We start from the raw sequence: 333,426 nt of genomic DNA, 5'->3' as shown, positions 1-333,426 counted from the left end.
GCTCACCTCCGACGCATCGGCGCAAGGACCATTGACGACCTCTGGAGGGCCATCGGAAACATATGCGACCTCTACGATCCAGACGAATGCTGGAACTACCTCAAGGCCGCAGGATATGCGTCCAATTAAAAGCACGATGCTCTAGTGTAGGACATATAGTGGGTCCGCCCCAGCAAGGTGCTGGATCAATGAAAAAGGGCGCCCCCAAAGGGGACGCCCTTTTTCCTGACCCCGCCTACCGGAAAGCGGCGATCAGGCCGCCTTGCTCAGCACGGCTTCCAGCTTTTCCGTGGCCTTGCGCTCGTCGATCTTTTCCACGACCGCCAATTCACGGGCCAGACGCTCCAGTGCGGCATGATAAATCTGCCGCTCGCTATAGGACTGGTCGGACTGATCTTCGCCGCGATAGAGATCGCGCACCACTTCCGCGATGGAAACCGGGTCGCCGGAATTGATCTTCGCTTCATATTCCTGGGCGCGGCGGCTCCACATGATGCGCTTGATCTTGCTGGGGCCCTGCAGGGTTTCCATCGCCGCCTTGATCCGGTCCTTGGAGGACAGGCGACGCAGACCGGACGCCTTGGCCTTCGCCACCGGAACCTTCAGCGTCATCCGTTCCTTTTCGAACTGGATGGCGTAGAGCGTGACACTCATCTCGCCGATGCTGTGGGTTTCGATCCCGATGATCTGACCCACCCCATGGGCAGGATAGACAACGTGATCACCAGTGGTGAAGTCTAGGCTCTGGGACATTCTCGGTTGACTCTCTATCTTCCGCACGGACGCGCGCGCCACGGGAACAAAACTCAACACGCAAAAAAGACGACACATCCGACCGCGCGAACGGGCGGATTGCATCAGTCACTTCTGCTCAGGCGAAACCGGACGGCAGCACATAAAGGCCCATCAAGGGCGGCGCGCCGTTCCTCGCGTCTGACAATATAGCCGATGTTACGGAAGCATGACAGGGGCTACTGCCCCTGTTCGGCATAAGTTTCGCGCAAAGCGGGTTATGTCGGTCATGCAGGCTTCGCATGGGGCAAACAAGTCCCCTTGCGGAAAGGCCCCCACAAGGGGGGCCATGAACGCGGGCGATTGTTCGTCTTTACACCAGTGGCACGAAATCATGACCGCTGGTCAAGTTTTCATGCCCCTCAATCGCCGGCGTCGCCATCCGGCGACTTAGGCGCGCGGCACGTGCCGCGCGGCGGCAGTCGCCGCCGTACCATCGGTCAAAAATTTGATCGATGGTATTACTTGCCCGGATTGGGGCTGAAATATTTGGCGAACTTGTCCGGTACACCCTTCCAGTCGTCGGCATCGGCCGGCGCGGTCTTCTTACGGGTGATGTTGGGCCATTTCTGGGCATAGTCGCGGTTCATGCCCAGCCACTTTTCTGCCGAGGGTTCGGTATCGGGGATGATGGCCTCCGCCGGACATTCCGGCTCGCACACGCCGCAGTCGATACATTCGTCGGGATGGATGACCAGCGTGTTCTCCCCCTCGTAGAAGCAATCCACGGGGCAGACTTCGACGCAATCCATGAACTTGCACTTGATGCACAGTTCGGTGACGACATACGGCATAACAGGCACTCTCCATCGTCGGTGGCGGCGACAGCCCTGAAGCCCTTGGCTCGCCCGCCCCATAGTCCCCACAAATTCCGAGCCCGCGCGGCCGGTCGGCACCGACAGGTCGGGGCTGCTGTCCCGGCCTGTTCCGTTAAACCCGACACGAGGTGCAGCGCGCCATCTACACAGACGACATGCCACAGCATCTCAATTATCGCCACACGTTCGTTATAATCCAACGCGTCATTCAGCCGTGACGTGGCGGCATACCACTGCCGTGACCTGTGCGACGGATTCTCAACCGCAATGGGCTTGTTGATCATTACCAGACATGGGTATGCGTTGCGCAGCCGGCAAGCCATGCTTGGCAGCGCCCCTGCCATGGCCTAATTTGTGCCGCATGACTGACGATGCCCGCCGCCACGCCCCCGCCACCCAACGCAACCGTGAACCGATCCTGGCCGTGCTGCGCCAGGAGTTGCCCGCCAGCGGCGGGTGCCTGCTGGAAGTGGCCAGCGGCAGCGGGGAACATGCCGTGTTCATGGCCCCCCGCTTGCCGGGCTGGTCCTGGCAGACCAGCGACGCCGACCCGGCTGCCCGCGCCAGCATCCAGGCCTGGGCCGCTGCTGAGGGGCTGGACCTGCCCCCGCCGCTGGCCATCGATGCGCAAAACGATACCTCCTGGCCCGCCGGGCCGTTCCAGGCCCTGCTCTGCATCAACATGATCCATATCGCCCCCTGGCAGGCCAGCATCGGCCTGTTCACGGCGGCAGGGCGGCTTTTGCCGGCGGGGGCGCCGCTGATCCTTTATGGCCCTTATAAGCGCGATGGTCAGCACACGGCCGACAGCAATGCCGCCTTCGATGCAGATCTGCGGGCGCGTGACCCACGCTGGGGCGTGCGCGATCTGGGGGATGTGGCGGCGTTGGCCGCCACGCACGGCTTCGGGGCCCCTGTTGTTCATGAGATGCCGGCCAACAACCTGACCGTCATTTTTCGGAAATTATAACAGCTCCAGGGCTCACGCCCGGATCAGGGCCACAGCCGCCACACCGATACAAGCCGCCATCAACCCGTAACGCCGCAAAGCCGCGGCCGGCATCTGGCTGGCCTTTTGCGCCATGTCCTGCATGGCACCCGGTGCTATGGCGTAAAGCAAACCCTCGATGACGAAAACCAGCGCCAGGGCGGTCAGAAAGTCATTCACGATTTAAACCGGTTCCGAAATGAACCAGGGGAGGCAAGCAGCCTCCCCTGACAACCCTTAGCGCTTCTGGCCGCCCGCAGCACCGGAGGCGCTGTTGAAATAGCGGAAGAACTCGCTGTCCGGCGACAGCACCAGGGAGGTGTTATCACCCTTCAACGCTGCCTTATAGGCATCCAGGGAACGATAAAAGGCGTAGAAGTCCGGGTTCTTGGAAGCCGATTCGGCCAGGATGCGGATGGCCTGATTATCGCCTTCACCGCGCAGAACCTGGCTGTCACGCTGGGCTTCAGCCAGGATGACCGTCCGCTCACGCTCCGCACGTGACCGGATCTGCTGCGCCTGTTCGTTACCCTGGGCGCGGGCCTCCCGCGCCTCACGATCACGTTCCGACCGCATACGGTCATAGACGGCCTGGCTGGTGGCTTCCGGCAGATCGGCGCGGCGGATGCGGACATCGACAATTTCGACACCGAAACGACGCGCTTCCTGGTTCACCTGCTCCTTGATATCGGTCATCACCTTCTGGCGTTCGCTGGACAGCACGGCCAGTAGGGTGACATTACCCAGCACACGGCGCAGGGCAGAATTCACCACATTGGCCAGCCGCTGTTCCACCACCAGCTCGGACCCGGCAGACTGATAGAATTGCAGCGGATCGGTGATGCGATAGCGGGCAAATGCGTCCACCTCCAGCCGCTTCTGATCGGCCAGGATCACCTGTTCGACCGGCGGGTCGACATCCAGCACGCGGGCATCAACCATCACGACATTCTGCACCATGGGAATCTTGGCGTGCAGGCCCGGTTCCTTGATGGTGCGCTTCCATTCACCGAACTGCAGCACCAGCGCCTGCTGGGTCTGGTTGACGGTGAACAGCGAGGCCGAAGCGACAATGGCAATGGCCGCAGCGGCCACGCCAAGGGCGATCAGTTTACGGCTCATTCTCCGGCCCTCCTTACTGGCGCGGCGCCGGGGCGGCAGCGCCCGGCGTCTGTTCGCGCAACTGGCGCGTCAGCTCGTTCAGCGGCAGATACGGCACAACACCACCCGCACCGCTGCGCCCCTGATCAAGGATGATCTTGTGGCTGCCACCCAGCACTTCCTGCATGGTTTCCAGATACATGCGCCGCGCCGTCACCTCCGGCGCCTTGGCATAGGCGTCCAACACCTGGGCGAAGCGCTGGGCATCACCCTGGGCCAGATTGACCACCTGTTCCCGATAGGCGGAAGCCTGCTGGATCAACTGTTCCGCCTCACCACGGGCGCGGGGGATGATGTCGTTACGATAGGCTTCCGCCTCATTCCGCAGGCGTTCACGATCCTGGCGGGCGCGCTGCACATCGTTGAACGCATCCACCACCGGGGCCGGCGGGTCCACTTTCTGAAGCTGAACCTGGGTCACTTCGATACCGGATTGATATTCGTCCAGCATCGCCTGCAACAGGGCCTTGGTCGATTGTTCGGTATTCTGCCGCGCCTCGGTCAGGGCGGGCTGAATATCGGTGCGGCCGATCACCTCCCGCATGGCGCTTTCGGCGGCCTTCTTCACCGTCTGTTCCGGATCGCGGATCTTGAACAGATAATTGCCCGCGTCCTTGATGACCCAGAGCACGGTGAAATCGATATCGATGATATTCTCATCGCCCGTCAGCATCAGGCTTTCATCGGGCACATCGCCCCCGGCACGCCGGCCATCGCCGGCGGAGCGGTAGCCAATCTCCATCCGGTTGACGCGGGTGACCTTGGGCGTCACCGCCGTTTCGATCGGCGCCGGCAGGTGATAGCGCAGACCCGGCTGTTCGGTGCGAACATATTGGCCGAATCGCAGCACCACACCCTGTTCATCCGATTCCACCCGGTAGATACCGGACAGGCCCCAGAGCACGCCCAGCACCGCCAGACCCAGCGCGATACCGCGCCCGCCGCCCAGACCGCCGGGCGCCATATTCTTGAAGCGTTCCTGCCCCTTGCGCAGCAGGTCTTCCAGGTCCGGCCCGCCGGGCGGCTGTCCGCCACCCCCGCCATTGCCGCCGGGCGGACGGCCCCACGGGTTGTTCCCGTTGCCGCCGCCACCGGGCGGCGATCCCCAGGGCCCACCGCCGCCGCCTTGACCACCGCCTTGATTGTTCCAGGGCATATTCGTCGACCCTTTGGTAATTTAAGTTACAAACTGCCAGCGCGCATCCCGGACCTGCGGTACCGGGGTGCTTTCCCTGGGCCTGTTGCCACCGTATATATCCCGGCGTCCGCAGAAAAGGCTAATTGGCCCTGGGGTCATAGCGAATATTGGGAAGCGAGTGGGGTTTTCAACCATGGCCACCGTCAATGAGGCGCAAGTTCTTGATGCTTTGCGCAAAGTCGCCGACCCGGACCGGGGGTCCGACATCGTCACGCTGGGGATGATCTCCGGTCTGGTGGTGAAAGGCGGCAATGTCGGCTTCTCCATTGAGGTGGACCCCAAGCGCGGCCCGGCGCTGGAACCGCTGCGCCAGGCGGCCGAACGCGCCGTGGATGCGCTGCCCGGTGTCACCTCCGTCACCGCCGTGCTGACGGCCCATCGCCCCGCCCCCACGTTGGGCGGCGCCAAGGCCCCGGGCGGCGGGCATGACCATGCCGGCCATGGCCACAGCCATGGCAGCCCCGCCGCCCGGCCCGCGGCCGCCGCCGGCCCCACCAAGATCAATGTGCCCGGCGTGGGTGCCATCATCGCCGTCGCCTCGGGCAAGGGCGGGGTGGGCAAATCCACCACCGCCGTCAATCTGGCCCTGGCGCTGGCCGCCAATGGCCAGCGCGTCGGGCTGCTGGATGCCGATATCTATGGCCCTTCCCTGCCCCGCATGATGGGCATTTCCGGCAAGCCGGAGAGCCCGGATGGCAAAATGTTGACGCCGATGCAGAATTACGGCGTCAAGGTCATGTCCATGGGCTTCCTGGTGGCCGAGGATACGCCGATGATCTGGCGCGGCCCCATGGTGATGGGCGCCATCCAGCAGATGCTGCGCGATGTGGATTGGGGTCAGCTGGATGTGCTGGTGGTGGATATGCCGCCCGGCACCGGCGATGCGCAATTGACCATGGCGCAGAATGTGCCGCTGGCCGGGGCCGTCATCGTCTCCACCCCGCAGGACATCGCCCTGCTGGATGCCCGCAAGGGGCTGAACATGTTCCGCCGGGTGGATGTGCCCGTGCTGGGCATTGTGGAGAACATGTCCTATTTCTGCTGCCCCAATTGCGGCCATCGCAGCCATATTTTCAGCCATGGCGGGGCCCGTGACGAGGCGGAAAAGCTGGGTGTGGATTTCTTAGGGGAGATGCCGCTGGATATCGTGATCCGGGAGACCAGCGACAACGGCACCCCCATCGTCCATGCCAAGCCGGACAGCGACCATGCCCGGCTCTACCGCGCCATGGCCCTGCGGGTGTGGGAGAAGATCAAGGCCGGCAACCGCCGGACGGGGCCGAAGATCGTCATCGACTGATCCCGCCTTACACCGCTTTTTTCTCGAACGCCCGCGCGGATTTCCCTCCGCGCGGGCGTTTTTCTTTGCCTGTCGCGGTTTCGCCTTTCCCTCATACGCTATGACGGATTGCTGCACTGCGTATGATGCAATGGATTTTTCCTTTCCCGAATAGATCGGGTTTGATACGTTTCGTGCGTTCTCCAGCGGGGAGCGGACAGGATGTATCAAGGCATGTATCACGACGAACCGATCAAAGTTGCATATGCGTTTCAGGACGGCGCCCATTCCTTCCGGGTGGCTGACCCTCGTACCGGTGAAATCCAGGTCGCCCATGGCGTACCGGAAGTCGCTTACGAGCAGGTAACGCGTACGCTGACGGATCGGGTTGCCGCGAAGCTGGGTGCCTATGCGCAGGCCCGTCCGCAGCTGGCGTTCAAGGAATTCTGGACATGGCTGCAGATGAACCCCATCGCCGCCATGCCGAACAGCCCTTGCCATGTCGAGTTCGCTTGGGAAGTCCGACCCTGAACCCGGTATGGTAAGTCGCCATGTAGGCGGTATGTGTATGGATTGCTGAACAACTGGCACCCGGCCTTAAAACCGGGTGCCATTTTTTATTGTTCGGCGGATAAAAGGGCGGACGCGCCCATTATACCCCCAGCGCCTGCTCCAGATCGGCGATCAGGTCGGCGATATCCTCCACCCCCACCGACAGCCGGACCAGCCCATCATCAATACCCAGGGCGGCCCGCTGGTCGGCCGGCACGCTGGCATGGGTCATGATGGCAGGGTGTTCGATCAGGCTTTCCACCCCGCCCAGGCTTTCCGCCAGGCTGAACAGGCGGGTGCGTTCCAGCATCTGACGGGCGGCATCCAGCCCGCCTTTCAGGTGAATGGTCACCATGCCGCCGCCGGCCCGCATCTGCCGGCGGGCCAGTTCATATTGCGGGTGGGAGGGCAGGTAAGGATAGCGCACCCGCGCCACGGCCGGATGCTGTTCCAGCCATTGCGCCACGGCCAGCGCGTTCTGGCTGTGGCGTTCCATGCGCAAGGACAGGGTTTTCAGGCTGCGCATCACCAGAAAACTGTCGAACGGCCCCTGGATGGCCCCCACGGCATTCTGCAGAAAACCCAGCCGGTCGGCCAGATCGCCGGCATCGCGCACCACGGCGATGCCGCCCACCATGTCGGAATGGCCGTTGAGATATTTGGTGGCCGAATGCAGCACAATGTCGAAGCCCAGTTCCAGCGGCCGCTGAATCCAGGGGCTGGCAAAGGTGTTATCGGCCACGGTGATCAGCCCGTGCCGGCGGGCCAGCGTCGCCAGCGCCTCCAGATCGGCCAGCTTCAACAAGGGGTTGGTGGGGGTCTCCACCCACAGCATCTTTGTGTCGGGGCGGATGGCCGCCTCCACCGCCGCCAGATCGGCCAGATCGACGGCGGTGACGGACAGGTTGGCCGTGCGCCCGCGCACCCGGTTCAACAGCCGGTAGGTGCCGCCATAAAGATCGTCAGAGGTGATGACATGGCTGCCGGCATCCAGCAGTTCCAGCACCGTCGCCTCTGCCGCCAGCCCCGACGCGAAGGCATAGCCGCGATGGCCCGATTCCAGATCGGCGAGGCAGGTTTCATACGCCATGCGGGTGGGGTTCTGGCTGCGGGCATATTCATAGCCCTTATGCACGCCGGGGCTTTGCTGCACAAAGGTGCTGGTGGCGTAGATCGGCACCATGATCGCCCCCGTACTCGGGTCCGGCTGCTGCCCCGCATGGATGGCGCGGGTGGCAAAGCCCTGGCGGTTGGTACGGTCGGTCATCGGCTGAACTCCCTTTATGGTTTTTATGCGCGCGGGGTCAGAAGCCCCGGATTATCCGCCATCTCCCCCAGGATGTCCTGAACCCGGGTGATGAAGCGGTGGATATGGATGCCATCCACCAAGCCATGATGGGCCTGCACCGCCAGGGGGAAACGCAGCCGCCCCCCTGCCCGGTCAAACCGGCCCACAGCGATATTGGGGATGGAACAATCGCCAAAGCGCGCCATCGGGTGCTGGATGGCGGTAAAGCGCAGCCAGGGCATACAGGTGGTGAACAGATATTCCCGGTGCGTCATCGGCAGCAGGCGCAGTTCCGTCGCCGCGCGTGCCAGCGCGCGGTCAGCCAGATAATCCTGCACGAAGCCCATCCGATCCGCCTGATAGGCGACACTGGAGAAATTGAGATTATCCCCCGGCCCCAGCACAGTATAGCCAAGTGTCAGCGCCTCCACCCGGCTCAGCACGCCATCCAGCAGGCGCAGGCGGAAATTCTCAATCTCCAGGCTGGCGCGGCCAATGGCGTGCAGCATCAGGGCAAAGGGCGGGATGCCGGCTTGCTTGGCGGCAACGGTGTAATCGGCGCATTCGGCCTCTGCCGTGATGTTCACGGCGGGCTGGTCATAGCGGTCGAACAGGGCGATCTGGCGGCTGCGGTCTGTCATCTGGTGCGTCCTTCAACCGGGTTCCCGACCCGTTTCGGAGCACTTAGTTATCCCGGCTAGGCTTTGGGCCCACCCGGTTCAGCTCCGCCAGAGCAGGTTCTGGATAAACTGGCGGGGGCGACAGGTCAAGCAGGGCACCGGATGCAATAAAGCGCTGACAATACATATGACAACGTTATCATTTCCTTGCCAAGCCTTTCCGCGCGTGAGACGGATAGCCAAACGACAAGCCAACGGGTGGGAAAATTGGTCGAGCGCAAGCCGACAATCATTGATGTGGCCCGCGCCGCCGGCGCCTCCATCAAGACCGTCTCCCGCGTCATGAATAATGAACGCTATGTCAGCGCGGAAACGCGCGAGCGGGTGATGAAGGCGATGGCGGAACTGAAGTTCCAGCCCAACCGCTCGGCCCAAAGCCTGAAGGGCGACCGTTCCTATCTGATCGCCCATATTTATGGCGATCCGGGCGGCCCCTATACGGGCGAAATCCAGATCGGCCTGTTGCGCCATTGCCGGGCGGAAGGTTACCACCTGCTGATTGAGGAAATTGATTACAGCGCCGCCGATGTCGCCGAACGGGTGCATAATCTGGTGCATCAGTTGAGCCTGGATGGTGTGGTGCTGACCGCACCGGTCACCGATAATGATGAGGTGCTGCGCATGTTGTCAGAGGCGGACATCCCCCATGTCCGCATCACCCCGGCGGTGGAACGGGCGGACAGCGCCTCTGTCCGCATTGATGAGCGGGCGGCAGCGGCTGATATCACGCTGCATCTGCTGGCCTTCGGCCATCGCCGCATCGGCTTCATCAAGGGGCTGCCCAACCATGCCGGCACCGATCTGCGCTATGGCGGTTATTGCGACGCCCTGCGTGAATATGGGCTGGAGCCGGATGAGGAGATCGTGGAACAGGGCGGCTTCACCTATCGGTCATCGCTGGCCCCGGCGCGGCGGTTGCTGACGCTGAAGAACCCGCCCACCGCCATCTTCGCCAGCAATGATGAAATGGCCGCCGGCGTGCTGTCGGTGGCGCATGACCGGGGCCTGTCGCTGCCGACAGACCTGTCCGTCGTCGGTTTCGACGATATCCAATTGTCGGAAATGGTCTGGCCGCCGCTGACCACGGTGCGCCAGCCGATTCAGGACATGGCGGACGCGGCGGCCGAACTGCTGATCGCCATGCTGGCCCATCGCCGCCAGCCCGACGGGCCGAAGCCGACACCCCACCGGGTCTTGCCGCACAATGTGGTGATCCGCCGCTCCACCGCCCCGCCCTCACGGCGGTGAGGGGGCAGGCGTTTGATTTGCCCGAATTTTTACAACCAACTCCGCTATCTCTACCGTCACCCCGGCGCAGGCCGGGGTCCAGGTTCGTAGAGCAAAGCGCTTGTGGCCCCTGGACCCCGGCCTGCGCCGGGGTGACGGTTGAACAGGTGGAAACCAGAGTAGAAGATACTTCCGCGTCGCCCTCCCGCCCCCTTAAAAATCCCGTTCCGCCGCGCAATGGGTGCGCAGGAATTCATCATGGCTGGGCAGGCCCTGCACCTGCGCGCGGAGCAGCGGGGCCGAGCGGTCCAGGGTTTCGGTAATGACCGACAAGGGCAGCGTCTCCACCAGCCCTTGATAACGGGCCGGCCGCACGCCCATCCCTTCATAGACGGATTGCCAGGACACGGCGCGGAACAGCTCCTCCAGCCCGTCGCGCAGCACGCCGCTGGCCCGGAACAGGTCCAGCCGGGCGCGCAGGGAGGCTGGCACCGGGGCCTGGCGGCAGGCCTGCCAGAACGGCGTGTCGTCGCGCTGGCTCAGGCAATAATGCAGGACGATGAAATCCTTCACCTCCTCATATTCCGCCCCCATGCGGCGGTTGAATTCGGCCGCCAGGGCCGGATCGCAATCCTGATCGGGGAAGAAGCGGGCCAGATGATCCACCGCCCGGTAAACCAGATGGATGGCGGTGGATTCCAGCGGTTCGATGAAGCCTGCTGCCAGCCCCAGGGCCAGACAGTTCTTTTCCCACATCCGCGCCCGCATCCCGGTCTTGAAGGGGATGATGGCCGGCTCGGTCAGCAGTCGGCCTTGCAGCTTGGTGCGCAGGGTCGCCACCGCCTCATCATCGGACAGGAAGCGGCTGGAATAGACATAGCCATTGCCGGCCCGGTGCTGCAGCGGGATGCGCCAGCGCCAGCCATGGCCCAGCGCCTCCGACAACGTAAACGGATGGGTATCGCCGGTATTTTCCGTCTGCACCGCCACGGCGCGGTCACAGAGAAGCTGATCCGACCAGTCGATCAGCCCCACCCCCAGCGTCTGCCCCACCAGCAGGGAGCGAAAGCCAGTACAATCAATGAAGAAATCGCCCGCCACCTCCCGTCCGCCGCGCAGGCACAGCGCCTCAATCGCGCCATCGGGGCGGGTGCGCACCCGCTCGATCCGGCCTTCGGTGCGCACCGCCCCGCGTTCTTCGGCATAGCGGCGCAGATAGGTTGCCACCCGCTTGGCATCCACATGCAGCGCGTAGGAGGCGGCACCCACCATGGTACGCTGCGCCTTGAAGGGCAGCATGAAGCGGTACTCATCCGCCATGATGGCCGCAGGGGCGAAATCCATCAGGGCCGAGGGGTGGCCGTTGGCCTTGGCCCGCAGCCAGCATTGATAGAATTCATGCACATCGATCTGGCCGCCAATGGCCCCGAACGGGTGGAAATAGCCGCTGCCCAGCCGGTACCAATCGCGGAACCGGATGCCCAGCTTGAAACTGGCGCTGGTCTGGCGGATGAAGTCCTGCTCATCAATGCCCAGGTTGCGCAGCAGGGTGATGAAGGGCGGGATGGTGCTTTCGCCCACCCCGATGGTGCCGATCTCCTCCGACTCCACCAGTTCCACCGCCGTGGCACTGCCCTTCAGCAGGTGCGACAGCATGGCGGCGGTGATCCAGCCGGCCGTGCCACCACCGGCAATGACGATCCTGCGCAACGGTTTCATCGGGCATTTCCTGCTGTGGTGGCGGATAAGGCGGGGGCGGCCACCCGCGCATAATGTTCAATGAATTCTTCATGGCTCGGGCAATCGGCCACCGCCGTGGCGATGGCCTGGCGCATCCCGGCCAGCGCCCGGTCCAGGCTGGCCGCATCCATGCCGTCCAGCGCCGGATCAAACCGTTCCGGCAGGAAGTCGAAGCCGGCGAAGATGGCCAGCCAACTGTCCGGGTGGAACATTTCCCAGCGATAGCGCACCAGATGGCCCCGGCGGCGGAACAAATCCACCTTATGGGCCAGACTGTCCGGCAGGTCTACGGCGCGGCAATCCTGCCAGAATGCCTCCCCCCGCCGGTTCAGCCAGTAATGCAGGATGATGAAATCGCGCACCCGCTCCATCTCTCGCCGGGACCAGTCGTTGAACTCCGCCGCCAGCGTCGGGTCCATATCGCGGTCGGGGAAAAGCTGTTTCAGCTTTTCAATGCCGGTTTCGATCAGGGCGATGGAGGTGGATTCCAGCGGTTCCAGAAAGCCCGATGACAGGCCGATGGAAACGCAATTGCCCTTCCAGGCCTGGGTGCGGCGACCGGGGGTGAAGGCGATGCGGCGCGGGCCGACGGTGGGCTTGGCGCCGATGGCGGCCAGCAATTCCGCCTCTGCCGCCGCATCATCGATATGGCGGCTGGAATAGACATAGCCATGGCCGGTGCGGTGCTGCAACGGAATGGTCCAGCGCCAGCCGGCCTGTTGCGCCGTCACCCGCGTGAAGGGCGGTGGCGGGGACAGGGCCGGACCTTGTGCTGCCAGGGCCCGGTCACAGAGCAGCCATTGCCCCCAATCCTCATAGCCCGCCCGCATCGCCCCTTCGATCAACAGCCCCTGAAAGCCGGAGCAATCGACAAACAGGTCGCCCGTCACCACGCGCCCATCATCTAGCAACAGGCCGGTGATATGGCCATCCTCCCCGCGCTGCTGCACCTGTTCGATGCGGGCATCGATGCGGCGCACGCCACGCTGTTCGGCCACCTGTCGCATCAGCCCGGCAAACAGCCCGGCATCGAAATGCAGCGCCCAGTCAAAGACGGACAGGGTAGAGGGCGGATTGGCCGAGGGCAGGGTAAAGCGCCCCGCCTTGGCGAGAGCCACGGCCAGCGAATAATCCCCGAACGCGCCGCCCAGCCCGGCAGCACGGGCGCGCAGCCAGTAATGATGGAAGGGGATGCCGCGCAGATCCTGGCCATGCAGCCCGAACGGATGGATGAAGCCGCCGCCATTGCCGGTCCAGCCATCAAAACGGATGCCCAGTTTCACCGTGCCATGCGTGGCCTTCAGCACATCCAGATCGCGCAGGCCCAAAGATTGGTAAAAGCGGCGGATGGTGGGGATCGTCGCCTCCCCCACCCCGATGGTGCCGATGGTACTGCTTTCCACCAGGGTGATGCGGGGACCGGCCCCACGGAAATGGTCCGCCATGGCGGCGGCCACCATCCAGCCGGCAGTTCCCCCGCCGACAATCACCAGATCGCGGATGCGCTCCCCCATTCCTCCCCCCATTTGGCCTGACGGGCGTTTGCCACCCTTAATGTTTGCATGAGAAATTACTATTTATTATCAATTAATTACGCTCTTCACTCCGTCACCCCGGCGAAGGCCGGGGTCCAGGGGCCACAGGCGCTTTTCTCTACGATACTGGACCCCGGCCTTCGCCGGGGTGACGGTGATGCAGAAAAACTCGCCAGACCGACACTTCATCAACAGAACAACGCCCCCCGACCCGTCAAGGTCGGGGGGCGCCGGTGGTGCTTACCCAATCACCACTTGAAGCGAACACCCAGCGTGTAGCGGGGCTCATACTCGTTCTGCCAGGCATATTGGGTGATGCCTTTGGCGAACTCCACCACGTAATCCTCCCGCTCGCCCAGGACATTGGACCCGTTGGCATAGACGGTGATGTTTTCGTTGATGGCGTAGCTGACGTTCATATCAACATATTGCGAGGCTTGCTGATAGACCGGGAACTGACCATCGAAGACATTCTGCAACCGCTTGCTGCGGTAATTATAGGCGATACGGGCCTGCAGATTATCATCCTGATACCAGGCAACGACATTGACCTGATGCTTCGAATTGTCGTCGAACGGTGCCGTGATGTCTTTCCCGTCCGGCGTTTTCTTGGACAGGGTCTGTTCGCTGGGCGAGTAGGTGTAGTTCGTATCCAGACCGAAATTGGAGAAGAAGCTACCCTCGTCCAGGAAATCCTTGAAGGAGAGCTTAGCCCCCACTTCGATCCCTTCCACCTTGCCGCCTTCGCCCTGCTGCGGGCGGGTGACGGGCACGGTATTGCGGATCACCCCATCCTGGTCGGGATAGCGCCCGTCATTGGTGGTGCGGGTGACAACATAGCTGTCGATATTCAGGCGGAAGGCCGACAGGTTCAGCATACTGGCCCGGCCGATATAATATTCCACCGCCGCATCCCAATTGTTCGACCGCCAGGGATCAAGCTCGGGATTGCCCGCCGATTCAGCACTGGTGACAACACGAATGCCCAGCTTCGGATCATCGGCCGTGTTGATCTTCAGCGCCCCGCCATAGCGCAGCAGGTCCAGCGGCTGCATGGTCTTGGAATAGCTGAAGCGCAGACGCAGATTATCATCGACATCATAGGCGGCGTTCACCGCCGGCAGATAATCGTAATAGCTGCGGCGGCTGGTGACATCGCCGACATCATTATTGGTGTCGCCATAATTCTTGGTCTCACCGGTAATGTTCTGGCGCACCTGCAATTCCGTGCGGATGATCTTCAGGCCGGCGGTACCGGACAGCGGGCCATAGGCGAAGTGGGTGTTAACGTAGCCGCTATCCTCCCACATATCGACATCATAGGACTGGCCGGGCACGATCACCCGATCAGCACCGCCGAACACCTTCTTGTGGAAAGCCTCCGGATCGTCGAAATCACGCGGATCGATGGCCCAGAAACCGGGAATGCCAGAGGTGATGGAGCCCATGTCCTTCACCCAGATGACATTATTATAGGTATCCAGCCGCGTCGGCGCATTGACCGTATAGCCCTGGAAGACCAGCTTGCCTGTCACCGGATCGGGCACAAACTCACCCGCTTGGCACTGGTTCTGGTTCATCACCACGTCGATGGCCTTCCACTGGGCCGAACAACCGCTGGTGTTGGGCTGGCCCGCCATATTGACGCCCTGGCCCTTGTAGAAATTGGAGAAGAGGTGGAACTGCTCGATGGTGACGGAGCGGTCGCTGCGGCGGATGCCGACATCCACCTTGTTGAGGAAGCCCAGGAACGGTTCCTCAAAATCATAATGGCCATCGGCGCGATAGACCGACAGGTCGCTGGACGCCTCGTTATTGCCTTCAGAGGAGAAGGCGCCGATGGCGTAGCTGTCCTTGTTGGCCATATAGTCGGTCAGGGTCTTGCCAGCCCCCAAGCCGCCGGAAATCTGCTTGTCAAAGCCGGTCCATACCGGATGGCCACCGGAAATATTGTAATGAAGCTGCGGGTTCTGGCCATAACCCAGCGGGTTGGGGTCGACATAGCGGCCGCCCAGGCTGCCAACGATATTATTGGTGTAGCGCGAGGCAGGGAAGCGGGACGCAATTTCCTTCGGATAGAAGGTGCCGCGCGTGCGGTCATTGGCATCGCGGAACAGGTTGAAACGGCCATCGGCATAGCGCCAGTTGGACAGGTCACCCTGCGCCTGTCCATTCATGGACAGACGGTCGGCATCCGCGCGCATGGCGCGGAATTCAAACTTGAACGGCCCGCCATTATCGTAATTCAGTTCGGCGTTGTAATTCTTCGATTCAGACGTGTTCACGCGGTTGACGGAGAAGGAATTCACCCACCAGGCATCAATATCATATTCCTTCACCGCCACCCATTTGCCCACGCCAACGGGCGTGCTGACGGTCGGCTTGGTCCAGATGCCATAGGCATCGCCGGACCAGCGGTTGGAGATATTGAGACCGGCCGAGCGATTATACTCGTCCATCTTGGTGTAGAACGCCTCGGCGATGAAGGTGAAGCCTTCACCCAGATCCGCCTCAAACGCGCCGGAAACGGCCAGACGCTTGCGCTCCGCCTCCCGGTGGAAGCTTTCAAACCCGTGCGGGGAGATGAAATCGGTCGGGGCCTTGCCGCCCCAGTCATTATTGCCGGACAGGCCACCGGCAACACCGGAATAGTTGTTGCCCAGATTGGCCTTGCTGCCGGCGGCAGAGACCAGGGCGCCGATGCGATCCCCACGCCAGGAAACCAGGCCATTGGCCAGATAATCCTTGCCCTTGGTATCCGTGCCGCGCTGGCCTTCCAACGCACCGGTCAGCGAGATACCTTCCGGCATGTCCGACGGGCGGCGGGTGCGCAGGTCGATGGTGCCGGAAATGCCCGACAGGGCATTGCGCGTGTCGGTGGACTTATAGACCACCACGGCATTCATCAACTGGGCCGGCACATCGCTCAGGTTCGGCTTGGCCTCCCCCAGATTGCCGGCGGACAGATATTGTTCGCCATTCAGCATGGTGATGACCTGCGGCAGGCCGCGCACATTCACCGTGCTGCCTTCGCCCGCTTCACGCCGGATCTGAATGCCGGGGACGCGTTGCAGCGCGTCGGCAATGGTCACGTCGGGCAGCTTGCCGATATCTTCGGCGCTGATCGCATCAACAATGGATGTCTCGCTGCGCTTCATGTCCACCGAGCGCTGCTGCGACGCGCGCACGCCGGTGACAATGATCTCGTCCAGAACTTCCTGCTGCGCGTCGGCCTGCTGGGCCATGGCAGTACCGCCCAGCGCCAGCGGGGAAACACCCGCCAGCAGGGCCATGGCCGCGGTGCGGCCCAGCAATGAATATCCGCCCCTCATCAATCCCTCCCATCATCCTCGGTTTGCTGGCGGCTATGACAGGCACCGAACGCGCAGGAAGGGGACGACGCCCGGGCATCCCCAGCCCATGGCATCTTGAAACGAATCCCTGTTGATCCTTGAGATCAGCCTTTTCCCACCCAGAACGGCGCGCTTGTTCAACCGCACGCTTTACGCTTTGTGGGGCTGAGATTACGGCGCGCCCATCCAGTGTCAAGGGCTTTATGTCATCGTTGTCATAGTCGCGTGCAGGATGTGGGATTTTGCCAACAGGTATAACCCGACCTGGAAGCGCACCCATCGCGGTGATATGTACATATTTCGCCTTTGCAGCATGATTTTGCGCCGCAAACACGATGCAGGTTCGACGAGGCCCTGTCATACCCGGGTCTGCAAAGATGTCATGGACAAAAAATCAGACAACGTTGTCTGATGTGCCTGACAGCGGCCAGACAAGATGGTAAGGTCGCCCCAACCCTGATAAGGGGGTCTGAACAACAGGCAAAGCAAAGCCGGGAGGAAACGGGGCCTGCCCCGCCGGCATGGATCGACGACAGGACGAAAGAGGGTGGCAATGCGTAATATCGGGCTGAACAAGATCGTCCCGCCGCTGTTGCTGGCGGCTTTGTTGGGGGGCACGGCCATGGTGGCCATGGCGCAGGGACCGGCACCCGCTCCCGCCGCGTCCACAGGCACGGCATCGGGGCAGGCCCAGCCCTGGCTGAACCCGGCGCTGGCGGCTGATGAGCGCGCCGCCCTGGCGCTCGCCGCCATGACCCTGGACGAAAAGAAGCTCCTGGTCTTCGGTCATTTCGGTTCAGCCCTGAAATACAAGAATTATCTGCCGCCCAAGGATGTGCGCATGGGATCAGCCGGCTATGTCGCCGGCATCCCCCGGCTGGGCATTCCGGCGCAATGGCAGACCGATGCCGGCGTTGGTGTGGCCACGCAGCGCGAATCGCTGGCCCCATATCTGGAACGCACCTCCCTGCCGGCCGGCATCGCCACCACCGCCACCTGGAATCCCCAGCTTGCCGAACAGGGCGGGACGATGATCGGGCGGGAAGCGCGGGCGTCTGGCTTCAATGTCATGCTGGCCGGCGGCATCAATCTGGTGCGGGAACCGCGCAATGGCCGCAATTTCGAATATGGCGGGGAAGATCCCTGGCTGGCGGCCACCATGGTGGCCGCCCAGATCAAGGGCATCCAGTCCAACCAGATCATCTCCACCATCAAGCATTTCGCCCTGAACGCGCAGGAGACGGGGCGCTTTGTGCTGGATGCCCGCATCGCCGAGGATCAGGCCCGCATGTCGGACCTGCTGGCGTTTGAGATCGCCATCGAGAAGAGCCAGCCCCATTCGGTGATGTGCGCCTATAACCGCTATAATGGCCCCTATGCCTGCGAGAGCGATTTCCTGCTCAATCAGGTGCTGAAGAAGGACTGGGCCTATCCAGGCTATGTCATGTCCGACTGGGGCGCGGTACACAGCACGGCTCCGGCCGCCAATGCCGGGCTGGACCAGGAATCGGGTTATGTCTTCGACAAGAAGCCCTATTTCGGGCCGGAACTGCTAGGCAAGGCGCTGAAGGAGGGCAGCATCCCGCAGGCGCGGCTGGATGATATGGTCCGGCGTATCCTGCGCGCCCTGTTCGCCTCCGGCGTGGTGGATAATCCGGTTTCCATCCAGCCCATCGATTACGGCGCCCATGCGCTGGTGACCCAGGCCGATGCCGAAGAAGGCATCGTGCTGTTGAAGAATGATGCCAACCTGCTGCCGCTGGCCGCCAGCGCCAAGCGCATTGCCGTGATCGGCGGCCATGCCGACAAGGGTGTGCTGTCGGGTGGCGGCTCCTCCACCGTGTTCGCCCGTGGCGGCAACCCGGTGCCGGGTCTGGGGCCGAAGGATTTCCCCGGCCCCATCGTCTATCATCCCAGCGCCCCGCTGGAGGCGATCCGCCGCCGCAGCGGCGATGTGCGATTCGATCCGGGCACCGATGTGGCGGCAGCGGCCAAGCTGGCGGCCGATAGCGATCTGGTGATCCTGTTCGCCAATCAATGGACGGGGGAGGCGCTGGATTTCCCGTTGACCCTGCCAGATGGGCAAGATGCCCTGATCGCCGCCGTGGCCAAGGCCAACCCCAAGATTGTGGTGGTGCTGCAAAGCGGCGGCCCGGTGCTGATGCCCTGGCTGGCCCAAGTGCCGGCGGTGCTGGAGGCCTGGTATCCCGGCACGCGCGGGGGTGAGGCGATTGCCCGCGTACTTTATGGGGAGGTGGATGCCACGGGCCGTCTGCCCGTCACCTTCCCGCAATCGCTTGACCAGTTGCCCCGCCCGGTGCTGGATGGCACGGACAAGAAGCCCGATGTCTCCTTCCCCGTCACCTATTCGGAAGGGGCGGCGGTCGGCTATAAATGGTTCGATCTGAAGGGGCACAAGCCGCTATTCGCCTTCGGCCATGGGCTTTCCTATACCAGCTTCACCTATGAGGGGCTGGCGGCGGAAATGACGGCGGACGGGCTGAAGCTGCGCGCCCGCGTCACCAACAAGGGTTCGCGCTTCGGCAGCGCCGTGCCACAATTCTATATCGGCCCTGCGCCGGGTGTGACCGCCGGCTGGGAAGCACCGCGCCGGCTGGTCGGGTTTGACAAGCTGGCCCTGGCACCGGGCGAATCACGTCAGGTGGAGGTCACTGTCGATCCCCGCCTGCTGGCAATCTATGACGGTGCGGCCAAGGGCTGGAAGATCAGCGGCGGCACCTATCAGGTGCAGCTTGCCCGCTCTGCCGTTGATTTTGTGCAACAGGCAGACGTGACCCTGCCGGCCCGGCAATGGTCGGCCGCCAAGGGCGCCAAGTAAGGATAGGGGGCGCCGCCCGGCACCGGCGCCCCTTGATCATCCGTGCAAATGTCAGCGTGCCGGCTTCTTTTGCCCGAACACGTCGCTGCAGACCCGTTCTGCATAACGGGCTGTCAATTTTTGTTGTGCATCGGACATGCTGGCAACGGCAATTAGCCCACCACCGCCGGTACGCTCTGTTAAATAGTACTCTCCCAGTTCATTGCCAGCCAAATCATGCAGCGAAAGCTTACCGGTCAATTCAGAATGATCACCGACCAGCACGGTCATTGCCCCATTTTGCTCTTTATAGTTATCCACCCTCACACGGACGAGAACAGGCACATTTCCCTTCATGCATCCAGGGAGGATTTCCTTCAATTTTTGTTCCAGAACTGACTTCAATTCTAAAGGTGCCGTTGGCTGCGACAACTCCACCTCTATTTTATTTAGGGACAAGCTGGATAGCTTTGCTTGATCGGCACCATTCAGTGTTTTGACAGAGTTTGTCTGACATCCCGCCGTCAGGAGCATTACCACCCCGGCTACCATCCATAAGCCATACGTACCATTTAGATACTTCATTCACCCCCCCGCTATCTCGTTAGATGGAAATTATGAGAGTTAATCCCACTGGTGAAGCAGCTGAATATATGAGATAGATTTTTATAAAGTTTCAACCACAAAAAAGGAATCTGAAATGGAAAATTTCAATAAAATTATCGCATTAATGGCAATTTTACTATTGGCAACGGGATGCCAAATCCCAGTTCATAATCAAAATCCATCCAACGAGATACCAAATTTTTCCGTACATGAAAAAATTCCAGGAAAGTATCAAATATCTATCATTGGAGCAGAGAAGCTATCCATTGATTATATGCTTGAATACCCAATTAAAGCCATACTGAAGCTTGACCAAAAAAATGTATTTACGGAAGATGCGCTTAATGCATTTCGCCAACGATATACCGATGTCATTCTCTTCGAAAAAAATGGAGATGAGGGACGTATCCCATTAACTCTGGAGGTAAAACAAGCACGAATATTTGCTACGTGTGGCTCAATTTCCTTATTCAAGGGAACCTGCACGGCCGAGGGCAAAGTAACGCTTGCTCTGACGATGCCCGGCAACAGCACCCCCGTGACGGCCATTGGGGAAGAGGTTATCACCTCCCCACCCAACAGCGATATTCTGGAGCCTTTACATGATGTGGGACCAAAGGCATTACGACGCGCGCAAGCCAAGGCCCTTGCGAAGTTAATCAGCCCCCCCTGATCAGTCCGGCAGCAGCACCGGCGACATCTGCAGCCCGATGGGGGAGAAAAGCCGGGCGTGGGCGTCGGAACAAACAAGGTGCAGGCGCAGATCAAACGCCTTGGCCAGCTTGGACAGATAATATTTTTCCAGATCATGAATGATCTGATCACTGACATGCACGGCGAACAGTACCGTATCGCCGTGCACGGTCAGGTTATAGGAACGCAACGCATTGTTCATGGCATGGTTGGAGAGAATGATCTCCGTATTCTTGCCGACAATGCCGGGCAGTTCGGCACAGGTCCGCACGGTGCCCAGCAATTCATAGGCGCAGCGCCATTCCCGCCCACCCTCCGACCAGAGCGTATCGAAGCGCTTCACCTTGGCGCCAGCGATCTCCACATGGGCATGGTCCAAATCGGCGGGGATATCGATCATCTGGCGGCTCCGACATGCTGAGGCAACAATTACCCCAGCATATGACGGATCGACAGCCGATGCTTTGATGAAGATCAGAAGCGGGTGCTGAGCGCGACGCGCCAAGCCCGGCGATCGATGGCGCTATATTCCCCATCATCCACCACATCCCAGCCATCCGCGTTGAACAGGTTCAACAATTGGGCACGCAGGGTGGCATCCTGGCCGAACAGAGCCAGTTCCTGCCGCAGCCCCAGATCAACCACCGTGACGGCCGGCGCATTGGCCAGATTGTCCCGCCGGGCGGTGGTGGCGCTGCGATGATCAATGACCAGATCAAGCGAGCCGCCTTCCCATCCCGGCGGCGCATAATCCAGGCTGGCCTGCCAATGGAGGCGGCGTTGCCCCACCGGGCGGCGACCGATCAGCCCTTCCCTCACCTCCGGCCCCGTCACCACCGGGTCCAGCAGCACCGCCCCCAGCACCAGCGACAGGCCCGGCAAAGGCTGGCCGGTCACGGAGGCTTCAAGCCCCCGGTGACGCACCTGCCCCAGGAAGCCATAACGATCATTGCCATCCAGACCGGCATAGGGGCGGCGGACATCGAACAGCGAACTGGTCAGGTTCAACGGCCCCAATGGCAGCTTCACCCCCAATTCGCGCTGGGTGGTCAGTACCGCCGGCAGCAGGCTGTTGCGGTTGATCGCCGTGACCGGCGGCGAGCCCGCCTCCTCCAGTCCCCTGGCATAGCTGGCATAGGCGGTGATATCGCCATCAAAGCGCCACGCCACCAGCGCGTTGTACAGCCAGGGGTCGGAGCCGCCGCGCGCCGGGGCAGCGGCGCCGGTGCGGGACTGTTTGCGATAGCGCGCCTTCTGCACGCCGACACTCGTATCCAGCCGCCCGGCCCATTCCAGCCGCCAGTTGACCCCCCCCGCCCATTGCCGCACCTGATCGTGGGATTGCGGCTGGTCGAACAGCAGCGCGGGCCTGGGCACGTCCCGCACCTCGTCCACCCGCCAGGGGCCCAGCGGGATCTCCACCTCCCCACCCGATCGTTCGCGGCTGGACAGGCCGCGCAGGCTGGCGGTCAGGGTCTGACGGGCGGTCTGGCCAGACCAGCCATAGGAAAGCTGGCTTTCCCCCGACCAGACGGAACTCTGCGTCGGCGGAAACATCAGCACAAACATTTCACCCTGCCCGGTGGCATCCAGGCCATTCAGCAGGGTGAAGGCATCCTTCCCCGCCTTATGCTGGGAATGGAACAGGCCGCCGCGCAACGCCAGCCCATCGGCCAGACCGGCATCGACAATCAGCCCCAGGTTACGGTTGTCAAAGGCGTAATCGGCCCAGCGCTGACCGATGAAACGCGAACGCCGGGTGCTAGGCGGCAGCATCCCGTCCAGCGGCAGCAGCGTGGGCGTCACATCCTCATCCCGGCCCCATTCCATATCCAGCAGGCCGGTGATGGTCAGCCGGTCGGTCGGGCGCCAGCGCGGGATGAAGGCCGCCGTGACATAGCGGGCATCATTGCCGGCCTGGCCATTATCATCCGGGTACAGGCCCAGCCCGCTGGCCAAGGTCCAGACACCGTCAGCGCTGGCCAGATCGCCATCCAATTCCAGATAGGGGGATAGGTAAGGATCAATGGCAAGCGTGGCGTGCAAGCCATTGGCCTGTCCCGGATCGCGCAGGGCCAGATCGGCAACGCCCGAAGGGGCCGGGAAAAGCTGGCCGACATTGCCCAGCCCCACGCGGATGCTGGTGCTGTCCACCGCCCGATCGGTCAATGCACCGGCCGGGCGGAAGAACAACCCCTCCAGCCGGATATTGCCCGCCACCTTCGGGCTGAAACCGCGCACCGCCGATTGCGAATAAAGCCCGATGGATTCGGTGCCCACCCGCAGGCCGAAGGCATCCGCCGCCTGCCGGACGACATTGCCCGCCGGCTCAGCGGCCAGGACAGGGGCACCCGCCAGGGTCAACAAGAACAGGGCGGCGGATCGAAAGGGGCGGCGCATGGCGGGCTTCTTCATTGATTGTTTGCGCCGACAAACTACCCAACACCCAACACATCCGCAATCGGATATATTGCGTACATCAAGATATTTTTCAAGAAGCCCGCCGCCCCTCCCTACTTCATCTGTCGGCGCAGATGGTTCAGCATGTCCACCCGCGTCAACAGACCCAGGAACCGGTCACCATCCATGATGATAGCCACCAGATTGCGGTCGAACAGCCGGGTCAGCTCGGCCATCGGCGCGGTGACGGGCAGTGTTTCCAGCCGGTTGACCATGGCCGTGTAAACCTTGTCACGGAAGCGGGCCGGGTCTTTCTCCACATGCAGCAGCAGGTCGCTTTCATCCAGAATGCCGATGACGCGCGCCCCCTCCATCACCGGTAACTGCGAGACGTCGCTGATCCGCATCCGCTTATAGGCCGTCAGCAGCGTGTCTTCCGGCCCCACCGTCACCACCTGACCCTTGTCATAGCGGCGGGTCATCAGGTCGCGCAGGTCATTATGGCGGTCGCGCGGGGTGAAGCCCTGGTCTTCCATCCAGGCATCGTTGAACATCTTGGACAGGTACTTGTTGCCCGTGTCGCAGACAAAGGTGATGACGCGCTTCCTCTCCGTCTGATCCCGGCAATATTTCAGCGCGGCGGCCAGCAGGGTACCGCTGGAGGAACCGGCGAGGATGCCTTCCTTGCGCAGCAGGTCGCGCGCGGCATTCAGGCTTTCCGTGTCGGTGACGGTATAGGCGGCCCGGGCGTGCTGCAGGTCGCAATTGGGGGGGACGAAATCCTCCCCCACCCCTTCCACCACCCAGCTTCCGGGCTCCCCATGTGTCCCCTTGTTCACCAGATCGGCAATGATGGAGCCGGCGGGATCGGCGATCACCATCTGCGTCTTGGGGCTGGCCGCGGCGAAGAAGCGGCCCAGCCCGGTGAAGGTGCCGCCGGAACCGACCCCCACCACCACGGCATCAATGTCGCCGCCCATCTGCTGCAACATTTCCGGCCCCGTCCAATCGGCATGGGCCTGGGGGTTGGCCGGGTTAGCAAACTGGTTGACATAGAAGGCACCGGGGATTTCGCCGGCCAACCGTTCGGCAATATCCTGATAATAGGCCGGGTGGCCCTTGCCCACATCCGACCGGGTGATGTGGATTTCGGCACCCAAGGCCCGCAGATGGTTGATCTTCTCCACCGCCATCTTGTCCGGGATCACCAGAATGAGGCGATATCCCTTGGCGGCGCAGACCAACGCCAGCCCCAGGCCGGTATTGCCGGCCGTCGCCTCAATCACCGTGCCGCCGGGCTTCAAGCGCCCGTCAGCCTCTGCCGCCTCAATCATGCGCAGGCCGATCCGGTCCTTGATGGAGCCGCCGGGATTCTGATTTTCCAGCTTCAGATACAGCTCACACGGGCCGGTATCGAAGCGGGTCAGCCGGATGATCGGCGTATTGCCGATCATGGACAGGATGGCCGGACCCTTGGTGCTGGCATTCATGCTTGTCCTCCCTGGACGTTCTTTCACATCAGGGAACAACCAAAAAAGCCGGTCGGCAAGGGCCGCTGGAAATGCGCAATCAAGCTGCGGCGCGGGCCGCACCGGTGACAGATTCGGGCGGGAAAGGCCGCCCATCGGCATCAATCAAACCCCGGCGGTGCAGCAATTCCACATGGCTGATGAAATTGTCGGCGCACCCCGCCGCACGCTCCCACCCTTCCAGCCAGTTCTGTTCCAGAAAGGCCAGGATGGCCGGCTGGCGCAACTCCACCTCCCACAGGATGCCCAGCAGGGAGGACAGCGCCTCTTCCTCAATCTGGGTGTCCTTGTCCACGGCGGTGGCGCGGTTGGCCTCCTCCACCCGGCCCGATTCCGGGCCGGCGCCGAGACCGAAATCAATCATGCCGCGCCGCTCCGGCGGGGCCACCAGCCAATGCGCCACCTCATGGATCAGCACATAGGCCTCTGACCGGGTGCGAATGGACTGCCCGTCATAGGAGAAGGCCTCCATCGGCTCCGCATCAATGGTGCCGATGCCGAAATCCTGCGCCAGCTTCACCCCCGCCGCCCGGTGTGCCGGCGTATCCACGCCCAGCGGCACCAAATCCAGCGTCGCGGCGATCCGCTCAAACACCGCCAGGGCCAGACTGTCGGGCGGCAGGTGGGCGCGAAGACTGGCCAGGGCCTGGGGCAGAATATCATCCGGGATGGGGGTCAGTTGCATGATGACAAAGGCTTTAGCGGCAAGGGAACAGTATTGGGCACTATTCTAGCCGCTTCGGGCCGTCAACAGGGCATTGATACCTTCCTGCGCCCGGTATTGCCGCCCAGCGGCATCTGCATAGAGTGCGGGCGGGAACAATGAACGCACCATATCATTGACAGTGACATCCACCGCAATGACCAGCCGATCCTGATTGGATGGGTTTTCGACTTGATGGGGCTGGGAGAAATCCCCCGTCCATAATGTGCCGGCGGGAAAGGCCAGCTTCTCATGCCCGATCCAGGTGAAGGCCTCATCCGGCACCTGCACTGCCAGCAGCAGCCGGGCCAAGGGCAGGTGCAGGGCCTGTTGATCATAATGCCAGCGCAGGAAACCACCCGCCGGCTGGCGGATGATATGGCTGCCCTCCACCTGCAACCCCGGCAAAGACAACACGGCCGTTTCCAGCAGGGGCAGATGATCCAGCGCCGGGCTGCGTTGAAGGGGGGCGTCGCTGCCATAGGCACCGGCTTTCGCCACCAGGGTGATGGCCGTCCAGTCGCCATCCTCGCTGCCATAGCGGTTGCGGGCCTCCGGCGGGGTGGCGGCGATGGCGGCCATGGTCTGGCGGTGCAGTTCGGCTGCATCCAGCCGGATGCTGGAAGCGGCCGCCAGCAGCAGGCCGCTCTCCATTGTCAGCCGTTGCCAGGGCAGCAGCTCAGCCATTGCGTTTGCGCATCTTGTGAAAGCGCATGACGCGGAAGGCTGGGCGGCCCTCCTCCGGGTTCTGGGTGCCCAGTTCCTCGCCCAGATAGCCGGTGCGGTCGAATTCAGGGAAGAACGTGTCACCTTCCGGCGAGGCGGCGATCTCGGTCAGGTAAACCCGGTCGGCGATGGGCAGGAAGGCGGCGTAAATCTGCGCCCCGCCAATCACCATGATTTCCTGACCACCGGCCTCCTCGGCCAATTGTTTGGCTTTGGCGATGGCGCTGTCCATATCATGGGCAACAATGGCACCCTCGGCCTGGAACGCCTCGTCCTTGGTCAGCACGATATGCGGGCGGCCGGGCAGCGGCTTGCCCCCGAAACTGTCCCAGGTCTTGCGGCCCATGATCATCGGCTTGCCCATGGTGACCTGTTTGAAGAAGCGCAGGTCGCTGGGCAGCTTCCAGGGCATCCGGCCCTGATAGCCGATAACCCCATTGCGGGCGACGGCGGCGATCACGGTAATCAACAAGACAGCTTCTCCAAGATGCAGGCGCGAGGGGTGACATTTGCGGTGGATGACATTAACGATGGGCCGCGTTAATGAACAGGTCTTGCTGCATACTGCCGCCAACGGAACCGACCTTCGATGCGCCATCCCGAATATCAGTATCTCGACCTGATGGCCCATATTCTGGAAAAGGGCGACCGCCGGGTGGACCGCACCGGTGTCGGCACCCTGTCCAGCTTCGGCGCAATGTTGCGCTTCGACCTGTCCGACGGCACTGCCCCCATCCTGACCACCAAGCGGGTCTATTGGAAGATGGCGGTGAAGGAGATGCTGTGGTTCCTGACCGGCGGCACCAATATCCAGCCGCTGCTGAAGGACAAGGTGACGATCTGGACCGACTGGCCGCTGAAGACCTATCGGCAAGCCACGGGGGAGAACATCGCCCAGGCCGATTTCGAACGCCGCATTGTCGAAGACGATGATTTCGCCGCCCGCTGGGGGGAGTTGGGCCCCGTCTATGGCAAGCAATGGCGGCGCTGGCTGGGGCCGGATGGACGCGAACATGACCAGATTGCCGCCCTGATCCACGGGCTGAAACACACCCCCGCCAGCCGCCGCCTGCTGTTCCATGCCTGGAACGTGCCGGATGTGCCGGATATGGCCCTGCCGCCCTGCCACATGGTCTATCAGTATCATGTGACGACGGACGGCAAGCTGAACAGCCTGATGTTCCAGCGATCGTGCGATCTGCTGCTGGGGGCACCCTTCAATTTCACCGGGGCGGTGGCCCTGCAATTGATGCTGGCCCAGCAGGCGGGGCTGACGCCGGGTGAGTTCGTCTGGATGGGCGGGGATGTGCATCTCTACCTGAACCATCTGGATCAGGCGCGCGAGCAGCTCAGCCGCCCCCCCCGCCCCTTCCCCCGCCTGTCGCTGGCGCGCAAGGCGGACAGCATCGATGGCTATCGGATCGATGATTTCGTGCTGGAAGGCTATGACCCACACCCGCCGATCAAGGCGGATGTGGCGGTGTGATCCGGGCGGCCGACAGCCGCCCTACCCGTTCTGCGCCAGCACCGTTCCGGCCAGGTAAAGCGAGCCGCAGATCAGCAGCCGGGCCGGTGGTTCCCCTGCCCCCAGGGCCGCCAACTCGGCCACAGCCTGGGCCACATCCGGGCTGGCCGCCGCCTCTATCCCTGCCTGTCGGGCCAGGGTGGCGGCATCCTCGGCCGTTACGCTGGCAGCCTCCCCCGGAATGGCCACGGCGCGCAGGCGGCGCACGTAAGGGGCCAGCGGGGCCAGGAAATCCAGCGGGCGTTTACTGCCCAACATGCCGAAAATCAGGTCCAACCTGCGGCCATCGGCCGTCCAGGCGGCCAGATGGCGGGCCAGCACCTGCCCGGCACTGTCATTATGGCCGCCATCCAGATGCAGCTCCCACCCCGCCGGCAGCAGCTCCACCAGCGGCCCCCGGCGCAGGCGTTGCAGCCGCGCCGGCCATTCCACCGCCGCCAGCCCCTGGCGGATGGCCGCCGCGGGAACGGCAAAGGGCAGATGGCGGGTGGCGGCAATGGCGGTGCCGGCATTGTCGATCTGATGCGCACCGGGCAGCGCCGGCAAGGGCAGGTCCAGCGTGCCCTGGGCATCGCTGTAGCGCCAGCCGCTGTCGCCCAGCGGTTCCGCCCGCCAGTCCCGCCCGGCCAGGGCCAGGGGGGCACCAGCCTGATCCGCCATAGCCTGGAAAACACCCGTCACCGCCGGATCGACCTGCGGCCCCGCCACCGCCGGACAGCCGGCTTTGATGATGCCAGCCTTCTCCGCCGCGATGGCCTCAATCGTCTCCCCCAGGAACTGCATATGGTCCATGGAGATGCGGGTCAGCACAGAGACTGCCGGCGTCTGGATGACATTGGTGGCGTCCAGCCGGCCGCCCAGCCCGACCTCCAGCAGCAGCAGGTCCGCCAGTTCCTCGGCAAAGGCCAGGAAGGCGGCGGCGGTGGTGATCTCAAAAAAAGTGATCGGGTCGCCGCCATTGACCTGCTCGATCCGCTCCAGCAGGTCGGCCAGCCGGTCATCGGCAATGAAATGGCCGGCCAGCCGGATACGCTCGTGAAAATGCACCAGATGCGGGGAGGTATAGACATGCACCCGCTTGCCCGCCGCCTCTGCCATGGCGCGCAGGAAGGCGACGGTGCTGCCCTTGCCGTTGGTGCCGGCCACATGCACGATGGGCGGCAGCCGGCGCTCCGGGTTGCCCAGCTTGGCCAGCAGCCCCTCAATCCGGCCCAGCGACAGGTCGATCACCTTGGGGTGCAGGAGACGCATCCGCTCCAGCACCGCCTCCAGCCGGGGGGAGCCCGGCACGATGGGGGCGGCCTTGATCATCGCGCGCCGGCACCACCCTTGATGCTGACCGGCTTGCGGGACGGCCCGCCGCGATCCGGCCCGTCGCCGCGCGGCATCCGCACAATCTCCGCCCCCGGCCCCGGCCGGCGCAGCAGATCGATGACGCGGGCCAGGGTTTCCCGCAGCTCCTTGCGATGCACCACCATATCGACCATGCCATGGTCCAGTAGATATTCGGAGCGCTGGAACCCTTCCGGCAGCGTCTCGCGGATGGTGCTTTCAATGACGCGGGCGCCGGCGAAACCGATCTGGGCACCCGGCTCCGCCATATGGATGTCGCCCAGCATGGCAAAGCTGGCCGTCACCCCGCCGGTGGTGGGGTCGGTCAGCACCACGATATAGGGCAGGCCGGCTTCCTTCACCATTTCCACGGCGATGATGGTGCGCGGCATCTGCATCAGCGACAGGATGGCTTCCTGCATCCGCGCGCCACCCGATGCCGGAATGGCGATCAGCGGCACCTGCTGCAGCACGGCCAGCTTGGCGGCGGCCAGCAGCCCCTCACCCACCGCCATGCCCATGGAACCGCCCATGAAATTAAAGTCGAACACGGCGGCCACGGCACCCTGGCCGTCGATCTTGCCATGGGCGACGACGATGGCGTCCTGCCGGTTGGTCTTGGACTGGGCTTCCTTCAGCCGGTCGGTATAGCGCTTCTGGTCGCGGAATTTCAGCGGATCGACCAGCACCTTGGGCAGTTCAATCGTCTGATAGCCCGGATCGAACAGCATCTTCAGCCGGCGGGCCGGGTCCAGCCGCATATGGTGGCCGCAATGCTGGCAGACATGCAGGTTCTCTTCCAGATCACGATGGAAGATCATCGCGCCGCAGGAGGGGCACTTGTGCCAAAGATTGTCCGGAACCTCCTTCTTCGCGACGAGGGCCTGGATCTTGGGTTTGACGAAGTTGGTCAGCCAGTTCATGGGATACCTTCAAGGCGGGAGAGTATCCCGCTGAGTTTGGCCGCAATCACCTTTACGTTTGGCTTGGTCTCAATGAGACTGCCATGGGCAATGGCGTTGCGATCCTCATATAGCTCTTTCACAGTTGCGTAATCCGGCGACCCCTTGTCCGTCAACAGTGCCAATCGACGGAGGAAGTCCATCTTCCTTACATCAATGACTGACCAGACGCGGCGCTCACGCGAAATGCTGGCTTTGCGACCCGTCTCCGCCTCACTCAGAGCCAGTTGCGTTACCAGATGCTCAAACCGGGCAAACAGCATGAAAAAATAGGCGTTCGCCGTGATTTTCGACAGCAGGTAAAGTTCGTCGAATTTGTCGGCAGCACTCGCCATGCGGACCGCACCCATCTTAGCGCGCATCGCATCGTCAGCGATTTCATAAGCCTCGGCGATATCCTTGAACGGGCTCAACGCAGGCTCTTTATAATGTTCTGGAAAGAGTCTCTCGTGAGCGGTCGCAAGAACTCGCCATGCTGAGTAAAACGCCAGTCCGGCGCGCCGGGTGTGCCAATGTCTACCAGAGTCTCGAAAAACTCCTCCGACTGTAACCAGACCTGACCGCGGGTACCGATAACCCAGCGGGCGTCCGGCCATATCGACAACCAACCATAATCCGGCGCCCTGTTCGCGGCAAATCGCATGGGCGGCGACCCCGCCCTTTCTGCCGGTAGCTTGTCAATCAGTAACATCGGCAAAGAGAAGGGAGTGTTGATGCCGACCATCTGCATTTTCGGCTCAAGCATCTCGGTCTCGGCAATAACGCAATCAATGCCGGGAACCTCTTGCGACCAACTGCTTAGCTGTTTCACCAGGTCGGTGAGCCGATGTCTCCAATCGACAAGATCCGCCTCCACCGCCGCCCGTGTCGGGGGCGGGGGAAGCTGGTTGTAGTCCTCGTCAATTACATAAGCCATGGCACACCTCGCGGGTCCAGGCGTCTCACCTCCGGGCGTCGCGCACACCCTGGGCCAGCGCCTGGACGAATCCTAACACATCAGCCACCAGGGTGGCACCCGGCTTGCCCTCGCCATCCAGGCCGGTTTCGATCTTGCGCACAATGGCGCTGCCCACCACGGCGGCATCGGCCACACGGGCGACGGCAGCAGCGGCCTCCGGTGTGGAGATGCCGAAGCCCACGGCCAGCGGCAGATCGGTATGGCGGCGCAGGCGGGTCACCGCCTCCTCAATCGCCGCACTGCTGGCGCTGCCGGCCCCGGTGATGCCGGTGACGGAGACGTAGTAGACAAAGCCCGACGTATTGGCCAACACGGCCGGCAGACGGGCATCATCGGTGGTGGGCGTGGTCAGGCGGATAAAATTCACGCCGGCCTTCAGGGCCGGTTCGCACAGCTCGCCATCTTCTTCCGGCGGCAGATCGACAACGATCAGCCCATCCACCCCGGCAGCGCGGGCATCGGCCAGGAACGTGTCGACGCCATAGCTGTAGATGGGGTTGTAGTAACCCATCAACACGATCGGCGTTTCATCATCCTGGGCGCGGAAATCGCGCACCATGGCCAGCGTGCGGGTCATGCGGGCGCCGTTGTTCAGCGCGCGCAGGCCGGCGGCCTGGATGGCCGGGCCGTCGGCCATGGGATCGGTGAAGGGCATCCCCAGTTCGATCACATCGGCACCGGCCCCCGGCAGCCCCTTCAGGATGGCGAGGCTGGTGTCGTGATCCGGGTCACCGGCGGTGATGAAGGTGACGAGGCCGGCCCGTCCCTCCTGCTTCAGCCGGGCGAAACGGCGGTTGATGCGGCCGGAATCGGCTTCACGGGCGGGGGCAACAGGGGTCATGGTGCTGGCTTCGGTTGTCACGAAAAGGCGGCGCACCATACCCCCCGCTCCCTTCGGAGACAATCGGCCAATATGCGCGGGCAGGTACCAGGGGTAACATTCTGCATGGAATGATTGCTTGTGCTCCACGCAATCGATAACGTCCTTCAGTTGTTTCGTCGACAGGACTGGTCAACCCGCATCGTGCCGACACAAACCGCCGAGGAGGCCAGCCCGCCCTCCCCCTCTTCCCGCATTCTGGATACGGCCCCGTCGCGGGCGGTGATCTGGCTTGCGGTCTCCGCCTTGCTGATCGCCATGGCCCTGTTCGGCATGGAACTGGTGGTGGGCCGCGACCGGGTGATGGACCGCGCCGCCGCCGATGCGCGGGCCGGGGCGCGGCAGCTGGCCGAACATGCTGCCAAGGTGATCGGCACCCATGCCCTGATTCTGAAGAATGCCGAATGGGTCTTCCAGAACGACGGCTGGGACAAGATGGCGGCGACACCGTCGCTGTATGACTGGCTGCGCCACATGGCGACGGAAGCGCCGGAGGTGCAATCCTATTGGCTGGTGGATGCCAAGGGGGAGGTGCGGATCAATACCCTGCGCTGGCCCAGCCAGTCGCTGAATGTCGCCGACCGGCCCTATTTCAGTTTCCATGTCGATCAGCAGAGCGGCCCTTATATCGGTCCCCGGATGATCGGGCGCATTCATCCGGAAATCTTCTTTCCCATCAGCCAGCGGATCGAGGGGCGCGACGGCTCCTTCCAGGGGGTGGCGCAGGTTTCGCTGCGCCCCGGCTATTTTGAAAGCTTCTATGCCTCCGTCGCCCTGATGCCGGGGACGGAGGTGATGCTGGTGCTGGATGACGGCACCGTGCTGGCGCGTCACCCGGCGACCATGGCGGCGGAGCTGGGACTGCCTATGGTCGCCACCCTGCTGGCACAGGCCGGACAGGCAGAAGCGTCGGGTGCCGTGGGCGACCGGCTGTTTAATGTCGCCTCCCCCTTTGACGGGGTGCGGCGCTATTACGCCGTCGCCGGGGTGGACCGGCTGCCGGTCAAGGTGATCTATGGGCTGTCGCAGGACCATCTGGATGAGGTGTGGCTGCAATCGGCGCTCGGCCATATCGGCTTCGCCCTGGTGGCCACCATGCTGTTATTGCCGCTGGCGGCCATCGCCATGCGGCAGACCAAACAGGCCGAACAGGCCCAGACGGACCTGCGCAAGGCCAACAGCGCCCTGGAAAGCCGGGTGGCAGAGCGTACCGACCACCTGCATTCCGCCCTGACCGATCTGCGCCGCAGCGAGGAACGGTTGAGCCGGCTGGTCGCCACCATCCCGGTGGGGGTGGTGGAATATAATGCCAGCGGCATCATCACCGACATCAATGTGGCGGGTGAGCGCATTTTCGGCATGTCGAAGGAGGAGCTGACCGGCCTCAGCCATGATGCCCCCCTGTGGCAGGCCGCGCTGCCCGACGGGAAGCCCCTGGCCGGGCCGGACCATCCCGTGGCCCGCGCGCTGGCGGGGGAGACGATCAGCGAGATGGAATATACGGTGCGTGACCCGCGCACCGGCGCGCGGCAGGTATTGTCGGTCAATGCCGCCGCCATCCGCGATCCGGGCGGGCAGGTGATCGGCTGCACGGCCACCGTCGTCGATGTCACCGCCCGCTATGAGGCGGAGGACCGTCAGCGCCTGCTGATGCGGGAGGTGGATCACCGGGCCAAGAACGCCCTGGCCGTGGCCCAGGCCGTGGTGCGGTTGAGCAAGGGGGACAGCATTGCCGAATTCACCCGCGCCGTGGAAGGCCGCATCTCCTCCCTGGCGCGCTCCCACAGCCTGCTGGCCCAGGCCTCCTGGTCGGGGGCCGACCTGAAACGGCTGCTGGAGGATGAGCTGAACGGCTTTGTCGAAGGGCCGGGCCGGCTGGTGCTGTCCGGCCCCACCGTTCAGCTGGGGGCCAATCTGGTGCAGTCGCTGGGCCTGACCTTCCATGAGCTGGCCACCAATGCCGCCAAGCATGGCGCCCTGTCGGCCGACGATGGCTATATCAGCGTGCGCTGGTCGGTGCAGCGCCAGGTGCTGAACCTGCATTGGGAAGAACATGGCGGCCCGAAAGTAACCGCCCCGCCCGATCATAAGGGCTTCGGCTCCACCCTGCTGGGCCAGGTGTTGCGCCACCAGCTGGGCGGCAAGATGGAGATGGAATGGGCCGAAACCGGCCTGAAATGCCACCTGACCCTGCCGCTGACGGAGGCATGAAAAAGGGGTGCGGAACCACGGCCCCGCACCCCTTTTTTCTTTAGTTTCAATCTCCCTTGACCGTAACCGATCAAAGGAGATTTCACGTCCCCTCAGGCGGCAACGCGCTTGGCGTCCTTGCCCTGCTTGGCAGCCGTCAGGATTTCCCGCGCCATCTCATCCGCCACATCGCTGGTGGGGCGGTTGTCGCGGTCGGCGCGGCGGAAAATTTCCGTCAGGGTGACGGGAATGCGCTCCACCTGCCGCAGCACGTCATCCTTGTCATAGGATTGCGTCACCTCGGCCGAGACATTGATGATGCCGCCACCATTGATGACATAGTCCGGCGCATAGAGGATGCCGGCCTGGCGCAGCGCCTCGCCGATTTCCGCCGTGGCCAGCTGGTTATTGGCCCCGCCGGCCACCACCTTGGCCTTCAGCTCACCCAGGCTGACCGGGTTCAGCACCGCGCCCAGCGCACACGGGGCATAGACATCAACCTCGGCCGCATGGATACGGTCGGCGGCCACGGCCGTGGCGCCGAACTGGTCCACCGCGCGCTGCACCGCATCGGCATGGATGTCGGCCACGGTCAGCACCGCACCTTCTTCGGCCAGCCGGCGCAGCAGGTTGGAACCGACATTGCCCAGCCCCTGCACGGCCACGCGCACGCCCTTCAGGCTGTCGCTGCCCAGCTTGTGCCGCACGGCGGCCTTGATGCCCAGATAGACGCCATAGGCGGTGAAGGGCGAGGGATCGCCGCTGGCATCATGGCCGCTGGACAGGCCGGCCACATGGCGGGTGGTCTGGCCCATCTGCATCACGTCAGCCACGCTGATGCCCACATCTTCGGCCGCGATATAGCGGCCGCCCAGGCTTTCCACCACCCGGCCGAAGGCGCGGAACAGCGCTTCGGATTTGTCCTTGCGGCTGTCACCGATGATGACGGATTTGCCGCCGCCCAGCGGCAGGCCGGCCATGGCATTCTTGTAGCTCATGCCGCGCGACAGGCGCAGCACATCCTTCACCGCGTCGGCTTCGCTGGCATAGGGCCACATGCGGCAGCCGCCGCAGGCCGGCCCCAGCGCCGTGGAATGCACGGCGATGATCGCCGACAGGCCGCTGTCGGCATCGCGGCCGAACAGCACCAGTTCATGATGATCAAAGTCGGGGAAATCAAACAGCATTGTCGGAATCTCCAGCCCGCAAAGCCCTGTCAGTGCCGGTCTTTCACGACCGGTCGGCAAGGCCAAGTCTAGGCCCGGGAGAGGTCCGGGGTCGATTTCGTTGTTGGGGGGCTGAATGCACGTTTCGACCGCCCAACCGCCGGTTCGGGTAATTCCATGTCCCGCACGGGCGGGATCAGCCCAGACGACGCGGGTCGCGGGCGGGCGCGGTGAAGGCCGGCTCCCGCCGCGCCGTCGGCCCGCTGGGCGCGCCGAATGTCGGTTCGCGCCGCACACCTGCCGGACCGGCACTGGCGGCGGGGCGGGGCGGCGGCGGGGCCGCCGGGCGGGCAGCGGCGGGGCGGCGGGCAGCCGGGCGACGCCGGCGACCGCTCCACCAGAGATTGGCGACAATCCCCAGCACGAAGACGCCAATGCCTCCCATCAGCCCGTAGCGCGCCCAATCCGGCACGGTCATGTTGGTGGGATCGAAGCCGGCCGGGTCCGCCGCCCCGCCATCCAGCCCCTCCGCCTGCACATCGCTGCGCGGGGCGGCCTCCGGCGTGCTGGTCTCTGCCCCGGCTGACCGGTTGGTGGGGGCGGGGGCCGGTGTGGACGCATGACCCAGAATGGAGGGTCCGCCCCCCTGCCCCCGTTCCACCGCAGCGGCGGGCGGGGCAGCGGCGGGGGGCGCCCCGGTGGCGCGGCTGGCCCCCAGCAGCGTGCTTTCCGATCCCTGACCGCGATCCACACCGGGGGCGGCGGGGGCGGCCTGGGGCTTCACCTCGCTCTCCTTCAGCATGGGGCTGGAGGAACGGGCGCGGCTGTTGGGATCGGCCAGATTGCCCACGCCCTTGCGTTCCGGCTGGTCACGCATCAACTGGTCGATGGTTTCCGGATCCAGCCGGCCCGTCGCCTTCAGCCCATGTTTGCGCTGATAGGCGGAAATGGCCGCAGCGGTGGCGCTGTCCATCTTGCCGCTGGCCCGGCCCTGATACAGGCCCTGCTGATCCAGTATCTGCTGGGCCCATTGAATGGTCGCACTGTTGGGTTGCTTGTCCTGTGCCAGCGCCGCAGGGGCGGCCAGGGTCAGGCTGGACAGCACCAGCAGAACAGCGCCACCACGGGCAGCGCGCGGAAAGAACGGGGGACGGGGGACCGACATCGACACTTGGCGGATATCCTGCGAAAGGCCGCTGCCGCAATGCGGCATGACGCCTGACCATGGCACTTCTGGCCAGCGATATCAAGAACCGGCGGGTGATCGCGGCAGACGATGGACCCATGACCGGTAAAGCCTGTAGGATCAAGGGTGATTGAGACAATTCGATGGCCGTTTTGCCGACCCTGTCCCCTGCCCCCGTCAAAATACCGCACGTGATCGCCTGGACTGGTTTGGTCTGGCTGGCCATGATGCTGCTCGCCGATTTGTTGCTGTTGGGCCCCACCGCCGGCATCCTGTTATGCCGGCTGCCCGTGTTGGTCTGCCTGCTGGGCTGGCTTACCGGCCGGCCGGCCGGATGGCCCATGGCTGGCTTGACAGCGCTGGCCGCCTTGGCCGGACAATCCATTGCCGTCGCCCTTTGGGCCGGAGTGGCTGCACCGGGGGTGATGCTGGCGGCTGGTGCGCTGGCGCTTGGCTTGCCGGCCGGCCTGCTGGGCCGGACCTTCCGATCCGACGATGTATTTTCCACCGACAGCGGCCCGGATGCCGACAGCGTTGCCGACATTCGGGCCGCAGAATCGGTGCCGAAGCCTGTATTGCGCATCGCCGGGGACAGCATCCAGGCCCACCTGGCCGTGCTGGGCGACGGGCTGGATCGGCTGGCCTATGGGGCAGACGGCGCCCGCATCCGACCGCTTTGCGCCGAGGTGAAGCAAATCCGCATCGCGGTGGAACAGACGCTGGGCGCCCCGCCGCAGCAGCCCGCCCGTCCGCTGCGCGCGCCGCCCGATGTCAATGCCGCGGCATCGCCCGCGCCCCCCGCGACCGCGCCGATACGGCGACCGCTGTCCATCCTGCTGGTGGATGATGATGTGGTCGGCCGCACCCTGACCCGGCTGCTGCTGGAAAAGGATGGGCATGAGGTGGAGGAGACCGACGACGCCAAGATGGCGCTGGAAATGGCCCTGATGGAAGGGCCGGAACTGGCGTTGGTCAGTGCCCGCATCGGCCGCCACCGCGGTCTGGCACTCGCCTGGTGCATCCAGCGCGGCAAGGGGCCGCCGGTCATTCTGCTGCGCGGGCCGGCGGATCGGGCGATGGAGGCAGATATTCAGCGGGCCGGGCTGCGCGGTGTGCTGGATAAGCCGGTAACCCCGGCCGGCCTGGAAGCCGTTCTGGATGCCGTTCTGGATGCCTTTCTGGCCAGCAACGGTCCAGCGGAGACCACGTCAGCAGGCGGAGGGGAGGAGTTGAACCAGGAACTGCTGGCCGATCATCTGCGCCTACTGGGGCCGGAACGGCTGGGCCAGATCATTGACAGTTTCCTGTCCAACGCGCCGGAGACGCTGGAGAATGCCGCCAAAGCAGCACGGGAAGGCGATGTGCATAATCTGGGCAGGGCCGCGCATAAGCTGGCCAGCGGCGCCCTGACTGTGGGGGCTGCCACGCTGGCCGCCCTGGCCAAGGGCATTGATACCGCCGCCAAGCGGAACGAGGGAGAGGCCGCCCTGAGCCAGGCAAGGCAACTTCCCACCCAATGGCTGGAAGCGAAGGCCGCCCTGACCCGGTTCCGTCAGGGGCTGTAGGCCCCTGACCCTTCAAATCTGATCGGTAACCTCGACCGACAGCCGGTAGCCCAGCCCTTTTTCCGTCAGGATCAGGTCCATGGAGCCGCTATCCTGCATCTTGCGGCGCAGGCGGCTGACCAGCACGTCGATGGTACGGTCATTGGGGTTGCGGTCAGTACCGCTGACCGCATCGATCAGCTGGTCGCGCGTCACCACGCGACCGCCGGAACGCACCAGCAGGCCCAGCAGCTCAAACTCCCCGCGCGTCACCCGCACCTCCAGGCCCGCCGGGTCCAGCAGGCGGCGGCGGGCCAGATCCATGGTCCAGCCGCCGAAATAGCGCACCGTCCCTTCGGCCTTATACATCTTGCTGGGATGGGTGCGGCGCAGCAGGTTGCGGGCACGGGCCAGCAATTCACGCGGGTTGGGCGGCTTGGTCACATAATCATCGCCCCCCGTCTCCAGCCCGAAGACGCGGTCGCCATCATTGGCGCGCTGGGTGACGATGATGATGCCGACATTGGAAATCTCCCGGATCGACTTGGCGAGCGTGAACCCGTCCTCGTCCGGCAGTTCAATATCCAGCAGAACCAGATCGGGCGGCTGGCGCAGCATCGCTTCGCGCGTCTGCTTGCCATTCTCTGCTTCCGCCACCATGAAGCCGGCCTCGTGGAAATAGCCGGCAAGCAACGCACGGGTGGCCGGCTCATCTTCCACAATCAGAACCAGGGGCGCGTCGGCGATCTCAGCCATACCGGAACCATCTCCATGCCAGATCGGCGTCAGTCACGCTGTCATGCAAGACAGACATCGTGCGACGCCATGTTAACGGCTATACCGCGTTTCCGCATGGAAATGAAGTCAGTGCAATAGATAAAATATTGTTTAATTTTGGTTAATATAAGGAACTATAAGGAAAATCTGCTGTCAAAGCGGCGGCGCGGCGGCCATCGCCGCGCCGCCAGCACCGGTCACGCCCCCAGTTCCAGCAGGGAAGCGTTTCCACCAAAGGCTGTGGTGTTGACGGTCAGGGTTTTTTCCGTAACGAAACGGTGCAGATAATGCGGCCCCCCTGCCTTCGGCCCCGTGCCTGACAGGCCCTGCCCACCAAAGGGCTGCACACCAACCACCGCCCCCACCATGTTGCGGTTGATATAGGTGTTGCCAACCGGCAACGACCGGAACAGGGCCTGCGCCCGACCTTCCAGTCGGCTATGCACGCCAAAGGTGAGTCCGTAACCCGTGGCGGCGATCTCTGCCGCCACCTTGTCCAGATCAGCCGCCTTGAAGCGGACGATATGCAGGATGGGGCCGAAGACTTCCCGCTTCAGCATCGACAGCGAAGAAATTTCATAGAGACGGGGGCCAAAGAAGCTACCCGTTGCCGGGGCGTCAATCGCCTTGATCAGCCGGGCTTCCTTGTCCATGCGCTGGGCATGGGCGGCCAGCATGGCCTTGGCTTCCGCATCAATCACCGGGCCGACATCGGTGGCCAGATCCATCGGGTCGCCCAGGCGGATCAGCTCCATGGCACCGGCCAGCATATGGGCCAGCTTGTCGGCAATATCATCCTGGGCAAACAGCACCCGCATGGCCGAACAACGCTGACCGGCCGACTGGAAGGCGGAGGTGACGCAATCATCCACCACCTGTTCCAGAAGTGCGGTCGAATCGACGATCATGCAGTTCTGGCCGCCGGTTTCGGCGATCAGCGGCACAATGGCGCCGTCACGGTTGGCCAGGCTGCGGTTGATGGCGCGGCCGGTTTCGGTGGAGCCGGTGAAACAGACCCCGGCCACACGGGCGTCTGCCACCAGGGCCGCCCCCACCACCGCGCCATCACCGGGCAGCAGATGCAGCACATCGCCCGGCACGCCGGCCTGCAACAGCAGCCGCACAGCCTCTGCCGCCACCAATGGCGTCTGTTCGGCAGGCTTGGCCACCACGGCATTGCCGGTCACCAGGGCTGCCACCACCTGACCGATGAAAATGGCCAGGGGGAAGTTCCAGGGGCTGATGCAGGCAAACACACCGCGCCCGGCCAGATGCAGCTCGTTGCGCTCCCCCGTCGGGCCGGGCAGCTGCACGGGCTTCAGCCCGCTGCGCGCCTGGGCGGCATAATAGCGGCAGAAATCGACAGCCTCCCGCAGCTCGGCCACCGCGTCGGGCAGGGTCTTGCCGGCTTCGCGCACCAAGAGCGCCATCAGGGCCGCGTGGTTGGCCTCCATCAAGGCAGCGGCTCGGTCCAGAATGGCAGCGCGATGGTCAGCGCCGGCGCGATCCCAGCCCGGCTGGGCCGCCACGGCCAGCGACAGCGCCCGATCAACCCCGGCCTGATCGGCCAGTGCAACCTTGCCCACCACGAAGGTGCCATTGGCGGGGTCGATCACATCCTGCACCGGGCCCGCCAGTTCCACGCCGCCAATGATGGGGCCGGCAGTCCAGACGCGGGTCAGCGCCTTTTCCATCTCCGCCTGCAATGCCGCCACCCGGTCGGGGGCGGTCAGATCGATGCCCATGGAATTGGCGCGTTCAGCCCCATAGATATCGGCGGGCAGCGGGATACGCGGGTGACGCAGCATACCATCATTCTCCAGGAACGCGGCCGGATCGGCCACCACATCGGACACCGGCACGTCGGGGTCCATATAGGCGTTGACGAAATTGCTGTTGGCGCCGTTTTCCAGCAAACGGCGCACCAGATAGGGCAGCAAATCTTCATGGGTGCCGACGGGCGCATAGATGCGCACGCGCGGCATGTTCGGCAGCACCTCGCGCGCCGCCGAGTACAGCAGCTCGCCCATGCCATGCAGGCGCTGGAATTCCAGGTCACGGTTATCGCCGGCCAGATGCAGGATGGCGGCGATCGTATAGGCATTATGGGTGGCGAATTGCGGGAAGATGGCGTCCTTGGCCGCCAGCATCTTGCGCGCACAGACCAGGTAAGACAGGTCCGTCGCCGCCTTGCGGGTGAAGACCGGGTAATCGGCATGGCTGGCGATCTGGGACATTTTGATCTCGCTGTCCCAATAAGCGCCCTTGACCAGCCGCACCATGAAGCGACGGCCGGCATCGCGGGCCAGCGCCACCAACCAGTCAACCGTAAGGGTGGTACGCTTCTGGTACGCCTGGATGGCCAGCCCCAGCCCTTCCCAATCCTTCAGATCGGCATCATAGGCCAGCGCCGCCAGCACCTCCTGGCTGAGATCAAGCCGGTCGGCCTCCTCCGCATCGATGGTCAGGTTGATGTCCCAGCGTTTGGCCTGCAGCGCCAGCCCCTTTACTGCCGGCACCAGCCGGGCCAGCACGTCGGCCTGTTGGGCATAGACATAGCGCGGATGCAGGGCCGACAGTTTGATGGACACGCCAGGGGCCGCCATCGGGCCCCGGCCCGCCGCTTCCTCCCCCACCGCATCAATGGCCTTCTGATAGGCTTCCAGGTAACGTTCGGCCTGTTCCCAGGTGCGCGCGCCCTCGCCCAGCATGTCATAGGAATGCACGGTGCCGGCGGGTTTGGCCTTGCGCGCCTCCGCCATGGCTTCCTTGATGGTGCGGCCCAGCACGAAATGGCCGCCCATCACCCGCATGGCCTGGCCCATGGCGGCGCGGATGACGCTTTCGCCCGAGCGGGCCACCATGCGCTTCAGGAAATTGCCAGCATCGCGTTCCCCGCCGCGTTCCAGATCGCTGATCTTGCCCGTCAGCATCAGGCCCCAGGCGGCGGCATTGACAAAGGCGCTGTCGCTGCGGCCCAGATGGGCATCCCACTGGCCCTGCGCGATCTTCTCTGCGATCAGCCGGTCCGCCGTCTCCGGATCGGCGATGCGCAGCAGGCATTCGGCAATGCACATCAGGGCGATGCCCTCATTATTGGACAGGCCGAATTCCTGCAGGAAGCTGTCCAGCGGCCCCAGTTCCTTGCGGCGCAGGCGGGCCGCGTTCACCACAGCACTGGCGCCGGCATGGATGCTGCCGCGTTCCGCAGCACTCAACCCCAGCCCGCGCAGCAGGCCCTTCACGGCCTCCACCTCATCGGCATGTTTGGTCTGGCGCATGGTGGTGCGGATGGCGTCGAGCGTCGTCATCTGGATGGTTCCGGCGGTTAAGTATCAGGGGATATGCCGGATTATCGCAGAGAAGCCGGGCGATTTTTCTCCAAACTTAGGCGTTTGGCCGGATATTATCCGGTGAAAGAAGCCTTTCACCGGATTTCATCATGCGCGCCAGCGACAGCCTTGACCGGATCGACCTGAACATCCTGCGCATCCTGCAGCAGGATGGCCGTATTGCGAATGTGGAGCTGGCGCGGCGCGTCAACCTCTCCCCCACGCCCTGCCTGGAACGGGTGCGGCGGCTGGAGCGGGACGGCTATATCCGCCAATATGTGGCGCTGCTGGACCCGGAGAAGCTGGAGCGCGGGCTGGCCGCCTTCATTGAGGTGCGGCTGGACCGCACCACCCCCGACGTGTTCCAGATTTTCGCCGATGCCGTGGGCCGGATGGATGAAATCCAGGAAGCCCATATGGTGGCCGGCGGTTTCGATTACCTGATCAAGGTACGGGTGGCCGATATGGCAGCCTATCGCGCCTTTCTGGGCGACAAGCTCTCCTCCATCCAGGGGGTCGCCCAGACCCATACTTACATGGTGATGGAAGAGGTGAAGAATACCCATATGGTGCCGGTGCCCAAGGCCGGCGGGTAAGGATTACTCAAACGTCTGCAAGGGCGGCGGTGCCGTTTTCAGCAGACCATCAAGCAGCAGCAGGATGGCCTCCATCTGCTCCCGCACCTTGTCCAGTTCCATGGATGTCTTGTCATCCAAGGCTGCTTCCATCAGCAGATTATCGAAATCATTCAGCAGGCTCTGCAGGCTCTCCCGCTCCTCCTGCAACAGATCATAGGCGCCCAGCGCGTGGATCAGCAGGTCCGGCGGGTTCTGGAAAAAAGAGAGCGAGAGCCGGGTGAAGGTGGCAATGCCACGCAGCCGCATCCGCGCCAGCCAGCCGGTCAAATCCGTCGGCACACCCCGATTCGGCGCTTCGGCCGCCTTCTCGGTGATGGTGAAGATCATCGCCTGGATTTCCAGATAGCGCGCCCGCGCCTTCTTAAAGGCGGGGAAGGTCGGCAGCTTGGTGCCTTCCTGCTTTTCAAACAGGCTGACCGCGCCGGCCAGCGATTGCGACAGGTGCCGCAAGACCGTTGCCCGCTGGGCCGCTTCCTGTTCGTAGCGCATGAATGTCCCCGTATGTGCGCCTTGATCATGGCGTAACGGGTGCCTGCCGCGCAAGGGTGGGCGCCCCACCTTTCGCACAGGCAAGCCGGCGGTCAAACGCTCAAGGCAGGCGCGCTTGGCCGCCGGCTTGTGCCGGATCGGGGGGAATGATACATGCCGCCCATGATGATGCAGCCATCGCCCCTTGGCCTGGAAAACACCACCCCGCCGGCCCCCCGCCCGCGGGGTTCCGCACGCGTGGTTGATCTGGTGATCGACGCCCTGATCGGCATTTATGATCACGAGCTGACCCGGCCCCAGCGCCTGCGCATCAACCTGGACCTGACCCCGCTGCCGGACAGCCTGCCACTGGACCCGGCCCAGATCGTCACCCAGGTGACCGAGCATATCCAGGCCCGCCACACCAACCTGCTGGAAAGCCTGGCTGAACGGCTGGCCGCCCTGCTGCTGTCCGACCAAAGGGTCGCCAGCGTAATGGTACGGCTGGAAAAGCTGGACGCCTTTCAGGAATGCGAGGCGGTGGGGGTGGAAATTCTGCGGCGGCGGTGAAACTGCTCCGAACCACGTCCGCGATTCGTCAGCAGAATATCCCCCCTGAATACGTCCGCAGTCACTTACACTTATAGGCGCAAAAAAATACACCCCCCCACAATTTTGAATTTGTTCCCCTTTTTGACAACCTACCCCTTTTGGCGGTAGGTCGGCTCACTTTCGGCCTATACAGCGCTGAATAAAGTCCAAAACGGAGAAAAAATTGAAGCTGGGTCATTTGGCATTGGCAGGTCTCCTGATAACGCTTCCTGCCTGCTCAAGCATTGTTGAGGGGACGTCACAGGAAATTGCCGTAAATACAAACCCAGCAGGCGCTAATTGCGAACTGGTACGCGAGGGTCAAGTCATTGGGCGCATCAGCCCGACGCCGGGGGCCCTGACCATTAAAAAAACCAAACATGATATCACGCTGAACTGCAGCAAGGATGGGTTTGAGGTCGCCACCTATCTCAACAAGTCTGAAGTTGCAGGTGCTACTGTTGGCAATATTCTTCTTGGCGGCGGTATCGGCTGGGCGATCGACAGCGCCAGCGGCGCCGACAACAAGTATACCTCTCCCGTCAACGTCACGCTGATACCGAAGCAGCAGCAGGCGCAGACCCCGGCAGGGACGGGAAGCGGTTCCGCCGCAGGGCAGCCCAGCTCGTAAAAATTGACAGGGAGGCCGGGGTGCAACGGGGCACCCCGGCTCATCGTTTCTTACTCCACCCCACCCGCGAGCACCTTCACCTCGAACCCGCCCTTCTCCCGCAGCGCCGCCACCACACGCTCGGCGTGGCGCTTGGAGCGGCATTCGATGGTCAGGTCGATATCGGTGGCCTTGACTGAGGTGGTGGTGAACAGGCGCTGGTGCAGCGCCTCGATGATATTGCCACCGGCATCCCCCACCAGACCGGCAATCCGGGCCAGCGTGCCGGGCCGGTCGGGGATCATCACCCGCACAGCGATCAGGCGGCTTTCACGCACGGCGTGGCGCATGATCACCTGGGCCAGTACGCGGCTGTCAATATTGCCGCCACACAGCACCAGACCGACCTTGCGGTCCTTGAACTTCTCCGGCTGGGCCAGCACAGCCGCCAAGCCGGCGGCCCCCGCCCCTTCCGCCACCGTCTTTTCAATATTCAGGAACAGGGCGACGGCATTCTCCACGTCCGCATCGCTGACCAGGATCAGGTCATCCAGCAGGGCGCGGCAGATTTCCAGCGTGTGGCGACCGACATTCTTCACCGCAATACCTTCGGCGATGGTATCGCCGCCCACCTGGATCGGCTGGCCCTTCAGCGCCTGATCCATGGCCGGATAGGCCTCCACCTCCACCCCGACAATGCGGATGGAGGGTTTCAGCGCCTTGGCCGCCACGGCGATGCCACCGATCAGCCCGCCGCCGCCGATGGGCACCACCAGCGTATCCAGCTCCGGCGCTGCGGCCAGCATTTCCAGGGCGATGGTGCCCTGGCCGGCAATCACCGCCGGATCATCATAGGGATGGACGAAGACCAAGCCTTCTTCCGCCGCCAGCCGTTCCGCCTCTGCCGCTGCTTCGGCCAGCACGGCACCCTTCAGCACCACGCGCGCGCCATGTTCCTCCGTCCGCTCCACCTTGCTGAAGGGTGTGCCCTCCGGCATCACGATGGTGGCGGGAATGCCCAGCCGGCCAGCATGATAGGCCACCCCCTGGGCATGGTTGCCGGCCGACATGGCGACCACGCCGCGCGCCCGTTCCTCCGCATTCAACTGGCGCAGCTTGTTCAGCGCCCCGCGCTCCTTGAAGCTGGCGGTGAATTGCAGATTCTCGAACTTCACCCAGATATTGGCCCCGGTCAGTTGCGACAGGGTCCGGGACGGCACACAGGGTGTGTCCACCAGATGCCCATGCAGCGCCTTGGCGGCATCGACAACATCATCATGGGTGATGGCAAGCGCGGCGGTCATTGATGCTGAACCCCTGATTTCTGATTTATGGCTGCCTATAGTGCGGATGGGATGCCGGGTGTAAAGCCGCAATGCCGCCAGCCCCCGCGCATGACAGCCCGGCAGCACGATCAGCTATGGACGGCGGGCCACCGCACGCGCCACACTCCCGTCCTCATTCTGGGCACCGGCTGAAAGGATCAGGGCATGGGTTCACGTTGGCAGTTCTGGATCGACCGTGGCGGCACCTTTACCGACATTGTCGCCCGCCGGCCGGATGGCACCTTGCTGACCCACAAGCTATTGTCGGAAAATCCCGAGCGCTACAAGGATGCTGCCGTGCAGGGCATCCGGGAGCTGCTGGGCGTGGCAGCAGGGGAGCCGGTGCCGGCAGACGCGGTGGAAGCCGTGCGCATGGGCACCACGGTCGCCACCAATGCGCTGTTGGAACGCAAGGGGGAACCGGTGCTGCTGGTCACCACCGCCGGGTTGGGCGACCAGTTGCGCATCGGCTATCAGGCCCGCCCGAAGATTTTCGCCCGGCATATCCAGTTGCCGGAACAGCTTTATACGCGCGTGCTGGAGCTGCCGGAACGGGTGGCGGCCGACGGCACCATCCTGCTGAAGCTGGATGAGGACGCCACCCGCGCCGGGTTGCAGGCCGCCTTTGATGCGGGTTTGCGCGCCTGCGCCATCCTGTTCATCCATGGCTATCGCCATACCGCGCATGAAGCCCGGGTGGCGGAGATCGCGCGGGAGATCGGCTTCAGCCAAATCTCCGCCAGCCATCAGGTCAGCCCGCTGATGAAGATGGTGGGGCGCGGCGACACGACGGTGGCGGACGCCTATCTCTCCCCCATCCTGCGCCGCTATGTGGCGCAGGTGGCCGATGCGCTGCCGGGCATCCCGCTTTATTTCATGCAATCCAATGGTGGGCTGACAGAGGCCCAGCGCTTCCAGGGGCGCGATGCCATCCTGTCCGGCCCGGCCGGCGGCATTGTTGGTGCTGTACGCACGGCAGCGGCCGAAGGGTTCGGCCAGATCATCGGCTTTGATATGGGCGGCACCAGCACCGACGTATCGCACTATGCCGGGCAGTATGAACGCTCGCTGGAAACCGTGGTGGCCGGGGTACGGCTGCGGGTGCCGATGCTGCGCATCCATACGGTGGCGGCGGGGGGCGGGTCGATCTGCCGGTTTGATGGGGCGCGGCTGCGGGTGGGGCCGGAATCCGCCGGCTCCAACCCCGGCCCCGCCTGTTACCGGCGCGGCGGGCCGCTGACGGTGACGGATTGCAACGTCATGGTCGGCAAGCTGCATCCGGATTTCTTCCCCCCCGTCTTCGGGCCGGAGGGAAATGAGAAGCTGGACGCCGCCATCGTGCGGGAGAAATTTGCCGAACTGGCAGCAGAAGTATCAGCCACCACGGGCACGGCGATGACGCCGGAGGCGCTGGCCGAAGGTTTCTTACGGATCGCCGTGGAGAATATGGCCAATGCCATCAAGCATATCTCCGTCCAGCGGGGCTATGATGTCACCCGCTACGCGCTGAACTGTTTTGGCGGGGCTGGCGGGCAACATGCCTGTCTGGTGGCCGATGCCTTGGGCATGAAAACCGTTTATCTACACCCGTTCGCCGGCGTGCTGTCGGCCTATGGCATGGGGCTGGCCGATCTGGGGGCTTTGCGCGACCGGGCGGTGGAAAATGTGCTGGACGAGAGCAGCTTCCCCAGCCTGATCCAGACCATCGGGGAACTGGGGGGCGACGCCGCAGCGGAATTGCAGGCCCAGGGGGTGGCGCCCGCCCGCATCGGCCTGCACCCCACCGCACGGGTGAAGGTGGCCGGCACCGATGCCGCCTTGGAGATCACCTTCGGGGAGGTGCCGGCCATGCGCGCCGCCTTTGCCGAGGCCCACCGCCAGCGCTTCGGCTTTGACGTGCCCGACCGCGCCCTGGTGGTGGAAAGCCTGTCGGTGGAGGCGGTGGCCGCCAGCGGGGAACATGTGGATATCGGCACCGGCCCTGCCGATGCCCCCACGCCCCTGACCCCACCACCGGCCCTGGCCGAGGTGCCGCTGTGGCTGGGTGGGGAAACCCGCGCTGTGCCGGTGCATGACCGGGGCAGCCTGCCCCCCGGCACCCAGGTGCCTGGCCCCGCCATCCTGCGCGAACCGACCGGCACCACCATCGTGGAACCCGGCTGGCGGGCGGAGGTGACGGCACGCGGCGGGCTGGTACTGCGCCGGGTGGTGCCGCTGCCGGCGCGGGTTGCCATCGGCACTGATGCCGATCCGGTGATGCTGGAAGTGTTCAACAATCTGTTCATGTCCATCGCCGAACAGATGGGGCTGGCGCTGGAGAACACGGCCCATTCGGTGAATATCAAGGAACGGCTGGATTTCTCCTGCACCCTGTTCGATGCCAGCGGCAACCTGATCGCCAATGCGCCGCACATCCCGGTGCATCTGGGCTCCATGGGGGACAGTGTGCGGGCAGTGATTGAAACGCGCCGCGACAGTTTGCGCCCCGGCGATGCGGTGATGCTGAACAACCCCTATCGCGGTGGCACCCATCTGCCCGATGTCACGGTGGTGACACCGGTCTTTGATGAAGGCGGGCGGCATATCCTGTTCTGGGTGGCGTCGCGCGGGCATCAGGCGGATATTGGCGGCATCACCCCCGGTTCCATGCCGCCCGACAGCCAGACCATCGACCAGGAAGGCATCCTGATCGATGATTTCCTGCTGGTGGAAGGGGGACGCCTGCGCGAACAGGCGGTGGTGGAGCTGCTGTCCAGCGGCCCCTACCCCGCCCGCAATATCAGCCAGAATCTGGGCGACCTGCGCGCCCAGGTGGCCGCCAATGCCCGCGGCCGGGATGAGTTGATGAAGATGGTCAGCCTGTTCGGGCTGGAGACCGTGGCCGCCTATATGGGCCATGTGCAGCGCAATGCCGAAGAACAGGTCCGCCGCGTCATCAAGGTGCTGAAGGACGGTCAGTTCAAGGTGACGATGGATAATGGCGCGGCCATCACTGTTGCCATCAGCATCAACCATGAGCGGCGCACGGCGAAGATCGACTTCACCGGCACCAGCCCGCAGCAGCCGAATAATTTCAACGCCCCCTCGGCCATTGTGCGGGCAGCGGTGCTCTATGTTTTCCGCACCCTGGTGGATGACGAGATTCCGCTGAATGATGGCTGCCTGGCCCCGCTGGAGATCATCATTCCCGAAGGATCGATGCTGAACCCGCACGCCCCCGCCGCCGTGGTGGCCGGCAATGTGGAGGTCAGCCAGGCCGTGACCAATGCGCTTTACGGCGCGCTGGGGGTGCTGGCGGCAGCGCAAGGCACGATGAACAACTTCACCTTCGGTAACGACACCCACCAATATTACGAGACGATCTGCGGCGGGGCCGGCGCCGGGCCGGGGTTCGACGGCACCGATGCCGTCCATACCCACATGACCAATTCCCGCCTGACCGATCCGGAAGTGCTGGAATGGCGCTTCCCCGTGCGGCTGGAAAGTTTCCGCATCCGCCAGGGCTCTGGCGGCCAGGGGCGGTACAAGGGCGGTGAAGGGGTGGAACGGCGCATCCGCTTCCAGGAGGCGATGACCGCCGCCATCCTGTCCAACAACCGCGTCAACCGGCCTTTCGGGCTGGCGGGCGGCGGCGATGCCTTGCCGGGGGCGGCGCGGGTGGAACGCGCCGATGGGCGGGTGGAGGAGTTGCCCGCCACCGCGAAGGCGGCGATGCAACCGGGTGACGCTTTTGTCATCGTCACGCCGGGTGGTGGCGCTTATGGCGGGTGAGGCCTAGGGCCGAATCGGAAGGGTCCGATTCGATCCGCGACTCTGATTTCAGGTAAGGATAGGGGGTGAAATCACCCCCTATCCAAGGATTCGTTTCGACCCAGAAACAAGGAAAGCCGGCCCTTTCGGGCCGGCTGTCGGGAAAGGATGGCTGATCCTATCCTTACTTGGTCACTTGGATACAGGTGGGGCCAGCGTGTAAAGCCCCCGCTGACCATCCATCGGCTTAAACTTCTCCGTGATGCCCAGCACCGTCTCCGCCCCGCCCAGATACAGCACGCCATCGGCGGGCATCTGCTTGGCGATGGCTTCCAGCACCTTGCCCTTGGTCGGCTGATCGAAATAGATCAGCACGTTGCGGCAGAACACGACATCGAACTGCCCCAGCGGGGAAAGATCGCCCAGCAGGTTATATTCCCGGTACTGGACCTTGTTGCGGATCTCGTCGCTGATCTGCCACTTGTCCCCCGTCTGCTTGAAATACTTCACCAGCAGGGTTATCGGCAGGCCGCGCTGCACCTCGAACTGGGTGTAAAGGCCGGCACGGGCCTTCGCCACCATCTCGCCCGACAGGTCGGTGCCGATGATCTCAATCTTCCAGCCGGCCAGCTTGGCGCCTTCCTCGTTCAGCAGCATGGCCAGCGAGTAGGCCTCCTGCCCCGAGGAACAGGCCGCCGACCAGATACGGATCGTCTTCTTCGCCTGCCGGTTGGCCAGCAGCATCGGCAGCACGACCGCCTTGAACTGGTCGAACGGCTTCTGATCGCGGTAGAAGGAGGATTCGTTGGTGGTCATGGCCTCCGTAATGTCGCGCAGCATCGCTTCATCGCGCTTGCTGCGGACCGCTGCGGCCAGTTCCTCCAACCCCTTCAGGTTCCATTTGCGGGAAACCGGCATCAGCCGGCTTTCCAACAGATAGGCCTTGTCCGAGGTCAAGACCAATCCCGACCGCTGCCGAAGCAGGGTGCAGAACATATCGAAGTCTTCGACCTTCATGCTGCCTGCCTCAATGCGATCTTCCGAATAAAGGGTCCGATTTCTTTCAAGGGCAATACCGCACTGCAGAGACCGGCGGTCGCCACAGCACCCGGCATACCCCAGACGACGCTGGATGCCTCGTCCTGGCCGATGACAGCGCCACCAGCCTGCACCACATTTTCCGACCCGCGCTGACCATCATGGCCCATACCGGTCAGGATTGTCACCAAGACCCGCTTGCCATAGGAACGGATGATGCTGCGCAGCATCGGGTCCACGGCGGGGCGGCAGAAATTCTCCGGCGGGTCCTTGGTCAGGGTCAGGCAATTGACCCCGTTCTTCTGGACCACCAGCATATGGAAATCACCCGGCGCCACATAGGCACGGCCGCCAACAATGGGTTCCCCCTCCTTGGCTTCCGTGCAGGGGATCCCGCATTGGCGGGTGATATGCTCGGCCAGGATGGTGGTGAAGGTGGCTGGCATATGCTGGGTGATCAGGATCGGCTGCTTCAGATCCTTCAGATGACTCAACACCTCAAACAAGGCCTGCGGCCCGCCGGTGGAACTGCCGATTGCCAGCACATCCGGCCGGAAGTCCGGCATCGGGCGCAGCGAGATCGGCGCCGGTTCCGGCTTGGGCCGCACAATTGGCGCCAGCGTATAGCTGGTGGTCGGGGCCACGCTGGGGGTCGGACCAATCGGACGCGGCGCCACACCGGGTGCACCCGGTGTCGGGGCAGGACCAGCCTTGCGCGGGTCCGCCCGGCGCGCGGCCATGCCCAGCGCCTTGACCTTTTCGGTCAGCTCGCGCTTGAAGTCCGCCGCACTGGTCAGTTCCCGGGTCGAGGATGGTTTGGGGATGTAATCCGCCGCCCCGGCCTTCAGCGCCCGTAAGCTGATATCCGCGTTCTTGGCCGTCAGGGTCGATGCCATGACGATCTTGACGTTGGGATCAATCGCCAGCAGATGCGGCAGGGCCGACAGCCCGTCCAGCACCGGCATTTCGATGTCCAGGACGATCACGTCAAACGTCTGGCGTTGCAGCGTATTGATCGCCATCTGCCCATTGGCAACGGAGGCGACAACCTTCACCTCCGGATCGCCTTCCAGCGAACGGGTCAGCAGGCCGCGGATGACAGCACTGTCATCCACCACCATGACTCTGTAGGGTTCTGTTCCGGCCGGGGCCGTTGCGGCCCCGGTTTTTCCGGGAAGCTCATTCATTGTTTGCAATCCCGGAAGGCTCAGAGGAGCCCGACCTGCTGGAACTTGGTTTGGATGATGTCGCTGTCGAAGGGCTTCATGATGTACTCATTCGCCCCGGCCGACAGCGCTTCCTGGATGTGCGCCAGGTCGTTTTCCGTGGTGCAGAAAACGACCTTGGGCGCCTGTCCCCCGGTCATCTTGCGCAGCCGGCGCAGGAACTCGATACCGGTCATCACCGGCATGTTCCAGTCCAACAGGATGGCTTCGGGCATGGCCTTGGCACAATGATCCATAGCCTGCTTGCCATCTTCTGCCTCGGAGCAGGTGAAGCCAAGCTCTTCCAGGATCTTGCGCGCCACCTTGCGGACCACGCGGCTGTCATCAACGACCAGACAGGACTTCATCAATCGACCTCGCCAAGGGAGCGCGTTGGTTACGCCGCTTCGATATTAGCAAAATTCAGCAGCTTGGAGACATCGAGAACGACCAGCAACGTCTCTTTCAGACGATAAATGCCGGTGGAGATCTCACGCCAGCGCTGATCCATGGTGGCCGGGTGGCGTTCGAAATCATGGCTGGTCAGGCTCAACACCTCACCGACATGATCGACCATCAGGGAGTAAAGCTCCCCCTTATGGTCCACCACGATGCTCATCACCGGCTTGCCGTCCGCCGGGCGGGGCGGCAGGCCCAGCCGCAGACGGACATCAATGGCGGTGACGATACGGCCGCGCAGGTTCAGGCTGCCCGCCACTTCCGGCGGGGCCAGCGGGATGCGGGTGATCTTTTGCGGACCCAGCACATCCTGCACCTGCAAGACGGGGATGCCGAACAGCTGACCGGCAATGGTCGCCGTCACGAAATCCTCGTTCTTAATGGTGGCGACTTCCTGGGAGCCGGCCTTCTTGACGACGGGGAGACGCGCGCTCATGCGGCACCTTTTTCGGAGATGGTCTGCTGCAGGGTGAAGAGCAGGGCTTCACGATCGAACTTGGCGACATAGTCGTTGAAACCGGCCTCACGGCCGCGATCCAGGTCGCGCGGGGTGGAATGGCTGGACAGGGCCACCAGCGGGATGGAGGACCAGCGGGTGCCGTTGCGCACCGCCTGGGCGAAGTCCAGACCGCTCATGCCGGGCATTTCGATGTCGGAGACGATGACATCGAAATCTTCACCCGAGTCGCACAATGCCAGTGCCTCATCGGCACTTTCCACTGCCGTGACGTCATAACCGGAGACGGTCAGCAGCGGGGTCAGCAGGTTGCGGAAGAACGGGCTGTCATCCACCAGCAGCACGCGGTGCTGCCGCAGATCCTCAAACCCTTCATGGGCATTGCCGAACCAGTCCTTGAAGGCGCGGGTGAGGTAGAAGCCGGCATCGATGACATCCGTGGCCTTGCCAGCGATGATGGCCGAGCCCAGGAAGCCGGGACGTTCCGTGCCCAGTTCAACCGCCAGCTTGTCCTCGACGATATCGACAATCTCGTCCACCACCAGACCCATGGACCGTTCGCCATCGGCGAACACCACCACCGGCTGGCGCTTGTCGCGCACGATCTTCCAGGTCGGATCGATGGGCACCAACGGCATCAACTTGCCGCGATACTGCACCACCGGTTCCCCGTTGGAGAGTTCGACATGGTTGAGATCGACATCTTCCAGGCGGGCAACCAGCGACAGCGGCACGGCCTTCGGCCCGCCTTCCCCGGCGCTGAACAGCAGCAGGGCCATCTTGTCGTCCTCCCGGCGGGTGGCCTTGGCGGCTTCCTGGGTGGCAACCTGGGTATCCTGCAGGGTGGCCATGTTGCCCGACGCCGTGGCGATGCCGTTCGGATCCAGGATCATGATCACCGAGCCATCGCCCAGGATCGTGTTGCCCGAGAACAGCTCGATATGGCGCAGGATCGGGGCCACCGGCTTGACCACGATTTCTTCGGTATCGAAGACGCGATCAACGATGATGCCGAAGGTGTAATTGCCCACCTGGCTGACGACGATGAAGGTTTCGCGCTTATCGTCATCCTCCGCCGTGCCCAGCTTCAGCAGGCGCTGCAGGCTGACCAGCGGCAGCAGACGGTTGCGCAGACGCAGCACCGGCGCGCCATTGATGCGCTCGATCTTGTGCTCGCTGTCATCGGCGGCGCGCACCAGCTCCACCACGCTGATCTGCGGCACGGCGAACCGTTCGGACGCGCATTCCACGATCAGGGCGGAAACGATGGCCAGCGTCAGCGGGATCTTGATGGTGAAGGTCGTGCCGCGACCTTCGATCGACCGCATCTCGATCGTGCCGCCGATCTTCTCGATATTGGTCTTCACCACATCCATGCCGACGCCGCGGCCGGAAACGGACGTGACCTTGGCGGCGGTGGAGAAGCCCGGCTTGAAGATGAACTGCTGGATCTGCTGATCCGACATCTGGGCCAGTTCAGCCTCGGTCGCCAGACCATTCTGGACGATCTTGGCCTTGATCTTGGCCAGCGCCAGACCCTTACCGTCGTCGCTGATCTCGATAATGATGTGACCGCCTTCATGGAAGGCGTTCAGGGTGATGCGGCCGGTTTCCGGCTTGCCAGCGGCAATACGTTCGGCCGGGATTTCCAGCCCATGGTCGCCGGAATTGCGCACCATGTGGGTCAGCGGATCCTTGATCAGCTCCAACACCTGACGGTCCAGTTCCGTCTCGGCGCCCAGCATCTGCAGATCGATCTTCTTGTGAAGTTCGTGGCTGAGATCGCGCACCAGACGCGGCAGCTTGGCCCAGGCATTGCCGATGGGCTGCATCCGCGTCTTCATGACGCCTTCCTGCAGCTCCGACGTCACATGGTTCAGGCGCTGCAGCGGGGCGGCGAATTCGCTGTCCTTCTGCGAACGCAGGATCTGCAACAGCTGGTTACGGGTCAGCACCAGCTCGGAAACCATGGTCATCAGGTTTTCCAGCAGATCGACATGCACACGAATCGTCTGCTGGGCCAGCGCGCTTTCCTTGGCACCCTCGCCACGCACATCTTCGTTATTGGAAGCGGCTTCGGCGCGGGGCGGCGGCGGGGCGGCGGGGGCGGGTTCGGCCGGCGGGGCCGGCTCCGCCACCGGGGCGACATCGCGGCTGGCGGCGGGCTTGGTCGCCACGGGCACCGACGGCGGCGGGGGCGGCGGCTCTTCCTTCTTCGGCTCCGGCTGGGCAACCGGCGCCAGCGTATGGGTCAGGGCGGCCGGCACCGGCTCGAACAGCTGGTCGGGATCGTTGGTCGCCACCACCGGAGCGGGTGCAGCGGCCGCACCGGCGCGTGGCAGCTCCTTGCCTTCGGCCATGGCGTTCAGCCGGTCGATCAGATCCTGATCATTGCCCGGCGGTTCCGCCTCGGTCTGTTCCAGAACCGACAGGATACCCTTGATCGTGTCCAGCGATTCGAGGATCAGCGACACGGCATAGGGCGAGACATGCAGTTCACCATCGCGGAACTTGCCCAGCACATTCTCGGCCGCGTGCGCCACCGATTCCAGGCGGGGCAGCCCCAGGAAACCGCAGGTTCCCTTGATGGTATGAACCAGACGGAAAATATTACTCAGCAACCCCGGATCATTGGGGTTCTGTTCCAACTTGACCAGTTCCACGTCGAGAACGGCGAGATTTTCGTTCGTCTCGGTGAGGAATTCACTCAGCAGATCATCCATGGTCCACGCCCCGCTCCGGGAAAACTCTGTTTCCGCGATGTCGCCAATTCGTGCCAGCCTTCCAGAGGATCAGCCCCCTGGTCGATTACGGCCTGTCAGCCACGATAGTGCCAGAATCTCGTTTAAATCATCTTACCCTTGCCCAAATTGATGACGCGCCGAGGGGGGGCATTGCAAGCGGAAGATTACCTCTTTTCGGGTAGGTTCGACCATTCGATTATGGCCGAGCCTACCCTTAAGATAGCATTAACGCTCTTGCCCAAGCGAAATTGTCAGTTTCCCCTCCGCGAAATCGCGCGCCGGTGTGAAAGCCAGTTTGTAGAAGCGCGCCATCACCAGACCGACATGCATCAGGATACCGCGTGGTGTCAGCTCCGCTTCCGGCACCCCGCCATGCAGCACCCGTAACGCCTCCTCCCGCAGGCCGCAGCCGGTGCCGGCTGCCAGCAGTTCCAGCCCCCCATCATCCCCTGTCAGGGTCAGGGTGCCGCCCCTCGGCAGCGCCTCTTCCGCGATCAGGGCCGACAGCAGAACCAGTTTCAACAGGCCGGGCGGCGGCACGATCAGCGCCGGCCGCCAGATGAACTGGATGCGACCGCCGGCGAACCACCCCTCCAGCGCCTCCCGCGTGCCGGGGATGGGCAGCACACCGCCGCCCGACCCGGCGCCCAGCGCCAGCCGGAACAGGGCCAGACGGCGCGCGGCCGTGCGGGCGCTGTCGGCAACAAGGTCCAGGGCCTCCCCCATCGCCTCACCACCATCCCCTTCCTCGATCAGTTCCACCCCATTATTGATGGCGCCGACCGGGCCGATCAGGTCATGGCACAGCCGGGAGCAGAGAAGCTCCACCGCCCGGACACTGAAAATTGCCTCCATCAACGGCCTCCCGTCCTGATCTTTTGTTTACGAAATAACCATATCATTTCCATGACAGTTGGCGGTCAGCTTGAGATCACCGCCTGACAGGAAGGAAAAAAGCAGATGGATGATACCCTGGTACCCGGCGCCTTTGTCCGCCATCCGGGCCAGCCCGACTGGGGGCTGGGCCAGATTCAGTCCGTCATCGGCCCCCGGGTGACAGTCAATTTCGAAAATGCGGGAAAATTGCTGATCAATATCGCCACCGTCTCCCTGACCGTTGTGGACGAGGACGACCCGGCCCTGCATTGATCTGGGACATTTCTGCTTCGCCCCGTTGGGTGGATACAGCAACACCCCTGCACGCCACCTTGGAGCGCGGGGGCCAAGGCTCTATATCTGCTGTCACCAACCCGCCCCCGCCCATCCGGAGTTGCCCCGTCCCATGCCGCTTGCCGATGGCCAGCCCTTTGCCGTGCCCGCCCCCCTGATCGATCCGTTCGGGCGGGCCATCACCTATGTGCGGGTCTCCGTCACCGACCGCTGCGATTTCCGCTGCACCTATTGCATGTCGGAAGACATGCATTTCCTGCCCAAGGCCGACATCCTGTCGCTGGAGGAGCTGGAGCGGCTTTGCACCGCCTTCATCCGCCTGGGCACGCGGCGGCTGCGTTTGACGGGGGGTGAACCGCTGGTCCGGCGCAATATCATGGAGCTGGTGCGCAATCTGGGCCGGCATGTGGCCAGTGGCGCGCTGGAAGAATTGACCCTGACCACCAATGGCAGCCAGCTTTCCCGCTATGCGGATGAACTGCGCGCCGCCGGCGTCCGCCGGATCAATGTCTCCCTGGATACGCTGGACCCGGCGCGGTTCCAGGCCATCACCCGCTGGGGCCGGCTGGCCCAGGTGATGGAGGGGCTGGAGGCCGCACGCCAGGCCGGGCTGGCGGTGAAGATCAATGCCGTGGCCCTGAAGGGCATCAATGACGGGGAACTGGATGAGATGCTGGTCTGGTGCGGCCGGCAGGGATTTGACCTGACCCTGATCGAGGTGATGCCGCTGGGCGACATGGACGGCAATGGCGGCGGGGCCGTGCGGGAAGAACAATTCCTCTCCCTGCGCGATGTGCGGGCAGATCTGGAAAAACGCTGGACCCTGCTGGACAGCAATCACCGTACCGGCGGCCCCGCCCGCTATGTCACGGTGCAGGAAACCGGGCAGCGACTCGGTTTCATCACCCCGCTCAGCCACAATTTCTGCGAAAGCTGCAACCGGGTGCGGGTCACCTGCACCGGCACCCTGTTCATGTGCCTGGGTCAGGAGGATGCGGCCGACCTGCGTACCCCATTGCGGGCAGAGACTGGTGATGGCGCCCTGGTTCAGGCCATCCGTGACGCCATCACCCGCAAGCCCCAGGGACATGATTTCATCATCGACCGGCGGCGGGGCCCGGCCGTGGGCCGGCATATGAGCGTCACCGGGGGCTGACCGGGGCATCGAAGCGGTATAAGGTGACGCCCCCATTCGGCTTTTGTTGGAAACAAGCCCTTGCCCGGTTTCCCCGCCTCCCCTGGTTCCGTCCCCCTCGCCTTCGTCGCTGCCGATACGGTGGAGGCCCGCAGCGCACGGGAGCGCTTGGCTATCCGCTATGGCGGCGTGCCAGCGGAAGAGGCCGGCATCATCGTCGCCCTGGGAGGCGATGGCTTCCTGCTGGAAACGCTGCACCGTTTCCTGGCCCGCGGCACCCCTGTTTATGGGATGAACCGGGGCTCTGTCGGCTTCCTGCTGAATGATTACAGCGAGGATGGGCTGACCAACCGGCTGCTGCGCGCCCAGCGCGTCACCCTGCACCCGCTGCGGATGACGGCCACCAGCAATGATGGGCAGGTGCAGGAAGGTCTGGCATTCAACGAGGTGTCGCTGCTGCGCGAAACCCGCCAGGCTGCCAAGCTGCGGATCAGCGTGGACGGGGTGGAGCGGCTGGCGGAACTGACCTGCGATGGCGCCCTGGTCTCCACGCCGGCCGGCAGCACCGCCTATAACCTGTCAGCCCATGGGCCGATTCTGCCACTGGGGGCGGATATCCTGGCCCTGACCCCGATCAGCGCCTTCCGGCCCCGCCGCTGGCGCGGCGCCCTGCTGCCCCACACCGCCAAAATTCGTTTCGATGTCATGGAAGCCAGCAAACGGCCGGTCAGCGCCGTGGCCGATTTCACCGAGGTGCGCGACGTGGCGCGGGTGGAGATCCATGAAGATCGTGGGGTTGCCAGTACCCTGCTGTTTGATCCGGAACTGGCCCTGGAAGAACGCATCCTGAAGGAACAGTTCGCCCCCTGACCGGCGTTTCTGTTCACCCCCTTTGGAGAGAACGCCATGCCCTTTATGGACCGCGAGAATTTCATCGATCTGCTGAACCGGCTGGGGGACGAGGATGATCAGGTGGTGCTGGCCGCCGCCCGCACCATCCATGCCCGTGTCGCCGAATCCGGCTTCGGCTGGGACGGGCTGCTGCTGCCAGCCGGGGCGCGCAGCGACCAGCCTATCCCGCCCGACGCCCCCACCCCGTCCCCGGCCATCGCCGCCCCGCCGGACGTGGACGAAACCGATGCGGCGTTGATCGACCGGCTGCTGCGGGATTACGCCCTGTCTGACATGACCCGGGGTGACCTGCTGGAGATGAAGGCCCAGGCCGAGCGCGGCAGCCTACCGGCCGAGGACAGCAAATATCTGCGCGATCTGGCGCTGCGGCTGGCACAGGCCGGGCCGTAAGAACGCTTAGCGCAAGGGGCGGAAATAGCGCAGCAGGTTCTGCAATTCCGCCCGCAGCGCCTCATCCTCCCGCAGCCGCGCCTGCAAGGCGGCATCGCGCTTGGCCAGGAACACCACATGTTCCTTGGGCGGCAATTGGCGATAGGACGGCTTGGCGCTGATACTGCCATCATCCTGGATGGTAGAGAGAAAGAACGACACCCGCATGAATTTTGAAAAGAGCTTGGCCGCTGATTCCGGCGGCTCCCGCGAAATGATAGAGCAGATATAATAAAGCCGGAAAAAATAATAGCTGTTATAGATACGCTGGATGGTGTGGAACTGTTCACTCGGGCTGCTGGTCTTGCTCAGCAGCTGTTGTTCCTTGAAACCGGCATGAAAATGGTTGGAGGCTTCCTTGCCGAACAGCAGCGGCCGTTCGCGCCCGGCACTGATTCTTTTACGGTAATCGATCAGGGCACGACCGACCAGCGTGTGGATCATCCGGCGTTCGACATCCAGTTCCGCCGGCAGCCCCATCAGGAAATCCATCGCCGGCATCAGTTGGGCGGGATGCACAATGGCGGCGCGGCGCGCCCGGCCCTTGCCCAGCAGGGCCGCCTGCAACCATTCCACCATGTCATGCGCCTGCCAGCGCAGCCGCACAGTGAAGGGAATGGTGCTGAGCCCGCTGGATTGCAGAAACAGGCGCACATGATCGCGCCATGTCTTCTGCGGCAGGCGGACATACTCCACATCCGTCAGCTTGATGGGATTGCCCAATGTCTCGGCCGTCGGCGGCGCGGGCCGGAAATCAAGGCTACGCCCGTAAATGACGCCCTTCAGCTTGGATTCCCCTGACGGCGGCATCGCCCCTTTTCCAACCCCAATCAATCGACCAGCCGAGCGAGCAGCCTACGGCCCGCTGTTAACATGTCGTTATTACCACTAAAGGCGATGGGGCGCACGGCGATTCGCGTGATGGGCATCCCCAATCCTGAAGGGGTGTGACCTGTTTCACCCGCGCCATGCGGCTGGGGCGGAGAAAGCGGGGGGAGCGTCCCGGAATTTGGAAAATTCCCATGCAGGGTCGCGCCCCGGCCCCCGTATCAGCAATGAACGAGGCGGCATGGCGCCGTGTCCGGCCTCGGGACCAGGCGGTGGGGATCCACCGCCCGTTTTCCTGAACTCGGAGATCGCAACCATGCATAGCTCTTCCCGTACCCTTTTGTGGACCACGCTCGCCGCCGGCCTGTTGCTGGGCACCGTCGCCGTTCAGGCCCAGGATGCACCGCCGCCCCCGCCGCCGGGTGCCCCGGGGCCGATGGATCGCGCTGCCGGCCCGCTGCGTCAGGAGATGCTGGCCAAATATGATACCAACAAGGACGGCAAGCTGGACGAGAGCGAGCGCGCCGCCATGCGGATGGATCATTTCAAGGCGATGGACAAGAAGGGCACCGGCAAGATCAGCAAGGCTGACTTCCCCGCCGCCATGGAAGCCGCCCGCGAAGCCGAGCGTGCCCGTGCCGAAGCCGCCCTGTTCGACAGGATGGACACCAACAAGGACGGCTATGTTACGGCAGAGGAATTCGCCGCCTTCAAGCCGGACTGGCCCGGCAAGGACGGCCCGCGCCGTCACAAGCACGATTGATCCGGTGGGCCATGACCATGCCGGCCACCGCCAGGGCACACCCCTTGCCGCCATCGCCCGAGCCGACGGATAACGGAACACGGGCGGTGCCGGCAGCGGCCGGCATGGATCAGGGCGACAAACAGCGGGGGATGATGGAGAGCGGGGACGAACGGCAGGCGATGGGTGACGAAGCGCTGGTGGCCCTGGTCGCCGCTGGTGACCGTCGCGCCTATGGCATCCTGGTCGGCCGCCATCTGGACCGCACCATCACCATCGCCCAGCGCGTGCTGAACAACCGGGCAGAGGCGGAAGATGTGGCGCAGGAGGCTTTCCTGCGGCTCTGGCGCCATGCCGATCGTTTTGATCCCGGTGCCGCCCGCTTTTCCACCTGGTTTTATCGCATCACCACCAACCTGTGCCTGGACCGGACACGGCGTCAACAGCCGCTGGCGTTGGAAGCGGCGGGCGATCCGCCCGATCCGACCGCCGATGCCGAAACGGCCCTGGTTGGCCAGCGCACCCGCAAGGCCGTACTGGCCGCCGTGGCGGAACTGCCGGAACGGCTGCGCACCGCCGTGACCTTGACCTATGATGCCGGGCTTTCCAATGCGGAAGCCGCCCGAACCATGGATATCAGTGTAAAAGCCTTTGAGAGCCTGCTGGTGCGGGCCCGCCGGTCCTTACGGGACCGGCTGGCCGCCTGGGGTTCCACAGGCGGCAGCGGCGGGCCCGCCAGGGCCGGCACGGAACGTTGAGAAGGGGGATTGGACCCATGAACGAAACGGAATTCCATAACCTTCTCGACCGGTTCGGCGCGGATCTTTCGCAATGGCCGGCCGACAGGCGCCTGACCGCCGAACGGGCCATGGCGGACGACCCGTCGCTGATCGATCTGCTGGCGGCGGAGCAGTTGCTGGCCGCCTGTCTGCCCGATCTGCCGCCCGTTGCAGCGGCCTCTGCCGATTTGCGCCAACGCATCATGGCCCTGCCGCTGGCCCATCCCCGCCCGCTTGCTGCACCCGGTCTGCTGACCGAGCTGTGGCACAGCATGGCGGCAAGCTGGCGGCAATGGTCGATGGGCATGGCCACGGCCAGTACCGCCGCCGTGCTGGGCTTCGTGCTGGGCTATGGCCAGATGCTGCCCCCGATGTCGGGGACGGAGACGGCCAGCAGCGATAATCTGGTCACCATGCTGAACGCGGCCGCCGATTACGACACGGCCGATACGGAGCAGGCACAATGAAACGGTCCACCCTTCTGCTGACCGGGGCGCTGGTGCTATCGGTCTCCATCAATCTGGGGGTGGCCGGCCTGTGGGCGGGCCATTGGCTGCGCGGCGAACCGGAAGGCCCCGTCGACCGGGTGCTAGGTGCCGTGCCGCCCCCGATCCATGAGCGAATCCGGGAGGCCATGCGCTCCTCCCCCCGCACGCCGGAAGTGAAGGAGCGGATGGAGGCGATGCGCACCGCCCGTCGCGCCGTCAATGACGCTTTGCGCGCGCGTCCCTTCGATGTCACAGCCGCCGAGCAGGCTTTTGCCACATTCCGCGAAGAGACTAGCCGCGCGCAGGAAAAGTTCCATCAAACCCTGATTGAAACCATGGCGCAGGCCCAGGCCGACGGCACGCTGCCCCCACCGCCGACAAAAGGCGGGCGGGATGGCAGACCCGACGGCCGGCCCGATGGCCCTCCCCGCCCGCCCCCGCCGGGCGGGCCGGGGGGCGCTGCGCCGCCGCCTCATGCTCCCCCTCCCCCGCCACCGGGTGAATAGCCCGGTTCCGTGGAACCGGGCCACGGCGTTCCCCACTGGAGGATCGTTCCATGGTGATGACTGGTCCCGCATCGGCCGCACTGGCGGCCCATGCCACTGCCCGGTTCGGTTATGGTGCCGCACCGGGTGACCTTGCCCGGATCGGCGATGATCCACGCGGCTGGGTGCAGGCCCAGCTGGGTGGTCTGCCGCCCGGCCTGCCCGCCGGCTTTGTGGATCATCCCGGCAGTGCCCCCCGCTTGGTCGAGCTGCTGGCCGTGCGCAAGCTGGGCCAGAGCGACGAGGCGATGGCCCGTCGCAAAGCCTTGCAGGAGGCCTATCGCAGCGATGCCGCCATCCGCACCCGGGTGGCGGCCGGCAGCGAAAGGCCGCTGATCGAACGGCTGACCCAATTCTGGTCCAACCATTTCACCGTTTCCACCCAGCGGGGCGAAGTCGCCCCCCTGGCCATCGCCTTTGAAAATGAAGCGATCCGGCCCTATGTGCTGGGCCGGTTCGAAGAAATGGCCAGGGCCGCCATTCTGCATCCGGCCATGCTGGTCTATCTGGATAATGCCCAATCCATCGGCCCCAACAGCAAGGCCGGGCAGAAGCGCAAGCGCGGCCTGAATGAGAATCTGGGCCGGGAGGCGCTGGAGCTGCACACGCTGGGGGTGCATGGCGGGTACGATCAGGATGATGTGCGGGCGCTGGCCCTGATCCTGACCGGCTGGACCATCGACCGGCAGGATGGCGATGGTACCGCCTTCTTCAATCCAGACACCCATGAACCGGGACCGAAAACCCTGTTGGGTCGCACCTTCCCGGAAGAAGGGGCGGCGGAGGCACCGGCCGCCATCACCATGATGGCCAACCACAAGGGCACGGCCAAGCATGTGGCGGTGAAGCTGGCCCGGCATTTCATCGCCGATGATCCGCCGGCCTCTGCCGTCAATGCCCTGGAACGGAAGTTCAGGGAGACGGGCGGCGATCTGGGGGCGGTGACGGCCACGCTGGTGGGGCTGGATGCCGCCTGGGAGGAGCCGCTGGCCAAGCTGCGCAGCCCCAATGATTTTCTGACCGCCGCCCTGCGCGCCACCCAACTGCCGCTGGATGAGAAGCAGGTGGTCAATGCCCTGAACCTGCTGGGCCAGATGCCCTTTGCCGCGCCTTCCCCCGCCGGCTGGCCGGACCGGGCCGCCGACTGGGCCGGGCCGGATGCCGTGGTGCGCCGGGTGGACTGGTCGCTGGCCCTGGGGCAGCGGGCCGGCGGGCGGGTGGATGCCCGCCTGCTGCTGGCCGATACGCTGGGCGATCTGGCCGATGCCGAACTGGTGCAGATGGTGGCCCGCGCCCCCTCCCCCGCCGAGGCTTTGGCCCTGGCCCTTTCGTCCCCCGCCTTTCAACGGAGGTAAGGATGCATCGCCGTCATTTCCTGGGCGCCAGTCTGGTTACCGGCCTGCTGGCCGCCAGCCCGCTGAAGGTGGCCTTCGCCGATGCCGCCACCGACAAGCGGCTGGTGCTGATCGTGCTGCGCGGGGCCATGGACGGGCTGGGGGCCATCGCCCCCTATGCCGACCCGGATTATCGCAGCATTCGGGGCGAGCTGGCCCTGGCCGAACCCGGCCAGCCCGACGGGTTGCTGGACCTGGACGGGTATTTCGGCCTGCACCCGGCCCTGGCGCCCATCCATGGCTGGTGGGCGGAAAAGCAGTTGCTGGCCGTCCATGCCATCGCCACGCCCTATCGGGAACGCAGCCATTTCGATGCGCAGGACCTGCTGGAAAGCGGCGGGGCCAAACCGACGGGGCAGAAGACCGGCTGGCTGAACCGGGCGCTGGATCAGGTGCATGGCCATGGCACGGGCTTAGGTCTGGCGCTGGGCCAGGGCGTGCCGCTGGTGATGCGCGGTGCGGTACCGGTGGCCAGTTGGGCGCCGTCGCCCCTGCCGGAACCGACCACCGACTTCCTCAACCGGGTGATGGATATCTATCAGAAGGACAAGGTGCTGGGCCCGGCTTTGTCGTCGGGCCTGGGCATTGCCGACATGGCGCAGATGGCCAGCGGCGTGCCGGCCGGCCAGCCCAAGCCCAAGGACCGGCAATTAATGGCCACCACCGCCGGCCGGATGCTGGCCGATCCCGCCGGCCCGCGCGTGGCGGTGATGGATATGCAGGGCTGGGACACCCATGTCGGCCAGGGCTCCATCAAGGGCCGGCTGCCCAACGCGCTGACCGATCTGGCGGAGGTGATGGGCCTGCTGCGTGAAGGTCTGGGCGAGGCATGGAGCAAGAGTATCATCGCCGTGGTGACGGAGTTCGGCCGCACCGTGCGCCCCAACGGCACTGGCGGCACCGATCATGGCACGGCCGGCGTGGCCCTGCTGGCCGGTGGCGCCATTGAAGGCGGTCGGATGCTGGGCAAATGGCCGGGCCTGCGCGACGACAAGCTCTATGAAGGTCGCGACCTTGCCCCCACCACCGACATGCGCGCCCTGCTGAAAGCCGTGCTGAAGGACCATCTGGGCGTCTCCACCCGCGCGCTGGATGCCCATGTCTTCCCCGATGGCAAGAATATCCGCCCGCTGGCAGACGTGATCCGGGCCTGACGCCTGACCCGCTGGGGTAGCCCGGAAGAATATTTGTCCATTCCCCCCGCGCCCGCGTCATCTTCCCAGGTGATGCGGGCGCGGCTTCGGGACAGACATATGGCGGCGGCGGACAATGGCAGCGATGGGGGCGAGACCTTCTCGGCCCGCATGAAGGCGGTTGAAGCGGCATGGCAGAGCCATCTGCTGCAATATGCCCTCTCCTATTGTCTCGCCTATCGGAACTTTGCCCGTCTGGCGCCGGGGTTGGCGGTGCTGACGGGGGATGATGCGGCCAGCCGGCTCTTTCATGGCCAGTTGAATGCCGCCTGCTTCGCCCTGGTCAGTGACAGTCTGGTGGTGGCCGCTCTGGCCGAAACGATCCAGCCCCTGCTGGATACGCGGCCAGCCCTGCGACAGGTCTGCGCCGGGGCGCTGGATCGGGTCTGGGCGGTGCTGCCACCCGTCACCGGGAACCGGTATTTCCATTTCGTGCTGGGAACGGCGGCGGAAGACCCGCGCTGGCGGCAGGCCCCCGATCTGGTGGCCCTGCTGCCCGATATCCTGGCCCTGAACGGGCAAATCTTTTCGCCGTCGCCATTCATCATGCAGACCCAGCTTCTCAACGGCCATGCCCGGATGGTTCTGACCAGCCGGGCGGTGCACGATCATGCCGAGGACAGCTTTCCGCCCGCAGACTATGCACCCCTCCGTCAGGCACTGTTGCAGGCCCCGCTGGCAGCACTGCCGGCCAATGCGGGGGATGTCTGGCGGGCGGCAGGCTGGATGGAACTCTGCTTCCACCTTTCCACGCTGGTTGATCCGCCGATCCACCATCATGGCCGGGAGATACGCGCACGGGTGGACGCGCTGCACCAGGATTTGCTTGGCCGCCCCTTCTTCACAGGCGGTCCCGACGGGGAGCGGCTGGAAGCACCGCGCGCCTTGCAAAGCCTGCTGTGGATCGCTGAACGGTCCCGCCCGCTGACCCCGGATCAGGTGAGGCTGTAAGGATGGGCGATTTGATGAAGGGGCTTTCACGCACCAGCCGCCGCGCCTTTGTCGCCGGGGTGCTCACCCTGCCGGTGCTGGGGGGCTGTATCCGGCAGGGGGATGGCGATACGCTGACCGACAGGCTGTTGGCGATGGCGCAGACCGTTCCCCTGTTCAGCGGCATTCCGCGCCTGGGGTTGCTGGCCCATCTGGCGACCCTGTGGCGCTATCCTGAAGCGGTGGACAGCGACCCGATCGGCGATCTGGCCGCAAACTTCTTCGGTGCCAGCACCCTGGAGGCAGCTTTGGCCCCTTTGCGGGCAAAGCCGGTGGAGATCCCCCCGGCCATCCCGCTGACCCATGATCTGGCCGACCATGCCGACCTGCTGCACCGGCAGCTTCACCAGGGTTACGGGGATCGGGAAGCCTGGATTGCCGAACGGACCGCTGACGGATCGGTGCCGATGGAAAGGGTCGAAGCGCTGGCCGATCAAATGGCCTTTCCCGATCTGGCCGCCGAACAGGCCCTGGCCGGCCTGCGCATGGCGCGGATGCTGACTTTCTATACCGAACAGGGGCGGGATGCGGTGGCAGCCCTGGATGGTGCCGCCCGCAAGGCAGTGGCGGACAGGATCATCCGGGAAAGCCGTACGGCCCCCGACGATCCGACCCTGCCCGGCCTGCAACCCGGCGCTGTGCGCCGGCAGGCCCGCCGCTGCCTGATCGGCGCGCTGGTTACCCCCTATGGCCCGGAAAGCCTGCAGCGCATCCAGGCCGTCTATGACACCAAGGCGGTGACGGATTTCACCCGCACGCTGGTGGCCAGCTTCGCCCGGCTGAACGACAGCCAGTCCCATGCCATGATCTTGAAATTTCTGGAACAACCGCCGATCTGACGCCACATGGTGCAGGCCCTGTTTGCCTGTTCAGGTTCCGGCGGTCTAAGATCGCGCCATCATCCCATGTCTGGAACCAATCCGATGACCAGCACCCCGCCCGGCCCCGATGATGTCAGCCGCTGGACCGATGTTTATTTCCAGCGCACCCGCGCCATTGTGGAGAAATTCGGCGACCAGAGCGTGACCTATGCCGTGTTCATGCGCCGGCCGGTGGTGTTCGCGCCCCGGCTGGCGCTGGACTGGCTGCGGCAGACGGCCGCCGCGCGCGGCTTCACGCCGGTGATTCAGCAGAATTACGAAGAGGGGAAATGGGTGGGGGCCGGTGAACCGATGCTCTGGATCACCGGCCCGTTCAGCCAGATGGCAGAACTGGAAACCCTGTTCCTGATGAAGCTGGGCCCCGCCTGTGTCGCCGCCTATAACGCCTATATGATGTGCGCCGGCCTGCCCAAGGCGGCCTTCCTGGCCATGGATGCCCGCCATTGCGCCGGGACGGAGATGGCGGAGATCATGGCCTATGCGGCGTCGGTCGGGTCTGCCCGGGCCCGGCGGCGTGATGGGGCGGTGGGCTTTGTCGGCAATGCCACCGATGCCACCGCGCATTATTTCGGGCGTGACCAGGGGCTGGGCACCATGCCCCATGCCCTGATCGGCTATGCCGGGTCAACCGTGCGCGCGGCGGAGATGTATCACGAAACCTTCCCTGGACAGCCGATGACGGTACTGGTGGATTATTTCGGGCGGGAGGTGAGTGACAGTCTGGAGGTGTGCCGCCGCTTCCCCGATCTGGCTGCCAGCGGCGATCTGGCCCTGCGGCTGGACACGCCGGGCGGGCGCTTCGTGGAAGGGCTGGACCCGCCCACCAGCTATGCCGTGCTGGACCGCCATGCGCCCGACAGCATCAGGGGCTATCGGGATGAAAGCGAGCAACGCCACCTGATCGGCGCCGGCGTCTCCGCCGCCGCCATCCACTGGATGCGGGAAAAGCTGGATCAGGCCGGATTCCCCAAGGTGAAGATCGTGGCCAGCAGCGGCTTTTCCCCGGAAAAATGCCGCGTCATGGCCGACGCCCTGGCCCCCATCGACATTATCGGCACCGGCAGCTATCTGCCCGACAAATGGTCGGAGACCTACGCCACCGCCGATATCGTCGAATATGACGGGGTGAAACGGGTGAAGGTGGGACGGGAGTTCTTGCTGCGGCGGTAAGGGGGGTAGCAGGCCAACTCACCCTTCCCCGTCATCCCGGCGAAAGCCGGGACCCAGGGGCGGCTTTCCCTACCTCTCGATAGCGTCTGCCAACCGCGGTGTTGATGGTTGGCCTTGTGGCCCCTGGGTCCCGGCTTTCGCCGGGATGACGGGGTAATGGAAATGCCTTGCGCGCACCCCCAAAACAAAAAAAGGGCGGCACCCGCGCGGATGCCGCCCCTTCTCTTTCAACAACCGTAACCCGGCTTACGCCGCGTTGCTGTGCTCCGTCTGGACCAGCACCGCGTAAAGCGCATCGCCAGATTCGGCCCCGCGCAACTTGTCGCAGAGCACCTGATCCCGCAGCAGGCGGGACACGCGGGCCAGCGCCTTCAGATGGTCCGCCCCCGCCCCTTCCGGGGCCAGCAGCAGACAGATCAGGTCCACCGGCTGTTCGTCGATGGCTTCAAAATCGACCGGCTTTTCCAGCCGGGCGAAAATCGCCATCACGCCGGACAGGCCGGGCAACTTGCCGTGTGGGATACCGATGCCACGGCCCACGCCTGTGGTGCCCAGCCGCTCCCGTTCCACCAGCACGTCAAAAATGGCGCGTTCATGCTGGCCGGTCAGTTCGGCCGCCTTCTTCGCCAGTTCCTGCAAAGCCTGCTTTTTGGAGCCAGCCTTCAGGTTCGGGAGGATCGCCTCCGGCTTCAATAGATCATTCATCGCTGCCGGAAACGTCTGTTGCGGGGAAGGGGAATGGGAACGCAAGGAAACAGACATGGGGTACAGATCACCTTATTGCTTCACGGGTCCGGGGGTGCCAGCGGGATCGACCCAGCCGACATTGCCATCCGGACGGCGGTAGATCATGTTCAGACCGCCGTGTGCCCGATTACGGAACATCAAAGCGGGCAAATCTGCAAGGTCCATCCGCATCACCGCTTCGCTGACGGTCAGCATTTCGATGGCGGTTTCCATCTCCGCAACGACCATCGGCTGATGACCATTGACTTCGGCGGTGCTCTCCGTCTCCTCCTCAAAATCCTCGTGATCGGCCCCGTCGGCCTCCAGAATATATTTACGCGCGGACGTCACCGGCAGCTGCGCCAGGTTCTGGCGCTCGTGATGATCCTTCAACCGACGCTTGTAGCGGCGCAGACGCTTAGCCACCTTGTCCGCCGCCTCATCAAAGGCCGGGTAGGGCTCATTCGCCTGGGCATTGGATTGCAACAGGATGCCACGTCCGACATGAACCTGAATATCCGCCTTGTACAGATGTGCATCCTTGGAAAGGATGACAGTCGCCTCCATAGGGTTGCCGAAATATTTGCCCACCAATGTTGCCAGCTGATCCTTCACATGGGTCCGCAGAGCATCACCCACATCCAGTTGCTTGCCTTTGACGGTGACTTGCATATTCGACCTGTTCTTTCAGGGCGCGTAAACCGTTTTCGGGGAACCGCCATCCGGGACCGGCATCCAGAACCGGGAGAAATCCAACGGACGGGTCTTCCTCGAACGGTCAGCGCAGGGTCTACAACCCAAGGGCCTTCTCCCGACGGCGCTGGACTGAAGAGGGGATCTTCATACCCTCACGATACTTTGCAACGGTCCGACGTGCAATGTCGATCCCGTCGGCACGGAGAATTTCGACAATTTTATCGTCGGAAAGCGTGTCATCCGCCTTCTCCGCATCGATCAGAGCCTTGATGCGGAAGCGCACCGCCTCTGCGGAATGCGCGGCCTGACCGTCCGCCCCCTGGATGGCGGAGGTGAAGAAATATTTCAGTTCAAACACGCCGCGCGGGCTGGACAAGAACTTGTTGGTGGTCACGCGGCTGACCGTGCTTTCATGCATTCCGATGGCTTCGGCGATATCGCGCAGAATCAACGGCTTCATGAATTGCAGCCCGTGCAGGAAGAAAGCGTCCTGTTGCCGCACAATCTCCGTCGCCACCTTCAGGATGGTGGTGGCGCGCTGGTGCAGGCTTTTCACCAGCCAGCTGGCCGACTGGAACTGTTCGGCGATATATTCCTTTTCCTGTTTGTTGCGGGCGCCGGCCAGCACACGGCTGTGATAGCGCTGATTGACCAGCACGCGCGGCAGCGTCTCCGTATTCAGCTCCACCAGCCAGCCGCCGCCGGGGGCCGCCCGCATCAGGATATCCGGCACCACCGTCTGTACCGGCTCAAAATCAAAGGAAAGCGCCGGCTTGGGGTTCAGCGCCTTGATCTCCGCCACCATGTCGGAGAGGTCTTCGGCATCGCAGCCGCACACTTTCAGCAATTGCTGAAGGTTGCGGGCGGCCAGCAGCGGCAGATGATCCAGCAGCGCCTGCATACAGGGGTCCAGCCGGTTTTTTTCCCGCAACTGGATGGCCAGGCATTCGGAGAGCGTGCGGGCGAAAATGCCGGCCGGATCGCAGCGCTGCAGCCGAGCCAGCACGGCCTCCACCCGGGCCAGTTCGCAGCCCAGCGTGCTGGCAATTTCCGCCAGATCGGCGACCAGATATCCAGTTTCGTCCAGATGATCCATCAGGGCATAGGCGACCAGACGGTCCATCGGGTCGGGCAGATCCATCTTGATCTGCTCTTCCAGATGGTCGCGCAGCTTCGGCCGCTCGGTCAGCGTCGCCTCAAACCCGCTCTCATCATCTTCAAACCCGCCGCTGCGCGACGACCAGTCGCCGAACTGTTCGCCCGAACCCAGCCCCGCACCATCCAGATCGGCAGCAGAACTGTTGGTGTAGACATTCTCGAAATCCGTATCCAGCGGGGCATCACTGTCCGATGCCATGCGGTCGCTGGTGGCCAGTTCCACCGTGTCGGCCACCCGTCCTTCCGGAACGGGGGCCGGCGCCTCCTCCCGGTCCACACCGTCGGGGGCGGCATCGGTCCATTCGCCTTCCGCCCGTTCCAGCAGGGGATTCTGCTCCAGTTCCTTATCGACGAAATCGGCCAGTTCCATATTGGAGAGCTGCAGCAGCTTAATGGCCTGCTGAAGCTGCGGCGTCATCACCAACGACTGGGACTGTCGAATATCAAGCCGCTGTTGGAGCGCCATTTCGCAGTAAACACCAATGCTGAGGGAGGGGGCCCGCCCGACACGACAATACGTCCAGGCCGGCAGCCGATGAAACTACCGACAACAGTACGAATGTCGGCAGCATATCGCAACAGCTACCGCCAAAAGGGGAATATCATTGCGCTAAAGGCGTGCCGTTCTGCCCGAACGGCAATGATGTGGTCAACCACGCTTCCAGCGGAAAACCGCGCGTCCCAGCGGGGCCAGCAGCGGCCCGGCGGCCAGAATCGCCAGGATTTGCACCAGCATCAGCAAGGGTGCCTCAAACCCGTCATGGATCAGCCGTTCGCCGAACAAGGCCAGGCTGCCCCCCGCCACCAGCAACAGCCCCATCATCCGCACCGGTGCGATGGGTGCCGCGCGGCGCATGTCCCAGGCCAGCAGGCAGGCGCTGCCGCTGCTGATCACCGGGAAACAATAGGGGCAGAAGATTTCCGAAAAATCGGTCACGGCCATCGCTTCCCCCATCGGGCCCAGGCTGGCCCAGATGGCGGACAACCAGAATCCCAGAATCGGCAGCCAGACCAGCTTGCCCCACCGTTCCCGCCCCGGCACGCTGAAGGCGATGCCGGCATAGGCCGCCGCCAGCGCCGTGCCCAGGGCCAAGCCCTGCTGCGCCAACCAGAGCGGTTGGCGGATCACCGCCGCAAGATCGGGCCGCGCCCCCTCGACCCCCACCATCAAAAGCACCAGCGGCAGGCACAGGCACAGCCAGCGCAACAGGCGCCAGCGCGGGCGGGGCAAGCGGCGCACACCATCATCATGGGCGGCCAACTGGTCGATCAGGCGGGCGGTATCAGTCATGGTCATTCTCCCGGCCCAGCATCTGGCGCAGGCTGGCAATGCCGCGATGCACCGCCACCTTCAAGGCCCCGACACTGATGCCGCTTTCGGCCGAGGCGTCGCGCAGGCTCATCCCCCGTATTTTCAGCATATCCAGGGCAGCGCGCTGCCGATCCGGCAATTGCGCCAGCAAGGGGGCAAGCTCCCGTCCCTCCCCCTCCTCGACGGCGGGTTGCGGCACGTTTTCCAGCAACTCCGGATCATGGCCCTGGGCCTCCACATCGCGGCGGCGATAGGTGCGGCGCAGGGCATCGGACAGGCGGTTGCGGGCAATCGCCTGCAGCCAGGGCAGCACCGGCCGCCCTGGCTGATAGGTGGCGCGGGCCTGGTGCAGGCTTAACAGGCAATCCTGCACGAAATCATCAAGATCGGCGGCGCTGGCCAGCTTGGCCCGGCCCATGCGGCGCAGCAGCGGCAGCACCGCATTCAGGAAGGTGGCATAGGCACGCCGGTCCCCCTCCTGCGCCGCCACCAGCAGGGCGGCCAGTTCGCCTTCCTCCATCGCCTCGCGGCTGACGCTTGACGCGCGCAAGGGCGGGGTCAGTTCTGCGGCGGCTTGGTGTCCTTCACCCCGTGCTCGTCCAGGAACGCCTTGAACTTCTTGGCATCCAGGAAATAGAGGTCCAGGCATTCGTTGAACTTGTCCTGGTCCTTGATGGCACGGCAGAGCCGTTCCGCCTCCTCGTAAGCCTGCTGCTTGGCGGTTTTCTCCGCCGCGCTCATGCTGGGGGTGGGTTTGGCCGGTTCCGTCTGCGCAGCGGCGGAGAAGCCCAAACCAAGGCAGAGTGCCAGCCCCAGGCCGGTAGAGATCAGGATATGTCGCAAGGCTTGCCCCCATCTCAGCTGGCCTTGTCCGCCCGCCGCCAACGCCGGGCGATGAACGCATCCAGCGACAGCAGGCCGGGACCGGCCACAATCAGAACGACAGCGATGATCATCCATGGAATCTGCTCCCCCGCAACGGCAATACCATTTTCCATGCCCTGAACCGTGCGGCCGATGACAAAGAACAGGCTGGCCGCCATCACCCCCAACCCCGCCGCGGCCAGCCGTGCCGCCAGCCCCAGCAGCAGCAGGGCCCCCAGCACCAGCTCCGCCCCGGTGGTCAGCGGGGCCGCAATGGCCGCCGACAGGAAGGGGACGGGATGGATTTCTGTGAACAGGAAGGATTGCGCATCCCAACTGCCCAGCCGGTGCAGCCCCGCTTTCAGGAAGGGCAACCCCAGCCAGACACGGCCGCTGACAAGGATTATTGCGGCAACGTAACGGCTGACCACCGGCAGGCTCAGGCTGGGACCGGGATCGATAACAAAGCGGAATAATCGTTCAATCATGGGGCCGCATCCTCCGGCTGGGTCAGCAGACCCTGGTTCAGCAGAAAGGCCAGTGCCGCCGGCAGGTCCAGCAGCCCGGCGGCCAGGGCCGACTCCGCCGCCGCCAACAGCCCCTGCCCCGCCGCCAAGCCCGTCAGCAGGGTCAATACCCCACCATCCACCGGGCAGGCCGCCACCCGCAAATCAGGGCCGCGCCAGATCAGCGCCCCGGCGGGGGGCGACTCGAACGGGTTAATCACAACGGCCAGGTCTGGCCGAAGCGGCAGCCAGGGATCAGGGGCAACCCCCGCCAGCAGGCTGACGGAGGGCACTGGCCGCAAATCCAGCCCCCCCAGCCGGTCCGGCGGGATCAGCGCCAGGGCGGCCGGGCTCAGGGTCTGGGCATCGGCGGCGAAATAGGCCTGATGCGCCGCCCAATCCAGCCGCGCCATCCCCTGCAGGGAGGGTGGCAGCAGGTCGGCGAATCCGGCACCATAGGCGGACAGCACCGGCAAGGCGGGCGGCTGTTCCCGCAGGAAGCGGGTGGTAAGGGTGGCAAACGCCGCCTCCCCCATCTCGGCATGAACCGCCGGATAGGCCTGGGCCAGCACGCCGGTCAGCGCGGCGGTGACGGTGGCCGTGTGCAGGTAAAGGGCCCGCACCGGATCAACGGTCGCCGGGGCCAGCCCGGCGGCGACGCGGGCAAAGCCCGCCGCATCGCCATAGACCGCCCCCAGCATGGCCTGCTGAAGCTGTTTCAGCATGGCCCTGCCTCCCTCAGCAGCGCCTGAGCCTGAGCCGCCTCCCCCAGCAGCACGGGCAGCGGCGGCACGTCCGTATCCCATTCCACCAGGGTGGGCCGGGGGCCGATCAGCCGCAGCGCCTGGGCATAAAGCACCCAGACGGGATCGGATACCGGGGAGCCATGGTCATCCACCAGCAGCACGGCATCATCGATCATCATCCGGGCATGGCCAGCCAGATGATATTGACCGACAGCGGCCGCCGGAAAACGCGCCAGCAGGCTGGCCGCGTCCAGCCCGCGATTCTGGCAGCTGACATAGAGATTATTGATATCCAGCAGCAGGCCGCAGCCGGTGCGTGCCGCCAGTGCGGCCAGAAAATCCGCCTCATCCATCTCATCGGCCTGGAAGCGGAGATAGAGGGAGGGGTTTTCCACCAGCAGCCGGCGGCCCAGCCCCTCTTGCGCGCGTTCGACATTGCGCGCCACCACCTCCAGGCTTTCGCCATTCAGCGGCAACGGCAGCAGGTCCGGCGCGTGCATCCCGTCCACCCCGCACCAGGCCAGATGGTCGGAAATCAGCCCCGGTTGAAACCGGTCATAGAGGATGCGGAGCCGGGCCAGATGATCGGCCGACACCCCCTCCGCCGCCCCCAATGACAGGGCGACGGAGTGACAGGAGAGCGGGTAATCGGCCCGGATACGCTCCAGTTGCGCCAGGCGCGGCCCTCCGGCGCAGAGATAATTCTCTGAATGCACCTCCAGCCACGACACCTCCTGCGGCGCCGTCAGGAAATCCAGCACATGGGCGTGGCGCAGACCGATGCCGGCCGCAAGCGGCACGGCTTCGGGGCGGTGGCTGGGGGCGGGCCGCATGGCGCGCTGGTTCCGCCGGTCTCGCTTACTTGGCCGCCTTCTTGGGGTTGGTGCCCTCAAACGGGGTCAGGCTGCCGCCTTCGGCCTCGCAGGCGGCCTTGGTGACGGCCTTGAAGTCCTGACCGCTGTAATTGACCTTCGACTCGGTGGCACAGGAATGACCGGCCGCCTTGTTGGCGCAATCATTCTCGCCGGCCTTGGCGATGCCGTAGCACTTGACCTTTTCCTCAGCATGGGCCGGCACGCTGATGGCGGCCAGCGACAGCGCACCGGCAACGGCGGCGCCCAGGGACAGGATGGTCAGGCTGGTGGCGGACTTCATGGCGATGGCTCCTTGATGATCAGATCGGTGGGACCGGAAGCGGCCCCACCCTGTCATTCGTCGCCACCCGGAAAAGGTTACGCTGCTCCGATAAAATTTTTCACCGCGCAATCATCGTCTGGGCCGACTTCACCAGTTCCTCCCCACTGACCACGCGCGGCGGCTGATTCAGACCGGCGGCACAGCCGGGACGGGCGGCGATCTGGTTGATCCAGCGGGTCAGATGCGGCAGGTCATCGATGGCGACACCCGACCAGTCATGCGTGCGCGCCCAGCACCAGTTGGCGATATCGGCGATGGAGAAATCACCAGCCAGATATTCATGGGACGCCAGATGCCCATCCAGCACCGTCAGCAAGCGCTTGGTTTCGTTCTGATAGCGCTGGATGGCCGGTTCAATCTTTTCCGGAAAATAGCGGTAGAAGACATTGGCCTGCCCCATCATCGGGCCGACGCCCCCCATCTGGAACATCAGCCATTGCAGCACCCGGCTGCGGCCCTTGGCGTCGGCCGGCAGCAACCGGCCGGTCTTTTCCGCCAGATAGACCATGATCGCGCCCGATTCGAAGACGGTAAAATCCTCCGCCCGATCGACAATCACCGGGATGCGGCCATTGGGATTCATGGCCAGGAACCAAGGCTCCTTCTGCTCCCCCTTGGCCAGCGCCAGCACATGCACATTGTAGGACAGGCCCAACTCTTCCAGCGTGCAGGAGACCTTATAGCCGTTGGGCGTGGCGGCGGTGTACAGGTCGATCATGGCGATTTCCTCAAGCCTGGTTTCTTGGTCTGCATCAACATCCTACGCCCTTGCAGGGCGTTTGACAGGCATGATCAGCATTGACCGACAGGCGGTGCTGCATCCGCCGCGCACAAACAAAAACCCGCCGGGTTGCCCCGGCGGGTTTCTGTCATACGGACCTGAAAGAACCGATCAGACGGCGGCTTCTTCGCCGTCCTCGTCCTTCACCAGCACCGGGCCGCTATCCAGGCCCTTGGCGGCCTGATCGCGGTCAACCAGCTCGATGACGGCCATCGGGGCGTTGTCGCCATAACGGAAGCCGGCCTTCAGAACGCGGGTGTAACCACCGTTGCGGTCCTTGTAGCGCTCAGCGATCACGGTGAACAGCTTGTCCACAATGGCGTTGTCGCGCAGCTCGGCATAGGCCAGACGCTTGTTGGCGAGGCCGCCCTTCTTGCCGAGCGTGATCAGCTTTTCGACGATCGGACGCAGATCCTTCGCCTTCGGCAGGGTGGTCTTGATCTGCTCGTGCTTGATCAGGGCGTTGGCCATGTTGGAGAACATGGCGAGACGGTGGGAGGTGGTGCGGCTGAACTTACGCCCGGACATACCGTGACGCATGGGTGCTCTCCTTGCATAGCGTGGCCCCGCTGGGCGGAACCGATGGCGATCCCCGCAGACGCCGGTACCCTGTCGGGCCAGTACGGCGGGGGTGGGCGGAATGCCCTGGGTAAAACAGGGGGCGGAACCTAGAAGGCTCCGCCCGTAAAATCAAGCTCAGTACGGCTCTTCCAGACGCTTGGCCAGATCCTCGATATTCTCGGGCGGCCAGTTCGGGATTTCCATGCCGAGATGCAGACCCATCTGGGCCAGCACTTCCTTGATCTCGTTCAGCGACTTGCGGCCGAAGTTCGGGGTACGGAGCATCTCCGCCTCGGTCTTCTGCACCAGATCGCCGATATAGACGATATTGTCGTTCTTGAGGCAGTTGGCCGAGCGAACCGACAGTTCCAGCTCGTCCACCTTGCGCAGCAGATTCTTGTTGAAGGGGATTTCGTCCGCCTTCGACTCGGCCACCGCTGCCTGGGGTTCCTCAAAATTGATGAACATCTGCAGCTGGTCCTGCAGGATACGGGCGGCAATGGCCACCGCATCTTCCGGCGTGACGGCGCCGTTGGTCTCAACGGTCAGCAGCAGCTTGTCATAGTCCGTGGTCTGGCCAACGCGGGTGTTTTCCACCTTGTAGGCGACCTTGGTGACGGGGGAGAAAATGCTGTCCACCGGGATCAGACCGATGGGGGCATCTTCCGGACGGTTCATGGCGGCCGGGACATAGCCCTTACCGGAATGAACCGTCAATTCCATGTTCAGACGCGCGCCGGCATCCAGCGTGCAGATCAGGTGATCGGGATCCAGCACCTCGATATCGGCACCGGTATCGATCATGCCGGCAACAACGTTGCACGGGCCTTCAGCGCGCAGCCGCATCCGGCGCGGGCCTTCGGCGCCCATCTTCAGGGCCATCGCCTTGATGTTCAGGACGATGTCGGTGACGTCTTCACGGACGCCCGGGATCGAGGAGAATTCGTGCAGCACACCATCGATATGGATCGAGGTGACGGCAGCGCCCTGCAGCGAGGAGAGCAGAACGCGACGCAGGGAATTACCGAGCGTCAGGCCAAAGCCCCGCTCCAGCGGGCCGGCGACGATCACGGCTTCACGCTTCGGGTCGTTACCCGGCGTGATTTCCAACTTGTTCGGCTTTTCGAGAGTCTGCCAATTCTTCTGGATCACGGCTATGCCTCTTGCCATCGGGTCAAAGCAACATTCCGGCACACCACGGCCCCAACGGCTTTCGCAGATGGGGCCAACCGTTCAATGCGTGGGTGGGCGGGATGGCGTGCGCCCACCTTTCCCGAACGGTGCGGGTGCCGGAATGCCTCGGTCTGGATCAGACGCGGCGCTTCTTCGGCGGACGAACGCCGTTGTGCGGGATCGGAGTCACGTCACGGATGGACGTGATCTGGAAACCGATCGACTGCAGCGCGCGCAGAGCGGATTCACGGCCCGAACCCGGACCCTTGACTTCCACTTCCAGCGTCTTCATGCCGTGTTCCTGAGCCTTGCGGCCAGCGTCCTCGGCAGCCATCTGGGCGGCATAGGGCGTCGACTTACGCGAACCCTTGAAGCCCATAGTGCCCGACGACGACCAGGCAATGGTGTTGCCCTGCGCGTCGGTGATGGTGATCATGGTGTTGTTGAAGCTGGCGTTCACGTGAGCGACGCCAGAGGTGATGTTCTTGCGCTCGCGACGACGGAGACGAGCAGCGGCGTTGGGCTTTGCCATTTATCTGGTCTCCCGTCTTACTTCTTCTTGCCGGCGATCGGCTTCGCCGGACCCTTGCGGGTACGGGCGTTGGTGTGCGTGCGCTGACCACGGACCGGCAGGCCCTTACGGTGACGCAGGCCGCGATAGCAGGCCATGTCCATCAAACGCTTGATGTTCATCGCGGTTTCGCGGCGCAGGTCGCCTTCCACGCGATAGTCGGCGTCGATGGTTTCGCGGATGCGCAGAACTTCATCGTCGGTCAACTGGTTGACGCGACGTTCGGCCGGGATCCCGATCTTTTCGCAAATCTCGCTTGCGAACTTCGGGCCAATGCCATGGATGTACTGAAGGGCGATCACCACACGCTTCGCGGTGGGGATGTTCACGCCAGCGATACGCGCCACGTGTCTTCTCCTCGTTATGGTGCGGCGACTGCCGCACCGTCTTCGTCCACATCCCGCCTGCCATGCCCGTCACCCGTGGCGGGGCGATCAGGAGGCTTCGGGACATCTCATCCGAAGAAGTCCCGGCGAACCGGGGTCTTCAAATGCCTATGCATGAAAAAACACCGACCCCGGGCATCAGCCCTGGAACGGCGTTCATCATGCATATCCAATCCTGTGACGGATTGAAGGCGCGCAGTATAGGCAGACCTTGGCCCCTGTCAAGCCGCACGCCAGGGCGACCCATGCGACCTTCGCCACCCTCCCCCCCCAAAGCAAAGGGGCGGCACCTGACGGCCCGCCCCCTGACTTTCAGATATCGCCCAATGCTCAGCCGATGATGGCTTCCAGCTGGCGGGTGACCTCATCGATCTCCGCCATGCCGTCCACCTGCTGCAACACACCGCGCTCACGGTAATAAGGCAGGATGGGCGCCGTATCACGCTCATAGGCTGCCAGACGCTTGCCGAAGGTTTCGGCATTGTCATCCGCGCGGCGGGTGAACTCGGTAGAGCCGCAATTATCGCAGACACCGGCCACCTTGGTTGGGTGGAACGTATCATGATAGCCGGTGCCACACTTGGCACAGGTGAAGCGGCCGGTGACGCGGGTGACCAGGGCCGGACCATCCACCTTCATCTCGATCACGTGATCCAGCTTCAGGCCCTTTTCTTCCAACATGATGTCCAGCGCCTGTGCCTGCGGCACGGTGCGCGGAAAACCATCCAGGATAAAGCCCTTGGCGCAATCCGGCTGATCGATCCGCTCGGAGATCATCTGGATCATCACCTCGTCCGGCACCAGTTGCCCGGCCTTCATGATGGCGTCGGCCCGCTGGCCCAGCGCGGAACCGCTGCGCACAGCGGCGCGCAGCATGTCCCCGGTGGACAGTTGGATGGTGCCGTACTTCTTTTCCAGGCGTTGGGACTGCGTCCCCTTACCGGCCCCCGGCGGCCCCAACAGGATCAGATTCATCCACGTCTCCCACGCAGCTTGGCCTTCTTGATCAGGCCTTCATACTGATGCGCCAGCAGATGGGAATGAACCTGGGCCACGGTATCCATCGTCACCGTCACCAGGATCAGCAGAGAGGTACCGCCGAAATAGAAGGCGGCGCCATATTCTGCCATCAGGATTTCCGGCAACAGACAGACGACCGTGATATAGGCAGCCCCAATCACCGTCAGACGCGTCAGCACAAAGTCCAGATAGTCGGCCGTGTTCTTGCCGGGCCGAATGCCCGGAATGAACCCGCCATATTTCTTCAGGTTCTCGGCCGTCTCGGTCGGATTGAAGACAATGGCGGTATAGAAGAAGCTGAAAAACACGATCAGCGCAGTATACAGCAGCATGTAAAGCGGCGTGCCATGCGCCACATGCCGCGTCACCATCTCCAGCGCTGTCGACCACCAGGAGCCATTACCGGTACCCGCATTGGCACCGGAGAAGCCCACCATGGTCAGCGGCAGCAGCAGCAGCGACGAGGCAAAGATCGGCGGAATGACGCCAGCTGTGTTCAGCTTCAGCGGCAGATGCGAAGCCTCGCCGCCGAACATCTTGTTACCGACCTGGCGCTTCGGGTACTGCACGATCAGGCGGCGCTGCGCACGTTCGAAGAAGACGATACCGGTAATCACAATCACCGCCAGCACCAGCATGGCGATGATGAACCAGCTGCTCATGGCGCCGGTGCGGCCCAGCTCCAGAATCTGCGCGAAGGCGCGCGGCAACGCCGCCACGATACCGGCAAAAATGATCAGCGAAATACCGTTACCAACACCACGTGCCGTGATCTGCTCACCCAGCCACATCAGGAACATCGTGCCGCCCACCATGGTCAACACGGTGGAGATGCGGAAGAACCAGCCGGGATCAATCACCACCGATCCACCGGCCTGATTCATGCCCTCCAGCCCCAACGCCAGCCCATAGGACTGCACCAGGGCCAGCACCACGGTCAGATAGCGGGTATATTGGTTGATCTTCTTGCGGCCCGATTCGCCTTCCTTCTTCAAGGTCTCCAGCGTCGGCGACACCGCCGTCATCAGCTGGATGATGATCGAGGCGGAGATATAGGGCATAATGTTGAGCGCAAAGATGCTCATACGTTCGACAGCACCGCCGGCGAACATATTGAACATGCCCAGGATGCCGCCCGCCTGATTGGCGAAGAAGCTGGAAAAGGCGCCGCTATTGATGCCCGGCAGCGGGATATAGGTTCCCAGCCGGTAGACGATCAACGCCCCCAGGGTGAACCAAATCCGCTTCTTCAATTCGGTGGCCTTGGAAAAAGCACCGAAATTGATATTGGCGGCAAGTTGCTCGGCAGCTGATGCCATGAAAGGCCCCTTGAAGTCGCACACCCGGCCGGCACATCCGGCCACTCTTAAACATGGCTTTGAACAGGGCCAGCGCGTCGCGGTCAACATGAAAGTGACATGGCGAGGCATTAAGCGCGCGTTGCGTCACGCCCGCCAGCCCCAGAACATGCCACCGCCATACCCTTAACCGCTTAACCATATTTGGCCCGGGGGTCAATGCGACAAGCGCCACCCGGTACCATGGTCGCATGGTACCGGGCGCATAGGACATGCGCATAGCCCAAATGAAACAAGGCCCCGGGTTGCCCCGGAGCCCTGCTCCAACATCGAACCTGACGCCGATCAGGCCTCAGTGGCTTCTTCCGCCACCGCGACCTTCACGCTGCCACCGGCGGCTTCGACGGCGGCAATGGCGCCGGCCGAAGCACCGGCCACGTCAAACGTGGCCTTGGCAGTGATCGTGCCCTTGTTCAGCAGACGCACGCCATCACGGGCGGCGCGGGCCAGACCGGCCGCAACCAGCACGTCGGCGGTGATCGTCTCGGCGGCGTTCAGGCGACCATCATCAATGGCCTTCTGCACGGCGCCGACATTGACCACAGCGTAGTCCTTGGCGAACGGGACGTTCGAGAAACCGCGCTTCGGCAGACGGCGATGCAGGGGCATCTGGCCGCCTTCGAAGCCCTTGATCGAGACGCCCGTACGGGACTTCTGACCCTTAACGCCACGGCCACCGGTCTTGCCCTTGCCAGAGCCGATGCCGCGACCGATACGCATGCGACCCTTGCGGGCGCCTTCGTTTTCGCGGATTTCGTTGAGCTTCATGGTGTCTATCCTTCAAGCCGTATCGGGGAAGCCTCTTACGAGGCCTCCTCGACGCGCACGAGGTGCCGAACCTTGTTGATCATCCCGCGGACGGAGGGGGTATCCTCCAGCTCGCGGGTGCGGTTCAGCTTGTTCAGACCCAGGCCGATCAGGGTGGCGCGCTGGTCGCCCTGGCGACCGATCGGGCTACCGATCTGGGTCACGACGATGGTGGACTTGTCAGCCATTTACGCGGCCTCCTTCTCACCTTCGCGCTTGCCGAGAATATCGGAAACGCGACGGCCACGACGGGCGGCCACAGCACGCGGGCTGACGCACTGCGCCAGGGCGTCGAAGGTCGCCTTGATCATGTTGTGCGGGTTGGAAGTGCCGACCGACTTGGTCACCACGTCCGCGACGCCCAGGGCTTCGAAGATGGCGCGCATCGGGCCACCGGCGATGATACCGGTACCCGGCGGGGCTGCACGCAGCACGACCTTGCCGGCACCGAAGTGACCGTACACATCGTGATGCAGCGTGCGGCCTTCGCGCAGCGGCACGCGGATCATCGACCGCTTGGCCTGATCGGTGGCCTTGCGGATGGCTTCCGGCACTTCACGGGCCTTGCCCGAGCCGACGCCGACGCGACCCTTGGCGTCACCGACAACGACGATGGCGGCAAAGCCGAAGCGACGACCACCCTTCACCACCTTGGCGACGCGATTGATCCCGACGAGTTTCTCGACGAGATCGTCGCCTTCGCGCTCCTCACGACGATCGCGGTTTTCACCACGGTCGCGGCGTTCGCCGCGATCGCGGTTCCGCCGCTCACCCTCGCCGCCGGCCGCGCTGTTCTCATTACGAGCCATTGCTACCCCCTTAGAACTGCAGGCCGGCTTCGCGGGCGGCGTCGGCCAAAGCCTTCACACGACCGTGAAACAGATACTGACCGCGATCGAACACGACGGCGCTCACACCCTTCGCCAGGGCGCGTTCGGCAATCAGCTTGCCGACGGCCTTGGCCGCTTCGATGTCCGCGCCGGTCTTGAGGGCGTCGCGGAGATCCTTGTCCAGGGTCGAGGCAGCGGCGAGCGTATGGCCCGCCGTGTCGTCGATGATCTGGGCATAGATGTGCTGGCTCGACCGGAAGACCGAGAGACGAACGCGACCACCCGCGAACTTGCGGATCCGGGTGCGCACCCGCGCCTTGCGACGCTGGTTGAGATCCTGTTGCTTGCTCATCGACGACCGCCTTACTTCTTCTTGCCTTCTTTGCGGACGATGATCTCGTTCTCATACTTCACACCCTTGCCCTTGTAGGGCTCAGGCGGACGATAAGAACGGATCTCCGCAGCGATCTGACCCACCTGCTGCTTGTCAGCACCAGAGATCGAGATGGAGGTGGGCTTCTCGCACTTCATCGTGATACCCGCGGGAATCGGGTAACGGATGTCGTGGCTGAAGCCCAAGTTCAACACCAGCTCCGAACCAGCAACGGCGGCCTTGTAGCCGACGCCGGTGATTTCGAGATTCTTGGTGAAGCCCTTTTCCACACCGGTCACCAGATTGGCAAGGTTGGTGCGGGCGGTGGCCCAATTTTGACGAGCGCGAACCGTTTCGTTGCGCGGAGCGACGACAAGCTTGCCATCCTCCAGCTTCGCTTCGATCTCGTCGATAAGGATGAGGCTGAGCTGACCCAGCTTACCCTTGGCGGTGACAGTCTGACCGGTGACCTGAACGGTTACCCCGGCCGGAACCGGCACCGGATGCTTTCCGATACGCGACATGGCCGTGCTCCTTAGAACACCTTGCAGAGGACTTCACCGCCAACATTGGCGGCGCGGGCCTCGTTGTCAGACATGACGCCGCGCGGCGTCGAGAGGATCGCGATACCCAGCCCGTTATACACGCGCTGCAGATCGGCGATCTTGGAGTAAATCCGGCGGCCCGGCTTGGAAACGCGATGCACTTCCTTAATGACCGGTTCGCCTTCGTGGTACTTCAGCTCGATGCGAAGATTGCTCACACCGGGCTTCACATCCTCAACGGAATAACCGCGGATGTAGCCTTCGCGCTTCAAAACTTCCAGCACATTGGTGCGGAGCTTGGAGGCCGGGCTGCTAACGACCGACATGCGGGCTTTCTGACCGTTACGAATACGAGTCAGCATATCGCCCAGGGGATCGCTCAGGTTCATTACCCGACCCTCCTTACCAGCTGGACTTGGTCATGCCCGGGATCTGGCCATTGCTGGCAAGATCACGCAGGGCGACGCGGCAGAGACGGAACTTGCGATAGAAGGCGCGCGGACGCCCCGTCAGTTCGCAACGGTTCCGGATGCGGGTGCGGCTGCCATTGCGGGGCAGCTGCGCCAGCTTCAGCACGGCCGCGAAACGCTCGTCATCGGGCAGATCACGGTTGCGGGCGGTCGCCTTGAGGGCGGCGCGCTTTTCGCGGTGCTTCGCCGCCAGCTCGGTGCGACGCTTGTTCTTTTCGACAGAGCTCTTCTTAGCCATGATTCCCCGCCTCCCCGATGAACGGCATCTGGAAAGCCTTCAGGAGAGCCTTGGCTTCCTTGTCGGTCTCAGCCGTCGTCACGAAGATGATGTCCATGCCACGGATTTCATCGATCTTGTCGTAATCGATTTCCGGGAAAATGATCTGTTCCTTCAGACCCATGGCGTAGTTCCCCCGGCCATCGAAGCTGGTCGCCGGGATACCGCGGAAGTCGCGGACGCGGGGCAGCGCGATGGTGACCAGACGGTCCAGGAACTCGTACATGCGGTCACGGCGCAGAGTCACCTTGCAACCGATGGGCATGCCTTCACGCAGCTTGAACTGCGCGATGGACTTGCGGGCCTTGGTGATCACGGGCTTCTGACCGGTGATCGCAGCCAGCTCAGCAGCAGCCGCGTTCACCTTCTTGCTGTCGCCGGCGGCTTCGCCGACACCCATGTTGATAACGATCTTTTCCAGGCTCGGAATCTGCATGTCGTTGGCGTAGTTAAACTCCGCCTTCAACTTGGCCCGGATGACCGTATCGTACTGTTCCTTCAGACGGGCAGCCATTGTGCGCCTCACTGGTCGATCACTTCACCGGAAGCCTTGGCGAAGCGAACCTTGCGGCCGTCCTCCAGGGTCCGGAAGCCAACGCGGGTCGGCTTGTTGGTCTTCGGGTCGATGTGCGCAACGTTGGACACGTCCAGCGCAGCTTCGATCTCGACGATGCCGCCCTGCTGCATCGGGGTCTGACGCTGGTGCTTCTTCACCAGGTTGACACCGCGCACCTTGACGCGACCTTCGGTCGGCAGCACTTCGATGACTTCGCCCGTCTTGCCCTTGTCCTTGCCAGCGATGACAACGACACGGTCATTCTTGCGGATCTTCGCAGCCATCAGAGCACCTCCGGCGCCAGCGAAATGATCTTCATGAACTTCTTACCGCGCAGCTCACGAGTGACCGGCCCGAAGATACGGGTACCGATCGGCTCACCCTGCTTGTTGATCAGCACGGCAGCATTGCGGTCGAAGCGGATGACGGAACCGTCTTCACGACGCAGTTCCTTGGCGGTGCGAACGATGACGGCGCGATGCACATCACCCTTCTTCACGCGGCCGCGCGGAATCGCTTCCTTCACCGACACGACGATAACATCGCCGATGGCGGCGAAGCGACGACCTGCGCCGCCCAACACCTTGATGCACTGCACCCGGCGCGCGCCGCTATTGTCGGCGACCTCCAGGTTGGTTTGCATCTGAATCATGGAATGGCTTCCTTATGTATTCAGCTGTTTTGGCCAATGAAGACCGGCGGCCGAAGCCGCCGGGTTCAATCAGCCGTTGTCGGCGACCGGAGTCGCCAGCACGGTCCACCGCTTGGACTTGGAAATCGGACGGCATTCTTCGATCTGGACAGTGTCCCCGATCTTGACGCTGTTCGACTCGTCGTGAGCGGCGTACTTCTTGGACTGCTTGATGAACTTCTTATACACGGGGTGCATAACGCGGCGCTCGACCAGTACAGTGACGGTCTTGTCAGCCTTGTCGGACACCACGGTACCCTGCAGGACGCGACGGGGCATCTTGTAACCCCTCCCTTAGGACGCGGCGGCAGCAGACGCAGTCTGCTGGCCGAGAATGGTCTTGATGCGGGCGATATCGCGACGCACCTCACGAACCCGCGCCGTGTTCTCCAGCTGGCCAGAGGCCTTCTGGAAACGCAGGTTGAACTGTTCCTTCTTGAGCGAGAGGAGCTGATCGTTCAGCTCGTCCGCGCTCTTGGCCCGAAGGTCGGTAGCCTTCGTCATGCCTCACCCCCTTCACCCAGACGGGTGACCATACGCACCTTGATCGGCAGCTTTGCAGCGGCCAGTTCGAAGGCGCGCTTGGCGAGATCCGCCGGCACACCGTCGAGTTCAAACATGATACGCCCCGGCGCAACGCGGGCCGCCCAGAATTCGGGCGAACCCTTACCGGAACCCATTCGCACTTCCGCCGGCTTGGACGAAACGGGCAGATCCGGGAAAATCCGGATCCACACGCGGCCCTGACGGCGCAGGTGACGGGTAATGGCGCGACGCGCAGATTCGATCTGACGTGCCGTAATACGCGCCGGCTCGACAGCTTTCAAGCCGAAAGCGCCGAAATTCAGCGTGGTGCCGCCCTTGGACGCGCCGTGAATACGGCCCTTGTGCGCCTTGCGGTACTTAGTACGCTTCGGACTCAGCATGGCATGTAGCCTTCTCTATATCCCTGCCAGTATCCGGACGTCTCAGCGGACCGGGGTCTGATCCGCGGCGCGCTTGTCCTGCGCCATCGGATCGTGAGCCAGGACTTCGCCCTTGAACACCCAAACCTTGACACCGCAGGTGCCGTAGGTGGTCATCGCGGTACCAACACCATAGTCGATGTCGGCGCGCAGCGTGTGCAGCGGCACGCGGCCTTCACGGTACCATTCGATACGCGCAATCTCAGCCCCGCCCAGACGGCCGGAGCAGTTGATACGAATACCCTGGGCACCCAGACGCATGGCGGACTGCACGGCGCGCTTCATGGCGCGACGGAAAGCCACACGGCGTTCCAGCTGGCTAGCGATGTTCTCGGCGATCAGACGCGCATCGAGCTCCGGCTTGCGGATTTCGACAATGTTCAGATTCACCTCGGAACCGGCCATCTTCGACAGTTCGGAGCGCAGCTTTTCAATGTCTGCGCCCTTCTTGCCGATCACCACGCCCGGACGGGCGGTGTGGATGGTCACGCGGGCCTTCTTAGCCGGACGCTCGATCACCACGCGGCTGACACCAGCAGCCTGCAGGCGAGCCTGCAGGTACTTGCGCAGACGCAGATCCTGGTGCAGCAGCTTGGCATAGTCGCGATCAGCGAACCAGCGGCTGTCCCAGGTGCGGTTGATACCGACGCGAAGGCCGATCGGATTGACTTTCTGACCCATTACTCAGCGGCCTCCCCGGCCTTCTCCTCGACGCGCTCACGAACGATCACGGTCAGGTTGCTGAACAGCTTTTCGACGCGAGCACCACGACCGCGAGCGCGGGCATGGAAACGCTTCATAACCAGGGCCTTGCCCACGGAAGCGTGCGAGACGAAAAGACGATCAACATCCAGCTGGTGGTTATTCTCGGCGTTCGCGATAGCGGACTGGAGAACCTTCTTCACCTCACCGGCGATGCGGCGCTTGGAGAATGTAAGAAGGGCGACGGCTTCACCAGCGGACTTTCCACGGATCAGCTGTGCAACCAGGTTCAGCTTCTGCGGGCTCGTGCGGATCATTCCGCCGAACGCCGAGGCCTCAGTCTCGCTGAGGCGCCGCTCTGCAGCAGGCTTGCCCATGATTACTTCCTCTTCGCCTTCTTGTCGGCCGCGTGGCCATAGAACGTCCGGGTCGGCGAGAACTCACCGAACTTGTGACCGATCATATTCTCAGTCACCAGCACCGGCAGGAACTTCTGGCCATTGTAGACGCCAAAGGTCAGACCAACGAAATGCGGCAGAATGGTGGAACGACGCGACCAGATCTTGATGATCTCGTTGCGGCCGGACGCACGCGCCTTGTCTGCCTTCTTCAACAGGTAGCCGTCTACGAACGGCCCCTTCCAAACGGAACGAGTCACGGCAGCACTCCTTACTTAGCGCGACGACGGATAATGAGCTTATCCGTGGCCTTGTTCTGACGCGTCTTCTTGCCCTTAGTCGGCTTGCCCCAGGGGGTGACCGGATGACGACCACCGGAAGTGCGGCCTTCACCACCACCGTGCGGGTGATCGATCGGGTTCATGGCAACACCACGAACCGACGGACGCTTACCCAGCCAGCGGTTACGACCAGCCTTGGCGATCACCACGTTGGACTGGTCGGGGTTGGAGACGGCGCCGATCGTGGCCATGCACTCGCCGCGAACCATGCGCAGCTCGCCCGAGGGCAGCTTCAGCTGAGCATAGCCCTGGTCGCGACCGACCAGCTGCAGGTAGGTGCCGGCGGAACGCGCCAGCTGACCGCCCTTGCCCGCCTTGAGCTCCACATTGTGCACGATCGTGCCAACGGGGATGTTCTTCAGCGGCATGGCGTTGCCGGGCTTCACGTCAACCTTTTCACCAGCGATGATCACATCGCCAGCCTTCAGGCGCTGCGGCGCCAGAATATAGGAGAGCGTGCCGTCCTCGTACTTCACCAGAGCGATGAAGCCAGTACGGTTGGGATCGTATTCCAGACGCTCCACCGTCGCCGGCATGTCGAACTTGCGACGCTTGAAGTCGACGATACGGTAGGTGCGCTTGTGACCGCCGCCGATACGGCGGGCGGTGATACGACCCGTGTTGTTACGGCCGCCCGAGGAGGAAAGACCCTCGGTCAGCATCTTGACGGGCTTGCCCTTGTACAGCTCGGAGCGATCCACCATAACCAGCTGGCGGAGGCTCGGCGTAATGGGACGGAAAGTCTTCAGTGCCATCGCTCTGTCCTCACACCCCGGTGGTCACGTCGATCGTGCTGCCCTCGGCGAGGGTGACCACGGCCTTCTTGTAGTCCGACCGGCGACCGATCGTCCCACGGAAGCGCTTGGTCTTCCCCTTGACCACAACGGTGTTAACCGCCGTGACCTTCACCTTGAACAGGCCTTCGACCGCGGCCTTGATTTCCGGCTTCTTCGCATCCAGACGCACCTTGAAGGTGACCTGGTTATGCTCGGAGCCCATGGTGGCCTTCTCGGTGATCACGGGCGCGACGATCAGATCGTACATGCGCTCGGCCGAGACAATCGTCTTCTTGGCAGTGCTCATTTCAGGCGAGCCTCCAGCTGCTCGACGGCATTACGCGTCAGGACGAGAACGTCCTTGCGCAGAATGTCGTACACGTTGGCGCCCTGCTCCGGCAGCACATCGATGTGCGGGATGTTGCGAGCGGCGCGGGTGAACTGCTCGTTCAGGTTCGCACCGTCGATGATCAGAGCAGAGGTCAGGCCCAGGGCCTGCAGCTGGCCGAACAGCACCTTGGTCTTGTGCGTTTCGGTAACAGCGCTCTCCAGAACGACCAGCTTGCCTTCAGCAGCCTTGACCGACAGGGCGGTCTTCAGCGCCAGCTTGCGGACCTTCTTGGTCATGTCATGTTCGTGGGAACGAACGACAGGCCCGAAAATGCGCGCACCGCCACGGAACTGCGGCGAGCGCAGCGAGCCCTGACGAGCACGGCCGGTGCCCTTCTGGCGCCACGGCTTCTTCGTGGTGCCAGAAATGTCGGAAATGCCCTTGGTCTTGTGCGTACCGGCGCGGCGCTTGGCGAGCTGCCACAGCACCATGCGCGCCAGGATGTCCTGACGAGAAGGCAGGCCGAACACGTCTTCCGACAGCTCGATCTCGCCAACGGTCTCGTTATTCAGGTTCTTAACGGACGTCTTCATTTATCAGCCCTCCTGCGCCGCAGGAGCTTCGGCCGCCGGGGCACGGAAAGCGCCGGGGAACGGCACGCCCTCGGGCAGCTTCTTCTTGACGGCATCCTTGACCAGGACGAAAGCGCCCTCATGGCCCGGGACAGCGCCCTTGACCAGGATCAGACCGCGTTCGGCATCAACCGACACGACCTTCAGATTCTGCACGGTCACGGTCTCGGAACCGAGGTGACCGGGCATCTTCTTGTTCTTGAAGGTCTTACCGGGATCCTGGCGACCACCGGTGGAACCGATGGAGCGGTGCGACACGGACACACCGTGGGTCGCGCGCAGACCACCGAAATTCCAGCGCTTCATACCGCCGGCAAAACCCTTACCGAGGGTCGTGCCCTGCACGTCGACGAACTGGCCGGCAACGAAATGATCCGCGGTCAGCTCAGCACCAACCTCGATCAGGTTGGCGGGCTCGACGCGGAATTCCACGAGCTTCTTCTTCGGCTCGACCTTGGCCCGGGCGAACACCTCACGCTGGGCCTTGGCGACGTTCTTCACCTTGGCCTTGACGGCACCGAGCTGGAGGGCGGTGTAGCCATCCTTCTCTTCCGTCTTGTGGGCGACGACCTGGACCTGGTCCAGCTTCAGCACAGTCACCGGCACGCTTTCGCCTTCATCGGTGAAGACGCGGGTCATGCCGACCTTCTGCGCGATCAATCCGGATCGCATCTGTTTTCTCCTCACTCGGGACATCCTCAGGATCGGGAGAGGTCCCGTACGCACAAAACCAGGTACTTAACTCTTACAGCTTGATCTCGACGTCGACGCCGGCGGCCAGATCAAGCTTCATCAGCGCATCCACGGTCTGCGGCGTCGGATCGACGATGTCGAGCAGGCGCTTGTGGGTGCGGATTTCGAACTGCTCCCGCGACTTCTTGTCGATGTGCGGGCTGCGGTTGACCGTGAACTTTTCCAGCTGCGTGGGCAGCGGAATCGGACCGCGGACGCGCGCACCGGTCCGCTTTGCGGTGTTGACGATCTCGCTGGTGCTCTGGTCGAGCACGCGATGATCAAACGCCTTCAGGCGGATCCGGATATTCTGATTGTCCATGTCCTAGACCCCAAAAAGAGCAGGGTTTATACCCAAAGAAGGAGCCGGCCCCAAGCACTTTCGGGCCGGCTCCTTCACATTGCTGTAATGCGTCGTCATGCGACCAATCTTTCGCCCCAGCCATCACAGCCAAGAACGGAAGATCGGTCGCCAACGCCGCCGTACTAAGCCCCGATGGGACGGGCCCATCGGGACGCAGTATTACTTGACGATCTTCGACACCACGCCGGCGCCGACGGTACGGCCGCCTTCACGGATGGCGAAGCGCAGGCCTTCGTCCATGGCGATCGGGGCGATCAGCTTCACGGCGAAGCGGATATTGTCGCCCGGCATCACCATTTCCGTGCCTTCCGGCAGGGTCACCGAACCGGTCACGTCCGTCGTACGGAAGTAGAACTGCGGACGGTAGTTGGCGAAGAACGGGGTGTGACGGCCGCCTTCTTCCTTGGTCAGGATATAGGTCTCGGCTTCGAAGTCCGTGTGCGGCTTGATCGAGCCCGGCTTGGCCAGAACCTGACCACGCTCAACGTCTTCACGCTTCGTGCCGCGCAGCAGCGCACCGATGTTATCGCCAGCCTGGCCCTGGTCCAGCAGCTTGCGGAACATTTCAACGCCGGTCACCGTCGTCTTCACCGTGTCCTTCAGACCGACGATTTCGACTTCTTCACCGACCTTGACGATGCCCTTCTCGACGCGACCGGTCACCACGGTGCCACGGCCGGAGATCGAGAACACGTCTTCGATCGGCATCAGGAACGGCAGGTCAACCGGACGATCCGGCTGCGGGATGTAACGGTCAACCTCGGCCATCAGCTTCAGAACGGCTTCACGGCCGATTTCCGGCTGCGTGTCGTTCAGGGCGCAAACGGCAGAGCCGGGAACGATCGGAATGTCATCGCCGGGGAAGCCGTAGGAGGACAGCAGCTCGCGCAGCTCCAGCTCGACCAGTTCCACCAGATCCGGATCGGCCAGATCCATCTTGTTCAGGAACACCACCAGCGCCGGCACGCCGACCTGACGGGCCAGCAGGATGTGCTCGCGGGTCTGCGGCATCGGGCCGTCAGCGGCAGAGCAAACCAGGATCGCGCCGTCCATCTGGGCGGCACCGGTGATCATGTTCTTCACATAGTCGGCGTGGCCCGGGCAGTCCACGTGCGCATAGTGACGGTTGTCCGTCTCATACTCAACGTGCGCGGTCGAGATCGTGATACCACGAGCCTTCTCTTCCGGAGCCTTGTCGATCTGGTCATAGGCGGTGAAGGTCGCGCCGCCCTTCTCGGCCAGAACCTTGGTGATCGCCGCGGTCAGCGACGTCTTGCCGTGGTCAACGTGGCCGATCGTGCCGATGTTGCAGTGCGGCTTCGTCCGCTCAAACTTTGCCTTCGCCATTTTCTCGTCCTCTATTCAATCGGTTTACGGCCGGTTGGCTTCAAGCCACCTTGGCGCGGATTCCATCGGCAATCGCCTGGGGCGCCTGCTCGTAACGGTCAAACTGCATCGTATACTGGGCACGCCCCTGGCTGACGGACCGCAGCGTGTTCACATAACCAAACATCGTCGCCAGCGGCACTGCCGCCCCGATCACATGGGCATTGCCCCGCTGATCGATTCCGGCAATCTGGCCCCGGCGGCTGTTCAGGTCACCGATAATGTCGCCCAGATATTCCTCCGGGGTCGTTACCTCGACCTTCATCACCGGTTCCAGCAACACCGGCCGCGCCCTGGCGAAGGCTTCGCGCATCGCCATCCGCGCCGCCGCCTCGAATGCCGGCAGCGAGCTGTCAACATCGTGGCAACCGGCTTCCACCAGTTCCACCCGCACATCCATGACCGGATAACCGGCCACCGCACCACCCGACAAGGCAGCCTCCAGACCCGCCCGGATACCGGGCAGGAATTCCTTTGGCAGCTGTTCAGCCGGTACCTTGTTCACCAGCGCAAAGCCGCTCCCTTTCGGGGTCGGTTCCACCACCAGCTTCAACCGGGCGAACTGTCCCGTCACACCCAGCTGGCGCTTATGGGTGACGTCCGCCTCGGCCCGCTGGGTCAGCGCTTCCCGGTAAGCCACCTTGGGCTTGCCGACAGAAGCATCCACCTTGAAGTCGCGACGCAGCCGGTCAACGATGATCTCCAGATGGAGTTCACCCATGCCGCGCAACGCCACCTGACCACTTTCCGCATCACGACCGACGCGGAACGACGGATCCTCCGCCGCCAGCCGACCCAGTGCCACCGCCATCCGGTCATGGTCCGCGTCGGTGCGCGGCTCCACCACCACTTCGATCACCGGCTCGGGAAATTCCATCCGTTCCAGCAGGATCGGATGGGCAGGATCGCAGAGCGTATCGCCCGTGCTGGTCGCTTCCAGCGACGCAAAGGCGACAATGTCGCCAGCATGGGCCTCTTCGATCTCTTCCCGGCTGTTCGCATGCATCAGCAACATGCGACCGATGCTCTCTTCCGACTGTTTGCCGGGGTTCGCCATGACGGCCCCCTGGCGCAAGCTGCCGGAATAGATGCGGGCAAAGGTCAAGGTGCCGGCAACCAGATCGTCCATCACCTTGAAGGCCAGCGCCGCGAACGGCGCCTCATCGGTGGCAGCACGGCTGACAAGGGCCCCGTCCAGCCCCACGCCCTGAACAGCGGCGACATCCACCGGCGAGGGCAGATAATCCACCACGGCATCCAGCATCGGCTGAACACCCTTGTTCTTGAACGCAGAACCACACAGGACCGGCACCAGCCGCTGGGCAACCGTGCCCCTGCGGATCAGCGCCCGCAGCCCGGCCTCGTCGGGTTCCTGACCCGAGAGATAGGCGTCGGTCGCCGCTTCATCCATCTCCACCGCCTGCTCGACAAGGCGGGCGCGATGCGCCTTTGCCTCTTCCAGCAGATCGGCCGGAACATCCACGGTCCGGAACCGGGCCCCCAGCATGTCATCATCCCAGACCACCGCCTTGAAGGCGACGAGGTCGATGACACCGGCGAAGCCCTGCTCCACCCCCAACGGCAGTTGCAGCACGATCGCGTTGGCGCCCAGGCGCTCCCGGATCATACCAACCGTGCCGTGGAAATCGGCGCCCGCCCTGTCCATCTTGTTGATGAAGCAGATGCGCGGCACGCGGTACTTGTCCGCCTGCCGCCACACGGTTTCCGACTGTGGCTCCACGCCGGCCACCGCATCAAAAAGAGCCACCACGCCATCAAGAACACGGAAGCTGCGCTCGACCTCAATCATGAAGTCGACATGGCCCGGCGTGTCGATGATATTGACGCGGTGATCCTTCCAGAAACAGGTCGTGGCCGCCGAGGTGATGGTGATTCCCCGCTCCCGCTCCTGCTCCATCCAGTCCATCGTGGCGGTGCCGTTATCGACCTCGCCAATGCGATAGGACCGCCCCGTATAAAAGAGAACACGCTCGGTCGTCGTGGTCTTGCCGGCATCAACATGCGCGGCAATGCCAATATTCCGATAGCGTTCGATGGGGTGGGAACGGGGCATTCGGGGATATCCGCCTTCAGGCTCTCGTCATTACCAGCGGTAGTGCGAGAAGGCCTTGTTGGCCTCTGCCATACGGTGGGTGTCTTCGCGCTTCTTCACGGCGGTGCCGCGCTGCTGGGCAGCGTCGAGCAGTTCACCGGACAGGCGCTCGGTCATGGTGTTTTCCGAACGGTTGCGGGCAGCACCGATGATCCAGCGGATCGCCAGGGCCTGCGCACGGTCGGTACGGACTTCCACCGGAACCTGATAAGTCGCACCACCAACGCGGCGGGAACGCACTTCCAGGTACGGACGGACGTTGTTCAGGGCGTCATGGAACAGCTGCAGGGGATCCTGCTTGGCCTTCTGCTCGATGCGATCGAGGGCGCCATAGACGATGGACTCAGCCACCGACTTCTTGCCGTCATACATCAGGCAGTTCATGAACTTGGTCAGCACGATGTCGCCAAACTTGGCGTCGGGCAGAACTTCGCGCTTATCGGCTTTACGACGACGGGACATAACTCGATCTCCTTACTTGGGCCGCTTCGCGCCGTACTTGGAACGACGCTGCTTACGGTCCTTAACGCCCTGAGTATCGAGCGTGCCGCGGATGATGTGGTAACGCACACCGGGAAGATCCTTCACACGACCACCACGGATCATGACGACCGAGTGTTCCTGGAGGTTGTGACCTTCACCGGGGATATAGCTGATGACCTCGTAGCCGTTCGTGAGGCGCACGCGGGCGACCTTACGGAGTGCCGAGTTCGGCTTCTTCGGGGTGGTGGTGTAAACACGGGTGCAGACGCCACGCTTCTGCGGGCACTCCTGCAGGGCCGGCACCTTGTCCCGGGCCACCAACGGAGCCCGCGGCTTGCGGATCAACTGACTGATCGTCGGCATGAAAGCCCTTCGCTCTTGCTGTCGTCCCCGTCACCGGGGAATCGAATTCCAATCCAGGCCACGCGCAATTCCCTGATTCGGCACTCGTGACGACGGACGAAAAATACCCGCTTGCGAAACCAACGGCTCCGCGCGGGGTCGTTTTCATACGCCGTCCGAACAAGGACTCGGTTGCGGCTATCGACTGTTCCGGTTAGCGCCAGCCAGCCCCTCAGCACAGGGATCAAGCCAGGTCTGGGGGACATACCCGGGTACCCGATGGGTACACCTTGCCTTCCCCCCCGAAATAGGTTGCGGGACTATATGGATGAGTCACGGGACCGTCAAGCACGACCCTTGGATTTCCGCCACGTTCAGCGCGCAACGGCCCCCTCCGGAGTCCGCAGGGCTGGGCGGAAGACCGCCAGACCGCGATGAACGTCGCTCAGGCGTCCACCGTGGCATCCAGCGGGGCGTCATCGGGCAGAATATCGGCATAAAGTTCGGCCAGCGGCATCTCCAGCCCCAGACTCGGCAGCGCCAGCACCCCCTCCAGCCCGCGGGCGGTTTCAATCACCCAGCGGTCACCATCCCGGCGATGAATGCGAATCTCCGGCCGGTCCTGCTCCACCTCCAAAACCTCCATGATGCCGACCGAGGCGTAATCATCGCGCTTGCGCGCCATCTCGGACGCGGAGTTGGAGGGGGACAGCACCTCAATCGCCAGCACGGGCGTATCGGCATCCCGCGCATTGGGCCCACAGCGCACCAGCAGATCGGGCGCGCGCACCGTCCAGCGCCGGTCAATGCGCAGCACCGATCCCGCTTCCGGCGCACAGGGGCGTTTGGCGGCGCGCAGGCGGCTGGTCAGGGAGTAGCTAAAGTTGGCCACCAGCCGGCCATGCGGTCGGGCCGGCGCAGACTGGGCAACGACGACACCCTCCACCAGTTCATAGCGAAGATCATCACCGGAATCCCAGACCAGGAATTCCTCAACGCTCATCCGCGGCGCTGGATCGATTTTAATGGAGACCGCCATGGTTCAGCCCTCCGCCGTCGTCTCTTCCACTGGGAACACACCCTCATAAATATCGGCGAGCGCCAGCACGGCATCGACGCTGTCCAGGCGCACAGCGCTTTCCAGGCCGATAATGCTCAACAGCCGCCAGCCGGCACCGCCTTCATGGCTATAGAGATGGACGGCAGCCCGTTCCTGACTGACCTCCAGCACCTCCCGGATGCCGCAGAGGGCGTAATCCTCGCGCTTGGCCGCCATTTCATCGGCGGAATTGGCGGGGGAGAGCACCTCAACGGCCAGCAGGGGCGTTCCCTCCCCCGTCCGACGAGAACCGCAGCGAACCAGCACATCCGGCACCCGCACATTGCTGCGGCCCGTGATCTTCAGTGCTCCCCCTGCCTCCACCCGGCAGGGACGACCGGCTTGATTCAAACTCTGCCGCAGCGACGCGCTGATATTGACGACAATCCCGCCATGAATGGACGACGGCGCTGACTGCGCCACCGGCACACCATCCACCAGTTCATAACGGAGATCGTCGCCGGCATTCCAGGCCAGGAATTCCGCCACGCTCATCCGTCCGCCATCATGCCGCGCTGTCAGAACCATGGGAGCCTCCCCGCAGGGTCGGTTACGTCAGCCATTCTATATCATGCGAGGGCCGCTGTCCTGCCCGGCCCATGCGCCATTTGCTGTCACCGCCGGCCCGTCATGCGGCGCATGGGCTGGCGGTGCGGCCTGTCTGGCCTTATATAGGCGCCTTCCCGCGAAGGACCTACCCCCATGACCAAGCCTGCCATCTCCCTTCCCACGGCCCCCAAGGTGGGCATCGTCTCGCTCGGCTGCCCCAAGGCGCTGGTGGACAGTGAACGCATCCTGACCAAGCTGCGCTCGGAAGGGTATGAGATTTCTGGCTCCTATGACGGGGCGGATGTGGTGCTGGTCAATACCTGTGGCTTTCTGGACTCGGCCAAAGCCGAAAGCCTGGAAGCCATCGGGGAAGCCATCAAGGAAAATGGCAAGGTCATCGTCACCGGCTGCCTGGGCAAGGAAGAGAGCCTGATCCGGCAGAACCACCCCAATGTGCTGGCCGTCACCGGCCCCCACCAGTATGAGCAGGTGGTGAATGCGGTGCATGATGTGGTGCCGCCCCGCCACGATCCTTACCTGGATGTGGTGCCGCCGCAGGGTCTGCGCCTCACCCCGCGCCATTACGCGTATTTGAAGATTTCCGAGGGCTGCAACAATCGCTGCACCTTCTGCATCATCCCCTCCATCCGGGGTGATCTGGTCTCCCGTCCCGCCAACATGGTGTTGGCGGAGGCTGAAGCGCTGGTGAAGGCCGGGGTGAAGGAAATCCTGGTGGTGAGCCAGGATACCTCCGCCTATGGCATGGATACCCGCTATGCCGAGAGCAAGTGGAAGGGCCGCCAGGTCCGCGCCAAGTTCATCGATCTGGCGCGCGAGCTGGGCGATCTCGGCGCTTGGATCCGCCTGCACTATGTCTATCCCTATCCGCATGTGGATGAGGTGATCGGGCTGATGGCGGACGGCAAGGTGCTGCCCTATCTGGACATCCCCTTCCAGCACGCGGCCCCCAATGTGCTGAAGGCCATGAAGCGCCCGGCCAATACCGACAAGGTGCTGGACCGGATCAAGATGTGGCGCCAGGGCTGCCCCGACCTGACCCTGCGTTCCACCTTCATCGTCGGATTCCCCGGCGAGACGGAGCAGGATTTCCAGTATCTGCTGGACTGGCTGACCGAGGCGCAGATCGACCGTCTGGGCTGCTTCAAGTACGAGCCGGTGGCAGGTGCGCCCGCCAATGAAATCCCCGGTGCGGTGCCACCGGAGGTGCAGGAGGAACGCTGGAACCGCCTGATGGCCCACCAGCAGGAAATCAGCGCCGCGCGCTTCGCCGCCAAGGTCGGCCGCGACATGGATGTGCTGATTGATGAGGTGGACGAGGATGGAGCCATCGGCCGTTCCTGGTCTGACGCGCCGGAGATCGACGGCAATGTCTTCCTGAATGGCGAGACCGATCTGAAGCCGGGTGACATGGTGCGCGTCAAGATTGATGAATCTGACGAGTATGACCTGTGGGGCAGCCGGGTCGGCTGAGCCTTTCCTATCGAGCTGTTTCCTGTTACCCCCTTGAAATAACAGGCCGGCGCAAAGCCGGCCCGGACGACACTCACAGGGGGTAACATGGGGAACGGGGGTTGGGCGGCGTTCAGCGCCGCCACACCAATCATTCAGGCACATGCGGTCCTGGCCGCCCTGGCAATCATGCTGGGGGCCGTTCAGTTCGCTATGCCCAAGGGCACGCCCCTGCATCGCGGCCTCGGTTATCTTTGGGTAACCGGCATGGCCCTGGTGGCCCTGTCCTCCTTCGCCATTCACGAACTGCGTGTGATCGGGCCCTTCAGCCCCATCCACCTGCTTTCAATCTTTGTGCTCTATGCCCTGATCAAGGCAATCATAGCAGCGCGCCAGGGGCGCATCGCCCAGCATAAGCGCGGCATGATCCTGCTTTATATTCTGGGCCTGCTGATCACCGGCGGCTTCACTCTGTTACCTGGGCGGTTGATGTACCGGGTGCTCTTCGGCGGCTGAGCCCGTTTGCCAGCGCGGGCAAGCGTGGATTATGATGGCGGCACCTTTCGTCGGAGCCCGCCGTCCGTGCAGATCAAACCGCTTTTTGCCACTCCGCTCGTTACTACTAATCTTGGCCGGGACTCCCGATTATTGGCAAGCTTGCGAGAGATCATCCTGGCGCGGGAGGACAGCGATCCGGGCGGCATCCAGCACAGCAATGATGGCGGCTGGCAATCCCACGATGATTTCATCGCCTGGACGGGCCCCGCCGGCGGAGCTTTGGTTGACGGCGTGACCGAGATGATCAACCGTCTGACCACCATTGTCGACGGCGGCAAGCTGGAAAAGCGCCCGCTGCCCTGGCGGGTCAATGCCTGGGCCAATATCAACCGGCGCGGCAATGGCAACATGCCGCATTATCATCCCGGCGCCGTCTGGTCGGCGGTGGTCTATGTCGATGATGGCGGCATCAATGGCGGCCAGTCTTTGGGCGGCTGCCTGGAACTGAGCGACCCGCGCGGCGCCCTGCCCATCATGTACGCCCCCACGGTAAAGGTGGATGCACCGGGCTTCCTGTCCGCCGGTCTGGCCGAGCGGGTATGGCCGGAGACGGGGCTGATCGTGATCTTTCCGTCCTGGCTGCTGCACAGCGTCGCCCCCTATCATGGCGACGGCATCCGCATTTCGGTGGCGATGAATTTCGCGCTGTAATCAGCTGTCGTAAGGCCAGTCCTTGGCATCCAACAGCTTCTGGCCGCCGACACGCAAAGCGTCATGCAGATGACGGATATCCTCCACCTGGCCATCGGTCAGCGCGTCCAGCTTTACGCCGCGTAGCCGGTGCAGCAGATCGGACAGCTTCTTGGCCGTCCGCACCAGGGGCGGAAATGAGGCTCCCAGCCCCAACACCTCGTCCCGGTAATCCGGGCGCAGCACATTGGGATAAAGCCGGTCCATCCGGTCCAGCGCGTTGGCAAGTTGGGTACGGTTCATCGGGTCGGCCGTCAGTTGCGTTCTTCCGGCACCCAGCGGGCAGGCGCCTCCCCCTCCGCCGCCTTGGCAGCCTCCACCTGGGCCCGCAGGCTGCCAGCAGGGGCGGCGGCGGAGGGGCTGGGCGCTGCCGACGGAACCGTATTGCGCTGAACCGGACGCCGGGCCAACAGCCCGCGCAACCAGAAAATATGCGCAACGGCCACCAGCGCCCCCACTGGCAGGGGTGCGAAAATCAGCAGGTTGGGATGATCGGCCGCAATGGCCGCAACGCCCGGCAGGGCACGCAGGCCGCTGCCGACCACGCTGGCAGCACCGGCCCCTGCCAGTGCCGCGAACAGCAACCCCAACCGACCTGACCAGACCGACGCCATCGCCGACGCTCCCTCTTCCCGTGACCGGGCTTATGTAGTCGGCAGCGGCATCCCTGCCAAGCCGGAACACCCCGTTCCCAAAAGAAAAGGGCCGCCTTTGCGGGGCGGCCCTTTCCAGAACGATAGAAGCGATCCTTACTCGGCGGCTTCCGGCGGCAGGGCCGGGGCATCGCCGCCATCTTCCAGCGCCTGGAGCGCACGGTCGCGCTCCGCGGCGATGGCCTTCAGGCGGTTCACCACCGAACCGGTACCAGCCGGGATCAGGCGACCGACGATCACATTTTCCTTCAGGCCTTCCAGGTTGTCGCTCTTGCCCTGGACCGCCGCTTCCGTCAGGACGCGGGTGGTTTCCTGGAACGACGCGGCGGAGATGAAGGAACGGGTCTGCAGGCTGGCCTTGGTGATACCCTGGAGAACTGGCTTGCCGGTGGCAAAGCGCAGATCCAGTTCACCCTCGTCCATCCGCTTCTGCACGGCGCGGTTTTCCGCCTCGTACTCGAAGCGGTCAACCTGATCACCGATCAGCAGCGTGGTATCGCCGGGATCCGTGACTTCAATCTTCTGCAGCATCTGGCGGACGATCACTTCGATATGCTTATCGTTGATCTTCACGCCCTGCAGACGATAGACGTCCTGGATCTCATTGATCAGGTAGTTGGCCAGCGCTTCCACGCCCATGACCGACAGGATGTCATGCGGCACCGGGCTGCCATCCATCAGGCTGTCGCCCTTCTGGACATAATCGCCCTCCTGAACGGCAATATGCTTGCCCTTCGGGATCAGGTACTCGCGCTCTTCCCCCGTCTCGTCGCTCTTCACGACAATGCGGCGCTTGGTCTTGTAGTCCTTGCCGAATTCCACCCGGCCGTCGATCTCCGCGATGATGGCGAAGTCCTTCGGACGACGGGCTTCAAACAGCTCGGCCACACGCGGCAGACCGCCGGTGATGTCACGCGTCTTGGAGCTTTCACGCGGGATACGGGCCAGCACGTCACCGGCCCGGACCTTCGCGCCATTCTCCACCGACAGGATGGCGTCGACGCTCATGAAGTAACGGGCTTCGGTGCCATTCGGCAGCGTGATCACGTTGCCGGTCTCATCGCGCAGGGTGACGCGCGGACGCAGATCGGCACCACGCGGCTGCTGACGCCAGTCAACCACGACCTTGCTGGAAATACCCGTCGCTTCGTCCATCACCTCGCGGACAGAGACGCCTTCCACCAGATCGACATAGGTGACCGTACCTTCGCGTTCGGTCAGGATCGGCAGGGTGTACGGATCCCATTCTGCCAGACGGTCACCGCGTTGGACGGAAGAACCGTCCACCGCCAGCGCCTTGTGCAGCTTGGCACCATAGGGCACGCGGTGCTTGGCGCGTTCGCGGCCCTGCTCGTCCAGCAAAGCCAGCTCGCAGTTACGGCCCATCACCACCGGCACACCCTCGCTGTTCAGAACGAGGTTGCGGTTGCGCACGATCACCTTGGCGTCGAGCGTCGCTTCGATGAAGCTCTGCTCGGCACCGCGCTGCGCCGCACCGCCGATGTGGAAGGTACGCATCGTCAGCTGCGTGCCCGGCTCACCGATGGACTGGGCGGCGATGACGCCGACAGCCTCACCCATGTTCACCCGGGTGCCACGGGCCAGATCGCGGCCATAGCAATGGGCACACACGCCGTCTTCGGTTTCGCAGGTCAGCACGGAACGGATATGCACCGTGTCGATACCGGCACGGTCGATCAGCTCGATCTCCCGCTCGGTGATCAGCTCACTGGCCGGGACGATTACGTCGCCGGTCAGCGGGTGAACCACGTCGAAGGTGGCAGTACGGCCGAGGATACGCTCGGACAGCGGCACAATGACGTCGCCGCCATCGATCACCGCCTTCACGGTCAGGCCATTCTTGGTACCGCAATCCGTCTCGGTGATGATGGCGTCCTGCGCCACGTCCACCAGACGACGGGTCAGGTAACCGGAGTTCGCCGTCTTCAAGGCGGTGTCGGCCAGACCCTTACGGGCACCGTGGGTGGAGTTGAAGTACTCCAGAACCGACAGACCTTCCTTGAAGTTGGAGATGATCGGCGTCTCAATGATTTCGCCCGAAGGCTTGGCCATCAGACCGCGCATACCCGCCAGCTGCTTGATCTGGGCCGGCGAACCACGCGCACCGGAATGGGCCATCATGTAGACCGAGTTCACGCCGAAGCCCGGACGCGGCTGCTCGATCACCTTCATCATGGCGCCGGCGACCTTTTCGGTCGTTTCCGACCAGACGTCGACCACCTTGTTGTACTTTTCGCCCTGGGTGATCAGACCGTCCAGATACTGCTGCTCGAACTCCTTCACCCGGTCCTGGGCTTCCTTGATCAGCGTCCCCTTTTCGGCCGGGATGACCATGTCATCCTTACCGAAGGAGATGCCGGCCTTGAACGCGTTGGTGAAGCCCAGACGCATCAACCGATCGGCGAAAATCACCGTCTCCTTCTGACCGCAATGGCGGTAGACGACGTCGATGATATTGCCGATTTCCTTCTTGGTCAGAAGGCGGTTGATCAGCTCGAACTTGATGGCCGGATGGCGCGGCAGGATCTCCGACAGCAGCATACGGCCAGGCGTGGCCGTAACGCGGACGGTGATCGGCTTACCCTCGGCATCCACCGTGTGATAGCGCGACTGCACCTTGGAATGCAGGGTGACGACCTTGGCCGCCAGCGCGTGCTCGATCTCGCCAATCGAACCGAAGGCCATGCCTTCGCCCTTGGCGCCCGGCAGTTCCATCGTGATGTAGTACAGACCCAGGATGATATCCTGCGACGGCACAATGATGGGACGGCCCGACGCGGGCGACAGGATGTTGTTGGTCGACATCATTAGGACGCGCGCTTCCAACTGAGCCTCAAGGCTCAGCGGCACGTGCACGGCCATCTGGTCACCGTCGAAGTCGGCGTTGAACGCCGTGCAGACCAGCGGGTGCAGCTGGATCGCCTTGCCTTCGATCAGGGTCGGTTCGAACGCCTGGATGCCCAGACGGTGCAGGGTCGGCGCGCGGTTCAGCATCACCGGATGCTCGCGGATGACCTCTTCCAGGATGTCCCACACCTCGGGACGTTCCTTTTCCACCATCCGCTTGGCGGCCTTGATGGTGCTGGCCAGACCGTACAGTTCCAGCTTGGCGTAGATGAAGGGCTTGAACAGCTCAAGCGCCATCTTCTTCGGCAAGCCGCACTGGTGCAGCTTCAGCTCCGGACCCACAACGATAACCGAACGACCGGAATAGTCGACGCGCTTACCCAGCAGGTTCTGACGGAAGCGGCCCTGCTTGCCCTTCAGCATGTCGCTGATGGACTTCAGCGGACGCTTGTTGGCACCGGTGATGACGCGGCCACGGCGACCATTGTCGAACAGCGCGTCAACCGCTTCCTGCAGCATACGCTTTTCGTTACGGACGATGATGTCCGGCGCCTTCAGCTCGATCAGCCGCTTCAGACGGTTGTTGCGGTTGATGACGCGGCGATAGAGATCGTTCAGATCCGAGGTGGCAAACCGGCCACCATCCAGTGGCACCAGCGGGCGCAGCTCTGGCGGAATGACCGGCACAACGTCCAGGATCATCCATTCCGGACGCGTGGCGTTCGGATAGGTCTTGTAGAGCGTGGTGCCGTCGGGACGCTCGATCCGCTCCTTGTAGCCCTCGAAGGCTTCATAGGCGGGACCATTCTCCACCTCGACCGGCTCGCCCAGGAAGCTTTCCAGCATCTTCAGACGCTTGACCAGCTTCTTGCGCTTGGCTTCCGAGGCGGTTTCGCGCAGATCGTCGCGGCAATTGGCCTTCTCGGTGATCAGGTCCAGGGAGGACAGCATGTCCTTCAGGGCCTCGGCACCGATCTTGGCCGTGAAGGCGTCTTCGCCGAACTTGTCCTGCTTGTCGACCAGATCATCTTCGGACAGCAGCTGACCCTGCTTCAGGTCGGTCAGGCCCGGCTCGATAACGACATAGTTTTCGAAATAGAGGACGCGCTCCAGATCCTTCAGCGTGCTGTCCAGCAGCAGGCCGATGCGCGACGGCAGCGACTTCAGGAACCAGATATGGGCAACGGGCGAGGCCAGTTCGATATGGCCCATGCGCTCGCGGCGGACCTTGGACAAGGTCACTTCCACGCCGCACTTTTCGCAGATGATGCCGCGATACTTCATGCGCTTGTACTTACCGCACAAGCACTCGTAATCCTTGATCGGACCGAAAATGCGGGCGCAGAACAGGCCGTCGCGCTCCGGCTTGAAGGTCCGGTAGTTGATCGTCTCGGGCTTCTTGATTTCGCCGAACGACCAGGAGCGGATGCGCTCCGGGCTGGCGATCGAGATGCGGATCTGGTCGAAGCTCTGCGGCCCTTGCGGCTGGCCGAAGATGTTCATCAACTCATTATTCATATGCCGTCTCCCCAGGGGGTGGGCCGGATCGGGCCCTGGCCTCGAAAATCATCGGGAACCGGGAAATGGCGGGCCCCTGCCCGCCGTTTCCGCTCAAATCGGACCGGTCCTACAAGTCGCGCTGACTCAGCTCGACATTCAGACCCAGCGACCGCAGTTCCTTGACCAGAACGTTGAAGCTCTCGGGAATGCCGGCTTCGAAGTTATCGTCGCCACGGACGATGGCTTCGTAAACCTTGGTACGGCCGGACACGTCGTCCGACTTCACCGTCAGCATTTCCTGCAGCGTATAGGCGGCACCATAAGCTTCCAGCGCCCACACTTCCATTTCACCGAAGCGCTGACCACCGAACTGGGCCTTACCACCCAGCGGCTGCTGGGTAACCAGGCTGTAGGGGCCAATGGAGCGGGCGTGGATCTTGTCGTCGACCAGGTGATGCAGCTTCAGCATGTAGATGTAGCCGACCGTGACACGGCGGTCGAACGGCTCACCCGTGCGACCATCGATCAGCTGCATCTGGCCCGAACGGTCGATACCGGCCTCTTCCAGCATCCGGCAGATATCCTCTTCGCGCGCACCGTCAAAGACGGGGGTGGCGAAGGGGATGCCGCGACGCAGGTTGTTGCCCAGTTCCAACAGCTCGCTATCGGTCATGTCGGAGATGTCGTCACCATAGACATCTTCACCATAGATGTGACGCAGGCGCTGACGCAGCTCGTCCAGGGTCTTGGACCTGACAGCAGCGTCGGTGGCCTGGGCCCGCATCTTGTCCAGCATGGCGCCGATCTGACGGCCGATACCGGCAGCGGCCCAGCCCAAATGGGTTTCCAGGATCTGCCCGACATTCATGCGTGACGGCACACCCAGCGGGTTCAGCACGATGTCGACATTCCGGCCATCTTCCAGGTACGGCATGTCTTCGATCGGGGTGATGCGCGAGATAACACCCTTGTTGCCGTGGCGACCGGCCATCTTGTCGCCGGGCTGCAGCTTGCGCTTCACCGCCACGAAGACCTTGACCATCTTCATCACGCCGGGCGGCAGCTCGTCGCCGCGCTGCAGCTTCTCGACCTTGTTCTCGAACTTCTCCTGCAGGCGCTGAACGCTCTCGTCAAACACCTTGCCGGTCTGCTCGATGATTTCCATCACATGGTCATCAGCGATGGAGATGTGGCGCCACTGACCACGGGTCAGGCCCGCCAGCAGCTCATCACCGATCACTTCACCGGCCTTGATGCCCTTCGGCCCGGAAACCGTAGTCTGGCCGACCAGCAGTTCCTTCAGGCGGGTATAGAAGCTGCGCTCCAGGATGCCCTTTTCGTCGTCGCGGTCCTTGGCCAGCTTCTCGATTTCAGCCCGTTCGATGGCCAAGGAACGCTCGTCCTTGTCCACGCCACGGCGGCTGAACACGCGCACTTCCACCACCGTACCGACCACACCCGGCGGCAGGCGCAGCGACGTGTCGCGCACGTCAGAGGCCTTTTCACCGAAGATGGCGCGCAGCAGCTTTTCTTCCGGCGTCATCGGGCTTTCGCCCTTCGGCGTCACCTTGCCGACCAGAATGTCACCCGGACGAACTTCGGCACCGATATAGACGATGCCAGCCTCGTCGAGGTTCTTCAGCGCTTCTTCACCCACGTTCGGGATATCGCGGGTGATTTCTTCCTGGCCCAGCTTGGTATCGCGGGCGGCAACCTCAAACTCCTCGATATGGATCGAGGTGAAGACGTCATCGCGCACGATCCGCTCGGAAATCAGGATCGAGTCTTCGAAGTTGTAACCATTCCAGGGCATGAACGCGACGAGCACGTTACGGCCGAGCGCCAGTTCGCCCAGGTCCGTCGAGGGACCGTCGGCGATGATGTCACCCTTCTGCACCCGGTCGCCCACCTTCACCAGCGGCTTCTGGTTGATACAGGTGTTCTGGTTGGAGCGCTGGAACTTCAGCATGTTGTAGATATCGACACCGGGGGCCGCCGGGTCCGTATCCTCGGTCGCGCGGACCACGATACGGGTGGCGTCCACCTGGTCGACGATGCCGGCGCGGCGGGCCACGATGGTCACGCCGCTGTCGCGGGCAACCGTGGCTTCCATGCCGGTACCGACCAGCGGGCTGTCCGCCTTGATCAGCGGCACGGCCTGACGCTGCATGTTGGAGCCCATCAGCGCGCGGTTGGCGTCGTCGTTCTCCAGGAACGGGATCAGCGCCGCAGCGACGGACACAACCTGCTTCGGCGACACGTCGATCAGGTCGATCATGTCCGGGCGGGCCAGCAGATATTCACCCCCCTTACGGCAGGACACCAGCAGTTCGGCGAACTTGCCATCGGCCTGCAAGGGCGCGTTGGCCTGGGCCACCATATAGCGGCCTTCTTCCATGGCCGACAGGTACACCACTTCCGACGTCACCTTCTGGTCCACCACCTTGCGGTAGGGGCTTTCGATGAAGCCGTACTGGTTAACGCGGGCATAGGTCGCCAGGCTGTTGATCAGACCGATATTCGGACCTTCCGGCGTCTCAATCGGGCAGATACGGCCATAGTGGGTCGGATGCACGTCGCGGACTTCGAAGCCCGCGCGCTCACGGGTCAGACCGCCCGGCCCCAGGGCCGAGAGACGACGCTTATGCGTGATCTCGGACAGCGGGTTGGTCTGGTCCATGAACTGCGACAGCTGCGAGGAGCCGAAGAATTCACGCACAGCAGCGGCCGCCGGCTTGGCATTGATCAGGTCATGCGGCATGACCGTATCAATTTCCACCGACGACATGCGCTCGCGAATCGCGCGCTCCATGCGCAGCAGGCCGACGCGGTACTGGTTTTCCATCAGCTCGCCGACGGAGCGGACGCGACGGTTGCCCAGATGGTCGATATCGTCGATTTCGCCGCGGCCATCCTTCAGTTCCACCAGAATGCGGAGGATCTTGAGGATGTCTTCCTTGCGCAGCACGCGCATCTGATCGTCCGTCTCAAAATTGAGGCGGGCGTTCATCTTCACACGGCCCACGGCCGACAGATCATAGCGTTCCTGGTCGAAGAACAGGCCCTGGAACAGAGCTTCCGCGCTTTCCAGCGTCGGCGGCTCACCCGGACGCATGACGCGGTAAATGTCGATCAGCGCATCTTCACGGCTGGCATTGCGATCCGCCGCCATGGTGTTGCGCATATAGGCGCCGATATTCAGGTGGTCGATGGCCAGAACCGGCAGTTCTTCCACGCCCATCTTTTCCAGACGGTCCAGGGCAGCGCTGCTGATCTCGTCACCGGCTTCGTAGAGCACTTCACCGGTCTTCTCATCGATGATATCGACGGCCAGATAGCGGCCGATGATCTCTTCGATGGAGGCCTTGACGTCGGTCAGGCCACCTTCAACCAGGCGCTTCAGCACGCGCGGCGTCATCTTGGTTTCGGCCTGGGCCAGCACTTCGCCGGTGCGGGCATCCACCAGATCGGCGGCCAGCTTCTGGCCCTTCAGGCGCTCGGCGTCGAACTTGGTCGTCCAACCGTCGCGGGCGCGCTGGTAGGTCACCGTTCCATAGAAATTGCCAAGGATTTCCTCCTTGGTCATGCCCTGCGCCTCGTAAGGCAGCAGATCCTTGCCCAGGCCGCGACGCTGCGCGCGCAGCTCTTCGGTGTCGGCCCCATCCAGCGCGTAAAGCAGCGTGGTGGCCGGCAGCTTGCGGCGGCGGTCGATGCGGACATAGACGATGTCCTTGGCGTCGAACTCAAAGTCCAGCCAGGAACCGCGATAGGGGATCACGCGCGCGGCGAAGAGATATTTGCCGGAGCTGTGGGTCTTGCCCTTGTCATGGTCAAAGAAGACACCGGGGCTGCGGTGCATCTGCGACACGATGACGCGCTCGGTGCCATTGATGATGAAGGTGCCGTTGGCCGTCATCAGGGGCATGTCGCCCATGTAGACGTCCTGCTCCTTGATGTCGCGGATGGAGCGCAGGCCCGTATCTTCGTCAATGTCAAACACGGTCAGACGCAGGGTCACCTTCAGCGGGGCGGCGAAGGTCATGCCGCGCTGCTGGCATTCCTCGACGTCATACTTCGGCTGTTCCAACTCGTACCGCACGAAGTCCAGAACGGCGCGGTCAGAGAAGTCCTTGATCGGGAATACCGACTTGAAGACCTCCTGGAGGCCGAGAACCGCCCGCTTCTCCGGCGCCACATCCATTTGCAGGAAATGGTCGTAGGAGCTGCGCTGAACCTCAATCAGGTTCGGCATACGGGTCACTTCGGGAATACGTCCGAAGCTCTTGCGGATACGCTTACGTCCCGTGAACGACTTGGCCATGGTGCCTCTCGTGAACTCGCCCGGTGCTGTCGCGCGCTAAAATTCAGTGCCCTGATGACAGACGGAATAAATTCCCCCTGCCAAAACGCGAATCGACGCGGGCGGGAACCCCTGCCGGGGCACCACCGTTCCGCGTCGTATAACCGGCATTTCCGCTCTTCGGCGCTGGACAAAAAGCCTGGAAATGCTTGGTTTTTAGCCCGGCCTCACCGGCATTGCCGATGCTGCCTGAACTCTCACCCTGGATCTGTCCCGGGCGAGCCCGCGATGATAGCGGGAAAGCCCGGTCCAGAAAAGACAGACGACGCCGGGCGGCGGGCATCCCTTTCAGGATGGCCACCGTCCGGCGCCCTCTTATGCAGCGAAGAACGCCACTATTACTTGACGGCGACCTTGGCGCCGGCGTCTTCCAGCAGCTTCTTGATCTTGGCCGCTTCGTCCTTCGGCACGCCTTCCTTGACGACCTTCGGAGCGCCTTCGACCAGGTCCTTGGCTTCCTTCAGGCCCAGGCCGGTGATGGCGCGGACTTCCTTAATGACGTTGATCTTCTTGTCGCCACCGTCAACCAGTTCAACGGTGAACTCGGTCTGCTCTTCGACCGGGGCAGCGGCAGCGGCAGCGGCCGGAGCAGCGGCAACGGCCACCGGAGCGGCGGCGGAAACGCCCCACTTCTCTTCCAGCAGCTTGGACAGCTCAGCCGCTTCGATAACGGTCAGAGCGGACAGTTCTTCAACCAGCTTTTCGAGCTTGGACATGGTGTTCTCCTAGGGACACTGACTTTGTTGAAAAAAGGATGCGGCTCAGGCCGCCTCGTCCTTCTTGGCGTAGGCCGCGAGAACGCGGGCCACTTGGCCACCCGGAGCCTGCAGAACACCAGCGATACGGGTCGCCGGGGTCTGGATCATGCCGAGCAGGCCAGCACGCAGTTCGGTCAGCGACGGCAGCTTCGACAGGGCTTCAATGCCCTGCGTGTTCAGAACCGTCGAGCCCAGACCGCCGCCAATGACCTTGAACTTGTCGTTGGTCTTGGCGTAGTCGATGGCGACCTTGGCCGCCGCAACCGGGTCCTTGGACCAGGCAATGGCGGTCGGACCCTTGAACAGGTCCTCGGTCTTCTCGAACTGCGTGCCCTTGAGGGCGATGCGGGCGAGCCGGTTCTTGGTCACTTTGAAGCTGGCACCCGCGGCCCGCATCTTGCGGCGCAAATCGGTAACTTCAGCCACCGTCATGCCGGACTGCTTAGTCACGACGACGAGGGCTGCCGACTGCAGCTCAAGATTAAGGGCCGCGATCGTCGCTTCCTTTTGTGAACGATCCACGGTTCGCCTCCACGAATGAACGGATGGGTTGCCCCCTCCGTCCGGTCACACGAAAAGTCCGATCCGGCATCGGCCGGACCAGACCAGGCTTACCTGTCCCAGAAGCATACAAACATCATGTCCGAAGCGACCCGCCTGGGCGAACCATCCCGGAATTGTTCTTCCGCTCCCGTCTATGCCGGCTGGACTATTAAGCGTCAGGGAACAGGTTCCCATCGGCGCGCGGCAGTCTCGGACAGGGTGGGCCCGGGGTAAAGCGCCCCCGAACCCGGCCCGTCATCCAGCAAGCCGGATGACGGGAAATCTGTAAGGCCTTAGCCCTGCAGCGACGCAACCAGATCGGCCACATCGACCTTCAGGCCCGGACCCATCGAGGAGGACAGCGAGACCTTCTCGATATAGGTGCCCTTGGCGCCGGTCGGCTTGGCACGGTTGATCGCGGCCACGAAGGCCTTGACATTCTGTTCCAGGGCTTCAGCCGTAAAGCTGGCCTTGCCAACACCGGCATGAATGATACCGGTCTTTTCGGCGCGGAACTCGACCGAACCACCCTTGGCGGCCTTGACGGCCTCGGTGACGTTCGGGGTTACGGTGCCCAGCTTCGGGTTCGGCATCAGGCCGCGCGGGCCCAGCACCTTACCCAGCTTACCGACCACGCCCATCATGTCCGGGGTAGCGATGCAGCGGTCGAAATCCATGTTGCCGGCCAGAATCTGCTCGGCCAGATCGTCGGCACCGACCAGATCGGCACCAGCGGCCTTGGCTTCTTCAGCCTTGGCGGCGCGGGCGAACACGGCGACGCGGACGGTCTTACCCGTGCCGTTCGGCAGCACCACCATGCCACGGACCTGCTGGTCAGCGTGACGCGGATCGATGCCCAGGTTCATCGCAATTTCGACGGTCTCATCGAACTTGGCGGTGGCATTGCCCTTGACGGTCGCAACAGCTTCGCCAATGGCGTAGAACTTGTTGCGATCAACGTTGGCGTTGGCCTTCTTCAGACGCTTACCGATGGCCATTTATCAGCCCTCCACCACTTCGAGACCCATGGAACGAGCGGAACCGATGATCATGCTCATCGCGGCTTCCACGTCGTTCGCGTTCAGGTCGACCATCTTCTGTTCAGCAATGGCGCGGACCTGAGAGGTCGTGACCTTGCCCACAGTGGCGGACTTGCCGACGGTGGCCGAACCCTTGGTGATGCCCGAGGCCTTCTTCAGGAAGTAGGTCACCGGCGGGGTCTTGGTAACGAAGGTAAAGGTACGGTCACCGAAAGCGGTGATGACCACCGGGATCGGCATACCCTGTTCCAGCTGGGCCGTCTTCGCATTGAACTGCTTGACGAACTCCATGATGTTCAGGCCGCGCTGACCCAGCGCCGGACCGATCGGCGGAGACGGGTTGGCCTTGCCGGCCGGAACCTGCAACTTGATGTAACCGACGATTTTCTTCGCCATGACACAATCCTCAAAAACTGACAGGGCGGCCGGGCCGCCCTATCATGGGATCGCGTGGTGCGGCTGCCCCTGGACTTCTGGGGCCCGGCCTCCCACGCATGAAATCCGGCCGATGCGAACATCGGCCGGAATGGGGTCAGATCTTTTCGACCTGGGTATATTCCAGCTCCACCGGGGTGGCGCGACCGAAGATGGAGACCGCAACCTTGACGCGGGCCTTGTCTTCGTCGACTTCCTCGATGAGACCGGTGAAGGACGTGAACGGCCCGTCCGTGACACGCACCTGCTCACCCACTTCGAAGCTGATGGAGGGCTTGGGCCGCTCCACGCCTTCCTGCACCTGGTTCATGATGCGCAGCGCCTCGGCTTCCGAAATCGGCTGCGGCTTGCCGCCACCGCCCAGGAAGTCTGTCACCTTCGGCGCATTCTTCACCAAGTGCCAGGTCTCATCCTCCAGCTCCATCTTCACCAGCACATAGCCGGGGAAGAACTTGCGTTCGGAATTGATCTTGGCGCCGCGACGAACCTCCACGACCTCTTCGGTCGGAACCAGGATGTCGCCAAACTTGTCTTCAAGGCCCTTCTGAGCGGCCTTCTCGCGGATCGCCTGGGCGACCTTCTTCTCAAAACCAGAATAAACGTGAACGACGTACCAGCGCATCGCCATGGTCAGCCCCCAATGCCGAGAATCAGGCGGATGCCAAACCCGATGATCTGATCCACCGCCAGGAAGAAGATGGACGCCATGATGACCATGACGAACACCATGATGGTCGAAACGGTCGTTTCTTTCCGCGTCGGCCAAGAGACCTTGGCCACCTCACGGCGCACCTCGCGCAAGAATTCTGCGGGATTTGTCTTCGCCATGGCGGTTTTTGCCATCATTCCTGATTGCGAACAACCCGGCTTTGCGCTCCTCAACACGGGCATCGGCGAAGGTGCCGATTTTTTGCGAGGTGCCGTCCCGGTGAAGGGATGGCAGGAGTGGAGGGGCTCGAACCCCCAACCCCCGGTTTTGGAGACCGGTGCTCTACCAATTGAGCTACACTCCTACGCGCCCGATACTGACTTGCCGTCATGGAATTTTATTTCCAGTCCAGCCCGCCCGCTCGGGAGTGCGGGTTGATAGCGCAGATAACGCCGCGACGCAACAGTCAGATGACACTGTCTGTCGAATTTTCGTCGCATTGGAACATTGCGCCCGCCGCATACGGAGACCATCGCCGGGACAGCCTCCTATAATAAGGAAAGGGCCGCTGTTGCCAGCGGCCCTTTCCCCTCACAAACCACCCGAAGGCAGTGTGATTACTTGACGATCTTCGACACCACGCCGGCGCCGACGGTACGGCCGCCTTCACGGATGGCGAAGCGCAGGCCTTCGTCCATGGCGATCGGGGCGATCAGCTTCACGGCGAAGCGGATATTGTCGCCCGGCATCACCATTTCCGTGCCTTCCGGCAGGGTCACCGAACCGGTCACGTCCGTCGTACGGAAGTAGAACTGCGGACGGTAGTTGGCGAAGAACGGGGTGTGACGGCCGCCTTCTTCCTTGGTCAGGATATAGGTCTCGGCTTCGAAGTCCGTGTGCGGCTTGATCGAGCCCGGCTTGGCCAGAACCTGACCGCGCTCAACGTCTTCACGCTTCGTGCCGCGCAGCAGCGCACCGATGTTATCGCCAGCCTGGCCCTGGTCCAGCAGCTTGCGGAACATTTCAACGCCGGTCACCGTCGTCTTCACCGTGTCCTTCAGACCGACGATTTCGACTTCTTCACCGACCTTGACGATGCCCTTCTCGACGCGACCGGTCACCACGGTGCCACGGCCGGAGATCGAGAACACGTCTTCGATCGGCATCAGGAACGGCAGGTCAACCGGACGATCCGGCTGCGGGATGTAACGGTCAACCTCGGCCATCAGCTTCAGAACGGCTTCGCGGCCGATTTCCGGCTGCGTGTCGTTCAGGGCGCAAACGGCAGAGCCGGGAACGATCGGAATATCGTCGCCGGGGAAGCCGTAGGAGGACAGCAGCTCGCGCAGCTCCAGCTCGACCAGTTCCACCAGATCCGGATCGGCCAGATCCATCTTGTTCAGGAACACCACCAGCGCCGGCACGCCGACCTGACGGGCCAGCAGGATGTGCTCGCGGGTCTGCGGCATCGGGCCGTCAGCGGCAGAGCAGACCAGGATCGCGCCGTCCATCTGGGCGGCACCGGTGATCATGTTCTTCACATAGTCGGCGTGGCCCGGGCAGTCCACGTGCGCATAGTGACGGTTGTCCGTCTCATACTCAACGTGCGCGGTCGAGATCGTGATACCACGAGCCTTCTCTTCCGGAGCCTTGTCGATCTGGTCATAGGCGGTGAAGGTCGCGCCGCCCTTCTCGGCCAGAACCTTGGTGATCGCCGCGGTCAGCGACGTCTTGCCGTGGTCAACGTGGCCGATCGTGCCGATGTTGCAGTGCGGCTTCGTCCGCTCAAACTTTGCCTTCGCCATGGTATCCTGTGCCCTTGCCTGATCCGTCCTGAGACGCCGGGTCGTGGAAAACTTGAAACGTTGGAGCGGGTGAAGGGAATCGAACCCTCGTCGTAAGCTTGGAAGGCTTCTGCTCTACCATTGAGCTACACCCGCACGGGACCGTCCCGTCGCCTGCCTTAAGAGAGTGCGCCACAAGCAGAACGGCGCGCCCCATTATCTGAGGCGCGCCTGAACTGGTGGAAGGGGCTGGATTCGAACCAGCGTACGCTATGCGGGCAGATTTACAGTCTGCTGCCTTTAACCACTCGGCCACCCTTCCTCGGTGCCGCTCTCGGCTTGCCGCCGGAACGGGGCGCTTTATAAAGGCTCGGATTTTTCCGTCAATGACTTTCTTACACACCCCTCAAGATTTTTTCGTGGCTGGCGGAAATGCTGGGTTTGAACGAAAGTGCGCTTATGAGAAACCGACCCCCCTCCTCCAAATCCGACCGCCGCAGCAAAAGCGGCCCCACCAACACCGGCCGCGACAATGGTCGCGGCAAGCCCGGCGCGCCCGCAAAGGGCCCCCGCGCGGCCAAAAGCTTTACCCGTGACGAGGAGCGGCCCGCCCGCGGCCCGCGCGTCACGCGTGAGCGCGCTGCTGATCAACAGGGGGAAGAACGCCGGCCCCAGCGTGGCCCCCGCCGCGATGATGCCCGGCCCGGCGGACGTCCTACCCGTGATGGCGGACCCGCACGCATCAGCCGTGATGGCGCCCCCTCGCGCCCGCCGCGCGGTGACAATCGCCCGACCCGCAGCAATCCTGGCCGGTCGATGTCGGCCGCCGAGGAATTGGGCCTGGAAGAATCAGCCCCGCTGCGCGCCAGTATCGGCCCGGCGCTGAACAAGCATAATCTGCTCTATGGCATTCATGCCGTGGCTGCAGCCTGGACCAACCCGGTGCGCAAGATTCGCGACCTGTTCGTGACCGAGGCCGGGCTGGAGGCGCTGGACAGCGCTTTCGACAAGGCGTCCCGGGCCGAACTGGACCGGCCGGAGCCGCAGCTGGTGGAAAAGGATGACCTGGACAAGCTGCTGCCGCCGGGTGCCGTGCACCAGGGCGTGGCGCTGTCCTGCGCCCCGCTGCCGGAAGTGCAGATTGAGGATATCTGCATCGCCGCCGCCAATGATCCATCCGCCACGGTCGTGGTGCTGGATCAGGTGACCGACCCGCATAATGTTGGCGCCGTGCTGCGCTCTGCCGCCGCGTTCGGTGCCAAGGCCGTCATTGTGCAGGACCGCCACGCCCCGCCGGTCACCGGCACCCTGGCCAAGACGGCATCGGGTGCGGTGGAGGTGGTGCCGCTGGTGCGCGTCACCAACCTGGCCCGCGCCATTGATGATCTGAAAGCCGCCGGCTTCTGGACCGTCGCTCTGGCCGAATCAGGCGCGCGCAACCTGCATCAGGTCGATCTGACCGGCCGCAGCGCCCTGGTCATGGGCTCTGAAGGGGAAGGTATTCGCCGTCTGACGGGCGAACGCTGCGATGAAATCGTGCGTTTGCCCACCGGCGGCCCCATCGGCAGCCTGAATGTTTCGAATGCAGCTGCCGTAGCTCTTTACGAGGTCGCGCGACGGCGCTAATGTCCCGGCCCGGTTGCAGGGCGTTCCCCTGCAACCGGTCGAACCCTGGTCCGCCGGTTTAGCTCAGTGGTAGAGCAACCGCCTTGTAAGCGGTAGGTCGTCAGTTCAATCCTGACAACCGGCACCAGTGGCCCCGCCTGCGCCTCACCCAGAGGCAGACAGGCCCTCAATTCTTCATGATGTACGGCTTGCCGGCGAGGTCATAGCGCACCACGCCCTGCGGCACGCTGTTCAGATTGACCCCACGTGCACCGCCCATCGCCCCGGCGCTGCCGATATATTGCCAGATATCAGCTTCGTTCACGTAATAGACCGCACTGGTGCGGAAGGTATAGAAACCCTCCCGCGCGATGGAGACGGTGAGAATCAGCTCCGTATCTGTCTCCGGCGGCTTGTTGTTCCACATTTCCAGGCCGGCCGCCGCCGCCCCGGCGGTGATCCCCCAGGGGAATTTCGACAAGGTACCGCCCGACAGGGCCGAGGCCACCCCCACACCGGCCGCCAGAAAGGTCAGGGGACCGGGAATCGGTGCGGCATCCAGGCGCGGCGCATTGCTTTTCACCGTCAGCACATCGATTCCCACCGACGTGACGTCGGGGCGCGAATCAACAGCCACCGGATGGCCCTTCTGCACCAGCCGGGTGGTCACCGCGTTCAGGAAGGCGTCGGCGAACAGCGTGTCTTCCCGGCGCATCATATAAAGCTGGACCGGCACCTTCCTGCCCATCTGGAACTCCAGATGGGCCGAAATTGCCGAGGCGACATCTTCCGCCACCACCTGCCACTGCCCGGCCGATTGCAAAACCGGCTGCGGTGCCATGGGAATGCTGGTGGCCATCGGCCGCGCCGTACAGCCGCCCAAAGCCAGGCACAGGGCGAGTGCCGCACAGAAAAGGCCGGACAAGCGCCCATGGCGCCCGACCGGCCTGGAAAAATCGCAATGATTGCTGGCTGTCTGGCGGGGCATGGGATCGGTTCCGGTTCTGATTTGCCCTAAAGCAGAAGCAAACCCCATGCCAGAACCCAGATGCCCGATCAGCCGGGCATCACCGTGACGGTGGAGGTATCGTCGCCCTTGGCCCGCTCCACCGCCAGCGCCTCACCCTGGATGCGGAAGCAGATGGTTTCGGCGATGTTGGTGGTGTGATCGCCAATCCGTTCCAAATTCTTGGCGGCAAACAGCAGATGGGTGCAGGCGGTGATGCGCTGCGGGCTTTCCATCATATAGGTCAGCAATTCGCGGAACAGCGCCGTATAGGCGCGATCCACCTCTTCGTCGCGCTGGCGCACGGCCAGGGCGGTTTGGAGGTCATCCGTCTCATAGGCCTGCATGACATTGGCCAGCATTTCGCTGACAGCGCGGCCGATGGGAATCATCGAATGGGTCAGCGAGATTTCCGGCAACGCGTCCAGCGCCAGGCTGCGCTTGGCCACATTGCTGGCAAAATCGCCGATCCGTTCCAGATTGCTGGAAATGCGCAGGGCCGCCACCACCACACGCAGATCATTGGCCACCGGCTGGCGCAGGGCCAGCAGGCGGATGGTCTGCGCCTCCGCCTCGCGCTCCAGCTCATCCAGGCGGCGGTCCCGTTCCATCACGCGGGTAGCCAACGCGCCGTCACGGTCAGTGAGGGCGGCCACGGCATCCACGATCTGCGCCCCGGCCAGTTGCCCCATCTCCCGGATGAAGCCATGCAGCTTGTTCAGCTGTTCGTCATAAGCGGTGACGATATGGCGGGTCGGCACGGCGCTGATCTTATCGTCCACGGGAACAGACTCCGGAAGCTGATGCCCGGCAGGCGGGCGATGCGGAAAAATCATCGAACTCTCTAACACATTTCACTTTGGATGTGGCACGTTCAAGGAAAGTTCATCTTGGGGCATTGTGCCCCGTTCCCGGGATTGTCGGCCACATGACCCCGCACGAGTTGATCGCCGTCATCGACAAGCACGAACGTTGGCTGAAACGCCAGATGGGCGGGGCCCGCGCCATGCTGGCCCTGGCCGACCTGCAGGGGCATAATTTCTCCGGCGCCAACCTGCAGAATTGCAAGATGTCGGGGGCGAACCTGACCGAATGCGATTTCACCGGCGTCAATCTGACGGCGGCCGATCTGTTCGCCGCGCGGCTGAACCGCGCCATCATGATCAATTGCAACCTGACCAACGCCGATCTGCGCGGGGCCCATCTGCGGGGTGCGCGGATGAAATGCGCCATCCTGCGCGGCGCCGACCTGCGCGGCGGTGCCCTGCTGGACCGGCGCAATCCCGGTTCCGTCAAGATGGAACCGTCCGACCTGCGCGGCGCGGAGATGGAGGATGCCACCCTGGCCAATGCCAATCTGGCCGGGGCGGACCTGTCGGAATGTTCCCTGGTGGGGGCCGATTGTTCCGGGGCACAGATGGCCGGCTGCAACCTGACCCGGTCGGCGCTGAAGAACACCAATTTTTCCGGCAGTGACCTGCGCGGCGTCAATCTGGCCGGGGCCAACTTGGCCGGGGCCAAGCTGCGGGACTGCAATCTGGCCGGCGCCATGCTGACCGGGGCGGTTCTGCGCAATGCCGACCTTCAGGGGGCGAACCTGGAAGGGGTGGACCTGTCCAGTGTGGATATGCTGGGGGCCAATTTCAGCCGCTCGGCCGAAAGCTTCTCCGCCACCATTCAGCGTATTCTGACCGCCCACCAGCAATGGATCGTCAGCAATGGCGAGAAGGGGGAGCGGGCCGATCTGGAAGGCCAGGATCTCTCCCATATCGATCTGATCGGGGCCAATCTGGGCGGCTCCAACCTGAAGGGTGTCAATTTTTCCGGCGCCAAGCTGCGCGACGGCATGTTCGTGATGGCTGACCTGTCCGGGGCCAGCCTGCAATATGCCGACCTGACGGGGGCGACGCTGGATGGCGCCAACCTGCGCGGCAGCAACCTGACCGGCGCCAAGCTGGATGCCGCCAAGGTCGGTTCGGTGGAAATAAAGGGGCCAAACGGCCGGGGCACCGGGCGTAAATGGCCGGCCAACCTGTCCAACACCATTCTGGTCCAGGCCAGCCTGACCCGCGCCATGCTGCGCGGGGCCAACCTGTCGGGCGCCGATCTGCGCGGGGCCGACCTGACGTCGGCCAACCTGCTGGAAGCCAACATGCGTGGCGCCAAGCTGACCGATGCCATCACCACCGGCGCCAGCCTGCCGGAACCGGACGATGACGAGGATGATTTCCTCTGAGTCGCTTGGGGGCTGCCCGGACAGTTATCGTGCTTTTTGAAATCGCGCCACTTCACCACCGTCGTTCCCGCCCAGGCCTTAAATCATGACGCCACACCCAAGAGCGAAGGCTGGAACGCAGGGCGCGCGTCGGCGCGCAGCGTAACCGTCTTTTACCGCCCCTTGACCTTGCCGCCGCCGGCACCGATGTTACGCGCCCATCGTTTCTGCCGCAGGCCGCCCATCATGCCCTATGCCTCCTTGCGCGATTTCATCACCAAGCTGGAAGAAACCGGCCGTCTGGTCCGCGTGAGGGAGCCGGTTTCCACCCAGCTGGAAATGACGGAAATCCATACCCGCCTGCTGGCGGAGGGTGGGCCGGCGGTTCTGTTTGAAAATGTCATCAAGGCCGATGGCAGCAAAAGCACCATGCCGGTGCTGATCAACCTGTTCGGCACCGTGGAGCGCGTAGCCTGGGGCATGGAGCGCGAACCGCACCAGTTGCGCGAGGTGGGGGAGACGCTGGCCTTCCTGAAACAGCCGGAGCCGCCGCGTGGCCTGCGCGAAGCCTTTGCCATGCTGCCCCTGGCCCGCCAGGTCATGGCCATGCGCCCCGGCTCCGTCTCCAAGGCGCCGTGCCAGGAGGTGGTGCTGACCGGCGATGATATCGACCTGTCGATCCTGCCGGTGCAAAGCTGCTGGCCGGGGGAACCCGCCCCCTTGATCACCTGGCCGCTGGTCGTCACCAAGGGCCCGACCCATGATGACAAGGACGGCAAGCGGGAGGATAATTTCAACCTCGGCATCTATCGGATGCAGGTGCTGGGGAAGAACAAGACCATCATGCGCTGGCTGAAACATCGCGGCGGCGCCCAGCATCACCAGCGCTGGAAACAGGCGGGCAAGCGGGAGCCGCTGCCCGCCGCCGTGGTGCTGGGGGCTGATCCCGGCACCATCCTGGCCGCCGTCACACCGGTGCCGGATACCTTGTCGGAATATCAGTTCGCCGGTTTGCTGCGCGGTAAAAAGGTCGATCTGGTGGAATGCAAGACGGTGCCGTTGAAGGTGCCGGCCACGGCGGAGATTGTGCTGGAAGGCTATGTCAGCCTGGATGAATATGCCGATGAAGGGCCCTATGGCGACCATACCGGCTATTATAACTCGGTGGAGCCGTTCCCGGTTTTCACCGTCACCGCCATCACCATGCGGCGTGACCCGATCTACCTGTCCACCTTCACCGGTCGCCCGCCTGATGAACCCAGCGTGCTGGGCGAGGCGCTGAACGAGGTGTTCATCCCCCTGTTGCAGCAGCAATTCCCCGAGATCGTGGATTTCTGGCTGCCACCGGAGGGCTGTTCCTATCGCATCGCCGTGGTGTCGATGAAGAAGGCCTATCCGGGCCACGCCAAGCGGGTGATGATGGGTGTGTGGTCCTTCCTGCGCCAGTTCATGTACACCAAGTGGGTCATCGTGGTGGATGACGACATCAATGCGCGCGACTGGAAGGATGTGATGTGGGCGATCAGCACCCGCATGGACCCCGTGCGCGACATCACCATGATCGAGGGCACGCCCATCGACTATCTGGATTTCGCCAGCCCGGAAAGCGGCCTGGGCGGCAAGGTCGGCATGGACGCCACCAACAAACTGCCCCCGGAAACCCATCGGGAATGGGGGGAGAAGCTGTTCATGGATCAGGGCACGGTGGATAAGGTGAGTGAGATGTGGGGCAAACTGGGTCTGCCCGGCAGCGGCAAGCCGATCTGGAAGTAAGGATAGATTGTCCCATCGGCGGGGGCGTTCCCCGCCGATGGAGCAGCCGTTACCCTTTTTGCGGATAAAGCGTCAGCGTGCCGTCCGAAAGGCTGAAAGTTACGGTGTTATCGAAGAACGTTCGGATACTCGTATTGACGTAACCATTCTGTTTGCCCGGCTTGTTCGCTGTCAGCAAGGTTGCAGAGACGCTATTGGCACCATTGTCTGCCTTAAATGCTGTCGTGACGGCTGGCTGAAAGCTGACTTGGGTACCATTGATGACGGTGATCTTGCCCTTGCCATTCGGGGTACCCGTTTCAATCAGCAGATCTTCCAACTGGCTGCCCGTGCTCAGCGACAGCGCCCCACTTTCACCCAGATGAATAACCATACTGGGACATCCGGTATCCAGAACCATCGGCACCGCCGAAATATCAGCGGTATTGGCCGGGTTGCTGAGTGAGAAATCCGCGTTGATCTGCGCCTGATCAAAAGTGGTGATGGGAGGAAATGGCAACACACCGCTGCTGGGATAAAACTGCGGGGGGGTCGCCGGATTCATGGCAACGGGTATCGGATTATCCCCAAACGAAGTGGGGGGCACCAGCAGCGTCAGAACACCCTGCGCGATGGTGTTGTTTGTCGCCTTCTTCCAATCGGCCTCACAGGGCTGCGCCCCCAACGCGATGGTGAACTGAGTGCAGAAGGGAAAGGGGAACTGCGGCAGCACCGCCAGAACAGGAGCCCCTTCATCAGCCGCGCCGTTGGCGGCATTACCCAAGCCGATACCGAAATCGCCAAAAAAGTAACTGTCCAGCGGGCCTGCGGTAACACTATCGCCATTCGCGATATCCGTATTGGCATTGGTCAGGGACTGAACCCAATTTTCAGCAAAACCACTATTATTGCTGTTCGTTGCGCCAATGACGGCACCCACATTGACCGTCACCGCAGGAACAGGCCCAGCCTGATAGGCATTCGTCTCGCTTGAATAAATATAGCTGTTCCCTTCAAAGGTCAGGGTCGCCGGCGTCGATACAGCCGTGTAGCAATTGCCGCTGGAGTACTTCTGGGTAAAGCTGGCGATCCCAGCAGGCGCCTGGAAATCCGTCCACCAGGCAAGCGACGTCGAACTGACGCCTTTGTTTGCCGGAATTTCTGCCGCTGGATAAAAGCCAGAGGCACCGGTATCCAGTTCGTACAGCATGGGCAAGCCGCCATTGATGGCGATCTTGATGCCCACCTTTATCTCACCGGGGGACACCTGAACCAGATAGAGCGGAATCTGTACATAGGGCGCGTTGGCGGTCATGGCCTATACCTCCGGGTCAAGAAATCCAGAGATATATAACTTTTAGTAGAAAAAACACACAGACGAATTCGCACAACGACAGAATTGATCTTATTTGCTCACATTTGGCAAAGCCGAAACCCTGGCCAGGGTTCGCCATAGGCCATCAGCGCTGTGCCATACGGCTACGGCCAAGGCTCCCAGTACACGATCCATATCCGCGGCACCCGCCAGACATGCGGGTGACGTGCCTCACGTCCCCGGACGGCCCATCTTGAATTTCGCCGCCTCTGAAATGGTGAAATAATCCGCCGGGCCGCCGCCGCGCAGCACGGGTGCGGATTTCACCGTGTCATAGACACCGCCCACAATCAGGCTGTGATGGATGCGGATCAGCACCGCTTCCCCCAGCACCAGCCAGGTGTCGATCGCCGCCCCCTGATGGTTGGTCAGGCGGATCAACTGGGTCAGCCGGCATTCAAAACTGACAGGGCTTTCCGCCACATAGGCGGCGTCGATCTTCGCACAAGCGGCCGGGGTCAGCCCGGCCAGCACGAATTCATCGGTTTCACGGGAAACCATGGCCGCCGTTTCATTCATCGGGCGGGCCAATGGCTCCGTCACCAGATTCCAGGCGAAAACCCCGGTTTCCTGGATATTGGCGACACTGTCCTTCCAGCCGGTACTGGCAAAACCGATGATCGGCGGGCGGTAATTGAACAGGTTGAAAAAGCTGTAGGGGGCGAGATTGTTCACCCCATCCGCCCCCCGGCTGGAAATCCAGCCAATGGGCCGGGGGGCGACAATGGAATTCAGCGGGTCATGCGCCAGACCGTGACCGGCGGCGGGTTCATAGGTATGAAAATCCGCCATCGTCCGGCCCTTCTGTTATTCCGCCGCCGCCCGCGCGGCGGCGCGGTGCAGCGCATAATCCCGGATTTCCGCCACCAGCAGCGACAAATCCCGGCGCAGCACCTCAAACCCCTCATGAATCTCCAGCGTTTCCTCGTTCATATAGAGGCGCCGGTCGATTTCCAGCTGCAGGGAATTGCGCCCCCGCGTCGGCAGGCCATAACGGCGCACCAGTTCGACCCCCTTGTAGGGATCGTTGATGCGCACCTTGTACCCCATGCCGCGCAGCTTTTCCGCCACCATGCGGGTGAAACCCGCCTCGCAGGTGGAGCCGTCGCGGTCGCCCAGCACGAAATCCGGCGTCTCCCGCTCCGGCCCGATGACGAAGCTGGGCATGGAATGGCAATTAATGTGATAGACCGCGCCGAACCGTGCGTAGAGATCATCCAGCGAGGCTGCCAGCAGATCATGGTAGGGCCGCCAGTAATTTTCCAGCCGGTCCATCACCACCGAAACCGGCAGGCGACCATCATACATCGGCATTCCGGGGCGGCAGAGATGCCGCACCAGCCCCATGCCGGCCAGGCTTTTGCCCGACGGGTTCACCGGAAACGGCCATTGCCCATCCAGCATGGCCGGATCGATATCATCCGGCGCGCGGTTTGCATCGATATAGGAGCGCGGGAACAGCGCGCAGAGATAGGTTGCCCCGAAATCCGGCACCATGTTGAACAGCTCGTCCACATGGGTATCCTCTGCCTGACGCAGCAGCGGCAGGGGGCAGACGAAATTGAAATCGGCCGGGTAGCGGGTGCCACTGTGCGGCGAATCGAAGAGGACCGGAATCGGCGCACCGACCGGATCATGCCGGACGACGACATCGTCGATTACCAGACTCATCGGCGCTCTCTCAGGCTCAAGGGGCAGGCTCCGCCTAACGGACACGGAGGGCGGGGAAACTTGCCATCCGTCTTTCATCAAACTGTCTTGGAACCTATACAGTCAAGACCGCCCCCCGTCGAGGGGCAAGCCGTCATGCCAGACCGGCGCACCGGACCGCAAACCCATGATGCAAAAGGCAGTTGCGGATGAAGAACCTTCCACCCGTCTGCGTGCCGCCGCCCGATATATCCCCCCATCAGGCGGGGAATCGGGGCATTCCCTATGTCTGGCAGTTCGACAGCGGCCATCCCGGTCCGCATGTCGCCCTGGTGGCCCTGATGCATGGCAATGAATATGCCGGTGCGATTGTGCTGGATCAGCTGCTGCGATGCAACATCCGCCCTCGTCGGGGCCGGTTGAGCCTGATCTTCGCCAATGTCGCGGCCTTTCAGCAGTTCGATCCACGCTACCCCGCCCAGTCCCGCTATGGGGAAGAGGATATGAACCGGGTCTGGGCGCCGGAACGGCTGGCGGGCCCGGCCCGCACAGCAGAACAGGCCCGCGCCCAGACCCTGTGGCCGATATTGGCCACGGCTGACCGGGTGCTGGACCTGCATTCCATGCTGCATGATCCCATCCCCCTGATGCTGGCCGGGCGCAGCAACGCTGCGGCGGCGCTGGCGCGGGAACTGGGGCTGCCCGGCTGGATCGTGGCGGACCAGGGCCATGCCGATGGCACCCGGCTGATCGACCATCCGCATTTCCAGGGCGGCCATGCTCTGGCGCTGCTGGCAGAATGCGGCCAGCACTGGGCCGCCGATACGGTGGCCACCGCCTGTACGATCACCGCGCGGTTTCTGGACATGTGCGGCGTGGTGGCAAAACCTGCGCTGGCCCCATGGCTGCCATCCGGCCCCTACCCGCCGCCAAGGCTTGTCCGGGTGACGGAAACCATTACCGTGGGCAGCGAGCAGTTCCGTTTCGTAAGGGAAATGAACGGCATGGAGATCATCCCCGCCGCCGGCACCCTGATTGCGCAGGATGGCGACCGCGCCATCACCACCCCGCATGATGATTGTGTGCTGATCATGCCCAGCCGCCTGCCGGCCATCGGCCATACCGCCGTGCGGCTGGGTCGGATCGAGAAATGAGCGACACCAGCACCAAACCGCCCCGGCGCGGCATTCCCGGCCGCGCCTTTCTCACCGCCCTGTGCCTGGGGGCCGGCGGCGGCTATCTGTTCTTCCGGCTGCATGTGCCGCTGGCCTTCATGCTGGGGGCCATGCTGGCCACCACCCTGGCGGCCCTGTTCCGGCTGCCGGTGGGGGTTCCGCCCGTGCTGCGCAGTTGGATGGTGGTGATCCTGGGCATCATGCTGGGCAGCGCCTTCCATCCATCCCTGCTCTCCCATATCGGGGAATGGGGCTATAGTCTGGCGGGGCTGGGGCTCTATATCGTCATCTGCGCCAGCGCCGGGCTGTTCTATCTGAAAAAGGCCGCCGGTTATGACCGGGTGACAGCCTATTTCTCCGCCATGCCAGGCGGTTTCAATGAAATGGTGATGATGGGCGGGGCGATGGGCGGCGATGACCGCACCATCGCCCTGGGCCACAGCCTGCGGGTCATGCTGGTGGTGCTGACCATCCCCTTCGCCTTTCAGGCCCTGCCCGGTTATGACCCGGCCGGGCGGGATTGGAGCCTGCGCGGCCTGGGCCCCGGCCTGCTGGACCTGCCCTGGCAGGATTATGCCATGATGGCGCTCTGTGCCGCCGGCGCCCCCCTGGCCCAGCGCCTGCGGGTGCCGGCGGGGATGCTGGTCGGCCCGATGCTGTTGAGCGCAGGCCTGCATCTGGCCGGCTTCATGGCCGGCAAGCCGCCGGGCCTGCTGGTGGCGACGGCCCAGGTGGTGATCGGCGCCAGCATCGGCGCCCGCTTCGCCCGCGTGCCCCTGGTACAGATCGCCCGCACCTTGCTGGTCGCCATCGGGCTGACCATTCTGCTGCTGTCGGTGACGGTAGCGATGGCCACGCTGCTGCATCTGCTGACCGGGCTGCCCCTGCCGGGGCTGATCCTGGCCTATGCGCCGGGCGGACTGGCGGAGATGAGCCTGGTGGCCCTGTCACTGCACGCTGACGTGGCCTTCGTCGCCACCCATCATATTGTGCGCATCATGCTGATCGTGCTGCTGGCCCCCCCCGCCTTCCACCTTTGGCGCCGCTGGGCGGAGAAGCGGGAAGCGACGGCGGGGACCAAAACCCTTACATGAACTGAGCGCGGCGCAGCAGGTCGTAGAAATTCCGCAGCGCCTGGGCCTGTTCCTGCGGGGTGTTCAGCCCCTCCACGAACTTGCCGTCGAAATTGGGCTGGCGCAGATGGCCGATGATCTGGTCACGCACCATCTTGCGCGCCTTGGGGCTGGACAGCACGTCATTGGCAGCGAACTGCATCAGCCGGGTGGCGCGGATGCGCAGATTGGCCGAGGGATCATCCAGTTTTTCGATCACCCGAGCCGTGACGATGTAATCGGCCACGATGCTATCCACCCGGTCGGCCAGTTCCGCCGCATCCGGCAAGCCGCTCCCATAAACGGACCGGTAGAGCGAGGCCATGGCCTGCATCTTCGGCTTCAGCGGCACCTGAAGACCGACCAGCCGGTTGACATCCTGCCCCGGCCCCAGCAGCGGGCGCAGCCGGCCCAGCACGCTGTCCTTTTCCCGCTGGCCCAGATCCGTGCCCGCCAGTTCCGCCAGGAAAATGGCCCGGTCGCGGCCAGAGGGCAGCATGGCGGTCACGCCATCGATGGAAAGCCGCCGCCCCTCCCCGCCGCCCTGCTCCAGAAAGCGCAGATAACCGGTGGTCAGCGCCTCCGCCATGCGGCGGCCGCCATTCAGGCCCTGCGGCGTCATCGCCCGCGCCACCAGGGCGGCATAGGCGCTGCGGTTACGTTCCGGGTCGCGCGCCAGGGGCTGGGTGCCCTTGATGGAACGCAGCAAGCCTTCAAACACCACCTGCCGGCATTGCGGCGCATGGCCGATGGCAATCCAGCGGCTGAGCACCTGGGTGATGGCGGGGGCCATTTCCCGTTCCTGCGGCTCAAACGTGCCTTCCAGAATATCCAGGATGCGGTTCAGCGCCGTGCCCAGATCGGGCTGACGGCCCAGCATATCCTGAATGACACTGGGGAAGCTCAGCGCGTCGGCCACCAGCGTGTCGATGATATGGATATGGGCCGGCGCCTGGCTGCCGGCATCACCCGCCGTTTCCAGCAGCCATTCCACCTTGCCCAGCAGGTTGCGGATCTGCACCAGATCGCGGCAGAGCACCACCTTGGACAGGTAATCGGCCATGTCGCTATCGCCGGCGGCCAGCGTTTCCGCCTTGGTCATGACACCCTGGAAACCATCCTGCTTGATGGTGAAGGTGGCGCGTTTCTGCGCCTCCTCCGCCTTCATCCGCAGGTCGGTCAGGCTGCCATAGATCATGTCGCGCCGGTCGCGCGCATCCTGGCCGGTGGTCTTGCCCTGGATGGTGGCAATGCGCCCCACGGCCACCGGGATCATATTTTCAAAATTGATGGCCCGCTTCATCTCCCCGGCATTATAAAGCAATTCCGAGGCGGTCAGCGCCTTCTCCTCCAGATATTGGCGGAGCATCCGGGAAATGATCTGCCGGCTGTCATGCTGAAGATAGTCGCGGCTTTCCGTACAGACCGGCGCTTCCTCCACCGGCTGCACGGTGATGGGCTTGGCCTTGGGTGCCCGCAGTTCGGAAAAGATGATCGTATGGGTGGCGGGCATACCGGGGGCGCCGGCGAAATCGCGCACAATGCGCATCCCGTCGCGATTGACCAGCAATTGCTTGACGAGATCGCGCGCCTCCTCCTCAGTGGCAAAGACATCCTCGATCACCCAATGATCGACCTTGAAGCTTTGCACCTCGAAATTCAGCCTGCGTCCCGCTGCCGCCTTGTCGGACGTGCCGATCAGACTGGACAGCCACATGGCCCGTGCCCCCTATACCCCTCTAACAGATATATACCATCGAACAGGTTGGATAAAAAACCATCTATTTTGGTGTTAACCCATACGGGGAGCAACACAAACAAGGGCTGGAGGCCGGCGACCGCCGGCCCGCACCCCCATGGGCGCGTAAGCCAAGGGCGCGGAAGCGCCCGCCCAGGGCCTGAGGAAACAAAAAATCTCCCTGGATCGGTCACGATCAAGGGAGATTGATATTATACCAATCCGCCGAATGATTGACCCTTGGTCAACCCTTCGTCGGCCTCAGGCGCCGGCGCCAACATCCGTTGGCTTGGCTAACGCGGCACGAGCCGCGCGGCGGCAGTCGCCGCCGATACCAATCCGCCATGAGTCAAACTCATGGCGGATTGGTATTATACCGACCGCTTGCAGAATGGTTTGCAACCGGCCGGTATATTCCACCGCTTTCAGCGGCATGTATCAGACATTGAAGCGGAAATGGAAGATGTCGCCATCCTGAACCAGATATTCCTTACCTTCCATGCGCATCTTGCCGGCTTCCTTACAACCGACTTCGCCGCCCAGGGTGACATAGGAATTATAGTCGATGGTTTCTGCCTTGATGAAGCCGCGCTCGAAATCCGTGTGGATGACGCCGGCGGCTTCCGGGGCCTTGGCACCCTTGCGCACGGTCCAGGCGCGGGCTTCCTTCGGGCCGACAGTGAAGAAGGTCAGCAGGCCCAGCAGGCTGTAACCGGCGCGGATCAGGCGGTTCAGGCCCGGCTCCTCCAGCCCCAGCGATTGCAGATAATCCAGCTTGTCCGCGTCAGCCAGCTGCGACAGTTCCGCCTCGATCGCGGCGGAGATCACCACGCTGCCGGCACCTTGGCGGGCGGCCATTTCTGCCACCTTGGCGGACAGGGAATTGCCGCTGCCGGCCGATTCCTCTTCCACATTACAGACATAGAGCACGGGCTTGCCGGTCAGCAGCGCCATCTGCTTGAAGGCGTCGCGCTCCTCGTTGGAGACCTCCACCGTGCGGGCGGGCTTGCCCTCCCGCAGCACGGCCAGCACGCGTTCCATCAGGTCGGACAGGGCCTTGGCGTCCTTGTCGCCGCCCTTGGCCTTCTTCTGCAGCGGCGGCAGGCGCTTTTCCAGGCTTTCCATGTCGGCCAGCATCAGCTCCGTCTCCACCGTCTCCGCATCGCGGACGGGGTCGATGGAGCCTTCGACATGGGTGATGTCGCCATCTTCAAAGCAGCGCAGCACATGGACGATGGCGTCCACTTCACGGATATTGGCCAGGAACTGGTTGCCCAGCCCTTCACCCTTCGACGCACCGCGCACCAGGCCGGCAATATCGACGAATTCCAGCTGGGTGGGCACCGTCTTTTGCGACTTGGCGATTTCCACCAGCTTGTCCAGGCGCGGGTCGGGCACACCGACGCGGCCGACATTCGGCTCAATCGTGCAGAACGGGTAATTCGCGGCCTCGGCCGCGGCCGTGCTGGTCAGCGCGTTGAACAGAGTGGACTTGCCGACATTGGGCAGGCCGACGATGCCGCAATTAAATCCCATGGGTGGTACTTCGCTGCTTTGGATGGTTCAGGATTGGTACCGGTTATGGGCGATTGCGGCGTTGAAAGCAAATGACAGGGCTGCAAGGCGGTCCGGCAGTGGGATGCCCCCCCGGCTGCCGGACCGCCCCAACCCATCAGAACTGCTTGCGCAGTTCGATGAACCAGGTGCGCGGCTCACCGGGGAAGTGGCCGTTATGCAGGGTGAAGCCAGAGGCGGCATATTCCTTGTCGAAGATATTCTTCACCCGGAACATCGCCTCGGCAAAGCCCAGATCGGTGATGATGGAGGCATCGAAGATCGTATAGGGCTTCACCGTCTGTCCCCCCAGGCTGACCCGCTGGGAGACATATTCGCCGCCAAAGGCAAAGGCGGTGTTGATTTCCTGCACCTGATACCGGGTCCAGAAACCAACCTTGTTACGCGGCGCATTGGCAAAGCGGTTGCCCACGGCGTTGGTCAGGCTCTGCCCCGGCACGGTGCCGGTGATCTTGGTATCATTATAGCCGTAATTGGCGGTGAACACCCAATCCGGCGTGATGTCGGTGGACAGGTCCAGCTCAAAGCCTTTCGACGTCACCTCCCCGATGGGGGAAAGCGGGTTGACACCATTGACCGGCGGCTTGCTCGTATCGGTCTGCAGCATGTTTTCCCGCACGATGCGGTAGACAGCACCATTGGCCTGAATGCGTCCCCCCAGCAGCGCCGTCTTCACGCCGGCTTCCACCTGCTTGCCGGTGATCGGGTCGAACGGGCCGCCGGCATTGCTGTCCTGGTTGGCCACGGATTGCGGTTCAAAGCTGGTGGACCAGCTGGCATAGACCGACACATCATCCACGGGCTTGTAGATCAGGCCGGCGCGCCAGGAGTAATCCCCGTCGGCATAATCGGTGCCGTTCACCCGGTTGGTATCGGTGAAATGGTCATAGCGCACACCGGCGATCACATCCCACTGCTCGGTCAGGCTGATCTGATCCTGCAGGTAGATGCCTTCCCGCTCCGCCCTGGTATCGGTCGGGGTATAGGGGCGGTTGGCGAAATAGGCGGCATAGCTGGCGCCAGAGGTCAGGCCATAGACACGGTTGGTCAGGCTGGCATCGGGCACCGGCCCGCGTGAAGCCTGGGTGGGGGCGATGCGGCTCAGCAGCAGCGAATCCTCCCGGTACCAGTCAGCACCAAACAGGATCTTGTGGCCAATGCTGCCGGTTTCGGCATCGGCGATCAGGTTGGCGGCCAACGCCAGCCCATCGCCCTTGCGCCGCTGGTCGCGGAATTCCCGCCGCACCATGTCGGGGATGCCATCGCGGTTGCTGTCATAGGTGCCGCGCGGCTCGTGGTAATTCTGCAGCTCTTCCGCCTTGAACCAGCGGATGCCGGCATCCAGGCGGATATTGTCGGTGATCCGCGCATCCAGCTTGGCCTGCAGCACGTTGGAGGTCAGCTTGGAATAATCGGTCGGTTCATTATGGTTCCAGCTGATCGGCCCCAGATAGACGCCGGCATCGCTGACCGGGATACCGCGCAGCCGGTTGGCCGGCAGGGCCTGATCGAAATGGATGGCCTGCAGGGTCAGCTTGATATCATCCGTCAGTTTGATGCCCAGGCTGGCATCGCCGATCTTGCTGTCGCTGCCAGCACCGATGCGGAAGCTGTCCATCTTCTCGTAGAAGGCACCCACGCGGTAGGTGAAGCGCCCCGCCGCATCCGCCGGGCCTGACAGTTCCGCCGACCCGCCGATGCGGCCGTAATTGCCGGCCGTCAGGCGCACATCGCCCCGGAATTCCTCGGTCGGCCCCTTGGTGACATAGTTGATGGTGCCACCGGGGGCGGCTGGGCCATAGAGCATCCCGGCCGGGCCCTTCAGTACCTCCACCCGTTCGATGTTGAACAGCTGCGGCACGGCGAAGCCGATGAACGGGTCGCCCCGCATTCCATCATAATAATTTTGTTCCTGCCGGAAGCCGCGGAAGGTAACCCCGCCATAGGTGAAATAGCTGACGCCGGAGATATTGCGATAAAGATCGATGACGTTACGCGCCCCCATATCGCGGATCATCTCCTCATTGATGACCTGCACGGCCTGGGGAATGTCCAGGATATTGGCCGGCATCTTGCCGATGCTGGTTTCTTCCACCCGGTACAGCCGCTGCACGCGGCCGGTGACGATGATTTCCTCCACCGGGCTGGCTTCGGCCACCTGTTGCGCCTGCGCCGGGGCCAGAAACGTCAAGGCCGGCACCAGGGCGGCGCCGGCCATCAGCAAGGCTGCTCGCATGTCACTCTTCCCACTGTCTTTTATGCGAAATCTCTTCGCCAGTGGTTTAGGGGGTGGCAGGAATGCGAGTCAATATTAATTGCATACAGGCGTGGGTGCCATGTGCGGGCAGAGGCGATGGCGGTCAGCTTCCCGCCAGCCGCCGGGCGATGCCAGCGGCCCCCAATCCCAGCAGCCCGCCCAGGGCGGCCGGCAGGGCGGCGACGGCGGCGGTGATCAGGCTGCGGTCGATCTCCCGCAGCTGGCTGCCGGGGGGGGGCCAGCCGGTCAGATTGGCCACCAGCACCCCGGCGGCCAGCCCCAATATCACCATCCAGGTCCAGCGCGGACCCAGCATGGACAGGGCAAAGGCCGAGATGGTCAGGATGGCCAGGGTGCCGGCCAGGGTGCCGTCTGTCATGTCCCACAGGCCGGCGCAGGCACCCAGCAGGGCGGCAAGTCCGGCAAGCAGAAGGGGTTTTGTATTGACCGACATGGCACAAACTCCGGTTCAGGTATGAACCGTAATCTGGCCCCCGATTGCGGCAAAACCCGGTCAAGGACCGGGCCCTGGCTGGGCAGTGCCAGGGTGTTGCGGTGACAATGGGCGGGTTTTACTCCGCTGCCACCGCCCGGCGCGGCGGGTTGTAAAGCGCCACCTTTTTGGGCCGGACGGGGGGCGGTGGCGAATCCTCGCCGTCCGTGCGCAGGCCCTGCTGGCTCAGCTCCGCATGTTCGCGGACCAGATTGCGCAGCACTGCCCAATGGCGCCGAATGGCATCTTCTACCTCCCGCAGACGGCTGGAGGCTGGCGGCTGGGCAGTTTGTGCCGAGAGGGCGGCAAGAATTTCCCCCAGCGCCACATCATGCCGGGCATCGTCCAACAGGCGCAGCCCCGCCGGCAGCCCGTCCTTGGGGCGGTTGGGCTGGGTTTGCGTGGCGCGGGGTGTCAGCGCGGTTGTCTTTGGCGGGGCAGGTCGGGTAAGGCGGTCATACATGGCGGGCATCTCCCCTTGAAAGCCTACCGCAGCAGGTGCAAGGGGTATGCCGTTTCATCGGGGAGCCGGGCGAGGGCCACCTGGTTGCCGCCGCCGCGTTTGGCATCGGCCAGCGCCTGCCCTGCCTGGGCCAGCAACAGGTCCAGCTTGCCATGGGCATGGCTGGAAGCGATGCCGATGCTGATGGTGATACCGGGGCCGGCAGCCGGATCGGCGCTGGCGGCCTCGGCCCGCAACCGTTCCGCCAGCGCCTCCGCCGTCGTCGGCGTGGTGGCGGGCAGCAGCATGGCGAATTCATCCCCGCCCATGCGGGCCAGCAGCCCCCCCCTTTCCAGATGTTCATGGAGGGACTGGGCCAGGCTGGTCAGCCGGTTATCACCCGCCAGTTGGCCATAGCGGTCATTGATCTGGTGGAACTGGTCAATATCAATCCGCAGCAGGCAAAGCGGCTGCCGCTGGGTTACGCTGTCCGCCAGGGCAGCCGCGGCTTGATCCAGAAAGCTGTGTCGGTTGGGCAGTCCGGTCAGCCCGTCCAGTGCCATCAAGGCGCGGAAATGCCGCTCCAGCGCCTGATGCGCCTGGATCTCCCGCTGCAAGCGCAGCTGCATGGCAGCCAGCCGCATCAGGGCAATGGCGCTGGTCATGCCCAACAGGATAATGACCAGCATATTGGCCGGCAGCCAGGCTTGCGCATCGCTTGCCACTGACCCGGCCACCGCCTCCGCGTTTGCGCTGCCTGATGGCAGCGTCGCCATCAGCAGGCCCGACAGCAGGCAGGCTACCATGGATCGTACTTCCATGCGGTGCTTCTGTCGGTTATGGATTGGGGTGTGGATCATTGCATACCGCGTCGTGAGAACGCGGTAAGTATTGCCAGATATGATTGCGGTTTAAAGTGCGGAAATCTGTTAACTGCGCTTTTCGTCGTTTTCGCCCAGATTATCCATCAATCCCGCCGGTTCGGCCTTGTCCGCATCGGGGCGGGCCATGATTTCTGTGCCCCAGTCGGCGATCAGCAGGGCGCGGCGTTCCTCCAGTTCCTTGATCTTGGATTGGGCGCGCAGGCTGGCCACCGCCACCACGATCTGGGGAATGAAGAAATACATCAGCCAGCCCAGGGCCGCCGCCCCGAACATCACCAGCCAGGTATGGGGCGTGGTCAGCATCCGCATGGCCAGGGTCACCGTGTGACCCTGTTGCCAGAGCTGGACGATGAAGGGCGCCACCCCGCAGAGATTCATCGCCCCCACCGTCAGAGCGGCCGATTTTTCCGTATCCCGATCCACGATGATGGCGACGATGGTGGGAATCAGCCCGGCGATCAGCAACATGCTGGTCGGCAGGATGACCAGGGCGGCTGGCAGCAGCAGGATCAGCAGCGTCATCAGACCGCGCCCGCCCCGGCGTTTGCGCCGCTGGTAGCTGTAGGTCATGCCGCTTACCCTTTCAGCATGAAGATGATGGTGCCGATCAGGGTCAGCCCGGCAATGACGGAGGTGACGATGGCCGCCACCTGCTTGCCCGCATGATCGGCGGCATCGGAACGAACATAGGCACCGGATTTCAGCTGTTCGATTTGCCGGGTCAGGTTTTCATATTGCCGCATCGCGGTCAGGAAACCTTTATCATCGGCGCGAATAGCCTCGATATTGTCAACGATACGGACCAGGGCTTCCAGCACGCCTTCACGGGCCGCCTGCGTCACCTCCGCCTTCATCCGCTCCCGCCTTTCACGGTTCTTGAAGCGTTTGAACACCGGGTCCATCAGGCTGACCAGCCAGCCGCAGAGATTGGGCAGCCGCGCCGGGCCGAACCGGTCCTGTACATCGGCGAGGATGCTGATGATGGCGATCATCCGCCGGGCCGGATCCTGCTGGCCGGCCAGCGGGTTCAACAGCCGGTCATTCAGCTTTTTGTGATGGGTGGTGATGAAGCCGATGACATGGCGATCCACCGGGTCGCGGCCCCGCGACGGCTTGGTGGCCAGATGGTCCAGCGCGCTCAACAGCTCGGCCGGGGTCAGCGCATAATAATCGCGGATGGAAGGCGACAGGCAGGGGCAGGCGGGGCACAGCTCATACAGGATGCGCTCGATCCCGAACCCCATGCCGACATGTTCCAGCAGGGCCCGGAACCCGTCGAAGGACTGGATCAGCGGTACATATTCGGGGCGGAAATCGCTTTGGCAATTCACCCAGAACATGGGCAGCTGCGACAGCACCAGCTCGGCATAGGGCTGGATGCTGGTATTCTGCCAGACGGCCTCCGCCAGGGCGGGGCCCAACCCATCGGGCATGACGGCTACGCCGCGATAGCGGATGGGGGAGACGGGGTCCAGCGCCGTGGTGACACGGGCGACCAGCTTGTCTTCCTGGGTGGCGTTGCGGCCACCAACAGAGGCGGAGGTGATGGCCGTCTGCACCAACTCCGCCCGCGTCTCATCGCCTACGGCGCGGCGTACCCATTTTTCCACATCCCCCCGTTCGATCAGCGGGGCAGCGGCGGCACTGTTGCGGGCCAGCGCATGGGCCAGGGAGCGGCAATGCATCAGCTGCTCCCCCTGGAATTCAAAGGGCCGGGCACCCCGGCGCGGCACCTGGGGCTGTTTGGGCGACAGGCGCCGGCCTTGCAGCCAAAGATCCAGGTCCGACAGGGTCCAGCGCTGCTTGGGATCATCCGTCATCAGGCCGCGCAAGGGCTCCAGCAGCCCCTGTGGCAGGCGCAGATGCCCGGTCAACGCCGGATAGGTACCCTTGTCCATCTTCAGGCGCAGGATGGTGTCATCATCCATATCGGGCAACGGCGTGCGGCCCAGATGCAGCACCAGCAGGGTGACGCCCAAGGCATAGAGATCATCGCCAATCGTCCCCGGTCCACGACCGGACGGCTGGGCCAGGGAGCGCTCAATGGTTTCCAGCAGGACCGGCTGACCATAGCCGGCGGGGGTGGAAAGGCAGTCGCCCAGCATCACCACACCCGAACTCGGCTCCTTGAAGAACAGGTTGGTCGGGCGGATGGCGCCGCAGGTCATGCCCCGGGCATTCATTTCCCGCAGAGCATAGAGCAACGTGGGCATCAGCCCGCGCACGATCTGATCGTCGCTGAACGGCTCCCGCATATCCGCCAGGGTGTTCATCACCCGCCGCCCGCCCGGCCGTTCATAGACCAGCACGAAACGCCGCCGCCCCTCCGGCGTCCATTCCACCGTGCCCCAATCCAGCAGGCGCAGCACCACCGGATTATCGATGGAGCGAAAGCTGCTCATCATATCAATGCGGGCCGGTACCGGCCGGTCGGTGACGATGGCGAAATAGTCAGTCTTGCGGTCGCGATTGATGCGGGCGGTATAGGCGGCCCCCCCTGGCGAATCCAGTCCCGGCAGGGGGGATGCGGGCATGATCTCGCACCGCCCGCCCAGATCGACGGGTGGATGGGCGTTTTCCGCGCGTCCCCCGGGGGTGGCGCGCGGGGGCAGGTCTTCGATCTCGGCGCTGGCAGCCATGCTTGTCTGCGAATTCCGGCAAGGGGACGGCGAACATCCCCGCCCCGGCGCGGATCATGGCAAACCGTTCGCCTTTGCACAATGGCGGCGCTGCTTTTCATGCCCCTCAATCGCCGGCGCCAGCATCCGCTGGCTTGGCTACGCCGCACGTGCGGCGCGGCGACGGTCGCCGCCGTACCAAGCTGCGATGAGGAGAACTCATCGCAGCTTGGTATTGTGACACCCCTAAAGGCCTATTGCCGATGCCGCAGGGTCAGCACCTGTTCCGCCGTCAGCGGGCGGTAATAGAAATAGCCCTGGCAGTAATCGCAGCCGGCATCGGCCAGCGCCACCAGCTGATGGATCGTCTCCACCCCCTCCACCACGGTGGACATGCCCAGCCGCTGTGCCAGCTGCACGATGAAGCGGATGACCGCCATCTGGCGTTCATTGCCCAGCACGCCGATGACAAAGCCCCGGTCGATCTTCAAGGTACGGGCCGGGCTGTCCACCAGCAGGGACAGGGCGGAATGGTCACGGCCGAAATCATCGATGGCGATGCCGAAACCGGCCCGGGCGACCGACTGGATGGCCTGCATGGCATGGGCGTCGGTCAACATGCCCTCGGTGATTTCCACCTCGATCAGCTGCCGGTCCAGCCCCAGCTGGGCCGCCGCATCGCTCAGGATGTCCTGCAGGGGCAGGCTGTGCGGGTCGCCTTCCAGCGGCAGGGCCAGCTGTTGGGGAGAGGCATTGATGGCCATGGTGATGTCCAGCCCCTGGTCACGCCAGCGGCGGGCCTGGCCCAGGGCTTCCCGCGTCAGCCATTCACCGATCAGGCCGATGGTGCGGGTGCGTTCGGCAATGGGGATGAATTCACAGGGCGACAGCCGCCCCAGCTCCGGATGGTTCCAGCGCATCAGCGCTTCCACCCCTGCCAGATGCCCTTGCCGGATATGGATTTTCGGCTGATAGGCGACGGAGAGGCCGGCGCCCTCGCTGCAGGCCCAGAGCGCATCCTCTATGGCGCGGCGGCGGGCCAGCCGCTGGCGCAAATCCTGGGCGAAAAAACCGACGGTGCGGCCCCAATCCACCGCTTCCTGGCGGGCGCTGCGGGCGGCGATCACCAGCATGTCCATATTGTCGGCACCGTCGGGATAACCCGCCACGCCCAAGGTCGCGTCCAGGCGCAGCGACAGGCCGCCGATCCGCACCGGCGTTTCCAGCGCCGCCATCAGCCCGGTCAGATCGGGGTCGCGGTAATCCACCAGGGCGGCAAAGCGCTCACTGTCGAAACGGGCCAGCAAGGCCTCCGTGCCGAACACGGATTCCATCCGTTCGCGCACAGCGTTCAGCAGCTCAACCACCTGCGGATAATCCAGCCGGGACAGCAGCCCTTCGTAATTCCGCAATTCCATATAGATGACGCGGGGTTTCTCCCCCCGGGCCAGCATACCGGGCAGATACCGATTCCCCAGCGCCACGAAACCGTGCTTGTTATGCATCCCGGTCAGCGGGTCGCGCAGCAGACTGGGCGCAATCTGCGCCGCGCTGCCCAAGGGATCGACATAGTTTTCCGCGTTGAACATGGGCCGCTCCGTTGCATCGCATTTATTATAAACGCAACAGAGCGGCTGTATCATGTGAACAAAAGGATATGTAATCCTTCAGTCAAGATCAAGAATTTGGGATGGTTAACAAATGATTACTCTGTCGCCACCCGCAAATTGACACCGTCGATCCCCACCACCTTTACCTTTGTGCCGGCCGGCAGCTCGCCATCACCCAGCACCGGCCAGCTGCTGTCCCCCAGCCGGGCCCGGCCATGGCCATTGCTCAACGGGGTTTCCAGCACCAGCCATTGGCCGAGATATTGTTCCCCCCGGCGGTTCAGCGTGCTGTTGCCATCATCCGGCGCGTCCGGCCGGGCAAAGCGGCGGGAGGCCAGGAAGGCCACCACGGCCAGGGCACCGAACAGCATCAGCTGCACGCTTTCCGCCAGACCGGGCGCCACAAAGACGACCAGCCCGGTCAGGGCAGCGGCCCCGCCGACCCAGAGAAAGGCAGCACCGGGCAGGAACATTTCCAGCCCGCCCAGCAGCAGTGCCAGGGCCCACCAGTGCCAGAAATGCAGATAGGGCTCTTCCATGGCGGTTCCTCCCCCGATCAGGTGGCGCTGCCGCCATTGTTGTCGCCCCAGGGCGAGGGCGGCGGGTTGGGGCGGGCCGCCGGACGGCTGGGCGGGGCCGGCGGCTTGGGCGCAGCGGAACCGTCCTTGGGCGCAAAGGCTTCGCGCGCCAGTTCCGACAGGCCGCCCAGGGTGCTGATGATGCCCGTCGCCTCCACCGGCATCATCAGGATTTTCTGGTTGGGGCTGTGGGCGAATTCCTTGAAGGTGGTCAGATATTGCTGGGCCACGAAGTAATTGATCGCCTGGACATTGCCTGACGAGATGGCGTCGGACACCATGCGGGTGGCTTCCGCCTCCGCCTGGGCCTCGCGTTCGCGGGCCTCGGCATCGCGGAAGGCGGCTTCGCGCCGACCCTCGGCTTCCAGGATGGCGGCCTGTTTCTGGCCCTCCGCCTTCAGAATGGCGGATTGGCGGGCGCCTTCCGCCTCCAGGATCAGGGCGCGGCGGTCGCGTTCAGCCTTCATCTGGCGGGCCATGCTGTCCACCAGATCGCGCGGCGGCTGGATGTCGCGGATTTCGATGCGCGTCACCTTCACGCCCCAGGGCTGGGTGGCTTCATCGACCACGTGCAACAGCTGGCCGTTGATGCGGTCGCGCTGGGACAGCAACTCGTCCAGGTCCATGGAACCCATGACGGTGCGGATATTGGTCATGGTCAGGTTCAGGATGGCCAGCTGCAGCTGGTTCACCTCATAGGACGCGCGGGCCGCGTCCAGCACCTGGAAGAAGACGACGCCATCGACCTTCACCATGGCATTATCCTTGGTGATGATCTCCTGGCTGGGCACATCCAGCACGGTTTCCATCATGTTCATCTTCGCGCCGATGCGGTCGATGAAGGGCACGATGAAATGCAGGCCGGGGCGCAGCGTGTGCGTATAGCGGCCGAACCGCTCCACCGTGAATTCCTGGCCCTGCGGTACCGTCTTGATACCGGCCCAGGCCACCAGAATGCCGAAGATGGCAACGATGCTGGCGAAGATGGTGGCTTCCATATTTCCCCCCTGGATGAACCCATCCACCAATATGGGGTATACAGGGGAGGCGCACCAGGGTTTCGCAACCGCGAAAGGCCGATTTTCTATAAGGGTTTAACCTCTCCCTCGCGCGGCATCCCGCCCAACAGCGCGCCCACGGTGCGCAAGGGCGGGGTGGCATCGCACAGGATCTTGGTGACGGCCAGGATCGGTACGGCCAGCAAAGCCCCGGCAATGCCCCAGAGCCAGCCCCAGAACAGCACCGTGGCAAAGACGAAGATCGGGTTCAGGGTCAGCCGGCGGCCGACTATCATCGGTGTCAGGAAATTGCCCTCTACTGCGGTAACGGCGACGAAGCAGAGGGCGGGCAGTAACGATTGCGTCCAGTTATCAAAACTGACCACACCCACGGCGAACAGCACCAAAGTGGTGGCGGCCGGCCCCAGATAGGGGATGAAGTTGAACAGCCCCGCCATCGCCCCCCAGAGCAGCGGGCTGGGCACGCCCAGCATCCACATGATGCCGGCCGTCACCAGGGCCAGCACAGCATTGATCAGGGTAATGGTGGCCAGATAGGCGGTGATATTGACCTGCACCGTCTGCACAATGTCGGAGACATGCAGCCGGTCATCCCGCCTTGGCAGGGAGGTCAGCACCGCCCGCAGCGACTGTTTGCCAAAGGCCAGGAAGAAATAGGTCAGCGCCACCACCCCCAGCCCCTGGGCCACGAAGTTCTGCGCCTTGCCCAGAATGATATCGGCCAGCGCCGGCCCGCGCATCACCACTTCGCGCTGGTTGGCCTCTGTCCTGGTCATGCGCTGCAGCCGCTCCGTGGCTTGCCGGGCCGGGGCCAGCGTGCGTTCCAGCCCGGACATCCGCACCTGCAATGTCTCCATCACCTGCGGCGCCCGTTCCACCCAGCCGACGGCGGGGTCGGCCACGCTGCCGGCCCCCGCCCCCAAGGCCCCCAATGCCAGCAGCAGTACCAGGGCGGCCCCCAGCGGTTCCGGCAGGCGCAGCCGGTGCAGCAGCCGCACCAGGGGGCGCAGCAGCAGGGCCAGCAGCACCGCCAGACATACCGGCAGCAGGATGTCGCGGGCAAAATAGAGCGTATACATCAGCGCCAGGGCCAACAGCCCGCCCAGCAGCCAGGTTTGCAACCGGCGTACCTGTTCCGATCCGCGCGTAGCCGGTGCCGTGCGGGCCGCCAGGGCCCGCGTCATCCCCGCCCGATCCACCATGCCTGTTCCTGATCCCCCATGACAATGCTGGGGTGACAACGCGCCAGCCCGCATCAGGTTGCGCCGCTGGTTCCATCAAATCATGGGATACTGGCATTGCTCCGTCACGGGCAGCGGCGTAGCCTGCGCCGTCCCCCGGCTTTCGAGGTCATCTGCACCATGTCCATCCGCCCGCTGCTGTCCGCTGCCTGCCTCGCCCTCTCGCTTGCCGCCGCCCTGCCTGCCGCCGCGCAGGAGGATGTGGGGGAATTCAGTAATGACTGGACCGGCAATGGCCTGAAGGTAACGGCCTTCGCCGACCCCGCCGTGCAGGGGGTGACCTGCCATATCGTGGATTTCGACCGGTCGCTGATCGACCGGCTGTCCAAGGGAAACTGGTTCGAAGACCCCTCCAACGCCTCCATCGCCTGCCGGCAGACCGGACCGGTCACGGTGGGGGAGATCAATCTCTCCAAGCGGGGGGAGGAGGTGTTCTCTGAACGCAAGAGCCTGATCTTCAAGTCGATCGCCGTGCGCCGCATCTATGACAAGTCGAACGATACGCTGATCTATGTCGTCTATAGCCGGCAGGTGAAGGACGCCTCGGCCAAGATGTCCATCAGCACAGTGCCTTTGTTTGCCGCCAATGCCACCTGGACCAAGGGCCGACCCAAATAATACCGATTTACCGTGATCAGAACCCGTCACCAGCCGCCAACCCGCCTAAAGGTCAAGCTTTAAGCGGGTTGGCATAAGTACTTAGGCGGGAATACGATACGCGCTCTTGGTCGCATTGACCGGGCAGAGATAACGCGGGATAAAATAGCGCTTCAATAAGAATGGAGCCTAATCCCTATGCGTACCCCCGCCCGCATGATGATCACTGCCTTGACCACCGCCCTGGCCCTGACCGCCGGCATCACCGCCGCCCAGGCCGCCGGTGACCCGGCCAAGGGTGAAAAGGTCTTCGCCCGCTGCAAGGTCTGCCACGCGGTGGAGGCCAACGCACCCAAGAAGGTTGGTCCGCCGCTGCACGGCCTGTTCGGCCGTCACACCGCCAGCATTGAAGGCTTTGCCTATTCCGACGCGCTGAAGAAGGCGGATTTTGTCTGGAGCCAGGACAAGCTGGACCAGTGGCTGACCAAGCCGCAGGCCTTCCTGCCCGGCAACAAGATGGCCTTCCCCGGCGTGCCCAACCCGGAAGACCGCGCCGACCTGATCGCCTATCTGGAACAGGCCACCAAGTAAGGATATCCCCCATTGGCCGCCGATAGTGCGGCGGCCAATGGGGGATGCCAACTGAATATTGAGCGGCGAAAGATAGTTATTTTGATGGGCTATTACGGTTGGCCATTGAATGGGCCTTCACGATAGAGCATGCTGCGGCGATATAAAATATAAGCAAGAGCTGACAGAATAGTGGAAATTGCGAATACGATTAATCTTCCATTCGAGATTTCGAAAATATATTTTTTTCTTTCGTAAACAAAAGAAAAAAAACACATTAACGGTAAAATCACCATCATTGGAATCATCAATTTTACAGACCATTTACTGTAATTCATTAAGCCAATCAACCAAATAGCACCGGGCATCATCACCAGCCAGTAAACTGGATTACCCCTCATTTGCATATGACTACCATCAACCAAAAGCCCACCCCAAGATACTGTTGCAAGTATAACAGAAACATACATTAAACCACAGGCAGCAGCAGATATTTTATCTTTCCGCAATTTTTGCCAATATAATGATTTCTCTCTATCAATTTTAGTCATGATTAATTTTCACTCCCTGTGTTTTCATCATAATGAGGACTTACAACCCATATGATAATATCTTTTACAATTCCACTGCTGGAACTTCCCACAATCCCGACCGCAGCACCAATTGTATCCATGACTTGTTTCTTTATAATTTTATTTATAGCTTCCGCCGGAGCACGCCGCACACCCTTCAACCCAAGCTCAGTTGTTAAATGAAGCCTCTGACGACGGGAAAAACTTTGTGAGGCACCCTTAAAAAGGCCGGATCCCACTTTTGTTAATTTTGAGTTTACACGAACAGCCTCAACAACAGCTCCGCCTGCTGTAATCAATCCAATTCCGTCCAAACCATACATAGCCATTATATAATTCGAATTATTATCTAAAGATGCATTAATATCATCTCTATCCCTCAACAAATTTCCAACCCGATACGTAGAAACAGCACATTGCATTGTTGACGAGACTGCCCCGGTCCAAAGAGCGAGAGAGGCAAAAGCGGACAACCCACCAGTAATAGGGGTTAGTGCCCCCGTGGTCACCACCCCCACCCAGGCCAATACCGCGCCACCACAGTTCAGCCCCAAGCCAAGCCATTCCATCGCCGGCGATGTCGTGGCCGAGCGGGGGCTGTCAAAGCTTGGCTTTTTCGGTGCAGGTGCTGGGCGGCTTTCTTGTTCTGCCAGAGCCTGTTGCGCCTTCAGGCCGGCATCGCGCGGCATTGCCTGAAAGCGGGATAGGGTCGCTGGTGGCAATCCAGCGAAAGAAAGGGGATTATCCCTGATTTCAATGACCAGATAAGACCCGTCAGCGCCCACAGGCCGCAGCCAGAACAATGTCCGATCTGCAATAACGACAACCCCGATGCCTTCCGTTTCCGGATGACTGTCAAGAACCTGGAATAAGCTGTCAGCGCGGGTGATCACCGCTGAACGGGTAGCAAAATCCATTCCAACCTCTCGCACCAGGGCGTTAGAGCCGGGCGCGTTTAACCGGAAACGCGCCCGGCTCTCAGTCCTTGTTCAGCGAGCGGACTCACGCTCCAAAGCGCTTCCGCTTTGCTGCGATCCACTCCAATCCTGTTGCGATATAAAAATACAGAGATGAACAACCCGATAAACGAGGCATCCGAGTTAATCCCCGCCCCAAAAGGGGGAGAACACCACCAACGGGCAGGCGCTTTACAATCCGAAAGGCCGCAGATTAAACTTCACAAGGGTCACTATCGGGACGGATCGAACCTTGCAGAAGAAATTAATGCCGCTGGCCTTGTTCAGCCTGGCGCTTACAGCTTGCGGCGGGTCTGAACCGTCGGAGGCGGAGATACGCCAGGCCTTTGAACAGCAAACCCAGGGAGTGAATGGCCTGCTGGGTGGGCTGACCGGTCAGAAGGTTGAAATCCTTGGGTTGACCAAGCACCAATGTAAGGAAAGGCAGGATTCGACCGCTGTGGTGTGCGCCTTCACCATTAAAATGAAAATACCCATGATGGGCGAAAATGAACAGACAACCGAACAGGCCTTTATAAAGGGCAATGACGGTTGGCGACTGGTCGGTCGCTGACAGACCCGGGCCTGCCGTCCCGACGACCCGGGACGGCAGGTGACCGGAAAGCGAGTGGCGTTCAGCTCAGCTTCACCGCCGTGCCGTTGATGGACACCATCAACATGCCATTTTCCCGGCCCAGCACCTCGTAATCCATATCCACGCCCACCACGGCATCGGCCCCCAGGCGCTGGGCGGCGTCGATCAGGTCGGCCAGCGCATGTTCGCGGGCATCGCGCAGCGCCGATTGATAGGCACCGGACCGGCCACCGACAATATCGGTAATGCCGGCAAAGAAATCCTTGAAGACATTGACACCCAGGATCGCCTCACCCGTTACCAGGCCCAGATATTGGCGAACCGGATGACCTTCGATCTGATCGGTGGTCACAACCAGCATGGTATTTCCCCCAATGCAACACGCCGGATCGGCGTTCCCTGCACATGGGAAGCGGCCTTTGTGGCCGCAAGGTATCAGGTAACGGAAATCATTCGGAAAACCCACACCTTCCGTTACGTCACCCCCTTCCCTGCGACAACGAAGCTGCGTAGCGTTGAACTGTCACAAACGGGCGCATCCAAGCTGCCCGGCGCTGGGAGGATATATTGATGAATACCCGTCTGCTGGGCGGCACCGCTCTGGCTGCCCTTCTGTCTTGCGCCATGACGGCCCCCGCATTGGCGCAGTCGCTGGATTATTCCTCGCTGCTGGTCTTCGGCGACAGCCTCAGCGATACCGACAATCTGAAGAATCTCGACCCGACGGCGCGCCCCGGCGGCCCCTATGTCAATGGCCGGTTCAGCAATGGCCCCGTCTGGGCGGAAACCTATGCCGCCAATACTGGCACCACGCTGAACAGCCGCGCCTATGGTGGCGCCCGCGCCACCCGCAACACCCCCATCGACCTGACGGCGCAGGTCTCCGCCTATCTGGCGACCAACAGCACCATCCCGGCGGACAGGCTGGTCGGCATCTGGATCGGCGGCAATGATTATATTGCTGTCATGGGCGAAATGACCGTCAACCCCGCCGCCGCCCAGACGGCCATCAGCGCCACGGCCACCGCCGTCGCCACGCAGGCGGGGCGGTTGCAAGCGGCCGGTGCAAAGAACTTTATTCTGATGAACCTGCCACCATTGGGTAATATCCCGTTGAGCGCTGGCCTATCGGCTGAGGCCAAGGCATCGGCCAATACCCTGTCTGATCTCCATGCCACCGCGATTTCCGGGGTGGCCACCAGTCTGCGGGCCCAGGGGGCCAACGCTGCCATTGTCGACATCAACAGTCTGTTCCGCGATATGCTGGCCCGGCCAGCGGCCTATGGCTTCGCCAATACCACTATTCCCTGCTACGCCCCCTTGGGGCCCCGGGGTGTGCTGATGGCCACGGGTGCCTGCGACACCAGCGCCGCCACGGCCGGTACTGTCTTTTTCGACGCCCTGCACCCGACCCAGGCGGCCCATGCCGTGGTGGCGCAGTTTGTCGAAGGCACCCTGTCCGCCAATTACGAGGCGCCGGCCGCCAATAATGTCGCCACCGAACTGGCGCAGCGCCTGTTTGATCTGGCCAACCAGGGCGTTGGCTCCCGCATGGCCGGCGTCCGCACCGGCCAGGGCTCGGTCAATATGACCAGCGCTCAGGCCGGCACCGATGGCCGTTACGGGCTCTACACCTTCGGCGCCTATCTGGATGGTGAGCGCAAGGGCTCCACCGGGCGTTATGGCTATGATTATGATGGGTTCAATGTCGGCATCGGCGCCGATTATCAGGTCGATGATCACGTGGTGGCCGGCCTCGCCTTCTCCTATGGCAAGGCCGACCTGACCACGGATGAGAATCTGGCCCGCATCAATGGCAAGGCCTACAACATCACCACCTATGTGACGGCGGCGGCCGATGCGCTGTGGCTGGATGGCTATATGTCTTTCAGCTTTGACCGCTATGATCTGGACCGGGTGACCAAGTTCAGCCCCTATCCGGTGGCAGGCGGTGACACCAAGGGCACCACCTTCGGCGGCGGCGGTACCGTCGGCTATGCCCCCAATCTGGGCGGCTTCACCGCCGGCCCCTTCCTGGGGCTGCGCTATGCCAAGACCCGGATCGAAGGCTATGCCGAAAATGGCGGCGGCCCGCTGGCCCTGACCTGGGATGATTGGAATGCCGAAAGCCTGGTCAGCAGCCTGGGCGTACAGCTGAGTGCGGCTGGCCATGCCATCGTGCCGCAACTGCGCGTCGCCTATGAGCATGAATTCGCCAATGACGGGCGCCTGATCACCGGCCGCTTCGCCAACCGGGAACTGGTGACGGGTGAGGCCGGGGCCGGCAAGCGCGACCGGCTGGCCGTGGGCCTGCAGGCTGCCGGCATGGCGGCGGATAATGTGATGGTGTCGATTGGCTATGATGGCCGGGTGGAGGGGGGCCGGGCCACCGACCATGCCTTCACGGCGCGGGTGAAGGTTGGATTTTAAGGATTACAACCCCAGGGGCCGCGAGGCCCCTGGACCCCGGACATGAAAAGGGGCCGCGACAGCTGAACGTCGCGGCCCCTTTTTTTATTCTCAGTGCACGGCGAAGGTCCGCTTCGAGGCGCGGCGTACTTCCGCTTCGAACAGTTTCGGGAACAGGCGGTACAGCAAGGCCGCCACGGCGGGCAACAGCACCACCGCCCCGATCATGTTGGCCAGGAAGATGAAGGTCAGCAACACGCCCATATCCGCCTGGAACTTCAGGTCAGAGAAGGTCCAGGTGGCCGTGCCCACCGCCAGCGTCAGGCCGGTGAACAGAACCGAACTGCCGGTTTCCTGCAAGGTACGGTAATAGGCGTCGGCGAAGCTCAGGCCATGCTTCAGATAGCTTTGCAGCCGGTTGAAAATATAAAGGCCGTAATCCACGCCGATGCCCACGCCCAGCGCCGCCGCCGGCAGGGTGGAAATTTTCAGCCCGATGCCCAGCCAGGTCATCATAGCGTTGCACAGGATCGACACCACGATCAGCGGCAGCACCGTGGCCAGCGAGCCGACCAGCGACCGGAAGGTGATGACGCAGAACAGCACCACGGTGGCGTAAACCAGCAGCAGCATCGGCTTTTCCGCCGACATCACCGCCTCGTTCGTGGCGGCCATCACGCCGACATTGCCGGTGGCCAGCTTGAACTGCACGCTGTCGGACGGGTTGGCCTTGTTATAGGCCTCCACCGCATCGACAATGCCCTGGATGGTCGCCGCCTTGTGATCCTTGGTGAACACCATCACCGGCATGACGGAGCAGTTGGAGTTCAGCAGCCCGGTGGAGGTTTCAATCGGCGTCACCGTGCGCACCAGTACCTGGCTGTTGCGCGGCAGCACCCGCCAGTTCAGATTGCCTTCATTCCAGCCGGCATTCACCGTCTTCATGGCGGTGGCCATGGACATGGTGGATTGCACGCCCGGCACATTGGTCATGGCCCAGGTGAAATCATCCACCTGTTTGATGACATTATAGTCGATACAGCCATTCTCATGCGTTTCGGCGATGATCTGGATGATATCCACGCCGATGGCGAACCGGTCGACGATTAACTGGGCATCGCGGTTATAACGGCTGTCGGGCCAGAGTTCCGGCACACCGGCCTCCGTATCGCCGACAATCATGTTTTCCTGCGCCCGCCAGGAAATACCCAGCACCACCAGCCCGATCACCACCATGACAATGGCGCCCTTGGGCCGGGCGAACACGGCGAACCAAGCCCATACCTTGTCGAACCGCCCCACCTGACCCGAGACGCGGGCGCGATACTTGTCGCCCAGCGGCAGGAAGGACAGCACCACCGGCAACACCCAGAGATGGGTGATGATGATGATCAACATGCCGACCGAGGCCGACACCGCCAGTTCCTGGATCATGCGGATCTGGATGATGGCGATGGTGACGAAGGCCAGCGCATCGGTCACCAGGGCCGAGGCGCCGGGGATCAGCAGCCGTTCAAAGCTGATGCGTGCCGCCGTGGCGGCATCCGCCCCCTTGCCGATTTCCTGGGTGATGGTGCCGACATTCTGCACGCCGTGCGAAATGGCAATCGCAAACACCAGGAACGGCACCAGAATGGACAGCGGATCAATGCCATAGCCCAGAATCACCAACAGGCCGAACTGCCAGATCACCGTGCAGAGCGAAATACCCAGCATGGCAAAGGTCATCATCCAGCTTTTGCCATAGCCATAGACCAGCACGGCCGTGATGACAAAGGCGATGGCGAAGAACATCACCACGCTTTTGGCACCATCGGCAATATCGCCCATCCCCTTGGCAAAGCCGATAATATGCACCTGGATCTTGCCATCTTCATACTTGGCGCGGATCTCTTCCAGCTGCTTGGCCACCGCCATGTAATCCAGCTTGGCACCGGTGCGCGGGTCAGTTTCCACCAGCTGCACACTGACCAAGGCGGCGGTAAAATCTTCCGCCACCAGCCGGCCGACCTGGCCGGATTTCAGCACATTCTCGCGGACAATCGGCAGCCATTCGGCATTGGGCTGGAATTCCGCCGGGATGACATTGCCGCCGGCAAAACCATCCTCAACAATTTCGATGAAGCGGACATTGGGGGTGAACAGGCTGGTGACGCTGGCCCGGTCCACGCCGGGCACGAAGAACACGGCATCCGTCACCTGCTTCAGCCGGGTCATGAATTCCGGCGTATAGATATCGCCTTCCTTCACCGACAGGGCCACCAGCACACGGTTGGCGCCACCGAACTCCTTCATATGCTTGGAAAAAGTCTGCATGTAAGGATGTTCGAGCGGCAAGGTCTTTTCAAACCCCGCGTCAACGCGCAGCTTCGCCCCCTGCCAGCCCATGAACAGGGTCAGCAGGGCGAAGATCACCAGCACCAGCCCGCGATGGCGGAAGGTCCAATATTCAAGCCGGGAGGCGAAGGAGGGCGACTGCGACATGGGTGCGGGCCTTCATACGGAATATCGGGTCGGGCGGCCCGGCAAGGGGGGCCGCGCGCAGGATCAGGGGGCGGCCGGCAACGGCCCCGCCTCCCCGAGAAGAATGACACGGCCATCGGCCGCCTGGACGATATCGGCGAGCGCCACGCGGTCGGCGCGTTTCGTGGTGGTAAAGCTGCGGCCGCCATCGCGGCTGGTCAGCACCGCGCCCTGCGCCCCCACCAGCATGATGCTGCCATCGGCCAGCAGCGCCCCGCCCATCAGCCCGGCCGTGGTGCCGCTTTCCACCTTCACCCAGCTGGCGCCGGCGTCATCCGTGCGGAAGATATTGCCCTGCAGCCCATAGATCAGGAAGCTTTGCGGCCCCAGGACAAGGGCATCGAAGAAGGAACCATCATAGGGGCTTTCCAGCCGGTTCCAGGTGGCACCGGCATCGCCGGAAAAGAACAGCGTCCCCGCCTCCCCCACCAGCAGCCTGGTTTCCGGCGTCGGTGCCAGGATGGCGTTGAAGTGGAAATCATCCTCACTGACCTTGCGGGGGGTCCAGCTTTTACCGCCATCGGCGGTTTCCAGATAGAGCCCATAGGCACCCACGGCGATACCGTGCTGGGCATCAGTGAACAGCACATCCAGCAGGGGCTGTTCCAGTGCCGGGTCTGCCTGCTGCAAGGTCCAGCTTTCCCCGCCATCGGCCGTATGCAGGATCACCGCATCATGGCCCACGGCCCAGCCCTGTTTGGCATCAATGAAGCTGACCCCGGTCAAGGCAGCATTCACCGGCACCGGCACCTGGCGCCAGTTGGCCCCCTGATCATCAGACAGCAGGATATGGCCGCGTTCCCCGACAGCAACCAGCCGGTCGCCGGCGCGGGTTGCCCCCAGCATCAAGGAATGCACAGCGAGCGGGGCGATGACAGCCGGCTTCAGCCCGGCGGGCAGGGTTTCCGCCGCAGCAGCCGGCCCGGCAAGGGGAAACAGCAGCAGCGCGGCAAGGGCGACGGAGGAGGGGAACCTCATGATTTCCTGTTCGGCAGCAGCAAGAACGGTCGGGTGAGGTCGGGGGTGCCAATAGCGGAAGTGTAAACGGTTCCGATAGATATCGAACCAGTATAATTTCCAGACACCAGTGACACCAAAGCCGGCCGAGGGTTTGGCCCCCGGCCGGCCTTCGTCACGGGGTGGCCCTTAACGGACGCCGGCGCGGCGCAGGCTGTCGGGCGAGAAGTCAGCGTCGCTGAACTTGGCGTCGAACTTGTAGGGGGCTTCCTGATTATCCAGGCCGATGGCGGTGTAGCGACCGGACTGGAGGTCATAGAGCGCATCCAGCGTCGACCAGTAGGTCGGCACCGAATAATAGTTGATGCCGTGGCTTTCCGCCACGCGCCACATCTGGCCGCGTGCATCCAGATGATCGGCCACCACGATCTGCCAGCTATCCTCGTCGATATAGAAGCGGCGCTTGGCATAGATGTGGCTGGTGCCGGCCTTCAGCGTGGCTTCCACCACCCAGACGCGGTGCAGCTCATAGCGCGCCAGATCCTGGTTGATATGGTTCGGCTTGACGATATCGTCGTACTTCACATCCTTGGAATGCAGCTTGTAGGCATTGTACGGGACATACATTTCCTTACGGCCGACCAGCTTCCAGTCATAGCGGTCGGGCGCGCCGGAGAAGATGTCGAAATTGTCGGTGGTGCGCAGCCCGTCTGACGCCGTGCCGGGATTGTCATAGGCGACATTGGGGGCGCGACGCACTCGGCGCTGACCGGGATTGTAAGTCCAGGCCGAGCGCGGCTCCTTCACCTGATTGATGGTTTCATGCACCAGCAGGATTTCGCCGGCCAGACGGGCCGGGCTGGTCACTTCCTGCAGGAAATAGAGCGAGTTGTTGCTGGTGGTGCCGCCGGGGGCGGAATAGAGATATTTCACCTGTTCATGCAGCATGATCAGGGTATAGGAACCGTCGGTCTGCGGGTTCACCTGCCCGACCATGCGTTCCGTCCCCTCCCCGCGATAGCGCAGCAGGTGGTTCCACACCGCCTCCACGCCTTCTTTCGGAATGGGGAAGGGCACGCCCTCCTTGGCGCCTTCCACACCATTGCCGCCATCCACCAGCTTGGCGCGGGTAGCGTTGGCAATGGTTTCATCATAGATGCGCTTGGGGTAAGACGCGCTTCGGCGCGTGGGATAGACGTTCATCTTGTAGGAGGGATATTGCTTCAGCAGGGCCTTCAACCCGTCCGGCAGTTTATCCTCATACTGTGCCATGTTGGCGGCCGTGATGGTGAACTTCACCTTGTCATCGGCGTAAGGATCGATCTCGATCGTGCCCGGGGTCCAGCCGGCAGGCGGCTTGGTGATGCCGCCGGTCCATTCCGGGATGGTGCCATCGGCGTTGGCCGCCTTAATGGCCCCCAACGGCGTCAGGGTCTTACCCAGATCACTGGCAGACTGGGCCAGCGCCGGCATCGCCAGCGCCACGGCCATCACACCACCCAGAAGAGCTGTCTTGATAGAGAACATGCGTTTCCTCCTCGATCGCTTTTTATCGTTGTCAGACGTCAGAACGAATATTTCACGCTGAAGGACACGAAATCGCGATCGTTGATCAGGTTATAGGCCCCCGCCCCGAAGAAGTTGGAATAGCTGAGATCCAGGGTGATCTGTTCGCGGACCACGGCGCGCAGACCCAGGCTGACCGCCTTGCGATCTTCCACGAAATTGCTGAGCGGCGACGGCGTGGTGCCATTCACATCATGCTGCCAGGAGATGCTGGGATAGAGATTCACGCCGGGGAATGCGTTCAGATAATCGAAGCGCGCGGCGATGCGGTAACCCCAGGAGAAGGGATCGGCGAAACCATCGCTCAACACATCGGCCATGCCGCCACGGCCCAGGAAGGCGGGGTTACCGCCAACGAAGGTGCCCGGCCCCTCGTACCGCATCACGCTCTTGGACGGCATGTCCTTGATCCAGGTGCCGCCCACTTCACCGACCAGCACCCACTGGTCGGCCCCGAAGGCGCGTTCGAACGCCTTGGTGGCGGTCATCTGGGCCTGGACAACATCATGTTCCTTCCAGCCCTGGAGACGACGGCCAAACCAGTTGTTCACCAGATCCTGGCTGATGGCAGCGGCAGTGCTGCCTTTGATGCCGCCCAGATCTTTCACCACCTGGTTGGTGTTGAACAGACCCGCCCCCTGCAGGGCGGCACTGTTGGCACCGGCCGTCTGGAAGGCGGCACGCGTACCGCCCGGCGAGCCGGCAGCGGCAGCGATGCCGGAGCTGATGGCACCCGCCACCGCCGGGCTGGCCGCCTGAATCTGCTCAAACGTGCGGCCCGTAAACGGCGCCAGTGCTGGGTTGGAAGCAACCGCCCGCGCCACCGCAGCATCGAAGGAGGCGCTACCCGCCGTCTGACCCTGGCTGATCAGGCCGATGATGGTGGGGGCGGCCAGGGTGGCCTGCAACAGTTCCACATCATCCAGCGCCAGCGGCTGGTCCTTGCGCAGGCTCACCTCGCCCTGAAGGGAAATGCCGAACAGGTTGGTGTTGAAGCTGCCACCGAACAGCTTGATATCTTCAGGATATTCGGCCCGGTAGCCGCTGAACTCGGTAAAGCGGCTGGTATTGCTGACGAACTGGGTATAGGGCGAGACAAAGCCGCTCAGCACCGGCAGGCGGCTGTGATAATTGATGAAATAGGCACCGAATTCCGTGTTGTTCAGCCCTTCGGAGAAGACGCGCGCCGCCAGACCATACTGGCCGCTGTCGCTGGGCCTGTCATCATCCAGGCGCGGCACCACGGTGCCGAACGGGGTCAGCGACTGCACGCCGCGGAAGCCATTCAGCTTGGGATCGGGATAGAGATTGGTCGGGAAGACGTTGCCGCCCGCCACCGCACCCTGGGTCGGGCTGTCCTTGAACAGGTAATTGCCGAAGCCGATGAACAGATGATCGCCACCGGGTGAGGCGAAATCATTGGTGGAGAAGAAGGAGCCAGCGGCTTCCGGCTCCGTCTTGTCCCATTTGAACTGGTAGAAGGCCTCCAGCGAGAAATTCTCATTGAAGGAGAAATTCACGTCGGCGATCGGTACCGGCAGGAAGCCTTCCTTCAACTCCGTCCCCGGCACGCGCAGGGCCGAGACATTAATCGGGTTGATGGTGTTGATACCGTTCTGGATGAAGGTGCTTTCACCCCAGCTCAGCACCTGGTTGCCCAGGCGGATATCCAGATTGCTGCTCTCCCCCACGGCGAAATTGCCATAGACGAAGGCGTCCAGCAGGTCGAAGTCGCGGCCCACCCGCTCCTGCGCCTGGGAAGAGAGATCAAAGCGCCCGGTGCGGCCGAAGCTGCTGCCCGACTTCTTGGCATTCACCACGTCATAGAAATAGGTGCCGCGCACGAAGGCACCCAGATTGCCGTAATTCAGCTTCAATTCATGGGTGACACGGCCGGCCAGTGACACCAGCCCCTTGCCGTAATTCAGATTGCCATTATCGCTATTAATGGAATTGGCGCGCCCGCCATTGGCCACACCGATCAGATCAGGATCACGATCCTGGACACGGAACAGGGCGCCCAGGGTCAAGGTGGTGTCGAAACTGCCGCTGAGATCGCCCCGGTTGAACGAGACCGCACCAGCACTCCCCACCATCAGCAGCGGGGCCAGCAGGGCCGCCGCACTGGCGCCCGCCAGCATCCGACGATCAAGACGCGCCTTGGGCATGGATTTCCGTGCCATGATACCTCCTCCCACATATTTTTTCCCCGCCGCTCTGGGCAGGCTCGCCGACACTTCCGGTCGACTGGGGATTTCAGATTCGACTGTTATGGGTGCTATGTGGTGGCGTCAAGGCTTCTATGCAGCCTTTCGGCAAGCCTGATGCGTTTGATCCGGACTTTGGCAAAAAGGACACAAATTTCCAGCCATTTCCAAGGGTTTGCGCAACGATTGAGCAACGAATTCAAACGGGCGTTTATTTTGCGGCGGCGAAGAAAACGCGCACAAACCTACGCAAGCGCAGCATTGCTGCGCTGCAAATCATTGTGACGTCTCCGTCAAGATTTTACCTATAGGGAAACCTGCGCACCCGCCGATTCGCGCGAATCGGCGGGTGGAGGGGGCGGGCCGAGAGGGACCGGGATCGGCAGGGGGAAGGCCGTTGGCCCCACCCCGCTCAATGCTGATCAGGCCAGAAACCGGCATCCATGATCAGGTCAAAGGACCAGGGACATTCAGCCGGGAACGTCTTCTCCAGCAGGCCGGTTTCCGCCGCCGCCTGGATCAGGGCGTTGCCATAGGCCTGTTCAATAACGTCCCCCACTTTGGCCTTAAGGCTGGGGTTGTCCTGCAGATGAACAGCAAGGTCACGCCGCTGCACCCGGATTGTCGCCTCCCAGGAAGCGCTTCGCCGCAGGGGCTGGAACTGCCATTTCAGCAGATGCAGGAGCAGGACGACGAGACGGTTTGCCAGCTCGCGCTTCTCGGTCTTCCCCATGCTCTCGATTTCCTCGGCGATATGCTCGATGTCGGCCGCCGCCAGCTTGCCAGCCCGCAGCAAAGCCGCCTGTTCATTGGCCCATGCATAGAAATCCGTCTCATAGAGATTTCCGGTCATGTTGCACCTCCACATATCGAACCCAGGCGGATCATAGCACACCCTCTCAGGCCGTTTTTCCAGCACCATATGGGGTGGGTTATGAGAGGCCGATTCCGGTTCAGCCGGCGGGTGCCGGTTCCACCGCGGTGCGCAGGAAGCGGCTTTCCAGGTCGCCCGGCGGCAACGGGCGGGAGAAGAAATAGCCCTGCATTTCGTCGCAATGGTGGCGGCGCAGGAAATCCAGCTGCTCTTCCGTCTCGATCCCCTCTGCCACCACTTTCAGGCCCAGCTGGCGGCCCATGGCGATGATGGTGGCGGCGATGGCGCCGGTATCGGCATTGGTCGGCGCCTCATTCACGAAGGAGCGGTCCACCTTCAGCGTGGTGATGGGCAGGCGCCGCAGATAGGAGAGCGAGGAATAGCCGGTGCCGAAATCATCAATGGCGATACGGATGCCGCGGTCGCGCACCTCCGTCAGCGTATCAGCGATATAGGCGAGATTGGACATCATCGCCGTCTCGGTAATCTCAATCTCCAGCAAGGCCGGCGGCACGCCATATTCCTGGCAGAGCGCCATTACCCGTTCACCAAATTGCGGCGTGGCGATCTGGCGGACGGAGACATTCACCGCCACCGGGATGGGAGCAAAGCCCCGGCTCTGCCAGTCGCGGATCTGCGCCAGGGCGGCGCGCATCACCCAATCGCCGATGGGCACGATCAGGCCGGTTTCCTCCGCCACGGGGATGAACTTGCCGGGTGGGATCATGCCGATTTCCGGGTGCTGCCAGCGCAACAGGGCTTCCACGCCCACGGCCTGCATGGTCCCCATATCGATCTTGGGCTGGTAATGCAGGAAGAACTGGCCCTGGTCCAACGCCTCGCGCAGGGAATGTTCCAACGACAGGCGGGCCACCGCCGCCTCGTTCATTTCCGGCGTAAAGAAGCGATAGCCATTGCCGCCCGCTGCCTTGGAGGTGTGCATCGCCGTATCGGCATCGCGCATCAGGGCATGGAAATCCTGCCCGTCACCGGGGAACAGGCTGATCCCGATAGAGGTGGTGATGAAAAGCTGCTGGCCATCAATGCCGAACGGGCGCGACAGGCTGACCAGGATGGTTTCCGCCACACGGGCCGCCATCTGCGGATCGGACAGATCCTCCGCCACCACCAGGAATTCGTCGGCGCCGAGGCGCCCCACCGTATCGGTGGCGCGCACGCAGGCGCCCAGCCGCTGGGCCAGGGCACGCAGCAGCTTGTCACCCGCCTGATGACCCAGACTGTCATTAACCAGCTTGAACCGGTCAATATCCAGCAGCAGCACGGCCACCGTGGTGCCCTTGCGCCCGGCATGGGCCAGCGCGTGCTGCAACCGGTCCTGCACCAGGGTGCGGTTGGGCAGACCGGTCAGCGGGTCATGGGTGCTGACATACATCAGCTGTTCTTCAAACCGCTTGCGGTCGCTGACATCGGTCATGGTGCCGGTGAAGCGCAGCGGCTTGCCAGCCTCATCACGGATGGCCTGGCCGCGCGCTTCGATCCAGACCCAGCTGCCATCGCGGTGGCGCAGCCGATACATGGACAGGTAATCGCCGACATCGCCGCTCAGATAGCGGTCGATATGGGCCTGGGCATTTTCCTTATCGTCGGGATGCAGCAGCCCATCGAACAGCTTATTGGCATAAAGCGCGTCCACCGCGTCATAGCCCAGCATCTCGATGAATTCCGGGCTCCACCAGAAGCTGCCCTTGGCGTAGTTATTATCAAACACGCCCGACCGGGTGGCGCGCACGGCCAGTTTCAGCCGCTCCTCGCTCTCCCGCAGGGCCTGCTCGGCGCGTTTGCGCTGGGTAATGTCCTGCACCACACAGATGGCGGTGCGGCGGTCACCCAGCCGCATCTGGCTGACGCCGAACGCCATGGCGAAGACCTCACCCCCCTTGCGGCGGCCCTGGATTTCGGCCCGGTTGTCGGGCCGCTGTTCCTCATCCCCCCGCCGCAGACAGGCCACCAGGGCCACGGCCACCCGTGTCCAATCCCGCTCCTCGATCAGGGTGACGAAGGGCTGGCCCAGCGCCTCCTTCTGGGGATAGTCAAACAGGGCCTGGGCGGCGGCATTCATCGTCTCAATGCGCAGATCCTCATCCAGGGTGATGATGCCATCGGCCACATTGTCCATGATGCCGGACAGGCGGGCTTCCCGCTCCTTCAGCGCCTGAACAGCGCGGCCACGTTCCACCAGCGACTGGTCGAACTGTGTCAACAGCTCATTCGTCGTCTTGGCCAGCAGGCCCAGCTCGTCATCCTCGTGCCGTGCCGGCACCGTCAGCAGCCGACCGGCGGGGCGTGCCGGATCGATGGCGGCGATGGCCGACGACATGCGCAGGAAAGGCTTGGTGATGGTGGAATAGAACATCACCACCAGAATCAGCGCCAGCGTCACGGTCCAGATGATGCCGGTGCCCAGCACCACGCCGGAGCGGCGGAAAAATTCCTGCGCGATCAGCAGCCGGTCGATGCTGACGCGCAATTCACCGACATTCTGGTTATGCCTTTCAATGACCAGCGGGATGGAGAAGGTCTTCTCCATCGGCAACAGCATCTCCGCCAGCCATTTCAGGCCACCTTCCGCCTGGGGGCGTTCCATCGAGGCCAGCTGGTTGCCGAAATCCTCATAAATCACGGCGCGATAGACGGGGCGATATTCGAACAGGCCGGTCACCACCCGGTCAGCCAGGGCCTGGTCGAAGGAATAGGCGGCCTCCGCCGCCGGTTCGCGCAGGGTGGACAGCACCTGCTGCACCAGCTGGTCGGATTGCTTTTCCATATCCAGCAGGTCGATGCCGATCTGCACCGTGCTCAGCACCATGCCCAGCACCAGCGTCAGCAAGGCGGTGTTGCGCGCCTGCTTGAAGGACAGGCGCTTGCGCAGCGGTACCCTGGCGGATGCCGTCAAAGCACTGCCAGCCGCATCCAGCGGCACACGGACGTCAGGTTTGGCAGGCGGTACAGTCGCGGTCATCCAGAACCTTGCATACTTCGCCACAGGGACCCGTCACCGCCGATCCCGGCGGATCGGCCGTACCATTGCCCTGCGGTAGCCCCATCACGCGAAAGCCGGTCCGGCCAACCCGTGTTTGCACGGACGATAATCTGCCTTTGTCGACATAGGTATTACAATCCCTTTGAAAGCGTCGTCGCACCATTTGCGGTAGGAAAACGTTAACAAAGTGCCCATCAATCCCATATCACAGGGAAAGAGCAGCGATGGCGCAAGACCTGGAAGGAGTAATCGCCCCGTGGCGGACTGGCTGGCAAGGATTGAAGAGGGCGGCGCCCGGGTGGTGGATGGGGCCGCACAGGTGGCGGCCCGGCTGGCCGGCGGCACACTGCGCCTGGGCGTCACCGGCCTGCGCCGGGCCGGCAAAACGGTCTTCATCACCTCGGCACTGAATAATCTGTTGCTGGCCGGGCGGCTGCCCTTTCTGGATGTACTGGCCCAGGGCCGTTATATCGGCGCCCAGCTGCGGCCGCAGCCCGATGGCGCCATACCCCGCTTTGATTATGAAAATCATCTGGCCGCCTTGACCGGCCCCGCCCCTGCCTGGCCCCAGGCCACCCGCGCCGTCTCCGAAATCCGCATTGCCCTGCGCTATCGCCCTGGCGGGCTGGTGCGGAGGCGGCTGGGCGGGGTGGCGACGCTGAACCTGGACATTATCGATTATCCGGGGGAATGGCTGCTGGACCTGCCAATGCTGCGGCAGGAATTCGGCGACTGGTCGGTCCAGACGCTGGAGCTGGCCAGCACCCGGCCCCGGCATGATCTGGCCCGCCCCTGGCTAGAGGCGCTGGATACGATCGACCCGGCCATGGCGGCCGACGAATCAACCGCCCGCCGGCTGGCCGCCCTTTACACCCAGTTCCTGTTGCAATGCCGGGCCAGCCGCATCGGCCTGTCGCTGTTGCAGCCGGGCCGCTTTCTGGAGCCGGGGGAGATGGAAGGTGCGCCCATCCTGACTTTCTGCCCCCTGCCCCCGGCCCCAGATGGGCGCTGGCGCAACGGCTCCCTGGGGGCGCTGATGCAGGACCGGTTCGAGGGCTATAAGGACAAGGTGATCCGCCGCTTCTTCCGCGACCATTTCGCCCGCATCGACCGGCAGATCGTACTGGTGGATCTGCTGTCGGCCATCAATGCCGGGGAACCGGGGATGGAGGATTTGCGCCGGTCGCTGTCGGCCACGCTGGAAAGCTTCCGCCATGGTATGGGCGGCTGGCTGGACTGGCTGGGCGGGGCAAGGGTGGACCGGGTGCTGTTCGCCGCCACCAAGGCCGACCATGTGGCCGCCCCGCAGCACGCCACCCTGACGGGGCTGCTGGAAACGCTGATGGCCGACCGGCTGCGCCATATCCGCTTTGAAGGGGCGGCGGTGAAATCGCTCTCGCTTGCCGCGGTCAAATGCACCGACAATGTGCTGACGGAACATGAGGGACGGCAACTGGCCTGCATCCAGGGCATCCCGCTGGGCCGGACAGAACCGTTGGTGCTGTTCCCTGGGGAGCTGCCGGACAGCCATCTGGGCCTTGGGGATGCGGTGGCGGACCGGTTCCGTTTCACCGATTTCCAGCCACCGCCCGGCCTGGGCCGCGATGGGCGCGGCCTGCCCAATATCCGCTTGGATCAAGCCCTGGAATTCCTGATCGGGGATCGGCTGGCATGAGCAGAACCGAAGATAAGGCCCCACCCGCCTGGGTGCCGCCGATGGAATTCGACCCGGCCAGCGCCCGCCCCCTGCCGGCCGAGCTGGAGCCCGATGCCCCAACATCCCTGGCCGGCGACATCCTGCCCCCGCCCCGCCGCGGCAAGGGGGCGGCCCGGCTGCTGCTGCTGTCGCTGGCGGCCTTGCTGCTGGCAGCACTGGGCTTCGACACGGCCGACCTGATCAACCGGGCGTTCAACTGGTCCCCCTGGGCGGGGAGCGCGCTGGCCGGCCTGCTGGGGCTGGCGGTGGCCAGCCTGGGCTGGCTGACCGGGCGGGAAGCCCTGGCCTGGCGGCGGCTACGCCGGGTGGATGATCTGCGCCAGCGCGCCACAGCCTTGCTGGCCGGAGGGGCGACAGGTAAGGAAGCCACCCCTCTGCGCGACGCGGTGGCCGACCTCTATGCCGGCCGGCGCGATCTGGCCCCGGCCCGTCACGCCCTGGCCAGCGCGGTCACCGATGCGCATGATGGGCGGGAGATGCTGGCCCTGACCGACCGTATCCTGTTGGCCCCGCTGGACAGTGCCGCCTATCGGCTGGTGCTGGCGGCGTCGCGCGATGTGGCGGTCGGCACGGCGCTCAGCCCCGCCGCGCTGCTGGATGTCGCCCTGGTGTTATGGCGCAACATGAAGCTGGTACGGGAGATCGCCGCGCTTTACGCCGCCCGGCCCGGCCTGTTCGGCTCCGCCCGGCTGGTGCGACGCATGGCGGAAAATGTCGGCGTGGCCGGGATGGTGGAAGGCGGTGACGGGCTGCTGGTGGATGCGCTGGGCGGCACGGTGGCGGCCGCCATCTCCGCACGGCTTGGCCAAGGGATGGTCAACGGCCTGCTGACAGCGCGCATCGGGCTGGCCGCCATGCATCTCTGTCGCCCCCTGCCCTTCGCCGCCGACCGGCAGCCGGGGCTGAACGATATCCGCAAGGAATTGCTGCGGTTGCCACAGAAGATACTATGATCCTGGTGGCGGGTTTCGGAGGAAAGTGAATGCGTATCCTGTTCCTGGGGGCCGGCGGGGTCGGCGGTTATTTTGGCGGGCGGCTGATGGAGGCCGGGGCCAATGTCAGCTTTCTGGTGCGCCCGCGCCGGCAGGCCCAGCTGATGGAAAACCTGCTGCGGGTGGACAGCCCGCACGGCAATATCCGCCTGCCAGCCCAGACCATCACCAAGGCGCGCAAGCCCTATGATCTGGTGGTGCTGGCCTGCAAGGCGTTTGATTTGGACGGTGCGATGGAAACCATCCAGCCCGCCATCGGGCCGGAAACGCTGATCCTGCCGCTGCTGAACGGCTTGAACCATATTGACCGGCTGGACGCCACCTTTGGCGCGGAACGGGTGATGGGCGGGCTCTGCCATATCCCCATCACCATGGAACCGGACGGCACCATCCGCCATCTCTCCAATATCCACCGGCTGATCTTCGGCGCCCGCTCCGCCAACCAGCAGCCCATGGTGGACCGGCTGGCGGCTTGCTTTGCCGGCACCTCGGTGGAATGGAGCCAGAGCGACAGCATCATGCTGGATATGTGGGAGAAATTCTTCTTCCTGGCCACGCTGGCTGCCTCCACCTGCCTGATGCGCGGCAGCGTTGGCGATGTGAACAGCCTGCCCGGCGGCACCAGCTTCATGAATGCCATGCTGGACGAGGCCGCCACCGTGGCCCAGGCCGCCGGCTATGCCCCGCGCGGACCGGTGCTGGACCGCTATCGCGGGGAACTGACCGACGCAGCCAGCACCGTCAATGCCTCCATGGCGCGCGACGTGGCGCGCGGCAACCGCACGGAGGCTGAGCATATTATCGGTGATATCGTGCGCCGGGGCGAAGAACGGGGCATTGCCACCCCGCTGCTGGGCCTGGGGCTGTTGCATCTGCGGGTTTACGAAAAGCAACTGGCGGCAAAAGCCGCCCGCTGAGGCAAGGGAGCCGGAGAACTGGTTTTCCGGCCCACCCCACAAATGATGCCAAGACCGGATCAACCCTCACCGGGTTGACCTGCCAACAGGTGCAGAAATACGGTGAACTTCAATGGAGAGGGTGGCTGGGGGACTAGGATTCGAACCTAGACTGGCGGAGTCAGAGTCCGCTGTCCTACCGTTAGACGATCCCCCATCCGAGGGGCTGCATAGCACAGCACCGGATGTAACATCTTCCGTCGCAGGAAGATGGCTGGGGGACTAGGATTCGAACCTAGACTGGCGGAGTCAGAGTCCGCTGTCCTACCGTTAGACGATCCCCCATCCGAACAACGAACCATCATAAATGGCCGCCATCAGGGTGGGCGGGCTTATAGCACCTGCTGGTAAGCCTGGGAAGCCCCTTCACGTCACAGGAACGCATAACAACGATGTTGGTTATGCATCTGTTATATGTACATATACCATCGGTGAGGATGCGGCGGATTTGTTGCAATGGCGGTTTGCGGCCGGGACGTCATCGGTTACGATGAACGCTGTGTAAATCGGCCGCGATGGGCGTGCGGAACGGTCGCATCGACCGGACGTTGAGAACAAGGACCAGGGTGGCAAGCGTGGAGGCGGGTTTAGCGAGCATGTCTGTCCAACAGACACCGGCGTCGGGAACGGGGGTTGCGTCCCCCGCTTCGACGACGACGGCCGCCGCTCATGCCCATCGTGAGGATACGGCCCTCCCTTTTGATGCCGGGCTGGAAAGCCGGCCCCCGGTTCTGGCCGCCCTGGACCTGGGCACCAATAATTGCCGCCTGCTGATCGCCCGCCCGGCGCGGGACGGGTTTCGGGTCATTGATGCCTTTTCCCGCATCGTCCGCCTGGGCGAAGGGCTCACCCGCAGCGACCGGCTGTGCGACGATGCCATGGCCCGCACGGTGCAGGCGCTGAAGGTCTGCCGGTCCAAGATGGAACGGCGCGGCGTCAGCCTGGTGCGCGCCGTGGGCACGGAGGCCTGTCGCCGCGCCGATAATTGTGAGGAGTTCCTGGGCCGGGTAGCCACGGAAACCGGCCTGCGGATCGAGATCATCAGCCCGAAGGAAGAGGCGCGGCTGGCCCTGGCCGGCTGTGCCCCCCTGCTGGACAGCACCCTGCCCCATGCGCTGGTTTTTGATATTGGCGGCGGCTCTACAGAGTTGCTGTGGATCAGGCTGTCGCGCGGCCGGCCGGTGGTGCTGGACCAGATTTCCGTGCCGCTGGGCGTGGTGAACCTGACGGAGACCTATGGCGGGGACCGGGTCTGCCCGAATGATTACCGCCGCATGATGGACCGGGTCGGCTCGGCCTTGAGCGATTTTGACAGCCGCAACAATATTGCCGCTGCCGTGGCCGCCCGCCGGGTGCAGATGCTGGGCGCATCCGGCACGGTGACGACGCTGGCCGGCATCCAGATGGGGCTGGCCCGTTACGACCGGTCGCGCGTAGATGGTGCCTGGCTGGACCGGGACAAGGCGCGCAGCATTTCCGAAACCCTGCTGGGGCTGGATTATCTGGGCCGGTCCAGCCAACCCTGTGTCGGCCGTGACCGGGCCGATCTGGTGGTGGCTGGCTGCGCCATCCTGGATGCGATCTGGCGGCAATGGCCGGTGCCGCAGCTGCGCATCGCCGACCGGGGCGTGCGGGAAGGCATCTTGTTCGAACTGGCCGCCCACGCCCGCCGCCACCGCTGATCCGGCTGCCGCCGCACCCTGCTAGGCTGGGTTGCGAAGCGTCCCCTTGCCTGCCGGCGCGATCCGGCCGATATGGAACGCTTGTTTTTCGACCGTCCGTTCCCAGGTGTGCGCTGTCATGACCAAGTCCTCCGGCAATATCCCCACCGGCCGTAATCAGGCCGTGCGCGTGAAGACGGCCAAGCGGCGCAGCGTCTCCTCTGCCCGCTGGCTGGAACGGCAGTTGAACGACCCCTATGTGGTAGAGGCCAAGAAGCGCGGCTTCCGCAGCCGCGCCGCCTTCAAGCTGTTGCAGCTGGATGAGAAGTTCGGCCTGCTGAAGCGCGGCCAGCGCATTGTCGATCTGGGCGCCGCCCCCGGCGGTTGGACCCAGGTGGCGGTGGAAAAATCCAAGTCCGACAAGGGCGGCAGCGGCCAGGTGGTGGGGCTTGACCTGTTGGAAATGGAGGCTGTGCCCGGCGCCACCACCTTCCAGATGGATTTCACCAGCCATGAGGCGCCGCTGCGCCTGAAGGCGCTGTTGCAGGGGCCGGCCGATGTGGTGATGTCGGACATGGCCGCCAACACCACCGGCCACACCCAGACCGACCATCTGCGCATCATGGGGCTGGCCGAAATGGCCTATCAGTTCGCCACAGAGGTGCTGGCACCGGGCGGGCATTTCGTCTGCAAACTGTTCCAGGGCGGGGCGGAGCGGGAATTGCTGGCGCAGATGAAAAAGGATTTCACCACCGTCCGCCACGCCAAGCCGGCCGCCAGCCGGCAGGACAGCAGCGAGACCTATATTGTCGCCATGGGCTTCCGGGGTGGCGAAGCCGCGGCAGAGGAAGACGAGGCGGGCAGGGTCTGACCCCGCTGTACTCTTAAGGATAGATTTACCCTGATTCGGCAGCCGAAAGGTTGCGGAGCCCGCAGGGGATGCTACGTTTACTGCATCCAACCATCACGCGGAGAGAGCGTTCCTGCGGTGGCAGGCGCGCTTGGCACCGCCAGCGGATTCCTGCCGATGCCGATGCACCTGAGTGGCGTCAGCCAACCCCAGCTTTCCAGCGACCAGATGATCCAGGCACGTGTCGTCATTGTCGATGACATGCAGCTGTCGGTCGATCTGCTCACCGCCATCCTGCGCAAGGCGGGGCTGACACAAATCCGCGCCAGCACCGATCCGCTGGAAGGGCTGGCCATGTGTTGCAGCAACCCGCCCGATCTGGTGCTGCTGGATTATTGTATGCCGGGCCTGGACGGGCCCGGCTTCATCGAAAAAATGCGCGACCATTTGGGGCAAGAAACACCCCCCGTGCTGATCATCACGGCAGAAAATAACGAGGCCTTCCGCCGCCGCGCGCTGGAGACGGGCGCCATCGACTTTCTGCCCAAGCCCTATACCAGCTGGGAACTGCTGGTGCGGGCGCGCAACCTACTGATCATGCATCTGCTTTACCGCAGCCAGCGCGATCAGGCCCGCGCCCTGGAAACCATGGTGCAGGAACGCACGGCGGAGCTGGAGCGGACGCGGGCGGAAATCATCCACCGCCTGTGCAGCGCCGGGGAGTTCCGGGACGAGGATACCGGCCATCATGTCGCCCGTATCGGGCGGATGGCCGGCGCGCTGGCCCGGCTGGCCGACCTGCCGGCCCGGCAGGTGGAAATGATCGCCGCCGCCGCCCCGTTGCATGATATCGGCAAGCTGGGCATCCCGGACCGGGTGCTGCTGAAGCCGGGCCGGCTGGACAGTGATGAATGGGGGGTGATGCGCAGCCATTGCCGCATCGGTGCCCAGATTCTTCACGGCAGCGGCATGGAGCTGCTGGACCTCGCCTCTGAAATCGCCCTGACCCATCATGAAAAATGGGATGGCAGCGGCTATCCCCAGGGGCTGGCGGGGGAGGATATCCCCATTGCCGGCCGGATCGTCGCCATCTGCGATGTGTTCGACGCCCTGCTCTCCCGCCGCCCCTATAAGGAGCCCTGGACGCTGGAAAGGGCGCTGGACTTTGTCGAACGGTCGGCCGGCAGCCATCTGGACCCGGCCCTGGCCCATCTGTTCGTCTCCCAGGCCGCCGAAATGCTGGCCGTCCGGGAGGACGGGTAATACCAATCCGCCGAGGGTTTGACCCTTGGCGGATTGGAGGCCAGCGACCGCTGGCCCGCGCCACGTGGCGCGCAAGCCAAGGGCGCGGATGCGCCCGCCCGGCGCCTGAGGGAACAAAAAATCTCCCTGGATCGGTCACGATCAAGGGAGATTGGTATAAGTTTTTCAGGAATCGGGAAAGCCCAGCGCCGGCTCCATCCGTTCGAAGGTCGCATCCATGGCGTAGGGGCCCAGCATCGGCAGGCCGACATGGCCGTACAGCACGGAAAGCTGCCCCTCCGCCGCTTCCTCCCCCTGACCGGCCACGGCCGCCAGATAGAGGGCAGAGGCCAGCCCCGTCCGGTCGGCGCCGGCCTGACAATGGATCAGCACCGGTTTGGGCACCGCCCGCAGCAGGGCGATCAATTGCGCGGCACGGGCATCATCCAGCGGGCGTTTCGCCGACATGGCGAAATCCACATGCTGGATGCCCAGAAGTTGCGCTGTCGCCCGTTCCGCATCATACCAGTCCCGGCCGGGATTGGGCCCCCGCAGGTTGACGATGCTGCGAATGCCATAGGCAGCGGCATAAGCGGTGATCTGCGCCGGGGAGGGTTGGGCAGAACGGTAAAGTTCCTGGGGGATGACGGTATGAAAATTGCCTGTCACCTGCAGCCCGCCCAGATAGACCCCCAGGCCCAACAGCGACGCCACGCCCAGCAGGCCCAGCCGTGCCGGCCAGCCCCGCCGCTGCCAGAGCACCCGATGGCAAGCCTGTGCCCAGCGCATGATGCCGACTCCGCCCCTGATGGGAACCGAGGCCACAATGGCCCTGCCCATAAAGATGACGTCACCCTTGCCCCCACACCAGACCTATCCAAAAGGATAGGGTGGATGAAAAATGACCGTCAGGTCTGATCCTCCGGCCCGTCCCCCTGCTGGCGGGAAAAACGGATGGAGGCCACCTCGTCAAACATCTGGGTTTCGCGGTAACGCCGGGCCTGCTTGGCCGCCAGATCGCGCTGTTCCTGCACCTGCTCGAACTTTTTCAGTTCGCGGAAGGCGTCGGCCACCATTTCTTCCGCCTTGGCGATTTCCTGGCGCATCATCGCCTGCGCGTGCTGGAATTGCTCCCGCCGCTGCTTGGCATGGGTCAGAAAGGCGGGCAGCGCGCGGGCCAGGTTCAGGTCGGTGGCGGCCACCGCCCTTTCCTGTTCCACCTGCGCCTCAAAGGCGGCGATATCGGCCAGCAGCCGTTCTTCTGCCCGCTGCAATTCGCCCAGATGGCGGCGGCGTTCATCGACGGAGCGCTGGTTCAGCCGGATGATCGGCTTCAGATCCTTCATCCGGCACCGCCCAGGATGGCTTCAAGCTCGGCATAGCCCTGGTCCAGCGTGCTGCGATCCCCCTTGCTCTGGCGCAGGAAGGCTTCCAGGGCGGGATTGAAATGGATCGCCTCATCCACCTGCGGGTCGCTGCCCTTGCGATAGGCGCCCAGGCGGATCATCTCCTCCATGTCGGAATAGACCGACATCAACCGGCGGGCCCGGCCGACCAGGGCATTCTGTTCGGGCGTATTGCAGCCCGGCATGGTGCGGCTGACCGACCGCAGGATATTGATGGCCGGATAGCGCCCGCGCTCACCAATGCGGCGTTCCATGACGATATGGCCATCCAGAATACCGCGCACGGCGTCGGCAATGGGCTCTTCCATGTCGCCACCTTCCACCAGCACAGTGAACAGGCCGCTGATCGTGCCGTCGCCTGTGCCGGGGCCGGCCCGTTCCAGCAGGCGGGGCAGTTCGGCAAACACAGTGGGTGGATAGCCCTTGGTCGTCGGCGGTTCCCCCGCCGACAGGCCGATTTCGCGCTGGGCCATGGCGAAACGGGTGACGCTGTCCATCAGGCACAGCACATCCTGGCCCAGGTCGCGGAAATATTCCGACACGGCGAAGGTCATATAGGCGGCCTGCCGACGCATCAGCGGCGGCTCGTCACTGGTGGCGACGATGACGACGGAGCGGGCCAGACCCTCCTCCCCCAGATCATGTTCCAGGAATTCCTGCACCTCGCGCCCGCGTTCGCCGATCAGGCCGATGACGCTGATATTGGCCTCGGTATATTTGGCCAGCATCGACATCAGCACCGACTTGCCGACACCGGAGCCGGCGAAGATGCCCATACGCTGGCCGCGGCAGCAGGACAGGAAGGTGTTGATTGCCTTCACGCCCAGATCCATCTTGCCGCCGACACGGCGGCGCGCATGGGCAGGCGGCGGGCTGGCCTTGATCATCACCGGTACATCGCCCTGCGGCAGCGGCCCCTTGCCATCAATCGGCTGGCCCAGCGCATTGATCACCCGGCCCAGCCAGGCCGGCGTGGGGTAGATCGCCGCCTGCCCCTCCGCCACCTCTGCCCTGCAACCCAGGCCAATATCATCCAGCGTGCCATAGGGCATCAGCAGGGCGCGGCCATTGCGGAACCCCACCACCTCGCACGGCACAGGCCGCCCGCCCCGGCTGAACACGCGGCAGCGCCCGCCGATGGACAGCCGCCGTTCCACGCCCCCCACCTCCACCATCATGCCCAGCACGGAGGTGACGCGCCCGAACATGCGGTAGGGCGGCAGGGCATTGATCTCCTGCAGCATCTGGTCGGCATCGATCATCACGGGACGAATACCCTTTCATGCGGGGGAAGCAGGCAGAGGATACACCACATACTAATGCACCAGCATGGTTAAGGTCAGATTGCCGCCCGGCACGTAGCATATGCGCCGAAGCTCTGTTAACCTAACTCTTGTCGGTTGAAAGGCCCTGGTGGCGCCGCAGGCTGGTTGCATAAAATAGTTCTCAGCACAACCGGTCACAGAAGGGGTAACCCTGAACCCATCGCCGAGGGAAGAAACATGCGAGTCCTGCTGGTTGAAGATGATCCCGCGATGCAGAAAAGCGTCAAGCTGATGCTGGCAGCGGATGGCGGCTATATTGTCGATGCCACCAGTCTGGGTGAAGACGGGTTGGAAATCGGCAAGCTGTATGATTACGACATCATCATCCTGGACCTGATGCTGCCCGATATTGATGGGTATGAGGTGTTGCGCCGTCTGCGCGCCGCCCGGGTGACCACCCCCATCCTGATCCTGTCCGGCCTGTCGGACCTGGATAACAAGATCAAGGGTCTGGGCTTCGGCGCCGATGATTACATCACCAAGCCGTTCGACAAGCGGGAGCTGATCGCCCGCGTTCAGGCCATCATTCGCCGCAGCAAGGGCCATTCGGAAAGCGTCATCCGCACCGGCCGGCTGGCCGTGAACCTGGATGCCAAGACGGTGGCCGTGGATGGCCAGCCCCTGCATCTGACGGGGAAGGAATATGGCATCCTGGAGCTGCTGTCGCTGCGCAAGGGCACGACACTGACCAAGGAAATGTTCCTCAACCATCTCTATGGCGGGATGGATGAGCCGGAATTGAAGATCATCGACGTGTTTGTCTGCAAGCTGCGCAAGAAGCTGGTGACGGCCACCGATGGCGACAATTACATCGAAACGGTCTGGGGCCGCGGCTATGTGCTGCGCGACCCGCCAGAGGTTGAGGCAACGGCGGTGAAGGCTGTGGGTTGAGCCGTATCCTGCTGCTGGGCGGCGGGCACGCCCGGCCGCCCTTGCTGCACCGTCTGGCCCGGCTGAAACGGGCAGGCCATGATCTGGGCTTGGTTGCCCCCGCCTCGCAATTCTGGGCGGAAGCCATTCCCCCCATCCTGGCCGGTCGGGTTGACCCGGCGGCGGCAAGCCTGGATGCCGCCGCGATGGCCACGCGGCACGGCCTCTATTTCTTCGATGATGATATAACGCGCATCGATCCGGCGGCGGGGCAGGTGCATCGCCGCCAGGGGGAGCCGCTGGGTTTCGACCTGCTCTCCATCGCGCCGACGGCGCTGACCCGGCCCTTACCCGGTACCGGGGATCACCCCCGCTGTTTCAGCACCCGCCCCCTGCCCCGGCTGCTGGCCCTGCACAAGGCGCTGGTGGAACGGTTCCGCCAGCATCCAGGCCGGGCGGTGGCCCTGACCATTGCCGGTGGCGGCATCACGGCCTGTGGGCTGGCGCTTGCCATGATCGCGCTGGCCGCACGGGAGGGCGGGCATATCGCCATCACCATCCTGACCCGTGGCCGCCTGCTGACCCGCCTGCCGGAACCGGCCGGCGTGCGGTTGATTGAGGCACTGGCCGCGCATGGCACCATCCTGCAGGAAATGGCCCCCGTGCTGAGGGTGGAAGGGAATGAGGCGGTGCTGGAGGGGGGCGACCGCATCGCCTTTGACCTGTTCTTGAACGCCACCGGTGCCGCCGGCCCCGGCTGGCTGCGCGACAGCGGCTTAGCCGTGGATGCGGACGGCTTGCTGCGCACCGATGCGCATTTAAGCGTGCCAGGCTTTGGGCGGATTGTGGCGGCGGGAGAGGCGGTAAGGCCCACCGACGGGCAGCATCCCGGCTGGTCGGCACTGGCCGCCAATATCACCGCCCTGGCCGGCAGCCGCCCGCCCCACCCCGCCCCACAACAGCCCCCGCCCTGCCTGATCGATGTTGGCGACGGCACCGCGCTTGCCGCCTGGGGGCGTTGGTGGACACTGGGGGGCCCGGCATTGTGGGCACTGCGCTGGCTGGAGGGCCGCTGGCTGCTTTGACAGCAAGAAGCGGAGCGCGGACGAGCCGGCCAGTCGGCATCATGGGGCCATCCTGTACAACCGTGATGGAGATTTCCCCATGACCTACCGTGTCAGCGGCCTGTCATCTGATCTGTTCACCCCGCTTTTCAGCCTGGATGACGCGACATTGGCCGCACAGGGCATCCGCCGCGTGGTGACCCCCAGCGAGGGGCTGATCCCCTGCCGGATCACCCTGGCCGATGCGCCGGCAGGAACGACGGTGCTGCTTTTGTCATTCCGCCATCAACCTGCCAATAGCCCCTATCGGGCGGAAGGTCCGATCTTCGTGACGCAGGGGCCGGCCCCCACCCGCGTGGTGGATGATGAGCTGCCGCCGATGATGGCGAAGCGTCTGTTATCTGTTCGCGCTTACAATCGCGATGATCTGATCGTGGACGCCGATGTGGTGGATGGGCAACAGGCCGATGGCCTGCTGCGAGACTATCTGGCCCGGTCGGATATCGCCTACCTACATGTGCATTTCGCAAAGCATGGCTGTTACGCCGGCCGGGTGGACCGGGTGTAACCCAATTTACCCCGCCACCCGCCGCCCCTCTGCCACTGGCAGGTCCAGCGTGCGGGCGATGGGGAAGCGGATGGCGATGCTGGTGCCCTGGCAGCGTGCCGTCTGGATGACCAGGGTTCCGTCATGCAGCCGCACCAGGGCATTCACCAGCGACAGGCCCAGGCCGGAGCCGCCATGCCCCTTGGCCAGCCCGCCTTCCAACTGGGTGAAGGGTTCCAGCGCCTTGGGCACCGATTGCGGGTCCATGCCGATCCCTGTATCGGAAACGTTGATGCAAAGCCGGCGGTCGGGTTCCAGCATGGCACCAATCCTGACCCGCCCGCCGGCGGGGGTGAATTTCACCGCATTGCCGACCAGATTGATCAAAATCTGCCGCACCGCCCGTTCATCGGCCAGCATGGAGGGCAGCCCCTCCGGCACCTCCAGCCGCAGATCAAGGCTGCTGCTTTCGGCGAGCGGCAGCATCAGCCGGTGGACGCCATGCAGCACGCGGCGCAAATCCAGCGGCTGTTCATTCAGTTGGAATTTCCCCGCCTCCAGCCGGGAGAAATCCAGCACATCATTGACCAGCGCCAGCAGATGCTTGCCGCCATCATTGATATCGCGCGCATGTTCGACATAACGCCCGTCAATCGGCCCATAGGCCTGATCGGCGATCAGGTGGGAAAAGCCGATGACGGCATTCAGCGGCGTGCGCAGCTCATGACTCATGGTGGCCAGGAACTGGGATTTGGCCAGGTTGGAATTCTCTGCCTCCACCTTGGCGCGGCCCAGCTCATCCAGCAGCAGTTCGTGGCGCTGAATCTCCGACGTCACCCGGTCGATCACCCGGTTATATTGCGCGGCGATCAGTTCCACATCCGATTGCGGCTCCACATGCACGGGCCGGTCGAACTTGCCTTCCAGCCGGTGGCGCTCCATCTCGGCGGCCAGATCCATCATGGGCGAGGTGGCGCCATGTTCGGCGATGTTCAGGCCCAGCCGTTCCGATTCGGCATCGATGCGCAGCGGGAAAACCATGTCGATCAGCCGCAGCAGCCCATAGCTGCTGCCAAAGGCAAAGCCACCACAGGCCAGCACACCGGTGGCCTGGGCCTGCAATTGCTGCCAGCGGTCCAGCCCGGTGCCGAACAGGCTGACATCACCGAACAGGGCCACGCACAGGGTGCCCCAGACGCCGGCGAACAGATGCACCGGCACGGCCCCCACCGCATCATCGATGCGGAAATGGTCCAGCACCTTCTGCCCGATCAGCACCATCACCCCGCCGGTCGCCCCCACCAGCGCCGCCGACGCCGTGCCCAGCACCAGGGCGCCGGCCGTGACGGCCACCAGCCCGCCCAGGATACCATTCAGGAAATGTTCCACCGTGGCGCGGCGCAGCATGGCCAGGGCGATGAAATGCCCGGCCAGCCCACCGGCACAGCCGGCCACCATGGTATTCAGCATCACGCCGGGTGCCTTGGACACCTCCCCCAGCACACTGCCGCCATTGAAGCCCAGCCAGCCGAACCACAGCACCAGCACCCCGGCGGCGGCCATGGTCAGGCTGTTGCCGCCCATGCCCCGCACGCCGGGATCAAACCGCCCGGCGCGCGGGCCGATCACCAGCACCGCCGCCAGCGCCGCCCAGCCGCCCACCGAATGCACCACGGTGGAGCCGGCAAAATCAATGAAGCCCAGCGCCGACAGCCAGCCCTGACTATCCGGCCCGACCATGCCGCCCCAGGCCCAATGGCCAAAGATCGGATAGATCACGGCCGACAGCAGGGCAGAGACAAGGATATAGGAGCCATAACCCATGCGTTCGGCCACCGCCCCCGACACGATGGTGGTGGCGGTGCCGCAGAACATCATCTGAAACAGCAGAAAGACCAGCATATCCGGCCGGCCGGTATGTTCCGGCATCAGCGGCCCCAGCCCGATCAACCCGCCCAGGCTGGGCCCGAACATCAGGGCATAGCCGAACAGCCAGAACAAGAAGCCGGAAATACAGAAATCCATCACATTCTTGATGGCGACATTGATGCTGTTCTTGGCCCGGACAAACCCGACCTCCAGCAGGCAGAACCCAAGCTGCATCATGAAGACCAGCCCGGCCGCCACCAAAATCCATACCTGTGCAATCGGGTCGCTGGTCATGCCCGTTTCCCGCCGGATATGTCCGGCCTTAACTTATTTAGTTACCCGTTTTGGTTGGGGACCATGCCAGCATGAAAAATATTGCAATGCAATGGGGCAATGATCAGCCGACGCTGTACGTTCAGACGGTATCTGCCATGCCGGGGCTGGGCAGCGGGCGGGGCAGCGCCTATCTTTGCCGGCATCACTCCCCCGCAACGGACTGGAAACCATGAAATATCTTCACACCATGGTCCGCGTGACCGATCTGGAACAGTCGCTGGATTTCTATTGCAACAAGCTGGGGCTGAAGGAAACCCGGCGGATGGAAAACCAGGCCGGGCGCTTCACCCTGGTCTATCTGGGCGCGGATGAGAACCCGCAGGCCGAGATTGAGCTGACCTATAACTGGGATCCGGAAGTCTATACCGGCGGGCGCAATTTCGGCCATCTGGCCTTTCAGGTGGACGATATCTACGCCACCTGTCAGGCGCTGCTGGACAAGGGCGTCACCATCAACCGCCCGCCGCGCGACGGCTACATGGCCTTCATCCGCTCGCCAGACAATATCTCGATCGAGCTGCTGCAGAAGGGTGGGGCCCTGCCCAAGCAGGAACCCTGGGCCAGCATGGCGAACACAGGCGTGTGGTAAGTAAGGATAGGGGTGCCAGAACGGCACCCCACCCCGATCAGGCGACCGGCATATTATCCAGCAGCCGCACCCCGCCAATCCGGACGGTGCAGATGATGCGGGCAGGCGCGCTGCCCAGCGTGGCCAGCGGTTCCAGCGTGGCGGCATCCACCATTGCCAGATAATCCACCGCCGCAAACCCCGCCGCCAGCAGCGCCGCCTCGGCCTGCTGACAGGCGGCTTCCACCGTATCCGGGCGGGTCCGCACGGCGGCGATGGTCTGGCGCAGAACCTGGTTCAACTGCCCCGCCACCTGCCGCTGTTCAGCCGACAGATAGGCGTTGCGGGAGGAAAGCGCCAAACCATCCGCTTCCCGCACCGTGGGCACGCCTTCGATCACCACCGGCAAATCCAGATCGCGCACCAACTGGCGGATCACCGCCAGTTGCTGGAAATCCTTTTCCCCGAAACAGGCGACATCAGCCTGGGCCTGGGACAGCAGCTTGGTGACCACCGTGGCCACGCCCTGGAAATGGCCGGGGCGGAAGGCCCCTTCCCAGCGGGTGGCGATGGGGCCGACATCGATGCTGGTGGCAAAGCCGGTGGGATACATCACCTCCACCGTCGGCGCGAACAGCAGGTCACAGCCGGCACTGGCCAGCTTGGCGGCGTCGCCCGCCTCGTCCCGTGGATAGCGGGCGAAATCCTCATTCGGGCCGAACTGGGTGGGGTTGACGAAGACGCTGGCCACCACCCGGTCGGCCAGTTCCCGCCCCCGGCGCACCAGCGTCAGGTGCCCATCATGCAGGGCCCCCATGGTGGGCACCAGGGCCACGCGCAGCCCCTCACGGTGCCATTGCGCCACCTGGGCGCGCAGGTCGGCAACGGTACGGACGATGGCGATGCTCATGGCTGTTTCCCCCCGCGGCTGGGCCGGTATTTCCTGCGCCAGCGGGTTACGGCAGGAACCCGCTTCCCGCAAGCCCTAATCGGCCATGCGGGCCTTGATCTGGCGCAGCACCCAGCCCAGCACGGGCAGCCGCTCATAGAATTGTTCGGCGGCATCCCAATGGTCGATATGGGAGGTCACCTGCCCCGCCATGTCGAACTTCACCTCCGACATGCCCTCAATCGTCGTCGGCCGGGGGGTGCTGGGGGTGCGGAAGCTGAAACCCCAGCGCAGATAGGTCATCTGCTGGGAAATCGCATGATCGCGGATGATGAAACGCGGCTGTTCCAGCTTGTGGAACATGCTGGTGAAAACCTGCTTCATCCGGTCGCGGGAGCGGAAATCATTGAACGGGTCTTTGAAATGCACGTCCGGCACGGCCAGCCGGTCCAGCCGCGACACGGTTTCCGGGCGCAGTTCCTGATAGAAACGCAAATAGGCGTTAAGCGCCTGATCCACCGGAACCCTGCCATTCATGGCTGTTGCAACCCATCCCACCCTTGTTCAGGCCCAACGCCCGTTTGATGGTGATCTTACCGCAAGGTGCGCCGGGCCAACAGGAAATACAGCGCATCAGGCAGCCGGCGCAACAGCAGCAGGCCCCAGGTGAAGCGCCGGGGAAAGGTGATCTGGAACCCATCGCCCTTCAGCGCCGCCACCAGCCGGGCCGCCGCCTTTTCCACCGGCATCAGGAAAGGCATGGGGAAATCATTCTTGTCGGTCAGCGGGGTTTTGATGAAGCCGGGGCAAACCAGTTGGGTTTTCAGCCCATAACGCTCCACATCCATCTTCAGGCTTTCCGCCATATTGATCAGCGCCGCCTTGGTGGCGCCATAGGAGAGCGAACGCGGCAAGCCGCGATAGCCCGCCACGGAGGAGACAATGACGATATGCCCCCTGCCCCGCCCGATCATGCCGGGCAGCAGGGCATCCAGGCCATTGACCGTGCCCATCAGGTTAATATCGACGGTGCGGGCGAAATCCCCGGCATCCAGCCCCCTGGCCCCGTCGGGCTTGTAGGTGCCGGCATTCAGGATGGCCAGCGCCATCGGCCCATGGGTGGCCAAGGCCCCGGCCACCGCCGCCCGCACGCTCTGCAGGTCGGTCACATCCAGCGGCAGCGGAATGATCCGCCCTGGCCCGCGGCTGCGTGCCGCGACATCCTGCAAGGCATCCACCCGCCGCGCCGACGCCAGCACCGTCCACCCCTCCGCCGCCAGCGCCAGCGCCACATATTCCCCGATCCCGCTGGAAGCACCGGTGACCCAGGCGAAACCATCGGCGGGCGTGGGGGTAAAGGGATTCGTCATGCCGGTTCCTTTGTGTAAACAGGGGTCAAGGCTCCGATAAATCGCGCCGCATCCCGCTGCACCGCCGCGCGCTTCGCCTCGCTCATCCGGTCCAGGCCCTTATACATCATCGCCATCCGGGGGTTGCCGCGCAACGCCCCCTCATTCTCCGCGATGAAATTCCAATAGAGATAGTTGAAAGGGCAGGCGTCCGGCCCTTCCGTCAGTTTCACATCGTACCGGCAGCGGCGGCAATAATCTGACATGCGGTCGATATATTTGCCGCTGGCCGCATAGGGCTTGCTGGCCAGATAGCCGCCATCGGCGAACATCACCATGCCATGCACATTGGGCAGTTCCACCCATTCATAAGCATCGAGGTAAACCGCCAAATACCAAGCCTCAATCTCAGCCGGTTCCACCCCCAGCAGCAGGGCGAAATTGCCCGTCACCATCAGGCGCTGGATATGGTGGGCATAGGCCGTGCGCCGTGTCTGGTCGATCACCTGGGCCAGACAGTTCAAATCCGTCTCCCCCGTCCAGTAGAAACCCGGCAAGGGCCGGTGGGCGGAGAGCGCGTTGCCGTTGGCATATTCCGGCATGTTCAGCCAGTAAATGCCGCGCACATATTCCCGCCAGCCCAAGATCTGGCGGATGAAGCCTTCCACCGCGTTCAAGGGCGCCTTGCCCTGGCGATAGGCTGCCTCTGCCGCCGCAACGGCGGCGCGCGGGTCCAGCAGGCCGGCATTCAGGTAAGGCGACAGGATGGAATGGAACAACGTATCCTGCCCCATCGCCATGGCATCCTGATAGTCGCCGAAATCCGCCAGACCATGGCGGATGAAATGGTCGAGCGCGCGGGCGGCATCCGCCGCCGTGACCGCATAGGCAAACCCTTCCAGGCTGCCGAAATGCTGGCCGAAGCGGCGGGCGACCAGGGCCAGCACCTCTGCCGTGATGGCATCCGGCTCCACCTGGAACGGCGGGGGCGGTACCAGCCCCTTGGGCAGGCGCTTGCGGTTTTCCGCATCAAAATTCCACTGGCCGCCTTCCGGCTCCCCCTCCTGGGTCAGCAGCACGCCATGGTCGCGCCGCATCTCCCGGTAAAAGAACTCCATCCGCATCTGGCGGCGGCCCTTGGCATGGGTGCGGAACCGGGAAATGGAGCAGAAGAACCGGTCATCCTCCCGCACCTCCACCGGGATGGGCAGGGTGCGCTGCCATTCCCGCATCTGTTTCCAGACCCGCCATTCACCGGGAAAGGTCAGTTCCACGCGCGCCGGCTGGTGCCGGTCGATGGCGCGGCGCAACTCCCCATCCAGGCTGCCGGTGTTGCCCGCATCCTCCAGCGCCGCATAATCCACCGCCACGCCAGTGGCGCGCAATTCTTCGGCGAAATGGCGCATGGCGCTGAACAGGAAGGCGATTTTCTGCGGGTGATGGGGCACATAGGTCGCCTCCCCCATCACCTCCGCCAGCAGCACCACATCGCAGGTCCGGTCCACGCCGCGCAGGCTGGGCAGGTTGTGGGAAAGCTGGTCGCCCAGCACCAGCCGCAAGGTGCCGCCAGCGCTCAAGACCGGCCCCCGGTGCTGCTGGCCTCATCGGTGACCATGGGGACGGGGCTGGCACCACCGGGGCCGTCCAGCACATAATGGATGTTCTGGCCCTTGGCTTCGAATGCCAGCCCGACCCAAGCCCCGGTATCATCATACCAGAGGTCGATCTTGTCGGTGCTGCCGGGCTTGTTGGTCTGGATATTGATGCGGTGGTGGCGGGCGGATGGGGGGCTGCCGCCAGGGGGCGGCTCGGGCCCCAAATCCTGCATCGCCACATCCATGATCAGGCCGCGCTGGGTATCCAGCAATTGCGTGGCGCCGGTGATGGCACTGTTCCAGTAACTGGTGGGGATGATGGCGGCGGGGGCGATCACGCGGCCATGGGCGCTGCTGTCAATCTCCAGCCCCGCCTCTGTGGCGCGGCCGGTCACCGCATAGCGGTCGCCATCATCATTGGTTTGCGTATCGATGGCGATCAGCCGGCCGTCGCGCCAGACCTCCCGGTTATGGTGCTGATAGCGATAGGCATTGATGAAGGCCAGCTTCACCTCCAGCAAGATCTGCTTTTCCATGATCAGATCGTCGCCCTGCCGGGAAAAGCGCAGCCGATGATAGCCCATGGGAATGTCGCCCTGACGGAAAACGCTGAAGGCAAGGCTGTCGCTGGGCGGAAGGGTGAAGGCAAAGGCCCCCCGCCCGGCCAGCCCGGCACAGGCCATGCCCAGCAGCAGCGATCGGCGATGGATCATCGGCATGTCACGCCCTCCGTATCTCAACCCTTGGTGCGCAAGGCACCCCGCCCGCCATCAACACCCAGCACCTGCCCGGTGATCCATCCCGCCGCATCGGACAACAGAAAGGCAGCAGCGGCGGCCTGGTCCGCCGCCTCCCCCAGCCGGGGGATCGGGTGCATGGCGGCAATTCCCTGCGCCAGTTGTTCCGACGCCAGCAGGGGGGCCGCCAAGGGGGTTCGGGTCAGTGAGGGCGCAATGACATTCACCCGCACATGCGGGGCCCATTCCGCCGCCAGCGACCGGCCAAGGGCCGCCACCGCCCCCTTGGCCGTGGCAATGGCGGTATGGTTGGGAAAGCCCTGCTCCACCGCCACGGTGGAGAACAGCACCACCGATCCCTTGGCCGCCTTCAACCCCTTTTCCGCCGCGCGCAGGGCGGTGACAGCCCCCAGCAGGTTCAGGTGAAAGGCGGCCAGGAAATCATCATTCTTCAACGCCTTCAATGGCTTGATGGTGATGGAGCCGACGCAATAGGCCAAGCCGGCAAGACCATCACCCTGATCTGCGGATGCCACGGCAGCGGCCAGCGCCGCTTCCTCCCGCACATCGGCGATAGCATGGCTGGCGCCCAGGGTGGCGGCCAGATCGGCGGTGCGCGCCGTATCCCGGCCAATCAGGTGCAAGGGGCGGCCTTGGTCGGCCAGTTGCCGCGCCAGGGCTGCCCCCACCCCGCCGGTGGCGCCGATGATAATGATGGGTGCCGACATACCGTCCCCGCTGCGTTAATCAAACCGAACCGACCCACAGGCACCTAGAACGCGGGTGCAGTTTGTCCAGCCTTTATCCAGTCGATAAAGGATAGGGGTCGCCGATAAACAGATGGAAAATAACCCGACCAATATTTTATTATTTCAAGAATATCCAAAAGAATACATTTCTAAACATTTCTTAAAAGAAAATTCTCTATCCTTCTGCATAACTATAATTAAAAACCCGACCTGCCATAGTTCTACCACCAAGAATAACCCGCCCGCGCTCAAAAATATTGAGCGCCGGGCCGGCCAGTGGATGTGGGGAACTTCATGAAAATGGCAACGATCACGCCATCCAGGCTGATTCTGGCGGCAGCAACCAGCATGGCCCTGGCACAGGGTGCCATGGCGCAGTCGATGGATTATGGCTCCTTGCAGGATCTGTTCGGGGAACCGGTGACCACGTCGGCCACCGGCAAGCCGCAGCGTGCCAGCGAAGTACCGGCGGCCATGAGTATTATAACGGCTGACGAGATCACCAAGTCCGGTGCGCGCAGCCTGCCCGATGTGTTGAACCGGGTGGTCGGCATCGACGTGCAGCAATGGAGCAGCACGTCGACCGACGTCGGCGTACGTGGCTATAACCAGGGCGGCAATCCCAAGCTGCTGGTGCTGTTGAATGGCCGACAGGTCTATCAGGATTATTATGGCTTTACCTTATGGTCCTCCATCCCCGTGCAACTGTCGGAAATCCGCCAGATTGAGGTGGTGAAGGGCCCACAATCGGCCCTGTTCGGCTTCAACGCCGTCTCCGGCGTCATCAATATCGTCACCTATAATCCGCTTTATGATAATGCCGGTGCTGCCGATATTACGTTCGGGACCCAGAACTTCAGGGAAATCAACGCCTTCAAGACGCTGAAATTTGGCAATTGGGGCGGCGTTCGGGTGGCAGCCGGCGGATGGACCGTCGATCCCTTTGGTAGCAGCCGAACCCCGCTGCTGAACCGCTTCTACGACAAGGACGGCCAGAGACGCACCGCCTCCCTGGACAGCTTGTTCCAGGTCAATCCCGATACACAGGTCGGGTTTGAAACCACCTGGGGGCATCATAGCGAATTCTCTATCAACCCTGCCGGAGGAGCGTCAAAGACCTCCTACAAGATCTATTCACTCAAAGGCAATATCAAGGCCAATACAGGGATTGGCCTGCTGGAAGGGAGCGTCTACCGCTCAAACCTTAAGACAAGACCCCACACCGTGACCTCTTCATCCAATATAGAAAGCGATACAACAATTGCACAGGTGCAGGATCTGGTAAAACTGACGGATACTCTGACCAGCCGCATCGCCGGGGAATTCCGCGAAAACTCGATCGAGAGCTGGCCGGTTAGGGGCATCACGACCGGTTACAAGAACTATGCCCTGGCAACCATGTTCGATTGGCAGGCATCAGCGAATATCAGCCTGACCGCCGCCGCGCGCTGGGATCACACCACCCTTCTGCACAAAGGTGCACACCCTTATCCCTTCACGGAGGCGGATTATGACCGCAGCTTTGACAGTTTCTCCTATAATGGAGGGATTGTCTGGCGGGTGACGCCGCAGGACAGCCTGCTGATCAGCACCGGACGGGGTGTGGGTGCTCCCAATTTGATTGAATTGTCGAACAGGTCGGTACCCAAGCCGGCAGCGGGTCAGTTTATCATTTCCGGTAATCCCAACGTCGACCCCAGCATCACCACCAGTTACGAGATCGGCTGGCGCCACACGATTGACGGTATCAACGGGTTTGGCCGCCTTGCAGTCTCCCACCAGGAGACCAAGGATCTGCGCTTCATTAATATAGGCAGCGTCAAGCTGATTAATGGCTACCCCACCTTCCTGCTGGGTGACAATCTGGGTTCCAGCAAGGCCTGGAACCTGGAAGCGGAGCTGCAGGGACGGATGGACATGTTCCGCTGGAACCTGTCCTGGATGTGGATGGACACCAATGACGATATCAAGATCGCCGCTGTCCTGATCAGCCAGAATTATGAGAAGTCCAACGCCCGTAACACGCTGAAGGCCAATCTGGGCTGGGATTCCGGGCCGTGGAATACCGAGCTGTCCCTGCGCTGGCAAAGCAAGACCTATCGTTACTTCAATGATGGCTCAGGCACCAAACTCTTCGAGATCAAACCCGGTCTGATGGCCCAGGCCAGCGTGGGCTATCAGGTCACGCCCGATCTGCGCCTCTCCCTGTCCGGTGCCGACCTGTTGCGGAGCGAGACGCAGCTGAGCCCAGCCCCCAAGGCAGAACGCCGCGTCTGGGCTACCGCTTCCTACAAGCTCTGACTAAGGAAAAAGCCAATGAACACGCAGAAGATCATGGCGTTCCTCGCGGTCGGGCTGCTGGCGGCATGGCCGGCCAGCGGGGCTGAGATGGATGCCAAGCAAGTGACCATCGCCGCCAAGGCGCTGGGCTTCGTCACGCCCAAGGCCTCGGCCGGTGCCAAGGTGGTGGTGACCGCCGGGGCCGCCCCGGTGGCCGCCGTGCAGTCGGCCCTTTCAGCGGCCAGCGTGGCGGCCGGTGATGCCGGCGGTGCCGCCGGTGCCTTCGCCGTTTTCGTGGCCTCGGCCGATGAAGCCAAGAAGGCCAATGGCAAGGGTACCGTCACCGTTGGCAATGATGTCGCCTGTGTGGATGCCGGCGCATGCGTCATCGCCGTGGAAACGACGCCCAAGGTGACGATCTATGTCAGCAAGGCTGCCGCCAGTGCTGCTGGTGTCGATTTCGACCCCAATTTCAAAATGATGATCACGGAAAAGTGATCAAGGGGAGGCGCGCGGGCGGTGCCAACCGCCAGTGCGCAGCCCCCAACAGTCTGCTCCCCTGCAACCTCCGGCCACCTGGCGGGCAGGGGGACGGAAAGCGGGTTGATAAAAGAAACAGGCCATAAACGCCCCGCTACCGGTAAAAAATCCATGCCTATGCAAGAAAATACCTAAATATTACCTAAGTATTAAGATCGAAAATTGGAAAAATTGGTTTCCATCTGAAACCTTATATCCATCAGCATACGTAGTAATACCCACCAGTTTTCTTTATTTTTCGCCAAAGCCTTAAGGAAAATCAGCGCACCGATAGCTGCTATAAGGTGCATCAATGGGGAGCCGCATGAAATACAAGTCAAAACCCTTCAACCTCGCCCGTTCGGCGCTTCTGGCAGCGGCCAGCATCACCCTGGCGCAGGCCGCCATGGCGCAATCGATGGATTATGGCTCCTTGCAGGATCTGTTCGGGGAGCCGGTGACCACCTCGGCCACCGGCAAGCCGCAGCGCGCCAGCGAAGTGCCGGCGGCCATGACCATCGTCACCGCCGAGGAGATCACCAAATCCGGCGCGCGCAGCCTGCCCGACGTGTTGAACCGGGTGGTCGGCATCGACGTGCTGCGATGGGGCAGCACGGCGACCGACGTGGGCGTGCGCGGCTATGACCAGGGGCGCAATCCCAAGCTGCTGGTGCTGGTGAATGGCCGTCAGGTCTACCAGGATTTCTATGGCATCACCTTTTGGTCTTCCATCCCTGTGCAGCTCTCGGAAATCCGGCAGATTGAGGTGGTGAAGGGTCCACAATCAGCCCTGTTCGGCTTCAACGCCGTCTCCGGCGTGATCAATATCGTCACCTATAATCCGCTTTATGATAATGCCGGTGCCGCCGATATCAGCTTTGGCACGCAGAATTTCCGCGAGATCAACGCCTTCAAGACGCTGAAGTTTGGCAATTGGGGCGGTGTCCGCGTTTCAGCCGGTGGCTGGAGCGCTGATCCCTTCGATAGCAGCCGGACGCCACTGACAAAACGCTTCTACGATAAGGACGGCCAGAGACGCACCGCGTCCCTGGACAGCCTTTTCCAAGTCAATCCCGATATGCAGGTTGGGTTTGAAACCGCCTGGACGCGGCAAAGCGAATTTTCTGTCGGCCCCAACGGGGGTATTGAAATGGCTAGTTATAAAACCTACTCGTTCAAAGGCAATGTCAAAGCCAATACGGGGATCGGTCTGCTGGAAGGGAGCATCTACCGCTCCAATCTTGAATCAAATGGGTCATACACGACCAATTCGGTCGCGATTGAAAGCGCCACAACGATTGCCCAGGTCCAGGACCTGATAAAACTGACAGATAGTCTCACCAGCCGCATCGCCGGGGAATTCCGCGAAAACACGATCGAAAGCTGGCCGGTTAAGGGCATCACGACCGGTTACCGGAATTATGCTCTGGCAACCATGTTCGACTGGCAGGCATCAGCGGATATCAGCCTGACCGCCGCCGTACGCTGGGATCACACGGCCCTTCTGCATGAAGGTGCACGCCCCTATCCCTTCACGGAGGCCGATTACGACCGCAGCTTTGACAGTTTCTCCTATAATGGCGGCCTTGTCTGGCGGGTAACGCCGAATGACAGCCTGCTGATCAGCACCGGCCGGGGGGTGGGTGCCCCCAATCTGATCGAATTGTCCAACACGTCGGTATCCAAGCCATCACCTGGTCAGTTCATCATTGCCGGCAATCCCAATGTCGATCCCAGCATCACCACCAGCTACGAGGTCGGCTGGCGCCATGCCATTGATGGTATCAACGGGTTCGGCCGGCTGTCCATCTCCCACCAGGAGACCAAGGATCTGCGGTTCATCAATGTTGCCGGCGCGAAGCTGATCAACGGCTACCCCACATTCCTGCTGGGGGACAATCTGGGTTCCACCAAGTCCTGGAACCTGGAAGCGGAGCTGCAGGGGCGGGTGGAAGCGTTCCGTTGGAACCTGTCCTGGATGTGGATGGACACCAACGACGATATCAAGATCGCCAATTTCCTGATCGGCCAGAATTATGAGAAGTCCAACGCCCGTAACACGCTGAAGGCCAATCTGGGCTGGGATGCCGGGCCATGGACCACCGACCTGTCCCTGCGCTGGCAGAGCAAGACAGCGCGTTATTTTGAAACGGCGGCGGGCACCAAACTCTTCGAGATCAAACCCGGCCTGATGGCCCAGGCCAGCGTTGGTTATCAGGTCACGCCGGACCTGCGCCTCTCCCTGTCCGGTGCCGACCTGTTGCGCAGCGAGACGCAGCTGACCCAAGCGCCCAAGGCGGAACGCCGCGTCTGGGCCACCGCTTCCTACAAGCTCTGACCAAGGAAAAGGCCAATGAACACGCAGAAGATCATGGCGGTCCTGACGGTCGGGCTGCTGGCGGCATGGCCGGCCAGCGGGGCTGAGATGGATGCCAAGCAAGTGACCATCGCCGCCAAGGCGCTGGGCTTCGTCACGCCCAAGGCCTCGGCCGGTGCCAAGGTGGTGGTGACCGCCGGGGCCGCCCCGGTGGCCGCCGTGCAGTCGGCCCTTTCAGCGGCCAGCGTGGCGGCCGGTGATGCCGGCGGTGCCGCCGGTGCCTTCGCCGTTTTCGTGGCCTCGGCCGATGAAGCCAAGAAGGCCAATGGCAAGGGTACCGTCACCGTTGGCAATGATGTCGCCTGTGTGGATGCCGGCGCCTGCGTCATCGCCGTGGAGACCACGCCCAAGGTGACAATCTATGTCAGCAAGGCTGCCGCCAGTGCCGCGGGTGTCGATTTCGACCCCAACTTCAAAATGATGATCACTGAAAAGTGACCCCAAGGGCGGGTGCCGGCCCCTGTCGGCGCCCGTCCCATAATCGGGAAAGGAATGACGCGCCATGCGTTTCGATGACATTCCAATGGCTTTCAAGCTGTTCGCCGCGCCTGTGCTGGGTCTGCTGGCGCTGGTGGCCATGGCCATCACCTCCCATCGCACGATGGGGGAGTTCATTGATACCAGCCAGGAAGTCACCGAGGTGCGCTTTCAGACGGCTGCCGAATTGCTGGGCGCCTCCAGCGAGTTGAACGGGGCGGTGCAGGAAATTTACTACGCCCTGGCCGCCGCCATGGCAGGCGGTGACGCCAAGAAATCCGCCACCATGCTGGATGGCGTTACCGCCCGCATGGACAAGGCAAAGGCCGCCATCACCAAGGTGCAGCAGGGCCTGCCGGATGGGCCGGTCAAGACTGAACTGGCCGCCGTGGCCCAGGATATTGACAAGTTCGGGCAACCGATCCAGTTCGTGAAGGAAATGCTGGCGATTGATGCGCAATCCGCTATCTCCTTCCTGGACCCGCTGCGCAGCAATTTGGGTACCGTGCTGGACCGGCTAGGCAAATTGTCGGTCAGCCAGCGTGATGCCGCCAACAGCGCCATGAAGCAAATGACGGCCAGTGCGGAAGGCACCCAGCGCAATTCCGCCATCACGGTGGGTCTGGTGGTTCTGCTGGTGGCCGCCATCTCCTTTTTCATCGTCCGCGCGCTGCGCGGTTCCATCGAACGCATCTCGTCGGCGACGGCGACGCTGGCGGGCGGCAATACCACTGCCAATCTGGAGTCGCTGGCCCGTAAGGATGAGCTGGGTGCCATCGTCAAGGCGTTGAGTGTCTTCCGCGCCAGCCTGATCGACCGCGACCGGCTGGCGATGGAACAGGCGGAATCGGAAAAACGGGCGGAGGCCGAGAAGCGCGCCGCCTCGCAGCGCATCGCCGATGGGCTGGAAAACAGCGTGCATTCGCTGGTGGAAAAGCTGAACACGGCCGCCCGGCACCTGGAATCCAATGCCCGCGACCTGTCGCGTCAGGCCCAGCTGGGCCAGCAGCGCACCAGCGTGGTGGACCGGGCCGTGGGCGACGCCAATGGCAATGTGCAGGCCGTCGCCAGTGCCGCGGAAGAACTGTCCGCATCGTTCCAGGAAATCAGCACGCAGGTGAACCACGCCGCCAGCATGGCCAGCAATGCCCGCCAGCGGGTGGATGAAAGCACCCGCCAGATGGAACAATTGCAGGGTCAGGGCGACAAGATCGGTTCCATCGTGCGGTTGATCTCCGACATTGCCAGCCAGACCAACCTGCTGGCGCTGAACGCCACCATCGAGGCGGCGCGCGCCGGGGAAGCCGGCAAGGGCTTCACCGTGGTGGCGTCGGAGGTGAAGAGCCTGGCCAACCAGACCGCCAAAGCGACGGAGGAAATCAGCAGCCAGATCAATGGAATGCAGTCCGCCACCCGCGCCGCCGTGCAGGCCATCACCGCCATCCAGCAGCTGGTGAGCGACATTACGGAAGTCTCCGCCGCCATCGCCGCCGCGGTGGAGGAACAGGATGCGGCGACCCGCGAAATCGCCCGCAATGTCCAGCTCGCTTCCCAGGGGACGGCCGTGGTGGCGGAAAATGTCGGTGGCCTGCAGGAAATCGCTAACACCACCCACCGGTCCAGCGACGAGGTGCTGACCTCTTCCCAGACGCTGGGTCAGGAAACCACGGCACTGAGCGAAAGCGTCTCCCGCGCCATTGCCTCGCTGCGGGCGGCTTGATTTCCAATCCTTCTGTCATCGAAATGCACCTATGCCGCCGGCCCCCCAGCCGGCGGCTTTTTTCATGGCTGCCCGGCCCCGGCTTGGCGAATGGCATCGGCTGGACTACCTTGCCCGCCAGGGATTATCGGCACAGGGGCCTTCCGGCCATGGACCATCACCACCATCACCACCCGGCAGGCCATGACCATGACCATGACGGGCATCGCCATGATCATGGTCTCTGCGTCAAGGATGCGCTGGCGCGGGCGGAGGAGGTCTGTGCCAGCCGGGGCGCCCGGCTGACCGCCCAGCGCGCCCGCGTGCTGGAACTGGTCTGGTCCAGCCACAAGCCGCGCGGGGCCTATGCCATCCTGGAAGACCTGTCGCAGGACGGCAAGCGGGTGGCCCCGCTGACCGTCTATCGCGCGCTGGATTTCCTGCTGGAACAGGGGCTGATCCACCGCATCGAAAGCCAGAATGCCTTTGTCGGCTGTGCCGATCCCGGCACCCTGCATAGCGGCCAGTTCCTGGTCTGCCAGAAATGCGGGGAGGCTACGGAACTGGTGGACCCGCGCATCGCCCAGGCCATCAATGAAACGGCCGAGGCCCAGGGCTTCCAGGTCACCCGCCAGACGGTGGAAGTGACGGGGATCTGCCCTGCCTGCCGAACCGGTTGACGAAGCGGCCCCGGCCGCTCAAATGCAACCCCATGACCCTTGCCCGGCTTGCCGCCGGGAATATTCGCTGACTGAAGACGGGAAACACGCCCTTGTCCACCCAACCCACGCCCCCCGCCCCGCCCGTGCGCCTGCCGATTTCGGTGCTGACCGGCTTTCTCGGTTCCGGCAAGACGACCCTGCTGTCGCGCCTGATCCGCGATCCGGGCATGGCCCGTATCGCCGTCATCATCAATGAATTTGGTGAAGTGGGGCTGGACCATCTGCTGGTCAGCAAGGCGGATGAAAATACGGTACTGATGGATAGCGGCTGCCTGTGCTGCACCATCCGTTCCGACCTGTCGGACACGCTGCGCGACCTGTATCTGCGCCGCAGCCGGGGCGAGGTGCCGGAATTCGACCGGGTGGTGATTGAAACCACCGGTCTGGCTGACCCGGCCCCCATCCTGCACACGCTGATGACCGATCCGCTGATCGCCTCCCGCTTCCGCCTGGATGGTGTGGTGACCACCATCGACAGCGTGCATGGTATGGGCCAGCTGGATAATCACGCGGAAAGCCTGAAGCAGGCCGCCGTGGCCGACCGCGTGGTGCTGACCAAGACCGACATTGCCGAGAAGGCCAATGTGGAGGCACTGCGCCGCCGCCTGCATGACCTGAACCCCGGTGCGGTGCATGTGGACGCCCAGACGGATGACGCGCTGCCCGTGCTGCTGTTCGATGCCGGCCTGTACAACCCGGCCACCAAGTCGCTGGACGTGCAGCGCTGGCTGAAGGCTGAAGCCTATGAAGGCGGCGGGCACGACCACCATCATGACCATGATCACGGCCATTGCGATCATGACCATGGCCATTGCCACCACGACCATGATCACGGGCACGAGCACCACGATCACGGACACCACAGCCATGATCATGACCACGCGCATTGCGACCATGACCATGGCCATTGCGAGCATGGGCATGATCATGGGCACGACCATCATCACCATGATGTGAACCGTCACAATGACAAGATCACCAGCTTCGTCATCAAGGCGGACCAGCCGCTGCCCTGGGACAATCTGGTGAATTTCTTCGAAACGGTGGCCAAGGCGCAGGGCGACAATATCCTGCGCGTCAAGGGTCTGCTGAATGTGGAAGAGGCCGACCGCCCCATTGTCATCCATGGCGTGCAGCACCTGTTCCACCCGCCGGTGCAGCTGGATGCCTGGCCGACGGATGATCACAGCACCCGCATCGTCTTCATCGTCAAGGATCTGACCCGCCCGGTGGTGCAGACCCTGTTTGATGCCTGTATGCAGAAGGCCAGTAACTGATCGCCCGCAATATAGTTTTTCTGAAAAGGCGCCGGGAAATATTCCTGGCGCCTTTTTATTGGTAAATAAAAAATGAATACAGCAGTTTTCAGTGAATTTTCCAGACCGTTTTTATCATATAAAACCAGTGCAAAAGAATAGGTATTCCAACGGACCGAACAGCATCTGCTGACCACCGGGTAGTCTTTGGGAGATGGACAACCATAAATCCCGAGGAGACACCCCCATGCGCCGTTCCCTTCTCACCATCCTGACCGCCAGCGCCCTGCTGTGGGGCGGCCCGTCCGCCCTGGCGGCGGACGGCAATGCCACCCGTGATGAGGCTGTGGCGATGGTGCAGCGCGCCGCCAAACATCTGGCCAGCGCCGGGAATGAGAAGGCCTTCGCCGATTTCTCCACCAAGGGCGGCCCCTTCAGCGATCGCGACCTGTATGTCGTGGTTTATGACCTGACCGGCAAATGTCTGGCCCATGGAGCCAATGAGAAGCTGATCGGTAAGGATCTGATCGACGCCGAAGATATCGACGGCAAGCTCTATATCAAAGAGCGGGTGGAGATGGCCAAGACCAATAAAAGCTTCTGGCAGGATTATAAATTCACCAACCCCACGAGCAAGAAGGTCGAGCCGAAGGAAATGTACTGCCAGGTAGAAAGCAATCTGGCGGTCTGTGCCGGCATCTACAAAAAATAACCTTTCCAGGCGGGGTCTTCATCACGAAAACCCCGCCCTTCCACCTGCCTTTTGGGTGGTGACTGGGTCTGTTGTGTGAGGTGTGCCATGTCTATTGCCCGGAAAATCGCTTTTTACTTTCTGCTTCTTGCTGTTGCGATGGTCGGGCTCGGCACTGTCCAGATCGTGGCGGTCAGCGGCATTGATAACCGGGTCGGCACCGTCTTGGGTACGGTGCTGCAAGATGAAAGCGCCATGAACGGCTTTCTGGTCCGCCTGCCACAGCAGCGCAAGGCGCTTTACCATCTGGTGGCCCTGGCAGCCACGGACATGGGGCCGGAGAAGGTGGCGGCACAGAAGCGACAGGCCCTGGCCCTGACCGATGCGCTGGAACGCGATCTGCCGGTGTTGCGGGAGGTGATCCTGCATAATGGACTGGCTGATCTGGTTGATCCCTTCGCGGCGGCCGCGAAGAAATATGTCAACAAAAGCCGCGACCTGACCGATGTTATCGACGGTGATGTTTCCACCACCTTGGCCTTCATGGGCGGGCTGGAACGCGCCGCCGCCACCCTGGAAGAGATGGTCGGCAAGCTTCAGGCCGCCCAGGCCACCCGGATTGGCACGGATGAACAGGCGGTCAACCGGTCCATCCTGCTGACCTATGCCATGACCGGCGGCACCATCCTGGCCCTGATCATTGCCGTCCTGGCCGTCAATCAATTCATCACCGGCCGCATCGCCCGGCCGCTGATCGATCTGGCGAATGTCACCCGGCGGCTGATTGCCGGGGAGAACGGATTGCAGGTGGACAGCCGGCTCAGCACCCGAGTGGATGAGATCGGCCGACTGTCACAGGCACTGGCCGTGCTGGTGGGCCATGAGCAGGAACGGCGGCAACTGCAAGCCCGCCAAGAAGCCGCCGCCCAGGCGGAACGGGAGCGTGCCGCCCGGTTGGACCGCCTGTCTGCTGCCTTTGATGCCGACGCCACCGCCTCTCTGCAGGAAACCCTGTCGGCGGTGCAGGAACTGCGCGCCACGGCGGGCGACATGGAAAAGGTGGCGGATGACACCCGCGCCGCCGTCAGCAATATGGCCGATGCCATCGCCAGCGCCAGCCGTCAGGTGGGGCATGTGGCCGGGGCGACCGACCAACTGTCCGCCAGCATCCGGGAGATCGGCGACCGTGTGGATCATTCCGCCAGCCTGGCTGAACAGGCAGTACAGGATGCCGGCCGCACCGACCATCTGATACAGGGGCTGGCGGGGGCGGCAGACAAGATCGGCACCGTGGTGCAGCTGATCAGCGAGATTGCCAGCCAGACCAACCTGCTGGCGCTGAATGCCACCATCGAGGCCGCCCGTGCCGGAGAGGCCGGCAAGGGCTTTGCCGTGGTGGCGGGCGAGGTGAAGGCCCTGGCCCGTCAGACCGCAGAGGCAACCGGGGAAATCGCCACCCAGGTGGGTGACATCCAGCAGGTCACCAAGGATACCGTGGCGGCTTTGAGCGCCATCGCCGGGCGGATCGGCGATATCCGCGCCGCCGGCATGGCCATCGCGGGGGCCGTGAAACAACAGGCCCAGATGACGCATGAAATTGTCGACAGCGTGCAGCATACCAGCGACAGCACCCGCCAGGTGGCGGATCGGGTGGATAATGTGCTGCAGGGGGCCAATGCCACCAAGGCAGCCTCCCGTCAGGTGATTGAGGCCTCCGGCAGGCTCAGCCAGCGTTCAGATGCGCTGGATGGGCAAATCCGGGGCTTCCTCTCCCAGGTTCGCGCCTGATCCGGCGGCCCTTCCTTCCGCGACAAGGCGCAAAACCAAACCCCGGCAGCAGGCGCCCAGTATCATCAAAATTTAACCTGAGTTTATCAACCGACGGCTCTAGCTTCGCACCAGCGAAATGCAAGGAAGGTCTTACCGGCGACATGGTTCCCGGCAAGACCTTCCCTCAAGGAGACTCTGGAATGTCGTCGTTGAATACGCGGGGCGTGCCGGCCCGCGCTGGCCTGATCGTGCGCCTGCTGGGCTGTGTCAGCATCGTGGCCCTGTCGGCCCCGTTTGCCGCATATGCCGCTGAGGCACCGACGACATCCGAACCGGCGATGGAAGAAATCACCGTCACCGGGATGCGTCTGGCCGACAAGAAGGCCCTGCAGATGAAGCAGAAGGCCGGCAACATCATCGAAGCCATCGTCGCCGATGATGTGGGCAAGCTGCCCGACCAGAATGTGGCAGAGGCAGTAAAGCGCCTTCCCGGCATCTCTGTGGCCAATGACCAGGGTGAGGGCCGTTATGTCATCATCCGGGGCACCAGCCCCAATCTGGCCAATGTGACGCTGAACAACCAGACGACCGCCGCCCCGGAGCCGGACGCAAGGCAGGTCAAGCTGGATGATATTCCGTCCGCCATGATCGGGTCGGTGGAGGTGATCAAAAGCCTGACCCCCGATCTGGACGCCAATGCCATTGCCGGCCAGATCAATATCAACACGGTCAGCGCCTTTGATCGCAACAAGTTCTTCGCCACCGCCCGCGGCAGCGTCGGCCATTATGAACTGAATGAGAAGCGCCCGGTCGGCGTGGATGCCACCATCGGCGATGTCTTTGGCGAGAACCGCCAATATGGTCTGGTCCTGTCCGCCAATTACGACCAGCGGCCGATCCGGTCGGAGAACCTGCAGGGTTCCAGCAACTGGAACACCATCGGCGGCTACGCGGTGCCGGACGATTTCCGCCCCCGCGAATATAACCTGACCCGCAAGCGGCTGGGCACGGTGGCCAATTTCGACTGGAATGTCAGCGACAGCACCCGGCTTTATCTGCGCACCGCCTATGATGAGTTCAAGGACAGCGAAACCCGCGACCAGTTCCGGGTGGAGATCCCCACCGCCATCACCAACCAGACAGCCACCAGCGGCAGCTTCAAGGCGCGCGGCACCCGCTATGTCCGCAAGCGGGAAGAGGATGACAATACCGTCACAGCCAATCTGGGCGGCAAGTTCGAACTGGCGGTTGGCACGCTGGATCTGGACGCCACCTATACCCGCGCGGTGAAGAAAGACCCGCTGCGCAGCGAGTGGCAGTTCCGCACCGGCAGCAACGCCTTCTCTGCCACCTATGACCTGACGGACACGATCTATCAGGTCACGCCGGCCGATGCCGCCTATAACCCCGCCCTCTACAGCGCCCGCAGCGTCAGCTATGACCATCGCAAGGCGGAGGAGAATCTCTATCAGGCCCGCGCTGATTATAAGCTGCCGGTGGATCTGGGGGATGAGAGCTTCGTCAAGGTCGGCGCCAAATATCTGTCGCGGCACAAGGCGAATGACCGCGACTATGCCACCTATGATGCGTCGGGCTTCACCCTGGCATCCGCCGTGGTGGGGGCCGGGCGCGGTACTTTCGGCGGTCGCTTCCCCATGGATCCGCGCGTCAGCTACGATGATGCGGAAGCCTATGTCGCCAGCCATGCCGGCACGCTGAAATATAATCTCTCCGGTTCGCTGGCCAATGCCTTGGCCAATGATTACCGGGTGACGGAGGATATCAGCGCCGGCTATGTCATGGCGTCGCTGAACTGGGACCGGCTGACCCTGATCCCCGGCGTGCGTGTCGAACATACGTCGGGTGATTTCAAGGCCAAGGTCATCGCCCCCACCTCCACCGTCAATCAGGATTACAATTCCTTTGGCGGCAAGAGCTATACGGACTGGTTCCCCGGCATCAATGCCCAGTTCGACCTGATGCAAGGGGTGGTGCTGCGCGGGGCGGTGACCACGGCCATCGGCCGGCCCAACTATGCCGATCTGCCGCCCTACATCACCATTGATACCGGTGCCGCCACGGTGGCCCGTGGCAATCCGGATCTGGAGCCGTTGAAATCCACCAACTATGATCTGGCCGCCGAATATTACCTGCCCAGCCAGGGTATTCTGTCGGTGGGGCTGTTCCGTAAGGATATCGACAACCCGATCTATAACGAGGCCGTCACTGTCACCAATGGCAATTTCGGCGGCATCAGCTTAGCGAAAGCCCTGGTGACCACGCCGCGCAATGCCGCATCCGGCATGGTGGAGGGCATTGAACTCAATGCCAGCACCCAGGCGACCTTCCTGCCATCCCCATTCGATGGGTTCGGGGTGTCCGGCAACCTGACCCTGACTCACAGCGAGGCGTCGGGCGTGTTCGGTCGCACCGGCAAGGTGCCGATGTTCAACCAGTCCAAGCGCGTGGCCTCCGCACAGCTCTATTATGAGAAGGACGGCTTCCTGGCCCGCGTCGCCTATTCCTACCGCTCGGCCTATCTGGATACGGTGGGCACCAGCCGCGATACCGATATTTATACTGCCAGCAACGGCCAGCTGGATGCCCGCATCGCCTATGATGTCAGCAGCCATTTCCAGGTCTATCTGGAAGGGGCGAACCTGACCGATGCCCATTGGCAGCGTTATATCGGCACCTCCAACAAGCTGGTGGAAACGGAACGCTACGGCGCTGCCTTCAAGACCGGCTTCCAGTACAAGTACTGAGCGTCATAAGGCCCCGCCGGTTTCGGCGGGGCCTTTGCGATGGGGCATGATCATGCGCAAGATCATTGGATTGCTGCTGACCACCGGCCTGTTGGCCACCATGACGGCCGGCGCAGCAGAGCTGCCGACGCAACCGCCGGGGATGGTGCTGGAAAAGGTGGCGATGTTCATGCGCCATGGGGTCCGGCCACCGACCAAGGAACCAGCAGAAGGGCTGGCCGACCAGACCTGGCCCGCCTGGTCCGTCCCTTACGGGAATCTGACCGAACGGGGGGCCAAGGGCGTTACGCTGCTGGGCCGCTTTGATCGGCAATTCTATGCCGCCCGTGGTCTGTTCCCTGCCGAGGGCTGTCCCGCCCCTGGTCAGCTGGTGGCACAGGCCAGCGCCAAGGAACGGGCCATTCGCACGGCAAAAAGCCTGCTGGATGGTTTCGCACCGGGTTGTGCCGCTGATGTCAGCCATCCGCAGCGGGAAGAGGAAGACAGCGTCTTCCACCCGCTGGCCCATGGTGGCGCCAAGCTGGACCCCGCCAAGGCGACAGCCGCCGCCGCTGAGGGGCTGCCGGCGGGGGGATTGCAGGCGGAGATGGCGCAGTATAAGGCGGAATTTGCGATCCTGCAGCGCGCCCTGGGCACACAGAGCCCGAAATGGTGCGCCAAGAAGAAGCAGCCCGACGGCTGCAAGATCACCGACCTGCCCACCAAGCTGGAAACGGATGAGGAAGAGGGGCGGCCCGATGCCGGCGGCGCCTTTGCGCTGGCCTCCACCACCAGCCAGACCTTCCTGCTGGAATATCTGGAAGGTAAGCCGATGGCAGAAGTGGGCTGGGGACGCATCAGCCGCGACGATATCGAGGCCATGCTGCGTTTTCACCCCGTGAAGTTCAAATATGAGAATCGTCCGCCCTATATTGCCGACCGGGCAGCCGCCCCGATCATGGGCCAGATCGTCAATGCCTTGAAGGCGGGCCCGGCCAAGCTGTTCCTGATGGCCGGTCACGACACCAATATCGCCGATATCGCCGGGATGCTGGACCTGCATTGGCGGATTGACAGCTATCCGGCGGACGATACCCCGCCGGGTGGCGGCATCGGCTTTGAACAGCTGCGCGATCAGGCGGGGCAGCGTTACATCCGCGCCTTCTATCGCGCCCAGACCATGGATCAACTGCGGGAACTGCGGCCCCTGGACCTGAAGGCGGAACCCGCGGTTGTCACCTATATGGCGCTGCCCGGCTGCGCCAAGGGTGCCGACCGGACAATCTGCACGGCCAGCGATTTCTTTGCCCTGGTGGAAGGGAAGATCAAGGCCGCCGCCCTGCCCTAACCTCCGATCTGAAAAGATCAATAAAGGCCGGCGGATCACCCCGCCGGCCTTTATTCATCCCCAGCGACGCAACCGTTCCGCCAATTGGCTGAACGTCCAGTCCTGGCGGGAGGAAGTCTCTATCACGCTTTCCAGCCCGGTCGGGCGCTTGACAGCCGGACGATCCGCGACAGTGCTTGTCTGCGCCGTCTGCGCTTGGGCCTGTGTATCGGCATCAAGCAAAGCAGGGGCGGGACGCTCCGCCTCCACCGGGCTGAAGGCGGGATTGTTCGTCACCTTCATGCCGCTCATATCGATCACGGAGCCGGCCAGGGTGTAGGTTCTGCCATCAAGCTGCATCTTGAAGGTGCCCGTCGCCTCACCGGACGCCAGCAGGTCGGCGGTCTTGCCTTCCGACTCCTCCAGCTTGGCCTTGAGATAGTCCTTGGCCCCCAGATGGGCATGGGCCTTGGTGAAAGCCTCAGCCTCAGCGCGAGCCTTTTCCAGGGCTTCAGCGGTCTTCACTTTGGGCCGGGTCGATTTGCCCAATGAAAGCAGGTCATTCCCGCCGCCCGCCTGCGATGCCGATCCGATGGTCGTCACGTGTAGCTCCTCCGCATGTTTCCCTAAAATAGACATGCAAAGGACGGACCAAAAAGCTGGGCATATTTTGCCTATACCCACAAAATATCAATCAGTTAGTGGCATGGTACTGACGGGAGAATTACGACACCCAGAGCATCGCTTCTCCAACAACCTTCCACGTCCCATCGGGTTGACGCTTTAGATAAGTAACATTTCCCCTACCCAGAAGCATACCGGCAGAAAAACTCTCCACCAATACGGCTTCGTTGCCATCCTTGCTGATAACCGGCAGGGAAATTCCCAATATCGCAGATTTAAATAGAGCCCCGCTTGATGAACTACCTGAATTTACAGCATCTTCGCCATAACGGATGCCTTTGCTATCAAGAAGCTTACGCACATTGGCGCAGTGCTTGATCGCGCTGGCACCGCCACTGGCCCGCAAGCTGGAAATTAATTCATCCGACGGCCCCGCGATCGGCTTAGGTTCTGCCCCCTTAGCCCCCATGTCTCGCCATTCCAGGCGGCCATCCTCCCGCGGTCCGTCCTGATCGTCTTCAGAGAAAACGACGGGTCCACCATTTTGGACAACAGGGAAGGACAGCAGATAGCTCTCCGCCAAGGCACAGCCGAGAGAAGGCTGCGCAGCCGGTACATTTTCTGCTGCCGCCGCCGAAAACCCCGACAGCAGCAGAACGGACAAAGCCAACAAGCTGCGCAGCCTCATCCTTACCCCGCCTTGCGACCGCCCGGCAGATAGGAGACCTCGGCCCCGCGGCCCGGATCGAAATCCGTCAGCGGGATCGGGTATTCGCCGGTGAAGCAGGCGTCGCAATATTGCGGCAGGTCGCCATCGCGCTTGGCATGGTTCAGCGACTTGTACAGCCCGTCCAGGCTGATGAAGGCCAGGCTATCGGCCTTGATGTAATCGCGCATTTCTTCCACCGACATGCGGTGAGCCAGCAGCTTTTCCTTCTCCGGCGTGTCGATGCCGTAGAAGCAGCTATGGCTGGTCGGCGGGCTGGAAATGCGCATATGCACTTCCTTGGCGCCGGCATCGCGCATCATTTCCACGATTTTCAGCGAGGTGGTGCCGCGCACGATGCTGTCATCCACCAGCACGATGCGCTTGCCCTGGATGAAATGCCGGTTGGCATTATGCTTCAGCTTCACGCCCAGACGGCGGATCTTGTCCGTCGGCTGGATGAAGGTGCGGCCGACATAATGGTTGCGGATGATGCCCAGATCGAACGGCACGCCGCTCTGCTCCGCATAGCCCAGGGCGGCCGGCACGCCTGAATCCGGCACCGGGATGATCAGGTCGGCATCAACATGGCTTTCAATGGCCAGCTGCGCGCCGATCTTCTTGCGCACGCCGTACACGGAATGGCCTTCCATGTAGCTGTCGGGGCGGGCGAAATAGATATATTCGAAAATGCAGAACTTGGACGGCACCTGCTGGAAGGGACGCAGGCTCTGCACCCCGTCCTTATCCAGCACCACCATTTCGCCCGGCTCAATATCGCGGACATAATCGGCCCCGATAATGTCCAGCGCTACGGTTTCCGAGGCCAGCACATGCACATCGCCCAGGCGACCCAGCACCAGCGGGCGCACGCCGTGCGGGTCGCGCACGCCGATCACAATATCCTTGGCCATGCAGACCAGGGAATAGGCGCCCTCGATCTGGCGCAGCGCTTCCACCAGCCGGTCGATGACATTGCCGCCACGGGCCGTCGCCATCAGATGGATGATGGTTTCGGTATCAGAGGTGGACTGGAACAGGCAGCCCCGGCGCACCAGCTGGCGGCGCAGCTGCATGGCATTGGTCAGGTTGCCATTATGGGCCAGCGCGAAGCCGCCAAACTCAAACTCCGCAAACAGCGGCTGCACATTGCGCAAAGACCGTTCGCCGGTGGTGGCATAGCGGACATGGCCGATGGCCTGCGAACCGGTCAGGTTGCGCATGACTGTTTCGCTGCCGAAAATGTCACCCACCTGCCCCAGCGCCCGATGGTGCGGGAAATCCTGCCCGTCAAAGCTGACGATGCCCGCCGCTTCCTGGCCGCGATGCTGCAGGGCGTGCAGGCCCAGCGCCACCAGTGCCGCCGCATCCTGCGGACCGAACACACCGAAGACGCCGCATTCCTCACGCAGCTTGTCATCGTCGAAGGGATGGGTCGTAAGCATGGGCGGATAGCCTTTCACGCTGAAGCCGAAGGTCGGTGGCAACAAAGTCGAAAGCGGCAGCGCATCCCTAACGGGATGTGCCACCGGGCGGTGGTTCCTGATCGGTATTCTTGATCAATTGGTCGAGACGTCCGAGCGCCTCGCCGTTATAGCCGTTATCGCCGGCGGGCGCAGCCGCGTTCCCTGCAGAGGCGGGTAGCGGATTGGCAAGGCGTTCCAGGGTGCGCCTGGCCTCCTCCGCCTCCTGCACACGCTGACGCACGCGCTCTGCCTCCCGCTGGGCGGGGGTCAGATCGGCGTTGGGCAGCAGATCGCGCAGCATGTCGGCCCCAACCGCCAGGAAGGGGCGGGACTTGGCATCGCGCAGCCAAGCCGGCTGATCGGGCCAGAGCCAGAGGGCAAACATATAGACAAGGCTGACCAGCACCGCCCCGCGCACCACACCAAAGGCAAAGCCCAGCGACCGGTCGATGGCCGACAGGCTGCTTTCCTGCACCCGGCCGGAAACCGCATGGGTCACCATGGAAAACAGGATCAGCGACAGGGTGAAGATGGCCAGGATGGTGACGCCGTCGGCCAGATACTGGGTATCGATACGCTGGCGGACAAAGGGGGTAAGGATGGGGAAGAAATAGATGGTGGCAAACGCCGCCCCCACCCAGGCCGCCACCGACAGCACTTCGCGTACGAATCCGCGTGCAAACGCCATCAGGGCGGAAATGCCCAGCACGGCGATGACAGCAATATCGACGGGGTTCAACCCGCTGGCGTCCATCCACTTCCCCTAAAATCAATCCCGCCCGCGCGGTGGGCGCGGCGGCGCATCGGCCTGGAACAAGGGCAACAGGTCGGACAGGTGGTCCAGTTCCACCCGGCGCAGCCCATCCGCCGCCGCTCCCGTACCACCACGCGACCGGCGCGGCTGGGGCATGATGGCGCGGTTGAAGCCCAGTTTGGTGGCCTCTTTCAAACGCTGATCGGTCTGGCTGACGGCACGGATTTCGCCGGACAGGCCGATTTCCCCGAACACCACGGCATCGGCCGGCACCGGCTCGCCCGTCAGACTGCTGACCAGGGCCGCCGCCACCGCCAGATCGGCCGCCGGCTCGCTGATTTTCAGCCCGCCCGCGACGCTGAGATAGACATCATTGGCACCGATGGCCACACCGCAGCGCGCCTCCAGCACCGCCAGCACCATGGCCAGCCGGGAACTGTCCCAGCCCACCACGGCCCGGCGCGGCGTGCCCAGCGGGGATGGCGCCACCAGGGCCTGCACCTCCACCAGCACCGGCCGCGTGCCTTCCAGCCCCGCGAACACCGCTGTTCCCGTTATATCGCGGCGACGGTCGGCCAGAAACAGCTCTGAAGGATTGGGTACTTCGACCAGCCCATCCTCGCTCATTTCGAACACGCCGATTTCATCGGTGGGGCCGAAGCGGTTCTTCACCGCACGCAGGATGCGGAACTGGTGCCCCCGCTCCCCTTCGAAATAGAGGACGGTATCGACCATATGTTCCAGCACGCGGGGGCCGGCAATCTGGCCATCCTTGGTAACATGGCCAACGATCAACAGAGTGATGCCGCGCTTCTTGGCCACGCGGATCAGTTCCGACGCGCAGGCGCGCACCTGGGCCACGGTGCCGGGCGCGCTGTCCAGCGTGTCAATATACATGGTCTGGATCGAATCGATCACCGCCACCTGCGGGCCGTCGGCCGCCTCCAGGCTGGCCACGATATCGCGGACATTGTTGGCCGCCGCCAGCGCCACCGGGGCATTGACCAGCCCCAGCCGGGCGGCGCGCATCCGCACCTGATCCACCGCCTCTTCGCCGGAGATATAGGCGCAGCGGGTTTCCTGGGCCAGGCAGCAGGTGACCTGCAGCAGCAGGGTGGATTTGCCGATACCGGGATCACCGCCCACCAGCAGGGCCGAGCCATTGACCAGCCCGCCGCCGCAGACCCGGTCGAATTCCTGGATCTGAGTCATGCGGCGCGGCGCATCCTTGGACACGCCGGACAGGGCGACGAATTCGATCTTGCGGCCCTGGCCCTTGCCCAGCCCCTTGGGCACGGACTCGCTGGCCTGTTCCTCGACCAGCGTGTTCCATTCCCCGCAGGCGTCACACTTGCCCGACCATTTCGGGTAAGCGGCCCCGCAATTCTGGCAGACATATCGGCTGGTGGTGCGGGCCAAGGTTTTCTCAAAGGCTCCCGGGTGGAACGGCGCCTCGTATATAGCGGTTTCCTCAGCCCTTTCGCAGCCCCTCATAACACAATTGCAACATGCGCGGGGCGTGGGGTAACGGCGGTAAGCAGGATGAAAGCCATGGGTGCGAAAATTGCTGTTCGGTTCCGCTGCCGCAATCGCCCTGAGGGATCTGGTGGAAATAGGTCAGATTTTTATGGTTGCCGTGACGATGAAACATCCCTTGGTGCTGGGCAGCCCGGCAAATCCGCCTCCCCCCTGACGGCCAGATGGCGCAGCTTGTCGGGGTTGCGGGTAACGTAAACCGCCGCGATGCCATCGCCATCCAGCAGCAGGGCGATGGTCTGCAAGGTACCGTCCGGGTGGCGATAAAGGAAACCCGGCAGCCCGTCGATCAACCCACGATACAGCACAACCGGCTGCGCAAAGCCGTTCTTGGCGGCGATACCGGCGAAGAAGCGGGCCACCTTGTCCCCGCCCTGCACCGGGTTCAGGGCTGCCCGCGCCCGGCCGCCGCCATCGCTGTACAGCACCGCATCGGCGGCCAGCAGGCCGCGCAGCCCCGCCAGATCGCCGCCATGGGCGGCAGCCAGAAAGGCATCGGCCATATCCTGCCCGCGTGCCGCCGGCACGGGAAAGCGTGGCTTGGCCGCCCGCACATGGGTGCGGGCCCGGACGGCCAGCTGGCGGCAGGCGGCGGGGTCACGCTCCAGCACCTCCGCCACCGCCTCAAACGGCTGGCCGAACACGTCATGCAGCAGGAAGGCCGCCCGTTCCAGGGGTGACAGCCGTTCCAGCGCCAGCATCAGGGCCAGGGTCAGCTGCTCCCCCTCCTCCACTGCATCCACAGGTTCGATGCTGGGGTCCGGCAGCCAGGGGCCGATATAGGTTTCGCGCCGGGTGCTGGCCGCCTTCAACTGGTCCAGGCAAAGCCGTGTCAGCAGCCGCACCAGATAGGCATCGCCATCGCGCACGGCCGCATGGTCGGCCCCGGCCCAGCGCAACCAGGCCTCCTGCACCATATCCTCAGCCTCAGCCACGGAGCCCAGCATCCGATAGGCGATGCGGGTCAGCCGTGGCCGCAGCCGGTTGAAGGTGGCCAGCACGTCCCCGCTCACATCCGCCCCTCCTTGGGATGCACCAGCCGGAAGCCGACGCCGAACCGGTTCCAGGCATTGATGGTGGCGATCAGCAGGGTCAGGTTCACCTGTTCCTCCGGGCTGAACTGGGCTTGCAGCAGGGCATAATCGGCATCGGGCGCGCCGGTCCCGGCCAGATCGGTCAGCGCCTCCGTCCAGGCCAGGGCGGCCCGTTCACGGTCGCTATAAAGCGGCGATTCCCGCCAGGCGTCCAGCAGGTAAAGCCGCGCCTCTGTCTCCCCCAGGGCACGGGCGTCACGGGTATGCATGTTGATGCAATAGGCACAGCGGTTGATCTGGGAGGCGCGGGTCTTCACCAGCTCCACCAGGGTCGGGTCCAGCCCCAGATCGGCAATCTTGCCCTCCAGCTCATACATCGCCTTCATGGCGGCGGGGGCGGCGGCCTGGGGGTTGAGACGGGCTTTCATCATGGCTCTCCGGTTCATGGCCCCGGCAACAGATGCCGGGGCCTTCACCGATCAGGACGAGATGGCCATCGCCCCTGTGACAGGTCGGGCAAAATATTTTCAGCGCGGGTCGGTGATGCGCATGGAAGGGCGCTGATCCACCGCCGCAAACCATGTCGCCAGCGCCGGGCAGCCCGCCCGCCAATCCAGTCCCGCATGGCGGAAATCCAGGTAATCCAGCGCACAGGCCAGGGAGATGGCGCCCAGATCGAACAGGGCAGGCGGCCCCATCGCCTCCAGAACCGGCAGGCTGCGCCGGATCGCCGCCAACTGCCGTTCCACCCAGCCGGGGGAGCGTTCGCCCGCCGGGCGGCGGCCTTCGATCACCGCGGCAAAGGCCGCATCCATCAGCCCCTGGGCCAGCGCGCTGCGCCGCAGCGCCTGCCAGCGTTCCGGCCCGTCGGGCGCCAGCAGGCGCGGGCCGGGCAGCACGGCATCCAGATAATCGGCGATGGCCCAGCTTTCGCCCAGGGCCCAGCCCTCATCCGTCACCAGGGCCGGCACCTTGCCGGCGGGTACCGCCGCGTGCAGGTCGGCCGGATCGCTCCACGGATCAATCAAGATCAGTTCCACCAGCCCCCCGGCCCGCTTTTCCGCGATCAGCACCCGCACCTTGCGGGCATAGGGGGAAGTTTGGGCGGCATAGAGCTTCATCACGCACACTCCTTCCGTTGCAGCAAAATCAAGCCGGCCAGGGCCAAGCCGCCGGCCAGCAGCAGGACCGCGGCCCCCAGTGCGAACAAAGGCAGATAGGCCCCGGTGGTGGCGAACAACGCCGTCATCCCATAGCCGCCGGCGGCCTGGAACAGGGCGAACAGCAGCGTCATCCGCCCCCACAGTGCCGTATGGCCCGCCGGCCCCGCCAGCAGCCCCGCCACGCCAGAGGCCAGCGCCACGCTGCCGGGCGTCAAGGCCCCCACCAGAAAGGCCGACAGGGCGAGCGCGGCGGGGCTGGTGGTCAACAGCGGCAGGCCCACCGCCGCCGCCTTCACCAGCAGCGCGCCCGTCAGGGCCAGGGGAAAGCCGGTGCGCCGCGCCACCCGTGCCGCCAGCAGCGGCCCCAGCACGGCCCCCAGCCCCAGAATGGTCCAGTAAAACCCGCCCGCTTTCAGCCCCCAGCCCAGCCCGCGCGCCACGAAATCCGACAGGAACAAAGTATGCGGCACAAAACCCATGCCATCCGCGCCATAGGCCAGCGCAAACAGCAGCACGGGCGCCAGCCCCCTGCCGCCCGTCGTCGCCCCCGCCACGGCATGGGGGGTGGCCAGCGGGGCCGGCTGCCACTGGCGCCAGGACAGGGCCGCCAGCCCCGCCCCCAACAGCCCCAGCAGCGCCCATGCCAGCGCCACTCCACCGGCGGCCAGCAGCGGCAGAACCGCGCCGGCCAGGATGATGCCAAACCCCATGCCGGAAAAGACCAGGCCGGCCAGCATCGGCCTGCTGTCCGCCGGCACCCGCGCCATCAACAAGGGGGCCGGCAGGATCATCAGCACGGCCCCCGTCACCCCCGCCAGGAAGCGCCAGCAGCCCAGCCAGACCATGCCGCCATTCCAGCCACAGGCCCCCAGCGACAGCACGATCAGCCCCAGGGCGGCGCGCAGCACGGCGGCCGCGCCAAAGCGCCGCCCCAGCCCGGCCGCCGCCAGCGCGCCCAGCAGATATCCCGCCAGATTGAACGCCCCCAGCAAGGCCGCCTGTGTGGCGCTGAGCCAGCCCTCCGCCACCATGGCCGGCAGCAGCGGCGTATAGGCGAAGCGCCCCAGCCCGACGCCCAGCAGCGTCGCCATCAACCCGGCCGCTGCCGGTTGCCAGCCTTTCCAGTTTGATCCCACCATCCGGCCCTTCCTTCCAGAGCCCATCTTTCCCCAGACTTGACATCAGAAAAAATGAAATGTCAGGATAAATGAAATCGCTATTTTTGATGGATTAATGCCATGGACAGCACCGATCTGGCCTTCTTCGCGGCGGTGGTGGATGAGGGCGGGGTGACGGCCGCCGCGCGGCGACTGAATTGCGTGCAATCCAACGTCACCGCCCGCATCCGCGCGCTGGAAGCCACGTTGGGCGTGCAACTGTTCCGCCGCAACGGGCGCGGCGTGGTGCCGACCCAGGCGGCAGAGGTTCTGCTGCCCCATGCCCGGCAGGTGGCCGATGCGCTGCGTGCCGCCCGCGCCAGCCTGGATGATCTGCTGAATCCCGACCAGCCGGCGGGGCGGTTGCTGATCGGCAGCATGGAAACCGTGGCCGCCGTGCGCCTGCCGCCAGTGCTGGCCGCCTATCACCGGGATTTTCCGGCGGTGGAGCTGGGGCTGCGCACCGGGGCCAGCCGGCCCTTGTTGATGGAATTGCTGGCTGGCCAGTTGGATGCCGCCCTGGTCGGCGGCCCGGTCGACCACCCCGCCCTGGTGGTGGCCGATCTGGGGGTTGAACGGATGATGGCGGTGACGGCGGCCGGTGCCGACTGGCATTCCCTGCTGGCCCGGCCGCAGGCCGCGGTGCTGTGCTTTCGCAGCGGCTGCGCCTATCGGGAGCGGTTGGAGGGGCTGCTGGCCCATCTGGGTGCCAGCCAGGTCAGGATGCAGGAATTCGGCACGCTGGAAGGCATCATCGGTGGCGTCTCCGCCGGAATCGGCCTGTCGCTGCTGCCGGAAGCCGCGGTGGAGCGGTCCCCTCTGCGCCCGCTGCTGGCGCTGCATCCGGTGCCGGAGCCCTGGGCCACGGCACCGACGCAACTGGTCTACCGCCGCGATGCGCTGGTCACGGCGGCCCTGCGCCGCTTCATCGATTATGCCCGGTTGGGCTGGGCAACAATTACCAGGCAATAATTACCAGACCATCTCCACCGGTGGACGGTAGAGCGCCTGTTCAAACAGGCCATTGACCACCCCTTGCAACTGCGCCTGCGCCGCCGCCGGCTCCTCTGATGGTACCGACACGCGGGTCAGGGCGGCGACGTGAAAGCCGCCATTGCGCAGGTTTTTCAGGGTGATGCGAGCCTCGTCCGCCCGTGACGGATGAATGGCCGCCACGGTCGCCCTGCCCTGCGGCGGCCGGACAATGAATAAACCGAAATCCGGCACGGCCGGCACCCCCTATTGAACTTCCCCGCCCCCGGGAAAGCAAAAGGGGTGCCAGCAGAATGCCGATATCAAGCCAGCAACTGGCGGGCTTGTTCGCTATCCAGGGCGATCTGTGCCTTCAGCGCGTCCAGCCCGGCGAATTTCTGTTCCCCGCGCAGGAAATGCAGCAGGCGGACACGCAGATGCTTGCCATAAAGATCATCGGCAAAATCGAACAGGTGCACTTCCAGCCGTTCATCCGTACCATTCACCGTCGGCCGGCTGCCCAGATTGGCCACGCCTTTGTGCCAGACCGTCTCCGGCCCCTGATCCACACCTGCCTCCACGGCATAGACGCCGAAGCGCGGGCGCAGGATATCGCCCAGCAACAGGTTGGCGGTGGGAAAGCCGATGGTGCGGCCGCGCTTGTCGCCATGTTCCACCCGCCCCTCAATCTCCCAGGCATGGCCCAGAATGGCCTGGGCCGCCGCCACATCGCCGGCCTGCAGATGCTGGCGCACGCGGGTGGAGGAATAGATCGTGCCATCGGCGGCAGAGACGGGGTGCACCTCCGTCACCTTGAAACCGTGCCAGCCGCCGGCTTCGCGCAGGAAGCCGATATCGCCGCCCCGATCATGGCCAAAGACGAAATCATGCCCGGCCACCACATGGCGCACACCCAACCCCTCCACCAGCACCTGCCGCACGAAAGTATCGGCGGAAAGCTGGGAGAAGGGCCGGTCGAAATGCAGGGCCAGCAGGAAATCCAGCCCCATTGCCTCCACCAGCCGCGCCTTGATGCGCAGCGGCGTCAGCCGGAACGGGGGATCGTTGGGGCGGAACAGGCTGCGCGGGTGCGGTTCGAACGTCACCACGCCCGCCGGCACGCCCAGCGCACGCGCCGCCGCCTGGGCCTGTTCGATCACGGCACGATGGCCGCGATGCACCCCATCGAAATTACCCAAGGCCACAGCACCACCGCGCAGGGCGGCGGGCAGATCGGCAGTATGGCGGAAAAGCTGCATTGGCCCGCGGGTCCAGTTTCAGGTTCCATCAAGCATATAGTCGGGAACCAGCCCCCGGGTCCAGCCCCAGCCGTCGCGGGGCTGGACCGTGGTCGGGACAGAACGGGCAAGTCGCCCCACAGGGAAGCAGCATGACTAAAAATGGAAAAATTCAAGAAAATTAACGTAAAAATGTGTAATCATCAGATATATTAGGACAACCATCGACGCAAAAATACATATTTACGATTTGATCGTAATCATTTTTCATAGAAAGAATATGAAATTTCATTCCATTTTTAAGAGTTTCTGATTTATTTTTTATTATCCAGCCCGGTAAAATCGTATTTACTGTTTTTCTCTCTAGATACGAGATATTGTTATTACCAGATACATGGCTCGGGAAGATAAAGGGATCATCGAAATATAATCCCCTCCCAGCGACGGCCGGAAAATCACTTTCGAAACGATACACGCCCAATATTTCATCCCATATGCTGGAGACATGGGGGTCGGCCGTGCGCGCCGCAATATTTAACCAATATGGCGCACTCTGGCGAAGGGGTGTACTATAAGATAAGGCAGCGTATGCATAAATGCGAACTACAGCTTGACCATATCCTTTCCTGGAAAGATCAAACAACATTTTTGTATCCGGCACTTCCTGTAATATAGCTACTTTATACTGCGCTAGTGGACTACCTAGTGCGGCTGCCTGGCGATAAGCAGCCATCTGTTTTTCAGTATCGTTTGTTGCCTCCGCCTCCTTCAGAAAGCGCGCTGCGGCAGGGGGCTCAGGTAACGCGGGAAGAGGGCCCTCTGGCAGATAAAGCACAGCGTTTATCTGGGCCGAGATATCCGCGTCCTCCGACGCTGGAGGCGTCCCTTCCGCACCCCTTGCCAGAAGAACCAGCCCCGCCACCCCCAGAACCCGAATGAAAGCGGATTTCATTTCCCCACCCCATAAAGCGAAACTGGGGCAAGTTTCCCATCAAGATAATCCGCTTTCAACAGTCGGATATACCCCCAGCCGTTGGGCTTACCCCGGCCGGCCGGGCACCATCACCATCGCTTCGCCTTCGATCACCACATGATCGGCCACCGTGCAGATGGTGGACAGCAGGGCGCGGCGCTTTTCCGGCACCAGTTCCTGCACGGTCACCGTGGTGGTCACCGTCTCCCCGATGCGCACGGGTGCGCGGAACCGCAATGTCTGGGACATATAAATACAGCCCGGCCCCGGCAGGCGGGTGCCCAGCACGGTGGTGATGAAACAGGCCGACAGCATCCCATGGGCGATGCGGCCGCCGAACGGGGTCTGCTTGGCATACTCCTCGTTCAGGTGCATCGGGTTGGTATCGCCGGAAATGCCGGCGAACATCACGATATCGGTTTCGGTGATGGTGCGGGCATAGACACCCTTCATCCCGACATAGAGGTCTTCCAGATAAAAACCGGTCAGATCGGCCGGGTCCAGCCCGGTGCGCCGGTGCATCGCCACATCATCCATCGATCATCCCTCAATCTTGCAAGCCCTTGATGCCCCAACGTTGCTGGCGCCAAACCATTTGGCGACATATCCTAATGGGCGAAGGGCGATGCTGCATCGCAGCTTTGACAGGTGGACGATACCCCGACACCATGGGGCGGTCAAATCACGCACACAAGGAAGGGCCTTTATGACGCAGGCGGGCGGTTGGCAGCATGAGAAACGGAACCGGCCCGACGGCGCCTTTTTGCGCCTGTCGCGCTGGCAGACCGCCAGCGCCGACGCTGCCCCCACCCTGCTGCTGCTGACCGGGCGCAGCGAATGTGTGGAGAAATACGCAGAAGTGGCGGGCGATATGGCGGCCCAGGGCTTCCGCGTGGTGGCCATGGACTGGCGCGGCCAGGGCGGTTCCGCCCGGCCGCTGGCCAACCCGCTGAAGGGCCATATCGACCGGTTCGACACCTATCTGGATGATCTGGACGCCAGCCTGCCCCATCTGCTGGGCGATACCGGCACGGGGCCGGTGCTGGCCCTGGCCCATTCCATGGGCGGGCATCTGCTGCTGCGCTATGTCGCCGAACGGGCACATCCCTTCACCGCCGTGATGCTGAGCGCACCCATGCTGGGCATCCGCACCAGCCCCCTGCCCATGCCGCTGGCCCGACTGCTGGCCAGCACCATGGTGACCTTAGGCCGGGGGGGCGATTACGCGCCGGGCCAGCGGGACTGGTACGCCGCCGACCCCGCCTTTGACGGCAATCCACTGACCTCTGATCCGGTGCGGTTTCTGGTGGGCCATCGCTGCTATGCCGCCCAGCCCGATCTGGCGCTGGGCGGGGCCACCTGGGGCTGGCTGGATGCCGCTTTCCGTTCCATGGCGCATCTGCGGCGGCCGGACATGTTGGGGCAGGTAAGGATACCCGTGCTGCTGCTGTCCGGTCTGGCCGACCGAATCGTGCAGCCGGACAGTCATGTCCAGGCCGCCCGCCTGCTGCCGGATTGCCGTTTCCGACAATATCCGACGGCCCGGCATGAACTGTTGATGGAAAGCGATGCCATCCGCGCTGAAGTGATGGCGGAAATTGCAGATTTCGCCAGAGCATTCGTTTTCAATGCCGAATAACCAGCAAACCATCCATTGCCGGATGGGCCGGTTGCCCTTACCATGATCTAATACCTTTGCAGTAGATCAGACGAGGTATCGCATTGAAAGGATGGCTGGTTCTTCTGTATCTGACCGTATTGCTGACCCCTCTGGGGTCAGCCAGGGGGGATGCAGGAACGGTACAGCTGGCTACCTTGAACTGGCCCCCTTTCAGCGGCTACATACCGGAAGGTGGTTCCACCGCCAAGGTGATTGCCACGGCTTTCAGCACACAGAACATCACCTTGCAGAGCCTGACAATGCCTTGGAAACGCGCCATATCGCTAGCGATGGAGGGGGGCAGGGTGGCCGGCTTCTACCCATCCTCCCCGGCGGAATGCGCGGGCGCAGGCGGACAGCTCTCCACGCTCTCTATCGGGCGGTATCAGTTCGCCCTGGCCCAGCTGGAGAAAAGGCCCTTCACCTGGGAGCAGCCCGATGATCTGACCCGGCTGCGCATCGGCATCGTCGATGGCTACGATAATGGGCCGGTGATTGATGGGCTGCGGCGGCAGGGGCGTCTGATCACCGACGCCGCCCAGAATGATCTGCTGAACCTGCGCAAGCTTCAGGCCGGCCGCATTGACGCCGCCGTGGTAGAAATCACCCAGTTCGCCGTCTTGGAGCCAATGCTGAACCGGACAACGCTAACGGGCATGTCACAGCTCAGCTTGAATCCCCGCCCGCTGGGCCCGCCGGCCCTGCTCCATGTCTGCTTCAACCACAGCCCCGCCGGTCAAGCGGCACGGCAAGCGCTGGATCAGGGGCTGGTCGGCCTGGATGTGCTGGCCCTGCAAGCCGCCTATCTGGCACGCCATGCGCCGGAAGTGCACCCGATAAACTGAAAGGGGGGCCGAACAGCCCCCCTTCAGCGCCTCACAACACCGTCAACATGCTGGCCACCAGCGGGTGGCGCACAATGTCCATTTCCGCCAGCCGGACCACGGCGATACCCTCCACCGGTTCCAGGCGGCGGGCGATGTCGGACAGACCAGACAGGCCATCCAGCAGGTCCGACTGATCGGGGTCACCCGTCAGCACCATGGTGGAATGCCAGCCCAGACGGGTCAGCAGCATCTTGATCTGGGCATAGGTGCAGTTCTGCGCCTCATCGATGACGATGAAGGCATTATTCAGCGTGCGGCCGCGCATATAGCCGACCGGCGCGATCTCGATGGAACCATCGGCCATCATCGCCTTCAGCCGCTTGGCCCCCAGCCGGTCCGACAGCGCGTCATAGAGCGGGCGCAGGAAGGGGGCCATCTTCTCATTCAGGTCGCCTGGCAGATAGCCCAGGCTCTCCCCGGCCTCAATCGCCGGGCGGGACAGGATGATGCGATCGATGGAGCCCTTTTCCAGCGCCGCCACGGCAGAGGAAATGGCCAGATAGGTCTTGCCCGTGCCCGCCGGCCCCAGTGCCAGGGTCAGGTTATTATCGGCGATGGCCTGCATCAGCAGGGCCTGGCCGGGGCTCATCGGCTTGACGGTTCTGACGTAACTCTGTTCCCGCCTCTCCTCCCCTAACGGATCCCAGCCGGCGCGGCCAGGGTAGAGCGTATGGACCTTGGCATCATGGGTGCTGGAAGAGGACTTCGGCGGCGGGCGCTTGGCCATGGATGTCTCCTCACATTCGGCTAAGGAACCAGATGGTGGGATGAACTGCAACGGAACGGCACCGGCCCCGATAACGGGCAACAAAAAACCGCACCCTCGGTAAGAGGCGTGCGGTGCATGAAAGCCGGTGTCGGGAGGGAAGGTGCCGATCGGTCACACGGCGGGTCAACGGGGGTGGCGCATGATGATGCGCTGCGGCACACAGGTGCGGGATCTCGCATGGGAGCCAACAGACGGTTCCATCCCCCAGATTGAACCAACCATGCTAAGATATCCCAAGAGCAGCCGTGCGTCACCAGCCATTGCGGCTGTCATCCAAGTTTAACACCAGATATTGCCGCCCCCTTTCGGCTTACCCCCGCATCCCGAGTCGGGCTTGCTGCGGGCGCGAAAGGGGTGGAAGAACAGCCGGAGCCGAAATGCCGTTCCCGACCAGCCGTTCCAAACCGTCCGCCCCCCGCACCGGTGCCGCCGTCGCCGCCACCGATGCGGAATCCGGCACGGAAGGGGCCGACCGTGCCGAGGATTTGCGCAAGTCCTTGTACGCCTTGAAGGTCATGCATGAACGCGGCCTGCTGCCGACCGAGCAGTATGAAGCGGAGGTGGCGCGGCTGAAGGGTGACCCCACCTGACCTTTCGGGGCATTCCATGGGGATGTGCCGGCACCGACCAATAGATGTTGTGGAAGGGCCGGTGCTTGTCGCAAAATCTACGGATGAAATGCTTGACGCCGTTTGCCAAACCGGCTTGAACGACGCGGTTGACGGGGCCGAATCAGCGGTGATTGCGTACGGACATATGCGGTCATGCGGATCGGCCAGGGCTTGGCCTGACAGGTGGGGTTATAATCGGCAATGAGTACGCAGGTCGCCTATCGGGACGCGCCCTTCCAGTTGCGCGGCAGCACCTTCACCATGATGGTGCTGAAGGTCAGTGATCCCCGCAATCCCAATTTCTTTCCCGTCCTGTCGGGCAAGATCGCTCAGGCGCCGAATTTCTTCCGCCACGCCCCGGTGGTACTGGACCTGGATGATCTGCCGGCGGGTGTGCCGTTCGATTTCGAAAGCTTCATCAAGCTGTTGCGCAATCTGGGCCTGATCGCGGTCGGGCTGCAGGGGGGCACCAAGGAACAGCAGGATGCGGCCCTTGCCGTGGGTCTGGCGCTGCTGCAGGCGCCGCGCGGCAAGGTGGAGATGTTTGACCCGCTGGCCGGCACCGGCCGCAGCCCGGCGCAGGGGCTGGCCAATGTGCAGGCCCAGGCCCAGCCACCGGCTCACGCCCCCGCCCCTGCTGCACCGGTGATGCCCGAACCGCCGCCACCGCCACGCGCCTCCATGCTGGTGACGGAACCGATCCGGTCGGGGCGGCAGATTTACGCCGCCGGCTGTGACCTTATCGTGGTCGGCCCGGTCAGCCCCGGTGCCGAATTGCTGGCCGATGGCAGCATCCATGTCTACGGCACGCTGCGCGGCCGGGCGCTGGCCGGCGTGTCGGGCGACCAGAATGCGCGCATCTTCTGCCAGAGTCTGGAGGCGGAGCTGGTCTCCATCGCCGGGCTCTATCGGGTGTCGGAGGATATGGACAAGGATATCCGCCGCCGGCAGGTGCAGATCTATCTGAATAATGGTTTCTTGCATATCGACCCGGTTTCCGCCTGAATTGGCCTTTACCGGTTCTTAATCTTACAGCAACCTCTGACCTTGGGAGACGCCTCTTGGCCAAGATCATTACGATGACCTCCGGCAAGGGCGGCGTAGGCAAGACGACGTCGAGCGCCGCCGTCGGCACCGGTCTTGCCCTTCGCGGTTTCAAAACCTGCATCATCGATTTCGATGTGGGCTTGCGCAATCTGGACCTGATCATGGGATGCGAACGCCGCGTGGTGTTCGATTTCATCAATGTGATCAATGGGGAAGCACGCCTGAACCAGGCGCTGATCAAGGATAAGCGGGTGGAAAACCTGTATATCCTGCCCACCAGCCAGACCCGCGACAAGGATGCGCTGACCCTGGAAGGGGTGGGCAAGATCCTGGATGAGTTGAAGAAGGAATTCGACTACATCATCTGCGACAGCCCGGCCGGCATCGAAAAGGGTGCCCTGATGGCGCTCTACTGGGCGGATCATGCCATCATTGTCACCAACCCCGAAGTCTCCTCCGTGCGCGACAGCGACCGTATCCTGGGCGTGATCCAGGCCAAGTCGCGCCGCGCCGAACAGGGGCTGGAACCGGTGCAGGAACATCTGCTGGTCACCCGCTATGATGTGGAGCGGGTGGAGAAGGGCGAGATGCTGAAGGTGGATGATGTGCTGGAAATCCTGGCCATCCCGCTGCTGGGCATCATCCCGGAAAGCCCGGCCGTGCTGAAGGCGTCGAATGTCGGTATGCCGGTGGTGCTGGATGATAAATCCAACGCCGGCCAGGCCTATGCCGATGCCGTCGGCCGTTTTCTGGGCGAGAAGATCGAGCATCGCTTCATCAAGCCCGAGAAAAAGGGCCTGCTCGACCGGTTGCTGCGGAGGACGGCATGAACTTACTCGACATCTTCAAACGATCCAAGCCGCCCACGATCGCCGCCCAGGCCAAGGAACGGCTGCAGATCGTGCTGGCCCATGAACGGTCGGATCGCAACAGCCCGGATTTTCTGCCCGCCCTGCAGCAGGAACTGCTGGCTGTCATCAAGAAGTATGTCAGCGTGGACGAAGATAAGGTGGCCGTGAAGCTGGAGCGTGAAAGCGGCTGCTCCATGCTGGAAGTGAATGTGGAACTGCCAAGCCCCGCCGCCCGTGCCGCAGCAGCGGCGGCAGCGGCGGCCAAGGGCAAACCGGCCCCGGCCAACTGACCGGGCCGGGCCGGGGGGTGCGGCATCGTGCCGACGATGCCCGCCGGTTCCCCACCCTTGGTGGGACAGGGCTGGCCCGGACGCGGCCGGGCAAAACAGGGGATGATGGTGCGCAGAGGGCGGGGCATTGCACGGGGCTTTTTGGCGCTGTTGGCCCTGTTGAGCCTCTCCTCCCCCGCATGGGCGGCGGATCGCCAGGAGCTTTCCATCGCACTGTCCGGTCGATCCACCCTTGATGACCCGCATCAGGCCCGCACCGGCGCGGATTTCCAATATTTCGAACATATCTTTGATACGCTGGTAACCCGCGATGGCTTTGGCGTCACGCCCCGGCTGGCCATCGCCTGGAACAGCACGGATAACCGCATATGGTCATTCCGTATCCGCAATGATGCCCGGTTTTCCAACGGTCGTTCCGTAACCGCAACGGATGTGGCCTATTCCCTTTGCCGCTTTGAAACCCTGTCGCGGGAGATTGGCGGCAATTATCTGGGCCTCTCCCAGGTGGAGGTCACTGGCACCAGCAGCCTGACGCTGCATCTTGACAGCGCTTACCGGCTGCTGCCCGCCGCGCTCAGCCTGGTTTTCGTTGTGGCTGCACCGGCCGATGGGCGCGGCGTGGGCGGCCCCATGGGATGCGATCCGGCCAAGGTGCTGGCCGGGCGGGGCAACCCCCAGCTTGGCAGCGGTCCTTACGTCGCCGCCGACAGTCCGCAGGCCAATACCCGTCGCCTTGTGGCATCGCCTTACTATGGGGCGGAGGCACCGCCCTGGCGCTCCCTGAACCTGATCAGCGAACCCGACGCGCGGGAACGGCTGCGCCTGCTGTTGGCCGGCACCGTGGACATTATGGAAGATGTGCCGCCCTTCCAGCTGCCCTATTTCCAGCGCCAGCCCAATGTGCATCTGACGGAATTGCCCACCGACCGGGTGCTGTTGCTGACCTTCAACATGGCCCCCACCGGCATTGATGGGCAACCGAACCCGCTGGCCGACAGCCGGGTCCGCCGGGCCATCCATATGGCGATTGACCGTTGGGCCCTGGTGGAGCGGGGGCTGGCGGGGGTCGGCGGCCCCGCCTGGCAGTTGGCCCAACCGGGGATGGAAGGCTGGCTGCCCGCGCGGGCGACCGGCCCTGCCAGTGATATACAGGGCGCGCGCCACCTGCTGGCGGAAGCTGGATATCCGGATGGTTTTGCGGTGGATATCCTGATGCCGCGCACGCGCGTGACCAACCAGCCGCGCGTGGTGGAGCTGCTGGCCGGCATGTTGCGCGCCATCAACATCCAGGCACAGGTGGAACCCATTGAGGGGACGGCGACGCGTGAGCGCATCCGGAAAGGGGATTTCACCCTGGCGATGAGCGCCATCGGCCTGACCGCCGGATCGGCGATGGAGGGGCTGGAGGCCACCGCCGGCCCCCTGTTCCATCACACCGGCACCAATCCCAGCGGTTATGAGGATGCGCAGCTGACCGCCCTGCTGGCAAAGGCGCGCGCCGCACCACCGGCCGCCATTCCGGCCTTGGCGGCGCAGGCCGCCGCTATTCTGGACCGGGATATGCCGATGATCCCGCTGCTGCATATGCGCGATCTGGTCGCCCACCGGGCCGATCTGACCATCGCCGCCAGCGACACGGCCCGGGCCTTCGGGCGGATCACCTGGCCGGCGACGGCACAGTTGAACCCGCCCCCCTGACAGGGTGGGGATAGCCGCCGATCAGCCTGGACGTTTCACGGGGAACACATGTTCCGGACCCGGAAAGACCCTTGCCTGCACATCGGCCGTATAGGCGGCAGCGGCGGCCTCGATCTGCTCACCCAGCGCGGCATAACGCTTGACGAATTTCGGGGTGAAGCCGCCGAACAGGCCCAGCATGTCATCGCTGACCAGCACCTGCCCGTCACAGGCGGCACTGGCGCCGATGCCGATGGTGACGGCGGGAATACTCTCGGTGATCTGGCGGGCCAGCGGTTCCACCACCCCTTCCACCACCACGGAGAAGGCGCCAGCCTCGGCAATGGCGCGGGCGTCGCCCAGAATCTTGTGCTGTTCAGCATCCGACCGGCCGCGTGCGCGATAACCGCCCAGCGCATTCACCGCCTGCGGGGTCAGCCCGACATGGCCCATCACCGGAATGCCCCGGCGGACCAGGAAATCCACCGTGTCGGCCATTTCCTCCCCGCCTTCCAGCTTCACCGCCTGAGCGCCGGTTTCCGCCAGCACGCGGGCGGCGTTGCGGAAGGCCTGCTGCGGGCTTTCCTGATAGGTCGCCCAGGGCAGATCGACCACCACACAGGCCCGCGCAGACCCGCGCACCACGGCGGCACCATGGGCAATCATCATCTCCAGCGTCACGCCCAGCGTGCTGTCCAGTCCATAGACCACCATGCCCAGACTATCGCCGACCAGCAGGCAATCCACATGCGGATCCAGCAGCCGGGCCGTGGAAACAGTATAGGCGGTCAGGACCGAGATCGGCTGCTGGCCCTTGCGGGCGGCAATCTCCGGTACGCTGATGCGCTTGATCTGGGTGGTGGCGCTCATTCCGGTCCCTCTCACTGCTTTTTGCGCTGCGGCAAGCCGCTTGTTGCGGCAACCCCTAGCATGATTTCCATGCCAGGGGCAAAGCGGGGACCGATCGCATCACCATCCACCCGTTACTGCACCATGCGCATTTCGCCCCGTGCGCGCTTGGACGCCATGGGCGGTACGGGCCCGGCCGGTAGTTCGGCACTGCTGCGCACCCGGCGGGCCACCTTCTTATAGGCGCCGCTCTCAATCTGGCGGATACGTTCCTTGCTGACCCCATAATGCTGGGCCAGGGTTTCCAGGGTCACCGGGTTTTCCGCCAGATTGCGGGAGGCAAAGATATGCCGTTCGCGCTCCCCCAGAATGGTCAGCGCATCGCGCATCATGGCCCGCCGGTCGTTCAGCTCGCTGCGTTCAGCCAGGCTTTCTTCCACCGACTCCCGGTCGTCGGCCAGCAGGTCGATGGCTTCATGGTCGCCATCCTCCCCCACCGGCACATTCAGCGAGGTGACAGGCGTGGAGAAACGGTGCTCCATCTCCCGCACCTCCTCCACCGAGGTGCCCAGCGTCGTCGCCACGCGCAGCACGTCATCATCGTTCATCACCCGGTCCTCAATCCCCAGCTTGCGCTGGGTCTGGCGCAGGTTGAAGAACAGGCGCTTCAAGGCGGCCGTATTGCCGCCCTTGATCAGTGACCAGTTATGCAGCACGAAGCTCTGCACCTCTGCCCTGATCCACCACAGCGCATAGGTGGACAGGCGGAAGCCGCGCGACGGGTCAAAGCGCTGCACCGCCTTCACCAGACCGATATTCGCCTCAGAAATAAGATCGGCGATGGGCAGGCCGGAGCGGGCATATTTCGCGGCGATCTTCACCGCCAACCGCATATGGCTTTTCACCAGCTGGTCAAAGGCGCGGCGATCCTGCCGCTCCGTCCAGGCATGGGCGAGCTGCTGCTCCTCATCGGGGGGCAGCATCGGGAAACGGTTAGCCTGCGACGTGAAACTGCGCAGCAGGTCGACGGATTCAGTGTAGCTGGCCATGGCCTCTGTCCTCCTCTGGACGCGGCGCGATGCGGATAACCGGCCCGGCATTGGCACCGGCCACATCTCCCAATTTGGAACCGCTCCTTCTTGGAATGATTCTAAGATAGGGCGACGCAGGGTTATCCGCAAGACCCGGCGCGGCTATATACCAAAGGTCATAGCGCAGACCGGGGCCGGCAATAAAAAAGGGCGACCGGAATGCACCGGCCGCCCTTGATCAACAGAGTGGAGCCTGGAGAGTTCCCTGGGGGTTAACCCTGGATCGGCGCCATCGCCTCCAGCACCGTGCCTTCCGTCAGCAACTGCGGCAGCACCAGCGGTTCCGCCGCACCGGGCAGATAGAGCAGGTACAACGGCACGCCGCTGCGGCCATGGCTTTCCAGGATGCGGGCGATCTTGGCATCGCGGTTGGTCCAGTCACCCTTCAGATAGGTGATGCCCTTCTGTTTCATCGCCATCTTCACCGCCTCGGTCGACAGGGAGGTGCGTTCATTCACCAAGCAGGTGACGCACCAGGCGGCGGTGAAATTCACGAAAACCGGCTTGTTCTGGCCACGCAATTCGTCCAGGCGGGCTTCGCTAAAGGCTTCGTAATTCTTCGCCGGGCCGCTGCTGGCGGCCAGGGCGGCGGGGGCGGCATTCACCGCCGTGCGCCCGGCGCCCAGCACAGAGGCCACCACCAGCGCCAGCGCCACCAGCCCGCCGCCGACGCGCCAGCCGGTGCCCGACTGGCGGGTAACACCATAAAGCCAGCCGGCAAAGGCCACGGCCACCATGCCGGCCAGCACGGCAGCCACCGTATCCGGCCCCGCCTGCACCGACAGCACCCAGACCAGCCAGGCGGCCGAGGCATAGAGCGGGAAGGCCAGCGCCTGCTTCACCCGGTCCATCCACAGGCCGGGGCGCGGCATCCGGCGCAGCAGGGCGGGGCTGAAGGTCAGGGCCAGGAAGGGCAAGGCCATGCCCAGACCCAGGGCCAGAAACACGGCCATGGCCGCATACCAGGGCTGGGTGATGGCATAGCCGAGTGCCGTGCCCATGAAGGGTGCCGTACAAGGGGTCGCCACCACCGTGGCCAGCACGCCGGTGAAGAAGCTGCCGGCCAACCCGCCCTTGGAGGCCAACCCCTGGCCCACGCCCATGGCACTGGTGCCGATATTGAACACGCCCGACAGCGACAGGCCCAGCAGCAGCATGACATAGGCCAGGACGGCGACCACCAGCGGGTCTTGCAACTGGAAGCCCCAGCCGATGGCTGCCCCGCCGGCCCGCAGGGCCAGCAGCGCCCCGGCAATGGCCGCGAAACAGGCCAACACGCCAGCGGTATAAACCAGCCCATGCTGGCGGGCATGGCCCGGCCCGTGGCTGATCAGCGCCATTGCCTTCATCGACAAAACCGGGAAGACGCAGGGCATCAGGTTCAGGATCATGCCACCCAACAGCGCCAGCAGGATGGCACCGGCCAGGGAGGTGCCCGCCGTCTCCTTCGCCGCCGAGTCGAGCCTAGCCCCCGCCGCTGGGGCCGCCGCCGCACCTGCCCCAGTGTCAGCGCTGATGGCGAAGGCATGGCGCAGCGGCTTGCCGTCCAGCTCCTCCACAAAGGTCAGCACACCTTTGGCCGGACCGGCCGGCAAGGCACCGCCGGGGGTCAGCGCCAGGGTCAGCCCCTGCCCGTCCAGCTGCATCGGCTGGGCGGCATTGGACGCGGCGGTCTTGAAATCGTCGGGGAAGAAGAAGGCATCGCGGATCTTGCCCTGCGCCAGCTCCGGCGCCTGGATCACCAGCTTATGCTGCTTCTCCCCCGGCACCAGCCGCACCGGATAGGGGCTGGGCACCGGCAGGCTGGCCCGGGCTTCTGTAAACAAGGCCGCCGCCTCAGCCGCCGGCTTCGCAGCACCGTCCACAACCGGCACATCCAGGGTCAGCGTGGCCGACTCGGGAATACAAATGTCCTCACAGACCAGCCAATCGACTGCCGCCGTCAGGGTGACGGGGGCGCCGGGCTTGGCATCGGCCGGCAGCGTCAGCGGCACCAGCAGATGCACCGTATCCTTGTAACCAAAATTGACCAGCGGCCCGATGGGGAAGCGTTCCGGCGCCGGCCAGTTGATATCCCCCGCCTGCCAGCCGGCCGGCAGGGTCCAGCCGATGGAGGTGGCAATGCCACTATCGCCGGGATTGAGCCAGTAGGTATGCCAGTGCGGCCGGATTTTCTGGGTCAGGGCCACCCAGACCTGCTGGCCGGGGGCGGCCCCCTCGGTCTCCAGCGTCAGGCGGCTTTCGACATTCTCCGTGGCCACGGCCGGACCGGCAACCAGGGCCGCCGGGGCGGCACTGCTGGCAAGAACAGTCAGGGCCAGGGCGGCCGGCAGGAACAGCTTGGACATGGGCGGGTGATCTCCTTCGCACCCTAGATTTAATGCTGTCTGGGGCAAACGACCACCCCCTATGCAAAGGGTAGCGGCAAGGCGCCCCTGCACAGCGGTTGAACCAAGGCAGCAAGGCGGATAGGGTCGCTTGCCCGATGGCAGCCGGATGTCCATCTGCGGCAAACCATAACTTTCGGCTTAAGGCCTTCGCGCTCAAGGAAACGCCCCTATGACCACGCATCGTTCCAAGGTTTTGATCATTGGCGCCGGCCCGGCCGGCTATACGGCGGCGATCTATGCCGCGCGCGCCAGCCTGGAACCGGTGCTGGTCCAGGGGATGACGCCGGGCGGCCAGCTGACCATCACCAAGGATGTGGAGAACTACCCCGGCTTTGCCGACCCGGTGGAAGGCCCGCACCTGATGGAACAGATGCGCGCCCAGGCGGAACGCTATGGCACCAAGATGTTCTTCGACATCATCACCGATGTTGATTTCACCCAGCGCCCCTTCATCTGCAAGGCCGATAGCGGGGATGAGTTTGTCGCCGACGCGGTGATCATCGCCACCGGCGCCCAGGCCCGCTGGCTGGGCATTCCAGGCGAACAGCATTTCCAGGGTGCGGGCGTGTCGGCCTGCGCCACCTGCGACGGTTTCTTCTTCCGGGGCAAGGAAGTGGCCGTGGTCGGCGGTGGCAATACTGCGCTGGAAGAAGCACTCTACCTCACCCACCACGCGTCCAAGGTGACGCTGATCCACCGCCGCGACAGCTTCCGCGGCGAACGCATCCTGCAGGAGCGCGTGGCCGCCCACCCGAAGATCGAGGTGGTGTGGGACAGCGTGGTGGAGGAAATCCTGGGTGTGGGCGGTGACAGCTTCACCGACCCCAAGCGCGTCACCGGCGTACGCCTGCGCAATGTGAAGACCGATGCCGTGTCGGACCGCAGCCTGGACGGCGTGTTCGTCGCCATCGGCCACGACCCAGCGACCAAGCTGTTCAAGGGCAAGCTGCGCATGGACGATGAGGGCTATCTGATCACCGCCCCCGACAGCACCCGCACGGACATTGATGGCGTCTATGCCGCCGGCGATGTGAAGGACAAGGTGTTCCGTCAGGCGGTCACCGCCGCCGGCATGGGCTGCATGGCAGCCCTGGAAGTGGAAAGGTTCCTGGCCGGCCATTGATTCGGCGGCAGATGGTTCACTGACCGAATCAGGCCGGTGCGGACGGGTATTTTTGCCGGAGGATGGCCGGTGCGACCCGTCCGCACACCCAAGTGTGACCTGAAGGTTACGTCCATCAGGTCATAAACTGTTGCAAGGACAATACGATACCTTGCGGTAATGACGGTTTTTAGCGACAAGCCCTAGCAATGGCGGAAAGCCCCGTATATCATCCATGCGTCGGCTGCATTCCCGCTGCCGATCAACAGACGGGGTGTCCACCGCAGGGCGCCACTTTCTAGGGACGGGTCCATGGATTGGGACAAGCTTCGCGTCTTTCACGCAGTGGCGGAGGCGGGCAGCTTCACACATGCGGGGGAAACCCTGAATCTCAGCCAGTCTGCCGTGAGTCGGCAGATCAGCGCGCTGGAGGAAAGCCTCCACGTGCCGCTGTTCCACCGCCATGCGCGTGGACTGATTCTGACTGAGCAGGGCGAACTACTGTATCGCACCGCACGTGAGGTCTTTGCCAAGCTCTCGATGACGGAGGCTATGCTCTCCGAGTCGAAGGAGCACCCGAAGGGCCCGCTGAAGGTCACCACCACCATCGCGTTGGGGTCCACCTGGCTGACCCCGCGGGTGAAGGATTTCCTCACACTCTACCCGGATGTGCAGCTGACGCTGCTGCTGGACGATAACGAGCTGGACCTGTCGATGCGGGAGGCGGATATCGCCATCCGTCTGTCGGCCCCGCGTCAGCCCGATCTGATCCAGCGCCATCTGATGACGGTGCGTGTGCATCTCTATGCTCACAAATCCTACATCGAAAAGCGCGGGATGCCGCAATCGGTGGCGGAGCTGGACCAGCACGACCTGATCGCCTATCCGAACGAGGCGCGGGCCCCGGTCAGCAACATCAACTGGGCGCTGCATGTCGGCGATCCGCCGGGCGGCGAACGCCACACGGCGCTGCGCGTCAACAGCCTGTACGCCATGTTCCGCGCTGCGCAGAGCGGCCTGGGCATCGCCTCGCTGCCTGATTATGTGGTGGATGGCCAGTCGGACATGGTCCGGGTGTTGCCGGAAATCAGCGGGCCGCGCATCGATGCCTATTTCGTCTATGCGGAGGAGCTGCGCCATTCCAAGCGCATCGCCGTGTTCCGTGATTTCCTGGTCAAGAAGGTTGCCGAAACCTTCCCCGCGACCCATGCACAAAACGCATAACTCACGCTTCGCATCACCCCTGGTGAAATGCGCGGGAATGCTTAAATCTTAGGCCACCTGCTGCTGCAATGCAGCGCGGGTGTTTCGCCCCGATTTACCCGGTCGGGGTTGGGTCCTTGACCCAGCGTCTCCCAGACGTGAAGCCTCCCTGTTCAACTCGGCCGGAAACCCTTGGGTTTTCCGGCCGTTTTTTTATCCAGGGCCTGGATTGACGGCTGCCCAAGGGGCGGGCAATGGCTGCCGCCTGATAAGGCAGAATCGCAACCTTCCCCCCTGCTTTCGCGCTATTGCGGATCGATAGGCATCGGCCCATGATTCGGCCCATGTCCATCAACGGCGTCACCGGCAGCTATACCGCCCCCAGCCCGCCCCCACCGGAACCCGCACCGGGCCGGCGATCGGCGGACCCTGCGCCGGCCCCACCCCCACCGAATCCCGCCCCGGCCTCCCGCCTGCCGGATCGCAGCCTGCCCCCGGCGCCACCGGTCCCCATCGGGCCGGTACAGCTGACACCGATGCCCCCACCCATGCCACCGGCCCCCATGCCGGGCAGCCTGGTCAATATCGTGGTATAACCGGATTCGCGATCAAGCGGTCCGGCTTGTCCCCTCTGGGATAGGCGGCTCTGAAACCAAGGGGGTGGGCAAAAACGAAAAGGGGGCAGCGCGGCCACGCTGCCCCCCTTCATAAGGCTTCCCCACTCACCATCAATCCCGGCCGATGCCCACATGCATCACATCGATGGTGCCGACGCGGAAGCCGGCGGCGCAGTACCAGAGATATTGTTCCCACATGCGCTTGAACCGCTCGTCAAAGCCCTGGCGGGCCAAATCGGGCCAGGCGGCCTGGAAACGCTCCTGCCATTCCAGCAGGGTACGGGCATAGTGCAGGCCATAGCCCTCACCCCCGCGCCAGACCAGCCCCGCCGCCTCGATCTCCGCCCGCAGGCGGGTGGGGCTGGGCAACATGCCGCCGGGGAAAATATAGCGCTGGATATAGTCGGCACCCCGGCGATAGCCCTCGAAATGCTCTTCCCCGATGGTGATGATCTGTAAAGCACCGCGCCCACCCGGCTTCAGCCGGTCATGCAGGGAGGCGAAGAAGGTGGGCCAATAACGCTCGCCCACCGCCTCAAACATCTCGATGCTGGCGATGCGGTCGAACTGGCCCTTTGTGTCGCGGTAATCCTGCAGGCGGATGTCCACCTTCTCCCCCAGCCCTTCACGCTGGATGCGGGCGCAGGCATAATCATACTGCGCCTGGCTGATGGTGATGCCGGTGACGCGGGCGCCGACATGCTTGGCGGCATATTCGGCAAAGCCACCCCAGCCGCAGCCAACCTCCAGCACATGCTGGCCGGGGGCCAGATCCATGCGCTGGGCGATGGCGGCATATTTGCGGGTCTGCGCCGCCGTCAGCGACTCCGGCTTTTCCAGGTCGGCATAGAGTGCGGCGGAATAGGTCATGCTGGGGTCCAGCCAGCCTTCGTAGAAATTATTCCCCAGATCATAATGATAGGCGATGTTGCGCCGGCTGCCGCGCTTGCTGTTGGGCCGGGCGGCGTGCATCAGGAATTGCAGCAGCTTCACCCAGGTGCGCCCGTTCATGGCGCGGTCCAGCTCCGCCTCATTGCGCAGCGCCATTTCGAACAGCGCCAGCGTGTCCGGGCTGGACCAGTCCCCCTCCAGATAGCTTTCGCAGAAGCCCAGCTTGCCGCCGCTCAACATGCGGGCGGCCAGCCGGTCATTGCGCACATACAGCACGCCATGCGGCCCCGGCTCCGTGCCATCGAACCGGTGGCTGGTCCCGTTGGGCAGCACGATGGTCAGGGCACCGACGCGGATATTGGGGGCCATGGCCAGCAGCACCCCCATCAGCCGGGACGGGCGGTAATCTGCGGCATCGGCAAGGCCGAGATAACGGGATTCGGTCTGTTCGGTCATGGCTCCACCATAGGCTTGGCGGTTATTGAAGTTGTTCAGTTTTGTCGTTCGGCAAGCCGTGTTTTCAGCCGCACGGGCGGATCAGGCCGGCGATGGAATTTCGCCCCCTTGCGCCACAGGTGCCAGGCCTGCCAATGGATGGCGGTGATGGCCTTCAAAGTGACCAGCGGATGCAGGGCCAGCGCCCGCCACAGGCTGGCGCTGGTCAGGGGCCGGCGCCGCCCTGTCTGGGTTGCCACCAATAATTCACCTTCCCCATCCACCAGCCTGATATCCAGGGTCAGCTTGTCACCCGGCTGGCCGGTGCGGAAGTGGTAATCCCCCGCAATATCAAAAAAGGGGGAGACGTGGAATTCCTTGCCATGGGCGTGTCTGGCCCCTTGGCGTGCATCCCAGCCGCCGGGCGTGGGCACGGTGTAGCAATGCTGGTCGCCGAAAGTGTTCTTCACCTCGTACAGCAGGGCGCGCAGGCCCCCGTCCGGCCCGTGGCAGTAATAGACGGTCAGCGGATTGAAGGCGTAGCCCAGCACCCGCGGCATGGCCAGCATCAGGATGCGCCCCCCCTCCAGCACCACGCCCTTTTCCGCCAGCATCCCCTCCACCCAGGGGCGTAGAGGCGAACCGTCACGCCGGCCATGGTCGCGCGCCCGGATGGACAGCAGGCCCGGCCGTTCATGGACCAGCGGCCAGGGCAGATGGTCCAGCCGGTCAATATCCAGCAGCAGCGTATAGAGGCGATAGCTGAAGGCATGGCGGAACGGCCGGTGCCTGGCGTGGAACACCCGGCAGAGGTAAAGCGCGTGGTCCGGTTCCGCCGCCGCCATGCCGGTCACGCCGCCGCCACCTGGGCCTTGCCGCCGCGCGGGCGGGCATTGCGCCCGGCGGGCGAGACGTCGGTAACAGTCCAGGGCCGCCGGGCGCCCAAGGCTTCGGCCACCGCCAGCCCGGCCGACAGGCCATCCTCATGGAAGCCATAGCCCATATAGGCGCCACAGAACCAGGTACGGCGCACGCCCTGGATATCGGCGATGCGGCTTTGCGCCTGCAGGGCGGCCGCATCGAACATCGGGTGGTCGTAGATGAATTCCTTGATGCGATATTCCGGCCTTGGTTCCCGGATCGGGTTCAGGGTGACAAATAGCGGGGTGGAGGCCTCAATCCCCTGCAGCTCATTCATCCAATAGGTGACGGAGACCTTGGCCCGGCGTTCGCGCGTGCCATTGGCCAGATAGTTCCAGGCCGACCAGGCCTTGGGCCGCACCGGCATCAGGGCCGGGTCGCTATGCAGGCAGGCGCGGTTCAACTGATAGCGGAAGGCGCCCAGCACCTGCTGTTCGTCCGGCGTGGCATCGGTCAGCATGGCCAGCGCCTGATCGGCATGGGCGCCGATCACCACATGGTCATAATGGCTGGTCCGGCCGGTGGCATCCTGGATTTCCACCCCGCTGGGGGTGCGGTGCAGGCTGGTGATGGCGCAATTGATCAGGCAGCGGTCGCCCAGCGTATCGGCCAGCACCCGCACATAGGTGCGGCTGCCGCCCTTCACGGTGAACCATTGCGGCCGGTTCTTCACCTTCAGCAGCCCGTGATTTTGGAAGAAACGCACGAAGCTCTGTGCCGGGAAGGACAGCATCTCCGAGATGGTGGAAGACCAGATGGCCGCCCCCATCGGCAGCAGATGATCATAGATGAAGCGATGGCCATAGCGGCCGGCATCCAGATATTCGCCCAGCGTCAGATCAATGGCGCGCGGGTCACGCAGCAGCTTGGGCGCTTCCTTGTAGAAGCGCATGATGTCGCGCAGCATCAGGTGATAGGTGGGCGACAGCAGGTTACGCTTCTGGGCGAACATGCCGGCCAGATTGCTGCCGGAATATTCCAGCCGGCCCCGATCCAGGCTGACGGCGAAGCTCATCGTGCAGGGGGTGGAGGGCACGCCCAGATGATCGAACAGGGCGATCAGGTTGGGATATGTCGCCTCGTTAAAGACGATGAAGCCGGTATCCACCGGCACGGTGCGGCCATGGGCGCCGGGGGCGTCCACCGTATTGGAATGGCCGCCCAGATAGTCATTCTGTTCATAGACCGTGACGTCGTACCCGTGGCGCCGCAGCAGCCAGGCGGCACTGAGACCGGAAATGCCGGCACCAATGACAGCGATTTTCATAAGCTGAACCCTTCCTTAATCCGCTGTCGGCCCTGCACCGCCCTTGATCGCCTGAAAGGCATCCAGGGCGCGCTGGCGTCCCATCGCATGGTCGATGACCGGCCGGGGATAATGATGCCCCAACACGATCCCGGCGTCCCGCAGCACCATGGTCGGTGCCTCCCAGGGCGCGTGGATATATTTGGCCGGCAATTGTTTCAGTTCCGGTACCCAGTGCCGGACATAATGCCCCTCGGCATCGAATTTCTGGCCCTGAAGCACCGGGTTGAACACGCGAAAATAGGGTGCGGCATCGGCCCCGCAACCCCCGATCCATTGCCAGCCCGCCGCATTATTGGCCAGATCGGCATCGACCAGCGTATCCCAGAACCAATCCTGCCCCGCCTGCCAGGGCAGCAGCAGATGCTTGACCAGCAGGGAACCGACGATCATCCGCACGCGGTTATGCATCCAGCCCGTGGCCCAGAGCTGGCGCAGCCCGGCATCGACAATGGGATAACCGGTGCGCCCCCGCTGCCAGGCGGCCAGCAGGGCCGGATCGTCGGCCCAGGGGAAAGCCTCAAAGGCCGGATTCAGCGGCCGTTCCGGCAGGGTAGGGAAATTGTACAGCAGGGAATAGCAGAATTCCCGCCAGCCGATTTCCCGCAGGAATCCGTCAATCTGGATCGTCGCGGCATCGGAAAGGGTGGCCGCCCGCGCCTTGGCCCGGTGCCAGATCTGCCGGGGGGAGATTTCGCCGAAATGCAGGTGCGGCGACAGGCGCGAGGTGCCGTCCAGCCCCGGCATGTCGCGGTCCTGTTTGTACTGCGCCGCCGGCCCGGACAGGAAGCGTTCCAGCCGGGCCATGGCCGCCGCCTCCCCGATGCCGTCCGCCCGCCAGAAGGCGCGCATCCCACCGGCCCAGTCGGGCTTGGTCGGCAGCAGCGCCCAATCGGCCAATGCATCGCCGGCGGGGGCGGCGGCCAGCGGCGCCAGCCGCGCCGGGGCGGGCAGGGCGGGGGCCGGGTTCATGGCCGCCAGACAGGCCCGCCAATAGGGGGTGAAGACCTTGAAAGCCGTGCCGGCCCCCGTCATCACCTCCCACGGTTCCTTCAGCAGGGAACCGTTGAAGCTGCGCGCGTTGATGCCATCATCGGACAGGGCCGCCTTCAGCCGGCTGTCGCGTTCCACGGCGAACGGCTCATAGCAGCGGTTCCACACCACCTCTGCGGCACCCGTCTGCCGGGCCAGATCGCGGATCACCGCATCACCCGGCCCGCGCAGCAGCAACAGGCGGCTGCCGCGTGCCGCCAGATCGGCGGCCAGGGCGGTCAGGCTGTGATGCAGCCACCAGCGACTGGCCCCGCCCGCCCGCCAGGGGCCGGGCGTCACATCATCCAGCACATAGACCGGCAGCACCGGCCGGCCGGTCTGGGCGGCATGATGCAGCGCCGGGTTGTCGGCCAGCCGCAAATCCTGGCGGAACCAGACAATGATCGGGGCGTCTGCTTGTGTCGTCATCAACGGCCAGGGGCTCCGGTAATCTTTTCCATCAACGGCTTATACGGTGCCGGTGTGACATTGGATCAGCGGCTTGTTTCGACCTAAGGTCTATCGTTGATTAATACCAAAGTCATGGGCGCTGATTGTTGATTCGGCGGAATCGAGCCCTATCTATTGAATGTGCCCGGCACCAATGGCGGATACTGGCCCTCCCCCGGCCTGGACTTCCCCCCCGTTCCGCCGCCGGGCACCCGACGGCCCGGATGCATCCCCCGCTCCGGGCCGTCATTATTTAAATCTCCCTTGATCGGGACCGATCAAGGGAGATTTCGAGTTCCCTCACGCGCCGGGCGCTGCCTCCGGCAGCTTGGCTTACGCGGGCATGTGCCCGCGGGCCGGCAGTCGCCGGCCTCCAATCCGCCAAGGGCCAAACCCTCGGCGGATTGGTATTTCATCGGGCATCCCCCTTTTATCCGCCCACCCGCCGCAACGCCTGCCGCGTGGCGGCATCGGCGGTCAGCCGTGCGGCGGGCAGCAGGTGCAGCCGCTCCGTCCCCAACGCCCAGGTCAGTATGTCCGCGCCAAACAGCGTGCGGATGGCCGGGTCCAGCACGTTCAGCCCCCCCGTATAGGCGCCGAAGGCTGGCAGGATCAGCCGTTGCCCGTCGCTGACGAAACAGCGGGCGGACAGGCGGCGGCCGCGCACCTGGGTCACCGCCTTGGGATGGTAATGGCCAGAAATCTCCCCCGCCGGGTCCACCCCCTCCGCCGCGTGGCGCAGCAGCAGGGGGCCGTGGCGGATGCTGTCCGTCACCATCCCGCCCCAGCCGGGCGGTGGGGCGGGATCATGGTTGCCGCTGATCCAGACCCAATCATGGCTGCTGGTCAGCGCCGCGATTCGCCGCCCATCGTCGCCGCTGATGCGGCTGGCGGCGTCGGCATCATGGAAACTGTCGCCCAGGCAGATCACCCGTCGGGGCTGCCAGCGCTGGCAGGCCTGTTCCAGCCGGGCCAGCGTGGCCGCCGTGTCATAGGGGGGCAGCAACTGGCCGAACCGGGCATAGGCGGAACCCTTTTCCAGGTGCAGATCGGCGACCAGCAACCAGCCCTGTTCCGGCCAGAACAGGGCCCCGCTGAGATCGGGCAGCAGCAGGGTGCCGTTCAGGGGAATGCGCGCGTCGCTCATGCCGGATCAGGCGATGGTGACGCGGCCATCATCGGCCAGCGGCCAATAAGGATTATAGGCGATTTCCCAATAATGCCCGTCGGGATCGGCGAACATGCCGCTATAGCCACCCCAGAACTGTTCCGCCGCCGGGCGCACCAGCCGACCGCCCTGGGTCAGGGCGAAAGACAGCAGCGTGTCGACATCGGCCTTGTGGAAGACATTATGGGCCAGCATGGACGGGCCCGGCGGCACATGGTCGGCATCCCCGGCCATTTCCCGCAGGTAAGCCGCCCGCCCCAGCAGGCACAGGCCCAACGGGCCGAGCTGGAAAAAACAGGCCTCCCCGGCGCCCTCTGCGGTCACGCCCCAGCCCAGCCCTTCATAAAAGGCACGGGCCCGCGCCAGATCGGCGACGTGCAGGGTGATCAGGGTGACGCGCTGTTCCATTGCAGGGGGATCTTTCGCGGCGAGAAGGTTCGCCATTGGAACATCCCGCGAACAAATCTGCAAGCGCAGGGATGACAGCAAAGGGCCGCACCCGGCGGCGCGGCCCGTTCCTGATCCTTACGGGAGAGCTTATGATTTCCCGATGGAGGCGCGCAGCATCCAGGCGGCCTTTTCATGATAGGCCATGCGCTGGTTCATCAGGTCTTCAGTCACGGTGTCGCCGGCCTGATCGGCCAGTTCCACCACGGCACGACAGGCGCGCGTCACCTGTTCATTGTCGCGCACCAGCTGTTCCAGCATGGCCCGGTCGTCGGGCACGCCATGTTCATCCTCGATCCCGGTCAGTTTCAGGAACTGCGACAGGCTGCCGGGGGCGAAATGGCCCAGCGCCCGGATGCGTTCGGCCAGCTCATCCACCGCCTCGGTCAGATCCTCATATTGGGTCTGGAACATGGCGTGCAGGGAATGGAAACGGTCGCCGGTGACGTTCCAATGGAAGCCGTGGGTCTTGCCCAACAGCGTATAGCTGTCGGCCAGCACCCCGGCCAGTCCCTCCGCCAGGGCCTGGCGCTGGTCGCGGTCGATCCCCGTCTGCACCGGCAGCAATTCGGTGGAAGGGGGCGTGTGGTCGGTGTCAGAGGCAACGATGGTGGGCTTGGTATTGGCCATGATCGGGTGCTCCGCTGGGTGGCAGGAACCGGCAGGCGCCGGCTTTGCCTGTCTGAAACGCCCCCAGGGCGGATTTGTGCCCGGAAAAGTCGGGGTTCCGGATGAGCCTATCCGCATGGACCCGGCCGGGCGTCATGCGAGCGCCATCGAATATTTATGACACCCAGGCCGCATCTGACACAAACTATTGTAATTCGGCTGGTTGTATGTAGCACAACTTTGCCATCCCTTGGGTATCCCCCGCCCAAGCCCATGTTTCACATGGATCATTTGACCTTTCACCTTCTGGTGTTTTGTTGCAATATAACGAAACACAGTAATCTGGGGCGTCCTGGTGCTGACCCATCTGATCGGCTTCGTTCAGTTCGCGGTGGTAACCTTCCTGGCAGGCGTCGGGGTCAATTTGCTCGTCGCCACCATGTCCCATCTCTATGCCCGGCTGCTGCGCGGCCAGGCCCGGGAGGCGCAGTTGCGGGCGCGGCTGGCCCGCTATGCGCGGCTGGCCAATGGCTTGGCCGCGCGGGTGGAGGATCGCAAGGCCCGCGCCGCCGGGGCCGCCAGCCAGCTGTTCGGCGCCCAGCGCAATGAGAAGGCCTTGCGCGCCCGCATCCGGGAGCTGGAGAACTCGCCCTATCGCTTCGTGCGCACGCTGGGGGCGGAGCAGTTCCCCAACAAGCCCTATGAATTCCTGGTGGTGAATACATCCGTCGCCCATCAGGTGAAGCGGGGGGAACGTCACGCCTTTTATGACAGCAGCTGGGCCCAGCCCTGCCCGGTACATGTCTGGGCGCCCGGGCCCGAGGAAGCCAAGGCGGAGTTTGAGCGGGTCTATCCCCGCGCCTCCGGCTTCAAGGCCGTTTTCGCCCAGTTGCTGACCGGGGTTGCCGCGCCCAGCAGCGATGCAGCAACAGCCGAGATGGATGTGACCACCGAGGAGCCCGCCGCGATGGAGCCGGCATGAGCCCGACCACCCTGTTCCTGATCGGGGCAATGCTGGTGATCCTCTCCCTCCGCCCCACTGTGCGGCGGGCGCGCAAGACGATCCGGGAAACGAAGCGCGCCATCCGGGAACTGCGCCGCCGCCAGCAGGCCTTGAGCCAGAAGGTCCGTTCCCTGGCACGCGAAAGCCTGAGTCAGCGGCTGACGGCGGGGCAGGATGACATTGAGGCAACAGCGCTGAGCGACAAGCTGGGAGAGCTGCAGCGCCGCCTGATGGAGCTGGAGGCGGAGGATCGGCGGGTGCTGGTGCTGGATGAACGGCGCGGCCTGTCGGAAACGGGCTGGATTATCTGTGTCCGCCGCCGACGCGACGCGGCCTCGCCCCTGGAACCGGACAATGTCACCACCCTTTGGGATGATGGCCGCTATGTCTTTTATTTTGCGGCCGATGCGGCCCGGGCCAAACGCAAGGCTCTGGTGCGCTTTCCCGAAGAGGCAGGTTATCTGATCGTGCAGGTGAAGCCGCATCAGGGCGACCTTGCCGATCCCCCCGCCCTTAATCTGGAAAAGCGGCAAAGTGCCTGAGCGCCGTTGACATTGACCGGCCAGCACCGGGAATGGCGATGCGACGATAAGAAAGCGGCATTCCCCCCTTCAAGCCACAAATGCCATCTGCTCAATCCGTACCAGCCGCCGGCCGGCCAGGGCCAGATCGCCCAGGCGAAACGCATCCAGCAGCAGGCGGAGTTCCGCCTGCATCTCCGTCCTGATCTCCCCCTTCAACCGCTCCTGCGCGGCTGGGGTGGCCGCCACGGCCCGCCGCAATTCCCAATCACCCCCGTTGGCCGGCCGCGGCGGGGCGGCATCGGCCATCGTCAGCAGCGCCCTTGCCCGGCGGGCCGGGTCGCGCAACTGCGCCAGCGCATCGGCCAGGGCGTGGCGCTGGCGTTCGGCCACTTCCGCCACCGCCTCCCCCTTCCCCGCAAAGCGGGCGGGGGCGAGGATACGGCTGAAACCGGCCTGCTGCCGGTCCAGCACGTCAGTGGCGATCTCAAATGACGGGGCCAGCCCCAGCCGGGTGAAAGGATCAACGTCCCCCGGCGGCTGGATGGTGCCGCAGCCATGGCAGAACAGGGCCCGCGCGGCCACCCCGGCCCCACAATGCCAGCAGGGCGGCGGTTCAGGCTGGCCATCGCGCGGTGTCGTCATATCCATTCCATCAGTTCCTTGTGACCCTGGCCCCCCATCCGGTGTGATGGCGTCGGTGGGGTGGGCTGCCGCTTAATGCTGATCCGGCCAGAAGGCCCCATCCATGATCTGCTCAAAAGACCAGGGGCATTCCGCCGGAAAGGTTTCTTCCGCTATCGATGTTTCGCGTGCGGCCGCGATGATGGCGACGGCATAGGCGTTCGCCATAGAGTCGGGCAAGCGCGACTTGAGGCTGGGATTGTCAGACAGGTGGTCGGCAACCTCCCGCCGCTGTTCCTTGATCGTCAATTGCCAGGAAACACAGCGACCGGCAGGCTGAAACTGCCATTTCAGCAGATGCATCAGCAGAACCTTCAAGCGGCTGATCAGTTCGCGCTTTTCGGTCTTGCCCATGCTCTCGATTTCCTCGGCAATATTGTCGATATCCGCCGCCGACAGCTTGCCGGCACGCAGCAAGGCCGCCTGCTCCATGGCCCAGGCATAGAAATCCGTCTCATAGAGATTTCCACTCATACGCTGCCTCCATCTATCTAAACCGTGAGCATCATTGCCGATCACTCAATGCTGATCCGGCCAGAACCCCTCATCCATGATCTGATCAAAAGACCAGGGGCAGGCGGCGGGGAACGTCGCACGGGCCAAGCCGGTTTCACGCTCGGCCTCAACGAGGGAGAGACGATAGGCATTGCTGATCGCCTCCCCCAGCTTGGCCTTAAGGCTGGGATTATCGGCCAGATGGTCGGCCAGACGATACCGTTGCTCCTCGACAGTCAGCCGCCAGGAATTGCCGCGCAAGGCGGGCTGGAAACGCCATTTCAGCAGGTGGAGCAGCAGCACGGCCAGACGGTTGACCAGTTCGCGCTTCTCGGTCCGGCCCATGCTCTCGATTTCCTCAGCGATATTCTCGATATCCGCCGCCGACAGCTTGCCGGCGCGCAGCAAGGCCGCCTGTTCCATGGCCCAGGCATAGAAATCCGTCTCATAGAGATTTCCAGTCATACGCTGCCTCCACACATCGACACTCGGGAGATCATACCTGATCGCTCAATGCTGATCCGGCCAGAAGCCCTCATCCATGATCTGATCAAAGGACCAGGGACATTCCGGCGGAAAGGTTTCTTCCGGCAGGCTGGTTTCATCGGCCGCCTGGATCAAGGCGGTGGTGTAGGCATCTGCCACCGCCCCCGGTACCTGGGATTTGAGGCTGGGATTGTCCTTGAGGTGGCGGAACAGGTCCAATCGCTGGATACGAATGGTGGTCCGCCAGGAATTACCCCGCCTTACCGGCTGGAACTGCCATTTCAGCAGATGCAGGAGCAGGACGGTCAGGCGGCTGATCAGTTCGCGCTTCTCTGTCCGGCCCATGCTCTCTATTTCCTCGGCAATATGCGCGATATCCGCCGCCGAAAGCTTGCCGGCGCGCAGCAGGGCCGCCTGTTCCAGGGCCCAGGCATAGAAATCCGTCTCATAGAGATTTCCGCTCATCCAGCGCCTCCACCCATCGAAACCCGGCGGATCATAGCACATTCCATGATCAACACGGTTCGCCGTGGGGATCATATATTAACGCGGTACGCGGGCGGCAATGCGCGACCAGCTTTCCAGGAAACGGTCGATTTCCTCGCCCGTGCTGTCCCAGCCCAGCGACACCCGGATGGCGCAGCCGGCCAGATCCTCCCCCAGCCCCATGGCCATCAGGACGTGGGAGGATTTCACCTTGCCGCTGGAACAGGCGGACCCCGCTGACACGGCCACCCGCGCCAGATCGAACGCCATCAACTGGCCATTGGCCGGTGCGCCGGGCAGCACGATGCAGCTGGTATTGGCCACGCGCGGCGCGCCGGCACCGGGGATCAGCGTCGGCGGGTGCCGTTCGCGTACCGCCGTTTCCAGCCGGTCGCGCAACTGGGCCAGGGCGGCATATTCATCCAGCCCTGCCAGCGCCGCCGCTGCCGCCGCGCCAAAACCGGCAATGCCGGCGACATTTTCCGTGCCCGCCCGCATCCGCCGTTCCTGCCCGCCGCCCTTCAGCAGCGGGGCCAGCGGGATGCCGGGATGGGCCACCAGCGCCCCCACCCCCTGCGGCCCACCGATCTTGTGGGCCGACAGCGTCAGCAGGTCGGCCCCCCAATCGCCCATATCCACCGGCAGCCGCCCCACCGCCTGCACCGCATCGCTGTGCAGCCAACCGCCCTGGTCATGCACCAGATTGGCCAGCTCCACCATGGGCTGCACCACCCCGGTTTCGCTGTTCACCGCCTGGATGCTGACCAGGGCCGGCGTGGGATCGGCGGCCAAAAGCCGCACCAGCGCCGCGCGGTCGATCAGCCCATCGCCATCCACCGGCACCATCACGGCACCGGGGGCCGCCTCCAGCACGGAGGCATGTTCGGTTGCCCCCACCAGAATACGGCGACCATGGGCGGCGGCCAGTGCCAGGGCCTGGTTGTTGGCCTCTGTACCGCTGCCGGTAAAGGTAATGTCGGCAGGGTTTACCCCCACCAGCCCCGCCACCTGTTCGCGCGCATCTTCCACAAAACGGCGGGCGCGGCGGCCAAAGGCATGGATGGAGGATGGGTTGCCCACATGGTCCATGGCTGCCAGCATGGCGGCGCGCGCCTGGGGGCGCAGCGGGGCGGTGGCGTTCCAATCCAGATAAAAGCCCATCATCCGGCTCTCCGGCCCCTGTTCGTCCAGTAGTAAAGAGATGTTTTACGAAGAGGCTTGAACACGAATATGTCCGCTGTGGTATAGTCCGCGCCCGTTCCGTTGCCGATATGGCACCGGCACAGCCCCCAGGGACGGCGGGGCGTGGTTTTGGCCCGTTGCCGGCATCCGGCAGCGACGGCAAAACCGGCGCACCGACGGACCTTCCGCCCAAGGGCAGTCCTATAGAATGCACCAAAGCCGGTCAAGCTGGCGGCGGGGGCGTTCGCTGGGGCGGCCCACCTTGCTGTCGTGCCTCATGCCTGACCGGGACCGGTGAAGAATGCCTGATGTGATCATGAACGGCCCCGCAGGCCGTCTGGAAGGCCGCTATTCGCATAGCAAGGTACCCAATGCGCCGGTGGCGCTGCTGTTGCACCCGCATCCGCAGCATGGCGGGACGATGAATAATCGCATCGTCTATACGATGTTCCACGCCTTCACCAAGCGCGGCTTCTCTGCCCTGCGTTTCAATTTCCGCGGCGTGGGCCGCAGCCAGGGCACTTATGACCGGGGCGAGGGCGAATTGGCCGATGCCGCCAGCGCGCTGGACTGGCTGCAGACCTATAACCCCAATGCCAGTTCCTGCTGGATCGGCGGGTTCAGCTTCGGTGCCTGGATCGGGATGCAGCTGCTGATGCGCCGGCCGGAGCTGGATGGGTTCCTGTCCGTGGCCCCGCCGGCCAACATGTTCGATTTCAGCTTCCTGGCCCCCTGCCCCGCCTCTGGCCTGATCGTGCATGGCGACCGGGATGAGCTGGTGCCGGAGGCGTCGGTGACGCGGCTGGTGAACAAGCTGTCCTCGCAAAAGGACATCAAGATCGATTACCGCCGGGTAGAAGGCGCCAACCATTTCTTCACCGAGAAATCGGAAGATCTGGGCCGGATCGTTGATGATTATTTGGATGTGGCGCTGGCCAAACCGATGGGGGCCGCGGCGGGGTAAGGGGGGCTGGGCGTTCAGACCGCTTACTCTCGCGCCCCTCTGCTTCTTAGTGTCTGTCCGGAAAGTTTTCTTTTTTCAACGTCTTACGCGATTTTAGATTTTGTCCCACCGTCACCCCGGCGAAGGCCGGGGTCCAGGTTCGTAGAGCAATGCGCCTGTGATTCTGGACCCCGGCCTTCGCCGGGGTGACGGTGAAGATACAGTAAGATTTTGATAGTGAATGAAAACCTTCCAGGCAGACTCTTAGCCGTCACCCATGCTGCGGCCGGGGTCCAGTTCGTAGAGCACTGTGCCTCTGATACAGGACCCTGGCCGCAGCATGGGTGACGGCTAAATGGCAACGTATCATCCCCCGGACCGGCCACCGCCGATCCGGGGGTTTTTCACATCAGAGCCGTTCCAGCTCGTCGATGAAGCTTTCCAGCAGGCCCAGGCCCTTGTTCCAGAAAGACGGGTCTTTCAGGTTCAGGCCGAACGGGGCCAGCAGGTCGCCATGGTGCAGGGTGCCGGCGGCGGAGAGCATCTTGATATATTTCTGCGCAAAATCCGCCCCCTGCCCCTGGGCCGCGGCCTCCTGGTAGGCCGCATACAGGCTGTTCACCAGGCAATCGCCAAAGGCATAGGCGTAGACATAGAAGGGCGAATGCACAAAATGCCCGATATAGGTCCAGTAGGGGCGATAGCTGTCTTCCCAGCGGAAGGCCGGGCCTAAGCTCTCGGTCTGCACCTCCATCCAGATATCGGCGATCCGCTCGGCGGACAGCTCGCCTTCCCGGCGTTCAGTGTGCAGCTTGCGCTCGAACTGATAGAAGGCGATCTGGCGGACCACCGTGTTGATCATATCCTCCACCTTGCCGGCCAGCAGGCGCTTGCGGGCGGCGGGGTCGCTGGTGCTGTCCAGCAGGGAGCGGAAGGTCAGCATCTCCCCGAAGACCGAGGCAGTTTCGGCCAGCGTCAGCGGCGTGGAGGCCTGCAAATGCCCCTGGGCGCGGCAGAGATACTGATGCACGCCATGGCCCAATTCATGTGCCAGCGTCATCACATCGCGCGTGCGGCCCATATAGTTCAGCAGCAGGTAAGGATGGGCGGACGGCACCACCGGATGGGCAAAGGCACCGGGATTCTTGCCGGGGCGCGGCGGCACATCGATCCAGGGATTATCGAAGAATTTCTGCCCGATTTCCGCCATTTCCGGGGAGAAGCGGCTATAGGCCTTGGCGACGATGCTCTTCGCCTCTTCCCAGCTGATCTTGGCATCATCATCGCCGGGCAGCGGCGCGTTGCGGTCCCAGTAATCCAGCTTGTCCTGGCCGAACCATTTGGCCTTCAGCGCATAGTAACGGTGGGAGAGGCGAGGATAGGCCGCACGCACCGATGACAGCAGCGCATCCACCACCGCATCTTCCACATGGTTGCCCATGTTGCGCGCCGACCAGGGCTGAGCGTAGGAGCGCCAGCGATCCTCGATCTCCTTATCCTTGATCAGCGTGTTGGTGATATGGGCGAAGATGCGCTGGTTCTTCCCCAGCACCTCGCCCAGCGCCTGCGCCGCCTCCCGCCGCAAGGCCGGATCGGTGGAGGAGAGCAGGTTGAGCGCTTCGGCCGAGGTCAGTTCCTTGTCCCGCACAGGGAAGCGCAGATCGGCCAGATGTTCATCGAACAGCCGCGTCCAGGCCGCCCGGCCCGCCACATGCTTTTCATGCAGCAGCTTTTCCACCTCATCAGAAAGCTGATGCGGGCGGAAAACGCGGGTATCCCGCAGGAAGGGGCCATAGGCGGCGAGATTCTTGTCGCGCAGCTTGGCCTGAATTTCATGCTCTTCCAGCCGGTTGATCTCCAGCGTGAAGAACAGCAGGTGGACGGAAATGGCCGTCACCCGCTCGCTCATGCCCTGGTAGAAGCGACCGATGGCCGGATCGGCCATGTTGCCGGCATAGAGCAGGCCGGCATAGGACATGATCTTGGACAACACCTCATCCAGCCGCTCATAGGCGGCAATGGCCTTGGCCAGATCGGCACCGGACAGCTTGGCCAGCTTGCCTTCATATTGCTTGGCAAAGGCAATACCGTCCTTTTCCGCCTGATCCAGATCGGCCTTCAGCGCCGGGCTGTCGGGCCCGGCATAAAGATCGGACAAGTCCCAGGCCGGCATCGGGCCCAGATCGGCGGCATTCAGGCTGTCGGGCATCGCCCCCTCCGGTTGTGCAATGGTTGCCCCCCGATATGGCACGCCAAAGCCCCGGTTTCAAAGGGGGGATGGTTACCCGATCACCACCAGCCGATCCCCCGGCCGGGCCAGCCGCAGCAGCGACAGCATGTCGGGCAGGGTCACCGCCAAACAGCCGGCCGTGCCCTCATAACCGGGACGGGCCAGATGCAGGAAGACGGCACTGCCCAGGCCCGGCACCGGCGGATCGTCATTATGACCCAGCACCACCACAATGTCGTAGACAGGCTCCGCCAGCCACATTTCCTCATGCGAGGCGGCGAAGGGCAGGGTCACCGGGCGGTTATAATCCGGGTGGGCGGGATCATCGCACCAGCCATCCTCCGGCCGGATGGCGGCGATGGGCAGGCCCGTCTGTGGCCGGGGCAGCCGGTCGGCGCGGTAGAAGACCTGACGCAGGGCGAAGGCGCCGACCGGCGTGGCCCCGTCCCCTTCCCGCTTGTCGGCGCGGATGCCATTGCGCCCCACGGCACAGCGCGCCCGCCCACCCGGCCAGAATAGCTGATAGCTGCCGTCAGGAGCCTGATCGACCAGCAGGTCCATGGTTGCCCCCGATCAGGAAGACGGCGTGGGCTGGAAGCTGGTGGGGGCGGGATCGACCAGATTGGACCCGGTGCGCGTCACCTCCATCACCGCCAGCCCGCGTTCGGACACGCCGGCCGGCAGCAGGCGGAAAATCCCTTCCACCCCGGCAAAGCCGTTGGGATTGGTCAGGGCCGCCTGATCAAAGCCATCACGCCCGCCGGCCTTGGCCAGCACGGCGGCCAGGGCCGTGGCATCATAGGCCAGCGTGGCCAGACGATGCGGCTTATAGCCGTAAAGCTGCTGGAAGCGCTGTTCGAAGGCCTGCCGACCTTCCGACGGCGGGGCGGCATACCAGCCGCCGATCAAGGCCGGCTCCCGGCCCAGCCCGCCTTCATCCCACAGGCCAGTGCCCAGCAGGCGACCCGGAGCCGGATCAATGTCGAAGAACGGGAACAGGGAGGCGATTTCCCGCAGCTTGGTGCCGCCCTCGGCAATCAGCACGGCATCGAAGGGCATTTCCCCGAACGTGTCGGCATTGGAAAGCCGGCGCAGGGCCGTCTGCGACTCCGCATCGCCGGACCCGTGTAGGCGCGACCGTTCGGAAGCCAGCGCCGCCTTGCGCCCATCATAATTGGACAGGCGGCGCACCACGCTGGTCATGTCCGGGGTGCCGGGGGCATAGCGTTCCACCCGCGTCACCTGCCCGCCCACGGCGGCGGCGGCCTCCGTCAGCGCCTTCAGCGTGGCATCGCCATAGGGGGTGGAAGGGGCCAGCAAGCCGAAGCGCAGCGCCCCCCGACCGGCCGCCATGTTGACGACGCGGCGCACCTGTTCTTGCGGCTGGAAGCCCAGCACCCAGAGGCCGCCACCGGCGACATTCCAGTCAGAGGAGAAGCTGACCACCGGCACCGGCCGGCCGGCCTGAGCCGCCACCGGCTTCACCGCACTGGCCTGGGGTGCGAACAGCGGCCCCAGAATCAGGCTGGCCCCTTCATCAATGGCGCCCTTGGCGGCGGCAGCGGCGGCGGCGGGCTCCCCCTTGCTGTCGCGCGGCATCAGCACGAATTTGTCATCACCCAGATCGAACAGGGCCATCTGGGCGGCATCCAACATGCTCTGCCCGATGGTGGCACTGGCGCCGGACAGCGGCAGCAGCAGCGCCACCCGCACCTTGTCATCCTGGGGCATGGGGGCCGCGGTGGCCACCGGCGCGGGCGGGGGCGCCACCACCACGGGGGGCGGGGCTGCGACGACCGGGGCTTGCGGTGGCGGGGGTGGGGCCGTTACCGTGCTTGGACTGGCGCATCCCGCCAGTATGCCGGCGGTCAGGGCCAGCGCCGCCAGCGTCTTTGCCATGCGGTGCCGTTTCTGCGCTGCCATCCCGAACCCCTTCCTGCTTGAAAACCACGCCATGGACGATGTCCCCGATACCGAACCGAACGACCTTGACGATACCGACGGGGAGGAATTCCCCGTGCCGGGCGAAGGTAGCGGGACCGGCCCGATCCGTAAACCGGCACCGGGCCTTTACATCGTCGCCACCCCTATCGGCAATGCCGGCGACATAACGCTGCGTGCGCTGGCACTGTTGCGCGGCGTCGATGCCATCGCCTGCGAAGATACCCGCGTCACCGGAAAGCTGATGCGCCGATATGGCATTGCCACCCGGCTTGTTCCTTATCACGACCATAATGCGGCAAAGATGCGGCCGCAGTTGCTGGGCCGCGTGGCCGAGGGGCAGGCCATCGCCCTGGTGTCGGATGCCGGCACGCCCCTGGTCAGTGATCCGGGCTTCAAGCTGGTGCGCGATGCCCGTGACCAGAACCTGCCCGTCACCCATCTGCCCGGCGCCAATGCGGCCCTGACGGCGCTGGTGCTGTCGGGCCTGCCCAGCGACCGTTTCCTGTTCGCCGGGTTCCCGCCGCCCAAATCCGCCGCCCGGCGGACCATGCTGGAAGAGTTCCGCACCCTGCAGGCGACGCTGATCTTCTACGAATCGGCGCAGCGTCTGGCGGAGATGCTGGGCGACGTCGCCGCCACCCTGGGCAGCCGCGAGGTTGCCGTGGCGCGGGAACTGACCAAGATGTTTGAGGAGGTGCGGCGCGGCCCGGTGGCCGAGCTGGCCGCCCATTACACCGAAAACGGCCCGCCCAAGGGGGAGGTTGTCGTCGTTGTCGGCCCGCCCGCCGCCGATGCCGCCGCCACCGATGCCGCCGACCTGGACAGCCTGCTGACCCAGGCCCTGTCCGGCGGGATGAGCGTGCGGGACGCCGCCGCCCATGTCGCCACCATCACCGGCCAGGCGAAAAAATCCGTCTATGCGCGGGCGCTCGAACTGGGGACGGGAGGCCGTGGGAAAAACCCGTAACCGCATCGACCGCCGGCGGGCGGAACGGCTGGGCCGGCTGGCGGAACTGGCCTGCCGGCTGGTGCTGTGGCTGAAAGGCTATCGCATCCTGGCCACCCGCCTGCGCCTGCCGGTGGGGGAGATCGATATCATCGCCGCCAAGGGCCGCGTGCTGGCGGTGGTGGAGGTGAAGGCCAGGGCCAGCCTGCCCCAGGCGCTGGCGGCCCTGCCGCAGACAAGCTGGCGCCGCCGCCATGCCGCCATCAGCCATTTCGTGGCACGGCGGCCGCATCTGGGCCATCACGCCATCCGGTTTGACCTGATGGTGGTGCTGCCCCGCCGCCTGCCCCGCCACATCAAGGATGTCTGGCGGCTGGAAAATTGACCTTTACCCGGCCATGCGCGCCGGTTCCCCCGCACGGCGGGGAAAGGTCAGGATGAAGCGCGTGCCCTGCCCCGGCTGGGATTGCAGCCGGATGCTGCCGCGCAGGGACTGGGTCACCAGATTATAGACGATATGCAGCCCCAGCCCGCTGCCCCCCTGGGCGCGGTTGGTGGTGAAGAACGGGTCGAACAGGCGGTCCTGATGTTCGGGCGGCACCCCCCTTCCATCATCGGCAAAGACCAGCTCCACCAGATCATCGCCCGCCATGCGGACATGGATGCTGATATTGCCGGCCCTCCCGTCGGGGAAGGCATGGATCAGGGCATTGATCAGCAGATTGGTAAGGATTTGTGACAGCGCACCGGGATAGCTGTCCATCATCAGGCCCGGTGGGCAGCCCACGCTGATCTGGTGCGGCTCCTGGCGCAGGCGCGGCGCCAGGCTCAGCAAAAGTTCCTCGATATAGGCACCCAGCTCGAACGGCCGGCGTTCGGCACTGGCCTGATCCACCGCCACCTGCTTGAAACTCTGCACCAGCCCGGCCGCGCGGGCGACGTTGGACAGAATCAGGGTTGCCGTTTCCCGCAGGGTCTGCTGGTAATCGGCCAGCTGGCTGCGGGTCAGCCGATTGCCCGCCACCGCCTGATCCAGCCCATCCACACAATCGCGCAGATGGGTGCTGGCGGTGACGGCAATGCCCATCGGCGTGTTCAGCTCATGCGCCACGCCGGCCACCAGCCCGCCCAGGCTGGCCATCTTTTCCGCCTGCACCAGACTGTCCTTGGTTTCGATCAGCTGACGCTGCGCCTCCTCCAGCTCCTCCACCTTGCTGGCCAGCTGGTCACGCTGCAGGGCGATGATGGTTTCCCGGTGCAGCAGCTCGATATTGGCTTCCTCCAGCCGCCGCCGCTCCGCCTCCTGCTCCCGGCGGCGATGGAACTCCGACCGGCGCAGCGTGGCCAGCTGATAAGCGGTGACAGCGCCGAAAATATTGGCCAGGGTCTGCATCACCATGGCCGTCTTGATCTGCGAGGTGGTGGCCCCGCTGTACGGCATGACCAGCCAGAGATAGACGGCACTGGCCGCCACCCCCCAGCCCACCATCCAGAGCCAGCGCGTGGGCAGGAACAGGTAATTCATCAGCACCACGATCATGATGAAGAAACTGACCGTGAAACCGACATCCTGCCGTTCCACCCAGAGCGCGACCATCGCGGTCATCACCCAGATATAGGAGAGCAGGAACAAGGTAGCCGCATGGCGCAGGCCATAGGTGGCATTGCGCACCGGGATCAGCATCACCGCCAGGATCGTGACATAGACCCCCAGCCGGAGCGGCAGGAACAGGTTGAAAATGGTTTCCCGCGGCAGATAGACGAAATCCAGCGCCAGCGGCATCAGATAGAAGAACATCAGGGCCAGCAGGTTCATGCGCAAGGTGCGCACCTCCTGCCCCATGATCGACTGGCGGAAATCACGCTCCAGGGCGTGGTCCGCGAATGTGCCCCATTTCTGCATCGCGCCCGGAACCTCGCCTCGGATGAGGGCCAGTTGTTCCCGGCCCTTTGCCCGGCCGCCGCGCGGCCCTTGCCAATTTAAACGCAGCGGCTGGCGGCGGCAATAGAAGGCGCAACCTCTGCCAGCAGCAGAAGCAGGTCTATCAACCTGTTACATCTTCAACCGGGGTTGTTGCATCACCCGCCACGGCGCGCGGCAATATCAGGGTGAAGCAGGTGCCCTCCCCCAGGGTGGAGCAGACGCGGATGCTGCCCCCCAGCGTCTGGGTCACCAGATTATAGACAATGTGCAGCCCCAGCCCGCTGCCGCCCTGGGCGCGATTGGTGGTAAAGAACGGGTCGAACAACCGGTCCAGATGCTGGGGCGGCACCCCTTTGCCATTATCGGCAAAGATCAGTTCCAGCTGATTGCCCGGCAGCGGCCGGGCCTGGATGCTGATCAGCCCGACCCGTCCCCCCGGAAAGGCGTGGACCAGCGCATTCAGCAGCAGGTTCGTCAGCACCTGTGACAGGGCACCGGGATAGCTGTCCATCACCAGCCCCGGATCGCAATCCACCAGCAGTTCATGCGGTTCCTTGCGCAGGCGCGGGGCCAGACTGTGCAGAACCTCATCAATATAGGGGCCGAGCGGGAAGAGGCGGCGTTCGGCACTGGCCTGATCCACCGCCACCTGTTTGAAGCTCTGCACCAGCCCGGCGGCCCGGCTGACATTGGACAGGATCAGGTTGGTGCTGTCGCGCAAGGTCTCCTGATATTCGCTCAGCCGGCTGCGGGTCAGCCGTCCTTCCGCCACCGCCTGATCCAGCCCCTGCAGGCTGTCGCGCAGATGGGTACCGGCGGTCAGGGCGATGCCCATCGGCGTATTCAGCTCATGCGCCACCCCGGCCACCAGCCCGCCCAGGCTGGCCATCTTTTCCGCTTGCACCAGACTGTCCTTGGTTTCGATCAGCTGGCGGTGCGCCTCCCCCAGCTCCACCACCTGGGCCGCCAGCTGGTCGCGCTGATCGGCGATGATGGCTTCCCGCCGGCGCAGCTCCTCATTGGCCTCTTCCAGCTGGCGGTGGCGCAGAAACTCCGCCCGGCGGACGGTGGCCAGCTGATACGCGGTGAAGGCGCCGAAAATATTGGCCAGGACATGCATGACCACAGCCGTTTGAATCTGGAACGGCGTCGCCCCGGATTGCGGCATGATCAGCACGACATAAATAAAACTCGCTGCCACCCCCCAGGCCAGCATCCAGGTCCAGCGTGTGGGCAGGAACAGATAGTTCATCAGCACCACGACGGAGATGAAGAAGCCGACCGTGACGCCAACCCCCATCACATCCACCCATAAGGGCGGGGTGGCCGTCAGCAACCAGATATAAGAAAGCGCCACCATGATGCAGACATGCCGCAGCGTATAGGTGGAGGGCCGCACCGGCAGCAGCAGGATGAAGATAAGAAAGGGGAAGAGGGCCAGCCGCAGCGGCAGATAGACGCCCAGCACCATGCCCTGGGGCATGTAATAAAAATCCAGCGTCATCGGCAGCAGGCGCAGCACCATCAGCGCAATCAGATTGATGCGCAGGCCCCGCACCTCGCGGGCCATAACGGAGAGGCGGAAATCCCGCTCCATCGCGGGGTCGACAAAGCGCCCCCATCTCTGCGTCGACACCGGCGCCCACCCCCCAGACCTAAGCTGCCTTTATTCTATGCAAAGATGGCGGGCACGGCAATGGTATCACAACCACTGACAGTGCCCGCCATCGTTACAACAACCAAGGTCAATAGGCGTACGCGTCGTACAGCGGATCAACGGAATGCGCCCATTCCGTCTCATACCGTTCCAACAACTCTCTCGCCAGGGTGCGGCCGGTTTCGGCGATGGCGACCAGCGGTTCGATGAAATGGCTTTCATCATCACCCATGCCGGCGGTACGGGCGCGGTTGCGCAGGCCTTCCCGCGCGATCTCCACCACCTGCCGGGCGATGGGCTGCAGCGTGCCGCCCTGGAAGGGGGTATCCAGGCCCAGGCGCGGCACGTCGCGGCGCAGACCCGCACGGTCTTCGCTGCTCCACCCCTTCACCAGATCCCAGGCGGCATCCAGCGCGGTGCTGTCATACAGCAAGCCCACCCACAGCGCCGGCAGGGCACAGAGCCGGCCCCAGGGGCCGGCATCGGCCCCGCGCATTTCCAGATATTTCTTCAGCCGCACTTCCGGGAACATGGTCGTCATATGGTCCGACCAGTCCGTCATCAGCGGCAATTCGCCCGGCAGAATCGACAGGCGCCCCTCCAGGAAATCGCGGAAGGACAGGCCGGACGCATCCAGATAGCGCCCGTCGCGGTAGGCGAAATACATCGGCACATCCAGCGCATAATCCACATAGCGCTCGAACCCGAATCCATCCTCGAACACGAAAGGCAGGTCGCCGGTGCGGTCGGGGTCGGTATCGGTCCAGATATGCGAACGGAAGGACTGGAAGCCGTTGGGCTTGCCCTCCGTGAAGGGGCTGGCGGCGAACAGGGCGGTGGCGATGGGCTGCAACGCCAGCGAGACCCGGAACTTCTTCACCATGTCCGCTTCGGAGGCGAAATCCAGGTTCACCTGCACCGTGCAGGTGCGGGTCATCATGTCCAGGCCCAGGCCGCCGCGCTTGGGCATATATTCGCGCATGATCTTGTAGCGACCCTTGGGCATCCAGGGGATGTCAGCCCGCTTCCATTTCGGGTTGAAGCCCAGCCCCAGCATCCCAAAACCCAGATCGCGCCCGATGGCGCGTACCTCGGCCAGATGCTGGCCCACCTCGGCACAGGTTTCATGGATGGTGTGCAGCGGGGCGCCCGACAGTTCGAACTGTCCGCCCGGTTCCAGGCTGATATTGGCCATGCCCTTGGTCAGCGCGATGGTGTTCTCCCCCTCGCGCACCGGTTCCCAGCCGAATCGGCGCTCAAACTCGCCCAGAATGGCGCCGATACCGCCCGGCCCGGCATAGGGGACGGGGGACTTGTCATCCAGCCGGAAGACAAATTTCTCATGCTCCGTCCCGATGCGCCAATCGGCCACCGGTTTACAGCCACTTTCCAGATATTCGACCAGTTGCCGGCGGTCGGTGATGGGCGCGCCGCGTGAAGACGGGGGTGCGGACATGAATGAATATCCTTAAGGGCAAAGACGAAGACCAGAAACAACGCCACGGACAGAGGCTGGGAAACCCCTGCAGAAAACTCAAGCCCGGTTGGGCGGGCGGGCATCCTGTCCGCCCTGCTGCCAGTCACCGGCCACCGCCTGCCAGGCGGAAAGCACGGCAAAGGCCGCCGTATCGGCGCGCAGAATACGCGGACCCAGGCCGATCGGCACCACAAAAGCCATGCGGTACAGCAGCGCCAGTTCCGTCGGATCGAAGCCCCCCTCCGGTCCCACCAGGAATGCGGCGGGCAGGGTGGCCTGCGCTGTGATGGCGGTCACCAGCGGTTGCGCCACCCCGCTTTCCGCCGCCAGATAGAGGCGGCGGCCTTCGTCCCAGCCGGACAGCAGCTTGGCCAGTTCCACCGGCTCCGCCACATCGGGCACGGTCAACCGCTCGCATTGTTCGGCGGCTTCCACCGCGTTGGCGCGCAACCGTTCCAGGTTGACGCGCCCCACATCGCCCCGGCGGGTGAAGACGGGGATCAGCCGGGACACGCCCAGCTCCACCGCCTTTTCCACCACATATTCGGTGCGCCCGCCCTTCAGCGGCGCAAAGGCCAGCCAGGGGCCGGCGGCGGGATCGGCCGGCGCCGGCCTTGTCTGGCGTTCCACCGCCAGGGTGCCGGCGGATTTGCCCAGCGTGTCGATACGGGCCAGGAATTCCCCGTCCCGCCCGTTGAAGGCCAACACCCCATCCCCCGGCCCCTGGCGCAGCACCGCGCGCAGATAATGCGCCCGCCCGCCATCCAGCGGGGCCGATGCGCCAGCCGACAGCGGCGCATCGATGAACAGGCGGGTACGGGGCAGCGGCTGATCCTGGGTCATGGGCACCGGGCAGGTGGGGAAATCCGGCTGACAGAGATAGACCGTCAGCCCTCAGCACACCAGTCCCGGCGGCAAATGTCACCAATTCGGTTAACGCCGGTTCCGGCAAACGGTTGCACCTTTGCCTATGGGGCGCATCGGGGGTAGGATGCGCGCCATCATGACCGATATTCCGCGTCAGGCCGGTGGCCATACCGATATTCGCAGGGGGGACTGGATCGACCGGCTGTTGCCGGCCGGCTGGCGCCCCTATGCGCGGCTGGCCCGGCTGGACCGGCCCATCGGCACCTGGCTGCTGCTGCTGCCCTGCTGGTGGTCCATCGCCCTGGCCGCCCCCGCTGGTTCCTGGCCGGATTTCTGGTTGATGGCCCTGTTCGGTATCGGTGCCGTGGTGATGCGCGGGGCCGGCTGCACCATCAATGATATCATCGACCATAAGCTGGATGCCCAGGTGGAGCGCACCCGCGTGCGCCCCATCCCCAGCGGGCAGGTCAGCCTGTTGCAAGCCTTCCTGTTCTTGGGCGCGCAATGCCTGGTCGGGCTGCTGATCCTGGTGCAACTGAACCTGTTCTCCATCCTGCTGGGGGCCGCCTCGCTGATCCTGGTCGGCCTCTACCCGTTGATGAAGCGGGTGACATGGTGGCCGCAGGCGTTCCTGGGCCTGACCTTCAACTGGGGCGCCCTGCTGGGCTGGGCTGCCGTGCGGGGCAGCATCGATTGGCCGGCCCTGCTGCTCTATGCCGGGGGCATCCTCTGGACGCTGGGCTATGACACGGTTTATGCCCATCAGGACCGGCGGGATGATGAACAGGTCGGCATCAAATCCACCGCCCGCCTGTTCGCCGCCGATTCGCGGCGCTGGGTGGGGGGTTTCTATGCTGGGGCCTTTTGCCTGTGGGTGCTGGCGCTGACGCCGCTGACCATGGGCTGGACCGTGCTGGTGCCACTGGCCGCCACGGCCGGGCTGATGCTGGTGCAGGTGCGTGGGTGGGAGATGGATGACCCGGCGGACAGCCTGTCCACCTTCCGCGCTGCCCGTTTCACCGGCTGGACCCTGCTGATTGCCATCATGGCCGGTATCGCCGCCATGCCGCCCGGCAGCCATGGCGGTGGCGGCAGTGGCGGGATACAGTTCAACAGCCTGCCCAAGCCCCAGATGCAGCACCAGATGCTGAGATTGGCCGATTTTGCGCCCGATAACCGCCGCTGAGCGTACTGATTTCATCCGTTCCCATACGGCCCTGGCCCCTGTCGGCCCTCTACTCCCCGATATCAGCCTGTATCAGGCGACCGAGATCACCCCCATCTGGCAGGCCACGGAAGATTGGCTGGAACGCCAGGGCGTGCCCCCGCCCTTCTGGGCCTTTCCCTGGGCCGGCGGGCAGGCGGTGGCCCGATTGATCCTGGACCAGCCCGATCTGGTGGCCGGTCGCCATGTGCTGGATTTCGCCGCCGGCAGCGGCCTGATCGCCATCGCCGCCCTGCAGGCGGGTGCCGCCGCCGTCCGCGCGGTGGAGATCGACCCGTTCGCCGTGGAAGCGACATATCTGAACGCGGCCGCCAATGGCGTGACGGTGACGGCGGATGTCGCCAACATTATCGGCCAGGATCTGCCCGGCATCGATATCGTGCTGGCCGGCGATATCTGTTACGAGCGCCCTTTTGCCGAAGCAGCACTTGGCTGGCTGCGCCGGCTGGCCGCCGGCGGCACCCTGGTGCTGCTGGGCGATCCGGGCCGGGCCTATCTGCCGGCCCAGGGGCTGGAAAAGATGGCCAGCTACGCCGTGCCGACGACGCGGGAGCTGGAGGACCGGGAGGTCCGCGTCACCGATGTCTGGCGGGTGCCGGGCTGACAGGGATTGCGGCAGGCAAGGCCGGGGCGGTAAAAGCCAGAGAGCACCACCCCCAAACGGACCTGCCGCCGATGTCCTTCCTGACCCAAGCCCAGATCGATGCCTATCACCGCGATGGTTTCCTGCTGCTGGAAGGCTTTGCCGATCCGGCAGATTGCCGGTCGCTGATGGATCAGGCGGGGCGGCTGGTGGAGGGGTTCGACGCGGCGGCCCATGCCTCGGTCTTCTCCACCGTCAACCAGCAGAAGACCAGCGACGATTATTTCCTCTCCTCCGGCGATCAGATCCGCTTCTTCTTTGAGGAGGAGGCGTTTGACGCGGCCGGGCATCTGCGCCAGGAAAAATCCCTGTCGATCAACAAGATCGGCCATGCCCTGCATGACCGCGACCCGGTGTTCAGCCAGTTTTCCCGCGACCCGCGTCTGGCTTCCATTACAGCCGATATCGGCATGGCAAGGCCGCTGTTGATGCAGTCCATGTATATTTTCAAACAGCCCCATATCGGTGGGGAGGTGGTGTGCCACCAGGACAGCACCTTCCTTTATACCGAACCGATGAGCGTGGTGGGCCTGTGGTTCGCGGTGCAGGATGCCACGCTGGAAAATGGCTGCATGTGGGCACTGCCCGGCGGGCACCGGGACGGGCTGAAGAAGCGTTTCTCCCGCGATGGCCAGGGTGGCGTGCGCATGGATGTGCTGGATGCCAGCCCCTGGCCCGACTGCACGCCGGACAATGGCTATGTGCCGCTGCCAGCCAAACAGGGCACACTGATCCTGCTGCATGGGTTGCTGCCGCATCTGTCCGGCCCCAACCGCTCCCCCCACTCCCGCCATGCTTATACGATCCATGTCGTGGATGGGGCCTGCGACTACCCGGCCAGCAACTGGCTGCAGCGGTCGGCGGATGATCCGGCGCGGGGCTTTGCTGGCTGATTTTCCGGTTGAATTACCTCTTTGGTGCAGGGATCAACCGGCTTGCCAGCGGGGGGACGCTGCGCCAGAGTGGCACGTTTCCTGACCGGATAAGCCGCCATGCCACTGATTTTCCTGCTGTCCACCGCCATTGCCATTTTCTTTGCCGTGCATGTGGTGCGCACCGGACGGGAGATGTACTGGCTGTTCATCCTGCTGGTTTTCCCCTTCCTGGGCAGCGTGGTTTACGCGCTGGCGATCTATCTGCCCTCCCTGCGCAACAGTGCCCAGGCCCACAAGGTGAAGGAAAACCTGATCCGGGCCGTGGACCCGGGCCGTGACGTGCGGGAAGCCCGTGAACGGCTGATGGATGTGCCCAGTGTGCAGAACCGGCTGAAACTGGCGCAAACTCTGCTGGCGGCGGGTGACCATGCCGAAGCGGAGGAACATTTCACGGCGATGTTGACCGGCCTGCACGCCGACGATCCGGATATCCTGCTGGGTCTGGCGGAGGCCCAGTTGGGCAATGGCAAACCGGCGGCCGCCCTGGATAGCCTGACCCGGCTGCGGGCCGCCCATCCCGATTACCAGTCTGCCGAGGGTCACCTGACCTATGCCCGCGCCCTGGACGAGCTGGATCGGGGGCCGGAGGCGGAGCGCGAATACCGGGCGCTGGCCGATTATTATCCAGGCGTGGAGCCGCTGTGCCGGCTGGCCCTGCTGCTGGGACGCACAGGCCGTCAGGCGGAGGGACAGGAACTGTTCAAGGATGTGCAGCAGCGCCTGTCCCGCGCCCCAAGCCATGTCCGCGCCCGGCAGAAGGAATGGCTGGATCTGGCCCGGCAGAATCTGGCGCGGGGTGGCGCCGCCTAACCCTCCACCAGTGGCTGGAACATCACCAGCGCATCAACATAGCCCAGGCGGGGATGCTGGAAGGCCAGCGGCAGGCGCCCGACGATGGTAAAGCCCAGCGCCTGCCACAGGGCGACCGCGCGGGTATTGCTGCTGACCACGAAATTGAACTGCATCCCGCGATAACCGCGCTGTCTGGCATGGTCCAGGGAATGCAGACACATGGCCCTGGCCACCCCGCGCCCGGTGGCCGCCGCAGCGGTCATGTAGCCGCAATTGCAGATATGGCGACCACCGCCGGCCTGATTGGGGCGGATGAAATAGGTGCCCACCACCTGCCCATCCGGCGCCACGGCAACAAACGTTTCCTTATCCGGCCCCAGCCAATAGGCCAGCGCGTCGCCCTCCCCCATCGCTGGGTCCAGCGCATAGGTCTCCCCGGCCCGAATGGTCGGGCCGATGATGTGCCAGAGGGCGGGGGCATCGGCGGTGGTGGCGGGGCGGATGGTCAGGTCGGTCATTGATATCCCTTCCCATATGGCCAAAAGAAAAGCCCGCCGGGTTCCCCCGGCGGGCCTCTATGCATCAGGCTGGAAACCGCTGGATCATCAATCCACCAGTTCCTCCACCTTATCCTCCTGCTTGCCGCCCTTAGGCTCGGCATAGTCGAAGGACAGGCCCTTGCCTTCCTTGTTCAGCACCACCCGCACGGCCCCGCCCTTGGACAGGCGGCCAAACAACAGTTCCTCCGCCAGCGGTTTCTTCACATGTTCCTGGATGGTGCGGGCCAGCGGACGGGCGCCCATCACCGGATCATAGCCTTCCTTGGCCAGCCATTCGCGGGCATCGTCCGACAGGTCGATGGTCACGCCACGGTCGGAAAGCTGGGCTTCCAGCTCCATGATGAACTTGTCCACCACCCGGGTCACCGTCTCCGGCCCCAGATTGCTGAAGGGGATGATCGCATCCAGGCGGTTGCGGAATTCCGGCGAGAACGCCTTGTTGATCGCTTCCTTATCCTCACCCACCCGCGCCTCCCGGCCGAAACCGATGGCGGGTTTGGCCATGTCGGCAGCACCGGCATTGGTGGTCATGATCAGGATGACGTTACGGAAATCAACGATCTTGCCGTTATGGTCCGTCAGCTTGCCATGATCCATGACCTGCAGAAGGATATTATACAGGTCAGGATGCGCCTTCTCGATCTCATCCAGCAGCAGCACGCAGTGCGGATGCTGGTCGATGGCGTCCGTCAGCAGGCCGCCCTGATCAAAGCCGACATAGCCCGGCGGGGCACCGATCAGCCGGCTGATCGTGTGGCGCTCCATATATTCGGACATGTCGAAGCGGACCAGCTCAATCCCCAGCGTGCGGGAAAGCTGCTTGGCCACCTCCGTCTTGCCGACGCCGGTGGGGCCGGAGAACAGGTAATTGCCAATCGGCTTTTCCGCATCGCGCAGGCCGGCACGGGCCAGCTTGATGGCCGAGACCAGCGCCTCGATGGCCGGGTTCTGCCCGAAAACCATGGTCTTCAGGTCGCGTTCCAGGTTCAGCAGCGTCTCCTTGTCGTCGCGGCTGATGGATTTGGGCGGGATGCGGGCGATCTTGGCCACCACCGCTTCCACATCCTTCTGGGTGATGGTCTTCTTGCGTCGGCTTTCCGGGATCAGCGCCTGGGCGGCCCCCACCTCATCGATCACATCGATAGCTTTGTCGGGCAGCTTGCGGTCGCCAATATATTTGGCCGACAGCTCCACCGCCGAGCGGATGGCATCCTTGGTGTAGCGGATCTTGTGGTACGACTCGTAATAGGTCTTGATCCCTTCCAGGATCTTGATCGCATCCTCGATCGACGGTTCATTGACGTCGATCTTCTGGAAGCGCCGCACCAGGGCGCGGTCCTTCTCAAAATAGGAGCGATATTCCTTGTAGGTGGTGCTGCCGATGCAGCGCAGCGCACCCGACGCCAAAGCCGGCTTCAGCAGGTTGCTGGCATCCATCGCCCCGCCGCTGGTAGCACCGGCCCCGATGACGGTGTGGATTTCATCGATGAACAGGATGGAACCTTCCAGCGCCTCCAGCTCCGAGACGACGGCCTTCAACCGTTCCTCGAAATCCCCGCGATAGCGGGTGCCGGCCAGCAGGGAGCCCATATCCAGCCCGAAGATGACGGCATTTTTCAGCACGTCGGGCACTTCGCCATGGACGATGCGGCGGGCCAGCCCTTCGGCGATGGCCGTCTTGCCGACGCCGGGATCGCCGACATAGAGCGGGTTGTTCTTGGAGCGGCGGCAGAGGATCTGGATCGTCCGCTCCACCTCCTGCTCCCGGCCGATCAGCGGGTCGATCTTGCCGCCGGCGGCCTTCTTGTTGAGGTTGACGCAATAGGCTTCAAGCGCTTCAGTGCCTTTCTTCACGACCTTCTCCGCCTGGGCGTCATCGTCGGCGCCGGAAACGCGCTTGGTCTCTGCGCGTCCAGGGGCTTTGGCGATGCCGTGAGAGATGTAATTGACCGCGTCGAAGCGCGTCATTTCCTGCTCCTGCAGGAAATAGACGGCATGGCTCTCGCGTTCGGAGAACAGGGCGACCAGCACATTGGCGCCCGTCACTTCCTCCCGGCCAGAGCTTTGCACATGAATGGCGGCGCGTTGCAGCACGCGCTGGAAACCGGCGGTGGGCTTGGCATCCTCCGACCGGCTGGTGACGAGGTTGGACAGCTCGCTGTCGAGATATTCGATCAGTTCGGCCCGCAGCTTGGTGACATCCACCCCGCAGGCCCGAAGGACGGCCAGCGCGTCCTGATCCTCGGTCAGCGCCAGCAGAAGATGTTCCAGGGTTGCGTACTCGTGACGCCGCTGGTTGGCGTTGCCGAGAGCCCGGTGCAGCGTCTGTTCGAGATTACGCGACAGCATGAGGCGCTAATCCTTCTCCAGGGTACATTGTAGAGGATGCTGGTGCTGGCGGGCGAAATCCATCACCTGCGTCACTTTGGTTTCCGCCACTTCATAGGTGAACACACCACAGACGCCGACGCCACGGCGATGCACCTGCAACATGATCCGCGTCGCCTCGTCCCGGTTCTTGTTGAAGAACCGTTCCAGCACGTCGACCACAAACTCCATGGGAGTGTAGTCGTCGTTCAGCATCAACACCTTGTACATCGAGGGTTTTTTCGTCTTGGGCTTGGCCTTTACGACCACGCCCGTCACGGTCCCCTCATTCCCGTGCTTGTCATGATCAGCCATGATGCTCAACAATCACTTAAAATCCCCGGGTATCCTGAAGGATCATATGAAATGAACCGGCCCGGTTGGAAGGGCTGAATCGCAGCTCTGACACTCCTTTCGCCGATTCTTTTTCCCCTTGAAATGATGGCTGGAGACACCAGTGCCGGATAAACACCCGGCAAAGCCATTTGGCCCCCGTTATTGAGGCAAAAAAAGGGCCCGGCGACGGGGTGTCGCCGGGCCTGTCCCAGAATACGGGAGTAACTACCCCTCGATTATTTTTCCGCTTCCAGCGGCAAAGCCAGGAACTGCTGTTCGCCCTTGCGGTCCAGCAGCAGCAGCACCGCCTTCTGACCGGCCTTGCGGGCGGCATCCACCTTGGCCTGCACATCGGCCGGCGTTGCCACCGCCTGCTGGCTCACCTCCAGCACCAGATCGCCCGGCCGCAACTGGCGGGCCTGGGAGGCGCTGCCGGGGGCAACCTTGGTGATGACCACGCCCTTGGCATCCTCCGCCAGTTCATACTGACGGCGCAGGGCCGGCGTCACCGGCGACAGGGTCAGGCCCAGCGCTTCCACCTGGGTCTGCTGGGCCTTAGCGTCGGGCTTGGCCTGTTCCTCTTCCTCCGCCGCCTCCGGGTCGACCGCGCTGGCCGGCAGCTCGGCCAGCGTGACGGTGACATTCTGCTTCACCCCCTTGCGGGAGATGGCGACCGTCACCTTCTTGCCCACCGGGGTTTCGGCCACCATGCGCGGCAGGGCGCGGTTATTGGCCACATCCTTGCCATCAAAGCTGAGGATCACGTCGCCCGGCTTCAGGCCGGCGGCAGCGGCGGGGCTGCCATCGCTGACGGTGCCGACCAGGGCGCCCTTGTCATTGGGCAGGCCCATGCTTTCGGCGATCGCGGGCGTCACGCTCTGGATCTGCACGCCCAACCAGCCGCGGCGCACCTTGCCGCCCTTGCGCAGTTCCTCGATCACGGTGCGGGCCATGTTGGCGGGGATGGCAAAGCCGATGCCCACACTGTCGCCGGTGCGGCTGAAGATGGCGGTATTGATGCCGACAATCTCACCCTGCACATTCACCAGCGGACCACCGGAATTGCCCTGGTTGATGGCGGCGTCGGTCTGCAGGAAATCATCGAAGCGGCCGGCGCCGATATCACGGGCGCGGGCGGAGATGATGCCGGCAGTGACGGTGCCGCCCAGGCCGAACGGGTTGCCGATGGCCACCACCCAGTCGCCCACCTTCAATTCATCGCTGTTGCCCCATTTCAGGGCGGTCAGCTTCTGCTTGGATTCGACCTTCAGCAGGGCCAGATCGGTCTCCTTGTCGGTGCCGATCAGCTTGGCCTTCAACTCCGTATGGTCGGCATCCTGGAAGACGACGGTGATCTCGTCGGCCCCCTCAATCACATGGTTGTTGGTGACGATATAGCCGCTGGCATCAATGATGAAGCCGGAACCCAGCGACTGGGCACGGCGCGGCTTGCCCTGGTTCTGCTGCTGGCGTTCATAGAAATCCTTGAAGAATTCCTCGAACGGGGAACCGGGCGGGAATTCCGGCATCGGGATGGGGGAGCGCCCGCCCGGCTTGGCCTGGATCGTCTGCGAGGTGGAGATGTTCACCACCGCCGGCAGACTCTTTTCCGCCAGGGGCGCAAAGCTTTCCGGCGCGCCGCGTTGGGCCAGCGCCACGGAGACATCACCAAAAATCAGGGCCGCCGCCATGAAGGGCAGGGCCACAGCCCGCCGGAACGACAGGCGGCCGAGGGACGGGGAAAAATGCGTCACGTCAATCTCCATGGGCATGTATCCAGCGCCCCGGCCGGTGGAATAACCGGCCCTGTCAGGGACACCCCGGCAGCCCCGCCCTGACAACCGGGCCACCGATGCGCAGGAATATAGGCTGCAAAGGCCCAACAGGCGAAGAAATCCTTGTGAGGTAGGCGAACTGGCCCCAAGGCCGGGTTCCAGGGTGGCGCCCCCGGCCCTTTCACGCTATATCCTGATAGACATAACGGACCCCCCATCGCCAGGATGCTGCCCGCCATGTCGCTTCTCCGCCGCCCCGTGATTGCCGGCCTGCTGGCTGGTCTGCTGCTGATGCTGTCGCCTGTTCATGCCCCGGCGCAGGAACGGCCGGTCACCATCTTCGCCGCCGCCAGCCTGAAGACGGCGCTGGACAACGCCCTGGCCGATTACAAGGCCAAGGGCGGGGCGGCGGCTAGTGTCTCCTATGCCGCCTCCTCTGCCCTGGCCAAGCAGATTGCGGCGGGGGCACCGGCGGATATGTTCATTTCCGCCGATCAGGACTGGATGGACCATCTGGCCAAGCAGAACCTGATCCGCCCGGAAAGCCGGGTGACGCTGTTGGGCAATCAGTTGGTGCTGGTGGCCAGGGCCGGGGCCAAGCCCGGCACCATTGCCGACCTGCCCGCCCTGCTGGGTGCCGATGGCAAGCTGGCCATGGCCGATACCGCCGGCGTACCCGCCGGCAAATATGGCAAGGCGGCGCTGACCAAGCTGGGCCTGTGGGACAAGGTGCAGGGCCGCATCGCCCAGGCGGAGAATGTCCGCGCCGCCCTGGCCCTGGTGGCGCGGGGGGAGGCACCGGCCGGCATTGTCTATCTCAGCGATGCGCGGGCCGAACCGGGGGTTTCCATCGTCGCCACCTTCCCGGCAGGCAGCCACGCCCCCATCGAATATCCGGCCGCCCTGCTGGCCAGCAGCCAGGGCGGGGCAGCCAAGCTACTGGAATTCCTTTCCAGCCCCGCTGCGCGACGGCATTTTGAAGAACAGGGATTTACGGTTCTGGTGAAGTGATGCCAAGGGGCATGTCTCATGCCCCTTGGAGGCCAGCGACCGCTGGCCCGGCGCCCATGCGCCGCAAGCCAAGCCCGCGGATGCGGGCGCCCGGCGTCTGAGGGAGATTAGGATAAGCCTTGGCGGACTGGTTTACAGCAGAGGAATGGACCGCGATTGCGCTGTCGCTGAAGGTGGCCGCCTGGGCCACGCTGGTCAGCCTACCACCCGGCATTGCCGTGGCCTGGCTGCTGGCGCGGCGGCCCTTTCCGGGGCGTATCCTGCTGGATGGGCTGGTGCATCTGCCGCTGGTGCTGCCGCCGGTCGTCACCGGCTATATCCTGTTGATTCTGTTCGGGCGGCAGGGGCCTTTGGGTCGGCTGCTGGCAGAAATCGGCATCGTGCTGGCCTTCAACTGGACCGGGGCCGTGCTGGCCTGTGCCGTGATGGCCTTTCCCCTGCTGGTGCGGGCCATCCGCCTGTCGCTGGAGGCGGTGGATACAAGGCTGGAACAGGCCGCCGGTACCCTGGGGGCCCCGCCCTGGGCCGTGTTCGCCACCATCACCCTGCCGCTGGCCCTGCCCGGCGTGGTGGCCGGCGCCATCCTGTGCTTTGCCAAAGCGTTGGGAGAGTTCGGGGCCACCATCACCTTTGTGTCCAACATTCCCGGCGTCACCCAGACGCTGCCATCGGCCATTTACAGCCATTTGCAGGTGCCGGGCGGCGATGGGCCGGCGCTGCGGCTGACGCTGGTATCGGCGGCGATTGCCATCATCGCCCTGGTGGCCAGTGAGCTGCTGGCCCGCCGGGTACGCCGGCGGGTGGAGGGGACGGATGCTTGATCTGGACCTCACATATCGGCGCGGCGACTTCACCCTCACCGCGCGTTTTGCCGCCGGGCCGGGCCTGACCGCTATCACCGGCCCATCGGGGGCCGGCAAGACGACGCTGTTGAACCTGATCGCCGGGCTGCTGCGCCCGGCAACCGGGCATATCCGGCTGGACGGGGTGGCGTTGACGGATCTGCCGCCGCATCGCCGCCGCATCGGCTATGTGTTTCAGGAAGCGCGGCTGTTCCCGCATCTCAGCGTGCGGCAGAACCTGCGTTATGGAAGGCTGTTCGCCCACCACCCTGCCCCGGCCACGCTGGCCGACATTACCGACCTGCTGGATATCGGCCCGCTGCTGGACCGGCGCCCGCGTGACCTGTCGGGCGGGGAGAAGCAGCGGGTCGCCATCGGCCGCGCCCTGCTGGCGGCACCGCGCCTGATCTTGCTGGATGAACCGCTGGCCGCCTTGGACGCGGCACGCAAGGCCGAACTGCTGCCCTATCTGGCCCGGCTGCACGATCAGATGCGCCTGCCCATGCTTTATGTCACCCACCATCCGGCAGAATTGCGCGGGCTGGCCGGCGGCTGGTTGCGGGTGGAAGGCGGCATGGCCGCCCCCGCACCCGCCCCGGATCAGTAACCGGCACTGCCCACTTGCGGGCCGGGGGCCACGCCCAGCGCACCCAGAATGGCATCCAGCAGGCCGGAGGCACCAAAGCGGAAGGTCTCCGGCCCCACCCAGCCGGGTCCGCAAATCTGGTCCGCCAGGGCCAGATATTCGGCCGCCGTTTCCAGATCGCGGATACCGCCCGACGCCTTGAAGCCGACGCGGCGGTCCGCCCCCTTGGCCGCTTCCAGCATGATGCGGGCGGCACTGGGCGTGGCCCCCGCCGGCACCTTGCCGGTGGAGGTCTTCAGGAAATCCGCCCCCGCCGCCACGGCAATGGCGGCGGCCCGTTCAATGAACACCGGCTTGGCCAGTGACCCGCTTTCCAGGATCACCTTCATCGTCGTCTCACCACAGGCCACCCGGCAGGCGGCGAGATGCTCAGCGGCGCGGCGGCCATCGCCCATCATCACATCGGCATAGTTCATCACCACGTCGATCTCATCGGCCCCGTCGGCCAGGGCACCGGCGATCTGGGCCGCCACCTTTTCGGCACCGAAACTGCCGCCGGGGAAATTCACCACGGTCGCCACCTTCACGCCTGTGCCAGCCAGAATCTGTTTTGCCTGCGAAACAAAGCTTGGCCAGAGGCAGACGGCGGCGACATTGCCCACCGACGTCACCGCCTTGGCGCAGAGAACCACCGTACTGGCGGCATCATCCGTGTCGTTCAGGCTGGTCAGGTCCAGCAGCGGCAGGCAACGGCGGGCAATGGCGGCGGAATCTATTCCGCTATCGAAATTATGCGTCATTTGTTTAGAAACCCAGATTGTCGGGGCCGAAGCTGAAGGGCAGCAACTGCCCCAGCGTGAAGCTCTGGCGGAAAGCGCCGGCATCAAAGACATGGATGGGCGTGTCGGGGCCGGCGGCAAATTCGCGGATGCGCTGGCGGCAGCCGCCGCAGGGCGTGCACATCACGCCCGACCCGGCCTCCCCGCCCACCACCACCAGTTCGATGATCGTGCGGTCGCCCGAGGCGATCATCAGGCCGATGGCCGTCGCCTCGGCGCATTGACCCTGCGGATAGGCGGCGTTCTCCACATTGCAGCCAGCATGGATGCGCCCGCTTTCAGAGCGGATGGCCGCCCCGACCTTGAACCCGGAATAGGGGGCATGGGCATTCAGGCGGGCGGCCCTGGCGGCCTGGAACAGATCATCGGCGATGGCGATCATGGGCATTTCGGATGGCTGGTGGATGGATTTTTGCCCAGCATAGGGCCAAGCCCCTGGCATCACCATCTTTAATGCCAAAGTCGGGGCTGGCGGGCAGCATCGGCTTGGCCCACACTGGCAAAAAAATCCCTGGGAGAGTGCCACGGCACTTGGGAGGAACCATGATTGCCACCATCCTGACGCCCGCCATCATGGAACTGGGCGGGGGTGCCATTGCGGGGGCGGCGTCCGTGCTGCACCGGCTGGGCGTGCGCCGGCCGCTGGTCGTCACCGACCCCTGGATGCGGGACAGCGGCACGGTGGAAAGGCTGCTGGCCCCGCTGCGCGATGCCGGCTTCCAGCCCGGCCTGTTCGCCGATACCGTGCCCGACCCCACCGTTACGGTGGTGGAACAAGGCGCCGCCCTGCTGCGCGAGGGCGGTTATGACGGGATGCTGGCGCTGGGCGGCGGATCGCCCATTGATACGGCCAAGGCCATGGGCGTGCTGGCCGCCAATGGCGGGGCGATGCGCGATTACAAGGTGCCCAACCCGATCCCGCTGGCCGGCCCGCCGCTGGTGGCCATCCCCACCACCGCCGGCACGGGATCGGAGGTGACGCGCTTCACCGTCATCACCGATGCCGCCACCGATGAAAAAATGCTGATCGCCAGCCCGCTGCTGGTGCCCAGTGCCGCCATCATCGATTACGAACTGACGCTGAGCTGCCCGCCGCGCCTGACCGCCGATACCGGGATCGATGCGCTGACCCACGCCATTGAGGCCTATGTCAGCGCCAAGGCCAACCCGTTTTCCGACAGCATGGCCCTGGCCGCCATGGGCCGCATCGCCCCCTATATCCGCACGGCCGTGGCCGAACCCGGCAACCGCGTGGCGCGGGAAGCCATGATGCTGGGTGCCACGCTGGCCGGCATGGCCTTTTCCAACGCGTCCGTCGCCCTGGTGCATGGGATGAGCCGGCCCATCGGCGCCTTTTTCCATGTGCCGCATGGGCTGTCCAACGCCATGCTGCTGCCCGCCGTCACCCATTGGTCGCTGCCGGGGGCCCCCGCCCGCTATGCCGATTGTGCCCGCGCCATCGGGGCCGCCGACGTGGCGGATAGTGACGATGTGGCGGGGGAAAAGCTGGTGGCAGCACTGCGGGATCTCAACACCGACCTGAAGGTACCCAGCCCGAAGACCTATGGCATTGATCCCGCCCGCTGGAATGGGCTGCTGGAAACCATGGCCGCGCAGGCCCTGGCCTCCGGCAGCCCCGCCAATAATCCCCGCGTGCCGGATGTGGCGACGATGGTGGCGCTCTATCGGGAAAGCTGGGGGTGAGATCCCTTTCCGTCATCCCGGCGAAAGCCGGAACCCAGGGGCAACAAGCCCAACGTCAACGCCTTGTTGATCGATGCAGCCGAGGGGTTCGGCACGCGGCCCCTGGGTCCCGGCTTTCGCCGGGATGACGGGGGCGGGGATACTCCCCTCTCAACCCTGCCGCGGCGGGATCAGGCCCTTGGCGCGGGCGGCGTTGGCGGCCTGCACCGCGAAGCCATAGACGGCGGCACTGAATGGGGCCTGGACCTGCGGTGTCTGCCACTGGTCCATTTCCTGATACATGCGGCTGGCCTTGTTCCAGACCTCCACGCCGACCTTTTCCACCAGCGGCTTTTGCAGCTCGTACCAGCGCAGGGCCAGCCGCTGGGCGTGCTCGTCCTCCGGTGAGACCTTGCAGGCGATGGCCGCCTCGATCTCCGCCACCAGATCGGCCCATTGGCGGGCATAATCGGCCTCCCCATCCGGGCCGAAGGCGGCCTTGGCCTGCCGCCATTTCTCCTGGTCTTCCGGCGTGTAATAGCGGTCCAACACCGGCTTCCAGTTTTCTTCACTCATGCTCTGTTCTCCCATCTTGATCAGGTCGCACAGGGCATCGACGGAAAGGCATTCCCCCTCGGAAAGCTGGCGGCGCGCGGCACGCAACAGGCCCAGGCTCTGGGTCAGGTTGCGTTCGGTCTGCTCCAGTGCTTCGATCTGCGCATCGATCAGCCGCGCCGGGTCAAAGGGCCGCCGGTCCAGCAACTGGCCGATCTGGCCCAGCGTGCAGCCGGCCTTTTTCAGCAGCAATATCTGCTGTAACCGCGCCACATCGCCCGCCTGATAAACCCGCCGCCCGGCCTGGGTCCGCACCGGCTTGATCAGCCCCTCGGCCTCATACAGCCGCAGGGCCCGCACCGAAATGCCGGACCGTTCCGCCAACTCGCCTATGGATAATGCCTTGTCCATCGTCATGCTCCTTGCCCGCCTTTTGTCGGACCTGACGCAGCGTCAGGAGCAAGCGGGAAAATGCAGGGGCCGGAAAAGAAAAAGCCCGCCGCTGGCTTACCAGGGGCGGGCTCTGTTTCTCATATGGGGCCGGATTAATCCGCCGTGACGATCTTCGGCTTCGGCAGGTCCAGCTTGATATGCAGTTCCTTCAGCCGGTCCGGGGTGGTGGCGTTGGGGGCCTGCATCAACAGGTCTTCAGCGCGCTGGTTCAGCGGGAAGACGATAACCTCGCGGATGTTCGGCTCATCGGCCAGCAGCATGACCATGCGGTCGATACCGGGGGCCGAACCACCGTGCGGCGGGGCGCCCAGCTTGAAGGCCGACAACATGCCGCCGAACTTGGCTTCCAGCACCTCCGGCGGGTAACCGGCGATCTCGAACGCCTTGTACATGATTTCCGGCTTGTGGTTACGGATGGCGCCGGACGACAGCTCCACCCCGTTACACACAATATCGTACTGATAGGCGTTGATGGTCAGCGGATCCTGGTTCAGCAGCGCGTCCAGCCCGCCCTGCGGCATGGAGAACGGGTTGTGGCTGAAATCGATCTTCTTCCGCTCTTCGTCATATTCGAACATCGGGAAGTCGACGATCCAGCAGAACTTGTAGGTGTCCTTCTCGATCAGGTCCAGGGTCTCACCAATCTTGGTGCGGGCCAGACCGGCCAGCTTGGCGGCGGGGCCCGGCTGATCGCAGACGAAGAAGACGGCATCGCCATCCTGCAGACCCACCACCTCGCGCAGGGCCGCCTGGGCGGCTTCCGGCACAAACTTGGCGATGGGGCCCTTGCCACCGGCGGCTTCAAACAGGATATAGCCCAGGCCGGGAGCGCCCAAACCCTTGGCCCAATCGTTCAGCTTGTCGAAGAAGCTGCGCGGCTGGTCAGCAACGGCGGGGGCGCGGATGGCGCGGACAACGCCGCCATTGGCGATCACGCCCTTGAAAGCCTTGAACTCCACATCATCGCGCTTGAAAACGTCGGTGACGTCGGTGATCACCAGCGGGTTGCGCAGGTCCGGCTTGTCATTGCCATATTTCAGCATCGATTCGGCGTAGGGGATACGCACGAACGGGTACGGCGAGACGGTGCGCTTGGTGCCCGTGAAACCGCTGAACTCCTCAAAAATCCCATGAATGACGGGTTCGATGGCGGCGAACACATCTTCCTGGGTGACGAAGCTCATCTCAAAATCGAGCTGGTAGAATTCGCCCGGCGAGCGGTCGGCGCGGCTATCCTCATCGCGGAAGCAGGGGGCGATCTGGAAATAGCGGTCGAAACCCGACACCATCAGCAGCTGCTTGAACTGCTGCGGCGCCTGCGGCAGGGCGTAGAACTTGCCGGGATGGTTGCGGCTCGGCACCAGGAAGTCGCGGGCACCTTCCGGGCTGCTGGCCGTCAGAATCGGGGTCTGGAATTCCACGAAACCCTGTTCGATCATGCGGCGGCGGGCCGACGCGATGACGTTGGAGCGCAGCAGAATGTTCTTCTGCATCTTCTCCCGGCGCAGGTCCAGGAAGCGATAGCGCAGGCGCAGTTCTTCACCGGCATCCTGTTCGCTGTTCACCTGCAACGGCAGCGGGTCGGCGGCGGACTGCACATCCAGATCGCGGACCTTCACTTCGATATGGCCGGTGGGCAGCTTGTCATTGACGGTGTCGTCGGTGCGCACCACCACCTCGCCGGTGATGGTCACCACCGATTCCAGGCGCAGACCGTCCAGCACCTTGAAGTGCGGGGAAGAGGTGTCGACCACGCACTGGGTGATGCCGAAATGATCGCGCAGATCGATGAACAGCAGCTGCCCATGGTCACGCTTGCGGTTGATCCAGCCGGACAGGCGGACATTCTGGCCGGCATGGTCCGGGCGGAGTTGGCCACAATTATGCGAGCGATAGGCGTGCATGGTGGATCGACCTTGGGTGCGGATGGGCAATAGAAAGGGTGGCCGTCCGGCGGCAGCCGGCACGGTTTGCGCCACACCACACCGGACGGGGCGTGCTTGTCAAGCACAGCCCACGCGGCACAGCCCACCATCTCACACCAAAAGACCGGCACCCCCGATTGCTACCGGCCTTTGTATCGGATAGAAGATATACTCAGACAAATAAATCAAGATCAGGGAGTATCGGGCATGGAAAGCGTGAAGACCGGGCGGCGGGCCTTTCTGGCGACGGCGGCGGCCCTGGGGGCCACAGGCCTGATCGGGCCGTTCCCGGGTAGGGCCGCCGGGGCGGCGGAGGGGGGTATGCTGGCCCCGCGCCCGCCGATGGGCTGGAACAGCTGGAACAGCTTCGCCACCACCATCAATGAGGCGCAATCGCGGGAGATTGCCGCCATCCAGGCGGCCAAGCTGCTGCCCTTCGGCTATGATATCTTCACGGTCGATATCCAATGGTACGAACCGGAGGCATCCAGCTACACCTATAATGCCAAGCCGGTGCCGGTGATGGATGGGCATGGCCGGCTGTTGCCGGCCCCCAACCGCTTTCCGTCCAGCGCCGGGGGCAAGGGCTTTGCCCCGCTGGCCGATGCGGTCCATGCGCTGGGGCTGAAATTCGGCATCCACCTGATGCGCGGCATCCCCCGGCTGGCGGTGGAACGCAACCTGCCCATCCTGGGCACCCATGTGCGCGCCGCCGATATCGCCAACAAAAACAGCGTCTGCAGCTGGAACCCGGACATGTATGGCGTGGACATGACCAAGCCGGGCGCCCAAGCCTATTATGATGGGGTTTTCCGGCTATATGCTTCCTGGGGCGTCGATCTGATCAAGATGGATGATATGAGCCGCCCCTATGATGAGCATATTCTGGAGATCGAGGCGGCACACAAGGCGATCCAGAATTGTGGCCGCCCCATCATCCTCAGCCTGTCGCCAGGGGAAACCCCGGTAGCGCAGGGCGAGCACGTGGCCCGCCATGCGCAGATGTGGCGAATCAGCGATGATTTCTGGGATGAGTGGAAGATGCTGGAGGCTCAGTTCGACCGGCTGGACAAATGGACGCCCTTCCGCCGCCCCGGTGCCTGGCCGGATGCCGACATGCTGCCGCTGGGCCGGCTGTCGCTGGGGGAGCGGGACAGCCGTTTTACCCCGGATGAACAGCAGACCCTGATGACCCTGTGGTCCATTGCCCGGTCGCCGCTGATCATGGGGGGCGACCTGCGCCATCTGGACGCCGCCACCCTGGCCCTGCTGACCAATCCGGAGGTGCTGGCCGTCAATCAGGCCAGCAGCGGCAATAAGACCGTGCCCACCGGCACGCCGGGCCATATTGCCTGGACCGCCCAGCCGGAAAGCGGGCCGGGCCGCTATCTGGCCCTGTTCAACATCACCGGGGCCAAGGCTGATGTCAGCCTGGACCCCGCCGCCCTGGGGCTTTCGGGGCCGCTGGCCTTGCGCGACCTGTGGGCGCGGCGCGACTTGGGGGCCATCAACGGCCCGCTGCGGACCAGCCTGCCCGCGCATGGGGCTGCGCTCTACTGCCTAAGCCCAACGAAGGGCTGATCCGAACGCGGCACTGCTACCCTGTCACCCGCCAGCGCGCGATGATGGCATCCAGCCCGCCATCACGGATCAGGGATTGCCGCGCCGCTTCCAGACGCGCCGCCTTTTCACCGCGATCCCGTGGCAGGGCCATGTAATGGGACGATACCAGCAATGGTTTGGGCAGAAAGCGTATCTTGTCGCTGATGCCTTCCTGTTTCGCCTTCCAGGCCAGGGCCAGCCGGTTCCCCACCACCAGATCAACGCGGCCCGCCACCAGTTTCAGCAGGGAAAGCTGGTCATTGCGGGCGGGGTCGCGGGTGAAATGGGTGGCATTGTCGAAGGCCTCTCCATAATGGTTGCGCTGGGTGGTGCCCACGGTCAGGCCCGCCAGATCATCCAGGGTCTGGAAGGTGATGTTACTGTCAGCCCGCACGGCAAAGGCAATCTCCCCTTCGCGGAACGGTCCGACCATCAGGAAATCGCGGAACCGCTGTTCGGAGGGCACCAGCCCGAACAGAATGTCGCAGCGCCCCTGTTCCAGCCCCGCCATGGCGCGGCCCCAGGCCATCTGCTGAATATCATGGGGGGCATTCGCCCGCTCCAGCATGGCGCTGACCAGCTCCACATCCAGCCCCGCCGGCCCCTTGCCCGGCATGTTCCAGCAAAAGGGCGGAAAATCATCGGCACAGAAGACGATCCAGGGTGCCTCATCCGCCCGGACCGGGCCACCGCCCGCCAATGCCATGCCCATCGCCGCGATCAACAGATCGCGCCGCTGCAACGGCCGGGTCTTCCCGGCGGATGGTGGCATTGGCCCTGCGTTCGGCATTGATCATCGCCTTTCACGCGCACCCTTGGCGCTATCCTATACGCATGTCCGGCAGCCCGATACCTATACGCATGACGGCTTGCCAGATATCGCCATTCGACAGCGGCAAAGGGCTGTTGTATCACTGCCCCCCATGACTCTGATCACGACCACCGACGACCTCGCCGCCTTTATCGACCGTATCCGTGACGCCGAATACGTCACCGTTGATACGGAGTTCATGCGGGAAAAAACCTATTATCCCCAACTCTGCCTGGTGCAGGTGGCTGGCCCCAATGATGCCGCCGCCATCGACCCGCTGGCACCGGGGATCGACCTGCAGCCGCTGTTCGCGCTGATGGATGATCCCAAGGTGTTGAAGGTGTTCCATGCCGCCCGGCAGGATCTGGAGATTTTCTATCACCTGACCGGCAAGATCCCGACACCGCTGTTTGACACGCAGGTGGCGGCCATGGTCTGCGGCTTTGGCGACAGCGTCGGCTATGAAACGCTGATCACCAAGCTGACCCCGGCGCGCATCGACAAATCCAGCCGCTTCACCGACTGGTCACAGCGCCCGCTGACCGACCGGCAATTGACCTATGCTTTGTCGGACGTGACGCATCTGCGCCCGGCTTACGAGAAAATCCGCGCCAAGCTGGCCCGCACCGGGCGGGCGGAATGGCTGACCGATGAAATGGCCATCCTGACGGAACCGGCGACATACCGCACCGAACCGGAAGACGCCTGGAAGCGCCTGAAGGTGCGGACGGAAAAGCCGCGCTTCCTGGCCATCCTGAAGGAAGTGGCGGCCTGGCGGGAGCGGGAGGCGCAGCGCAAGGATTTACCGCGCAACCGCGTGCTGCGGGATGAGGCGCTGGTGGAAATCGCCGCCCACGCCCCCACCAATGCCGACGATCTGGGCCGCACGCGCGGGTTGGGCAGCGGCATGGCGCAGGGCCGCTATGGCACGGAAATCCTGGCCGCCGTGCAGACGGCCCTGGCCATCCCCGACGCCAACCTGCCCCGCCCGGACCCGCGCCCGGAACCACCCCCCGGCATCGCCCCGATTGTGGAGCTGTTGCGGGTGCTGTTGAAAATGGTCTGCGACGATAATGAGGTGGCCAGCCGTCTGGTCGCCAACTCCGCCGACCTGGAAGCCATCGCCGGCAATGATGATGCCGACGTGATGGCCCTGAAAGGCTGGCGCCGCGACCTGTTCGGGGAGGCGGCGTTGAAGCTGAAACGCGGGAAGCTGGCGCTGGCGATCACCGGGAAAAAGGTGAAGCTGGTGGAGTTGGAGAAGTGAGGAAGAGGGGCCGGGCGAAACCGGCCCCTTTGTTTTTGGGTTTGGGTGAGCGGGTAAACGCGGTAGTGGGTATTTTAGTACATTGATAAAAAAAGCGTTAATGCAATCCTATACCCAGTTAAGTTCATTGCAACAGGGCGTATGCCACTTAGAATATATAGACAGAACCACGATAATTTACTTCGGCCAAATAAACGGTGTCCGATCAATGCACGCCAGCTGCTCTATTCCAAACAGCACCCGCCCACCTAGTACATCAGCGCTTCGGCGGATACTAGAGTAAATCCCCAGATATTCCTTCATTAAATTTGATATTTTATTATCAAGATTTTTGAAACATTGTTCATCATTACAGAACCGATAATGTTTTCCCCACCCCAGAACGATACCATCCACACGTTTCAGTGTACTGATCAGGGAACGAGATTTTTCAACTATTTGACCAGAACTCAACCTCCTAAAGTTTTCTACGCTAGCATCCAATTCGCTTTTGACCTTTGCAATCAATCTTTCCTGCGCAAGTGGAGAAGGACGGATGAGCCCATTGCTTAGTTCTATACCAAGAAACTCAAAACTGCTGGAAATCGACTTGACACCGCCAAAAGATTTATCGGGAGCGAATGACATGCCCAACCCTTGGAGGATCATATCCGCTTTACGAAGCCTAGCATTAGCGGCTCTCTCAGTGGGAGCAAGGATTATGAAATCGTCAATGTAGCGAAGGCAGCGGCAATCACCTTCATTCATCTGGCGGTCGAAGTCATGAAGGATGATATTCCCAAGCAGCGGAGAAAGGGAGTTTCCCTGTGCGACGCCTATATCATGTGTTGGGAACTTTTCTGCTTTTTCCTTAAGTGCAGCCATGTTGGAGAGTTCAACGTTGATAGCCTTACGGAAGAAGTCAGTGAACTCGTCATCTTGTGTCGCGGTTCGTACAATTTGGGTCACAGCGTCCTTCGAAATCCGAGTGAAGAACGAAGAGATATCGGCGACAGTAACGAACTTCGCTCCCTCTCTGATGCAGTTGAGAACGGCGTCGATAGCGGCAGGCACCGCCCCAAGCCCATCTTCCCCCTTACGAATGCCACCGAAGCTATACCGGTTCTCGGCATAAGGTTTCAGCCCTTCGATGGATAGGAGAACGTCCAAGATTGAACGCTGGACGATCCTTGACTCGATATCGGAAATCACGATAGGGCGGAAATTGACGCTATTCCGTCCGTCCGCCAACCTCTTCGGAATTGGAACACCTTTTGCTGCAGGGAATTTAAACGTTCCGTGAGAGAGCCTAGAGGTGAGCGAACGAATACCCCTCCATGCATCCTCTCCGAATTCATCAACTTCCTTGCGAATGTCTTCGGATTTCGAAGTCCGCGCATTCTCGCGGATCACGCGCCATGCCTTCTCCAGGCTAGTGTTGCTCCACATGGCTTTTAGAAGGGGGGATGGCACCGGTATGGGTCCTGTTGGTTAGCCCAACCCGCCCGAGCTGCACTGATCACCGCAGAGGTACCTTTCGGCCCGATCTGCCCGACTTGGACGCTGACTTTCATCATCGCCTCGCCGCTGCATCCGACGAACGGCGCAACGGTCAACCCGTCCGCGTTCCCCAGAGCTAGGAACAGTCCGAAGATCACAACCGTTGAACGGCTCCGACCACCGGCTCGCGCCAAGTTGGCACGTTTTTGCATATCCCGAACATCATCGCGCCTCCTGATTAACCTTAGCGTTTTTAGCCGCTTTGGCAAGGCCACGCGAGCACCCGGCTCCGCCCGACCCGTGAAAGAAATGGGACTAACCGCCCAACAGGTCCCCGTAATGGTGAGGGTTACGGCTAGTTTACTATCCACGGGCAGGTCGGCACTGATCACCGCAGAGGTACCTTTCGGCCCGATCTGCCCGACTTGGACGCTGACTTTCATCATCGCCTCGCCGCTGCATCCGACGAACGGCGCAACGGTCAACCCGTCCGCGTTCCCCAGAGCTAGGAACCAGCACTACATATCCTACCGAACCCTATTCAAAATTCAAGGCGTAAACATGTTGTGGACTGGGGACCACTTAAAACATCATCAACGTCTTTAAAGGTCTTCCAGCAAACAGCACAAAAGCAGTTTAAAGGTGGAAGGTCAGCTTTCGGGAATCACCTTAGTCTCTGGAACATCGTTGTTGGGGGGGGGCAAAGGGCCCTCCAAAGGCAAATCAGCACGGATGCGGCGATGAAACACTATACCGTACCGCCTGCGTCGCCCCACCCCCAAGTAAGGAAAGCCCCCTGCCGGCCCCGCCCCTTTCCCGATTCCTCACACCTCCCGCTGCTACCCCCGATAGGGCTGCGGAGAACGTTCCGGAATCATCTGCGGAACGAAGCTGAATCAACACGGGCTCCCCCGCCGGGGCACGTCCCCGCCGCCACCCCGCCTATCCTTACGTGGCCCCCACAGCATCACCGGAAAAACCGGCCCCGGTGGTGACACCGGGGCCGGCTGTCATCACAGCTTGGCGGACAGCGAGATGCCGAAGGTGCGCGGCTCGCTCACCACCGGGGCCATGAAGTTCTCGATCACGCCCTTCACATTGGCCTCGTCCGTGATGTTGCGGACAAAGGCGGCCAGTTCATAGGCATTGTCCGGCGCCCGGTAGCCCAGACGCAGACCACCTTCAAAATCATTCTTGCTGTAGAATTCGGCCGATTCATACAGCACGAAATTGGTTTTGCCGGTGACGTTCCAGTCGGTGAAGGCGAGCAGGGTGCCGCCATTGGCCAGCGGGTAATCGTACCGCGCCGTGAAGTTCAGGATATATTTCGGTGCGTTGGGGAACGGGTTGCCGTCGATCAGGGCGCGGCCGCTGACCATCGGGTCCAGCACGGTGCAGACGGTCACCGGGCTGCAAACGCTGGTGCTGACCGACTTGTCCTTGATCTTCGTATCAGTATAGGTGACGCCAGCCGTCAGGGTCAGTTCCTGGGTGACGGCCAGTTCGGCATCCAGTTCAAAGCCGACCGCATCGCCCTTTTTGGCATTCAGCAGACGGGCCGTGCCGTTGGCGTCAAAGGCCGTCAACTGGATATCGTCCACCGAATAGGTATAGACGGCCCCGTTCAGGCGCAGCCGGTTGTCGAACAGGCTGCTCTTCACACCCGCCTCATAGGACATGATGGTTTCCGACGTGGCGGTCGTCGGCGGCCCGTTGAAGGAGACGGTGCGGCCCTGGATGGTGGGCCCGCGGAAGCCGCTGGCCAGACGCACAAAGACAGACGCATCATCGGTCAGGTTATAGAAGGCGCTGGCATCCCAACTGACCTTGTCGTCCGACAGCTCAACATGGCGCGTGCCGGTATAGGCCGTCTGCACCTGGGCCGAGCCATTTTCGATGCTGCGGAATGTGCCGGCGGTCAGGGCCCGCAGCACATTCATTTCCTTATTATCCTCGGTATAGCGCGCACCGGCAGTCAGCTTCAGTTCCGGCGTCACCTGATAGCCGCCCTGGCCGAACACGGCCCAGCTATCATTCTTGTTGCCCAGCGTGACATAGCCGCTGGCACCGCCCGTTTCAAAGAACCGGTAGGGGCGGAAGCTGGTCTCATCCTTGGCATTGAAATAGAAGCCGCCAACCTGCCAGTTGAAGGCGCTGTCCGTGTCGCTGGCCAGGCGGATTTCCTGGGTCCACTGGTCCAGATCGTCGACATTGCCCTGGGATTCGGCGGCGTTCAGCGGCAGACCATCGGTGTCGCCCCGGCTATAGCCGTTGGTCGTCTCGTAAGCGGTGATGGAGGTCAGCACCACGCCGCCGAAATCATGGTCGATCTTCAGCGAGGAACCCCAGCCCTTATAGGCCTGCGGGTTGCCGTCACCATCATTATAGGAGACGCGGCGCTTCTGGTAATTGCTGTTCAGTTCGTTGGACCCCTTGGTCAGGGCATTGCCCCGGAACAGGGAGGAGGTGGCATCCAGGTCGCGGCCATGCACGTTCAGCAGTGCGCTGGTATTGTCCGACGGGGTCAGCAGGAATTGCAGACGGCCGGCAAACTCCTCATACCCGCCCAGCTTGCGGCCATTATAGGTGTTGGTCACATAATCATCGCGGTGCTGGTACATCACCGAGGCACGCACGGAGAGGATATCCTCGATCAGCGCGCCGCCGACACCGGCATCCAGGCTGGATGTATTGTAGCTGCCATAGGTCAGGGTGGCGCGGCCGCTGGTTTCCTGGCTGGGGGCGATGCTGTCGAACTTGATGATGCCGGCCGTGGTGTTGCGGCCGAACAGCGACCCCTGCGGCCCGCGCAGCACTTCCACCTGGCGCACATCGAACAGCGGGCTGCTTTTCAGCACCACATGTTCCATCACCACATCATCGATGATGACGGAAACCGGCTGCGAGGCACCAAGGTAGAAGTCGTTATTGCCCAGGCCACGGATATAGAAGCGCGGGAAGATGCGGCCGGTGGAGGTTTCGGCATAAAGGCCGGGCACCTTGGCCGACAGGTTGAGGATATCGCCACCGCCGGCCAGCAGGTCGCGCAGCTCCGCCCCGCCGATGGCGGCCACGGACATCGGCACTTCCTGCAAATTCTCCGCCCGGCGCTGGGCGGTGACGATGATTTCCTCCAGCATCTCGTTGCCAGCCCCCTGGGCGGCAGCCCCCATGGTGCCGAATGCCACGGCCGCAAGGCCCGCCAACAGGGCCGGCTTCAGGATCGCTTTCATTTTTGATCTTTCCTTAAAGGCGATTATCTCTCTTCGGCCCGGCCGATCCCATCGGCGTTCCCTTAGCGTTTAAGGAAACCGGGTCCGCGCCCAGCCTTGTGCAGCGCATACCCGCAACGGGGCGGGGCCACATGCGCGGCCCGGTGAAATTTTTGCGACGCAACAAGATGCCGCAGCCAGATGACCACCGGCTGCGGATTTCCATGGCGCAGCACCAGCCCCATGGTCCCCGCAGGGGCGACATGCGGCGGTGTGGCTGTCCGCCAGGGCGGTAGCGGCGTATTTTTAGGCAGAGGCGCTGGCAAGCATGGCCAACGCCCACCCTTGCCGTCTGGTCTGCCTCCCCATGTCCGCCGCCCCCTCCACCGCATCCGCCGGGTTCTCCCAGGAGGAGAATTTTCCGTTGGGTATCCTGTTGGCCTTCCTGGCCTTTGCCGGTTACAGCATCATGGATGTGACGGTGAAGATGCTGGTCAAGCATTATGCCGTGCCGCAGGTCATCGTCTTCAACAGCCTGTTCGCCTTCATCCCCATCATTCTCTATGCGCTGAAAACCGGCGGACTGTGGCGCAACCTGCGTACCCGCCGGCCACAGTTCCATGCTGCCCGCGCGTTCTGCGGCATCTGTTCGGGTTTTCTGGGCTTCTATGCCTATTCCCAGATGCCGATTGCCGATGTCTATGCGCTGGCCTTCACCGCCCCCCTGTTCATCACCGCCCTGGCGGTACCGGTGCTGAAGGAACAGGTGGGCTGGCGGCGCTGGACCGCCGTGGGCATCGGCTTTCTGGGGGTGATGGTGATGCTGCGGCCCGGCAGCGGGCTGTTGAACCCGGCGGCCTTCGCCGCCTTGGGCGGGGCGTTCTTCTATTCCATCGGCATGTTGATTTCCCGGCTGATGCGCGGCACGGAAAGCAGCGTCTCCTTCGCCTTTTATTCCACGCTGGCCAGCACCCTGGTCTATGGCAGCATGATGCCCTGGTTGGGCAAGATGCCGACATGGCCGCATCTGGGCCTGTCGGCCTTGGGCGGCACCTTTTGCGGTATTGCCTTTGTCTGTCTGCTGACGGCGTTTCGCAAGGTGCCGGCCGCCGTGGCCGCCCCGTTCCAATATACCCAGATCATCTGGGGCGTGCTGTATGGCTATGCCTTCTTCGGGGATATGCCGGATCACACCCTGTTCATCGGCGTGGCGATCGTGATTTCGTCGGGCCTTTACATCCTGTACCGCGAAACGCGGCTGGGCCGGCAGGTAGCCGCCCAGCCGGTGGCCGAGGGAGCCTGAGCATGGGCGGCAAGTCATTGATCGGCATCGCCTGGTTCCAGGTGGCGATTCTCTGCTTCGCGGTGATGGATGCCGCCATCAAGTATCTGACGGCGGATTTCGGCACTTGGCAGATCATGTTCTTCCGGGGTTTCTTCTCCCTGATCCCCATTGCCCTGTTGACGGCGCGGTCGGGCGGGCTGGGCACGCTACGCACCAGCCACCTTTTATCGCATGTCGGCCGGGCCCTGATCGGCATCGCGGCCGCCTTCTGCTTCTTCTATGCCTATTCCATCATGCCGCTGGCCGATGCCTATGCCATCGCCTTTGCCGGGCCATTGTTCATGACGGCCCTGTCGGTGCCGGTGCTGAAGGAAAAGGTGGGCTGGCGGCGCTGGCTGGCCGTGCTGGTAGGTTTTACCGGCGTCATCGTCATGCTGCGGCCGGGACAGGGCATGTTGACGCTGACGGCCCTGGTGCCGCTGGCCGCTGCCGCCTTCTATGCGCTGACCATGCTTTATGTCCGCGTGCTGGCGCGGACGGAAAGCAATGCCGCCATCACCTTCTATTTCGTCACCACCATGTCGGTCATGGCGGCCATCGCCATGATCCCGGAATGGCGCACGCCACAGGGCTGGCAATGGCTGCTGCTGATCATGGTGGGGGTGATCGGCGGGGTGGCCCAGATTGCCTTCACCCAGGCCTTCCGGCTGACCAGCCCGTCGCTGCTGGCCCCGTTCGAATATACGGCGATGATCTGGGCCGTGCTGTTCGGCTATCTCCTGTTCGGGGATATTCCGGACAAGGCCATCTGGATCGGCGGCGCCATCGTGGTGGCGGCCGGGCTGTACATCATCCACCGCGAAACCGTGCTGCACCGGCAGGTCACCAGCAACAGCCGCGCCGCTGGGGAAACGGGTCGCTAACCCTCTCCCCTTCCCATGGGTTGAAGCGCGGTTATGCGGCACTTGCATAAGCAGGGCTTGGCGCAGCCCCCGGCTGTTGGCATTGTGCATTGCATGGAAACACCGGCATCAAGGTCGGTGGTAGGGCGTCATGAAGGGGCAGGGTCGGGGATGCGAACAACAGGGGCTGCGCGAAGCACCGTCTGGCCGGGTCGTCCCCATCCGCTGGGGGCCACCTGGGACGGTTTCGGGGTGAATTTCGCCCTGTTTTCCGCCCATGCCGAAAAGGTGGAACTCTGCCTGTTCGCCAGTGATGGCTTGCGGGAGATTGAGCGGATCACCCTGCCGGAATGCACCGATGATGTCTGGCACGCCTATCTGCCCGATGCGCGGCCCGGCCTGCTTTATGGCTATCGCGTGCATGGGCCCTATGACCCGTCACGCGGGCACCGGTTCAACCCCAACAAGCTGTTGCTGGACCCCTATGCCAAGGCGCTGGAAGGGCCGATGCGCTGGTCGGATGCGCATTTCGGCTATCGCGTCGGCGCGGCCAAGGAAGATCTGTCGCTGGACCGGCGCGACAATGCACGCGGGATGCCGAAATGCCGGGTGATCGACCCCGCCTTCACCTGGGGCAGCGAACGCCGCCCCAGCATCCCCTGGACCGACACCATCATTTATGAGGCGCATGTCCGGGGCCAGACGCTGAACCATCCCGACGTGCCACCCGGAATGCGCGGCACCTTCAATGGTCTGGCCAGCCAGGCGATGATCGACCATCTGAAGGGGCTGGGCGTGACAGCGGTGGAGCTGCTGCCCGTCCATGCCTTCACCGATGACCGGCATCTGGTGGAACGGTCGCTGCATAATTACTGGGGCTATGCCAGCATCGGCTTTTTCGCGCCCGAACCGCGCTATATGACCGGCCGGTCAACGCGCGAATTCAAAAGCATGGTGGCCCGCCTGCATGATGCCGGGATCGAGGTGATTCTGGATGTGGTTTACAACCACACGGGCGAGGGCAACCATCTGGGCCCCACCCTGTCGTTCCGCGGCATCGACAATGCCAGCTATTACCTGCTGCAACCGCAGGACAAGCGCTTCTATCAGGATCACACGGGCACGGGGAACACGCTGAACCTTGCCCACCCCCGCGTGTTGCAGATGGTGATGGACAGTCTGCGCTATTGGGTGGGGGAAATGCATGTCGATGGTTTCCGCTTCGATCTGGCAACCTCGCTGGCGCGCGAGGCCCATGGCTATGACCCCGGCAGCGGCTTTCTGGATGCCGTGCGGCAAGACCCGCTGCTGGCCGGCGTAAAGATGATTGCGGAGCCCTGGGATATCGGCCCCGGCGGCTATCGCGTCGGGCAATATCCCTCGGGCTGGAGTGAGTGGAACGACCGGTTCCGCGACACCACCCGCCGCTTCTGGCGCGGGGATGAAGGGATGCTGCCGGAACTGGCGGCCCGGCTGACCGGGTCGGCTGACCTGTTCGACCATGGGCACCGCCGCCCCTGGTCCAGCATCAATTTCGTCACCTCGCATGATGGCTTCACCCTGGCCGACCTCAACGCCTATGAGGTGAAGCATAATGAGGCCAATCAGGAAGCCAACCGCGACGGGCACGACGCCAATTTTTCCGCCAATTATGGGGTGGAGGGACCGACGGATGACCCCGCCATTCTGGCCCTGCGCCACCGGCAGGCCCGCAACCTGTTGGCCACCTTGCTATTTTCCCAGGGCACACCGATGATCCTGGCCGGGGATGAGCTGTTGCGCAGCCAGCAGGGCAATAACAACGCCTATTGCCAGGACAACCCGGTCAGCTGGACGGATTGGGAGGGGACGGGCATTGCCGGGCGGGCGATGACCCGCTTCGTCGCCCGCCTGACCGCCTTACGCCGCCAGCACCCGGTGCTGCGGCGCGGGCGTTTCCTGCATGGGCGGGAGGTCTCAGCCAACGGCGTCAAGGATGTCACCTGGATCAACCCGCAGGGCACCGAAAAGGCGCCCGAACAATGGCGCGACGGTCAGGCCCGCTGCCTGGGCCTGTTGCTGAACGGGCGGGCGGGTGTGCATCCGGGCCATGATGGCGCGCCGCTGCTGGACGAGGTGCTGCTGCTGATCGTCAATGCCACGCCGGAGCCTGTGCCCTTCATCCTGCCCGCCGTGGCGGGGGGCAATGGCTGGCACTGCCTGCTGGATACTGGTTCCGCCACGGGGGAACCGACGGCCAGTCCCGGCCCCCTGCTGCCGGTGACTGGCCAGCCGATCACCCTGCCCGGCCGCAGCTGCTGGCTTTATCAGCTGGTGGAAAGTAACGCAGATCAGGCACCTGTTGCCGATAGCGGTTTGGAGGGGACGGTCCATGCCTGATGTTGATTTCCGCCCTGTGCAGGTGATGATCGTCGATAAGGACAGCAATACGCGCCGCCTGCTGCGGGGTATTCTGTCCCGCGTGGGGATCGACAAGATCACCGATTTCCCCAACACCACCGATGTGCCGGCAGCCTTGCTGGCCAGCCCGCCGGACCTGCTGTTCATCGATGCCGACGCAGCAGAGCCGGAGGGCTTGCGCTTTGTGCAGAATCTGCGCCATGCGCAGCAGCCGCATAATCCCTTCCTCTGCATCATCGCCATGACCTGGCAGCCCACCCAGCCGCTGATGATGCGCTTCACTGCATCGGGTGCCGATGATCTGATGGTAAAGCCGTTCAGCGCCAAGCAGGTGCAGGACCGGCTGACCAACCTGATCGACGGGCGCAAGGGCTTTGTCGTCACCGCCGATTATATTGGCCCGGACCGGCGGCGCCAGCCGCGCGAGGGGATACAGATCCCCCTGTTCAACGTGCCCAACAGCCTGCGCCTGAAGGTAACCGGCCTGTTCGACAAGGCCCGCATCAACGATGCCGTGGCCGACGCGCTGGAGGCCATCAATGTGCAGAAGGTGGTGCGCGGCGGCTTCCAGCTGGCCTTTCTGGCCGATTTCGCTGCACCGGGCGCCAGTGCCGGCGGCGACAAGATGGCGGCCGACCATCTGCTGCGCATCGGCCCGGTGCTGGATGATCTGATGCGGCGGCTGCGGCCGGATTCGGACCTGCGGCCGACGCTGGAGACCTATGCCACCACGATTCGCGCCACGCTGGAGGCTTTCAAGGCGGCACCGGACAAGCCGGCCGGCGGGATGCCGGCCCTGCTGGCCGCCGCCATCGGTATCGCCGCCGCCACCTCCCGCCGGTCCAACATTGGTGTGGTGGAACAGGAAGTACGGGGGGCGGTGACCAGCTATCGCAACCGTCTGGCCGAAATCGCCCAGGCCAAGGCCGCCCCGGCCGCAGCGGCGGCACCAGCCGGGGCGCCGGCAGAAAAAGAGGTTGAGGCACGGGGGTAACCCCCCGTCATCCTGTCCTTTATGGGGTCACTATGCCGACCCGATGGGGGCCACCAGCACCTTGTCGATGCGGCGGCCATCCATATCCACCACCTCGAACCGGTAGCCATCATGCTCCACCAGTTCGCCGGCGGTGGGGATATGGCCGAACTTGAACAGCAGGAAACCGGCCAGCGTGTGATAGCCGCTTTCCTCGTCCCGCAGGCTCTTCAACCCCAGATGGGCCTCCACCTCTTCCACGGCCATCATGCCGTCGATCAGCAGGGAACCATCGGCGCGGCGGACGATATCCGCATCCTCATCACCAATATCCGGCAGTTCGCCGGCAATGCCTTCCAGCACGTCGGTCAGGGTGGCAATGCCTTCCACCGAGCCATATTCATCCACCACAATGGCCATCTGCTCGCCCGACTGCTTGAACAGTTCCATCAGGCGCATCACTTCCGTGCCGTCATGTACCACCAGCGCATCGCGCACGGCGGGGCGCAGATCGAGCGCTTCGCCTTCCAGCATCCGGTGCAGCAGATCCTTGGTGTGGACGATGCCCAGCACATCATCCAGGTCACTGCGGCAGACCGGCAGGCGGGAATGCCCGCTTTCCCGGATATCGCGTTTGATATTGTCCAGCTGATCGTCAATATCCAGCCACATCACCTCCGGCCGGGGCGTCATGATCGAACGCACGGTGCGATCGGCCAGACGCATGACACCTTCGATCATGCGCTTTTCATCCGGATCGAAGACACCGCTGGCCGTGCCCTCGGCGATCAGGCTCTTCACCTCTTCTTCGGTCACCGTCTGCTCGGCCTTTTCCGGCACCCGCAGCAGCCTCAACATCGCTTCCGTGGAGGCACCCAGCAGCCAGACGAACGGCGCCGTGGCCTTGGACAAGGAGCGCATGATCGGGGCGGCGAAGGTGGCAATGCCCTCCGCATTGTTGAGTGCCACGCGCTTGGGCACCAGTTCGCCGACGATCAGCGACAGATAGGTGATGGCGATAACCACCAGGGCCAGGGCCGCTTCCTGACCATAGCCGGCCATGCCCGGCAGTTCATCAATCCACGGCCCCAGCCGGGCGGCCAGAGTAGCGCCACCAACGGCGCCATTAATCACACCGATCAGCGTGATGCCGATCTGCACCGTGGAAAGGAAGCGCGAAGGATCTTCCTGCAGGGCGAGGGCAACGGTGGCGCCGCGCCGCCCCTCCTCCGCCATCTGCTGCAAGCGGATCTTGCGGGCCGAGACGACCGCCAGTTCCGACATGGCAAAGAAACCGTTGAGGAGAATGAGGAACAGGACCGCGGCGAGTTCGAGCGAAACCATCTTCTGCGTTATGTGACGCGAGCCAGGAGGCGGCCCGCATCTGCCATCCTAACGCATTGCGGCAGAAATGCGAGGGCGGTTGCAGCCTGAAAGCAAAATTGCCCGTCGGTTGATGCAACCAACGGGCGGGCAGCCCCGTTTCCTTCCCGCCATGCTCCCCGCCCATGGCTCCAGGCGGGGGAAATTATCCGCAAAGCCCAAGGGCACGCCCATGCCACACAGCAGCCAGCCATCCCCCACCGATATCCCGCTCAACAGCCCGGTCCGGCTGGGTTCCCTGCGATTACCCAGCCGGGTGGTGATGGGGCCGGGGCTGCAGGGTCAGGCCGGGGCTGGCCATGTGCCATCGCTGGCAATGCTGGAACAGTACGCAGCCCTTGCCCCCAGGGCTGGTCTGCTGCTGACGGAGCCGGCCCATGTCGTACCGGACCCGACCGTGCATCCGGGCACCCCTGGCCTGTACAGCCCCGAACAGGCCGTCGCCTGGCGTGGCATCAGCGACACGGTGCATCAGGCCGATGGCCGCCTCGCGGCCCGCCTCTACCATGCCGATTGCTGGCGGATCGCCCAGGATGGTGAGAAACTCGCCGATCTGTTCGGTATCGCCGCCAACCGCGCCCGACAGGCCGGTTTCGATGCGGTGGAGATCGACGCGCTGGGGCTGACGGCAGGGCCGCATGGGCTGGCCGGGCGGCTGGGGCTGATCGTCGATGCGGTGACGGAGGTGATGGGGTCGGCCCGCACCGGCGTGCGGCTTGGCCTGGGCGGGGCCTGTGCCCGCGGGCGGCCCGCCATGGCGGAGGCCCGTCTGGCCGAGGCGCTGGACCTGCTGGAGAAGGCAGGGATCGGCTTTCTGCATCTCCAGGTCGGCTGGGCGCCGGACGAGGCTGTCGCCCTGGCACGTGCCCTTTACCGTGGCAAGTTGATCGTCAATGCTGGCGCTGCCGGCTGTAATCTGGTGGCCCAGGGGCTGGCGGACGCAGTGCTGCTGGCCAGTGGTCGCGTATCGTCCGCCACGGTCCCCCTGCCTGCCAGCGCGGCGGCGTAAGGCTCCATACGACAATCCCCGTCCTGGGCAGGCCAGGACGGGGATTGTGCAGGTGGCGATTATTCTTGATCGAAACAGCGACCGCTTCAGGCCACAGCCAGCCCAGCGGGCTTGCCGCAATCATTGCAGGCCATACGGCTGGCGACGGTGCGGACGATATCCAGTACCTCTTCGCGCTTCACGCCGTCGCGGGCCAGCAGCAGATGCATGATCGGATCATCCAGCAATTCGCCCAGGCTGGCCTCGCGCCGGTCGGCCTTGGCCAATTCGGGCAGGCTGATGCCCAGCATATGCTCGGCCACGGGTTTGGCATCGACAAACTGGCCCTCACGGCCATGGGCGGTGCGGGTCTGCGCGGGATCGTTGATCATGATCGTCATCGCGGCTTCTCCCTCTGGTGTCTTTCGGCGGCGTTCCATGTTGGCTGCAATAACGCCACTATCATGCGCCGGTTCCATGACATTCCAATGTCCAAAATACCCTGTCAGAGCGGCATTTGGCCCAACCTATACTTCTGCGCCGGAACCATGCCGCTGGGCATAGACCGACCCTAGGCCGGATCAGACAGGGACGCCGTGATGCAAATCACGCCCCCGGTGACAAAAAGGAAAAAGCCGTTGCCGGGTGGAACCGGCAACGGCTTTTTCCTGTCACCTCAAGAGCCATGGTTGATAGCTCCTGAGGTTTTTTATGTTCCCTCAAGCGCCGGGCGGCGGCATCCGCCGCCTTGGCTTGCGCGCCCAAGGGGGCGCGGGCCAGCAGTCGCCGGCCTCCAAGGGGCATGGAACACGCCCCTTGGGATCGCGGAGCAGCCGAACCTTACTGGTTCATGCTGTCGAAGAAATCGTTGTTGGTCTTGGACTGTTTCAGCTTGTCGACCAGGAACTCCACGGCATCCTGCGGACCCATCGGGTTGAGGATACGGCGCAGAATCCACATCTTGGCAAGGGCCCCACGATCGACCAGCAGGTCTTCCTTGCGGGTACCAGACTTCTGGATATCCAGCGACGGGAAGACGCGCTTGTCGGACAGCTTGCGGTCCAGCACGATTTCGCTGTTGCCGGTGCCCTTGAACTCTTCGAAGATCACTTCGTCCATGCGGCTGCCGGTATCGATCAGCGCGGTGGCGATGATGGTGAGCGAGCCGCCCTCTTCGATATTGCGGGCAGCACCGAAGAAGCGCTTGGGGCGCTGCAGGGCGTTGGCATCCACACCACCGGTCAGCACCTTGCCCGACGAGGGAACGACGGTGTTATAGGCGCGGCCCAGGCGGGTAATGCTGTCCAGCAGGATCACCACGTCACGCTTGTGCTCCACCAGGCGCTTGGCCTTTTCCAGCACCATTTCCGTCACCTGCACATGGCGGGTCGCCGGCTCGTCGAAGGTGGAGGAGACCACCTCGCCGCGCACGGAACGGGCCATGTCGGTCACTTCTTCCGGACGTTCATCGATCAGCAGAACGATCAGATAAACTTCCGGGTGATTGGTGGCGATGGAATGGGCGATGTTCTGCAACATCACCGTCTTACCGGTGCGCGGCGGTGCCACGATCAGGGCGCGCTGGCCCTTGCCCAGCGGGGCCACCAGATCGATGACCCGCGTGGTCATGTCCTTGCGGCCCTTGCCGTTATTATCGACCTCAATCTCCAGCTTCAGCCGTTCATCGGGATAAAGCGGGGTCAGATTGTCGAAATTGATGCGGTGGCGCACCTTGTCCGGATGGTCAAAATTGATGGTGTTGACCTTCAGCAGCGCGAAATAGCGCTCCCCATCCTTGGGCGACCGGATCTGGCCTTCCACCGTGTCGCCGGTGCGCAGGCCGAACCGCTTCACCTGGCTGGGCGAAATATAGATATCGTCCGGACCGGGCAGGTAATTCGCCTCCGGGCTGCGCAGGAAGCCGAACCCGTCGGGCAGCACCTCCAACACCCCCTCGCCATAGATCGGCACGTCATTTTCCGCCAACTGCTTGAGAATGGCGAACATCATGTCCTGCTTGCGCAGGGTGCCGGCATTCTCAATCTGCAGCTCTTCAGCGAAGGCGAGCAGTTCGGCGGGGGTTTTGGCCTTGAGTTCCTGGAGATTCATCGCGGGCTTATGGTGGCGGTCCCTGGGACCGGTTGCGGGAGGGCGGAAGATCGTCCTGATGGAAGGGGAGATAATCTGGAGCGCGCTGGCGAAACCCGCCCCACCGTCAGCCGCCACAGGGGCGGCGGCAGGGACCGGTCATGCCGGATCAATGATCCCGATAACGGATGGCAGACCGCCTTTGTTGCGGTCGGCCGGCAGCGGGCGGCATATCTGGGTGGAGTCGGATCGTGCAGCGTGTCACAGGGGGCAAGATCGGCCGGGATATCTGCGGAGGGGAAAGCACCACCGGCACGTCCCAGCCGAGGGTCAATCGGCCGAAGGGCAAACCGGTCGGATCAGAACAGGCGACCACCACATTCCCTGGCGGGAATGTTTCCCCTTGCACGGCATGACAGCGATGAAACCATCGCCAGACATGACGGCAGGCGGGTAAGAAGATAAAAACCCGCAGGGAACGGCTGCGCCAGCAGCTTTCTGGACAGATGGTTAGCCCAGCGTGCGGTTCAAGTCAAAGCAAAAGCGCCCGGTTGTGGCAAAAGGTGCCAATCCGTTGCCCTGCGGACTCACCGTCAGGACGAAAGCTGTATAAAAATGCGCAACCGACAAATGCGGGCTATGCTTAAACGGTTGTTCCTGTAATATATGCACAAGGATAGGTCAGGGCTGGACGGTATGTCGATGCGTCTATTAATTGCCGATGATCATGAGCTGGTCCGTGATGCCTTACGCTCGCATTTCGAGCGGGAAGCACCGGGCACCATTGTCAGGGGTGTGGGCACCGTCAGTGAGGCGCTGAAGGCGCTGGATGATGGTATCGCCTTCGATATCCTGCTGCTGGATCTGCGGATGCCCGGGATGAACGGGCTGAACGGCTTGGTGCGCCTGCGGGAACGCTACCCCTCCCTGAAGATCGCCCTGATGTCGGGCGAAGCCAAGAATGAGGATGTGCGCCTGGCGCTGGCCCATGGCGCCGTCGGCTTCCTGCCCAAGACCCTGCCCGGCACGATGCTGCTGCAGGCATTGCAGCGGATGCTGGCCGGTGAAGTCTTCGTGCCGGACAATATGGCGGAGACGGCCACCCAGGCCGACGGCAACGCGCTGAACGGCACCTTCACCCGCCGGGAGCGGGAGGTGCTGGATTTCCTGCTGAAGGGTCAGTCCAACAAGGAGATCGCCCGCGCGCTGGAGCTGGAGGAGGTGACGGTGAAGCTGCATATCCGGGGGCTCTGCCGCAAACTGGGGGCGAAGAACCGCACCCAGGCGGCCATGCGCGCGGTGGAGCTGGGTCTTGCCCGCTGAAACGGGGAAGGCCGCCGTACCGGCCGATCTGCCCCGCGACCCCAACGGGTTGCCGCGCGGCTTCCGCCACGATCTGATCAACGCGCTGAACGCCATCCAGGGCTTCGCCACCTTGCTGGAAGCGGATTTGCCGGAAGGCGACAGCCGCTCCTTTGCCAGCCGCATTCGGCAGGCCGGGGCGGAAGCGATGCGGCTGGCCGACATGATCCCATCCAGCCCGAAGGAGACGGTGCGGGTGCTGATGGTGTCCAGCGCCAGTGATGCCGACATGCTGGTGCTGGCGCTGGATGGTTTCGGCTGCGACATCACCCTGGTGGACAGCGTCAGCCGGGCCAATCAGGCCCTGGCGCGGGCGCCCAAGGCCTGGGATCTGGTGCTGGTGGAACCGGTTCTGGCCGTGCATGTGGAAGAGGCTGCCACAACAGCCGGGCTGCCGCTGCTGACCCGTGACCCCGCCATGCCAGCCGCTTCGCTGGCCATCCTGCTGCGGGAGTCGGTCCAGCGGGGTTAATGTTCTGGATGGATGACGGCGTGCCAGATAGTGCCCCGCTGTCATCCCCCGGACACGGCGCTGCAATGCGCCAGCCCGTTACCGCGCCGCAATAAGTCGCTGTCCCCCGCCCCTGGATCGTGCCACAGTTGCCCTTGCTACCTTCGGGTTGACAAGAGAGGTGTCGCATGAAGACACACATCAAGGCACTGGGCGCCGGGATTTTCGCCGCTTTCATGGTTCTGCTGGGCGGCGTGGCAACTGCAGCAGCCCCTTCCGCCTGCACCATGCCGCAACTGAATGGCGGTACCGGCACGGATGCCGTCGCCGCCATCGACCGCGACCGCCAGGCACTCTTGCGGTATGAGGCCTGCCTGGAGGAGGAGGAGCTTTATCAATCCTTGAGCGCCGGGTCGACGGAAACCACTGCCCGTCAGCGCCAAGCTGCCGCCAATCTCCGCCGCACGCTGGAGGCCTGGCAACAGACCCGCCGCGCTGCGGAAGAAGCCCGGTTGCAGCGCAAAGGGTCTTAAAAGACCCTTATCGACAGGGGGGAAGAGGTAGCACCAACCTCCCCCTTCCCCGACATTATGATCAATGCCCCCCGCCCTGCTGGCTGCTGTCAAAGGCACGCTGCTGTTCAGCCGTCGCCTCGCGCTGGTGCAGGCGCTTCCAGTCTTCATAGGGCATCCCATAGATGATCTCGCGCGCCTCATCATAGCTGAGACTGTGCCCGTGTTCCTCCGCCGCTGACCGATACCATTTGGCCAGACAGTTACGGCAGAATCCGGCGAGGTTCATCAGGTCGATATTCTGCACATCCGTGCGTTGCTGGAGATGCGCCACCAGCCGGCGAAAAGCGGCAGCCTCCAGTTCTGTCTGTGTCTGCTTGTCCATATTGCCTCCTGCATTGTCAAACTGGTCAAGATTTCATCACCTTTTCAAAACAAGGCGACGCGTCATCATAAAGATTGGAACTTTCTTCCATTAACCACTTAATTTTGTTGTCGCCGGACACATCTTGGGAAAGTATCGATATTATATATGGTTTCGCTATGTCGAGTTCCCCCGCCAGCGGAGGCCCCATGATCATCGATATGCGTACCCGCCTGCCCCAGGGGCATCTGGCCAATAACTTGGCCAATATCAACTTCCATGCTGAACAGTTGCGCCGTTCCAGCAATGAATTTTCAAACCTGGTGCAACAGCTCCAGGCGCTGGACTTTAATGGCCTGCTGCGGGCGTTTGAGGCGGCGCGCTGACGGTCGGGGCCGCCAGCAGCGGCCCCAACAACCGGGCCAGCCGTTCCCCCCAGGCCGCCGCCCCCGCCGCATCGGCAATCAGATCCTGACGGATTTCCAGCATCACGCTGGGAATGCCGGTCGGTTCTGGATGGTGGATGATGGTGTAATCGGTGCCGGTGCGGGCGCTGTAGGGTTCGTTGTCGCCCACGACAATATCCCCTTCCGCCCGCAGTGCCGCCAGCAGGGGCAGGGCGATCCGGCCATCCTGGTTCCACAACACCCCGACATGCCAGGGGCGCGCCACGCCGCGCATGGCCGGTGTGAAGCTGTGGATGGAAACCAGCACCGGCTGCCGTCCGCCATGCCGGATGGCCGCCAGCCGGGCGCTGATCGCCTGATGATAGGGATGGAACAAAGCATCCAGCCGCGCCTGCCGGGCGGCTGGGGACATATCCGCATTGGCCGGAATCGGCGTACCGTCACTGACGGTAGGCATACTGGTTGGGTCATCCGGGCGGCGGTTGCAATCCACCACCAGACGCGAATAGACGGTGAGGATGGCGGCTGCATCCAGCCGCCGGCTCAGTTCCGCCGTCACCGCCGCCGCACCGATATCCCAACCGATATGCCGGTCCAGTTCTGCCGCCGGCACCCCGCCCAGGTCGCCCAGCGCCTGCGGCACCGAATTGCCGGCATGGTCGCAGACAAGCAGGATCGGGCTGGCCGATTGCGGGTTCAGCAGCCGAACGGGGGCCGGATCGGCCGCGGTCAGCAGGGGGGTGTCGAGAGGGGCTTCCAGCATGGTTCCCCAGCTTTAACGCATCATTGGGCGGCCGCAAAGGGGCGGCATCACACCTGCCTTGCGGAGCCAACTGCCCGTCACCGGTGTTTCATGAATGGTTCAGGGGAACCCGTCCCGCCATGGAGGAATAACGCCATGACCCAGACGCCACCCGATCTGCTGCGTCAGCTTTACCAGACGGCACTGGCCGCCAGTGCCGACCGGCAGCCCCACCCCTCCCGTGACCGGTCTGCCGCCGCCCTGTCAGCGGCCACAGCGATGGCCAGCGATCTGGGCCTGGAAACCATCCAGTTGGAGACCGTGCCGGATGCCAGCGTCGCGGCCCTGGTGCGGCCCCATGCCGATCTGGCACGGGCCACGCCGCCGGGCACAGTGATTTTCTCCAGCGCCAGCCCGCAGCGGCTGCGCGGCCAGGATAACCTTGCCCGCAACCTGTCCTATTTGCTGGGCCTGGGGCTGGCACTGGATGGCGCCCGCGACATCTGGGCGCTGGCAGCCGATACCGAGGGGCTGGACAGCGGGGGCACGGCTGCCGGCGCCCTGCTGCACCCGGACAGCCTGTCGCGCGCCCTGGCGCTGGGGCTGGAACCGGGCAGCCTGCTGGATCAGGGGGAGGCCCTGCATTTTTTCGCCAGCCTGGACGATCTGCTGCCCCCCGCCCCCACGGAGGCACGGATGCGGGATTTCCGCGCCATCCTGGTGCTTTAATCACCCAAACCAAGGGCGCGGATGCCGCCGCCCAGCGTCTGACGAGACGCAAAATCTGACTTGATCGGTCAGGTCGCGATCAAGGCGGGGTTTTCTATCCCCGCAGCCGCCGGCCCGCCACCACGGCGCCGCCGACGATCAGCAGGCAGGCGGCGCCCACCACCCAGCTGAGTGCGGCGCGACCAGCCAGGATCAGCAGGGCGGTGGACAGCAGTGGTGTGGCATAGGAAAGTGCCCCCAGCGTCTGGATATCGCCGCGCTTCACCCCATGGTCCCAGACGAAAAAGGCCAGCCCCACCGGCCCGATGCCCATGGCCGCCACCACGGCCCAGCCCCAGCCCTGCGGCCAGACCGTCACCTCAAACAGCAGGTGGCAGAGGCCGGACAGGGCGGCCGTGGCCAGACAGAAGAAACTGACAATCTCTGTCGGCACTGCGCCGAAGCGGCGTGACAGCACTGAATAGCCGGCCCAGGTGACCGCACAGGCAATGGCGGAGAGATATCCGGGCAGATATTCCGCCTTCACCGCCAGCCCCGCGCCGCCGGTAACCAGCAGCAAGGTGCCGGCCAGCCCGCAGCAGGCCCCCAGCACCTGCGCCCGGCCCAGCCTTTCACCGGGCAGCAGCCCGGCAAAGACGACGATCAGCAGCGGCCAGAGATAATTGATCAGGTTGGCCTCTGCCGCCGGTGCGGATTGCAGGGCCAGGAAATAGAGGAAATGATAGCCGAACAGCCCGCCGATCCCCAGCGCCCAGACCGGCCAGGGCTGGCGCAGCAGCGGGGCCAGCGGACGTCCCAGCACCAGCAGCAGGCAGAGGCTGACCAGCCCGCCGACGCCGAAGGACAGCGACACCAGCAGAAAGGGCGGCACCGGCCCGGCCAGGGCTGTCAACAGCGCCAGGGTGGACCAGATCAGGATGGCGCTGGCCCCCACCAGGGTGGCGCGTCGCAGGGTGGGGCCCTTGGCCCCGGCGGTGATCGTACTCATGCCGGCAAGGGCTCCAGAACCCGGTGCTCCACCTGGGTGGACAGCAGCATCACGCAATGGGTGGCACCATAATCGGCCAGCTGGGTCAGCAGCCGGTCCAGATGATGCACATCGCGCGCACCGATGCGCAGCAGATAGCTTTCATCCCCCGTCACCTGATGGCATTCCAGCACCTCCGGCCGGTTGGCGGCGAATCGTACCAGCGCCTGATCCCGGCCGGGCAGGATGCGCAGGCGCACAAAGCCATTCAGCCGCAGCCCGAGGGCGGCATGGTTGACCTCCGCCCGGTAGCCCTGTATCAGGCCCGAGGCTTCCATCCGGCGCACCCGCTCCGCCACGGCCGGGGCGGTCAGCCCCACCTGGCGGGCCAGATCGGCGAAAGATTGCCTTGCATCGCGCTGCAGCTCCCGCAGCAGGTGCAGGTTGATCTCGTCCAGCGGGTCGTGTGCGGGGGGATGACGGTCAGACATGATCGTTATCCTGCCTTAACCAAAACCGCCTGTCATGCGTCAGCGTGAAGGTGATGTGACAGTGCCTTGACCCTGTTGCAGGAGTGCGTCGATTGCTGGAAGAAATGGGCATCCTGTGGCGGGGAATGGTGCTGGGCCTGATCATTGCCGCCCCGGTTGGCCCCACCGGCCTGTTATGCATCCGTCGCAGCCTGGAACGCGGCTTGGCGACTGGATTCGCCACTGGCATCGGGGCCGCCATCGCCGATGCCGGCTTCAGCGCCATTGCCGCCTTTGGCATCACCGCCGTGCTGGATATCATCACCGGCAATATATTGGCGCTGCAGATCGTGGGCGGCCTGTTCCTGCTGGGGGTGGCTGTCCATAGTTTCCTGCGCGATCCCAAACCGCTGACGGCGGTGCCGGTGGCGGGCAACCTGCCGGCGTCGGTGGCGACGGGCCTGTTGTTCACCATTACCAACCCGGTGACCATCCTGGGCATCGGCACCATCGTGGTCAGTTTCGGCCATACCAAGGGGCCGGCACAGGATGCCACGCTGGTGGCGGGTATCTTTCTGGGATCGCTGCTCTGGTGGGCCATCCTGTGCGGCGGCGTCACCCTGCTGCGCCGCCGGGTGACGGGCAACAGTGTGCATTGGATCAATATCGGCACCGGCATCCTGCTGGCCGCCTTGGGGCTCTATGCGCTGGCGGGTGCGGTGCGGACGTTGATTTGAGGGGCAGGCGGGGGGACGCCCTTCCACGGGGCGCCCCGGTCGGCGCTCATAGGCACCAACATAGTCCCCTGGAACCAGGTGCCTTCCCCGCGGAAGCGGGGATCCAGGGGCCGCAAGAACCACACTTTATTGCCCTTGGCCCCTGGACCCCCGCTTTCGCGGGGGAGGCAGGGAGGGAGCAAGAGACGACGTCACCGCCTGTCCCTGGCGCGGTCATCCGGGCATCAGCCCTTCAGCACCAGGGTGGACCAGTCACCCAGGCGGAAGCGCTTGACCAGCCGCAGGCCCTGGGCGCGGTGGGCGTTGATCACCAGCGGTTCCTGCCGGTGCAGCAGACCGGACAGGATGACGGTGCCACCCGGTTGCAGGTGGCGGCGCAGGCTGGGCGACATTTTGGCCAGCGGGCGGGCCAGGATATTGGCGACGATCAGGTCGAACTTGCCATGCCGGCGCACGGCTTCCGCCGCATAGCCATTGGCGGCATAAAGCTTCACCAGCTTGTGCACCCGGTTCAGCTTGGCATTTTCCTGCGCGATCTCAATCGACAGCTCGTCAATATCCACGCCGATCACCGGCACATGGGCCAGCTTGGCCAGCGCAAAGGCCAGGATGCCGGAGCCGCAGCCCATATCCAGCGCATCCTTGATGCGCCCCTTGGCGGCCAGTTCGGAAATGGCGCGCAGGCAGCCCTGGGTGGTGGCGTGCTCGCCCGAGCCGAACGCCATGGCGGCTTCGATCTGCAGCCCCATCTTGCCCTTGGGTACGGGCTTCTTATGGTGGCTGCCATGAATGAAGAAGCGGCCGGCCGTAATCGGCGGGAAGCTGAGATAGGTCTGGGTCACCCAGTCGATGGGGGCCAGCGGCTCCTTGGTCATCTCCGGTTCGGCGATGCCATGGGCGGCGGCCAGCACGGCCAGCTTCATGCCGATGCGCGTGGTGTCGGGCTCGTTATAGGAGGTGCATTCGATCAGCCACTGGCCGCCTTCCTGCAGCTCGAAGGTGGAAACGGCATCAACATGCGGTTCCACCATATCGGCGAAAACGGGGACCAGCGCCTCCGGCACTTCGAACGCGACACGCCACATCGGCTGCATGAAACTCTCCGCCCCTGGTCCGGGATTGTCTGGTGAATGGTTGCGAGATGCCTGTTCTAGCTTGGGCGGGCGGTGCCTTCAATGCAGCTTTGCCGCAGGCGTGCCGCGCCCTGACGGCGGATCAGGTCATGGGTTGAGAGAATAAGGTTAATAATTCAGGAACTTGACTGTCAAAATCCTGAAACGCTCCCCTGCTATCGCCATGCTGCGCCGCAATATAAGCCAAACAGCGGTGTTGTAAGGGAAGCCTCATCATGACTGACAAGCGCCTTCTGGCCGGCACCGCGCTGGCCCTGCTGTTCGCCGCCACGCCGGCTTTGGCCCAGACCACCACGGCTACCGATGCGACCCAGGTGGCCGATGCGGCGGAGATGATCGACGAGATTATCGTTTTCGGCCGTGGTGAGGCCCGGCAGGTCCAGGGTGTGACCGCCGCCGCCATCGCGCTGGAAGCGCCGGGCACCAGCCCGCTGAAGGCGATCGACAAGCTGCCGGGCGTCAGCTTCCAGTCCGCCGATCCGTTCGGCGCCTATGAATGGTCGGCCCGCATCAGCATCCGTGGCTTCAACCAGACCCAGTTGGGCTTCACCCTGGATGGGGTGCCGCTGGGCGACATGTCCTATGGCAACCATAACGGCCTGCACATCTCTCGCGCCATCAGCTCTGAAAATGTCGGGGCGGTGACGGTGGCGCAGGGGGCCGGTTCGCTGGCCACCGCATCGACCAGCAATCTGGGCGGCACGGTGCAGTTCACCTCCCGCGATCCGTCCAAGGATGCCGGCGCCACCGTCGCCGGCATGTTCGGGTCGGAAAATACCGGCCGTGGCTTCGTGCGGCTGGAAACCGGGGAGCTGTCCACCGGCACCCGCGCCTATCTCAGCTATACCCGCCAGAATGCGGAAAAGTGGAAGGGCGATGGCATCCAGCGCCAGGATCAGTTGAATTTCAAGGCGGTGCAGCCGGTGGGCGAGGGCACGCTGACGGGCTGGGTCAACTGGTCCGACCGGCGCGAGAATGATTACCAGGATCTGTCCCTGTCGATGATCAACCGGCTCGGCTATGACTGGGACAATTTCGCCAAGAACTGGGGTCTGGCTGTTCAGGTGGCCGATATCTATAACGGCAATGTCAAAGGTGCCTATCCGGCCCCGGTGCAGTCCCAGGACGATGCCTATTATGATGCCGCCGGCCTGCGCAAGGATACGGTCGGCGCGCTGACCCTGAACTACCCGATCAATGATGTGGTGACGCTGGACCTGACCGGCTATGGCCACAAGAATGAGGGCCAGGGCGTCTGGTTCACCCCCTATCTGCAGACGCCGGGCGGCGGCCCGATCTCTATCCGCACCACCGAATATGATATTGAGCGGTTCGGTGGCATCGGCGGCCTGACGGTGGAGCTGGGCGATCACAAGATCAATGGTGGCGTCTGGTTTGAAGATAATGATTTCAACCATGCTCGCCGCTTCTATGGGCTGAACCGCACCTCGCCGGGCCGTTCGGCCACCCAGTTCCAGACCGGGCCGTTCTTTACCCAGTGGGAATATAGCTTCAACACCAAGACCACGCAGTTCCACCTGTCCGACGCTTGGCGGGTCACCGATGCATTGACCGTCAATGCCGGCTTCAAGTCGGTCAATGTGGAAAACAAGGCCAATACGCTGACGGGCCCGGTGAAGACCGGCACCATCAAGGCCGAGGATAATTTCCTGCCCCAGGCCGGCTTCCTGTTCGACATCACCAACGAGCATCAGATTTTCGGTTCCTATGCCGAAAATATGCGTGCCTTCGAATCGTCGGGCACTGGCGGGCCGTTCAGCACCACGGCGGAAGCCTTCAACAAGATCCGTGGCACGCTGGAACCGGAATCCAGCCGCACCTTCGAACTGGGCTGGCGCTTCCGGGTGGAGCGGTTCCAGGGCGTGCTCGCCGCCTATGATGTGAAATTTGATAACCGTCTGCTGACGGTCACTGTCGGGTCCGGCATCCTGGGTCTGCCGCCCTCCCTGCAGAATGTCGGCAGCGTGACGACGCGCGGCCTGGAAGCGGCTGGTACCTATAACCTGACCGACGCGGTGTCGCTGTTCGCCTCCTACACCTACAATGACAGTTCCTATGATGACGATGTGCTGGATGGGAAAGACACCATCCGCACCAAGGACAAGACCGTCGTCAATTCGCCCAAGCATCTGCTGAAGGGCGAGGTCTCCTATGATGACGGCAACCTGTTCGGCAAGCTGGGGGCGTCCTACACCTCCAAGCGCTATTACACCTATCTGAATGATGGCTCGGTGGACAGCTACGCGCTGGTTGATGCCACTGTCGGTTATCGTTTCGAAGGCGGGGCGTGGCTGGAAGGCATGGAAATCCAGGCCAATGTCACCAACCTGTTCGACAAGGAATATGTCTCCACCATCGGGTCGAACGGTTTCGTGAACAGCGATCCGAAGGGCAATGCCCAGACGATGCTGGCCGGCGCGCCGCGCCAGTTCTTCATCTCCCTGAAGAAGCAGTTCTAAAATCAGGTTATTACGAGAGGCGCCGGGGGATGCGTTCCCCGGCGCCTTTCCCATGTCAGGATGCAACCGATGTCCCGTTCCCCGCTTGATCGCCGCACCCTGCTGACCGGCATGGCCGCCCTTTCCGCCGCTGCCACGGTGGCACCGAAGGTAAGTGCCCAGTCGGTGAAACGGCTGGCACCGACGGCCACGCCGACCCGCATCGCCTTCGGCTCCTGCGCGCATCAAAGCAAGGATCAGCCGATCTGGGACGCCATTCTGGCGGCCAAGCCGGACCTGATGATTCTGCTGGGGGATAATGTCTATCTCGACACCCGCAATGTCGAGGACATGAAGGCCAAATATGCCCTGCTGGCGGCCAAGCCGGGCTTTCGCAAGCTGCGCGACGCCGTGCCCATCGTCGCCACCTGGGACGATCATGATTTCGGCGAGAATGATGCTGGCGCCGATTACCCGATGAAGGCGGAAAGCCGCCGCCTGTTCTGTGATTTCTTCGGAGAACCGGCCGACAGCATCCGCCGCAGCCGGGCCGATGGCATCTATACCGATTACCTGTTCGGGCCCGCCGGCCAGCGCCTGCAGATCATCCTGCCGGACCTGCGCTGGAACCGGGCACCGTTGAAGACCATCGATATGGGCGGGCAGGATTATGAGACCTGGGCCAAGGCCCGCCATGCGGCGGGCAAATCCGTGCCCGGTCCCTATGAACGCCAGCCGGAAGATGGGGCCAGCCAGATGGGGGAGACCCAGTGGCGCTGGCTGGAAGAACGGCTGGCCCAGCCGGCCGACCTGCGTATCCTGGCCTCCTCGCTTCAGGTCGTTTCCGACTTTCCCGGCTGGGAGGCCTGGATCAACTTCACCCATGATCACCAGCGCCTGATCGAGGTGATTCGCCAGAAACGGGCCAATGGCCTGTTCTGCATTTCCGGCGATACGCATTATGCCGAATTTTCCCGCCTGGACCTGAATGTCCCCTATCCGCTGTGGGACTTCACCTCTTCCGGCCTGACGGAGGTATGGCCGGTGCTGCCGCCCAACGCGCGCCGGGTGGGGGAGGCGTACCGGTCACAGAATTTCGGCCTGATCGAGGTGGATTGGGCGGCGGGTTCCGTGCAGATCGGCATTCATGATGTGGCCGGCCAGCGGCAACTGGCCCAGGGCCTGCGGCTGGCCGACCTGCGGGTTGGGTGATTATCCCAATCTCTGTCATCGCCAAGCGGGCGCTTCCGCGCCCTTGGCTTGCGCCGCACGAGCGGCGGGCCGCCAACCGGCCTGAAGGTCAACCTTCAGGCCGGTTGGTACTACCTGTCTTTGCCCAAGGCCCTGGGATGGGCATTTTCATAGACGGAGAGCAGTGTTTCCGCATCCACATCAGTATAGCGCTGGGTGGTGGACAGGCTGGCATGGCCCAGCAAATCCTGAATGGCGCGCAGATCGGCCCCGCTGCCCAGCAGATGGGTGGCAAAGCTGTGGCGCAGCGCATGGGGGGTGGCACTGTCCGGCAGGTCCAGCAACCCGCGCAGCGCCTGCACCGCCTTGCGCGCCACAGAGGCATTCAGGCGGTCGCCCCGCGCGCCCAGAAACAGGGGCGCACTGCCCGGCAGACGGAAGGGGCAGGCCTCCAGATAAGCCGCCACGGCCTGATGCACGGCCGGCAGCAGCGGCACCTGCCGTTCCTTGGCCCCCTTGCCCAGTACCCGCACCGTCTCCGCCCCCGGCGGCAGATCATGGCGGTTCAGGGCCAGCCCTTCGGAAATGCGCAGGCCGCAGCCATAGAGCAGGGTGAGCAAGGCCCGGTCGCGCAGCCCGATCCAGGGCGCTTCCGGCAACTCTGCCGCCGCATCCAGCAATTGCACCGCATCAGGGGCGGTCAGCGGCCGGGGCAGCGGGCGTTTCACCTTGGGGCTGCCCAGAATCTGGATGGCCGGATTATGCACAATCCCCTGCCGATCCAGCCAGCGGAACAGGTTGCGCACCCCGGCCAGCCCGCGTGCCCGCGTGCCTGCCGCCGCCCCCTCCCCTGCCCGCGCCGACAGCCAGGCGCGAAAATCAGCCAATCCCAGCGCAGACAGATCGTTCAGGCCCGCCGCACGCCCCCGATATTCCGCGATGAACGCCAGGAAACCCGCCAAATCGGTGCTGTAGGATTTCAGCGTTGCCGGGGCACAGCCCTTTTCATTGACCAGCCAGCGCTGCCAACGGTCAATGGCGTCTGCCAGATCGGGCTGGGCGGCGAAACCCAGAAAGGGGGCCGGCCCCGCCATATCCTCAATCCAGCCGCAGGGTGATGGCGCGTTCCACCACGCCAGCCAGGAAGACCAGCAGGTCGGTCGCCTGGCCGGGATGGAACATGTCCGGTTCCATGGAACCGAAGGCCAGCAGCCCCTCCGTCCCCTCCCCCATCTCCGTCGCGCCAAAGCGCAGGCGGACCAGGGCTTCCGACCGCACGGGGAATTCGCAATGGCCCCACAGGTCGGCCGCCCCGAAAATATCCCCGCGCAGCGCCACATCGGACCGGCCCAGCAGGCGGTTCACCGCCCCTGGCGGGGTCATTACCAGCCCGGCCGGGCCGGTCAGCGGGGCCAGCACGGCAATCTTGTCATCGGGATTTTCCATCACCAGCACGGCGGCATCCAGGTCCAGCAGCACCGCCAGATCGCCGGTCACGGCGCGCACCAGCTCTTCCAGCCCTTGCGCTGCCAGCAGGTGCAGCACGGCGGCATGAACCCGTTGCTGGTTGAGGAAATTGGCCCGGGTGGTTTCCACCAGTTCCCGCCGCTGGTCGGACAGGCGCCCCAGCTCTCCCCGCAGCTTTTCCAGCAGATATTGCCGCATATCCACCACACCATCGCCATGCGAACCGGCGGGGGGGATCAGGTACGGAATGACATCCGGCCGGCGGGTCAGGAAGTCCGGATGTTCTTTCAGGAATTCCGCCACATCATCGGCCGTCAACTCATCCATCGCGGCATTGGCGCTTGGATCGGGGCCGATGGTCATGAGCGCGAACCTTCCATGGCAGCAGAAAACAGGCCCCCTCCCCCGATTCCGGCGGAGGGGGCTGTATCACTTACTTCCGGACCGGGATTTCCTGATCCAGGATCGACTGGCCGGTCTTGGCCCAGTCGGAGACGAACTGGGCCAGGCCCTTGTCGGTCAGCACATGGCCGGCCAGCTGGCGGATCACGTTCGGCGGCATGGTGGCGACATGCGCACCCATGCGGGCCGATTCCACCACATGGATCGGGTTGCGCACCGACGCCACCAGCACCTCGGTCGTGAAGGCCGGGTAGTTGGCATAGATCTCGACGATTTCCTGGATCAGGGTCAGGCCGTTCTGGCCGATATCATCCAGGCGACCGACGAAGGGGGAGATGAAAGCAGCACCAGCCTTGGCGGCCAGGATGGCCTGGGCGGCGGAGAAGCACAGGGTCACATTGACCATGGTGCCTTCATTGGCCAGCGTGCGGCAGACCTTCAGACCGGCCGGGGTCAGCGGCACCTTCACCGCCACGTTCGGGGCGATCTTGGCCAGATGGCGGCCTTCCTTCAGCATGGTGTCGAAATCGGTGGCGGCCACCTCAGCAGAGACCGGGCCGCTGACCACGTCGCAGATTTCCGCGACCAGTTCGATGAAGTTGCGGCCGGCCTTGGCCACCAGCGACGGGTTGGTGGTCACGCCATCCAGCAGGCCGGTGGCAGCCAGATCGCGGATTTCGGCCAGGTCAGCGGTATCAACAAAGAACTTCATGGCAAGGGCGTCCTGCACGGCAATGGGTGGGCGCCCCCGTACCAGGGCCGCCACGATGGCGCGGACAATACCCAAAGCAGCATCCGCCCGCCAGCACTGCCCGCGCATGGCCCGGCGGCACACGCCTCATGTTGCTATGCAGCATAAGGGCGGCTGCCATGGGGCCAGGGGGCATTCAAGCGACCATGCCGGAATGTTATCTTTAATAATGGCCGATGCGCTTTCCGGCCTGCTATTCTCTCGTCGATATATGGGTTTTCAACGATGCGCGGCCGCGAACAAGTGGATGCGATTAGCCTTGCCGGCGCCGGCGGACAGATGGAACAGGATGGATCGCCGGGCCTGCCGCCCGGCACCAGCTTCCGGCTGTTCGTGACGATTCTGGGCCTGCTCTGCATGTTCGGCCCGCTGTCGATTGATATGTATCTGCCGGGCCTGCCGCAGATCGCCCGTGATCTGGGCACGGACCCGGCCCTGGTTCAGCTCACCCTGTCCGCCTTTCTGGGCAGTCTGGGCATCAGCCAGCTGATCTGGGGGCCGCTGGGCGACCGCTATGGCCGGCGGCTGCCGGCGGCGGCCGGCATCATCATGTTCGTCATCGCCTCTATCGGCTGTGCGCTTTCCACCAATATCTGGTCGCTGATGGCTTGGCGCGTGGTGCAGGGGGCCGGCGCCTGTGCGCCGCCCGTGCTGGCCCGCGCCATGATCCGCGACCTGTTTCAACGCAACCGCGCCGCGTCTGTCATGTCACTGATGATGCTGGTGACGGCGGCGGCCCCCATGGTGGCGCCGATTCTGGGCGGGCAAGTGCTGGTCTATCTGGGCTGGCGCGGCGTGTTCTGGATTCTCTGCGGCTTCGGCGTGCTGTCACTGCTGGGCCTGCTGTACCTGCCGGAGACAAGATCGCCCGGACAGCACCAGAATGCCGGCATGTTGCGTAATTATCTGACCCTGCTGAGCAACCGCCGCTACCTGGGCTATTCGCTGTCCGGTGGCTTCGTGTTTGCCGGCATGTTCGCCTATATCTCCGGCACACCCTTTGTTTATATTGAGTATTTCAAGGTCTCGCCGGAGCATTTCGGTTACTATTTCGGGGCCAATGTCATCGCCATGATGGCGATGAGCGCCGTCAACAGCCGGCTGGTCATGCGCCATGGTCTGGACCGGCTGATGAAGCTGGGGCTTTATGTGACGGCTGGCATCGGGCTGGTGCTGCCGCTGATCGCGCTGACCGGCTTTGGCGGGCTGTTCGGGCTGATGGTGCCGCTGTTCTTCTATCTGGGCTGCATGGGGCTGGTGGGGGCCAATGGCATGGCCGGCTCGCTCTCCGTCTTCCCGCATCTGGCCGGGTCGGCCTCGGCCTTGTCAGGCGCGCTGCAGCTCTGCACAGGGGCGGCGGCCGGGGCGCTGGTCGGGCTGTTGTCCGACGGTACGCCGCTGCCCATGTGTCTGGTGCTGGGCGGCTGCGCCATCACCGGGGTGATCCTGCACCGGGTACTGGTGAAGTAAGCCTGTTCAAAGCTAACACCCGGAAGCCATGGTCATGGCTTCCGGCTTAAGCATGTTCCTTCAGCGCCAGGCGGGCGCATCCACGCCCTTGGCTTGCGCACCACCTGGTTGTGCCGGGCCGGAATTGCCTGCCCTTGATCAGGCGGCACTGGATGTCTTGCTGGCGTGCGAGCGGCTGATTTCCCACAGGAAAGCCCGGTCCACCGCCGGGTAGCGCGACGGCATCTCCCGTTCGATCTTATCCATCAATTCGCGTGCGGCAGGTTTGCCGTTGGCTTCCTCATACAGCAGGAACCAGGCGGCAAAGGTGCGCCCCTGGATGCGCGGGTCGGCATCATCGGCCAATACAGGCAGAACCCAATAGCCGAAGCGCCCATCAGCGCGTTCCCCGACAAAGGGCAACCGCGTTACAGAAAGACGAAGGCGGGGAGATGTCATGATGCGGGGCAGATCGATCCGGGACGGGGAAGAGGATAGAACGGAAAAATGAATGACATAATGGAAACGGATGGATGTTGTTAACTTTTGGTTTACAAGTAATCGTGCTCAAGATGCATCATAACACTATAGACGGTGACGCACAGTCTGCAATCGTCTTCATGCATCGTGATCGCTAAACTGTGCGAAAGGTTATATCGACCGGGTCGGCGGGCGCAGGGTGGCGCAACAAGGCGTCGCCGGGATCAACCAATGTGGCCGTATTTTATCCGGGGGGATGGGGCAGGCTTTTGGCCGCCCAGCGGCGGTTCAGCGTGGAACCGCAACACGGAAGAGAATTTTCCAAGCCAGCGGTCAGCCGCTGTCGCGCGGCCACAGGCCGGATGGATCGTCCCCCGGCCGGGGTGACATTGGGTCAGCCGGGCCGGGGTGATCATGACAGGGAGCGTGGCCGCCGGATCAGTGGCCGTGGCCGCCGGCGGCCTTGCTTTCCTCAGTCTGGATATAGAGGCGGCTGCAATAGGGGCAGGTGACCTGACCCGTGGGGGTGAGCGGCAGATAGACCAGCGGGTGGCCCAGCGCCCCGCCACCGCCATCGCAGCCGACGGTATCATCGTCGATGTAGATGGTTTCCAGCGGCTGCATGGGACGTTCCTTTGGATGATGGTGATCACAGATGCGATTTCGCGGCCGCATCATACTACCGCTTGCCATTTGCGCAATGGGCAGGAAGCGGGCGGGATGAATGCATGGAAGCTGCCCCTGCCCCTTGCGCATAAATTGACCCTGCCTGCGGGCGGGTGTAACCCAAGGGCACGCCCGCCCGGTCCCTTTGCCTTGATCCAGGATATGATCGACATGCCCGACAGTGTAAGCCGGACCCTTGCCGCCGATCCGTCCGGCAGCCTGCCCGAAGCCGCCATTGATATCCGCGATCTGCGCAAGACCTATCGTGGCAATGGCAAGGCCCCGCCGAAGGAAGCGCTGAAGGGCATCAACCTGTCGGTGCCGCGCGGGTCCATTTATGGTCTGCTGGGGCCGAATGGCGCGGGCAAAAGCACGACGATCAACATTCTGGCCGGGCTGGTGAACAAAACCGGCGGCACGGCGGCCATTTGGGGCATCGATATCGACCGGCATCCGCGCTCGGCCCGGGCCGCCATCGGCATCGTGCCGCAGGAACTGAACCTGGATCCTTTCTTCACCCCGCGTGAAATTCTGGACCTGCAGGCCGGGCTCTATGGTGTGCCCAAGGCCGAGCGCCAGACCGACCGGCTGCTGGAGGCGGTGGGGCTGAAGGACAAGGCCAATGCCTATGCCCGCACCCTGTCGGGCGGGATGCGCCGCCGGCTGATGGTGGCCAAGGCCATGGTCCATGCCCCGCCCGTGCTGGTGCTGGATGAGCCGACGGCCGGCGTGGATGTCGAACTGCGGCAAAGCCTGTGGGCCTATGTGCGCGAACTGAATCAGGCCGGCACCACGGTGGTGCTGACCACGCATTATCTGGAAGAAGCCCAAGAGCTGTGTGACACCATCGCCATCGTCAATCATGGTCAGGTGGTGGCCTGCGAATCGAAGGAGGCCCTGCTGGGCCGCATCGATGCTAAGGAAATGGTGGTGACGCTGGAAGCACCGCTGGCGGCGGTGCCGGCTGAACTGGCGGGCTATGATGTCAGCCTGCAGAATCCGCAGCGGCTGGTGGTGCGTTACCGTCCCAGCCAGACGCGGGTGGCCGACCTGCTGGGCGCCATGGCGGCCGCTGGCCTGTCGGTGAAGGATCTCTCCATCGTTGAAAGCGATCTGGAGGATGTGTTCCTGCAGCTTACCCGCGCGCCTGCCACGGATGCCGATTATCGCTGAAAACGGCCGGCTGCGGCCGGGCCTGTTGATCCGGCTGCTGGCGCTGCTGGGCTGTTTTCTGATCAGCGGCTGTGCCGGCACCTATCAACCGATGGGGCCGGCACACACCATGCCCGCCCTGGCGGCGGAACGGCTGACCCTGGCCGACGGGCTGTCGGTGCCGCTGCGGCGCTGGGCCCCGGCAGAGGGGGTGCGGCCGCGCGCCGTCATCCTGGCCCTGCATGGCTTCAATGATTATGGCAATGCCTTTGCCCTGCCGGGCCGCTACTGGGCCGGACAGGGGATTGTCACCCTGGCCTATGATCAGCGCGGATTCGGCGATACGCCCAACCGCGGCATCTGGCCCGGCATCCCCACACTGGGGGCCGATCTTTCGGCCGCCATTGCCGCCGTGCGCGCGGCCTATCCCGATCTGCCGCTTTATGTGCTGGGGGAAAGCATGGGTGGGGCGGTGGTGGCCAGCCGCTTTGCTGGCCAGCCTTTGCCGGAAGGGGTGGCCGGGTTGATTCTGTCTGCCCCCGCCGTCTGGTCGCGGTCGACCATGCCCTTTTACCAGCGCTGGGCCCTGGCGCTGGCTGGCTGGACCGTGCCCTGGATGGAGCTGACCCCGCCGCGCGGGCTGAAAATTCAGGCGTCCGACAATATCCCCATGCTGGTGGCGCTGGGCCGCGACCCGCTGATGATCCGCGCCACACGGGTGGATGCGGTGCGCGGGCTGACCGATCTGATGGATCAGGCCATGGCGGCCATGGGCCATCTGCCTGGCCCCACCCTGGTGATGTATGGGCAGCATGAACAGGTGATCCCGCCGGTCCCGGTGGCCCAGGCCCTGGCCAGCCTGCCCGCCGACGCCAGCATCCGCCGCGTGCGCTACCCGCAAGGCTGGCACATGCTGTTGCGGGATTTGCAGGCGGAAACGGTCTGGCGCGATGTGGCGGCCTTTGTCGGCGACCCCGCCGCCCCGCTGCCCAGCGGGCTGGAAGGGACGGGTACGGGGGCTCCCGCATCATGAGCCCGATTCCCGTCACCCTGATTGCTGATGATTACGCGCTTTCCCCCGGCATCAGCGATGCGGTGCTGGAACTGGCGGCAGCCGGGCGCCTGTCCGGTACGGGGGCGATGGTGCCAAGCCCGCTCTGGCCCGACCATGCGCGCCTTCTGGCCGCGGCCCCCGCCGGGTTTCAGGCCGGGCTGCACCTGACCCTGACCGGCGGCTTGTCGCCGCTGGGCGATCTGGGGGTATTGGCACCCGGTGGGCAGTTGCCGGGGATCGGCCGCTGGATGGGCTGGTCATTGGTGGGGCGGCTGCGCGATCCGGCCCCCCGCCGCCTGATCGCGGCGGAGATTGCCCGCCAGTTGGACCGGTTTGAGGATGCGCTGGGCCGCGCGCCGGATTTCATCGACGGGCACCAGCATGTGCATCTGCTGCCCGGCATCCGCGGGCCGCTGCTGGATGAAATGGCGCGGCGCTATCCCGCTGGCCGCGTCTGGCTGCGCAATTGTGCGGCGGGGCCGGGTGCCATTCTGGCCCGCGGTGTCGCCCCGGCCAAGGCGGGGCTGATCGCCGCCCTGGCCCTGGGGCTGGCGGCGGCGGCGCAGCGTCGCGGCATTCCCACCAACCGGGGCTTCGCCGGGGTCTATGGATTTGACGGGGATTTCCCGGCCCGGATGCGGCGATTCCTGACCAAGGCCCGGCCGGGCCTGCTGGTGATGGTGCATCCGGGATATCCCGATGAAATTCTGGCAGCCCTGGACCCGCTGACGGAACCACGATTGGCCGAACTGCATTATCTGGCCAGCCCGGCCTTTGCTGATGATCTGGCCCGGGCAGATTTGGTTGTGGCGCGCGGCCAAACTATCCCTTTGGGTTAGGCGCTGCCGCGCGACCGTGGTAATTATTGGTGATATCCTGGCGGCGTTGGCCGTTTGTCGGCCGCGTATTCGCCCATTTCTGCTGCGCGAAGGTTGCCCCGTTGGAAGTCAATCTCACCCTGTTCGTCGTCGCCCTGCTGTCCGCCATCGGCGCGGTCAGCATCGCGCTCGTCCGGCAGGTGCTGTTCTATTCCAGGCGTGCGCAATTACTGCGCCAGAAGGAGCGCAACCGGGAGCTTCACCGCAAGCAGGAAGAATTGAAGGAGAATTACCGTCAGGCCCAGGAAAGGGTGCGCCAGGCGGAGGTGGACCGCAAGGCCATGGCCAACCAGCTGGCGGAGGCCAAGCGCCGGGTGCAGCAGGCCGAACAGGATAATTACGTCATCGTGCATGAGCTGGGGGAGCCGGCGGGTGGCCGCCAGCTCTTCCAATCCACCATGACACTGGCCAGCAGCTTCACCATTGGCCAGACGCTGGTGAAGGATTGCAAGCTGCGCAATGTCCGCCATCTGGTGGAAATCTGGGCCGACAATGCCGATGATGCAGCCAAGATGCTGCGCGCCACCTTCTCGGCCGATGCCGGGTTCAGCCCGTCGCGTCCCATCCCGCCCCCGGCGGGTATCATGGCGGCGGAATAGGGGCGGGGGCGCGCATGTTCATCCATGTCGGCTTGATCCTGCTGATTCTGGTCTCCATCACCTATGCCGCCGCCGTGCTGCGCAAGATCGAAGGGGATGTGGTGCAGCATCAGCGCGACATGCGCACGCTGGAGGAGGAGCATCACCAGCTGGAGGTGGCGTGCAACACCTTGGGCGAATTGCTGTCGCAGGTGGGCGATGAACTGGCCAGCGCCCAGGCAGAGGTGATGCGGCTGAATGATGAGAAGGCGCAGCAGGAAGCGGCCCTGGCCGCCCTGGAGGAGGCGCCTAAGCAACGCCTGTTCCTGGTTGACCGCGCCACGCTGACCCAGGCGAAATTGTGGGAAGTGACGATCCTCAATGGTGGCGCTGGCAATGGGCCGGGCGTTCCGGTGGCCACCAGCATGGAATGGGCGGCCGGCCGCACCTATCTGATCGCCGGCGCCACCGACCGTGATGCGCGCTACCGGGCAGAGCCGCGCTTCCCCTCCGGCCAGGGCTTTCGCATCGCCAAGATCGAACGGTTCCGCCGCGCCTGAGCCAGGAGGCCGCGGGCCTGTGCCGGCCCACTTCCAGTTTCGGGCGGGGGTGTCCAAGATATGGTGCTGTCATCTCACCTTGCGGTCATCTCGTTGGTGCTGGGGGCGGGCACCAAATCTTCCATATCAACATGCAAGGCGGTGGCCAGCGCCTTCAGCGCGGTGGCGCTGCCCGGTTTGCGACCAGTTTCAATTTCTGACAGGTAACCCGTCGCAATGCCGGCGGCGGCGGCCAGGGCACGGGCGGTCATGCCACGATGTTCCCGCCAGACCCGGACTGGGTTGGCGCCGTCCAGCAGAGCCCTGGCCATGTCCCAGGGCAGTGTTTCGGTCCGACCGGCGGCCAGATCGGCCTTGAACTGCCGCACGGTCGCGATGTCCCGCGCTTCCTCCAGCGCTGCCAACAGCGCATCATAATCGGCGCGAGCCAGCAGGACGGTATCGGCGGTGATGGTCAGGGGGGTAATGGTGTTCATTTATACACCTCTCCACGGATGTCGACGATGACCACCATCATGATGTCATCGATACGCACCAGCTCATACACGGCGCGCCAGTCACCCTGGCGGATACGGTACATGTCCTTCACGCCGGTCAACGCCTTCACGTCGAACGGGTGGCTGGCAAAGGGAGATGCCGCCACCGTTTCCAGCTTCTCCATCATGGAGGTGCGGGCCTTCGGCGGCATCTTCGACAGGCCCTTCAATGCGGCTTTGCTGAGAGCGAGCTTCATTGCCGAATATTCGCTGATAGAGAACGCTCTTTCAAGGAAAATTCTCTAATAGAGAACATCTTCAATGGATGCGGACCGGCGATGCGCCATAGGGTCCTATGACAATCCCGAAGAAGCCAGCCAGGTGGAGATTGTCCCCCCGGTTGGACAGGTTGGCACGTAACTCAGGCAGCCATGCCGGCCGCGTGGCCGCTGGACCAGGCCCATTGGAAATTATAGCCGCCCAGCCAGCCGGTAACATCCACCGCTTCCCCCACCACATACAGGCCGGGGATCTTTTTCGCCGCCATGGTTTTGGAGGAAAGCTCGGCCGTGTCCACGCCGCCCAGCGTTACTTCCGCCGTGCGATAGCCTTCGGTGCCATTGGGGCTGACCCGCCAATGGTGCAGCGCCTGGGCCAGGGCCGTCAGGTCGGCGTCGCGCAGATCGGCCATCGGGCGGCTGACCAAGGGCTGCGGCCCGATCAGGTCGGTTTCAAACAGCCGCTCCCCAAAGCGGCGGGGCAGCAATTCACCCAGAATGGTGCGCAGTTCCGCCTTGTGCCTTGTCCGCTTCAGCCCCTTCAGATGTTCGGCCAGCGGCAGATCGGGCGACAGGTCAATGGTCACATCCAGCCCTTCCCGCCAATAGGAGGAGATTTGCAGGATGGAGGGGCCGGACAGACCGCGATGGGTGATCAGCAGGGCTTCCCGGAAGCGACCCTTGCCGCAGGTGACGGTGGCTTCCAGCGGCACGCCCGACAGGTCGCGCAGCTTTTCCAGGTCGCGGTCGGCAAAGGTCAGCGGCACCAGGGCCGGGCGCGGCTCCACCAGCGCCAGCCCCCATTGCCGCGCCAGCCGGAAGGCGAAATCCGTCGCCCCCATCTTCGGGATGGAGGGGCCGCCGGTGGCCAGGATGAAACTGTCGCCCGTGATCTCCCCCCGGCTGGTGGTCAGGGCAAAGCCGCCGCCGGGCTGGGGGGAAACCTTGTCGATGCGGCATTGGGTGGCGATATCCACGCCGGCATCGGCGCATTCAGCCAGCAGCAGATCAACAATCTGTTTGGCGCCATCATCACAGAACAGCTGGCCCAGCTTCTTCTCGTGCCATTTCACCCCGTGGCGATCCACCAGGGCGATGAAATCATGCTGGCTGTAGCGTTTCAGCGCGGAGATGCAGAAATGTGGGTTCTGCGACAGGAAGCGGTCAGGCTTGGTGTCCAGATTGGTGAAATTGCAGCGCCCGCCGCCGGAGATCAGGATCTTCGATCCCACCTTGTCGGCATGGTCCAGCACCAATACCCGGCGGCCGCGTCGTCCGGCGAAAATGGCAGCGAACAGGCCAGCGGCCCCGCCACCGGCAATAACCACATCATAATTGCGCGTCATGGCGTTTCCGTTCAATCCAGCCCGACCTTGCCGCGCATCTTCTTGATGCCGGCACGGTTGCCCTTTTCATCCAGCCGGCGGACCTTGGACGCCTTGGTGGGGCGGGTGGCCCGGCGCGGCGCCTGCCGTTCCGCCGCCTTGGCCAAAATCTCCACCAGCCGTTCCTTGGCTTCCTCGCGGTTGCGCTCCTGGCTGCGGTGGGCCTGCGCCACCAGCACCAGTACACCCTCCGCCGTCAGCTTCCGCCCCGCCACCCCGCGCACCCGCTGTTTCAGCCAGTCGGGCAGGGATGGGGAATTGGCCACGTCGAAACGTAGCTGCACCGCCGTTTCCACCTTGTTGACATTCTGCCCCCCCGGCCCCCCGGCGCGCAGGAAGCTTTCCTGCAGCTCCTCCTCCGCGATGGAGATATAGGGGGTGATGGGGATCATGGCGAAAGGGTCCGGTGCTGGGTGGGGATTCTGCTCCCTGCCTACAGCAACGGGGTGGGGTTGGGAAGGGGCGGGCGTGGGATCGATAATGATGCCGGTGGGAGGCTTTCAACGAAGCGGGAAAGTCCGTGCGCGGATCAGGCGACCCTGGCGAGGCGCCGGAGGGTCTGTGGCGGCTGTCCGTAGTGGCGCATAAAGGCTTCGCGCATCCGGCGGATATCGACGAAGCCGCTTTCGCGTGCGATCTGATCCATAGGGTGACGCGTCTCCTCGATCATCAGGCGTGCCGCCTCAAGCCGGATATGTTCCACCGCCTTGGCAGGTGTTTGACCGGTTTCCGCACGGAAAGCACGGCTGAACTGGCGCGGCGACAGGGCTGCGATCTCCGCCAGTTCCTCAACGGTCAGCGGATTGGCAAGGTGGGCCTTGGCATGGATCAACGCCTTCTGGATGCGATCGCTGCTGGGGGCCAACTCCAGCAACTCCGAATGTTGAGACTGACCACCAGCCCGGCGATGATGCATCACCAGCCGCCGCGCAATCGCGCTTGCCATGTCGCGCCCCAGATCCTTCTCGATCAGCGCCACGGCAAGATCCAAACCCGCTGTCAGCCCCGCTGACGTCCAGACCGCGCCTTCATTGATGAAGATGCGGTCATCCTCCACCCGCACATTGGGAAAGGCCTCACGCATATGCCGGGCATAGGCCCAGTGCGTGGTCGCACGACGCCCTTCCAGAAAACCCATCTGCCCCAGCAGAAACGCCCCGGTGCACAGGCCTGCCACCCGGCGGGATTCGGTGGCCTTGGCGCGCAACAGGGCCAGGGTTGCTTCATCTTGCGGCGGCGGCGGCACAAGGCCAGCCAGAAGCAGCAGCGTGTCCAGGGGCTCCACCTCGCTCAGCCTTGTTGTCGGCACGGCAAAGCCGCTTGATGACATGACAGGGCCGCCTTCGACCGAGGTGATGGAGAGGCTGTAATAAGCCTCTCCCTTCAAGGCATTGGCCAGTTCGAAGGCGGCCTGCACACCCAGCGCCAGGAACTGGAAACCGGACGTGAGGACCATAGACACGTGAGGCATGGAACCCTCTCAACAGTATGTCCTAAAAACGTACTTTATACGTCATATCAGACATAGATCATTCGGTCCATAAAGTCCTTGTCGGAAGCGATCACGCATTCCTCCCTCAACAAGGACGACACCAATGACCATCAAGGGAACCGCACTCATCACCGGCGCTTCGACCGGCATCGGTGCGATCTATGCCGACCGGCTTGCTGCGCGCGGCTATGACCTCATCCTTGTGGCGCGCAATAAGGACAAGCTCCAGTCGCTTGCAGCCCGGATTTCGGACAAGACTGGCCGGGCGGTCGAGGTGCTGGCCGCCGACCTGGGCAACGCGGCCGATCTGGCCGCTGTCGAGAAGGTGCTGCGCGAAGATGCGAGCATCACGGCGCTGGTCAACAATGCCGGTATCGGCACCCACACCAAGCTGCTGGAAAGCGATGTTGATCGCATGGAAGCCATGGTGCGGCTGAACGTGACGGCGCTGATGCGTCTGACCTATGCCGCGGTCCCTGGCTTCGTTGCCCGCGGTGGCGGCACGGTGATCAATATTGCCTCCATTGTGGCGGTGGCGCCTGAGTTGCTCAACGGCGTCTATGGCGGGACCAAAGCCTTCGTCCAGGCCTTCACCACCTCATTGAACCATGAGCTGGCTGAGCGCGGCATCCGGGCACAGGCCGTGCTGCCCGGTGCCACCCGGACCGATTTCTGGGCCTTGGGTGGTTTGCCGGTCGAGCATCTGCCCAGCGAGATCGTGATGCAGGCCGAAGACATGGTGGATGCGGCACTCGCCGGGCTGGACCTGGGCGAGACCAGCACGATCCCGGCGCTGCGGGATGTTGAGCTGTGGAACGCCTATGAGGCGGCACGCCATGCCCTGGGGCCCCAGCTTTCCGCCACCCAGCCCGCCCCGCGTTTCACCGTCGCGCTTTGATCCCTGCGGCATCATCCTCTCCTTGTCAGGATTATCTTCATGAAACTCACCGGCAACACGATCTTCATCACCGGCGGCACCAGCGGCATTGGCCGCGGTCTTGCTGAAGCCCTGCATCGTCTGGGTAACAAAGTGATCATTTCCGGGCGGCGCACGGCGCTTCTCGCGGAGGTTACGGCCGCCAATCCCGGCATGGCGGCCATCACGCTGGATGTCAGCAGCCTTGACAGCATCCAGTCGGCCGCCCGTGAACTGATCGAAAACCATCCCGATCTTAATGTCGTGTTCAACAATGCCGGCTTCATGCCTTTCGACGATGTATCCGGCCCTGTCGACGATGCGGTTGCGCAGGCATTGATCACCACAAATCTGCTGGGCCCCATCCGTGTAACCTCCGCCCTGATCGAGCATCTGAAAACGAAGCCGGCGGCGACCGTCCTGTACACCAGCAGTGTTCTTGCCTTTGTGCCGATTGCCAGTAACGCGATCTATTCGGCAACGAAGGCGGCCCTGCATTCCTTCGCCTTGTCGCAGCGCTTCCAACTGCGCAACACCACTGTGCGGGTGCAGGAAATCGCGCCGCCCTGGGTGGATACCGATCTGATCTACAAGAGCGGGGATCCGCGCGCCATGCCGCTGCCTGCCTTCATTGAGCAGACGCTGGCGGCCCTGGCAACCGATGATCCTGAAGTGATCGTCGAGGCCATCAAGCCGATGCGCGACAATCCAGGCGCCAATGAGCACGCCCTTTTCGACGCCTTCAACCAAAGCCTCGTTGAGAACCCCATTCCGGTGGGTGCCTAATCAAGGCCGCACCGATCCCGGATCGGTACACGAATTCCCCTGTCAAACAAAGGTACAGGCCATGTCCCGTCTTTCCATCCCCGCTCCGCAGTCCGCTCCCGAAGCATCGCAGGCCACACTTGGCACGATCAACGCGAAGCTCGGCCGCGTTCCCAATTTCTTCCGCGTTCTGTCCAACAGCCCAGCCGTCATCAATGCCCATGCCGCCTTGAACCAGGGTCTTGGCAAGGCGCTGGACACGAAGACGCGGGAACGCATTGCGCTGACTGTCGCCGCGATAAATGGTTGTGAGTATTGCAGTGCGGCCCATAGTTTCACCGGGTTCACCTTCGCCAAGTTGAGCCGCGAGGAAATTGACCGCGCCCGGCACGGCACATCGGAAGAACCCAAGGCCGCAGCGGCTGTCGCCTTTGCCCGGCATGTGGCGGAGACGCGCGGCAAGGTCTCGCAAGCCGACATCGATGCGGTGCGGACTGCCGGCTTCAGTGAAGGCCAGATTGTCGAGATCGTCGCCGTGGTGGCGGAGAATTTCTTCACCAACCTGATCAACAATGTGGCCGGCACCGACGTGGACTTCCCGGAAATCTAAGCAGGCTAGCCCCCGCTCGCCTCACTGCCCCGGCGGCACCGGTTTGCGATCTGGCACCGGGGAGGATTGCACCGGCGACGGCTTGCCCGGTGCCCGGCCATGGCTGATGCGCGGGGCCGGCATCTCCGCCCCCGGCAGGGGCTGGCCCTGGCCCAGCGTGTCGCGCAAGGCTTCATCGCCCGGTGTCATCGGCACGGCACCCGGCCCTTGCAGGGAGCGGGTGATCTGGTCGGCCTGCAGCCGGTTGCTGGTGGCTTCCCGTTGCTGCATCGGGTCCGGTGGCAAGACCCCCAGCGACCGGTCTTCGGCGCGGGAGCGCAAGGCATCCGCCTGGGCGCGGTCACGCTCCACCGACAGGGCCGACGGGCCACGGGTGGGCGTGGTGCCGGGGGCCGGGCTCAGCAACGGGTTGTCCGCCAGGGCGGGGGCCGCCAGCAGGCCAAGGGCCAGCATCAGGCCAAGGAGGTGAATGCGGTTTGTCATGATCCAGATATGGGTGCCGGCCGGGGCAGCGCACAGGGGGGCGGTGGGAACCACCGCAGCGATGCCGGGTTCTGTAACCATAGCTTTGTCGATGGAGATCCCCATGCGCTATGAGAGCGAGACTGACCTGCCCGACAGCGTGCGCAACCAGTTGCCAGCCCCGGCGCAGGCGATTTTCCGCCAAGCCTATAATGCTGCCTGGGACGATTGGCAGGAGCCGGAAGACCCGGACTTTGTTCACCCCAGCCGCGATGATGCCGCGCAACTGGCTGCCTGGGCCGCCGTGCGCGAACGGTATGAACGGGACACGGAGGATATCTGGCAGCCCAAGCCGGCGGCTTGAGCCTGCGGGAACCGGTGCGACGCTCATCCGTTAGCAAACAAAGGCTTCAACGCGAAAGGGCTCAAGCCATGGACCTCCTCCGCATCATCCTTGCCATCCTGCTGCCGCCGCTGGGCGTGTTCCTGCAGGTGGGGTTCGGGATGCATTTCTGGCTGAATATCCTGTTGACGATTCTGGGCTATATCCCCGGCATCATCCACGCCATCTGGGTCATTGTGAAAGTGAAATGACGCAGATGACCCCGGCGCATGGACCCCATGCGCGGGGGGATTGTGAAATTTCCTGTCCTGACCTTAAAGATGCTTGCGTCCCGCAGCCATTTGCATAAATAACAAGGTCAGACGCACCCGCACGTGCCCCTGGCCCTTGCGGCATCCGCCATCCTGGCGCTGCCCCTGGTGTTTATGCAACGACGTCAGGCGTCCTTTTTGGCAGAACCGGTCAACCGTGGGCCGGTCCCGAGAGGGAAGTCGATATGAACGCCGTTATGCCCAAAGGGGCCATGTTAGGCTGAGGCCTTCTCTGGTTCCTCTCGTCTGTTGACGCTTTGAGGTTCACTGCCATCCCCATCGGGGCCGCAGGATCGACCCGGCAATCACGACGCGACGCCAGACCCTTTTCCCCACCGCACCCGGCACCGCTTGGCTTTGCGCCATTCGCGGGCCTGTTCCAGTTTTTCATGCCGTCCGGCAGCCCTGAACGGGCCGGGCGGCAGCGGGGATTTTGTCATGGCGCATATCCGCTTCCGTTCCGCCGTTGCACCGCTGCGTCGCAACCTGTTCACCCGTCCGGCCACTCTGCCCACCGTCGACCGGATGGTGGCGGATTTGCAGCCGGCGGAGCCGATGCATTGCATCCGCCCGCAGGTGCTGGTCAGCACCGCCCGCCGTTTCATCGATCTGTTCGGGGCGGCCACGGGCGGCGATGTGCTGTATGCCGTGAAGTGCAACCCCGATCCGGCCTTCCTGCGGGCGTTGTATCGCGGCGGCGTGCGGCATTTTGATTGCGCGTCGCCGGCGGAAATCCGCGTTGTGCGGCAGATGTTCAGCGATGCGCATATCCATTACATGCACCCGGTGAAGAACCGCGCCGCCATCGCCAAGGCCTGGAATGAATTCGCCGTGCGCGATTTCTCCCTGGACAGCCAGGAGGAGTTGGACAAGATCCTGGCCGTCACCGGCAAGGCGCCGGCCGATCTGGGCCTGTTCATCCGGCTGGCGATGCCCAAGTCGGCGGCGGCCTATGATCTGTCCGGCAAGTTCGGGGCCACGCTGGAACAGGCGGTCGAATTGCTGCGCCGCGCCCGCCCGCGGGCGGCCCGGCTGGGCATCTGCTTCCATGTCGGCAGCCAGATGATGGACCCGGCCGCTTACGAGGCGGGGCTGGCCATTGCCGGCCGCGTCATCCAGGCCGCCGGTGTGGCCATTGATGTGGTGGATGTCGGCGGCGGCTTCCCCGTCAGCTATCCGGATATGGACCCGCCCGACCTGCGGCTTTACATGGCTGCCATCGCCCGTGGCGTGCAGGCGCTGGACCTGCCCGCCGGCACCCGCATCTGGTGCGAACCGGGCCGCGCCCTGGTGGCCGGTGGCGGTTCGGTGGTGGTGCAGGTGGAACGCCGGCGCGGGGATGAGCTGTTCATCAATGATGGCGTCTATGGCAGCCTGTCGGATGCCGGCGTGCCGGCCTTCCGCTTTCCCTGCCGGCTGATTCGCCGCAGCGATGCCGATCTGGTGGCTTTCAGCTTCTGGGGCCCCACCTGTGACAGTGCCGACCGCATGAAGGGCCCCTTCCTGCTGCCGGCCGATATTCAGGAAGGCGACTGGATCGAAATCGGCCAGTTGGGCGCCTATGGCGCGACCCTGCGGACGGAGTTCAACGGGTTCGATCAGGCCCGTCTGGTGGAGGTGGTGGACAGCCCGCTGCTGGCCACGCCGGGCCATGCCATCGCGCCACAGTTGCCAGAAATGGCCGCTTAGGTCACTCTATGGTCACAAGTTAACCACAGCACGGCTCCGACCACACGGTCGGGGCCGTGCATTCCTGTTGTCTGCGTTCACCCTGAACCGTCAACTCCCACAAGCCAAGAGGCACCCATAGGCGGGTAATAGCCCCGGAGCAAAAGCGAAAATGACCCAATATCAGAAGCATTGTGCCCTTCCTGGGCGTCTTGTGATGGTCGGTTTCGGCAGCATAGGCCAAGGCGTGCTGCCCCTGATTCTGAGGCATATCGAAATCAAACCTCAGAACATCACCATCGTCACGGCGGACGAGCGTGGACACGGTGAGGCTGACTATTTCGGCATCAAGTTCGTCAAGAACCCGCTGACCCGCGAGAATTATCGTTCCATCCTGGAACCGTTGCTGAACAAGGGGGATTTCCTGCTCAACCTGTCGGTTGACGTCTCCTCCGTCTCGCTGGTCGAACTGTGCGCCGAGAAGGGCGCGCTTTACCTGGACACCTGTATCGAGCCCTGGCCCGGCGGCTATACCGATCCCAGCCTGACGCCCAGCCAGCGGTCGAACTATGCCCTGCGCGAAACGGCGCTGGCGATGCGGGAAAAGCTGGGGACCAGTGCCCCGACGGCGGTGCTGACCCATGGCGCCAATCCGGGCCTGGTGTCGCATTTCGTCAAGCAGGCCATGTTGAACATCGCGGAAGATACCGGCCGCGATGTCGCGGTGCCGACAGACCGCGCCGGCTGGGCCAAGCTGGCGCAGGAACTGGGCGTGAAGGTGATCCATGTCGCCGAACGCGACACCCAGATTTCCAGCGTGCCCAAGCGCCGGGGGGAGTTCGTCAATACCTGGTCGATCGACGGCTTCATTTCCGAAGGCTGCCAGCCGGCGGAACTGGGCTGGGGCACGCATGAGGCGACGTTCCCGCCCGATGGCATCCGGCATGATTATGGCTGTCAGGCCGGCATCATCCTGAACCGGCCGGGCGTGACCCAGCGGGTGCGCACCTGGACGCCGATGGAAGGCCCCTTCCATGGCTTCCTGATCACCCATAGCGAGGCCTTGTCCATCCCCGATTACCTGACGGTGCGGGATGAGGCCGGCAACGCCATCTATCGCCCCACCTGCCATTACGCCTATCACCCCTGCGACGATGCGGTGAAATCGATCCACGAATTCGCCGGCAAGAATTATGTGCAGCAGGAAACCCAGCGCCTGTTGATGAAGGAAATCATCGAGGGCGTGGACGAGTTGGGCGTGCTGCTGGCCGGGCACGAGAAGGGGGCCTATTGGTACGGTTCCCAGCTTTCCTGTGCCGAAGCGCGGGAGTTGGTGGAGTTCAACAGTGCCACCAGCCTGCAGGTGACGGTGGCGGCCCTGTCCGGCATGATCTGGGCCATTGAGAACCCGGATCGCGGTATCGTGGAAGCCGACGATATGGATTTCCAGCGCTGCCTGGATATCTGTATGCCCTATCTGGGGCCGGTGGTCGGTGCCTATACCGACTGGACGCCGCTGGAAGGCCGTAACAAGCTGTTCCCGGAGGATGTGGATACGTCCGATCCTTGGCAGTTCAAGAATATCCGGGTGTTGTGAGAACAAACCCAACGGGGGACCGCGTTGCGGTCCCCCGTTGGGTTTGCTGTTCACTTACGAGACTGGTCGCACCGGTTCACGTTTGAATATCAGATAGCAACCTCCACAGGCAAAAAATGGGACTCCAATAGTCTGAACCGTTCCGTTTTTGAGATTTCCGTCTAGCGGAATAAATTCCCATTTAATTTCGGAACGAAGTGGTGAGTCCGATTCCCAAATATTTTTGTTCTCTAGACTTCGCATGAGGTTCTTTTTACAATTAATTGTGTAGTATTTTGATATTTTCTTTAGTTTTTCTACGGTATATAATTCTCCATCTTGACTCGTAAATTCACCAGGTGAATAATAACCTCCACCTATAAGGTTATAGAGGCTATCATTTCCGCTTGAAATTGAAAATTCTGAGCACGCATAACCTTTTAATTGAACATAACTTCCACTGATATGAAGCACTTCTTCTTTAAATGAATTATATGGAAGCGCACGCTCTGAAAAACTATCAATTTCATCTGTTTGTACGAATATTTTTTCTATCCGCCAATCTCCAATGAGCCACTGCGGGGGCAGATCTTTGGCCTCAACACCCTGGATACTGCAGGCGAGAATTAAGAAAAAAATATAATTTACTATTTTAATATGCAAAACACCCTCCTTATTGAAATAATAATTTCAATGAGCGAAACCGGATTCTAACTATGGTACGGTAACGCATTATATGTATCTCCCCTCCGTGAAGAGCGCGATCTCTGCTGGCCTTCTGTTGATATCCCCACCTGGTCTGAATTGGTTGAAACCATCGTCAACCAAATCTAATCGTCCAGAGTTTGTATAATTGGCTAATTTTGTTTTTATTAGACTCCCGCGATTATATGTAAAAGAAATTAGAGAGTCTATTTCACTTTGAAATAGTAAGGATTTTATCGAAACGGACAAAGCGTCATTCATTCTTTTTTCATAAGTCGGCAAAATCATTCTCATTAACTGAATTTCTTGTTCAGTCGAAAGATAAACAACATCTTTGTTTTCCGCGCAAAAATCCCTTGCTTTTTCTCCTTCCAGGAAAGAACCTTCCGCAACTTTAGAGGAAACTTTGGCTGAAAGCCCTAGTTGAAGCATATCATTCTTAACTTCATCTTCTAGCCGAGACTTCATATCATACCCAGGGCCCAGCGTGACACCACTGGCCCCGCCCGGCCAATGCAGCCGGTTACTCACGCCCGGTAAAGATTCCCGCCGGTAAAGAAAATCCTCTCCCGCGGCCGATTGCTTCCTGTCTCCCCAATCCAGCGGCAGAACCGAGGCGGGGAAGGCGGGGTTGGGGCTGGCGCTTCTGACCAGCAGTCGCCCTTCCCGCATCAAACGTACACAATCGTCGATCAGCTTCGGCAGATTGATCGGCGTTGACCGTTTGGGCGCATGGAATGGGATCACCTGATCCGCGGGCTGATAGGGGCGCTGCCATAATGGCAGCGGCCCCGCCGGCAGGTTGGGTTCAATGCCAGTGCGGACAAGGTAATCATGAAGCCGCGCCGGTAATTCGGCCCACAGGCCAAGGAGGCCTTGCAGGAACCGGCGCCGCTCCGGATCGCAAAAGGACAGCCGTTTCAATGGCGTGGCATGGGGCCGCCCGATGAAGTGGTAGCCATTGACCTGGGCAATCTCCACGGTCGCCAGACTGGGTAATAGCGGCAGAGACTTTGCAACCCTCATCACCCACCCCAGCATCAATATCAACGGATGCGGTATTTTAGGGGATGGAATTGCCCTTGTTGAGCGGATCAGTTGTGTTAGCCCCTCTGGGCGTCACCTCGGCATCAGAGCGGTAATGGGGAACAAGCCGCTTACAAAAAACTATACGGATCGATATCCACCTGCACCCGCACGGCGGCGGGGATGTCTACCTGGGCCAGCCAGTCGGCCAGCACCGGCTGCAGGGCTAGGTTCTTCGGCCCTTTCAGCAACAGGCGCCGCCGGTGCCGGCCGCGCAGCACGGCCAGCGGGGCCGGGGCGGGGCCCAGGATCGTTAATTCCTCCCGCGTGCGCGGGGCGGTGCGGCCCAGGCGGCTGGAAATCTGGTCCACCAGCGCCTCATCCTCCCCCGACACGATCAGGGCGGCCAGCCTTCCATAGGGCGGCATGTCCAGGGCGCGGCGCTGTTCGGCCTCAATCGCCAGGAAACCGTCGCGGTCATGGGCCAGCAGGGCCTGCATCACCGGATGTTCGGGCATATGGGTTTGCAGCATCACCCGGCCCGGCCGGCTTTCACGCCCCGCGCGTCCGGCCACCTGATGCAGCAGCTGGAAGGTGCGCTCCCCCGCCCGCAAATCGCCGCCGCCCAGCCCCAGATCGGCATCCACCACCCCCACCAGGGTCAGCAGGGGGAAATGGTGGCCCTTGGCCATCACCTGGGTGCCGATCAACAAATCCACCGCCCCGTCGCGCACCTGTTCGATCACATTCAGCATGGCGCGGGGGCCCGCCAGCGTGTCCGACGTCATCAGCGCCACCCGCGCCTCTGGGAACAGATTGGCCACCTCCTCCGCCACCCGCTCCACGCCGGGGCCGCAGGCGACAAAGCTGCCTTCCGCCTCGCAATGCGGGCAATGGTCGGGGCTGGGGGCGGTATACCCGCAATGGTGGCATTGCAGGCGCCGGGTCAGCCGGTGTTCCACCAGCCAGGCGGTGCAATGCGGGCATTGCAGCCGGTGGCCGCAGCCCCGGCACAGGGTCAGCGGCGCATAGCCCCGGCGGTTCAGGAACAGCATCCCCTGTTCGCCGGCCGCCATGGTTTCTGCCAGCGCGTTGCGCAGGATGGGGGACAGCCATTGCCGGGCCGGCGGGGCGGCATCCTTGCGGCGCAGGTCGATCAGGGTGACATCGGGCATCTGGGCCCCGCCATGCCGGGCGGGCAGATCAATGCGGGCATAGCGGCCGGTCTCCGCATTGGCCAGCGTTTCCAGCGAGGGCGTGGCGCTGGCCAGCAGGATGGGAATCTGCCCCAGATGCGCCCGCACCACCGCCATGTCACGCGCGTGATAGACGACGCCTTCCTCCTGCTTGAAGGCGGCCTCGTGCTCCTCATCCACCACGATCAGGCCCAGATCGGGATAGGGCAGGAACAGGGCCGAGCGTGCGCCCACCACCACCCGTGCCTCGCCATTGGCCACGGCGCGCCAGGTGTGGCGGCGCAGGGGCGGGGCCAGTTCGGAATGCCATTCGGCGGGGCGCACGCCGAACCGCCCGGCGAACCGGTCCAGCCACTGGCTGGAAAGGGCGATTTCCGGCAGCAGCACCAGCACCTGTTTGCCGGCACGCAGGGCGGCCGCCACCGCTTCGAAATACACCTCCGTCTTGCCGGAACCGGTGACGCCATCCAGCAGCGTGGCGCTATAGCCGCCGGCGGACACTTTGGCGGTCAGATCATCGGCAGCGGCGCGCTGAATCTCCGACAGTTCCTTTGCGGCGGCATCCGGGTCCGGCACCGGAAAGCGCGGCAGGGCCCGCATGGGCACGGGCGTCAAGGCCCCGGCATCAGCCAGCGCCCGCACCACGGCGGGGCCGCAACCGGCATCATTGGCCAGATCGGCGGCCAGCCGTGGCGGCCCGTCCAGCAGCAATTCCAGAATCCGCTTGCGGGCGGGGGTCAGGCGCAGTCCGTCGGGCAGTTCCCCTTCGCTGCGCATATAGGCGGTGAGGGCGCGCGGCTCCTCCAGTGCGGCGGAAACCGACACGGCCATGCGCATCACCGCCCCCAGCGGTGACATGGTGTAGGTCGCCACCCAGGCGATGAAACGGCGCGTCACCGCCGGCATGGGCGGCAGGTCGAAGACGCGGATCAGCGGGCGCAGCTTGGTTTCCGCCACCCGGTCGCCGTTATGGTCGGCATCATCCTGCCAGACAACCCCGAACAGGCGGCGCGGGCCCAGCGGCACCTCCACATAGGTGCCGGGCGGCGCCTCCATCCCTTCGGGCACGCGGTAATCATAGGGTTCGGCCAGCGGCAGGGGCAGCAGCACACGCACCCGGCGCACCGCCGGCGCCACTGGCCCGCCGCCCAGAAGATCACCCTGCCCGCCTGTCGCCATAACCCGCCGGTTCCCGCTGCCCATGCCCCTTGCTTTATCGTCGGCGACCGCCGACGCGCGCCCCATGGCGCGTAAGCCCCAAGCCTGTGGATACAGGCGCCCGGCGCACGAGGGAACGCAAAATCTCCCAGCACCGACCACGATCAAGGAAAATAGCTATTAATTGTAAGAGAATGTCGCGCAGCGGCATCAGTTACAATGCCGTAACAATTCCACGGTAGATGAGCCGGGGGGGAGACACTAACTCCTAACCCGCAAGCCAGTTCACGGAAGTGGCGGCCGGCCGCGCCATTGCCACGCCGGTCGCCCGCGCCATGTCATTTTAGCCGGTTCTTCCGCCCGCCGGCGGGTTAGAATGTCCCTTTCATTGTCCTATTGACGCTGGGTCGCCCTTCCTGACCGGCCGTCCTGCGAAAGAACGGAAAAAGGATTATGCGTCTTCACCTTCAGATCGCCACCGCCATTGCCCTGGTCGCCCTGGGGGGCGGCGTCTGGTATGTCACCGGTTCCGGCCGTCCTGAAGGCACCAGCCAGGTTGCCGCCCGCCCGGTGGATGTCGTGGCCAGCCGCGCTGGCCGGGGGGAGATCAAGGTCGTGTTCGATGCCGTGGGCACCCTGCGCGCCAATGAGGCGGTGACGGTGACCGCCAAGACCGCCGGCCTGGTGCGCACCATCCGTTTCCAGGAAGGACAGAAGGTCTCCGCCGGCGACGTGCTGCTGGAACTGGATGATACAGAGGTGCGGGCCAATCTGGCCGTGGCGGAGGCGACGCGCCGCAACGCCGCCCAGCTGCTGGAACGTTCCAAGGCGCTGCTGCCACGGCAGGCCATTGCCCAGGCCAAGGTGGATGAGCTGAACCTGCAGCTGCAGGGGGCGGAGGCATCGGTGCGCGCCGCCCAGGCCCGCCTGCAGGATCTGACCATCCGCGCGCCCTTTGGCGGGGCCACCGGCCTGCGCCAGGTTAGCCCCGGTGCCCTGGTGCAGCCGGGCACGCCGGTGACCACGCTGGATGATACCGGTGTGATGAAGCTGGAATTCACCGTGCCGGAAGCCGCATTGCCGCAGTTGCGCGAGGGCATGGAGATTGCGGCCAGCAGCAATGTCTATCCGGGTCAGGCCTTCCAGGGCACGCTGTCGGCCGTGGATACCCGCATCGACAGCGTTACCCGCACCCTGGCGGCCGTGGCCCGCCTGCCCAACCCCGATGGCCGCCTGCGGCCCGGCATGTTCATGACCGTGCGGCTGACGCTGGAAAACCGCGCCAATGTGGTGCTGGTGCCGGAAGAAGCGCTGGTGCCGGTTGGTGACCGCCAGTTTGTTTATCTGGTGGTGGAGGGCAAGGTGCAGCGCCGGGAAATCACCATCGGCGCGCGTTCCGGCGGCAATGTGGAGGCGGCCCAGGGCCTGCAGGGCGGTGAGCTGATCATCACCCGTGGCACCCAGAAGGTGCGCGAAGGCCTGCCGGTCAATGCCAAGATCAGTGGCGGCAGCGATGTGCCACAGGCGGCAGCCCGGCCCAGCTGAGGCCGCCGCCCAACCGGTAAGTTTTTCGTCGGCGCCAGCGGCGCCCTGTCCTACCTGATGTCAATCCAGGGGCTACGCCTGCCATGGTGCTCTCCGACCTCTCGATCCAGCGCCCGGTGCTTGCCTTCGTGATCAGCGCCATGCTGGTTGTGTTCGGCGTGCTGGGCTATGAGAAGCTGCCGGTGCGCGAGCTGCCGAAGATCGATTATCCCGTCGTTTCCATCTCCACCAACTATCCCGGCGCCAGCGCGGAGGTGGTGGATAATGAAATCACTGAGCGGATCGAAGGGGTGATCAACGGGATCGAGGGGATCAAAACCATCCGCTCCCGGTCGCGCGAAGGTGCTTCCTCCGTCTCGGTGGAATTCGACATCGACCGCGATATTGACAGCGCCAGCAATGATGTGCGCGACCGTGTGGGCCGCATCGCCGAGAATCTGCCGCAGGAGGCGGATACGCCGGAAATCAGCAAGGTCGATGCCGACAGCAACCCGATCATGTGGATTTCCCTGCGCGCCCAGGGCATGGACCAGCTGGAGCTGACGGATTTCGTCCGTCGCTATTATCAGGATGCGCTGGCCACGGTGCCGGGCGTGGCCTCCATCCGCATCAGCGGATCGCGGGAATTCGCCATGCGTGTCTGGCTGGACCGCAACGCCATGGCGGCGCGCGGGGTGACGGTGCAGGATATTGAAGATGCCATCCGCCGGGAAAATGCCGAGCTGCCGGCCGGTCGCATCGAAAGCCAGCAGCGCGAATTCACCGTGCGCACCGATACGCGGCTGAACCGCCCCGAACAGTTCGCCCGTATCCTGATCCGCCAGGATGGCATGAATCAGGTACGTGTCGGCGATGTGGCGCGGGTGGAGATAGCGGCCCGCGATGACCGGTCGGATTTCCGCATCAATGGCTCCGCCGCTGTTGGCATGGGCATTGTCCGCCAGTCCACCGCCAACACGATGGAAGTGTCGCAAGGGGTGCGCGCACTGCTGGCCCAGTTCCAGGCCAATCTGCCGGCGGGCATGATCCTGGAGGTGCGGCACGACGATGCCGCCTTCATCGGCCAGTCCATCTATGAGGTGTTCCACGCCATTGCCGTGGCCGTCGGGCTGGTGGTGCTGGTGGTGTGGATGTTCCTGCGCACCTTGCGCGCCACCATCATCCCCGTGGTCGCCATCCCGGTTTCCATGGTGGCCGCCTTTGGCGTGATGGCGGCCATGGGCTTTTCCATCAATGTGCTGACCCTGCTGGCCTTTGTGCTGGCCGTGGGGCTGGTGGTGGATGATGCCATCATCGTGGTGGAAAATATCTCTCGCCGGATCGAGGAGGGGGAGCCGCCGCTGCTGGCGTCATATCGCGGGGCCCGGCAGATCGGCTTTGCGGTGATTGCCACCACGCTGGTGTTGCTGGCGGTGATTGCACCCTTGTCCATGCTGGCCGGCGATCAAGGCCGCCTGTTCCGCGAATTCGCCGTGGCCCTGATGGCCGCCATCGGCTTTTCCTGCGTGGTGGCGCTGACCCTATCGCCCATGCTCTGTTCCAAGCTGCTGAAGGGCCATGCGGAACCGCGCGGCCTGTTCCGCTATACAGAGCGGGTGCTGGATCGGGTGACGCAGGGCTATCGTGCCCTGCTGCGCGGTGCCCTGGCCGCGCGGGTGCTGGTGCTGGCCCTGCTGGGCGGTTCCCTGGTGCTGACCGGGCTGATCGCCCTGGCCTTGCCCTCGGAACTGGCCCCGACGGAGGATCGCGGCCAGTTCCGCATCAGCATCACCGCCCCGGAAGGGGCCAGCGTGGAGTTCACCAACCAGGAGGTGGCAGAGGTGGAGGCGGTGCTGCGCCCCTATCTGCAATCGGGGGAACTGGATAACACGCTCACCATCGTCAATCCCGGCTGGGGCGGTTCAGCCGGCGTCAACCGGGCGATGGTGGTTGCCCGCTCCCCCACCTGGGACAAGCGCCCCGCCAACGGCCGTTCCGTGCAGGATCTGGTGGCGGAAATCACGCCCAAGCTGGATGCCATTCCCGGTGCCCGCATCAATGTTGTGCTGCCGTCGGGCCTGGGTGGTGGTGGCGGCAATGCCAACCAGCTGCAGGTCGTTATCGGCGGCAACACGTTCGAAGAACTGGCCGACTGGCGCGACATGCTGATTGAACGGCTGCGGGAATATCCCGGCCTGACTGGCTTTCAGGCCAATTATGATGAGACGAAGCCCCAGTTGCGGGTGACGGTGGACCGCGACCGGGCGGCCGATCTGGGGGTGCCCGTCACCGTGATCGGCCGCACCCTGGAAACCATGCTGGGCGAGCGCGAGGTGACGCGCTATCTGGACCGGGGCGAGGAATATGATGTGGTGCTGCGCGCCAACAGCGGCGACCGCGCCAACCCGCGCGACCTGAACAATATCTTCGTGCGCGGCGGCAATGCCGACGGTGCCAGCCAGCTGGTGCCGCTGGCCAACCTGATCCAGATCCATGACATTGCCGCCCCGACGGAGCTGAACCGTTATAACCGGCTGCGGTCGATCACCATTACGGCCAACCTGACCAACGGCACCCCCATGGGTGACGCCATCAAGGTGGTGCAGCAGGCCGCGGCTGAGGCCCTGCCACCGGAAGCGCGGATCAGCTTTGAAGGGGCCGCCCGGCTGCAGCTGGAAGCCTCCAGCGCCATTTACTTTGCCCTGGGCATGGCCATGCTGGTGGCCTTCCTGGTGCTGGCCGCCCAGTTTGAGAATTTCCGCCTGCCGGCGATGATCCTGGTATCGGTGCTGCCGGCCGGCTTTGGCGGGGTGCTGGCCATCCAGCTGACCGGCATGTCGTTGAACACCTATACGCAGATCGGCCTGATCATGCTGATCGGCCTGATCGCCAAGAACGCCATCATGATTGTGGAGTTCGCCAACCAGCTGCGCGAAGAGGGCAAGGCCCTGCTGGATGCGGTGGTGGAGGCATCGGCCCTGCGGCTGCGGCCCATCCTGATGACCTCCATTGCCACCGTGTTTGGCGCCCTGCCCCTGGCGCTGGCCCATGGGGCGGGCGCGGAAAGCCGCATGGCCATCGGCTGGGTGATCGTGGGCGGGGTCAGTGTCGGCACGCTGATCTCCCTGTTCGTCACGCCGGTGCTTTACAGCCTGTTCGCGCAGGGGGTGCAACCGATCGGCGCGGTACGGCGCTTGATTGAGGAGCAGGAACGGCGCTTCCACGAAGCGCCCCAGGTTCCCGCCGAATGATGAAAGGGCGCCCGGTGAGGCGCCCTTTTCATATCAGCGTGTAAATCCGGACCGCCAGCCAAAGGGCCGACCGCCATCAATCCCCGCCGGTATGCCGGTCGGTGATCCAGAAGAACAGGGCCAGCAGCGGCAGCAGAAAGGCCAACGGCCCGAAGAAACGCCAGGGGCCCGGTGGGAAAGGGACATAATGGGAAATCAGCGCCACCCCGCCCAAGGCGACCACCACCAGCCCCCCCACCAGCGCCCAGCCCTCCCAAGTGGCCGGCGTGATGCCAGGCCCGGACCGCTTGGAACGGAACCAATATCTGCGCGCCATCCTCCTCCCCTATAAGTAGATCAGTCAATGCACTAGTTCTACATTAGGGCATAGGGCAACACAACTACAACCAGAGCGGCAGCAGCTTTATCCAAATTTTGTTACAATCGGGATGAGAAAAGGGGGAGCGCGACATTTCATTCTGCCCGCCCCCATTCTTTTGGGTCAGAAGTATCAGCCCTCTCCGTCACCCGTATGGCGATCCGCAACCCAGCAGAACAGCACCAGCAGCGGGATCAGATAAAGAAGGGGGCCAAAAACCCGCCAAGGTCCGGCCGGCAAGGGGACGAACTGCTTGATCAGGGCGATTCCTGCAACCGCCAGCAACACGAAAAGCGCCGTCACCCCCCACCCTTCCCAGGTGGCGGGTGCCGTGCCATAGCCCAGACGTTTGGGGCGAAACCAGGGACGCTGCATGGGGAAAGCCTCACTGCTGGATGAAACCGCTTCCATCCGCAGTATAGCGTTGGAATGCCGTTCAATCGCAAGCAGCAAGTCGACGCAGCCCGTCGCCGCTGATCCCCATCAGCGTCACAGTTTCGGCATCCGCCCCGATGCTGCGATAGAACAGGGCGGCGCGCAGATTGGCCGGGCGCATGTGCCAGGACAGCCAGCCCAGCCCGCGAGCCAGCACCAGCCGGGCACAGGCCCCCACCAGGGCGCGGCCCACCCCGGCCCGGCGGGCCAGCGGTTCAACATAGAGATTTTCCAGCACCAGCCCAGCCCTGGCCGATTGGCTGTCATAACCACGGGTCAGCAGGGCCACCCCCGCTATATGGCCCCGGCGGGTGGCCAGCAGGCAGGTGAACAGCGGGTCGGCACCGAACCCCTGTTGCCGGAACAAAGCCGGTGTCAGGGCTGGTGGCTCCATCCCCTCTTCCGCCGACAGGGCGGCCAGCAGGGCACAAACGACATCGGCATCCGCACGGGTCGCCGCACGGATGCCGATCTCTTCCATCACAAACGATCCCGGCCCGGTCAGGCGGCGATCAGCTTGTCCATTTCGCGCAGGATGCTGTCCGACATGACAGAGGTGGACACCTTGGCCATGCCAGCCTGCATGATGTCACCAGTGCGCAGGCCGGTGCCCAGCACGTTCTGCACGGCATTTTCCAGAATGTCGGCATCTTCCTGCAGGTCGAAGGACCAGCGCAGCGCCATGGCAAAGGACAGGAACATGGCGATCGGGTTGGCCAGATCGCGGCCGGCAATATCCGGGGCCGAACCATGCACCGGCTCATACAGGGCCTTGCGCTTGCCCTGGGCATCCACGGCACCCAGAGAGGCCGACGGCAGCATCCCGATGGAACCGGTCAGCATGGACGCCTCGTCAGACAGGATGTCGCCGAACAGATTGTCGGTGACGATCACATCGAACTGCTTGGGGTTGCGCACCAGCTGCATGGCGGCGGCGTCGGCCAGCATGTGGGACAGTTCCACATCCTGATACTCGGCCTTGTGCAGAGCGGTCACTTCCTGACGCCACAGCAGGCCCGACTCCATCACATTGCCCTTGTCGGAGGAGCAGACCTTGTTGCCGCGCTTGCGCGCCAGCTCAAAGGCCACGCGGGCGACGCGGTGGATTTCGTGCGTGTCATAGACCTGGGTGTTGACGCCGCGGCGTTCCCCATTCGGCAGATCGGTGATGCCGCGCGGCTCCCCGAAATAAACGCCGCCGGTCAGTTCGCGGATGATCATGATATCCAGACCGCGCACCACTTCCGGCTTCAGCGTGCTGGCATCCACCAGCGCGTCGAACACCTTGGCCGGGCGCAGGTTGGCGAACAGGCCCATTTCCTTGCGCAGGCGCAGCAGGCCCGCTTCCGGGCGCTTGTCAAAGCCCAGATTATCCCATTTCGGGCCGCCCACGGCGGCCAGGATCACGGCATCGACGGCCAGGGCGCGGGCCATGGTCTCATCCGTCAGGGGCGTACCATGCGCGTCGTAGGAGCAGCCGCCAACCAGACCTTCCTCAAGCTGGAACTCCACCCCGCGCTTGCGGCCGTACCAGTCGATCACGCGCCGCAGCTGGCGCATGACTTCAGGACCGATACCATCGCCCGGCAGCAGCAGCAGCGAACGCTTCGACATGACGGAAAACCCCTCGAATGGATAGGCAAGATGAAGGACAGCCCAATGGGCTGCCCCGAGTTCTAAACCGATTGGTGGCTGCCGCCAAGTGTGACGGCAGCCGCGCTTTAGACGGATAACCGAAAGGTCAGGAGGCCGAGGCCCAGAGCCAGGGCTGGGACTGCTTGTTCGACGCCTCGAACGCATCGATCGACGGGGCGTTGCGCAGCGTCAGGCCGATATCATCCCAGCCATTCAGCAGGCATTCGCGGCGGAACGGCTCCACCTCGAAACCGATCGTCTCCCCGTCCGGCAGGGTGATCTGCTGGGTTTCCAGATCGACGGTGAAGGTGGCATTGGCGCCATTGTCGGCGGCGGCCATCAGCTTTTCGACAATTTCCACCGGCATCGGGATCGGCAGGATGCCGTTCTTGAAGCTGTTATTGAAGAAGATGTCGGCGAAGCTGGGGGCGATGATGCAGCGGATGCCGAAATCGGCCAGGGCCCAGGGCGCATGTTCGCGCGAGGAGCCGCAGCCGAAATTATCGCCGGCGATCAGGATGGAGGCATTGCGATAGGCCGGCTTGTTCAGCACGAAATCGGCCACTTCCTGCCCGTCCTTGAAGCGCATGGAGGCGAACAGGCCGGCACCCAGCCCGGTGCGCTGGATCGTCTTCAGATATTCGGCGGCGATGATCATGTCGGTATCGACATTCATCAGCCGCAGCGGGGCGGCGACACCGGTGAGCTGGGTGAATTTTTGCATCTGACTGTACCCGGACGATTGGCAATGGAACCTGTCTTCCTTCTGCCATGCCGCAGCGCGGCCGCGCAACACATGATCGTTGTAAGGCTGGTCTGCGACAGATGCTTGCGTGGGACATCCTGATGCCCCCGCCTTCCCCCTCGAAATTTCACGGGTACGACCATGGTGCCGTGGCAATCGCGTGCCTATCTCCTATCATAGGGTCGGGGGGCCCTTGTCCGATGGAGGCATCATGCGTCTGTTCAGGGTGACATTGCCGGTGGCGGCGGTGGAAAGTGCCGCCCGTTTCTATGGCGCGGTGCTGGGCCAGTCCGGCACCCGGGTGGCTGCCGACCGCCATTCGTTCGAGGTGGGGCAGGTGCGGCTGGATTGCCGGCAGGTGGCCGGCGGAATGCCGATTCCCATCTCTGAGCCGGTCTGTTTTGCCGTGCATGATCTGGAAGGGTTCCGCCAGCGGGTTCTGGATACCCAGGGGGAGGCACCCGGCGAGATCATTATCGAGCCATCGGGCGAACGCAGCTTCCACTGCGCCGATCCCTCGGGCAACGCCCTCTGCTTTGTGGAGGCAGGCACGGAGCGGCAGGACTGATCCACGCCGGACATCATGCCAGGCTGTGATCGCCCCACGACGTTGGTCGGGGGCGATAATGGTTTGGTGACCGGCAGGATTGCCGGCCCTCACCACCCGCGCTACCATCATCCCAATATATCGATCGGAACGAACCGGCCCTGGCCGGCATAACGTGACCGACAAAGGGAGGGCGGCTGGATGAAGCAATCCGACGGCAATAAAACATGCCTGCGGGGGCGCCATGCGTGTGCGTAGCCCCCAGGATCTGGTGGGTGGCATCGCGCTGATCGCGCTGGCCGCCCTGGCTTTTTCACAAATCGGCGATCTGCGCATCGGCACCGCCTCGCGCATGGGCCCCGGTTATTTCCCCACCGTGCTGGCAGGCCTGACCGGGCTGGTCGGGCTGGTGCTGGCGGTGCGGTCGCTGGTGCTGGACGGGCATGGGCTGGAAAGCCTGAACCTGCGGCATGGCTTGCCGCTGTTGGGGGCCATCCTGGTTTTCGGGCTGGCGATCCGGCCGCTGGGTCTGGTGCTGGCATCCGGCCTGCTGTTCCTGGTCAGCGCCTTTGCCTCACCGGAACTGAAATGGCGGGAAACGCTGGTGGCCTCGGTCGTGCTGATCGGGCTGGCCGTGCTGCTGTTCGTGGTCCTGCTGGACCTGCCCTTCCCCGTCTGGCCGCGGATGTGAACCCATGGACAGTGTTTTTTCCAACCTGGCGCTGGGGTTCAGCGCGGCGGGCACGCCCACCAATCTGGCGCTTTGTTTCATCGGGGCCCTGGTCGGCACGCTGATCGGCGTGCTGCCGGGGCTAGGGCCCATCGCCACCATCGCCATCCTGCTGCCCATCACCTTCAGCCTGGATCCGCTGGGCGCGCTGATCATGCTGGCCGGCATCTATTACGGGGCCCAATATGGCGGCAGCACCACGGCCATCCTGGTCAATATGCCGGGGGAAACCAGTTCCGTCGTCACCACGCTGGACGGGCACCAAATGGCCCGCCAGGGCCGCGCCGGTCCGGCGCTGGCCATTGCCGCCCTGGGTTCCTTCTTCGCCGGCTCCGTCGCCACCTTCCTGGTGGCCCTGTGCGGGCCGATTCTGGCGAGCTTTGCACAGAATTTCGGCCCCCCGGAATATTTCGCCCTGATGCTGACCGGGCTGATCGGCGCCATCGTGTTGGCCAGCGGATCGGTGCTGAAGGCGGTGGCGATGGTGATTGTCGGGCTGCTGCTGGGCTGTGTGGGATCGGATATCGAAACCGGTGAACAACGCCTGACCTTCGGCATCGCCCAGATTGCGGAGGGGATCAATTTCACCACGCTGGCCGTGGGCCTGTTCGGCGTGGCGGAAATCCTGCGCAATCTGGAGAAGACCCAGGACCGCACCATTCTGGGTGCCAAGATCACCGGGCTGATGCCGACCTGGGCCGATATCAAACAGAGCATCATGCCGGTGCTGCGCGGCACCGGCATCGGTTCCGTGCTGGGTATCCTGCCCGGCAATGGCGCGGTACTGGCGCCCTATGCCAGCTATACGCTGGAAAAGAAAATCTCCCGCACGCCGCAGCGTTTCGGCAAGGGCGCGATTGAGGGCGTGGCCGGCCCGGAAAGCGCCAATAATGCCGGGGCGCAGACCAGCTTCATCCCGCTGCTGACGCTGGGCATCCCGCCCAATGCGGTGATGGCGATGATGGTTGGGGCCATGACCATTCAGGGCATCGTGCCCGGCCCTGCGGTGATGACGGAGAACCCCACCTTGTTCTGGGGCATGATCGCCAGCATGTGGATCGGCAATCTGATGCTGGTGATCATCAACCTGCCACTGGTGGGGGTGTGGGTGCGGTTGCTGAAGGTGCCGTACCGCATCCTGTTCCCGGCCATCCTGATGTTCTGCTGCATCGGGGTTTATTCCATCAACTCCTCGGGCATTGAGGTGATGCTGGTCGCCCTGTTCGGGGCCGTCGGCTATTTCCTGGTCAAGCACGGGTTTGAGCCGGCGCCCCTGCTGCTGGCCTTCGTGCTGGGCCCTTTGATGGAAGAGAATCTGCGCCGGTCCTTCCTGATCGCGCGCGGCGACCCGATGATTTTCGTCAACCGCCCGCTCTCGGCCTTCCTGCTGCTGGTGGCGGTGGGGTTGCTGATTCTGGTGCTGCTGCCCGCCATCCGCAAACGCCGGGAGGAGGTATTCCATGAGGAAGAGTGAAGCGTAACGCCCATCCCCAAACGCAATAACAACAGAACCAATCCCTGGGAGGAAAAACCATGCGTTTCAGCACCCTTGCCGTCACCGCCTTTGCCCTGGCCCTGGGCTCCGCCCCCGCCCTGGCAGAGAACTTCCCCAACCGCCCCGTCACCATGGTGGTGCCGTTTTCCGCCGGCGGGCCGACAGACACGGTGGCCCGGCTGGTCGCCCAATCGATGAGCCAGACGCTGGGTCAGCAGGTGATTGTGGAGAATGTCGGCGGGGCGGGCGGCACCATCGGGGCCGGTCGCGTGGCCAAGGCCGATCCGGACGGCTATACGATTCTGCTGCACCATATCGGGCAGGCGACATCCGCCACGCTCTATCGCAAGCTGACCTATGATCCCAAGGTGGATTTCGCCCCCATCGGGCTGGTCACCGATGTGCCGATGACCATCGTGGCCAAAAAGGACTTTCCGGCCAAGGATCTGAAGGAACTGGTGGCCTATGTGAAGGCCAACCCGGACAAGGTGACGCTGGCCAATGCCGGCGTGGGTGCCGCCTCGCATCTCTGCGGCATGTTGTTCATGCAGGCGCTGCAAACCCCGCTGACCACCGTTCCGTACAAGGGCACCGGCCCGGCCATGAATGATCTGGTCGGCGGTCAGGTGGATTTGATGTGCGACCAGACCACCAACACCACCGGCCAGATCAAGGGCGGGGCGGTGAAGGCCTATGCCGTTACCACCCCCACCCGCGTTGCCTCCCTGCCCGACCTGCCCACCACCAGGGAAGCCGGATTGCCGGGGGTGGAGGTGGCCGTATGGCATGGGCTTTACGCGCCCAAGGGCACACCGGATACCGTGGTCGCCAAACTGAACGCGGCGCTGAAGGTGGCCCTGAAGGATGCAACGGTAAAGCAGCGCTTCGCCGAACTGGGCACCGAACCGGTATCGGAGGCCCGCGCCACGCCCAAGGCGCTGGGTGATTTCGTGGTGGCGGAGATCGACCGCTGGCGCCCGGTGATCCAGGCGGCCGGCGTTTACGCAGATTGAAGGTCCACTGAAAACGGTGCAACAAAAAACCCCGCCGGTGACGGCGGGGTTTTTCATGATGGTGGAGCCAAGCGGGATCGAACCGCTGACCTCTACAATGCCATTGTAGCGCTCTCCCAGCTGAGCTATGGCCCCGAAACTTGTCTGCGCTGGCTGGGCTGTCAGCGCCGTGGGCGGGTTTATGGAGAAACTCCGCCACGGATGCAAGGGGAAAAATCACGGCCCCCGGCTTTTGCCCAAGGGCGGAAAACATAAAGGCCCGGTCGTTGCTGACCGGGCCTTTTGTATTTGGTGGAGCCAAGCGGGATCGAACCGCTGACCTCTACAATGCCATTGTAGCGCTCTCCCAGCTGAGCTATGGCCCCGAAACCTGTGGTCGCTGTCTGGGTCGCCAGCGCCGTGGGCGGGTTTATGGAGAAACCCGCCCCTGGATGCAAGGGAAAAATTCAGCCGATTGTCATTTTTATGCAATCGGCTGTTCCCCCGCCGGATCAGCGATCCTCGTCGCCTTCCACATCGACGACTTCACCCATGTCGTCGCCATCATCCAGCTCGTCGGCATCTTCCAGCAGGACGTCCTCGTCCTCCACCACATCGTCGGCAACATCGTCGGTGGCGAGATCGTCGGCGACATCGGCTTCATCCACGCCGATCTCCACCGTCTCCTCGTCCAGCTCCTCCGTCTCGACATCCAGCGTCTCCTCGTCCCCGACGCTCTTGACCGGCTTCTTCACATCATCGGTCGGCATCGGACGGGCCCGGCGGGACCGCAACAGTGCCTCCGGGTCGAAGGTGGTGCCGCAGGACGGGCACACCGGCGGATCTTTCCGCATATCGTAATAGCGCGCGCCACAGCTCGGGCAAATGCGCTTAACCCCCCATTCGGGCTTCGCCACCTAAATCCTCCATCAATTCCAAAGCGCCCAGAACGCAGCACTGCGGCTCTGGCGGCATCTGCCATGATACCTGCGGCCTGTCAACGAACTTGGCCGCCCATATCCGATTTCCCGATATGCGATGCGGCCCTGCCGGGCCCAACCCATCCCCCATGCTAAGCGCTTCGCCCGCCCCTGTCGCCTGAAACCTGTCGGGGAAGGGGTTGGGCTTTATCAACAAGCGGGGCCTCACCGCCCCACGCAATCATCCAGCCCGTCGCGACGGACAATCTCCATGCGGCGTTGCAGGATGCCGGCGCGGGCAGCGACATAGCGGCCGGGCGGGTTGGCTTTCCATTGGCGCGGGCTGGGCAGGATGGCGGCCAGCAGGGCGGCTTCGCGGGGGGAAAGGTCAGCGGCCCCCTTGCCGAACCAGTGGCGGGCCGCCGCTTCGGCGCCATAGACGCCCGGCGCCCATTCCACAATGTTCAGATAGACTTCCATGATGCGGCGCTTGGACCAGAAGGTTTCCACCAGCCCGGTGAACCACAGCTCCACCCCCTTGCGCAGCCAGGACCGGTCGGGCCAGAGAAAGGCGTTTTTTGCCACCTGCTGGCTGATGGTGCTGCCGCCGCGCATGGCACGGCCGCCCTGTTCATTGCGTTCCAGCGCCTGTTCCACCGCATCCCAATCCACCCCACCATGCTGGCAGAACCGGCTATCCTCCGCCGCGATGACGGCGCGGGCGAGATGCGGCGATAGGCGGGACAGCGGTTGCCATTGTTTCTGCCAGCCGCCGCCGCTTTCCACCGCGCGGATCAGCATCAGCGGCGTGCCCGGCACCGGCAGCACAGCATAGGCCAGCACCCAGAGAAGAGAAGCCGCGACAAACCCCGCCACGCCATAGGCGGCAAGGCGCAGCCAGCGCCCCGCCTTGCCCTTGCCCGCCCCACGCCAAACCGCCATGCCCACACCGCTCCATCCTGAAGGCCCCATCGCCGGCCCCCCGGCAACGGCGGGGGCCGGGATTGGTTGCATGGCGGCGGGGGGGGATCAGCCCCGGCGCAGCCGTTCCAGCAGGGCTTGGCTGGCCTTGCCATCCACCTTCATCCCCACCTTCTGTTGATAGGTGCGGATGGCCGCCACTGTGCGCTTGCCCAGAAAACCATCGGGCTTGCCCTTGTGATAGCCCAGTTTGACCAGACGGGTCTGAATTTCCTTCACCCCGGCCTGATCCACCGCCACCGGGCGGGCGCCCGTGGCGGCACCAGCGGCGATCTGGCCCCCCGCCGCCCCGGCATGGCTGACGGCCACCGGGCGGGCCGCCGCACCACCCGGGGGCCCGCCCATCATGCCGGGCGGCGGGCCATCGGCCAGCGCCACATTATCCTGCCCGGCCGCCAGCCGGGCCAGGGCGGCGCGGGCATTGACATCACCGGTTTCTGCCGCGCGGGCATACCAGCCGGCCGCCGCCTCCCGGTCGGGCGCGCCATCCACCCCCTGTTCGAACAAGGCCCCCAGCATGTAATGCGCCCGTGCAATGCCGGCATCGGCCGCCTGTTCAAACCAGCGGGCCGCCTGGGCCGGGTCGCGTTCCAGCCCATAGCCATCCATATAGAGCAGGCCCAGATCGAACGCGGCCTCCGCATGGCCCATCTCCGCCGCCTTGCGATACCAGTTGGCGGCCTGTTCCAGATCGGGGGCCAAGCCCAGATCGCCACGGAACAGTTCCGCCAGGGTCCAGCAGGCATCGGCATCGCCCTTGGCCGCCGCCTGCCCGTACCAATAGACGGCACGGCGCATATCCGCCGCATCGGGCGGCGTGCCGGAGGCAAAATGCTCGGCCAGCGCCATCTGCGCTTCCACATTGCCCTGTTTGGCATCGGCTTCCAGGTTACGCAGGGCCGGATCGGCCTTGGACGGCAGCGCCGGCGCGGGGGCCGTGCCCAGGGCCAGGGCGGTGACACCGGCCGCCGTCACGCCCGCCACCACTGGCTTGGCAACCCGGTGACGGCGCGTCTGCTCCTTGGCGGTAGCTGCCTTCACGGGTTGCGGTTTGGCGACATTGTGCGCCCTGCCAGCGGGCGCCTTGCCGCTATGGGCCGGCGCTGCGGGCTTGGCGGTAACGGGTTTTTTCGCCGGGGCCGGCTTGGTGACAGCCGGTTTCTTCACCGTGGGCTTGGTCACCTCTGCCAGCGCCTGCGGCCCCGGTAGCAACAGTCCCAGCGTCAACAGCACAGGCAAGGCCGGGCGGATCAAACGGACAGGGGCACGGAACAGCGGCGCACAGGCCGCAACAAAGGACAAATTTCGCTGCCGGCGCATCGCCGGGGCCTCCAACCAAACCTTCGGGGTAGTCCCTCAGACTAGCATGAAAGCCAGGGTAAACCAGCAGGGAAGCCAGGGATGGTTACCAGAGGATGGGGGCGGGATAAGGCAGCAGGGCAGCATCGGCGGAAACCAGGACAAGAGACTGGCAAAGCGCCTGAGCAACCAGCATCCGGTCAAATGGGTCGCGGTGATGAAAGGGCAATTTGGCAAGCATCTGGCAATGAAGCCGCTCGATCGGCAAGAACTGGATGTCCTTCATCGAAAGCTCATCCCAGATATCGGACGGGAGATGGAGTTTCCCCGTCGCCTGCTTGATTTCGGCTTCCCAGACCGATGCCATGCTGACCCACAGGCTATTCCGTCTATCCTCTATCGCCGCAAGAGCTAGCGGCGACACTTTTTCCGGCCATGCCAACAGCCAGATGACGGTGTGGGTATCCAGAAGCAAGTGCATTAATGATCGTTCTTCGGACGCTTCAAGGTGCCATCCGGCACAAGATTATCCTCGTAAAACGAAGCAACCTCACCCTCATCCGGGGTGAAAGCATCATCGCTTACATGGATGCGTCCCGCGTAAAGCCCGGCAAGTCCGCGACGGGAACCGGGCAAGACGGCAACCGGGCCGGGTGTCAACGGCACCACCCGTGCGACCACCGCGCCATCACGGGTCAAAAACACCTCATGCCCCTGGGACAGCTGGTCTTCCAGGGCACGCAGGGTATGACTGGCGTTGGCGTCGTTCAGGTCGATATGCCCGGGCATGTTGCATCCCCTTTTTTCGGGTTCAGCATAACGTAAGTCATCGCCCACCCCAAAACGAAACCGGCCGGCCTTACGGTTTCCCGCAAGGCCGGCCGGCTCCATTTCCAGATACCAGGGGGATGATCCCCCACGCCCGTTACAGGACGCGGGCGATTTCCTCCATCTCGAAGGCTTCGATGATGTCGCCTTCGCGGATATCGTCGTAATTCTCGAAGGCCATACCGCATTCGAACCCTTCGCGCACTTCGCGGACTTCGTCCTTCATGCGCTTCAGGGTCTTCAGCGTGCCTTCGTGGATCACCACATTGTCGCGCAGCAGGCGGACCTTGGCACCGCGCTTCACGGTACCTTCGGACACGCGGCAACCCGCGACCTTGCCGACCTTGGTGATGTTGAACACCTGCAGGATCTGCGCATTGCCGAGGAAACGTTCCTTCAGCGTCGGCGCCAACATGCCGGTCAGCATCTGACGGACATCATCAATGATGTCATAGATGATGGAGTAGTAGCGGATTTCCACGCCATCGCGCTTGGCCATGTCGCGTGCCTGCGGATTGGCGCGGACATTGAAGCCCACAACCAGACCCTTGGACGCATTGGCCAGCGTGATGTCGCTTTCGGTGATGGCGCCCACACCGGACGACAGCACCCGCACCTTGACCTCGGTATTCTCGGCGGTGAGCTTCTCCAGGGCACCGGAGATGGCTTCCACCGAACCCTGCACGTCGCCCTTGATGACGATGGGCAGTTCCTTGGCCTCGCCGGCCTGGATCTGCTTGAACATCTGCTCAAGGCTGCCGCGACCGGACTTGGCCGACTCGGCTTCGCGCTTCTTGCGGGCACGGTATTCGGTGATTTCGCGGGCACGGGCCTCGCTATCCACCACCGCCATTTCCTCACCCGCCAGCGGCACGCCGCCCAGACCCAGCACCTCCACCGGGGTGGCAGGATCGGCTTCCGGCACATTGCTGCCACGGTCGTTGACCAGGGCGCGCACGCGGCCCCATTCGCTGCCGGCGACGACAATGTCGCCCACCTTCAGCGTACCGCGCTTCACCAGCACGGTGGCCACCGGGCCACGGCCCTTGTCCAGCTTCGCTTCCACCACCACGCCTTCGGCGGTGCGGTTCGGGTTGGCCTTCAGCTCCAGGATTTCGGCCTGCAGCAGGATGGCTTCTTCCAGCTTGTCCAGGTTCAGGCCGGCCTTGGCCGACACTTCCACATCCAGGATGTCGCCGCCCATGCCTTCCACCACCAGCTCATGCTGGAGCAGTTCCTGGCGGACGCGATCCGGCTTGGCGGACGGCAGATCGCACTTGTTGATGGCGACGATGATCGGCACACCGGCGGCCTTGGCGTGGTTGATCGCCTCGATCGTCTGCGGCATCACACCGTCATCGGCCGCCACCACCAGCACCACCACGTCGGTGACATTGGCGCCACGGGCACGCATTTCCGTAAAGGCGGCGTGACCCGGCGTATCGATGAAGGTGATCTTCGCACCCGACTTCAGCACCACCTGATAGGCGCCGATATGCTGGGTGATACCACCGGCCTCGCGGGCTGCCACGTCGGTACGGCGCAGCGCGTCCAGCAGCGAGGTCTTGCCATGGTCGACGTGACCCATGACGGTGACGACCGGCGCACGGGACCGCAGGTCTTCCACCCGGTCCTGTTCGCCCTTCACACCGATTTCCACGTCGCTTTCGGAGACGCGGAACGGGCGGTGACCCAGTTCCTGCACCACCAGCTCGGCAGTATCAGCATCAATGGTCTGGGTGATGGTGGCCATCACGCCCATACGCATCAGGGCCTTCACCACGTCGGCGCCACGTTCGGCCATACGGTTGGCAAGGTCGCCGACCGTGATGACCTCCGGGATCGTCACGTCGCGGGTCACCTTCTGCGTCTCCTGACGGCCGAACAGCCGCATACGTTCGCGTTCACGTGCCCGCTTGGCAGCGGCCATGGAACGACCACGGCGGCTACCATCATCATCAGACAAGGCCTGCGAGATGGTCATCTTGCCACCGCGCCGCTTGTCATCACCCTTGGCCTTGGTGGGGGCTGCCGGCACCTTGGCGGGAGCCGCCTTGCCGGGGCCGGCGACCTTGCGGCGCGGGCTGTCCTCATCCTCAAAATCGGCCGGCGGCGTGGCGACACCCGGACGGGCGGCGACAGCCGGACGGGTCGCATCACCAGACGCCGGACGGGCCGACGCCGGACGGGCACGATCATCATCACCAGCGGCGGCAGCCGGACGCGGACGGGATTCGGCCTTGCGGGCCTCTTCCGCCTTGCGGGCATCCTCGGCTTCCTTGCGCTTGCGCTCGGCTTCGTCGACGGCGGCCTTCTCGGCCGCCTGGATGGCGCGCAGCTCTTCCAGCTCACGGCGGCGGACGGTTTCCTCGTCCAGCGGCTCGCGAGCGCGGGCCGCTTCCTCTTCCGCAGCGCGGGCGGCGGCTTCGGCGGCAGCCTTCTCGGCGGCAACCTTGGCTTCTGCCTCGGCAATAGCGCGGGCGGCTGCCTCGGCAGCGGCGTTTTCCGCCTCTACCGCTGCGGCGCGCAAGGCGCGCTGACGGGCTTCACGCTCGGCATCGCTGAGAACGCGCGGGCCATTGCTGCGGGCAGCCGGTCCACGGCCACCACCCGCCCCTTCAGCGGCGCGACGGGCAGCAGCGCCGCCATCGGCCACGCCGGGAACGGCGCCCTTTTCGAAGGTCTTCTTTCGCTTGACCTCGACCGCCACTTCCTTGCCACGTCCGTGCGAAAAGCTCTGGCGCACGGTGCCTGCAGCACCGCCAGCGGGCTGTTGTGCGGCGGGGGCATTGTTCGCCGCCTTCGGCTTGTTGCCCCCACCCAGCCCAAGCGTGCCGCGACCGGACAGGCTGAGTACTTTCTTGTCGCGGTTCTGGTCGTTGGTATCGCTCATCCCTAATCCGACAGTAA

The 333,426-nt window shown here is 63.7% G+C and carries 323 protein-coding genes, 8 tRNA genes and 1 pseudogene; 119 read left to right on the top strand and 213 right to left on the bottom strand.

All coding sequences use genetic code 11. The features are described from left to right. Positions 1–129: pseudogene (locus PCJ49_RS12435) on the top strand (IS630 family transposase); the annotation flags it as partial. Between the two features lie 123 nt (positions 130–252). On the opposite strand, the gene PCJ49_RS12430 reads toward PCJ49_RS12435, so the two are convergent. Both PCJ49_RS12430 and fdxA read right to left on the bottom strand, forming a co-directional pair. Beyond that, on the bottom strand, positions 253–753 hold the full coding sequence (locus tag PCJ49_RS12430; RefSeq protein ID WP_089286258.1) for a CarD family transcriptional regulator: 501 nt from the start codon (positions 751–753) through the stop codon (positions 253–255). A 500-nt stretch (positions 754–1,253) separates the two neighbouring features. Continuing rightward, the gene (gene fdxA, locus PCJ49_RS12425) at positions 1,254–1,586 is read right to left on the bottom strand and encodes a ferredoxin FdxA (RefSeq protein ID WP_089286257.1); all 333 of its coding nucleotides are present in this window, start codon (positions 1,584–1,586) and stop codon (positions 1,254–1,256) included. A gap of 385 nt (positions 1,587–1,971) precedes the next feature. Here fdxA and PCJ49_RS12420 point away from each other — a divergent pair, with 385 nt between their 5' ends. Continuing rightward, positions 1,972–2,580: a DUF938 domain-containing protein gene (locus PCJ49_RS12420; protein WP_269911176.1), complete on the top strand. Its 609-nt coding sequence runs from the start codon at positions 1,972–1,974 to the stop codon at positions 2,578–2,580. Positions 2,581–2,592: 12 nt separating this feature from the next. On the opposite strand, the gene PCJ49_RS12415 is transcribed toward PCJ49_RS12420, so the two are convergent. The 3 genes from PCJ49_RS12415 to hflK are packed head-to-tail and all read right to left on the bottom strand — an operon-like array spanning position 2,593 to position 4,915. Beyond that, a complete protein-coding gene (locus PCJ49_RS12415) occupies positions 2,593–2,778 on the bottom strand; it encodes a DUF2065 domain-containing protein (RefSeq protein ID WP_269911175.1) in 186 nt (61 codons plus the stop codon). A 57-nt stretch (positions 2,779–2,835) separates the two neighbouring features. Then, positions 2,836–3,720 carry a protease modulator HflC gene (hflC, locus tag PCJ49_RS12410; RefSeq protein WP_089286254.1) on the bottom strand — a complete coding sequence of 295 codons (885 nt, stop codon included), beginning with the start codon at positions 3,718–3,720 and terminating at the stop codon, positions 2,836–2,838. Between the two features lie 13 nt (positions 3,721–3,733). Further along, positions 3,734–4,915 (bottom strand): FtsH protease activity modulator HflK, encoded by a 1,182-nt coding sequence (gene hflK / locus PCJ49_RS12405; RefSeq protein ID WP_269911174.1) that lies wholly within the window; start codon positions 4,913–4,915, stop codon positions 3,734–3,736. A 175-nt stretch (positions 4,916–5,090) separates the two neighbouring features. On the opposite strand from hflK, the gene apbC reads away from it, so the two are divergent. After that, positions 5,091–6,257 (top strand): iron-sulfur cluster carrier protein ApbC, encoded by a 1,167-nt coding sequence (gene apbC / locus PCJ49_RS12400; protein WP_269911173.1) that lies wholly within the window; start codon positions 5,091–5,093, stop codon positions 6,255–6,257. A 213-nt stretch (positions 6,258–6,470) separates the two neighbouring features. After that, complete coding sequence (locus PCJ49_RS12395) at positions 6,471–6,767, top strand: hypothetical protein (protein ID WP_153204312.1); 297 nt, start codon at positions 6,471–6,473, stop codon at positions 6,765–6,767. 121 nt (positions 6,768–6,888) lie between these two features. Here PCJ49_RS12395 and PCJ49_RS12390 read toward each other — a convergent pair whose 3' ends face one another. Beyond that, a complete protein-coding gene (locus PCJ49_RS12390) occupies positions 6,889–8,055 on the bottom strand; it encodes a cystathionine gamma-synthase (RefSeq protein WP_269911172.1) in 1,167 nt (388 codons plus the stop codon). A gap of 23 nt (positions 8,056–8,078) precedes the next feature. Further along, positions 8,079–8,717 carry a CatA-like O-acetyltransferase gene (locus PCJ49_RS12385; protein WP_269911171.1) on the bottom strand — a complete coding sequence of 213 codons (639 nt, stop codon included), beginning with the start codon at positions 8,715–8,717 and terminating at the stop codon, positions 8,079–8,081. Positions 8,718–8,963: 246 nt separating this feature from the next. On the opposite strand from PCJ49_RS12385, the gene PCJ49_RS12380 reads away from it, so the two are divergent. Further along, on the top strand, positions 8,964–10,004 hold the full coding sequence (locus PCJ49_RS12380) for a LacI family DNA-binding transcriptional regulator (RefSeq protein ID WP_269911170.1): 1,041 nt from the start codon (positions 8,964–8,966) through the stop codon (positions 10,002–10,004). Between the two features lie 192 nt (positions 10,005–10,196). On the opposite strand, the gene PCJ49_RS12375 is transcribed toward PCJ49_RS12380, so the two are convergent. The 3 genes from PCJ49_RS12375 to PCJ49_RS12365 form a co-directional block, all read right to left on the bottom strand. Beyond that, a complete protein-coding gene (locus PCJ49_RS12375) occupies positions 10,197–11,702 on the bottom strand; it encodes a tryptophan halogenase family protein (RefSeq protein WP_269911169.1) in 1,506 nt (501 codons plus the stop codon). Beyond that, positions 11,699–13,237 (bottom strand): tryptophan halogenase family protein, encoded by a 1,539-nt coding sequence (locus tag PCJ49_RS12370; protein WP_269911168.1) that lies wholly within the window; start codon positions 13,235–13,237, stop codon positions 11,699–11,701. The genes PCJ49_RS12375 and PCJ49_RS12370 overlap by 4 nt, the downstream gene beginning before the upstream one ends. A 269-nt stretch (positions 13,238–13,506) precedes the next feature. Next, positions 13,507–16,590 carry a TonB-dependent receptor gene (locus PCJ49_RS12365; protein WP_269911167.1) on the bottom strand — a complete coding sequence of 1,028 codons (3,084 nt, stop codon included), beginning with the start codon at positions 16,588–16,590 and terminating at the stop codon, positions 13,507–13,509. Positions 16,591–17,164: 574 nt separating this feature from the next. On the opposite strand from PCJ49_RS12365, the gene PCJ49_RS12360 reads away from it, so the two are divergent. Beyond that, entirely contained in the window at positions 17,165–19,450 is a 2,286-nt protein-coding gene (locus tag PCJ49_RS12360; RefSeq protein WP_269911166.1) for a glycoside hydrolase family 3 protein, read from the top strand. 51 nt (positions 19,451–19,501) lie between these two features. On the opposite strand, the gene PCJ49_RS12355 is transcribed toward PCJ49_RS12360, so the two are convergent. After that, complete coding sequence (locus PCJ49_RS12355) at positions 19,502–20,014, bottom strand: hypothetical protein (RefSeq protein WP_269911165.1); 513 nt, start codon at positions 20,012–20,014, stop codon at positions 19,502–19,504. Positions 20,015–20,129: 115 nt separating this feature from the next. Here PCJ49_RS12355 and PCJ49_RS12350 point away from each other — a divergent pair, with 115 nt between their 5' ends. Continuing rightward, complete coding sequence (locus tag PCJ49_RS12350) at positions 20,130–20,708, top strand: hypothetical protein (protein ID WP_269911164.1); 579 nt, start codon at positions 20,130–20,132, stop codon at positions 20,706–20,708. Here the strand turns inward: PCJ49_RS12350 and PCJ49_RS12345 are convergent, their stop codons facing one another. From PCJ49_RS12345 to PCJ49_RS12320, 6 genes are all read right to left on the bottom strand, one after another. Continuing rightward, a complete protein-coding gene (locus PCJ49_RS12345; protein ID WP_269911163.1) occupies positions 20,709–21,128 on the bottom strand; it encodes a hypothetical protein in 420 nt (139 codons plus the stop codon). It lies immediately after the preceding gene. Between the two features lie 74 nt (positions 21,129–21,202). Then, positions 21,203–23,128, bottom strand: coding sequence for a TonB-dependent receptor (locus tag PCJ49_RS12340; protein WP_269911162.1), 1,926 nt, complete (start codon positions 23,126–23,128; stop codon positions 21,203–21,205). 113 nt (positions 23,129–23,241) lie between these two features. After that, entirely contained in the window at positions 23,242–24,618 is a 1,377-nt protein-coding gene (locus tag PCJ49_RS12335; RefSeq protein ID WP_269911161.1) for a cystathionine beta-synthase, read from the bottom strand. 79 nt (positions 24,619–24,697) lie between these two features. Then, entirely contained in the window at positions 24,698–25,342 is a 645-nt protein-coding gene (locus tag PCJ49_RS12330) for an elongation factor P hydroxylase (RefSeq protein ID WP_269911160.1), read from the bottom strand. A 45-nt stretch (positions 25,343–25,387) separates the two neighbouring features. Beyond that, complete coding sequence (locus PCJ49_RS12325) at positions 25,388–26,047, bottom strand: aspartyl/asparaginyl beta-hydroxylase domain-containing protein (protein ID WP_089286237.1); 660 nt, start codon at positions 26,045–26,047, stop codon at positions 25,388–25,390. Then, on the bottom strand, positions 26,040–26,558 hold the full coding sequence (locus PCJ49_RS12320) for a dihydrofolate reductase (protein ID WP_269911159.1): 519 nt from the start codon (positions 26,556–26,558) through the stop codon (positions 26,040–26,042). Before PCJ49_RS12320 ends, PCJ49_RS12325 begins: the two co-directional genes overlap by 8 nt. Before the next feature lie 117 nt (positions 26,559–26,675). Here PCJ49_RS12320 and thyA point away from each other — a divergent pair, with 117 nt between their 5' ends. Beyond that, a complete protein-coding gene (thyA, locus tag PCJ49_RS12315; protein ID WP_269911158.1) occupies positions 26,676–27,572 on the top strand; it encodes a thymidylate synthase in 897 nt (298 codons plus the stop codon). A 21-nt stretch (positions 27,573–27,593) separates the two neighbouring features. On the opposite strand, the gene PCJ49_RS12310 is transcribed toward thyA, so the two are convergent. The 5 genes from PCJ49_RS12310 to trpA are packed head-to-tail and all read right to left on the bottom strand — an operon-like array spanning position 27,594 to position 31,704. Beyond that, positions 27,594–28,922, bottom strand: coding sequence for a folylpolyglutamate synthase/dihydrofolate synthase family protein (locus PCJ49_RS12310; RefSeq protein WP_269911157.1), 1,329 nt, complete (start codon positions 28,920–28,922; stop codon positions 27,594–27,596). Next, positions 28,919–29,866 (bottom strand): acetyl-CoA carboxylase, carboxyltransferase subunit beta, encoded by a 948-nt coding sequence (accD, locus tag PCJ49_RS12305; protein WP_089287495.1) that lies wholly within the window; start codon positions 29,864–29,866, stop codon positions 28,919–28,921. Before accD ends, PCJ49_RS12310 begins: the two co-directional genes overlap by 4 nt. After that, positions 29,863–30,318, bottom strand: coding sequence for a hypothetical protein (locus PCJ49_RS12300; protein WP_269911156.1), 456 nt, complete (start codon positions 30,316–30,318; stop codon positions 29,863–29,865). The genes accD and PCJ49_RS12300 overlap by 4 nt, the downstream gene beginning before the upstream one ends. Further along, the gene (locus PCJ49_RS12295; protein WP_269911155.1) at positions 30,315–30,821 is read right to left on the bottom strand and encodes a hypothetical protein; all 507 of its coding nucleotides are present in this window, start codon (positions 30,819–30,821) and stop codon (positions 30,315–30,317) included. Before PCJ49_RS12295 ends, PCJ49_RS12300 begins: the two co-directional genes overlap by 4 nt. Before the next feature lie 25 nt (positions 30,822–30,846). Continuing rightward, complete coding sequence (gene trpA / locus PCJ49_RS12290) at positions 30,847–31,704, bottom strand: tryptophan synthase subunit alpha (RefSeq protein WP_269911183.1); 858 nt, start codon at positions 31,702–31,704, stop codon at positions 30,847–30,849. A gap of 183 nt (positions 31,705–31,887) precedes the next feature. Here trpA and PCJ49_RS24770 point away from each other — a divergent pair, with 183 nt between their 5' ends. Next, on the top strand, positions 31,888–33,954 hold the full coding sequence (locus PCJ49_RS24770) for an HWE histidine kinase domain-containing protein (protein WP_269911154.1): 2,067 nt from the start codon (positions 31,888–31,890) through the stop codon (positions 33,952–33,954). Positions 33,955–34,046: 92 nt separating this feature from the next. On the opposite strand, the gene PCJ49_RS12280 is transcribed toward PCJ49_RS24770, so the two are convergent. Both PCJ49_RS12280 and PCJ49_RS12275 read right to left on the bottom strand, forming a co-directional pair. Beyond that, complete coding sequence (locus PCJ49_RS12280; protein ID WP_269911153.1) at positions 34,047–35,120, bottom strand: Glu/Leu/Phe/Val dehydrogenase; 1,074 nt, start codon at positions 35,118–35,120, stop codon at positions 34,047–34,049. A 175-nt stretch (positions 35,121–35,295) separates the two neighbouring features. Further along, complete coding sequence (locus PCJ49_RS12275) at positions 35,296–36,264, bottom strand: peptidoglycan-binding domain-containing protein (protein ID WP_269911182.1); 969 nt, start codon at positions 36,262–36,264, stop codon at positions 35,296–35,298. A gap of 164 nt (positions 36,265–36,428) precedes the next feature. Between PCJ49_RS12275 and PCJ49_RS12270 the strand changes: the two genes are divergently transcribed. Continuing rightward, the gene (locus PCJ49_RS12270) at positions 36,429–37,850 is read left to right on the top strand and encodes a response regulator (protein WP_269911152.1); all 1,422 of its coding nucleotides are present in this window, start codon (positions 36,429–36,431) and stop codon (positions 37,848–37,850) included. Between the two features lie 12 nt (positions 37,851–37,862). On the opposite strand, the gene PCJ49_RS12265 is transcribed toward PCJ49_RS12270, so the two are convergent. Next, positions 37,863–38,585: a response regulator transcription factor gene (locus PCJ49_RS12265; RefSeq protein ID WP_269911151.1), complete on the bottom strand. Its 723-nt coding sequence runs from the start codon at positions 38,583–38,585 to the stop codon at positions 37,863–37,865. A gap of 218 nt (positions 38,586–38,803) precedes the next feature. After that, entirely contained in the window at positions 38,804–41,917 is a 3,114-nt protein-coding gene (gene putA, locus PCJ49_RS12260) for a bifunctional proline dehydrogenase/L-glutamate gamma-semialdehyde dehydrogenase PutA (protein ID WP_269911150.1), read from the bottom strand. Between the two features lie 131 nt (positions 41,918–42,048). On the opposite strand from putA, the gene PCJ49_RS12255 reads away from it, so the two are divergent. Continuing rightward, positions 42,049–42,534, top strand: a complete 486-nt coding sequence (locus tag PCJ49_RS12255) for an Lrp/AsnC ligand binding domain-containing protein (RefSeq protein ID WP_269911149.1) — start codon at positions 42,049–42,051, stop codon at positions 42,532–42,534. Between the two features lie 3 nt (positions 42,535–42,537). On the opposite strand, the gene PCJ49_RS12250 is transcribed toward PCJ49_RS12255, so the two are convergent. Then, on the bottom strand, positions 42,538–43,065 hold the full coding sequence (locus PCJ49_RS12250) for a hypothetical protein (protein WP_089287505.1): 528 nt from the start codon (positions 43,063–43,065) through the stop codon (positions 42,538–42,540). Positions 43,066–43,218: 153 nt separating this feature from the next. Here PCJ49_RS12250 and PCJ49_RS12245 point away from each other — a divergent pair, with 153 nt between their 5' ends. Next, on the top strand, positions 43,219–43,614 hold the full coding sequence (locus tag PCJ49_RS12245) for a dihydroneopterin aldolase (RefSeq protein ID WP_269911148.1): 396 nt from the start codon (positions 43,219–43,221) through the stop codon (positions 43,612–43,614). Positions 43,615–43,819: 205 nt separating this feature from the next. Further along, positions 43,820–44,266: a hypothetical protein gene (locus PCJ49_RS12240; RefSeq protein ID WP_269911147.1), complete on the top strand. Its 447-nt coding sequence runs from the start codon at positions 43,820–43,822 to the stop codon at positions 44,264–44,266. A 50-nt stretch (positions 44,267–44,316) separates the two neighbouring features. Here PCJ49_RS12240 and PCJ49_RS12235 read toward each other — a convergent pair whose 3' ends face one another. Then, positions 44,317–45,549, bottom strand: coding sequence for a threonine ammonia-lyase (locus PCJ49_RS12235; RefSeq protein WP_269911146.1), 1,233 nt, complete (start codon positions 45,547–45,549; stop codon positions 44,317–44,319). A 186-nt stretch (positions 45,550–45,735) separates the two neighbouring features. Between PCJ49_RS12235 and PCJ49_RS12230 the strand changes: the two genes are divergently transcribed. Beyond that, on the top strand, positions 45,736–49,341 hold the full coding sequence (locus PCJ49_RS12230; RefSeq protein WP_269911145.1) for a hydantoinase B/oxoprolinase family protein: 3,606 nt from the start codon (positions 45,736–45,738) through the stop codon (positions 49,339–49,341). Positions 49,342–49,512: 171 nt separating this feature from the next. Here PCJ49_RS12230 and PCJ49_RS12225 read toward each other — a convergent pair whose 3' ends face one another. The 6 genes from PCJ49_RS12225 to PCJ49_RS12200 all read right to left on the bottom strand — a co-directional run bounded on the left by PCJ49_RS12225 (position 49,513) and on the right by PCJ49_RS12200 (position 56,078). Then, complete coding sequence (locus PCJ49_RS12225) at positions 49,513–50,337, bottom strand: protein-glutamate O-methyltransferase (RefSeq protein ID WP_089287509.1); 825 nt, start codon at positions 50,335–50,337, stop codon at positions 49,513–49,515. Further along, positions 50,334–51,545, bottom strand: coding sequence for a chemotaxis response regulator protein-glutamate methylesterase (locus PCJ49_RS12220; RefSeq protein ID WP_244559460.1), 1,212 nt, complete (start codon positions 51,543–51,545; stop codon positions 50,334–50,336). Before PCJ49_RS12220 ends, PCJ49_RS12225 begins: the two co-directional genes overlap by 4 nt. Positions 51,546–51,565: 20 nt before the next feature. Then, on the bottom strand, positions 51,566–51,931 hold the full coding sequence (locus tag PCJ49_RS12215) for a response regulator (protein ID WP_089287511.1): 366 nt from the start codon (positions 51,929–51,931) through the stop codon (positions 51,566–51,568). Between the two features lie 29 nt (positions 51,932–51,960). Next, positions 51,961–52,458 (bottom strand): chemotaxis protein CheW, encoded by a 498-nt coding sequence (locus tag PCJ49_RS12210; protein WP_089287512.1) that lies wholly within the window; start codon positions 52,456–52,458, stop codon positions 51,961–51,963. Further along, positions 52,455–55,202, bottom strand: coding sequence for a chemotaxis protein CheW (locus PCJ49_RS12205; RefSeq protein ID WP_269911144.1), 2,748 nt, complete (start codon positions 55,200–55,202; stop codon positions 52,455–52,457). The genes PCJ49_RS12210 and PCJ49_RS12205 overlap by 4 nt, the downstream gene beginning before the upstream one ends. A gap of 246 nt (positions 55,203–55,448) precedes the next feature. Beyond that, positions 55,449–56,078 carry a histidine phosphotransferase family protein gene (locus tag PCJ49_RS12200; protein WP_269911143.1) on the bottom strand — a complete coding sequence of 210 codons (630 nt, stop codon included), beginning with the start codon at positions 56,076–56,078 and terminating at the stop codon, positions 55,449–55,451. A gap of 105 nt (positions 56,079–56,183) precedes the next feature. On the opposite strand from PCJ49_RS12200, the gene PCJ49_RS12195 reads away from it, so the two are divergent. The 4 genes from PCJ49_RS12195 (at position 56,184) to PCJ49_RS12180 (ending at position 58,830) form a co-directional block, all read left to right on the top strand. Further along, positions 56,184–56,372: a DUF3553 domain-containing protein gene (locus tag PCJ49_RS12195; protein WP_089287515.1), complete on the top strand. Its 189-nt coding sequence runs from the start codon at positions 56,184–56,186 to the stop codon at positions 56,370–56,372. A 133-nt stretch (positions 56,373–56,505) separates the two neighbouring features. Next, complete coding sequence (gene moaA, locus PCJ49_RS12190) at positions 56,506–57,549, top strand: GTP 3',8-cyclase MoaA (protein WP_269911142.1); 1,044 nt, start codon at positions 56,506–56,508, stop codon at positions 57,547–57,549. Positions 57,550–57,609: 60 nt separating this feature from the next. After that, positions 57,610–58,398 carry an NAD kinase gene (locus PCJ49_RS12185; protein ID WP_089287517.1) on the top strand — a complete coding sequence of 263 codons (789 nt, stop codon included), beginning with the start codon at positions 57,610–57,612 and terminating at the stop codon, positions 58,396–58,398. Positions 58,399–58,434: 36 nt separating this feature from the next. Then, positions 58,435–58,830 carry a hypothetical protein gene (locus PCJ49_RS12180; protein WP_269911141.1) on the top strand — a complete coding sequence of 132 codons (396 nt, stop codon included), beginning with the start codon at positions 58,435–58,437 and terminating at the stop codon, positions 58,828–58,830. Positions 58,831–58,836: 6 nt separating this feature from the next. Here PCJ49_RS12180 and PCJ49_RS12175 read toward each other — a convergent pair whose 3' ends face one another. Beyond that, a complete protein-coding gene (locus PCJ49_RS12175) occupies positions 58,837–59,679 on the bottom strand; it encodes a hypothetical protein (RefSeq protein WP_269911140.1) in 843 nt (280 codons plus the stop codon). Positions 59,680–60,013: 334 nt separating this feature from the next. Here PCJ49_RS12175 and PCJ49_RS12170 point away from each other — a divergent pair, with 334 nt between their 5' ends. From PCJ49_RS12170 to PCJ49_RS12130, 9 genes are all read left to right on the top strand, one after another. Continuing rightward, positions 60,014–60,460, top strand: a complete 447-nt coding sequence (locus tag PCJ49_RS12170) for an EF-hand domain-containing protein (protein ID WP_269911139.1) — start codon at positions 60,014–60,016, stop codon at positions 60,458–60,460. A gap of 11 nt (positions 60,461–60,471) precedes the next feature. Beyond that, the gene (locus PCJ49_RS12165) at positions 60,472–61,197 is read left to right on the top strand and encodes an RNA polymerase sigma factor (protein ID WP_269911138.1); all 726 of its coding nucleotides are present in this window, start codon (positions 60,472–60,474) and stop codon (positions 61,195–61,197) included. A 17-nt stretch (positions 61,198–61,214) separates the two neighbouring features. Then, entirely contained in the window at positions 61,215–61,685 is a 471-nt protein-coding gene (locus tag PCJ49_RS12160; RefSeq protein WP_269911137.1) for a hypothetical protein, read from the top strand. After that, positions 61,682–62,212: a periplasmic heavy metal sensor gene (locus tag PCJ49_RS12155; protein WP_269911136.1), complete on the top strand. Its 531-nt coding sequence runs from the start codon at positions 61,682–61,684 to the stop codon at positions 62,210–62,212. The genes PCJ49_RS12160 and PCJ49_RS12155 overlap by 4 nt, the downstream gene beginning before the upstream one ends. Positions 62,213–62,262: 50 nt before the next feature. After that, positions 62,263–63,606: a DUF1800 domain-containing protein gene (locus tag PCJ49_RS12150; protein ID WP_269911135.1), complete on the top strand. Its 1,344-nt coding sequence runs from the start codon at positions 62,263–62,265 to the stop codon at positions 63,604–63,606. 2 nt (positions 63,607–63,608) lie between these two features. Continuing rightward, positions 63,609–64,799, top strand: coding sequence for a DUF1501 domain-containing protein (locus tag PCJ49_RS12145; protein WP_269911134.1), 1,191 nt, complete (start codon positions 63,609–63,611; stop codon positions 64,797–64,799). A gap of 99 nt (positions 64,800–64,898) precedes the next feature. Beyond that, positions 64,899–65,789 carry a hypothetical protein gene (locus tag PCJ49_RS12140; protein WP_269911133.1) on the top strand — a complete coding sequence of 297 codons (891 nt, stop codon included), beginning with the start codon at positions 64,899–64,901 and terminating at the stop codon, positions 65,787–65,789. A gap of 14 nt (positions 65,790–65,803) precedes the next feature. After that, entirely contained in the window at positions 65,804–66,667 is an 864-nt protein-coding gene (locus PCJ49_RS12135; protein ID WP_269911132.1) for a hypothetical protein, read from the top strand. Between the two features lie 84 nt (positions 66,668–66,751). After that, positions 66,752–67,879 (top strand): nicotinate phosphoribosyltransferase, encoded by a 1,128-nt coding sequence (locus PCJ49_RS12130; RefSeq protein WP_269911131.1) that lies wholly within the window; start codon positions 66,752–66,754, stop codon positions 67,877–67,879. Positions 67,880–68,125: 246 nt separating this feature from the next. Here PCJ49_RS12130 and ptsN read toward each other — a convergent pair whose 3' ends face one another. The 44 genes from ptsN to PCJ49_RS11910 all read right to left on the bottom strand — a co-directional run bounded on the left by ptsN (position 68,126) and on the right by PCJ49_RS11910 (position 96,675). Further along, complete coding sequence (gene ptsN, locus PCJ49_RS12125; RefSeq protein ID WP_089287526.1) at positions 68,126–68,584, bottom strand: PTS IIA-like nitrogen regulatory protein PtsN; 459 nt, start codon at positions 68,582–68,584, stop codon at positions 68,126–68,128. A gap of 72 nt (positions 68,585–68,656) precedes the next feature. Then, complete coding sequence (gene raiA / locus PCJ49_RS12120; RefSeq protein ID WP_269911130.1) at positions 68,657–69,277, bottom strand: ribosome-associated translation inhibitor RaiA; 621 nt, start codon at positions 69,275–69,277, stop codon at positions 68,657–68,659. 118 nt (positions 69,278–69,395) lie between these two features. Further along, positions 69,396–70,925, bottom strand: coding sequence for an RNA polymerase factor sigma-54 (gene rpoN, locus PCJ49_RS12115; protein WP_269911129.1), 1,530 nt, complete (start codon positions 70,923–70,925; stop codon positions 69,396–69,398). Between the two features lie 183 nt (positions 70,926–71,108). Further along, positions 71,109–71,750 carry an NrsF family protein gene (locus PCJ49_RS12110; RefSeq protein WP_269911128.1) on the bottom strand — a complete coding sequence of 214 codons (642 nt, stop codon included), beginning with the start codon at positions 71,748–71,750 and terminating at the stop codon, positions 71,109–71,111. After that, positions 71,743–72,321: a sigma-70 family RNA polymerase sigma factor gene (locus PCJ49_RS12105; protein ID WP_269911127.1), complete on the bottom strand. Its 579-nt coding sequence runs from the start codon at positions 72,319–72,321 to the stop codon at positions 71,743–71,745. The genes PCJ49_RS12110 and PCJ49_RS12105 overlap by 8 nt, the downstream gene beginning before the upstream one ends. A gap of 8 nt (positions 72,322–72,329) precedes the next feature. After that, on the bottom strand, positions 72,330–72,614 hold the full coding sequence (locus PCJ49_RS12100) for a hypothetical protein (protein ID WP_269911126.1): 285 nt from the start codon (positions 72,612–72,614) through the stop codon (positions 72,330–72,332). 14 nt (positions 72,615–72,628) lie between these two features. Beyond that, a complete protein-coding gene (locus tag PCJ49_RS12095; protein ID WP_269911125.1) occupies positions 72,629–73,123 on the bottom strand; it encodes a DoxX family membrane protein in 495 nt (164 codons plus the stop codon). Next, the gene (locus PCJ49_RS12090; protein WP_269911124.1) at positions 73,120–73,866 is read right to left on the bottom strand and encodes a DNA-binding domain-containing protein; all 747 of its coding nucleotides are present in this window, start codon (positions 73,864–73,866) and stop codon (positions 73,120–73,122) included. The genes PCJ49_RS12095 and PCJ49_RS12090 overlap by 4 nt, the downstream gene beginning before the upstream one ends. Further along, on the bottom strand, positions 73,860–74,720 hold the full coding sequence (locus PCJ49_RS12085) for a DUF692 domain-containing protein (RefSeq protein ID WP_269911123.1): 861 nt from the start codon (positions 74,718–74,720) through the stop codon (positions 73,860–73,862). The genes PCJ49_RS12090 and PCJ49_RS12085 overlap by 7 nt, the downstream gene beginning before the upstream one ends. 25 nt (positions 74,721–74,745) lie before the next feature. Continuing rightward, positions 74,746–75,042, bottom strand: coding sequence for a DUF2282 domain-containing protein (locus PCJ49_RS12080; protein ID WP_089287534.1), 297 nt, complete (start codon positions 75,040–75,042; stop codon positions 74,746–74,748). A gap of 100 nt (positions 75,043–75,142) precedes the next feature. Then, the gene (locus PCJ49_RS12075) at positions 75,143–75,802 is read right to left on the bottom strand and encodes a glutathione binding-like protein (protein ID WP_269911122.1); all 660 of its coding nucleotides are present in this window, start codon (positions 75,800–75,802) and stop codon (positions 75,143–75,145) included. A 174-nt stretch (positions 75,803–75,976) separates the two neighbouring features. Further along, complete coding sequence (rplQ, locus tag PCJ49_RS12070) at positions 75,977–76,405, bottom strand: 50S ribosomal protein L17 (RefSeq protein ID WP_089287536.1); 429 nt, start codon at positions 76,403–76,405, stop codon at positions 75,977–75,979. Positions 76,406–76,561: 156 nt separating this feature from the next. Beyond that, entirely contained in the window at positions 76,562–77,596 is a 1,035-nt protein-coding gene (locus PCJ49_RS12065; RefSeq protein WP_279308146.1) for a DNA-directed RNA polymerase subunit alpha, read from the bottom strand. A 139-nt stretch (positions 77,597–77,735) separates the two neighbouring features. After that, positions 77,736–78,131, bottom strand: coding sequence for a 30S ribosomal protein S11 (gene rpsK / locus PCJ49_RS12060; RefSeq protein WP_089287538.1), 396 nt, complete (start codon positions 78,129–78,131; stop codon positions 77,736–77,738). 17 nt (positions 78,132–78,148) lie between these two features. Next, the gene (gene rpsM, locus PCJ49_RS12055) at positions 78,149–78,517 is read right to left on the bottom strand and encodes a 30S ribosomal protein S13 (protein ID WP_089287539.1); all 369 of its coding nucleotides are present in this window, start codon (positions 78,515–78,517) and stop codon (positions 78,149–78,151) included. A gap of 369 nt (positions 78,518–78,886) precedes the next feature. Then, positions 78,887–79,531 (bottom strand): adenylate kinase, encoded by a 645-nt coding sequence (locus PCJ49_RS12050; protein WP_269911121.1) that lies wholly within the window; start codon positions 79,529–79,531, stop codon positions 78,887–78,889. Next, positions 79,528–80,895, bottom strand: a complete 1,368-nt coding sequence (gene secY, locus PCJ49_RS12045; protein WP_089287541.1) for a preprotein translocase subunit SecY — start codon at positions 80,893–80,895, stop codon at positions 79,528–79,530. Before secY ends, PCJ49_RS12050 begins: the two co-directional genes overlap by 4 nt. Positions 80,896–81,219: 324 nt before the next feature. Beyond that, the gene (rplO, locus tag PCJ49_RS12040; protein WP_089287542.1) at positions 81,220–81,702 is read right to left on the bottom strand and encodes a 50S ribosomal protein L15; all 483 of its coding nucleotides are present in this window, start codon (positions 81,700–81,702) and stop codon (positions 81,220–81,222) included. A gap of 35 nt (positions 81,703–81,737) precedes the next feature. Then, positions 81,738–81,929, bottom strand: a complete 192-nt coding sequence (gene rpmD / locus PCJ49_RS12035; RefSeq protein ID WP_089287543.1) for a 50S ribosomal protein L30 — start codon at positions 81,927–81,929, stop codon at positions 81,738–81,740. Beyond that, entirely contained in the window at positions 81,930–82,550 is a 621-nt protein-coding gene (gene rpsE, locus PCJ49_RS12030; RefSeq protein ID WP_089287544.1) for a 30S ribosomal protein S5, read from the bottom strand. It lies immediately after the preceding gene. 10 nt (positions 82,551–82,560) lie between these two features. Beyond that, on the bottom strand, positions 82,561–82,923 hold the full coding sequence (gene rplR, locus PCJ49_RS12025) for a 50S ribosomal protein L18 (RefSeq protein WP_089287545.1): 363 nt from the start codon (positions 82,921–82,923) through the stop codon (positions 82,561–82,563). A gap of 11 nt (positions 82,924–82,934) precedes the next feature. Next, positions 82,935–83,468, bottom strand: coding sequence for a 50S ribosomal protein L6 (gene rplF, locus PCJ49_RS12020; protein ID WP_089287546.1), 534 nt, complete (start codon positions 83,466–83,468; stop codon positions 82,935–82,937). Between the two features lie 11 nt (positions 83,469–83,479). Further along, positions 83,480–83,878 carry a 30S ribosomal protein S8 gene (gene rpsH / locus PCJ49_RS12015; RefSeq protein ID WP_089287547.1) on the bottom strand — a complete coding sequence of 133 codons (399 nt, stop codon included), beginning with the start codon at positions 83,876–83,878 and terminating at the stop codon, positions 83,480–83,482. Between the two features lie 13 nt (positions 83,879–83,891). Next, the gene (rpsN, locus tag PCJ49_RS12010) at positions 83,892–84,197 is read right to left on the bottom strand and encodes a 30S ribosomal protein S14 (RefSeq protein WP_089287548.1); all 306 of its coding nucleotides are present in this window, start codon (positions 84,195–84,197) and stop codon (positions 83,892–83,894) included. Further along, a complete protein-coding gene (gene rplE, locus PCJ49_RS12005; RefSeq protein ID WP_089287549.1) occupies positions 84,190–84,750 on the bottom strand; it encodes a 50S ribosomal protein L5 in 561 nt (186 codons plus the stop codon). Before rplE ends, rpsN begins: the two co-directional genes overlap by 8 nt. 8 nt (positions 84,751–84,758) lie before the next feature. Continuing rightward, the gene (rplX, locus tag PCJ49_RS12000) at positions 84,759–85,079 is read right to left on the bottom strand and encodes a 50S ribosomal protein L24 (RefSeq protein ID WP_211098329.1); all 321 of its coding nucleotides are present in this window, start codon (positions 85,077–85,079) and stop codon (positions 84,759–84,761) included. Beyond that, entirely contained in the window at positions 85,076–85,444 is a 369-nt protein-coding gene (gene rplN, locus PCJ49_RS11995; protein WP_029013613.1) for a 50S ribosomal protein L14, read from the bottom strand. Before rplN ends, rplX begins: the two co-directional genes overlap by 4 nt. Positions 85,445–85,513: 69 nt before the next feature. Continuing rightward, positions 85,514–85,762: a 30S ribosomal protein S17 gene (rpsQ, locus tag PCJ49_RS11990; protein ID WP_089287551.1), complete on the bottom strand. Its 249-nt coding sequence runs from the start codon at positions 85,760–85,762 to the stop codon at positions 85,514–85,516. A 15-nt stretch (positions 85,763–85,777) separates the two neighbouring features. Continuing rightward, the gene (rpmC, locus tag PCJ49_RS11985; protein ID WP_089287552.1) at positions 85,778–85,987 is read right to left on the bottom strand and encodes a 50S ribosomal protein L29; all 210 of its coding nucleotides are present in this window, start codon (positions 85,985–85,987) and stop codon (positions 85,778–85,780) included. Then, entirely contained in the window at positions 85,984–86,409 is a 426-nt protein-coding gene (gene rplP / locus PCJ49_RS11980) for a 50S ribosomal protein L16 (RefSeq protein WP_089287553.1), read from the bottom strand. The genes rpmC and rplP overlap by 4 nt, the downstream gene beginning before the upstream one ends. A 42-nt stretch (positions 86,410–86,451) precedes the next feature. After that, the gene (gene rpsC, locus PCJ49_RS11975; RefSeq protein WP_089287554.1) at positions 86,452–87,129 is read right to left on the bottom strand and encodes a 30S ribosomal protein S3; all 678 of its coding nucleotides are present in this window, start codon (positions 87,127–87,129) and stop codon (positions 86,452–86,454) included. Continuing rightward, positions 87,129–87,527, bottom strand: coding sequence for a 50S ribosomal protein L22 (rplV, locus tag PCJ49_RS11970; RefSeq protein ID WP_089287555.1), 399 nt, complete (start codon positions 87,525–87,527; stop codon positions 87,129–87,131). Before rplV ends, rpsC begins: the two co-directional genes overlap by 1 nt. Positions 87,528–87,529: 2 nt before the next feature. Continuing rightward, on the bottom strand, positions 87,530–87,808 hold the full coding sequence (gene rpsS / locus PCJ49_RS11965; RefSeq protein ID WP_029013607.1) for a 30S ribosomal protein S19: 279 nt from the start codon (positions 87,806–87,808) through the stop codon (positions 87,530–87,532). An 11-nt stretch (positions 87,809–87,819) separates the two neighbouring features. Beyond that, positions 87,820–88,644 (bottom strand): 50S ribosomal protein L2, encoded by an 825-nt coding sequence (rplB, locus tag PCJ49_RS11960; RefSeq protein ID WP_089287556.1) that lies wholly within the window; start codon positions 88,642–88,644, stop codon positions 87,820–87,822. A 10-nt stretch (positions 88,645–88,654) separates the two neighbouring features. Beyond that, positions 88,655–88,972, bottom strand: a complete 318-nt coding sequence (locus tag PCJ49_RS11955) for a 50S ribosomal protein L23 (RefSeq protein WP_089287557.1) — start codon at positions 88,970–88,972, stop codon at positions 88,655–88,657. Then, the gene (gene rplD, locus PCJ49_RS11950) at positions 88,969–89,589 is read right to left on the bottom strand and encodes a 50S ribosomal protein L4 (RefSeq protein ID WP_089287558.1); all 621 of its coding nucleotides are present in this window, start codon (positions 89,587–89,589) and stop codon (positions 88,969–88,971) included. The genes PCJ49_RS11955 and rplD overlap by 4 nt, the downstream gene beginning before the upstream one ends. A 3-nt stretch (positions 89,590–89,592) precedes the next feature. After that, the gene (rplC, locus tag PCJ49_RS11945; RefSeq protein ID WP_089287559.1) at positions 89,593–90,300 is read right to left on the bottom strand and encodes a 50S ribosomal protein L3; all 708 of its coding nucleotides are present in this window, start codon (positions 90,298–90,300) and stop codon (positions 89,593–89,595) included. Between the two features lie 73 nt (positions 90,301–90,373). Continuing rightward, entirely contained in the window at positions 90,374–90,682 is a 309-nt protein-coding gene (rpsJ, locus tag PCJ49_RS11940) for a 30S ribosomal protein S10 (protein WP_029013602.1), read from the bottom strand. A 201-nt stretch (positions 90,683–90,883) separates the two neighbouring features. Next, entirely contained in the window at positions 90,884–92,071 is a 1,188-nt protein-coding gene (gene tuf / locus PCJ49_RS11935) for an elongation factor Tu (protein ID WP_089287560.1), read from the bottom strand. Positions 92,072–92,111: 40 nt separating this feature from the next. Continuing rightward, on the bottom strand, positions 92,112–94,184 hold the full coding sequence (gene fusA / locus PCJ49_RS11930; protein ID WP_269911120.1) for an elongation factor G: 2,073 nt from the start codon (positions 94,182–94,184) through the stop codon (positions 92,112–92,114). Between the two features lie 30 nt (positions 94,185–94,214). Next, positions 94,215–94,685: a 30S ribosomal protein S7 gene (gene rpsG, locus PCJ49_RS11925; RefSeq protein ID WP_089287562.1), complete on the bottom strand. Its 471-nt coding sequence runs from the start codon at positions 94,683–94,685 to the stop codon at positions 94,215–94,217. A 12-nt stretch (positions 94,686–94,697) separates the two neighbouring features. Then, entirely contained in the window at positions 94,698–95,069 is a 372-nt protein-coding gene (gene rpsL, locus PCJ49_RS11920) for a 30S ribosomal protein S12 (protein WP_029013599.1), read from the bottom strand. Between the two features lie 424 nt (positions 95,070–95,493). Then, a complete protein-coding gene (locus PCJ49_RS11915; protein ID WP_269911119.1) occupies positions 95,494–96,087 on the bottom strand; it encodes a Uma2 family endonuclease in 594 nt (197 codons plus the stop codon). A 3-nt stretch (positions 96,088–96,090) separates the two neighbouring features. After that, positions 96,091–96,675, bottom strand: coding sequence for a Uma2 family endonuclease (locus PCJ49_RS11910; RefSeq protein ID WP_269911118.1), 585 nt, complete (start codon positions 96,673–96,675; stop codon positions 96,091–96,093). A 174-nt stretch (positions 96,676–96,849) separates the two neighbouring features. Between PCJ49_RS11910 and rimO the strand changes: the two genes are divergently transcribed. The 3 genes from rimO to PCJ49_RS11895 all read left to right on the top strand — a co-directional run bounded on the left by rimO (position 96,850) and on the right by PCJ49_RS11895 (position 99,375). Beyond that, on the top strand, positions 96,850–98,187 hold the full coding sequence (gene rimO / locus PCJ49_RS11905) for a 30S ribosomal protein S12 methylthiotransferase RimO (RefSeq protein WP_269911117.1): 1,338 nt from the start codon (positions 96,850–96,852) through the stop codon (positions 98,185–98,187). Between the two features lie 87 nt (positions 98,188–98,274). Next, entirely contained in the window at positions 98,275–98,682 is a 408-nt protein-coding gene (locus PCJ49_RS11900; protein WP_089287566.1) for a DUF2306 domain-containing protein, read from the top strand. Between the two features lie 24 nt (positions 98,683–98,706). After that, positions 98,707–99,375, top strand: a complete 669-nt coding sequence (locus PCJ49_RS11895; protein WP_347710433.1) for a TIGR02466 family protein — start codon at positions 98,707–98,709, stop codon at positions 99,373–99,375. Here the strand turns inward: PCJ49_RS11895 and PCJ49_RS11890 are convergent, their stop codons facing one another. The 14 genes from PCJ49_RS11890 to PCJ49_RS11825 form a co-directional block, all read right to left on the bottom strand. After that, on the bottom strand, positions 99,376–99,657 hold the full coding sequence (locus PCJ49_RS11890; protein ID WP_269911115.1) for a hypothetical protein: 282 nt from the start codon (positions 99,655–99,657) through the stop codon (positions 99,376–99,378). A gap of 11 nt (positions 99,658–99,668) precedes the next feature. Beyond that, on the bottom strand, positions 99,669–100,028 hold the full coding sequence (locus PCJ49_RS11885; protein ID WP_269911114.1) for a hypothetical protein: 360 nt from the start codon (positions 100,026–100,028) through the stop codon (positions 99,669–99,671). Positions 100,029–100,163: 135 nt separating this feature from the next. Next, positions 100,164–104,453, bottom strand: coding sequence for a DNA-directed RNA polymerase subunit beta' (gene rpoC, locus PCJ49_RS11880; RefSeq protein ID WP_143270792.1), 4,290 nt, complete (start codon positions 104,451–104,453; stop codon positions 100,164–100,166). A gap of 109 nt (positions 104,454–104,562) precedes the next feature. After that, positions 104,563–108,756, bottom strand: coding sequence for a DNA-directed RNA polymerase subunit beta (rpoB, locus tag PCJ49_RS11875; protein ID WP_269911113.1), 4,194 nt, complete (start codon positions 108,754–108,756; stop codon positions 104,563–104,565). Between the two features lie 377 nt (positions 108,757–109,133). After that, positions 109,134–109,511 carry a 50S ribosomal protein L7/L12 gene (rplL, locus tag PCJ49_RS11870; RefSeq protein WP_269911112.1) on the bottom strand — a complete coding sequence of 126 codons (378 nt, stop codon included), beginning with the start codon at positions 109,509–109,511 and terminating at the stop codon, positions 109,134–109,136. Between the two features lie 45 nt (positions 109,512–109,556). Beyond that, positions 109,557–110,075 carry a 50S ribosomal protein L10 gene (gene rplJ / locus PCJ49_RS11865; protein ID WP_089287572.1) on the bottom strand — a complete coding sequence of 173 codons (519 nt, stop codon included), beginning with the start codon at positions 110,073–110,075 and terminating at the stop codon, positions 109,557–109,559. A gap of 314 nt (positions 110,076–110,389) precedes the next feature. Further along, the gene (gene rplA, locus PCJ49_RS11860; RefSeq protein WP_269911111.1) at positions 110,390–111,094 is read right to left on the bottom strand and encodes a 50S ribosomal protein L1; all 705 of its coding nucleotides are present in this window, start codon (positions 111,092–111,094) and stop codon (positions 110,390–110,392) included. A gap of 3 nt (positions 111,095–111,097) precedes the next feature. Further along, positions 111,098–111,532, bottom strand: coding sequence for a 50S ribosomal protein L11 (rplK, locus tag PCJ49_RS11855; RefSeq protein ID WP_089287574.1), 435 nt, complete (start codon positions 111,530–111,532; stop codon positions 111,098–111,100). A gap of 136 nt (positions 111,533–111,668) precedes the next feature. Beyond that, on the bottom strand, positions 111,669–112,199 hold the full coding sequence (gene nusG / locus PCJ49_RS11850; RefSeq protein ID WP_089287575.1) for a transcription termination/antitermination protein NusG: 531 nt from the start codon (positions 112,197–112,199) through the stop codon (positions 111,669–111,671). 2 nt (positions 112,200–112,201) lie between these two features. Next, positions 112,202–112,399 (bottom strand): preprotein translocase subunit SecE, encoded by a 198-nt coding sequence (gene secE, locus PCJ49_RS11845; RefSeq protein WP_269911110.1) that lies wholly within the window; start codon positions 112,397–112,399, stop codon positions 112,202–112,204. Between the two features lie 109 nt (positions 112,400–112,508). Next, positions 112,509–112,584: transfer RNA gene (locus PCJ49_RS11840), tRNA-Trp, on the bottom strand. 253 nt (positions 112,585–112,837) lie between these two features. Then, the gene (gene tuf, locus PCJ49_RS11835; protein WP_089287560.1) at positions 112,838–114,025 is read right to left on the bottom strand and encodes an elongation factor Tu; all 1,188 of its coding nucleotides are present in this window, start codon (positions 114,023–114,025) and stop codon (positions 112,838–112,840) included. Positions 114,026–114,086: 61 nt separating this feature from the next. Further along, a tRNA-Gly gene (locus PCJ49_RS11830) sits at positions 114,087–114,160 on the bottom strand. Between the two features lie 81 nt (positions 114,161–114,241). Beyond that, positions 114,242–114,326 (bottom strand) — tRNA-Tyr (locus PCJ49_RS11825). A gap of 137 nt (positions 114,327–114,463) precedes the next feature. Here PCJ49_RS11825 and rlmB point away from each other — a divergent pair. Both rlmB and PCJ49_RS11815 read left to right on the top strand, forming a co-directional pair. Next, a complete protein-coding gene (gene rlmB / locus PCJ49_RS11820) occupies positions 114,464–115,630 on the top strand; it encodes a 23S rRNA (guanosine(2251)-2'-O)-methyltransferase RlmB (RefSeq protein WP_347710432.1) in 1,167 nt (388 codons plus the stop codon). A gap of 52 nt (positions 115,631–115,682) precedes the next feature. Beyond that, a tRNA-Thr gene (locus PCJ49_RS11815) sits at positions 115,683–115,757 on the top strand. A gap of 39 nt (positions 115,758–115,796) precedes the next feature. On the opposite strand, the gene PCJ49_RS11810 is transcribed toward PCJ49_RS11815, so the two are convergent. Both PCJ49_RS11810 and phoU read right to left on the bottom strand, forming a co-directional pair. Then, positions 115,797–116,597 carry a hypothetical protein gene (locus PCJ49_RS11810; RefSeq protein ID WP_269911109.1) on the bottom strand — a complete coding sequence of 267 codons (801 nt, stop codon included), beginning with the start codon at positions 116,595–116,597 and terminating at the stop codon, positions 115,797–115,799. Positions 116,598–116,665: 68 nt separating this feature from the next. Beyond that, complete coding sequence (gene phoU, locus PCJ49_RS11805) at positions 116,666–117,397, bottom strand: phosphate signaling complex protein PhoU (protein WP_269911108.1); 732 nt, start codon at positions 117,395–117,397, stop codon at positions 116,666–116,668. A 146-nt stretch (positions 117,398–117,543) separates the two neighbouring features. Between phoU and PCJ49_RS11800 the strand changes: the two genes are divergently transcribed. Beyond that, positions 117,544–118,851: a pentapeptide repeat-containing protein gene (locus PCJ49_RS11800; RefSeq protein WP_269911107.1), complete on the top strand. Its 1,308-nt coding sequence runs from the start codon at positions 117,544–117,546 to the stop codon at positions 118,849–118,851. A 225-nt stretch (positions 118,852–119,076) separates the two neighbouring features. Beyond that, the gene (locus PCJ49_RS11795) at positions 119,077–120,603 is read left to right on the top strand and encodes a UbiD family decarboxylase (RefSeq protein WP_269911106.1); all 1,527 of its coding nucleotides are present in this window, start codon (positions 119,077–119,079) and stop codon (positions 120,601–120,603) included. A 49-nt stretch (positions 120,604–120,652) separates the two neighbouring features. On the opposite strand, the gene PCJ49_RS11790 is transcribed toward PCJ49_RS11795, so the two are convergent. From PCJ49_RS11790 to PCJ49_RS11780, 3 genes are all read right to left on the bottom strand, one after another. Next, a complete protein-coding gene (locus PCJ49_RS11790) occupies positions 120,653–121,897 on the bottom strand; it encodes a hypothetical protein (protein WP_269911105.1) in 1,245 nt (414 codons plus the stop codon). 231 nt (positions 121,898–122,128) lie between these two features. Beyond that, positions 122,129–122,749, bottom strand: a complete 621-nt coding sequence (locus PCJ49_RS11785; protein ID WP_269911104.1) for a flavin reductase family protein — start codon at positions 122,747–122,749, stop codon at positions 122,129–122,131. 15 nt (positions 122,750–122,764) lie between these two features. Beyond that, positions 122,765–123,628, bottom strand: a complete 864-nt coding sequence (locus PCJ49_RS11780) for an N-formylglutamate amidohydrolase (protein ID WP_269911103.1) — start codon at positions 123,626–123,628, stop codon at positions 122,765–122,767. A 188-nt stretch (positions 123,629–123,816) separates the two neighbouring features. Here PCJ49_RS11780 and PCJ49_RS11775 point away from each other — a divergent pair, with 188 nt between their 5' ends. Beyond that, positions 123,817–124,761 (top strand): succinylglutamate desuccinylase/aspartoacylase family protein, encoded by a 945-nt coding sequence (locus tag PCJ49_RS11775; RefSeq protein WP_269911102.1) that lies wholly within the window; start codon positions 123,817–123,819, stop codon positions 124,759–124,761. Continuing rightward, entirely contained in the window at positions 124,758–125,876 is a 1,119-nt protein-coding gene (locus PCJ49_RS11770; RefSeq protein ID WP_269911101.1) for an AbrB family transcriptional regulator, read from the top strand. Before PCJ49_RS11775 ends, PCJ49_RS11770 begins: the two co-directional genes overlap by 4 nt. Here PCJ49_RS11770 and PCJ49_RS11765 read toward each other — a convergent pair. The 12 genes from PCJ49_RS11765 to PCJ49_RS11710 all read right to left on the bottom strand — a co-directional run bounded on the left by PCJ49_RS11765 (position 125,869) and on the right by PCJ49_RS11710 (position 140,310). Beyond that, the gene (locus PCJ49_RS11765; RefSeq protein ID WP_269911100.1) at positions 125,869–127,611 is read right to left on the bottom strand and encodes a hypothetical protein; all 1,743 of its coding nucleotides are present in this window, start codon (positions 127,609–127,611) and stop codon (positions 125,869–125,871) included. The two genes, PCJ49_RS11770 and PCJ49_RS11765, sit on opposite strands and share 8 nt — an antisense overlap. Positions 127,612–128,070: 459 nt before the next feature. Beyond that, positions 128,071–129,168, bottom strand: a complete 1,098-nt coding sequence (gene ychF / locus PCJ49_RS11760; protein ID WP_269911099.1) for a redox-regulated ATPase YchF — start codon at positions 129,166–129,168, stop codon at positions 128,071–128,073. A gap of 136 nt (positions 129,169–129,304) precedes the next feature. Next, positions 129,305–131,443, bottom strand: a complete 2,139-nt coding sequence (locus PCJ49_RS11755) for a TonB-dependent siderophore receptor (RefSeq protein WP_269911098.1) — start codon at positions 131,441–131,443, stop codon at positions 129,305–129,307. 124 nt (positions 131,444–131,567) lie between these two features. After that, positions 131,568–131,918 (bottom strand): hypothetical protein, encoded by a 351-nt coding sequence (locus PCJ49_RS11750; protein ID WP_089286189.1) that lies wholly within the window; start codon positions 131,916–131,918, stop codon positions 131,568–131,570. 118 nt (positions 131,919–132,036) lie between these two features. Then, a complete protein-coding gene (locus PCJ49_RS11745) occupies positions 132,037–132,420 on the bottom strand; it encodes a hypothetical protein (RefSeq protein WP_269911097.1) in 384 nt (127 codons plus the stop codon). 23 nt (positions 132,421–132,443) lie between these two features. Continuing rightward, positions 132,444–133,205 (bottom strand): GGDEF domain-containing protein, encoded by a 762-nt coding sequence (locus PCJ49_RS11740; RefSeq protein ID WP_269911096.1) that lies wholly within the window; start codon positions 133,203–133,205, stop codon positions 132,444–132,446. A 123-nt stretch (positions 133,206–133,328) separates the two neighbouring features. Then, positions 133,329–133,853, bottom strand: a complete 525-nt coding sequence (locus tag PCJ49_RS11735; protein ID WP_269911095.1) for a hypothetical protein — start codon at positions 133,851–133,853, stop codon at positions 133,329–133,331. 5 nt (positions 133,854–133,858) lie between these two features. Next, positions 133,859–135,922, bottom strand: coding sequence for a serine/threonine protein kinase (locus tag PCJ49_RS11730; RefSeq protein ID WP_269911094.1), 2,064 nt, complete (start codon positions 135,920–135,922; stop codon positions 133,859–133,861). A 233-nt stretch (positions 135,923–136,155) separates the two neighbouring features. Beyond that, the gene (locus PCJ49_RS11725; RefSeq protein ID WP_269911093.1) at positions 136,156–137,490 is read right to left on the bottom strand and encodes a GGDEF domain-containing phosphodiesterase; all 1,335 of its coding nucleotides are present in this window, start codon (positions 137,488–137,490) and stop codon (positions 136,156–136,158) included. A gap of 116 nt (positions 137,491–137,606) precedes the next feature. Then, positions 137,607–138,050 carry an NfeD family protein gene (locus PCJ49_RS11720; RefSeq protein WP_269911092.1) on the bottom strand — a complete coding sequence of 148 codons (444 nt, stop codon included), beginning with the start codon at positions 138,048–138,050 and terminating at the stop codon, positions 137,607–137,609. 17 nt (positions 138,051–138,067) lie between these two features. After that, a complete protein-coding gene (locus PCJ49_RS11715; protein ID WP_269911091.1) occupies positions 138,068–139,087 on the bottom strand; it encodes an SPFH domain-containing protein in 1,020 nt (339 codons plus the stop codon). 86 nt (positions 139,088–139,173) lie between these two features. Further along, on the bottom strand, positions 139,174–140,310 hold the full coding sequence (locus PCJ49_RS11710) for an AI-2E family transporter (RefSeq protein ID WP_269911090.1): 1,137 nt from the start codon (positions 140,308–140,310) through the stop codon (positions 139,174–139,176). A gap of 159 nt (positions 140,311–140,469) precedes the next feature. Between PCJ49_RS11710 and PCJ49_RS11705 the strand changes: the two genes are divergently transcribed. Then, complete coding sequence (locus PCJ49_RS11705) at positions 140,470–140,967, top strand: CreA family protein (protein ID WP_269911089.1); 498 nt, start codon at positions 140,470–140,472, stop codon at positions 140,965–140,967. 177 nt (positions 140,968–141,144) lie between these two features. Beyond that, positions 141,145–141,537 (top strand): cytochrome c family protein, encoded by a 393-nt coding sequence (locus PCJ49_RS11700; RefSeq protein ID WP_244559341.1) that lies wholly within the window; start codon positions 141,145–141,147, stop codon positions 141,535–141,537. A 92-nt stretch (positions 141,538–141,629) separates the two neighbouring features. Here the strand turns inward: PCJ49_RS11700 and PCJ49_RS11695 are convergent, their stop codons facing one another. Both PCJ49_RS11695 and PCJ49_RS11690 read right to left on the bottom strand, forming a co-directional pair. Beyond that, positions 141,630–142,067: a hypothetical protein gene (locus PCJ49_RS11695; RefSeq protein WP_269911088.1), complete on the bottom strand. Its 438-nt coding sequence runs from the start codon at positions 142,065–142,067 to the stop codon at positions 141,630–141,632. Between the two features lie 2 nt (positions 142,068–142,069). Next, the gene (locus PCJ49_RS11690) at positions 142,070–143,005 is read right to left on the bottom strand and encodes a hypothetical protein (RefSeq protein WP_269911087.1); all 936 of its coding nucleotides are present in this window, start codon (positions 143,003–143,005) and stop codon (positions 142,070–142,072) included. A 307-nt stretch (positions 143,006–143,312) separates the two neighbouring features. Here PCJ49_RS11690 and PCJ49_RS11685 point away from each other — a divergent pair, with 307 nt between their 5' ends. Beyond that, on the top strand, positions 143,313–143,618 hold the full coding sequence (locus PCJ49_RS11685; RefSeq protein WP_269911086.1) for a hypothetical protein: 306 nt from the start codon (positions 143,313–143,315) through the stop codon (positions 143,616–143,618). A gap of 61 nt (positions 143,619–143,679) precedes the next feature. Here the strand turns inward: PCJ49_RS11685 and PCJ49_RS11680 are convergent, their stop codons facing one another. Continuing rightward, positions 143,680–144,000 carry a heavy metal-binding domain-containing protein gene (locus PCJ49_RS11680; RefSeq protein ID WP_089286185.1) on the bottom strand — a complete coding sequence of 107 codons (321 nt, stop codon included), beginning with the start codon at positions 143,998–144,000 and terminating at the stop codon, positions 143,680–143,682. Between the two features lie 209 nt (positions 144,001–144,209). Between PCJ49_RS11680 and PCJ49_RS11675 the strand changes: the two genes are divergently transcribed. Beyond that, complete coding sequence (locus PCJ49_RS11675) at positions 144,210–146,069, top strand: autotransporter domain-containing protein (protein WP_269911085.1); 1,860 nt, start codon at positions 144,210–144,212, stop codon at positions 146,067–146,069. 90 nt (positions 146,070–146,159) lie between these two features. Here the strand turns inward: PCJ49_RS11675 and PCJ49_RS11670 are convergent, their stop codons facing one another. From PCJ49_RS11670 to PCJ49_RS11645, 6 genes are all read right to left on the bottom strand, one after another. Further along, positions 146,160–148,532, bottom strand: coding sequence for an MMPL family transporter (locus PCJ49_RS11670; protein WP_269911084.1), 2,373 nt, complete (start codon positions 148,530–148,532; stop codon positions 146,160–146,162). A gap of 63 nt (positions 148,533–148,595) precedes the next feature. Then, complete coding sequence (locus PCJ49_RS11665) at positions 148,596–149,549, bottom strand: YCF48-related protein (protein WP_269911083.1); 954 nt, start codon at positions 149,547–149,549, stop codon at positions 148,596–148,598. 168 nt (positions 149,550–149,717) lie between these two features. Continuing rightward, positions 149,718–151,055 (bottom strand): DUF1329 domain-containing protein, encoded by a 1,338-nt coding sequence (locus PCJ49_RS11660; protein WP_269911082.1) that lies wholly within the window; start codon positions 151,053–151,055, stop codon positions 149,718–149,720. Positions 151,056–151,093: 38 nt separating this feature from the next. After that, the gene (locus tag PCJ49_RS11655) at positions 151,094–153,277 is read right to left on the bottom strand and encodes a DUF1302 domain-containing protein (protein WP_269911081.1); all 2,184 of its coding nucleotides are present in this window, start codon (positions 153,275–153,277) and stop codon (positions 151,094–151,096) included. Positions 153,278–153,713: 436 nt separating this feature from the next. Continuing rightward, on the bottom strand, positions 153,714–154,154 hold the full coding sequence (locus PCJ49_RS11650; protein ID WP_089286179.1) for a DUF29 domain-containing protein: 441 nt from the start codon (positions 154,152–154,154) through the stop codon (positions 153,714–153,716). Positions 154,155–154,254: 100 nt separating this feature from the next. Continuing rightward, on the bottom strand, positions 154,255–157,155 hold the full coding sequence (locus PCJ49_RS11645) for an EAL domain-containing protein (protein ID WP_269911080.1): 2,901 nt from the start codon (positions 157,153–157,155) through the stop codon (positions 154,255–154,257). A 277-nt stretch (positions 157,156–157,432) separates the two neighbouring features. Between PCJ49_RS11645 and PCJ49_RS11640 the strand changes: the two genes are divergently transcribed. Genes PCJ49_RS11640 through PCJ49_RS11630 form a run of 3 tightly spaced genes read left to right on the top strand, consistent with a single transcriptional unit; the run spans position 157,433 to position 160,802 of the window. Next, entirely contained in the window at positions 157,433–158,851 is a 1,419-nt protein-coding gene (locus tag PCJ49_RS11640) for a YcjX family protein (RefSeq protein ID WP_269911079.1), read from the top strand. Then, complete coding sequence (locus tag PCJ49_RS11635; protein WP_269911078.1) at positions 158,848–159,846, top strand: TIGR01620 family protein; 999 nt, start codon at positions 158,848–158,850, stop codon at positions 159,844–159,846. The genes PCJ49_RS11640 and PCJ49_RS11635 overlap by 4 nt, the downstream gene beginning before the upstream one ends. A gap of 29 nt (positions 159,847–159,875) precedes the next feature. Beyond that, entirely contained in the window at positions 159,876–160,802 is a 927-nt protein-coding gene (locus PCJ49_RS11630; RefSeq protein ID WP_269911077.1) for a ketopantoate reductase family protein, read from the top strand. Positions 160,803–160,924: 122 nt separating this feature from the next. On the opposite strand, the gene PCJ49_RS11625 is transcribed toward PCJ49_RS11630, so the two are convergent. Both PCJ49_RS11625 and PCJ49_RS11620 read right to left on the bottom strand, forming a co-directional pair. Next, positions 160,925–160,998: transfer RNA gene (locus tag PCJ49_RS11625), tRNA-Gln, on the bottom strand. A gap of 54 nt (positions 160,999–161,052) precedes the next feature. Continuing rightward, a tRNA-Gln gene (locus PCJ49_RS11620) sits at positions 161,053–161,126 on the bottom strand. A 311-nt stretch (positions 161,127–161,437) separates the two neighbouring features. On the opposite strand from PCJ49_RS11620, the gene PCJ49_RS11615 reads away from it, so the two are divergent. From PCJ49_RS11615 to PCJ49_RS11605, 3 genes are all read left to right on the top strand, one after another. Next, the gene (locus tag PCJ49_RS11615; protein ID WP_269911076.1) at positions 161,438–162,523 is read left to right on the top strand and encodes a Ppx/GppA phosphatase family protein; all 1,086 of its coding nucleotides are present in this window, start codon (positions 161,438–161,440) and stop codon (positions 162,521–162,523) included. A 118-nt stretch (positions 162,524–162,641) separates the two neighbouring features. After that, entirely contained in the window at positions 162,642–163,373 is a 732-nt protein-coding gene (locus tag PCJ49_RS11610; RefSeq protein ID WP_089286172.1) for an RlmE family RNA methyltransferase, read from the top strand. Between the two features lie 156 nt (positions 163,374–163,529). Next, the gene (locus tag PCJ49_RS11605) at positions 163,530–164,615 is read left to right on the top strand and encodes an HD domain-containing phosphohydrolase (protein WP_160105471.1); all 1,086 of its coding nucleotides are present in this window, start codon (positions 163,530–163,532) and stop codon (positions 164,613–164,615) included. Between the two features lie 165 nt (positions 164,616–164,780). Here the strand turns inward: PCJ49_RS11605 and PCJ49_RS11600 are convergent, their stop codons facing one another. The 3 genes from PCJ49_RS11600 to fliI all read right to left on the bottom strand — a co-directional run bounded on the left by PCJ49_RS11600 (position 164,781) and on the right by fliI (position 167,262). Beyond that, a complete protein-coding gene (locus PCJ49_RS11600; RefSeq protein ID WP_269911075.1) occupies positions 164,781–165,383 on the bottom strand; it encodes a dual specificity protein phosphatase family protein in 603 nt (200 codons plus the stop codon). A 119-nt stretch (positions 165,384–165,502) separates the two neighbouring features. Beyond that, positions 165,503–165,940 carry a flagellar FliJ family protein gene (locus tag PCJ49_RS11595; protein WP_269911074.1) on the bottom strand — a complete coding sequence of 146 codons (438 nt, stop codon included), beginning with the start codon at positions 165,938–165,940 and terminating at the stop codon, positions 165,503–165,505. Next, positions 165,937–167,262 carry a flagellar protein export ATPase FliI gene (gene fliI / locus PCJ49_RS11590; RefSeq protein WP_269911180.1) on the bottom strand — a complete coding sequence of 442 codons (1,326 nt, stop codon included), beginning with the start codon at positions 167,260–167,262 and terminating at the stop codon, positions 165,937–165,939. Before fliI ends, PCJ49_RS11595 begins: the two co-directional genes overlap by 4 nt. Positions 167,263–167,502: 240 nt before the next feature. Here fliI and PCJ49_RS11585 point away from each other — a divergent pair, with 240 nt between their 5' ends. From PCJ49_RS11585 to PCJ49_RS11575, 3 genes are all read left to right on the top strand, one after another. Next, positions 167,503–168,216 (top strand): response regulator transcription factor CtrA, encoded by a 714-nt coding sequence (locus PCJ49_RS11585; RefSeq protein WP_269911073.1) that lies wholly within the window; start codon positions 167,503–167,505, stop codon positions 168,214–168,216. After that, positions 168,213–169,280, top strand: coding sequence for an FAD-dependent oxidoreductase (locus tag PCJ49_RS11580; protein WP_269911072.1), 1,068 nt, complete (start codon positions 168,213–168,215; stop codon positions 169,278–169,280). Before PCJ49_RS11585 ends, PCJ49_RS11580 begins: the two co-directional genes overlap by 4 nt. A gap of 79 nt (positions 169,281–169,359) precedes the next feature. Continuing rightward, the gene (locus PCJ49_RS11575) at positions 169,360–169,827 is read left to right on the top strand and encodes a DUF1203 domain-containing protein (RefSeq protein WP_269911071.1); all 468 of its coding nucleotides are present in this window, start codon (positions 169,360–169,362) and stop codon (positions 169,825–169,827) included. 6 nt (positions 169,828–169,833) lie between these two features. On the opposite strand, the gene amt is transcribed toward PCJ49_RS11575, so the two are convergent. Beyond that, positions 169,834–171,969 carry an ammonium transporter gene (gene amt, locus PCJ49_RS11570; protein ID WP_269911070.1) on the bottom strand — a complete coding sequence of 712 codons (2,136 nt, stop codon included), beginning with the start codon at positions 171,967–171,969 and terminating at the stop codon, positions 169,834–169,836. A gap of 211 nt (positions 171,970–172,180) precedes the next feature. Between amt and PCJ49_RS11565 the strand changes: the two genes are divergently transcribed. Next, entirely contained in the window at positions 172,181–172,600 is a 420-nt protein-coding gene (locus tag PCJ49_RS11565) for a VOC family protein (protein ID WP_269911069.1), read from the top strand. 37 nt (positions 172,601–172,637) lie between these two features. On the opposite strand, the gene panC is transcribed toward PCJ49_RS11565, so the two are convergent. The 6 genes from panC to PCJ49_RS11535 all read right to left on the bottom strand — a co-directional run bounded on the left by panC (position 172,638) and on the right by PCJ49_RS11535 (position 177,877). Continuing rightward, the gene (gene panC, locus PCJ49_RS11560) at positions 172,638–173,489 is read right to left on the bottom strand and encodes a pantoate--beta-alanine ligase (RefSeq protein ID WP_269911068.1); all 852 of its coding nucleotides are present in this window, start codon (positions 173,487–173,489) and stop codon (positions 172,638–172,640) included. A gap of 75 nt (positions 173,490–173,564) precedes the next feature. Further along, positions 173,565–174,005, bottom strand: coding sequence for a nuclear transport factor 2 family protein (locus tag PCJ49_RS11555; RefSeq protein ID WP_269911067.1), 441 nt, complete (start codon positions 174,003–174,005; stop codon positions 173,565–173,567). 56 nt (positions 174,006–174,061) lie between these two features. Continuing rightward, positions 174,062–174,838, bottom strand: a complete 777-nt coding sequence (locus PCJ49_RS11550; protein ID WP_269911066.1) for an SDR family NAD(P)-dependent oxidoreductase — start codon at positions 174,836–174,838, stop codon at positions 174,062–174,064. Further along, positions 174,835–176,394, bottom strand: a complete 1,560-nt coding sequence (locus PCJ49_RS11545) for a cryptochrome/photolyase family protein (protein ID WP_269911065.1) — start codon at positions 176,392–176,394, stop codon at positions 174,835–174,837. The genes PCJ49_RS11550 and PCJ49_RS11545 overlap by 4 nt, the downstream gene beginning before the upstream one ends. Further along, on the bottom strand, positions 176,391–177,131 hold the full coding sequence (locus PCJ49_RS11540; RefSeq protein WP_269911064.1) for a DUF6134 family protein: 741 nt from the start codon (positions 177,129–177,131) through the stop codon (positions 176,391–176,393). Before PCJ49_RS11540 ends, PCJ49_RS11545 begins: the two co-directional genes overlap by 4 nt. A gap of 17 nt (positions 177,132–177,148) precedes the next feature. Continuing rightward, the gene (locus PCJ49_RS11535; RefSeq protein ID WP_269911063.1) at positions 177,149–177,877 is read right to left on the bottom strand and encodes an SDR family oxidoreductase; all 729 of its coding nucleotides are present in this window, start codon (positions 177,875–177,877) and stop codon (positions 177,149–177,151) included. Positions 177,878–178,198: 321 nt separating this feature from the next. On the opposite strand from PCJ49_RS11535, the gene PCJ49_RS11530 reads away from it, so the two are divergent. The 11 genes from PCJ49_RS11530 to PCJ49_RS11480 all read left to right on the top strand — a co-directional run bounded on the left by PCJ49_RS11530 (position 178,199) and on the right by PCJ49_RS11480 (position 193,781). Continuing rightward, a complete protein-coding gene (locus tag PCJ49_RS11530; protein ID WP_269911062.1) occupies positions 178,199–180,199 on the top strand; it encodes a TonB-dependent receptor in 2,001 nt (666 codons plus the stop codon). Between the two features lie 15 nt (positions 180,200–180,214). Continuing rightward, positions 180,215–180,676, top strand: a complete 462-nt coding sequence (locus PCJ49_RS11525) for a hypothetical protein (RefSeq protein ID WP_269911061.1) — start codon at positions 180,215–180,217, stop codon at positions 180,674–180,676. 346 nt (positions 180,677–181,022) lie between these two features. Further along, entirely contained in the window at positions 181,023–183,035 is a 2,013-nt protein-coding gene (locus tag PCJ49_RS11520) for a TonB-dependent receptor (protein WP_269911060.1), read from the top strand. Positions 183,036–183,050: 15 nt separating this feature from the next. Continuing rightward, a complete protein-coding gene (locus PCJ49_RS11515) occupies positions 183,051–183,512 on the top strand; it encodes a hypothetical protein (RefSeq protein ID WP_269911059.1) in 462 nt (153 codons plus the stop codon). Between the two features lie 64 nt (positions 183,513–183,576). Further along, complete coding sequence (locus tag PCJ49_RS11510) at positions 183,577–185,271, top strand: methyl-accepting chemotaxis protein (RefSeq protein ID WP_269911058.1); 1,695 nt, start codon at positions 183,577–183,579, stop codon at positions 185,269–185,271. Between the two features lie 149 nt (positions 185,272–185,420). Further along, the gene (locus PCJ49_RS11505; RefSeq protein ID WP_269911057.1) at positions 185,421–185,930 is read left to right on the top strand and encodes a Fur family transcriptional regulator; all 510 of its coding nucleotides are present in this window, start codon (positions 185,421–185,423) and stop codon (positions 185,928–185,930) included. Positions 185,931–186,022: 92 nt separating this feature from the next. Beyond that, complete coding sequence (locus tag PCJ49_RS11500) at positions 186,023–187,249, top strand: GTP-binding protein (protein ID WP_269911056.1); 1,227 nt, start codon at positions 186,023–186,025, stop codon at positions 187,247–187,249. A 226-nt stretch (positions 187,250–187,475) separates the two neighbouring features. Next, the gene (locus PCJ49_RS11495) at positions 187,476–187,940 is read left to right on the top strand and encodes a cache domain-containing protein (RefSeq protein ID WP_269911055.1); all 465 of its coding nucleotides are present in this window, start codon (positions 187,476–187,478) and stop codon (positions 187,938–187,940) included. A 138-nt stretch (positions 187,941–188,078) separates the two neighbouring features. Beyond that, positions 188,079–189,707, top strand: coding sequence for a methyl-accepting chemotaxis protein (locus tag PCJ49_RS11490; protein ID WP_269911054.1), 1,629 nt, complete (start codon positions 188,079–188,081; stop codon positions 189,705–189,707). Between the two features lie 182 nt (positions 189,708–189,889). Continuing rightward, entirely contained in the window at positions 189,890–192,454 is a 2,565-nt protein-coding gene (locus PCJ49_RS11485) for a TonB-dependent receptor (protein WP_269911053.1), read from the top strand. A gap of 52 nt (positions 192,455–192,506) precedes the next feature. Next, entirely contained in the window at positions 192,507–193,781 is a 1,275-nt protein-coding gene (locus PCJ49_RS11480) for a histidine-type phosphatase (protein WP_269911052.1), read from the top strand. A gap of 54 nt (positions 193,782–193,835) precedes the next feature. Here the strand turns inward: PCJ49_RS11480 and PCJ49_RS11475 are convergent, their stop codons facing one another. The 9 genes from PCJ49_RS11475 to PCJ49_RS11435 form a co-directional block, all read right to left on the bottom strand. Beyond that, positions 193,836–194,363 (bottom strand): hypothetical protein, encoded by a 528-nt coding sequence (locus PCJ49_RS11475; protein WP_269911051.1) that lies wholly within the window; start codon positions 194,361–194,363, stop codon positions 193,836–193,838. 121 nt (positions 194,364–194,484) lie between these two features. Then, the gene (locus PCJ49_RS11470; RefSeq protein ID WP_269911050.1) at positions 194,485–195,072 is read right to left on the bottom strand and encodes a hypothetical protein; all 588 of its coding nucleotides are present in this window, start codon (positions 195,070–195,072) and stop codon (positions 194,485–194,487) included. Between the two features lie 2 nt (positions 195,073–195,074). After that, entirely contained in the window at positions 195,075–196,535 is a 1,461-nt protein-coding gene (gene purF, locus PCJ49_RS11465; RefSeq protein ID WP_269911049.1) for an amidophosphoribosyltransferase, read from the bottom strand. A 67-nt stretch (positions 196,536–196,602) separates the two neighbouring features. After that, positions 196,603–197,310: a CvpA family protein gene (locus PCJ49_RS11460; protein WP_269911048.1), complete on the bottom strand. Its 708-nt coding sequence runs from the start codon at positions 197,308–197,310 to the stop codon at positions 196,603–196,605. Between the two features lie 15 nt (positions 197,311–197,325). Beyond that, complete coding sequence (radA, locus tag PCJ49_RS11455) at positions 197,326–198,729, bottom strand: DNA repair protein RadA (RefSeq protein WP_269911047.1); 1,404 nt, start codon at positions 198,727–198,729, stop codon at positions 197,326–197,328. Between the two features lie 206 nt (positions 198,730–198,935). Continuing rightward, positions 198,936–199,859 carry a sigma-70 family RNA polymerase sigma factor gene (locus PCJ49_RS11450; protein ID WP_269911046.1) on the bottom strand — a complete coding sequence of 308 codons (924 nt, stop codon included), beginning with the start codon at positions 199,857–199,859 and terminating at the stop codon, positions 198,936–198,938. Beyond that, positions 199,856–200,311, bottom strand: a complete 456-nt coding sequence (locus PCJ49_RS11445) for a carboxymuconolactone decarboxylase family protein (protein ID WP_269911045.1) — start codon at positions 200,309–200,311, stop codon at positions 199,856–199,858. Before PCJ49_RS11445 ends, PCJ49_RS11450 begins: the two co-directional genes overlap by 4 nt. 96 nt (positions 200,312–200,407) lie before the next feature. Then, positions 200,408–201,001 carry a glutathione S-transferase N-terminal domain-containing protein gene (locus PCJ49_RS11440; RefSeq protein WP_269911044.1) on the bottom strand — a complete coding sequence of 198 codons (594 nt, stop codon included), beginning with the start codon at positions 200,999–201,001 and terminating at the stop codon, positions 200,408–200,410. Next, the gene (locus tag PCJ49_RS11435) at positions 201,001–202,182 is read right to left on the bottom strand and encodes a YbfB/YjiJ family MFS transporter (RefSeq protein WP_269911043.1); all 1,182 of its coding nucleotides are present in this window, start codon (positions 202,180–202,182) and stop codon (positions 201,001–201,003) included. Before PCJ49_RS11435 ends, PCJ49_RS11440 begins: the two co-directional genes overlap by 1 nt. 99 nt (positions 202,183–202,281) lie before the next feature. Here PCJ49_RS11435 and PCJ49_RS11430 point away from each other — a divergent pair, with 99 nt between their 5' ends. Next, the gene (locus tag PCJ49_RS11430; RefSeq protein ID WP_269911042.1) at positions 202,282–203,172 is read left to right on the top strand and encodes a LysR family transcriptional regulator; all 891 of its coding nucleotides are present in this window, start codon (positions 202,282–202,284) and stop codon (positions 203,170–203,172) included. Here the strand turns inward: PCJ49_RS11430 and PCJ49_RS11425 are convergent, their stop codons facing one another. The 4 genes from PCJ49_RS11425 to PCJ49_RS11410 all read right to left on the bottom strand — a co-directional run bounded on the left by PCJ49_RS11425 (position 203,173) and on the right by PCJ49_RS11410 (position 205,920). Continuing rightward, positions 203,173–203,427 (bottom strand): hypothetical protein, encoded by a 255-nt coding sequence (locus tag PCJ49_RS11425; RefSeq protein ID WP_269911041.1) that lies wholly within the window; start codon positions 203,425–203,427, stop codon positions 203,173–203,175. Between the two features lie 68 nt (positions 203,428–203,495). Beyond that, the gene (locus PCJ49_RS11420) at positions 203,496–204,431 is read right to left on the bottom strand and encodes a bifunctional riboflavin kinase/FAD synthetase (RefSeq protein ID WP_269911040.1); all 936 of its coding nucleotides are present in this window, start codon (positions 204,429–204,431) and stop codon (positions 203,496–203,498) included. A gap of 160 nt (positions 204,432–204,591) precedes the next feature. Beyond that, positions 204,592–205,362, bottom strand: coding sequence for a hypothetical protein (locus tag PCJ49_RS11415; protein WP_269911039.1), 771 nt, complete (start codon positions 205,360–205,362; stop codon positions 204,592–204,594). Positions 205,363–205,449: 87 nt separating this feature from the next. Further along, the gene (locus tag PCJ49_RS11410) at positions 205,450–205,920 is read right to left on the bottom strand and encodes a MaoC family dehydratase (RefSeq protein ID WP_244559466.1); all 471 of its coding nucleotides are present in this window, start codon (positions 205,918–205,920) and stop codon (positions 205,450–205,452) included. Between the two features lie 169 nt (positions 205,921–206,089). Here PCJ49_RS11410 and PCJ49_RS11405 point away from each other — a divergent pair, with 169 nt between their 5' ends. Together PCJ49_RS11405 and PCJ49_RS11400 are read left to right on the top strand one after the other, a co-directional pair. After that, complete coding sequence (locus PCJ49_RS11405) at positions 206,090–207,022, top strand: alpha/beta hydrolase (RefSeq protein WP_269911038.1); 933 nt, start codon at positions 206,090–206,092, stop codon at positions 207,020–207,022. Positions 207,023–207,198: 176 nt separating this feature from the next. After that, positions 207,199–207,888 (top strand): hypothetical protein, encoded by a 690-nt coding sequence (locus tag PCJ49_RS11400; protein ID WP_269911037.1) that lies wholly within the window; start codon positions 207,199–207,201, stop codon positions 207,886–207,888. Between the two features lie 31 nt (positions 207,889–207,919). On the opposite strand, the gene PCJ49_RS11395 is transcribed toward PCJ49_RS11400, so the two are convergent. After that, positions 207,920–208,657, bottom strand: coding sequence for a PhoH family protein (locus PCJ49_RS11395; protein ID WP_269911036.1), 738 nt, complete (start codon positions 208,655–208,657; stop codon positions 207,920–207,922). Between the two features lie 419 nt (positions 208,658–209,076). Here PCJ49_RS11395 and PCJ49_RS11390 point away from each other — a divergent pair, with 419 nt between their 5' ends. From PCJ49_RS11390 to PCJ49_RS11370, 5 genes are all read left to right on the top strand, one after another. Beyond that, entirely contained in the window at positions 209,077–209,289 is a 213-nt protein-coding gene (locus PCJ49_RS11390) for a hypothetical protein (RefSeq protein ID WP_269911035.1), read from the top strand. A gap of 222 nt (positions 209,290–209,511) precedes the next feature. Beyond that, on the top strand, positions 209,512–210,315 hold the full coding sequence (gene minC / locus PCJ49_RS11385; RefSeq protein ID WP_269911034.1) for a septum site-determining protein MinC: 804 nt from the start codon (positions 209,512–209,514) through the stop codon (positions 210,313–210,315). A 56-nt stretch (positions 210,316–210,371) separates the two neighbouring features. Next, positions 210,372–211,187 carry a septum site-determining protein MinD gene (gene minD / locus PCJ49_RS11380; RefSeq protein ID WP_269911033.1) on the top strand — a complete coding sequence of 272 codons (816 nt, stop codon included), beginning with the start codon at positions 210,372–210,374 and terminating at the stop codon, positions 211,185–211,187. Then, positions 211,184–211,498 carry a cell division topological specificity factor MinE gene (gene minE / locus PCJ49_RS11375; protein ID WP_089287619.1) on the top strand — a complete coding sequence of 105 codons (315 nt, stop codon included), beginning with the start codon at positions 211,184–211,186 and terminating at the stop codon, positions 211,496–211,498. Before minD ends, minE begins: the two co-directional genes overlap by 4 nt. A 102-nt stretch (positions 211,499–211,600) precedes the next feature. After that, positions 211,601–213,196, top strand: coding sequence for an ABC transporter substrate-binding protein (locus PCJ49_RS11370; RefSeq protein ID WP_269911032.1), 1,596 nt, complete (start codon positions 211,601–211,603; stop codon positions 213,194–213,196). Positions 213,197–213,217: 21 nt separating this feature from the next. Here PCJ49_RS11370 and panB read toward each other — a convergent pair whose 3' ends face one another. From panB to PCJ49_RS11355, 3 genes are all read right to left on the bottom strand, one after another. Next, on the bottom strand, positions 213,218–214,045 hold the full coding sequence (gene panB, locus PCJ49_RS11365; protein WP_269911031.1) for a 3-methyl-2-oxobutanoate hydroxymethyltransferase: 828 nt from the start codon (positions 214,043–214,045) through the stop codon (positions 213,218–213,220). 113 nt (positions 214,046–214,158) lie between these two features. Further along, on the bottom strand, positions 214,159–215,073 hold the full coding sequence (locus PCJ49_RS11360) for an RNA polymerase factor sigma-32 (RefSeq protein ID WP_269911030.1): 915 nt from the start codon (positions 215,071–215,073) through the stop codon (positions 214,159–214,161). Between the two features lie 254 nt (positions 215,074–215,327). Further along, the gene (locus tag PCJ49_RS11355) at positions 215,328–217,463 is read right to left on the bottom strand and encodes a protein-disulfide reductase DsbD domain-containing protein (RefSeq protein WP_269911029.1); all 2,136 of its coding nucleotides are present in this window, start codon (positions 217,461–217,463) and stop codon (positions 215,328–215,330) included. A gap of 211 nt (positions 217,464–217,674) precedes the next feature. Here PCJ49_RS11355 and trxB point away from each other — a divergent pair, with 211 nt between their 5' ends. From trxB to PCJ49_RS11340, 3 genes are all read left to right on the top strand, one after another. Continuing rightward, positions 217,675–218,628: a thioredoxin-disulfide reductase gene (trxB, locus tag PCJ49_RS11350; protein WP_089287623.1), complete on the top strand. Its 954-nt coding sequence runs from the start codon at positions 217,675–217,677 to the stop codon at positions 218,626–218,628. A gap of 291 nt (positions 218,629–218,919) precedes the next feature. Further along, a complete protein-coding gene (locus PCJ49_RS11345) occupies positions 218,920–219,831 on the top strand; it encodes a LysR family transcriptional regulator (protein ID WP_089287624.1) in 912 nt (303 codons plus the stop codon). Between the two features lie 323 nt (positions 219,832–220,154). Further along, a complete protein-coding gene (locus PCJ49_RS11340) occupies positions 220,155–220,406 on the top strand; it encodes a hypothetical protein (RefSeq protein ID WP_269911028.1) in 252 nt (83 codons plus the stop codon). Positions 220,407–220,538: 132 nt separating this feature from the next. Here PCJ49_RS11340 and PCJ49_RS11335 read toward each other — a convergent pair whose 3' ends face one another. From PCJ49_RS11335 to PCJ49_RS11305, 7 genes are all read right to left on the bottom strand, one after another. Then, positions 220,539–221,774 (bottom strand): class I SAM-dependent methyltransferase, encoded by a 1,236-nt coding sequence (locus tag PCJ49_RS11335; protein ID WP_269911027.1) that lies wholly within the window; start codon positions 221,772–221,774, stop codon positions 220,539–220,541. 35 nt (positions 221,775–221,809) lie between these two features. Further along, the gene (locus PCJ49_RS11330; protein WP_269911179.1) at positions 221,810–222,598 is read right to left on the bottom strand and encodes a DUF1365 domain-containing protein; all 789 of its coding nucleotides are present in this window, start codon (positions 222,596–222,598) and stop codon (positions 221,810–221,812) included. A 5-nt stretch (positions 222,599–222,603) separates the two neighbouring features. Further along, positions 222,604–223,941 (bottom strand): FAD-dependent oxidoreductase, encoded by a 1,338-nt coding sequence (locus PCJ49_RS11325; protein ID WP_269911026.1) that lies wholly within the window; start codon positions 223,939–223,941, stop codon positions 222,604–222,606. 15 nt (positions 223,942–223,956) lie between these two features. Beyond that, positions 223,957–225,441, bottom strand: a complete 1,485-nt coding sequence (locus PCJ49_RS11320; protein WP_269911025.1) for a deoxyribodipyrimidine photo-lyase — start codon at positions 225,439–225,441, stop codon at positions 223,957–223,959. A gap of 451 nt (positions 225,442–225,892) precedes the next feature. Next, positions 225,893–226,609 carry a ligase-associated DNA damage response endonuclease PdeM gene (gene pdeM, locus PCJ49_RS11315; RefSeq protein ID WP_269911024.1) on the bottom strand — a complete coding sequence of 239 codons (717 nt, stop codon included), beginning with the start codon at positions 226,607–226,609 and terminating at the stop codon, positions 225,893–225,895. Between the two features lie 6 nt (positions 226,610–226,615). Beyond that, positions 226,616–227,074, bottom strand: coding sequence for a VOC family protein (locus PCJ49_RS11310; protein ID WP_269911023.1), 459 nt, complete (start codon positions 227,072–227,074; stop codon positions 226,616–226,618). Positions 227,075–227,167: 93 nt separating this feature from the next. Continuing rightward, on the bottom strand, positions 227,168–227,707 hold the full coding sequence (locus PCJ49_RS11305; protein WP_269911022.1) for a Dps family protein: 540 nt from the start codon (positions 227,705–227,707) through the stop codon (positions 227,168–227,170). 334 nt (positions 227,708–228,041) lie between these two features. Here PCJ49_RS11305 and PCJ49_RS11300 point away from each other — a divergent pair, with 334 nt between their 5' ends. Next, positions 228,042–228,668 carry a hypothetical protein gene (locus tag PCJ49_RS11300; protein WP_269911021.1) on the top strand — a complete coding sequence of 209 codons (627 nt, stop codon included), beginning with the start codon at positions 228,042–228,044 and terminating at the stop codon, positions 228,666–228,668. Further along, a complete protein-coding gene (locus tag PCJ49_RS11295; RefSeq protein ID WP_269911020.1) occupies positions 228,665–229,231 on the top strand; it encodes a hypothetical protein in 567 nt (188 codons plus the stop codon). Before PCJ49_RS11300 ends, PCJ49_RS11295 begins: the two co-directional genes overlap by 4 nt. Before the next feature lie 69 nt (positions 229,232–229,300). Here PCJ49_RS11295 and PCJ49_RS11290 read toward each other — a convergent pair whose 3' ends face one another. From PCJ49_RS11290 to PCJ49_RS11270, 5 genes are all read right to left on the bottom strand, one after another. Then, positions 229,301–229,861 (bottom strand): molecular chaperone DnaJ, encoded by a 561-nt coding sequence (locus tag PCJ49_RS11290; RefSeq protein ID WP_269911019.1) that lies wholly within the window; start codon positions 229,859–229,861, stop codon positions 229,301–229,303. Between the two features lie 66 nt (positions 229,862–229,927). Next, complete coding sequence (locus tag PCJ49_RS11285; RefSeq protein WP_269911018.1) at positions 229,928–230,368, bottom strand: DUF29 domain-containing protein; 441 nt, start codon at positions 230,366–230,368, stop codon at positions 229,928–229,930. 45 nt (positions 230,369–230,413) lie between these two features. Continuing rightward, positions 230,414–230,854, bottom strand: coding sequence for a DUF29 domain-containing protein (locus PCJ49_RS11280; protein ID WP_269911017.1), 441 nt, complete (start codon positions 230,852–230,854; stop codon positions 230,414–230,416). 45 nt (positions 230,855–230,899) lie between these two features. After that, positions 230,900–231,340, bottom strand: a complete 441-nt coding sequence (locus PCJ49_RS11275) for a DUF29 domain-containing protein (protein ID WP_269911016.1) — start codon at positions 231,338–231,340, stop codon at positions 230,900–230,902. 78 nt (positions 231,341–231,418) lie between these two features. Continuing rightward, positions 231,419–232,525 (bottom strand): cysteine desulfurase family protein, encoded by a 1,107-nt coding sequence (locus tag PCJ49_RS11270; RefSeq protein ID WP_269911015.1) that lies wholly within the window; start codon positions 232,523–232,525, stop codon positions 231,419–231,421. A 319-nt stretch (positions 232,526–232,844) separates the two neighbouring features. On the opposite strand from PCJ49_RS11270, the gene PCJ49_RS11265 reads away from it, so the two are divergent. Further along, positions 232,845–233,507 (top strand): alpha/beta hydrolase, encoded by a 663-nt coding sequence (locus PCJ49_RS11265; RefSeq protein ID WP_089287637.1) that lies wholly within the window; start codon positions 232,845–232,847, stop codon positions 233,505–233,507. Positions 233,508–233,895: 388 nt separating this feature from the next. On the opposite strand, the gene PCJ49_RS11260 is transcribed toward PCJ49_RS11265, so the two are convergent. The 3 genes from PCJ49_RS11260 to PCJ49_RS11250 all read right to left on the bottom strand — a co-directional run bounded on the left by PCJ49_RS11260 (position 233,896) and on the right by PCJ49_RS11250 (position 237,639). Next, positions 233,896–235,695, bottom strand: coding sequence for a M3 family oligoendopeptidase (locus PCJ49_RS11260; RefSeq protein ID WP_269911014.1), 1,800 nt, complete (start codon positions 235,693–235,695; stop codon positions 233,896–233,898). Between the two features lie 72 nt (positions 235,696–235,767). Then, on the bottom strand, positions 235,768–236,277 hold the full coding sequence (locus PCJ49_RS11255; RefSeq protein ID WP_269911013.1) for a L,D-transpeptidase family protein: 510 nt from the start codon (positions 236,275–236,277) through the stop codon (positions 235,768–235,770). 12 nt (positions 236,278–236,289) lie between these two features. After that, positions 236,290–237,639, bottom strand: a complete 1,350-nt coding sequence (locus PCJ49_RS11250; protein WP_269911012.1) for a penicillin-binding protein activator — start codon at positions 237,637–237,639, stop codon at positions 236,290–236,292. 31 nt (positions 237,640–237,670) lie between these two features. On the opposite strand from PCJ49_RS11250, the gene rsmI reads away from it, so the two are divergent. Together rsmI and PCJ49_RS11240 are read left to right on the top strand one after the other, a co-directional pair. Beyond that, positions 237,671–238,627, top strand: coding sequence for a 16S rRNA (cytidine(1402)-2'-O)-methyltransferase (rsmI, locus tag PCJ49_RS11245; protein ID WP_269911011.1), 957 nt, complete (start codon positions 237,671–237,673; stop codon positions 238,625–238,627). After that, complete coding sequence (locus PCJ49_RS11240) at positions 238,611–238,991, top strand: YraN family protein (protein ID WP_089287641.1); 381 nt, start codon at positions 238,611–238,613, stop codon at positions 238,989–238,991. The genes rsmI and PCJ49_RS11240 overlap by 17 nt, the downstream gene beginning before the upstream one ends. A 3-nt stretch (positions 238,992–238,994) precedes the next feature. Here PCJ49_RS11240 and PCJ49_RS11235 read toward each other — a convergent pair whose 3' ends face one another. From PCJ49_RS11235 to PCJ49_RS11220, 4 genes are all read right to left on the bottom strand, one after another. Next, positions 238,995–240,509 (bottom strand): HAMP domain-containing sensor histidine kinase, encoded by a 1,515-nt coding sequence (locus PCJ49_RS11235; RefSeq protein WP_269911010.1) that lies wholly within the window; start codon positions 240,507–240,509, stop codon positions 238,995–238,997. A 142-nt stretch (positions 240,510–240,651) separates the two neighbouring features. Next, entirely contained in the window at positions 240,652–242,166 is a 1,515-nt protein-coding gene (locus PCJ49_RS24765; RefSeq protein WP_269911009.1) for an ATP-binding protein, read from the bottom strand. Between the two features lie 109 nt (positions 242,167–242,275). Then, on the bottom strand, positions 242,276–243,643 hold the full coding sequence (locus tag PCJ49_RS11225; protein WP_269911008.1) for a glutamate--cysteine ligase: 1,368 nt from the start codon (positions 243,641–243,643) through the stop codon (positions 242,276–242,278). Between the two features lie 78 nt (positions 243,644–243,721). Further along, positions 243,722–244,507 carry a 16S rRNA (uracil(1498)-N(3))-methyltransferase gene (locus tag PCJ49_RS11220; RefSeq protein WP_269911007.1) on the bottom strand — a complete coding sequence of 262 codons (786 nt, stop codon included), beginning with the start codon at positions 244,505–244,507 and terminating at the stop codon, positions 243,722–243,724. Between the two features lie 160 nt (positions 244,508–244,667). Between PCJ49_RS11220 and ubiA the strand changes: the two genes are divergently transcribed. The 4 genes from ubiA to PCJ49_RS11200 all read left to right on the top strand — a co-directional run bounded on the left by ubiA (position 244,668) and on the right by PCJ49_RS11200 (position 248,144). Beyond that, the gene (gene ubiA / locus PCJ49_RS11215; protein ID WP_269911006.1) at positions 244,668–245,717 is read left to right on the top strand and encodes a 4-hydroxybenzoate octaprenyltransferase; all 1,050 of its coding nucleotides are present in this window, start codon (positions 244,668–244,670) and stop codon (positions 245,715–245,717) included. Beyond that, complete coding sequence (locus PCJ49_RS11210; protein ID WP_089287761.1) at positions 245,704–246,360, top strand: 50S ribosomal protein L11 methyltransferase; 657 nt, start codon at positions 245,704–245,706, stop codon at positions 246,358–246,360. The genes ubiA and PCJ49_RS11210 overlap by 14 nt, the downstream gene beginning before the upstream one ends. A gap of 71 nt (positions 246,361–246,431) precedes the next feature. Next, positions 246,432–247,292, top strand: a complete 861-nt coding sequence (locus PCJ49_RS11205; protein WP_269911005.1) for a phytanoyl-CoA dioxygenase family protein — start codon at positions 246,432–246,434, stop codon at positions 247,290–247,292. Between the two features lie 99 nt (positions 247,293–247,391). Further along, a complete protein-coding gene (locus tag PCJ49_RS11200; RefSeq protein ID WP_269911004.1) occupies positions 247,392–248,144 on the top strand; it encodes a tetratricopeptide repeat protein in 753 nt (250 codons plus the stop codon). Here the strand turns inward: PCJ49_RS11200 and PCJ49_RS11195 are convergent. The 4 genes from PCJ49_RS11195 to PCJ49_RS11180 all read right to left on the bottom strand — a co-directional run bounded on the left by PCJ49_RS11195 (position 248,141) and on the right by PCJ49_RS11180 (position 253,161). Continuing rightward, the gene (locus PCJ49_RS11195; protein WP_269911003.1) at positions 248,141–248,644 is read right to left on the bottom strand and encodes a GNAT family N-acetyltransferase; all 504 of its coding nucleotides are present in this window, start codon (positions 248,642–248,644) and stop codon (positions 248,141–248,143) included. The genes PCJ49_RS11200 and PCJ49_RS11195 overlap by 4 nt on opposite strands. An 87-nt stretch (positions 248,645–248,731) precedes the next feature. Further along, complete coding sequence (gene clpA / locus PCJ49_RS11190; protein ID WP_269911002.1) at positions 248,732–251,035, bottom strand: ATP-dependent Clp protease ATP-binding subunit ClpA; 2,304 nt, start codon at positions 251,033–251,035, stop codon at positions 248,732–248,734. A gap of 6 nt (positions 251,036–251,041) precedes the next feature. Then, positions 251,042–251,368 (bottom strand): ATP-dependent Clp protease adapter ClpS, encoded by a 327-nt coding sequence (clpS, locus tag PCJ49_RS11185; RefSeq protein WP_089287647.1) that lies wholly within the window; start codon positions 251,366–251,368, stop codon positions 251,042–251,044. Between the two features lie 257 nt (positions 251,369–251,625). Beyond that, positions 251,626–253,161 carry a DegQ family serine endoprotease gene (locus PCJ49_RS11180; protein ID WP_269911001.1) on the bottom strand — a complete coding sequence of 512 codons (1,536 nt, stop codon included), beginning with the start codon at positions 253,159–253,161 and terminating at the stop codon, positions 251,626–251,628. A gap of 240 nt (positions 253,162–253,401) precedes the next feature. Between PCJ49_RS11180 and modA the strand changes: the two genes are divergently transcribed. The 3 genes from modA to PCJ49_RS11165 all read left to right on the top strand — a co-directional run bounded on the left by modA (position 253,402) and on the right by PCJ49_RS11165 (position 255,624). Continuing rightward, positions 253,402–254,175, top strand: coding sequence for a molybdate ABC transporter substrate-binding protein (gene modA / locus PCJ49_RS11175; protein WP_269911000.1), 774 nt, complete (start codon positions 253,402–253,404; stop codon positions 254,173–254,175). Between the two features lie 119 nt (positions 254,176–254,294). Continuing rightward, a complete protein-coding gene (gene modB / locus PCJ49_RS11170; RefSeq protein WP_269910999.1) occupies positions 254,295–254,996 on the top strand; it encodes a molybdate ABC transporter permease subunit in 702 nt (233 codons plus the stop codon). Then, positions 254,989–255,624 carry an ATP-binding cassette domain-containing protein gene (locus PCJ49_RS11165; protein ID WP_269910998.1) on the top strand — a complete coding sequence of 212 codons (636 nt, stop codon included), beginning with the start codon at positions 254,989–254,991 and terminating at the stop codon, positions 255,622–255,624. The genes modB and PCJ49_RS11165 overlap by 8 nt, the downstream gene beginning before the upstream one ends. Here the strand turns inward: PCJ49_RS11165 and deoC are convergent. Together deoC and cdd are read right to left on the bottom strand one after the other, a co-directional pair. Beyond that, complete coding sequence (deoC, locus tag PCJ49_RS11160) at positions 255,618–256,403, bottom strand: deoxyribose-phosphate aldolase (RefSeq protein WP_269910997.1); 786 nt, start codon at positions 256,401–256,403, stop codon at positions 255,618–255,620. The genes PCJ49_RS11165 and deoC overlap by 7 nt on opposite strands. Before the next feature lie 4 nt (positions 256,404–256,407). Then, complete coding sequence (cdd, locus tag PCJ49_RS11155) at positions 256,408–256,830, bottom strand: cytidine deaminase (RefSeq protein ID WP_200819881.1); 423 nt, start codon at positions 256,828–256,830, stop codon at positions 256,408–256,410. Positions 256,831–256,985: 155 nt separating this feature from the next. Here cdd and PCJ49_RS11150 point away from each other — a divergent pair, with 155 nt between their 5' ends. Further along, positions 256,986–258,146 carry an iron-containing alcohol dehydrogenase gene (locus PCJ49_RS11150; protein WP_269910996.1) on the top strand — a complete coding sequence of 387 codons (1,161 nt, stop codon included), beginning with the start codon at positions 256,986–256,988 and terminating at the stop codon, positions 258,144–258,146. A gap of 150 nt (positions 258,147–258,296) precedes the next feature. Here the strand turns inward: PCJ49_RS11150 and PCJ49_RS11145 are convergent, their stop codons facing one another. Together PCJ49_RS11145 and aspS are read right to left on the bottom strand one after the other, a co-directional pair. Then, complete coding sequence (locus tag PCJ49_RS11145; protein WP_269910995.1) at positions 258,297–259,091, bottom strand: MerR family transcriptional regulator; 795 nt, start codon at positions 259,089–259,091, stop codon at positions 258,297–258,299. 134 nt (positions 259,092–259,225) lie between these two features. Then, positions 259,226–261,037 (bottom strand): aspartate--tRNA ligase, encoded by a 1,812-nt coding sequence (gene aspS, locus PCJ49_RS11140; RefSeq protein WP_269910994.1) that lies wholly within the window; start codon positions 261,035–261,037, stop codon positions 259,226–259,228. A 228-nt stretch (positions 261,038–261,265) separates the two neighbouring features. On the opposite strand from aspS, the gene PCJ49_RS11135 reads away from it, so the two are divergent. Beyond that, positions 261,266–262,639, top strand: coding sequence for a glycoside hydrolase family 27 protein (locus tag PCJ49_RS11135; protein WP_269910993.1), 1,374 nt, complete (start codon positions 261,266–261,268; stop codon positions 262,637–262,639). Positions 262,640–262,655: 16 nt separating this feature from the next. Here the strand turns inward: PCJ49_RS11135 and PCJ49_RS11130 are convergent, their stop codons facing one another. Beyond that, the gene (locus PCJ49_RS11130) at positions 262,656–263,402 is read right to left on the bottom strand and encodes a transporter substrate-binding domain-containing protein (RefSeq protein ID WP_269910992.1); all 747 of its coding nucleotides are present in this window, start codon (positions 263,400–263,402) and stop codon (positions 262,656–262,658) included. Between the two features lie 181 nt (positions 263,403–263,583). Here PCJ49_RS11130 and rnd point away from each other — a divergent pair, with 181 nt between their 5' ends. Further along, on the top strand, positions 263,584–264,738 hold the full coding sequence (gene rnd, locus PCJ49_RS11125; RefSeq protein ID WP_269910991.1) for a ribonuclease D: 1,155 nt from the start codon (positions 263,584–263,586) through the stop codon (positions 264,736–264,738). Between the two features lie 177 nt (positions 264,739–264,915). Here rnd and PCJ49_RS11120 read toward each other — a convergent pair whose 3' ends face one another. Together PCJ49_RS11120 and PCJ49_RS11115 are read right to left on the bottom strand one after the other, a co-directional pair. Continuing rightward, a complete protein-coding gene (locus tag PCJ49_RS11120; protein ID WP_269910990.1) occupies positions 264,916–266,130 on the bottom strand; it encodes a reverse transcriptase/maturase family protein in 1,215 nt (404 codons plus the stop codon). A 1,100-nt stretch (positions 266,131–267,230) separates the two neighbouring features. Next, positions 267,231–269,450 (bottom strand): TonB-dependent receptor, encoded by a 2,220-nt coding sequence (locus PCJ49_RS11115; RefSeq protein WP_269910989.1) that lies wholly within the window; start codon positions 269,448–269,450, stop codon positions 267,231–267,233. Positions 269,451–269,796: 346 nt separating this feature from the next. On the opposite strand from PCJ49_RS11115, the gene PCJ49_RS11110 reads away from it, so the two are divergent. The 4 genes from PCJ49_RS11110 to PCJ49_RS11095 all read left to right on the top strand — a co-directional run bounded on the left by PCJ49_RS11110 (position 269,797) and on the right by PCJ49_RS11095 (position 275,010). Continuing rightward, complete coding sequence (locus PCJ49_RS11110; RefSeq protein WP_269910988.1) at positions 269,797–270,732, top strand: DMT family transporter; 936 nt, start codon at positions 269,797–269,799, stop codon at positions 270,730–270,732. Between the two features lie 2 nt (positions 270,733–270,734). Continuing rightward, positions 270,735–271,637 carry a DMT family transporter gene (locus PCJ49_RS11105; protein WP_269910987.1) on the top strand — a complete coding sequence of 301 codons (903 nt, stop codon included), beginning with the start codon at positions 270,735–270,737 and terminating at the stop codon, positions 271,635–271,637. Positions 271,638–271,787: 150 nt separating this feature from the next. Continuing rightward, on the top strand, positions 271,788–273,995 hold the full coding sequence (glgX, locus tag PCJ49_RS11100) for a glycogen debranching protein GlgX (RefSeq protein WP_269910986.1): 2,208 nt from the start codon (positions 271,788–271,790) through the stop codon (positions 273,993–273,995). Next, on the top strand, positions 273,988–275,010 hold the full coding sequence (locus PCJ49_RS11095; protein WP_269910985.1) for a response regulator: 1,023 nt from the start codon (positions 273,988–273,990) through the stop codon (positions 275,008–275,010). Before glgX ends, PCJ49_RS11095 begins: the two co-directional genes overlap by 8 nt. Before the next feature lie 30 nt (positions 275,011–275,040). Here PCJ49_RS11095 and PCJ49_RS11090 read toward each other — a convergent pair whose 3' ends face one another. Further along, the gene (locus PCJ49_RS11090; RefSeq protein WP_269910984.1) at positions 275,041–276,333 is read right to left on the bottom strand and encodes a hemolysin family protein; all 1,293 of its coding nucleotides are present in this window, start codon (positions 276,331–276,333) and stop codon (positions 275,041–275,043) included. A gap of 211 nt (positions 276,334–276,544) precedes the next feature. On the opposite strand from PCJ49_RS11090, the gene PCJ49_RS11085 reads away from it, so the two are divergent. Further along, positions 276,545–277,381, top strand: a complete 837-nt coding sequence (locus PCJ49_RS11085; protein ID WP_269910983.1) for a hypothetical protein — start codon at positions 276,545–276,547, stop codon at positions 277,379–277,381. A gap of 86 nt (positions 277,382–277,467) precedes the next feature. On the opposite strand, the gene PCJ49_RS11080 is transcribed toward PCJ49_RS11085, so the two are convergent. Beyond that, positions 277,468–277,761 carry a hypothetical protein gene (locus PCJ49_RS11080; protein ID WP_269910982.1) on the bottom strand — a complete coding sequence of 98 codons (294 nt, stop codon included), beginning with the start codon at positions 277,759–277,761 and terminating at the stop codon, positions 277,468–277,470. Positions 277,762–278,200: 439 nt separating this feature from the next. Continuing rightward, complete coding sequence (rho, locus tag PCJ49_RS11075; RefSeq protein WP_153204029.1) at positions 278,201–279,469, bottom strand: transcription termination factor Rho; 1,269 nt, start codon at positions 279,467–279,469, stop codon at positions 278,201–278,203. Positions 279,470–280,150: 681 nt separating this feature from the next. Between rho and PCJ49_RS11070 the strand changes: the two genes are divergently transcribed. The 3 genes from PCJ49_RS11070 (at position 280,151) to PCJ49_RS11060 (ending at position 281,794) form a co-directional block, all read left to right on the top strand. Then, positions 280,151–280,771, top strand: a complete 621-nt coding sequence (locus tag PCJ49_RS11070) for a response regulator transcription factor (protein WP_160105718.1) — start codon at positions 280,151–280,153, stop codon at positions 280,769–280,771. After that, a complete protein-coding gene (locus PCJ49_RS11065; protein ID WP_089287669.1) occupies positions 280,761–281,282 on the top strand; it encodes a hypothetical protein in 522 nt (173 codons plus the stop codon). Before PCJ49_RS11070 ends, PCJ49_RS11065 begins: the two co-directional genes overlap by 11 nt. A gap of 167 nt (positions 281,283–281,449) precedes the next feature. Next, entirely contained in the window at positions 281,450–281,794 is a 345-nt protein-coding gene (locus PCJ49_RS11060; protein WP_269910981.1) for a hypothetical protein, read from the top strand. A gap of 61 nt (positions 281,795–281,855) precedes the next feature. Here PCJ49_RS11060 and PCJ49_RS11055 read toward each other — a convergent pair whose 3' ends face one another. Then, positions 281,856–282,158, bottom strand: a complete 303-nt coding sequence (locus PCJ49_RS11055; protein ID WP_269910980.1) for a DUF1244 domain-containing protein — start codon at positions 282,156–282,158, stop codon at positions 281,856–281,858. A 188-nt stretch (positions 282,159–282,346) separates the two neighbouring features. Here PCJ49_RS11055 and PCJ49_RS11050 point away from each other — a divergent pair, with 188 nt between their 5' ends. After that, entirely contained in the window at positions 282,347–282,523 is a 177-nt protein-coding gene (locus PCJ49_RS11050) for a hypothetical protein (protein WP_269910979.1), read from the top strand. Here the strand turns inward: PCJ49_RS11050 and PCJ49_RS11045 are convergent. Further along, positions 282,486–283,307, bottom strand: a complete 822-nt coding sequence (locus PCJ49_RS11045) for an N-formylglutamate amidohydrolase (protein ID WP_269910978.1) — start codon at positions 283,305–283,307, stop codon at positions 282,486–282,488. The genes PCJ49_RS11050 and PCJ49_RS11045 overlap by 38 nt on opposite strands. Before the next feature lie 135 nt (positions 283,308–283,442). Here PCJ49_RS11045 and PCJ49_RS11040 point away from each other — a divergent pair, with 135 nt between their 5' ends. Further along, positions 283,443–284,015, top strand: a complete 573-nt coding sequence (locus PCJ49_RS11040) for an MOFRL family protein (protein WP_269910977.1) — start codon at positions 283,443–283,445, stop codon at positions 284,013–284,015. A gap of 94 nt (positions 284,016–284,109) precedes the next feature. Here PCJ49_RS11040 and PCJ49_RS11035 read toward each other — a convergent pair whose 3' ends face one another. Continuing rightward, complete coding sequence (locus tag PCJ49_RS11035; RefSeq protein WP_269910976.1) at positions 284,110–285,003, bottom strand: EamA family transporter; 894 nt, start codon at positions 285,001–285,003, stop codon at positions 284,110–284,112. Continuing rightward, positions 285,000–285,473: an Lrp/AsnC family transcriptional regulator gene (locus PCJ49_RS11030; RefSeq protein ID WP_089287677.1), complete on the bottom strand. Its 474-nt coding sequence runs from the start codon at positions 285,471–285,473 to the stop codon at positions 285,000–285,002. Before PCJ49_RS11030 ends, PCJ49_RS11035 begins: the two co-directional genes overlap by 4 nt. Before the next feature lie 92 nt (positions 285,474–285,565). Between PCJ49_RS11030 and PCJ49_RS11025 the strand changes: the two genes are divergently transcribed. Beyond that, a complete protein-coding gene (locus tag PCJ49_RS11025; protein WP_269910975.1) occupies positions 285,566–286,189 on the top strand; it encodes a LysE family transporter in 624 nt (207 codons plus the stop codon). Between the two features lie 224 nt (positions 286,190–286,413). Here the strand turns inward: PCJ49_RS11025 and PCJ49_RS11020 are convergent, their stop codons facing one another. Next, on the bottom strand, positions 286,414–287,283 hold the full coding sequence (locus PCJ49_RS11020) for a 50S ribosomal protein L11 methyltransferase (RefSeq protein ID WP_269910974.1): 870 nt from the start codon (positions 287,281–287,283) through the stop codon (positions 286,414–286,416). Between the two features lie 254 nt (positions 287,284–287,537). Between PCJ49_RS11020 and PCJ49_RS11015 the strand changes: the two genes are divergently transcribed. Continuing rightward, positions 287,538–289,802, top strand: a complete 2,265-nt coding sequence (locus PCJ49_RS11015) for a TonB-dependent receptor (protein WP_269910973.1) — start codon at positions 287,538–287,540, stop codon at positions 289,800–289,802. 69 nt (positions 289,803–289,871) lie between these two features. Continuing rightward, a complete protein-coding gene (locus tag PCJ49_RS11010; RefSeq protein WP_269910972.1) occupies positions 289,872–290,993 on the top strand; it encodes an alkaline phosphatase D family protein in 1,122 nt (373 codons plus the stop codon). A 110-nt stretch (positions 290,994–291,103) separates the two neighbouring features. Here PCJ49_RS11010 and PCJ49_RS11005 read toward each other — a convergent pair whose 3' ends face one another. The 3 genes from PCJ49_RS11005 to fsa form a co-directional block, all read right to left on the bottom strand. Next, complete coding sequence (locus tag PCJ49_RS11005) at positions 291,104–292,066, bottom strand: tyrosine recombinase XerC (protein ID WP_269910971.1); 963 nt, start codon at positions 292,064–292,066, stop codon at positions 291,104–291,106. 4 nt (positions 292,067–292,070) lie between these two features. Next, positions 292,071–292,802, bottom strand: a complete 732-nt coding sequence (locus tag PCJ49_RS11000; RefSeq protein ID WP_269910970.1) for a DUF484 family protein — start codon at positions 292,800–292,802, stop codon at positions 292,071–292,073. 70 nt (positions 292,803–292,872) lie between these two features. Beyond that, positions 292,873–293,553 (bottom strand): fructose-6-phosphate aldolase, encoded by a 681-nt coding sequence (gene fsa / locus PCJ49_RS10995; protein ID WP_269911178.1) that lies wholly within the window; start codon positions 293,551–293,553, stop codon positions 292,873–292,875. A 264-nt stretch (positions 293,554–293,817) separates the two neighbouring features. On the opposite strand from fsa, the gene PCJ49_RS10990 reads away from it, so the two are divergent. After that, the gene (locus PCJ49_RS10990; RefSeq protein WP_269910969.1) at positions 293,818–295,062 is read left to right on the top strand and encodes a Bcr/CflA family multidrug efflux MFS transporter; all 1,245 of its coding nucleotides are present in this window, start codon (positions 293,818–293,820) and stop codon (positions 295,060–295,062) included. A 138-nt stretch (positions 295,063–295,200) separates the two neighbouring features. Here PCJ49_RS10990 and PCJ49_RS10985 read toward each other — a convergent pair whose 3' ends face one another. Continuing rightward, the gene (locus tag PCJ49_RS10985; protein WP_269910968.1) at positions 295,201–295,500 is read right to left on the bottom strand and encodes a hypothetical protein; all 300 of its coding nucleotides are present in this window, start codon (positions 295,498–295,500) and stop codon (positions 295,201–295,203) included. Between the two features lie 459 nt (positions 295,501–295,959). Beyond that, positions 295,960–296,145, bottom strand: coding sequence for a zinc-finger domain-containing protein (locus tag PCJ49_RS10980; protein WP_089287694.1), 186 nt, complete (start codon positions 296,143–296,145; stop codon positions 295,960–295,962). 213 nt (positions 296,146–296,358) lie between these two features. Between PCJ49_RS10980 and PCJ49_RS10975 the strand changes: the two genes are divergently transcribed. The 5 genes from PCJ49_RS10975 to PCJ49_RS10955 all read left to right on the top strand — a co-directional run bounded on the left by PCJ49_RS10975 (position 296,359) and on the right by PCJ49_RS10955 (position 300,409). After that, positions 296,359–297,360, top strand: a complete 1,002-nt coding sequence (locus PCJ49_RS10975; RefSeq protein ID WP_269910967.1) for an ABC transporter ATP-binding protein — start codon at positions 296,359–296,361, stop codon at positions 297,358–297,360. After that, positions 297,344–298,372 carry an alpha/beta fold hydrolase gene (locus PCJ49_RS10970; RefSeq protein WP_269910966.1) on the top strand — a complete coding sequence of 343 codons (1,029 nt, stop codon included), beginning with the start codon at positions 297,344–297,346 and terminating at the stop codon, positions 298,370–298,372. Before PCJ49_RS10975 ends, PCJ49_RS10970 begins: the two co-directional genes overlap by 17 nt. Beyond that, a complete protein-coding gene (locus PCJ49_RS10965; RefSeq protein ID WP_269910965.1) occupies positions 298,369–299,232 on the top strand; it encodes a ChbG/HpnK family deacetylase in 864 nt (287 codons plus the stop codon). Before PCJ49_RS10970 ends, PCJ49_RS10965 begins: the two co-directional genes overlap by 4 nt. Positions 299,233–299,333: 101 nt before the next feature. After that, positions 299,334–299,870: a hypothetical protein gene (locus PCJ49_RS10960; protein ID WP_269910964.1), complete on the top strand. Its 537-nt coding sequence runs from the start codon at positions 299,334–299,336 to the stop codon at positions 299,868–299,870. A gap of 14 nt (positions 299,871–299,884) precedes the next feature. Next, entirely contained in the window at positions 299,885–300,409 is a 525-nt protein-coding gene (locus tag PCJ49_RS10955; protein WP_269910963.1) for a hypothetical protein, read from the top strand. Between the two features lie 74 nt (positions 300,410–300,483). On the opposite strand, the gene PCJ49_RS10950 is transcribed toward PCJ49_RS10955, so the two are convergent. From PCJ49_RS10950 to PCJ49_RS10930, 5 genes are all read right to left on the bottom strand, one after another. After that, positions 300,484–300,885 carry a helix-turn-helix domain-containing protein gene (locus tag PCJ49_RS10950; protein ID WP_269910962.1) on the bottom strand — a complete coding sequence of 134 codons (402 nt, stop codon included), beginning with the start codon at positions 300,883–300,885 and terminating at the stop codon, positions 300,484–300,486. Then, on the bottom strand, positions 300,882–301,142 hold the full coding sequence (locus PCJ49_RS10945; RefSeq protein ID WP_153202434.1) for a type II toxin-antitoxin system RelE/ParE family toxin: 261 nt from the start codon (positions 301,140–301,142) through the stop codon (positions 300,882–300,884). Before PCJ49_RS10945 ends, PCJ49_RS10950 begins: the two co-directional genes overlap by 4 nt. Positions 301,143–301,306: 164 nt before the next feature. Beyond that, complete coding sequence (locus PCJ49_RS10940) at positions 301,307–302,509, bottom strand: NAD(P)/FAD-dependent oxidoreductase (protein WP_269910961.1); 1,203 nt, start codon at positions 302,507–302,509, stop codon at positions 301,307–301,309. An 11-nt stretch (positions 302,510–302,520) separates the two neighbouring features. Further along, positions 302,521–302,940 (bottom strand): alternative ribosome rescue aminoacyl-tRNA hydrolase ArfB, encoded by a 420-nt coding sequence (gene arfB / locus PCJ49_RS10935; protein WP_089287687.1) that lies wholly within the window; start codon positions 302,938–302,940, stop codon positions 302,521–302,523. A gap of 137 nt (positions 302,941–303,077) precedes the next feature. Then, positions 303,078–304,004: a GlxA family transcriptional regulator gene (locus PCJ49_RS10930; RefSeq protein WP_269911177.1), complete on the bottom strand. Its 927-nt coding sequence runs from the start codon at positions 304,002–304,004 to the stop codon at positions 303,078–303,080. A gap of 139 nt (positions 304,005–304,143) precedes the next feature. Between PCJ49_RS10930 and PCJ49_RS10925 the strand changes: the two genes are divergently transcribed. The 3 genes from PCJ49_RS10925 (at position 304,144) to PCJ49_RS10915 (ending at position 306,331) form a co-directional block, all read left to right on the top strand. Beyond that, entirely contained in the window at positions 304,144–304,938 is a 795-nt protein-coding gene (locus PCJ49_RS10925; RefSeq protein WP_269910960.1) for an SDR family oxidoreductase, read from the top strand. A 39-nt stretch (positions 304,939–304,977) separates the two neighbouring features. Next, positions 304,978–305,742: an SDR family NAD(P)-dependent oxidoreductase gene (locus tag PCJ49_RS10920; RefSeq protein WP_269910959.1), complete on the top strand. Its 765-nt coding sequence runs from the start codon at positions 304,978–304,980 to the stop codon at positions 305,740–305,742. A 61-nt stretch (positions 305,743–305,803) separates the two neighbouring features. Continuing rightward, positions 305,804–306,331: a carboxymuconolactone decarboxylase family protein gene (locus tag PCJ49_RS10915; protein ID WP_269910958.1), complete on the top strand. Its 528-nt coding sequence runs from the start codon at positions 305,804–305,806 to the stop codon at positions 306,329–306,331. Positions 306,332–306,352: 21 nt separating this feature from the next. Here the strand turns inward: PCJ49_RS10915 and PCJ49_RS10910 are convergent, their stop codons facing one another. Next, positions 306,353–306,895 carry a hypothetical protein gene (locus PCJ49_RS10910; RefSeq protein WP_269910957.1) on the bottom strand — a complete coding sequence of 181 codons (543 nt, stop codon included), beginning with the start codon at positions 306,893–306,895 and terminating at the stop codon, positions 306,353–306,355. A 22-nt stretch (positions 306,896–306,917) separates the two neighbouring features. Between PCJ49_RS10910 and PCJ49_RS10905 the strand changes: the two genes are divergently transcribed. From PCJ49_RS10905 to PCJ49_RS10890, 4 genes are all read left to right on the top strand, one after another. Beyond that, positions 306,918–307,157 carry a ChaB family protein gene (locus PCJ49_RS10905; RefSeq protein WP_269910956.1) on the top strand — a complete coding sequence of 80 codons (240 nt, stop codon included), beginning with the start codon at positions 306,918–306,920 and terminating at the stop codon, positions 307,155–307,157. Positions 307,158–307,225: 68 nt separating this feature from the next. Next, on the top strand, positions 307,226–307,387 hold the full coding sequence (locus tag PCJ49_RS10900) for a YqaE/Pmp3 family membrane protein (protein WP_089287685.1): 162 nt from the start codon (positions 307,226–307,228) through the stop codon (positions 307,385–307,387). A gap of 498 nt (positions 307,388–307,885) precedes the next feature. Then, entirely contained in the window at positions 307,886–309,136 is a 1,251-nt protein-coding gene (locus PCJ49_RS10895) for a type III PLP-dependent enzyme (protein ID WP_269910955.1), read from the top strand. 151 nt (positions 309,137–309,287) lie between these two features. After that, positions 309,288–310,712 (top strand): saccharopine dehydrogenase NADP-binding domain-containing protein, encoded by a 1,425-nt coding sequence (locus PCJ49_RS10890; protein ID WP_269910954.1) that lies wholly within the window; start codon positions 309,288–309,290, stop codon positions 310,710–310,712. Positions 310,713–310,766: 54 nt separating this feature from the next. On the opposite strand, the gene PCJ49_RS10885 is transcribed toward PCJ49_RS10890, so the two are convergent. From PCJ49_RS10885 to PCJ49_RS10875, 3 genes are all read right to left on the bottom strand, one after another. After that, complete coding sequence (locus PCJ49_RS10885; protein ID WP_269910953.1) at positions 310,767–311,354, bottom strand: hypothetical protein; 588 nt, start codon at positions 311,352–311,354, stop codon at positions 310,767–310,769. A gap of 69 nt (positions 311,355–311,423) precedes the next feature. Further along, positions 311,424–312,422 carry a hypothetical protein gene (locus PCJ49_RS10880; RefSeq protein WP_269910952.1) on the bottom strand — a complete coding sequence of 333 codons (999 nt, stop codon included), beginning with the start codon at positions 312,420–312,422 and terminating at the stop codon, positions 311,424–311,426. Positions 312,423–312,553: 131 nt separating this feature from the next. Then, entirely contained in the window at positions 312,554–314,797 is a 2,244-nt protein-coding gene (locus tag PCJ49_RS10875) for a primosomal protein N' (protein WP_269910951.1), read from the bottom strand. Between the two features lie 432 nt (positions 314,798–315,229). On the opposite strand from PCJ49_RS10875, the gene PCJ49_RS10870 reads away from it, so the two are divergent. Both PCJ49_RS10870 and PCJ49_RS10865 read left to right on the top strand, forming a co-directional pair. Continuing rightward, on the top strand, positions 315,230–316,321 hold the full coding sequence (locus tag PCJ49_RS10870) for an efflux RND transporter periplasmic adaptor subunit (RefSeq protein WP_269910950.1): 1,092 nt from the start codon (positions 315,230–315,232) through the stop codon (positions 316,319–316,321). Between the two features lie 83 nt (positions 316,322–316,404). Then, complete coding sequence (locus tag PCJ49_RS10865) at positions 316,405–319,551, top strand: efflux RND transporter permease subunit (RefSeq protein ID WP_269910949.1); 3,147 nt, start codon at positions 316,405–316,407, stop codon at positions 319,549–319,551. A gap of 76 nt (positions 319,552–319,627) precedes the next feature. Here PCJ49_RS10865 and PCJ49_RS10860 read toward each other — a convergent pair whose 3' ends face one another. The 5 genes from PCJ49_RS10860 to leuD form a co-directional block, all read right to left on the bottom strand. After that, complete coding sequence (locus tag PCJ49_RS10860) at positions 319,628–319,867, bottom strand: hypothetical protein (RefSeq protein WP_089287698.1); 240 nt, start codon at positions 319,865–319,867, stop codon at positions 319,628–319,630. Positions 319,868–320,041: 174 nt separating this feature from the next. Continuing rightward, positions 320,042–320,284, bottom strand: coding sequence for a hypothetical protein (locus PCJ49_RS10855; protein WP_269910948.1), 243 nt, complete (start codon positions 320,282–320,284; stop codon positions 320,042–320,044). A gap of 61 nt (positions 320,285–320,345) precedes the next feature. Then, the gene (locus tag PCJ49_RS10850) at positions 320,346–320,825 is read right to left on the bottom strand and encodes a GNAT family N-acetyltransferase (RefSeq protein WP_269910947.1); all 480 of its coding nucleotides are present in this window, start codon (positions 320,823–320,825) and stop codon (positions 320,346–320,348) included. Between the two features lie 20 nt (positions 320,826–320,845). Then, the gene (leuB, locus tag PCJ49_RS10845) at positions 320,846–321,958 is read right to left on the bottom strand and encodes a 3-isopropylmalate dehydrogenase (protein WP_269910946.1); all 1,113 of its coding nucleotides are present in this window, start codon (positions 321,956–321,958) and stop codon (positions 320,846–320,848) included. Positions 321,959–322,085: 127 nt separating this feature from the next. Continuing rightward, positions 322,086–322,703, bottom strand: a complete 618-nt coding sequence (gene leuD / locus PCJ49_RS10840; protein ID WP_269910945.1) for a 3-isopropylmalate dehydratase small subunit — start codon at positions 322,701–322,703, stop codon at positions 322,086–322,088. Positions 322,704–322,935: 232 nt separating this feature from the next. Between leuD and PCJ49_RS10835 the strand changes: the two genes are divergently transcribed. From PCJ49_RS10835 to PCJ49_RS10820, 4 genes are all read left to right on the top strand, one after another. Beyond that, positions 322,936–323,292, top strand: a complete 357-nt coding sequence (locus PCJ49_RS10835; RefSeq protein WP_269910944.1) for a VOC family protein — start codon at positions 322,936–322,938, stop codon at positions 323,290–323,292. Positions 323,293–323,515: 223 nt separating this feature from the next. Beyond that, the gene (locus PCJ49_RS10830; protein WP_269910943.1) at positions 323,516–323,962 is read left to right on the top strand and encodes a tripartite tricarboxylate transporter TctB family protein; all 447 of its coding nucleotides are present in this window, start codon (positions 323,516–323,518) and stop codon (positions 323,960–323,962) included. 4 nt (positions 323,963–323,966) lie between these two features. Next, positions 323,967–325,475, top strand: coding sequence for a tripartite tricarboxylate transporter permease (locus tag PCJ49_RS10825; protein WP_269910942.1), 1,509 nt, complete (start codon positions 323,967–323,969; stop codon positions 325,473–325,475). A 59-nt stretch (positions 325,476–325,534) separates the two neighbouring features. Beyond that, complete coding sequence (locus PCJ49_RS10820; RefSeq protein ID WP_269910941.1) at positions 325,535–326,509, top strand: tripartite tricarboxylate transporter substrate binding protein BugD; 975 nt, start codon at positions 325,535–325,537, stop codon at positions 326,507–326,509. Between the two features lie 59 nt (positions 326,510–326,568). Here PCJ49_RS10820 and PCJ49_RS10815 read toward each other — a convergent pair. From PCJ49_RS10815 to infB, 8 genes are all read right to left on the bottom strand, one after another. Continuing rightward, positions 326,569–326,644 (bottom strand) — tRNA-Ala (locus PCJ49_RS10815). 154 nt (positions 326,645–326,798) lie between these two features. Beyond that, a tRNA-Ala gene (locus tag PCJ49_RS10810) sits at positions 326,799–326,874 on the bottom strand. A gap of 126 nt (positions 326,875–327,000) precedes the next feature. After that, positions 327,001–327,405: a TIGR02300 family protein gene (locus PCJ49_RS10805; protein WP_089287709.1), complete on the bottom strand. Its 405-nt coding sequence runs from the start codon at positions 327,403–327,405 to the stop codon at positions 327,001–327,003. A gap of 228 nt (positions 327,406–327,633) precedes the next feature. Further along, complete coding sequence (mtgA, locus tag PCJ49_RS10800) at positions 327,634–328,350, bottom strand: monofunctional biosynthetic peptidoglycan transglycosylase (RefSeq protein ID WP_269910940.1); 717 nt, start codon at positions 328,348–328,350, stop codon at positions 327,634–327,636. Positions 328,351–328,437: 87 nt separating this feature from the next. Then, positions 328,438–329,709 carry a peptidoglycan-binding protein gene (locus PCJ49_RS10795; RefSeq protein WP_269910939.1) on the bottom strand — a complete coding sequence of 424 codons (1,272 nt, stop codon included), beginning with the start codon at positions 329,707–329,709 and terminating at the stop codon, positions 328,438–328,440. A gap of 85 nt (positions 329,710–329,794) precedes the next feature. After that, positions 329,795–330,169, bottom strand: a complete 375-nt coding sequence (locus PCJ49_RS10790) for a type II toxin-antitoxin system VapC family toxin (protein WP_269910938.1) — start codon at positions 330,167–330,169, stop codon at positions 329,795–329,797. Continuing rightward, the gene (locus PCJ49_RS10785) at positions 330,169–330,477 is read right to left on the bottom strand and encodes a hypothetical protein (RefSeq protein WP_269910937.1); all 309 of its coding nucleotides are present in this window, start codon (positions 330,475–330,477) and stop codon (positions 330,169–330,171) included. The genes PCJ49_RS10790 and PCJ49_RS10785 overlap by 1 nt, the downstream gene beginning before the upstream one ends. Positions 330,478–330,613: 136 nt before the next feature. Continuing rightward, positions 330,614–333,409 carry a translation initiation factor IF-2 gene (gene infB / locus PCJ49_RS10780; protein ID WP_089287712.1) on the bottom strand — a complete coding sequence of 932 codons (2,796 nt, stop codon included), beginning with the start codon at positions 333,407–333,409 and terminating at the stop codon, positions 330,614–330,616. Between the last annotated feature and the right edge of the window lie 17 nt (positions 333,410–333,426).

The organism is Niveispirillum sp. BGYR6 (assembly GCF_027568365.1).
In the GTDB taxonomy this organism is placed as follows: domain Bacteria; phylum Pseudomonadota; class Alphaproteobacteria; order Azospirillales; family Azospirillaceae; genus Niveispirillum.
Note: the sequence above shows the minus strand (reverse complement) of the source record. Positions and strands in the feature narration are given on the sequence as shown.

Excerpts from the sequence above, each read along its gene's own strand:
- PCJ49_RS12430 (WP_089286258.1), bottom strand. The coding sequence starts at position 753 with ATGTCCCAGAGCCTAGACTTCACCACTGGTGATCACGTTGTCTATCCT.
- fdxA (WP_089286257.1), bottom strand. The coding sequence starts at position 1,586 with ATGCCGTATGTCGTCACCGAACTGTGCATCAAGTGCAAGTTCATGGAT.
- PCJ49_RS12420 (WP_269911176.1), top strand. The coding sequence starts at position 1,972 with ATGACTGACGATGCCCGCCGCCACGCCCCCGCCACCCAACGCAACCGT.
- hflC (WP_089286254.1), bottom strand. The coding sequence starts at position 3,720 with ATGAGCCGTAAACTGATCGCCCTTGGCGTGGCCGCTGCGGCCATTGCC.
- hflK (WP_269911174.1), bottom strand. The coding sequence starts at position 4,915 with ATGCCCTGGAACAATCAAGGCGGTGGTCAAGGCGGCGGCGGTGGGCCC.
- apbC (WP_269911173.1), top strand. The coding sequence starts at position 5,091 with ATGGCCACCGTCAATGAGGCGCAAGTTCTTGATGCTTTGCGCAAAGTC.
- PCJ49_RS12395 (WP_153204312.1), top strand. The coding sequence starts at position 6,471 with ATGTATCACGACGAACCGATCAAAGTTGCATATGCGTTTCAGGACGGC.
- PCJ49_RS12390 (WP_269911172.1), bottom strand. The coding sequence starts at position 8,055 with ATGACCGACCGTACCAACCGCCAGGGCTTTGCCACCCGCGCCATCCAT.
- PCJ49_RS12385 (WP_269911171.1), bottom strand. The coding sequence starts at position 8,717 with ATGACAGACCGCAGCCGCCAGATCGCCCTGTTCGACCGCTATGACCAG.
- PCJ49_RS12375 (WP_269911169.1), bottom strand. The coding sequence starts at position 11,702 with ATGAAACCGTTGCGCAGGATCGTCATTGCCGGTGGTGGCACGGCCGGC.
- PCJ49_RS12370 (WP_269911168.1), bottom strand. The coding sequence starts at position 13,237 with ATGGGGGAGCGCATCCGCGATCTGGTGATTGTCGGCGGGGGAACTGCC.
- PCJ49_RS12365 (WP_269911167.1), bottom strand. The coding sequence starts at position 16,590 with ATGAGGGGCGGATATTCATTGCTGGGCCGCACCGCGGCCATGGCCCTG.
- PCJ49_RS12360 (WP_269911166.1), top strand. The coding sequence starts at position 17,165 with ATGCGTAATATCGGGCTGAACAAGATCGTCCCGCCGCTGTTGCTGGCG.
- PCJ49_RS12355 (WP_269911165.1), bottom strand. The coding sequence starts at position 20,014 with ATGAAGTATCTAAATGGTACGTATGGCTTATGGATGGTAGCCGGGGTG.
- PCJ49_RS12350 (WP_269911164.1), top strand. The coding sequence starts at position 20,130 with ATGGAAAATTTCAATAAAATTATCGCATTAATGGCAATTTTACTATTG.
- PCJ49_RS12345 (WP_269911163.1), bottom strand. The coding sequence starts at position 21,128 with ATGATCGATATCCCCGCCGATTTGGACCATGCCCATGTGGAGATCGCT.
- PCJ49_RS12340 (WP_269911162.1), bottom strand. The coding sequence starts at position 23,128 with ATGCGCCGCCCCTTTCGATCCGCCGCCCTGTTCTTGTTGACCCTGGCG.
- PCJ49_RS12335 (WP_269911161.1), bottom strand. The coding sequence starts at position 24,618 with ATGAATGCCAGCACCAAGGGTCCGGCCATCCTGTCCATGATCGGCAAT.
- PCJ49_RS12330 (WP_269911160.1), bottom strand. The coding sequence starts at position 25,342 with ATGCAACTGACCCCCATCCCGGATGATATTCTGCCCCAGGCCCTGGCC.
- PCJ49_RS12325 (WP_089286237.1), bottom strand. The coding sequence starts at position 26,047 with ATGGCTGAGCTGCTGCCCTGGCAACGGCTGACAATGGAGAGCGGCCTG.
- thyA (WP_269911158.1), top strand. The coding sequence starts at position 26,676 with ATGCGCCATCCCGAATATCAGTATCTCGACCTGATGGCCCATATTCTG.
- PCJ49_RS12310 (WP_269911157.1), bottom strand. The coding sequence starts at position 28,922 with ATGATCAAGGCCGCCCCCATCGTGCCGGGCTCCCCCCGGCTGGAGGCG.
- accD (WP_089287495.1), bottom strand. The coding sequence starts at position 29,866 with ATGAACTGGCTGACCAACTTCGTCAAACCCAAGATCCAGGCCCTCGTC.
- PCJ49_RS12295 (WP_269911155.1), bottom strand. The coding sequence starts at position 30,821 with ATGGCTTATGTAATTGACGAGGACTACAACCAGCTTCCCCCGCCCCCG.
- trpA (WP_269911183.1), bottom strand. The coding sequence starts at position 31,704 with ATGACCCCTGTTGCCCCCGCCCGTGAAGCCGATTCCGGCCGCATCAAC.
- PCJ49_RS12280 (WP_269911153.1), bottom strand. The coding sequence starts at position 35,120 with ATGCTGTTTGATTTCCCCGACTTTGATCATCATGAACTGGTGCTGTTC.
- PCJ49_RS12275 (WP_269911182.1), bottom strand. The coding sequence starts at position 36,264 with ATGTCGGTCCCCCGTCCCCCGTTCTTTCCGCGCGCTGCCCGTGGTGGC.
- PCJ49_RS12270 (WP_269911152.1), top strand. The coding sequence starts at position 36,429 with ATGGCCGTTTTGCCGACCCTGTCCCCTGCCCCCGTCAAAATACCGCAC.
- PCJ49_RS12265 (WP_269911151.1), bottom strand. The coding sequence starts at position 38,585 with ATGGCTGAGATCGCCGACGCGCCCCTGGTTCTGATTGTGGAAGATGAG.
- putA (WP_269911150.1), bottom strand. The coding sequence starts at position 41,917 with ATGACGACGCTCGACGCCATCCGCACCACCATGCGCCAGACCAAACAT.
- PCJ49_RS12255 (WP_269911149.1), top strand. The coding sequence starts at position 42,049 with ATGCGCGCCAGCGACAGCCTTGACCGGATCGACCTGAACATCCTGCGC.
- PCJ49_RS12250 (WP_089287505.1), bottom strand. The coding sequence starts at position 43,065 with ATGCGCTACGAACAGGAAGCGGCCCAGCGGGCAACGGTCTTGCGGCAC.
- PCJ49_RS12245 (WP_269911148.1), top strand. The coding sequence starts at position 43,219 with ATGCCGCCCATGATGATGCAGCCATCGCCCCTTGGCCTGGAAAACACC.
- PCJ49_RS12235 (WP_269911146.1), bottom strand. The coding sequence starts at position 45,549 with ATGACCGCCGCGCTTGCCATCACCCATGATGATGTTGTCGATGCCGCC.
- PCJ49_RS12230 (WP_269911145.1), top strand. The coding sequence starts at position 45,736 with ATGGGTTCACGTTGGCAGTTCTGGATCGACCGTGGCGGCACCTTTACC.
- PCJ49_RS12225 (WP_089287509.1), bottom strand. The coding sequence starts at position 50,337 with ATGAAGGTCGAAGACTTCGATATGTTCTGCACCCTGCTTCGGCAGCGG.
- PCJ49_RS12220 (WP_244559460.1), bottom strand. The coding sequence starts at position 51,545 with ATGAATGAGCTTCCCGGAAAAACCGGGGCCGCAACGGCCCCGGCCGGA.
- PCJ49_RS12215 (WP_089287511.1), bottom strand. The coding sequence starts at position 51,931 with ATGAAGTCCTGTCTGGTCGTTGATGACAGCCGCGTGGTCCGCAAGGTG.
- PCJ49_RS12210 (WP_089287512.1), bottom strand. The coding sequence starts at position 52,458 with ATGAGCGCGCGTCTCCCCGTCGTCAAGAAGGCCGGCTCCCAGGAAGTC.
- PCJ49_RS12205 (WP_269911144.1), bottom strand. The coding sequence starts at position 55,202 with ATGGATGATCTGCTGAGTGAATTCCTCACCGAGACGAACGAAAATCTC.
- PCJ49_RS12200 (WP_269911143.1), bottom strand. The coding sequence starts at position 56,078 with ATGGAGGCAATTTTCAGTGTCCGGGCGGTGGAGCTTCTCTGCTCCCGG.
- PCJ49_RS12195 (WP_089287515.1), top strand. The coding sequence starts at position 56,184 with ATGGATGATACCCTGGTACCCGGCGCCTTTGTCCGCCATCCGGGCCAG.
- moaA (WP_269911142.1), top strand. The coding sequence starts at position 56,506 with ATGCCGCTTGCCGATGGCCAGCCCTTTGCCGTGCCCGCCCCCCTGATC.
- PCJ49_RS12180 (WP_269911141.1), top strand. The coding sequence starts at position 58,435 with ATGCCCTTTATGGACCGCGAGAATTTCATCGATCTGCTGAACCGGCTG.
- PCJ49_RS12175 (WP_269911140.1), bottom strand. The coding sequence starts at position 59,679 with ATGCCGCCGTCAGGGGAATCCAAGCTGAAGGGCGTCATTTACGGGCGT.
- PCJ49_RS12170 (WP_269911139.1), top strand. The coding sequence starts at position 60,014 with ATGCATAGCTCTTCCCGTACCCTTTTGTGGACCACGCTCGCCGCCGGC.
- PCJ49_RS12165 (WP_269911138.1), top strand. The coding sequence starts at position 60,472 with ATGACCATGCCGGCCACCGCCAGGGCACACCCCTTGCCGCCATCGCCC.
- PCJ49_RS12160 (WP_269911137.1), top strand. The coding sequence starts at position 61,215 with ATGAACGAAACGGAATTCCATAACCTTCTCGACCGGTTCGGCGCGGAT.
- PCJ49_RS12155 (WP_269911136.1), top strand. The coding sequence starts at position 61,682 with ATGAAACGGTCCACCCTTCTGCTGACCGGGGCGCTGGTGCTATCGGTC.
- PCJ49_RS12150 (WP_269911135.1), top strand. The coding sequence starts at position 62,263 with ATGGTGATGACTGGTCCCGCATCGGCCGCACTGGCGGCCCATGCCACT.
- PCJ49_RS12145 (WP_269911134.1), top strand. The coding sequence starts at position 63,609 with ATGCATCGCCGTCATTTCCTGGGCGCCAGTCTGGTTACCGGCCTGCTG.
- PCJ49_RS12140 (WP_269911133.1), top strand. The coding sequence starts at position 64,899 with ATGGCGGCGGCGGACAATGGCAGCGATGGGGGCGAGACCTTCTCGGCC.
- PCJ49_RS12135 (WP_269911132.1), top strand. The coding sequence starts at position 65,804 with ATGAAGGGGCTTTCACGCACCAGCCGCCGCGCCTTTGTCGCCGGGGTG.
- PCJ49_RS12130 (WP_269911131.1), top strand. The coding sequence starts at position 66,752 with ATGACCAGCACCCCGCCCGGCCCCGATGATGTCAGCCGCTGGACCGAT.
- ptsN (WP_089287526.1), bottom strand. The coding sequence starts at position 68,584 with ATGAATGATCTATTGAAGCCGGAGGCGATCCTCCCGAACCTGAAGGCT.
- raiA (WP_269911130.1), bottom strand. The coding sequence starts at position 69,277 with ATGCAAGTCACCGTCAAAGGCAAGCAACTGGATGTGGGTGATGCTCTG.
- rpoN (WP_269911129.1), bottom strand. The coding sequence starts at position 70,925 with ATGGCGCTCCAACAGCGGCTTGATATTCGACAGTCCCAGTCGTTGGTG.
- PCJ49_RS12110 (WP_269911128.1), bottom strand. The coding sequence starts at position 71,750 with ATGACTGATACCGCCCGCCTGATCGACCAGTTGGCCGCCCATGATGAT.
- PCJ49_RS12095 (WP_269911125.1), bottom strand. The coding sequence starts at position 73,123 with ATGATTGAACGATTATTCCGCTTTGTTATCGATCCCGGTCCCAGCCTG.
- PCJ49_RS12090 (WP_269911124.1), bottom strand. The coding sequence starts at position 73,866 with ATGCTGAAACAGCTTCAGCAGGCCATGCTGGGGGCGGTCTATGGCGAT.
- PCJ49_RS12085 (WP_269911123.1), bottom strand. The coding sequence starts at position 74,720 with ATGCGGCCCGCCCCCAGCCACCGCCCCGAAGCCGTGCCGCTTGCGGCC.
- PCJ49_RS12080 (WP_089287534.1), bottom strand. The coding sequence starts at position 75,042 with ATGAAGTCCGCCACCAGCCTGACCATCCTGTCCCTGGGCGCCGCCGTT.
- PCJ49_RS12075 (WP_269911122.1), bottom strand. The coding sequence starts at position 75,802 with ATGATCGACCTGTACACCGCCGCCACGCCCAACGGCTATAAGGTCTCC.
- rplQ (WP_089287536.1), bottom strand. The coding sequence starts at position 76,405 with ATGCGTCACGGTATGTCCGGGCGTAAGTTCAGCCGCACCACCTCCCAC.
- PCJ49_RS12065 (WP_279308146.1), bottom strand. The coding sequence starts at position 77,596 with ATGGCAAGAGGCATAGCCGTGATCCAGAAGAATTGGCAGACTCTCGAA.
- rpsK (WP_089287538.1), bottom strand. The coding sequence starts at position 78,131 with ATGGCAAAGCCCAACGCCGCTGCTCGTCTCCGTCGTCGCGAGCGCAAG.
- PCJ49_RS12050 (WP_269911121.1), bottom strand. The coding sequence starts at position 79,531 with ATGAATCTGATCCTGTTGGGGCCGCCGGGGGCCGGTAAGGGGACGCAG.
- secY (WP_089287541.1), bottom strand. The coding sequence starts at position 80,895 with ATGGCATCAGCTGCCGAGCAACTTGCCGCCAATATCAATTTCGGTGCT.
- rplO (WP_089287542.1), bottom strand. The coding sequence starts at position 81,702 with ATGAAGCTCAACGAAATCCGCGAAAACGAAGGCGCCCGCAAGGGTCGC.
- rpmD (WP_089287543.1), bottom strand. The coding sequence starts at position 81,929 with ATGGCTGACAAGTCCACCATCGTCGTGACCCAGATCGGTAGCCCGATC.
- rpsE (WP_089287544.1), bottom strand. The coding sequence starts at position 82,550 with ATGGCTCGTAATGAGAACAGCGCGGCCGGCGGCGAGGGTGAGCGGCGG.
- rplR (WP_089287545.1), bottom strand. The coding sequence starts at position 82,923 with ATGAGCAAGCAACAGGATCTCAACCAGCGTCGCAAGGCGCGGGTGCGC.
- rplF (WP_089287546.1), bottom strand. The coding sequence starts at position 83,468 with ATGTCGCGTATCGGAAAGCATCCGGTGCCGGTTCCGGCCGGGGTAACC.
- rpsH (WP_089287547.1), bottom strand. The coding sequence starts at position 83,878 with ATGAACCTGAGCGATCCCCTGGGCGATATGCTGACTCGTATTCGTAAC.
- rpsN (WP_089287548.1), bottom strand. The coding sequence starts at position 84,197 with ATGGCTAAGAAGAGCTCTGTCGAAAAGAACAAGCGTCGCACCGAGCTG.
- rplE (WP_089287549.1), bottom strand. The coding sequence starts at position 84,750 with ATGGCTGCCCGTCTGAAGGAACAGTACGATACGGTCATCCGGGCCAAG.
- rplN (WP_029013613.1), bottom strand. The coding sequence starts at position 85,444 with ATGATTCAGATGCAAACCAACCTGGAGGTCGCCGACAATAGCGGCGCG.
- rpsQ (WP_089287551.1), bottom strand. The coding sequence starts at position 85,762 with ATGCCCCGTCGCGTCCTGCAGGGTACCGTGGTGTCCGACAAGGCTGAC.
- rpmC (WP_089287552.1), bottom strand. The coding sequence starts at position 85,987 with ATGACGAAGGCTACCGACCTTCGGGCCAAGAGCGCGGACGAGCTGAAC.
- rplP (WP_089287553.1), bottom strand. The coding sequence starts at position 86,409 with ATGCTGAGTCCGAAGCGTACTAAGTACCGCAAGGCGCACAAGGGCCGT.
- rpsC (WP_089287554.1), bottom strand. The coding sequence starts at position 87,129 with ATGGGTCAGAAAGTCAATCCGATCGGCCTTCGCGTCGGTATCAACCGC.
- rplV (WP_089287555.1), bottom strand. The coding sequence starts at position 87,527 with ATGGGCAAGCCTGCTGCAGAGCGGCGCCTCAGCGAGACTGAGGCCTCG.
- rplB (WP_089287556.1), bottom strand. The coding sequence starts at position 88,644 with ATGGCACTGAAGACTTTCCGTCCCATTACGCCGAGCCTCCGCCAGCTG.
- PCJ49_RS11955 (WP_089287557.1), bottom strand. The coding sequence starts at position 88,972 with ATGAGCACTGCCAAGAAGACGATTGTCTCGGCCGAGCGCATGTACGAT.
- rplD (WP_089287558.1), bottom strand. The coding sequence starts at position 89,589 with ATGAAGACGTCCGTTAAGAACCTGAATAACGAGACCGTTGGCGAGATC.
- rplC (WP_089287559.1), bottom strand. The coding sequence starts at position 90,300 with ATGCGATCCGGATTGATCGCGCAGAAGGTCGGCATGACCCGCGTCTTC.
- rpsJ (WP_029013602.1), bottom strand. The coding sequence starts at position 90,682 with ATGGACAATCAGAATATCCGGATCCGCCTGAAGGCGTTTGATCATCGC.
- tuf (WP_089287560.1), bottom strand. The coding sequence starts at position 92,071 with ATGGCGAAGGCAAAGTTTGAGCGGACGAAGCCGCACTGCAACATCGGC.
- fusA (WP_269911120.1), bottom strand. The coding sequence starts at position 94,184 with ATGCCCCGTTCCCACCCCATCGAACGCTATCGGAATATTGGCATTGCC.
- rpsG (WP_089287562.1), bottom strand. The coding sequence starts at position 94,685 with ATGTCCCGTCGTCGTAAAGCCGATAAGCGCGAAGTTCTGCCCGACGCC.
- rpsL (WP_029013599.1), bottom strand. The coding sequence starts at position 95,069 with ATGCCGACGATCAGTCAGTTGATCCGCAAGCCGCGGGCTCCGTTGGTG.
- PCJ49_RS11915 (WP_269911119.1), bottom strand. The coding sequence starts at position 96,087 with ATGGCGGTCTCCATTAAAATCGATCCAGCGCCGCGGATGAGCGTTGAG.
- PCJ49_RS11910 (WP_269911118.1), bottom strand. The coding sequence starts at position 96,675 with ATGGTTCTGACAGCGCGGCATGATGGCGGACGGATGAGCGTGGCGGAA.
- rimO (WP_269911117.1), top strand. The coding sequence starts at position 96,850 with ATGACCAAGCCTGCCATCTCCCTTCCCACGGCCCCCAAGGTGGGCATC.
- PCJ49_RS11900 (WP_089287566.1), top strand. The coding sequence starts at position 98,275 with ATGGGGAACGGGGGTTGGGCGGCGTTCAGCGCCGCCACACCAATCATT.
- PCJ49_RS11890 (WP_269911115.1), bottom strand. The coding sequence starts at position 99,657 with ATGAACCGTACCCAACTTGCCAACGCGCTGGACCGGATGGACCGGCTT.
- PCJ49_RS11885 (WP_269911114.1), bottom strand. The coding sequence starts at position 100,028 with ATGGCGTCGGTCTGGTCAGGTCGGTTGGGGTTGCTGTTCGCGGCACTG.
- rpoC (WP_143270792.1), bottom strand. The coding sequence starts at position 104,453 with ATGAATAATGAGTTGATGAACATCTTCGGCCAGCCGCAAGGGCCGCAG.
- rpoB (WP_269911113.1), bottom strand. The coding sequence starts at position 108,756 with ATGGCCAAGTCGTTCACGGGACGTAAGCGTATCCGCAAGAGCTTCGGA.
- rplL (WP_269911112.1), bottom strand. The coding sequence starts at position 109,511 with ATGTCCAAGCTCGAAAAGCTGGTTGAAGAACTGTCCGCTCTGACCGTT.
- rplA (WP_269911111.1), bottom strand. The coding sequence starts at position 111,094 with ATGGCCATCGGTAAGCGTCTGAAGAAGGCCAACGCCAACGTTGATCGC.
- rplK (WP_089287574.1), bottom strand. The coding sequence starts at position 111,532 with ATGGCGAAGAAAATCGTCGGTTACATCAAGTTGCAGGTTCCGGCCGGC.
- nusG (WP_089287575.1), bottom strand. The coding sequence starts at position 112,199 with ATGGCGATGCGCTGGTACGTCGTTCACGTTTATTCTGGTTTTGAGAAG.
- secE (WP_269911110.1), bottom strand. The coding sequence starts at position 112,399 with ATGGCGAAGACAAATCCCGCAGAATTCTTGCGCGAGGTGCGCCGTGAG.
- tuf (WP_089287560.1), bottom strand. The coding sequence starts at position 114,025 with ATGGCGAAGGCAAAGTTTGAGCGGACGAAGCCGCACTGCAACATCGGC.
- rlmB (WP_347710432.1), top strand. The coding sequence starts at position 114,464 with ATGAGAAACCGACCCCCCTCCTCCAAATCCGACCGCCGCAGCAAAAGC.
- PCJ49_RS11810 (WP_269911109.1), bottom strand. The coding sequence starts at position 116,597 with ATGCCCCGCCAGACAGCCAGCAATCATTGCGATTTTTCCAGGCCGGTC.
- PCJ49_RS11800 (WP_269911107.1), top strand. The coding sequence starts at position 117,544 with ATGACCCCGCACGAGTTGATCGCCGTCATCGACAAGCACGAACGTTGG.
- PCJ49_RS11795 (WP_269911106.1), top strand. The coding sequence starts at position 119,077 with ATGCCCTATGCCTCCTTGCGCGATTTCATCACCAAGCTGGAAGAAACC.
- PCJ49_RS11790 (WP_269911105.1), bottom strand. The coding sequence starts at position 121,897 with ATGACCGCCAACGCGCCCTATGTACAGATTCCGCTCTATCTGGTTCAG.
- PCJ49_RS11785 (WP_269911104.1), bottom strand. The coding sequence starts at position 122,749 with ATGGCGGATTTTCATACCTATGAACCCGCCGCCGGTCACGGTCTGGCG.
- PCJ49_RS11780 (WP_269911103.1), bottom strand. The coding sequence starts at position 123,628 with ATGAGTCTGGTAATCGACGATGTCGTCGTCCGGCATGATCCGGTCGGT.
- PCJ49_RS11775 (WP_269911102.1), top strand. The coding sequence starts at position 123,817 with ATGAAGAACCTTCCACCCGTCTGCGTGCCGCCGCCCGATATATCCCCC.
- PCJ49_RS11770 (WP_269911101.1), top strand. The coding sequence starts at position 124,758 with ATGAGCGACACCAGCACCAAACCGCCCCGGCGCGGCATTCCCGGCCGC.
- PCJ49_RS11765 (WP_269911100.1), bottom strand. The coding sequence starts at position 127,611 with ATGTGGCTGTCCAGTCTGATCGGCACGTCCGACAAGGCGGCAGCGGGA.
- ychF (WP_269911099.1), bottom strand. The coding sequence starts at position 129,168 with ATGGGATTTAATTGCGGCATCGTCGGCCTGCCCAATGTCGGCAAGTCC.
- PCJ49_RS11755 (WP_269911098.1), bottom strand. The coding sequence starts at position 131,443 with ATGCGAGCAGCCTTGCTGATGGCCGGCGCCGCCCTGGTGCCGGCCTTG.
- PCJ49_RS11750 (WP_089286189.1), bottom strand. The coding sequence starts at position 131,918 with ATGTCGGTCAATACAAAACCCCTTCTGCTTGCCGGACTTGCCGCCCTG.
- PCJ49_RS11745 (WP_269911097.1), bottom strand. The coding sequence starts at position 132,420 with ATGTATGACCGCCTTACCCGACCTGCCCCGCCAAAGACAACCGCGCTG.
- PCJ49_RS11740 (WP_269911096.1), bottom strand. The coding sequence starts at position 133,205 with ATGGTAGCCTGCCTGCTGTCGGGCCTGCTGATGGCGACGCTGCCATCA.
- PCJ49_RS11735 (WP_269911095.1), bottom strand. The coding sequence starts at position 133,853 with ATGACCTACAGCTACCAGCGGCGCAAACGCCGGGGCGGGCGCGGTCTG.
- PCJ49_RS11730 (WP_269911094.1), bottom strand. The coding sequence starts at position 135,922 with ATGGCTGCCAGCGCCGAGATCGAAGACCTGCCCCCGCGCGCCACCCCC.
- PCJ49_RS11725 (WP_269911093.1), bottom strand. The coding sequence starts at position 137,490 with ATGTTCAACGCGGAAAACTATGTCGATCCCTTGGGCAGCGCGGCGCAG.
- PCJ49_RS11720 (WP_269911092.1), bottom strand. The coding sequence starts at position 138,050 with ATGGAAGAGCCCTATCTGCATTTCTGGCACTGGTGGGCCCTGGCACTG.
- PCJ49_RS11715 (WP_269911091.1), bottom strand. The coding sequence starts at position 139,087 with ATGGAAGCCACCATCTTCGCCAGCATCGTTGCCATCTTCGGCATTCTG.
- PCJ49_RS11710 (WP_269911090.1), bottom strand. The coding sequence starts at position 140,310 with ATGGTGGATCGGGCGGGGATGACGCGGGCCCTGGCGGCCCGCACGGCA.
- PCJ49_RS11705 (WP_269911089.1), top strand. The coding sequence starts at position 140,470 with ATGTCCATCCGCCCGCTGCTGTCCGCTGCCTGCCTCGCCCTCTCGCTT.
- PCJ49_RS11700 (WP_244559341.1), top strand. The coding sequence starts at position 141,145 with ATGCGTACCCCCGCCCGCATGATGATCACTGCCTTGACCACCGCCCTG.
- PCJ49_RS11695 (WP_269911088.1), bottom strand. The coding sequence starts at position 142,067 with ATGACTAAAATTGATAGAGAGAAATCATTATATTGGCAAAAATTGCGG.
- PCJ49_RS11690 (WP_269911087.1), bottom strand. The coding sequence starts at position 143,005 with ATGGATTTTGCTACCCGTTCAGCGGTGATCACCCGCGCTGACAGCTTA.
- PCJ49_RS11685 (WP_269911086.1), top strand. The coding sequence starts at position 143,313 with ATGCCGCTGGCCTTGTTCAGCCTGGCGCTTACAGCTTGCGGCGGGTCT.
- PCJ49_RS11680 (WP_089286185.1), bottom strand. The coding sequence starts at position 144,000 with ATGCTGGTTGTGACCACCGATCAGATCGAAGGTCATCCGGTTCGCCAA.
- PCJ49_RS11675 (WP_269911085.1), top strand. The coding sequence starts at position 144,210 with ATGAATACCCGTCTGCTGGGCGGCACCGCTCTGGCTGCCCTTCTGTCT.
- PCJ49_RS11670 (WP_269911084.1), bottom strand. The coding sequence starts at position 148,532 with ATGTCGCAGTCGCCCTCCTTCGCCTCCCGGCTTGAATATTGGACCTTC.
- PCJ49_RS11665 (WP_269911083.1), bottom strand. The coding sequence starts at position 149,549 with ATGAGGTTCCCCTCCTCCGTCGCCCTTGCCGCGCTGCTGCTGTTTCCC.
- PCJ49_RS11660 (WP_269911082.1), bottom strand. The coding sequence starts at position 151,055 with ATGTTCTCTATCAAGACAGCTCTTCTGGGTGGTGTGATGGCCGTGGCG.
- PCJ49_RS11655 (WP_269911081.1), bottom strand. The coding sequence starts at position 153,277 with ATGGCACGGAAATCCATGCCCAAGGCGCGTCTTGATCGTCGGATGCTG.
- PCJ49_RS11650 (WP_089286179.1), bottom strand. The coding sequence starts at position 154,154 with ATGACCGGAAATCTCTATGAGACGGATTTCTATGCATGGGCCAATGAA.
- PCJ49_RS11645 (WP_269911080.1), bottom strand. The coding sequence starts at position 157,155 with ATGACCGCGACTGTACCGCCTGCCAAACCTGACGTCCGTGTGCCGCTG.
- PCJ49_RS11635 (WP_269911078.1), top strand. The coding sequence starts at position 158,848 with ATGAGCAGAACCGAAGATAAGGCCCCACCCGCCTGGGTGCCGCCGATG.
- PCJ49_RS11630 (WP_269911077.1), top strand. The coding sequence starts at position 159,876 with ATGCGTATCCTGTTCCTGGGGGCCGGCGGGGTCGGCGGTTATTTTGGC.
- PCJ49_RS11615 (WP_269911076.1), top strand. The coding sequence starts at position 161,438 with ATGTCTGTCCAACAGACACCGGCGTCGGGAACGGGGGTTGCGTCCCCC.
- PCJ49_RS11610 (WP_089286172.1), top strand. The coding sequence starts at position 162,642 with ATGACCAAGTCCTCCGGCAATATCCCCACCGGCCGTAATCAGGCCGTG.
- PCJ49_RS11605 (WP_160105471.1), top strand. The coding sequence starts at position 163,530 with ATGCCGATGCACCTGAGTGGCGTCAGCCAACCCCAGCTTTCCAGCGAC.
- PCJ49_RS11600 (WP_269911075.1), bottom strand. The coding sequence starts at position 165,383 with ATGCGCTGGGCACAGGCTTGCCATCGGGTGCTCTGGCAGCGGCGGGGC.
- PCJ49_RS11595 (WP_269911074.1), bottom strand. The coding sequence starts at position 165,940 with ATGAAGGATCTGAAGCCGATCATCCGGCTGAACCAGCGCTCCGTCGAT.
- fliI (WP_269911180.1), bottom strand. The coding sequence starts at position 167,262 with ATGATCGATGCCGACCAGATGCTGCAGGAGATCAATGCCCTGCCGCCC.
- PCJ49_RS11585 (WP_269911073.1), top strand. The coding sequence starts at position 167,503 with ATGCGAGTCCTGCTGGTTGAAGATGATCCCGCGATGCAGAAAAGCGTC.
- PCJ49_RS11575 (WP_269911071.1), top strand. The coding sequence starts at position 169,360 with ATGACCTACCGTGTCAGCGGCCTGTCATCTGATCTGTTCACCCCGCTT.
- amt (WP_269911070.1), bottom strand. The coding sequence starts at position 171,969 with ATGACCAGCGACCCGATTGCACAGGTATGGATTTTGGTGGCGGCCGGG.
- PCJ49_RS11565 (WP_269911069.1), top strand. The coding sequence starts at position 172,181 with ATGAAATATCTTCACACCATGGTCCGCGTGACCGATCTGGAACAGTCG.
- panC (WP_269911068.1), bottom strand. The coding sequence starts at position 173,489 with ATGAGCATCGCCATCGTCCGTACCGTTGCCGACCTGCGCGCCCAGGTG.
- PCJ49_RS11555 (WP_269911067.1), bottom strand. The coding sequence starts at position 174,005 with ATGAATGGCAGGGTTCCGGTGGATCAGGCGCTTAACGCCTATTTGCGT.
- PCJ49_RS11550 (WP_269911066.1), bottom strand. The coding sequence starts at position 174,838 with ATGACGAATCCCTTTACCCCCACGCCCGCCGATGGTTTCGCCTGGGTC.
- PCJ49_RS11540 (WP_269911064.1), bottom strand. The coding sequence starts at position 177,131 with ATGCCGATGATCCATCGCCGATCGCTGCTGCTGGGCATGGCCTGTGCC.
- PCJ49_RS11535 (WP_269911063.1), bottom strand. The coding sequence starts at position 177,877 with ATGTCGGCACCCATCATTATCATCGGCGCCACCGGCGGGGTGGGGGCA.
- PCJ49_RS11530 (WP_269911062.1), top strand. The coding sequence starts at position 178,199 with ATGGCAACGATCACGCCATCCAGGCTGATTCTGGCGGCAGCAACCAGC.
- PCJ49_RS11525 (WP_269911061.1), top strand. The coding sequence starts at position 180,215 with ATGAACACGCAGAAGATCATGGCGTTCCTCGCGGTCGGGCTGCTGGCG.
- PCJ49_RS11520 (WP_269911060.1), top strand. The coding sequence starts at position 181,023 with ATGAAATACAAGTCAAAACCCTTCAACCTCGCCCGTTCGGCGCTTCTG.
- PCJ49_RS11515 (WP_269911059.1), top strand. The coding sequence starts at position 183,051 with ATGAACACGCAGAAGATCATGGCGGTCCTGACGGTCGGGCTGCTGGCG.
- PCJ49_RS11510 (WP_269911058.1), top strand. The coding sequence starts at position 183,577 with ATGCGTTTCGATGACATTCCAATGGCTTTCAAGCTGTTCGCCGCGCCT.
- PCJ49_RS11505 (WP_269911057.1), top strand. The coding sequence starts at position 185,421 with ATGGACCATCACCACCATCACCACCCGGCAGGCCATGACCATGACCAT.
- PCJ49_RS11495 (WP_269911055.1), top strand. The coding sequence starts at position 187,476 with ATGCGCCGTTCCCTTCTCACCATCCTGACCGCCAGCGCCCTGCTGTGG.
- PCJ49_RS11490 (WP_269911054.1), top strand. The coding sequence starts at position 188,079 with ATGGTCGGGCTCGGCACTGTCCAGATCGTGGCGGTCAGCGGCATTGAT.
- PCJ49_RS11485 (WP_269911053.1), top strand. The coding sequence starts at position 189,890 with ATGTCGTCGTTGAATACGCGGGGCGTGCCGGCCCGCGCTGGCCTGATC.
- PCJ49_RS11480 (WP_269911052.1), top strand. The coding sequence starts at position 192,507 with ATGCGCAAGATCATTGGATTGCTGCTGACCACCGGCCTGTTGGCCACC.
- PCJ49_RS11470 (WP_269911050.1), bottom strand. The coding sequence starts at position 195,072 with ATGAGGCTGCGCAGCTTGTTGGCTTTGTCCGTTCTGCTGCTGTCGGGG.
- purF (WP_269911049.1), bottom strand. The coding sequence starts at position 196,535 with ATGCTTACGACCCATCCCTTCGACGATGACAAGCTGCGTGAGGAATGC.
- PCJ49_RS11460 (WP_269911048.1), bottom strand. The coding sequence starts at position 197,310 with ATGGACGCCAGCGGGTTGAACCCCGTCGATATTGCTGTCATCGCCGTG.
- PCJ49_RS11445 (WP_269911045.1), bottom strand. The coding sequence starts at position 200,311 with ATGATGAAAGCCCGTCTCAACCCCCAGGCCGCCGCCCCCGCCGCCATG.
- PCJ49_RS11440 (WP_269911044.1), bottom strand. The coding sequence starts at position 201,001 with ATGAAGCTCTATGCCGCCCAAACTTCCCCCTATGCCCGCAAGGTGCGG.
- PCJ49_RS11435 (WP_269911043.1), bottom strand. The coding sequence starts at position 202,182 with ATGGTGGGATCAAACTGGAAAGGCTGGCAACCGGCAGCGGCCGGGTTG.
- PCJ49_RS11430 (WP_269911042.1), top strand. The coding sequence starts at position 202,282 with ATGGACAGCACCGATCTGGCCTTCTTCGCGGCGGTGGTGGATGAGGGC.
- PCJ49_RS11420 (WP_269911040.1), bottom strand. The coding sequence starts at position 204,431 with ATGCAGCTTTTCCGCCATACTGCCGATCTGCCCGCCGCCCTGCGCGGT.
- PCJ49_RS11415 (WP_269911039.1), bottom strand. The coding sequence starts at position 205,362 with ATGAAATCCGCTTTCATTCGGGTTCTGGGGGTGGCGGGGCTGGTTCTT.
- PCJ49_RS11410 (WP_244559466.1), bottom strand. The coding sequence starts at position 205,920 with ATGGATGATGTGGCGATGCACCGGCGCACCGGGCTGGACCCGGCCGAT.
- PCJ49_RS11405 (WP_269911038.1), top strand. The coding sequence starts at position 206,090 with ATGACGCAGGCGGGCGGTTGGCAGCATGAGAAACGGAACCGGCCCGAC.
- PCJ49_RS11395 (WP_269911036.1), bottom strand. The coding sequence starts at position 208,657 with ATGGCCAAGCGCCCGCCGCCGAAGTCCTCTTCCAGCACCCATGATGCC.
- PCJ49_RS11390 (WP_269911035.1), top strand. The coding sequence starts at position 209,077 with ATGCCGTTCCCGACCAGCCGTTCCAAACCGTCCGCCCCCCGCACCGGT.
- minC (WP_269911034.1), top strand. The coding sequence starts at position 209,512 with ATGAGTACGCAGGTCGCCTATCGGGACGCGCCCTTCCAGTTGCGCGGC.
- minE (WP_089287619.1), top strand. The coding sequence starts at position 211,184 with ATGAACTTACTCGACATCTTCAAACGATCCAAGCCGCCCACGATCGCC.
- PCJ49_RS11370 (WP_269911032.1), top strand. The coding sequence starts at position 211,601 with ATGATGGTGCGCAGAGGGCGGGGCATTGCACGGGGCTTTTTGGCGCTG.
- panB (WP_269911031.1), bottom strand. The coding sequence starts at position 214,045 with ATGAGCGCCACCACCCAGATCAAGCGCATCAGCGTACCGGAGATTGCC.
- PCJ49_RS11360 (WP_269911030.1), bottom strand. The coding sequence starts at position 215,073 with ATGGCCAGCTACACTGAATCCGTCGACCTGCTGCGCAGTTTCACGTCG.
- PCJ49_RS11355 (WP_269911029.1), bottom strand. The coding sequence starts at position 217,463 with ATGTCCAAGCTGTTCCTGCCGGCCGCCCTGGCCCTGACTGTTCTTGCC.
- trxB (WP_089287623.1), top strand. The coding sequence starts at position 217,675 with ATGACCACGCATCGTTCCAAGGTTTTGATCATTGGCGCCGGCCCGGCC.
- PCJ49_RS11345 (WP_089287624.1), top strand. The coding sequence starts at position 218,920 with ATGGATTGGGACAAGCTTCGCGTCTTTCACGCAGTGGCGGAGGCGGGC.
- PCJ49_RS11340 (WP_269911028.1), top strand. The coding sequence starts at position 220,155 with ATGTCCATCAACGGCGTCACCGGCAGCTATACCGCCCCCAGCCCGCCC.
- PCJ49_RS11335 (WP_269911027.1), bottom strand. The coding sequence starts at position 221,774 with ATGACCGAACAGACCGAATCCCGTTATCTCGGCCTTGCCGATGCCGCA.
- PCJ49_RS11330 (WP_269911179.1), bottom strand. The coding sequence starts at position 222,598 with ATGGCGGCGGCGGAACCGGACCACGCGCTTTACCTCTGCCGGGTGTTC.
- PCJ49_RS11325 (WP_269911026.1), bottom strand. The coding sequence starts at position 223,941 with ATGAAAATCGCTGTCATTGGTGCCGGCATTTCCGGTCTCAGTGCCGCC.
- PCJ49_RS11320 (WP_269911025.1), bottom strand. The coding sequence starts at position 225,441 with ATGACGACACAAGCAGACGCCCCGATCATTGTCTGGTTCCGCCAGGAT.
- pdeM (WP_269911024.1), bottom strand. The coding sequence starts at position 226,609 with ATGAGCGACGCGCGCATTCCCCTGAACGGCACCCTGCTGCTGCCCGAT.
- PCJ49_RS11310 (WP_269911023.1), bottom strand. The coding sequence starts at position 227,074 with ATGGCGAACCTTCTCGCCGCGAAAGATCCCCCTGCAATGGAACAGCGC.
- PCJ49_RS11305 (WP_269911022.1), bottom strand. The coding sequence starts at position 227,707 with ATGGCCAATACCAAGCCCACCATCGTTGCCTCTGACACCGACCACACG.
- PCJ49_RS11295 (WP_269911020.1), top strand. The coding sequence starts at position 228,665 with ATGAGCCCGACCACCCTGTTCCTGATCGGGGCAATGCTGGTGATCCTC.
- PCJ49_RS11290 (WP_269911019.1), bottom strand. The coding sequence starts at position 229,861 with ATGGATATGACGACACCGCGCGATGGCCAGCCTGAACCGCCGCCCTGC.
- PCJ49_RS11285 (WP_269911018.1), bottom strand. The coding sequence starts at position 230,368 with ATGAGTGGAAATCTCTATGAGACGGATTTCTATGCCTGGGCCATGGAG.
- PCJ49_RS11280 (WP_269911017.1), bottom strand. The coding sequence starts at position 230,854 with ATGACTGGAAATCTCTATGAGACGGATTTCTATGCCTGGGCCATGGAA.
- PCJ49_RS11275 (WP_269911016.1), bottom strand. The coding sequence starts at position 231,340 with ATGAGCGGAAATCTCTATGAGACGGATTTCTATGCCTGGGCCCTGGAA.
- PCJ49_RS11270 (WP_269911015.1), bottom strand. The coding sequence starts at position 232,525 with ATGATGGGCTTTTATCTGGATTGGAACGCCACCGCCCCGCTGCGCCCC.
- PCJ49_RS11265 (WP_089287637.1), top strand. The coding sequence starts at position 232,845 with ATGCCTGATGTGATCATGAACGGCCCCGCAGGCCGTCTGGAAGGCCGC.
- PCJ49_RS11260 (WP_269911014.1), bottom strand. The coding sequence starts at position 235,695 with ATGCCCGACAGCCTGAATGCCGCCGATCTGGGCCCGATGCCGGCCTGG.
- PCJ49_RS11255 (WP_269911013.1), bottom strand. The coding sequence starts at position 236,277 with ATGGACCTGCTGGTCGATCAGGCTCCTGACGGCAGCTATCAGCTATTC.
- PCJ49_RS11250 (WP_269911012.1), bottom strand. The coding sequence starts at position 237,639 with ATGGCAGCGCAGAAACGGCACCGCATGGCAAAGACGCTGGCGGCGCTG.
- rsmI (WP_269911011.1), top strand. The coding sequence starts at position 237,671 with ATGGACGATGTCCCCGATACCGAACCGAACGACCTTGACGATACCGAC.
- PCJ49_RS11235 (WP_269911010.1), bottom strand. The coding sequence starts at position 240,509 with ATGCAGAAATGGGGCACATTCGCGGACCACGCCCTGGAGCGTGATTTC.
- PCJ49_RS11225 (WP_269911008.1), bottom strand. The coding sequence starts at position 243,643 with ATGTCCGCACCCCCGTCTTCACGCGGCGCGCCCATCACCGACCGCCGG.
- PCJ49_RS11220 (WP_269911007.1), bottom strand. The coding sequence starts at position 244,507 with ATGACCCAGGATCAGCCGCTGCCCCGTACCCGCCTGTTCATCGATGCG.
- ubiA (WP_269911006.1), top strand. The coding sequence starts at position 244,668 with ATGACCGATATTCCGCGTCAGGCCGGTGGCCATACCGATATTCGCAGG.
- PCJ49_RS11205 (WP_269911005.1), top strand. The coding sequence starts at position 246,432 with ATGTCCTTCCTGACCCAAGCCCAGATCGATGCCTATCACCGCGATGGT.
- PCJ49_RS11200 (WP_269911004.1), top strand. The coding sequence starts at position 247,392 with ATGCCACTGATTTTCCTGCTGTCCACCGCCATTGCCATTTTCTTTGCC.
- PCJ49_RS11195 (WP_269911003.1), bottom strand. The coding sequence starts at position 248,644 with ATGACCGACCTGACCATCCGCCCCGCCACCACCGCCGATGCCCCCGCC.
- clpA (WP_269911002.1), bottom strand. The coding sequence starts at position 251,035 with ATGCTGTCGCGTAATCTCGAACAGACGCTGCACCGGGCTCTCGGCAAC.
- clpS (WP_089287647.1), bottom strand. The coding sequence starts at position 251,368 with ATGGCTGATCATGACAAGCACGGGAATGAGGGGACCGTGACGGGCGTG.
- PCJ49_RS11180 (WP_269911001.1), bottom strand. The coding sequence starts at position 253,161 with ATGCCCATGGAGATTGACGTGACGCATTTTTCCCCGTCCCTCGGCCGC.
- modA (WP_269911000.1), top strand. The coding sequence starts at position 253,402 with ATGTCGCTTCTCCGCCGCCCCGTGATTGCCGGCCTGCTGGCTGGTCTG.
- PCJ49_RS11165 (WP_269910998.1), top strand. The coding sequence starts at position 254,989 with ATGCTTGATCTGGACCTCACATATCGGCGCGGCGACTTCACCCTCACC.
- deoC (WP_269910997.1), bottom strand. The coding sequence starts at position 256,403 with ATGACGCATAATTTCGATAGCGGAATAGATTCCGCCGCCATTGCCCGC.
- cdd (WP_200819881.1), bottom strand. The coding sequence starts at position 256,830 with ATGCCCATGATCGCCATCGCCGATGATCTGTTCCAGGCCGCCAGGGCC.
- PCJ49_RS11150 (WP_269910996.1), top strand. The coding sequence starts at position 256,986 with ATGATTGCCACCATCCTGACGCCCGCCATCATGGAACTGGGCGGGGGT.
- PCJ49_RS11145 (WP_269910995.1), bottom strand. The coding sequence starts at position 259,091 with ATGGACAAGGCATTATCCATAGGCGAGTTGGCGGAACGGTCCGGCATT.
- aspS (WP_269910994.1), bottom strand. The coding sequence starts at position 261,037 with ATGCACGCCTATCGCTCGCATAATTGTGGCCAACTCCGCCCGGACCAT.
- PCJ49_RS11135 (WP_269910993.1), top strand. The coding sequence starts at position 261,266 with ATGGAAAGCGTGAAGACCGGGCGGCGGGCCTTTCTGGCGACGGCGGCG.
- rnd (WP_269910991.1), top strand. The coding sequence starts at position 263,584 with ATGACTCTGATCACGACCACCGACGACCTCGCCGCCTTTATCGACCGT.
- PCJ49_RS11115 (WP_269910989.1), bottom strand. The coding sequence starts at position 269,450 with ATGAAAGCGATCCTGAAGCCGGCCCTGTTGGCGGGCCTTGCGGCCGTG.
- PCJ49_RS11110 (WP_269910988.1), top strand. The coding sequence starts at position 269,797 with ATGTCCGCCGCCCCCTCCACCGCATCCGCCGGGTTCTCCCAGGAGGAG.
- PCJ49_RS11105 (WP_269910987.1), top strand. The coding sequence starts at position 270,735 with ATGGGCGGCAAGTCATTGATCGGCATCGCCTGGTTCCAGGTGGCGATT.
- glgX (WP_269910986.1), top strand. The coding sequence starts at position 271,788 with ATGCGAACAACAGGGGCTGCGCGAAGCACCGTCTGGCCGGGTCGTCCC.
- PCJ49_RS11095 (WP_269910985.1), top strand. The coding sequence starts at position 273,988 with ATGCCTGATGTTGATTTCCGCCCTGTGCAGGTGATGATCGTCGATAAG.
- PCJ49_RS11090 (WP_269910984.1), bottom strand. The coding sequence starts at position 276,333 with ATGGTTTCGCTCGAACTCGCCGCGGTCCTGTTCCTCATTCTCCTCAAC.
- PCJ49_RS11085 (WP_269910983.1), top strand. The coding sequence starts at position 276,545 with ATGCCACACAGCAGCCAGCCATCCCCCACCGATATCCCGCTCAACAGC.
- PCJ49_RS11080 (WP_269910982.1), bottom strand. The coding sequence starts at position 277,761 with ATGACGATCATGATCAACGATCCCGCGCAGACCCGCACCGCCCATGGC.
- rho (WP_153204029.1), bottom strand. The coding sequence starts at position 279,469 with ATGAATCTCCAGGAACTCAAGGCCAAAACCCCCGCCGAACTGCTCGCC.
- PCJ49_RS11070 (WP_160105718.1), top strand. The coding sequence starts at position 280,151 with ATGCGTCTATTAATTGCCGATGATCATGAGCTGGTCCGTGATGCCTTA.
- PCJ49_RS11060 (WP_269910981.1), top strand. The coding sequence starts at position 281,450 with ATGAAGACACACATCAAGGCACTGGGCGCCGGGATTTTCGCCGCTTTC.
- PCJ49_RS11055 (WP_269910980.1), bottom strand. The coding sequence starts at position 282,158 with ATGGACAAGCAGACACAGACAGAACTGGAGGCTGCCGCTTTTCGCCGG.
- PCJ49_RS11050 (WP_269910979.1), top strand. The coding sequence starts at position 282,347 with ATGATCATCGATATGCGTACCCGCCTGCCCCAGGGGCATCTGGCCAAT.
- PCJ49_RS11045 (WP_269910978.1), bottom strand. The coding sequence starts at position 283,307 with ATGCTGGAAGCCCCTCTCGACACCCCCCTGCTGACCGCGGCCGATCCG.
- PCJ49_RS11040 (WP_269910977.1), top strand. The coding sequence starts at position 283,443 with ATGACCCAGACGCCACCCGATCTGCTGCGTCAGCTTTACCAGACGGCA.
- PCJ49_RS11035 (WP_269910976.1), bottom strand. The coding sequence starts at position 285,003 with ATGAGTACGATCACCGCCGGGGCCAAGGGCCCCACCCTGCGACGCGCC.
- PCJ49_RS11030 (WP_089287677.1), bottom strand. The coding sequence starts at position 285,473 with ATGTCTGACCGTCATCCCCCCGCACACGACCCGCTGGACGAGATCAAC.
- PCJ49_RS11020 (WP_269910974.1), bottom strand. The coding sequence starts at position 287,283 with ATGCAGCCGATGTGGCGTGTCGCGTTCGAAGTGCCGGAGGCGCTGGTC.
- PCJ49_RS11015 (WP_269910973.1), top strand. The coding sequence starts at position 287,538 with ATGACTGACAAGCGCCTTCTGGCCGGCACCGCGCTGGCCCTGCTGTTC.
- PCJ49_RS11010 (WP_269910972.1), top strand. The coding sequence starts at position 289,872 with ATGTCCCGTTCCCCGCTTGATCGCCGCACCCTGCTGACCGGCATGGCC.
- PCJ49_RS11005 (WP_269910971.1), bottom strand. The coding sequence starts at position 292,066 with ATGGCGGGGCCGGCCCCCTTTCTGGGTTTCGCCGCCCAGCCCGATCTG.
- PCJ49_RS11000 (WP_269910970.1), bottom strand. The coding sequence starts at position 292,802 with ATGACCATCGGCCCCGATCCAAGCGCCAATGCCGCGATGGATGAGTTG.
- fsa (WP_269911178.1), bottom strand. The coding sequence starts at position 293,553 with ATGAAGTTCTTTGTTGATACCGCTGACCTGGCCGAAATCCGCGATCTG.
- PCJ49_RS10990 (WP_269910969.1), top strand. The coding sequence starts at position 293,818 with ATGCGCGGCCGCGAACAAGTGGATGCGATTAGCCTTGCCGGCGCCGGC.
- PCJ49_RS10985 (WP_269910968.1), bottom strand. The coding sequence starts at position 295,500 with ATGACATCTCCCCGCCTTCGTCTTTCTGTAACGCGGTTGCCCTTTGTC.
- PCJ49_RS10980 (WP_089287694.1), bottom strand. The coding sequence starts at position 296,145 with ATGCAGCCGCTGGAAACCATCTACATCGACGATGATACCGTCGGCTGC.
- PCJ49_RS10975 (WP_269910967.1), top strand. The coding sequence starts at position 296,359 with ATGCCCGACAGTGTAAGCCGGACCCTTGCCGCCGATCCGTCCGGCAGC.
- PCJ49_RS10970 (WP_269910966.1), top strand. The coding sequence starts at position 297,344 with ATGCCGATTATCGCTGAAAACGGCCGGCTGCGGCCGGGCCTGTTGATC.
- PCJ49_RS10965 (WP_269910965.1), top strand. The coding sequence starts at position 298,369 with ATGAGCCCGATTCCCGTCACCCTGATTGCTGATGATTACGCGCTTTCC.
- PCJ49_RS10955 (WP_269910963.1), top strand. The coding sequence starts at position 299,885 with ATGTTCATCCATGTCGGCTTGATCCTGCTGATTCTGGTCTCCATCACC.
- PCJ49_RS10950 (WP_269910962.1), bottom strand. The coding sequence starts at position 300,885 with ATGAACACCATTACCCCCCTGACCATCACCGCCGATACCGTCCTGCTG.
- PCJ49_RS10945 (WP_153202434.1), bottom strand. The coding sequence starts at position 301,142 with ATGAAGCTCGCTCTCAGCAAAGCCGCATTGAAGGGCCTGTCGAAGATG.
- PCJ49_RS10940 (WP_269910961.1), bottom strand. The coding sequence starts at position 302,509 with ATGACGCGCAATTATGATGTGGTTATTGCCGGTGGCGGGGCCGCTGGC.
- arfB (WP_089287687.1), bottom strand. The coding sequence starts at position 302,940 with ATGATCCCCATCACCCCCTATATCTCCATCGCGGAGGAGGAGCTGCAG.
- PCJ49_RS10930 (WP_269911177.1), bottom strand. The coding sequence starts at position 304,004 with ATGGTCCTCACGTCCGGTTTCCAGTTCCTGGCGCTGGGTGTGCAGGCC.
- PCJ49_RS10925 (WP_269910960.1), top strand. The coding sequence starts at position 304,144 with ATGACCATCAAGGGAACCGCACTCATCACCGGCGCTTCGACCGGCATC.
- PCJ49_RS10920 (WP_269910959.1), top strand. The coding sequence starts at position 304,978 with ATGAAACTCACCGGCAACACGATCTTCATCACCGGCGGCACCAGCGGC.
- PCJ49_RS10915 (WP_269910958.1), top strand. The coding sequence starts at position 305,804 with ATGTCCCGTCTTTCCATCCCCGCTCCGCAGTCCGCTCCCGAAGCATCG.
- PCJ49_RS10910 (WP_269910957.1), bottom strand. The coding sequence starts at position 306,895 with ATGGTTACAGAACCCGGCATCGCTGCGGTGGTTCCCACCGCCCCCCTG.
- PCJ49_RS10905 (WP_269910956.1), top strand. The coding sequence starts at position 306,918 with ATGCGCTATGAGAGCGAGACTGACCTGCCCGACAGCGTGCGCAACCAG.
- PCJ49_RS10900 (WP_089287685.1), top strand. The coding sequence starts at position 307,226 with ATGGACCTCCTCCGCATCATCCTTGCCATCCTGCTGCCGCCGCTGGGC.
- PCJ49_RS10895 (WP_269910955.1), top strand. The coding sequence starts at position 307,886 with ATGGCGCATATCCGCTTCCGTTCCGCCGTTGCACCGCTGCGTCGCAAC.
- PCJ49_RS10890 (WP_269910954.1), top strand. The coding sequence starts at position 309,288 with ATGACCCAATATCAGAAGCATTGTGCCCTTCCTGGGCGTCTTGTGATG.
- PCJ49_RS10880 (WP_269910952.1), bottom strand. The coding sequence starts at position 312,422 with ATGAGGGTTGCAAAGTCTCTGCCGCTATTACCCAGTCTGGCGACCGTG.
- PCJ49_RS10875 (WP_269910951.1), bottom strand. The coding sequence starts at position 314,797 with ATGGCGACAGGCGGGCAGGGTGATCTTCTGGGCGGCGGGCCAGTGGCG.
- PCJ49_RS10870 (WP_269910950.1), top strand. The coding sequence starts at position 315,230 with ATGCGTCTTCACCTTCAGATCGCCACCGCCATTGCCCTGGTCGCCCTG.
- PCJ49_RS10865 (WP_269910949.1), top strand. The coding sequence starts at position 316,405 with ATGGTGCTCTCCGACCTCTCGATCCAGCGCCCGGTGCTTGCCTTCGTG.
- PCJ49_RS10860 (WP_089287698.1), bottom strand. The coding sequence starts at position 319,867 with ATGGCGCGCAGATATTGGTTCCGTTCCAAGCGGTCCGGGCCTGGCATC.
- PCJ49_RS10855 (WP_269910948.1), bottom strand. The coding sequence starts at position 320,284 with ATGCAGCGTCCCTGGTTTCGCCCCAAACGTCTGGGCTATGGCACGGCA.
- PCJ49_RS10850 (WP_269910947.1), bottom strand. The coding sequence starts at position 320,825 with ATGGAAGAGATCGGCATCCGTGCGGCGACCCGTGCGGATGCCGATGTC.
- leuB (WP_269910946.1), bottom strand. The coding sequence starts at position 321,958 with ATGTCGAAGCGTTCGCTGCTGCTGCTGCCGGGCGATGGTATCGGTCCT.
- leuD (WP_269910945.1), bottom strand. The coding sequence starts at position 322,703 with ATGCAAAAATTCACCCAGCTCACCGGTGTCGCCGCCCCGCTGCGGCTG.
- PCJ49_RS10835 (WP_269910944.1), top strand. The coding sequence starts at position 322,936 with ATGCGTCTGTTCAGGGTGACATTGCCGGTGGCGGCGGTGGAAAGTGCC.
- PCJ49_RS10830 (WP_269910943.1), top strand. The coding sequence starts at position 323,516 with ATGCGTGTGCGTAGCCCCCAGGATCTGGTGGGTGGCATCGCGCTGATC.
- PCJ49_RS10825 (WP_269910942.1), top strand. The coding sequence starts at position 323,967 with ATGGACAGTGTTTTTTCCAACCTGGCGCTGGGGTTCAGCGCGGCGGGC.
- PCJ49_RS10820 (WP_269910941.1), top strand. The coding sequence starts at position 325,535 with ATGCGTTTCAGCACCCTTGCCGTCACCGCCTTTGCCCTGGCCCTGGGC.
- mtgA (WP_269910940.1), bottom strand. The coding sequence starts at position 328,350 with ATGGCGGTTTGGCGTGGGGCGGGCAAGGGCAAGGCGGGGCGCTGGCTG.
- PCJ49_RS10795 (WP_269910939.1), bottom strand. The coding sequence starts at position 329,709 with ATGCGCCGGCAGCGAAATTTGTCCTTTGTTGCGGCCTGTGCGCCGCTG.
- PCJ49_RS10790 (WP_269910938.1), bottom strand. The coding sequence starts at position 330,169 with ATGCACTTGCTTCTGGATACCCACACCGTCATCTGGCTGTTGGCATGG.
- PCJ49_RS10785 (WP_269910937.1), bottom strand. The coding sequence starts at position 330,477 with ATGCCCGGGCATATCGACCTGAACGACGCCAACGCCAGTCATACCCTG.
- infB (WP_089287712.1), bottom strand. The coding sequence starts at position 333,409 with ATGAGCGATACCAACGACCAGAACCGCGACAAGAAAGTACTCAGCCTG.